410 protein-coding genes, 5 tRNA genes, 2 other RNA genes, 20 pseudogenes and 1 riboswitch (2 of these 438 cut by a window edge) are annotated in these 452,430 nt (G+C 68.5%); of the genes and pseudogenes, 244 read left to right on the top strand and 193 right to left on the bottom strand.

The features are described from left to right. Together M2437_RS22170 and M2437_RS22165 are read right to left on the bottom strand one after the other, a co-directional pair. A protein-coding gene (locus M2437_RS22170) for a Sir2 family NAD-dependent protein deacetylase (RefSeq protein WP_003597185.1) crosses the window boundary here: on the bottom strand, positions 1-617 show its 5' portion. It extends 91 nt beyond the left edge of the window; only the first 617 of its 708 coding nucleotides appear in the window; it begins with the start codon at positions 615-617; the stop codon falls past the left edge of the window. An 8-nt stretch (positions 618-625) separates the two neighbouring features. Then, positions 626-1,897, bottom strand: a complete 1,272-nt coding sequence (locus M2437_RS22165) for a hemolysin family protein (RefSeq protein ID WP_042508823.1) — start codon at positions 1,895-1,897, stop codon at positions 626-628. Between the two features lie 421 nt (positions 1,898-2,318). Between M2437_RS22165 and M2437_RS22160 the strand changes: the two genes are divergently transcribed. The 3 genes from M2437_RS22160 (at position 2,319) to M2437_RS22150 (ending at position 5,708) form a co-directional block, all read left to right on the top strand. Beyond that, complete coding sequence (locus M2437_RS22160) at positions 2,319-2,960, top strand: hypothetical protein (RefSeq protein WP_253388707.1); 642 nt, start codon at positions 2,319-2,321, stop codon at positions 2,958-2,960. A 335-nt stretch (positions 2,961-3,295) separates the two neighbouring features. After that, positions 3,296-5,386, top strand: a complete 2,091-nt coding sequence (locus tag M2437_RS22155) for a glycosyltransferase (RefSeq protein ID WP_253389659.1) — start codon at positions 3,296-3,298, stop codon at positions 5,384-5,386. 91 nt (positions 5,387-5,477) lie between these two features. After that, positions 5,478-5,708, top strand: coding sequence for a hypothetical protein (locus M2437_RS22150; protein WP_003597189.1), 231 nt, complete (start codon positions 5,478-5,480; stop codon positions 5,706-5,708). A 122-nt stretch (positions 5,709-5,830) separates the two neighbouring features. Here M2437_RS22150 and M2437_RS22145 read toward each other — a convergent pair whose 3' ends face one another. The 5 genes from M2437_RS22145 to M2437_RS22125 form a co-directional block, all read right to left on the bottom strand. Then, entirely contained in the window at positions 5,831-6,082 is a 252-nt protein-coding gene (locus tag M2437_RS22145; protein WP_012253674.1) for a hypothetical protein, read from the bottom strand. Between the two features lie 283 nt (positions 6,083-6,365). Continuing rightward, positions 6,366-7,832, bottom strand: coding sequence for a DegQ family serine endoprotease (locus M2437_RS22140; RefSeq protein WP_253388706.1), 1,467 nt, complete (start codon positions 7,830-7,832; stop codon positions 6,366-6,368). Between the two features lie 331 nt (positions 7,833-8,163). Continuing rightward, positions 8,164-8,916, bottom strand: coding sequence for a phasin family protein (locus M2437_RS22135; protein WP_253388705.1), 753 nt, complete (start codon positions 8,914-8,916; stop codon positions 8,164-8,166). A gap of 164 nt (positions 8,917-9,080) precedes the next feature. Further along, the gene (locus tag M2437_RS22130; protein ID WP_003597202.1) at positions 9,081-9,437 is read right to left on the bottom strand and encodes a phasin; all 357 of its coding nucleotides are present in this window, start codon (positions 9,435-9,437) and stop codon (positions 9,081-9,083) included. Positions 9,438-9,665: 228 nt separating this feature from the next. Further along, complete coding sequence (locus M2437_RS22125; protein ID WP_253388704.1) at positions 9,666-10,970, bottom strand: glycosyltransferase; 1,305 nt, start codon at positions 10,968-10,970, stop codon at positions 9,666-9,668. A gap of 214 nt (positions 10,971-11,184) precedes the next feature. Between M2437_RS22125 and M2437_RS22120 the strand changes: the two genes are divergently transcribed. Next, positions 11,185-12,456, top strand: a complete 1,272-nt coding sequence (locus M2437_RS22120; RefSeq protein ID WP_253388703.1) for a glycosyltransferase family 4 protein — start codon at positions 11,185-11,187, stop codon at positions 12,454-12,456. 87 nt (positions 12,457-12,543) lie between these two features. Further along, positions 12,544-12,723, top strand: coding sequence for a hypothetical protein (locus tag M2437_RS22115; protein WP_012253679.1), 180 nt, complete (start codon positions 12,544-12,546; stop codon positions 12,721-12,723). A gap of 34 nt (positions 12,724-12,757) precedes the next feature. Here M2437_RS22115 and M2437_RS22110 read toward each other — a convergent pair whose 3' ends face one another. The 3 genes from M2437_RS22110 to M2437_RS22100 all read right to left on the bottom strand — a co-directional run bounded on the left by M2437_RS22110 (position 12,758) and on the right by M2437_RS22100 (position 18,057). Continuing rightward, positions 12,758-15,091 (bottom strand): EAL domain-containing protein, encoded by a 2,334-nt coding sequence (locus tag M2437_RS22110; protein ID WP_277570381.1) that lies wholly within the window; start codon positions 15,089-15,091, stop codon positions 12,758-12,760. A gap of 224 nt (positions 15,092-15,315) precedes the next feature. Next, the gene (locus M2437_RS22105) at positions 15,316-17,004 is read right to left on the bottom strand and encodes an acyl-CoA dehydrogenase family protein (RefSeq protein ID WP_253388701.1); all 1,689 of its coding nucleotides are present in this window, start codon (positions 17,002-17,004) and stop codon (positions 15,316-15,318) included. A 162-nt stretch (positions 17,005-17,166) separates the two neighbouring features. Next, positions 17,167-18,057 (bottom strand): DMT family transporter, encoded by an 891-nt coding sequence (locus M2437_RS22100; RefSeq protein ID WP_253389658.1) that lies wholly within the window; start codon positions 18,055-18,057, stop codon positions 17,167-17,169. Between the two features lie 107 nt (positions 18,058-18,164). Between M2437_RS22100 and M2437_RS22095 the strand changes: the two genes are divergently transcribed. Beyond that, the gene (locus M2437_RS22095) at positions 18,165-19,112 is read left to right on the top strand and encodes a YihY/virulence factor BrkB family protein (RefSeq protein ID WP_012253683.1); all 948 of its coding nucleotides are present in this window, start codon (positions 18,165-18,167) and stop codon (positions 19,110-19,112) included. Here the strand turns inward: M2437_RS22095 and M2437_RS22090 are convergent. The 4 genes from M2437_RS22090 to M2437_RS22075 form a co-directional block, all read right to left on the bottom strand. Continuing rightward, positions 19,024-20,064 (bottom strand): alginate O-acetyltransferase AlgX-related protein, encoded by a 1,041-nt coding sequence (locus tag M2437_RS22090; RefSeq protein ID WP_253388700.1) that lies wholly within the window; start codon positions 20,062-20,064, stop codon positions 19,024-19,026. The two genes, M2437_RS22095 and M2437_RS22090, sit on opposite strands and share 89 nt — an antisense overlap. A gap of 77 nt (positions 20,065-20,141) precedes the next feature. Continuing rightward, on the bottom strand, positions 20,142-21,551 hold the full coding sequence (cysN, locus tag M2437_RS22085) for a sulfate adenylyltransferase subunit CysN (protein WP_253388699.1): 1,410 nt from the start codon (positions 21,549-21,551) through the stop codon (positions 20,142-20,144). Further along, entirely contained in the window at positions 21,551-22,480 is a 930-nt protein-coding gene (cysD, locus tag M2437_RS22080) for a sulfate adenylyltransferase subunit CysD (RefSeq protein ID WP_003606413.1), read from the bottom strand. The genes cysN and cysD overlap by 1 nt, the downstream gene beginning before the upstream one ends. Further along, positions 22,480-23,289, bottom strand: a complete 810-nt coding sequence (locus M2437_RS22075) for a phosphoadenylyl-sulfate reductase (RefSeq protein ID WP_012253686.1) — start codon at positions 23,287-23,289, stop codon at positions 22,480-22,482. Before M2437_RS22075 ends, cysD begins: the two co-directional genes overlap by 1 nt. 264 nt (positions 23,290-23,553) lie before the next feature. Here M2437_RS22075 and M2437_RS22070 point away from each other — a divergent pair, with 264 nt between their 5' ends. The 3 genes and pseudogenes from M2437_RS22070 (at position 23,554) to M2437_RS22060 (ending at position 27,975) form a co-directional block, all read left to right on the top strand. Continuing rightward, positions 23,554-24,057: an Lrp/AsnC family transcriptional regulator gene (locus M2437_RS22070; protein ID WP_003603570.1), complete on the top strand. Its 504-nt coding sequence runs from the start codon at positions 23,554-23,556 to the stop codon at positions 24,055-24,057. A gap of 112 nt (positions 24,058-24,169) precedes the next feature. Further along, positions 24,170-25,945, top strand: coding sequence for a diflavin oxidoreductase (locus M2437_RS22065; protein WP_253388698.1), 1,776 nt, complete (start codon positions 24,170-24,172; stop codon positions 25,943-25,945). A 190-nt stretch (positions 25,946-26,135) separates the two neighbouring features. Next, positions 26,136-27,975 (top strand): annotated as a pseudogene (locus M2437_RS22060) (NADPH-dependent assimilatory sulfite reductase hemoprotein subunit). 63 nt (positions 27,976-28,038) lie between these two features. Here the strand turns inward: M2437_RS22060 and M2437_RS22055 are convergent. From M2437_RS22055 to M2437_RS22020, 8 genes and pseudogenes are all read right to left on the bottom strand, one after another. Then, positions 28,039-28,437 carry a TonB-dependent receptor domain-containing protein gene (locus tag M2437_RS22055; RefSeq protein ID WP_499007187.1) on the bottom strand — a complete coding sequence of 133 codons (399 nt, stop codon included), beginning with the start codon at positions 28,435-28,437 and terminating at the stop codon, positions 28,039-28,041. A 112-nt stretch (positions 28,438-28,549) separates the two neighbouring features. Next, positions 28,550-30,142, bottom strand: a pseudogene (locus M2437_RS22050) (TonB-dependent siderophore receptor); the annotation flags it as partial. Positions 30,143-30,553: 411 nt separating this feature from the next. Next, entirely contained in the window at positions 30,554-31,411 is an 858-nt protein-coding gene (gene panC / locus M2437_RS22045) for a pantoate--beta-alanine ligase (RefSeq protein WP_253388695.1), read from the bottom strand. 75 nt (positions 31,412-31,486) lie between these two features. Continuing rightward, positions 31,487-31,846 (bottom strand): hypothetical protein, encoded by a 360-nt coding sequence (locus M2437_RS22040; protein ID WP_012253692.1) that lies wholly within the window; start codon positions 31,844-31,846, stop codon positions 31,487-31,489. Positions 31,847-31,918: 72 nt separating this feature from the next. After that, the gene (locus M2437_RS22035; RefSeq protein WP_003603578.1) at positions 31,919-32,524 is read right to left on the bottom strand and encodes a helix-turn-helix domain-containing protein; all 606 of its coding nucleotides are present in this window, start codon (positions 32,522-32,524) and stop codon (positions 31,919-31,921) included. A gap of 466 nt (positions 32,525-32,990) precedes the next feature. Beyond that, positions 32,991-34,805, bottom strand: a complete 1,815-nt coding sequence (locus M2437_RS22030; protein WP_193763124.1) for an AAA family ATPase — start codon at positions 34,803-34,805, stop codon at positions 32,991-32,993. Between the two features lie 109 nt (positions 34,806-34,914). Then, the gene (locus M2437_RS22025; protein ID WP_193763123.1) at positions 34,915-35,373 is read right to left on the bottom strand and encodes a Mov34/MPN/PAD-1 family protein; all 459 of its coding nucleotides are present in this window, start codon (positions 35,371-35,373) and stop codon (positions 34,915-34,917) included. Continuing rightward, positions 35,370-36,227 carry a HesA/MoeB/ThiF family protein gene (locus M2437_RS22020; RefSeq protein WP_135297160.1) on the bottom strand — a complete coding sequence of 286 codons (858 nt, stop codon included), beginning with the start codon at positions 36,225-36,227 and terminating at the stop codon, positions 35,370-35,372. Before M2437_RS22020 ends, M2437_RS22025 begins: the two co-directional genes overlap by 4 nt. A gap of 117 nt (positions 36,228-36,344) precedes the next feature. Here M2437_RS22020 and M2437_RS22015 point away from each other — a divergent pair. Beyond that, a protein-coding gene (locus tag M2437_RS22015) for an IS3 family transposase (protein WP_135297159.1) occupies positions 36,345-37,486 on the top strand; the annotation gives its coding sequence in 2 pieces (ribosomal slippage) (positions 36,345-36,612 and positions 36,612-37,486; 1,143 coding nt in all). Positions 37,487-37,656: 170 nt separating this feature from the next. On the opposite strand, the gene M2437_RS22010 is transcribed toward M2437_RS22015, so the two are convergent. Then, on the bottom strand, positions 37,657-38,673 hold the full coding sequence (locus M2437_RS22010; RefSeq protein WP_135297158.1) for an AraC family transcriptional regulator: 1,017 nt from the start codon (positions 38,671-38,673) through the stop codon (positions 37,657-37,659). Positions 38,674-38,832: 159 nt separating this feature from the next. On the opposite strand from M2437_RS22010, the gene M2437_RS22005 reads away from it, so the two are divergent. Together M2437_RS22005 and M2437_RS22000 are read left to right on the top strand one after the other, a co-directional pair. Continuing rightward, entirely contained in the window at positions 38,833-39,276 is a 444-nt protein-coding gene (locus M2437_RS22005) for a cupin domain-containing protein (RefSeq protein ID WP_135297157.1), read from the top strand. Next, the gene (locus tag M2437_RS22000; RefSeq protein WP_245517382.1) at positions 39,264-39,869 is read left to right on the top strand and encodes a DUF2380 domain-containing protein; all 606 of its coding nucleotides are present in this window, start codon (positions 39,264-39,266) and stop codon (positions 39,867-39,869) included. Before M2437_RS22005 ends, M2437_RS22000 begins: the two co-directional genes overlap by 13 nt. Before the next feature lie 25 nt (positions 39,870-39,894). On the opposite strand, the gene M2437_RS21995 is transcribed toward M2437_RS22000, so the two are convergent. Together M2437_RS21995 and M2437_RS21990 are read right to left on the bottom strand one after the other, a co-directional pair. After that, on the bottom strand, positions 39,895-40,551 hold the full coding sequence (locus M2437_RS21995; protein ID WP_135297156.1) for a response regulator: 657 nt from the start codon (positions 40,549-40,551) through the stop codon (positions 39,895-39,897). Continuing rightward, entirely contained in the window at positions 40,548-41,960 is a 1,413-nt protein-coding gene (locus M2437_RS21990; protein WP_499007048.1) for a sensor histidine kinase, read from the bottom strand. The genes M2437_RS21995 and M2437_RS21990 overlap by 4 nt, the downstream gene beginning before the upstream one ends. Positions 41,961-42,184: 224 nt before the next feature. On the opposite strand from M2437_RS21990, the pseudogene M2437_RS21985 reads away from it, so the two are divergent. The 5 genes and pseudogenes from M2437_RS21985 to M2437_RS21965 all read left to right on the top strand — a co-directional run bounded on the left by M2437_RS21985 (position 42,185) and on the right by M2437_RS21965 (position 47,070). After that, positions 42,185-43,985: pseudogene (locus M2437_RS21985) on the top strand (methanol/ethanol family PQQ-dependent dehydrogenase). A gap of 788 nt (positions 43,986-44,773) precedes the next feature. Beyond that, positions 44,774-45,283: a DUF3617 domain-containing protein gene (locus M2437_RS21980; protein WP_135297153.1), complete on the top strand. Its 510-nt coding sequence runs from the start codon at positions 44,774-44,776 to the stop codon at positions 45,281-45,283. Then, positions 45,280-45,375, top strand: a pseudogene (locus tag M2437_RS21975) (aldehyde oxidase); the annotation flags it as partial. The gene M2437_RS21980 and the pseudogene M2437_RS21975, both read left to right, overlap by 4 nt. 191 nt (positions 45,376-45,566) lie before the next feature. Then, positions 45,567-46,708 (top strand): IS3 family transposase gene (locus tag M2437_RS21970; RefSeq protein WP_085985057.1). Its coding sequence is split into 2 segments (ribosomal slippage): positions 45,567-45,834 and positions 45,834-46,708, totalling 1,143 coding nucleotides; the frame shifts between segments, so codons are not numbered across the junction. 86 nt (positions 46,709-46,794) lie between these two features. Next, entirely contained in the window at positions 46,795-47,070 is a 276-nt protein-coding gene (locus M2437_RS21965; RefSeq protein WP_135297151.1) for a hypothetical protein, read from the top strand. Positions 47,071-47,293: 223 nt separating this feature from the next. Here M2437_RS21965 and M2437_RS21960 read toward each other — a convergent pair whose 3' ends face one another. The 8 genes from M2437_RS21960 to curA all read right to left on the bottom strand — a co-directional run bounded on the left by M2437_RS21960 (position 47,294) and on the right by curA (position 57,102). Next, a complete protein-coding gene (locus M2437_RS21960; RefSeq protein WP_135297150.1) occupies positions 47,294-47,695 on the bottom strand; it encodes a VPA1267 family protein in 402 nt (133 codons plus the stop codon). Then, a complete protein-coding gene (locus tag M2437_RS21955; protein ID WP_133091132.1) occupies positions 47,692-48,324 on the bottom strand; it encodes a hypothetical protein in 633 nt (210 codons plus the stop codon). Before M2437_RS21955 ends, M2437_RS21960 begins: the two co-directional genes overlap by 4 nt. A 46-nt stretch (positions 48,325-48,370) precedes the next feature. Then, a complete protein-coding gene (locus M2437_RS21950; protein ID WP_135297149.1) occupies positions 48,371-49,384 on the bottom strand; it encodes a GSU2403 family nucleotidyltransferase fold protein in 1,014 nt (337 codons plus the stop codon). A gap of 426 nt (positions 49,385-49,810) precedes the next feature. Then, positions 49,811-51,820: a hypothetical protein gene (locus tag M2437_RS21945; RefSeq protein WP_245517381.1), complete on the bottom strand. Its 2,010-nt coding sequence runs from the start codon at positions 51,818-51,820 to the stop codon at positions 49,811-49,813. Continuing rightward, entirely contained in the window at positions 51,817-53,415 is a 1,599-nt protein-coding gene (locus tag M2437_RS21940; protein WP_245517380.1) for a tyrosine-type recombinase/integrase, read from the bottom strand. Before M2437_RS21940 ends, M2437_RS21945 begins: the two co-directional genes overlap by 4 nt. Then, complete coding sequence (locus M2437_RS21935) at positions 53,412-54,653, bottom strand: tyrosine-type recombinase/integrase (RefSeq protein WP_253388693.1); 1,242 nt, start codon at positions 54,651-54,653, stop codon at positions 53,412-53,414. The genes M2437_RS21940 and M2437_RS21935 overlap by 4 nt, the downstream gene beginning before the upstream one ends. Before the next feature lie 631 nt (positions 54,654-55,284). Next, a complete protein-coding gene (gene ssb, locus M2437_RS21930; protein ID WP_253388692.1) occupies positions 55,285-55,851 on the bottom strand; it encodes a single-stranded DNA-binding protein in 567 nt (188 codons plus the stop codon). A gap of 234 nt (positions 55,852-56,085) precedes the next feature. Continuing rightward, positions 56,086-57,102, bottom strand: coding sequence for an NADPH-dependent curcumin/dihydrocurcumin reductase (gene curA / locus M2437_RS21925; RefSeq protein WP_253388691.1), 1,017 nt, complete (start codon positions 57,100-57,102; stop codon positions 56,086-56,088). A gap of 92 nt (positions 57,103-57,194) precedes the next feature. Between curA and M2437_RS21920 the strand changes: the two genes are divergently transcribed. Further along, positions 57,195-57,602 (top strand): DUF4174 domain-containing protein, encoded by a 408-nt coding sequence (locus M2437_RS21920; protein WP_253388690.1) that lies wholly within the window; start codon positions 57,195-57,197, stop codon positions 57,600-57,602. Positions 57,603-57,654: 52 nt separating this feature from the next. Here M2437_RS21920 and M2437_RS21915 read toward each other — a convergent pair whose 3' ends face one another. Further along, positions 57,655-58,194: a hypothetical protein gene (locus M2437_RS21915; RefSeq protein ID WP_253388689.1), complete on the bottom strand. Its 540-nt coding sequence runs from the start codon at positions 58,192-58,194 to the stop codon at positions 57,655-57,657. 226 nt (positions 58,195-58,420) lie between these two features. Between M2437_RS21915 and M2437_RS21910 the strand changes: the two are divergent. Further along, a pseudogene (locus tag M2437_RS21910) lies at positions 58,421-59,199 on the top strand (phosphodiester glycosidase family protein). Between the two features lie 165 nt (positions 59,200-59,364). Here the strand turns inward: M2437_RS21910 and M2437_RS21905 are convergent. Further along, positions 59,365-60,483 (bottom strand): NADH:flavin oxidoreductase/NADH oxidase, encoded by a 1,119-nt coding sequence (locus M2437_RS21905; RefSeq protein WP_253388687.1) that lies wholly within the window; start codon positions 60,481-60,483, stop codon positions 59,365-59,367. Positions 60,484-60,652: 169 nt separating this feature from the next. On the opposite strand from M2437_RS21905, the gene M2437_RS21900 reads away from it, so the two are divergent. The 5 genes from M2437_RS21900 to M2437_RS21880 all read left to right on the top strand — a co-directional run bounded on the left by M2437_RS21900 (position 60,653) and on the right by M2437_RS21880 (position 64,390). Continuing rightward, complete coding sequence (locus M2437_RS21900) at positions 60,653-61,642, top strand: glutathione S-transferase family protein (protein ID WP_253388686.1); 990 nt, start codon at positions 60,653-60,655, stop codon at positions 61,640-61,642. A 71-nt stretch (positions 61,643-61,713) separates the two neighbouring features. Next, positions 61,714-62,229 (top strand): hypothetical protein, encoded by a 516-nt coding sequence (locus tag M2437_RS21895; RefSeq protein ID WP_253388685.1) that lies wholly within the window; start codon positions 61,714-61,716, stop codon positions 62,227-62,229. Positions 62,230-62,463: 234 nt separating this feature from the next. Further along, positions 62,464-63,372 (top strand): thioredoxin family protein, encoded by a 909-nt coding sequence (locus M2437_RS21890; RefSeq protein WP_003604640.1) that lies wholly within the window; start codon positions 62,464-62,466, stop codon positions 63,370-63,372. An 85-nt stretch (positions 63,373-63,457) separates the two neighbouring features. After that, positions 63,458-64,126 carry an LON peptidase substrate-binding domain-containing protein gene (locus M2437_RS21885; RefSeq protein WP_003604639.1) on the top strand — a complete coding sequence of 223 codons (669 nt, stop codon included), beginning with the start codon at positions 63,458-63,460 and terminating at the stop codon, positions 64,124-64,126. Between the two features lie 57 nt (positions 64,127-64,183). Beyond that, positions 64,184-64,390, top strand: a complete 207-nt coding sequence (locus tag M2437_RS21880; RefSeq protein WP_003604638.1) for a Trm112 family protein — start codon at positions 64,184-64,186, stop codon at positions 64,388-64,390. A gap of 131 nt (positions 64,391-64,521) precedes the next feature. On the opposite strand, the gene M2437_RS21875 is transcribed toward M2437_RS21880, so the two are convergent. The 6 genes from M2437_RS21875 to M2437_RS21850 form a co-directional block, all read right to left on the bottom strand. Beyond that, complete coding sequence (locus M2437_RS21875) at positions 64,522-65,481, bottom strand: Tim44 domain-containing protein (protein ID WP_012253702.1); 960 nt, start codon at positions 65,479-65,481, stop codon at positions 64,522-64,524. Positions 65,482-65,681: 200 nt separating this feature from the next. Next, a complete protein-coding gene (locus M2437_RS21870; protein ID WP_253388684.1) occupies positions 65,682-66,794 on the bottom strand; it encodes a two-component system sensor histidine kinase NtrB in 1,113 nt (370 codons plus the stop codon). Positions 66,795-66,915: 121 nt separating this feature from the next. Continuing rightward, positions 66,916-67,620, bottom strand: coding sequence for a transglutaminase-like cysteine peptidase (locus M2437_RS21865; RefSeq protein ID WP_056460949.1), 705 nt, complete (start codon positions 67,618-67,620; stop codon positions 66,916-66,918). A gap of 206 nt (positions 67,621-67,826) precedes the next feature. Continuing rightward, on the bottom strand, positions 67,827-68,486 hold the full coding sequence (locus M2437_RS21860; RefSeq protein ID WP_253388683.1) for a transglutaminase-like cysteine peptidase: 660 nt from the start codon (positions 68,484-68,486) through the stop codon (positions 67,827-67,829). 455 nt (positions 68,487-68,941) lie between these two features. Then, complete coding sequence (locus M2437_RS21855) at positions 68,942-69,565, bottom strand: PilZ domain-containing protein (protein WP_003603905.1); 624 nt, start codon at positions 69,563-69,565, stop codon at positions 68,942-68,944. Positions 69,566-69,772: 207 nt separating this feature from the next. Next, the gene (locus M2437_RS21850; RefSeq protein WP_015950924.1) at positions 69,773-70,393 is read right to left on the bottom strand and encodes a PAS domain-containing protein; all 621 of its coding nucleotides are present in this window, start codon (positions 70,391-70,393) and stop codon (positions 69,773-69,775) included. A 240-nt stretch (positions 70,394-70,633) separates the two neighbouring features. On the opposite strand from M2437_RS21850, the gene M2437_RS21845 reads away from it, so the two are divergent. From M2437_RS21845 to M2437_RS21835, 3 genes are all read left to right on the top strand, one after another. Next, positions 70,634-71,458: a rhomboid family intramembrane serine protease gene (locus M2437_RS21845; RefSeq protein ID WP_082291198.1), complete on the top strand. Its 825-nt coding sequence runs from the start codon at positions 70,634-70,636 to the stop codon at positions 71,456-71,458. 241 nt (positions 71,459-71,699) lie between these two features. Beyond that, the gene (locus tag M2437_RS21840; protein ID WP_056460940.1) at positions 71,700-72,587 is read left to right on the top strand and encodes a transporter; all 888 of its coding nucleotides are present in this window, start codon (positions 71,700-71,702) and stop codon (positions 72,585-72,587) included. A gap of 358 nt (positions 72,588-72,945) precedes the next feature. Further along, the gene (locus M2437_RS21835; RefSeq protein ID WP_003603909.1) at positions 72,946-73,377 is read left to right on the top strand and encodes a CBS domain-containing protein; all 432 of its coding nucleotides are present in this window, start codon (positions 72,946-72,948) and stop codon (positions 73,375-73,377) included. 52 nt (positions 73,378-73,429) lie between these two features. On the opposite strand, the gene M2437_RS21830 is transcribed toward M2437_RS21835, so the two are convergent. From M2437_RS21830 to folE, 3 genes are read right to left on the bottom strand one after another with little or no spacing between them, the layout of a single operon-like run. Beyond that, on the bottom strand, positions 73,430-74,488 hold the full coding sequence (locus tag M2437_RS21830; RefSeq protein WP_253388682.1) for a patatin-like phospholipase family protein: 1,059 nt from the start codon (positions 74,486-74,488) through the stop codon (positions 73,430-73,432). Continuing rightward, on the bottom strand, positions 74,485-74,907 hold the full coding sequence (hisI, locus tag M2437_RS21825) for a phosphoribosyl-AMP cyclohydrolase (RefSeq protein WP_253388681.1): 423 nt from the start codon (positions 74,905-74,907) through the stop codon (positions 74,485-74,487). Before hisI ends, M2437_RS21830 begins: the two co-directional genes overlap by 4 nt. Positions 74,908-74,926: 19 nt before the next feature. Continuing rightward, positions 74,927-75,676, bottom strand: a complete 750-nt coding sequence (folE, locus tag M2437_RS21820) for a GTP cyclohydrolase I FolE (protein ID WP_480235633.1) — start codon at positions 75,674-75,676, stop codon at positions 74,927-74,929. A gap of 283 nt (positions 75,677-75,959) precedes the next feature. Here folE and M2437_RS21815 point away from each other — a divergent pair, with 283 nt between their 5' ends. Then, on the top strand, positions 75,960-76,433 hold the full coding sequence (locus M2437_RS21815) for an iron-sulfur cluster assembly scaffold protein (RefSeq protein ID WP_056460928.1): 474 nt from the start codon (positions 75,960-75,962) through the stop codon (positions 76,431-76,433). A 44-nt stretch (positions 76,434-76,477) separates the two neighbouring features. Continuing rightward, on the top strand, positions 76,478-76,825 hold the full coding sequence (gene yidD, locus M2437_RS21810) for a membrane protein insertion efficiency factor YidD (protein WP_253388680.1): 348 nt from the start codon (positions 76,478-76,480) through the stop codon (positions 76,823-76,825). 162 nt (positions 76,826-76,987) lie between these two features. On the opposite strand, the gene M2437_RS21805 is transcribed toward yidD, so the two are convergent. From M2437_RS21805 to M2437_RS21795, 3 genes are all read right to left on the bottom strand, one after another. After that, positions 76,988-77,755 carry a Bax inhibitor-1/YccA family protein gene (locus M2437_RS21805; protein WP_003603916.1) on the bottom strand — a complete coding sequence of 256 codons (768 nt, stop codon included), beginning with the start codon at positions 77,753-77,755 and terminating at the stop codon, positions 76,988-76,990. Between the two features lie 217 nt (positions 77,756-77,972). Continuing rightward, positions 77,973-80,555, bottom strand: coding sequence for an ABC transporter permease (locus M2437_RS21800; RefSeq protein WP_253388679.1), 2,583 nt, complete (start codon positions 80,553-80,555; stop codon positions 77,973-77,975). Positions 80,556-80,667: 112 nt separating this feature from the next. Next, the gene (locus tag M2437_RS21795) at positions 80,668-82,083 is read right to left on the bottom strand and encodes a sensor histidine kinase (protein WP_253388678.1); all 1,416 of its coding nucleotides are present in this window, start codon (positions 82,081-82,083) and stop codon (positions 80,668-80,670) included. Positions 82,084-82,224: 141 nt separating this feature from the next. Here M2437_RS21795 and M2437_RS21790 point away from each other — a divergent pair, with 141 nt between their 5' ends. The 7 genes from M2437_RS21790 (at position 82,225) to M2437_RS21760 (ending at position 87,996) form a co-directional block, all read left to right on the top strand. Then, complete coding sequence (locus M2437_RS21790; protein ID WP_253388677.1) at positions 82,225-82,974, top strand: pyridoxine 5'-phosphate synthase; 750 nt, start codon at positions 82,225-82,227, stop codon at positions 82,972-82,974. Next, positions 82,971-83,381 (top strand): holo-ACP synthase, encoded by a 411-nt coding sequence (acpS, locus tag M2437_RS21785; RefSeq protein ID WP_015822743.1) that lies wholly within the window; start codon positions 82,971-82,973, stop codon positions 83,379-83,381. The genes M2437_RS21790 and acpS overlap by 4 nt, the downstream gene beginning before the upstream one ends. Positions 83,382-83,510: 129 nt before the next feature. Continuing rightward, positions 83,511-84,317, top strand: coding sequence for a signal peptidase I (lepB, locus tag M2437_RS21780; RefSeq protein WP_003598773.1), 807 nt, complete (start codon positions 83,511-83,513; stop codon positions 84,315-84,317). 60 nt (positions 84,318-84,377) lie between these two features. Then, complete coding sequence (rnc, locus tag M2437_RS21775; protein WP_012253717.1) at positions 84,378-85,148, top strand: ribonuclease III; 771 nt, start codon at positions 84,378-84,380, stop codon at positions 85,146-85,148. A 20-nt stretch (positions 85,149-85,168) separates the two neighbouring features. After that, positions 85,169-86,149, top strand: a complete 981-nt coding sequence (era, locus tag M2437_RS21770) for a GTPase Era (RefSeq protein WP_253388676.1) — start codon at positions 85,169-85,171, stop codon at positions 86,147-86,149. A 195-nt stretch (positions 86,150-86,344) separates the two neighbouring features. Beyond that, positions 86,345-87,271 (top strand): class I SAM-dependent methyltransferase, encoded by a 927-nt coding sequence (locus M2437_RS21765; RefSeq protein ID WP_147018292.1) that lies wholly within the window; start codon positions 86,345-86,347, stop codon positions 87,269-87,271. Continuing rightward, positions 87,268-87,996 carry a pseudouridine synthase gene (locus M2437_RS21760; RefSeq protein ID WP_253388675.1) on the top strand — a complete coding sequence of 243 codons (729 nt, stop codon included), beginning with the start codon at positions 87,268-87,270 and terminating at the stop codon, positions 87,994-87,996. The genes M2437_RS21765 and M2437_RS21760 overlap by 4 nt, the downstream gene beginning before the upstream one ends. 5 nt (positions 87,997-88,001) lie before the next feature. On the opposite strand, the gene M2437_RS21755 is transcribed toward M2437_RS21760, so the two are convergent. Then, positions 88,002-88,625 carry a Pr6Pr family membrane protein gene (locus tag M2437_RS21755; RefSeq protein ID WP_253388674.1) on the bottom strand — a complete coding sequence of 208 codons (624 nt, stop codon included), beginning with the start codon at positions 88,623-88,625 and terminating at the stop codon, positions 88,002-88,004. A 389-nt stretch (positions 88,626-89,014) separates the two neighbouring features. Between M2437_RS21755 and M2437_RS21750 the strand changes: the two genes are divergently transcribed. The 3 genes from M2437_RS21750 (at position 89,015) to M2437_RS21740 (ending at position 91,770) form a co-directional block, all read left to right on the top strand. After that, on the top strand, positions 89,015-90,262 hold the full coding sequence (locus M2437_RS21750) for a tetratricopeptide repeat protein (RefSeq protein WP_499007040.1): 1,248 nt from the start codon (positions 89,015-89,017) through the stop codon (positions 90,260-90,262). A gap of 200 nt (positions 90,263-90,462) precedes the next feature. After that, positions 90,463-91,254, top strand: coding sequence for a hypothetical protein (locus M2437_RS21745; protein ID WP_253388672.1), 792 nt, complete (start codon positions 90,463-90,465; stop codon positions 91,252-91,254). Between the two features lie 210 nt (positions 91,255-91,464). Continuing rightward, entirely contained in the window at positions 91,465-91,770 is a 306-nt protein-coding gene (locus tag M2437_RS21740) for a hypothetical protein (protein WP_003598758.1), read from the top strand. 6 nt (positions 91,771-91,776) lie between these two features. Here the strand turns inward: M2437_RS21740 and M2437_RS21735 are convergent, their stop codons facing one another. From M2437_RS21735 to rlmH, 8 genes are all read right to left on the bottom strand, one after another. Next, the gene (locus M2437_RS21735) at positions 91,777-93,705 is read right to left on the bottom strand and encodes a potassium transporter Kup (protein ID WP_253388671.1); all 1,929 of its coding nucleotides are present in this window, start codon (positions 93,703-93,705) and stop codon (positions 91,777-91,779) included. Positions 93,706-93,904: 199 nt separating this feature from the next. After that, positions 93,905-94,561: a DUF2939 domain-containing protein gene (locus M2437_RS21730; protein WP_253388670.1), complete on the bottom strand. Its 657-nt coding sequence runs from the start codon at positions 94,559-94,561 to the stop codon at positions 93,905-93,907. Between the two features lie 27 nt (positions 94,562-94,588). Then, on the bottom strand, positions 94,589-95,176 hold the full coding sequence (locus tag M2437_RS21725) for an RNA pyrophosphohydrolase (RefSeq protein WP_253388669.1): 588 nt from the start codon (positions 95,174-95,176) through the stop codon (positions 94,589-94,591). A gap of 144 nt (positions 95,177-95,320) precedes the next feature. After that, positions 95,321-97,009 (bottom strand): methyl-accepting chemotaxis protein, encoded by a 1,689-nt coding sequence (locus M2437_RS21720; RefSeq protein WP_182567138.1) that lies wholly within the window; start codon positions 97,007-97,009, stop codon positions 95,321-95,323. A 360-nt stretch (positions 97,010-97,369) separates the two neighbouring features. After that, the gene (locus M2437_RS21715; RefSeq protein WP_253388668.1) at positions 97,370-98,575 is read right to left on the bottom strand and encodes a divergent polysaccharide deacetylase family protein; all 1,206 of its coding nucleotides are present in this window, start codon (positions 98,573-98,575) and stop codon (positions 97,370-97,372) included. Between the two features lie 151 nt (positions 98,576-98,726). Further along, positions 98,727-100,049 carry a S41 family peptidase gene (locus M2437_RS21710; protein WP_003598707.1) on the bottom strand — a complete coding sequence of 441 codons (1,323 nt, stop codon included), beginning with the start codon at positions 100,047-100,049 and terminating at the stop codon, positions 98,727-98,729. After that, complete coding sequence (locus M2437_RS21705; protein WP_253388667.1) at positions 100,049-101,449, bottom strand: murein hydrolase activator EnvC family protein; 1,401 nt, start codon at positions 101,447-101,449, stop codon at positions 100,049-100,051. The genes M2437_RS21710 and M2437_RS21705 overlap by 1 nt, the downstream gene beginning before the upstream one ends. After that, positions 101,446-101,943: a 23S rRNA (pseudouridine(1915)-N(3))-methyltransferase RlmH gene (rlmH, locus tag M2437_RS21700; RefSeq protein ID WP_003604480.1), complete on the bottom strand. Its 498-nt coding sequence runs from the start codon at positions 101,941-101,943 to the stop codon at positions 101,446-101,448. Before rlmH ends, M2437_RS21705 begins: the two co-directional genes overlap by 4 nt. A 247-nt stretch (positions 101,944-102,190) precedes the next feature. On the opposite strand from rlmH, the gene M2437_RS21695 reads away from it, so the two are divergent. Both M2437_RS21695 and M2437_RS21690 read left to right on the top strand, forming a co-directional pair. Continuing rightward, positions 102,191-103,489: an MFS transporter gene (locus M2437_RS21695; protein ID WP_253388666.1), complete on the top strand. Its 1,299-nt coding sequence runs from the start codon at positions 102,191-102,193 to the stop codon at positions 103,487-103,489. A gap of 280 nt (positions 103,490-103,769) precedes the next feature. Next, the gene (locus M2437_RS21690) at positions 103,770-105,719 is read left to right on the top strand and encodes a putative bifunctional diguanylate cyclase/phosphodiesterase (RefSeq protein ID WP_253388665.1); all 1,950 of its coding nucleotides are present in this window, start codon (positions 103,770-103,772) and stop codon (positions 105,717-105,719) included. Positions 105,720-105,723: 4 nt separating this feature from the next. Here the strand turns inward: M2437_RS21690 and M2437_RS21685 are convergent, their stop codons facing one another. Next, positions 105,724-106,350, bottom strand: a complete 627-nt coding sequence (locus M2437_RS21685) for a 2-hydroxychromene-2-carboxylate isomerase (RefSeq protein ID WP_015822760.1) — start codon at positions 106,348-106,350, stop codon at positions 105,724-105,726. Positions 106,351-106,524: 174 nt separating this feature from the next. On the opposite strand from M2437_RS21685, the gene M2437_RS21680 reads away from it, so the two are divergent. After that, positions 106,525-107,766: an argininosuccinate synthase gene (locus tag M2437_RS21680; RefSeq protein ID WP_003604474.1), complete on the top strand. Its 1,242-nt coding sequence runs from the start codon at positions 106,525-106,527 to the stop codon at positions 107,764-107,766. A 203-nt stretch (positions 107,767-107,969) separates the two neighbouring features. Here the strand turns inward: M2437_RS21680 and M2437_RS21675 are convergent, their stop codons facing one another. The 3 genes from M2437_RS21675 to gph all read right to left on the bottom strand — a co-directional run bounded on the left by M2437_RS21675 (position 107,970) and on the right by gph (position 109,903). Beyond that, positions 107,970-108,182: a DUF4424 family protein gene (locus M2437_RS21675; protein ID WP_253388664.1), complete on the bottom strand. Its 213-nt coding sequence runs from the start codon at positions 108,180-108,182 to the stop codon at positions 107,970-107,972. Beyond that, positions 108,179-109,006 carry a hypothetical protein gene (locus M2437_RS21670; protein ID WP_499007038.1) on the bottom strand — a complete coding sequence of 276 codons (828 nt, stop codon included), beginning with the start codon at positions 109,004-109,006 and terminating at the stop codon, positions 108,179-108,181. The genes M2437_RS21675 and M2437_RS21670 overlap by 4 nt, the downstream gene beginning before the upstream one ends. Positions 109,007-109,201: 195 nt before the next feature. Beyond that, positions 109,202-109,903 (bottom strand): phosphoglycolate phosphatase, encoded by a 702-nt coding sequence (gph, locus tag M2437_RS21665; RefSeq protein ID WP_012253735.1) that lies wholly within the window; start codon positions 109,901-109,903, stop codon positions 109,202-109,204. A gap of 183 nt (positions 109,904-110,086) precedes the next feature. On the opposite strand from gph, the gene M2437_RS21660 reads away from it, so the two are divergent. From M2437_RS21660 to gorA, 5 genes are all read left to right on the top strand, one after another. Next, complete coding sequence (locus M2437_RS21660; protein ID WP_253388662.1) at positions 110,087-110,596, top strand: hypothetical protein; 510 nt, start codon at positions 110,087-110,089, stop codon at positions 110,594-110,596. A gap of 181 nt (positions 110,597-110,777) precedes the next feature. Then, positions 110,778-111,488, top strand: a complete 711-nt coding sequence (gene rpiA / locus M2437_RS21655) for a ribose-5-phosphate isomerase RpiA (protein ID WP_253388661.1) — start codon at positions 110,778-110,780, stop codon at positions 111,486-111,488. A gap of 41 nt (positions 111,489-111,529) precedes the next feature. Further along, on the top strand, positions 111,530-112,126 hold the full coding sequence (locus tag M2437_RS21650; protein WP_015950948.1) for a DUF2059 domain-containing protein: 597 nt from the start codon (positions 111,530-111,532) through the stop codon (positions 112,124-112,126). Positions 112,127-112,297: 171 nt separating this feature from the next. Beyond that, a complete protein-coding gene (locus M2437_RS21645) occupies positions 112,298-113,467 on the top strand; it encodes an O-antigen ligase family protein (RefSeq protein ID WP_253389657.1) in 1,170 nt (389 codons plus the stop codon). Beyond that, positions 113,464-114,864 carry a glutathione-disulfide reductase gene (gene gorA / locus M2437_RS21640; RefSeq protein WP_253388660.1) on the top strand — a complete coding sequence of 467 codons (1,401 nt, stop codon included), beginning with the start codon at positions 113,464-113,466 and terminating at the stop codon, positions 114,862-114,864. Before M2437_RS21645 ends, gorA begins: the two co-directional genes overlap by 4 nt. A gap of 1 nt (position 114,865) precedes the next feature. Here gorA and M2437_RS21635 read toward each other — a convergent pair whose 3' ends face one another. After that, positions 114,866-116,275 carry a TAXI family TRAP transporter solute-binding subunit gene (locus M2437_RS21635; protein ID WP_056152863.1) on the bottom strand — a complete coding sequence of 470 codons (1,410 nt, stop codon included), beginning with the start codon at positions 116,273-116,275 and terminating at the stop codon, positions 114,866-114,868. A gap of 248 nt (positions 116,276-116,523) precedes the next feature. Between M2437_RS21635 and M2437_RS21630 the strand changes: the two genes are divergently transcribed. The 6 genes from M2437_RS21630 to M2437_RS21605 all read left to right on the top strand — a co-directional run bounded on the left by M2437_RS21630 (position 116,524) and on the right by M2437_RS21605 (position 122,468). Then, on the top strand, positions 116,524-117,006 hold the full coding sequence (locus tag M2437_RS21630; RefSeq protein WP_309247841.1) for a RecX family transcriptional regulator: 483 nt from the start codon (positions 116,524-116,526) through the stop codon (positions 117,004-117,006). A gap of 85 nt (positions 117,007-117,091) precedes the next feature. Then, entirely contained in the window at positions 117,092-117,523 is a 432-nt protein-coding gene (locus M2437_RS21625) for an OsmC family protein (protein WP_012253743.1), read from the top strand. A 106-nt stretch (positions 117,524-117,629) separates the two neighbouring features. Next, positions 117,630-118,841, top strand: coding sequence for a putative DNA modification/repair radical SAM protein (locus tag M2437_RS21620; protein WP_012253744.1), 1,212 nt, complete (start codon positions 117,630-117,632; stop codon positions 118,839-118,841). Beyond that, the gene (locus M2437_RS21615; RefSeq protein WP_253388658.1) at positions 118,841-120,298 is read left to right on the top strand and encodes a UdgX family uracil-DNA binding protein; all 1,458 of its coding nucleotides are present in this window, start codon (positions 118,841-118,843) and stop codon (positions 120,296-120,298) included. Before M2437_RS21620 ends, M2437_RS21615 begins: the two co-directional genes overlap by 1 nt. A gap of 270 nt (positions 120,299-120,568) precedes the next feature. Continuing rightward, positions 120,569-121,741, top strand: a complete 1,173-nt coding sequence (locus M2437_RS21610) for a zinc-dependent alcohol dehydrogenase (RefSeq protein WP_253388657.1) — start codon at positions 120,569-120,571, stop codon at positions 121,739-121,741. A 142-nt stretch (positions 121,742-121,883) separates the two neighbouring features. Further along, complete coding sequence (locus M2437_RS21605; RefSeq protein ID WP_253388656.1) at positions 121,884-122,468, top strand: cyclase dehydrase; 585 nt, start codon at positions 121,884-121,886, stop codon at positions 122,466-122,468. 57 nt (positions 122,469-122,525) lie between these two features. Here M2437_RS21605 and M2437_RS21600 read toward each other — a convergent pair whose 3' ends face one another. Both M2437_RS21600 and M2437_RS21595 read right to left on the bottom strand, forming a co-directional pair. Further along, a complete protein-coding gene (locus M2437_RS21600; protein ID WP_253388655.1) occupies positions 122,526-124,223 on the bottom strand; it encodes a DUF2336 domain-containing protein in 1,698 nt (565 codons plus the stop codon). Next, complete coding sequence (locus M2437_RS21595) at positions 124,220-125,335, bottom strand: transglycosylase SLT domain-containing protein (RefSeq protein ID WP_253388654.1); 1,116 nt, start codon at positions 125,333-125,335, stop codon at positions 124,220-124,222. Before M2437_RS21595 ends, M2437_RS21600 begins: the two co-directional genes overlap by 4 nt. Positions 125,336-125,514: 179 nt before the next feature. On the opposite strand from M2437_RS21595, the gene M2437_RS21590 reads away from it, so the two are divergent. The 4 genes from M2437_RS21590 to M2437_RS21575 all read left to right on the top strand — a co-directional run bounded on the left by M2437_RS21590 (position 125,515) and on the right by M2437_RS21575 (position 128,381). Beyond that, a complete protein-coding gene (locus M2437_RS21590) occupies positions 125,515-126,177 on the top strand; it encodes an aldolase/citrate lyase/malate synthase family protein (protein WP_253388653.1) in 663 nt (220 codons plus the stop codon). A 38-nt stretch (positions 126,178-126,215) separates the two neighbouring features. Continuing rightward, positions 126,216-126,803 carry a glutathione S-transferase family protein gene (locus M2437_RS21585; protein ID WP_253388652.1) on the top strand — a complete coding sequence of 196 codons (588 nt, stop codon included), beginning with the start codon at positions 126,216-126,218 and terminating at the stop codon, positions 126,801-126,803. 106 nt (positions 126,804-126,909) lie between these two features. Further along, positions 126,910-127,215 carry a hypothetical protein gene (locus M2437_RS21580; RefSeq protein ID WP_253388651.1) on the top strand — a complete coding sequence of 102 codons (306 nt, stop codon included), beginning with the start codon at positions 126,910-126,912 and terminating at the stop codon, positions 127,213-127,215. A 173-nt stretch (positions 127,216-127,388) separates the two neighbouring features. Beyond that, a complete protein-coding gene (locus tag M2437_RS21575; protein WP_253388650.1) occupies positions 127,389-128,381 on the top strand; it encodes a catalase family peroxidase in 993 nt (330 codons plus the stop codon). Between the two features lie 426 nt (positions 128,382-128,807). Here M2437_RS21575 and M2437_RS21570 read toward each other — a convergent pair whose 3' ends face one another. Both M2437_RS21570 and M2437_RS21565 read right to left on the bottom strand, forming a co-directional pair. Beyond that, positions 128,808-129,413 carry a flavin reductase family protein gene (locus M2437_RS21570; RefSeq protein ID WP_012253755.1) on the bottom strand — a complete coding sequence of 202 codons (606 nt, stop codon included), beginning with the start codon at positions 129,411-129,413 and terminating at the stop codon, positions 128,808-128,810. A gap of 10 nt (positions 129,414-129,423) precedes the next feature. Continuing rightward, positions 129,424-130,011: a nitroreductase family protein gene (locus tag M2437_RS21565; protein ID WP_253388649.1), complete on the bottom strand. Its 588-nt coding sequence runs from the start codon at positions 130,009-130,011 to the stop codon at positions 129,424-129,426. A gap of 156 nt (positions 130,012-130,167) precedes the next feature. On the opposite strand from M2437_RS21565, the gene M2437_RS21560 reads away from it, so the two are divergent. Together M2437_RS21560 and M2437_RS21555 are read left to right on the top strand one after the other, a co-directional pair. Continuing rightward, entirely contained in the window at positions 130,168-131,088 is a 921-nt protein-coding gene (locus M2437_RS21560) for an RgsD C-terminal domain-containing protein (RefSeq protein WP_253388648.1), read from the top strand. A gap of 5 nt (positions 131,089-131,093) precedes the next feature. Further along, positions 131,094-131,486, top strand: a complete 393-nt coding sequence (locus M2437_RS21555; RefSeq protein ID WP_135297099.1) for a hypothetical protein — start codon at positions 131,094-131,096, stop codon at positions 131,484-131,486. A gap of 204 nt (positions 131,487-131,690) precedes the next feature. Here the strand turns inward: M2437_RS21555 and M2437_RS21550 are convergent, their stop codons facing one another. After that, positions 131,691-131,822, bottom strand: coding sequence for a hypothetical protein (locus tag M2437_RS21550; RefSeq protein WP_003599152.1), 132 nt, complete (start codon positions 131,820-131,822; stop codon positions 131,691-131,693). Between the two features lie 126 nt (positions 131,823-131,948). Between M2437_RS21550 and M2437_RS21545 the strand changes: the two genes are divergently transcribed. Further along, the gene (locus M2437_RS21545; protein ID WP_003599153.1) at positions 131,949-133,343 is read left to right on the top strand and encodes an aminotransferase-like domain-containing protein; all 1,395 of its coding nucleotides are present in this window, start codon (positions 131,949-131,951) and stop codon (positions 133,341-133,343) included. Between the two features lie 30 nt (positions 133,344-133,373). Here the strand turns inward: M2437_RS21545 and thrS are convergent, their stop codons facing one another. The 3 genes and pseudogenes from thrS to M2437_RS21530 form a co-directional block, all read right to left on the bottom strand. Further along, the gene (thrS, locus tag M2437_RS21540) at positions 133,374-135,401 is read right to left on the bottom strand and encodes a threonine--tRNA ligase (RefSeq protein ID WP_253388647.1); all 2,028 of its coding nucleotides are present in this window, start codon (positions 135,399-135,401) and stop codon (positions 133,374-133,376) included. Between the two features lie 1,089 nt (positions 135,402-136,490). Then, positions 136,491-137,462, bottom strand: a pseudogene (locus tag M2437_RS21535) (ROK family protein); the annotation flags it as partial. Then, on the bottom strand, positions 137,422-138,819 hold the full coding sequence (locus tag M2437_RS21530) for a dicarboxylate/amino acid:cation symporter (RefSeq protein WP_253388644.1): 1,398 nt from the start codon (positions 138,817-138,819) through the stop codon (positions 137,422-137,424). The gene M2437_RS21530 and the pseudogene M2437_RS21535, both read right to left, overlap by 41 nt. Positions 138,820-139,301: 482 nt before the next feature. On the opposite strand from M2437_RS21530, the gene ileS reads away from it, so the two are divergent. The 10 genes from ileS to bioD all read left to right on the top strand — a co-directional run bounded on the left by ileS (position 139,302) and on the right by bioD (position 150,362). Then, entirely contained in the window at positions 139,302-142,277 is a 2,976-nt protein-coding gene (gene ileS / locus M2437_RS21525) for an isoleucine--tRNA ligase (RefSeq protein ID WP_253388643.1), read from the top strand. Further along, the gene (gene lspA, locus M2437_RS21520; RefSeq protein WP_253388642.1) at positions 142,274-142,789 is read left to right on the top strand and encodes a signal peptidase II; all 516 of its coding nucleotides are present in this window, start codon (positions 142,274-142,276) and stop codon (positions 142,787-142,789) included. The genes ileS and lspA overlap by 4 nt, the downstream gene beginning before the upstream one ends. A 162-nt stretch (positions 142,790-142,951) precedes the next feature. Beyond that, positions 142,952-143,644: a hypothetical protein gene (locus tag M2437_RS21515; RefSeq protein WP_012253766.1), complete on the top strand. Its 693-nt coding sequence runs from the start codon at positions 142,952-142,954 to the stop codon at positions 143,642-143,644. Positions 143,645-143,836: 192 nt separating this feature from the next. After that, positions 143,837-145,219, top strand: a complete 1,383-nt coding sequence (locus M2437_RS21510) for a M16 family metallopeptidase (protein ID WP_253388641.1) — start codon at positions 143,837-143,839, stop codon at positions 145,217-145,219. Between the two features lie 71 nt (positions 145,220-145,290). After that, on the top strand, positions 145,291-146,574 hold the full coding sequence (locus M2437_RS21505; protein WP_003599163.1) for a M16 family metallopeptidase: 1,284 nt from the start codon (positions 145,291-145,293) through the stop codon (positions 146,572-146,574). 210 nt (positions 146,575-146,784) lie between these two features. Continuing rightward, complete coding sequence (locus M2437_RS21500) at positions 146,785-146,988, top strand: type II toxin-antitoxin system HicA family toxin (RefSeq protein WP_076643793.1); 204 nt, start codon at positions 146,785-146,787, stop codon at positions 146,986-146,988. A gap of 37 nt (positions 146,989-147,025) precedes the next feature. Then, the gene (locus M2437_RS21495; protein ID WP_253388640.1) at positions 147,026-147,433 is read left to right on the top strand and encodes a type II toxin-antitoxin system HicB family antitoxin; all 408 of its coding nucleotides are present in this window, start codon (positions 147,026-147,028) and stop codon (positions 147,431-147,433) included. An 82-nt stretch (positions 147,434-147,515) separates the two neighbouring features. Further along, on the top strand, positions 147,516-148,448 hold the full coding sequence (locus M2437_RS21490) for a ring-cleaving dioxygenase (protein WP_253388639.1): 933 nt from the start codon (positions 147,516-147,518) through the stop codon (positions 148,446-148,448). Positions 148,449-148,617: 169 nt separating this feature from the next. Next, positions 148,618-149,391, top strand: coding sequence for a ferredoxin--NADP reductase (locus tag M2437_RS21485; RefSeq protein WP_253388638.1), 774 nt, complete (start codon positions 148,618-148,620; stop codon positions 149,389-149,391). Positions 149,392-149,684: 293 nt separating this feature from the next. Further along, positions 149,685-150,362 carry a dethiobiotin synthase gene (gene bioD / locus M2437_RS21480; RefSeq protein ID WP_253388637.1) on the top strand — a complete coding sequence of 226 codons (678 nt, stop codon included), beginning with the start codon at positions 149,685-149,687 and terminating at the stop codon, positions 150,360-150,362. A 6-nt stretch (positions 150,363-150,368) separates the two neighbouring features. Here bioD and M2437_RS21475 read toward each other — a convergent pair whose 3' ends face one another. Both M2437_RS21475 and M2437_RS21470 read right to left on the bottom strand, forming a co-directional pair. Further along, positions 150,369-150,728, bottom strand: a complete 360-nt coding sequence (locus M2437_RS21475; RefSeq protein ID WP_253388636.1) for a photosystem reaction center subunit H — start codon at positions 150,726-150,728, stop codon at positions 150,369-150,371. A 33-nt stretch (positions 150,729-150,761) separates the two neighbouring features. Beyond that, a complete protein-coding gene (locus M2437_RS21470) occupies positions 150,762-151,181 on the bottom strand; it encodes a response regulator (protein WP_003599175.1) in 420 nt (139 codons plus the stop codon). A 267-nt stretch (positions 151,182-151,448) separates the two neighbouring features. On the opposite strand from M2437_RS21470, the gene M2437_RS21465 reads away from it, so the two are divergent. The 5 genes from M2437_RS21465 (at position 151,449) to M2437_RS21445 (ending at position 155,378) form a co-directional block, all read left to right on the top strand. Then, the gene (locus tag M2437_RS21465; protein WP_015822797.1) at positions 151,449-152,123 is read left to right on the top strand and encodes a YoaK family protein; all 675 of its coding nucleotides are present in this window, start codon (positions 151,449-151,451) and stop codon (positions 152,121-152,123) included. A gap of 17 nt (positions 152,124-152,140) precedes the next feature. Further along, positions 152,141-153,148: a WD40 repeat domain-containing protein gene (locus M2437_RS21460; RefSeq protein WP_056119789.1), complete on the top strand. Its 1,008-nt coding sequence runs from the start codon at positions 152,141-152,143 to the stop codon at positions 153,146-153,148. Between the two features lie 10 nt (positions 153,149-153,158). After that, a complete protein-coding gene (locus M2437_RS21455) occupies positions 153,159-153,419 on the top strand; it encodes a hypothetical protein (RefSeq protein ID WP_253388635.1) in 261 nt (86 codons plus the stop codon). Positions 153,420-153,485: 66 nt separating this feature from the next. Beyond that, positions 153,486-154,016, top strand: coding sequence for a DUF2937 family protein (locus M2437_RS21450; protein ID WP_012253775.1), 531 nt, complete (start codon positions 153,486-153,488; stop codon positions 154,014-154,016). 129 nt (positions 154,017-154,145) lie between these two features. Further along, entirely contained in the window at positions 154,146-155,378 is a 1,233-nt protein-coding gene (locus M2437_RS21445) for a hypothetical protein (protein ID WP_012752828.1), read from the top strand. Positions 155,379-155,382: 4 nt separating this feature from the next. Here M2437_RS21445 and M2437_RS21440 read toward each other — a convergent pair whose 3' ends face one another. From M2437_RS21440 to argB, 3 genes are all read right to left on the bottom strand, one after another. Further along, positions 155,383-155,823: a metallopeptidase family protein gene (locus M2437_RS21440; RefSeq protein ID WP_253388634.1), complete on the bottom strand. Its 441-nt coding sequence runs from the start codon at positions 155,821-155,823 to the stop codon at positions 155,383-155,385. Continuing rightward, a complete protein-coding gene (locus M2437_RS21435) occupies positions 155,820-156,566 on the bottom strand; it encodes a pyrimidine 5'-nucleotidase (RefSeq protein WP_003605285.1) in 747 nt (248 codons plus the stop codon). The genes M2437_RS21440 and M2437_RS21435 overlap by 4 nt, the downstream gene beginning before the upstream one ends. A gap of 87 nt (positions 156,567-156,653) precedes the next feature. Then, the gene (gene argB / locus M2437_RS21430) at positions 156,654-157,550 is read right to left on the bottom strand and encodes an acetylglutamate kinase (protein ID WP_003605284.1); all 897 of its coding nucleotides are present in this window, start codon (positions 157,548-157,550) and stop codon (positions 156,654-156,656) included. A gap of 400 nt (positions 157,551-157,950) precedes the next feature. Here argB and M2437_RS21425 point away from each other — a divergent pair, with 400 nt between their 5' ends. Continuing rightward, complete coding sequence (locus tag M2437_RS21425; RefSeq protein ID WP_012253778.1) at positions 157,951-158,175, top strand: hypothetical protein; 225 nt, start codon at positions 157,951-157,953, stop codon at positions 158,173-158,175. Between the two features lie 21 nt (positions 158,176-158,196). On the opposite strand, the gene M2437_RS21420 is transcribed toward M2437_RS21425, so the two are convergent. Continuing rightward, positions 158,197-158,973 (bottom strand): MOSC domain-containing protein, encoded by a 777-nt coding sequence (locus M2437_RS21420; RefSeq protein WP_253388633.1) that lies wholly within the window; start codon positions 158,971-158,973, stop codon positions 158,197-158,199. A gap of 136 nt (positions 158,974-159,109) precedes the next feature. Between M2437_RS21420 and M2437_RS21415 the strand changes: the two genes are divergently transcribed. The 4 genes from M2437_RS21415 to M2437_RS21400 all read left to right on the top strand — a co-directional run bounded on the left by M2437_RS21415 (position 159,110) and on the right by M2437_RS21400 (position 165,186). Further along, complete coding sequence (locus tag M2437_RS21415; protein WP_056119774.1) at positions 159,110-159,904, top strand: MOSC domain-containing protein; 795 nt, start codon at positions 159,110-159,112, stop codon at positions 159,902-159,904. Positions 159,905-160,131: 227 nt separating this feature from the next. Next, positions 160,132-162,756, top strand: coding sequence for an ATP-dependent chaperone ClpB (clpB, locus tag M2437_RS21410; protein ID WP_253388632.1), 2,625 nt, complete (start codon positions 160,132-160,134; stop codon positions 162,754-162,756). A 188-nt stretch (positions 162,757-162,944) separates the two neighbouring features. After that, entirely contained in the window at positions 162,945-163,619 is a 675-nt protein-coding gene (locus tag M2437_RS21405) for a metallophosphoesterase family protein (protein ID WP_253388631.1), read from the top strand. A gap of 127 nt (positions 163,620-163,746) precedes the next feature. After that, on the top strand, positions 163,747-165,186 hold the full coding sequence (locus M2437_RS21400) for a short-chain fatty acid transporter (protein ID WP_238508126.1): 1,440 nt from the start codon (positions 163,747-163,749) through the stop codon (positions 165,184-165,186). On the opposite strand, the gene M2437_RS21395 is transcribed toward M2437_RS21400, so the two are convergent. The 6 genes from M2437_RS21395 to rpmH form a co-directional block, all read right to left on the bottom strand. Next, on the bottom strand, positions 165,149-165,841 hold the full coding sequence (locus tag M2437_RS21395; RefSeq protein WP_253388630.1) for a hypothetical protein: 693 nt from the start codon (positions 165,839-165,841) through the stop codon (positions 165,149-165,151). The genes M2437_RS21400 and M2437_RS21395 overlap by 38 nt on opposite strands. A 35-nt stretch (positions 165,842-165,876) precedes the next feature. Next, the gene (locus M2437_RS21390; protein WP_253388629.1) at positions 165,877-166,248 is read right to left on the bottom strand and encodes a DUF423 domain-containing protein; all 372 of its coding nucleotides are present in this window, start codon (positions 166,246-166,248) and stop codon (positions 165,877-165,879) included. Continuing rightward, positions 166,245-166,904, bottom strand: coding sequence for a ribosome biogenesis GTP-binding protein YihA/YsxC (yihA, locus tag M2437_RS21385; RefSeq protein WP_253388628.1), 660 nt, complete (start codon positions 166,902-166,904; stop codon positions 166,245-166,247). The genes M2437_RS21390 and yihA overlap by 4 nt, the downstream gene beginning before the upstream one ends. A gap of 246 nt (positions 166,905-167,150) precedes the next feature. Beyond that, complete coding sequence (gene yidC, locus M2437_RS21380) at positions 167,151-169,001, bottom strand: membrane protein insertase YidC (RefSeq protein ID WP_253388627.1); 1,851 nt, start codon at positions 168,999-169,001, stop codon at positions 167,151-167,153. Beyond that, positions 168,994-169,452, bottom strand: a complete 459-nt coding sequence (rnpA, locus tag M2437_RS21375; protein ID WP_301293171.1) for a ribonuclease P protein component — start codon at positions 169,450-169,452, stop codon at positions 168,994-168,996. Before rnpA ends, yidC begins: the two co-directional genes overlap by 8 nt. 115 nt (positions 169,453-169,567) lie before the next feature. Then, complete coding sequence (gene rpmH, locus M2437_RS21370) at positions 169,568-169,702, bottom strand: 50S ribosomal protein L34 (RefSeq protein WP_012253788.1); 135 nt, start codon at positions 169,700-169,702, stop codon at positions 169,568-169,570. A 657-nt stretch (positions 169,703-170,359) separates the two neighbouring features. Between rpmH and rcdA the strand changes: the two genes are divergently transcribed. Continuing rightward, positions 170,360-170,893, top strand: a complete 534-nt coding sequence (gene rcdA / locus M2437_RS21365) for a protease adaptor protein RcdA (protein ID WP_253388625.1) — start codon at positions 170,360-170,362, stop codon at positions 170,891-170,893. Positions 170,894-171,220: 327 nt separating this feature from the next. Here the strand turns inward: rcdA and rpmE are convergent, their stop codons facing one another. Further along, positions 171,221-171,475 (bottom strand): 50S ribosomal protein L31, encoded by a 255-nt coding sequence (gene rpmE, locus M2437_RS21360; RefSeq protein WP_003602933.1) that lies wholly within the window; start codon positions 171,473-171,475, stop codon positions 171,221-171,223. A gap of 296 nt (positions 171,476-171,771) precedes the next feature. Between rpmE and M2437_RS21355 the strand changes: the two genes are divergently transcribed. Further along, on the top strand, positions 171,772-173,628 hold the full coding sequence (locus tag M2437_RS21355; protein ID WP_003602932.1) for an ABC transporter transmembrane domain-containing protein: 1,857 nt from the start codon (positions 171,772-171,774) through the stop codon (positions 173,626-173,628). Between the two features lie 151 nt (positions 173,629-173,779). Further along, a complete protein-coding gene (locus M2437_RS21350; protein ID WP_253388624.1) occupies positions 173,780-174,787 on the top strand; it encodes a D-cysteine desulfhydrase family protein in 1,008 nt (335 codons plus the stop codon). A 39-nt stretch (positions 174,788-174,826) separates the two neighbouring features. On the opposite strand, the gene M2437_RS21345 is transcribed toward M2437_RS21350, so the two are convergent. The 7 genes from M2437_RS21345 to M2437_RS21315 all read right to left on the bottom strand — a co-directional run bounded on the left by M2437_RS21345 (position 174,827) and on the right by M2437_RS21315 (position 179,438). Beyond that, positions 174,827-175,840, bottom strand: a complete 1,014-nt coding sequence (locus M2437_RS21345; RefSeq protein WP_003602930.1) for a peptidoglycan -binding protein — start codon at positions 175,838-175,840, stop codon at positions 174,827-174,829. After that, positions 175,841-176,836, bottom strand: a complete 996-nt coding sequence (locus tag M2437_RS21340; RefSeq protein WP_253388623.1) for a MotA/TolQ/ExbB proton channel family protein — start codon at positions 176,834-176,836, stop codon at positions 175,841-175,843. Positions 176,837-176,997: 161 nt separating this feature from the next. After that, positions 176,998-177,819, bottom strand: coding sequence for a TIGR00282 family metallophosphoesterase (locus tag M2437_RS21335; RefSeq protein ID WP_056460747.1), 822 nt, complete (start codon positions 177,817-177,819; stop codon positions 176,998-177,000). Positions 177,820-177,884: 65 nt separating this feature from the next. Next, a complete protein-coding gene (locus M2437_RS21330; RefSeq protein WP_003602926.1) occupies positions 177,885-178,475 on the bottom strand; it encodes a 5-formyltetrahydrofolate cyclo-ligase in 591 nt (196 codons plus the stop codon). Further along, positions 178,465-178,621: non-coding RNA, 6S RNA (gene ssrS / locus M2437_RS21325), on the bottom strand. Before ssrS ends, M2437_RS21330 begins: the two co-directional genes overlap by 11 nt. 101 nt (positions 178,622-178,722) lie before the next feature. Further along, on the bottom strand, positions 178,723-179,094 hold the full coding sequence (locus M2437_RS21320) for a cell division protein ZapA (RefSeq protein WP_003602923.1): 372 nt from the start codon (positions 179,092-179,094) through the stop codon (positions 178,723-178,725). A gap of 23 nt (positions 179,095-179,117) precedes the next feature. Continuing rightward, positions 179,118-179,438: a DUF4164 family protein gene (locus M2437_RS21315; RefSeq protein WP_003602920.1), complete on the bottom strand. Its 321-nt coding sequence runs from the start codon at positions 179,436-179,438 to the stop codon at positions 179,118-179,120. Between the two features lie 462 nt (positions 179,439-179,900). Between M2437_RS21315 and gap the strand changes: the two genes are divergently transcribed. Then, positions 179,901-180,908 carry a type I glyceraldehyde-3-phosphate dehydrogenase gene (gene gap / locus M2437_RS21310; protein WP_012253798.1) on the top strand — a complete coding sequence of 336 codons (1,008 nt, stop codon included), beginning with the start codon at positions 179,901-179,903 and terminating at the stop codon, positions 180,906-180,908. Positions 180,909-181,086: 178 nt separating this feature from the next. Here gap and M2437_RS21305 read toward each other — a convergent pair whose 3' ends face one another. Continuing rightward, positions 181,087-181,455: a hypothetical protein gene (locus M2437_RS21305; protein WP_499007024.1), complete on the bottom strand. Its 369-nt coding sequence runs from the start codon at positions 181,453-181,455 to the stop codon at positions 181,087-181,089. Positions 181,456-181,625: 170 nt separating this feature from the next. Between M2437_RS21305 and M2437_RS21300 the strand changes: the two genes are divergently transcribed. The 5 genes and pseudogenes from M2437_RS21300 to M2437_RS21280 all read left to right on the top strand — a co-directional run bounded on the left by M2437_RS21300 (position 181,626) and on the right by M2437_RS21280 (position 187,503). Next, the gene (locus M2437_RS21300) at positions 181,626-182,828 is read left to right on the top strand and encodes a phosphoglycerate kinase (protein WP_253388622.1); all 1,203 of its coding nucleotides are present in this window, start codon (positions 181,626-181,628) and stop codon (positions 182,826-182,828) included. 152 nt (positions 182,829-182,980) lie between these two features. Then, positions 182,981-184,049: pseudogene (gene fba / locus M2437_RS21295) on the top strand (class II fructose-bisphosphate aldolase). Positions 184,050-184,055: 6 nt separating this feature from the next. After that, positions 184,056-184,724, top strand: a complete 669-nt coding sequence (locus tag M2437_RS21290) for a thiamine phosphate synthase (RefSeq protein ID WP_012752835.1) — start codon at positions 184,056-184,058, stop codon at positions 184,722-184,724. Beyond that, positions 184,721-185,869 (top strand): tetratricopeptide repeat protein, encoded by a 1,149-nt coding sequence (locus M2437_RS21285; protein WP_253388621.1) that lies wholly within the window; start codon positions 184,721-184,723, stop codon positions 185,867-185,869. The genes M2437_RS21290 and M2437_RS21285 overlap by 4 nt, the downstream gene beginning before the upstream one ends. Positions 185,870-186,099: 230 nt before the next feature. Continuing rightward, on the top strand, positions 186,100-187,503 hold the full coding sequence (locus tag M2437_RS21280) for an amino acid permease (protein WP_253388620.1): 1,404 nt from the start codon (positions 186,100-186,102) through the stop codon (positions 187,501-187,503). Between the two features lie 10 nt (positions 187,504-187,513). Here M2437_RS21280 and M2437_RS21275 read toward each other — a convergent pair whose 3' ends face one another. Then, positions 187,514-189,037 (bottom strand): NAD(P)H-hydrate dehydratase, encoded by a 1,524-nt coding sequence (locus tag M2437_RS21275; protein ID WP_253388619.1) that lies wholly within the window; start codon positions 189,035-189,037, stop codon positions 187,514-187,516. A gap of 184 nt (positions 189,038-189,221) precedes the next feature. On the opposite strand from M2437_RS21275, the gene M2437_RS21270 reads away from it, so the two are divergent. Together M2437_RS21270 and M2437_RS21265 are read left to right on the top strand one after the other, a co-directional pair. Continuing rightward, positions 189,222-189,560, top strand: coding sequence for a P-II family nitrogen regulator (locus M2437_RS21270; RefSeq protein ID WP_003600526.1), 339 nt, complete (start codon positions 189,222-189,224; stop codon positions 189,558-189,560). An 86-nt stretch (positions 189,561-189,646) separates the two neighbouring features. Next, positions 189,647-190,576, top strand: a complete 930-nt coding sequence (locus M2437_RS21265) for a glutaminase (protein WP_003600522.1) — start codon at positions 189,647-189,649, stop codon at positions 190,574-190,576. 241 nt (positions 190,577-190,817) lie between these two features. Here M2437_RS21265 and M2437_RS21260 read toward each other — a convergent pair whose 3' ends face one another. Next, positions 190,818-191,864, bottom strand: a complete 1,047-nt coding sequence (locus M2437_RS21260) for a glutamine synthetase beta-grasp domain-containing protein (protein ID WP_003600521.1) — start codon at positions 191,862-191,864, stop codon at positions 190,818-190,820. Positions 191,865-192,439: 575 nt separating this feature from the next. Between M2437_RS21260 and glnA the strand changes: the two genes are divergently transcribed. The 8 genes from glnA (at position 192,440) to M2437_RS21220 (ending at position 200,899) form a co-directional block, all read left to right on the top strand. Further along, on the top strand, positions 192,440-193,849 hold the full coding sequence (gene glnA, locus M2437_RS21255) for a type I glutamate--ammonia ligase (protein ID WP_003600520.1): 1,410 nt from the start codon (positions 192,440-192,442) through the stop codon (positions 193,847-193,849). Positions 193,850-193,981: 132 nt separating this feature from the next. Further along, a complete protein-coding gene (locus M2437_RS21250) occupies positions 193,982-194,560 on the top strand; it encodes an NADPH-dependent FMN reductase (protein ID WP_253388618.1) in 579 nt (192 codons plus the stop codon). A 144-nt stretch (positions 194,561-194,704) separates the two neighbouring features. Further along, complete coding sequence (locus M2437_RS21245) at positions 194,705-195,043, top strand: hypothetical protein (RefSeq protein WP_253388617.1); 339 nt, start codon at positions 194,705-194,707, stop codon at positions 195,041-195,043. Positions 195,044-195,201: 158 nt separating this feature from the next. Then, entirely contained in the window at positions 195,202-197,568 is a 2,367-nt protein-coding gene (gene rnr / locus M2437_RS21240) for a ribonuclease R (RefSeq protein WP_253388616.1), read from the top strand. Positions 197,569-197,591: 23 nt separating this feature from the next. Then, positions 197,592-198,089 carry a DUF983 domain-containing protein gene (locus tag M2437_RS21235; protein ID WP_253388615.1) on the top strand — a complete coding sequence of 166 codons (498 nt, stop codon included), beginning with the start codon at positions 197,592-197,594 and terminating at the stop codon, positions 198,087-198,089. Continuing rightward, positions 198,040-198,813: an NUDIX hydrolase gene (locus tag M2437_RS21230; protein ID WP_253388614.1), complete on the top strand. Its 774-nt coding sequence runs from the start codon at positions 198,040-198,042 to the stop codon at positions 198,811-198,813. The genes M2437_RS21235 and M2437_RS21230 overlap by 50 nt, the downstream gene beginning before the upstream one ends. Before the next feature lie 121 nt (positions 198,814-198,934). Further along, positions 198,935-199,885, top strand: a complete 951-nt coding sequence (locus M2437_RS21225) for a PAS domain S-box protein (RefSeq protein ID WP_253388613.1) — start codon at positions 198,935-198,937, stop codon at positions 199,883-199,885. A gap of 45 nt (positions 199,886-199,930) precedes the next feature. Beyond that, positions 199,931-200,899 (top strand): methyl-accepting chemotaxis protein, encoded by a 969-nt coding sequence (locus M2437_RS21220; protein WP_253388612.1) that lies wholly within the window; start codon positions 199,931-199,933, stop codon positions 200,897-200,899. Positions 200,900-200,958: 59 nt separating this feature from the next. On the opposite strand, the gene M2437_RS21215 is transcribed toward M2437_RS21220, so the two are convergent. Genes M2437_RS21215 through M2437_RS21205 form a run of 3 tightly spaced genes read right to left on the bottom strand, consistent with a single transcriptional unit; the run spans position 200,959 to position 203,702 of the window. Further along, positions 200,959-201,828 (bottom strand): SDR family oxidoreductase, encoded by an 870-nt coding sequence (locus M2437_RS21215; protein WP_253388611.1) that lies wholly within the window; start codon positions 201,826-201,828, stop codon positions 200,959-200,961. A 6-nt stretch (positions 201,829-201,834) separates the two neighbouring features. Further along, positions 201,835-203,013 carry a tRNA epoxyqueuosine(34) reductase QueG gene (gene queG, locus M2437_RS21210; protein ID WP_301293169.1) on the bottom strand — a complete coding sequence of 393 codons (1,179 nt, stop codon included), beginning with the start codon at positions 203,011-203,013 and terminating at the stop codon, positions 201,835-201,837. Further along, positions 203,010-203,702, bottom strand: a complete 693-nt coding sequence (locus tag M2437_RS21205) for a glutathione S-transferase family protein (protein ID WP_012253814.1) — start codon at positions 203,700-203,702, stop codon at positions 203,010-203,012. The genes queG and M2437_RS21205 overlap by 4 nt, the downstream gene beginning before the upstream one ends. A 227-nt stretch (positions 203,703-203,929) precedes the next feature. Here M2437_RS21205 and M2437_RS21200 point away from each other — a divergent pair, with 227 nt between their 5' ends. The 4 genes from M2437_RS21200 (at position 203,930) to M2437_RS21185 (ending at position 207,889) form a co-directional block, all read left to right on the top strand. Beyond that, positions 203,930-204,781 carry an undecaprenyl-diphosphate phosphatase gene (locus M2437_RS21200; RefSeq protein ID WP_253388610.1) on the top strand — a complete coding sequence of 284 codons (852 nt, stop codon included), beginning with the start codon at positions 203,930-203,932 and terminating at the stop codon, positions 204,779-204,781. A gap of 148 nt (positions 204,782-204,929) precedes the next feature. After that, on the top strand, positions 204,930-206,747 hold the full coding sequence (locus M2437_RS21195; RefSeq protein WP_253388609.1) for a methylmalonyl-CoA mutase subunit beta: 1,818 nt from the start codon (positions 204,930-204,932) through the stop codon (positions 206,745-206,747). 107 nt (positions 206,748-206,854) lie between these two features. Beyond that, positions 206,855-207,247 carry a hypothetical protein gene (locus M2437_RS21190; protein WP_253388608.1) on the top strand — a complete coding sequence of 131 codons (393 nt, stop codon included), beginning with the start codon at positions 206,855-206,857 and terminating at the stop codon, positions 207,245-207,247. A 174-nt stretch (positions 207,248-207,421) separates the two neighbouring features. Continuing rightward, entirely contained in the window at positions 207,422-207,889 is a 468-nt protein-coding gene (locus M2437_RS21185) for a hypothetical protein (protein WP_056119695.1), read from the top strand. A gap of 22 nt (positions 207,890-207,911) precedes the next feature. Here M2437_RS21185 and M2437_RS21180 read toward each other — a convergent pair whose 3' ends face one another. Beyond that, positions 207,912-208,355, bottom strand: coding sequence for a DUF2147 domain-containing protein (locus M2437_RS21180; RefSeq protein ID WP_147018360.1), 444 nt, complete (start codon positions 208,353-208,355; stop codon positions 207,912-207,914). Between the two features lie 173 nt (positions 208,356-208,528). Here M2437_RS21180 and rfbC point away from each other — a divergent pair, with 173 nt between their 5' ends. From rfbC to rfbA, 4 genes are all read left to right on the top strand, one after another. Further along, positions 208,529-209,080, top strand: a complete 552-nt coding sequence (gene rfbC, locus M2437_RS21175; protein ID WP_253388607.1) for a dTDP-4-dehydrorhamnose 3,5-epimerase — start codon at positions 208,529-208,531, stop codon at positions 209,078-209,080. A 133-nt stretch (positions 209,081-209,213) separates the two neighbouring features. Next, on the top strand, positions 209,214-210,272 hold the full coding sequence (gene rfbB / locus M2437_RS21170) for a dTDP-glucose 4,6-dehydratase (RefSeq protein ID WP_253388606.1): 1,059 nt from the start codon (positions 209,214-209,216) through the stop codon (positions 210,270-210,272). Positions 210,273-210,274: 2 nt separating this feature from the next. Then, positions 210,275-211,165 (top strand): dTDP-4-dehydrorhamnose reductase, encoded by an 891-nt coding sequence (gene rfbD / locus M2437_RS21165; RefSeq protein ID WP_253388605.1) that lies wholly within the window; start codon positions 210,275-210,277, stop codon positions 211,163-211,165. Between the two features lie 16 nt (positions 211,166-211,181). Beyond that, positions 211,182-212,072 (top strand): glucose-1-phosphate thymidylyltransferase RfbA, encoded by an 891-nt coding sequence (gene rfbA, locus M2437_RS21160; RefSeq protein WP_003605848.1) that lies wholly within the window; start codon positions 211,182-211,184, stop codon positions 212,070-212,072. Positions 212,073-212,204: 132 nt separating this feature from the next. Here rfbA and M2437_RS21155 read toward each other — a convergent pair whose 3' ends face one another. After that, the gene (locus M2437_RS21155; protein WP_196774001.1) at positions 212,205-212,864 is read right to left on the bottom strand and encodes a hypothetical protein; all 660 of its coding nucleotides are present in this window, start codon (positions 212,862-212,864) and stop codon (positions 212,205-212,207) included. 69 nt (positions 212,865-212,933) lie between these two features. Then, a pseudogene (locus M2437_RS21150) lies at positions 212,934-213,816 on the bottom strand (efflux RND transporter periplasmic adaptor subunit). Between the two features lie 549 nt (positions 213,817-214,365). Here M2437_RS21150 and M2437_RS21145 point away from each other — a divergent pair. Then, complete coding sequence (locus M2437_RS21145) at positions 214,366-214,491, top strand: hypothetical protein (protein WP_277570376.1); 126 nt, start codon at positions 214,366-214,368, stop codon at positions 214,489-214,491. Between the two features lie 107 nt (positions 214,492-214,598). On the opposite strand, the gene M2437_RS21140 is transcribed toward M2437_RS21145, so the two are convergent. Then, entirely contained in the window at positions 214,599-216,038 is a 1,440-nt protein-coding gene (locus M2437_RS21140) for a multicopper oxidase family protein (RefSeq protein ID WP_253388602.1), read from the bottom strand. A 163-nt stretch (positions 216,039-216,201) separates the two neighbouring features. Between M2437_RS21140 and M2437_RS21135 the strand changes: the two genes are divergently transcribed. From M2437_RS21135 to M2437_RS21105, 7 genes are all read left to right on the top strand, one after another. Further along, positions 216,202-216,286: transfer RNA gene (locus M2437_RS21135), tRNA-Leu, on the top strand. A gap of 132 nt (positions 216,287-216,418) precedes the next feature. Next, positions 216,419-217,855, top strand: a complete 1,437-nt coding sequence (gene tig, locus M2437_RS21130; protein WP_012253842.1) for a trigger factor — start codon at positions 216,419-216,421, stop codon at positions 217,853-217,855. Positions 217,856-217,986: 131 nt separating this feature from the next. After that, positions 217,987-218,613, top strand: a complete 627-nt coding sequence (locus M2437_RS21125; RefSeq protein WP_003600395.1) for an ATP-dependent Clp protease proteolytic subunit — start codon at positions 217,987-217,989, stop codon at positions 218,611-218,613. A gap of 251 nt (positions 218,614-218,864) precedes the next feature. Next, positions 218,865-220,136: an ATP-dependent Clp protease ATP-binding subunit ClpX gene (gene clpX, locus M2437_RS21120; RefSeq protein WP_003600394.1), complete on the top strand. Its 1,272-nt coding sequence runs from the start codon at positions 218,865-218,867 to the stop codon at positions 220,134-220,136. 267 nt (positions 220,137-220,403) lie between these two features. Beyond that, the gene (gene lon / locus M2437_RS21115; protein ID WP_003600393.1) at positions 220,404-222,824 is read left to right on the top strand and encodes an endopeptidase La; all 2,421 of its coding nucleotides are present in this window, start codon (positions 220,404-220,406) and stop codon (positions 222,822-222,824) included. A gap of 133 nt (positions 222,825-222,957) precedes the next feature. Continuing rightward, positions 222,958-223,033 (top strand) — tRNA-Val (locus tag M2437_RS21110). Between the two features lie 946 nt (positions 223,034-223,979). Beyond that, positions 223,980-225,218 carry a glycosyltransferase gene (locus M2437_RS21105; RefSeq protein WP_253388601.1) on the top strand — a complete coding sequence of 413 codons (1,239 nt, stop codon included), beginning with the start codon at positions 223,980-223,982 and terminating at the stop codon, positions 225,216-225,218. A gap of 11 nt (positions 225,219-225,229) precedes the next feature. On the opposite strand, the gene egtD is transcribed toward M2437_RS21105, so the two are convergent. From egtD to M2437_RS21085, 4 genes are all read right to left on the bottom strand, one after another. Continuing rightward, entirely contained in the window at positions 225,230-226,177 is a 948-nt protein-coding gene (egtD, locus tag M2437_RS21100) for an L-histidine N(alpha)-methyltransferase (RefSeq protein WP_253388600.1), read from the bottom strand. Continuing rightward, the gene (locus M2437_RS21095) at positions 226,174-227,199 is read right to left on the bottom strand and encodes a class I SAM-dependent methyltransferase (protein ID WP_253388599.1); all 1,026 of its coding nucleotides are present in this window, start codon (positions 227,197-227,199) and stop codon (positions 226,174-226,176) included. The genes egtD and M2437_RS21095 overlap by 4 nt, the downstream gene beginning before the upstream one ends. A 2-nt stretch (positions 227,200-227,201) precedes the next feature. Then, a complete protein-coding gene (gene gntA, locus M2437_RS21090) occupies positions 227,202-227,957 on the bottom strand; it encodes a guanitoxin biosynthesis heme-dependent pre-guanitoxin N-hydroxylase GntA (RefSeq protein WP_012253888.1) in 756 nt (251 codons plus the stop codon). Positions 227,958-228,233: 276 nt separating this feature from the next. After that, a complete protein-coding gene (locus tag M2437_RS21085) occupies positions 228,234-228,830 on the bottom strand; it encodes a DUF1989 domain-containing protein (RefSeq protein WP_253388598.1) in 597 nt (198 codons plus the stop codon). A 172-nt stretch (positions 228,831-229,002) separates the two neighbouring features. Here M2437_RS21085 and M2437_RS21080 point away from each other — a divergent pair, with 172 nt between their 5' ends. The 3 genes from M2437_RS21080 (at position 229,003) to M2437_RS21070 (ending at position 232,218) form a co-directional block, all read left to right on the top strand. Next, a complete protein-coding gene (locus M2437_RS21080) occupies positions 229,003-231,024 on the top strand; it encodes an OPT family oligopeptide transporter (RefSeq protein ID WP_253388597.1) in 2,022 nt (673 codons plus the stop codon). 68 nt (positions 231,025-231,092) lie between these two features. Then, positions 231,093-231,887 carry an ABC transporter permease gene (locus M2437_RS21075; protein ID WP_253388596.1) on the top strand — a complete coding sequence of 265 codons (795 nt, stop codon included), beginning with the start codon at positions 231,093-231,095 and terminating at the stop codon, positions 231,885-231,887. Positions 231,888-232,142: 255 nt separating this feature from the next. Next, a tRNA-Ala gene (locus M2437_RS21070) sits at positions 232,143-232,218 on the top strand. A gap of 260 nt (positions 232,219-232,478) precedes the next feature. Here M2437_RS21070 and M2437_RS21065 read toward each other — a convergent pair. Next, positions 232,479-233,180, bottom strand: a complete 702-nt coding sequence (locus M2437_RS21065) for a hypothetical protein (RefSeq protein ID WP_253388595.1) — start codon at positions 233,178-233,180, stop codon at positions 232,479-232,481. A gap of 235 nt (positions 233,181-233,415) precedes the next feature. Between M2437_RS21065 and M2437_RS21060 the strand changes: the two genes are divergently transcribed. Beyond that, positions 233,416-234,609, top strand: coding sequence for a YihY/virulence factor BrkB family protein (locus M2437_RS21060; RefSeq protein WP_056120505.1), 1,194 nt, complete (start codon positions 233,416-233,418; stop codon positions 234,607-234,609). 330 nt (positions 234,610-234,939) lie between these two features. Here the strand turns inward: M2437_RS21060 and M2437_RS21055 are convergent, their stop codons facing one another. Beyond that, entirely contained in the window at positions 234,940-235,332 is a 393-nt protein-coding gene (locus M2437_RS21055) for a hypothetical protein (RefSeq protein ID WP_253388594.1), read from the bottom strand. Between the two features lie 504 nt (positions 235,333-235,836). Here M2437_RS21055 and polA point away from each other — a divergent pair. Then, on the top strand, positions 235,837-238,980 hold the full coding sequence (gene polA, locus M2437_RS21050; RefSeq protein WP_253388593.1) for a DNA polymerase I: 3,144 nt from the start codon (positions 235,837-235,839) through the stop codon (positions 238,978-238,980). Positions 238,981-239,163: 183 nt separating this feature from the next. Here the strand turns inward: polA and nfi are convergent, their stop codons facing one another. The 5 genes from nfi to M2437_RS21025 form a co-directional block, all read right to left on the bottom strand. Next, complete coding sequence (gene nfi / locus M2437_RS21045) at positions 239,164-239,826, bottom strand: deoxyribonuclease V (protein WP_253388592.1); 663 nt, start codon at positions 239,824-239,826, stop codon at positions 239,164-239,166. Between the two features lie 13 nt (positions 239,827-239,839). Then, positions 239,840-240,937 carry a redox-regulated ATPase YchF gene (gene ychF, locus M2437_RS21040; RefSeq protein ID WP_003598135.1) on the bottom strand — a complete coding sequence of 366 codons (1,098 nt, stop codon included), beginning with the start codon at positions 240,935-240,937 and terminating at the stop codon, positions 239,840-239,842. Between the two features lie 79 nt (positions 240,938-241,016). Then, positions 241,017-241,649 (bottom strand): aminoacyl-tRNA hydrolase, encoded by a 633-nt coding sequence (pth, locus tag M2437_RS21035; RefSeq protein WP_253388591.1) that lies wholly within the window; start codon positions 241,647-241,649, stop codon positions 241,017-241,019. Positions 241,650-241,750: 101 nt separating this feature from the next. Further along, positions 241,751-242,437, bottom strand: coding sequence for a 50S ribosomal protein L25/general stress protein Ctc (locus tag M2437_RS21030; RefSeq protein WP_012253898.1), 687 nt, complete (start codon positions 242,435-242,437; stop codon positions 241,751-241,753). Positions 242,438-242,717: 280 nt separating this feature from the next. After that, entirely contained in the window at positions 242,718-243,200 is a 483-nt protein-coding gene (locus M2437_RS21025) for a pilus assembly protein N-terminal domain-containing protein (protein ID WP_056504744.1), read from the bottom strand. Positions 243,201-243,565: 365 nt separating this feature from the next. Between M2437_RS21025 and M2437_RS21020 the strand changes: the two genes are divergently transcribed. The 12 genes and pseudogenes from M2437_RS21020 (at position 243,566) to M2437_RS20965 (ending at position 255,489) form a co-directional block, all read left to right on the top strand. Further along, entirely contained in the window at positions 243,566-243,760 is a 195-nt protein-coding gene (locus M2437_RS21020) for a Flp family type IVb pilin (protein WP_041358656.1), read from the top strand. A gap of 207 nt (positions 243,761-243,967) precedes the next feature. Next, positions 243,968-244,477, top strand: a complete 510-nt coding sequence (locus tag M2437_RS21015; RefSeq protein WP_253388590.1) for an A24 family peptidase — start codon at positions 243,968-243,970, stop codon at positions 244,475-244,477. A gap of 193 nt (positions 244,478-244,670) precedes the next feature. Next, on the top strand, positions 244,671-245,456 hold the full coding sequence (cpaB, locus tag M2437_RS21010; protein WP_253388589.1) for a Flp pilus assembly protein CpaB: 786 nt from the start codon (positions 244,671-244,673) through the stop codon (positions 245,454-245,456). A gap of 11 nt (positions 245,457-245,467) precedes the next feature. Beyond that, the gene (locus tag M2437_RS21005) at positions 245,468-246,976 is read left to right on the top strand and encodes a type II and III secretion system protein family protein (protein ID WP_253388588.1); all 1,509 of its coding nucleotides are present in this window, start codon (positions 245,468-245,470) and stop codon (positions 246,974-246,976) included. A 26-nt stretch (positions 246,977-247,002) separates the two neighbouring features. Beyond that, positions 247,003-247,749 carry a CpaD family pilus assembly protein gene (locus M2437_RS21000; protein WP_253388587.1) on the top strand — a complete coding sequence of 249 codons (747 nt, stop codon included), beginning with the start codon at positions 247,003-247,005 and terminating at the stop codon, positions 247,747-247,749. An 85-nt stretch (positions 247,750-247,834) separates the two neighbouring features. Continuing rightward, positions 247,835-249,080: pseudogene (locus M2437_RS20995) on the top strand (CpaE/TadZ family protein). Between the two features lie 47 nt (positions 249,081-249,127). After that, positions 249,128-250,576 (top strand): TadA family conjugal transfer-associated ATPase, encoded by a 1,449-nt coding sequence (locus M2437_RS20990; protein WP_253388586.1) that lies wholly within the window; start codon positions 249,128-249,130, stop codon positions 250,574-250,576. Beyond that, positions 250,573-251,544: a type II secretion system F family protein gene (locus M2437_RS20985; RefSeq protein WP_253388585.1), complete on the top strand. Its 972-nt coding sequence runs from the start codon at positions 250,573-250,575 to the stop codon at positions 251,542-251,544. The genes M2437_RS20990 and M2437_RS20985 overlap by 4 nt, the downstream gene beginning before the upstream one ends. A gap of 48 nt (positions 251,545-251,592) precedes the next feature. After that, a complete protein-coding gene (locus M2437_RS20980) occupies positions 251,593-252,564 on the top strand; it encodes a type II secretion system F family protein (RefSeq protein ID WP_003598115.1) in 972 nt (323 codons plus the stop codon). A 100-nt stretch (positions 252,565-252,664) separates the two neighbouring features. Then, positions 252,665-253,663 carry a MaoC family dehydratase gene (locus M2437_RS20975; protein WP_253388584.1) on the top strand — a complete coding sequence of 333 codons (999 nt, stop codon included), beginning with the start codon at positions 252,665-252,667 and terminating at the stop codon, positions 253,661-253,663. After that, positions 253,660-254,922 carry an MFS transporter gene (locus tag M2437_RS20970; RefSeq protein ID WP_015951042.1) on the top strand — a complete coding sequence of 421 codons (1,263 nt, stop codon included), beginning with the start codon at positions 253,660-253,662 and terminating at the stop codon, positions 254,920-254,922. Before M2437_RS20975 ends, M2437_RS20970 begins: the two co-directional genes overlap by 4 nt. A gap of 141 nt (positions 254,923-255,063) precedes the next feature. Then, positions 255,064-255,489, top strand: coding sequence for an organic hydroperoxide resistance protein (locus M2437_RS20965; protein ID WP_012752863.1), 426 nt, complete (start codon positions 255,064-255,066; stop codon positions 255,487-255,489). Positions 255,490-255,639: 150 nt separating this feature from the next. Here M2437_RS20965 and M2437_RS20960 read toward each other — a convergent pair whose 3' ends face one another. Beyond that, positions 255,640-256,203 carry a CoA-binding protein gene (locus M2437_RS20960; RefSeq protein ID WP_253389655.1) on the bottom strand — a complete coding sequence of 188 codons (564 nt, stop codon included), beginning with the start codon at positions 256,201-256,203 and terminating at the stop codon, positions 255,640-255,642. A 44-nt stretch (positions 256,204-256,247) separates the two neighbouring features. Here M2437_RS20960 and M2437_RS20955 point away from each other — a divergent pair, with 44 nt between their 5' ends. Continuing rightward, the gene (locus tag M2437_RS20955) at positions 256,248-256,679 is read left to right on the top strand and encodes a PaaI family thioesterase (RefSeq protein WP_238506510.1); all 432 of its coding nucleotides are present in this window, start codon (positions 256,248-256,250) and stop codon (positions 256,677-256,679) included. 53 nt (positions 256,680-256,732) lie between these two features. Here M2437_RS20955 and M2437_RS20950 read toward each other — a convergent pair whose 3' ends face one another. Then, positions 256,733-258,052, bottom strand: coding sequence for an MFS transporter (locus tag M2437_RS20950; RefSeq protein ID WP_253388583.1), 1,320 nt, complete (start codon positions 258,050-258,052; stop codon positions 256,733-256,735). 399 nt (positions 258,053-258,451) lie between these two features. Here M2437_RS20950 and M2437_RS20945 point away from each other — a divergent pair, with 399 nt between their 5' ends. After that, positions 258,452-259,948, top strand: coding sequence for a sensor domain-containing diguanylate cyclase (locus tag M2437_RS20945; RefSeq protein ID WP_373691157.1), 1,497 nt, complete (start codon positions 258,452-258,454; stop codon positions 259,946-259,948). 72 nt (positions 259,949-260,020) lie between these two features. Here M2437_RS20945 and M2437_RS20940 read toward each other — a convergent pair whose 3' ends face one another. The 3 genes from M2437_RS20940 to M2437_RS20930 all read right to left on the bottom strand — a co-directional run bounded on the left by M2437_RS20940 (position 260,021) and on the right by M2437_RS20930 (position 261,884). Next, positions 260,021-260,440: a BA14K family protein gene (locus M2437_RS20940; RefSeq protein ID WP_253388581.1), complete on the bottom strand. Its 420-nt coding sequence runs from the start codon at positions 260,438-260,440 to the stop codon at positions 260,021-260,023. Positions 260,441-260,590: 150 nt separating this feature from the next. After that, a complete protein-coding gene (locus M2437_RS20935) occupies positions 260,591-261,436 on the bottom strand; it encodes a PhnA-like protein (protein WP_499007010.1) in 846 nt (281 codons plus the stop codon). 115 nt (positions 261,437-261,551) lie between these two features. Continuing rightward, positions 261,552-261,884 carry a CsbD family protein gene (locus M2437_RS20930; RefSeq protein WP_003598100.1) on the bottom strand — a complete coding sequence of 111 codons (333 nt, stop codon included), beginning with the start codon at positions 261,882-261,884 and terminating at the stop codon, positions 261,552-261,554. 317 nt (positions 261,885-262,201) lie between these two features. Here M2437_RS20930 and M2437_RS20925 point away from each other — a divergent pair, with 317 nt between their 5' ends. The 10 genes and pseudogenes from M2437_RS20925 to bchI all read left to right on the top strand — a co-directional run bounded on the left by M2437_RS20925 (position 262,202) and on the right by bchI (position 270,945). Then, positions 262,202-262,567, top strand: coding sequence for a ComEA family DNA-binding protein (locus M2437_RS20925; protein WP_253388579.1), 366 nt, complete (start codon positions 262,202-262,204; stop codon positions 262,565-262,567). Between the two features lie 109 nt (positions 262,568-262,676). Next, positions 262,677-263,307, top strand: a pseudogene (locus M2437_RS20920) (ribonuclease D). A 271-nt stretch (positions 263,308-263,578) separates the two neighbouring features. Next, on the top strand, positions 263,579-264,337 hold the full coding sequence (locus M2437_RS20915; protein ID WP_012253915.1) for a hypothetical protein: 759 nt from the start codon (positions 263,579-263,581) through the stop codon (positions 264,335-264,337). Beyond that, positions 264,334-265,074, top strand: a complete 741-nt coding sequence (locus M2437_RS20910) for an LptA/OstA family protein (RefSeq protein WP_253388578.1) — start codon at positions 264,334-264,336, stop codon at positions 265,072-265,074. Before M2437_RS20915 ends, M2437_RS20910 begins: the two co-directional genes overlap by 4 nt. A 17-nt stretch (positions 265,075-265,091) precedes the next feature. Next, positions 265,092-265,964 carry an LPS export ABC transporter ATP-binding protein gene (gene lptB, locus M2437_RS20905; protein ID WP_253388577.1) on the top strand — a complete coding sequence of 291 codons (873 nt, stop codon included), beginning with the start codon at positions 265,092-265,094 and terminating at the stop codon, positions 265,962-265,964. A 576-nt stretch (positions 265,965-266,540) separates the two neighbouring features. Then, positions 266,541-268,076 carry an RNA polymerase factor sigma-54 gene (gene rpoN / locus M2437_RS20900; protein ID WP_041358660.1) on the top strand — a complete coding sequence of 512 codons (1,536 nt, stop codon included), beginning with the start codon at positions 266,541-266,543 and terminating at the stop codon, positions 268,074-268,076. Between the two features lie 113 nt (positions 268,077-268,189). Beyond that, a complete protein-coding gene (gene hpf / locus M2437_RS20895; RefSeq protein ID WP_003598087.1) occupies positions 268,190-268,798 on the top strand; it encodes a ribosome hibernation-promoting factor, HPF/YfiA family in 609 nt (202 codons plus the stop codon). Between the two features lie 199 nt (positions 268,799-268,997). Then, the gene (gene ptsN / locus M2437_RS20890) at positions 268,998-269,465 is read left to right on the top strand and encodes a PTS IIA-like nitrogen regulatory protein PtsN (protein ID WP_082290457.1); all 468 of its coding nucleotides are present in this window, start codon (positions 268,998-269,000) and stop codon (positions 269,463-269,465) included. 1 nt (position 269,466) lies between these two features. After that, on the top strand, positions 269,467-269,796 hold the full coding sequence (locus M2437_RS20885) for a hypothetical protein (RefSeq protein ID WP_253388576.1): 330 nt from the start codon (positions 269,467-269,469) through the stop codon (positions 269,794-269,796). Positions 269,797-269,931: 135 nt separating this feature from the next. After that, complete coding sequence (gene bchI / locus M2437_RS20880; protein ID WP_253388575.1) at positions 269,932-270,945, top strand: magnesium chelatase ATPase subunit I; 1,014 nt, start codon at positions 269,932-269,934, stop codon at positions 270,943-270,945. A 13-nt stretch (positions 270,946-270,958) separates the two neighbouring features. Here the strand turns inward: bchI and M2437_RS20875 are convergent, their stop codons facing one another. The 4 genes from M2437_RS20875 to M2437_RS20860 all read right to left on the bottom strand — a co-directional run bounded on the left by M2437_RS20875 (position 270,959) and on the right by M2437_RS20860 (position 274,079). After that, positions 270,959-271,597, bottom strand: a complete 639-nt coding sequence (locus M2437_RS20875; RefSeq protein WP_003598075.1) for a 2,3-bisphosphoglycerate-dependent phosphoglycerate mutase — start codon at positions 271,595-271,597, stop codon at positions 270,959-270,961. Positions 271,598-271,733: 136 nt separating this feature from the next. After that, the gene (gene dapB / locus M2437_RS20870) at positions 271,734-272,537 is read right to left on the bottom strand and encodes a 4-hydroxy-tetrahydrodipicolinate reductase (protein ID WP_253388574.1); all 804 of its coding nucleotides are present in this window, start codon (positions 272,535-272,537) and stop codon (positions 271,734-271,736) included. Positions 272,538-272,611: 74 nt separating this feature from the next. Next, the gene (locus M2437_RS20865) at positions 272,612-273,307 is read right to left on the bottom strand and encodes a MarC family protein (RefSeq protein WP_015951055.1); all 696 of its coding nucleotides are present in this window, start codon (positions 273,305-273,307) and stop codon (positions 272,612-272,614) included. 37 nt (positions 273,308-273,344) lie between these two features. Further along, a complete protein-coding gene (locus M2437_RS20860) occupies positions 273,345-274,079 on the bottom strand; it encodes a class I SAM-dependent methyltransferase (protein WP_012253922.1) in 735 nt (244 codons plus the stop codon). A 231-nt stretch (positions 274,080-274,310) separates the two neighbouring features. Between M2437_RS20860 and gloB the strand changes: the two genes are divergently transcribed. From gloB to M2437_RS20835, 5 genes are all read left to right on the top strand, one after another. Beyond that, a complete protein-coding gene (gene gloB, locus M2437_RS20855) occupies positions 274,311-275,090 on the top strand; it encodes a hydroxyacylglutathione hydrolase (RefSeq protein WP_003598068.1) in 780 nt (259 codons plus the stop codon). 260 nt (positions 275,091-275,350) lie between these two features. Next, positions 275,351-275,503: a hypothetical protein gene (locus M2437_RS20850; RefSeq protein WP_012253924.1), complete on the top strand. Its 153-nt coding sequence runs from the start codon at positions 275,351-275,353 to the stop codon at positions 275,501-275,503. Then, entirely contained in the window at positions 275,500-276,486 is a 987-nt protein-coding gene (locus tag M2437_RS20845) for a site-specific tyrosine recombinase XerD (RefSeq protein WP_253388573.1), read from the top strand. The genes M2437_RS20850 and M2437_RS20845 overlap by 4 nt, the downstream gene beginning before the upstream one ends. Before the next feature lie 169 nt (positions 276,487-276,655). After that, entirely contained in the window at positions 276,656-277,873 is a 1,218-nt protein-coding gene (locus tag M2437_RS20840) for a GGDEF domain-containing protein (protein ID WP_253388572.1), read from the top strand. Positions 277,874-278,006: 133 nt separating this feature from the next. Then, positions 278,007-280,238 (top strand): glycoside hydrolase family 3 N-terminal domain-containing protein, encoded by a 2,232-nt coding sequence (locus M2437_RS20835; protein ID WP_253388571.1) that lies wholly within the window; start codon positions 278,007-278,009, stop codon positions 280,236-280,238. A gap of 6 nt (positions 280,239-280,244) precedes the next feature. Here the strand turns inward: M2437_RS20835 and M2437_RS20830 are convergent, their stop codons facing one another. From M2437_RS20830 to M2437_RS20820, 3 genes and pseudogenes are all read right to left on the bottom strand, one after another. Further along, positions 280,245-281,447 (bottom strand): ABC transporter permease, encoded by a 1,203-nt coding sequence (locus M2437_RS20830; protein WP_056120581.1) that lies wholly within the window; start codon positions 281,445-281,447, stop codon positions 280,245-280,247. Between the two features lie 37 nt (positions 281,448-281,484). Further along, entirely contained in the window at positions 281,485-282,009 is a 525-nt protein-coding gene (locus tag M2437_RS20825; protein ID WP_012253929.1) for a DUF4112 domain-containing protein, read from the bottom strand. After that, positions 282,006-283,192 (bottom strand): annotated as a pseudogene (locus M2437_RS20820) (aminotransferase). The gene M2437_RS20825 and the pseudogene M2437_RS20820 overlap by 4 nt, the downstream one beginning before the upstream one ends. 437 nt (positions 283,193-283,629) lie before the next feature. On the opposite strand from M2437_RS20820, the gene M2437_RS20815 reads away from it, so the two are divergent. The 6 genes and pseudogenes from M2437_RS20815 (at position 283,630) to zwf (ending at position 295,089) form a co-directional block, all read left to right on the top strand. Then, the gene (locus tag M2437_RS20815) at positions 283,630-283,803 is read left to right on the top strand and encodes a hypothetical protein (protein WP_015951062.1); all 174 of its coding nucleotides are present in this window, start codon (positions 283,630-283,632) and stop codon (positions 283,801-283,803) included. A 157-nt stretch (positions 283,804-283,960) separates the two neighbouring features. Further along, the gene (locus M2437_RS20810) at positions 283,961-285,349 is read left to right on the top strand and encodes an MdtA/MuxA family multidrug efflux RND transporter periplasmic adaptor subunit (protein ID WP_056504680.1); all 1,389 of its coding nucleotides are present in this window, start codon (positions 283,961-283,963) and stop codon (positions 285,347-285,349) included. A 12-nt stretch (positions 285,350-285,361) separates the two neighbouring features. Then, complete coding sequence (locus M2437_RS20805) at positions 285,362-288,499, top strand: multidrug efflux RND transporter permease subunit (protein WP_253388569.1); 3,138 nt, start codon at positions 285,362-285,364, stop codon at positions 288,497-288,499. After that, a complete protein-coding gene (locus tag M2437_RS20800; protein WP_253388568.1) occupies positions 288,496-291,810 on the top strand; it encodes an efflux RND transporter permease subunit in 3,315 nt (1,104 codons plus the stop codon). The genes M2437_RS20805 and M2437_RS20800 overlap by 4 nt, the downstream gene beginning before the upstream one ends. 166 nt (positions 291,811-291,976) lie before the next feature. Next, entirely contained in the window at positions 291,977-293,479 is a 1,503-nt protein-coding gene (locus tag M2437_RS20795; protein WP_253388567.1) for an efflux transporter outer membrane subunit, read from the top strand. Positions 293,480-293,579: 100 nt separating this feature from the next. Next, positions 293,580-295,089, top strand: a pseudogene (zwf, locus tag M2437_RS20790) (glucose-6-phosphate dehydrogenase). Positions 295,090-295,201: 112 nt separating this feature from the next. Here zwf and leuB read toward each other — a convergent pair. After that, a complete protein-coding gene (gene leuB / locus M2437_RS20785) occupies positions 295,202-296,311 on the bottom strand; it encodes a 3-isopropylmalate dehydrogenase (protein ID WP_253388565.1) in 1,110 nt (369 codons plus the stop codon). A gap of 107 nt (positions 296,312-296,418) precedes the next feature. Continuing rightward, positions 296,419-296,736, bottom strand: coding sequence for a hypothetical protein (locus tag M2437_RS20780; RefSeq protein ID WP_003603725.1), 318 nt, complete (start codon positions 296,734-296,736; stop codon positions 296,419-296,421). Between the two features lie 165 nt (positions 296,737-296,901). Here M2437_RS20780 and M2437_RS20775 point away from each other — a divergent pair, with 165 nt between their 5' ends. The 4 genes from M2437_RS20775 to M2437_RS20760 all read left to right on the top strand — a co-directional run bounded on the left by M2437_RS20775 (position 296,902) and on the right by M2437_RS20760 (position 300,817). After that, on the top strand, positions 296,902-297,534 hold the full coding sequence (locus M2437_RS20775) for a hypothetical protein (RefSeq protein WP_499007008.1): 633 nt from the start codon (positions 296,902-296,904) through the stop codon (positions 297,532-297,534). After that, positions 297,531-298,517 carry a hypothetical protein gene (locus M2437_RS20770; RefSeq protein ID WP_499007007.1) on the top strand — a complete coding sequence of 329 codons (987 nt, stop codon included), beginning with the start codon at positions 297,531-297,533 and terminating at the stop codon, positions 298,515-298,517. Before M2437_RS20775 ends, M2437_RS20770 begins: the two co-directional genes overlap by 4 nt. A gap of 159 nt (positions 298,518-298,676) precedes the next feature. After that, on the top strand, positions 298,677-300,365 hold the full coding sequence (locus M2437_RS20765; protein WP_253388563.1) for a thiamine pyrophosphate-binding protein: 1,689 nt from the start codon (positions 298,677-298,679) through the stop codon (positions 300,363-300,365). A gap of 20 nt (positions 300,366-300,385) precedes the next feature. After that, entirely contained in the window at positions 300,386-300,817 is a 432-nt protein-coding gene (locus tag M2437_RS20760; protein WP_253388562.1) for a thiol-disulfide oxidoreductase DCC family protein, read from the top strand. 177 nt (positions 300,818-300,994) lie between these two features. Here the strand turns inward: M2437_RS20760 and M2437_RS20755 are convergent, their stop codons facing one another. Continuing rightward, positions 300,995-301,957: a polyprenyl synthetase family protein gene (locus M2437_RS20755; RefSeq protein WP_003597325.1), complete on the bottom strand. Its 963-nt coding sequence runs from the start codon at positions 301,955-301,957 to the stop codon at positions 300,995-300,997. Positions 301,958-301,993: 36 nt separating this feature from the next. Between M2437_RS20755 and mtgA the strand changes: the two genes are divergently transcribed. Then, positions 301,994-302,779, top strand: coding sequence for a monofunctional biosynthetic peptidoglycan transglycosylase (gene mtgA, locus M2437_RS20750; RefSeq protein ID WP_015822895.1), 786 nt, complete (start codon positions 301,994-301,996; stop codon positions 302,777-302,779). 4 nt (positions 302,780-302,783) lie between these two features. On the opposite strand, the gene M2437_RS20745 is transcribed toward mtgA, so the two are convergent. Both M2437_RS20745 and M2437_RS20740 read right to left on the bottom strand, forming a co-directional pair. Continuing rightward, positions 302,784-304,187 carry a deoxyribodipyrimidine photo-lyase gene (locus tag M2437_RS20745; RefSeq protein WP_253388561.1) on the bottom strand — a complete coding sequence of 468 codons (1,404 nt, stop codon included), beginning with the start codon at positions 304,185-304,187 and terminating at the stop codon, positions 302,784-302,786. Between the two features lie 627 nt (positions 304,188-304,814). After that, on the bottom strand, positions 304,815-305,936 hold the full coding sequence (locus M2437_RS20740; RefSeq protein ID WP_253388560.1) for a TRAP transporter substrate-binding protein: 1,122 nt from the start codon (positions 305,934-305,936) through the stop codon (positions 304,815-304,817). 134 nt (positions 305,937-306,070) lie between these two features. On the opposite strand from M2437_RS20740, the gene M2437_RS20735 reads away from it, so the two are divergent. Next, positions 306,071-306,646, top strand: a complete 576-nt coding sequence (locus M2437_RS20735; RefSeq protein ID WP_253388559.1) for a tyrosine phosphatase family protein — start codon at positions 306,071-306,073, stop codon at positions 306,644-306,646. Between the two features lie 23 nt (positions 306,647-306,669). On the opposite strand, the gene M2437_RS20730 is transcribed toward M2437_RS20735, so the two are convergent. The 4 genes from M2437_RS20730 to M2437_RS20715 all read right to left on the bottom strand — a co-directional run bounded on the left by M2437_RS20730 (position 306,670) and on the right by M2437_RS20715 (position 312,908). After that, positions 306,670-307,794: a branched-chain amino acid ABC transporter substrate-binding protein gene (locus M2437_RS20730; protein ID WP_253388558.1), complete on the bottom strand. Its 1,125-nt coding sequence runs from the start codon at positions 307,792-307,794 to the stop codon at positions 306,670-306,672. A 318-nt stretch (positions 307,795-308,112) separates the two neighbouring features. Beyond that, positions 308,113-309,285: a polysaccharide biosynthesis/export family protein gene (locus tag M2437_RS20725; protein WP_253388557.1), complete on the bottom strand. Its 1,173-nt coding sequence runs from the start codon at positions 309,283-309,285 to the stop codon at positions 308,113-308,115. 197 nt (positions 309,286-309,482) lie between these two features. Beyond that, entirely contained in the window at positions 309,483-310,952 is a 1,470-nt protein-coding gene (locus tag M2437_RS20720) for an LTA synthase family protein (RefSeq protein WP_253388556.1), read from the bottom strand. A 6-nt stretch (positions 310,953-310,958) separates the two neighbouring features. Beyond that, positions 310,959-312,908 carry a capsular polysaccharide export protein, LipB/KpsS family gene (locus M2437_RS20715; RefSeq protein ID WP_253388555.1) on the bottom strand — a complete coding sequence of 650 codons (1,950 nt, stop codon included), beginning with the start codon at positions 312,906-312,908 and terminating at the stop codon, positions 310,959-310,961. A 362-nt stretch (positions 312,909-313,270) separates the two neighbouring features. On the opposite strand from M2437_RS20715, the gene M2437_RS20710 reads away from it, so the two are divergent. Genes M2437_RS20710 through M2437_RS20700 form a run of 3 tightly spaced genes read left to right on the top strand, consistent with a single transcriptional unit; the run spans position 313,271 to position 316,259 of the window. After that, positions 313,271-314,578 carry a capsule polysaccharide biogenesis protein gene (locus tag M2437_RS20710; protein WP_253388554.1) on the top strand — a complete coding sequence of 436 codons (1,308 nt, stop codon included), beginning with the start codon at positions 313,271-313,273 and terminating at the stop codon, positions 314,576-314,578. Between the two features lie 56 nt (positions 314,579-314,634). Further along, on the top strand, positions 314,635-315,402 hold the full coding sequence (locus M2437_RS20705) for an SDR family NAD(P)-dependent oxidoreductase (protein WP_253388553.1): 768 nt from the start codon (positions 314,635-314,637) through the stop codon (positions 315,400-315,402). Then, positions 315,402-316,259 carry a methionyl-tRNA formyltransferase gene (locus M2437_RS20700; RefSeq protein WP_253388552.1) on the top strand — a complete coding sequence of 286 codons (858 nt, stop codon included), beginning with the start codon at positions 315,402-315,404 and terminating at the stop codon, positions 316,257-316,259. The genes M2437_RS20705 and M2437_RS20700 overlap by 1 nt, the downstream gene beginning before the upstream one ends. 3 nt (positions 316,260-316,262) lie before the next feature. On the opposite strand, the gene M2437_RS20695 is transcribed toward M2437_RS20700, so the two are convergent. Continuing rightward, a complete protein-coding gene (locus M2437_RS20695; protein WP_253388551.1) occupies positions 316,263-317,543 on the bottom strand; it encodes an O-acetylhomoserine aminocarboxypropyltransferase in 1,281 nt (426 codons plus the stop codon). A gap of 560 nt (positions 317,544-318,103) precedes the next feature. Here M2437_RS20695 and petA point away from each other — a divergent pair. The 4 genes from petA to M2437_RS20675 all read left to right on the top strand — a co-directional run bounded on the left by petA (position 318,104) and on the right by M2437_RS20675 (position 321,981). After that, positions 318,104-318,652, top strand: a complete 549-nt coding sequence (gene petA / locus M2437_RS20690; protein ID WP_012253951.1) for a ubiquinol-cytochrome c reductase iron-sulfur subunit — start codon at positions 318,104-318,106, stop codon at positions 318,650-318,652. A 34-nt stretch (positions 318,653-318,686) separates the two neighbouring features. After that, complete coding sequence (locus M2437_RS20685) at positions 318,687-319,979, top strand: cytochrome b (RefSeq protein WP_003597348.1); 1,293 nt, start codon at positions 318,687-318,689, stop codon at positions 319,977-319,979. A 21-nt stretch (positions 319,980-320,000) separates the two neighbouring features. Then, positions 320,001-320,894, top strand: a complete 894-nt coding sequence (locus M2437_RS20680; protein ID WP_253388550.1) for a cytochrome c1 — start codon at positions 320,001-320,003, stop codon at positions 320,892-320,894. 211 nt (positions 320,895-321,105) lie between these two features. Continuing rightward, positions 321,106-321,981: an S-methyl-5'-thioadenosine phosphorylase gene (locus tag M2437_RS20675; protein WP_253388549.1), complete on the top strand. Its 876-nt coding sequence runs from the start codon at positions 321,106-321,108 to the stop codon at positions 321,979-321,981. Between the two features lie 104 nt (positions 321,982-322,085). Here M2437_RS20675 and M2437_RS20670 read toward each other — a convergent pair whose 3' ends face one another. Together M2437_RS20670 and M2437_RS20665 are read right to left on the bottom strand one after the other, a co-directional pair. Further along, positions 322,086-322,349: a YARHG domain-containing protein gene (locus M2437_RS20670; RefSeq protein WP_253388548.1), complete on the bottom strand. Its 264-nt coding sequence runs from the start codon at positions 322,347-322,349 to the stop codon at positions 322,086-322,088. Between the two features lie 34 nt (positions 322,350-322,383). Next, positions 322,384-323,289, bottom strand: coding sequence for a metallophosphoesterase (locus tag M2437_RS20665; RefSeq protein WP_253388547.1), 906 nt, complete (start codon positions 323,287-323,289; stop codon positions 322,384-322,386). 210 nt (positions 323,290-323,499) lie between these two features. Here M2437_RS20665 and hisB point away from each other — a divergent pair, with 210 nt between their 5' ends. The 7 genes from hisB to coaA all read left to right on the top strand — a co-directional run bounded on the left by hisB (position 323,500) and on the right by coaA (position 328,347). After that, positions 323,500-324,087, top strand: coding sequence for an imidazoleglycerol-phosphate dehydratase HisB (gene hisB / locus M2437_RS20660; RefSeq protein WP_253388546.1), 588 nt, complete (start codon positions 323,500-323,502; stop codon positions 324,085-324,087). 22 nt (positions 324,088-324,109) lie between these two features. After that, entirely contained in the window at positions 324,110-324,613 is a 504-nt protein-coding gene (locus tag M2437_RS20655; RefSeq protein ID WP_253388545.1) for a DUF2628 domain-containing protein, read from the top strand. Further along, entirely contained in the window at positions 324,610-325,272 is a 663-nt protein-coding gene (gene hisH / locus M2437_RS20650; protein ID WP_015951084.1) for an imidazole glycerol phosphate synthase subunit HisH, read from the top strand. Before M2437_RS20655 ends, hisH begins: the two co-directional genes overlap by 4 nt. Before the next feature lie 41 nt (positions 325,273-325,313). Then, positions 325,314-326,069, top strand: coding sequence for a 1-(5-phosphoribosyl)-5-[(5-phosphoribosylamino)methylideneamino]imidazole-4-carboxamide isomerase (gene hisA / locus M2437_RS20645; protein WP_253388544.1), 756 nt, complete (start codon positions 325,314-325,316; stop codon positions 326,067-326,069). A gap of 47 nt (positions 326,070-326,116) precedes the next feature. Continuing rightward, positions 326,117-326,893 carry an imidazole glycerol phosphate synthase subunit HisF gene (hisF, locus tag M2437_RS20640; RefSeq protein WP_182567268.1) on the top strand — a complete coding sequence of 259 codons (777 nt, stop codon included), beginning with the start codon at positions 326,117-326,119 and terminating at the stop codon, positions 326,891-326,893. Positions 326,894-327,013: 120 nt separating this feature from the next. After that, a complete protein-coding gene (locus M2437_RS20635) occupies positions 327,014-327,337 on the top strand; it encodes a phosphoribosyl-ATP diphosphatase (protein WP_012752879.1) in 324 nt (107 codons plus the stop codon). Then, on the top strand, positions 327,334-328,347 hold the full coding sequence (gene coaA / locus M2437_RS20630) for a type I pantothenate kinase (protein WP_056192762.1): 1,014 nt from the start codon (positions 327,334-327,336) through the stop codon (positions 328,345-328,347). The genes M2437_RS20635 and coaA overlap by 4 nt, the downstream gene beginning before the upstream one ends. 170 nt (positions 328,348-328,517) lie before the next feature. Here coaA and M2437_RS20625 read toward each other — a convergent pair whose 3' ends face one another. Then, entirely contained in the window at positions 328,518-330,203 is a 1,686-nt protein-coding gene (locus tag M2437_RS20625; RefSeq protein ID WP_277570375.1) for a methyl-accepting chemotaxis protein, read from the bottom strand. 566 nt (positions 330,204-330,769) lie between these two features. Here M2437_RS20625 and M2437_RS20620 point away from each other — a divergent pair. Further along, positions 330,770-331,915, top strand: coding sequence for a transglycosylase SLT domain-containing protein (locus M2437_RS20620; protein ID WP_003597369.1), 1,146 nt, complete (start codon positions 330,770-330,772; stop codon positions 331,913-331,915). 191 nt (positions 331,916-332,106) lie between these two features. Further along, the gene (locus M2437_RS20615; protein ID WP_015822915.1) at positions 332,107-332,628 is read left to right on the top strand and encodes a response regulator; all 522 of its coding nucleotides are present in this window, start codon (positions 332,107-332,109) and stop codon (positions 332,626-332,628) included. Between the two features lie 40 nt (positions 332,629-332,668). On the opposite strand, the gene M2437_RS20610 is transcribed toward M2437_RS20615, so the two are convergent. Beyond that, on the bottom strand, positions 332,669-332,800 hold the full coding sequence (locus M2437_RS20610) for a hypothetical protein (protein ID WP_277570374.1): 132 nt from the start codon (positions 332,798-332,800) through the stop codon (positions 332,669-332,671). 580 nt (positions 332,801-333,380) lie between these two features. Here M2437_RS20610 and M2437_RS20605 point away from each other — a divergent pair. Then, on the top strand, positions 333,381-334,052 hold the full coding sequence (locus tag M2437_RS20605) for a L,D-transpeptidase (RefSeq protein WP_056504606.1): 672 nt from the start codon (positions 333,381-333,383) through the stop codon (positions 334,050-334,052). 120 nt (positions 334,053-334,172) lie between these two features. On the opposite strand, the gene M2437_RS20600 is transcribed toward M2437_RS20605, so the two are convergent. Both M2437_RS20600 and M2437_RS20595 read right to left on the bottom strand, forming a co-directional pair. Then, complete coding sequence (locus M2437_RS20600; RefSeq protein ID WP_253388542.1) at positions 334,173-334,499, bottom strand: hypothetical protein; 327 nt, start codon at positions 334,497-334,499, stop codon at positions 334,173-334,175. A 207-nt stretch (positions 334,500-334,706) separates the two neighbouring features. Next, positions 334,707-335,183 carry a phasin gene (locus M2437_RS20595; protein ID WP_012253966.1) on the bottom strand — a complete coding sequence of 159 codons (477 nt, stop codon included), beginning with the start codon at positions 335,181-335,183 and terminating at the stop codon, positions 334,707-334,709. A 240-nt stretch (positions 335,184-335,423) separates the two neighbouring features. Here M2437_RS20595 and M2437_RS20590 point away from each other — a divergent pair, with 240 nt between their 5' ends. The 5 genes and pseudogenes from M2437_RS20590 to M2437_RS20570 all read left to right on the top strand — a co-directional run bounded on the left by M2437_RS20590 (position 335,424) and on the right by M2437_RS20570 (position 344,455). Beyond that, positions 335,424-337,970: a sensor histidine kinase gene (locus M2437_RS20590; RefSeq protein WP_253388541.1), complete on the top strand. Its 2,547-nt coding sequence runs from the start codon at positions 335,424-335,426 to the stop codon at positions 337,968-337,970. Between the two features lie 259 nt (positions 337,971-338,229). Then, entirely contained in the window at positions 338,230-340,179 is a 1,950-nt protein-coding gene (gene acs, locus M2437_RS20585) for an acetate--CoA ligase (protein WP_056152618.1), read from the top strand. A 211-nt stretch (positions 340,180-340,390) separates the two neighbouring features. Further along, the gene (locus M2437_RS20580) at positions 340,391-340,777 is read left to right on the top strand and encodes a DUF485 domain-containing protein (RefSeq protein ID WP_003597382.1); all 387 of its coding nucleotides are present in this window, start codon (positions 340,391-340,393) and stop codon (positions 340,775-340,777) included. Further along, a pseudogene (locus M2437_RS20575) lies at positions 340,774-342,460 on the top strand (cation acetate symporter). The gene M2437_RS20580 and the pseudogene M2437_RS20575 overlap by 4 nt, the downstream one beginning before the upstream one ends. 258 nt (positions 342,461-342,718) lie before the next feature. Continuing rightward, positions 342,719-344,455, top strand: a complete 1,737-nt coding sequence (locus M2437_RS20570) for an MFS transporter (protein WP_012253969.1) — start codon at positions 342,719-342,721, stop codon at positions 344,453-344,455. A 213-nt stretch (positions 344,456-344,668) separates the two neighbouring features. Here M2437_RS20570 and purH read toward each other — a convergent pair whose 3' ends face one another. From purH to sseA, 3 genes are all read right to left on the bottom strand, one after another. Beyond that, positions 344,669-346,267, bottom strand: a complete 1,599-nt coding sequence (gene purH, locus M2437_RS20565) for a bifunctional phosphoribosylaminoimidazolecarboxamide formyltransferase/IMP cyclohydrolase (RefSeq protein WP_253388539.1) — start codon at positions 346,265-346,267, stop codon at positions 344,669-344,671. Between the two features lie 208 nt (positions 346,268-346,475). After that, positions 346,476-348,188, bottom strand: a complete 1,713-nt coding sequence (locus M2437_RS20560; protein ID WP_003597386.1) for a heparinase II/III family protein — start codon at positions 348,186-348,188, stop codon at positions 346,476-346,478. Positions 348,189-348,375: 187 nt separating this feature from the next. Further along, positions 348,376-349,224 carry a 3-mercaptopyruvate sulfurtransferase gene (gene sseA, locus M2437_RS20555; RefSeq protein WP_253388538.1) on the bottom strand — a complete coding sequence of 283 codons (849 nt, stop codon included), beginning with the start codon at positions 349,222-349,224 and terminating at the stop codon, positions 348,376-348,378. 272 nt (positions 349,225-349,496) lie between these two features. On the opposite strand from sseA, the gene M2437_RS20550 reads away from it, so the two are divergent. After that, on the top strand, positions 349,497-349,733 hold the full coding sequence (locus tag M2437_RS20550; RefSeq protein ID WP_012253973.1) for a hypothetical protein: 237 nt from the start codon (positions 349,497-349,499) through the stop codon (positions 349,731-349,733). A gap of 110 nt (positions 349,734-349,843) precedes the next feature. Here the strand turns inward: M2437_RS20550 and M2437_RS20545 are convergent, their stop codons facing one another. Then, positions 349,844-350,929 (bottom strand): calcium-binding protein, encoded by a 1,086-nt coding sequence (locus M2437_RS20545; protein WP_253388537.1) that lies wholly within the window; start codon positions 350,927-350,929, stop codon positions 349,844-349,846. A 672-nt stretch (positions 350,930-351,601) separates the two neighbouring features. Between M2437_RS20545 and M2437_RS20540 the strand changes: the two genes are divergently transcribed. From M2437_RS20540 to gyrB, 7 genes and pseudogenes are all read left to right on the top strand, one after another. Then, positions 351,602-353,134 carry a DEAD/DEAH box helicase gene (locus M2437_RS20540; RefSeq protein ID WP_012253975.1) on the top strand — a complete coding sequence of 511 codons (1,533 nt, stop codon included), beginning with the start codon at positions 351,602-351,604 and terminating at the stop codon, positions 353,132-353,134. 174 nt (positions 353,135-353,308) lie between these two features. Next, entirely contained in the window at positions 353,309-353,494 is a 186-nt protein-coding gene (locus M2437_RS20535; protein WP_253388536.1) for a YegP family protein, read from the top strand. Positions 353,495-353,620: 126 nt separating this feature from the next. After that, positions 353,621-353,905, top strand: a complete 285-nt coding sequence (locus tag M2437_RS20530; protein WP_003600741.1) for a hypothetical protein — start codon at positions 353,621-353,623, stop codon at positions 353,903-353,905. Positions 353,906-354,114: 209 nt separating this feature from the next. Next, positions 354,115-354,258: a hypothetical protein gene (locus tag M2437_RS20525; RefSeq protein WP_190274536.1), complete on the top strand. Its 144-nt coding sequence runs from the start codon at positions 354,115-354,117 to the stop codon at positions 354,256-354,258. Positions 354,259-354,343: 85 nt separating this feature from the next. Continuing rightward, a complete protein-coding gene (locus tag M2437_RS20520) occupies positions 354,344-354,763 on the top strand; it encodes an acyl-CoA thioesterase (RefSeq protein WP_253388535.1) in 420 nt (139 codons plus the stop codon). Positions 354,764-354,928: 165 nt separating this feature from the next. Further along, a complete protein-coding gene (locus M2437_RS20515) occupies positions 354,929-355,573 on the top strand; it encodes an MBL fold metallo-hydrolase (RefSeq protein ID WP_012253978.1) in 645 nt (214 codons plus the stop codon). 238 nt (positions 355,574-355,811) lie between these two features. Beyond that, positions 355,812-358,261, top strand: a pseudogene (gene gyrB / locus M2437_RS20510) (DNA topoisomerase (ATP-hydrolyzing) subunit B). 63 nt (positions 358,262-358,324) lie between these two features. On the opposite strand, the gene M2437_RS20505 reads toward gyrB, so the two are convergent. Next, on the bottom strand, positions 358,325-359,032 hold the full coding sequence (locus tag M2437_RS20505; protein ID WP_003600731.1) for a sigma-70 family RNA polymerase sigma factor: 708 nt from the start codon (positions 359,030-359,032) through the stop codon (positions 358,325-358,327). A 440-nt stretch (positions 359,033-359,472) separates the two neighbouring features. Between M2437_RS20505 and mscL the strand changes: the two genes are divergently transcribed. Beyond that, positions 359,473-359,898: a large conductance mechanosensitive channel protein MscL gene (gene mscL / locus M2437_RS20500; RefSeq protein ID WP_003600729.1), complete on the top strand. Its 426-nt coding sequence runs from the start codon at positions 359,473-359,475 to the stop codon at positions 359,896-359,898. A 6-nt stretch (positions 359,899-359,904) separates the two neighbouring features. Here the strand turns inward: mscL and M2437_RS20495 are convergent, their stop codons facing one another. The 7 genes from M2437_RS20495 to M2437_RS20465 all read right to left on the bottom strand — a co-directional run bounded on the left by M2437_RS20495 (position 359,905) and on the right by M2437_RS20465 (position 365,450). Then, positions 359,905-360,195 carry a hypothetical protein gene (locus M2437_RS20495; RefSeq protein WP_012253981.1) on the bottom strand — a complete coding sequence of 97 codons (291 nt, stop codon included), beginning with the start codon at positions 360,193-360,195 and terminating at the stop codon, positions 359,905-359,907. Positions 360,196-360,486: 291 nt separating this feature from the next. Beyond that, on the bottom strand, positions 360,487-360,900 hold the full coding sequence (locus M2437_RS20490; RefSeq protein WP_003600727.1) for a DUF1236 domain-containing protein: 414 nt from the start codon (positions 360,898-360,900) through the stop codon (positions 360,487-360,489). Between the two features lie 182 nt (positions 360,901-361,082). Next, positions 361,083-362,264 carry a pyridoxal phosphate-dependent aminotransferase gene (locus M2437_RS20485; RefSeq protein WP_253388534.1) on the bottom strand — a complete coding sequence of 394 codons (1,182 nt, stop codon included), beginning with the start codon at positions 362,262-362,264 and terminating at the stop codon, positions 361,083-361,085. Positions 362,265-362,385: 121 nt separating this feature from the next. Then, positions 362,386-362,577, bottom strand: a complete 192-nt coding sequence (locus tag M2437_RS20480) for a hypothetical protein (RefSeq protein WP_003600725.1) — start codon at positions 362,575-362,577, stop codon at positions 362,386-362,388. Positions 362,578-362,744: 167 nt separating this feature from the next. Beyond that, entirely contained in the window at positions 362,745-364,151 is a 1,407-nt protein-coding gene (locus M2437_RS20475) for an ATP-binding protein (RefSeq protein WP_012253983.1), read from the bottom strand. Between the two features lie 7 nt (positions 364,152-364,158). Beyond that, positions 364,159-364,887, bottom strand: coding sequence for a response regulator (locus M2437_RS20470; RefSeq protein WP_015822932.1), 729 nt, complete (start codon positions 364,885-364,887; stop codon positions 364,159-364,161). Beyond that, the gene (locus M2437_RS20465) at positions 364,887-365,450 is read right to left on the bottom strand and encodes a MarR family winged helix-turn-helix transcriptional regulator (RefSeq protein WP_373691156.1); all 564 of its coding nucleotides are present in this window, start codon (positions 365,448-365,450) and stop codon (positions 364,887-364,889) included. The genes M2437_RS20470 and M2437_RS20465 overlap by 1 nt, the downstream gene beginning before the upstream one ends. 220 nt (positions 365,451-365,670) lie before the next feature. Between M2437_RS20465 and M2437_RS20460 the strand changes: the two genes are divergently transcribed. The 3 genes from M2437_RS20460 to M2437_RS20450 all read left to right on the top strand — a co-directional run bounded on the left by M2437_RS20460 (position 365,671) and on the right by M2437_RS20450 (position 367,414). Further along, positions 365,671-366,558, top strand: coding sequence for a branched-chain amino acid aminotransferase (locus M2437_RS20460; protein WP_253388532.1), 888 nt, complete (start codon positions 365,671-365,673; stop codon positions 366,556-366,558). A gap of 101 nt (positions 366,559-366,659) precedes the next feature. Next, positions 366,660-366,923, top strand: a complete 264-nt coding sequence (locus M2437_RS20455; RefSeq protein WP_003600718.1) for a DUF3072 domain-containing protein — start codon at positions 366,660-366,662, stop codon at positions 366,921-366,923. A 170-nt stretch (positions 366,924-367,093) separates the two neighbouring features. Then, a complete protein-coding gene (locus M2437_RS20450) occupies positions 367,094-367,414 on the top strand; it encodes a Flp family type IVb pilin (protein WP_309247839.1) in 321 nt (106 codons plus the stop codon). A gap of 148 nt (positions 367,415-367,562) precedes the next feature. Here the strand turns inward: M2437_RS20450 and M2437_RS20445 are convergent, their stop codons facing one another. The 3 genes and pseudogenes from M2437_RS20445 to M2437_RS20435 form a co-directional block, all read right to left on the bottom strand. After that, positions 367,563-368,333, bottom strand: coding sequence for a DUF937 domain-containing protein (locus M2437_RS20445; protein WP_373691186.1), 771 nt, complete (start codon positions 368,331-368,333; stop codon positions 367,563-367,565). Between the two features lie 237 nt (positions 368,334-368,570). Next, positions 368,571-370,053: pseudogene (locus M2437_RS20440) on the bottom strand (MATE family efflux transporter). Beyond that, a complete protein-coding gene (locus M2437_RS20435; protein WP_003600715.1) occupies positions 370,046-371,944 on the bottom strand; it encodes a monovalent cation:proton antiporter-2 (CPA2) family protein in 1,899 nt (632 codons plus the stop codon). The pseudogene M2437_RS20440 and the gene M2437_RS20435 overlap by 8 nt, the downstream one beginning before the upstream one ends. Before the next feature lie 352 nt (positions 371,945-372,296). On the opposite strand from M2437_RS20435, the gene ispH reads away from it, so the two are divergent. Together ispH and thrB are read left to right on the top strand one after the other, a co-directional pair. Continuing rightward, positions 372,297-373,319, top strand: a complete 1,023-nt coding sequence (ispH, locus tag M2437_RS20430) for a 4-hydroxy-3-methylbut-2-enyl diphosphate reductase (protein WP_003600714.1) — start codon at positions 372,297-372,299, stop codon at positions 373,317-373,319. A 98-nt stretch (positions 373,320-373,417) separates the two neighbouring features. Beyond that, positions 373,418-374,383, top strand: a complete 966-nt coding sequence (thrB, locus tag M2437_RS20425) for a homoserine kinase (RefSeq protein WP_015822938.1) — start codon at positions 373,418-373,420, stop codon at positions 374,381-374,383. A gap of 48 nt (positions 374,384-374,431) precedes the next feature. On the opposite strand, the gene M2437_RS20420 is transcribed toward thrB, so the two are convergent. Next, positions 374,432-374,914, bottom strand: a complete 483-nt coding sequence (locus M2437_RS20420; RefSeq protein WP_003600710.1) for a peroxiredoxin — start codon at positions 374,912-374,914, stop codon at positions 374,432-374,434. Positions 374,915-375,037: 123 nt separating this feature from the next. Between M2437_RS20420 and M2437_RS20415 the strand changes: the two genes are divergently transcribed. Continuing rightward, on the top strand, positions 375,038-375,646 hold the full coding sequence (locus tag M2437_RS20415; RefSeq protein WP_003600708.1) for a YqgE/AlgH family protein: 609 nt from the start codon (positions 375,038-375,040) through the stop codon (positions 375,644-375,646). 37 nt (positions 375,647-375,683) lie between these two features. Here M2437_RS20415 and M2437_RS20410 read toward each other — a convergent pair whose 3' ends face one another. From M2437_RS20410 to M2437_RS20400, 3 genes are all read right to left on the bottom strand, one after another. Then, on the bottom strand, positions 375,684-376,745 hold the full coding sequence (locus tag M2437_RS20410) for a zinc-binding metallopeptidase family protein (RefSeq protein ID WP_253388529.1): 1,062 nt from the start codon (positions 376,743-376,745) through the stop codon (positions 375,684-375,686). Between the two features lie 183 nt (positions 376,746-376,928). Further along, on the bottom strand, positions 376,929-379,604 hold the full coding sequence (alaS, locus tag M2437_RS20405) for an alanine--tRNA ligase (RefSeq protein ID WP_253388528.1): 2,676 nt from the start codon (positions 379,602-379,604) through the stop codon (positions 376,929-376,931). A gap of 94 nt (positions 379,605-379,698) precedes the next feature. Beyond that, positions 379,699-380,406 carry a helix-turn-helix transcriptional regulator gene (locus M2437_RS20400; protein WP_253388527.1) on the bottom strand — a complete coding sequence of 236 codons (708 nt, stop codon included), beginning with the start codon at positions 380,404-380,406 and terminating at the stop codon, positions 379,699-379,701. 74 nt (positions 380,407-380,480) lie between these two features. On the opposite strand from M2437_RS20400, the gene M2437_RS20395 reads away from it, so the two are divergent. After that, positions 380,481-381,083, top strand: a complete 603-nt coding sequence (locus tag M2437_RS20395; protein WP_253388526.1) for a glutathione S-transferase family protein — start codon at positions 380,481-380,483, stop codon at positions 381,081-381,083. Positions 381,084-381,165: 82 nt separating this feature from the next. Here the strand turns inward: M2437_RS20395 and recA are convergent, their stop codons facing one another. The 8 genes from recA to flgB form a co-directional block, all read right to left on the bottom strand. Beyond that, entirely contained in the window at positions 381,166-382,245 is a 1,080-nt protein-coding gene (gene recA / locus M2437_RS20390; RefSeq protein WP_373691185.1) for a recombinase RecA, read from the bottom strand. 276 nt (positions 382,246-382,521) lie between these two features. Next, positions 382,522-385,233 (bottom strand): cell cycle histidine kinase CckA, encoded by a 2,712-nt coding sequence (cckA, locus tag M2437_RS20385; protein WP_253388525.1) that lies wholly within the window; start codon positions 385,231-385,233, stop codon positions 382,522-382,524. A gap of 158 nt (positions 385,234-385,391) precedes the next feature. Further along, positions 385,392-386,456, bottom strand: a complete 1,065-nt coding sequence (flhB, locus tag M2437_RS20380; protein WP_056458829.1) for a flagellar biosynthesis protein FlhB — start codon at positions 386,454-386,456, stop codon at positions 385,392-385,394. Between the two features lie 102 nt (positions 386,457-386,558). Beyond that, a complete protein-coding gene (gene fliR, locus M2437_RS20375; RefSeq protein ID WP_056458832.1) occupies positions 386,559-387,335 on the bottom strand; it encodes a flagellar biosynthetic protein FliR in 777 nt (258 codons plus the stop codon). A gap of 45 nt (positions 387,336-387,380) precedes the next feature. Further along, positions 387,381-387,647: a flagellar biosynthesis protein FliQ gene (gene fliQ / locus M2437_RS20370; RefSeq protein WP_003603418.1), complete on the bottom strand. Its 267-nt coding sequence runs from the start codon at positions 387,645-387,647 to the stop codon at positions 387,381-387,383. Positions 387,648-387,728: 81 nt separating this feature from the next. Then, positions 387,729-388,052: a flagellar hook-basal body complex protein FliE gene (gene fliE, locus M2437_RS20365; RefSeq protein WP_253388524.1), complete on the bottom strand. Its 324-nt coding sequence runs from the start codon at positions 388,050-388,052 to the stop codon at positions 387,729-387,731. A 5-nt stretch (positions 388,053-388,057) separates the two neighbouring features. Then, positions 388,058-388,468 (bottom strand): flagellar basal body rod protein FlgC, encoded by a 411-nt coding sequence (gene flgC, locus M2437_RS20360; protein ID WP_003603420.1) that lies wholly within the window; start codon positions 388,466-388,468, stop codon positions 388,058-388,060. A 34-nt stretch (positions 388,469-388,502) separates the two neighbouring features. Further along, a complete protein-coding gene (flgB, locus tag M2437_RS20355) occupies positions 388,503-388,919 on the bottom strand; it encodes a flagellar basal body rod protein FlgB (protein ID WP_253388523.1) in 417 nt (138 codons plus the stop codon). A gap of 331 nt (positions 388,920-389,250) precedes the next feature. Here flgB and M2437_RS20350 point away from each other — a divergent pair, with 331 nt between their 5' ends. Then, positions 389,251-390,462 (top strand): hypothetical protein, encoded by a 1,212-nt coding sequence (locus M2437_RS20350; RefSeq protein ID WP_253388522.1) that lies wholly within the window; start codon positions 389,251-389,253, stop codon positions 390,460-390,462. Between the two features lie 107 nt (positions 390,463-390,569). Beyond that, a complete protein-coding gene (locus M2437_RS20345) occupies positions 390,570-391,661 on the top strand; it encodes an NAD(P)/FAD-dependent oxidoreductase (RefSeq protein ID WP_253389652.1) in 1,092 nt (363 codons plus the stop codon). Positions 391,662-391,663: 2 nt separating this feature from the next. On the opposite strand, the gene M2437_RS20340 is transcribed toward M2437_RS20345, so the two are convergent. After that, entirely contained in the window at positions 391,664-392,503 is an 840-nt protein-coding gene (locus M2437_RS20340; RefSeq protein WP_056120723.1) for a transglutaminase-like domain-containing protein, read from the bottom strand. Positions 392,504-392,700: 197 nt separating this feature from the next. Here M2437_RS20340 and M2437_RS20335 point away from each other — a divergent pair, with 197 nt between their 5' ends. The 11 genes from M2437_RS20335 (at position 392,701) to M2437_RS20285 (ending at position 400,515) form a co-directional block, all read left to right on the top strand. After that, positions 392,701-393,507, top strand: a complete 807-nt coding sequence (locus M2437_RS20335; protein WP_253388521.1) for a heme ABC transporter permease — start codon at positions 392,701-392,703, stop codon at positions 393,505-393,507. Between the two features lie 137 nt (positions 393,508-393,644). After that, a complete protein-coding gene (gene ccmD, locus M2437_RS20330) occupies positions 393,645-393,797 on the top strand; it encodes a heme exporter protein CcmD (RefSeq protein WP_147018510.1) in 153 nt (50 codons plus the stop codon). After that, entirely contained in the window at positions 393,794-394,414 is a 621-nt protein-coding gene (locus tag M2437_RS20325; RefSeq protein WP_253388520.1) for a DsbE family thiol:disulfide interchange protein, read from the top strand. The genes ccmD and M2437_RS20325 overlap by 4 nt, the downstream gene beginning before the upstream one ends. A 122-nt stretch (positions 394,415-394,536) precedes the next feature. Further along, positions 394,537-395,280, top strand: a complete 744-nt coding sequence (locus M2437_RS20320; protein ID WP_253388519.1) for a (Fe-S)-binding protein — start codon at positions 394,537-394,539, stop codon at positions 395,278-395,280. After that, positions 395,277-396,851 carry a lactate utilization protein B gene (locus tag M2437_RS20315; protein ID WP_012254003.1) on the top strand — a complete coding sequence of 525 codons (1,575 nt, stop codon included), beginning with the start codon at positions 395,277-395,279 and terminating at the stop codon, positions 396,849-396,851. Before M2437_RS20320 ends, M2437_RS20315 begins: the two co-directional genes overlap by 4 nt. Continuing rightward, positions 396,848-397,453, top strand: a complete 606-nt coding sequence (locus M2437_RS20310; RefSeq protein WP_082289410.1) for a LutC/YkgG family protein — start codon at positions 396,848-396,850, stop codon at positions 397,451-397,453. Before M2437_RS20315 ends, M2437_RS20310 begins: the two co-directional genes overlap by 4 nt. 87 nt (positions 397,454-397,540) lie before the next feature. Then, a complete protein-coding gene (locus M2437_RS20305; protein WP_253388518.1) occupies positions 397,541-398,401 on the top strand; it encodes a transglutaminase-like domain-containing protein in 861 nt (286 codons plus the stop codon). Positions 398,402-398,817: 416 nt separating this feature from the next. Continuing rightward, positions 398,818-399,279 carry a 50S ribosomal protein L13 gene (rplM, locus tag M2437_RS20300; RefSeq protein ID WP_004446860.1) on the top strand — a complete coding sequence of 154 codons (462 nt, stop codon included), beginning with the start codon at positions 398,818-398,820 and terminating at the stop codon, positions 399,277-399,279. Positions 399,280-399,281: 2 nt separating this feature from the next. Next, positions 399,282-399,767: a 30S ribosomal protein S9 gene (gene rpsI, locus M2437_RS20295; RefSeq protein WP_004446858.1), complete on the top strand. Its 486-nt coding sequence runs from the start codon at positions 399,282-399,284 to the stop codon at positions 399,765-399,767. Between the two features lie 82 nt (positions 399,768-399,849). Further along, complete coding sequence (locus tag M2437_RS20290; RefSeq protein WP_015822955.1) at positions 399,850-400,224, top strand: DUF2293 domain-containing protein; 375 nt, start codon at positions 399,850-399,852, stop codon at positions 400,222-400,224. Between the two features lie 81 nt (positions 400,225-400,305). Then, on the top strand, positions 400,306-400,515 hold the full coding sequence (locus tag M2437_RS20285; protein ID WP_004446854.1) for a TOBE domain-containing protein: 210 nt from the start codon (positions 400,306-400,308) through the stop codon (positions 400,513-400,515). 12 nt (positions 400,516-400,527) lie between these two features. On the opposite strand, the gene M2437_RS20280 is transcribed toward M2437_RS20285, so the two are convergent. Both M2437_RS20280 and M2437_RS20275 read right to left on the bottom strand, forming a co-directional pair. Continuing rightward, positions 400,528-401,406, bottom strand: coding sequence for an aldose 1-epimerase family protein (locus tag M2437_RS20280; protein ID WP_253388517.1), 879 nt, complete (start codon positions 401,404-401,406; stop codon positions 400,528-400,530). 61 nt (positions 401,407-401,467) lie between these two features. Beyond that, positions 401,468-403,258 (bottom strand): ABC transporter ATP-binding protein, encoded by a 1,791-nt coding sequence (locus tag M2437_RS20275; protein ID WP_253388516.1) that lies wholly within the window; start codon positions 403,256-403,258, stop codon positions 401,468-401,470. Between the two features lie 344 nt (positions 403,259-403,602). Here M2437_RS20275 and M2437_RS20270 point away from each other — a divergent pair, with 344 nt between their 5' ends. Further along, the gene (locus M2437_RS20270; RefSeq protein ID WP_277570373.1) at positions 403,603-404,097 is read left to right on the top strand and encodes a hypothetical protein; all 495 of its coding nucleotides are present in this window, start codon (positions 403,603-403,605) and stop codon (positions 404,095-404,097) included. Positions 404,098-404,945: 848 nt separating this feature from the next. Further along, entirely contained in the window at positions 404,946-405,368 is a 423-nt protein-coding gene (locus M2437_RS20265; RefSeq protein ID WP_253388514.1) for a hypothetical protein, read from the top strand. Between the two features lie 379 nt (positions 405,369-405,747). Here the strand turns inward: M2437_RS20265 and M2437_RS20260 are convergent. The 3 genes and pseudogenes from M2437_RS20260 to M2437_RS20250 form a co-directional block, all read right to left on the bottom strand. Further along, a tRNA-Phe gene (locus M2437_RS20260) sits at positions 405,748-405,823 on the bottom strand. 115 nt (positions 405,824-405,938) lie between these two features. Continuing rightward, positions 405,939-406,158 (bottom strand): annotated as a pseudogene (gene yacG / locus M2437_RS20255) (DNA gyrase inhibitor YacG). Then, the gene (locus M2437_RS20250; RefSeq protein WP_253388513.1) at positions 406,155-406,826 is read right to left on the bottom strand and encodes a Maf-like protein; all 672 of its coding nucleotides are present in this window, start codon (positions 406,824-406,826) and stop codon (positions 406,155-406,157) included. The pseudogene yacG and the gene M2437_RS20250 overlap by 4 nt, the downstream one beginning before the upstream one ends. 143 nt (positions 406,827-406,969) lie before the next feature. On the opposite strand from M2437_RS20250, the gene M2437_RS20245 reads away from it, so the two are divergent. Next, positions 406,970-407,045 (top strand) — tRNA-Thr (locus M2437_RS20245). 83 nt (positions 407,046-407,128) lie between these two features. Here the strand turns inward: M2437_RS20245 and M2437_RS20240 are convergent. The 3 genes from M2437_RS20240 to M2437_RS20230 form a co-directional block, all read right to left on the bottom strand. Beyond that, the gene (locus tag M2437_RS20240) at positions 407,129-407,434 is read right to left on the bottom strand and encodes a hypothetical protein (protein WP_253388512.1); all 306 of its coding nucleotides are present in this window, start codon (positions 407,432-407,434) and stop codon (positions 407,129-407,131) included. A gap of 199 nt (positions 407,435-407,633) precedes the next feature. Then, complete coding sequence (locus M2437_RS20235) at positions 407,634-407,924, bottom strand: hypothetical protein (protein ID WP_015951133.1); 291 nt, start codon at positions 407,922-407,924, stop codon at positions 407,634-407,636. 164 nt (positions 407,925-408,088) lie between these two features. Further along, positions 408,089-410,332, bottom strand: coding sequence for a TonB-dependent receptor (locus M2437_RS20230; protein ID WP_253388511.1), 2,244 nt, complete (start codon positions 410,330-410,332; stop codon positions 408,089-408,091). A 1-nt stretch (position 410,333) separates the two neighbouring features. Between M2437_RS20230 and M2437_RS20225 the strand changes: the two genes are divergently transcribed. The 3 genes from M2437_RS20225 to M2437_RS20215 all read left to right on the top strand — a co-directional run bounded on the left by M2437_RS20225 (position 410,334) and on the right by M2437_RS20215 (position 412,056). After that, entirely contained in the window at positions 410,334-410,459 is a 126-nt protein-coding gene (locus tag M2437_RS20225) for a hypothetical protein (RefSeq protein ID WP_277570372.1), read from the top strand. Next, positions 410,454-410,653: riboswitch (cobalamin riboswitch) on the bottom strand. (Overlaps the previous gene by 6 nt.) Before the next feature lie 588 nt (positions 410,654-411,241). Then, positions 411,242-411,661 (top strand): hypothetical protein, encoded by a 420-nt coding sequence (locus M2437_RS20220; RefSeq protein WP_253388510.1) that lies wholly within the window; start codon positions 411,242-411,244, stop codon positions 411,659-411,661. A 131-nt stretch (positions 411,662-411,792) separates the two neighbouring features. Continuing rightward, positions 411,793-412,056 carry a hypothetical protein gene (locus tag M2437_RS20215; protein ID WP_253388509.1) on the top strand — a complete coding sequence of 88 codons (264 nt, stop codon included), beginning with the start codon at positions 411,793-411,795 and terminating at the stop codon, positions 412,054-412,056. 43 nt (positions 412,057-412,099) lie between these two features. Here the strand turns inward: M2437_RS20215 and ccmB are convergent, their stop codons facing one another. After that, positions 412,100-412,768 (bottom strand): heme exporter protein CcmB, encoded by a 669-nt coding sequence (gene ccmB, locus M2437_RS20210; RefSeq protein WP_041357828.1) that lies wholly within the window; start codon positions 412,766-412,768, stop codon positions 412,100-412,102. Further along, entirely contained in the window at positions 412,765-413,412 is a 648-nt protein-coding gene (gene ccmA / locus M2437_RS20205) for a heme ABC exporter ATP-binding protein CcmA (protein WP_253388508.1), read from the bottom strand. The genes ccmB and ccmA overlap by 4 nt, the downstream gene beginning before the upstream one ends. Positions 413,413-413,628: 216 nt before the next feature. Between ccmA and M2437_RS20200 the strand changes: the two genes are divergently transcribed. The 7 genes and pseudogenes from M2437_RS20200 (at position 413,629) to M2437_RS20170 (ending at position 420,332) form a co-directional block, all read left to right on the top strand. Then, positions 413,629-413,826, top strand: a complete 198-nt coding sequence (locus tag M2437_RS20200) for a hypothetical protein (protein ID WP_076643636.1) — start codon at positions 413,629-413,631, stop codon at positions 413,824-413,826. Between the two features lie 306 nt (positions 413,827-414,132). Then, on the top strand, positions 414,133-416,832 hold the full coding sequence (gene acnA, locus M2437_RS20195) for an aconitate hydratase AcnA (protein WP_253388507.1): 2,700 nt from the start codon (positions 414,133-414,135) through the stop codon (positions 416,830-416,832). 216 nt (positions 416,833-417,048) lie between these two features. Next, positions 417,049-417,348 carry an antibiotic biosynthesis monooxygenase family protein gene (locus M2437_RS20190; RefSeq protein WP_253388506.1) on the top strand — a complete coding sequence of 100 codons (300 nt, stop codon included), beginning with the start codon at positions 417,049-417,051 and terminating at the stop codon, positions 417,346-417,348. A 123-nt stretch (positions 417,349-417,471) separates the two neighbouring features. Then, entirely contained in the window at positions 417,472-418,119 is a 648-nt protein-coding gene (maiA, locus tag M2437_RS20185) for a maleylacetoacetate isomerase (RefSeq protein ID WP_253388505.1), read from the top strand. 157 nt (positions 418,120-418,276) lie between these two features. Beyond that, positions 418,277-419,609 (top strand): annotated as a pseudogene (locus M2437_RS20180) (NAD(P)/FAD-dependent oxidoreductase). An 85-nt stretch (positions 419,610-419,694) separates the two neighbouring features. Continuing rightward, positions 419,695-420,021, top strand: a complete 327-nt coding sequence (locus M2437_RS20175) for an EthD family reductase (protein WP_012254020.1) — start codon at positions 419,695-419,697, stop codon at positions 420,019-420,021. After that, the gene (locus M2437_RS20170) at positions 420,021-420,332 is read left to right on the top strand and encodes a hypothetical protein (protein ID WP_003600093.1); all 312 of its coding nucleotides are present in this window, start codon (positions 420,021-420,023) and stop codon (positions 420,330-420,332) included. The genes M2437_RS20175 and M2437_RS20170 overlap by 1 nt, the downstream gene beginning before the upstream one ends. 80 nt (positions 420,333-420,412) lie before the next feature. Here the strand turns inward: M2437_RS20170 and M2437_RS20165 are convergent, their stop codons facing one another. Beyond that, a complete protein-coding gene (locus M2437_RS20165; protein WP_182567313.1) occupies positions 420,413-421,786 on the bottom strand; it encodes a methyl-accepting chemotaxis protein in 1,374 nt (457 codons plus the stop codon). Between the two features lie 408 nt (positions 421,787-422,194). On the opposite strand from M2437_RS20165, the gene nadA reads away from it, so the two are divergent. The 4 genes from nadA (at position 422,195) to M2437_RS20145 (ending at position 426,604) form a co-directional block, all read left to right on the top strand. Then, on the top strand, positions 422,195-423,238 hold the full coding sequence (nadA, locus tag M2437_RS20160; RefSeq protein WP_253388504.1) for a quinolinate synthase NadA: 1,044 nt from the start codon (positions 422,195-422,197) through the stop codon (positions 423,236-423,238). Beyond that, complete coding sequence (locus M2437_RS20155) at positions 423,238-424,767, top strand: L-aspartate oxidase (protein WP_253388503.1); 1,530 nt, start codon at positions 423,238-423,240, stop codon at positions 424,765-424,767. Before nadA ends, M2437_RS20155 begins: the two co-directional genes overlap by 1 nt. Then, positions 424,760-425,620 carry a carboxylating nicotinate-nucleotide diphosphorylase gene (gene nadC / locus M2437_RS20150; protein ID WP_253388502.1) on the top strand — a complete coding sequence of 287 codons (861 nt, stop codon included), beginning with the start codon at positions 424,760-424,762 and terminating at the stop codon, positions 425,618-425,620. The genes M2437_RS20155 and nadC overlap by 8 nt, the downstream gene beginning before the upstream one ends. Before the next feature lie 315 nt (positions 425,621-425,935). After that, on the top strand, positions 425,936-426,604 hold the full coding sequence (locus tag M2437_RS20145; protein WP_015822994.1) for a L,D-transpeptidase: 669 nt from the start codon (positions 425,936-425,938) through the stop codon (positions 426,602-426,604). 99 nt (positions 426,605-426,703) lie between these two features. Here M2437_RS20145 and M2437_RS20140 read toward each other — a convergent pair whose 3' ends face one another. Continuing rightward, positions 426,704-426,841, bottom strand: coding sequence for a hypothetical protein (locus tag M2437_RS20140; protein ID WP_015951148.1), 138 nt, complete (start codon positions 426,839-426,841; stop codon positions 426,704-426,706). Between the two features lie 155 nt (positions 426,842-426,996). On the opposite strand from M2437_RS20140, the gene M2437_RS20135 reads away from it, so the two are divergent. Beyond that, positions 426,997-427,239 carry a DUF2171 domain-containing protein gene (locus tag M2437_RS20135; protein WP_015822995.1) on the top strand — a complete coding sequence of 81 codons (243 nt, stop codon included), beginning with the start codon at positions 426,997-426,999 and terminating at the stop codon, positions 427,237-427,239. An 89-nt stretch (positions 427,240-427,328) separates the two neighbouring features. Continuing rightward, positions 427,329-427,517 carry a hypothetical protein gene (locus M2437_RS20130; protein WP_182567317.1) on the top strand — a complete coding sequence of 63 codons (189 nt, stop codon included), beginning with the start codon at positions 427,329-427,331 and terminating at the stop codon, positions 427,515-427,517. A gap of 61 nt (positions 427,518-427,578) precedes the next feature. Here M2437_RS20130 and M2437_RS20125 read toward each other — a convergent pair. Further along, positions 427,579-428,008, bottom strand: a pseudogene (locus M2437_RS20125) (gamma-butyrobetaine hydroxylase family protein). A gap of 142 nt (positions 428,009-428,150) precedes the next feature. Between M2437_RS20125 and moaA the strand changes: the two are divergent. Beyond that, positions 428,151-429,185 (top strand): GTP 3',8-cyclase MoaA, encoded by a 1,035-nt coding sequence (gene moaA, locus M2437_RS20120; RefSeq protein ID WP_253389651.1) that lies wholly within the window; start codon positions 428,151-428,153, stop codon positions 429,183-429,185. A gap of 6 nt (positions 429,186-429,191) precedes the next feature. Here moaA and M2437_RS20115 read toward each other — a convergent pair whose 3' ends face one another. Beyond that, entirely contained in the window at positions 429,192-430,112 is a 921-nt protein-coding gene (locus tag M2437_RS20115; RefSeq protein ID WP_253388500.1) for a WcbI family polysaccharide biosynthesis putative acetyltransferase, read from the bottom strand. After that, complete coding sequence (locus M2437_RS20110) at positions 430,013-431,209, bottom strand: GSCFA domain-containing protein (protein WP_253388499.1); 1,197 nt, start codon at positions 431,207-431,209, stop codon at positions 430,013-430,015. Before M2437_RS20110 ends, M2437_RS20115 begins: the two co-directional genes overlap by 100 nt. 194 nt (positions 431,210-431,403) lie before the next feature. Between M2437_RS20110 and M2437_RS20105 the strand changes: the two genes are divergently transcribed. Continuing rightward, complete coding sequence (locus M2437_RS20105; RefSeq protein ID WP_253388498.1) at positions 431,404-432,270, top strand: NAD(P)-dependent oxidoreductase; 867 nt, start codon at positions 431,404-431,406, stop codon at positions 432,268-432,270. On the opposite strand, the gene miaA is transcribed toward M2437_RS20105, so the two are convergent. Next, positions 432,248-433,201: a tRNA (adenosine(37)-N6)-dimethylallyltransferase MiaA gene (gene miaA / locus M2437_RS20100; protein ID WP_253388497.1), complete on the bottom strand. Its 954-nt coding sequence runs from the start codon at positions 433,199-433,201 to the stop codon at positions 432,248-432,250. The genes M2437_RS20105 and miaA overlap by 23 nt on opposite strands. Positions 433,202-433,212: 11 nt before the next feature. On the opposite strand from miaA, the gene serB reads away from it, so the two are divergent. Next, positions 433,213-434,109 (top strand): phosphoserine phosphatase SerB, encoded by an 897-nt coding sequence (serB, locus tag M2437_RS20095; protein ID WP_253388496.1) that lies wholly within the window; start codon positions 433,213-433,215, stop codon positions 434,107-434,109. A gap of 108 nt (positions 434,110-434,217) precedes the next feature. Here the strand turns inward: serB and M2437_RS20090 are convergent, their stop codons facing one another. From M2437_RS20090 to M2437_RS20065, 6 genes and pseudogenes are all read right to left on the bottom strand, one after another. Beyond that, positions 434,218-435,753 carry a Do family serine endopeptidase gene (locus M2437_RS20090; RefSeq protein WP_253388495.1) on the bottom strand — a complete coding sequence of 512 codons (1,536 nt, stop codon included), beginning with the start codon at positions 435,751-435,753 and terminating at the stop codon, positions 434,218-434,220. 111 nt (positions 435,754-435,864) lie between these two features. Next, positions 435,865-436,806, bottom strand: a complete 942-nt coding sequence (gene hflC, locus M2437_RS20085) for a protease modulator HflC (protein WP_015823005.1) — start codon at positions 436,804-436,806, stop codon at positions 435,865-435,867. Beyond that, positions 436,803-437,951 (bottom strand): FtsH protease activity modulator HflK, encoded by a 1,149-nt coding sequence (gene hflK / locus M2437_RS20080; protein ID WP_003597766.1) that lies wholly within the window; start codon positions 437,949-437,951, stop codon positions 436,803-436,805. The genes hflC and hflK overlap by 4 nt, the downstream gene beginning before the upstream one ends. Positions 437,952-438,242: 291 nt before the next feature. After that, positions 438,243-438,744, bottom strand: a pseudogene (locus M2437_RS20075) (dihydrofolate reductase). Then, positions 438,744-439,538 (bottom strand): thymidylate synthase, encoded by a 795-nt coding sequence (locus M2437_RS20070; protein WP_253388493.1) that lies wholly within the window; start codon positions 439,536-439,538, stop codon positions 438,744-438,746. The pseudogene M2437_RS20075 and the gene M2437_RS20070 overlap by 1 nt, the downstream one beginning before the upstream one ends. Before the next feature lie 87 nt (positions 439,539-439,625). After that, positions 439,626-440,444 carry a CPBP family intramembrane glutamic endopeptidase gene (locus tag M2437_RS20065; RefSeq protein ID WP_253388492.1) on the bottom strand — a complete coding sequence of 273 codons (819 nt, stop codon included), beginning with the start codon at positions 440,442-440,444 and terminating at the stop codon, positions 439,626-439,628. A 42-nt stretch (positions 440,445-440,486) separates the two neighbouring features. Here M2437_RS20065 and ssrA point away from each other — a divergent pair. Both ssrA and M2437_RS20055 read left to right on the top strand, forming a co-directional pair. Further along, positions 440,487-440,863, top strand: a transfer-messenger RNA (tmRNA) gene (gene ssrA / locus M2437_RS20060). Positions 440,864-440,920: 57 nt separating this feature from the next. Continuing rightward, positions 440,921-441,562, top strand: a complete 642-nt coding sequence (locus M2437_RS20055) for an SspB family protein (protein ID WP_253388491.1) — start codon at positions 440,921-440,923, stop codon at positions 441,560-441,562. Positions 441,563-441,612: 50 nt separating this feature from the next. On the opposite strand, the gene M2437_RS20050 is transcribed toward M2437_RS20055, so the two are convergent. Further along, the gene (locus M2437_RS20050; protein ID WP_253388490.1) at positions 441,613-443,013 is read right to left on the bottom strand and encodes a cytochrome P450; all 1,401 of its coding nucleotides are present in this window, start codon (positions 443,011-443,013) and stop codon (positions 441,613-441,615) included. A gap of 125 nt (positions 443,014-443,138) precedes the next feature. Between M2437_RS20050 and fumC the strand changes: the two genes are divergently transcribed. From fumC to M2437_RS20035, 3 genes are read left to right on the top strand one after another with little or no spacing between them, the layout of a single operon-like run. Then, positions 443,139-444,557, top strand: coding sequence for a class II fumarate hydratase (fumC, locus tag M2437_RS20045; protein WP_003597776.1), 1,419 nt, complete (start codon positions 443,139-443,141; stop codon positions 444,555-444,557). Positions 444,558-444,617: 60 nt separating this feature from the next. After that, positions 444,618-444,806: a DUF4169 family protein gene (locus tag M2437_RS20040; RefSeq protein ID WP_003597777.1), complete on the top strand. Its 189-nt coding sequence runs from the start codon at positions 444,618-444,620 to the stop codon at positions 444,804-444,806. Then, positions 444,803-445,114, top strand: a complete 312-nt coding sequence (locus M2437_RS20035) for a ribbon-helix-helix domain-containing protein (protein WP_253388489.1) — start codon at positions 444,803-444,805, stop codon at positions 445,112-445,114. The genes M2437_RS20040 and M2437_RS20035 overlap by 4 nt, the downstream gene beginning before the upstream one ends. On the opposite strand, the gene M2437_RS20030 is transcribed toward M2437_RS20035, so the two are convergent. The 3 genes from M2437_RS20030 to M2437_RS20020 all read right to left on the bottom strand — a co-directional run bounded on the left by M2437_RS20030 (position 445,037) and on the right by M2437_RS20020 (position 446,914). Continuing rightward, entirely contained in the window at positions 445,037-445,522 is a 486-nt protein-coding gene (locus M2437_RS20030) for an MmcB family DNA repair protein (protein ID WP_003597780.1), read from the bottom strand. The two genes, M2437_RS20035 and M2437_RS20030, sit on opposite strands and share 78 nt — an antisense overlap. Before the next feature lie 69 nt (positions 445,523-445,591). Further along, the gene (locus M2437_RS20025; RefSeq protein WP_253388488.1) at positions 445,592-446,386 is read right to left on the bottom strand and encodes a cobalamin-binding protein; all 795 of its coding nucleotides are present in this window, start codon (positions 446,384-446,386) and stop codon (positions 445,592-445,594) included. A gap of 6 nt (positions 446,387-446,392) precedes the next feature. Next, positions 446,393-446,914: a DedA family protein gene (locus tag M2437_RS20020; RefSeq protein ID WP_003597784.1), complete on the bottom strand. Its 522-nt coding sequence runs from the start codon at positions 446,912-446,914 to the stop codon at positions 446,393-446,395. Positions 446,915-447,132: 218 nt separating this feature from the next. On the opposite strand from M2437_RS20020, the gene pdxY reads away from it, so the two are divergent. From pdxY to M2437_RS20005, 3 genes and pseudogenes are all read left to right on the top strand, one after another. Continuing rightward, on the top strand, positions 447,133-447,984 hold the full coding sequence (pdxY, locus tag M2437_RS20015) for a pyridoxal kinase PdxY (protein WP_253388487.1): 852 nt from the start codon (positions 447,133-447,135) through the stop codon (positions 447,982-447,984). A gap of 19 nt (positions 447,985-448,003) precedes the next feature. Then, positions 448,004-448,933 (top strand): PhzF family phenazine biosynthesis protein, encoded by a 930-nt coding sequence (locus M2437_RS20010; RefSeq protein ID WP_147018559.1) that lies wholly within the window; start codon positions 448,004-448,006, stop codon positions 448,931-448,933. Beyond that, positions 448,923-449,655, top strand: a pseudogene (locus M2437_RS20005) (NUDIX hydrolase). Before M2437_RS20010 ends, M2437_RS20005 begins: the two are co-directional and overlap by 11 nt. Positions 449,656-449,666: 11 nt before the next feature. Here the strand turns inward: M2437_RS20005 and M2437_RS20000 are convergent. After that, positions 449,667-449,993 (bottom strand): hypothetical protein, encoded by a 327-nt coding sequence (locus M2437_RS20000; protein WP_253388485.1) that lies wholly within the window; start codon positions 449,991-449,993, stop codon positions 449,667-449,669. A gap of 423 nt (positions 449,994-450,416) precedes the next feature. Between M2437_RS20000 and M2437_RS19995 the strand changes: the two genes are divergently transcribed. After that, on the top strand, positions 450,417-451,979 hold the full coding sequence (locus M2437_RS19995) for a 2-isopropylmalate synthase (RefSeq protein ID WP_253388484.1): 1,563 nt from the start codon (positions 450,417-450,419) through the stop codon (positions 451,977-451,979). Between the two features lie 191 nt (positions 451,980-452,170). Next, positions 452,171-452,430, top strand: partial view of a dihydroxy-acid dehydratase gene (ilvD, locus tag M2437_RS19990; RefSeq protein ID WP_253388483.1) — the 5' portion only. The gene runs 1,576 nt beyond the window's last position; 260 of the gene's 1,836 nt are visible here — the first part of the coding sequence; its start codon is at positions 452,171-452,173; the stop codon falls past the right edge of the window.

The following is a 452,430-nucleotide window of genomic DNA, read 5'->3' as shown; positions in this document are numbered from 1 at the left end:
GCGGCCTCGAGCGTGAGGGCGAGCGTCGGGATGCCGAAGGCGCGGGCCTGTGCCACGTAGCCCGCCGCCGGGTAGACCGCGCCGGAGGTGCCGATCGCCACGAACAGGTCGGCCTCGGCCAGCGCCTCGTCGATCGCTTCGAGGTGATGGGGCATCTCGCCGAACCAAACCACGTCGGGCCGCATCTCGCCGCTGTGACCGCAATGCGGGCAGGCGGTCTCGACGGTGAGATCCTCGTGCCAGACGGTGTCCGTTACGCAGGCGGTGCAGCGGGCCTTCAGCAACGCGCCGTGCATGTGCACGACGTGGCGCGAGCCGGCCCGCTCGTGCAGATCGTCGATGTTCTGCGTGCACAGGAACAGCCGGCCGCCGCGCGCCGCCAAGCCCGCTTCCAGCCGGGCCAGCGCCGCATGGGCAGGGTTCGGTGCGGCGGCGCGGGCGTCGCGGCGGCGATGATTGTAGAAGTCGTGGACCAGCACCGGATCGGCGGCGAAGCCTTCGGGTGTTGCAAGGCGCATCGGGTCGAACCGGGCCCAGGCGCCGTCCGTGTCGCGGAACGTGCCGAGCCCGCTCTCGGCGGAGATTCCGGCACCCGTCAGAACGAAGATGTTGGTCATCGCGCGCCTCAAGCGTCCGGCAGGCGCGTGGCGAGCACCTTGTCGATGCGCCGCCCGTCCATATCGACGACCTCGATCCGCCAGCCCTGGGTCTCGATCGCATCGCCCTCCGTCGGGATGCGTCCGAGCTGGACGATGAAGAAGCCGGCGAGCGTGGAGAAGTCGTCCGAGCGCGGTCGCTCCGGAAAGCCGAGGCGGTCGAACGCGTCGGTCGCCGAGATCATGCCGTCGATGAGCAGCGAGCCGTCCTCGCGCTCGACCACCATCCGCTCTTCGCCGGGCTCGGGGATCTCGCCGGCCATCGCCTCCAGCAGGTCGGTCTGGGTGACGATGCCCTCCAGGCTGCCGTACTCGTCGACGACGATCGCCATGCGCACCGGCTTGGTCTGGAACATTTCCAGCACCTTGAGGATCGCCAACCCCTCGTGGACGACGATGGGCTCGCGGGTCGCCCCCTTCACATCGAGCGGCTTGCCGTCGAGGAACTGGTCGAGCAGATCCTGCTTGCGCAGTACGCCGACGACGTCGTCGATCTGCGCCCGGCTCACGACGAGCTGCTCGTGGCGGCAGGTGCGCACCGCCTCGATGATCTCCTCCTGAGAATCGTCGAGATCGACCCAATCCACCTCGTTGCGCGGGGTCATGATCTCGCGGATGCGCCGCTCGCCGATGGCGAGGATGCGCGCCACCGCATCCTCCTGCGCCTCGTGCAGCAGGCCCGCCTCGTGGCTCGCGGTGACGAGCAGGCTGAGTTCCTTCGGGGAGGGGAGGTTTCCCTCGCCCTCACCCGGCCTGAGGCCGAGGAGCCGCAGCACCCCGTTGCCGAGGCTGTTGAGGAGATGGATCGCCGGGCCGAACACCAGCAGGAACAGGGTCAGCGGCCGCACGATCACCAGCGCCGTGCGCTCGCTGCGCTGGAGCGCGAGGCTTTTCGGCGCCAGCTCACCCAGCACGATGTGCAACGTGGTGATGACAGCAAAGGCCAAAGCCACGGCCAGCGTGTGGGCGCTGAGGCCGGCGGCTTTCTCCGGCAGCCAGTAGAGCAGCGGCTCGATCAGGTGGGCCAGGGCCGGCTCGCCGACCCAGCCGAGCGCCAGCGAGGACAACGTGATGCCGAGCTGCGTCGCGGCGAGATGCGCGTCGAGCCGGTCGGTGGCGCGCTGGAGCGCCTTGGCATTGAGCCGGCCCTCGTTGACCAGTTCGGCGACCCGGCTGCGCCGCACCGCGACGAGGGAGAATTCCGCCGCGACGAAGAAGCCGTTGGCGAAGACGAGCGCGATGACCGCGACGAGGCCAACCGCCGAAGACCAGAGACCGTCCGAAATCGTGCCCTCCCGGGGCCAAGCCGCACTGCTGACCGCCCCTGAGGCGGCACCGATGCTGAGTGTCTCTCACAAAACTCCCGCTGCGCCGTCGCGCCCGGAAAGCAACCGTACGGTGATCGGGAGTTTTGCGAGGCACTCTTAGAGCCGAACCCCGCTATGGGGGAAGAGGTTCGGGCGCATTCTCGCGTGGGCGACCGCGCTTGCGTCACCCGATCGACACGCGCATCGTCATTTTCGTGGAAGCCGGCCGTCACCCTTCGGGACGATGCTGTATGGGAAGGGCGTCGCCCCGGCCGCGCCACACTTCCTTTCCATGCAAGTCGAAGGGCCGATCCCGGTGCGGGGCCCGGTATTGGCGTTGTCGAGGAATGTGGCCGTGATCAAGCTGCCGAAGCTGTTTCGGCCCAGGCGCCGCGATGCCGCGATGGCCGCCCCCTTCTTCGATCCCGCCTTCTACCGCTCGGCCTATCCCGACGTGGCTGCGGGCGGCGGCGACCCGCTTCGGCACTACCTCGACCATGGCTGGCTGGAGGGCTGCGACCCGTCCGCGGTGTTCTCGACGCTGTTCTACGCCGACCGCCACTTCGCCGACCGAGCGCCGATCAACCCGCTTCTCCACTATGCGGGACTCTCGCCGACCGAGCGCCTGCGGGTCGCGACGCAGCCGGGTCCGGATTTTCCGGCGCTCCAGGCCGGCGTGGTCGAGCCCTATTTCGATGCGCCGTATTATGCTCGCCTCGCCGGTCTCGAGGGAGGCGAGGACCCGCTCGCCCACTACCTGACCAAGGGCTGGCGGCGCGGGCTCGACCCGAACGACGCCTTCTCGGGCGACGCCTACCCCAACGCCACGCGCATATGCGGCGCCTCGGCGTCAGCCCGCTCTATCATTTTGCCGCCACGCGACGGCTCCAGGTCTCGGAGGCCGCCGCCCCACCCGCGCGGCGCGCCAAGCCGCAGGCAGCACTGCTTCCCGCCGACCCGGCCGAAGCCTCAGACGCGCAGATCTACGAGACGGTAGCGGCGGCCTTCGACCGGGAGCACTACCTCGACACCAATCCTGACATCCGCCGCTCGGGGATCGATCCGGTCCGCCATTTCCTCGATTTCAGCGCCCGCGAGGATCGCGACCCGAGCCCCGACTTCTCGGTGCGCTTCTACCGAAAGCATTATCGGCGGGAGATCGGCGCCGGGGTGAACCCGTTCTTCCACTACCTCGCGGTGGGCCGGGCGCGCGGCTTCCGGCCGACACCGTTCGGTCTCGGAACCTGGCCCGCGCAGGTCGCGCCGACCCCGGCCGAGTGGGAACAGGCGAAGCCCGCCGCCGACATCGCAGCGGCGCGGGTCGTGCTGATCATGCCTGTCTACAAGGGCTACGACGACACCCTGCGAGCGATCCACTCGGTGCTGAGCGCGAGGCAGGCCACGCCCTTTGCCCTCCTCGTCATCGACGATTGCAGCCCCGATCCGCGCCTGAGTGCGGCTCTGGCGGACCTCGGCGGCCGCGGCCTCTTCGCCCACCTCGTCAACGAGGCGAATCTCGGCTTCGTCCGAACCTGCAACCGCGGCCTGGAGCGGGCCGCGGGCAAGGACGTCGTGCTCCTCAATGCCGACGTCGTCGTCTACGGCGACTGGCTCGACCGCCTGCTCTGGCACCTCGACGCCGACCCCCGCGTCGCGACGGTCACGCCGTTTTCGAACAACGCCACGATCTGCAGCTATCCGCGGCCCAACGTCGACAATCAGGCACGGCTCGAGATCACGCCCGCCGAGATCGACGCCTTCACCCGCGCCTGCAACGCCCGCACGAGTTCGCCGGTGCCGACGGGCGTCGGCTTCTGCATGGCGATGCGCCGGGAGGCGATCGCGGCGGTGGGGCTCCTCGACGCCGAGACCTTCGGGCGCGGCTATGGCGAGGAAAACGACTTCTGCATGCGCGCCCTCAAGGCGGGCTTCACCAACGTGCTGGCCCACGACATCTTCGTGTTCCACTCCGGCAGCGTCTCCTTCGGCGCCCTGCTGGCGACCAAGGGCGCGGACATCTTCCGCGCGATCCTGACCAAGCACCCCGACTACCAGCGACGGGTCCACAACCACATCGAGGTCGATCCCGCGCGCTTCGCCCGGCGGCGCCTCGACCTCTACTGCTTCGCCCGGCGCGCCACGGCCAGCGCCGAGCGCGGCATCGCCCTGATCGTGACCCACGATTTCGGCGGCGGGGTCGAGACCCATATCGAGGCGCTGAGCCTCCGGCTCGCCGAGGCCGGTCTCGCCGTCGTCTATCTGCGCACCGACGAGCCCGGCGGGTTCAGGCTCGGCCTGCCCGGATCGGGCGGGATCGACTTCCCCGTTTCGATCCTCGATCCGCTCTCCCTCGACCGGGATGCGGATCTCCTCGCCGAGCTGATCGGTTGGCTCGCCCCGGCAATGGTGCATGTGCACTCGCTGGCGGGGCTCGATGCCCCCTCGACCCGCGCGGCGATGCAGCTGATCGAGGAGGCCGGCACCGGCTACGACGTGACGCTGCACGACTACGCCTCGGTCTGCCACCGCAACAACCTCGTGCGGTCCGACGGCGTCTATTGCGGGTTGGCGGAACCCGCCGTCTGCCGCGACTGCATCCGCCTCGATCGCGACGCCGACGGGATCGTGCTGCCCGATCCCGCTGAGCGGCGGCGGGACTGGGCCGGGTTCCTCGACCGTGCCCGGACGGTGTTCGCCCCCTCGGCCGATCTCGCGGATCGAATCGGCAGCACGCTGCACCTCGACCGCATCGCGGTGCGCCCGCACGAGGAGACGCTGGCCGGCGTCGAACTCAAGGCGCGCCAGCGTCGGGAGGGGCCGCTGCGGGTCGCGGTGATCGGATCGATCGGCGCGCACAAGGGCTACGACGTCGTCCACAACCTCGCCCTCGATGCGAGACTGCGGCAACTGCCGATCGCGTTCACGATCATCGGCTACTCGGCCGAGCCGCGGGCGATGGAGGCGGCGGGCGTGCGCGAGACCGGTCCCTACGGTGGCGACGCGGCGGCGATGACCGAGATCGCCCGGCTCGATCCCGACCTCGTTCTGTTTCCCTCGATCTCGCCGGAGACCTACTGCTACACGCTCTCGCTGGCCCTGGCGGCGGGGGTGCCGCCGGTGGTGTTCGATCTCGGCGCCCAGGCCGAGCGGCTGCACGCGAGCGGGGCGGGGCATCGCCTCGACCCGGCCCTGGCCGACGACCCGCAGCGGCTGAACGCGGCCCTGCTCGCGCTTCCCATCGACGCGCTCTGGGCCGCCCGCGAGCCGTTCCGGCCGACCGTCTACCCGCGGATTTTGGAAGATTATTACGGGCTCGACGCGGCCGCCCTGCCGAACGTCTCGCCCGAGACGGGGAGGGCAGGGGCCGCGCCGGTCGATCACCGGGACGGGCTGCGCTCCGCGCCATCCCCCCAGATGTCATAGACGGGGCTGCGACTCAGCGGCTACAACGGTCAAGCTAGGCGAGTCTCGCGCGGTCTCGCCTCGGCGTTCGTTGCAAGCCAAGGGGAAGCCCATGACCACGCAGAACCTCAACGTGACCGCCCGCGAACGCGACACGCTTCTGGCGGCGTTGCGCTACTATCAATTCTACCGGATGCAGGGCCACCCGTTCGACCCTCGCAAGGACGACCTGATCGACACCATCGCCGCCAGCAGCGGCGAGGCCCTCGACGTGACCGAGATCGACGATCTCTGCGCGGGCCTGAACGGCAACCGCCACGCCCTGGCCAGCGTGGCCGCCTGAGGCGCCTCCGCGACGCCCGCCGGGGCCCGATAAAGTTACTCAGGTCAGCAGGGCGTTGAGGAGAACGGCCGCTCCGAGGCCGAGCACGAATGCCGCCGCGAGCAGCGATGTGTCCGCGGTGGTCATCGGGAGGCTTGGCCCGCCGAGATGCCGACCAGAAGCGGCCGGCGGGTCACCACGAACTGCCCCGGAACCGGCGCTCCATCGTCGATCCGGGCACTCACCGGAACCATACCGCCCGCTTGTGGCAGGCGCTGGGTGAAGGCCTTGGCCGAGCCGGCCGGGCTCGGCACCGCTTCGACGAGGGACGGCGCGAGAAGGGCATAGGCTGCCATCACCGTTCCGGCCGCCGCAATCTTGATCAGGTCCCGCATGATGTCCGCCCCTCCAGACCGGAGCCTTCGGCTCTCGTGTGGGGCGGTTCTACCGACCCCCGGTTGCCAGCGGATTGCCTCGTACGGTTACCGGATTGCGTCGCGCATGATCGACGAAACATCGGAAACGGAACATTCGGCCCGCCAGCCTGAGGCGACCTTAGGGCCGGAACGCGCCTGTGAATGAGCGCCAGCGCACCCGGCCTCGCGCTCTCCGCACCCGCAGAGGCGGAGAGGCGCTTGTCGCGGCTCCGAAGGAGATGCTCGGGTGGAAGCCGGGGGCCTACCCGCCGAACACCGAGGTCAGAACCTCGCCGCCGCGGTTGATCGCGACCTCCCACAGGCCGAGATTGCGCTGCGTCACCCGCTCTAGATCCTTGGTCGAGGCGATGGGCATGCCGTTGATCGCCACGATCACGTCACCCTTGCGGAAGCCCGCCCGGCCGGCGAGCGAGCCGTCTTCGACGGTGGTCACCGCCACGCCCTCGTCCGGCAGGTCCGCCTGAAGCTCCTCGCCCACCGCGGGCGAGGTGTTGACGAAGGTCGCGCCCGCGAACGGCGTGCGGGTGCGGACCTTGAGGCTGTCGCGGGGCCGCGTCTCCGGCGCCGGTCCGAGCTTGATCTGCACCGTCTGCCGCTTGGTGCCGCGCAGGATGCCGAAATCGGCCGTGCCGGAAATGCCCTTGAGGGCGTAGCGGTAGCCGAAGGCTTCCGGATCTTCGACGGTCTGTCCATCGACCGTGAGGATCACGTCGCCGCGCTTGAGGCCGGCTTCCTCGGCCGGGCTCTTGGCCTGCATGCTCGCCACCAGCACACCGGTCGGCCGGTCGAGCCCGACGCTCTCGGCGATATCCGGGGTTACGCCCTGCACCCGCGCCCCGAGCCAGGGCCGGCGCACGAGGCTGCCGCCGCTCTTGGCGGTCTCCACCACGGCGCGGACCATGCTCGCGGGAATGGCGAAGCCGATGCCGTGGCTGCCGCCGGACTGCGAATAGATCGCGGTGTTGATGCCGACGAGATGCCCCTTCAGGTCCACCAGCGCGCCGCCGGAATTGCCCGGATTGATCGCCGCATCGGTCTGGATGAAGAACTGGTAGTCCGACGATCCGACCTGGGTGCGGGCGAGCGCCGAGACGATGCCCTGCGTCACGGTCTGCCCGACACCGAACGGGTTGCCGATCGCCATCACGAAATCGCCGACCTCCAAGTGGTCGGAATCGCCGATCGGCATCGAGGCGATGTCGGCCGGGCCCTTGATCTTGAGCACGGCGAGGTCGGTGCGGGGGTCGCGCAGCACGATCTGCGCCTCGAACTCGCGCTTGTCGGCGAGCGCCACCTTCACCTCGTTCATGTTCTCGATGACGTGGTTGTTGGTGATGACGAGGCCCGAGCCATCGACGATCACGCCCGAGCCCAGGGAGCGCTGCGCCCGCTCGCCGGGCAGGCCGCTGGGGCCACGGCCAGGACGATCCTCGCCGAAGAAGCGGCGCATGAACTCCTCCATGGCGTTGGAGCGTGCGGAGCGCTTCTCGACATGGGAGGCATAGACGTTGACCACGGAGGGCGCCGCCCGCTTCACCACGGGAGCGAAGGAGAGCTGGATCTCGCCCTTCGACAGGGGCACCGCCTTGTCCGGAGAGGCCTTCTCCGCGGCGGGCTTTCCGGGCGTGTTCGCCATCTGCGCGCTCGCGGGCGCGGCGGTGAGAAGCACGGATACGAGGCAGGCCGGCAGGAGCGGCGAGGAGGGCATGCGAGGTCTCCGAAGGTCGCTGGAGCGGGGGGGCTATGTAGACCGTGGGACCGCAGCGCGCGAGGGGCTCGCCGCATCCGCGTCATGCGGCGTCGGCCGTCCGCGATGGCAACCGCATTGCTGTCAGACCCAGCCTCAACGCCGGCGCCGCCCCAGGGGAGGCCTTGTCCTCGGTCGGCTCCGGCTCTGCTCGGGCGCATCCGGGAGTCGGGATGCCGGGCGCTTTTCACCCCCGGATGGCCGCCAGGGGGACCGGCGAAGCGGACTGACGAAAAAGGGGCAGCCGCCCGATGGCGACTGCCCCGATCTCGTGTCCCGACCGGTGCTCGTTTCAGTGCCGGCGGGCGGTGTCGTGCAGGCGGTTGGCGCTGCGGACGATCTCGCTGAAGCAGCTCAACGAGGCGTCGGCGGCGCGCTGCATCTCCGTGACCTGGAGGCGAATCGCCTCCGCCGGGGACTTGGCCTGAGCCAGCGCCTGGAAATGGGCCAGCACCGCCTCGCCCTCGCCGCGCGCGAAGGCGAACAGCTTCGCGTTGATCTCGGTGAGCGGCGCGAGGGTGGGCGCGAAAGCGAAGTTCGCGCCGAAGCGGACGCTGTGTGTCTTGGACAGCGCGTCGTCGGACGGCTTGGACTCAGGGTTGGCCTCGGCCAGCGCCGGCAGCGGCGCGGTCTGGGCAAGCGTCTCAGTCAGCGTCTCGGTCGCCGTCTCGACGGTTGCGGCTGCCTCGGATGCAACGATTTCCGGTTCGGCGGACAGAGCGGGCGCCTCTTCCGACGCGGCGGTAACCGTCTCCTCGGGAGAATCAGCCGGCTGGTCGTCCGCAGCGGACTGCACCTCGGCGGGAGCCGGCTCGCCGGATGCTTCGACGGCCTCGGCCGCAGCGTCGTCTGCGGGTTGCTCTGCCGTTACCACGGCCTGGATCTCGGCGGTCTCAGGCTCGTCCGTCTCCGGCTCCGGGCCCTTGTCGGCCGGCGTCTCGGCCAACAGCGCGTCGGCGACCTCGGCCGGCGTCGCGGTGACGGTCGGCAGCTGGGTAGTGGCGGACGCTCCGGGTGGGCGTCCCCTGCGGCGGCTCGACGACATGGGCCTTCTCCTCGTTCGAAACCCTCTGCCTCAGCGCGGGTCCGAGCCGAGCCCGGAGCGCTGCGACGGAGCATAGCGTCGGAGCACGAGTGTGCCGAGCCCGCTCATCGCGGATTCGGCCTCTCATGCTCCTCAGACGGGCCGGAGCCCGCAGCCGGACCGGATTAGCGGCCGGCGGCGCTCTGAGCGAGGGCACCGTATTCCTTGGCCTGGGCCTGGAACGCGGCGAACTGGGTCTTCAGGAACTCGGACTGGATCTCGAAGGCCTCGCGCGGGTCCTTCGCGCGCACGACGCGCTGCACGTAGTCGAAGGCAGCGTCAGCGTTGGTCTTGGTGTGGTCGAGGCTCTTGAGCACCGCGGCGTTCAGCGTCGACTGGACGGTCGTGGCCGAGTTCCGGAGCTGCTCGGAGGTCTTCACCGCACCGTTCAGGAAGGTGCCGAAGGCGTTGCGAGCCTGATCGACGCTCTTGTCGGCGAACTCACGGAACTCGGCGGGGATCTCGAAGCTCTGGGTGCTCATCTGTCTCTCCTGCAGACGGACCGGGAGAATTCGGTGTCGGGGAGCGTACAGAGCGTCCCCGCGGCTAACCGGCCCGCACCTCGTATGTTGCGGTGCAACATAAAAGTCAAGGACAGTTTCGAGTGATCGACCGGCAATATCCAACTATGGAGTGTTTTGAACTAAGCTTTTGTTATAAATCGTGGTTTGGCTACGCAATGGTCCCGTGGGTCGACGCGGCGATCGGCACTATAGTGTCGGAAGGCGCCCTTTGCCAAGGGTGCTGCCCATGGAATGGGCAACCGCAGGCTCGGCGGCAGCCTGGCTCATATCGCACTGCCGCATTTTGTATTCATCCCCAATCCGCCGATACAGCGCCAGCAGGGAAAGAGCGTGGGCGGCGAGCGTCAGCGGGGCCTGCCAGTACCTGTCATAGGCCTCCCGGCCGAGGCGGGCGGTCAGCGCGTCGGTCTTGAGCGCCGCGAAGGCACTGGCCAGCGCCGCCACCTCCGGCTCGACGACGAAGCCGGTCTCCCCGTCTGCCACCTTCTCCGCCGCACCGGAGCGCCGCGAGGCCACGACGGGAATCCCCTGGGCCAGCGCCTCGTAGACGGTGAGCGGCCCGGTCTCGACCCAGCGCGAGGGTGCGCAGAGCGCACGCGCGCGGCGGCGCAGGATCGCCTCGACCGCCTCCGGGCTTCGCCAGCCGAGCACCTCGGCGCCCTCCGCCCGCAGACGTGCTTCGAGCGGGCCGGCCCCGATGAAGAGCGCCGGCAGCCCAGCCCGCCTCGCGGCCTCGGCGACGAGATCCGCGCCCTTCTCCGGCGTCAGGCGTCCGACATAGACGATCGCATCGCCCGAAGCCGGCATGGCCGGCGCCCGCTTCTCCACCCGCACCGGGTTGTCGATGCGGTGATGGCGCAGGCGCAGGGCCCCCGACCGTCCCGCCACCCGCGCATGGCTGCCGTCGCAGACATGGACGACGTCGAGATCGGCCCCTCGCGCGGCGACCCGCAGGGCAGCGGCGCGACCGACCCGCACCAGCTTGTGCAGCCGGCTCTTCGGATCGCAGGCGGCGGCGAGGCAGGCGCCGGACAGCGGGACGAGCGCGCAGGGCTCGGCCCGATCGAAGCGGTAATCGACACCGTTCGGACAGGTGAGGGCATAGTCGTGCAGCGTCAGCACCAGGGGAACGCCGCGGCTGAGCAGCACCGGCAGCACGGCGGGCGAGAGCGCGCGGGTCCACTGGTGCAGGTGAAGGCAGTCGGGCGGCACCGGCAGGCTGTCGAGCGCACTCGCGAGGCGCGCGGCGGCCTCGCCGTTCCAGATCCCCGACGCCGCGCCGCGCCATGCCGGCAGCGACCACACGTCCGGCAGAGCGAGGTCGATGCGGTGCAGGCGCGGATGGTCGAGCAGCGGATCGACGGGTCCGATGATCGCCTGGATGTAGGTCACCGTTGCGCCGGCCTCCGCCAGCCCGCGGGCGGATTCCACCGCGACCTTCTCAGCACCTCCGCTCGCGGCGGCGAATTCGGCGACGATCACGACGTGCATGGAGGCGCCCCGTCCGGAAGCGCGGGCACCGTCCCGGAAAGCGATTCCCGGACGAAACGATGCTCTCGCGGTGCGGCCGCCCTGGCGCGGCGCGTGTCCGCTCAGGGTTTACGGGAGATCAACTGCCGGCTGGTAAACGTCGGCGAAACACCGATCCTCCGTGAGACACCGTGCATCGGGCGTGTCACGAGGTGGCGAGAGAGCGGGAATCGCCGTGCACGTCGTCCTCGTTCTCGATCATGCCCATATCAATGGCGGCCAAGCCAAGGTCGCCCTCGACTCCGCCGTGGGCCTGCGCCAGCGCGGCCACCGGGTTACGGTGTTCGCCGCGGTCGGCCCGGTCGATCCCCGGCTCGCCGAGAGCGGGGCGCGGGTGGTCTGCCTCGGGCAGGACGACATCGCCTCGACCACGAACAAGCTCGCTTTTGCCGTGCAGGCGATCTGGAACCGTAGCGCCACCGCCCGCCTCGCCGCGGAACTGACGCTGTGCGATCCGCGCGACACGCTGGTGCATGTCCACGCCTTCGCCAAGGCGCTCTCGCCCTCGATCGGCACGGCGATCCGGCGCTCGGGCCTGCCGTGCCTCTACACCATGCACGAGTTCTTCCTCGTCTGCCCCAATGGCGGCTTCTACGAATATCCGGCCGACCGGATCTGCCACCGTACCCCGATGTCGGCCGCCTGCCTCACCACGAATTGCGACGCGCGCTCCTACCCGCGCAAGCTCCTGCGGGTGGTGCGCCATTTCGGCCTGGAACACATCGCCGGCCTGCCCACCCTGTTCCGCCACGTGGTCACGATCAGCGCGCTCCAAGAGCGGGTGATCGCACCGCTCCTGCCCCCGCGCACGGTGTTCCACCGGATCGACAATCCGATCTCGGTCGAGCGGCAGCCGCCCGCGCACGAAGGCCGCAGTGAGGTCCTGTTCGTCGGCCGCATCTCGACGGAGAAGGGCGCGCCGGTCTTCGCCGAGGCGGCGCGGCGGGCCGGACACCGCCCGGTCTTCGTCGGCGACGGCCCGAACGCGGCGGAGCTGAGGGCGCGCTATCCCGAGGCGGTGATGCTCGGCTGGAAGACCGGGCCCGAGGTGCAGGCCCTGATGCGGCGGGCTCGTGCCCTGGTATTCCCGAGCATCTGGTACGAGGGCCAGCCGCTCACCGTCTACGAGGCGCTCGCCTGCGGCTGCCCGGTCATCGTCTCCGATGCCTGCGCCGGGCGCGAGGCGGTGGAGGACGGCGAGAACGGGTTCTGGTTCCGCTCCGGCGATGCCGGCGCGCTCGCCGCCCACCTCACCCGGCTGTCGGACGACGCGCTCGCCGCCCGCATGGCCGAGCGCGCCTACGAGCGATACTGGGCGGCGCCGCTCAGCGTGGACGCGCATCTCGACCGGCTGGAGCAGGTCTACGGCCTCGTGATGCGCGAGGCGCCCGCTCTTCGCCCGGTCGAGGGGCCGGGCTTGCGCGGCGCGGCATCCGCCGGCCTGTGAGCCGCGACGCAACAGGAACGCCCGCCTCGCGTTGGTGCGCATGAAGGCTGCGACACGCGGCGCGCCCGACAACGGAGACCGATCCCCATGTCCGAGACCACCAAGCAGCCGACCGACGAGACCAAGCCCAAAGGCTTCCAGCAGGACGGCAAGGGCGACAAGTCGCTGGCCGAGAACCAGAAGGACCATAAGGACGAGCGCCTCGACGAGGCGCTGGAGGAGACCTTCCCGTCGAGCGATCCGGTCTCGGTGAAGATCACGAAGTAGGGGGTCGGGCGGGCGACCCGCCCGCCCTCCCGCCTCACGCGGCGACGTCCGGCTCCCGCCGAATCGGCCCGACGGCCTGCGGGGCGGGGATCGGCCGACCGAACAGGTAGCCCTGCACCTCCTTGCAGCCCTCGGCCCGCAGATGGGCGAACTGGACTTCGGTCTCGACACCCTCGGCCACGGTGACGATGCCGAGGCTTGCGCCGAGGCCGATCACCGCCTGCACGATCGCGGTCGAGTGCGGATCCTCGCCGAGCCGGCTTACGAACGAGCGGTCGATCTTGATCTTGTCGAAGGGAAACTTCTGCAGGTAGCTCAACGAGCAATAGCCCGTTCCGAAATCGTCCATCGCGATCCGTACGCCGAGATCCCGCAGGGCATGCAGCGTCGCGACGTTGGCCTCGCTCGCGGCCAGCAGCACCGATTCGGTCACCTCCAATTCGAGCCGGTGCGGGGCGAGCCCGGAAAGGGCGATCGCCTCGCGCACCGTCGCGACGAGGGCGGGATCGCGGAACTGCACCGGCGAGAGGTTCACCGCGATCCGGACCGGATCGGCCCATAGGCTCGCCTCGGCGCAGGCTTGCCGCAGGACCCAGGCGCCGATCGGCACGATCAGGCCCGTCTCCTCGGCCAGCGGCACGAATTCGGACGGCGGGATCGCTCCCTCGACCGGGTGGTGCCAGCGCAGCAGCGCCTCGAACCCGACGATCGCCCGCGAGCGGACGCCGACGACCGGCTGGTAGGCGAGCGCGAGATCGCCCCGGGCGAAGGCCTCGTGCAGGTCGGCCTCCCGTCGGCGCCGGGACCGGTCCCAACTGTCCATCGCCGCCTCGAAACAATGGGCGATGCTGCCGCCATCCGCCTTCGCCCGGTAGAGAGCGAGGTCGGCGTGGCGCAGCAGGGTATCGGAATCGGTTCCGTGCTCGGGCACGCAGGCGATGCCGACGCTCACGCCGATCTGGCATTCCCGGTCGCCGAGCCTGACGGGATGTGACAACGCCTCGATGATTCGGCCGGCGACGGCGGACACGGTCCCGGCGTCGGGGGTGCGCAGCAGCACCGCGAACTCGTCACCGCCGAGGCGTGCGACCAGATCATCCCCGTACAGGCATGCCGTGATCCGGTCCGCCACCGCTCGGAGCAGGGTGTCGCCCGCCGGGTGGCCGAGGGTGTCGTTGACGAGCTTGAACTTGTCGAGGTCGAGGCAGAGCAGGGCGGCGCCCGCGCCGGTGCGGGCGTGCTCGGCGATCACCTCCGCGAGGCGGGTCGTGAACAGCGCCCGGTTCGGCAGGCCCGTCAGCGCATCGTGGTGGGCCATGTGCGTGATACGCGCCTCGGCACGGCGCTGCTCGGTGACGTCGATGGCCGCGCCGAGCACGGCCGGGCGACCTTCGAAGGCGAGGCTGCGCTCGAACAGCGTCACGTCGATCAACGAGCCGTCGGCCCGACGATGGCGGTGCAGGCGGCCGTCGCGGGCAAAACTGAACGCGACGGCTTCCGACAGGTCCTGCAGGCCGCGGGCCAGGAAGGCTTCGCGGCTGTAGCCGTAATGGGCGACCGCCGCCTCGTTTACGGCGACGAAGCGGGCCGAATCCTGATCGACCAGCCACATCGGCAGCGGATTGCTCTCGAACAGGAACCGGAACGAGGCCTCGCGCGCCTTGATGTCCCCGACATCGGTCATGGCGACGGCGACGAGATCGCCGATGGCCTGCGCCTCCACCTTCAGGTGAAGCGTCGTCCGGTCGGCGCGCGGCACGGCGAGTTCGAACGTCGCCCGGTCGGCGCATCCCAGGACGCCCGACAGCCGCTGCGTCACGCCGAGCCGAACGGGCACGAGATCGCCCAGCCGCTGCCATTGCAGGCTCGCGACCGGCCGCCCGAGAATCTCCGCGGCGCCCTGATTGAGGGCGACGATCTTGAAGTCCGCGACCGCGCCCGATGCCTCACGGATCGCGCCGAGCGCCATCAGGCCCTGGCCGGTCGCGCCGAACATCGCCTGCATCAGCTCGGTGCGCACGCCCTCGCTGTCGACGTGGACGAGGAGGAGCGGCGTTCCGCTGCCGTTGGCGAGCGGGACGCCGACGAGATTCCAGGTCGTGACGACGCCGTCGGTGATTCGGTCGCATCGAGCCCCGGCCGGCTCGCCGGTGCGCAGGGCGGCGATCCCGATCTCCTCGATCGGCCGGCGGATCTCATCGGGCATCTGCACGAGCGGCCGGTCGCGGATCTCGTCCTCGAACCAGTCGCGAAATCCCGTGCCACCCCAGAGGATGCGTTCGGCCCGGCCTTCGCGGGTGGCGACCAGGGCGCAGCGGTCGGCCAGACGGCCGAGCCTGCCCAGGACGACAGCATCGTAACCCGGCATCGCCCCGGGGCGGGACCGGCAACTGCGCCAGTGCTGGACCAGCGCGGCGGCGGACGCGTCTGAGGTCGGGATGGGCAAGCGAAAGCCGTGCTCCGAGAGGATCGGATCACGGCCTAGCGATCATTCGTTGAGGGGGAGTATATGAGCCGGCTATTCAGGCCGAATCTGAAGGATGGATCGCCCTCGACCAGTATAGCGCCGATCGAGGGCGGGTTGTGCCTTGACTACTGCTCCAGCAGGCGCCGGGCGATGACCTGGGCCTGGATCTCGGCGGCACCCTCGAAGATCGAGAGGATGCGCGCGTCGCAGAGCACGCGGCTGATCTTGTATTCCAGCGCGAAGCCGTTGCCGCCGTGGATCTGCAGGGCGTTGTCGGCCGCCGCCCAGGCGACGCGGGCGCCGAGCAGCTTGGCCATGCCGGCCTCGAGATCGCAGCGCTTGCCCTCGTCCTTCTCGCGCGCGGAGAAGTAGGTGAGCTGGCGGGCGATGTTGATCTCCACCGCCATCATCGCGAGCTTGTCGGCCACGCGCGGGAACTCGACCAGCGCCTTGCCGAACTGCACCCGCTCCTCGGCGTAGCGCAGGCCGATATCGAGAGCCGACTGCGCCACGCCGATGGCACGGGCCGCGGTCTGGATGCGGGCCGACTCGAAGGTCTGCATGAGCTGGGCGAAGCCCTTGCCCTCGATCTCGCCGAGCAGGTTGTTGGCGGGCACCGCGAAATCCTCGAAGGAGAGTTCGTACTCCTTCATGCCGCGGTAGCCGAGCACCTCGATCTCGCCGCCCGACAGGCCCTCGACCGGGAAGGGCTGCTCGTCCGTGCCGCGGGGCTTCTCGGCGATGAGCATCGAGAGGCCGCGATGGCCCTTCTCCTCGGGCTTGGTCCGCACGAGCACGGTCATGATGTCGGCGCGGACGGGGTGGGTGATCCAAGTCTTGTTGCCCGAGATCTTCCACTGGTCGCCGTCCTTGACGGCCTTGGTGCGCAAGCTCGCGAGGTCGGAGCCGGTGTTCGGCTCGGTGAAGACGGCGGTCGGCAGGATGTCGCCGCTGGCGATGCCCGGCAGGAAGCGCTGCTTCTGCTCCTCGGTGCCGCCGCACAGGATCAACTCGGCGGCGATCTCAGAGCGGGTGCCGAGCGAGCCGACGCCGATATAGGCGCGCGACAGCTCCTCCGAGACCACGCACATCGCGGCCTTCGGCATGCCCATGCCGCCGTATTCCTCGGGAATGGTGAGGCCGAACACGCCGAGTTCGGCCATCTTCTCGATGATCGACATCGGGATGTAGGCGTTCTTCAGGTGCCACTCGTGGGCCTGCTCCACCACCTCGGCCTTGCCGAAGCGGCGCATCTCGGAGCGGATCGCCTCCATGTCCTCGTCGAGGCCCGAAGCGCCGATGGTCGCCGCACCCGCGCTCGTGGCCTCGCGGATCTTGGCCACCAGCGCGGCGCGGTTGGCGGGCGTGTTGCCCTCGGCCACCATGGCGTCGATGGCCGGCGTCCGCAGGCCAGCGAGTTCGGCGGCGGTGAAGCCGAGCGCGGTCGGGCGGACCATCTCGCCCTGGCTCATCGGGATGCCGCCGAACATCTGGTCGAGATATTCGCCGACGCCGATCTTCACGAGCAGCGCCTCGGTCTCGCCGAAGCTGCCCTCGCCCTGGAGCCGCTCGGCGTAATCGGCGAGTTCGCGCACCGCTTCGCCGTAGGTGGCGAGCCAGGACAGGCCGTGGGCGGCGTGCTGCTCGCGCTCCAGCGCGCCCGCGTCGAGCTTGCCCTCGGGGCCCGTCACCCGCGCCTTCACGCGGGCGGTCGCCTCGGCGACGAGGGCCTTGGCGCCCGCGGCGGCGTCCTTGGCCAGGGCGACGAAATCGGTCGGGTCGTTGGCGGGCTGGACGGCGGGGGAAGCGGCCATGTGCGACTCTCTTCTCAGGCGCTCCGCGCCGAAGTGGCTGGCGTGACGGAGCGCGGTTCTCAGGAAACCGGTTAGATGCTTCCTTTATAGGCCCGATCGCCGGCACAATAGTGGTTTCTCATCGCCGCATCCCCCGTCTTTAGGCTGAATTCATCATACAGTTCACCGTGTTGCGCGTGTCTGGGGTCCGCTCGCCAAGCCGACTCCGGCGGCCACCACCACCATGCCGGCGATCTGCACCGGGGTCAGCGCCTCGCCGAACATCACGTAGGCGATCGCCGCCGAAACCGGCGGCACGAGGAAGAGCAGCGAAGCGACGCCGGCCACCGCGCCGCGCCGGATCAGCGCCAGCAGCAGCAGGATGCCGCCGACGGAGTTGACGAGGACCGACCACGCCATGCCGAGGCCGAGCGGCAGGCTCGGGCTCAGATGCGTCTCTCCGGCGATCAGAGCGAGCGGGATCGCGAAGGCGGTGCCGCCAATGAATTGCAGGCAGGCATTGGTGACGAGGTCGGCGCCCGCGCCCCTGCGCTTCTGCCACAGCGTGCCCGCGGTCATCGCCAGCATCGCGGCGAGGCACACCGCGAGCGCCTCCAGCGGGATGCCGGCGGCATCGACCGCCCCGAGCTTCGGCGCGAGCACCAGCCCCGCGCCGAGGAAGCCGAGCCCGATGCCGGCCCAGCGTCGGGGCGCGACCCGCTCGCCGAGCAGCGGCTGCGAGGCGGCCGCGGTGAGGAGCGGCTGGAGGCTGCCGACCAGCGCGGCGATGCCGGCAGGTAGGCCGCGATGCACCGACCAGAACACCCCGGCGACGTAGATGCCTTGCATCAGCACGCCCGCGACCATCCCGTCGCGCCAGCCGGCGGCATTGCGCGGCCAGCGGGCGCGCAGGACGCTGGCGATGCCGGCCAGAACGAGCGCGACCAGGGCCAGCCGCAAGGCGACGAAGGCCAGCGGTTCGGCATAGGGCGCCACGTAGCGGGCGGCGACGAAGCCGCTCGCCCAGATCAAGACGAAGGCGGCCGGGATCAGGCTGGAGAGAAGGCTCGACATGGCGCCCGGCAGGCAGCACGCAACCGACCTCATGGCAATCGGAGAAACCTGAGGGCGGCCATGCTTGGCTCGCGCCCGAGATTGACGCGCACCACCCATTGGCCCGTATGGAGCGGCCCGCCTCGACTCAGCCGAAGAAGCCATCTCCTCCCTTGAGCCGATTCAAGAAGATCCTCGACGTGACGGGCATCGCCGCGCAGCGCTTCGTCGCCCATGATGGCTGGGCGATCGCCAGCCACATCGCGCTGTCGATGCTGACCTCGCTGTTTCCGTTCCTGATTCTGCTCGCGGCGCTGGCCGGCCTGATCGGCAGCAAGTCGCTGGCGGACGAGGCCGGCACGCTGATCTTCGACGCGGTGCCGCGGGAGGTGGCCAAACCCATTGTCGGCGAGGTGCACCGCCTGCTCACCGAGCAGCGCGGCGGCGTTCTGACCCTCGGCGCGCTGCTAGCGCTCTACTTCTCGTCGTCGGGGGTCGAGTCGCTGCGGGTCGGGCTCAACCGCGCCTACGGCATCCGCGAGGCGCGGCCGTGGTGGCTCACCCGGCTCGAATCGATCGGCTACGTCGTCTGCGGCGCCCTCGCGATGCTGGCCTTCGCACTGCTCGTGGTGCTCGGGCCGCTGATCTGGCGCCAGCTCGTCTTCGTCGCGCCGGGGCTGGAGCCGCTGGCGCTCACCGTCGCCATCGGCCGCATCGGCGTCACCGCCTTCCTGATCGCGCTGGTGCTGGTAATCGCGCATAAATTCGTCGCGGCCGGGCGCCGGCCGGTGCTGTCGGTGCTGCCGGGCATCGTCGTGACGCTGTGCCTGTGGTTCCTCGCCGGCCTCGGCTTCGGCTACTATCTCGACCGCTTCTCGAACGCCTACGCGTCGACCTACGGGGGCCTCGCCACGGCGATGATCTTCCTCGTGTTCCTCTATTGGCTCGCGGCGATGTTCCTGTTCGGCGGTGAGATCAACGGCACGGTCATCGCGGCGCGGCGTCAGCGGCTTCAGGCGCGGATGCGGGCGCGTCAGGCGGAGGCGGTGCGGGTGAGCGCGAATCCGCTGCCGTGATCTCGCCCATCAGCTTGCGCTCGCGGGCCAGTTCCGCGAGCCGCTCAATGCGGATGCCCTGTGGCGGCAGGTCGATCACGAAGCGCTCGGCCATCTCGCCGAGGACGAAATCGGGGCGGACGGCGTCGAGATAGTGCCAGTCGATCCCCGTCGACCACAGGAAATGCACCTCGCGAAAGGTGTCGGCGAAGAGCGCGGTGAGCGTCGCGACCGGGCTGTGGGGGGTGTGCTGCGCGTAGGAATCGCCGAAGATCACGAGGCGGCGCGGATCGGCCCCTGGATCGTCGTTGCGGAACACCGCATGCGCGCCGAGATGGGCGTCGCCGCCGCGCCCGAGCGCTTCCATCTCCAAGAGCAGGCCGTTGGCATGGATGCGCCGGGCCTCGCTCGCGATCGCGCTGCCTTCCGCCGATTCCGAACGGTGGGGCATGAACTTGAGGCCGAGATCGCCCGTGAAGGGGAGGGCGGTGCGCTCGCGCCGGGCCTCGATGTCCTCGCGCGGGGGAACGCCCATCCGCGCCAGGATCGTGCGGTAGGCGAGCGTGCAGCCTTGATGCGTCCAGTGGGTATCGGTGCGCAGGTAGAGCGGCGGGCCGTCCTTCGCCGCGCGGAAGGCGCCGGTGAGATCGACCCAGGCGCGGACGCCCGGCGAGCCGGTGAGCCAGCGGGCGAGGCGGAGCGCCGGGGCGCGGGCCGAATCGAAGGCGAGCCCCTCGGCTAATTCCGGATAGATGGTGAGCTTTTCCGGGGCGAGGGCGTGGAAATAGGTGGCGCCGAGCCGGGCGCAGCGCCGCATGCGGGTCTCGATGATCCGTCGCCAGCGCCACAGCACCCGCCGCGAGACGCCCGGCCGGCCATATTGTTCCAGCACCCGGTTGTTGCCGCGAATCAGGAACAGCCAGCCGTCCCGGCCCTCGTACACGTCGGCGGCCGGTTCGGGGGCGGAGGTCATGGGGTGGTTCTAGCGGGGCGGACGCCGGGCGCCAAACCCTCTCCCGCATAGGGGAGAGGGGTTTTGCCGTGAGGGTCTTATCCGCCGAACAGCCGCTTGAGGCCGGCCAGCAAACCGCCGCTACGTGCGGGCTCCGCCGAAGCCGTCACAGACGCGGTCGGCGCCGGAGCGACCTTGCTCGACGCAACGACCGTCTGGACGAGGCCGAGCGCGGCTGTATCGGTGGTCTCGCGGTCGATCAGGATCAGGCTGCCGGTGTCGCGGTTCTCGGCATAGGCATCGACCGCGATCTGCCGGTCGAGGGTCAGCGTCACGTCGCCGATGTCGTTGACCGCGAGCTTGTCGGCCGGACCGGCCTGTCCCGTCTCCGGATCGATCCGGCGGTGCACCGCCTTCACCACCGCGTTGACGGTCTGCGTGCCGACCTTCGCCCACAGGTTGGCCCCAGGGACGAGATCGGATTCGGCGGCCCAGAACAGGCGCACGTCGAGGCTATCGGTCAGCGTCAACGGTGCGTCCGAGGTCGCGATCACCGCGCCGCGCGAGGCATCGACTTCGTCGGCCAGCACCAGCGTCACCGACTGGCCCTCGCTCGCCCGCTCCAGATCGCCGTCGGCGGTGAAGATGCGGGCGATCGTCGAGGTCTTGCCGGAAGGCGCGACGGTAACGGCATCGCCCGGCGCGATGGAGCCCGAGGCGATCAGCCCCGAGAAGCCGCGGAAATCGGAATTCGGACGGTTCACCCACTGCACCGGCATGCGGAAGGCGGCGGCGCGCTCCTCCGACTTCACCGGCACTTCCTCAAGGTAGCGCAGCAGCGGAACGTCCGTGTACCAGGTCGCGGCGGTGCCCGGCAGCACGACGTTGTCGCCGTTCTTGGCCGAGAGCGGGATCGCCCGCACCTCGGTGAAGTTCAGCGGCGCGGCAAAGGCCTGGAAGCCGGAGACGATCGCCTCGAACTTGTCCTGCGACCAGCCGACGAGGTCCATCTTGTTGATGGCGAGCGCGACGCGGCGGATGCCGAGCAGCGAGACCAGCAGCGCGTGGCGCCGGCTCTGGCGGGTCAGGCCGTGGCGGGCGTCCACCAGGATCACGGCGAGGTCGGCGGTCGAGGCGCCGGTCGCCATGTTGCGGGTGTACTGCTCGTGGCCGGGGGTGTCGGCGACGATGAAGGAGCGCCGGTCGGTCGAGAAGAAGCGGTAGGCGACATCGATGGTGATGCCCTGCTCGCGCTCGGCCTGAAGCCCGTCGACCAGAAGGGCGAGATCGACCTCGCCGCCTTGCGTGCCGTGCTTGCGCGAATCGCGCTGGAGCGCCGTCACCTGATCGTCGAAGATCTGCTTGGTGTCGTGCAGGAGCCGCCCGATCAGGGTGGACTTGCCGTCATCGACCGAGCCGCAGGTGATGAAGCGCAGGACTTCCTTGTTCTGGTGCTGACGCAGGAAGGCGTCGTAGCCGAACGCTTCCGGAGACTGATGGATGGTCATCAGAAATAGCCCTCCTGCTTCTTGCGCTCCATGGCGCCGGCGCCGTCCTTGTCGATGACCCGGCCCTGGCGCTCCGAGGTGCGGGCGGCCAGCGTCTCGCCGATGATCTCTGGCAGGGTCGCGGCCGGGCTCTCGACCGCGCCGGTCAGCGGGTAGCAGCCGAGCGTGCGGAACCGGACCTGCCGCTGTTGCGGGGTCTCGCCCGGCTCCAGCGGAAAGCGCTCGTCATCGACCATGATGAGCTGGCCGTCGCGCTCCACCACCGGGCGCTCGGCGGCGAAGTAGAGCGGAACGATCGGAATGTTTTCCTGCTCGATGTAGAGCCAGATATCCAGTTCGGTCCAGTTGGACAGCGGGAACACGCGAAAACTCTCGCCGCGCCGCTTCTTGAAATTGTAGAGGTGCCACGGCTCGGCGCGCTGGCGCTTCGGGTCCCAGCGGTGCTGGCCGTTGCGCAGGCTCACGATGCGCTCCTTGGCGCGGCTGGCCTCCTCGTCCCGGCGGGCACCGCCGAAGGCCACGTCGTACTTGTACTTGTCGAGCGCCTGCCGCAGGGCCTGCGTCTTCATCACGTCGGTGTGCACTTCCGAGCCGTGGCTCACCGGGCCGACGCCCTTGGCGAGCCCGTCCTGATTCGTGTGCACGATGAGTTCGAGCCCAAGCTCCTTGGCGCGCCGATCGCGGAAGGCGATCATCTCGCGGAACTTCCAGGTCGTGTCGATGTGCATCAGGGGGAACGGCAGGCGCCCCGGCGCGAAGGCCTTGAGCGCCAGGTGCAGCAGCACCGACGAATCCTTGCCGATCGAGTAGAGCATCACCGGGTTCTCGGCCTCGGCGACCGCCTCCCGGAAGATGTGGATGCTCTCGGCCTCGAGACGCTGGAGATGCGTCAGGCGGGTGCGCGCGGGCGCGGCGACGGCAGCGCTCATCAGACCAGTTCCTTTCTGTGTTCGCGTGAGGTCGCGGCGCTGGCCGGCTCCTCGAAGGCGGCGGCCTCCTGTCCGGGCGCCACGTCACCTTCCGGCCTGTGCAGGTGCAGGCCGCACTCTTTCTTGGATTCCTGCTCCCACCACCAACGGCCGGCTCGCTCGTCCTCGCCGACCTTGACGGCGCGGGTGCAGGGCGCGCAGCCGATCGAGGGGAAGCCGCGGTCGTGCAGGGCGTTGTAGGGAATGAAGTTGTCGCGCACGAAGCGATCGACGTCGGCGCGCGTCCAGTCGGCGAGCGGGTTGACCTTGATCAGCCCGCGGCCCTCGTCGGCCTCCGCCAGCGGCGTGTCCGCGCGGTTGGCGGATTGCCCGGCGCGCAGCCCCGTGAACCACGCCGCCGCGCCGGTGAGCGCCCGGCCCAGCGGCTCGACCTTGCGGAAGCCGCAGCAGGCCTGCCGCGCGGCCACCGAATGGCGGAAGCCGTTGATGCCTTCGCGCGCGACGAACTCCTCCTCGGCCACCCGCTCCGGCGCATAGGCGCGAATGCGGATGCCGTAGGCGGCCTCCGTCTCGGTCCAGACGTCGTAGGTCTCGGGGTAGAGCCGGCCGGTATCGAGCGTCACGATCTCGGTGCGGCCCTTGTTCAGGGCGAGCGCGTGCGTGAGCGCCTGATCCTCGATGCCGAGGCTGGTGGTGAAGACGAGCCGGCCCGGGATGCGGTCCTCGACGAGGCGGATGCGCCCCCGGAGGTCCAGCCCCGCCATGGCTTCGGCGAGGTCCCCGGCCGCTCGGACGAGAGCAGCGGTCATGTGCGTAAAATCGGATTGCCTGCTTGTCGGAGCTCTGAAATGTTCGCTATAACGAACGCTGTCAAGGCGCCGGTGCCCTTGCGGTGCTTCCGCGCACGCAATCCTCCGCTGCGCCGCGAACGAGCCTGCAACGGCCGCCGCGGCGGATTGTTGCCCAATTAGAAAAGAATCTTCTCAACGAGGCGCCCGATCGGGCGCGTCGCCCGGCTTTTCGGGTGACGCCCTCGTGAGACCATCCTCGCCACAAACTCCGGAGAGGCCCCCTTGGACTCGATCGACCTGAAGATCCTCGCGCTCCTGCAGAAGGACGCCACGCTCTCCATCGCCGCCATTGGCGAGCAGGTCGGGCTGTCGCAGACCCCGTGCTGGAAGCGGATTCAGCGCCTTGAAGCCGACGGCGTGATCGACCGGCGCGTGGCCGTGCTCGACCCTGTGAAGCTGGGGCTCGGCCTCACCGTTTTCGTCTCCATCGAGACCGCCGACCATTCCAAGGACTGGCTGGAGCAATTCGCCGACCGGATCGCGGCGATGCCGGAGGTGCTCGAATTCTACCGCATGGCCGGCGACGTCGATTACATGCTCCGCGTCGTCGTGGCCGACATGGCGGCCTACGACACGTTCTATAAGAACCTGATCGCGACCCTGCCTCTCAAGAACGTGACCTCGCGCTTCGCGATGGAGAAGGTGAAGTCGACGACCGCCCTGCCGTTGCCGGCGCCGCCCCCGCGGGGACGGGCCGAGCCGCGGTTGGCGGTGGTCGGAGAATAAACTTCCTTTTTGCAGCGCAACAGCGAATAATCTCTTCTCTCTGCGGGGCGTTCTTTAAAACGGACGTTTCGACGTTGACAGCGGCGCTCCGGCGGACGACATGGCACCCACAATGTCCAGGCAAGCACTTCTCCCCCGCACGGCTCCCTTCGGCGATCAGGAGCGGGCCCATCTCGACGCGGCGCTCGGCGCGGCGACGCCGATCCAGCGCGCGTGGCTGACGGGCTTCCTCGCCGGTCTCGATGCGGCCGCCGGCCAGCCCGCGACCGCGGCCGCCGCGCCGGCCGCACCCCCGAAGGCGGCCGAGCCGCTGACGATCCTGTTCGCGTCCGAATCGGGCAATTCCGAAAAGCTCGCGGGCGATGTGAGCAAGCTCGCGCGCAAGCAGGGCTTCAAGCCGAAGGTCGTGGATTTCGCCGATCTCGATCTGGCCACCCTGCCGAAGGCCGGCAAGCTCATCGCCATCGCCGCGACCTGGGGCGAGGGCGAGCCGCCCGCCCGCGCGGTGCGTGCCTATGGCGAGTTGATGTCCGATGCCGCGCCGCGCCTCGACGGCCTCGCCTTCGGCGTGCTGGCGCTGGGCGACACCAGCTACGCGGAGTTCTGCGCGATCGGGAAGGCGCTCGACGCGCGCTTCGAGGCGCTCGGCGCCAAGCGTGCCTACGATCGCGCCGATCTCGATCTCGATTTCGAGAAGCCGGCCGCCGAGTGGATCAAGGGGACGCTGAAGGCGCTGGCGCCGGCGGAAGCGCCGGCCGACAACGTCGTGGCGGTCGATTTCCGCGCCGGAGCCGAGGACGAGGACGGCGAGGTCAGCCGCGAGCCGGCCGTGGTCGAGGTGATCGACCACGTGAACCTCAACTCCTCGCGCTCCGACAAGGAGACGATCCACCTCGCCCTCGAATTCGAGGACGGTGCACCGGCCTACGAGCCCGGCGATTCGCTGGAAATCTTCCCGGAGAACGACCCGCAGCTCGTGGACGAGATTTTGCGCGCGACCGGGCTCTCGGGTGACGAGGGACTGCGCAAGGCGCTGCTCGCCGAGCGCGACATCACCACGCTCTCGCCGACGACGGTCGAGCGCTTCGCCAAGGCGACCGGGCACGCTGACGCCCAGAAGTTCGTCGAGAGCGGTGAGGTCAAGGCCTGGATCGAGGGGCGGCACCTGATCGACCTGATCGAGCGCTTCCCCACCACGCTGACGGCCGAGCACCTCAACACCGTGACCCGGCCGCTGCCGCCGCGGGCCTATTCCATTGCCTCGTCGCGCAAGGAAGTCGGCGACGAGGTGCATCTCACCATCGCCGCCGTGCGCTACGAGACCCACGGTCGCGCCCGCGCCGGCGTCGCCTCGGTGCATGTCGCCGACCGCATCAAGAACGGCGCCAAGCTGCGGGTTCGGGTGAAGCCGAACAAGCATTTCCGCCTGCCCTCCGACCCGTCGACCGACATCATCATGGTCGGCCCCGGCACCGGCGTCGCGCCGTTCCGCGCCTTCGTGCAGGAGCGCCGCGCCACCGAGGCCCCCGGCCGCTCCTGGCTGTTCTTCGGCGACCGCCACTTCACCCACGACTTCCTGTACCAGCTCGAATGGCAGGACGCGCTGGAGGACGGCTCGCTGGCCAAGATCGACGTCGCCTTCTCCCGCGACCAGCCGGAGAAGATCTACGTGCAGGATCGGATCGACGCACATGCCGCCGAGGTGGTGGAATGGCTCGACGGCGGCGCCCATTTCTACGTCTGCGGCGATGCCAAGAACATGGCCAAGGACGTGCGTGCCGCCGTGGTGCGCGCCTTCGAGAGCGTGAAGGGCCTCAGCAGCGCCGACGCCGAAGCACATGTCGCTTCGCTGGAGCGCGCCCGGCGCTACCAGCAGGACGTTTACTGAGAGCATGCCGTAAGCCCTCTCCCCTCTGCGGGAGAGGGTGGCCCCCGGAGGGGGTCGGGTGAGGGGAACCCGGCTTCCGGAGATTTCGCGGCGGGCGCGGCCAAGCTGCACCGTCGCTCCCCTCTCCCGCCTCGCATCGGCGAGGCACCCTCCCCCGCAGAGGGGGGGTCGAAGATATCGGATCACCGCCATGGACGACCACAAGCCGATCGAAACCCCAGACGGCCCCGCCGTGGACGCGCCCGGCATCGGCGCGCGCCGCTACGAGACGCCGCCGACCGAGCTTCCGATCACGGAAGCCGAGGCCGCGCGGGCCGCCGGGCTCGCCCATAACGAGCACCTGAAGATTGCCAGCGGATACCTGCGCGGCGGGCTCGCCGACGGGCTCCTCAAGCACGCCACCGGCGCGATCTCCGAGGATGACGGCCAGCTCGTCAAGTTCCACGGCATGTACATGCAGGACGACCGGGACATCCGGGCGGAGCGCACCAAGAAGAAGCTCGAGAAGGCCTATAGCTTCATGATCCGCCTGCGCATCGCGGGCGGCGTCGTGACGCCCAAGCAGTGGCTGATCCTCGACAACATCGCCACGACCTATGCCGGCAGCGCCCTGCGGGCGACGACCCGGCAGACGTTCCAGTATCACGGCGTCATCAAGTCGAACCTCAAGCGCACCATGGCGGCGATCGACTCGGCGCTGCTCGACACCATCGCCGCCTGCGGCGACGTGAACCGCAACGTCATGGCCGCGACCAACCCGGCCCAGGCCGGCGCCCACAAGATCGCGCTCCAGCTCGCCAAGGACATCTCCGACACCCTGCTGCCGAAGACCGGCGCGTGGCGCGAGATCTGGCTCGACGGCGAGCGCGTGGTCGGCGGCGAGGACGCGGCCGAGATCGAGCCGGTCTACGGCAAGACCTACCTGCCGCGGAAGTTCAAGACCGTGGTCGCGGTGCCGCCCTCCAACGAGGTCGACATCTTCGCCCACGACCTCGGCTTCATCGCCATCCTCGACAAGAAGAATCGGGTCACCGGCTGGAACGTCACCGTCGGCGGCGGCATGGGCATGACCCATGGCGAGACCGACACGTTTCCGCGCACGGCGGATGTCCTCGGCTTCGTGCAGCCCGAGGATGCGCTGAAGGCGGCGGAAGCCGTGATGACGGTCCAGCGTGACTGGGGCAACCGCAAGAACCGCAAGAACGCCCGGCTCAAGTACACGATCGAGCGCTTCGGCCTCGACGCGTTCCGGGCCGAGGTCGAGAAGCGGATCGGCAAGAAGCTCGGCGCCCCGAAGCCCTTCACCTTCGACGGCAACGGCGACCGCTACGGCTGGGTCGAGGGCGACGACGGGCGCCACCACCTCACGCTCTACGTGCCGTCGGGCCGGATCAAGGACATCGAGGGGGGGCCGCAGTTCCTCTCGGGCCTGCGCCGCATCGCGGAGGTGCACGAGGGCGATTTCCGCCTCACCGGCAACCAGAACGTCATCATCGCCAACGTGCCCGCGGGCAAGCGCGCCGAGATCGACGCGCTGGTCGATGAGTACTGGCCTGACCCGCGGGGCTTCGGCGCTGCGCCGCAACTCCATGGCCTGTGTCGCCCTGCCGACCTGCGGTCTGGCGCTGGCGGAGAGCGAGCGCTACCTGCCCGATCTCCTGTCCGAGCTGGAGGAGAGCCTTGCCCGCCACGGGCTGCAGGACGAGCCGATCACCATCCGCTCGACCGGCTGCCCCAACGGCTGCGCCCGGCCCTTCATCTCGGAAATCGGCCTCGTCGGCCGCGGCCCCGAGCGCTACCACCTCTATCTCGGCGCCGCCTTCGATGGCTCCCGGCTGAGCAAGCTCTACCGCGAGGACGTCACCGCCTCCGAGATCAAGGGCACCCTGGACCCGCTCTTCGCCGCCTATGCCAAGGACCGGCAGCCCGGCGAGCACTTCGGCGATTTCGTGATCCGCGCCGGCTTCGTGGCCAAGACCAGCAACGGCCCGGACTTCCACGAGCGCACGGGGCCGCTGCGGGCCGCCTGACCGGCCCGATGCTCTACCGTTGGGGACGGCCCGGTCCTTCCGAGCCATCCCTGAGCCCGAGCCTCACCATGAGACCCGGGCCGTCATGAGCGCCTGGAAGGGTTCGCCCACCGCCACCAGCACGTTGCTGGCGCCCGAGGACGGGTAATAGGTCTCGTCGAGGACGTTCTTGAGGTTGAGCTGAAGCGCGGCCGGAAGGCCGTTCACGCTGGTGCGGTAGCTCAGGAAGGCATCGCACACGACGTAATCGGGCAGCGTGAAGCTGTTGGCCGCGTCGCCCGGCCGCTCCCCGACGTAGCGCGAGCCCCATCCCAGTTCGAGGAAGCCGTCGCCGAGCTGCACCGAGCCCAGGGTCGTGGCCGGGGCCACGAGCCCGGCCTGATGCGTGAGGAAGAGCGACGCGGTCGTCCTCGGCGTGTTGAGCAGCCGGTTTCCGGCCAGCGTCGGATCCTCGGTGACCATGGCGTCGGTGAACCCGTAGCTCGCGATCACCGACCAGTCTGGTGCGATCTGCCCCGCCCACGTCGAGTTCGAAGCCGCGCGAGCGCGCCTTGCCGGCGGTGGTTGCCGTGCGGGTGCCGTTCACCACCTGGGTGACGAGCACGTTGGTCTTCTCGGTGTCGAAGACCGCGCCGGTCACGAGCAAGCCGGCCCCCAACTCGGCCTTGATGCCGACCTCGTACGCGTCGCCTTCCTCCGGCAGGAGCGGACCGGTGCGGTCGAGGTCGGTCACGTTCGGGCGGAAGGACTGGGTGTAGCTGCCGTAGACCGAGAGGTGAGGGGCGATCCGGTAGACGAGGCCCGCGCGCGGCAGCGGCTTGATCCCGTCGATATCCGTCGAGGCGACGGCCGGGACCCCGGCATAGGCGAGCTGATCGTAGAACTGAGCGCTCGCCCCGGCCACGAGGATGAGCCCATCGGTCAGATGGATCGAGTCCTGAAGGTAGAGGCTCGTGTTGATGAGGCGGTCGCGATTGTTGCTTGCCGGAAGCGACAGCCGGTCGGAGGCGCCGAGCCGGCCGTAGACGGGATTGAAGACATTGAAGCCGCCCTGGTTGGCGCCGCGGTAGCTCTCCCGGCGATAGTAATCGACCCGCTCGTGCATCGCACCGAGCAGCAGGTCGTGGCGCAGGCCCAGCGCCTCGAACCGGCCGACCAGATCCACGCGGGCGACCTGGGCGTTGAAATCGGCGCCGCGGCTCGCGTCGGCCCGGCGGGTGAGCAGGCCGGTGGCCGGATTGTAGGAGGTCGGGCGAATCTGGTTGTCGTCGTAGGTCAGATTGCTGGCGCTGAAGCCGGCATTCACCTTCCAGTCGTCGTCGAAGCGGTGTTCGAGATCGAGGCTGCCGAGATGGCTCATCGCCTCGACCCGGCTCACGGCCTCGTCGAAGCGCCGCTCCCGCGGAACCCGCAGGGGACGGCCAGTGCGGGGATCGAAGGTCGTGCCCCGGTCGAACGGGATGTTGTAGTGGGCGAACTCGTAGCCGACCGTGACGGTGGTGGCGTCGCCCCGCCATGTCAGCGAGGGCGCCGCGACCTGGCGGCGGATCGTGCCGAAGTTGCGCCAGTAATCGTAATCCTGCACGTCGCCGACGATCCGGTAGGCGAGGTTGGTTCCCTCGATCGGGCCGGTCAGATCCGGCTGGATGATCGCGCCGCCAAAACTCGTCGCCGTGACGTCGAGGCTGTTCTGCCGCGTGAAGAGCGGCCGTTTCGACACGAGGTTGATCAGGCCGCCGGGCTCCGAGATGCCGTAGAGGAGCGAGGCCGGTCCCTTGAGCACTTCGACCCGCTCGAGGCTGTGGCTGAAGTTCTGCTGGAGAACCGTGCGGCGTCCGTCCCGCAGGATCGAGCTGTCGCGGGTGGTTCCGAACCCGCGGCGGACCACGCCCTCCTGCGTGCCGCCGAGGCTGTTGGTCTGGGCGATGCCGCTGACGTTGCGAAGGGCCTCGTCCAGGCTGAGCACCCGCTGGTCGCGCAGGACGGCCTGGGAGACGACGGCGATGTTGGCCGGGGTGTCGAGCAGCGGCGTCTCGGTGCCGGTCCCGAAGCTGCTGCGCCGCGGCTGGTAGCCGACCGCGGCGGCGCCGTCGCCGGTCACGGTGAGTTCGTCGAGCGTGACGTCGGCCCCATGCTCCTGAGCCCGAGCATCGCGGCCGGAGGCCATGAGACTCGTGGTCGAAAGCAGCAACAACAGCGTAGCTGCGGTGCGGCGGCGCTGTACGAGGACGCACGAAATCCGCATCGGCCCGGTCTCTTCTCTGATGGAGTCCGGCCCGTCATTTGATGGTTTCGTGTATAAATCAAACGATATCTTTTATAACTTTTCCAGATCTACGAACTAACTCTGCAGTTCATGAAGTATGTTTCAAATATGTATTGATGTGCATTGTGTAAGAGCAATCAAATGCCGCCGGCGGTGGTCGTCACCGTTTCGAAGCCTGCACCTGCTTGAGGGGTCTCTTTCGTGGCCGGACAGGCGCCTGACTTGCCGGTGGCCTGCGGGGACCGCGTGGCTCAAACCCCCGCCATCCCGACGGAGATCGCCCGGATCGGTCTGATCCGCAGCGGGCGAGCTTCAGGCCGGCACCACCGCGATGTTGTCGATGAGCCGCGTCTTGCCGAGATAGGCCGCCACCAGCACCCGCGCCTCTCGCTCGGCCCGTGCCACGGGCTGGAGCGTGTGCGCGTCGCGCACCTCGAGATACTGCACCGGGCCGAACCCCGCCGCCTCCAGCGCCGCGATGCCGTCGGTGACGAGCGGGGCCGCCTCGGCGCCGCGGGCGAGGCCCTCGGCGATGTCGGCCAGCACCGCGTGCAGGCGCGGCGCGATTTGCCGCTCACGCGGATCGAGGTAGCGGTTGCGCGAGGAGAGCGCGAGGCCGTCCGCCTCGCGCAGGGTTGGCACCCCCTCGATCGTCACGGCCAGGTCGAGGTCGCGGATGACCGAGCGGATCACCTGCAACTGCTGAAAGTCCTTCTCGCCGAACAGAGCGATGTCGGGCCGCACTTGGTTGATGAGCTTGGTCACGACGGTGGCGACGCCAGCGAAATGGCCGGGCCGGACCGTGCCGCACAGGCCCTCCGCCGCGGGGCCGGGCTCGATGCGGGTGGAGAAGCCCGTCGGGTACATGGTCTCGACGGAGGGGAGCCAGGCCGCATCGGCGCCGGCCTGGGCGAGCAGCGCGAGATCGGTCTCGGTGTCGCGCGGGTAGCGCGAAAAGTCTTCGTTCGGGCCGAACTGGGTCGGGTTCACGAAGATGCTGACGATGGCCCGGCGGCCGATCGCCTTGGCATGCGCCACCAGGGCGAGATGGCCCGCATGCAGCGCGCCCATGGTCGGCACCAGCACGATCCGGTCGCCGCCCTTCCGCCACGCATCGACCTGCGCACGCAGAGCCTCAAGGGTGTCGAAGCGGAGGGTCGTATCGGACATGGGACGGCTCGGTGCAGGGAAACGCGCCGCAGAGGTAAGCGCCCCCGCCGCCGGATGCCAGCGGGGCGAGCCGCGTCACGGGCAATAGCGCAGGGGTCGGTCGAACGGGTCGTCGTAGCCGGGACCGGGGCGGAAGCCGTAATAGCTCGGCTTACCCAGCCCGTATTCCGAGCCGACATAGCTCGGGTCGTACGGCGCGTTGGTCGGCACCGGCACGATGCGCGGGGCGCAACCGACAAGACGACGGGGCAGGGCGCGGGGCGGCCGGTCGCCCTCGGCATCCCCGTCGCCTCGTGGGAAGAAGCGCGGGGCCGAGGGCGCTCCCACGGGCGGACCGGGCTCGAACACCGGCAGGTCGGCCGCGAAGACGGGGCTGCCGAGGAGGCCGGAAAAGGCGAGGAGAGCGCCGCGCACCCGCTGCCGACCGGCCGTCATCGCATCACTCTCCCGCTCCGTCGCACGATGCCTTGCAGCTTATGGTGAACGGATCGTTATCGCGCGGCGCCCTCACGTCCGCGGATAGACGATGACGGAGAGATAGGTCATCGGCGTCTTGATGAGCTTGGCCGGGCCGTGCAGGCCGTTCGAATCGAACATCAGCGCGTCGCCGGGCGCCAAGTGATAGTCCTGGCCCGAGTGGTGATAGATCACCTCGCCGGTCAGCATGTAAATGAATTCCGTGCCGACATGGCGGAAGCTCGTATAGGCCTCGGCCTCGTCCTGCAGGGTGATGAGATAGGGCTCCACCACGACGTCGCCGCGGATGCCGGCGCCGAGCAACTCGTAGAGATGCCCGACCTTGGTGCCGCGCCGCTCGATCGGCACGCCCTGGCCGCGCTTCACGTAGCTGCAGTCACGGGTCTCCTCGAAGGCGGCGAAGAGGGCGGTGATCGGCACGTTGAGGGCCGAGGCGATCGCGTTGATCGAAGCGAGCGAGGGCGAGATCGCACCGTTCTCGATCTTGGAGATCATGCCCGGTGAGATGCCGGCCGCGCTGCCGAGGTCGGCCACCGACAGGTCACGCTCCCGCCGCAGCAGGCGGACCTGATGGCCGAGCGCCTTTTCCAGGGGGCGCTCCTCCGCGACGGGCGCGTTCGACGCTGTGTTCAGCATGGATCCTTGGCTGCTCCTTCCGCCGACCCGGCGCGAAACGATTATGGTGCAGGATTTCGAAGCCGCCACCGGGAACGGCCGTTACAAGAGCGCCAGTGCTCGGCCGCGCCAGCTTTTCCACCGATGGACATCGTCGGGAGATGGCGGAGCCGAAGTCACTGTTCCGGCCCGCGTTAGCCTCTGGTGCCGAGATTCCGAGCGATCGCAGGCGCGAAGAAGCGCGTTCCGCATCGGTGCCGGCTGTCACGGCTTTCCGTATCCGTCGCCCCGATCCGCGGTGACGTCACCCGGCTGGCAGACGAGGCGTAACTCGATACCGAAAAAGGGCCGGCGCTGTCCGCGCCGACCCTTCACAAAACCGTCCTTGATCAGAAACCTAGAAACTGAAACCCCACTGTGCACAGCGACTGTGTGTGTTACTCGTTGTCGCTGCTCTCGGAATTCGGCGGAAGGTAGCTGCGACCGTCTACAAGCGGCACTGTTCTCGGATCAGACACAGGCTTAAGGCGTCGGTCAGCCCTACCTCGCGGCGCATGGAAAAAGGCAACTTTTCCACAGCTGAACTCAGCACATCGGTGCTGCCGACGAGAACCACGCGATCGATCGCTCGTGTGATGGCCGTGTAGATCAACGATCGATCGAGCAGCTTCGATGCGACGATCGGAACTACAACCGTGCCGAAACCGGAGCCCTGGGCCTTGTGAACGGTGATGGCGTAGGCGTGGTCGAGATCCTCGAGGTCGCGGCCCGACAGGTGCTGCTCTGACCCGTCGAAGTCCGCGAGGACGGATCCCTCCGCCTCGACAGCCATCACCTTGCCCAGGCTGCCATTGCGAAGGTCCCGGCGGTAGTCGTTTCGTAGGAAGACCACCGGCTCGCCGGCGACGAACCGGCCGAGCCCGGCTGCCCGGCGTCCCGACGACATGATCCGGTGGAAGTAGGCGTTCATGGCGACGGTGCCGCTGGGGCCTGCCTTCAGGGGCGAGAGGATCCGCACAGCCTCGACACCTCCGAGCTCGGCGACGGCGTCGACCACGCGCTCGGCCACCTCGTCCGGACGGCATTCGATCAAGGAGACGCCGCCGGCGTGCGGTTCGAAGGGGCCAAGGTTGGGAAGCCTGCCTTCGCGGACCGCGGCGGCCGCCACAGGGATACCGGAAGCCGCGGCCTGGCGCCTGATCGTCCGCAGCTCGACCTTCGGTACAGCCGCGACCTGCACGAGCGAGTGGAGCGTAAGGCCGAAGCCGATCGGCGGAAGCTGCGCTGGATCTCCCACCAGCAGGAGGCGCCCGCTCGACGGCATCGCCCGCAGGATCCGATAGAGGGTCGGAAGATCGAGCATCGAGCACTCGTCGACCACGACCAAGGCCTCGGGCCCGACGACGAGCTGATGCACTTCCACGGCCTTCAGAAACGCCGCGATCGTCGATGCCTTCCTGCCGGTCGCTTCGCTCATCCTGACTGCGGCGCGCCCGGCGAGCGCCATCAGGTGGACCGCGCGTCCGAAGTGCTCCGACGTGGCTACGACCGCCTTCAGGGCTGTCGTCTTGCCGACTCCCGCTCCGCCGACGACAAGTCCGAACCGGCTGGTCAGCGCAAGATGGACGGCTGCACGCTGGTCCTCTCCGAGTTCGACATCCGAGGCAGCCGCTGCCCGGTCGAGCCACACGTCCACATCTGCAGGCCTCACGTCTCGAGCTATCAGATCCTCGCTCCCCTGCCCTTCCATCATGGTGGCGACGGCGTCGGCCACGAACGCCTCCATCATGGCCGCACCGGCGGGCTGGAGACCGGCCCCGCTGACGACCGCTGCTCCCGACGCGATAGCGTTCGAGACGGCTTCGGCGGCCTGTCGGCTGGGGCACGAGAGGAGGCTCGCGACCCGCCTCTCGACTTCCTGCCGTCGCGTCCGGGTGTGGTGCTCGTCCAGGCGGCGGTACAGCACGGCCTCGACGGCGGCGACCGATCGGGTCTCCGCATCCAGCGGAAGGCCGAGTCTTCGAGCCGCCGCGTCAACCGCGGCGAAGTTCGCGACAGCCATCATCGGCCAGGGATCTTCGCGCAGACGAATGGCGGCGTCTGCGCCCCAGAGCGCGACGACCCTGCGGGCAAGCCTGCCTTCAAAGTCATTCTCGGCCAGCCAGACGACGATGTCGTTCTCGGCTTGGCGATCACGCCATGCCTCAACGAGAACTTCAGCCCGCTCTATGCCGATCACCTGAGCGAGGCGCGGCACGTCGCCCTCACCCAGGACACGCGAGAGATCGTCGCCCAGCGCCACCTGAAGGCGGCTCGCGGTCGCATAGCCTATACCAGGGAAGGTAGGATCTTCAGCTAGGTGGCGGACCAAGGCATTTTGGCGTTGAACAGACGGCATAAGATAGGGTCCGTCAGGTGCACGACCAACAAGTCGTCAGACGGCGAACGCATCCATCGTGCCCGATGCCGCACCAAAGTGACCGCCGCCCGACAATCAGGAAGACGAGCGACGCAGAGGTTCGTCTCAGAAGATCATGCCATGTTCGTAGATCCAGTTCCGACGGATTAGGGTGATCCACCGGATGCGTGTGCCATTCGCCAACAAAGGTGTCTGTCCCTTCGCTCCGCTCCCAGGCGCCTAGCGCTGCCGCCTGATGTCCAGCGTCCCGCCGGTCGAACAGATTGTTCCGTCGGCAGTCGCCGGGTAGGGGCGTCGTGCACGTGCCGACCACTACGTGCGGCCCACGATAATTGCCAATCAGAATCCCGCCCGCCTCAAGCAGGATTTCCTGTTCCGTCAGGAATATGCCGATCGCAGCTTCCACTTTGGGATCAATCTGGACGAAGCCTTCCGCCGTCCCCAGGATCACGATCTAACTCCGCAGGCAGGGCATGCGTTTAGATATGTTGGACTGCCGTTCTGCACCTGAAATGCCCGGCGACTATCGAGCGTAAGTGAGCGAAACCGGTTGCCGGCATTGCCGTTGACCCAGTCGATGGTGAGTTCGCAGGCCAGCGCTGCCGCCGCCACCGAACGCGACACTGGGAATGGGATGTACTCGGCGTCGCCGCAGCCCAGGTTGGAGATGGTTTCAAGGCTGCTACCTGGCCGTAGAGCCCTGTAGCGAGGAGGACCTGCGAGTTCGGGCTTGAGGCACTTCAGGCAAGCGCGCTCAGGCTCGCCAGTCATGAGGCACTGAGCGATCGCACCATTGCCCAACAACCAGACGAAAAGATGGGGCGGGGAGGAAGGGCGGCTTTGGACCGCGTGCTCATTCAGGGCAAGCGACAGAGCCTCCTCGCCCGTTGCGTCGATTACAAGATCATAGCGGTCCCAGGACAGCTTCTGCGTGAGCACATTGCCAGCATAGCTCTCTATGGCCAGGGGAGGGAGCTGCTCGAGTAGAAACTCCGCGCAGGCCTCCGCCTTATTCCGTCCGAGATAAGGCACTCCTAGGAGGTGCCTGCCGAGATTGCCCGTACTTAGAACGTCGGAATCGACAAGGGATAGATAACCTTGTCCCGCGCCGGCACCGCACTGCGCGAGTTGCTGCGCGAGGAAGCCTCCGATTGTGCCGCATCCGATCAGCAGGATCCGCTTGTCGGTGAGGTTGATCATGCTTCCGAGATTCCGGCTGAAAAGATAGCCTGCGTCGCTACGAACACCGACAAAGCGTTCCAACTGCGTGCTGGACGGGTTCCGTTCCATTACCTCCGGCAGCATCTTGCGCCTGGTCTTCAGGAACTCAGGTTTTTGGAGGTATTGTGGTACGAATGACCTGACCGGCTGGCTTTGGACCGGGCTGATTGAGAGGATCAGCCGGAACTGAAGGAGTCGGACATGCGGCGAGGTCAGAAGACGAGCGCGGAGCAGGTGGTGCTGAAGCTGCGCCAGATCGAGGTGCAGACAGCCCAGGGCAAGAGCTTGGCGCTGGCGTGCAAGGAGGCGGAGATCTCCGAGCAGAGCTATTACCGCTGGCGCAAGGAGTACGGCGGCCTGCAGGTCGATCAAGCCAGGAAGATGAAGGATCTTGAGCGCGAGAACGCTCGGTTGCGCCGGCTCGTGGCTGACCTATCCCTGGAGAAGCAGGTGCTGGCGGACGTCGCCTCGGGAAACTTGTAGCCCCCGAGCGACGCCGGCAGGCAGTGGACGGGATCCGGGAGAAGTATGGTCTGTCCGAGCGTCACGCCTGCCGGATCGTCGGCCAGCACCGCGGCACACAACGCTACGTGCCGACCGTGCCGGCCGACGAGGATGAGCTGACCCGCGCCATCGTTGCCCTGGCGTCTGAGTACGGGCGCTACGGCTACCGCCGTGTCACCGCGCTGCTGCAAGCAGACGGCTGGCAGGTCGGCAAGGATCGGGTTCAGCGCATCTGGCGTCGCGAGGGGCTGAAGGTCCCTAGCCGACAGAGACCCCGCAGCCGCTTGTGGCTGAACGACGGTTCGTGCGTGCGGCTACGACCGCTCCACCGCAATCACGTCTGGAGCTTCGACTTCGTGCGGGCCCAGACGCACGACGGGCGAAGCCTGCGCATTCTGACGCTGATCGACGAGCATAGCCGGACGTGCCTGGCGTTGAAGGTGGCGCGGCGCATCAACAGCCTTGGTGTGATCGAGGCGCTGGCCGACGCGATGTGCCTGCACGGCATCCCGGAGCATATCCGGTGCGACAATGGTCCTGAGATGATCGCCAAGGCACTCCGCAAATGGGTCGCCAAGACAGGCCCTCAGATCCAGTACATCGCCCCGGGCTCGCCGTGGGAGAACGGGTATTGCGAGAGCTTCAACGGCAAGCTGCGCGATGAGTGCCTACGCCAGGAGATCTTCTACTCGCTGAGAGAAGCACAGGTCGTAATTGGCCTATGGCAGAACACCTACAACCGTGTCCGGCCGCATTCGTCGCTGGGCTGCCGGCCGCCCGCGCCTGTCAGCTTCTCGGATCTGGCCTTCCGGCTACCCATGGCCAACACCATGCAGTAGCCTCGCAACTGGCCCGGTCCAAAATACCGGTCAGGTCAGTTCGGGCACAGACCCCTGGCTTCGGCGCACACCTCACGCTTCAGCGCTCTCGCCGCATAGCCATCGACTTTGCCAACAGTGTCCGAAGATTTATCATCCTCTGAAACTTGTAAGGTTTGCGTGCTTGCTAATTAAACGGTGGGGAGCGGACGAAGCTGCATGTGAGTACGGCGACGCCAATCGCTTGGGGTCGTACCCGTCCAGTGCAGGAAGGCCCGGCTGAAATGGGCCGCATCCGCATAGCCGAGTTCGAGTCCGATCCGACCAATCGACTGCGCTTCGTCTGACAGGAGCGCCTTCGCCCGTCGGATCAGCACGCTGCGCTGAAGGTCGGCATACCGCCTACCGGTCTCCTCCAGGCGGCGCTGCAGCGTCCTGCGTGAGAAGCCGAGACGGCCGGCAATGCCATCGATGGTGGGACGGCCCCCATCCACCCCGAGTTCGATCAGGTGTGCAACGCAGGCCGCAAAGTCCTCGCCGATCGGCTCGTCCTCACCCGCATGCGCCTGGGTCGGATCCAAGCGTTTCGGGTTCTCGGCATCGAGATGGTTGGCGGGAAAGACCAGGCCGGCCCGAGCCCCTAGAACTATCTCGCAGCCGAGCATTGCCTCGATCTCGGGACGTTCCGCCAAATGCGCGCCCGTCACTACGGCTCGCTCCGGCCGCCATGCGGGGCCGAGGAAATGGCGTACCGTGCCGAGCAGGTAGCCAAGCGCGAGGATCTCGTTCGCCTGACGCCCGCTGTCTATCCGCTCGGCCACGGCGTAGCCGTAGAACGCGCTCCGATCCTGTCGGCGCAGTCCTGTCCAGGTCGCGGTCTGAAGGAGGAGCGGGGTGACGATTTCGACTCGTGCGATGGCCGCCCCGAGCGTGTCGGCAGACTGAACCTGTTGGCCGATAGGTCCCAGTCCGGTGATCCCGGTGCGCATCGAGAGCTGGGCTGGGAGGGCCGGGTCGCCGATCTCTCGGATCGCCGCATCGACGAGCCGGAGTTGGTCACGCAGCAGGATCAGGCGGTCGGGCGTGTCGAGGAGCGTCAGCGGTATCTCAGCCCGGCCGAACACCCGCGCGACCGAGCCGCCCGCCGCGGTGATGGCCTCGGCGATCGGTCCCATGGTGCGTGCCCGGGTCAGGCCGTGTGCCGGCATAAGCGTCCCCCTACTGCAGGGTCGGTGTGTTGGCACCGAATGGCAAGGGCGTCCGCCGCGATCCGCGTAAGCCTGGATCTGCTCGCGGGGCACACTCGCGGTGGGACGTTCTCAGGCGTCCTGCGCGTCGGCAAGGACAGGACCCATCAGGAGCACGTCATGGCAACGCTCGCATTCGATGACCGCAACATCGTCTGGCGGACGGTCGAAGGCTTCGATCACGCCGCCTATCATATCCTGAGTGTCGATGAGGATGCCCGGATCGTTGACCTGCTGTTCAAGTTTGCGGCGAACGAGCGGATCGCGCTGCATCGACACGCGGCGTCTTACCGGACCCTCGTTCTCCAGGGCGAGTTGCGGATCTACCGGCCTGACGGGGAGCTGAAAGAGGTTCGACCGGTCGGGAGCTATGTCGCGGGTAAAGCCGGAGGCGAGCCCCATACGGAAGGCGGCGGCGACCAAGACGTGATCGTCTACTTCACGAACCGCGATATCGACGGCCCCGTCTACGAGATCCTCGACGAGCACCACCGGGTCGTAGCGACCTTCGGGATCCCGGAGTTCAAGGCGCTCTACGAGGCACAGTCATCATGTGCCGCCTGATCCCTGTGAATCGCCCGCGCCTGAACCCAATCGACAGCCGCGCGCAGATAAGGCCCATCGCGGAGGCTTGGGTCTCGAATGCGTGCCGATCTATGTGGGTCGGCGCGCTCGCGCTTCACCTGATGACACTCGGGCTGTGCCAGGCCGATGTGGCGGAAGCGCAGCCGGTCCGGTTGGCAGTTTTGCCGATCAAGCTCCTCGACACCTCGGGCGAGCCGACGGACCAGTCGAAGCAACATGCGGAACGGATGCAGCGCCTTGCCGAGGATCTGGCGTCCGACCTCACTCGCTCGGGACGATACCAAGCGACGCTGCTGCCCGCCGAACTCCTGCTGAAGGACTGCCCCACCGGTGACGCTCAATGCCTGCTGCGGGCGTCACGGGCGCAGGGAGCCGAGTTGGTTCTCGTCGGCGTCGTGCACAAGAGCAGTACGCTGATCCTGCAGCTCTGGGCCCGGCTGGTGGATGCCCGCACTGGCCGCGATGTCTTCTCGCGCGATCTCAACTTCCGCGGCGATACCGACGAGGCGTGGCGGCGGGCCGAGGCCTTCCTCATCGGCCAAATTCGTGACGGGACAGCAAAAATCCGCTGACTTACTCCTTGGACGTAGCTCACACTTATGGCTCAGCTCTGAAACCTGCGCCTAGTAAACCCGCACCGATCGCCAACCAGACTAGATGCGCGTCGTTTCTAGCTCCAAGCTTAGCCTTGATGCCGTAATGATAGTTCTGGACGGTCTTTGGGCTGAGATGGAGTGCCTTAGCGATAGCTTCCGTCGCCATGCCAGAGGCCACGAGGCGCAGGATCTCCATCTCACGAGGGGCAAGGTCGTCCAGCGGCGAGTTCTTGCCTGCGAGCCGCTCGGCCGCGAGCTCCTGGGCGATGTCGGCGCTGACCGCCTGCCGGCCTCGCGCCACCGCGGTCACCGCGGCGACGAGCTCAGAGGGCGCGCTGCTTTTCGTGACGTAGCCGGCGGCGCCCGCCTCGAACGCCTTGAGGGCGAAGGCCGACCCTTGGTGCATCGTGAAGACTAGGATGCGGGCCTGCCCGTCCCACTGCCGGATGTTGCGAATCGCCTCAAGCCCGCTGGGGCCGCCGAGGCTCAGATCCATGACGACGACGCTTGGTGCCGTCTCGCGAAAGAGGCGGTATGCTTCCGCGGCCGTCTCCGCCTCGGCGACCACCCGGAAGCCCGCCTGCCGTTCGAGGAGGCGGCGGTAGCCCTCGCGGACGACCGGGTGGTCGTCGACGAGCAGGATTGTGACCTCGCTCACGCCGCGACGCGCCCTAAGCTTAGGGAGGTTTCATCCCGGTCGACCGACGCCCGATGCGCCGGCAAGGCCGAGATCGGGACGGAACCGTCCAGGACATGCCTGGCGATGGGGATGACCGCCTCGATGCGAAGGCCGTTTCGGGCTGAGCCGATCCACAGCCGGCCCCCGAGGGCCTCGACGCGCTCGCGCATGCCGAGGAGGCCGTGCCCCTCCGCCCCGTCTGTGTCTGCCGGGACGCCGCCGCCATCGTCGCGCACGACGACGACGACCGCATCGGCGGAAACGCCGAGTTGCACGTTGATCTCCGTTGGTCGGCCGTGGCGCACCGCGTTCGTGAGGCACTCCTGGACGACGCGGTAGACGCTAAGCGCGACCGGCCCCGGCACGCCAGAGAGGTCGTCATCGACCGCGAGCCTGAAGGCGGGTGTCTCGCGTCGCTGCCATGTGGCGACGAGCCGTTGCAGGGCCCGCTGCAAACCGAACTCGTCAAGGTCCGGTGGTCGAAGGTGCGCCAAGGCCTCGCGCAGCGTCTGCATCATCTGCCGGGTGATGCGCGAGATAGCCTGGGCATCCTCGTGCAGGTCCGGCCGGTCCGCTGCTCCAGCCTGGATCGCAGCTGCGAGCGCGCCAGTCGCGGTCAGGCACTGCCCGAACTCGTCGTGCAGCTCGCGGGCGAGCGCCCGGCGCTCCTCCTCCTGGACCTGGAACAGGCGCTGGGTCAGGGCCTTGCGCTCCGCGGTGCTACGCTCAAGTCCGTGCCCGAGCGCGTTGACGGCTCCGGCGATCCGGTCAAATCCGCCGGAGCGGAGACGCGGCAGCCGTGCAGCAAGGTCACCATGCTCCAGCCTGGCCAGGACGCGTGTGATCAGCGCCGCCGGGCGCAGCGTCAGGCCGATCACCACCGTTGCCAGTAGCCCGATGCAGACCGCCATCGCGAAAGCGGTGCCGACCAGGACGCGCACCTGCCGCCAGACCTGGCGTACCATCGCGCCGGGGTCCGGCGTTGCGATGACGGTGCCGGCTTCCCTCCTGTTCAGGGTAATCGACCGTCGAACAGGCACGCTCTGTCCGAGTAGGCGCCGGTGCAGGGCCTCGAACCAGGCCGGGGCCGGTCCGCCGGCGGTCTCAAGCCCGCTGCACTGGGTCTGTGTGGCCTCACCCTCCCAGGTCAGCGCTACGCAGTTGCCGGGACTGATGAAGCGGAGCGTGTGCGAGCTCCGCCAGTCCGGGAAGGCGTACTTGGCGTAGCGGCCGGCACTGCCGCGCCAGGTCAGCTCGCGCCAGGCCAGTTCCTGCGCCTCCCGCACCACCCGGTCGGCGGAGCCGACGGCCTCATCATGGATGCCCCGGTGGACTTCGAGCACCATCCAGGCTGTCGCGCCGGCCACGCACAGGGCGACGACGGCCATGACGCGCAGGACCAAACCGACTAACAGGCTCATCCGCGTTCCTCCCAGGGATAGCAGGCGCCGTTCTGTCGATACTGGCAAGGCATGGCCGCTCATCTCGGGCAAAATGCCCAGACCTACGCGGGGAATCTGCCCTACGCCGCCTCTTAGGATTTCCATAACTTCACGAGCGCCGATCCAACCCGACCCGCAGAGGGCACCAGGACGGCACGCGGAGGAAATCCATGCGACAGGCTCATCTCCTCGGTCTGATGCTCGCTTTGGGCACGACTGGGGCACTTGCCAACGAAGACGTTCTGAAGCGCATTCAGGACCCTAATCAGCAGGTGCTTCAAACGCTCGACTACGCCAACACGCGCTACTCGAAGCTCGACCAGATCAACGCATCGAACGTGAAGAACCTCCAGGTGGCCTGGACCTTCTCTACCGGCGTGCTGCGCGGCCACGAAGGCTCGCCGCTGGTCGTGGGTGACATCATGTACGTCCACACACCCTTCCCGAACATCGTCTACGCGCTCGACCTGAACAATGAGGCGAAGATCCTCTGGAAGTACGAGCCCAAGCAGGATCCGTCCGTGATCCCGGTGATGTGCTGCGACACGGTCAACCGTGGCCTGGCCTACGCCGACGGGGCGGTCATCCTGCACCAGGCCGACACCACCCTCGTCTCGCTCGACGCCAAGACTGGCAAGGTCAATTGGTCGGTGAAGAATGGCGACTCAAAGGTTGGCGAGACCAACACGGCCACCGTGCTTCCGGTGAAGGACAAGATCATCGTCGGCATCTCGGGAGCCGAGTACGGCATCCGTGGGCACATGACCGCCTACGATGCCAAGAGCGGCAAGCAGGTCTGGCGCGCCTACAGTGTTGGTCCTGACAACGAGATGCTGGTCGATCCCGAGAAAACCACCTCGCTCGGCAAGCCGATCGGCAAGGACTCCTCGCTGAAGACCTGGGAAGGCGATCAGTGGAAGACTGGTGGCGGGGCGACGTGGGGTTGGTACTCCTACGATCCCAAGCTGGACCTTTTTTACTACTGGTACTGCCAATCCCTCGACCTGGAACCCGAAGCAACGCCCAGGCGACAACAAGTGGACGATGGCGATCTTCGCGCGTAACCCGGACACCGGGCAAGCGAAGTGGATCTACCAGATGACTCCGCACGACGAGTGGGACTACGACGGCATCAACGAAATGATCCTCACCGACCAAAAGGTCGACGGCAAGGACCGTCCGCTGCTGACGCACTTCGACCGCAACGGCTTCGCCTACACCCTCGACCGGGCGACCGGAGAGGTCCTGGTGGCTGAGAAGTTCGATCCGGTGGTGAACTGGGCCACCAAGGTTGACCTCGACAAGGGTTCGAAGAACTATGGCCGGCCGCTGGTCGTATCGAAATACTCGACCGACCAGAACGGCGAGGACGTGAACTCGAAAGGCATCTGCCCGGCCGCACTCGGCACCAAGGACCAGCAGCCGGCGGCTTTCTCGCCCAAGACGCAGCTGTTCTACGTGCCGACCAACCACGTCTGCATGGACTACGAGCCCTTCAAGGTGTCCTACACCCCGGGCCAGCCCTACGTCGGTGCGACCCTCTCGATGTATCCGGCTCCCGGTGGCCACGGCGGCATGGGCAACTTCATCGCCTGGGACAACATTTCGGGTAAGATCAAGTGGTCCAACCCCGAGCAGTTCTCGGTGTGGTCGGGTGCGCTCGCCACCGCCGGTGATGTGGTCTTTTACGGCACGCTGGAAGGTTACCTGAAGGCGGTCGACTCGAAGACCGGAAAGGAACTGTACAAGTTCAAGACCGCCTCGGGCGTCATCGGTAACGTGATGACCTACACGCACAAGGGTAAGCAGCACATCGCGGTGCTCTCGGGCGTGGGCGGCTGGGCGGGCATCGGCCTCGCGGCCGGTCTTACCGACCCGAACGCCGGCCTCGGCGCGGTGGGTGGCTACGCGGCCCTGTCCCAGTACACCAATCTTGGCGGCCAGTTGACCGTCTTCGCCCTGCCGAACTGACCGAATCCACCTGCGGCAGCCTAGCGCCGCAGGCGGTCCCCAGATGCAGGAGGCATGTTTGCGACAGACTTGATCCATGGTCCTGGTCGGCATCGAAAACGCTTCGATTCCTCCGGCCTCCTGTTTCTGGCCAGTCATGGATGCGGCCGCTCCTCATGGGGCGCGCCGCTTTTTTTCTTTTCTCCGCTGCCCTCCGATATAGAGAAAAGCCCCGGTCCGGCCGCGATAGGGCTTCGTCGGTTTCACCGATGCGGCAGAGTTCTCCCATGACCGCGGATCGAGTCCGTAGCGAACAGGCTTCGGGCGGGAGGACCTGATCCAGGCGCCCGGGCTCTCGTTCACGGTCTCCACCATCGCGCTCACCATCCCGCTGGCCTCGGGCGGCGTTCTGAGCGTCGGCGTCGCCTGGGTGTCGGCCCTGGCGCTCGTTCCCACGCTCCTCGGCATGAGGCTTGGCGGTTGGGTGCGCGGCCGGATCAGCGAGCCGGTCTTCCAGCGCTGTTTCTTCCTCGGGCTCGTGGGCCTCGGGCTGCATCTCGCCTCGCGGGCCCTGCTCCGACGTGGCAGACGCGTGAAGGTTCATTTCTCCTCGACGGTCTGGCCGTCCGCCTGGACACCGTGCTTCCGGTAAAGCGCATCCTCTGGCCCAGCCTGCCGGCAGGGATCCAGGGCGATGTCAAAGGCTGGCCCGGTATGGGGGCGGCCAGGCGCTGGTGGATACGAGAGCAAGAAACGGAGTGCCTCCGCGGTTCGACCGTGCTCTCCTTCCGCGAAACGGGAGATCTCCGATGCCGTCGATCCGAGTTGGCTGCTGCTTGGCCGCGTTGCTCGCGGGACCGGCCGTCGCGGCTGAACCCATCGTGCTGGAAGGGGGTGCCTACGAGGTCGAGGTGAAGCTCGAACTGCCCCATCTGGATGAGATAACCGGCAAGAAGGTGGCCCGGCTCTGCCTCACCCCGGAGGCCAACGGCAACAACCACGGCATCGCGGTACTGAGCGATAACAACCCGCTGGCCCGTTGCCCCGTCTCGAACGTCCACCAGGACGGGAACGAGCTCACCTTCGACACAGCTTGCGAGGGCAAGAACTCGGCGCACGCGAGCGTGCGCTACCTGCTGGCGCCGACCTCATTCCGCGGCCGCAACGCCATGCAGATGGGCGGCAAGAACATGACCATGACCGAGGTCCAGTCAGGATGTCAGCGCGGGCGCTTCAGCAGCCAGTCGTGGATCAGCTTGGTCTTGTGGGTGGCCGCGCCACCGGCCCCACTGAAGGCGGGCCGCAAGCCGGCGCGCTAATCGGTGTCGCGGCCGGCGTAGCGAACGCAATCTTCAACGCGACGGGGAAACACGTTCGGGATCTACCTATCACTCTGGACAAACTCCTGTAGGTTCGAGCGCACGTGGTGCTACACGGCGCCGCCCGCACCTGGCGCGAGCAGAGCAGCCAGCCCGGGCGCTACTCGAAGGCGGGCGTGGTCACGATCGATCTCGTGTCGCTGACCGCCTCGCAGCGTGACCTGACCGGCTGGCTTTGGACCGGGCTGATTGAGAGGATCAGCCAGGACCGAAGGAGTCGGACATGCGGCGAGGACAGAAGACGAGCGCGGAGCAGGTCGTTTTGAAGCTGCGCCAGATCGAGGTGCAGACAGCTCAGGGCAAGAGTTTGGCGTTGGCGTGCAAGGAGGCGGAGATCTCCGAGCAGAGCTATTACCGCTGGCGCAAGGAGTTCGGCGGCCTGCAGGTCGATCAAGCCAGGAAGATGAAGGACCTAGAGCGCGAGAACGCTCGCTTGCGGCGGCTTGTGGCTGACCTATCCCTGGAGAAGCAGGTGCTGGCGGACGTCGCCTCGGGAAACTTGTAGCCCCCGAGCGACGCCGGCAGGCGGTCGACGGCATTCGGGAGAAGTACGGCCTCTCGGAACGTCACGCTTGCCGGATCGTCGGCCAGCACCGCGGCACGCAACGCTACGTGCCGACCGTGCTGGCCGACGAGGATGATCTGACCCGCGCCGTCATTGCCCTGGCGTCCGAGTACGGACGCTATGGCTACCGCCGCGTCACCGCGCTGCTGCAGGCAGATGGCTGGCAGGTGGGCAAGGATCGGGTTCAGCGCATCTGGCGTCGCGAGGGGCTGAAGGTCCCCAGCCGACATAGACCCCGCAGCCGCCTCTGGCTGAACGACGGCTCGTGCGTGCGACTACGGCCGCTTCGCCGCAATCACGTCTGGAGCTTCGACTTCGTACAGGCCCAGACGCACGATGGGCGAAGCCTCCGCATCCTGACGCTGATCGATGAGCACAGCCGGGCATGCCTCGCGCTGAAGGTGGCGCGGCGCATCAACAGCCTCGGTGTGATCGAGGCGCTGGCCGACGCCATGTGCCTGCATGGCATCCCGGAGCACATCCGCTGCGACAATGGCCCTGAGATGATCTCGAAAGCACTGCGCAAATGGGTCGCCAAAGCTGGCTCGCAAATCCAGTACATCGCGCCGGGCTCGCCGTGGGAGAACGGGTACTGTGAGAGCTTCAACGGTAAGCTGCGGGACGAGTGCCTGCGCCAAGAAATCTTTTACTCGCTCAAGGAAGCCCAGGCCGTGATCGCCCTTTGGCAGAACACCTACAACCGCGTCCGGCCGCACTCGTCCCTGGGCTACCGGCCACCCGCGCCCGTCAGCTTCCCCCACCTGGCCTTCCGGCTACCCATGGCAGCGGCCATGCAGTAGCCTCTCACTCGGCTCGGTCCAAAATATCGGTCAGGTCATCGCTTGGAGGACGTTTCGGCCCTGCGGAGTGGAGCGCCAACGAGCGGTTGGTTTCCACAGTCTTCGGCGTGCAGCAGCAGCTAGTGGATTTCATGATGAAACATGAGTACTCTAATCAGTACTTCCGTATTGACGCAGAAACGTCGGCAGAGCACGCCATTGATCTAGGGCTTGATATTGCGGACAAAGAGCGCCGGGAGACGCTTCAGGGACTTGCAGAAGAAGCTTACCAGCGTGTCTGCACCAATCCTGCGATCTTGAAGGCTCTCGCACATCGTCCTGAGCCACCGGAGTTCGTCAAACAGATGGCACCGAGGGCGTAGTTGCAGTCCGAAGGGCCGCGGCGCTTTCTCGCGCTTGCGCCGCCATGACGATAGTGCCGGTGATTGCTGCGGCCATGCCAGGGGACCACCGTGCTCGTTCCGGCGAAGGGGCAAGCGCAAGCGTCGCTTCGCGACCCCTTCACCTCCACTGCGCGCGGTGGTCTCCGGAACCCAGGTCGGCTCCGAGGGACGGTCTCTTTTCGATCCCACCAAGGGACGGAATTTAGCTGCGCACGCCGCGCCCGGAGATCATAACGTCTTCGACGTGACGGTAGCGGGCGAGCTGCTCCCGCAGACCGCGCACCTCGGCTCTGAGGGCGGCGTTTTGCTGCTCAAGTTGCAGGATGCGGCGGTCCCGCCTGTCGGTCTGTGGCTTTGCCTCGGCTTCCTCGGCGGCCGGCTCGCCGGTTCCAAGGCGGCCGACGGCCTCTTCGAGGAGCGCCCTGGCGGCGGGGTTCTTGTAGAGGGTCTGCCGATCGAACCCGCAGGCGATCGCGATGGCCGAGAGGTTGATCCGACCATTTCGGGTCGGGAGTGGCTCTCCGGCAGCTTCGAGGCCATCGAGCCAGGCGCGGAGGGCCGCGACGTGCCGCTCCCCGATCTCGCGTCCGGATGCTCCGCTCATTTCTTCGTCGGCTGACGCGGCACGTGCTGGGGCATCGGGAGTCCCTTCTTCGCACGCAACTCGAGATCCGTCTGCCCCCTGTCTATCTCGTCCCAGGCCTCGTCGAGCATCTCGACCGTGATGTTCCGGGAATGGGCGCTCTTCTGCCAGACCCGCAGGCGTCGCGTGAGCTTCTCGTTCTCGGCCTGCAGGTCAGCGATGGTTGCAAGCAGCCTCGCGCGGGTGCGCTTCTCGTCGGCTCGTTCCGGATACCTGGGCATTCGGTTCCGTCCGGCGCTCAACTCCGCCGTGCGCTTGGCGAAGGCGGCCGCGATCTCGGGAATGCGTGCGAGGCCACTCCGGCTCCAAGTCCAATAATAGGTGGCGTACCCCTTCGCCACGACGTTCTCCCAGCTCAACGGGAGCTTCGGGTCGTCGGGCCAGACGGCGATCTCTGCCGCGAACCACTGGCGGAGTTCGGCCGTCAGCTGACGGCGCTGGCGAGGCGGCTGCTTCTTCGGGGCCGAGGGAAGACCCGCTTTCCGGCGCATGTTGCGAGGGCTCCCGGCGTACGGGATCAACCTCGGCGATTCCTTCTTTAGGAACGGTGCACACGGACGCACTTGTTCCTTCGGCGCCTGCGTCTGCATGACGTCGCTCCTTCCGAGTTGACGATGGAAGGGAGCCGCGGAGCGGCTAAGGGCGCATCACGATCGCGTCGTGGGCATGGAGGCCTCCTTCGCCGACCGCGTCGGCGATCTCGGGGAAGAGTGCGAGGTGTCCGCGCTCGAACGGTTCGGAGACGATGCCGGCAGCGACGCCGGCGACCGCGGCCGCCTGCTCCGCGAGCCGAGCCGCCGTAGGGTCGTCGGCGACATGGCGCGCCTCGACGGCGGCGAGGACGGCGAAAGCCCTGGGATCGAGTGCCGCTACGGGAGCCGGCGAGCCGTCCCGACCCACCGCCAGCAGCGGGACGGCTTCCGGGACCTCGACGGCCCATCGAAGGGCATTGATCTCGTCCTCTCCGACGCCGACGTGGCTCATGTGCCGAACCCAGCCATCGAGAACGTCCTCGGACAACATCCGCAGCACGATGCCACGTCCGAGTACGAGGCGGTCGCCGTCCGGCTCCACGGGTCCGAAGATCTTGCGGGAGGCGACCGCATCGAACAGCCGCTGGTCACGGACGAACAGCTCCGTCGGCAGCAGGTCGAAATCGGGTTCGTCCTCGGAGCCGACCGTGGGCATCCGAATGCGCGCGCGGACCCCGTAGGCGGCCAGGGCTGCTGCGCCGCCGATGCGGAAGTGGCCGGCGCCGAAGCCTTCGGCGTGGAGCTCGCGGAGGAACCGCGCAGTCAGGCTGGACAGGCGTCCGAGCCGCAGCACCTTGAGCACGCGCCCGTGGATCTCCAGGCGCTCTTGAACTCGAGCGAGCCGCTCGCGGGACCGATCACGACCCTCGCGGAACTCCGCCATCCGACGTTCCGTCTCTTCGGAGCGCGGCCCGAGCGAGCGCGTGCGCTGCCGGTTGCCCTCGTAGCGGAGGTTCACCGTGTGGACGAGGTAGTCCAGGCCGGCGTTGGTCTTCCAGCCGAGGCTCCCATCGTAGCGGGCGGCTTCGGCAGAGATCTTTTCGTAGGCGGACCAGAGCGTCTCGAGCCTGCCGAGCGCTTCACCCTCGTCGAGGCCGAACTCCTCAAGTTCCTGCATGGGTGTACCATATAAAATCTGCTGCCAGATTATTTATGGTAAAAGCGATTCGCAAGTGGCGCCGTCGGCCTACCGGCCTGCATGTCGGACGGACAAGGGGGCGACGCCGCGGCTCCTCATCCAGCAGGGCTGGCAGTTCCAGTTCCAGGATCGGAGAGCGTCGCGATTTCCGGCGTTCCGCCGAGAGAGCGGTGCCTCCGGTCTTCTCCGACATCGAGGAGCTTCTCCGGGCAACATTGCCGGCGTCGCAACGAGCTTAGAGCAACCCGGCGTGCAAGACAGCAAAGCGCCCGGGACGCTCGATGTCGGCTGCAAAGCGCCAGGACGCCTGGGAGACGGGGAGGTGGATATACTCCCGCTCAGGGTCCGGTAGCCGCCGGGCGTGAGGGCCGAAGCGACAGGTCGAACGGCTTCGCTCTGCGACGCCTACGAGAGGAGTTCGGCCTCCTCCAGCAGGCCCCGACGCGCGGGCTCGGGATCAATCTGTACCAGAGTGCCGTCCTCGATCGACGCGTCGTCGTGCGTGGCGAGCATCCGCCGGTAGCCGGCGGCCATCCGGCGATGGTGCTCGACGTAGTTGCTGGCGCCGTACGTCCCGTCGTCCATCTCGGCCGTGGCGCGCGCGATCAGAGTTACCTCGTCCTCGAGCAGTACCTCGATCCGCTCACGGTGGACTGGATCGCCCTTGATGATCGCGCAGTCCCGGCAATCCGCGCAGGCGCCGTGGTGCGGGCAAGGCGCGGTCGCCCAGTCGTGCACGCACAGCCCGATCTCGGTGGTGTGGATCGTGGCCAGATGCACCAGGGAGAAGGCCGAGCGCTCGACCGGTGGCAGTCCTGCGTAGGTGTCGGCGACCGGACCCTGCATCTTTCCTTGCGCGAGCAACGCCCTCGCCTTCTCGGCAAGCTTGTAGCCCGGTTCGTGGTCGTAGGCCGCGTTCGTCTGGATGTCGGTGCGCCCGGACCACTTCGCACGCTCGATTTCCCCGAGGCCACCCTCCGCGGCGACCGTGTTGACGAAGTGTCGAACCTGATGGGTCTTCAGGACGTAGTGTCGGCCGTCAGCATCCCGGAGGTCGAAGCGTTCGAACACCGACTGGACGCCGGGCCGGCTCTGCAGGAAGTCCGTGACGTGGCCGTAATCGACGACCTCGACGATCGAGGCGATCGTCTCCCTGGCGGAGCTGAAGCAGTTGCGCTGCACCAGGAGCAGGTACTCTGAGCGCTCCATGGGGGCGTCGCCCTGGATCGGCTGGTGCTGCCTGAGGAGCGCCGCCTCGACGTCGCCCACCCTGTACCGCCACTTCCGCTCCGTCGAGCAGGGCGAGCGCGGGATGCCGAAGCGGCGCGCGAGCGGCGCGACCAGCTTGACGGCTGGCAGGCCGAGGGCCTCGCGCAGCTCCTCGCGGTTCAGGACGCGGTCCGGAGAGAGGCGATAGGGCTCGGCGAGCCAGGCGCGGCCGGGATTGGCTTCCATCCATTTTGCGACCGTGCGCGCGTCGGCGGTCAGCTCCCGGATCTGCTTGATCGCCCGGCGGGCGACATCGACCATCGCCGTCGGGATCCACTTGATGTCGGCGACGAAGCCCTTGGAACCGCGGTAGCCGATGCCGTAGCGCACGACTTGGTTGCCGTCGGCGTCGAGGACGGGGCGGCCGTTCCGAGTGGCCGGCTCGAACACCTCGCAGTCGACGGGCAGCCGGAGGATGTCGTTGATCCGCCAGGGCGCGCAGGGGAGAAGTTCGACGATCCGCATGCGAAGGACGTCCTTGGGCGTCGTCACGAGCTGCGAGGCCTTCGCCAGCGCCGCCAGGGCGCCCTCTGCGGGCATCCGCCTGTCCTCACCGTCGTCGGAACGGACGTCCTGCGGGCGAGGCGCCGTGTTCCTGAAGTCGATCCTGTGCGGCGTGATGCCGGCATCGGTCATGATCTTCCCGAACTTCTGGAGGTTCACGCCGACCTCGTAGGGCGCGCCGGCCTCGGTCCGCCGCGTCCTGGAGATGTCCAGGGCGCGCTTGAAGGTGGAGGTCGAGAAGAGGCATGGATCGTGGCCGACGTCCGACGAGGCCTCGTGGAGCATGCGGGCGACGGCGATCGTGCGGCGGTGCTTGTTGATCTGCGAGGGCTTCTTCGCGTGATCGAGGCGGACCACGGTCTTGAGGAAGTCGCCGAACCGCTTGTCCAGCGCACGACCGCCCGGATCGATGGAGGTCGAGTGCACCGTAAAGGCGAGCTCGCCGACGGCGGAGCCGCCGGGCAGGTTCGTGCGGGTCGGGACCTTCCAGATCGTGTCGTCGAAAACGATGTCCCCGAACGCGTCGGACAGGCGTCCGGCCTCGACGAAGCGCTCGTAGTTCTGCCTGGGGGTCTGTCCGAGCGTCGCCATGACGGCGCTGCGGACGCGGGAGACGCGATGGCGGCGGACGGTGCGGATCATCGGGCGGCCTCCGGATCTGCGGCGTCGCGCGCACGCTTCGCGTCCTCGCAGAGGCGGACGACGTCGGCGACCGCGAGGATCGTGTTGTCGGTCATGGTGACGAGGCGGCCGTCGAGGCCGCGCTCGCGGCGCTCCTCGCGCTGGCGCAGGAGTCCGTCGAGGACCTGGGTGTGCGGACCTTCGACCCAGGGCTGGAAGCGGATGCAGGTGTAGCAGGCGACAGGCGCGGCGAGGCCGCAGAAGGAGAGGCTCCCGCAGGTGCCGAGCCCCTCCTCCTTGGACGGCCCGGCCCCGAAGATGCGGCTCGCCCGGGTGTCGCCGCGGACGGCCTCGGCCTCGGATCCGACGAGCATGCCCAGGAAGGCCTGGGCCATCGGCGCGAGTTCCATCGCCATGGCCGCGTCGAGCTTCTCGACGAGCTCGCCGCGGAGATTCAGGTACGCACGGATGGTCTGCAGGTCCTTGTGGTCGAGCAGATCCTTGACGACCTCGGCCGAGGCCCCCTCGCGCAGCAGGCGGGTCGCGAAGGTGTAGCGGAAGCGGCGGGGGCCCGCCTTCAGCGTCTCTCCGGTCCGAGGCGACCGGACGCCCAGGGCGACCACCGTCCTCATGACGAGACGGCTGATCAGGGCCGACGACCGGTGCATCGCGTAGGCGTGCTGCGGACGGCCGACGAGCCTCGCATCCGGCTTCGTCCGCGGGAAGAGGGCCTTGCCGTATCGATCGTCGTCCCACGGATGCGCCTTCCGCGCGGCGGCGTTCGCCGCGATCAGCTCCTCGACCAGCGTGGCCGAGGGCTCGTCGAGCTTGCGGGTCTTGAACTGGGTACGGCCGAAAGCATCCTTGCCCTTGATCCTCGGGACGGACAGCTCGGGATGCCTGCCGTCGACCCGGCGGAAGTCCTCCTCGCGCATCATCGAGAGCATGCGCGGGTTCGGCCCGAGTACGATGCAGAGCCAGACCGCGACGAGCCCCTGGATCGGCACGGCGCCCGCCTCGCGGGCGGCCGCCAGCGCCTGGAGCAAGGCCGTGGTCTCGGCATCGTCGAGCGGGCCGCCCTTGGGATCCCGGGTCAACACGGCGACGGCCTTCGGACCGCCGCCGATCGAGATCGCATCGACGATGCTTGCGCTCGTCCGGTTGACGCCCGAGCCCTCCCGCTTGGCGCAGAAGCGGTACCATCGCTGCAGATGGCTGAGCTCGCCGCGGGTGAACTTCGCGACGTCACGGGCCTCGTAGAAGAACGACTGGTTGAGGTCGGCCCTGTTCAAAGAGATCACAGGGTGCGACCACAGCCTAAACGCCCGCAGCGTCTTGAGGCGGGCGATGGCGTTGAAGTGGTTCGCCACGTTGCTGGCCGAGGTCGAGAGAAGATCGACGATGAAGTCCGCAGTGGCCTCGACCATCCCGCGATGGGAGAACTCCAGGGACGCCCAGTCCAGCCTGAGTTCGGGATGGGCGAAGTCGTTCAGCTGCCAGATCGGTCGGTCCAGGAAAACCTCCTTTCCATAGTAGTCGCCGGGATGCGTCTCCCGCGGCGCGGGCACCACGATGGGGATATGCCGCTTCGGCGGACCCTTCAGGGGGGCGTTCATGACCGGGCTGCTCCCTGGGCGCTGAGGTTCTGGAGCTTGAGCAGGAACTCGTGCGCCTTCGTCTGGACGAAGCGCTTCCTGTAGTGCTCGCCCTGATCGGAGGTCGGGCTCCAACCGTTGAGGAAGTTGCGCATCCGCGTCTCGACCGCCGGGCGCAGCAGGTCCTCCGGTAGACCGTCCATCATCTCGGAGAGGCGGTCGTTGAAGGTGTGGCGCAGCTTGTGCGCCGTCAGCCAGTCGGGGATCCCTTCGCCCTGTCGCAGGGCGATGAAGATGGACTCGACCGTGTTGGCCGCGATGGGTCTGCCAAGTTCCGACACGAACACGTAGGGGTTCCGCTTCGCGCCGGGATAGAGCCCTGGCTTGTTCCGGTGTCCGGTCATCCAAGTCGAGAGGACGTGCGCGAGCGGTCCGGAAATCGGGAGGCGCCGCGCCTTCGTCTTGGACGCGGGCGGGCGGCTGCGCGTATCGTCCGGATCGTTGTGGCGGCGATGGATCTCCACCGCAGGCGCTGGGCCGAGGGCGTGGAGGTCCCGTCCCTTGAGGCCGAGGATCTCGCCGTTGCGCGCTCCGATCTCGTAGAGGGTCAGGATCAGCGCGAAGTTCCTGTACTGGTGGCGCTCCTCGAACGGGTTGGTCTCGCTCCCGGGCGTGATCGCCTGCAGCAGCGCGGCGCGCTGTTCCTCGTCGAGCCCCATCACGTCCTGCTCGATGTCCCGTCCGATGCCCGAGAGCAGGGTCTCGCAGAAGCGATCGAGCCCATCGCCCGCCATCGCGTAGAGGTGCGCCGACGCGTCGGACGCGTCCGGCCTCGCGAGCCGCTGCATGGCTTCGCCAGCGCGCCATCGGACGTAGTCGCGTACGGCGCGGCAGCGGGCGTCCCAGTAGCCGTTGCCGACCGGGCGGCGGTGGCCGGTCGCCTCGCCGGAGGCGTCGTACCTGAGTCGGGCCTGAAGGTTCTTGGTCTCGGCGTAGGAGAAGAACTCGAAGGTCGCGATGCGCTCCTCTATGTCGATGCCCTTCTCCGCCGCCCAGTTGAAGGCGATGACGATGGCCGACATCGTCCGCTTCTGGGTCGCGTACGCTCTGCCTGCGTCCCGCACCTCGTAGGCGTGGAACAGGTTCGCCCACCAGACCGGCATGCCGACCCGGTCGACGACCGTGACGATCCTCTCGCCGGGCAGCATCTCGTGGGTCTTCAGGCGCCAGGGCCGAGGTTCGGAATAGGGCGTGGGCATCGGAGCGATCCGTCGTTCCGCAGAAGACTGACTCGCGGCAGCGGACGGAAACAAGCCATCGCCACAGTGGACGCCGGAACGGAAGAAGCACTGAACTAAGGTTATGATTTGGCAGAAGAATTTCGATGCAGTGGACGCGTAAGCGTTCTGGGCGTTCCGAAATCGAGACAAATCGGGAACTTACGGCACCCGAGCTGCGGACATCCGATGAAAATCGTTCGATAGCAGAGGCTTATGTCCGATAGTGGACACGGAACAGGCTGCGGGGATTCTGCCGTCGCGTAGCCCCCGAAAGCCGGGAAGCCATCAAATGCGGCAGCAGAGTGGATGGGGATGACCGTCAGCCGGACTCAAGTATCGGAAATGGAAAGTGAATCCCGTCGGAGTGGACGTTTGCGCCGGCGTATCCGGGATCGCAGCTCCTGAACTCGTCGCCGACGCGCTCCCGAAAGGAGCTCGTCCACTAAATACGATGCCGAAACAATGAGTTGACGGCGTTAGTAGACGGAGATGCGTTGATTGGGGTTTTGTTTTTGAAAATAGTGGACGCCGAAACGCAAGAGGCCAGCGCTAACGCACTGGCCTCGTTGGTGAATCCCGATGTAGTGGACGCCGATATGTTGACTGGGGTTCAGAACGGGATGTCGTCGTCGAGGTCGTAGTTCGGCTTGGCGCCGCCCGAGGAGGGGCGGCGATCGCCGCCGCCACCACCGCCACCGGAGCGGCTCGAGCCGTAATCGTCGCGCCCACCGCGGTCGCCGCCGCGATCACCACCCCGGTCGCCGCCGCGGCTGATCTGGCCGCCGCCCTCGTCCTCGCCCGCGAAGTCGCCGCCGCCACCGCCGCCACGGCCATCGAGAATCGTCATCTCGCCGCGGAAGCGCTGGAGCACCACTTCGGTGGTGTACTTCTCCGCGCCCGATTGGTCGGTCCACTTGCGGGTCTGAAGCTGGCCCTCGATGTAGACCTTCGAGCCCTTGCGCAGATACTGCTCCGCCACCTTGGCGAGGTTGTCGTTGTAGATCACGACCGAGTGCCACTCGGTCTTTTCCTTGCGCTCGCCCGACGCCTTGTCCTTCCAGGACTCCGACGTCGCGATGCGCAGGTTCACCACGGGGTCGCCCGAGGACAGACGCCGGGTCTCGGGATCGCGCCCGAGATTGCCGACCAGAATCACCTTGTTGACGCTGCCCGCCATCTCATCTCTCCATCCGGTCCGATCTCACAGGGCATTGTAGGTCACGCCCGCGATGGCCGCGACTCTTGAGCGTGCCGCCTCGTCTCGGCAAGCCGTCCGCGGCCTTTGTGCACGCTAACCACCGAGTGCCGTGGCCAGTGTGAATGTTCTATCTCTGTTCTCATTGCCCGACAAGCGGCTTTCCGGCGCGGAAGCCCAGGGAACCGAGACTGTCCGCGCAGGCGGACGCCGGCCTCAGGCGACCTTCACGACGAGCTTGCCGAAATTGGCGCCCCGCAGCATTCCGGCGAAGGCGGCCGGTGCGTTTTCCAGGCCCTCGACCACGTCCTCGCGCGCCTTGACCCGCCCGGCACGCAGCCAGCCGCCGACGTCGCTGATGAAATCGCCGTGCATCGCGGCAAAATCCGAGACGATGAAGCCGCGCAGCGTCAGCCGCTTGGTGAGGATGGCGCGCATCAGCACCGGCGAGCGGTCGGGCCCGGCGGGGAGTTCGCTCAGGTTATAGCCCGCGACGAGGCCGCAGACCGGCACCCGCGCGAAGTCGTTGAGAAGCGGCAGCACCGCGTCGAACACCGCCCCGCCGACATTCTCGAAATACACGTCGATCCCGTCGGGGCAGGCGCGGGCCAGCGCGTCGGGGAAGTCGGCGGCGCGGTGGTCGACCGCCGCGTCGAAGCCAAGAGTCTCGGTCAGGTAGGCGCATTTCTCCGCGCCCCCGGCGATGCCGACGGCCCGCGCGCCCTTGATGCGGGCGATCTGGCCGACGAGGGAGCCGACCGGCCCCGCGGCGGCGGCCACCACCACGGTTTCCTTCGGCTGCGGCCGGCCGATCTCCAGAAGCCCGGTATAGGCGGTCATGCCGGGCATGCCGAGGATTCCGAGGAACCGGCTCGGCGGCCCGTCGGCCGGGTCGATGCGCTGCAGATTCTTGCCGTCCGAGACGGCGAATTCCTGCCAGCCGGCATTGGCCAGCACGAGATCGCCCTCGGCGAAGGCCGGATTCTCCGAGACGACCACCTCGCTGACCGTCTGGCCGACCATGGTCTCGCCGATCTCGACCGGCTTGGCGTAAGATTTCGCGGCACTCATCCGCCCGCGCATATAGGGGTCGAGGGAGAGCCAACGGGTCCGAAGCAGCACCTCGCCCTGTTGCGGCGTGGGCGTGCGCCCCTCTTCCAGGCGAAAATGTTCGGGCTTCGGCTCGCCGTGTGGGCGCGCGGCCAGCACGATCCGACGGTTGACGACTGCCATGGAGCCCTCCGGGGTTCGTTCGGGTGGAACCGGGCAGATGGGTCGCGCGCTGGTTCCGGCAATGCATGGCGGTACAACTGTGGAGGTTCGCGATGGCGTGGAAGACGGCGGCCGTAACGGCGGCGATGCTGGCGGTGGGGGGCGCTGCCGGAGCGGCGGGGGGCGATCCGCTCTCGGGCTATCGCTGGAAATCGCGGGTGCTGGTGCTGGCCGCGCCGGATGGCGATGATGTGCAGCTGAAGGCGCAGCGGCAGGCGCTGGCATCGGGGCGGACGGGCGCGTCCGCGCGCGATCTCGTCACGGTCGAGGCGGTGGGGAAGGGGGCGGAGGCCTCCGCCCTGCGTCGGCATCTCGGCCTTCCGGAAAATGCTTTCCGGGCGGTGCTCGTCGGCAAGGACGGCGGCGCCAAGCTGACCTCGGAGGAGCCGATCCCGCCGCAGCGCCTGTTTTCCACCATCGACGCCATGCCGATGCGGCAGGACGAGGCGAAGCAGCGCTGACCCGCGCAAGAAAAAGGGGCCGCGCGCGGCCCCTTCCTCATCCTCGATGCGATCAGTAGCAGCGCTCGACCAGAACGCGGCGGTAGCCGTAGGGCGTCCAAGCCAGGCGCGGGACGGTGTAGCAGCCGCCACCGGCGAAATACGGGTCGTAGCCGACCGTCGTGTAGCCGTAGGGTCCGCCCCAGCCGCCGTAACCACCATAGCCGCCGTAGAGGCCGCCCGCGGCGAGGCCGAGACCCAGCCCGAGACCGACGCCACCCAGGCCGATGCCGCGCCGGTAGCCCCAGCCGCCGCCCCGCCATCCGCCATATCCGCCGCGCCAGCCGCCGAAGCCGGCACCGCGATAGAACCCGCCCCGGCCGGCGAATCCGCCGCCGAAACGCGGGCCGCCAAACCCACCATCGCGGAAACCGCCGCCGGCGAAGCCGCCGCGGAAGCCACCGCCGCCGAACCCACCACCGCGGAAGCCGCCGCCACCGAACCCGCCGCCGCGGAAGCCACCGCCACCGAAGCCCGGACGGGCATCAGCGGTGGCCGGGATCATCATCAGCGCGCTTGCCATCACCGCCGATGCCAGAACAACCCGTTTCATCAGATCGTCTCCACCCGAGAGAGAAAAGTGCTCCCCCTGTTGGCTTTGAACGTGTGACGGGAAAAATCGGTCCCTGCGACCTCTGGTCCCAAACGTCTTGTGATGCTGCTGCGGACGACCCTGCCCGTCGTGCCGGCGGCTTGAATGCTGCCATGCTTTCGCGCGAGGAGGGCGGATACGGCCATGCCTGCCCCGCAGGGGCCGCCCCTTCAGGAACCGCCCGCCCGTGATGCGCCGACTTGCCGTTCCCGCTCTCGCTTCTGCCCTGGTCTCCGGCTTCGTTCTCGGGCCGCTCGCACCCGTGCCCGTCCAGGCGCAGCCGGCGCCCGCCGCCAAGGGACCTTGCCAAGCGGTCGAGTTCGAGGGGCAGCCCTACACGGTCTGCACCGTCGATCTGCGGCGCGAGCGCGTGCGGCTGTTCTGGCTCGGAACCGACGGCTTGCCCTACGGCTCGCTGTCGAGCCTCGCTGATCGGCAGGGCCCGCGCCTCAGCTTCGCGATGAATGCCGGCATGTACGACAAGGGGCAGGCCCCGGTCGGGCTCTATGTCGAGGACGGGCGCGAACTGAAGGGCGCCTCCACCGCCAACGGGCCGGGCAACTTCCACCTCAAGCCGAACGGCGTCTTCTACGTGAAGGGCGACCGGGCCGGCGTGCTCGATACCGGACGCTACCTGCGCGCCAAGCCGGCGCCGGATTTCGCCACGCAATCGGGGCCGATGCTGGTGATCGACGGCAAGATCCACCCGAAGATCTCGGCGGACGGCCCGAGCCAGAAGATCCGCAACGGCGTCGGCGTGCGCGCGACGGCGGACATGTCGCGGTGTTCGCGATCTCGGAGCGCCCGGTGACCTTCGGCGCCTTCGCCCGCCTGTTCAAGGACAGCTTCGGCTGCCGCAACGCCCTGTTCCTCGACGGCAGCGTGTCGAGCCTCTACGCGCCCGGCCTCGGCCGCTCGGACCTCAGCCGGCCGCTCGGGCCGCTGGTGGGGGCGGTGGGGCGGTAGGCACCAACGCCTTCCAGTTCACGCCCTCATCCTGAGGTGCCGCGAAGCGGCCTCGAAGGATCCTCCAGGGATCGCGCGGCATCTGGAGGATCCTTCGAGGCTTCGCTGCGCTGCGCACCTCAGGATGAGGTTCGAGGATGGGCGTCGGAAACGAGCCGGAGACGCTTATCGCTGCCCGAAGGCCGAACTCTTGAACAGATCCTTGTACTGGTGCGGCTGGCTGCGCCAGTACTGCTTCGGTGCCCGCACCTGCGCCCCGAGTTCGGCCGCGGCGTGCCAGGGCCAGCGGGGATCGTAGAGCATCGCGCGGGCGAGCGAGACCGCGTCGGCCTTGCCCTCGGCGAGGATACCTTCCGCTTGGCGCGGCTCGGTGATGAGGCCGACCGCGATGGTGGTGAGCCCGGTCTCCGCCTTGATCCGCTCGGCGAAGGGCACCTGATAGCCCGGCCCGACCGGGATCTTCTGCGCCGTCGAGAGGCCGCCGGTGGAGACGTGGATGGCGGCCGCGCCCCGACTCTTGAGGGCGCAGGCGAGTTCCACCGTCTCGTCGAGGGTCCAGCCGTCCTCGACCCAATCGGTCGCCGAGACCCGCATCCAGACCGGCTTGCCCGCGGGCACGACCTCGCGCACCGCCTCGAAGCATTCCAGCGGAAACCGCATCCGGTTCTCCAGGCTGCCGCCGTACTGGTCGTCCCGGCGGTTGGAGAGCGGCGAGAGGAACTGGTGTAGCAGGTAGCCGTGGGCGCCGTGCAGCTCGACGGCGTCGATGCCGAGGCGCATGGCGCGCTTGGCCGTGGCGACGAAGCCGTCGCGCACCCGCTTCAACCCGTCCGCGTCGAGGGCGTGCGGCGGCACCTCGCCCTCCGCGTGGGAGACCGCCGAGGGGGCTTCGGTCTGCCAGCCATCGACGGCGTCCGGGGCGATCTGCGCGCCGCCCTCCCAGGGCGCGCGGCTCGACGCCTTGCGGCCGGCATGGTTGATCTGGATCGCCACCGGGATCGGCGCGTAGCCGCGCACCGCGTCGAGCACGCGGGCCAGGGCCCGCTCGGTGGCGTCGTCGTAGAGGCCGAGATCGCCGGGGGAGATCCGCGCCTCGGGCGAGACCGCCGTCGCCTCCAGAGTCAGGAGCCCGGCGCCCGACTGCGCGAGCTGGCCGAGATGCATCAGGTGCCAGTCGGTCGCCGCGCCGGCCAGCGCCGAGTACTGGCACATCGGCGCAATGAGGATGCGGTTCTCGAGTTCCAGGTCGTCCAGGCGCAGGGGCTCGAACAGGAGGGCGGACATCGGCAGGCTCCGGTCGCGGTGGCGGCGATTGGCGGCCTATCTGGGATACGCTGCCCCCGGCCGCCAGCCCGGAACCGCGCATGGGACGCCTGAGATCCTTGTTGCAGGCTTCCCCCGGCGGTGGACTCCTCCATCTCACCCGTTGCGTGACGCGGAAGGACCGTTCGGAATGGGATTGCTGGTCGAGGGCGAGTGGCACGACAAGGGCTACGACACCGCCAAGTCGGGCGGGCACTTCGAGCGTTCGGCCGCCGCCTTCCGAAATTGGGTGACGCCCGACGGCACCCCCGGCCCGACGGGGGAGGGCGGGTTCATCGGCGAGGCGGAACGCTATCATCTCATCGTCGCGCTCGCCTGCCCCTGGGCGCACCGCACGCTGATCGTCCGCCGTCTGAAAGGGCTGGAGGCCATCACCGTCTCGGTGGTCTCCCCGTACATGCGCGAGGAGGGCTGGGTCTTCCGGGCCGAGGAGGAGGGCGGGGTGCCGGGCTCGACCGCCGATCCGCTGTTCGGCGCCAAGCGGCTCTACGAGATCTATGTCCGGGCCAAGCCCGACTATTCCGGCCGCGTCACCGTGCCGGTGCTGTGGGACAAGCAGCGCGAGACCATCGTCTCGAACGAGTCGGCCGAAATCATCCGCATGCTGAACGGCGCCTTCGGCGCGGGCGGGCCGGACCTCTACCCGGAGGCCCTTCGCAGCGCGATCGATGCCGTCAACGAACGCGTCTACGACCGAGTCAACAACGGCGTCTACAAGGCGGGTTTCGCCACCAAGCAGGACGCCTACGAGGACGCCTTCACCGCCCTGTTCTCGGAGCTCGACGCGCTCGAGGAACGGCTCGGCCGGCAACGCTACCTCTGCGGATCGGTCCTCACCGAGGCCGATATCCGCCTGTTCACCACGCTGGTGCGGTTCGATGCGGTCTATGTCGGTCACTTCAAGTGCAACCGGCGCCGGATCGCCGACTACCCAAACCTCTCGAACTATCTCCGCGATCTCTACGCCCTGCCGGGTGTAGCGGAGACGGTGAACCTCGATCAGATCAAGCGCCACTATTACGGCAGCCATCCCGGCATCAACCCGACCGGGATCGTGCCGCTCGGCCCCGAACTCGATTTCGCTGCGCCCAACGATCGCGCCCTGCGCTTCGGCGGTTGAACCCGGACCCCCGCAGGAAATATTCCCAGCGACAACCGGCAGCCAATGCCGATCAGGAGGAACACCACGCCATGACGATCCGCTCGCGCGCACCGCTTCTCGCCCTTCTCGGCCTGATCGCCGCCGGCCCGGCCTCGGCCCAGCAGGGCGCCGAGGTGACGATCACCGGCCGATGCGAGCGGCTGGTGATCGGCGGCGTCGACATCACGCAGAACTGCAAGGAACAGCTCGTCAACACGGTCTCGCGCGGGCGCACGACCTTCGACTTCGCCGCCTGGGACGGACAATCCCTGAGCTTCAGCGGCGCGGGCACGCAGCACGAGCAGACGGAGGAGACCGAGCAGCTCCAGCCGATCAGCCTCGTCGTGCCGGGCATGAAGAACAAGGAGGGCATCGTCCGCAGCCCCGCGCCCGCGGTCGGTTCCTGCAAGTTCTCGAAGCCCGAGCCCGGCAAGACCATGATCGCCTGCGAGGCGACCTCGCAGGGCAAGACCTATGCGGGCGTGTTCATCACCGAGACCAAAGCCGGGGCCGAGCCGGGCAAGGATGGGGTGAAGGACGGCCCGGCTAATCCGCCGAAGCCCTGAACCGCGGTCTTGCCCGACGCGCGTGCCGGCCGTGAGGTGACCGGATACGCGGCGTCGTCGGCGTGATGACACGCGCTCTTTCGCCGAGCCGGCCCCGGTCCGGCGCAAGAGCGCTCCGGCGAACGCGAAAACGTCTGGTCAGCCGCGCCGCCAAGCCCCATGTAACGGAACGATGCGCCGCACGAACCTGCGCTGCCCGCATCGACGTGCGTTCTGTGAATTTCCGAGGGCTCCATGCTCGAAGCCAACGCCGCCGCCGGCGCCCCCGTCGACGGCCTTATCAAGGACACCACCACGGCGGGGTTCCGGCAGGATGTCATCGCCGAGTCGATGAACCAGCCGGTGATCGTCGATTTCTGGGCGCCGTGGTGCGGCCCGTGCAAGCAGCTCACGCCGGTCCTCGAGAAGGTCGTGCGGGCGTCGGGCGGCCGGGTGAAGCTCGCCAAGCTCAACATCGACGAGCATCCCGGCGTCTGGCAGCAAATCGGCCAGCAGCTCGGCCTGCAATCGATCCCCGCGGTGATCGCGATCGACCGCGGCCGTCCGGTGGATGCCTTCATGGGCGCCGTGCCGGAATCCGAGGTGCGCGCCTTCGTCGATCGCCTCGCCGGCCCGTCCGAGATCGATCAGGTGCTGGAGGAGGCCGCCGCGGTCGCCTCCGCGGGCGATCTCCCCGCCGCCTCCGAACTCTACGCCGCGGTCCTGCGCGAGGAGCCGGAGAACCTGAAGGCCATCGCCGGGCTCGCCAAGACCCAGCTCGAACTCGGTGAGACCGAGAGCGCCAAGCAGGTTCTCGCCATGGCGCCGCCGGACAAGGCCGACGACCCGCTCTTTGCGGGCGTGCGCGCGGCCCTCGAACTCGCCGAGCAGGCCGGGACCCTGGGCGACCTCGCCGCGCTGCAGAAGCGCATCGAGGCCGACCCGAACGACTTCCAGGCCCGGTTCGATCTCGCGCTGGGCCTCAACGCGGCGGGCAAGCGCGAGGAGGCGGTCGATCAGCTCGTGGCCATCGCCCGCGCCGACCGGAGCTGGAACGAGGATGCGGCGCGCAAGCAACTGCTCCAGTTCTTCGAGGCCTGGGGCCTGATGGACCCGGCCGCGATCCGGGGACGCCGCCAGCTCTCGACGCTGCTGTTCTCGTGAGTCACACGCGCCGCGCGAACGCCGGGGCGACCGAAACGGCCGGATGCGGGGCTCCCCATCCGGTCCCACAGCAGGAAAGCCGCGCATGAGCCCGCAGCCGAGCTGCAAGTCGCCGGCGGATTGCCCCGCCGTCATCCCGGTCTTCCCGCTGCCGGGGGCGCTGCTCCTGCCGCGGGGACAGATGCCGCTCAACATCTTCGAGCCGCGCTATCTCGCCATGGTGGATGACGCGCTGCGCTCCGAGCGGATCATCGGCATGATCCAGCCGGATGCGGACGGGGCCGGCTCGCTGCTCAGCCCCCGGCTCTATCGGGTCGGCTGTGCCGGGCGGATCAGCCAGTTCGCCGAGACCGGCGACGGCCGCTACCTGATCTCGCTCACCGGCGTCAGCCGCTTCCGGGTCGAGAACGAACTCTCCGTCACCACCGCCTATCGCCGCTGCCAAGTCTCCTACGACGCCTTCGCCCAGGATTTCGAGGCGCGGGCGGGCGAGGAGGCGGTCGATCGCGAGAGCGTGCTGAAGACCCTGCGCAACTTCGTCGATGCCAACGAGCTTCAGGTCGATTGGGCCGGCATCGACGAGGCGTCGAACGAGGCCCTGGTCAACGCGCTCTGCATGATGAGCCCGTTCGGCGTGCGCGAGAAACAGGCGATGCTGGAAGCGCCCGACCTGAAGACGCGGGCCGAGGTGCTCGTCGCCGTCACCGAAATGGAGCTGGTGCGCGCCAGCGGCTCCGAGCCGACGCTGCAGTAAATCAAGGGCTTCCGACCTTTTGGCGGTCGGGAAGTCCGTCCACCGGAAGCGAACATCATGGCCGATACGCCCACCCCCACCGTCGAAGCGACCCGGGTCGATCCCCGCCTGCTCGAACTCCTGGTATGCCCGCTGACCAAGGAGCCGCTGGAATACGACGCCGCCCGCGAGGAGCTGATCAGCCGCTCCGCCAAGCTGGCCTACCCGATCCGCGACGGCATCCCGATCATGCTGCCGGAAGAGGCGCGTTCCCTGACGGAGTAGAGAAGCTCGGTTTTCCCCTCTCCCCGCACGGGGAGAGGGTAAAGCGTTCAGCGGCTCTGGTTTGATTCAACAATGTAAAAAGGGCGCCCGGCTTTCGCCGGACGCCCTTTTCGTTGGACCGATCGGGACGGTTACCGTCCCTGCTGAATCGCCGAGAGCAGCCACGGGCCGCCGGGCTCGCGCACGAAGGTCCAGAACTCCTTGGCCTCCTGCGGGCCGTTCTCGACATGGCGGTTGGAGGCGCGCTCGAACACCTCGTCACGCAGCGAGAAGCGCATGGCGACGGTGGCGAACTCCGCCGGGCCCTCACGCCACGCCTCGGACAGGTCGCCCTGGAGAAGCTTGACGTCCGAGATCCGGTTGACCACGCCGCGAGCGGCGTTGGCGCGCAGATCTTCCTCGAAGTAGCTCACCATTTCCGGGGTCGCGAGACGGCGCAGGGCGGCCACGTCCTCACGGCCATAGGCGCTCTGGATCTCCTGAAGGGAGCGCTCGAAGGCCTGGAAGTCGTCCGGCTGGACCTGGACCGGCTGGACGGGCTGCGGACGGGCGCCGCCCAAACCACCACCCATCGGATTCACGCCGGGGTTCATGCCGCCCTGCGGCGGCAGGCCGGAGCGGGCATGGGGCGCGTTGCCGGCCATGGCGGGCTGGCCCTCCTGACGGCGGCGGAAGAAGCGCACCGCCATCATCACGAGGAAGGCGATCAGGCCGATCTGGAAGATCAGGCCGATGAACGAGCCGATGCCGCCTAGACCGCCGGAGAAGCCGGCACCCAGCAGGGCACCGAGAAGGCCGGCGCCGAGCATGCCGCCGAGAAAGCCGCCGCCGAAGCGTGAGCCCCGGTTCTGCGCCGCCATGCCGGGATTGTTGAAGCCGGGGCTCGGGCTCGTCTGCGAGCGCTGGATCGGTCCCATCGCGCCCGGCGAGGTCGCGGTGGAGGGCGGCGCGCTGAAGGTCTTCGAGCCACGCGAGCCCATGCCGCCACCGCCGCCCGGCCGCGCATCGACGGCGGGCGCCGCGAGGGCGAGCGAAGCCGCAAGCGCAAGGAGGGTCACGACGCGCCGACGGCGCGCGGGGGAGGATGCCATGGGTCAAAACCTCGTGGTGAGCGTGAAGGGGAACAATTGCCCCTCTAAGATGGTGGCGTCCGAGCGGGATTTTTAGTCCCGATCCAGGGGTGAGTTTCGAACAGTTAAGAGTGTCTCACGAACCGCCACGCTTCGGCCCGTACCCATGTTGCAAGGGGAGTGTCGAGGCGCCTCGAGACGGGCACTTGCGGGGTCGGGCGTCACCGGGCGGCCGGGAAAACCAGCCGGACGGTCGCGCCCTCGCCGGGCCGGCTTTCGATGGAGATCGTGCCGTTCTGGCGCTTCATCAGCCCGTGCACGATGGCGAGTCCCGCACCGCGGCCGGATTCGCGGGTGGTGGCGAAGGGCGCGAGCGCCCGCGACAGCATCTCCGGGGACAGGCCGTGCCCGGTATCCGAGACCGTGAGACCGACGGCCCCGGCCTCCGGGCGCTGGAGCGTGCGGTCGCCCGGCTCGATGGCGAACAGCGCCACGCGGATGCGGCCCTGACCGGACATCGCCTCGCAGGCATTGGCGAGGATGTGGCCCAGAGCCAGTTCGAGCTGGATCGGGTTGCACAGGGCCGGCGGCAGATCGTCCGGGATCGACAGGTCGAGCTGGATCCCGGCCGGCAGGGTGGGGCGCAGCCGGTCGAGACCGAACCGCACCGCCTCGGCGAGATCGACCGGGCGCAGGTCGGGCGCGATCCGCCGGGAATGGGCGAGGAGCTGGCGGGTGAGCACGGCGGCGCGCTCGGATGCCTCGGTGGAGCGAATGATGGCCCGCTGGATGAAGGGCTCGGGCCGGTCGCCCAGGCGCCGCTTGAGCCCGTCGATGTAGCCGATCAGGATCTGCAGGAAGTTGTTGAACTCGTGCGCGACGCTGTTGGTGAGGAGGCCGAGCGCCTCCCGCTGCCGCGACAGGGCGAGGGCGTCCTCGGCATCCCGCCGCCGCGTCACGTCCACGATCTGGCCGAGGAAGCGGGGGGAGCCCTCGCCGGGGAGAACCGTGAGGTGGATCTCGCCCCAGAACGAGGCGCCGCCGTTGCGGCCGAACAGCAGCTCGGCGCTCTGTGCCTCGCCGCGGGCCAGGGCCTCGCGCAAGGGCGTCCAGCCGGTGTGATTGCCGTGGTGGCAGGCGAGCACCTCGATCCCGCTTCCGACCAAGGCGGCCCCGTCGAAGCCGGTCAGCGCCAGCAAAGCGGGGTTGACGCCCGCGATCGTCGTCCCGGTCTCCGATCTCGCCAGGACGAGCGCGGGCAAGGGGAGCAGGGCGAGGAAGCCCGTCTCTGCTCCCCCGTCCGGGGAGGGTGATGCGGCGGCGGACACCGTCATGCGGCGCCGCCGATATGGGAGTGGGCGGGAGGCGACGAGGCCCGGCAGGCGATGGGACGTCTCATGGATGGTCCGGAGCGCGGCAGGAGCATGGCCGTCAACGCTCGAAAGTCGATCCGGATCAGCGGTTGGCGGTGGTGACGGGCGAGGTGCCGTTGTCGAGGCCGACCCAGGCCCGGCCGTCCTGTCCCTCGCGCTTGATGAAGCTGTAGCCGGTGCGCTGCCATGGCAGCACCGCGTTGGTCTTGTTGTCGAGGATCAGGTCGCCCCGGTCGGTGCGCACCATCAGCACCGCGTGGCCCTCGCCGATCTCGTCGATCACCACCGTCATGCGCAAAGCCCGGCGCGGCAGGCGCCGCTCCACCAGCATCCGGCGCTTGAGGAGCTGGATGTCCTCGCAATCGCCGAAGCCGTCATCGGGAAAATCCCAGCGATCGACGACACCCCAATGGGCCATGTCGGTGATTGGCTTGATGCGGGCGTTGACCCGGCGGTTCACGGTCGTGAGCGTGTGCCACAAAGCGGGCGTCAGGCTGACGAGCGCCGGCTCGGAGGGATCGACCGTACATTCGGACGGGTATCGGGCGCAGAAATCGTTCCAGGCGGCCACGGGCCGGGCCGGCGCGCCGGCATCGGCGGCGGTGCCCGCTTCGGGCAGGCTGGCGACGGTGCGGGCTTGGCTCGGCTGGGCCGGCGCTGCGGCGCCGCCGAGCAGCAGCGTGGCGCCAACGAGGGAGAGATGGGCCGCCCGGCGGAGGCGCCGCCTCACGTTCCCGCGGGGGAACGCCGATCCGTCGCCGACGCTCCGAAGCACCGCGTACCGCATGGCCGACCGTCCTGCAGCCCCTGTTTCCCGGCAAAGCTTGCACGGGCCGGCGCCCGGCTCAATACGAAAGTGACGGAAGGATGAAGGCGGAATGCCGCTTATCCGTGTCACGGTGAGACAACCCCGATCAGGCTGGTAATCCGGTCACACCCGCCCACCCGATCGGCGTCAGACGTGCGGGAGCGAACCGCGAAACGGAAAGCCGATCAGCGGTTGGCCGTGGTGACCGGCGAGCTGGCCCCGCCGAGCGAAACCCATGCCAGGGCGTCCTGGCCCTCGCGCTTGATGAAGACGTAGCCGGTCTCGTGCCAGGGCATCACGGCGTTGGTCTTGTTGTCGAGGATGTAGTCGCCGCGGTCCGTGATGAGGGTGAGCACGGCATGGCCCTCGCCCTTCTCGTCGATCACCACCGTCATCCGCATCGCCCGGCGCGGCAGGCCGGCCGCGGCGAGCATCCGGCGCTTGAGGAGCTGGAAGTCCTCGCAATCGCCCGCGCCGTCCTCGGCGAGGTCCCAGCGGTCGGGGCGGCCCCAATGATCCTGATCGGTGATGGGCTCGATCGTCCGGTTCACGCGACGGTTGACCGAGACGATGCTCGACCAGATGGCGGGGGTGAGGGCGATCCGGGCGGGCTCGTCCCGGTCGAAGGCGCATTCTGCCGGATAGGATTGGCAGAACTCGGTCCAGGCCAGGATCGGCTTGGCCGCGGCACCGGGGGTGAGGCCGACGGTCGTCGCGGGCAGGGCGGCCATCTGGGTGGCCGTCTGCGCCTCGGCGCCGCCGACGAAGCCGACGCAGAGGGCCAGAAGCGCCAGCATCCCCATCTGGAGACCCGACTTGAAATGACCCGTCCCGGTGGTGCGCATCGTGGCGTTTCCTTCGAACGAGGCCAGGATGTCGCCGCACCTCCTCCGCCGCGCTGAAGCCGATCCGCGCAATTTTATCGATTCGCCCCGGCAACGATCCGCTCCTGCGCGAGGGCGAATTGCGGCTCACGGATCCGCGGCAAATGCGGGGGATCGCGTTAGGGGTCGGGAAACCCTGAATGCCGCCGCCCGACGGGACCGCGGGCGCACCGACCAGCGCGCTCCGCGCTTGCGCGACGAGGTGCAGGCCCCGTCGCTCGGCTGCGGACAGGATGTGTCTTGGGGTGACCCGGATGAGGGGCCGGCTTAGGAGATCAGGAACAGCCCCGCGCCTCGGCCCGAGCCGGTGATCCTCAGACTTCGGACCGCACGCGGCGAAAAACTCGGTTCAGGAGCCGGCCTGCGCGATGGGGTGTCGGTCCGGCAAGGGCTTCGATGGGGCCGCCCCCGTCACGTCAGAGCGTGATGCCCTCGTGAAAACGGTCGGGCGAGATCGGCAGCATGAACTGGGCGCCGATGCCGCCCTCGAAGTAGCGCACCACCCGCCCGGGCGTGGAGCCGACCAGGATGTGCGCGCCGATCGGCGGCGACGAGGCGGTCGCGAGCGCCACGCCCGACATCGAGATGTCGATGATCCGGGCGGCGATGAACCGGCCGCTCTCCAGGCGCAGGGTCACGCCGGGCTGGTTCGGCACGAGGCGCTCGTTGGTCCGGCCCTCCGGCAGGCCGAGGCTCTCGCGATTGGCGAGCCACATGAGCTGGGACGCGATTTTGTCGCGCTTGCGCGGCGTCGCATTGATCCGCATGGCAAAACCCCGCGGCGGGTGGCGGACGATCACCCCTTCGAGCCGGCCGATCTGTTCGAGATACAGCACCACGCGCTCGTTGAGCGCGCCGATCACGGCGCAGGTCAGGCGGACGCCGCCGGGGGACATGTCCACCGTCTGGCACGGATATTCGCGCCGGTCCGCCAGCATGTAGCGACCGAGCAGAGTCGCGCGCACCCGCTGGTGCCGGCGCTGCTCGGCGGCGTAGTCGGACAGGGTGGGGGCCATCCCGGATCGGGAAAGCTCGGTCATGTCAGCTCGGCAGTCTCGATGTCACAACCGAATCAATAGCCGCGCTGCGGTTACAAAAGGCTTGCAGACACGCCGAACTTGAATCGTGAGCGGGTCACGAAAGCGGGATGGGGCGACGCGGACGGGCCACATGGAGCGCGGTCGTGCCGCGTCGGCCGTCCGGGCAGGCCGGCCCAGCGCCGGGACGAGGCCCCGCGCCGCGCACAGTCAGGCGTTGCTGCGCCCACCCTCGTGAACCAGCAGGTGGCCGAAGCGGACGGGGCGCGCATCGTTGGCGGGTTCGGGCAGGGCGTCCACGAAGGTTCGCATCGCGGCAGGCTCCGGCGCGACCGTTTCCAGCACCCGCAGGGAGACCGCCTCGAGCCGCAGGATCGGGCGGCTGCCGAGCCAGGTCGGGATGCAATGGGGGCTGAGGGCGCCAAGAATGCGGGCCTGGGTCTTGCCGCGGTGGCGCAGGGGCAGGAGCAGGAGTTCGAGATCGAGGGTCTCGTCGCGCGCGGTGAAGCCGGTGAGCCCCGCCACCACGCCCACCGTATCGCCGGTGACGGTTTCGACGAGTTGCCATGGGTCGGAGAAGGCCGGCGGCCGCTCGCCCCACAGATCGCCGAAGGAACTGCCGCGCAATTCGCGCCCGAACAGGGCGCACAGGCGGGTGCCGGCCAGGCGCACCGCGCTCGACCGCCGCGCTGGATCGGTTTCCAGAATGAAGCTGTCGGCGAGCAAATTGCGGATTTCGCCGGGCTCGATCTCACCGCGCTCGGGCGCGGACCGCTCTCCGCGCAGCCGGTCCCAGTAGGTGTGAAGCTGACGGCTGGTCGGATGCTTCATGATGTTCCGCATCGGTACGGCCCGGTTTGAAACGGGCTCGGTTTTCGGTCGGCACGGGACGAAACGCGTCACCGTGCGCCGTTCGTGGTCCTCGTCCGCACACCCTATGCCGTCGCATCCCGGCACGCTCGCTCAACCCATCCTTAACCTTAACGGGCAATTTACGAATTCGGCGGCAATTGACCGACCCCGTGCCGATTGGACCTTGCGGCGCCGCACCTCCCCCCGACATGGTGCGGCATGGATGCTTCTCCCGACCTGCCGCACCAGGGCCGCGTTCCCGTCTTCAACCTGCCGAGAGTCGTCACGGTCTCGATCGCGGTTCTGGCCGTGATCCACGTCGTCCGCACCGTGCTGCCGGATGAACTCGACCTGTCGGTGCTCCTCAACCTCGCCTTCATTCCCGCCCGCTGGACCGCCGCGTTCGATCCCGCATCCGCGGCCGAGATCGTCCGGGCGGCGGGGGAGGGGGCAGGCAGGCCCGACATCGCCACGGCGCGGCAGGAATTCGCCCGCTACCTCGTCGCCGAGCCGTCGGCGATGCCGTGGACCGGCGCGACCTACGCCCTGCTGCACGGCTCGTGGGTGCACCTCATCTTCAACGCGGTGTGGCTCGCCGTCTTCGGCACCCCGGTCGCGCGTCGCTACGGGGTCCTGCGCTACGGCCTGCTGGCGCTCGCCGGCGTCGTGGTCGGTGCCCTGGTCCACCTTTTCGTCGATCCCTACAGCCTGATGCCGCTGGTCGGCGCCTCGGCCGGCATCTCGGCCCTCATGGCGGCGGCGGCCCGCTTCGTGTTCCAGCCTCCGCCGTCCTTCGTCGCCGGGGCACCCTGGCAATTGCCGCCGCGGCCGACGCTGCAGACGATTCCGGAATTGCTGCGCAACCGCCCGGCGGTGCTGTTCCTCGGGGTCTGGTTCGTCACCAACCTACTGTTCGGCGTCCTGGCCCTGCCGCTCGGGGGCAGCGAAGGGCCGATCGCCTGGGACGCGCATCTCGGCGGCTTCGCCGCAGGGTTCTTCCTCTTGCCGCTGATGGAGCGCGGCGCGCGCCCCGCGCGGCATTAAGGGCGTTTCGCGAACGCCCGTGCCGTCTCCGCTGTGAAAGTAGGAGTCGGAGACAAAGCGAAGTTTTGTCAGTCACTTGTAAGGTCAGCCAAGACGAGCTGTGACTTTGGTGCAACGCTGGAGGTTTCTGGAATTGAGACGGCAATAAAAGCGGCCACTCGACCGTCGATAAAATGAACGGAAGCGGATTAAAACAAAACTATCAAATGATCGCTTCGTTCTTGATGGAGAGTGGACCCCGGTGAAACATCGAGCAGCCGTCATCGCCCGTCTCGGGCTCGCCCTCACTGCCACCGCGTGGGGCCTCGGCGGCATCGCCGCCCATGCCGGCTCCGCCGCGCAGCCCGGCCAGACCGTCGGCGTGCCGTTCGGTGCGCCGTTCCCGAAGGGGTTCTACGCCGTGAACCTCTCGAGCTTCGGCGTGCGCGAGACCTCGCCGCTCGATTCCGAGAGCAACATCAACCTGCCGACCCTGCTGTGGGCGACGCCCTTCACTGTGCTCGGCGGGCAGGTGCAGTTCGTCTTCGTCGCGCCCATCGCCGCCTCCAGCGTGCGCGGCAACCCCTACAACAGCGGCTGGGGTCAGCCCCTGCTGGCGGGCCAGCTCGCCTGGGATCTCGGCGCCGGCGTCGGCGTCAGCTACCTTCTCGGCGGCTACCTTCCCTGGGACACCCGCTTCCTGACCCAGTCGCCCTCGCTGAGCCACCGCTTCGCGCTCACCTACGCGGCCAACGATTGGGCCATCACGGGCAACCTGCTCTACGGCCACATCCTGGAGCCGCGCTCGCCCAACGGCGTGCTCTATCCCGACTATCTCAACCTCGACCTCACCGTGACCAAGAAGTTCGGCAAGTGGCAGGTCGGCCCCGTGGCCTTCGGCTCGGTCGATCTCGCGACCAACGTCGTCGGCTACCGGCAGCAGGGACAGATCGCGGTCGGCGGCCTCGTCGGCTACAATTTCGGCTTCATGAACGTGCAGAGCTACGTCACCCGCGACGTGGCCGAGCGCAATTACGGCGGCAAGGAAACCCGCGGCTGGCTGCGCATCATCGTCCCGTTCCTCCAGAACAAGGCCGAGGCCGAGCCGAACCGGACCCTCATCACCCGGCGTCAGGCCGACGGGCGCTGAGAGACGCCTCTCGCGCGTTGAACGCACGACCCGAAGCCGGCTCCGATGGCACTCCGCCCTCGGGGTCGGCTTTTTCGTTGCGCGCTGTCCGCGGCCGACGCGTCGGTGCCGTGCAACGCTTCGCCGATCCGCCCAGCGCATCGGGGCCGGATCGCAGGCGCTCCACCGTCCCACCCTGCACGGTAGTAGTGAATTTTTCTTCCGATTTTTGTTCTTTCATGAACAATAGAGCCTCGTCCGACGCTTGCCAGCGCGACCAAGGCGCCACACACTCGCCAGGGAAGAACCGGGGCCAACCCGGTCACATCCGCTCCCGCACCGCGGGCTGACGGTGCGGTCACCCTTGGGAGGAGACTTCATGACCGTTGCGCGTATCCTGGCAGAGAAAGGCGACTCGGTGGTCACGCTGCCGCCGCATCGCACCATCGACGAGGCGATCCACCTGCTGGCCGAAAAGCGGATCGGTGCCCTCGTGGTCGGCGATGCCGAGGGCCGCGTGATCGGCATTCTGTCCGAGCGCGACGTGATGCGGGCCCTGGCCAGCGAAGGGGCCTCGGCCCTCGACCGCCCGATCTCGCATCACATGACCACGAAGGTCGTGACCTGCACCCGGCGCGCCAGCATCGAAGACGTGATGGAGACGATGACGGAAGGCCGCTTCCGCCACCTGCCGGTGGTGGAGGAAGGGCGTCTCGTTGGCGTCGTCTCGATCGGCGACGTGGTGAAGCGGCGCATCGCCACCGTCGAAGCCGAGCATCAGGCGATGCGCGACTACATCACGATGGCCTGATTTCGGGCCTGACTTCGGTTCGGGTTTCGCGCCCGCATCACCCGCGGCGGCCTCAACCGCGCGCCGCCGCGCTCTCGATCATGCGCCGGATCTCGGGCAGTGCCGCCCGCACCGCCTGCCGGCCGAGGGCGATGCCATCGGCCGCCCGGTGGAACTCGAACTGCCCGAACTCGGCGAGCAGCGGCCGGATCGCGACGTCCGGCGGTTCGCTCGCGAGCCGTGCCCGTGAGATCCGGTCCTGGGTAATGTTGAACGCGTCGAGCATGACGCGGGCGACGCCGGGGCTCGGCCGGCCGACGGAGGGCGGTGGCTCCGGTCTGCGGCGGCGGCCCATGAGGCGCCGGCTCGCGCCGCTGAGCAGGGCCCAACGGCCCCGGCGGCGCACGGTGGCCTCCAGCGTCTGCTCGATCGCCCGCTCGATCGGCTCGTCGGGAGCGTCGAACAGGGGATCATCCTGCTCGGGGCGGATCACCGTCGCGGGCGCGCGCGTCTCGCAGGCAAGGTTCACGCAGATGACGAGGTCGGCGCCGAGTTCGCGGGCGAGGCGCACGGGCACCGGATTCACCAGCGTCCCGTCCATCAGCAGGCGCCCCTCGAGCGCGACGGGTGGGAAGATGCCGGGGATGGCGTAGGACGCCCGCACCGCCTCGACCAGGGGGCCGCGGGACAGCCATACTTCGTGGCCGGTGCCGAGTTCGGTCGCCACGCTGGCGAAGGCGAGGCGCAGATCCTCGATGCGGAAACCGTCGAGTTCGCGTGCGAGGCGGCGGCGCAGACGCTCGCCCGCGATCAGGCCGGATCCGGTGATGCGCGGGTCGAGCAGGCCGACCACCCGGCGCCGGGTGAGCGAGAGCGCGAACGCCTTGAGGGCACCGATGCGGCCCGCGGCGTAGGCCCCGCCGACGACGGCACCGATGGAGCAGCCCGCGACCACCTCCGGGAAGATCCCGGCTTCCTCCAACCCCTCGATCACGCCGATATGCGACCAGCCGCGGGCCGAGCCGCCGCCGAGGGCGAGACCGATGCGGGGGGAGCGGAAACGCGGCACCACCGGTTCCACGGTCCCATCCGGAAAATGGGACACCGCGGAACGGGACGCCTCGATCCTCATCGATCCGGGTCGGCCGGAGCGAGGGTGACGGCGCCGCTCGCGGGGGCGCGCTCGACCACGCGGTAGAAGCAGGAGCGGCGGCCGGTATGGCAGCAGCCTCCGTCGCCGCCGACTTCGACCCGGATCAGGAGCGCGTCCTGATCGCAATCGACCCGCATCTCCACGACCCGTTGGATCTGCCCGGAGGTCGCGCCCTTGTGCCAGAGTTCACCGCGGGAGCGCGACCAGTACCACGCCTCGCCGGTCTCCAGGGTGCGGGCCAGCGCCTCGGCGTTCATGTGCGCGAGCATCAGCACACGCCCATCCCCCGCATCGACGGCGATGCAAGCCACGAGTCCGTCGGGGCCGAAGCGCGGCGTCAGCCTAGCGCCCTCCTCGACCTCGGCGCGGGTGCCGGGGGAAGCGAATGGTTCGGTCATGGTCGGAGGCTCGTGCGCCTCAACCCTTCTGGTTCCGAACGAAGGTCAGGAAGCGGACCTGCTCGGACGCATCGTTCTTGTAGACGCCGCGGAACTGCGTGGTGATGGTGGAGACGCCGGCCTTCTGCACGCCGCGCATCGCCATGCAGAGATGCTCGGCCTCGATCATCACGGCGCAGCCGCGGGGCTGAAGGATGCTCTCGATCGTGTCGGCGATCTGCGCCGTCATGGTCTCCTGCGTCTGCAGGCGACGGGCGAAGGCATCGACCACGCGGGCGAGCTTGGAGAGGCCGACCACGCCCTTGGTGGGATAGTAGGCGATGTGGGCGAGCCCCATGAACGGCACCATGTGGTGCTCGCAATGGGAGTAGAACGGGATGTCGCGCACCAGCACGGCGTCGGAATAGCCCTCGACCTCCTCGAACACCCGCTCCAGCAGCGCGTCCGCGTCGGCGCGATAGCCGCCGAAGATCTGCTCGTAGGCCTTCACCACGCGGGCGGGGGTCTCGATCAGCCCCTCGCGGGTCGGATCGTCGCCGGCCCAGCGCAGGAGCGTGCGCACGGCGGCCTCCGCCTCCTGCCGGCTCGGACGGCCGAGCGCCACCTCGTTCGGCACCCGCTGGGCCGATTCGGGCAGGGGCGCGATATCGGGGGTGATGTCGGGACGGCCCGGATCGTTGGCGCCGCGCATTCCTTGCAGGCCCACAGCACTCATGCGTCGTTCGTCGTCGCTCATGCCGTAGGACAGGGATTTGAGAGCGGCATCCATGGCATCTCCGGCCTTCGCCAAACGCGCCTTCAGGGTGGTGCTGTCGGGCTTGGCGTACATCGTCGATCCGTCCGGGCGTCTTAAACGTTCAAGTGCCGACGCCCTCGAACGATCCGAATCCTGGGCCAGGGCGTGACCGGGGTCGACGGTACCATTCTCGCGGAATGGCGGTGTCGCGCCTATATCGTCGCAATCGCGCCGTCGCGCAATGCATGGCATGCGTATCTGGCGCAACGAATCCTGCGACCTCACTCGAACAGGCGCTGCGAAAGGCGTGTCAGCTATGATCGACGACATCTATAACCGCCGCATCCTAGAACTGGCCGCCGATATTCCTCGCCTCGGCCGGCTGGCGGCACCGGATGCCACCGCCACGGCCCATTCCAAGTTGTGCGGATCGACCGTCACCGTCGATCTCAGCCTGGATGCGGACGGCGTCACGGTCGCCGACTTCGCCCACGACGTGAAGGCCTGCGCGCTCGGGCAGGCCTCCTCCTCGCTGATGGCCCGCCACGTCGTCGGCGCGACGGCCGAGGAACTGCGCGCGGTTCGCGCGCGGATGCGGGCGATGCTGAAGGAGAACGGCCCCGCGCCGGAGGGCGAATGGGCCGATCTCGCCGTGCTGGAGCCGGTGCGCGACTTCCGTGCCCGTCACGCCTCCACGCTCCTGACCTTCGACGCCGTGGTGGACGCCCTCGACCAGATCGCCGCCCGCAAGGATTCCGGTAAGGGTGCCGGTTCGCCCGAAGCGGCCTGAGCCGCGTCCCGGACGGCAGGCGCCGGTTTTTCGGACAGAAGACGATGCGACAAGAGGGAGCCGACCGCCGCGTGGTTCGCCGGGCGGCGCACGGAGCGATCCGCGCCTACCAGCTCACGCTGTCCGGGCTGATCGGGCGCCAGTGCCGGCATTGGCCCACCTGCTCGGCCTATACCGACGAGGCGATCCAGCGGCATGGCCTCTGGGCCGGCGGATGGATCGGCTTTGCCCGCATCTGCCGCTGCGGTCCGTTCGGTACGCACGGCATCGACCTCGTCCCCGAACACCTGCCGGAGCGGGCCGCATGGCACCGGCCCTGGGCTTACGGCCGCTGGCGCGGTGTCGAGGCGCCGCCGCCCCTGGTGTGTGAGGCGGTGGAAGAGCGCCGCTGAGGGATTCTCTTATCCCGGGCCTCGTGCCGCCACCGCGCCGCCCGTCTCTCGTGCGACGGGTGCCAGCAGGGCTGCGGACCCTTCGGCCCGGCGAATGCGCACATGAAAAAGCCCCGGCCTTTCGGCCGGGGCTTTCTCTCGTTTCGGTCGCTGCGTCGTCGCTTAGCGGCGGTCGCCGAGCAGCGAAAGCAGGAACTGGAACATGTTGATGAAGTCCAGGTACAGCGTCAGGGCGCCGTTGACGGACATCTTGGCCGCACCCTCGGCATCGAGGCCGCTGTAGAGGTACATCTCCTTGAGCTTCTGCGTGTCGAAGGCGGTCAGGCCGGCGAAGATGAGGACGCCGAGCACCGAGATCGCGAACTGAAGCGCGGAAGAGGCCAGGAAGAGGTTCACCAGCGAGGCGATGATGATGCCGATCAGGCCCATCATCAGGAACGAGCCCATGCCCGACAGGCTGCGCTTCGTGGTGTAGCCGTAGAGGCTCAGGCCCGCGAAGGTCGCCGCCGTGATGAAGAACACCCGCACCACGCTGGCGCCCGTGAACACGAGCAGCAGGGTGGACATCGAGGCGCCCATCACCGCCGCGAAGGCCCAGAACATCATCCGTGCGGACGAGGCCGACATGCGGTCCATCCGGAACGAGAACACGAAGATGAAGGCGAGCGGCGCCAGCATCAGCACCCACTTGAAGGGGCTGGTGTAGAGGAACTGCCCGAACGGGGTCAGAGCGAGACGGCCGGCACCGGTCTGGGCGACGGCGGCCATGTTGAGGGCGAGCGCCACGAGACCCGAGATCCCGAGGCCGACGACCATGTTGTTGTAGACGCCCAGCATGAAGCTGCGCAGGCCCTGGTCGACTTCGACCTGAGAGCCGGCGTACCCCTGCGGCTGGGCGCCGGCACGGAACGGGCTGTTGTCGAATGCCATGAAAGTTTCCCTTGAAACCTCTCGGCGCGGAGTTGTGACGGGGTCCACGCGCGACCCCTGGCGCACCGGGCGCGCCTCATGCTCGAATATGTTCGCTTGAAGAACCATAAACAAGTGGGCCTTCAGCGCACGGCCGCGTTTTCAACCTTCCTGGATAACGAAGATTTTTGTTGTTCGAATGGGATGAAAACCTTCGCTCAATCGTGGTGATGCGTTTTCAGAACTGACGGAGATAGGCAGCCGGCTTTTGTCCCAGGATGCGCCATGTGCCCGTCAGGCCCACGGCCACCGCGAAGATCACCGCAAAGGCCGCGACCGCAAGCGCGCCCATGGGGTCGGGGGCGAAGTCGAGGCGCATCACCCGGGACACGATCACCCAGCCCGCGGCCGAGCCGGCCAGGATGCCGAACAGCGCGGTGATGAGCCCGAGGGCGCCGTATTCCAGGGCGTAGGCCGAGAGCAGCCGCATCCGCGTGGCGCCGAGCACCTTCAGCACCACCGCGTCGTAAAGCCGGGCGCGGTGGCCGGCGGCGAGCGCCCCGGCCAGAACCAGCAGGCTCGCGAGCACCGCGACGACGCTGGCGCCGCGGATCGCCAGGACCAGCTTGTGCACGAGGTCGTTGACGGCATCGAGCGCGTCCTTCACCCGCACGCTCGTCACCGAGGGGAAGGCTTTCGCGGCATCGCGAACCACCTCCGCCTCCAGCTTCGGGTCGGGTCCGTTGGGCAGCGTCAGGGTCGCGAGGTCGGCATGCGGCGCGCCGCGGAAGGTGCCGGGGGAGAACACCATCACGAAGTTGATGCCGAGCGAGCGCCACTCGATCTTGCGCAGGTTGGCGACCCGCGCGGTGATCGGGCGGCCGAGCACGTTGACGGTCACGGTGCTGCCGACCTTGAGCCCGAGGGCGCGCGCCAGTTCGAGATCGAACGAGACCAGCGACGTGCGGCCTTCGTCCGCGCTCCACCACGCACCCTCGACGATCGACGAGCCGTCGGGCGGGGTCTCGGCGTAGGTGATGCCCCGGTCGCCGTCGAGCACCCAGGCGGCGTCCTCCGGCGGCTTGATCTGCCCGGCCGGTACGCCGTTCAGCGCCGTAATCCGTCCGCGCATCATCGGCACCCGTTCGATCTTGGCATCGGGCGCGCGGGCGCCGAGGAAGGCCGAGAAGGCGTCCGCCTCGCGCGAGGGCACATCGAGAAAGAACAGGCTCGGGGCACGGCCCGGCAGCGAGCTTTCGAGCGCGCGGGTGATGTTGCTGTCGATGGCGCTGAGCGTCACCAGTAGGGTCGTGCCGAGGCCGAGCGAGAGCACCACCGCCGGGGTCAGCGCGCCGGGGCGGTGGAGGTTGGCCAAGGCCATCCGCGGCACCATCCCCTTCGGCCGCGGCAGGCGCGCGGCCAGCGCCATCAGCCCCGCGGCGACGAGGCGCAGGCCGCCGAAGGCGAGGGCGGCCGCCGCCATGAAGATCAGCGCGACCTTGCGGTCGAAGGCGGTGACGAGGGCGAGGCCCGCGAGCGCGAGCAGGGCGGCGGCGAGCACGGCGAGATAGCGCCAGCGCGGACGGCGCGCGGCCGGATCGACGGCATCGCGGAACAGCCCGGCCACGGAGACGTCGTGGGCGCGCCCGAGCGGCAGGATCGCGAAGGCGAGCGCCGTCAGCAACCCGTACGCGGCGGCAAGCGCGAGGCGGGCCGGGGCGATCTCGGGGTTGAGCGGCAGCGGAAGCTGGTCGCGGAGTGCAAGGTCGAGGAGGAACGGCAGCGCCGCGCCGACGGCGAGACCAAGCACGGTGCTGATCGCGGCGATCAGCATCACCTGGATCAGGTAGAGCGCGACCACCTGCGAGCCTGGCGCGCCGACGCTCTTGAGTGTGGCGATGGAGGCCTGCTTGCCATCGACGAAGGCGCGCGCGGCATTCGCCACGCCGACCCCGCCGACGATGAGCGCGGTCAGCCCGACGAGCGTCAGGAACTGCGTGAAACGCTCGATGCCCTTGGCGAAGCGCGGATCGGCGTTGTCGCGCGCGCGCATCTCGAACCCGGCCTCGGGCAGCGCCTTCTGCACCGTCGCGTTGACGACCGTCAGGCGCGCGTCGTCGGCACCGGGCATCTGCAGGCGGTAGGTAAAGCGGTTGAGGCTGCCGGGCTGGATCAGGCCGGTGGCGCGCAGCGCGCTGAGCGAGACGAGCAGGCGCGGACCGAACCCGATGCCGGAGCCGATCCGGTCTGGCTCGGAGACCAGGGCGGCGCGGATCTCGATGGGAAAGCCGCCGAGCGTCACCCGGTCGCCGGGTTTAAGTCCGAGCCGAGTCAGCAAGGCCGGATCGGCGGCCGCGCCGAAAACGCCGTCCCGTTCCGCGATGAGATCCTGCACCGGTCCCTGCGGGTCCGTCTCGACCGTGCCGACCGCCGGATAGCTCGGATCGACCGCCTTCAGCTCGACCAGGGCCGCGCCGCCATCGCCCGCCACCGCCATGGCGCGCAGGCTCGCCACCTCCGAGACCGGCGCCTGCCCCTCCAGCACGGCGCGCTCGGCCGGCGTCGCCTCGCGGTTGATCAGGCTGTAGGTGATGTCGCCGCCGAGGATCCGCCGGCCCTCGCGCCCGAGCCCGCCCGAGAGCGAGGCGGCGATCGAGGTGACGCCGCTGATCGCCGCGACGCCGAGCGCGATGCAGGCGATGAACACCCGGAAACCCGAGAGACCACCGCGCAGCTCGCGCAAGGCCAGCCGGAGGGTCAGCGGCAGACGGGAGGCGGGGACCGGCTTCGAAGAATCCGGCTGGGACAACGTGCCGTGCATGCGGGCTCGAGCGTTTCGCCACCGGTCGGGCCGGCGGGGCCAATCTGGGCATTGACGCGGCGCACGCAACTGCTCGCACCGCCGCATCGGATGCCTGCGCGCTCGGGCAGGGTCACGGCACCGTCACGGGAAGGTCGATCGTCACCCCTGTCCCGACCCCCTCCTCGCTGTCGATGGCGATCTGCCCGCGCAGGGTCGAGACGACGAGATTGTAGACGATGTGCAGGCCGAGCCCGGTGCTGCCCTTGTCGCGTCCGGTGGTGAAGAACGGGTCGAAGATCCGCTGAAGGTTCTCCCGCGGGATGCCGCGTCCGTCGTCCCGCACCGTCATCCGAATCTGCGTGTCGCCGAGCCGGCTCACGTCGACGAGAAGCGTGCCGGGGCGGCCCTCGGGAAAGGCGTGGATCACGGCGTTGAGCGCGAGGTTGCTGACGACCTGCGCCAGCGCGCCGGGATAGGAATCGAGGAGGATGCCGTCGGGACAGGCGAGCCGGACCTCGTGGCCTTTGCGCCGCAGGATCGGATCGAGCGTGCTCATCAACTCGGTGAGCCAGGGGCGCATCTCGAAGCGGCGCCGGTCCTCCGTCGCCTGATCGACCGCCACCTGCTTGAAGTTCTGAACCAGATCGGCGGCCCGCGTCAGGTTGGCGAAGACCAGACCCGCGCCCTCGCTCAGCCGATCGACGCTCCGCGTCAGGTCGGACCGGCGGATCTGCCCCGAAGCGACGGTCCGGCGCAGTTCGGCGAGGTCGTGGTCGAATGCGGTCGAGGTCGTCAGCGCGAGGCCGATGGGCGTGTTGATCTCGTGCGCCACGCCCGCCACGAGCTGGCCGAGCGCGGCGAGCTTCTCGGCCTGAACCAGTTGCGCCTGGGCGGCGCGCAGTTCGGCCAGGGTGGCCTCCGAGCGCTCCTTCTCGACCTGCAATTCCCCCGTGGTCCGGAACTGGCGCCGCGCGCGAAACTCCCGTGCCCCGACTCCGTAGAGCGAGAGCGCGTAGGCCGCGCCGATCTCGGCATTGTTCACGAGGGCCAAGCCGGGATTGTCGTGCGTCGCGATGGTCTCGAACAGGGCAAAGCAGGTCCAGGTCAGGACGGCGAACACTCCGAACGAGGAGACCCTCAGCGGCAGCAGCGTCGAGACGAACAGGATCACCACGATCAGCCCCGCTGCGCCATGATCGAAGCTCGGCCGCAGGAAGACGTAGATCAGGCTGAGCATGCAGCCCGGCACGACGCAGTAGACGAGGTAGATCCATTCCGCGAAAGGCCGGGCGTCCGGCCGGCTGAGCAGGAGGGTCGCCGGCACCAGGACCAGGACGGCGACGGCGAGCCGCAGCGCGGTGGCCATGGCCCAGGCATCGGGACTGAGAATCCAGTCCATGGCCGAGAATGAGCAGAAGACGAAAGCGCCCAGCACCATCGCGGCCTGCGTGCGGCCGAGATCGTCGAGCGTGAAGCTCCTCACGAACGACTGCTCCTCGTGGGGATCGTCGAAGCGAAGGCCGAGCTGAATCAGCAACTTGTGCATCGCGTCAGAGCTACACGCCGCGATGGGTCCGGGCGACGTCAAACGCGATCCGTTCCGCGGCTTTCCCCAGACCCTTCCAAGCACCGGCGCCAGCCGCTACACCGACAGCCCTTCGATCCGCCGAGCATCGGAAAGCCAGCCGTGTCGTCCCTGCGCCTGGGCGTGAACATCGATCACGTCGCCACCGTCCGCAACGCCCGCGGCGGGTTCGCGCCCGATCCGGTGCGCGCCGCCCACGAGGCCGTGGCGGCGGGCGCCGACGGCATCACCGCGCATCTGCGCGAGGACCGCCGCCATATCCGCGACGCCGACATCGCGGCGTTGCGGAAGCTGCCGGTGCCGCTCAACCTCGAGATGGCGGCGACCGACGAGATGGTCGGCATCGCGCTCGCCACGCAGCCGCACGCCGCCTGCCTCGTGCCGGAGAAGCGCGAGGAGCGCACCACCGAGGGCGGCCTCGACATCATCGCCGGCCGCGCGCATCTGGCCCCACGCGTCGCCACCCTGTCGGAGGCCGGCATCCGCGTCTCGCTGTTCGTCGAGCCCGACGAGGCGGTGATGGAGGCCGCCCACGCCCTCCAAGCGCCGGTGGTCGAGCTGCATACCGGCTCCTATTGCGAGGCGGTGATCGAGGGCGATCAGAGCCGAATCGCCCACGAACTCGGCCGCATCGTGCGGGCCAGTGCGCATGGCGCCGGGCTCGGCCTCGAGATCCATGCCGGGCACGGCCTCACCGTGGAGAGCGTCGGCCCCGTGGCGGCGCTGCCGCAGATCCGCGAGCTGAACATCGGCCATGCCCTGATCGCCGAGGCGATCTTCGTCGGCCTGCGGCAGGCGGTTCACGACATGCGTGCGGCGATGGACCGGGCACGGCGGAAGGCTGAGCCGTGATCCTCGGCATCGGCACTGATCTCTGCGACATCCGCCGCATCGAGTCCTCGCTCGAACGCTTCGGCGACCGCTTCACCCATCGCGTCTTCACCGACGGCGAGCGGGGCAAGTGCGACCGGCGTGCCGCGCGCGGGCCGTCCTACGCCCGGCGCTTCGCCGCCAAGGAAGCCTGCGCCAAGGCGCTCGGCACCGGCATGAGCCAGGGCGTGTTCTGGCGCGACATGGAAGTGGTCAACCTGCCCAGCGGCCAGCCGACGCTCAACCTGACCGGTGGTGCGCGGGAGCACCTCGCTCGCATGGTGCCGGCGGGGCACGAGGCGCGGCTCCACCTGACGTTGACCGACGAGCCGCCCCTCGCGCAAGCCTTCGTGATCATCGAGGCGGTGCCGATCACGGCGACATCATAGGTTTGCATCCGCACATCCTCCGCGTTGCGGGGCGGCGCAGCATAGTCTAGACCCGCCGCCCAGCAGGACAGCACGGCCACCTGGGACGCGGCTGCCGATCTTACGGCGGGGCCGGAGGCTGTTTCAATCATGAGCATGGGACGCGCGCGCTTGGATCGCGAGGGCAAGACGGAGATCCGGACGGCCGAGCCCGGAACCTGGGCAAGCATCCGGGAAACCGTGAAGGTCGGCGTTCAGGCGCTGTTGATCGCGCTGGTGGTGCGGACGCTGCTGTTCCAGCCGTTCAACATCCCATCGGGCTCGCTGATTCCGACGCTGCTGATCGGCGACTACCTGTTCGTCTCGAAATACACCTACGGCTACTCGAAATACTCCCTGCCGCTCTCCGAGTACCTGCCGTTCCAGGCGAATGGCCGGGTCTGGGCCGCCGAGCCGAAGCGCGGCGACATCGCCGTGTTCAAGCTGCCGAAGGACAACGCGACCGACTACATCAAGCGCGTGATCGGCCTGCCCGGCGACAAGATCCAGGTGATCGAGGGCGTGCTCAACATCAACGGCAAGCCGGTCAAGCGTGAGCGCATCGCCGATTACGAGACCCTGGACGCCTTCGACCAGACGGTGAAGGTCGCGCAGTATAACGAGACGCTGCCGGGCGGCGTGACGCACCGGGTGATCGAGCGCGACGGCGACCGCGGCTTCTGGGACAACACCGAAGTCTACACGGTGCCGGCCGGTCACTTCTTCATGATGGGCGACAACCGCGACAACTCCACCGATTCGCGCGACCTCGCCAGCGTTGGCTACGTGCCGTTCGAGAACTTCGTCGGCCGCGCCGAGATGATCTTCTTCTCCATCGACGAGCGGACCCCCGCCTGGCAGATCTGGCGCTGGCCGTCGGACGTGCGCTGGAGCCGCATCTTCTCGACGATTCACTGACCTTTTTACGAACGTGACAGCGACGGAACGATCCGCCGGTCTGCCTCGGGGCGGACGGCGATGAGCGAGGACGGCGAAGGCGCCGCTCGCTCCAGCCGCGCCCGGCGTGCGCATCGCCCGCGGCCGAGCCTCGCGGTGCTGGAAGCGCGCATCGGCCATGTCTTCGCCGACCCCACGCTGCTGCCGTTGGCGCTCACCCATGTGAGCAAGGCCGGCCAGTCCGGCCGGGTCGGCAGCTACCAACGCCTGGAATTCCTGGGCGACCGGGTGCTTGGGCTCGCGGTGGCGGAGACGCTCTACAAGGCGCTGCCCGGCGCGGAGGAGGGCGAGCTGTCGCGCCGCCTCGCTGGCCTCGTGCGGCGCGAGACCTGCGCCGTGGTGGCCGAGGCCTGGGAGGTCGGGCCGCATCTCAATCTCGGCCCCGGCGAGATCCAGACCGGCGGGCGGCGCAACCAGACCATTCTGGCCGACGTCTGCGAGGCGATCCTCGGCGCGGTGTTCCTCGACGCCGGCTACGAGGCGACGCGGGCGATCGTGCAGCGCGCCTTCCGCCCCGGCGAGGAAACCGCGGCCCCGCGCGGGCGTGACGCGAAATCGGCCTTGCAGGAATGGGCAATGGCGCGCAGCCTCGCGATCCCGGTCTACGAGGTGGTGGAGCGCTCGGGACCCGACCACGCCCCGGTCTTCCGGATCGCGGCGCGGGTCGAAGGCATCGAGCCCGGCTACGGTGAGGGCGCCTCGAAGCGCGTCGCCGAGCAGGAGGCGGCCCGCGCCGTACTCGCCCGCGAGGGCATCGGCGGGACGCAGGGACAGGATGGATCGAGTGGTTGAGTCGCGGATGGTCGAATCGGATGTCTGAGCACGAGCCGGAACACGAGGCTGACGAAGACGGCGCCCCGCAGGAGATGCGGCAGGACGTGCGGGACCAGCCGCGCGAAGAGACGCGCGCGGGCTTCGTCGCGCTGATCGGCGTGCCGAATGCGGGCAAGTCGACCCTGCTGAACGCGCTCGTCGGCGCCAAGGTCTCGATCGTTTCGCGAAAGGTCCAGACGACGCGGGCGCTGGTGCGCGGCATCGTCATGGAGGGCAACGCGCAGATCGTGCTGGTGGACACGCCCGGCATCTTCGCCCCGAAGCGCCGCCTCGACCGGGCGATGGTGCATTCCGCCTGGAGCGGCGCGGCGGATGCCGACGCGATCTGCCTGCTGATCGATGCCCGGAAAGGCGCGGACGAGGAGGTCGAGACCATCCTGCGCCGCCTGCCCGAGGTGAAGCGGCCCAAGATCCTGATCCTCAACAAGATCGACCTGATCGCCCGCGAGCGCCTGCTCGAACTGGTGGCCAAGCTCAACGCGATGGTGCCGTTCGAGGACACCTTCCTGATCTCGGCGCTCAAGGGCGACGGCATCGCCGACCTGCGCAAGGCGCTGGCCGCACGGATGCCGCCGAGCCCTTGGCTCTATCCCGAGGATCAGATCTCCGACGCGCCGCTGCGCATGCTGGCCGCCGAGATCACCCGGGAAAAGATCTACGACCGCCTGCACGAGGAACTGCCCTACCGCTCCACCGTCGAGACCGACCAGTGGCAGGTTCGGCCCGACGGCTCGGTGCGGATCGAGCAGACGATCTTCGTCGAGCGCGAGAGCCAGCGCTCGATCGTGCTGGGCAAGAATGGCCAGACCATCAAGGCGATCGGGCAGGCGGCCCGCATCGAGATCACCGAGGCGGCCGAGGCCAAGGTGCACCTGTTCCTGCACGTGAAGGTCCGCGAGAACTGGGCCGACGATCCCGCGCGCTATCGCGAAATGGGCCTCGAATTCCCGACCGGCTGACCTCTATTCCCTCATCCATCCCATCCTCGTCCTCATCCTGAGATGCCCGCGTGAGCGGGCTTTGACGGATCCTCCAGGGATCGCGCGGGATCTGGACGATCCTTCGAGGCCGCCGCTCCGCGTCGGCACCTCAGGATGAGGGCGAGGGCTGGACGGATCATGATGCCGATGGCCACAGCCTGAATGCCGACTCCTATGCCCCATACCGATTCCGACATCCGGGCCATCCTCTACGGCCTCCCGCCGGCCGATCTGGCGGAGGTGCCTGAGGGCGCTGCCCAGGTGTCGCCGCTGATCCCCGGCTCCGCGCGGCTGGAGGATGTCGCTGAAGCGAGCCTCGATGCGGCCCTGCTGCTGGCCCCGCCCGGCACGGCGGAGCGGCGCTACGCGCTGGCGCTCGCGATCCGGGCCGTGAAGCCCGGCGGGCGGCTGGTGGCGATGGCGCCCAAGGACAAGGGCGGCACCCGGCTCGCCAAGGAGCTGCGCGGCTTCGGCTGCGCCGTCACCGACGAGCCGCGCCGCCACCACCGCATCTGCACGGCGACGCGTCCCGAAATGCCCGCCGGCATCGAGACGGCTCTGGCGGGCGGCGCACCGCGCCACATCGACAACCTCGCGCTCTGCACGCAGCCCGGCATCTTCTCCTGGGACCGGCTCGATCCCGGCAGCGCCCTGCTGCTGCGGCACCTGCCCGCTCTCTCGGGGCGCGGGGCCGATTTCGGCTGCGGCCTCGGCATCCTGGCCCGCGCGGTGCTGAAATCGCCGAAAGTCGCGTCGCTCGCCCTCATCGACATCGACCGCCGCGCCATCGAGATGGCCCGCCGCAACGTCGGCGAGCCGGGCGCGACCCTGCACTGGGCGGACCTGCGCAGCGCCGAGCCGGCCCTGTCGGGCCTCGACTTCGTCGTCACCAACCCGCCCTTCCACGATGGCGGCGCCGAGGATCAGGCGCTCGGCCAAGCCTTCATCACCCGCGCGGCGGCGGTGCTGCGGCCGAGCGGAACGCTCTATCTCGTCGCCAACACCCACCTGCCTTATGAGGCGCCTCTGCGCGCGGCCTTCCGAACCGTCACGACGCTGGCGACGGAGGGGGGCTACAAGCTGTTCGAGGCGCGCAAATGAAGGCGCTCCGCCTCGACCGATTGCTGGCCAATCTCGGCTACGGCTCGCGCCGCGAGGTCGAGGGACTGGCCCGCGCCGGTCTCGTCCGGCTCGACGGGCAGGCCCTGCGGGACGCCTCGCAGCGCATCCCGCTCGAGCCCGACCTCTCCGCCCGCATGACGGTGCAGGGTGAGGCGCTCGATCCGCTGCCGGGCGTCTGCCTGATGCTGCACAAGCCGCTCGGCGTCACCTGCTCGCACAAGGAGGTCGGGCCGCTGGTCTACAGCCTGCTGCCCGAGCGCTGGCGGCGGCGCGATCCGGCGCTCTCCACGGTCGGGCGCCTCGACAAGGAGACCTCGGGCCTCCTGCTCATGACCGATGACGGCGCGCTCCTGCACCGGATCATCTCGCCGAAGGCCAAGGTCTCCAAGCGCTACCGGGTGGCGCTGGCCCGCCCGCTCCAGGGCGACGAGACCGCGATCCTCGCCTCGGGCGAGATGATGCTGGAGGGCGAGGACAAGCCGCTCCTGCCGGTGGAGATGGAGGCCGACGACCCGACCCATTGCACGGTGACCCTGCACGAGGGCCGCTACCATCAGGTCCGGCGGATGTTCGCCGCGCTCGGCAACCATGTCGATGCGCTCCACCGCGACCGCGTCGGCGGCCTGGCGCTTCCGGCCGACCTGCCGGCGGGGGAATTCCGGATCCTGGGGCCGGGCGAGATCGCTACGGTGTTCGAGGGGTAGCGGGTTTATCCCGCCACGGCCCTGCGCCGTGCAAGGCGCCGGTCGAGGAGAACCAGCGCCCATCCGACGCCGAGGAAGGCCGCCGCGATCGCCCCGGCATAGGCCGCGACCGGACCCCAGCCGATCTTCCCCACATCGAGGAACGGGTAGGGGTAGCGCGCATCGTAGGCGCCGCGCAGGAGCGTGTAGCCGAGGTAGATCAGCGGGTAGCTCGCAAACAGCGCGAGGTCGCGTCCTGCGAGGCGCCCCTTCGGCACGAAGGCGAGCCAGAACAGCGGCACCAGCACCGGCAGCACTTGGTGGAGCAGGATGTCGCCGATTAGGTCGCCGCCGCGCAGGGTCCTGACCCCGTAGAGCAGCAGCCGCTGCACGAGTCCGACGAGCAGGGTCGCGAGCACCGTCATTGCGACGAGCCGGGGCTGGGCCAGGGCTGGCACCCGCAGGGCGATCCCGCCGAACACCGCGAGGACGAGGAGCCCGGTGAGGTTCGTGAAATAGGCGGCCATGATCCAGGCCGTGAGCGGCACCGAGCCGGTTCGCCCGAATACGGCGGAGAAGCCGAACCCGACGCCGACGGCGGCGCAGAGCGCGATCAGGGAAGCGGCGAGGCGGGCGGAGTGGGAAGTCATCGTTCGCAGCGTCGGCATCCGAGTCGAGGTGTCGTTCTGGCCGCGCTTCGCGACCCGGCGATGACGCGTGCTGCTTCCGGCCGCGGCGCCGGGGTGATGAAGCGTCGCGACAAGAGATTGGGATTCTGGGTCAAGTCGCGAGCGTTGAAATCCGGTTCCAGCAAATGTGAAGGTTCGGGCGGCACGGCGCATCCCGCATTCTTCGCGCCGGTGCCGATTCTTCGACTGAGGACACCCCATCATGTTCGGGCGGATCGTCGTTGTCGCGGGGCTGCTTTTCGCCCCACTCTCCGCCCTGGCCGTCGAGACCGCGCCGACCGAAGGCCAGGACTACGCCGCGGCCAAGGGCTGGTACGAGAAGGCCGCCGCCGCGGCGCGACGCCACCGCCATGCACAAGCTCGGCCTTCTCTACGAAGAGGGCCAGGGCGTCGCGCAGGATTATGCCGCTGCCCGAGGCTGGTACGAGAAGGCCGCCGCCAAGGGGCTGGCGGAGTCCATGTACAATCTCGGCATTCTCGACGAGTTCGGCCGGGGCGTGGCGCAGGACTACGCCGCCGCCAAGGGCTGGTACAACAAGGCAGCCGCCGCGGGTGATGCGGACGCCATGCAGAAGCTCGGCTACTTCTACGATGTCGGCCAGGGCGTGCCGCAGGACTATGCCGCGGCCAAGGGCTGGTACGAGAAGGCGGCGGCCGGGGGCAGCGCCAGCGCCATGAACAATCTCGGCGTGCTGTACGAGAACGGGCAGGGCGTGAAGCAGGACTATGCCGGCGCGAAGACCTGGTACGAGAAGGCCGCCGCCGCCGACACTGCGGACGCCATGCGCAGCATCGGGCGTCTGTATCTCAACGGCCTCGGCGTGACGCAGGATTATGCCGCCGCCAAGGGCTGGTTCGAGAAGGCCGTGAGCGCGGGCAGCGCGGAGGCCATGAACGACCTCGGCCTTCTCTACGAGGACGGGCAGGGCGTTGCGAAAGACGATGCCGCCGCCAAGGGCTGGTACGAGAAGGGCGCCGAGGCGGGCAACCCGTTCGCCATGACCAATCTCGGCTCTCTCTACGAGAACGGCCAGGGCGTGAAGCAGGACTACGCCACGGCCAAGCTCTGGTACGAGAAGGCCGCTGCGGCCGACAACCCGGATGGCATGCGGGGGCTCGGCCTCCTCTACGGGAACGGCCGGGGCGTGACGCAGGACTACGCGACGGCCAAGCTTTGGTACGACAAGGCCGCGAACGCGGGCAGCGCCTTCGCCATGAACGATCTCGGCATCCTGTACGACAACGGTCAGGGCGTGAAGCAGGACTACGCGACGGCCAAGCTCTGGTATGAAAAGGCCGCTGCGGCGGGCAATGCCCAATCCATGTACAATCTCGGTGCCCTGTACGAGAACGGCCAGGGCGTGAAAAAGGACTACGGAGCGGCCAAGCTCTGGTACGAGAAGGCGGCGGATGCGGGGAGTCCGGAGGGCATGTCCGCCCTCGGCACCCTCTACGCCGAGGGGTGGGGCGTGGCGCGCGACCGGAGCGCCGCCAAGCTCTGGTATGAAAAGGCCGCCGCCCTCGGCGACACGGGCGCGATGCAGAAGATCGCCGCCCTGTTCGAGAAGGGCACGGGCAAAGCAGGCGCCAAACGCTAGAGCGCATTCCGACGAAGTGGTCACCGGTTCGTCGAAAGAATGCGCGTCAAAACAAAAACCTAGAGGCGTCGGCCTGATGCAATCAGGTCGGATACGGCTCTAGCGCGTCGTCCCGAAGGGGCGAGGCCGGCTTTCGCGGGAAGACGATGCCGCCGGGGATGCCTTGACAGGGGAGGGCGGCTGCCGGAGGCGGTTTCGCCGTGCTGCTCGATCTCCTGCATCTCCTCACCACGCCCGTGCCGCGGGCCCAGCGCCGGCTCGGCTACCTGCGCGACAGCATCTGGCTGATGTCGCGGGCGCGCCGCTGCCGCCGGGCCTGGGCGCCGCATCTGGAGGCGAGCCGGGCGGTGATGCGCGCGGCCATCGCCGCCACCGAACGGCGCGACACCGCCGTGGTGCTGGGCTCCGGGCTCCTGCTCGATGTGCCGTTGGCGGATCTCGCCGGGGCCTTCCGCCGGGTGGTGCTGGTCGATGCCGTGCATCTCGCGCCCGCCCGGCGCGCGATCCGCGCCCATCCCAATGTCGAAACGCTGACGGCGGATCTGAGCGGCGCGATGGCGCTGATGACCGGCGCAGCGCGTGATCTCGACCCCCGCCTGCCGCCGGTCTGCGCCGAGCCGCGCACCGGCCTCGTCATCTCGGCCAACCTGCTCTCGCAACTGCCGATCCGCCCGGTCGAGCGGCTGGAGGCCTCACGCCGTCCCCTTGGAGCCTGGACGCCGGAGGACGGCGACGCCTTCGGCCGGCGGATCGTCGAGGGCCATCTCGACGCCCTGGGCAGGCTCACGGCGCGGGTCTGCCTCGTCACCGATATCGACGAGACCGAGGAGGACCGAGAGGGGCAGGTCCATGCGCGGCACGACCTTCTCTACGGCGTACCGCTTGGAAGCTCCGAGCGGGCCTGGACCTGGGAGCTTGCTCCGTTCGGCGAGACTGCGCGCCACCGGCGCCTGATCCATCGTGTGGCTGGGTTTTCGGATTGGCGACCGTGAGGACAGCGGGCGTGCTCATCGCAGCCGGGATTCGCAGAACTCTCAGAGCAAAATAAGAATAGCGATCCAGCTGTTCGGCTGTCCGGCAATCCCGAAGGGTTTATCTGGCGAGATCATCCGACATTTCCCGATCGATTGCAGGATCGAGGTGGAGTGATCGGAAGATCTGAGTGGGAAAACCAGAAAAGACCTTCGGGAGGTTTTGGTACGATGCGCCGCTTCTCCGCCCTGTTCCTTGCCGCGACCCTCGTGCCCGGTGCCGCCAGCGCCCTGTCGATGACCGACACGCTGGAGGCCTGGAAGCAGAGCTCGGCCCTGGACCGCCTCCAACTCGCGACCCGCTTCGGCAAGTCGTTCGTGTCGGTCAATGAGAGCTTCACCGCGGGCTACTTCGTCAAATGCATCGACGAGGTGGCGGGCTATTCCAATTCGCAGAAGGCCAAGATTGAGGACGCGGTTCGCGAATGCGTCGCCTCGCAGCTCCGGATGACCGGCAAGGGGCAGGCGGACGAGTAGCCCCCCTCAGATCTCGATCTCGGTGCCGATCTCGATCACCTGCCGCGCCGGCACACAGAAATGGGCGCCGGTGCGCTCGGCGTTGTTCTGCATCACCGCGAAGACCGCCTCGCGCCAGTCCGACATGCCCCGCTGGTCGGAGACGGGGATGATCGTCTCGTGGCCGACGAAAACGGTGAGATCCTCCGCGAACGCCTTCGGCAGGAGGCCGGCGCCGACGGCGCAATCCAGCCCCTCGGGGATCGAGGCCGATTGCATGAAGCCGTAATGGAGCACCACCCGGCGGATGTCGGGGGTGATCTCGGTGACGCGGGCGCGCTCCTCGCGCGGCACGGTCGGCGTCTCCTCGAACAGAGCGGTCACGATCAGCACGCGGGCGTGCAGCGCGCCCAGGCGCTCGACGAAGCGCATCATCGGCAGCGGGATGCCCTCGGTCGCCGAGGACAGGAAGGCGGCCGAGCCCGGCAGGGTCGTCGGCGGATTGTGGCGCAGGCTTTCGAGGAAGCGGGCCTCCGGCGGGCGCAGATCCACGCGCGCCTGTTCCAGGCAGAGCTGGCCCTTGCGCCAGGTCAGCATCAGGAAGGCGATGATGCCCGCCAGCAGCAGCGGAAACCAGCCGCCCTCGAACAGCTTCACGCTGTTGGCCGAGAGGAAGATCAGGTCGATCACGAGGAAGAAGCCGTTGACCGCGAGCACGAGGGGCAGGCCGAAGCCCCATTTGCGGGCGACGAGGCCGGCGAGCAGGGTCGTGATCGCCATCAGCAGCGACACGGCGATGCCGTAGGCCCCGGCCAGCGCGTCGGAGGAGCGGAAGATCAGGACGGCCGAGAGCGTGGCGGCGGCAAGCAGCCAGTTCACCAGCGGCACGTAGATCTGGCCGCTCTCGTCGGAGGCGGTGTGGACGATGTGCAGCGGCGGCAGGAAGCCGAGCTGGATCGATTGCCGGGTCAGCGAGAACACGCCCGAGATCACCGCCTGCGAGGCGATGACGGCGGCAAGCGTCGCCAGCCCGATCAGCGGGTAGTGCAGGACGCCCGGCGCGAGGCGGTAGAACGGGTTCTCGGCCGCGGATGGATCGACCAGCAGGATCGCGCCCTGCCCGAAATAATGGATCACCAGCGCCGGCAGAACGAGGACGAACCACGCGACACGGATCGCCCGCGCGCCGAAATGCCCGAGATCGGCATACATCGCCTCGCCACCGGTGACGGCGAGGAAGGCCGCGCCCAGCATCGTGAAGCCGACATGCAGGCCGGCATGGGCCGTGAACTCGACCGCGCGCAGCGGATTGACCGCCGCCAGGATCTGCGGCGCCTGAACGATGCCGCCGAGGCCGAGTGCGGCCAGCACGAGAAACCAGACCAGCATCACCGGCCCGAAGATCCTGCCGATGAAGGCCGCGCCCCGGCGCTGGACGAAAAACAGCCCGACGAGGATCACCAGCGTGATCGGCACGATGAAGCGGTCGAGGGCGGGCGCATCGACCCGAAGGCCCTCGACCGCCGAGAGCACCGAGATGGCCGGGGTGATCGCCCCGTCGCCGTAGAGCAGGGCGGCGCCGACGAGGCCGACCACGAGCAGCAGTGCCTGCCGCGATCCGGGTTGCGCGTGGCGGGCGCCGAGCAGCGCCAGCATCGCCACGATGCCGCCCTCGCCACGGTTGTCGGCCCGCAGGATCAGCACCGCGTATTTCAGCGAGACGACGAGGATCAGCGCCCAGAGGATCAGCGAAACGGCGCCGGTCACCGCGACCGGGCTCGGATCACCGCCCGGACTCGCGGCGCGCACCGCCTCCTTGAGGGCGTAGAGCGGGCTCGTGCCGATATCGCCGTAGACGACGCCGAGGGTGGCGATCAGCAGGCCCGCCCCGAGGCGACGGCCCGGCCCGGACTCCGATCGGCTCGCTTCCGAGGGCTGGGTGGCGGGCTGGCTCACGAATGTGCTCCGGGAAGCGGGGCCGTCATAGCGCTTTCCGACGAAGTGGATGCCGGTTCGGCGAACGAAAGCGCGCTGAGACGAAAGATCGAGAGACGCCGGCCTGATGCCATCAGGTCGGGAACGGCTCTCGTGGCGGTTCACCTATGGAGCGAAGGATTAAAAGCCAGGGTCTTTCGTGGGCGTGCGACCGGGTCGCTCACGGCTCGCGATGCGGGGAGGCATCCGGTCCGGTCTTGTCGGGGTTCGTGCGGCCGTCGCGCAGCCGAGCGGCGGCGGCGGCGGCCTTCTCGCCGATCCGGCGGCGCAGGTCGTCGGACAGCTCGATATCGACGAGGCGCCAGCCCCAGTCGCGCAGGCGCAGGCGGATGCGGAACTGCTCGTGGCGGGGGCGGTCCGGCGGCACGGCCACCAGCACGGAGCGGAACCCGCGCATGTCGGCGGCGAGATAGTAGCGCAGCAGCCGCTTGAGATCGGGGATGCGCAGGCCGTCGCGCCGCTCATGCCGGCCGGCCGGCGCAGCGAGGTCGGCGCCCTGCGGCCAGCCATCGTCGAGGAGGTCGATCACCGCTTTCGGCGTCAGCGCCGATTCCATGATCGGGAGCGCAACGGCTGCCGCCGCGTCGGCGATGCGCTGCCGTTCGCGGGGATCGAGGGCGTTGCTGTCGGCCTTGACGGCCGCGCTGATCTGCCGGGCGAGCGACAGGCGCAGCGTGCGGAAGTTGACGCGCTGCTCCACCGCTGCCGCGTCACCCGCCTGCACCGCCGCGGCGAAGCCGTAGAGCGACCAGAACGGCGTCAGCGTGTAGGCGAACCAAGCCGCCATCGCGAGAAGGGGAATGAGCCACCACCGCATCGGATCAGCCGCGGATGCGCGGTTGGATCATGCCGGGTTGTCCCCGGTCCCATTGTCCCCGGCGCCATGCCAGCCCGTCAGCCCGGAGAAGGCCGCGACGACGCCCTCGTAGACCGGACGCTTGAAGGGGACGATGAGGTCCGGCAGCGCCTCCAGCCGCTCCCAGCGCCACGCCTCGAATTCGGGCTTGTGATGGCCGCCGCCGGGGGCGTCCACGTCGATCGCCGATTCGTCGCCGGTGAGCCCGAAGGCGAACCATTTCTGGCGCTGACCGCGGTAGCGGCCCTTCCAGGCCTGCTTCATCACCGCCGGCGGCAGGTCGTAGGCGAGCCAGTCGCGCGTTTCGCCGAGCAGCGTGACGGCGTCGGCCGGCACGTTGGTCTCCTCGTGGAGTTCGCGCAGGGCCGCGGCGAGGGGCTCTTCACCCTCGTCGATCCCGCCCTGCGGCATCTGCCACGCGAGATCGCCGTCGACATGCTCGGGGCCTGCCTCGCGCTTGCGCCGGCCGATGAAGACGCGGCCGTCACGATGAAACAGGGTCACGCCCACACAGGGGCGGTAGGGCAGCGCGCTGCCCTCGGGCAGGCGCAGGAGGTCGTCGTCGAGGCGGGTCATCGCGGGCTCATGCTGGCGGCGCGACCATAGGAGGCCGAACCGGTGCGGGCAACGCCGACCTAACCCCCATCTGAGGCCGTAAAACGAGCGTGGGCGCGGCCTCGGCCGCGCCCACGAATTTCTCTGTCGTTTTCGAGGTACAGTTCAGGCGGCGCGCACGTTCGCGAGGAAGCGGCCGACTTCCGCCGAGAGGTGCTCGGACTGGCGCGACAGCTCGGAAGAGGCGGCGAGCACTTCGGCAGCGGTCGCCCCGGCTTCCTCGGCAGCCTGCGCCACGCCCGTGATGTTGCTCGTCACCTCGCCCGCACCCATCGCCGCCTGGGCGACGTTGCGCACGATCTCCTGCGTCGCCGCACCCTGCTGCTCCACCGCCGCGGCGATCGAAGCGGCCACCGAACTGATCTCCTCGATGCGCCCGGTGATGCTGCCAATGGCCGAGACCGCGTGGCCGGTGGTCTCCTGAATGCGGCCGATCTGGCCGGAGATTTCCTCTGTGGCGCGCGCGGTCTGGTTGGCGAGTTCCTTGACCTCGGCGGCCACCACCGCGAAGCCGCGGCCTGCCTCGCCCGCGCGGGCCGCCTCGATGGTGGCGTTGAGCGCGAGCAGGTTGGTCTGCCCGGCGATCGTGGTGATCATGGTGACGACGTCGCCGATCTTGGAGACGGCCGCGCTGAGTGCCCGGACATGGGCCGCCGTCTGCGCCGCCTCTCCCACCGCCGCCTGGGCGAGTGTCGAGGAGCCGCTGACCTGCCGGCCGATCTCCTGCACCGAGGCGCCCAGCTCCTCGGCGGCCGCCGCCACGGTGTTGACGTTGGTGGCAGCTTCCTCGGCCGCGGCGGCCACGCTGACCGACTGGCCGGCGGTCCGGGTTGCGGCACCGGTCATGCCGTGCGCCGAAGCCTGCAACTGGGCCGCGGCGGACGAGACGAGGCTGACGACGCCGCCGACCGCACCCTCGAACCGCTCGGCCATCTCGCGCATCGCCGCCTTGCGCTGCGCCTCCGCCCCGGCGCGGGCCGCGGCGCTCTCCTCTTCGAGGGTGCGCATGCGGATCAGCCCCGCCTTGAAGATCTGAACCGCGTCGGCGATCGTGCCGATCTCGGTCCGCTGGCCCTGGTGTGGGATCGTGACCGAAAGGTCGCCCGCGGCCAGCGCCTGCATCGGCCCGACCACGGAGGCGATGCCGCGGGTCACGCCGCGGGTGATCAGGACCGCGAGCAGGACCGCGAGGCCGAGTCCGAGGGCGAGGACGGCAAGGCCGATCGTGCGCACCTGCTGGAACACGGCCTCGCCCGCCGCCATCGCGCGGGCGGCACCCTCGTTGTTGAAATTGACCAGCTTCTCCAGCGAGTTCGACATCGCCCGGCGCGGCGCGAGGCCCTTCGACTCGTAGTAGGAGAAAGCGTCCGCCTTCCGGCCCTGGCGCGACAGGTCCATCACGTTGCGCCGTTCGTTCTCGAAGGTCGCGGTATCCCGCACATAGGTCTCGTAGAGCGCCCGCTCCTCGGCATTCGCGATGAGACGTTCGTAGGCCGCCCGCTTGTCGTCGATCAGCTTGCCGAAGCGCTCGAAGTCCTTGTCCATCGCGGACACCATCTGCGGGTCGGTCGCTTGCGTGTGCCGCAGCATCACGGTGTTCATCCGCGCCGCCGCCGTGTCGATTTCGCCGAGCAGGCGCACGCTGGGAAGCCAATTGCGTTCGATGTCGAGCGCTTGGTCGCGCATCGTTTGCGTCCCGACGAGGCCGAGAACCCCTAAGCTGACGAGAAGGATCGTCAGCACCGTGAATGAAGCGATGAGCTTGCTGCGAATGGGAAGTGTTTGGAGCGACACGGAGGACTCCGACAGGAACGGCGCGCGAATTTGCTGAGCGAGCGGCCGGATCCTGGCCCGGAAACACTTACCGGATCACGAATTGTTTATGCGATTTCGCGAGGAGAGGTAGGATTAAAACTGATGTACGTTTCGTGGCGGAATGAAAACTGACATAAGCTGTTTTCGCTTCAATCTGCGCGTGTCCCATGCGCCGAGAAGGCAGGGCAAGCGTGTCGCGTTGGTACTCGGGGGCTGGGCTCAGGTCGATATCACCGTGACGACTTCGGCGGATTGGCCCGTCTCCCGACCGATCCGGTCGGATGATCGATTTCGGATCGCCGCCATCCCGATTCCGGCAAAGGCCGTTCGGGCGATGTCCTAAGGCGCCGCGCTCGACAGCTTGGAGACGCCGCCCGGGCGGCGCAGGATCGCGCTCACCGGCACGAGCCGGATGCCGCGTGCCTCCAGGTCGCGCGACCAGCGCGACAGGCGCTCGATCGTCAACGGCGAGGCGCTGGAAGAGGCCAGCACGAGGCCCTTCTGCCGGGACAGAGTCTCCAGGCGGGCGAGTTCCGCGTCGATCGCATCGGGCCGCGCGACGGCGTCGATCACGATCTCGGCCCGCGCGGAGGGCAGCTTAATCTTCGCCGCGACGGTCGCGACCTGGGTGCCGGGCGCCGCGCCGTCATCGACGAAGCCGAGCCCGCGGGCGGACAGATCCTTCAGCACCGGTTCCAGGGCCCCGGCCTCGCTCATCAGCTTGGCACCCATGAAGTTCACGGCCCCGACGAATCCCGGAAACCGGCTCATCGCCCAGGCGGCCCGGTCGAGGTTCTCGCCGGGGCGGGCCGAGGCCAGAAGCGTCTGCGGACCGGGATCGCTGTCGGGATAGTCGAACGGCTCCATCGGCAGTTGGAGCAGGATCTCGTGGCCGGCCTCGCGGGCGCGGGCCGCGGTCTTTTCGAGGTCGGTGCCGTAGGGCGAGAGCGCAAGGCTCACCGCGGCGGGAAGCCGGGCGATGGCGCCGAGGGTGGCCATCTCGCCGATGCCGAGACCGGAGACGAGGACGGCGATGCGCGGTCCGGTGCCGGGCTCGTCCGGGCGGGCATAGACGTCGAGCGGCCGCAGGCGCCCTTCGCCGATCCGGGGCAGGGGGCCGTGGCGCCCGCGCTCGGTCAGGCGTGCATCGGGCGCCGGCGCGAGCTTCACCTGGGCGGCGTTCGGGACGCGGATGATCACCGGCGCATCGGGGGCCGTCGAACCGTCGGGGCGGAACACGCTGACGCCGGAGGCCTGCTCGACCTCGCTGGCGGACTGGGCCGGTCCTTTCGCAGCGGGCGGTGCGGCGTCGGCGATGCGGGGGACGGAGGCCGGGGCCTCGCGGATCTCGATGAGCGCCTGCGCCCGAGGCTCGCCGCCGCGGGGATCACCGGTGAGAGCGATGCCGCCGGCGAGCAGGGCCACGACCAGCGCACCGACGCCCGCCGCCGCGCCTGCGGACGGGCGCAGGGCAAAGCGCGGACGGGCCGCCTTGTTCGCGACCCCGAGAGGCTTCGTCAGGATGTCGTCGGCCGCGTCGCTCACCCGCCGTCCTGCCTGTTGGCCCATGCTCGGACGACCGGGCGCGGCCTTCAACGAGAAACGGCCCGCAACCCCGGTCTGAACCGGTATTGCGGGCCGTCATGGTTAATCTTTCGCTAACACCGCGGCGGATGCCCGCCGCGGGCCGGCTCAATCAGTTCTGCGTGGCCGGCTTCGTCACGTTGGCCGCACCCTTCTGGATGCCGTGCAGGAAATCGACCGCGGCGATGAGCTGCTTGTCCTTGGCCGGATCCGGCGGGATGTAGGCCGAGGAACCACCGCGCTCCTCGGTGTCCTTCTGCTTGAGGTGACCCTTCAGGCCGGCCTCGCCCTTGGTCTCGTCTTTGCCCTTCAGATCGTCGGGCACTTCCTGCAGCACCTCCTGATCCGGCTCGATGCCCTTCGCCTGGATCGAGCGGCCGGACGGCGTGTAGTAGCGCGCGGTGGTGAGGCGCAGGGCGCCCTGGCCGCCGAGCGGGATGATCGACTGCACCGAGCCCTTGCCGAAGGAGCGCGTGCCCATGATGGTCGCGCGCTTGTGATCCTGCAGGGCGCCGGCCACGATCTCGGAAGCCGAGGCCGCGCCGCCGTTCACGAGCACCACGATCGGCTTGCCCTTGGCCAGATCGCCGGCCTTGGCGGAGAAGCGCTGGGTCTCGTCCGGGTTGCGGCCGCGGGTCGAGACGATCTCGCCGCGGTCGAGGAAGGCGTCGGAGACCATCACCGCCTGATCGAGCAGGCCGCCGGGATTGTTGCGCAGATCGAGCACGAAGCCCTTCAGCTTGTCGCCGCCGATCTCGCCCTGGAGCTTGTCGATCGCCGTCTTGAGGCCGTCGTAGGTCTGCTCGTTGAACTGGGTCAGGCGGACATAGCCGACATCGCCGCTCTCGACCTTCGAGCGCACGGGGCGGATCTTGATGACGTCGCGCGTCAGCGAGACGTCGAGCGGCTCCTTGGCCTCCTTGCGGGAGATCTTCAGCTTCACCGTGGAGTTCACGGGGCCGCGCATCTTGTCGACGGCCTGGTTCAGGGTCAGGCCCTGGACCTGATCCTCGTCGATCTGGGTGATGATGTCGTTGGCGAGCAGACCGGCCTTGGAGGCGGGCGTGTCGTCGATCGGCGAGACGACCTTGATCAGGCCGTCCTCCATCGTGACCTCGATGCCGAGGCCGCCGAACTCGCCCTTCGTCGTCGTCTGCATGTCGCGGAAGGCTTTCGCGTCCATGTAGCTCGAATGCGGGTCGAGCGAGGTCAGCATGCCGTTGACGGCCGACTCGATCAGCTTCGCTTCCTCGGGCTTCTCGACGTAGTCGGTCCGCACCTTCTCGAACACGTCGCCGAACAGGCTCAGTTGCCGGTAGGTTTCCGCCGAGGCCGCGATGGCGCTCGTACCGGACAGCAGCTGGGTCTGGGTCGACAGGGCCGAGGCGCCGATGCCGAGGGCCGCGCCGAGTAACACGAGGGACACTTTGCGCATTATCCGCGAACCTTCTCGCTGGAACTTCTCGCCCACCACGGCTCCGGATCGATAGAGCCGCCGTCTTTCCTGAACTCGACGTACAGGACGGGATCAATCCGATCATCGTCCTTCTGTGACGCAGCCTGCGTCACGTTCGACGGCGTGCTTGCCGGAGTGCCGCTGCCCTCGCCCATCACGGCCACCGGTTCGCCCGCCAGTACGAACTGGCCGACCTCGACGTTGATCTGATCCATCCCCGCGAGCAACAGATAGTAGCCGTCGCCCGCATTGATGATCAAGAGACGCCCGTAGGAGCGAAAGGGTCCGGCGAAGGAAACCCATCCGTCCGCGGGCGAGGAGACCACCGCCTTCGGCCGCGCCCGCAGCGAGATGCCGCGGGTGGTGCCGCCCTGGCCGTCGGGCTGGTTGAAGCCGCGCAGCAGGGGGCCGCTCACCGGCCTGGGCAGATCGCCGCGGGCCTCGGCGAACTTCACCTTGGGCGCGAGCCGCGCCGGATCGCGGGCGCCGGCCGCCGCGAACTTGTCCTGGATCGCCCGCTGCTCGCGTTCGGCGGCGGCGCGGACTTCGTCGGCGGCGCGGCGGGCGCTCGACAGCTCGCCCTCCATCCGGTCCACGAGTTCCTTGAGCGATTTGGCCTGCGTGCCGAGTTCGGCGCTATTGCGGCGCTCGGCGGTGAGGCTGGACTCGACCTCCGCCTGGCGGCTGCGGCGGGCGGCGATCAGCGCGTCGAGGCGCTGGCGCTCGGCGGCCCAGCCCGCGAGATCTTTTTTCAGCGCCTCGCGGTCGGCGGCGATGAGACCGCGCACCCGCACCAGTTCGGTAAGGTCGCCGGCGAGCGTATCGGCCTCGCCGCGCAGCTCCGGCACCACCGCACCGAGCATCATCGAGGTGCGGATCGCCGCCAGCACGTCCTCGGGGCGCACCAGCACGGCAGGCGGCGGGCGCCGGCCCATGCGCTGGAGCGCGGCCAGGATCTCGGCGATGACCGCGCGGCGCGCTTCCAGCGATTTGCGGATCGCCGCGTCGCTGTCGGTCAGCGCGCGCAGGCGCTCCTCCAGCCGGTTCATCCGGTCCTCGGTCGCCTGGGCCTGGCGTCCGGCATCGAGCAGGGCGGTGCTGAGTTTGGTCCGGTCGGAGCCGATCGCGGCGATCTCGGCCTCCAAAGCCGCCCGGCTGCCGCTGCTGGCGGCCAGCGCGTCCTCGATCTGCTTGAGGCTCTGGGCGCGCCGGTCCCGCTCCTCCTGCGTGCGCCGCATCGCCTCCGGATCGGGCGTCGTCTGCGCGCGCACGGGCAGGGCGAGGCCGCCCGCGAGGCAGGCAAGAGCCGTCAGCACCAGAGCGGACTTGGCCGTCAGGATCGTCGCCGACCGGGAGTGGGCCGCCACCTTGGATCTCATGCCTCGGGATCGCCCCGGTGATAGGGGTGCCCGGCCAGGATGGTCAGCGCCCGGTAGACCTGCTCGAGGGCGAGCACACGAACCAGTCCGTGCGGCAGTGTCGCCGCCCCGAAGGCGAGAATATGGTCGGCGCGTCCGCGCACGGTCTCGTGAAGGCCATCCGCTCCGCCGACAACGAGAACGAGCGTGCTGCGCCCCGCGTCGCGCCACGCCCCGATCTTGTCCGCGATGCGCTCGCTCGGCCAGTCGGAGCGGCCGCGCTCGTCGCAGGCGATCACCGCCGCGTCCGCCGGCACGAGAGCCAGGATCGCCGCTGCCTCCTCGGCGATGCGGTCGGCGCTCCGGCGCGCGCGCGATTCGGGAATCTCGGTCAGGTCGCAGGCGGTGACGCCCAGGCCCTTGCCGAGCGCGACCGCGCGCTCGCGGTAACGGGCGGCGAGATCCCGCTCCGGCCCGTTCTTCAGGCGTCCGATGGCGACGACGAGCAGGCGCAAGGGGGTTGAACGATCCCGGGAGCGAGGTGTTGGGGCGCGATAGCACGATCCCGCCGGGGACGGGGAGCCGATCGCGCCGGAAAACGTCGCCGGCAACGCAGGCAAGGCCGGCCCGAGCGCCACGGTGCGACTTCGCCGGGGTGGCGGCACGGCGGCGGCGACCTACCTGCCGCCCTCACCGACGCCTTCGACCCGGACCCGGCCCCCTGCCGCGCCCACCCGTCCGGGATCTCACGACAGGATCACGATGCACTCGCCCGCAAGCGCCGCGCCCCCGCGCCTCGACCGCAAGGCCGTGGGAGCGGTCGTGCTCGGCAACGCCCTCGAATTCTACGATTTCACGATCTACGCCTTCTTCGCCAAGTCGATCGGCGCGACCTTCTTCCCCTCGGATAGCCCGACCGACAGCCTTCTCGCCTCGCTCGCCCTGTTCGGGATCGGCTACGTCATGCGCCCGGTGGGCGGCGTGCTGATCGGCGCCTTCGCCGACCGGGCCGGGCGCAAGCCCGCGATGCTCATCACCATCGCGCTGATGGCGGTGGGCATGCTGATGCTGGCGGCCTGCCCCGGCACGGCGGTGCTCGGCGTCTGGGCACAGGTGATCGTGATCGCCGGGCGGCTGATCCAGGGGCTGGCGCTCGGCGGCGAGGTCGGACCCTCTACCGCCTTCCTGATCGAGGCGGCCCCGGCGCGGCATCGCGGCTTCGTTGCGAGTTGGCAGATCGCGAGCCAGGGCTGCGCCGCCCTGTTCGCCACCGTGCTGACCCTCGTGCTCGGCGATACGGCCATGGCCGATTGGGGCTGGCGGCTGATGTTCGGTCTCGGCCTGCTCGTCGTGCCGGTCGGCCTCGTGATCCGCAGCCACCTGCCGGAGACGGCGGGCGAGGGGCACGACCCCGCCGCTGCCGATTCGACGGGTGCGGTGCTCGGTCGGCTGCTGCGCCAGCACGGGCGGATGCTCGGGCTGACCTTCCTCGTCATCGCCGCCTCGACCGTCTCGAACGCGGTGGGCACCAACATGCCGGTTTATGCGGGGGCGACGCTCGGCCTCTCGGAGATGGCGGCCAACGCCGTGCCGATCGCCCTGGGGCTGGCCTCCGTGATCTTTCCGCTCCTCGGCGGCTGGCTCGCCGACCGGTTCGGGCGCAAGCCGGTGATGATCTGGCCGCGCGCGCTGATCCTGTTGCTCGCCGTGCCAACCTTCCTGTGGATGCTGGGCAGCCCCAGCGCGTACAGCGTCTACGCCGTGACCTTCCTGCTCTCGGCCCTGTCCTCGGTCAACGCGGCGGCGATCATCGTCGCCATCCCCGAAGCCCTGCCGCGGGCGGTGCGCAGCGCTGGGCTGTCGATCGTCTACGCGCTCTCGGTCTCGATCTTCGGCGGCAGCACGAACTACGTCGTGAACTGGCTGATCGCCGCGACCGGCGACCGGATGGCGCCGGCCTATTACCTCGCCGCCTTCAGCCTCGTCGGCACGGTCGCCGCCCTGCTGCTGCCGGAGACGCGGGGGCGGGATATCCATGTCGATACAGCGACGCGGAGGTGAATTCCGGCGGTGCGTCACCGCCGAGGAGCAGGCTGTCACGGGCCGGAGAAGTCCCAATCGAGCCCGGGCATTCAAGGCGGCCGCTTAGAACAGGCGGACCCGGCCCGCGTGCCGGGCCAACGGCCGTTGCATCGCGGCGCAAACGTTCTTTCGCCCATGTCGGACAGGCGAAGACTGACTATTTCGATGCAATGAATTTTTAGGAAAAATTAGACCAAATGCATCTCCGGGAGAGGACGCGCGGCGACGTGTTCATGGTCTGGTGTTCGGCAAGATGAGAATGAAATTCATTTACGGCCGCCGAGAGCTCCTGAGCGGTATCGTACCGAGCTATACCGACCCGGAAGCCTGCATCCGTCAGATCGGGGAGTTGCAGAAGCAGATCCCGTCGCTCTACGCGCTGCTCTCCGTCAACGCCTGCGCCCTCGCATTCACCCATTACCCACTTGCGCCGGCTTGGCTGACCGTCGGGCTGCCCGGCGTGATGATCGGCCTGTGTGTGGTGCGGGCCACGCATTGGTGGCATCTTCGGCCGCAGTCGATCTCCGGAGAAGAGGCCGTCAAACGGCTGCGCGGCACCAGCCTCCTCACCGTCTTGTTCTCGGCCCTCTTCGTCGGCTGGGCGATGAAGCTCACGTCCTATGGCGGACCGTTCGAGCAGGGTCACGTCGCCATCTTCGTCGCGATCACCGTCATCGCCTGCATCTTCTGCCTGACGCATCTGCCGGCGGCGGCGCTCGTCGTGACGATCATCGTCATGGGCAGCTTCCTGATTCACTGCTTCACGAGCGGCAACAGCGTCTTCATCGCGATCGCGCTCAACACCGCTTTCGTCACGGTGGTGATGGTGCGCATCCTCACCAACAACTTCCTGGCCTTCCTCCAACTGCTCGAGTCCAAGGCCGAAGCCCAGCGGCTCGGCGAGGAGAACCAGCGCCTGGCGCATACCGACAGCCTGACCGGGTTGCCCAATCGGCGCTATTTCTTCCAGCGCCTCGATGCGCTGATCGCGGCTTCGGCGACCGGAAACGCCGCCTTCGCCCTCGCGATCTTCGACCTCGACCGGTTCAAGCCGATCAACGACACGTTCGGCCACACCGCCGGGGACCGGGTGCTGGAAGAGACCGGGCGCCGTCTCAGCGCCTTCGCCGCGGACGGCGTGACGATCGCGCGCCTCGGCGGCGACGAGTTCGGCGTGCTGATCCACGCGGCCGACCGCACGGCCGACGCGGTCGAGCTTTGCAACCGCATCTGTACGGCGCTGCACGCGCCGATTTCGCTCGGCGAGACGCAGGTCGTGCCGGGATGCTCCGGCGGTCTGGCGCTGTATCCCAGCGCCGGACGGGCGGCGGATGCGCTGTTCGACCGGGCCGATTATGCGCTCTACCATTCCAAGGAGCGCAAGCGCGGGACCACGACCCTGTTCTCGCAGGAGCATGAGGACGCGATCCGGGCCGAGCGCGCGGTGGAGGCCGCCCTCCAGAGCGCGGATCTCGCCGCCGAGATGGAGATGCACTACCAGCCGATCCTCGACACGGTGACGGACCGCATCACCACGGTCGAGGCGCTGGCTCGCTGGACGAGCCCGAAGCTCGGGCGCGTGCCGCCCGACCGCTTCATCGCCGTGGCGGAGCGCTGCGGCATGATCCACTCGGTGACCCTGCTTCTCCTGCGAAAGGCGCTCGCCGACGCGGCCCGGCTTCCGGACGACATCGGATTGTCGTTCAATCTCTCCTCACATGATCTCGCCTCGCCCGAGACGGTCATCGCGATCCTCGCCGCGGTCCGGCAGAGCGGGCTCGATCCCCGGCGGATCACGCTGGAGCTGACGGAGACCGCGCTGATGCGCGACTTCGAGGGGGCGCAAAAGGCGATCACGCTGCTGCGCGCGCTTGGCATCAAGATCGCGCTGGACGATTTCGGGACTGGGTATTCGAGCCTGAACTACGTCCACCGCCTGCCGCTGGACCGGATCAAGATCGACCGCGGCTTCATGGCCGATGTCGAATCCGACCTCGGGCGCAGCGTCGTGATCACGATCCTCGATCTCTGCCAGAATCTCGGCCTGGACGGCATCGCCGAGGGGATCGAGACCACGGAGCAATTGAGCGCGGTGCGCCGTCACGGCTGTCGCTACGTTCAGGGCTACCTGATCGGGGTGCCGATGCCGATGACGGACCTGCTCGGCGGCCTTCGCGGCGCGGCGGAGGCCGAGCCGGTCTCCGCCTGATCCCTCACCGCAGCCCGTCGGGCCGGTCGCCCGCGGCCCAGGCGATCGCCTGTTCCAGGCGGTCGTTGCCCCAGAACAGCTCGCCGTCCTCGGTGAGGAAGCTCGGCGCGCCGTAGATGCCGCGAGAGCGGGCCTCCTCGCCAGCCACCTTCAGGCGGCCCTTGTTGGCCTCGGAAGCTGCCGCCTTGAGGATCTGGGTGCCGTCGAGCCCGAGCCCATCGAGGATGCGCCCCACCGCCGCCGGCTCGGCGATCGAGCCGCCCTTGGCAAAGCTCGTCTCGAACACCGCCTTCGAGAACGGCACCAGCCAGTCCTGGTCGGCGCCGTAGGTCGCCACGCGCACCGCGCTGAGGGAATTCTGCGGGAAGGGGGTAGGGCGCGTGACCGGCGGGAGCCCGAGCCGCGCGGCCTCGCGATCGAGGTCGCGCCACATGTTGCGGCCCTTGGCCGGATAGAGGTTGAAGGGCGAGTTGGTCCACCCCTGCGTCGCGAAGATCGGCCCGAGCAGGAACGGTCGCCAGCGCAGCTCGACGTCGGCAGTCCTGGCCAGCGCTTCGATGCGCATGGCCGACAGGTAAGAGTAGGTCGAGGCGAACTCATACCAGAATTCCAGGGTCGCTCGCCGCCGCATTCGTCGATTCTCCGGATCGTCTGGTCCGTCCTGCCGGCGACCCTACCACGTCTGCGGAGACGCGCCGGGGCAGGCTGGATCGGAAACGAGGCAACCGGCATCCCGCCCCGCCGGTTGCGCGCCGCGCGCCTCCGCTGTTAATCCGCCTTCACCCTGTTGCCCGAGCCCAACACCATGTCCGACGCCCTCCCGAACAAATCCGTCAAGAAGGTCGTTCTCGCCTATTCCGGCGGGCTCGATACCTCGATCATCCTCAAGTGGCTTCAGACCACCTATGGCTGCGAGGTCGTGACGTTCACCGCCGATCTCGGCCAGGGCGAGGAGCTGGAGCCGGCGCGCCGCAAGGCCGAGCTGCTCGGCATCAAGCCGGAAAACATCTTCATCGAAGACCTGCGCGAGGAATTCGTCCGCGACTACGTCTTCCCGATGTTCCGCGCCAACGCGGTCTACGAGGGGATCTATCTCCTCGGCACCTCGATCGCCCGGCCGCTGATCGCCAAGAAGCAGATCGAGATCGCCGAGCGCGTCGGCGCCGACGCGGTGTGCCACGGCGCCACCGGCAAGGGGAACGATCAGGTCCGGTTCGAACTCGGCTACTACGCGCTCAAGCCCGACGTGACGGTGATCGCGCCGTGGCGCGAGTGGGATCTGCGCTCGCGCGAGCAGCTCATCGCGTTTGCCGAGCAGCACCAGATCCCGATCGCCAAGGACAAGCGCGGCGAGAGCCCGTTCTCGGTCGATGCCAACCTCCTGCACGCCTCCTCCGAGGGCAAGGTTCTGGAGGACCCGGCGGTCGAGGTGCCGGATTACGTCTATTCGCGCACCCTCTCCCCCGAGGAGGCGCCGGATACGCCCACGATCGTCACCATCGGCTTCGAGCGGGGCGACGCGGTCTCCATCGACGGCGAGGCGCTCTCGCCCGCCACGCTGCTGGCCAAGCTCAATGAGCTCGGCCACGCCAACGGCATCGGCCGGCTCGATCTGGTCGAGAACCGCTTCGTCGGCATGAAGAGCCGCGGCATGTACGAGACGCCCGGCGGCACGATCCTGCTGCCGGCCCACCGCGCCATCGAGTCGATCACGCTGGATCGCGGCGCGGCGCATCTCAAGGACCAGCTGATGCCGCAATACGCGGAGCTGATCTATAACGGCTTCTGGTTCTCGCCGGAGCGCGAGATGCTCCAGGCGCTGATCGACAAGAGCCAGGAGAAGGTGACCGGCGAGGTGCGGCTCAAGCTCTACAAGGGCGGCGTCCACGTCATCGGCCGCACGAGCCCGCACTCGCTCTACGATCAGGACCTCGTCACCTTCGAGGAGGGCGCCGTTGCCTACGATCACCGCGACGCGGCCGGCTTCATCAAGCTCAACGCCCTGCGCCTGCGCACCCTGGCGCAACGCAAGAAGCGCGAGGGCTGAGCCTCGCGCCTCAGCGCCTGTTCGCTTCGCCTCTCCGAGACGTTTCCTCATCCTGAGGTGCCGCGGAGCGGCCTCGAAGGAGGGCTCCCGGAATCGCGGCGGCCTCTGGAGGTCTCCTTCGAGGCGCCTTGCCAAGGCAAGGCGCACCTCAGGATGAGGGGGAGGGGTCGGAGAACCCGCTGACGATAGGGTCGAAGTGGATCTCAGCGATCCCCCAGAAAGGCGGGATCGTTCGAGACGAGGAGCACGCGCAGGTCGGAATCCGGGACGTAGTCGCGGGCTTCCCAAACGAAGGTGGCCGGCCCCGTCTTGCGCACGCCCTGCCGGCAGAAGCTGACGAGGGCGTCCGCGCGGCCCTGGTCCACCGTCAGGGTGAAGCGGCCGATGCGCCCGGCCCAGTTGCGGGCCGTGGTCACGATGTAGGGCACCTCGAAGGCGCGGGTGTAGCCTTCGGGCTTCGCTGGCGGACGCGCCGGATGCCAGCCAATCCGGCCTCCCCCTTCGGAACCGCGGCACGGCCCGACCGCTGATAAGCGGCCGGCGCAGCGATTCGCAAAGGGGGAGCGGATGCGCTCAGGCCGGCTCCCAGCCGGTCGTGCCCTCGGACTGCCGGAACGGTCCCGGCCCGAGATCGCCGTACCGCAAAAAAATTTGCATCGCCGGCTGCATCTCGCGGTGCAGGCGCTCCAGGCGGGCCTCCTGTTCGTCGGTCAGGATGGCGCGGCCCTCGGCGGTCCTTCTCGGGCGGCTCGCCGAGATGGGCCGCCATCTCCGCCGTGTGCCACGTCGTGCCGCCGTAGGGCCGCTTCGGATCGACGCGCGGCACGTCGTAGGCCTCGTCCCATTCGAGGCTGAACGCCCGCAGCAGCCGTAGGTGCGCGTCGGTGACCTCGAAGGTGATATGCTCGGGCGTCTCGCCGGTGGCCTCGTCGCGGAACACGTCGAACAGGTCCCCCGGCGCGAGCTTGGCGAGCGGGTTGTGGTACTGGTAGCGGCCGGGCTTCAGCGTCGCGTTCTGCAGGAACACGGCGAGCGCATCGCCCATCGCCCGGTGCTCCTCGTCCGCGCCCTCGTCGTCGCCGGTGACGTTGAAGATGTCGCCGTCACGGTCGGTGCTGCCGTAGGGCGCGTCCGGATGGATCATCGGCGCGCCGGTCTCCGCTCCGTTCCAGGCCACGACCATCCGCCGGATCAGCGCGATGCGCTCCAGCGTCAGGTCGAAGGTGTCCGTCTCGCTCATGTCGCCGGTCTGCCTCTCGCGCCCCTCGGGGCGGTCAAGGCCCCGTTGCAACGCTCAGTGGCCCAGCGCCCGCGCGGGTGCAAGCCGTGTCGCGACTCTCTGAAGGGTCAACGCGCGAAGCCGCGCGAGCGGTTTCGTGGCGCGAAAGCCTTGAGCCCGCGGAGGCGGGCGCCGGCGATTGAGGCCGGCAGGAACTCAGGCCGCCGGCTTCACGGTCTCGCGGGCGAGGAGGGCGTCGACCGCGTCGGGCAGGGCGTCGAAATGCTCGATGACCCAGTCGGGCGCGAGCTCGCGCATCGGCACGGGCGTGTAGCCGAAGGTCACGCCGACGACGGGGATGCCCGCCGCCTTGGCCGCGGCGACGTCGGCCTTCGAATCACCCACCATCACGGCGCGGTGGAGATCACCCCCAGCGCGCTCGATGGTCGCGGTGATGTGGCGCGGGTCCGGCTTCGAGAAGGCGAAGGTCTCCTTGCCGACGATCGTGCAGAAGCGGTGGCCGATGCCCAGCGCGTCGAGCAAAGCCACGGCGTGCGACTCGACCTTGTTGGTGCAGATCGCGAGGCGGAAGCCCGCCGCCTCCAGCCGGTCCAGCGCCTCGACCACGCCGGGGAAGAGGTAGGAATTGTCGGTGAGATGCTCGCCGTAATAGACGAGGAAATCCTGGAACAGCGTCTCCAGCCGCTCCGGCGTCAGGCTCGCACCCGCGACCGTGAAGCCACGCTGGATCAGGGCGCGGGCGCCCGCGCCGAGCAGGTCGCGGGCCTGTTCGAGGGGAAGCGGCGCTTGGCCGTCCCGAGCGAGGACGACGTTCAGGGTGCCGATGAGGTCGCCCGCGGTCTCGGCGAGGGTCCCGTCGAGATCGAACACGACGATCGGGGAGCTGTGCGCGTTCATCGGCGTCCCGGTGCGTTTCATTGTCAAGCTGGCTAGCGGTCGTCTCTCCTACGATCAACCCTAGCGGTTGATACCCGGTTAGCGCGGACACTCAGTGTTGCCTCTCTGCCCAAGCTCCGCCACGGAGCAGGTGCTTGATCGAGCCGCCGATGATTCGCCGTTTCGCTCTTTCGCAACAAGACGATGTCCCGCCCCATGCGTGTTCCTTCGCGTCGTTCTCTCTCTCGGTTGTCGACCGGCCTGCTCGTTGCGGCCCTGGCCGGACTGCCCTTGGCAGCCGAGGCTTCCGGGCCCTACGAGTTCGTGGCCGCGCCCGCGGTCGATTTGAACCGGATCTACCGGATCGATCGCGCCAACGGCGAGGTCACCTCCTGCCAGTACGGCCTGCGCGACGACAGCGTCGGCGTCACGCTGTGCTTTGCCGCCGGAGAGGGCGCCGGCCCGCAGACGCCCGGCGAGTACGGCCTGATCGCCTCGCGCCACGCCCGCGAGTCGGGGATCTACCGGGTCAACTACCGCACGGGCGAAACCAGCGCCTGCTACGTGCAGATCCGTCAGGAACTCGTCGTGTGCACCGAGCAGGCCGGCCCGCCGCCCGCTGGCACCGCGAGCGGGGCGGGCGCCGCCGCGACCGGACCGGCCCCCGGCCGCGCCGGCCCGAGCGCCACGCCGCCGCAGGGAACGCGGCCCTGACCGCCGACGAAGCGCCGGACGCCGTTCTGGGCCCTTGGGAAGCATCCGTGCTTCTTAGCATCCGTCTTTTACGGTCGCCGGGAGGCGTGCTAGGGCCTGCCTCCCCAATCGTCCCAGATTCGCCGCCCCAGCTTCGATGGTCCGAGTGCCCCCCGATGAATTCGCTTCCCGAGGTCGTTTCGTGAGCGCGCCGGATCTGAAGCGGGCGGCGGCCGAGCGCGCGATCCCCCTGGTCGAGGATGGGATGCGCCTCGGTATCGGCACGGGCAGCACGGCCGCGGCCTTCATCAAGCTGCTGGGCGAGCGCGTGCGCGCAGGGCTCAACGTGACCGGGGTGCCGACCTCGGAGGCGACCCGCATCGCCTGCGAGCGCGAGGGCATCCCGCTCGCCACCCTCGAAGACCTGCCCGAACTCGATCTCACCATCGATGGGGCCGACGAGGTCGATGGAAGCTTGCGCCTCATCAAGGGCGGCGGTGCCGCGCTGCTGCGCGAGAAGATCGTCGCGGTCGCGAGCCGCCGCATGGTCGTGATCGCCGACGCTTCCAAGCACGTCGAGACCCTGGGCGCCTTTCCGCTGCCGGTGGAAGTGAACCTGTTCGGCATCGGCGCCACTACCCGCGCCGTCGAGGCGGCGGTGGCGCGGGCCGGCTGCACGGGCGAGATCGTGCGCCGCTACGACGCGTCCGGTGCCCCCCTCCTCACCGATGGCGGCCACGCCATCCTCGATCTGCGGCTCGGCCGTATTCCCGATCCGGAGGCTTTGTCCGCCGGGCTCTGGGCGGTGCCCGGCGTGGTCGAGCACGGCCTGTTCCTCGGCATCGCCGATGCGGCCATCCTTGCCGCGGCCGACGGCGATGCGGCCGTCGTCAGCGTTCTCGGCCGCCTCTAACGCCCGGCCGCCGCCTTTCCCTTCTTCGGAGCTTCTCCCGCATGGTTCTCCGTCTCGCTGCCCTGGGCGGCCCCTTCCTCGCGGCCCTGCTGTCGCAGGCCGTCCTCATGCCGGCGGCGCAGGCGCAGCAGCCGGCCGCCAAGCCCCCCGCCACCTCTCCGAAGCCGACGGTGAAGCCCGGCGCGGCCCCGCCGCCGGCCGCTGCGCCGGAGCCAGATCTCAGCGCCGCCCACCTCGCACTCGCCCGCGAGGTGATGCTGAGTTCCGGCATCGCCCGCTCCTTCGACTCGATCATCCCGACCATGGCCGAGCAGATCCGCAAGAACGCGGTGACGCGGCCCGATCTCGCCAAGGATCTGGACGAGGTGCTGAAAGGGCTCGATTCCGAGATGGAGCTGCAGAAGCAGCGGCTGATCAACATCGCCGCGCGGATCTACGCCAAGCGCCTGAACGAGGCCGAGCTGACGGACATCGTCACCTTCTTCCGTTCGCCCGCGGGCAAGCGCTACGTCGAGACCCAGCCGCAGATCCTCGATGACATGGTCGGCGCCATGCAGGATTGGACCCAGGAGGTCTCGGAATACATCATGGTCCGCACCCGCGCCGAGATGGGCAAGCGCGGCCACCAGCTCCAGTGATCGCCGGCCCTAGAGCATCATCCCGAAAGGTGGTTGCCGGCTTTCGGAAAGAAGATGATGCAGAGACAAATGCCTAGAGCATTGTCCTGGATCAGGTATCCAGGACGATGCTCTAGCGCGGCGACGCGGCTCTACGCTGCCGGAGCCGTCGCGCTGGCGCTGGTGGCGCCGATGATGGCCCTCGCCAATCGGTCGAGCCCGCTCGTCGTCGGCATCGCGGCACTGCTGTTCCTCGCCGGCGCCGTCGCCGAGCGCGGCGGGCGCGCCGCCTCCGACCTGATCACCCCCCTGCGCTCTCTGCTCGGCCTCGCCGCGCTCGCCTTACTCGCTTGGTGCTTCGTCTCGCTGGCCTGGAGCCCGTTTCCCGCGCTCTGGGGCCGTGTACTGTCCGAATTCCTGCCGACGCTCGCCGCCGCGGCGATCCTCGCCCGGCTCGCGCCGGCCCGGCTGCCGCCCTGGGCGCTGCCCCTCGGCGCCGGATTGCTCGCCGCCGCCTGCCTTTTCATCGCGGCAAGCCTCGCCCTCGGGCTGGCGCCGCAGGCCTGGCTCGGGCAGCGCGTGGCCCTGTTCATGTTCAACCGCCCGCTGCTGACTGTGCTGCTGCTGGCCGGGCCCATCGCCGCCTTCCTCGCCCTGCGCGGCCATCGCCTCGCCGCCGTGATCCTGCTCGGGGTGGCGGCGCTGGCGATCCTGCGCTCGATCAGCGGCGCGGCCATGCTCGGGCTGCTCGCGGGCGCCGTGATGTTCGCGGTCGGGCGCTTGGCGCCCCGATCCGTGGCCCTGGCGCTCGCGGCGCTGACCCTCGGGCTCGCCTTCGCCCTGGCCCCGGTCGAGGGCGACATCCTCCACCGGCTAATGCCGGAGGCGGCGCATGAGCGGCTGACGCAGTCTTCGTCGCGGGCGCGGGTCGCCATCGCCCAGAGCTTCGGCGCCGCGGTGGCGCAGGCGCCGTGGATCGGCTCCGGCTACGGCATGGGCCTGCGCTTCGCCGAGGTGCCGGCGGCGGTGACACTCGAGCCGGAGATGCGGGCGATGCTGGCCGTCGGCCATCCGCATAACAGCTTCCTCCAGATCTGGGCCGAACTCGGCTTCGTCGGCGCGGCGCTCGCGGCTTTGGTCGCCTTCCTGGCCCTGCGGGCGGCGGCGGCCCTGCCGCGGCTCCTGTTCGCCACGGCGCTCGGCTTGCTGGGGGCGGCGGTGGCGGTGATGTTCGTCGAGCACGGTGCGTGGCAGGGATGGTGGACGGCGGGCCTCGGGGCCGCCATCACATGGCTGCGGGCGGCGGCTTGCGCCAAGCCCCCATACGAGCCCGCACACGAGAGTGAAGACGCGCGCGCATGAGCGAGACACCGATGAGCGAGTCCTTCGACGTCGACCTGTTCGTGATCGGCGGCGGTTCGGGCGGGGTGCGGGCGGCCCGCATCGCCGCCGGCCACGGCGCGCGGGTGATGCTGGCCGAGGAGTATCGCGTCGGCGGCACCTGCGTGATCCGCGGCTGCGTCCCGAAGAAGCTGATGGTCTATGCCGGCCGCTTCACCGACGAGTTCGAGGACGCCGCCGGCTTCGGCTGGCACCTTGAGACGCCGCGCTTCGACTGGGCCGTTCTGAAGCGCTCCCGCGACGCGGAGGTCGCGCGGCTGGAGGGCATCTACGGCCGCAACCTCGCGGGCGCCGGGGTCGAGGTCGTGGCCGACCGCGCGGTGATCGAGGACCCGCATACGGTGCGCCTCGTGCACGCGGACCGCACGGTCCGGGCCCGCTTCATCCTGATCGCGACCGGCGCCACACCGGTACGCGAGCCGCTGATTCCCGGCGCGGAGCTCGCCATCGATTCCAACGGCGTGTTCGAGCTGGAGACCCAGCCCGAGCGCATCCTCGTGGTCGGCGGCGGCTACATCGCCGTGGAGTTCGCGGGCGTCTTCGCCAGCCTCGGCTCCAAGACCACGCTGCTCCATCGCGGACAAAGCCTGCTGCGCGGCTTCGACCCTGAGATCGCCGACGCGCTCGGCGAGGCCTATGCCAAGCGGATGGATCTGCGCCTGGGGCAGACCGTCGAGCGCCTGGAGCGGGACGGCTCGGCGATCCGCGCCACCCTGAACGGGGGCGAGAGCCTGACCGTCGATTGCGTGCTGGTAGCCACGGGCCGGCGCCCGAACGTCGCCGGGCTCGGGCTGGAACGGGTCGGGATCGATCTCGATGAACGCGGCGCGATTCCCGTCGAGGCGGATTCACGCACCCGGGTGCCGTCGATCTACGCCGTCGGCGACGTGAACGGCCGCGCGGCGCTGACCCCCGTGGCGATCCGCGAGGGCCACGCCTTCGCCGACACGGTGTTCGGCAACAAACCCTGGTGCGTCGATCACCGCCTGATCGCCACCGCCGTGTTCTCGACGCCGGAGATCGGCGTGATCGGCCACAACGAGGACGTGGCCCGGCGCTGCTACGGGGAGATCGACGTCTACAAGGCGAGCTTCCGCCCGATGAAGGCGACACTCTCGGGCCGCGACGAGCGGGTGATCATGAAGATTCTGGTGGACCGGGCCAGCGACCGGGTGGTCGGCGTCCACGTGCTCGGCACGGATGCCGGCGAGATCATCCAAGCGGTCGGCATCGCCGTGACCATGGGCGCGACCAAGGCCGATTTCGATCACACCATCGCCGTGCATCCGACGCTCGGCGAGGAGCTGGTGACGATGCGGACGCCGTTCGTGGTGAAGCATCCGGTGGGCGTGGGCTAGCCTATTCCGCGGCCGGCAGGCTCAGCGACAGCAGTCGCGCCGTGCGCGCCCGGCTGCCGGTGTTCGGATCGGCGCTGGGCTCGAAGGCGCGGCGACCGTCGTCGAGGGCGCCGTTCACCGCGTCGATGGCGAGGATCAGCGCGCTGATCATCCGCGAATCGATGCTGCGCTCGCGGGCTTGGCGCACCACGTCGGTGATCAGCGCGTCGGTCTCGCGGGTGAGCGTGTCGAGGGCCGCCGCCGATTGCGCCTCGCGGGCCTCGGCCAGGATGTCGAGCAGGCGGTCGAGGACGATGTCGATGCGCTCGCGCCGCTTGCGGGCGAGGCGCTGGCCGAGCCACGCGACGCCCGAGCCCAGCGTGCCGCCGAAGAAGGCGAACAGGTAGATCCAGTCCTCGTAGCGATCGAGGAAGGTCTGCTGCTCGCGCTCGAAATAATCCACCGCGCCGGGATGGTTGGGAAGCTGCGCGCTCGTCGCCGTGACGGTGGTGTCGTAATCCGGCGGCTTCATCTGATGCGCGATCGGGGCGGCGGCCGCGAGGCGCGAGCGCCACTCGAACAGGTGCTGCACCACGGAGGCGACGGCGACGCGGCTCACCGCGCCGCGGGCCATCAGCCGGTAGGAGACGCCCACCGTCTCGACATCCTCTTCCGGGCGCTTCGGCCGTCCGCCGAAGGTGCCCGCCGACAGGGTGACGGCCTGGAGCGTCGGCACGCGCTGCACGATCGCCTTCCCGTCCGGCACGCTGACGAGGGTGACCTTGCGCTCCGGCGAAGCCGCCTCGACCGCCCGCAGCATCGCCTGCGCCGGCTTGGCGGTGGGCGACGCGATGATCGCCACCGCATCGACCCGCTTGCCCTCCAGCGCCGCGGTGATCTCGGTGGCCTTAAGCGGCACGAGGCCGATGCGTCCCGCCGCGAGCGCGTCGCTGCCGAGCGCCTCGTCTTCCGCGGCCGCCTTGAAGTCGTAGAAATCGAGCAGGCTCGTCAGCACCGGCAGGTCGGCCTCGTGGCGCGTGACGACGCCGAGGCGCCGGGTCGAGAGATCCGAAAAACTCTCGATCCCGTTGGCTTCGGGGGCGGCGACGATCAGCGCCTCGTCGTGGAGGATGGCCAGCGTCAGGCCGTTATCCGGCAGCTTCACATCGGGCCGCACCACGGCGAGGTCGGCGCGGCCCTGCTCCAGGGCGGCGGCGCTGTCGCGCACGTCGTCGAAGGGCGCGACCTTCAGACGCACGTCCTCGTGATTGCGGGTCAGCGCCCGCGCATAGGTCTCGATCAGCCCGGCTTCGACCCCGTCGCGCGGGCCGACCGCCACCGTGAGCAGCGTGGGACGTGATAGGGTGACGACGAGGCCGGCCACGGCCGCGAACCCGAGGGCCAGCAGCACGTAGAGCCATTCGCGCCTCATGAGCGTGGCCACCATGCGGCGGCGGAGCCCTCGAAATCGCGTGCGATCCATCCAAGATTCATGAATCGAAAACCTGTCCGGATCGTGAAGAACGAATGATCGCGCGAACCGTTTCAAGCCGACGTGATAGCCCAACAGATGGGCGACATGATGGGCGACCTGAAGCAAGGCCCGAGCCGCCGGTCACCGCCGCGTGGCTGGAACGGGTCACGACGCATTATCTCGACCGCTACGGCGCCTCGTCGGAGATGCTGCGCCGGGTGCTCGCCCGCCGCATCGACCGGCGTTGCCGCTCCCGCGACGAGGATGCGAGCGCGCATGCCGGCCTGATCGAGGAGACGGTCGCCCGCGCGCAGAAGGCCGGGCTCGTCGATGACGCGCGCTTTGCCGCCGCCCGCCTGCGCGGCCTGAGGCGGCGCGGCACCTCGACCCGGCAGGCGCAGGCGCGGCTCGCCGCCAAGGGGATCGACCGGGAGACGATCGCGGCGACCCTCGCCGAAGAGGACGAGGCGGCCGGGACGCAAGAGGGCGAGGCCGATACCGAGGAGCGAGCGGCCTTTGCTTATGCCCGCCGCCGCCGTCTCGGCCCTTACCGCCGGCCGGAAACCCGCGAAGCCAACCGCGAGCGCGATCTTGCCGCCATGGCGCGGGCCGGTTTCTCCTACGCGCTCGCCAAGGCCGTGCTCGCCAGCGAGGCAGGCGAGGATGAGACATCCATCAACCAAGAGTGAGGGCTGCCCCTCGACATGACCGTCCACCGCTCCACGTCGAAGGCCACGCGGATCGCTTCCGCTTGAAGACGACGAGGACGACAGCATGACCGACCGCCACGCGAGCGCCCACTGGGAAGGCGACGGCAAGACCGGCAAGGGCAAGATCACGACGCAATCCGGCGTGCTCTCGGACAATCCCTACGGTTTCAACACCCGCTTCGAGAACGAGCCCGGCACCAATCCGGAAGAGCTGATCGCCGCCGCGCATGCGAGCTGCTTCACCATGGCGCTCGCCTTCCAGCTCCAGTCCGCCGGCCTCAAGGCGACCTCGCTGGACACCAAGGCGGTCGTCACGCTCGTGCAGGACGGCGACGGCTTCAAGGTCACGAAGTCGGCCCTCACCCTCAAGGCGGTGATCCCCGGCATCGATGGGGCGAAGTTCGACGAACTCGCCGGCAATGCCGAGAAGGGCTGCCCGATCTCGAAGCTGCTCAACGCCGAGATCACCCTCGACAAGACGCTGAGCCCGAGCTGAGCCGCCCCGGCCCTCCCGTCGCGCTGCGCGGCAGGAGGGCGCTTTTCCGGTGCGCAGGCCAACGCGCCGCATTGATCCCGGCGCGCGTGCGTTCATCTTCCGTTCGATGGACGAGAAGCTCGCGCGCAAGCTGCGCATCCTTGCGGATGCCGCCAAATACGACGCCTCCTGCGCGTCCTCCGGTGCGCCCAAGCGCAAGGCCGGCGCGGACGGGCTTGGCTCGACCACGGGCGCCGGCATCTGTCACGCCTACACGCCGGACGGGCGCTGCGTTTCGCTGCTCAAGATCCTGCTGACCAACTATTGCCTGTTCGACTGCGCCTATTGCGTGAACCGGCGCTCCTCGAACGTCGCCCGCGCGCGCTTCTCGGTCGAGGAGGTCGTGACGCTGACGATCGAGTTCTACAAGCGCAACTACATCGAGGGGCTGTTCCTCTCCTCGGGCATCATCCGCTCGCCGGACTACACGATGGAGATGCTGACCCGCGTCGCCAAGAAGCTCCGGCGCGAGCACGGTTTTCGCGGCTACATCCACCTGAAGTCGATCCCCGAGGCGAGCCCCTGGCTGATCGAGGAGGCGGGGCTCTACGCCGACCGGCTCTCGATCAATCTCGAACTGCCGACCGAGGCGAGCCTGAACCGCCTCGCGCCGGAGAAGGACGGCGCGGCGATCGAGAGCGCGATGGGCCAGATCGGCGAGCGCATCGTCCAGGCCAAGGAGGAGCGCCGCCGCTTCTCGCCGGCCGGGCAATCGACGCAGGTGATCGTCGGGGCCGACGCCACCACCGACGAGGCGATGATCCGCAAATCCGCTTTGCTCTATGGCACCTACGGTCTCAAGCGCGTCTACTACTCGGCCTTCAGCCCGATCCCCGACGCCTCCGCGGCCCTGCCGCCCCAGGCGCCGCCGTTGCGGCGCGAGCACCGGCTGTATCAGGCCGATTGGCTGATCCGGTATTACGAGTTCTCCCCCGACGACGTGGCCGGGGCCTCCGAGGACGGCATGCTCGCCCTCGACATCGACCCCAAGCTCGCCTGGGCGCTCAAGAACCGCCACTGTTTTCCCGTCGATGTGAACCGCGCCGACCGCGAGATGCTGCTGCGGGTGCCGGGACTCGGGGCGCGGGCGGTCGATGCCATCATCAAGGCCCGCCGCCATGGCCGCCTGCGCCTCGACGACGTGGCCCGCCTGAGTTCCGGGCTGAAGCGGGCGCGGCCCTTTCTCATCGCCGAGGACTTCCGGCCGACGACGCTGACCGACCGGCTCGATCTACGGGCGAAGCTCGCGGAGCCGGCCGAGCAGTTGAGTCTGTTCTGATGGGCGTGCCGTTGGAAAACCCCTCCCCCGCAGAGGGGGGAGGGCGGTTTGGCGGCGGCATCCATGTCATCAGCCTCGCCCCCGGCGCAGATCTTTCGGGGTTTCGCACCGCGGCGCGCCGCCTGATCGCGGCCGAGATCCCGCCGAAAAACATCGTCTGGCAGACCGAGGCTCCGAGCCTGTTCGGCGCCGAGTCCGGCTCCGTAGACGGCCCGCCGTTGCGGCTTCCCCGCGCGGTGACCGAGCTGATCCCGATGGTGGTGCCGCACCGCGATCCCGAGCGCTACGGCCTGCTCTACGCCCTGCTCTGGCGCGTCCTGCACGGTGAGCGGGCGCTGATGGATGTCCTGAGCGATCCGCTCGTCCACCGCCTCCACCGGATGCGCAAGGCGATCGGCCGCGACCTGCACAAGATGCACGCCTTCCTGCGCTTCCGCCGGGTGCCGGGGGAGGGGGCCGAGCGCTTCGTGGCGTGGTTCGAGCCCGACCACCACATCCTGGGGGCCGCGGCACCCTTCTTCGTCGATCGCTTCCGCGCGCTGACATGGTCGATCCTGACGCCCGAGGGCTCAGCGCATTGGGACGGCACGCTCCGCTTCGGTCCGCCCGGCCGCCGCGAGGATGTGCCGGAAGGGGACGGCTTCGAGGCCGGCTGGCGCGACTATTACGAGAGCACCTTCAACCCGGCCCGGCTCAACCTCGATGCTATGCGCGCCGAGATGCCCCGCAAGTACTGGCGGAACATGCCGGAGACGGCGGCGATTCCCGGTCTCGTGCGGGCCGCGAGCGCCCGCGCGCAGGCGATGATCGAGAAGGAGCCGACGATGCCGGTCAAGCGTGACCCCGTCCGCGCCGTGGCGAAGATGGCCCAGGACGAGCCGGATTCGCTGGAAGCCCTCAACGCGATCATCGCCCGCTCCGAACCGCTGGTGCCGGGTGCCACCCAGGCCGTGCTCGGCGAAGGGCCGGTCGGCGCGCGGATCGCCTTCGTCGGCGAGCAGCCGGGCGATCAGGAGGATCGTCAGGGCAAACCCTTCGTCGGGCCGGCGGGGCAGCTTCTCTCCCGCGCGCTGGAAGAGGCGGGGATCGACCGGGGGGAGGCTTACCTCACGAATGCGGTCAAGCACTTCAAATTCACGCTGCGCGGCAAGCGCCGCATCCACGAGAAGCCGACCGCCGGCGAAGTGAGCCATTACCGCTGGTGGCTCGAGAAGGAGCTGGACTTCGTCGCCCCCAAGCTCGTCGTGGCGCTGGGGGCCACCGCGGTGCTGTCGCTGACGGGCAAGCAGATCCCGATCACCCGCGCCCGCGGCCCCGCCGCGTTCGGGCGGCCGTTCGCGGGCTTCATCACGGTCCACCCCTCCTACCTGCTGCGCCTGCCCGACGAGGCGGCGAAGGCGGCGGCCTATCAGGCCTTCGTTGATGATCTGCGGCGGGCCAACGCCCTCGCGGCGTGAGGCGAGCGCTTCTCCCAGAGCGCTTTCCGACGAAGTGGTCACCGGTTCGGCGCAAGAAAGCGCGTTGCCACAAAGACCATGAGCCACCGGCCTGAGGCAATCAGGCCGGATACGGTTCTAAGAGGTGCCGGGAAGCTGGAAAACGATCAATTGTAAGCAGCTCCAAACATCATCGATCAAGATCGAAACAAAACCCGCCATCCCGTGGATATGCAGGCAGCGCGCGCAAGCATTCGCGCGTGTCCGAAAATAATCCTTGGGAGAGATCCGATGAGAGCCCTCGTCTGGCACGGCACCCAGGACATCCGCTGCGATACGGTTCCCGATCCCGAAATCGAAGACGATCGCGACGCGATCATCAAGGTCACTGCCTGCGCCATCTGCGGCTCGGACCTCCATCTCTACGACCACTTCATCCCGGCGATGAAGAAGGGCGATATCCTCGGCCACGAGTTCATGGGCGAGGTGGTCGAGACCGGCCGCGGCCTGAACGGCGCGCTGACGAAGGGTGACCGGGTCGTCATCCCGTTCACGATCATCTGCGGCGAGTGCGACCAGTGCAAGCGCGGCTTCTTCTCGGTCTGCGAGCGCTCGAACCGCAACCGGGATCTCGCCGCCAAGGTGTTCGGCCACGGCACGGCGGGTCTGTTCGGCTACTCGCATCTCACCGGCGGCTATCCCGGCGGGCAGGCGGAATACGTGCGGGTGCCGTTCGCCGACAAGACGCATATCAAGGTGCCGGATTCGCTCACCGACGAGCAGGTGCTGTTCCTCGGCGACATCTTCCCCACCGGTTGGCAGGCGGCGGTGCAGGCCGACATCCAGCCGCACGACACCGTGGCGATCTGGGGCGCGGGTCCGGTCGGGCAGATGGCGATCCGCTCGGCGATCCTGCTCGGCGCCAAGCAGGTCGTGTGCATCGACAGCGTGCCGGAGCGCCTCGACATGGCGCGCGCCGGCGGTGCGATCGTCATCGACAACAGCCGCGAGAGCGTGGTCGAGCGCCTGAACGAGCTGACCCACGGCAAGGGTCCGGAGAAGTGCATCGACGCGGTCGGCATGGAGGCGCATTCGCCCCGCGCCGTCGAGCAGGTCTATGACCGGGTGAAGCAGGCGATGATGCTGGAGAGCGATCGCGCCTCGGTGCTGCGGGAGATGATCTATGTCTGCCGCCCCGCCGGCATTCTCTCGATCCCCGGCGTCTATGGCGGCCTCGTCGACAAGATGCCGATGGGCGCGTTGATGAACAAGGGCCTGACGATCCGCGCCGGGCAGACCCACGTGAACCGCTGGACCGACGACCTCGTGCGGCGGATTGAGGAGGGCCAGATCGATCCCTCGTTCGTCATCACCCACCGGGCCGGGCTGGAACAGGGCCCCGAGCTGTACCGGACGTTCCGGGACAAGAAGGACAACTGCATCAAGGTCGTGCTGCGGCCCTGACGACAGATACGGTTTCCGCTTGATCGAAGCGGGAACCGTATCGGTCAGCCCGCGCGGCGCTTGAGCGAAGCCCAAATCCGCCATCCCGAAGGGATCAACCGGATTTGGTATGACCCGATTCAATCTCGAAAGCGGAGGTGTCATGGCCCGCGACAGCGACAGATCGAACGGCGGCGCGCTCGCTCGGATCGCGCCCGATTCCCGACGACGGCCCGATCCGGCGACGGAAGGGCTGGCCCAGGGACTCGGCTGGTTCTCTCTCGGTCTCGGCGCTGCCGAGATCGTCGGCGGCGCGGCGATCGCCCGCTGGCTAGGCAAGCCCGAGCTGACCCCCGTCATCCAAGCTTACGGCGTGCGCGAGATCGTCACCGGGGTCGGCATCCTCGGCACGCAGGATCCCACACCCTGGATCTGGGGGCGGGTCGGGGGTGATGCCGTCGATATAGCCACGGTGCTGCCGGCCCTGGAGGAAAGCAACCCGAAACGGGGCAACGCGATGATCGCGCTCATGGCCCTGGCCGGCGTCACCGGCCTCGATGTGGTCTGCGCCCACAACCTGTCGGAGGCGCCGCTCCGTCCCTCGCGCCGGGTCCGCAGCGATTATGGCCGCCGCAGCGGCTTCCCGGAATCGCCGGAGGCGATGCGCGGCCGGGCCAGCGATTTCGAGCCGCCGCTCGACATCGTCGGGCCGCAGGCGATGCGGCCTTGGGCGTCGGCCGAGGCCTAGGGCGCCGAGGCGGCGTACAAGCCGTCTCCGCGCCAAGGCCTCCGCGCTAAGACCGGCTCACGCGGCGAGGCGCTCCCGGTCCGCGCGGTAGCTGAGGATCAGGTGCTCTGGGATCATGCCGGCGGCCACCGCCACGGCGATCGCGCGCGGGCGTGCAATGCGCTTGGGCGCGACCAAGATCTCGGGCAGGGGTTCGGCCGAGATTTCGGGCAAGAGTTCCGGCAGGAGTTCGGGCAAGCGTTCCGGCAACAGTTCCGGAACGATCTCCGGCAGCGGCTCCGGCGAACGCGCCGCGATCAGGGCCGGGGTCGGCGCCGAGGCGGCGGCGCGGTCGGCCATGAACTGCGCGATGATCGCGTCGGCGAGGCCGGCGAGCACGATCTCGGCCGAGTCCGGCACGATCGCCGCGTCCGGCCCGGCCGAGACCACGGTCGCGCCGATCCGGTCTTCCGGCCGCGGCGCCAGCGGCCACGCGGTCGAGGCATCGGGCATGTTCGGCTCCAACGTGGCGGAGGCCGGGGACAGGACGAGGATTTCGGAGGGCGCGGTCGTGGCGACGACCTCCACCGACGCCGGTGCGGTGAGCAGGATGGCGGCCTCGCCCGTTTCCCGCGCCTGCGCCTCGGCCTGTTCGTGCGCCAGGATGCGGGCCTCGTCGCGGGCCGCCTCGGCCTCGAAGCGGGCGAGCAGCGCCATCAGGCCGCGCGCCTCGGTGAAGGGCAGGGTCTCGCAGGCGGTCAGCCCCGCCTCGATCATCGAGCGGGCGAGACGCGGCCCGTCGATGCCGTTGCGGCCGTCATTGGAATCGCGCCACACGGTCAGCGCCGCGCGCACCGCCGGCAGCAGCAGGTCGGGCAAGCCGGCGCGGCGGTGCAGGGCGGAAAAGCCCGCTCCGTTCGGTTCGCGCATCAGCCCGGCGACGCGGGCGCGGCTCAGTCCGCTCAACTCGGCCAGCGCCATCTCCGCGAAGGGCAGGCGCAGGGAGAGAACCGCCCGCAGCATCAGCCCGGCGGTGAGCTGCTCCTGCACCCGCAGATGCGCGACGAGCCGGGCGAGCCCTGCTTCCCCGGCCTCGTCGCTGAGCGCCAGCGCTGCCGCGTCGCGGGCCTCGCGGGCGGTGCGGGCGCCGCGCTCGGAGCTGATCCAGCCGGCATCCTGGCCGAAGCGCGAGAGCTGCTCGGCGATCAGGGTGACGATGGCGTGGCGCACCTCGATGGCGAGATCGGTGCGCGCGAGGAGGGCTTGGCGCAGGGCCGCGTCGTCGCCGTGCCGCTCGACCATCCGCAGCAGCGCGGCGGTGCCGATCGCGGCATAGGGATTCTGTGCCAGGGCGATGAGCGAGGGGGGGCCCCCCACCTCCGCCAGCGCGGCGGCGACCGGCTTCGACAGGTCGAGCCGCCCGGCCACCGCGGTGCGGGTTTCCTCGCAGCCCATCGCGACGCAATCGACGAGGTCGGCATCCATCAGCACGGGCGAGCGCGCCAGCACGAGGCAGGCGATGTCCGGCTGGTCGGAGGCGAGCGCCACGATCAGCGGGCGCGGTGCCTGATCCGAATCGGCGCAGGCCTGCGCCAGCGCCCGGCGCACCGCCGCGGCGGGGTCGTCGAGCAGGGCGAGCAGGGCCGTCTTGGCTTCCCAGGCCGCTCCCGGGCCCAACGTGCCCTGGAGGTAGCTGCGCGTCAGCGCGCCCGCGGCCTCGGCGCGCCGCTCGGGGGATGCGTTCTGGGTGAGGGTGAGGAACTGGCGGAGAATCATGAGCCGCTCCTGAGCCGGAAGGCGGAGGGATCGAACAGCGAGTTTTTCGCAGGTGTGGCGGGCGGCCGGTCCGTCGTCGGGCCGGCCATGAAGGTGGTCGCTGCTGCCATCGCCGTCAGTCCGGCGGGCCGGCGCGGCGGCAGCGGCACGACGATGGCCTCCGAGGCGGCCGCGGTGTCCGCCACGGCCGTGCCCGTCGTCGTGATGTCGCTTCTGGCGGCGCTCGGCGCGGCCGTGCTCTCGGTCTCGTTCCAGGCGTCGGAGCGCGGGAAGTAGGTCGGGCCGGTGCGCTCCGCCGTGCTCGCGGCGGCGCGGTTCTGCCAGAGCTTGGCCACCCCTTCCGACACGGCGCCCTGGCGCCGGTCGGTCTGGAACAGCGAGCGCAGGCCGCCCTCCAACGAGGCGTAGGACGTCGGCGGGTTCGCGTCGGCCGTGGCGGTCGCGACCGGGGTCGCCACGCCGGAGGTGGTCTGGCTCAACAATCCATAGAGTTCGGAGGCGCTGCGCGGGCGCCCGGCGCGGTCGTAGAACAGGCTGCGGTTGGCGGCGGCCGCCTCCGGCATGTCGAGGGCGGCGGGCCGGGACGGGTTCGTCAGCGCCGACGCGATCAAGGCGCTCGCGCCCTTCGCCCCGAGGACATGGGCCGCGTAGAGGTCGCCCGCATTCGGCTCACGCCCGAGCGCCGCGCTCAGCGCCTCGCCGTTGCGCTGCGTCAGCGCGCCCGCCATCGCCGCCGAGACCTTGGGATCGCGGCGCAGGTCGAGGATCGCCTGCCGCGCTGCCGGGTCCGCCACGCTGTAGCGGCCGTCCGCGCCGGAGGAGATCGCGTCGGCGTAGGAGGAGAGGCCGAGCTTGGGCCCGGCATTCTTCATGACGCCGAGCCAGGTCTGCTCGATGAACTGGAACAGGCCGGTCGCGGTGGAGGTGCTCGCCTTGGCCGAGGGGTTGAGGCTCGATTCGCGCTGGGCCGTGGCGAGCAGGTAATCGAAGCCGACGCCGCTCGTCTGCGCCCCTTCGCGGATCGCATCGACGACCTCGCCGCTCGCCGCGGCCGCGCGCGCCGGGGCGGCGGTCTCGCGGGTGGCGACGGGAGAATTGTTGAACAGGAACATGACGTGTCCCGCCGGGACCGTCATTCGGCCCCGCGAGACCCGACTTTCCTGCACATATGGTAAAGGAAGCTTGAATGAGGCCGTTTCCCAACCTGTCGCGTCACAAGAAAGCGTAGGTTTTCCGCCCGCTTGGGCAGAAAGGCGCCGTTCTGAATCCGCCCGGATCCATCGAAGGCCGTATGCGCCCCGCCTCGCCCCAATCCGAGCCTGACGGCCTGCGCCGGGCCGTCGTCATCGTGGACGCGGCATCGGCTGATGCGGCTCTGGCGGCGGGCGCCGATGCGCTGGTGTTCGAAGCGGCGCTTCCTCCGGGGCTCGTGGCGGATCTGCGGGCGCGCCGGCCGGATCTGACGCTCTACGCGGCGCTCGACGGTCCCGACGATTCCGGCCTCGATGCACTTATGGCGCAAGCACCGGACGGCATACTGCTGCGCGATGCGCGCTCCGGCCGGGACGTGGCCGCCCTCGGGGGCCGGCTTGCCGTCTGCGAGGCGCAGGCCGGCCTGCCCGACGGCGCGACCGCGATCCTCGCCGTGATCGGCCATCCCCTCGGTGTGCTCGACGCCCGCAGCTTTGCCGGAGCGAGCCCGCGGCTGACCGGCCTCGGCCTCGATGGGATGGCGCTTGCGGTCGTCCTGCGAGAAACGGGCGCGCTCGCCCAGGCCCGCAGCCTTGTCCGCCTCGCCGCCGCGGCCGCTGGGGTGGCCGCCTTCGACATGGTGACAGAGGGCGAGGATTGCTCACCCGAGCGGCTTGCGGCGGTGCAGCAAAACGGCTTCGACTGGGTCGTGGTGCGGGCCCCGGCGAGCGTTGCGGTCCGGCCGCGCGACGGCGCCGGGTGAGGCATCCCTCGGGCGCAAGCGGGACAGGAGAGGTTGCCATGTTCACCGTCTACGGCGACCGCAAGTCGGGCAATTGCCTGAAGGTGGCCTGGGTCGCGGCGCATCTCGGGATCGACCTCGACTGGCGCGAGCTCGACATCCTGAAGGGTCAGACGCGCACCCCCGATTTCCTCGCTCTCAACCCGGACGGGCGCGTGCCGACCCTCGTGCTGGAGGACGGGCGCAGCCTCGCCGAATCGAACGCGATCATCGGCTATCTCGCCCGCGATTCCGCGCTGATCCCGGCGGATGCCTTCGCGCAGGCGAAGATGCGGCAATGGCTGTTCTGGGAGCAATACAGCCACGAGCCGTACATCGCCGTGCGCCGCTTTCAGCTTCTCTATCTCGGCCGGTCGGAGGCCGAACTGGAACCGAAGCTGTTCGAGCGGGGCCACGCCGCGCTGGCGCTGATGGAGGGCGCCCTAGCGGAGCGGCCCTTCCTCGTCGGCTCTGACCTGAGCCTCGCCGACGTGGCCCTCGTGGCCTACACCCGCCTCGCCCACGAAGGCGGCTTCGATCTCACGCCCTATCCGGCCCTGCGGACCTGGATCGCCCGGGTCGAGGCCGGGCTCGGGATCGGCGATTAGAGCATCGTCCAGAAAGCTGGTCACTGGCTTTCGAAGAAGACGATGCTTTCGGCATCATGACCCGTCGGCCTGCCGACCCGCTACGTTCTAAAACCTGGATCGAGCCATGGCATCAGGGAGGCGAGCGGCCCCGGCTTTGGCGGCACTTCTCGTCGGCGTGATCCTCGCCACACCCGCACGGAGCGCGCTGGCCCCCACCTGGCAGCGCCTGCGTGAGTTCCAGAGGGTTCTGGAAGCAGCCGCCAAGGCTTTGGAAGGTCGCCCGATCGACGCGGTCGAGCGCCTGGACGCCGCTCGCTTCCGCGTGCGCGCCGGCCCGTGCCGCCTGGAGGTGCGGATCGTCCATCACCCGCGTCAGAACCCCGGCCCGCAGCTCTTCGAAGCGATCTCCGGCGAGCCGGATTGTTCGTGAGCCCCGGCAGGGGCGGGAGCGGCGACACGAGGGCCAATATCCGGTTCGCGGCAGACGGCGAGCGCCAGCGCATGTTCGTAACCAAAGCAACGGCGCTTGGCTTTGGATTAAAACCGTTCCATTTCGCGAGGGTGGTCTCTGTCCCCTGTCGCGACATGCCCCGAGAGGAATGAATGGTGATCTCACGATACGGACGTGCCCTGGCTGCGGGTGTCGCGCTGGCTCTCCTCGGCGGTCTTCCGGCCCGAGCGCAGGACAGCTCGACGGCCGAGCAGACCATCGACGTCATGAACACCCTGTTCGGCAAGCATCTCGGAAAGCGTGCCAACCACGCCAAGGGCGTGGTCGCCGAGGGCAGCTTCACCCCCTCTGCCGACGCGGCGAAGATCAGCAAGGCGTCCCTGTTCGCGGGGCCGGCCGTGCCGGTGACGATCCGCTTCTCGGATGCGACCGGTGTGCCGACGATCGCGGACGGCGCCGCCAACGCCAATCCTCACGGCATGTCGCTCAAGTTCAAACTCGGCGACGGCTCGGATATGGACGTCGTCCTGAACTCGCTTGCCTATTTCCCTGTCGCCACCGGCGAGGAGTTCCGCGACCTGCTGAAGGCGGTGTCCGAGAGCGGGCCGGACGCGAAGAAGCCCACCGCACTGGAGCGCTTTGTCGCCACGCACCCGGCCGCCGCCACGGCGGGTTCCACGGCCAAGACCCCGTCGAGCTTCGCCCGGCAGACCTATAACGGCGTCAACGCCTTCGTTTTCGTCGATAAGGACGGCAAGCGGCAGCCGTTCCGGCTCCGGGTCGTCCCGGTTCAGGGCGAGGAGATTCTGTCCGCCGAGGAGGCGGCCAAGCGGGAGCCGAACTACCTCGTGGACGAGATTGGCCCGCGCGTCGCCAAGGAGCCAGCGAAGTTCCGGGTGCTGGCGCAGCTCGCTGAGGCGGGCGATCCCACCAACGACGCCACGAAGCCGTGGCCGGACAGCCGGAAGACCCTCGACCTCGGCACGCTGACGGTCACTAAGGTCGTGCCGGACAGCGCCGAGGCCGAGAAGCCGCTGCTGTTCATGCCGAACGCGCTCACCGACGGCATCGACGTGTCGGACGATCCACTCATCGATGCGCGTGTTCAGGCCTACGCGGTGTCGTTCGGCCGGCGCGCGCAATAGGCGATGGGCGTAGCCGGGATCGCTCCGCCTAACGGGCGGTCCCGGCGGCCGGAGCGGAGGATCCGGCGGGGCGCGGCGTATCCGAAGCGCCGGTGCGGGCTCCGTCCTTCGTGGCGCCCGAGCCGGTCAGTCCACCCGCGCCCACGCTGCCGGTGGCGGCCTCATTCCGGTCTTTTGCCGGGGACGGGGAAGCGGCCCGTTTGTCCTCGGCCGCTGCAGCGCTGCCGGCGAGACCGGTGAGAAGCGCAGCTCCCAAGAAAATTCCGCGTCCAGACAGTCCCATCATGCATTCGCTCCCGAGTGCGGCAGGTCGTGCTGCCGTCCTGCGTCACCAACCGCAGGCGCTCGGCCGTGTTCCGGGGCCTCGGTTCCTGGGTTCCGCAGACCAAGCAGCGGTCACACCGATCGGGACCTCACCCCACGCCCTCAGCCGGCCTTCGGCCGCCGCAGCTCGAACCGGTTCTCGGACTCGGTGGTGAAGTAGTCGAAATAGCCGCCGCGCAGGATCGGGCGCATGGCGCCGGTATCGACCCGGCCGTCCTTCACGAAGCGGTCGTCCACGTAAATCGAGACCACCTGCCCGATCACCATGAAATTCGCCGGCTCGCCGCCGCCGAGCGGCACCAGCGGCACGGTCTGAAGCCACTTGCACTCGATCGCCGCGGGCGATTCCGCGACGCGGGGCGGGCGCACGCGGCGCGACGGCGCGGGGGTCAGCCCGGCAAAGCCGAACTCGCTTTCGCCCCGTGCCAGCGGCGCCGAGGTGGCGTTGACCGCCTCCCGCAGGTCGAAGGTGGCGAGGCTGCACACGAACTCGCCGCCCTCTTCCGCGAAGGTCATCGCGTCCTTGCGGCCCGAGGAGGAGAACATCACCATGTCGGGCTCGCCGCCCACCGCGTTGAAGAACGAGTAGGGTGCGAGGTTCACCCGTCCCGCCCGGTCCATGGCGCTGATCCAGCCGATCGGGCGCGGGGCGACGATGGCTTTCAGCGGGTTGTGCGGCAGGCTGGGCGTCTCGGCCTCGTAATACATGGGGTCAGCCTCAAAGCCGCGTGACGATCTGGGCGAGGTCCGGCCGCGGCCGGTCGGAGGGCACCTCACGGGCGCGTCCGATATGGATGAAGCCGGCGATGCGCTCGGCCGGGTCGAGGCCGAGGGCATCGAGCACCCGGCGATCATAGGCGAACCACTCGGTGAGCCAGGCGGTGGCGTAGCCCGCGGCGTTGGCGGCGACCACGAGGTTCATGCAGACGGCGCCCACCGACAGCACCTGCTCCCATTCCGGAATTTTGACGTGCGGCCCGGCGCGGGAGACGACACCCACCACCGTCGGCGCATGGGCGAGGCGCTGCCGCTCCTGCGCCCGCCGCTTCTCGTCGGCTTGGGGGAAGTCAGCGAGGAAGGTCCGCTCGATGATCGCGCCGACGCGCTCGCGCGCTTCGCCCTCGATCACGAGGAAGCGCCAGGGGCTGAGCTTGCCGTGATCGGGCACCCGCGCCGCGATCGCGAGCCAGCCGTCGAGCTCCTCCGCCGTGGGGCCGGGCCCGTCGAGCAGAATCGGCGGCACCGAGCGGCGGGTGCGCAGAAGATCGAGGGTGCCGGCCGGCGCGGCGTCTCGAATCTCGGTCATGGACAATCCGCGTGCGGGGGCTGAAGGATGGGTGATACTCACTTGCCGACTGCCATGCCGCCGCCACGGTCGGGTTTCAAGAGCGCGCGGGTGCATCGAGGGCGCAACGAGGGCCAAGATGGCCCCGGACGGCGCGGGCAGAAGGATCGAGGGACGATGGGACGCGGGTCCGCAGGCTGCAGAATCGTCGCCTCGGTCTTCGCCCTGGCTGCTCTCCTCGCGATCCCGCCCGCGGTCGCGCAAGCGCCGACGCCGTTCGGGCCGGGCCTGCCCTCGCCGGGCGTCACCGGGCCGGTGCTGCCGCCGCCCGCGGCGGAGGGCGAGGCGGACCTCACGCTCTCGGCGGTCTTCGTCGGCGCGAACGGGCCGATCCGCTCCGGCCTGACCTGGCGCGTCTACGGCGAGAACGGGGACGGCACCCGCCCGGCCATCGTCGCCCGGTCGAACGATCCCGCCCCGACCTTCAAGCTCGCGGCCGGCGCCTACGTCGCCACCGTGACCTACGGCTATGCCAGCGCCTCGAAGCGGATTACCATGGCAGGCACCGCCAACACGGATCAGCTCCGCGTGGCCGCGGGCGCGCTCAAGCTGTCGGGGGCGGTCGGCGACCAGAAAATTCCGGGCAACCAACTCGGCTTCTCGGTCTACGTGCCGATCGGGACGAATTCGGAAGGGCGCCTCGTGCGCAGCGGCATCAAGGCCGGCGAGATCGTGCGTCTGCCCGAGGGCACCTACCACGTCGTGTCGAGCTACGGCGATTCGAACGCGATCCAGCGCGCCGACCTCCGGGTCGAGAACGGGAAGGTCACCGACGCGACTATGAACCACCGCGCCGCGACCGTGACCCTGAAGCTCGTGGCCGCCCCCGGCTCCGAGGCCTTCGCCGGCACCGCCTTCAGCGTGCTGACGCCGGGCGGCGATACCATCCGCGAGGCGATCGGCGCCTTCCCGTCCGTCACGCTGGCCGAGGGCGACTACGTGCTGATCGCCCGCCACGACGGCCAGGTCTTCACCCGCGAGTTCAAGGTGGAGAGCGGCATGGACCGCGACATCGAAGTGGTGGCTAAAGGAAGCTGAGCCCGATGCGCCTGCGCAAGACCGCCCTCGCGGCCCTCCTGATCCTGTCCGGCGCGGGTGCGGCGGGCGCCCAGACCGTCGTGGACGGCTCGGAGGCCGGCGTCGGGGCGGAGGCGGCGCGGACCGCGCTGAGCCTGATCGAGCGGCAGATGCGCGACCCCGAGGCGAAGGTCGCCGGCCTTCGGATCGGCCGGGCCGGGGCCTTGTGCGGCACGGTCGATCTGCGCAACCGCATGGGCGCCTATACCGGGCCCCGGCCGTTCGTGGCCGACCTGTCCGAACCCTTCCTCGGACGTCTGCCCGAGGGGCCGGAACTGCGCAGCCCGGGCTCCATGGCGGCGTTCCGGGCCATGGAGCGGGCGAAGGCGCTGTTCGAGGCGAACTGCACCGCCGGCTGATCGCCTGTTCGGCGAATGGGGTCAGCCGGTTGGTGGATCAGATTCGCTCCTCCGGCCAATCCCCTCATCCTGAGGTGCCAGAGCGAAGCGGAGGCCTCGAAGGAGGGCTCCAGAAGACGCTGCGATTCCTGGGGCCCTCCTTCGAGGCCGCTCCGCGGCACCTCAGGATGAGGTAAGTCCTGGGAAAACCAGTCGAATAGAATCTCAAGCGAACGGCACGATCAGCGGCAGCGCGAGCAGGGCGCCGGCGGCCAGGACGATGGCATCGCGCAGGCGGCGGCCGATCCAGGCGCGGGCGTCGGGATGCTGTGCGTGGGTGTCTTCAAAAAACGTCATGGTCTGTCTCCTGTCGGTTCGATGGCCCCGATATGACGGCGCCGCCGCTTTCCCGACAGGGACGGTTGCGGTACGATTTCAACGAACTGTCCGGGACGAGCGCCGGTACAGTTCGGAGGGACAGCCATGACGGTGACGGTCGCGGAACCGGTCCTCTCGCGGGTCGAGACGGTGATGCGGGCCATCGAGGCGCGGATCGAGGGCCGGGCGCTCGGCCCCGGCGCGCGGTTGCCCTCGGTGCGGGGCCTCGCCGACAGCATGCAGGTCTCGAAATCGACCGTGGTCGAGGCCTATGACCGGCTGGCGGCGCGCGGCGCCATCGTCTCGCGGCCGGGCTCGGGCTTCTTCGTCTCCGCGCGCCCGGAGCCGCTCTGCCTCACCGCGATCGGGCCGCGGCTCGACCGGGCAGTCGATCCGATCTGGATCACCCGTCAATCGCTCGAGGCGCGGCCGGATTCCCTGAGGCCCGGCTGCGGCTGGCTCCCGCCGGATTGGTTGCCGGAAGCCGAGCTGCGCCGGGCGCTGCGCCAGGTCGCCCGCCAGAGCGCGGCGGTGATGTTCTACGACACGCCGCAGGGCCACGCCCCCTTGCGCCAGCACCTCGCGCTTCGGCTGACCGAGCGCGGCATCCGCGCCCATCCCGATCAGCTCGTGCTGACCGATTCGGTCACCCACGCCCTCGACCTGATCATCCGCTTCCTCGCCGAGCCCGGCGATACGGTGCTGCTCGACGATCCCTGCTACTTCTCGTTCCAGGCGCTCGCCCGCGCCCACCGCCTGAATATGGTCGGCGTGCCGTTCGGGCCGGACGGGCCGGATCTCGCCGCCTTCGAAGGGGCGCTGATCGAGCACAGGCCGCGCTTCTACATCACCAATTCCGGCCTTCAGAACCCGACGGGCGCGACCCTGAGCCCGGTCGCCGTCCACCGCATCCTGCGGCTTGCCGAGATGCACGGCACGCTCATCGTCGAGGACGACGCCTATGCCGATTTCGAGGCGGAGCCGGGCCCGCGGCTCGCCGGCTTCGACGGGCTCGACCGGGTGATCCATGTCGGCGGCTTCTCGAAGACGATCTCGACCGGCGCCCGCGTCGGCGCGATCGCGATCCGCGGCGACTGGGTCGAGCGCCTCGTCGATCTCAAGCTCGCGGTCTCGCTCAGCGACAACCACCTCACCGCGGCCACCGTCCACCGCTTCCTCGCCGAGGGCAGCTACCGCCACCATGTCGATGCCATGCGCACCCGGCTGGCGGAGGCCCGCGGCACGGTGGTGCGGCGGCTCGCGGAGGTTGGCGTCACCGTGCCCTTCGTGCCGACGGGGGGCATGTTCCTGTGGGCCCGCCTGCCGGACGGCCTCGACGCGGCCGAGATTTCCCGCCGGGCTCTCGCCCGCGGCGTGGTGCTGGCGCCGGGCAACGTGTTCTCGCTGAGCCAGGGCGCCGCCGGCGCCATGCGCTTCAACGTGGCGCAATGCGCCGACCCGCGGGTGTTTTCCGAACTCGCGCGGGCGATGGAGGGGTGAGGCGCGTCTGCGCCCCACCGCTCGTTCGTCTTATGGCGCCGGAAGCTCGACGTGCTGGCCGTCGAGCACCGCGTCGGTGCTCGGGAGGCTCTCCGCGGCGGCGTCCGCCCGGCGGCGATCCGGGGAGGTCGCCTCCTCGATGAAGGCGGCGAGCGCCGCATCGAGCGCCATCGTGGTGGTCTTCTGGCTTCCCATGCGGCGCACCGAGACCGTGCGCTCCTCCGCCTCGCGGCGGCCGAGCGCCAGCAGCACCGGCACCTTGGCGAGCGAGTGCTCGCGGACCTTGTAGTTGATCTTCTCGTTGCGCAGGTCGGCTTCCACCCGGAGGCCGGCGCGTTCCAGAACGCGGACGACCTCGCGGGCGTAAGGGTCGGCGTCGCTGGTGATCGTGGCCACCACCACCTGCACCGGCGCGAGCCAGAGCGGGAAGTGGCCGGCGAAATGCTCGATCAGGATGCCGGTGAAGCGCTCCATCGAGCCGCAGATGGCGCGGTGGATCATCACCGGCGGCTTCTTCTGGCTGTCGGCGTCGATGTAGCTCGCATCGAACCGCTCTGGCAGGTTGAAGTCCACCTGCGTGGTGCCGCACTGCCAGTCGCGGCCGATGGCATCGCGCAGCACGTACTCGAATTTCGGCCCGTAGAACGCGCCCTCGCCGGGATTGACCGCAGTCTTGATCCGTCCGCCGGACTGCTCCTCGATCTGCGCCAGCACCTGGGTCATCACCGCTTCGGCATGGTCCCACAGGGCGTCGGAGCCGACGCGCTTCTCGGGCCGCGTCGAGAGCTTCACCAGGATCTGGTCGAAGCCGAAATCGGCGTAGGTCGAGAGGATCAGGTCGTTGATCTTCAGGCACTCGGCGGCGAGCTGGTCCTCGGTGCAGAAGATATGCGCGTCGTCCTGGGTGAAGCCGCGCACCCGCATCAGGCCGTGCATCGCGCCGGACGGCTCGTAGCGGTGGACGACGCCGAACTCGGCCATGCGCAAGGGCAGGTCGCGGTAGGATTTCAGCCCGTGCTTGAAGATCTGCACGTGGCCGGGGCAGTTCATCGGCTTCAGGGCGAACCAGCGCTTGTCCTCGGCCTCCTCGCCGGCGGATTGGGCCGCGAACATGTTCTCGCGGTACCAGCCCCAGTGGCCGGAGGTCTCCCACAGCGATTTGTCGAGGATCTGCGGCGCGTTCACCTCGGCGTAGTCGCCCTTCAGGCGGCGGCGCATATAGGCGATCAGCTCCTGGAAGATCGTCCAGCCCTTGGCGTGCCAGAACACGACGCCCGGCCCCTCCTCCTGGAAGTGGAAGAGATTCATCTCCTTGCCCAGCCGCCGGTGATCGCGGCGCTCGGCCTCCTCCAGCCGGTGCAGGTAGGCGTCGAGATCGGCTTGGGAGGCCCAGGCTGTGCCGTAGATGCGCGTCAGCATCGGGTTGTTGGAATCGCCCCGCCAATAGGCGCCCGCGACCTTCATCAGCTTGAAGGCCGCGCCGACCTTGCCGGTCGAGGTCATGTGCGGGCCGCGGCAGAGGTCGAACCACTCGCCCTGGCGGTAGATCTTCAGATCCTCGCCCGGCGGAATCGCATCGACCAGCTCGACCTTGTAGCTCTCGCCCTTCTCGGCGAAGAGCGCTTTGACGTCGTCACGCTTCCAGACTTCCTTCGTGAAGGGCGCGTCGCGCGAAATGATCTCGCGCATCTTCGCTTCGATCTTCGGGAAGTCCTCCGGCGTGAACGGCTCGTCCTTGGCGAAGTCGTAGTAGAAGCCGTTCTCGATGACGGGGCCGATCGTCACCTGCGTGCCGGGCCAGAGCGCCTGCACGGCTTCCGCCAGCACGTGCGCGCAGTCGTGGCGGATCAGTTCGAGCGCCCGCGGATCGTCGCGCGAGATGAACTCGATCGCGGCGTCGCGCGCGATCGTGTCGTCGAGATCGCAGACCGTGCCGTCGAGCGCCATGGCGACCGTGCGCTTGGCGAGCGACTTGGCGATGCCCTCCACCACGGTCCGACCGGTCACCGCGGCGTCGTACGCGCGGGTGTTGCCGTCGGGGAAGGTCAGGATGGGCATGATGGGACCGTGTTTTTCGTCGATGACGCCCCGCGGAGGGGACGGCGGGTTTTCGGAAGGCGGGCGGGTGAAGTCAATGCTGACTCACCACACCAAGAGACAACAGCAGCCGACAGAGCCATTTTGACGGAGTGCGTTTGGCATCCGCGCCGCTCCTCATGCTGAGGCGCCGCGCAGCGGCCTCGAAGCACGCCGCAACGCCTGTCCCGGCAGACGTGTCCCTCAGGATCGACCGTTCCGGGGTGCTTCGAGGCCGAGCTTTCGCTCGGCGCCTCAGCATGAGGAGCGGGGAGCTTGCCAGACAACCGACCCGAACGGAGCCCTTCAGAGATCGTCCGGCCCCCAGCCGAGGCGTGCAGCGATCGCCCGCGCCTCGGTGTCATCGAGGAACAGCACCAGCCCCGCCCCGCCATCGGCGGCGACCCGGAACCGGCGTGTCTCAACCGCCGGCCGGCACGCGTCGAGCCGTTCGAGCAGGCTCCAGTCGAAGTTCTTGTCGGCCGGGAAGGTGAGGGGCGGGATCGGCGGCTGCGTCTCGAACGCGACGCGGAAGCCGTGCCCGTAGGGCCCGAGTCCCGGCACGCGGGAGACGGTGACGCCGCGGCCGGTCCAGGCCCCGGCGAGATCGATCAGCCGGGCGAACAGCGCGCGATAGGTGTCCTCGTCGGCGCCGTCGTAGCAGTGATCTTCGAAGATCGCCGCGTTCGCGAATTCGTCCTCGATCGCGTCGGCGAGGGCGCGATAGCTCCACAGGATGCCGATCGACAGCGCGTCCGAGCTGTGCTCGGTCAGCGGCAGGGTCTCGTTGCCGTCGCCGACGGCGAATTCGGGATGTTCCGCCATCGCTCGCGCGACCGCGTGCCGATCCATCCCTTCGTAATGGGCCCCAAGCCGGAGGCCGGCCGCGATCAAGTCGTTCAGGGCCGCCTCGACGGCGTCGATTTCCGCCTCGCTGCGCTGTTGCGGTGGCTGCGGTTTCGGCTCCCAGGCGGGCACGGGCGGCGGTGGTTCCTGTTCCCAGGCTGGCACGGGGCGCGGGGGCGGGCGCTCCTGCCCGAACAAGCGGCGGAGCCAACCGATCATCCGGCGCCCCCAGAGCCATGCGGCTCCGCGCACGCCGGAGGCGTCGCCGTGCCGGCTCGCCCGCATCGGCGTGTCGAAGCGGTCGGAGAAGACGTGCAGCGCGATTGTCCCCGGCAAGGCGGCGACGAGGCCCTCGACCCGCGAGAGGCCGCCGCCGAGCACGATCACGTCGGGGTCGAGGATGTTGACCACGTGGGCGATGCCGCGGCCGAGGCGGTCGCGGTAGCGGGTCATCGCCGCGGCGGCGTCCGCATCCCCGGCCTGTGCTTGGGCGACGATCGCCTCGCCGGTCAGAGTCTGGCCCGTACATCGGAAAAAATCTGCGGCGAGGCCGGGACCGGAGAGCCACGTCTCGATGCAGCCGTGGCGGCCGCAATAGCAGGCGGGACCGGGGCGCTCGTCGTCGCGGGGCTGGGGGAGCGGGTTGTGACCCCATTCCCCGGCGATGGCGTTGCGGCCCGTCAGCGCCTGTCCCCGAACCGCGATGCCCGAACCGACGCCGGTGCCGAGGATGATCGCCCAGACGAGAGTCTCGCCCGCGCCGGCACCGTCCACCGCCTCCGAGACGGCGAGGCAGTTGGCGTCGTTCTCGACCCGCACCGGGCGGCCAAGCCGGGCAGCGAGATCCCCCACGAACGGACGGCCGTTCAGCCAGACCGAGTTGGCGTTCTTGATCAGGCCGGTGGCGCGGGAGACCGCGCCGGGCATGCCGACGCCCACGCTCGCCTCCGTCACGCCGGACTGTTGCGCGCCGGCCTGCCGTTCCAAAGCGGCGACGACATCGGCGATGGCGTCGAGGGTGCCGGCATAGTCGCCCCGCGGGGTCGGCACGCGGGTCTCGGCGCGCGTCGCCCCGTTGGCGTCGAGCGCGATCCCGGCGATCTTGGTGCCGCCGAGATCGATCCCGATCCGCAATCGGTCGGAGGCCAAAGCGGACTTACTGCGCCGCCACGACCTTCGGAGCGGTGGCGGGCTCATCCTCGCCGGGGCCTTCCGGCCCCTCGTCGGAGATCTCGGTGCCGATCGCGACCGGATGCGCCATCACCTCGGCGAGCTTCTTCCTGTCGAGCTCGCCCTCCCAGCGGGAGACGACGATGGTGGCGACACCGTTGCCGATGAGGTTGGTGAGCGCACGGCATTCCGACATGAACTTGTCGACGCCGAGCACCAGCGTCATCGCCGCCACCGGCACCGGTGCGCCGGGGATGGCGGCCAGCGTCGCGGCCAGCGTGATGAAGCCCGCGCCGGTGACGCCCGAGGCGCCCTTCGAGGTCAGCATCGCAACGAGGAAGATCGTCGCGTACTGCCCGACCGAGAGGTCGGCACCCACCGCCTGCGCCAGGAACAGCGTGGTGAGCGTCATGTAGATGTTGGTGCCGTCGAGGTTGAACGAGTAGCCCGTCGGGATCACGAGGCCGACGACCGAGTCCGAGGCGCCGAGGCGCTTCATCTTGGTCATCATGTGCGGCAGCACGGTCTCGGAGGAGGAGGTGCCGAGCACGATCAGCAGCTCGTCCTTGATGTAGGCGAGGAACTTGATGATCGAGAAGCCGGCGAAGGCCGCGATGCCGCCGAGCACGACGAAGATGAACAGCAGCGAGGTGGTGTAGAAGGTGCCCACCAGCCAAGCGAGGTCGATGACCTTGCCGATGCCGTACTGGCCCACCGTGAAGGCCATGGCGCCGAAGGCGCCGATCGGCGCGAGCTTCACGATGAGGCCGATGATGCGGAAGAACACCTGACCCGCCGCATCGATGCCGTGGGTGATGCTCTCGCCCTTCTTGCCCATGCCGGTGAGCACGACGCCGGTCAGCACCGAGATCAGCAGCACCTGCAGCAGGTCGCCCGTGGCGAAGGCGTCGAAGAAGCTTTTGGGAATGATGCCGAGGAGGTGGGCGACCGTCGAATCCGCCGCCGCCTTGCTGGCGTAGCCCTCGACCGCCTTGGCATCGAGCTTCGACACGTCGGCGCCGAAGCCCGCGCCCGGCTGAACCACCTCGCCGACGATGATGCCGATGAGGAGCGCGAGGGAGGAGACGACCTCGAAGTAGATCAGGGCCTTGAGGCCGACGCGGCCGACCTTCTTCAGGTCGCCGATCGAGGCGATGCCGTGGACGATGGTACAGAAGATGATCGGCGCGATCAGCATCTTGATCAGCGCGATGAAGCCGTCGCCGAGCCATTTGAGCGACTTGCCCCATTCCGGCTGGAGCCAGCCGAGCAGCACGCCGAGCACGATGGCGATCAGCACCTGGATATAGAGCACCCGGTACCAGGGAGTGTGCGCGCCGGATGTACCGGGGGCGCCCGCATCAGGCGTTGCGGAATGGGCCATGTTTCCTCACCGATACCGTGTTGCGCGGCCACGCCCGGGCGGCTTTGGGCGGACGCTATTCCGTTTGATCGCGGTGCTCAATCGCACCTCGGTAGTCGGCGCGGCGTTTGTAACTAATGAGTCTTTCGACCTAGCCGCGTATTTTGGCCGCGCATCGCATCACGACCGCCGGGGCGACGTTCGGGCCGGGCTGATGGCAAGGAAGCGGGGCCGGTGCAAGCCGTCTTCTGTCCGATGCCGGCCCGCTGCATCGGGGCCGGCCCTCCGCTTTGTCCTCGGTCCTCGCGACGAAGCGGCTTCCCCTTGGCGGGCGGGCGCTCTAGAAGCGCTCCATGTTCGGCCTCATCCGCTTTCCGCCGCGAATTACGGGCCCGGCCTCCGCGTAGGCGCCGCGTTCAGCGGCCGCGCCGGATGCCGGGTGAAGCGCGTCCGCCCGTTTCTCTTCGACCGTCCCCGCGACGAAAGCCCTGCCGAACCCCGCCATGAGCGACCAGACCGACGCCGCCCCCGTGGCCGCCCGCGACTATTCGCGGACCCTGTTCCTGCCGAAGACCGATTTTCCGATGCGCGCGGGGCTGCCCACCCGCGAGCCGCTCCTGCTGGAGCGCTGGAAAGACATCGGCCTCTACGAAAAGATCCGCGCCGCCGCGAAGGGCCGCCCGCGCTTCGTGCTGCATGATGGCCCGCCCTACGCCAACGGCAACATCCATATCGGGCACGCGCTCAACAAGATCCTGAAGGACGTCGTCGTCCGCTCGCAGGGCGCGCTCGGCCGCGATGCGAACTACGTTCCGGGCTGGGACTGCCACGGCCTGCCGATCGAGTGGAAGATCGAGGAGCAGTACCGCGCCAAGGGCAAGAACAAGGACGAGGTGCCGGTGCTGGAATTCCGCCAGCAATGCCGCGCCTTCGCCGCCGAGTGGCTCAACATCCAGCGCGACGAGTTCAAGCGCCTCGGCGTCACCGGCGACTGGGATCATCCCTACTCGACCATGGCCTACCCGGCCGAGGCGCGCATCGCCGCCGAGCTGATGAAGTTCGCCGCCTCCGGCCAGCTCTATCGCGGCTCGAAGCCGGTGATGTGGTCGGTGGTGGAGAAGACCGCGCTTGCCGAGGCCGAGGTCGAGTACGAGGAGCATGTCAGCGACACGGTGTTCGTGGCCTTTCCGATCCGCGAAGGGGCGCCGGCCGAACTGGCGAACGCTCGCGTCGTGATCTGGACGACCACGCCCTGGACGCTGCCGGCCAACCGCGCCGTCGCCTATTCGAAGCGCGTCGCCTACGGGCTCTACCGCGTCACGCAAGCGGCCGAGGACAACTGGGCGAAGGTCGGCGACACCTATGTCCTTGCCGACGCGCTCGCCGAGGGCGTGTTCAAGGCCGCCCGCGTTGAGGCGTTCGAGCGCGTGGCCGATGTGCCGGCGGCGAGCCTGGCCGGGCTCACCCTGTCGCATCCGCTTCACGCCTTCGATTCCGGCTACGGCTTCGCGGTGCCATTGCTGGAGGGCGAGCACGTCACCGACGAGGCCGGCACCGGCTTCGTCCACACGGCGCCGAGCCACGGCCGCGAGGATTTCGAGGTCTGGATGGCCAATGGCCGCCGCCTCACGGAAGCCGGCATCGACACCCGCATCCCCTACACCGTCGATGCCGATGGCATGCTGACCGAGGAGGCGCCGGGCTTCACCGGCCGCTTCGTCTTCACCGCCAAGGGCGACAAGGGCGACGCCAACAAGGCGCTGATCGCTGCGCTCACCGAGGTCGGTGCGCTGGTCGCCCGCGGGGTGCTGCGCCACCAGTACCCGCATTCCTGGCGCTCGAAGAAGCCGGTGCTGTTCCGCAACACGCCGCAATGGTTCATCGCCATGGATTGGCCGGTGGATTCGCTCGGCAACCGCACCCTGCGCGAGACGGCGCTTCACGCCATCGAGCAGACGCAGTGGGTGCCGCCGCAGGGCAGAAACCGCATCAACGGCATGGTCGCGGGCCGGCCCGATTGGGTGGTCTCGCGTCAGCGCGCCTGGGGCGTGCCGATCACCGTCTTCGTCGAGCGCGAGACCGGGAAGGTGTTGCGCGACGAGCGGGTTAACGCACGCATCGCCGAGGCTTTCGCCGCCGAGGGCGCGGATGCGTGGTTCGCGGAGGGCGCCACCGAGCGCTTCCTCGCGCCCGATTACGATCCGACGAACTATGAGAAGGTGACCGACGTCCTCGACGTGTGGTTCGATTCCGGCTCGACCCACGCCTTCGTGCTGGACGACGCGCAAGCCTTCCCCGGCCTCGCCGGCATCCGCCGCGCGGTCGATGGCGGGCCCGATACGGTGATGTATCTCGAAGGCTCCGACCAGCATCGCGGCTGGTTCCAGTCCTCGCTGCTCGAATCCTGCGGCACGCGGGGGCACGCGCCCTACGACGTGGTGCTGACCCACGGCTTCGTTCTCGATGCCAAGGGCGAGAAGATGTCGAAGTCGCGCGGCAACGTCGTCGCGCCGCAGAACGTCATCAAGGAATCCGGCGCCGACATCCTGCGCCTGTGGGTCGCGGCCGCCGATTATTCCGACGATCTGCGCATCGGACCGGAGATCGTCAAAACCTTCGCCGAGACCTACCGCAAGCTGCGCAACTCACTCCGCTGGATGCTCGGCTCGCTCGCTCACCGGGTGCCCGGCGACGACGTGCCGTTCACCGAGATGCCGGAGCTGGAGCGCTTCATCCTGCATCGCCTGGCGCAGCTCGACGGCGAGATCCGCGACGCCTACGCGGCCTTCGACACCAAGCGGATCGTCGCGCTGCTCAACGGCTTCATGACCGGCGACCTCTCGGCCTTCTACTTCGACGTGCGCAAGGACGCGCTCTACTGCGATCCGATCTCCTCGGTGACCCGCCGCGCCGCGCTTCAGGTCATCGACGAGGCGTTCCGCCGGGTCGTGATCTGGCTCGCGCCGGTTCTCGCCTTCACGGCGGAAGAGGCGTGGCTCGACCGCTACCCGTCGCAGGACGGCTCGGTGCATCTCCAGACCCTGCCGGAGACGCCCGCCGTGTGGCGCGACGACGCGCTCGCCGCGCGCTGGCAGAAGATCCGCAAGGTCCGCCGCGTCGTCACCGGCGCGCTCGAGATCGAGCGCGCGGCCAAGCGCATCGGTGCCAGCCTTGAGGCGGCGCCGACCGTCTACGTGTCGGATTCCGATCTGCTCGGCGCGCTCGACGGCGTGGACTTTGCCGATACCTGCATCACCTCGGCGATCACCGTCCGCGCCGGTGAGGGCCCGGCCGACGCCTTCCGTCTCGACGAGGTGAAGGGTGTGGCCGTGGTGCCCGAGCGGGCCGAGGGTATCAAATGTGCCCGCTCCTGGCGGGTCACGCCTGAGGTCGGCAGCGATCCCGATTATCCCGAGGTGACGCCCCGCGACGCGCGGGCCCTGCGGGAGTGGGACGCCGCCCATCCGGAGGCGGCGTGACCGCCTTCCGCTCCGGCCTGATCGCGTTGCTGGCCACGCTGGTCCTCGATCAGGCCTCCAAGCTCTGGCTCTATTTCGGCACCGACCTCGTGATGACGCAGCCCTGGCGGCTGGCGCCGTTCGCGGACTTCGTCGTGGTCTGGAACCGGGGTGTCTCCTACGGTCTGTTCCAGCAGGAGGGCGGGCTCGGGCGCTGGCTGCTCGTCGCGGTCTCGCTCGCCGCTGCGATCGGCCTGTCGGTGTGGATGCGCCGGGCCGGCTCGCGGCTGCTCGCGGTGGCGCTCGGCCTCATCGTCGGCGGCGCGCTCGGCAACGCCATCGACCGGGCGGCCTACGGGGCGGTGTTCGACTTCGTTCACCTGCACGCGGGAACGTGGTCCTGGTACGTGTTCAACGTGGCGGATGCGGCCATCGTCGCGGGTGTCGTCGGGTTGATCCTCGACAGCCTGCGGCCGGCCCCACGCGCCCCGAGCACGGACGTCGCCGGGAATGGCGGCCGTCCCCAAGCTTGAGGTCAGGCGCGCCCCAGCCGCGTCAAGGTGCCATACCTTCGCCTGAAACCCGGCTCACCTCGGTTTGCGTGGGCTCGACGCGCTTCACGATGAAGTGATGTCCGGCTGACCGTCCCGGATCAAAAGCGGGCGGGGCCGGTCCGTAGCCTTGGGGAAATCGGCATGAACGGGCGGCGCAACGTCTCGCGGGCTTTCGGATCGATCCGTCCTCTAGCTTTGGGCGCAGCCCTGCTGCCCGGCCTCGCCGTCGGCGCGGCCCGCGCCGAGGGCGAATTCATGCGCGACACGCTGAGCAATCTCGGCCTGATCGAGCCGGACCGTCCCGCCATCACCTATCGCGAGCGCGCACCGCTGGCGATGCCGCCCAAGCTCGGCGGTAAGGAGGATCTGACCGCTGGCCTGCCCCCGCCCCGGGCTCGCCAGGCCGATCCGGCTTGGCCCAAGGATCCGGAGGTGGTCCAGCGCGAGCGCGCTGCCATCGAGGCGAAGAAGCCAATCGTGCGCGGCGCGCAAGGCCGCATGAACGACAACAACGAGACGCTCTCGGTCTACGAGATGGAGGCCGGCCGCCGCTCGGGCGCCGGGGCGCTCACCGGGCCGGCGAACGCTCCCGGCCAGGGCGACACCCGCGATTCGACTTGGCTGAACCCGTTCGAATTGCTCAAGGGCACGACCGACAAGACCGAGCCGTCGCTGGTCGAGCCCGACCGCGATACGCTGACCGATCCGCCCACCGGCTATCGCAAGGCGCCGATCAAGGTCGCCAAACCGCAGGGTGGCCCTGTGGGTGGTCCGATCAGCGACCGTGAAGAGGCTGACCCGCGTGCCTATATGAGAAACTCGTCCGGTCGCTGAGAGCGGACCTCCGCCCGGTTTCGTCGATCTCGGCGGGTTGGCGAAGGCTCCCGGCATCCGGAGGGACTGTCACCGCGCGGACACGCCGCGCGGTATGGGATTTGCCACCGGCGACCGATCACGGGACAATGCCGGGATTCTTTGGGACGGAAAGCGCGGAGGGCGGAAGAGCCCCCGCATAAGGAAAGTGGGATGCACCTCTACCGGAAGGCCATCGCGCCCGTGGGACCGCAGCGAGGCCTGAATCACGCCGGCCGTGTGGACGCCGCCCCGTTCGGGCGCTCCGAGGCGGGCGGCCCGGAGGTCTCCGCCTTCGTGCTCGATAACGGGCTCGACGTGGTGGTGGTGCCCGATCACCGGGCGCCGGTCGCCACGCACATGGTCTGGTACCGCAACGGCTCGGCCGATGATCCGATCCGCCAGTCCGGTATCGCCCACTTCCTCGAACACCTGATGTTCAAGGGCACCGAGCGGCACCCGGCCGGCGCCTTCTCGAAGGCGGTCTCGTCGCTCGGCGGCCAGGAGAACGCCTTCACCAGCTACGACTACACCGCCTATTTCCAGCGCGTCGCCCGCGACCACCTCTCGACGATGATGGCCTTCGAGGCCGACCGGATGAGCGGCCTCGTGCTCGACGACGCCGTGGTGGCGCCCGAGCGCGACGTGGTGCTGGAGGAGCGCCGGATGCGGGTCGAGACCGATCCGTCGGCGCAGCTCTCCGAGGCGATGTCCGCCTCGCTGTTCGTGCACCATCCCTACGGCATCCCGATCATCGGCTGGATGCACGAGATCGAGGAGCTGAACCGCACCCACGCCATCGACTACTACAAGCGCTTCTACACCCCCGAGAACGCGATCCTCGTGGTGGCCGGCGACGTGACGCCGGACGAGGTGCGGCGTCTGGCCGAGGATACCTACGGCCGGGTGACGCCGCAGGGCGCGCGGCCGCTGCGCACCCGCCCGCGCGAACCGGAGCCGCGGGCAATGCGCCGGATCGCGGTGGCCGACCCGAAGGTCGAGCAGCCGACGCTGCAGCGCCTCTACCTCACCCCCTCCTGCATGACCGCCCGCGACGGCGAGGGCTACGCCCTCGAACTGCTCGCCGAGGTCGTCGGCGGCGGCTCGACCTCGTTCCTCTACCGCAAGCTGGTGCTGGAGATGGGCGTCGCGGTGAATGCCGGCGCTTGGTACATGGGCTCGGCGATGGATGACACGCGCTTTGCCGTCTACGCCGTGCCGGCCGAGGGTGTGACCCTGGAGGCCCTGGAAGAGCATATCGATCGCGTGCTGCGCCGCGTCCCCGAGGCGCTCGGCGCGGAGGCGATCGAGCGGGCCAAGATCCGGCTCATGGCCGAGACGGTCTATTCCTCCGATTCGCAGAGCTCGCTCGCGCGCATCTACGGCTCGGCGCTCGCCATCGGCGAGACCGTCGAGGAGGTGCGCCGCTGGCCGGTCGAGATCGAAGCGGTCACCCATGACCGGCTCGTCGCGGTCGCCGCCCGCTATCTCGTGCCCGCCCGCTCGGTGACCGGCTACCTGACCAAGGCGCATGACCCGGACGTGGCGATCGCCTGAGACGGCTCTGATTCTTCGCGCCGCCCTCGATGGCGGCGCCGTTTGCGAAAAGACGCATTAAGGAACTTCCGATGAATCTCGCCGAGACCGGCACCCGCACCGCGACGTCGCCGACCCAGGCGTTGCCGCTCGCGGCCGCCCCCGGCATCGAGGCTTGGCACGTCGCCTCGCCGGTGGTGCCGATGATCGCGCTCTCCTTCACCTTCGAGGGCGGCGCGGCGCAGGATGCGGAGGGCAAGGCGGGCACCGCGCAGATGATGGCGCGGCTGCTCGACGAGGGCGCGGGCGATCTCGACTCGGATGCCTTCCAAGAGGCGCTCGCGGCCCGCGCGATCGAGCTGAGCTTCCACACCGGCCCCGATTCCATCGGCGGCTCGCTCAAGACGCTGCTCACGCATGCCGACGAGGCAATCCGTCTGTTGGCCCTGTCGCTGGCCGAGCCGCGCTTCGATCAGCCCTCGATCGAGCGCGTGCGGGCGCAGATGATCGCCAGCCTGCGCTACCAGCAGAACGATCCCGGCGTGCTGGCCTCCCGCCGCTACTTCCGCGAAGCCTTCCCGGGGCACGCCTACGGCCGCTCCTCGTCGGGCACCATCGAGACCCTGTCGGCGATCACCCGCGACGACCTCGTGGCCCTGCACCGGGCCGTGATCGGCCGCGGCAGCCTCAAGGTCGCGGCTGTGGGCGCCTTCGACGAGGCGACAATCACCGGCATGATCGCTCGCGCCTTCGGCGCTCTGCCCGAGGCCGGCCCGCTGAAAGCCATTCCGCCGACCGCGATCAACGAACTCGGCCGCCGCATCGTCGTCGATCTCGACGTGCCGCAATCGGTGATCCGCTTCGGCATGCCGGGCGTGGCGTGGCGCGACCCCGACTTCATCCCGGCCTATGTGCTGAACCACATCCTGGGCGGTGGCGCCTTCACCTCGCGCCTGTTCCAGGAAGTGCGCGAGAAGCGCGGCCTGGCCTATTCGGTCGGCACTTCGCTGACCTCGCATCGCGCGGTCGCCATGACTTGGGGCTACACCGCCACCAAGAACGAGCGCGTCGTCGAGGCCCTCGACGTGATCGGTGACGAGATCCAGCGCCTCATCACCGACGGCCCCTCCGACGAGGAGCTGCAGAAGGCCAAGGACTATCTCACCGGCTCCTACGCGCTCGGCTTCGATACCTCGACCAAGATCGCCAACCAATTGGTGCAGATCGCCTTCGAGGGGCTCGGCATGGACTACATCGCCCGCCGCAACGACCTCGTGGCGAGCGTGACCCAGGCCGACATCCGCCGGGCCGGCGCCCGCACGCTCGGCGACGGCAAGATGCTGGTCGTCGCCGCGGGGCGGCCCACGGGGCTGTAGGCGCCCTTCACCAATTCCATCACGGCCGGGGCCGGCACGCGGAGACGCGTCGCCGGCCTTTTTCATTGAGCAGAGAGCGTTTCAGTGTGTATCTGTGTGTATCAGCGGATTGCGTGCTGTCGGTCGCGCTGATATTTCTGAAGTTCGATCCGGAGAGGTCGACAATGGGAGGCTTGGGGCAGCGGGAAAGCGGGCTGTCGGAGACCTCTCGTGTCGAATCGCGACAAGGAAACGCGCGGCCTCATAGTCCGACTGCGCGATGATGGTTGGATCGTTGCCCGGAAGGGGCCGGGCGACCATGTCCAGTACAAGCATCCAACGAAACCGGGACGTGTGACGCTGGATACCGGGCGCCGCGAGCAGGCGCTGGGTACGCTCCGCAGCATCTTCCGGCAGGCGGGGTGGGAATGGTGAGAGCGGGCCTGTTTCGAAGAGCACGAGAGAGAAGCCGATGACGCGGGTCGTCATGTTGATCCACGGCGAAGCCGGCAATTACGGCGCCTCATTCCCGGATTTTCCCGGTGCGACGACGGGCGCCGACGATCTCGACGAACTCTACCGGAAGGCCGCCGAGATGCTGGCTTTCCATGTCGGCGGCTTGGTGGAGGATGGCGAATCGGTGCCGCGGGCCCGTTCGCTCGAAGAACTGCGCGGCGACCCCGTTTTCATCGAGGAAAGCCGGGACGCGATGATCGGCCTGATCGAGGTCGATCTCCCGGGGCGTGCCGTGCGGGTGAACATCTCGGTCGAGGAGAGTCTGCTCAAGCGTATCGACCGCGCGGCCGAGGCCGCCGGCGAGAGCCGATCCGGCTTCCTCGCGCAGGCCGCGAAGGCGCGCCTGACGTCCATGGTTGCCTGAACCGCACCCTGCTCCTTGGGCTCGCGCCCAAAACCCCTATCTGGTGGAGGCCGAACCCGCTCACCGTGCGAGGCCTCAAGCGATGCAGCTCACCGGACTCCACCACGTCACCGCCATCACGGCGCAGGCGGCCGACAACCTCGCCTTTTACACCCGCGTGCTGGGGCTCCGGCTCGTGAAGAAGACCGTCAACCAGGACGACGTCTCGGCCTACCATCTGTTCTATGCCGACGGCCGCGCCTCGCCCGGCACCGACATCACCTTCTTCGACTGGCCGGCGCCCGCCGAGCGGCGCGGCACCGACAGCATCTCGCGCACCCTGCTGCGCGTCGGCGGAACGGCAAGCTTCGACTGGTGGCGCGAGCATCTTGCCCGCCAGGGGGTGAACCACCATCCGGCGATCGAGCGGGACGGGCGCCTCACCCTCGATTTCGAGGACGGCGAGGGCCAGCGCCTCAGCCTCGTGGACGACGGCGGCGTGGGTGCAGCCCATCCCTGGCAGGGCAGCCCGGTGCCGCCCGAGCACCAGATCCGGGGCCTTGGGCCGATCCGCCTCACCGTCTCGCAGCCCGAGCGCACCGAAGCGGTGCTGACGCAGATCCTCGGTTTCCGCCGCGCCCGGACCTTCGAGCTGCCCGAGGGCGAGGTGACGGTGTTCGAGACCGGCGAGGGCGGTCCCGCCGCGGAGGTCCAGCTTCTCAAAGGTACGGGCGCGCCGGCCCGCCAGGGCGCGGGTGCCGTGCACCACGTCGCCTTCCGCATCCCGGATGCCGATTACGACGCCTGGGCCGACCGGCTCAAGCAGCGCCGCGTCCCCTCCAGCGGTCCCGTGGATCGCTACTACTTCCGCAGCCTGTATTTCCGCGAGCCGAACGGCATCCTGTTCGAGATCGCCACCGACGGGCCGGGCTTCGCCACCGACGAGACGATGGAATCACTCGGCGAACGTCTCGCGCTGCCGCCCTTCCTCGAACCGCGCCGGGCGGAGATCGAAGCGGGCTTGAAGCCGCTGTAAGCGCCTCCGGCGATGCGCTCCTGCCGGGGCAGGCATGCGCCGGATTCAAGAACAGTTCCAGGCTAAGTCACATTCCAACCGCTGTGGCAGCGCTGCGTCTTGACGCGGATGCTGCGACTGCGAGAAGAGCCCCGTTTCGACGCTTCCAGAATCGGGAAACCCGCGGCCGATGAGCAAGTACAACGAGGAGCGCGTCCTCTCCGTCCACCACTGGACCGACACGCTCTTCTCCTTCCGCACGACGCGCGATCCCTCGTTCCGCTTCCGCAACGGCGAGTTCACGATGATCGGCATCGAGGTCGAGGGCCGGCCGCTGCTGCGCGCGTACTCGGTGGTCTCGGCCAATTACGAGGAGGAGCTGGAGTTCTTCTCGATCAAGGTGCCGAACGGCCCGCTCACGAGCAAGCTCCAGCACCTCAAGGTCGGCGACCCGATCATGATCGGCAAGAAGCCGACCGGCACGCTGGTGCTCGACAACCTCCTGCCCGGCAAGAACCTCTACCTGCTCGGCACCGGCACGGGGCTCGCCCCCTTCCTGTCGATCATCAAGGATCCGGAGACCTACGACCGCTTCGAGAAGGTCGTGCTCGTCCACGGCTGCCGTCAGGTGCAGGAACTGGCCTATGGCGAGACCATCACCGAGACCCTGCCGAAGCACGAGTTCCTCGGCGAGATGATCGCCAACCAGCTCATCTACTACCCGACGGTCACCCGCGAGCCGTTCCGCAACCGCGGCCGGATCACCGACCTGATGACCTCGGGCAAGCTGTTCGAGGATATCGGCCTGCCGAACATGTCGATCGAGAACGACCGCTTCATGCTCTGCGGCTCGCCGGAGATGATCAAGGATACCCGCGAGATGCTGACGGGCCTCAGTTACGAGGAGGGCAACCACGGCGAGGCGGCCCACTACGTGATCGAGAAGGCCTTCGTCGAGAAGTAGCGTTAGAGCGCTTTCCGACGAAGTGGGTTCCGGTTCGTCGAAAGAAAGCGCGGCACAACAAAAGGATAGAGGCGTGATCCGACCCAACGTGGTCGGGCACGGCTCTAGCGGAGCGACCGGCCCGGTCGCTCCGACTCACGCCCTCATCCTGAGATGCTGCAAAGCCGCCACGAAGGGTGGTCCGGACATCGCGCGGGAACCGGGCGATCCTTCGAGACCCGCTGTCGCGGGCACCTCAGGATGAGGGCGCGGGTGGGACCACGCCATTTTCGTAGCCAAGCGATCCGCACGCCATGTCCCCGCCCGCCCTGTTCGTCGTCGGCGCCGGCACCGAGATCGGCAAGACCTACACCACCGCCGCCCTCGTCCGCCGGCTGCGCGGCCAGGGCCGGCGAGTAAGGGCGCTGAAGCCGCTCGCGAGCGGCGTTCCCCCGCTGGACCATCCCGATTTCGCGGAGAGTGACACCGGCCGCCTGCTCGCGGCTCAGGGGCTGGCGCTCACGCCTGAGACGGTCGAAGCCTGCTCGCCCTGGCGTTTCATCGCGCCGCTCGCGCCCGACCTCGCCGCCGCCCGCGAGGGTCGCAGCCTCGCGCTGCCTGAGCTTGTCGCGTGGTGCGGCGCGCGCCTGGCCGAGGCCGGTGACGGTGAGACCGTGGTGATCGAGGGCGTCGGCGGCCTGATGAGCCCGATCTCCGAGGACGCGACCGGCCTCGACTGGCTGAAATCGCAAGCGATCCCGGCGCTGCTCGTGTCCGGCAGCTATCTCGGCGCCATCAGCCACGCGCTGACGGCGGTCGAGACGTTGCGGGCGCACGCCATCCCGCTTGTTGGAATCGTCGTGAGCGAGAGCGAGGGCGCGCCGGTCCCGGTCGAGACGGTGGCCGGGCAGATCGCGCGGCACGCGCGCGTGCCGGTCGGCTGCCTGGGCCGGGGAGGGGATTTTCCGCAAAACCTCCCCGGGATTGCCTGAGGCGCTTTACCGGCCGGAGCCGCTGCGCTCCTTCGGCGCCTTCGGCTCGCGGGATTCCTGGATCTCCTCGGCCTTCTCCTCGTCGGTGTCGCTGCTGCGCTTGATCGTGTCATCGGGCTTGGCGGCCAGACCCTTCACGATGGCGACGAGGCGCTTGCACTCGTCCGGGAAGCCGTAGGATTCGAGCACGATGGCGGCGTCGCGCAGCGTCCGCAGGTCGCGCACGATCTGAGCGTTCTTGGTTTCCTGAAGCTCCTTCTTCGCCGCGATTGTCGGTTCGAGCCCGGTATCCTCGACATTGCATTCGGCTCGGGCGGCCGGCATCGCGGCGAGCATCAGGAAGGCGCAGGCGATCAGGCGACGCATGTCACGTCTCGTATGGGTTGAGGGCGGGGAAACTCAGCCGCGGTGGCGCAGCAGGTCGTTGGTGACAGCCACGAGCTGCGCGGCGCGGTAGGGCTTGGGCATGAACACCGATTCGTTCACCGCCTCGGCGGCGGAGAGGCCGTCGCGGCCGCCGGAGGTGTAGACCACCGGCAGGCGCGGCAGGCTGCGCCGGGCGCTGCGGGCGAGCGCGATGCCGTTCGTGTTGCGGGCCAGATCGATATCGGTGAAGAGCAGGTCCACGTGCTCGCGCGACAGGATCGCCTCCGCCTCCTCCGCATCGGCGGCGGTCAGCACCCGGTAGCCTTCGTCGAGCAGCGCCTCGGCGGCCAGCTCGCAGACGAAGGACTCGTCCTCCACCACGAGGATCGTGTCGGCGTGGCGCGCCAGAGAGAACGGCGGCAGGGCAGCGGGGATGCAGGCGAAGGGGATCATGGCAGAACTCCAACTCACCCGTGCTCGGACAACAGCCGAGCTTGCGGATCGCCGGACCAACGGGGCCGTGAAGGGCCTCGTTCACCGTGATTGCTTCGATTTGCGCGCATTTGGTAACCGATCGGTTAACCTTGACGGTACGGTGCAGGAACTGTTTTCAGTCACGCCTGACGCGATGACACCCCTAAGCCCTTGTCGGATGAGCCTGTCTTTCGCCCCCGCACCCGCCTGCCGTTCGAAGAGCGCCTTAACGATCGTGCCGACCCCGTGACCCGACCCTGGCAGATCGGCTTCGGCGTCGTGCTCACGGCGCTCGCCGGATTCGTGGACGCGCTCGGCTTTATCCGGCTCGGCGGCCTCTACACCTCGCTCATGAGCGGGAACACGACGCAGCTCGCTGTCGCACTGGGCCATGGCGAGCCGCTCGGCGCCGTGCTGCCGGCGCTGCTGATCGGCGCCTTCCTCGTCGGCGCGGTCTCGGGGGGCGCTATCGCCGCCCTGTGCCCGCCGCGCTGGGTCACGCCCGCGGTGCTCGGCCTGGAAGCCGTCGCCCTGACGGCGGCGGTCGCCCTGGCGGCCGAGCACGCCCATGTCGGCGTGGCCTCGCTGTTCCTGGCGCTCGCCATGGGCGGGCAGAACGCGGTGCTCGCCCATGTTCAGGGCTTTCGTGCCGGCACCACCTTCGTCACCGGCGCGCTGTTCGCGTTCGGGCAGAAGGCGGCGCTGGCGCTCGCCGGCAGGGGACCGCGGCTGGGCTGGGTCGGCGACGGCTCGGTTTGGCTCTCGCTCCTGGTCGGGGCGGTTGCGGGCACGCTGGCCCATGCGCATCTCGGAATCGCGGCCCTGGCGATTCCCGCCGGCGTGGCGGCCGGGCTATGCCTTGCCGCGACCCTGTTCACTCTCGTGTACCGGCGCGCGCCGGTGACGCTGACCAAGATCTGAAGGAAGACCCCTCCGGCATGAGCGCCTCCGCTCCCTCCCTTACCGACCACGTCGCGGACATCGCGGCCGGTGCCCACGTCACCGCCGCCCACTGGCTCAAGGGGACATTGGCGCTGGCGCTGGCCGATGGCGGCGTGCTGCTGGCCCGCGACGGCGCGACCGAGACCGTGGCGGCTCATCCCGACAGCGGAATCCTCGTGGCGGCCAGCGACGGCGCCCGGCTCGTGAGCGGGGGCGACGATGGCCGCGTGGTCGCGACGGCGGCGGACGGCCGGTCGAGCGAGCTGGCGCAGGCCAAGGGCGGCGGCTGGATCGACGCGCTGGCGCTCCACGGCGACGGCTCGTTCGCCTTCGCCTCGGGCCGCGCGATCGTCGCCCGCGACGCCAAGGGCCGCGAAAAAACCCTCACGGCGCCCACCACCGGCCGCGGCCTCGCCTTCGCGCCGAAGGGCTACCGGCTGGCGGTAGCCCACTACAACGGCGTCAGCCTTTGGTACCCGAACCTCGAAACGCCGCCCGAATTCATCGAGTGGAAGGGCTCGCATCTCGACGTGACGTGGTCGCCCGACGGCCGCTTCGTCGTCTCGACCATGCAGGAGAACGCGCTGCACGGCTGGCGCCTCCAGCCCGACCGCGGCCACATGCGCATGTCGGGCTATCCCGCAAAGGTGCGTTCGCTCTCGTGGTCGTCGGACGGCAAGTGGCTCGCCACCAGCGGCGCCGAGGCCGCCATCGTCTGGCCGTTCGACTCGAAGGAGGGCCCCACCGGCAAGGCGCCACGGGAATGCGGCGTGCGGCCGGCGCGGGTCTCGCAGGTCGCCTTCCATCCGAAGGCGCCGGTCCTGGCGATCGGTTATGAGGATGGCTGCGTGCTGCTGGTGCGCTTCTCCGACGCCTCGGAGCTGCTGGTGCGCCCGGCGGTGAAGGGCAGCGCGATCTCGGCGCTCGCCTGGGACCCGGCCGGTGCCCGCCTCGCCTTCGGCTGCGCCGACGGGCAGGCCGGCCTGCTCACCCTGCCGGCCTGACGCCCGCGCCGTGGCCCTGTTGGGACGCGCTCCGAAGCCTGACGCCGCCGCCCGGCGTCGCGTTGAGGCGTGGCTGCGGAAGGCGGGCGGTTACGGCCCGGACACGGCGATGAGCGTGAGCGAGATCGTCTGCACCGATCCGGCCTGTCCCGGTACCGAGACCGTGGTCCTGCTGTTCCCGCCCGGCGAGAAGACGCGGGCGGTGAAGATCGCCGGGGCGCTCGACGCCCTCAGCGAGGCGGATGTGGCGGCCGCCCTCGGCCAAGATTGAACCGCGGCCCTCCCCGGCGCCGCGGATCGCCCTACAAACCGGGTTGCCCCCGCGAAGGAAGTTTTGATGTTCCGTGTGGTCCGAACGCTCGGCCTTGCTTTCGGACTGCTCGCGGCGGTCATCGCCGCGCAGGCGCCGGAATTCGCCCAGCAATACACCCAGCGCCTCGGCGGGGCCCTGGACGAGCTGCGCCGCGCCATCGCTTCCCTCGATGCCGACGCCCAGGCCACGGGCCGCAGCCGGGACGAGGCGCTGGCGCTGCTGCGGACCAACCCGGACGCCTTTATCGCCCGGCGCGGCGAATCGGCCCGGGCCGATGTCGAGCGGCTGAAGCGGCTGGAGGCGCAGAAGCTCGCCCTCGACACGGCGGCGAGCCCGCTCGGGCGCCTCAGCGTCATGGCCCGTGACCCCGACATGAGCATCGCCCGCGCCACCTATCGCGACTATCAGCCGGCGGTGCCGACCACGGCGGACGGCCTCGTCGCCGGCCTGCTCGGCTTCCTCGCCGCCTGGGGCGGCTGGCGCGTCACCAGCGATGTCGGGCGCCACCTCGCCCGGCGCCGGCGCCGCCCGCGGCCGCAAACCACGCCAGTTTGATGCAAATCCGGCACTGATACGGGGGCTGAGGTGTTGCAGCGCCTCTACAGCCCGGCCCCCCCGCCTGCACTAGGTGTAGGCTAAGCGCCCGCACTCCGCAGGGGCGCCGGATCCGGTCCTCCCTCGATCATGCCGCGTCCCCCGACCACGACCGTCGATCCCGCCCTCGACGCGGCGGCCCTGCTGCGCCGTATCGGTTTCTTCGGCCTGTTCGTGGTGCTGCCGGTGGCCGCGCAGGTCTCGCGCCGCGCTACCGTGGTGCTCGCACCCATCGCCGTCGTCCTGCTGATCACCGCGAGCGCCATCGACCAGCATCAGCGCGCCGTCGGTCCGGCCCTGAAGCGGCTGTTGACCGCGCCGTCCTTCCTGGCCGGCATGCTGGTGGTGTTCTGGTCGGGACTGTCGCTGGTCTGGACGCCGTTTCCCGGGCCCGCGAGCGAGCGGCTGGCCAACCTCGTCGCCATCGTGGTGATGACGCTTTTGGCCTATCTCGCGCTGCCTGACCGGATGCGCTCGGCCAACCTCTACCTGCTGCCGCTCGGCGTCGGCGCGGCGGCCATCGTCGCGATCCTGATCAACCTCGTCGGCGACGCGATGCTCAAGGACAACCCGGACGGCGACAGCGCCCTGGAGCGCGGCGCGGTGCTGCTGGCGCTGCTGGCTTGGCCCGCCGTGGCGTGGCTGCGCTCGCGCCGTCGCGACCTGGGCTCGCTCGTCGTGATCGTATTGGTCGCGGGCGCGCTGCTGCTCGCGCCGGGCGTGACCGCGCTGTTCGCGCTGGCCATCGGGGCACTCGTCTTTGCTCTGACGCATTGGCGCCTGTCGCTCGGCGTGCGCGTCACCGCGCTCACCGCCGCCGGCCTGCTCGTGGCCGCGCCGCTGCTGCCGTTCCTCGCGCGTCCGATCGGCATCGCCCTGTTCGGCCCCGTGGCGCCCGGCGTGCTGGCGCTCAAGGCGTGGCAGAAGGTCGTCACCCTGGAGCCGGTGCGCCTCGTGACCGGCCACGGCCTCGAGACGGCCCTGCGCGGAAAGATCTTCGGCATCCTGCCGATCAATGCGCCGACCACGATGCTGTTCGAATTCTGGTACGAACTGGGCATCGTCGGCGCCTTCGCTGCGGCCTTCGCCCTCTACGGCGCGATCCACCGCGCGGGCCGCGACGCCACGGTGCTGGCGCCCTGCGCCATGGCGGCCTTCGCGACCGCGTTTGCCATCGGCTGCGTCGGCGTCGGCCTCACCACGATCTGGTGGCTCACCACGCTCGCCCTGGCGATCCTCACCTTCGTGGCGATCGAGCGCGGGCAGTTCCGCTCCCGCCGGCCCAAGGTCGGGCTGATCCCGCGCCTGCCCGCGCGGGGCTGACGCCTCAGGCGTCCGACGGCTCGATCGCGTCGGCCGCCGCCTCGATGCCGGCCATGTCGTCGTCGGAGAGGCCGAAATGGTGGCCGATCTCGTGGACGAGCACGTGGGTCACGAGGTGGCCCAGCGTCTCGTCGTGCTCGGCCCAGTAATCGAGCAGCGGCCGGCGATAGAGCCAGACGGCGTTGGGCATCTGCCCCGTGGCGACCTCGCCCGCCTGCGCCAGCCCGATGCCGCGGAATAGGCCGAGCAGGTCGAACTCCGACTCGCACCCCATCTCGGTCAGGGTCTCGTCGTCGGGGAAATCGTCGATGTGGATGCGCACGCCCGCGCAGAGCGCCCGGAATTCCTCCGGCAGGGCGGCGAAGGCGGCCTCGGCCAGGGCCTCGATCTCGGCCAGACTCGGAGCCTTGATCTCGGCCCAGTGGCCCGCAGCCGTCTCACTCACGGCGCGGCGGGCTCGGGCGGGACGACCGGCAGCACGCAGCGCACGAGGAAGGCCGCCAGATCGCTGGTGATGTGGTCGATATGCGGCTCCTGCACCGCCTCCTGCTCGAACAGTTCGCGGAACGGATCGGGCGTCGGCGGCACCACCAGCACGGTCGCCATTCCGAGGTCGTGCGGCACCACGAGGTTGCGGGCGATGTCCTCGAACAGGGCCGAGCGCCGGGGATCGACCCCGTGGCGCAGAAGGAAGCGCTCGTAGGTGCCGCGGTCGGGCTTGGGGATGAAGTCGGCGTCGGCGATGTCGAACACGTCCTCGAAATGGTCGAGGATGCCGAGCTTGCCCGCGACCGATTCCGCGTGGCGGCGCGATCCGTTGGTGAGGATCAGCTTGCGGCCCGGCAGATGCTCGATCGCGGTTCCGAGCGCTTCGTCGAGCTTGATCGTCGAGTGGTCGATGTCGTGGGCGAAGTCGAGGAAGTCGTGCGGATCGACCCCTTCCTCCACCATCAGCGCCTTCAGGGTGGTGCCGTAGCGGTGGTAGAAATGCTTCTGCAGGGCGCGCGCCGAGATCGCGTCGAGCCCGTAGAGCCGCATGACGTAGAGCGTGATCCGCTCGTCCACCTGCGGCCAGACCCGCGCGTCGCTCGGGTAGAGCGTGTTGTCGAGATCGAACACCCAGGTATCGACGTGGGAGAACCCGCGGGCGTCGGAGGTGGTGAAGTGACTCTCGCCGGGAAGGAGCAAGGGGAGGGTGACGCTTGAAAGGAGAAACGGGACGGGGATGCCCCGTCCCGTATGTAGGGAGTTGAAAGCCGCTGGGAAGCGCTGCCGTCAGCTGCGCCGGATCAGAGTGCCCGCGCCGAAATCGGTGAACAGCTCGAGCAGCGCCGCGTGCGGGACCTTGCCGTTGAGGATGACCACCGCCTCGACGCCCTGTTCGAGGGCGTAGATGCAGGTCTCGACCTTCGGGATCATGCCGCCGGTGATGGTGCCGTCGGCGATCAGGCGGCGGCAATCCTCGACCGAGAGCTCCTGAATCAGGTTCTTGTCCTTGTCGAGCACGCCGGGCACGTCGGTGAGCAGCAACAGGCGCTTGGCCCGCAGCGCACCCGCGATGGCGCCGGCGAAGGTGTCGGCGTTGACGTTGTAGGTCTTGCCGTCCTCGCCATAGGCCACGGGGGCGAGGACCGGGATCAACTCGGCCTTCAGCACCGCATCGAGCACGCCGCGCTCGACATGCTCCGGCTCGCCGACGAGGCCGAGGTCGATCGCCTGCTCGATGTTGCTGTCGGGATCCTTGATCGTCCGCATCGCCCGCTTGGCGCGGACCATGTTGCCGTCCTTGCCGCACAGGCCGATCGCCCGGCCGCCCTCGGCGGCGATCCAGCCGACGATCTGCTTGTTGATCGAGCCGGCCAGAACCATCTCGACCACCTCGACGGTGGCCTCGTCGGTGACGCGCAACCCGCCGCGGAACTCCGATTCGATGCCGAGCCGGGCCAGCATCTTGCCGATCTGCGGCCCGCCGCCATGCACGACGATCGGCTTCAGGCCGGATTGTTCGAGCAGCACGATATCTTCGGCGAAGTCCTCCGCCGCCGCCGGGTCGCCCATGGCGTGGCCGCCATACTTGATGACGACGATTTCCTGATCGTAGCGCTGCATGTGCGGCAGCGCTTGGGTCAGGATCTCGGCGCGCACATGCACGTTCGGCAGCGGATCGGTCATCGCGGTCGTCCTGGCTCTCTCTCGAGTCGGAGGCGGATTCGGCAGGCTTCTAGCGCAGGCTTTGTGCAGAGCGAAGAGTCCGCGAACTCGCGATCCCGCGATGGGTGCCATGCGAAGAGCGTTGTCAGGCCATCCGACCGGCGCCGGCCCGTCGGATCCCGGCGGCCACCCCACGGGACGATTCTCTAGCGACGCTTCGTGTCACCTTTGAAACGCCGCTTGGCCGATCGCGGGATCGAGGGTCGGAGACGGTGAAACTCAAGTCTGGCGGGCAAAACCCGGATGCCTGTGGTCGTTCAGCTCTATCCAGTTCTTCATCTCAGCTGATTTCAGCGGGATGCTTAAACGGCGGTTAACCATCGCGATCAATCATGCCCTGGTTGAACGAAGGGGGCCGACCATGCTGAGTGCCGATCTGGCGATGCCGCGTCCGAGTCTGACGCATCCCGGTTTGCTTGCCCGCATCGTCGAGCGTCTCGGCCAGGGCGCGGGCTCGTCCGCCGATATCTGGCGCCAGCTCACAGACAACTACGCGGTCGATCTCGACGCCGTGGCCGCGCTCCTGCCCTGCGCCGAACCCGAGCCGCTCTGGCTCACGGCCCGCGCCCAGGCGCGCAAGCGCTGAGTCCGCAAGCGCCGATTTTCTTCAGCCGATCACCCGCAGGCTGTCGCCCGTCCGCAGCACGCCGCCGGCCAGAACCTCGGCGTAGACGCCGCAATCGGTGTGGCCGACACCCTGCATCAGGGTCCTCGGGATCGACAGATCACGCTGGCCGGTCTGCGGATCGACATTGGTGGCCGCGCAGCGCTCGGTTCGGCTCGTGATCTTTAGCCGGACGTCGCCCGCTTCCAGCACCCGGCCGACCATGTCGAGTTCGGCCCAAGGCTCCAGCCCGTCGAGATAGAGGTTGCCGCGGAAGCGCAGGGGATCGACCGGGGCGCCCGCGAGATCCTCGGTTGCCGCCACGCTCGCACGGTTGATGAGCGAGACGTAGCCTGTGCGCGAATCGGTGAAGCGGTAGCCGGGCGGCGCCGTCAGCACCCGCGGCGCGCCGCGCAGTTCCTGCGGCAGGAAGCCCTTCATGAACTCGGCGAGCGCTTCGCGCCCCTCCGCCGTGCTCAGATCCGCGTCCACCGCCTGCACCCCGTTCTCCTCGACCGTCAGGCGATGCGTGGCGTCGTCGAACCGGGTGCGCAGCCGGGCCAGCGCCTCGTTACGCATCAACATCAGGTAGGCGATCTTCGGCAGGTGGCGCGGCACGGTCTCGTTGAAGCCGGAAGGGCCGTTCTCGATGGCGTAGAGCCGGTCGCCGGGAAAGTAGCCGCTCGTTTCCAGCTCGGCCGTCTCCAAGGCCTCGGGCGAGAGGCCTTTGACCGGATAGCGGTAGAGGGCGGCGATGCGGAGGGCAGGGCTCTGGTTCATTCCCACTCGCTAAGGCCGGACGCGCCCGATTTGCAACCGGACCGGTGGAGCCCTGCGCCGTCTACGGAGAATTCCGCATGGTCCGACGCTGCGGTCTCGGTCAGCCTGCCGCTTTGCGTCAGGAGGATGAGGACAGATGGCCGAGGTCACCGCGCTCTACAGATATCCGGTCAAGGGCCTCTCGGCCGAGCCGCTTCCGGCGCTGACGCTGGCTCGCGCGTCCGGCCTCGCCTTCGACCGCGAATACGCCCTCGCGCTCGGCACGACGGCCTTCGACCCGCAGAACCCGGAGCCGCTCGATAAGGGCTACTTCCTGATGCTGCGCAGCAACGAGGTGCTGGCGGCGCTCGCGACGCGGTTCGATCCCGAGACCGGGCAGCTCACGATCACCCGCGACGGCGCGACGATGCTCAGCGAGGATCTGACCCGGCCTGAGGGCCGCGAGGCGGTCGAGCGCTTCTTCGAGTCCTATGTCGGCCCGGCGGCCAAGGGGCGGCCGCGCCTCGTGCGAGCGGCCGACCACAAGTTCACCGACGGCAGCGTGATCTCGCCGGCCTTCATGCGGGCGGTCTCGCTCATCAACCTCGCCTCGGTGCGCGCCCTGGAAGAGCGGACGGGCGGCGCGATCCACCCCTTGCGCTTCCGCGCCAACATCTACGTCGATGGGCTGGAGCCGTGGGCGGAGATGGATTGGGTCGGCCGGGAGGTGACCGTCGGGGGCTTGCGTCTGCGGGGGCTCGCCCGCACGCCGCGCTGCGCTGCCGTCGACGTGAATCCGGAGACGGCCCGGCGCGACACAAACCTGCCGAAGGCGCTGAAACGCCATTTCGACCATGTCGATCTCGGCATCTACCTCGAAGTGCTCAGCGACGGCGCCGTGGCGGTCGGCGACCGGCTTAACGTGATGCCGCAAGCCGAAGACGCCGCCTGAACGGCCACGCATCGGCCGCGCAAGCTTGGTCCGAATGCCCGCCTGGGATGCGTTTTGGGCGCCCTCTCCCTCTTGTGTCACGTATACGCAACACCAGATCATCCCTACCGGCGGCTCACAATAAAGCGCCGGTGTCCCGGTGGGGCTCACCCCGCGGGACAACGCATCGGAGGCTCCGTGCCGCGCAAGCGGGCGGACGATCTTCGATCCGGGGAAGGGCAACACGCATGAATTTCGAAAAGTACACCGAGCGCGCCCGTGGCTTCGTCCAGGCTGCTCAGAATCTCGCCGTCCGCGAGGGCAACCCGCAGCTCGCGCCCGGCCATCTCCTCAAGGTCCTGCTCGACGATCCCGAAGGGCTCTGCGCCGGTCTCATCGACCGGGCCGGCGGCCAGTCGCGGGTCGCGCATGCGCAGGTCGAGCAATGGCTCGCCAAGCAGCCGAAGGTCTCGGGCAATGCCGCGCAGCCGCAGGCGACGCGCGAACTCGTGCGCCTGTTCGACACCGCCGAGCAGGCCGCCGAGAAGGCGGGTGATTCTTACGTCACCGTCGAGCGCCTGCTGCTGGCCTTCGCCGTCGAGAAGGAGGGGGAGGCCGGCCGCATCCTGACGGCGGCGGGCGTCACCGCGGCCTCGCTCAACGCGGCGATCAACGCGCTGCGCAAGGGCCGCACCGCCGACAACGCCTCGGCCGAGAACGCCTACGACGCGCTGAAGAAATACGCCCGCGACCTCACCGAGGCGGCCCGCGAGGGCAAGCTCGACCCGGTGATCGGCCGCGACGAGGAGATCCGCCGCACGATCCAGGTGCTGTCGCGGCGCACCAAGAACAATCCCGTGCTGATCGGCGAGCCCGGCGTCGGCAAGACCGCCATCGTCGAGGGGCTGGCCCTGCGCATCGTCAACGGCGACGTGCCGGAATCCCTCAAGGAGAAGAGCCTGCTCGCCCTCGACATGGGTGCGCTGATCGCCGGCGCGAAATATCGCGGCGAGTTCGAGGAGCGGCTGAAGGGCGTGCTCTCCGAGGTGACCGCCGCGGAAGGCCAGATCATCCTGTTCATCGACGAGATGCACACGCTCGTCGGCGCCGGAAAGGCGGATGGGGCGATGGACGCCTCGAACCTGCTGAAACCCGCGCTGGCCCGCGGTGAGCTGCACTGCGTCGGCGCGACCACGCTCGACGAGTACCGCAAGCATGTCGAGAAGGACGCCGCGCTCGCCCGCCGCTTCCAGCCGGTCTTCGTGTCCGAGCCCACGGTCGAGGACACGGTCTCGATCCTGCGCGGCATCAAGGAGAAGTACGAGCAGCACCACGGCGTGCGCATCCAGGACAGCGCGCTCGTCGCGGCGGCGACCCTGTCGAACCGCTACATCACCGACCGCTTCCTGCCCGACAAGGCGATCGACCTCGTCGACGAGGCCGGCTCGCGCCTGCGCATGCAGGTCGATTCGAAGCCGGAAGAACTCGACAACGTCGATCGTGAGATCGTGCGGCTGAAGATCGAGGGCGAGGCGCTGAAGAAGGAGACGGATTCCGCCTCCCGCGATCGGCTCCAGCGCCTGGAGAAGGAACTGGCCGACCTCGAGGAGCAGTCCGCGACCATCACGGCGCGCTGGAAGGCCGAGAAGGACAAGCTGGGTGCCGCCGCCGAGCTGAAGAAGAAGCTCGACGAGGCCCGCAACGAACTCGCCTCGGCGCAGCGCCAGGGCCAGTACCAGCGCGCGGGCGAGCTCGCCTATGGCGTGATCCCCGGCCTGGAGAAGCAGCTCTCCGAGATCGAGGCCGCGGCCGAGAGCGCAGTCGCCCGCGATGGCATGGTCGAGGAGGCGGTGACGCCGGCCCATATCGCGGGCGTCGTCTCCCGCTGGACCGGCGTGCCGGTGGACAAGATGCTGGAAGGCGAGCGCGAAAAGCTGCTCGCGATGGAGGAGGCGCTCGCCAAGCGCGTCGTCGGCCAGCGCGAGGCGGTGGAAGCGGTCTCGACCGCGGTCCGCCGGGCGCGGGCCGGCCTGCAGGACCCAAACCGGCCGATCGGCTCGTTCATGTTCCTCGGGCCGACGGGCGTCGGCAAGACCGAGCTGACCAAGGCGCTGGCCGGCTTCCTGTTCGACGACGACACCGCGCTCGTGCGCATCGACATGTCCGAGTACATGGAGAAGCACGCGGTCGCCCGCCTGATCGGCGCGCCTCCCGGCTATGTCGGCTACGAGGAGGGCGGCGCACTGACCGAGGCCGTGCGGCGCCGGCCCTATCAGGTCGTGCTGTTCGACGAGGTCGAGAAGGCGCATCCGGACGTGTTCAACGTCCTGCTGCAGGTGCTCGACGACGGGCGCCTGACGGATGGGCAGGGCCGCACGGTCGACTTCCGCAACACGCTGCTCATCATGACCTCGAACCTCGGCTCGGAGTATCTGGTGAACCAGCCGGCCGGCCAGGACACCGACGTGGTGCGCGACGAGGTGATGGGGGTGGTGCGTGGCCACTTCCGGCCCGAATTCCTGAACCGGGTGGACGAGATCATCCTGTTCCACCGCCTCGCGCGTTCGGAGATGGGGGCGATCGTCGATATCCAGCTCGGGCGTCTCGCCAAGCTCCTGGAAGATCGCAAGATCACCCTCGACGTGGACGGCGAGGCCCGCACCTGGCTCGCCGACAAGGGCTACGATCCGGCCTACGGCGCGCGGCCGCTGAAGCGGGTGATCCAGAAGAACGTGCAGGATCCGCTCGCCGAAGCGATCCTCTCGGGAGTGATCCACGACGGCGAGACGGTGCCGGTGCGCGTCGGCCCGGCCGGGCTGATGATCGGCGACGTCGCCGCCGAGCGCCGGCCGGCGGGCGTGCTGCTGAACTGATCCGATGAACGAAAGGCCCCGGCGTGGGAGACCGCGCCGGGGCCGCCTTCGGTCGCGGCCGCCCCGGAGCGATTCGGAGCGGCCGCGTCAACGCGCCGCGAAGCGACGCGCGCGGCTTCGGCCGGTTGCCCTTAGCCTCGGTCCGTCCTCGTCTTGCGTTGCAGCGATTTCCCATCGACAACGAGCGGATGACTGCCGAGACGATCACCTACGCCATCGGCGATATCCACGGCTGCGCCGACCTGCTCGACCGCCTGCTGGAACGCATCGAGGCCCATGCGGGGACCCGCGCGAAGAAGCTGGTCTTCCTCGGCGACTACATCGATCGCGGCCCCGACAGTGCGCGGGTGATCGAGACCCTGCGCCGCCTGCAATGGCGCGAGCCGGAGGACGTGGTCTGCCTGATGGGCAACCACGAGGAGATGCTGCTGAAGAGCCTGCGCGAGCCCGGCGCCCTCGACCATTGGGTCTATAACGGCGGCGCCGAGACGCTCACCTCGTTCGGCGTTTCGGGGCCGGAAGAGCTGCCCGGCGAGATGCTCGACTGGATCGAGGCCCTGCCGACCCTGCACGAGGATACGCAGCGCTGGTACGTCCATGCCGGCTTTCGTCCCGAGGGGGAGGTGCCGGACCCCGATCCCCACAACCGGCTCTGGATCCGCGAGCCGTTCCTCTCCGAGGATTATGATTTCGGCCGCCACATCGTCCACGGCCACACTCCGCAGACCCGCGGCGGGCCGGATTGCCGCCGCTTCCGCACCAATCTCGACACGGGTGCCGTGTTCGGCAACGCGCTGACCGCGGGCGTCTTTTCGCAGGCGCAGGGCCCGGCGCTGGAATTCCTGCGCGTGTCGGCTGGTTGAGTCAGGCACCCTCGATTTCTGTGAGCGCTGAGGTTTCGTCACCGGACCGGCTTGAACCCGGCCTCGGCTCCCTCTCTAACAGGGCCTAACCGCGGCCGTTCGCGCCGCGGATGAGGAGCCGACGCCGATGGATTCGCCCCCAGAGCCCCGCACGCGGACCGAGGAGCGGGCCATGGCCCGCCTCGCACTCCGCTTCACCGATTGGGCGGAGAAGTGGTTTCCCGACGCCTTCGTGTTCGTGGCCATCGCCGTCGTCATCGTGGCATCCGCCGCGCTCATCAACGGCGCGCCGGTCCAGGCGGTGTCGAAGAGCTTCGGCGACGGATTCTGGAGCCTGATCCCCTTCACCATGCAGATGGTCTTCGTCACCATCGGCGGCTACGTGGTGGCGACCTCCGCCCCAGTGCAAGCCTTGATCGACCGGATGGCGCTGGTGCCGAAGACCGGCCGCGGCGCCATCGGATACGTTGCGCTCGCCACCATGCTCTCCTCGCTCTTGAGCTGGGGCCTGAGCCTGATCTTCGGTGGCCTGCTCGCCCGCGCGCTGGCCCGGCGCACGGAATTACGGATGGATTACCGCGCCGCCGGTGCCGCCGCCTATCTCGGCCTCGGCGCGACCTGGGCGATGGGCCTGTCCTCGTCCGCGGCGCAGCTTCAGGCCAACCCGAAAAGCCTGCCGCCGGGCCTGCTGCCGATCACCGGCGTGATCCCGTTCAGCGAGACGATCTTCCTGTGGCAGTCGATCCTGATCGCCGCGATCCTCGTGGTGATGTCGGCGCTGATCGCGCTCGCCTCCGCGCCGGGCCGCGAGACCGCGGTGACGGCGCAGGATCTCGGCGTCGATGTCTCCAAGCAGGAGGACAGCGTCGCCCCGCCCAAGCAGCCCGGCGAGTGGCTGGAGCACGCGCCCGTCCTGACGATCCTCATCGGCCTGCTGGCGGCGGGTTGGCTGATCCAGGAATTCGCGCGCCAGGATTGGATGGTCGCGATCTCCAACCTCAACACCTACAACTTCCTGTTCCTGATGGTCGGCTTTGTGCTGCACTGGCGGCCCAAGCGTTTCCTGGCCGCGCTCTCCAAGGCGGTCCCGGCCACCGCCGGTATCCTGATCCAGTTCCCGTTCTACGCCGCCATCGCCGCGATCCTGACGGGCGCCAAGAATGCCGCCGGCCACAGCCTCTCGGACGTCATCGCCCACGCCTTCGTGGCGATGAACACGCAAGGCTCATTCCCGCTCGCCATGGGTGTCTACTCGGCGCTGCTGGGCTTCTTCATCCCCTCGGGCGGCGGCAAGTGGCTGCTGGAAGCGCCCTACGTGATGCAGGCGGCCAACGAGCTGAAGGTGCATCTCGGCTGGGCGGTGCAGGTTTACAATGCGGCCGAGGCGCTGCCGAACCTCATCAACCCGTTCTTCATGCTGCCGCTGCTCGGCATCCTCGGCCTGAAGGCCCGCGATATCGTCGGCTTCAGCTTCCTCCAGCTCATCGTCCACCTGCCGGTGGTGCTGTTCCTGCTCTGGGCGCTCGCCTTCACGCTGGAATATCACCCGCCGGTCCTGCCGGGGTGATGCGCGCGTCTTCTATTTTCGCATCGTCTTTTTCCGAAAGCCGGCGGCCGGCTTTCGGGAGGATGCTCTGAGGGCGGCCCTGCGGCGGGCCGCCCACCACGATGACGCCGGCATCCATCAGCCCGCCTGCCTCGTCGCCGCCGGTGGGAAGAATCGTGAAGCTGACGGGGCGCAGGGGACCGCTGTCATGGCCGGTGCTCTTCTCCGACCAGAGGCTCGTGGCGAGGGGTGAGAAGGTCTCGGCCGGGAGGGCTTCGTCGAGCCCCGCCGCGCGCGCCTTCTCGGTGACGCGCCCGAGGAAATCCTTCGCCCGCACGCCGAGCCGCATGGGCAGGCCGTCGCGCTGGGCCGACCAGACGGTGAAGATGAGGCAATGCCGGTCGTCGGAATCGCGCCCCCAGGAGGCGACGTAGCGCGGGGACAACAGCTCGACCGCCTTCTCGCGGTCGGGCGCGCGACGGGGAAGCTGAGCGATCGCCTCCCGCGAGGCGGGCCGCGTCGTAAGCCCTTCGAACGGGGTGCGGCCGTGGCGGATATAGCCGAGGCAATCCTCGAAGATCAGCCGCATCACCAGCGGCTCGTTCTCCTCGATTTCCGCGGCGCGGGCCGGGAATGCCGCGAGGCAGGCGGCGAGCAGGAGCCAGGATCGGAGCATGCCGGTCCTCCTTCGGTTTCCACCGGGGCGCGGCCTCAGCGCCGTGCGGGCACCAGCACCGCGATCGCCGCAAGCAGCCAGCCGGCCATCAGCACCACGCCGCCGCTGGGCGCTGCCATCGGAAAGAGCGGTGTGCCCGTCAACGCGCGGAGAGCAAGATCGCCCGAGAACAGCGCGAGGCCGATGAGCAGCGCCGCCGCCGCGAGGCGGGCGAGTCCGCCGCGGACGAAGCCGGTCGCGGCAAGGCCCGTGAGGGCCAGCACGGCGGGAGCATGGAACAGCAGGAATTGCGCCGCGGTCTTCAGCGTCTCGCCGCCGCTGGTATGGGCTGCGGCGGCACTCGCCGCGACGCCGAGCCCGCCGGCCAGCGCCGCCAGGGCAGCGAGGACGCGGTCGAGGCCGGTCACGCGCCGCGTTCCTGCAGCAGCCGGGCGATGCTGGCGCGCAGTTCCGCCACGCCGCGGTCGTCGCGGCTCGAGGTCAGCAGCACTTCGGGATAGGCCGCCGGGCGCTTGGCCAAAGCGGCATGGATGCCGGCGATGCGCTTGTCGATCTCGGCCTTCTTCAGCGCGTCGCCCTTGGTCAGCACGATCTGATAGGAGACCGCCGCCTTGTCGAGCCCGTCGAGCAGATCGGTGTCGATCTCCTTGAGGCCGTGCCGCGAATCGATCAGCAGGTAGACGCGGGCGAGGTTCGACCGGCCCTTGAGATAGGCGTGGATCAGCTTGGTCCAGGCCTCGACCTTGGCCTTCTCCACCGCGGCGTAGCCGTAGCCCGGCATGTCGACGAGGGTCAGGCGCTCGCCGATCCGGAAGAAGTTGAGCTGCTGGGTGCGCCCCGGCGTGTGCGAGGTCCGCGCGAGCGTGTTGCGCCCTGTCAGGGCGTTGACGAGGCTCGACTTGCCGACGTTGGAGCGGCCGGCAAAGGCAATCTCGACGCCCTCCATCGGCGGCAACGCCCCGAGGGCCGGGGCGGCGGTGGCGAAGTCCGCGCTGCCGGCAAACAGCAGCCGGCCGGCTTCGAGCAGTTCGGGCGAGGGGGCGTCTGTGGGGTCGTCGGTCATGAGGCTGCGCGCTTCTTCCCCCCTAGCGGGCCAGGGGAGGGATGGGGGATGCCGGCCGATGCGCGGCGGCGCATTCGCACGGCTGCCGGCTTCTTCCCCGCTCGAGCATCGTCCCGAAAGGTGGTGGCCGGCTTTCGGAAGGAGATGATGCAAAACAAGAGTTGAGGGCATCGTCCCGGATCAGGCGTCCGGGACGATGCCCTCGTGCGGGGCCGGCGCTCGGCGGTCGAGCGTCAGCCTTCGATATCAGCCCTTGGCGGCGGCGCTCTTGTTGCCGCGTTTGAACATGCCCTTGAGGTTGTCCCACAACTCCACCTTCACGCCGTTGCGGCGCATGATGACGTATTGCTGGATCACCGAGAGGGTGTTGTTCCAGGCCCAGTAGATCACGAGGCCGGCGGGGAACGAGCCGAGCATGAAGGTGAACACGATCGGCATGAAGGCGAAGACCTGCGCCTGGACCGGGTCCGGCGGCGCGGGGTTCATCTTCATCTGGATGAACATCGTGATGCCCATGATGATCGGCCACACGCCCAGATGGATCGGGATGTACTCGGGCGGCGTGAACGGAAGCAGGCCGAACAGGTTGACGATGCTCGTCGGATCGGGCGCGGCGAGGTCCTGAATCCAACCGAAGAACGGCGCGTGCCGCATCTCGATGGTGATGAACAGCACCTTGTAGAGCGCGAAGAAGACCGGGATCTGAATCAGCACCGGCCAGCAGCCGGCGACCGGATTGATCTTCTCCTTCTTGTACAGCTCCATCATTGCCTGCTGCTGCTTCACCCGGTCGTCCTTGTAGCGCTCCCGGATGGAGGTCATCTCCGGCTGCACGGCCTTCATCTTGGCCATGGAGACGTAGGAGCGGTTGGCGATCGGCAGGAAGAACAGCTTCAGGATCAGCGTCACGAGCAGGATCGAGACACCGAAATTGCCCAGCAGGTGGAAGAAGAAGTCGAGCGCCCGGAACATCGGCTTGGTCAGGAACCAGAACCAGCCCCAGTCGATCATCAGATCGAATTGCTTGATGCCGAACTCGCGCTCGTAGGCGTTGATCTGGTTGACCTCCTTGGCGCCCGCGAACAAGCGCTGCGTCGTCACGGACGACGCGTTCGGCGCCAGGGTGACAGCGTCGCCGCGCACGGAGGTCTGGTAGATCTTGGTCGCGCCGTCGGTGCGCTCGGTGAAGGCGCCGGTGAAGGGCTTGTCCTGCTCCGGGATCGCGGCGGCGGCCCAGTACTTGTCGGTGATGCCGACCCAGCCGCCGGTCACGTTCGTCCAGGCCTTGCCCTGCGTGGCGGCTCCGCCATAGGCCGGCTCCTTGCCGACCTTGTCGTAGGTGTATTCCTGCAGGCCGTCGCCGCCGAGCACGCCGATCAGGCCTTCGTGCAGGACGTAATAGCCCTGGGTCTGCGGCTTACCCCAGCGCGAGACGAGGCTGTAGGGATAGAGCGTCACCGGGTTGGCCGAGGTGTTCTCCACCTCGTCGCGCACCGTGAACATGAACTTGTCGTCCACGGCGACGATGCGCTTGAAGACGAGGCCCTGGCCGTTGTCCCAGGTCAGCGTTAGCGGCCGGCCGGGCGCCAGCAGATCGCCGTCCGCCTTCCAGAGCGTGTCGGCGTTGGGCAGCGGACCCGCATTGGCGCCGACCCAGCCGAACTCGGCGTAATACGGGTTGGCGGTGCCCGTGGGCGAGAGCAGCACGATGCGCGGGCTCTCGTCGCTGACGGTCTCGTGGTAGTTCTTCAGGCTCACATCGTCGATGCGGGCGCCCTTGAGGCCGATCGAGCCGTAGAGGGCCGGCGTGTCGATGCGGACGCGCGCGGAACGGGCCAGCGCGTCCTCGCGGGAGACGGGCCCCTGCGCCGCGGCGCCCGGCAGGGTGCCGGGCGCGGGGGCGTTGGGGCTGCCCTCGCGCGGACTCGGCGACGGGATGCCGTCGGCCGTCTGCGGCACGCCCGTCTGTGCGGTCTGGCTCTGCGCCGCCTGTCGCTGCCGCTCGCTGGCCGGCCCGGTGACGAAGTAATGCCAGCCAAGCAGGACCACCAGCGACAAGGCGATGGCGACGAACATGTTCGTCTTGTCGTTACCCATCGGTCGATCCGTCAGGCGCTTTCGATGTGGGGGGGAAGGGCGGAGTGCCGCCAGCCGACGCACCGCGCCCGGAGCGGGACCCGCCGCGTCGCGGTGGGGTCGGCCGGGCGGAGTCGCTGGAACGCGGCGTGGCCGGGCGCGTCACCGAATGGAGCGCGCGGCGCAAATCCGCGACGAGGCTGTCGAACGGGGCGTCGAGGGCAGGGCGCCGGGCGATCACCACGACATCCGCTCCGATCGCAGGCGCATCCGCCGCCACGGCGGCGACGGCGCTGCGCAGGCGTCGCCGTATCCGGTTGCGTTCGGTCGCATGCCCTACGCGCTTGGTGATGGTGAAGCCGAGGAAGAGGCCCTCGGCGGTCGCGCCGTCGCGCGTCTCGCCCGGATCGCGCAGGCGCCCTTGGGCGCTCATGCGGTCCGTATGAAAACGCCGGCCCTGGGCGGCTGCCAGGAAGTCCGGGCGCCGCCGGAGACGTCCGATCGTCGGGCACGGGCGCTCCGATCCCGATTCGCGGGCTCGTGTTGCAAAAGGCGGCGTCGCGCGAAGGGCGGCGCCGCGGGACGTATCAGGCCGAGAGGCGCTTGCGGCCGTGCGCGCGGCGGGCCGCGATGACCTTGCGGCCGCCGGCGGTAGCCATGCGGGCGCGGAAGCCGTGGCGGCGCTTCCGAACGAGCTTGCTGGGCTGATAGGTTCTCTTCATGGTCGGTCTCCGGCGGCCGAGGTATCGGCCCGGCGGCGCTGCCGATGAGCGCGCGGACCGTGCGTAAGCCTCGAAATGGGATCTGCAAACGCGAAGGGCGCCCGGAACGGGGCGCCGCTTCGCAATGGCGCGGCTTATGGCGGAGGGGGCGCTGCAAGTCAATGACGAGGCCCAACTCATGACTTCCCCGCCCGCCGGTGCGCCGCTTCAAGCGATTCCGCGACCGATGCGGCGGGTGGCGGTGGCTATCGGACCGCTCTGTTGCGATCGCGCGAGTCCCGGCTTGGGGTCTTCACGGACCTGTGCCGATGATTCCCGCTGCGACGGCCGGGCCCTTAACGGAGCGTTAACCTTTCCGTTCTACAAAGAGGCACATCCAGATTGTCTGGATCCTGATTGGGATCTCTTTCCAGTCTGCTTGATGCCTCCCTGTAAGACTCACGAAAGCCGCTCCTCCTGGGGCGGCTTCTTTTTTTGTCTCTCTCCGTACGCCGAGTGCCGCGCTTCGGGCCTCGTGCCGGCTAGCGCCGTTAACGTTAAAAAGACGTGAACCTCCTTTCGGCTCGCGTTCGGCGCTACACTTGCCCCACTGGCCGCATTCGCACCGGCATCGTCCCGATCCGGGGCAAATGGTTCGCTGGCGGTACAGGAGGCAGGATGACCGAGTTCGACGTGACGTTCCGGGACGATCGCGAGTGGGTGAGCTTCGGCCAGTCCTACGTGACCTCGGAAGGCTTCAAGACCCTGTTCCGCGAGGGCATGCTGCTGGTCGAGGAGACGGCGGCCTATCTCGACGGGGAAGGGCGCTCCGAATCGCGGTTGATCTCCCGCGATGCCACGCTCGCCTATGCCAGCGAGAGCATGCGCCTCACGACCCGGCTGATGCAGATCGCCTCATGGCTGCTGGTGCAGCGCGCCGTCTCCGAGGGTGAGATCTCGCTGGTTCAGGCGCAGGAGGAGAAGACCCGCGTCAAGCTCGCCGAGCCGGAGCGCGCCCTGCCCGAGGCCGGCGATACCTTCACCACCCTGCCGCTGCGGCTTCAGGATCTCGTGCGCCGTTCGCGCCGGCTTCACTCGCGCATCCTCCACCTCGATGCGCTCATCAGCGAGGATCGCCCCGCTCCGGTGCCGCGGGAAAGCCCGGTGACCGCGCAGTTCGGCCGTCTGCGCGCCGCGTTCGGCGGAGAGTAATTTCGGCTGTCCTTGCCTCGATCCGGCCCGCATTCCGGGCTGGATCCGGAGCGCGCGACACGCTCGCTTGGCGCGCCCCGTGTGGGTCCCGCGGGCTGACGCCCCGGCCCGGATCGTCCTGCTAAATTGCCTTGCCGTTCGGCTCGCGACAGAGGCGCAGGCTGACGGCCGCGCGCCGTTGCCCGATCGTGCCGATGCGGTTCAGCCTGCCGCCCGATCCGCAGAGGCCGCACGTGCGGGCTTTGCCGTTAGATCGTCCGCGCAAACGAAAACGGCGCCGCGAGCGGCGCCGTCTGGTCGATTCGGGCTCGCGCCCAAATCCAACAATCACTTCTTGCCGAAGCCGAGGCCGCCGAAGCGCGAGTTGAAGCGCGAGACGCGCCCGCCGCGATCGAGCATCTTCTGCTCGCCGCCGGTCCAGGCCGGGTGCGTGGACGGGTCGATGTCCAGGTTGAGGACGTCGCCTTCCTTGCCGTAGGTCGAGCGGGTCTTGTAGTCGGAGCCATCGGTCATCACGACCTTGATGAAGTGGTAGTCGGGGTGCTCGGTCCCCTTGGCCTTGCCGGCCTCGTTCTTTGCCATGACGAATTCCTGAGGTAGCACGCCGACCAGCCCCGCCACTCAGGGGAGGAGCCAGGGGCAAAACATCGCGCGCATTCCGATGAAGGCGCGCCTATACCTCAGCCTCGGACGAGGAACAAGAGAGCGCGGGCGCATCGGCGGTTTTCCGCAAAACGATGACAGGGATATCGGCCGCGATCCGCCTGCCGGTCCGGCACGAACTGGAAATCCGGGCGGTCGCTGCGTATGCGATGGTCCCAGGCAAAGACGACACGACAGAAACGGCACGGAACGGGACGAAACGATGTCGAGGAATGATGGCCCGCAAGCGTGATGCGTCGTCCGGCGCAGGTGACGATCCGCAGGCGGCTCTCCGGGGGCGGGCTCCGCTCGGAGCTCTCAAGCCACTGATTCCCTTCGCCAGCCGCTACCGGGGCCGCATCCTCGCGGCGCTGATCTCGTTGATCGCGGCGTCGGGCGCGACGCTCGTCGTGCCGATCGCGATTCGCCGGGTGATCGACCACGGCTTCTCGCCGGAGGGGCAGGCCCTCATCAATTCCTACTTCCTGGCGCTGCTCGTGGTGGTGGCGGTGCTCGCGGTGTCGAGTGCGGGCCGCTACTATTCGGTGGTGACGCTGGGCGAGCGCGTCGTCGCGGATCTGCGCTCGGCCGTGTTCGCGCGCCTGACAAGCCTCGACCCGACCTTCTTCGACAAGTCGCAATCCGGCGAGATCGTCTCGCGGCTCACGGCGGACGCCACGCAGGTCAAGGCGGTGTTCGGGGTCTCGATCTCGATCCTGCTGCGCAACCTGTTCCTGTTCGTCGGCGCCGTGGTGATGATGGTCTGGACGAGCCCCGGCCTGTCGATCCTCGTGCTCGCCGCGATTCCGCTCATCGTGTTTCCGCTGATCCTGTCGGGCCGCGGTGTGCGGCGGCGCTCGCGCGCGGCGCAGGACCGGCTCGCCGACGCCTCGGCCTACGCCGCGGAAGCGGTCGGGGCGGTCCGTACCATGCAGGCCTTCGGCATGGGCCGCGCCACCGCCGAGCGCTTCGCGCAAGCTTCGGAGAATGCCTACCGGGCGGCGCGGGTCTCGATCACGGCCCGCGCCCTGCTCACCGGCGTGGCGATCTTCCTGATCTCGGCCTCGGTCGTCGGCGTGATGTGGTACGGCGCCAAGGGCGTGCTCGCGGGCACCACCAGCGCCGGCCAGCTCTCGCAATTCGTGCTCTACGCCGTGTTCGGCGCCAGCGCGCTGGGCCAGCTCTCCGAGGTCTACGGCGAACTCGCCCAGGCCGCGGGCGCCGCCGAGCGGCTCGGCGAGATCCTGGCCGCCGAGCCGGCGATCAAGTCCCCCGAGCACCCGGTCGCGCTGCCGAGCCCGGCCCGCGGCGCAGTCGCGTTCGAGGCGGTGCGGTTCCGCTACCCGACCCGGCCCGAACACGCGGCGCTGGACGGCATCTCCTTCACCGCGGCGCCCGGCGAGCGCATCGCCCTCGTCGGCCCCTCAGGGGCCGGCAAGACCACGGTGCTGCAATTGCTGCTGCGCTTCTACGACCCTGATGAGGGGCGCGTGACGATCGACGGCGTGCCGCTGCCGCAGGCCGATCTCGACGCCCTGCGGGCCCGCCTCTCCCTGGTGCCGCAGGACCCGGTGGTGTTCTCCGGCACGGTTCTGGAGAACATCCGCTACGGGCGCCCCGGCGCCAGCGAGGCGGAGGTCGAGGAGGCGGCGCGCCTCGCCAACGCCGATGGCTTCGTCCGTGCCCTGCCGCAGGGCTACGCGACAATGCTCGGCGAGCGCGGCACCACGCTCTCGGGCGGGCAGCGCCAGCGCATCGCCATCGCCCGCGCCATCCTGAAGGATGCGCCGGTCCTTCTCCTCGACGAGGCGACCTCGGCGCTCGATGCCGAGAGCGAGCGCGCAGTGCAGAACGCCCTCGACCGACTGATGCAAGGCCGCACCACGCTGGTGATCGCCCACCGGCTCGCGACCATCCGCGCGGCCGACCGCATCCTCGTCTTCGACGGCGGCAAGATCGTCGAGGAGGGCACGCACGAAAGCCTGCTCGCCCGCGGCGCCCTCTACGCGCAGCTCGCGAGCCTGCAATTCGCCGACAGCTTCGATGACAGCGCCCGGGCGCGCGACCCGCGCCCGAAACACGCCGCGGAATAGAGCATCCTCCCGAAAGGCGGTTTCCGGCTTTCGGATCAACGGGTGCTTTGACAGTGCCTCACAAAACTCCCGATCACCGATCGTCTCCGTTCTGGGCATGACGGCGCAGCGGAACTTTTGTGAGAGACACTAACGCACACGAAGGCGATCGATGGTTCTCACCCGCTTCCCCCGTGTCGCGCTCACCGACGGGCCGACGCCGATCCGCTCCCTCGACCGTCTCTCGACCCATCTCGGGCCCGAGCTGAACGGCGTCCGCCTGTTCGTGAAGCGCGACGACATCGGCCCGGTGGGTTTGGGCGGCAACAAGCTGCGCAAGCTCGAATTCCTGCTCGGTCAGGCGCTGGCGGAGCGGGCCGACACGGTGATCACCGTCGGTGCGCTGCAATCGAACCACGCCCGGCTCACCGCCGCCTCCGCCGCGCGGATGGGGCTCGCCTGCGAATTGTTCCTCACCCGCAGCGTCCCGCGGGAGGACGCCGACTACACGGCCAACGGCAACCGGCTGTTGCAGGATCTGTTCGGCGCCCATGTGCACCTGCTGCCCGGCGAGGCGGATGCGCTGGCGCAGGCCGAGGCGCGGGCCGAGGAATTGAGGGCGGAGGGGCGGCGCGTCCACGTCTTCCCCTCCGGCGGGTCGAGCCCGCTCGGCTGTCTCGGCTACGCAGCGTGCGCCGCCGAGATCCTGGAGCAGGCGGCCAATCTCGGCCTCGCCTTCGCCCGCATCGTCGTGCCTAACGGCAGCTCCGGCACCCATGCGGGGCTCGCCGCCGGCCTCGCCGCCGCCGGCCGCGACCCGCAGCTGGCCCAATCCTACACGGTGCTCGCCCCCGAGCCCGAGGCGGCGGCCGCGACGCTGGCCAGGGCCCGCGACACCCTCGCGCTGATCGATGGCAGCCAGACGCTCGCCGATGACGCCATTCTCGTGGACGGCGCCCATCGCGGGCCGGGCTACGGCATCCCGACCGAGGGCATGCGCGAGGCGGTGCGGTTGATGGCTCGCACGGAAGGACTGCTGCTCGACCCCGTCTACAGCGGCAAGGCGTTCGCCGGGCTGCTCCACGACGTGCGCGCCGGCCGGTACGAGCGCGGCGCGGCGGTGCTGTTCGTGATGACCGGCGGCGTGCCGGGGCTGTTCGCCTATCGGAGCGAGTTTTAGCCCCCTGACCCCTCTCCCGCAGGGGGAGGGGAAGAGATGTCACCGCTCCGTCAGCTTCATCTCGATCCGGCGATTTCGGGAATAGGCCTCCTCGCTCGTCCCCGAATCGAGCGGCTGGAACTCGCCGAAGGCGCCGGCCAGGAGGCGCTGCGGCGGGAGGCCCTTGCTCCGCAGATACTGCACCACCGCGATGGCGCGCGACGCCGACAGCGCCCAGTTCGAGGGGAACTGGGCCGACTGGATCGGGCGCGCATCGGTGTGACCATCCACGCGCAGCACCCAGGGGATGTCGGCGGGGATCTCCCGCGCGATATCGAGGATCGCCCCGGCGATCCGGTCGAGTTCCGGCCCGGCCTCGGGCTTCAGCGCGGCAGAGCCCGCCGCGAACAGAACCTCGGATTGCAGCACGAAGCGGTCGCCGACAATGCGGACATCCGTGCGGCTGCCGATGACCTGACGCAGCCGCCCGAAGAAGTCGGAGCGGTAGCGGGCGAGTTCCTGCACCCGCTGGGCGAGCGCCACGTTGAGGCGGCTGCCGAGTTCGGCGATGCGGGCTTGGCTCTCCCGGTCGCGGGATTCGGAGGCCGCCAGCGCGTCTTCGAGCGCTGCGAGCTGTCGGCGCAGGGCGCGGATCTGCTCGTTCAGAAGCTCGACCTGATTCTGGGCCCGCTGCGTCGCGCCGCGCTCGGCCGCGAGCTGGGCATCGACGTCGGCGCTCTTGCCCTGGGCCGCCTCGCTGGCATCGGTGAGCGCCCGGAGCCGGTCGCGCTCGGCTTCCGTGGCGGTCAGGGTGTTGCGCAGGCCGGAGGCCGCCTCTTCCTGGGCACGGCGGCTGGAGCGCTCCAGCGCCAGCAGGTCGGTGAGGTCGGCGATCTGCCGGTTGAGGCGGGTCAGGACCGCGTCACGCCCGGTCAACTCCTGCGAGAGGAAGAACTGCCCCACCACGAAGACGGTGAGCAGGAAGACGACGGCCAGCAGGAGTGTAGCGAGCGCGTCGACATAGCCTGGCCAGACGTTCAGGCTGCGCTGCGAGCGGGCACGGGCGGAGGCCATTTAGGAGCCGACCTTCTCGCGCGCCAGCCGTTCGAGCACCTGCTTCAGCTCCCGCTCGCGGGCCGCCTGGGCCTCGACCCAGTCGCGGATCATCTGCTGCTCGGCGCGCATGTGCTGCACGAGCCCCTGGATGCCCTCGGCGAGGTTGGTCATGGCCTGGGTCGCGCCCCGGCCCCCGGCGCCCTCGGCGATGACGCCGCTCAGGCGGTCCACCGCCGCCTGCAGCTCGCGGGCGATGGCGGGGTCGTGCTCCGGCGCCGGGCGCGCCGCGACGGTAGTCGTGGCGACTGCCTGCTCCTCGCCGGAGACGAGCCAATCCTCCAGCTCGTTGTGGAATCGCGAATGGGCCTGACCCGTCTGAAGGTCGAGGAAGCCGACGATCAAAGAGGAGGCGAGGCCGAACAGCGAGGCGGAGAAGGCGAGGCCGATGCCCGAGAGCGGCACGGCGAGCCCGCTCTTGAGTTCATCGAACATCACCGCCGCGTCGCCGCCGCCGCGCATGCCGCCGATCACCGAGCCCACCGCCGAAAGCGTCTCGATCAGGCCCCAGAACGTGCCGAGCAGGCCGAGCAGGATCAGGATGCCGGCGATGTAGCGCAGGATCTCGCGGCCCTCGTCGAGCCGCACGGCGGTGGTGTCGAGATGCGCGCGGGTGCTCGACAGCGTCATCCCATCGCGCCGGGCCGCGATGGCGGGCAGCAGCGGCGCGAGCAGGGCCGGCCGGTCCTTCGGGTTCTGCCCGGCGGCGACCGCGTTGACGTAGCGCACCTCGCGAAACAGCCGCGTTACCTGCCCGAAGGCAAGCAGCACCGCGATCAGCAGCACGCCGAGGATCAGCCCGTTCAGGCCCGGATTGGCAAGGAAGGCTGGGGTGATCTGCTTGTAGAGGACGAAGGCGAGGAAGCCCGCGAGCGCCAGGAACACCAGCATCCGCACCAGCGTCATGCCGGCCTTGGCGAGGGGAGGCGTGTCGAGGGACGCGGAACGGGCCGCCATCGGGTCCATACTCGTGTTGGGCCTGACGCCGGGACCGGCGGCACCGCTGTGTCGAAACCGGCGGCACTGTGGCGGCTCGGCCTGCCGCGATCAAGTCGCGGTGCCGTATCGTTCAACGAGCATTCGAGCGTGGCCGGCCCGGTGCCGCGACGTGAGCGGCCTCAATCCCACTCGCGCGGCCAGGTCTCTTCCAGATGCGGCCCGAGGCGCACGGCCCAGACCCGCTTGGCCAGCCCCGTTGCGTCGTCTGTCTCGACCGCGATGCCGCACAACGTGCCCTCGCCGGTGGCCGCTTCGAGCCGTGAGCCCGGCGTTTTCTGAAGGAAGCGGCGCACCGGCTCGTCCTTCTGCATACCGAGCACGGAATCGTAGTCGCCGCACATCCCCGCATCCGACAGGTAGGCGGTGCCGCCCGGTAGGATGCGGTGATCGGCGGTCGGCGCATGGGTGTGGGTGCCGACCACAAGGGTGGCGCGGCCGTCGAGGAAATGCCCCATGGCCTGCTTCTCGCTCGTGGCCTCGGCGTGCATGTCGACGATCACCGCATCCGCCGCCGCGCCGAGCGGGCAGGCGTCGAGTTCCCGGTCGGCCGCAGCGAAGGGGTCGTCGAGCGGGTCGAGGTAGATCCGGCCCATCACGTTGACGACGAGGACGCGCGCTCCGCGGGGCGTCTCGATCACGGCGGCACCGCGGCCCGGCGTGCCCGGCGGGTAGTTCGCCGGGCGGATCAGACGCGGCTGGCGGGCGATGAAGACGAGCGCCTCGCGCTGGTCGAACGAGTGGTTGCCGAGGGTCACCGCGTCGGCGCCGGCCTGAAGGATCTCGTCGCAGATCGATTCGGTGATGCCGAAACCGCCGGCCGCGTTCTCACCGTTGATGACGACGCAATCGAGACGCCAGCGCTCGCGTAAGGACGGCAGACGTTCGGTGACGGCGTGGCGGCCGGGGCGTCCGACAATGTCGCCGAGGAAGAGGATGCGCATGCAGCATCGGCCCGAAAGGTGGTCGCCGGCGTCTCGGAAGAGCCGATGCGAGTCAAATGAAAGGTCTAGCTTTGCCGGAGCGGCACGGGACCGGTCTCGGTCACGAGATGGTCGAGCGGGCGGTCATGTGGCTCGGCCGGGACGCGCGCGATCTCCTGCACGGAGAAGGCGATGCCGACGGTCAGCACCGGCCCGTTCTTCGAGAGCCGCTCGATCGCCTGATCGTAATAGCCCGCGCCGTAGCCGATGCGCTGGCCCGCGCGGTCGAAGGCGGCGAGCGGTACGATCAGGGCGGTGGGGTCGAGCGGGGGAAGATCGTCGCGGGGCTCGCTGAGGCCGAAGCCGCCGCTGACCAGTTCCTCGCCCGCGCGCCATTCGCGGAAGACGAGGCCTTGCTTGGTGACCTTCGGCAGCGCGACCCGCTGGCCGCGGGCGAACAGGCGCTCGATCAGCGGGCGCGGGTCGATCTCGGAGCGGATCGGCCAGAAGGCGCCGACCAGCGGCGCCTCGGCCAATTCGGGAATGGCCGCGATGGTCTCGGCGGCGCGCAGCGAGCCGGCCTTGCGGGCCTCGGGCGAGAGCGCGTCGCGGCGGCTGAGTGCCTCGGCGCGGAGGCTCGCCTTCAGGGAGCGTTCGGGAGAAGAGTGCGGAGCCACTTGAGCCGTTGGAGTGTCGATCCCGGGAAACCTACAGTGTAGGTGGGCGCCGTGTTGGCCAAGTCCACGGACGAGGCCAGTGACAGCTCCCTGGGGAGTCGATAAGGCCCCGGGGAAAGTTCTCCTGACGAACTCTGCAGCCCCGCCCGCCAGAGATAGACGCGCTCGCGTCCCGGCGCCAGGGGGCGATCGCGTCATGCCTCAGAAATTCGAAGCCGGCGCGACGATCCGACCGACGTTGGATGGGTCAGCCGCCGCGCTCGGCCTCGCCCTTGCCGCCGGGGGCGCCACTTGGCTGACCCGACAGTGCGCGGGCGAGCCTGTCGATCCGCTCGGCGGCGATGCCGACACCGCTCGCGAGCCGCGCCTGATCGGCCGCGCCCTGAGCCGCGTGCTGCTCCAGGTCAGCGATGCGGCGGCGCGCTTCGAGCAATTCGTCGGCCAGGGTCAGCGAGGCCATGACGTGCAGGCGCATGTCGCCGATCTCGCCGAAGGTGCCGCGCATCTCGGTGACACGGTCGTCGAAGCTCTTGGCCAAAGCCGCGAGATGGTCTTCCTCGCCGGGGCCGCAGGCCATCCGGTAGCTCTTGCCCGCGATGGTGACGTTGACGTGCGGCATCCGCGTTTGAACCTGACTCGAACTCAGCGCCCGGACGGGCCGGACAGCACGTCTTCCACCGTCTCGATGGCGCGATCGAGGCGGCGGTTGACCTCGCCGGTGGTGGAATTCATCCGGGCGAGCCGCGCGCCCGCCGCATCGAGTTCGGCGGCGAGCCGCACCCGGTCCTCCTCCAGCAGGGCGAATTCCGTCTCCCGGTCGCCGCGGCTGCGCTCGGCTTCGAGCTTGCGGGCCACCGCCGTCTCGAGCAGCGCCAGCGCTGTATCGAGCCGGTGCAGCGCCTCTTCCAGCCCGACGCCGTCCTGCCTTCTGCCCTGCGCTGCCTTCGTATCCGCTCGCGCCATATCTACCCGTCGGTTGCCGTCCCATCGGAGTCGGCCACGAAACGCGTCCCGCGCCGCGACGGCCAGAACGCAAACGGCCGGCGGCGGAAGGACTTTCGCGGTACTCCGAACCCTCGCTGCGGACAGGTTTCAGCCAAGCGCATTCGAAATTCCAGACAATTCACAGGCTTGCCCCCGATCTTTGACAGCCTCGGGCGCCATGTTAGAGAGCCGGCGCCCGGCCCCGATCCCCCGGCGCGGGGCCGCCCTACGGATTCTCAAGACCGTGACTTTTTCCGGCTCCCCGATCAGACCGTCCGCCGACCGGACGTCTGCGGGCCGCCTCACGGTTCATCCCCCGTTCAGTCCCGCCCCGCTTGGAGCGGTCTCACCTTCATCGGGCACCGCGCGCGAAAGCCGCCGGCTGGCCCGACCGTTGTTCCATCGGCGCGCGGGTGCGCCCCATTTCGAAGGAGTCACGCCGTGACCGTCAAGGTTGCCATCAACGGGTTCGGGCGCATCGGCCGTAACGTGCTGCGCGCCATCGTCGAAGCCGGCCGCACCGATATCGAGGTCGTCGCGATCAACGATCTCGGCCCGGTCGAGACCAACGCCCACCTGCTGCGCTACGATTCCGTGCATGGTCGCTTCCCGGCCGAGGTCGCGGTCGAGGGTGACGACATCGTCATCAACGGCAAGCGCATCCGCGTCACCGCCGTGCGCAACCCGGCCGAGCTGCCGCACCGCGAGCTCGGCGTCGACATCGCGCTGGAATGCACCGGCATCTTCACCTCGAAGGACAAGGCGAAGGCCCATCTCGACGCCGGCGCCAAGCGCGTGCTCGTCTCGGCGCCCGCCGACGGCGCCGACCTCACGGTCGTGTACGGCGTGAACCACGACAAGCTCACGGGCGAGCACCTCGTCGTGTCCAACGCCTCCTGCACCACGAACTGCCTTGCGCCGGTGGCACAGGTGCTGAATGACACGGTGGGGATCGAGCGCGGTTTCATGACCACGATCCACTCCTACACCAACGACCAGCCGTCGCTCGACCAGATGCACAAGGATCTCTATCGGGCCCGCGCCGCGGCGCTCTCGATGATCCCGACCTCGACGGGTGCGGCCAAGGCCGTCGGCCTCGTCCTGCCGGAGCTGAAGGGCAAGCTCGACGGCACCGCGATCCGCGTGCCGACCCCGAACGTCTCGGCGGTCGATCTCGTGTTCACGGCCAAGCGCGCGACCTCGGTCCAGGAGATCAACGACGCGATCAAGGCGGCCGCCGCCGGCCCGCTCAAGGGCGTGCTCGGCGTCACCGACCGGCCGAACGTGTCGATCGACTTCAACCACGATCCGCACTCGTCCACCTTCCACCTCGACCAGACCAAGGTCATGGACGGCACCTTCGTGCGCATCCTGTCCTGGTACGACAACGAGTGGGGCTTCTCGAACCGCATGGCCGACACCGCCGTGGCCATGGCCAAGCTGATCTGACGCGCTAGCTACGCCTGACGAGGGGCGGCCGGCCGTTCGGGCCGGCCGCCCCCGATTGTCTTCGAGTTCCCATAGAGTACCTCACGTAACGCCCGCTGACTGACCGCCTCTCGTCTGCCGTGACGGTGAAGCGGGCGTTTCGTGAGAGACACTCAGGCGAGCCCGGCTCGCCGAAGCTTCAAGGTGCGTACGCGATGACCGAGACCTCGCCGGCCAAGCCTTCCGGAACCGACTTCATCCCCGCTCCCGCTTCCTCCTCCGCGCCGCCCGCCGCCGTGACGCCCGCAGTCGCGGCGCCGAGCACCGGCAAGGCCGCGCTGCCCGCCTCCGGCGCCGTCAACCACGCCGACCAGCTCGCCCGCATCGAGGACAAGACCGCGCGCATCGAGGACAAGTACGCCCGCTCCGAGGCGCTGCTCTCGCGCGTCGAGGAGAAGGTCGAGTCGGCCTCGACCCGGATGAACGATGCCGCCCGGCAGGTCGACCTCTCGTCCCTGCGCAGCGAGGTCCGCACCCTGTCCGACCGGGTCAGCCGCCTCCCCGGCACCGGCGCCCTCGTTCTCACCGCCATCATCACCGCCCGTGCTCACCGTCGCGCTGATGGTCGCCGTGCAGCGGATGAACCTCGACCGGATGCTGCCGCACAGCCTCGGCGGCCAGAGCCAAACGACGCCCGCCAATCCTTCTGCCTCCAACCCGTAGAAATCAGACGCCGCCATGACGGATTTCCGCACCCTCGACGATGCCGGCCCGCTCCAGGGCAAGCGCGTGCTGCTGCGCGTCGATCTCAACGTGCCGATGGAGGGCGGACGCGTCACCGACGCGACCCGGATCGAGCGCGTCGTGCCGACGATCCGCGAGATCGCCGATGCGGGCGGGCGGGTGATCCTGCTGGCGCATTTCGGCCGCCCCAAGGGCAAGCCGGACCCGAAGGATTCGCTCAAGCCCATCCTCTCGACGCTCTCGGAGAAGCTCGGGCGGCCGGTGGCGTTCGGCGAGGATTGCGTCGGCGAGGCCGCTGCTTCAGCCGTTGCGGCGCTCAAGGACGGCGACGTGCTGCTCCTCGAAAACACCCGCTACCACGCGGGCGAGGAGAAGAACGATCCCGACTTCGCCAAGGCGCTGGCTGCCAATGGCGAAATCTACGTCAACGAGGCGTTCTCCGCCGCCCACCGTGCGCACGCCTCGACGGAAGCGCTCGCCCGCCTGCTGCCGGCCTATGCCGGGCGCCTGATGCAGGCCGAACTCGATGCCCTGACCAAGGGTCTCGAGGCTCCGGCCCGCCCGGTCATCGCCATCGTCGGCGGCGCCAAGGTCTCGACCAAGATCGACCTGCTCGAAAACCTCGTCGCCAAGGTCGACATGCTGGTGATCGGCGGCGGCATGGCCAACACCTTCCTGCACGCGCAGGGCAAGGATGTCGGCAAGTCGCTCTGCGAGAAGGATCTCGCCGAGACCGCCAAGCGCATCCTGGCCGCGGCCAAGGAGAAGAACTGCACCATCATCCTGCCGGTCGATGCGCTGGTGGCCCGCGAGTTCAAGGCCAATGCCGAGAACGAGACCGTTCCGGTCGATGCCGTGCCCTCCGACGCGATGATCCTCGATGTCGGCGCCTCTTCGATCGCCACGATCGACGGCGCTATCGAGGAAGCCCGGACGCTGGTCTGGAACGGCCCGCTCGGCGCCTTCGAGCTGACGCCGTTCGACACCGGCACGGTCGCGGTCGCCCAGCATGCCGCCCGGCGGACCAAGGCCGGCCAGCTCGTCAGCGTCGCCGGCGGCGGCGACACCGTGGCGGCCCTCAACCATGCGGGCGTGGGCGAGGACTTCTCCTACGTCTCCACCGCGGGTGGCGCCTTCCTCGAATGGCTGGAGGGCAAAGAACTGCCCGGCGTCGAGGCGCTGCGCGCGCAGGGCTGAGGTCGGATCGGCCGCACCGCAACGCGGGCGGCGGTGGCGACAAACGCGCGCATTTTTCAGCGCCGGGCCGCAGGCTGGCGGCACCGGCTCACCTATATAGGCCGCAGCAAGGGACAGGCCCGGCTGAGGCCGCATCGCACGAGGATCGAACCATGGCACGCATCACCCTTCGGCAGCTCCTCGATCACGCCGCCGAGTACGGCTACGGCGTGCCCGCGTTCAATCTGAACAACATGGAGCAGGGGCTCGCCATCATGGCGGCGGCGGATGCCACCGACTCGCCGGTGATCCTCCAGGCAAGCCGGGGTGCCCGCGCCTATGCCAACGACGTGGTGCTGGCCAAGCTCATCGACGGCCTCGTCGAGATCTACCCGCACATCCCCGTCTGCATGCATCTCGACCACGGCAACAACGAAGCCACCTGCGCCACCGCGATCCAGTACGGCTTCACCTCGGTGATGATGGACGGTTCGCTCAAAGCCGACGGCAAGACCCCGGCGGACTACAACTACAACGTCGAGATCACCCGCAACGTCACCAAGATGGCCCACTGGGCCGGCGTGTCGGTCGAGGGCGAACTCGGCGTGCTCGGCTCGCTGGAGAGCGGCCAGGGCGAGGCCGAGGACGGCCACGGCGCGGAAGGCGTGCTCTCCCACGACCAGCTCCTGACCGACCCGGACGAGGCGGTGAAGTTCGTGACCGCCACCAAGGTCGACGCGCTGGCGGTGGCCATGGGCACCAGCCACGGCGCCTACAAGTTCACGCGCAAGCCCGACGGCGACGTGCTCGCCATGGGCGTGATCGAGGAGATCCACCGCCGCCTGCCGACGACCCACCTCGTCATGCACGGCTCCTCGTCGGTGCCGCAGGACCTTCAGGACATCATCAACCAGTACGGCGGCGAGATGAAGCCGACCTGGGGCGTGCCGGTCGAAGAGATCCAGCGCGGCATCAAACACGGCGTGCGCAAGATCAACATCGACACCGACAACCGCATGGCGATGACCGGCCAGATCCGTAAGGTGCTGACCGAGAACCCCTCCGAGTTCGATCCGCGCAAGTACCTGAAGCCCGCCATGGAGGCGATGACCAAGCTGTGCCGCCAGCGCTTCGAGGAGTTCAACACCGCCGGTCAGGGCTCGAAGATCCGCCCGATCTCGGTTGGCCGAGATGGCGAAGCGCTACGCCAACGGCTCGCTCGACCCGAAGATCGACGCCTGATCCGTCATGGCTGAATCAGAGTCGGCCGCACCCCGGCCCCGCCTCGCCCTCCTCACCCCCTATGGTCTCGGCGCGTCCGAGGCCGAGGCGACCGCGCGGGCGCTCGATGCCGCCTGCGCTGCGGGGGACGTCGCGGCGGTGATCCTGCGGCTGGCGGCGTCCGACGAGCGCAGCCTCGTCGCCCTCGTCAAGCGGCTGGCCCCCCCGGCGCAGGAGCGCGGCGCGGCGGTGCTCGTCTCCGTGCCGGGCTTTACCGGCGACATCGTCTCCGTCGCGGCCCGCGGCGGGGCTGATGGGGTGCATCTCGACCGCGCGGACGAAGAGGCGTTGCGCGATCTGCGCGGGCGCCTGCGTGACGGGCGCATCCTCGGGACCGGCGGCGTGCTCGGATCGCGCAACGCGGCGATGGTCGCGGGTGAGACCGGCGTCGATTACCTGATGGTCGGCGGCCTCTTCCCCGACGGCGTCGCCCCCGATGCCGAGGAGGTGCGCGAGCGCGCGGCGTGGTGGGCCGAGATCTTCGAGACGCCCTGCATCGCGGTGGCGACCTCCGCCGAGGATGTCGCGGCGCTCGTGCTGACGGGTTCCGAGTTCGTCGGGCTGGAAAGCGCCCTGTGGCTCGACGATCCCGAAGGGGTTCGGGCCGCACAGGCGCAGCTCGACCGGGCACGATGATTTCTTCTGAAGACGGGACCGTGGCGGTGACCTTCAAAGCCCTCCCTCCTCTGCGGGGGGAGGGAAGGGCACGTGGGCGCACCGGGAAGGCCGCACGCGGAACGGGAACCCTGTCCCTCGCGGTCTTGGGCGCCTGCGCCGTCCTCGCGCTGGACATCGGCGCTCTGCACGCGGCCCCGAAGCAGCCGGCCCCGAAGGAGCCGGTCGCGCAGACGCCGGCCAAGCCGAACCTGTTCGACCTCAAGCGTGAGCTGCCCTCGCCCTACTCGGCCAACGTCCAGGGGGCGCAGCCCACGACGGCGAACCCGAATGCGGATGCCGCCTACGGGGCCTATCAGCGCGGTCGCTACGTCACCGCCTTCCGCGAGGCGACCAAGCGGATCGAGGCGAATCCGAAGGACGCCGCCGCGATGACGCTGCTCGGCGAACTCTACAACCAGGGCCTCGGGGTCAAGCCGGACCCCAAACGCGCCCACGAATGGTACCGGTTGGCGGCCGTGCAGAACGATCCCAACGCCATGGCCTCCCTCGGCCTGATGGCGATGGACGGGCGCGGACAGCCCAAGGACGAGAAGGCCGGCCGGACCTGGCTCGAACAGGCCGCCCGCAAGGGACAGCCCAGCGCCTGCTACAATCTCGCTCTGATCCAGCTCGCGAGCGACAAGCCGGCGGATCTGGCGGCGGCCCTGGCCAATTTCCGGGCGGCGGCCGAGGCCGAGATCCCCGCCGCGCAATATGCGCTGGGTGTGCTCTACCTCCAGGGCAAGGGCGTCGCCAAGGACACGACCCAGGCCGCGCAATGGTTTCGCCGTGCCGCCGACAACGGCGATCTCGGCGCCGAGGTCGAGTTCGCGATCCGGCTGTTCAACGGCGACGGTGTTCCCAAGGACGAGACCCGCGCCGCCCGCTACTTCCTGCACGCGGCCCAGCGCGGCAACGCGATCGCCCAGAACCGGATCGCCAAGCTCTACGTCGCCGGCCGCGGCGTGCCCAAGAATCTGGTCGAGGCGGCGGCCTGGAACCTCACCGCAGCCTCGCAGGGCCGCGCCGATGCCGGCCTCGATCAGGCGACCGCCGGCCTCAACCCCGACGAGCGCAAGCGCGCCGAGGCGCTGGCGGCGGACCGGGTGAGCCTTGCGCCCTAAGGCATCGTCCCGGAGATCGGATCCGGAACGAGGCTCCGAGCCGTCGCGCCGGCATCGCCCGAAAGCCGGCAACCACCTTTCGGGGTGATGCCCGCAGAAATTGTAGAACTGTCGGCGCGTTTTGAAACGAAGAAGCCGGGCCGAGGGCTGGCGCATCCGGCGACGCTTGCGCGAGGGTGCGACGGTCACGCTGCCCTATGCTCTCGGACAACCGCGTGACAGGAGCCCGAATGACGTCAAGCCTTCTTCGCCGCAAGCCCTTGCAACTGGAGCCCGGTGAAGAGCGTCGGCTGGCACGAACGCTCGGCTGGCCGCACCTCATGGCCCTCGGTGTCGGCGCGATCGTCGGAACCGGCATCCTCACGCTCATCGGCGTCGGGGCGGCCAAGGCCGGGCCCGCGGTGATCCTGTCCTTTGCCATCGCCGGCGCGATCTGCGCCTGTGCGGCGCTCGCCTATGCCGAAATGGCGACGATGATCCCGGTCTCGGGCAGCGCCTACACCTACAGCTACGTCGTGCTCGGCGAGATCCTCGCCTGGATCATCGGCTGGAGCCTGATCCTCGAATACTCGCTCGTCGTCAGCGCGGTGGCGGTCGGCTGGTCCGGCTATGCCGCGCCGCTGCTGGAGAACCTATTCGGGTTCCCCAGGGCGCTGATGCAGGGGCCGGATGCGGGCGGGATCGTCAACCTCCCCGCGGTCGCGATCATCGTCGTCGTCGCCGTGCTGCTCCTGCGCGGCACGCGGGAGAGCGCCACGGTCAACGCGGCGCTGGTGCTGGTGAAGATCGCCGCGTTGATCGTCTTCGTGGTCTTCGCGCTGCCTGCCTTCGACGCCGCCCATCTCGAACCGTTCAACCCGTTTGGCTTCGTGAAGAGCCTGGGCGCCGACGGGGTCGAGCGCGGCATCATGGCGGCGGCGGCAATCATCTTCTTCGCCTTTTACGGCTTCGACGCCATCGCCACCGCGGCGGAGGAGACGCGCGACCCAGGGCGCGACCTGATCATCGGCATCGTCGGATCGATGGCGGCCTGCGTCGTGATCTACGTCGCGGTCGCGGTCACCGCGGTGGGGGCCGTGTCCTACACGCGCTTTGCCGACAGTCCGGAGCCGCTGGCGCTGATCCTGCGCGAACTCGGCCGGCCGCTGGTGGCGCAGTATCTCGCGGCCTCGGCGGTGATCGCGTTGCCCACCGTCATCCTCGCCTTTTTCTACGGCCAGAGCCGGATCTTCTTCACCATGGCCCGCGACGGGATGCTGCCGCAGAGCCTGGCGAAACTCTCCTCCGCCGGAACGCCGGTTCGGATCACCCTCTTCACGGCGGCCGTGGTGACCGTGCTCGCCGGGCTCGTCCCGCTGGGGGAACTCGCCGCACTCGCCAATGCCGGGACGCTCGCGGCGTTTATTGCGGTCGCGGCCTGCATGCTGGTGATGCGTGTCCGTGCACCGGATGCTCCCCGCACCTTCCGCGCCCCGGCCCCCTGGCTCATCGGGGCGATCACGATTCTGGGCTGCGGCTATCTGTTCTTCAGCCTGCCCGCGAAGACCCAACTCTGGTTCGCCGTCTGGAACGTCCTCGGATTGGTGTTCTACGGGCTTTATGGCCGGAAGAACGCTTCGGTCGCAGCCGGATAGCGGGAGCGGGTCAGGCGCGACCGGCGAGGTCGCGCAGAACCGCCGGAACCATCTCCGGCAGATCCTCGGAGATCAGCCCCGGCCCGAAGCGCAGGCCCGCATCGCCGTGCAGCCACACGGCGGCGCAGGCGGCCTCGAACGGGTCCATGCCCTGCGCCAGCAACCCGGCGACGAGGCCGCCGAGCACGTCGCCGGAACCGGCGGTGCCGAGATGCGGCGTGCCGTGGTCGTTGATCGCCGCGCGCCCATCCGGGGCCGCGATCACCGTGTCGGCGCCCTTCAGCACCACGACCGCCCCGGCGATCTCCGCCGCCCGCGCGGCCCGCTCGACCTTCGTCAGCCCCTCCGCCACGGCCTCCGTGCCGGAGAACAGCCGCGCGAACTCACCCTCGTGCGGCGTGAGCACGGCCCGCGCCTCGCCGTCGCGGATGTGGCGGGCGAGGGTGCGCACCTCGCTGCGGAAGCTCGTGAGCGCGTCGGCGTCGAGCACCAGGGCGCGCCCGGCATTGGCCGCCACCGCGACGAGGTCGCAGGTCGCCGGGCCGGTCCCGAGGCCGGGGCCGAGCAGCAGCGCGTTCAGACGCTCGTCGGCGAGCATGTCGTCGAGGTCGTCGGCATTCTCGCACGGGCGCAGCATGATCGCGGTAAGCTGGGCGGCGTTCTCCGCCAGCGCCGAGGCGGGTGAAGCCATGGTGACGAGCCCCGCACCGACCCGCAGCGCCCCGCGGGCGGCGAGCCGGGCCGCGCCGGTGCGATAGGCCGGGCCCGACAACACCAAGGCATGGCCGCGGGTGTATTTGTGGCTGCCGGAGGTGAGCCGCGGCAGCGCCCACAGGCCGGGCGCGTTGCGATACAGCGCGCGGGTCTCTCCGGCGATCCCGGTGGCGAAAGCGGCCTCGCCCGTGCCGATATCGGCGACGTGCAGCGCGCCGCAATGGGTCCGGCCGGGCTGGAGCAGGTGGCCGGGCTTCAGCGCGACGAAGGTCACCGTCTCGGTTGCCTCCACCGCGAGCCCGCGCACCGCGCCGCTGTCGCCGTCGATGCCGCTCGGCACATCCACGGCCAGCACGGGGATGCCCGAGCGGTTCACCGCTTCCACGAGGGCGCGGGCTGCCCCTTCCAGATCGCGGCAGAGGCCGGCGCCGAACACGGCATCGATGATGAGGTCGGCCGCCGGAATCGCGGTCTCCACGGCACCCACCGGGCCGGTCCAGGCCTCGGCGGCGAGGGCGGCATCGCCCTTGAGCGTGGCGCGCTCGCCGAGCAGACGCAGATCGATGGGGTAGCCGGCCTCATCCAGCAGGCGGGCGGCCACGAACCCGTCGCCGCCATTGTTGCCGGGGCCGCACAGCACGAGCACCCGGCCACGCTCCGGTGCCATGGCGCGGGCACGCATGGCGATGGCGGCGCCCGCCGCCTCCATCAGCGTCAGGCCCGGCGTACCACCGGCGATCGCGGCGGCATCAACCCGGCGCATCGCCTCAACGGTGAGCAGCCGATGCGAGGCTTGGGGGGATTTCACCGGCTCATGCATGCAACTGGCTCAACCTATGCCTTTAAATTCATCGTTTTTGGCGGAATTGCCTACATATTCCGCTTTGTTTGCATATTCCGTGCGCAACTTCCCGGTCCCGTCATCCAAATCGCCGTGGCGGTCACGCGGCGGCGATGGTACATAAATGGCTGACTGAGGGACTAGGCGGATCAGGCTTTTCCGGATGAAGAAGATCGAGGCGATCATCAAGCCGTTCAAGCTCGACGAGGTGAAGGAAGCCCTCCAAGAGGTCGGTCTCCAGGGCATCACCGTGATCGAGGCGAAGGGCTTCGGCCGGCAGAAAGGCCATACCGAACTCTACCGCGGCGCCGAATACGTCGTGGACTTCCTCCCGAAGGTGAAGCTGGAGATCGTACTCTCGGACGCCCTAGTCGAGGGTGCCGTGGAAGCGATCCGCAAGTCGGCCCAGACCGGCCGCATCGGCGACGGCAAGATCTTCGTCTCGACGATCGAGGAAGCCATCCGCATCCGCACCGGCGAGACCGGCACCGACGCGATCTGATCCAGTCGGCCCCGCTGTCCTGGCCCGCTTCGTGAAGGGCCGGCCGCGTCCGCGCTTGCCGTGAAGCGCCGTAGCCGAGCGACGCCGTGCCCGATCTCGACAGTATCGTCAAAGACATCGCCGCGGAGATGCGGGCCCGCCCCGATCGCGGCGCGGTGGCGAGCTACATCCCCGAACTGGCCCGCGTCGACGCTCAAGGCTTCGGCCTCGTCGTGATCGACGGCGACGGGCGGGTCGCGGCCGGGGGGGATGCCGACACCCCCTTCTCGATCCAGAGCATCTCCAAGGTCTTCACCCTGACGCTGGCCCTCGGCATGGTCGGCGACCGGCTCTGGCGCCGGGTCGGCCGCGAGCCCTCGGGCAGCCCGTTCAACTCCATCGTGCAGTTGGAGCGGGAACACGGCATCCCGCGCAATCCGTTCATCAATGCCGGCGCCATCGCCGTCACCGACCTGATCCTGTCGGGCCATCAGCCGCGGGAGGCGTTGGGCGAAATCCTGCGCTTCATGCAGTTTGTGGCGCAGGACGACAGCATCACCATCGACGAACGCGTAGCGGCCTCCGAGAAGCGCACGGGCTTCCGCAACGCGGCGCTCGCCAACTACATGCGCTCCTTCGATGTGATCGAGAATCCGGTCGATTACACGCTGGGCGTCTACTTCCATCACTGCGCCATCGCGATGACCTGCCGCCAGCTCGCCACCGCCGGGCTGTTCCTGGCCTATTCCGGGCACCATCCGCTGGCCGGGCACTCGGTGATCTCGGCTGAGCGGGCGCGGCGCATCAACGCGATCATGCTGACCTGTGGCCACTATGACGGCTCGGGCGATTTTGCCTACCGCGTCGGCCTGCCGGGCAAGAGCGGCGTCGGCGGCGGTATCTTGGCCGTTGCGCCGGGCAAGGCCTCGATCTGCGTCTGGTCGCCGGGACTGGATGCGGCGGGCAATTCCCATCTCGGGCGTATCGCCCTGGAGATGCTGGTGAAACGGACCGGGTGGTCGATTTTTGGGGTGTGAGGCGCGCCGGCCGCCCTAGCACACTGATCCCCGCAGCCTTGCCCTGATCACTGAGGTGGCCGCGTCAGCGGCCCTCGAAGAATCCTCCGGGGATCGCACGGCTACCGGAGGATCCTTCGAGGCCTCTGCTTCGCTGCGGCACCTCAGGATGAGGGCGAGACCGGGATAAGCCAAACAAAAACCGCCCCCGTCTTTCGACGGAGGCGGCCTGTTTCAGACGCTATTGTCGGCCTCGAAAGTCTTACGCGACGGCCTTCTGCGCGGCTTCGCCCGGGAGCGGAACCTCGGAGATCGTCTTCAGAACCTGCGAGGCGATCTGGTAGGGGTCGCCCATGGAGTTCGGGCGGCGGTCCTCAAGGTAGCCCTTGTAGCCGTTGTTGACGAAAGAGTGGGGCACGCGCACCGAGGCGCCGCGGTCGGCCACGCCGTAGGAGAACTTGTTCCACGGCGCCGTCTCGTGCTTGCCGGTCAGGCGCATGTGGTTGTCGGGGCCGTAGACGGCGATGTGGTCGTCCAGGTTCTTTTCGAAGCTGGCCATCACCGCCTCGAAATACTCCTTGCCGCCGGTCTCGCGCATGAACGTCGTCGAGAAGTTGCAGTGCATGCCCGAGCCGTTCCAGTCGGTGTCGCCGAGCGGCTTGCAATGGTACTCGATGTCGATCTCGTAGGTCTCGCACAGGCGCTGGAGCAGGTAGCGCGCCATCCACATCTCGTCGGCGGCCTTCTTGGAGCCCTTGCCGAAGATCTGGAATTCCCACTGGCCCTTGGCCACTTCGGCGTTGATGCCTTCGTGGTTGATGCCGGCGGCAAGGCAGAGGTCGAGATGCTCCTCGACGATCTTGCGGGCTACGGGGCCGACATTCGAGGCGCCGACGCCGCAATAATACGGACCCTGCGGAGCGGGGTAGCCGGTCTCGGGGAAGCCGAGCGGGCGGCCGTTCTTGTAGAGGAAGTACTCCTGCTCGAAGCCGAACCACGCGCCGGCATCGTCGAGCACGGTCGCGCGCTTGTTCGACGGGTGCGGGGTCTTGCCGTCCGGCATCATCACTTCGCACAGCACGAGCACGCCGTTGGTGCGGGCCGGGTCGGGGAAGTGGCGCACGGGCTTCAGCACGCAGTCGGAGGAGGAGCCCTCGGCCTGCTGCGTCGAGCTGCCGTCGAAGCCCCAGAGCGGGAGCTGCTCGAAGGTCGGGAAGCTGTCGTACTCTTTGATCTGCGTCTTGCCGCGCAGGTTCGGTGTGGGCGTGTAGCCGTCGAGCCAGATGTACTCGAGCTTAAACTTGGTCATTCCCAGTCTCTCGTACCTTGAGGATCCGTGTCCTGACGAAACCTTTGCGGAACCGGCGTCGTTGAGAACCTGCCCGGCCGTTGGATCGCGGCGTCCGGCGGGTGACTTCCCCGCCGCATCCGAGACGCCGATCCACCGGCGAGCAGGGCGCCAGCCCGACCCCCGAGCGCCCACTGTGCGGGTGGACGCTCCGGTTTCCGCCTAAGCATGTCGCGTGCCAGTCGCCCTGGTCGCGAGGCGGTGGCCTATGCGGCAAATATGACCGCCCAAGGGCCGGTCTTGCAGACGAAACAGTCCGAACGTCCCGCGAATGCGTGGATTTTTTGCCTGCCGACGGGTGGCAACGGCGAAGCGCGGACGATATCGTCCGCGCGGCCGGCGAGACCGGCCGGGGACGCGAGAGGGGGCCGGACCCGGATCAGGAGCGACGCCGCGGGCGTGAAGCCGCCCCGTCGAGACATGCCGCTTTCCCGATCATTCTATCGCGCCCCAGGGACGGACCGGCTTGGACCGCGCCCGGACCCGGCCGATGGTTCGCCGCCCCGCTTCCAGAATTTGCCGAGGAGACGCACAGCATGAATACGGCCGCCGATGTGCTGAAGGCCATCAAGGACAATGACGTCAAGTACGTCGACTTCCGCTTCACCGACCCGCGCGGCAAGTGGCAGCATGTGACCTTCGACGTCTCCCTGATCGACGAGGAGATGTTCCAGGACGGCACCATGTTCGACGGCTCGTCGATCGCCGGCTGGAAGGCGATCAACGAATCCGACATGCTGCTGATGCCCGATCCGGTCACGGCCTGCATGGACCCGTTCTTCTCGGCCTCCACCATGTCGATCGTCTGCGACGTGCTCGAGCCCTCGACCGGCGAGCCCTATGCCCGCGATCCGCGCTCGACCGCCAAGCTCGCCGAGGCGTATCTGCGCTCCACCGGCATCGGCGACACGATCTTTGTCGGCCCCGAGGCCGAGTTCTTCGTGTTCGACGACGTGAAGTTCGGCGCCGACCCCTACCATACCGGCTTCCAGCTCGACTCGACCGAGCTGCCGACCAACGGCTTCACCGATTACGAGGGCGGCAACCTCGGCCACCGGGTGCAGACCAAGGGCGGCTACTTCCCCGTCCCGCCGCAGGATTCGGCCCAGGACATGCGCGGCGAGATGCTGGCCGCGATGCAGTCAATGGGCGTGAAGGTCGAGAAGCACCACCACGAGGTGGCGTCGGCCCAGCACGAGCTCGGCATGAAGTTCGACACGCTGACCCTGCTCGCCGACCACATGCAGATCTATAAGTACTGCATCCACAACGTGGCGCAGAGCTACGGCAAGTCCGCCACCTTCATGCCCAAGCCCGTCTACGGCGACAACGGCTCGGGCATGCACGTGCACCAGTCGATCTGGAAGGACGGCAAGCCGCTGTTTGCCGGCGACAAGTATGCCGACCTCAGCCAGGAATGCCTGTGGTACATCGGCGGCATCATCAAGCACGCCAAGGCGCTCAACGCCTTCACCAACCCGTCCACCAACTCCTACAAGCGTCTGGTGCCGGGCTACGAGGCCCCCGTGCTGCTGGCCTATTCGGCCCGCAACCGCTCGGCCTCCTGCCGTATCCCGTGGACGACGAACCCGAAGGCCAAGCGCGTCGAGGTCCGCTTCCCCGATCCGATGGCCAACCCGTATCTCGCCTTCTCGGCCCTGCTGATGGCCGGCCTCGACGGCATCATCAACAAGATCGATCCGGGCCCGGCGATGGACAAGGATCTCTACGATCTGCCGCCGCGCGAGCTGAAGAAGATCCCGACGGTCTGCGGCTCGCTTCGTGAGGCGCTGCAGAACCTCGACAAGGACCGCGCCTTCCTCAAGGCCGGCGGCGTGTTCTCGGACGACCAGATCGACTCGTTCATCGAGCTGAAGATGGCCGAGGTGCTGCGCTACGAGATGACCCCGCACCCGATCGAGTTCGTGCAGTACTACTCGCTGTAAGATCTTTTTCGCGCAGCGTTGTGCAGCGGGCACCGGAGCCTTCGAGGCTCCGGTGCCTTTTTTGTTCGGGGAATGCTTGACGCTGGCAGCCGGGGCGGAACCAGTAGGCCCGTCCGATCGGGAGTCTCACCCATGACCCTCACCGTCCCCGTGATCCTCGGTTCCGTGCGCACGGACCGCGTCGGCATCCGCGCCGCCCGCTTCCTCGTCGCGCAACTCGAAGCCCGCGGCCACACGGCGCCGCTGGTCGATCCCGCCGAGTTGAAGCTTCCGCTCCTCGACCGGATGTACAAGGAATATCCCAGGGGCGAGGCCCCCGAACCGCTGGAGCGGCTGGCGACGCTGTTTCGCGGGGCGGATGCCTTCGTCGTGGTCTCGGCCGAGTACAACCACTCGATCCCGCCCGCGCTCTCCAACACCCTCGACCACTTCCTGGAGGAGTATTTCTGGCGGCCTTCGGCCATCTGCTGCTACTCGGCGGGGCAGTATGGCGGCGTGCGCGCGGCGATGCAGTTGCGGGCGATGCTGGCCGAACTCGGAACGCCGAGCATTCCCTCGCTCCTGCCGATCCCGCGCATCCACAAGGCGCTGAGCGAGGCGGGCGAACCCGCTGAGGACTGGCTCGGCCGGGCCGCGAAGAAGTTTCTCGACGAGCTGACTTGGTACGCCGAGGCCCTGAAGGCGAAGCGGGCCGGGGGCACGCCGTACTGAGTGTCTCTCACAAAACGCCCGCCGCGCTGTCATCGCCAGAGCGAGAACGGTCAGAGACCGGGAGTTTTGTGAGGCACTCTGAACCTTGCGCGCGGCACTCCGTTTGCACCCCTCGAAGCATAGGCGGATGAGGAAAGCGGGCGGATGAACGCGAGTTTCGACAGAGTTAAGGACGCGCTGGCCGAGTTGATCAAGGCGGCGCTCGTCTCCGATGACGGCCTGAGCCTCGCCTTCCGGCAGGCGGCGGCGGACAAGATCGCGGCGCTCGCGGCCGATCCGCCGTCGGCGGACGCGGTGCGGATCGATGGCGCCTGGACCCTGGCGATCCGCGCGGCGGAAGCGCCCGAGCTTCAGCCGGCGGAAGGACAGGTGAACCTGACACTGCCGCGGGGCGCGCCCTTTACCCTCGAAGAGCTGTCACGGGCCGATTTCGACGTGGATCGGGCAGTGGAGACGATCCGCAAATCGGCTTCCACGGGCTGACGCCGGGGCCGAACCTGTTCACGGTCGATCTCGCGGCGTTGTTCTAAGGCGTTCGAGCGCCCATCTTGAAGAGGTGCCGGGATCGTCAACGGTCTCCCCAATCAACGAAAAACCGAACGCGCCACGCCTTCCCGGACCGGCGCGGAGAGCCTTGCTCCTTGGCCAGACGCATCAATCCGACGGCGGGCACCCCCGTTCTTCCCTCCCGCGAGCAGATCCTCGCCTTCGTCGCCGAGACGCCCGGAAAGGTCGGCAAGCGCGAAATCGCCAAGGCCTTCGGTATCTCGGGCGCCGACAAGATCGGCCTGAAGGCGATCCTGAAGGAGATCGAGGCCGAGGGCGCGCTCGAGCGCGACCGCGGCGGCTTGCGGAAAAGCGGCAGCCTGCCGCCGGTCGTGCTCGCCGACATCGTGTTGCGCGACCGCGATGGCGACCTGATCGCTCGCCCGGCGCAGTGGGACGGGGAGGGCGAGGCGCCCAAGATCGCCGTCGAGACTCCGCGCGCCGCCCGCAAGGGCAACCGCCCCGCGCCCGGCATCGGCGACCGGGCGCTGGTCCGCGTCGCGCCGGACCCGGAAGCGCCCGGCCGCTACACCGGCCGCGTCATCAAGGTGATCGGCAAGAACCGCTCCGAGGTGATCGGCGTCTATCGCGCCGGCCGCGACGGCGGGCGCCTGCTTCCCGTCGAGAAGAAATCTCAGGGTAAGGAAATCGCGATCCCGCCGGGCGAGGAAGGTGAGGCCCGGGATGGCGACCTCGTCAGCGTCGCGGTGGAGCGCGAGACCCGCTTCGGCCTGCCCCGTGGGCGCGTCACCGAGCGGCTCGGCGCGCTCGGCTCCGAGAAGGCGGTGAGCCTGATCGCGCTGCACATCCACAACATCCCGCATGTCTTCCCCGCCGCCGTGCTGGCAGAGGCGGATGCAGCCAAGCGCGCGACCAAGCGCGGTCGCGAGGATTGGCGCGAGGCGCCGCTGGTCACCATCGACCCGCCCGACGCCAAGGACCACGACGACGCGGTGATGGCTGAGGCCGATCCCGATCCGGCCAATGCGGGCGGCTTCATCGTCACCGTCGCGATCGCGGATGTGGCCGCCTATATCCGGCCGGATTCGGCCCTCGACCGCGAGGCGCTGCTGCGGGGCAATTCGGTCTACTTCCCCGACCGGGTGGTGCCGATGCTGCCCGAGCGCATCTCGAACGATCTCTGCTCGCTGCGCGAGGGCGAGGACCGCCCGGCGCTCGCCGTGCGGATGATCATCGGCGCGGACGGGGTGAAGCGCAGCCACAGCTTCCACCGCATCCTGATGCGCTCGCACGCCAAGCTCGCCTATGCGCAGGCGCAGGCTGCCATCGACGGCCGGCCGGACGAGAAATCGGGACCGGTGCTGGAGACCGCGCTCCGCCCGCTCTACGCGGCCTACGAGGCGATGAAGCGGGCCCGCGACGCCCGCGGTCCGCTCGCCCTCGACCTGCCGGAGCGCAAGGTGCTGCTCGACGCGGAAGGCGGCGTCGATCGGGTGATCGTGCCGGAGCGTCTGGAGGCGCACCGGCTGATCGAGGAGTTCATGATCCAGGCCAACGTCGCGGCGGCCGAGACCCTGGAGAAGGCGGGCTCGCCGCTGATCTACCGGGTCCACGACGAACCGGCCCTGGAGAAGATGCGCGCGCTCGGCGAGGTGCTCGCCTCGGTCGGCGTCAAGATGACCAAGGCCGGGGCGCTGCGGCCGGACCTGTTCAACCGCATCCTCGCCCAGGTGGCCGAGAGCGAGCACGCCCCGTTCATCAACGAGGTGGTGCTGCGTTCGCAGGCACAGGCGATCTACGCTGCACAGAATTTAGGCCACTTCGGCCTCAACCTGCGCCGCTACGCCCACTTCACCTCACCCATCCGCCGCTACGCGGATCTCATCGTCCACCGTGCTCTCGTGCGTGCCTGCGGATTGGGCAAGGACGGCCTGCCGGGCGACACCACGCCGGGTATGCTCGACGCCGTCTCCGAGCAGATCTCGGCGGCCGAGCGCCGGGCGATGGCGGCCGAGCGCGAGACCATCGACCGGCTTATCGCAGGCTACCTCGCCGACCGGGTCGGCGCGACCTTCACCGGCCGGATCTCCGGGGTGACGCGCTCGGGGCTGTTCGTGAAGCTCGCCGAGACCGGGGCCGACGGGTTCGTGCCCGTCTCCACCATCGGCCACGAATATTATCGCCACGACGAGGCCCTGCATGCCCTCGTCGGCGACCGCAGCGGCGAGACTTACCGCCTCGGCGACACGGTCGAGGTCCGCCTCGTCGAGGCGGCGGCGGTGGCCGGCGCCCTGCGCTTCGAGATCCTGTCGGAGGGGCGCAGCCGCTCCGGCGCCAAAGGCGGCGGGATCAAGCGCAGCGGGCCCAAGGCGAGTCCGGGCAAGGCGAAGTTGGGCAAGGCGAAGTTCGGTGCAAAGTCGCCCAAGGGTAAGCCGCGCCCCGGCAAGGCGGCGGCCTCCGAGAGCGATGCAGCGCGGCGCCATCGCGGCTCGCGTCGCTGAGCGGAAGGGGCTAGACTCGGCCCATGGAAACCTACGCCTCCCCTCCGGCCCCGGCTCTCCAGGAGCGGACGCGGCTGCTCCCGGCCATGGCCAACGGCTTCCTCAACCGCTGCCCGCATTGCGGCGAGGGCCACGTCTTCGGCCGCTTCCTCAAGGTGCGGCCGGCTTGCGAGGCCTGCGGCCTGGAGATGGAGGGCCACCGGGCCGACGACCTGCCGCCCTATATCGTGATCTTCCTCGTGGGCCACATCATCGGCTACCTCGTGCTCGAGATCGAGATGGGCTACGACGTGCCGCTCTGGATTTCGATGACGGTGTGGCCGCTGCTCACCCTCGTCCTGGCGCTCCTGCTGTTGCAGCCGGTCAAGGGCGCGGTGATTGGCCTGCAATACACGTTCGGCATGCACGGTTTCGGCAAGTTGCCCCCCGCGCGCGGTGGGACCGGCACGGGCACGGGGGAGAGACGCGGCGGTGAGGCAGGAAGCAGAGCAGGCGACGCCCCAAAGCTTGGATCAGCCTGATTCAGATCAGCCCGCTTCGCCTGCTGCCACGCCCCGCCCGGTGCTGTTGCGCCCGCGCGATGCCGCGACGCTGATCATTCTCGACCGGTCACGGAAGAAGCTGAAGCTGCTGATGGGCCGGCGCCATGCCGGCCTCGCCTTCATGGGCGGCAAGTTCGTGTTTCCCGGCGGACGGATCGAACCGTCCGACCGGATGATGCCGGTCGCCGGTGCCCTGTCGCAGCGGGCCGACGACGCCTTGCGGGCCAAGCTGCCGCGCGCACCCCACCATCTCGGCCGCTCGCTCGCGCTCGCCGCGATCCGCGAGACCTACGAGGAGACCGGCCTTCTCATCGGCACCCGCGATTATGGTCCGCCGGAGACCGCACCGGAGGGTGCGTGGCAGGCCTTCGCCGACGAAGGGGTGATGCCCGATCTCGAAACCCTGCATCTGGTGGCGCGGGCGATCACGCCGCCGAAGCGCCCCCGCCGCTTCGATACCCGCTTCTTCGCCGTCGATCGCAAAGCGGTGGTCGCCGAGCGGCCCGGTATTGTCGGGCCCGATGCGGAACTGACCGAACTCGCCTGGGTCGATCTCGATGCCGCGCGCAAGCTCGACCTGCCGCGCATCACCCGCGTGATCCTCGACGATCTGGAAGCGGCAGCCGACGCCGGCTTCCCGCCCTACAGGCCGATCCCGTTCTACTTCGAGCGCCGCGGCAAAGGGGTGCGGGAGGAGATCTGAACGGGACGGAATGCATCGTCGGCTCTGTCCGCACCGACGGAAATGCATCCTTTGATGCCCCAGAGGAGATTCTTAAGCGGCATCGGGCATCGTGGGGCGGCAAGTGGAGCCGAAATCACCGATGCTCTCCGTCCTTCGCCGCTCCGATGCCGCGTCCATCTTCGACGCGCTCAACCGCTCCCAAGCGGTCATCACCTTCGCCGTCGATGGGACAGTGCTCGACGCCAACGACAATTTCCTCTCACTGATGGGCTACACCCTCGGTGAGGTGCGCGGGCGGCATCATCGCCTGTTCGTGGACCCGCAAGAGGCGGAGAGCGCGGAGTACGAGGCGTTCTGGCGGGGCCTGCGCCGCGGCACGTTTCAGACGGCGGCCTATGGGCGTCTCACCAAGGACGGACGCAAGGTCTGGATCCGGGCGAGTTACAATCCGATCCTCGACGCCGCCGGCCGCGTTCGGAAGATCGTCAAATTCGCCCTCGACGTGACGACCGAGCGGCTCGCCGCCGCCGAGACGGCGGGCCAGATCGCCGCGATCAGCCGGTCGCAGGCGGTGATCCAGTTCGACCTCGATGGGACGGTGCGCAGCGCCAACGCCAACTTCCTCAACGCCCTCGGCTACGCGCCGCACGAGGTGGAGGGCCGGCACCACAGCCAGTTCGTGCGGCCGGAAGAAGCGGCATCCGCGGAGTACCGCGCCTTTTGGGAAGCACTCGCCCGTGGCGAGTACAGGGCCGGCGAGTTCCTGCGCGTCGGCAAGGATGGGCGCGAGGTCTGGATCCAGGCGACCTACAACCCGATCCTCGATCCGTCCGGGCGCCCGTTCAAGGTTGTCAAATACGCCTCCGACATCACCGCGGCCAAGCGCGTCGCCGCCGACATGGCGGGAAAGGTCGAGGCCGCCCGGCGCTCGCAGGCGGTGATCGAGTTCGGCATGGACGGCACGGTGCTCGACGCCAACGACAACTTCCTGAACGCGCTCGGCTACACCCTTCCCGAGGTGCAGGGCCGGCATCACCGGATGTTCGTGACGCCCGAAATCGCCGCAAGCCCGGCCTATGCCGAGTTCTAGGCGACGCTGCGGGCGGGGCAGTTCACCTCCGCCGTCTACCAGCGGGTGGCCAAGGATGATCGCGAGGTCTGGATTCAGGCTTCCTACAACCCGGTTCTCGACGCGGCCGGGCGCCCGTTCAAGATCGTGAAATACGCCTTCGACATCAGCCAGAGCATGGCGGTGCGCGCCAGCGCCCTCGCCATGGCCGAGCAGACGCTGGGCCGGGTGCGGACGGTGGCCGGCGCGTCCGAGGAGATGCACCGGATCTCGGAATCGATCGCCGAGCAGATGAACCGCTCGCACGATGCGGTCGGCGACATTCAGACCCGCATGAGCGCCGCCGGAATCCTCTCGGCGAAGCTCGACGACGCGGCCGCCGCGATGACCGGCGTGGTCGAGGTCATCACGGGCATCGCCGAGCAGATCAACCTGCTCGCCCTCAACGCCACGATCGAGGCCGCCCGCGCCGGTGCGGCCGGCCGCGGCTTCGCCGTCGTCGCCACCGAAGTGAAGAGCCTCGCCGAGCAGGCGCGCTCGGCCACCGCCCGCATCACCGGCGAGATCGGCGCCATGCAGGCGGTCTCGCGGGATGTCGGCGCGGCGCTGGTCTCGACCGCGGCGGTGGTCGACACCGTGCAGGGTTTCATCGCGCAGACGACGGCGGACAGCACGCGGCAGCGCGCGACCACCGGTCAGGTCAGCACCGACATGCAGGCCACCGCCGCGAGCGTGGCGGAATTCGCGAGCCGTCTCGACGCCTGGAATGTCGGGCTGGAGGAGCGGCGGGGCGAGGAGCGCCTTCGCTCCTCGCGCTCCGGCCATGTCGCGTTTGTGCCGGAGCGCGGGCGAACGGCGGGGACGCCGCAGAGCCGGCCCTGCACCATTCTCAACCTCTCGGAGGGCGGCGCCAAGCTGGCACTCGAGGCTGCGGACCTTCCGAACTTCGTCACGCTTCACATCGACGGCGAGCCGTCCCGGCGCTGCCGCGTCATACGGCGGGCCGACGACGGGATCGGCGTTCAGTTCATCTGATCCCGAGCCTCGTCCCGAACATTCGTGGCCCGCCTTCGGGACGCTGCGCGACGGGCCGCCTACCGGCGCGCGTCGGAGACCAGCGCGGCCAGCCCCTCGCGATAGGTCGGGAAGGCGAGCTGCACGCCCAGCTCCTCGCGGATCAGGCGGTTACGCACCCGCTTGTTCTCGCCGTAGAAGCTGCGGGCCATCGGGCTGAGGTCGGCGGTCTCGAAATCGACTTCCGGCGGCAGGGGCAGTCCGGTGAGCCTTGCTGCGTGCTCGGTCACCGTCTGCGGCGGGGCCGGCTCGTCGTCGGTGACGTTGTAGACCGCGCCCCCCCGCGGGTGCTCGATCGAGGCGGCCAGCGTCGCGGCGATGTCCGCGACGTGGATGCGGTTGAACACCTGCCCCGGCTTGACGATGCGCTGGGTGCGGCCGTCACGCAGCTTCACGATCGGATTGCGGCCGGGGCCATAGATGCCCGAGAGGCGAAATACCTGCACCGCCTTGCCGGTCTCGGCGCCGAGCGCGAGCCATGCATTCTCGACGGCGAGGCGGTCGCGCGAGCGGGCGCTCTTCGGGGTAGCGGGCGTCGTCTCGTCGATCCAGGCACCCCCTTGGTCGCCGTAGACGCCGATGGTCGAGAGATAGCCGATCCAGCCGATGCGGCTTTTCGCGATGGTGTCGCGGTAGCGGGCGAGCACCGTATCGCCGTCCCGTCCCGGCGGTGCGGAGATCAGCAGGACGTCGGTGTCGGCGAGATCGTCGGCGATGCGGGGATCGTCCGCCTCCGGTCCGAAGGCGCGCAGGGTGAACCCGGTCTCGGCCGCGAGACTCCTGGCCCGCTCGGGCTCGGTCACCGTCGCCCGCACCGCGTTGAATCGCGCCCGTTCACGCTCGGCAAAATGCCGGGCGGAGAAGCCGAGGCCGAAAACGAACAGGTTCATGCGGTGTCAGGTCTCCCGTGGGCCGTCCGCTTCCATAGGGAGGGCGGCGGCCTCACGCCATTCCTCCCTCACATGCGCCTCCGTTTCCCCGTGTCCATGGGCGGCGAAGAGTTCGTGCAGCCGCTCTTGGGGCAGCAACCGGCCGCAGGCCCAGACGGCGGCACCGCGCACCGCCGGATCGGGCTCGGCGAGGCAGGCCACCGCCTCCGCGGCGAGGGCGGCATCACCGGAATTGCCGATGGCGATCAGCACGTTGCGCAGGAAGCGGTCGCGGCCCGTGCGCTTGATCGGTGTTCCGGCAAAGCGGGTGCGAAACCCCGCATCGTCGAGGCGGGCGAGTTCGGCGAGCGGCGGCGCGGCGAGATCGTCGCGGGCCGCCATGCGGCTCTCCCGCGCCGCGCCCGCGAACTTGTTCCAGGGGCAGACCGCAAGGCAGTCGTCGCAGCCGAACACCCGGTTGCCGATCTTTTCGCGGAATTCGGCGGGGATCGGGCCCTGATGCTCGATGGTGAGGTAGGCGATGCAGCGGCGCGCATCGAGTTGGTAAGGGGCCGGGAAGGCATCCGTCGGGCAGATGTCGAGGCAGCGGCGGCAGGAGCCGCAATGGTCTGTCTCGGGGGTGTCGGGTTCGAGCTCGGCGCGGGAAAAGATCGCGCCGAGCATCAGCCAGTTGCCGTGCTCGCGCGAGATCAGCACCGTGTGCTTGCCCTGCCAGCCGAGCCCGGCGGCCTGGGCCAGCGGCTTCTCCATGACGGGCGCGGTATCGACGAAGACTTTCACCGGCTGGCCGGAGCGGGCGGAGAGGAAGCCGCCGAGTTCCTTCAGCTTGCCCTTGATGACATCGTGATAGTCACGCCGTTGCGCATAGGCGGCGATGGCGGCGCGATCCTTCAGCTGGACGAGTTCGAGGGGGTCGCGCTCAGGGCCCGCATTCATGCCGAGCATGACGATGCTGCGGGTCTCCGCCCACAGGGCGGAGGGCGCGGCGCGCTGGTCCGCCCGCTCCTCCATCCAGTCCATCGTGCCGTGATGGCCCGCCGCGAGCCATGCCGGCAAGCGCTCGCGCAAGTCCGGCACGGCATCGGGACGGGTGACGCGGAACGCCTCGAAGCCGAGACGGCGCGCGCGCGCCTCGATGGTCTCGCGCAGGGCGCGGCCCGTGAGGACAACCTTTTCGGGTTTCAGAAATCCAGATCCGCGTAGTGGGCGGCCGCCGGCATCCCCGGTGCCCGGTCGGCCAGCAGCGCGCGGAAGGACGGGCGGGATTTCACCCGCGCGTACCAGTCCTTCGCCATCTCGTCCTCGTCCCATGGCACGTCGCCGAGATAGTCCACGCAGGAAAGGTGGGCCGCCGCCGCGAGGTCGGCATAGGTCAGGTCGTTGCCCGCGAGCCAGCGGCGCTGCCCGATCAGGTAGCCGACATATTGGAGGTGATAGCGCACGTTGGTGCGCGCCGCACGAATGGCGTTCATGTCCGGCGGGCCGCCTCCGGCGGCGGAGGGCATGAAGCGCTTATCGATCTTCTCGGTGACGAGATACTCGGTCACCTCGCTGTTGAACTTGACGAGGAACCAGTCGAGCAGGCGCCGCACCTCCACCCGCGCCTGGGTGGTGTCGGGCAGAAGCCGCCGCCCGGCGAGGCCGAGCCCCCGCGTCTCGTCGAGATACTCCGCGATCACGCCCGCGCCGGGAATGGCGAGCCCGGTCTGCTCCACCAGCACCGGCGTGGTGCCCGCCGGGTTGACGATGAGGAAGTCGCGGCGGCGCTCCCAGGCCCGTTCCTCGACGAGAGTCGGCTCCATCCCCATCTCGGCCAGGACGAGGCGGATGAAGCGCGAGTTCGGGCAAAACGGGGAGTGATAGAGCGTCGCCATCGAGGCCGTGGTTCAGCGGTAAAGAAGGCAGAGCCCTGGGCAGACCGTGTCGCACCGGCGAAATTGGGGCGACGCGCCAGGATTATTTCTCCAACGTTGCCACCTCATTAACAAACCCGCCGCAACCCGGTAACCGCCCGTCAACCCTACCGCCGCAAAGCTGCCGCATCGCCGTCGTCTGCCGCGCCCTGAATCGCCGGCACATCGGCGTGGGGAACAGCAGGCTTATGGATCTCGTCCTGATCGCGAAGGCGCTCGTGCTCGCCGTGGTGGAAGGCGCCACCGAGTTCATCCCGGTCTCCTCGACCGGGCATCAGCTCCTCATCGGCCACTTCATCGGCTTCCACTCGCCCAACAACACCTTCGAGGTGCTGATCCAATTGGGCGCGATCCTGGCGATTCTGTTCGTCTATTTCGGTCGGCTGTGGAGCATCGCCACCGCGCTGCCGAACGATCCGCGGGCGCGCCGCTTCGTGCTCGCGATCCTCATTGCCTTCCTGCCCGCCGCGATCGTCGGCGGGCTCTTCTCCAAGTACATCAAGCTCTATCTGTTCAGCCCGTGGATCGTCTGCGCCACGCTGGTGGCCGGCGGCATCGTGCTCCTCATCATCGACGACACGGTCGGCGAGCCGAAGGCGGCTCCAAATGAGGGAACGCACGACGGTCCGACCGAGCATCCGCGCAAGACCGACGTGTTCGAGTTCAGCCTGCCGATGGCGCTCAAGATCGGCCTGTTCCAATGCGTGGCGATGATCCCCGGCGTGTCGCGCTCCGGCGCCACCATCGTCGGCGCGATGCTGATGGGGGCGAGCAAGCGCTCGGCCACCGAGTTCTCGTTCTACCTCGCCATGCCAACCATGGCCGGCGCCTTCGCCAAGGACCTGCTCGACAACTACAAGAACCTCTCCTCCAACGACGCGCTGCTGATCGTCATCGGCTTCGTCGCCGCCTTCATCTCGGCCTTGATCGTGGTGCGGACGGTGCTCGACTACGTCTCCCGCCACGGCTTCTGGCTGTTCGCGTGGTGGCGCATCCTCGTCGGCTCGCTCGGCTTCGCCGGACTGATTCTTTTTGGCTGAGCCTTCAGGATTTTGAGCGAGGCGGAGGCGGCAACCTGGACTAAAGTCGGTTGTCGCCTGCCCGCGCCCCGTGCGAGGGCTTGCGGCCAAGTCGCCGCTCTTTGAAGAAGCGGTCGGGAAACGCCGAATCGTCAAGGTCTCGCCCAAGATGGAAGATCGTCCGCTCGCCGAGTTGTTCGAGCCCGCCACCCGCGAGCGCTGGCGCCAAGCCGTCGAAGCCGCGCTGAAGGGGGCGGACTTCGAGAAGCGCCTCGTTTCGAAGACCGCCGACGGCCTGCGCATCGAGCCCTTCTACGAGCCGGCGGCATCGGTGGCCCAGCCGGTGCGGGCGCCCGGCCCGTGGCGTCTGGCGCAGCGCATCGACCATCCCGATGCCGAGAAGGCCGGGGCCCAGGCGCTGGCCGACCTCGAAGGCGGTGCCGATGCGCTGGTCCTCGTCCATCGCGACGCCCGTGCCGCCCGCGGCTTCGGCCTCGAACTTCCATCCGTCGATGCGCTGGACGCGGCGCTGACGGGCGTGATGCTGCCGCTCATCGCCCTGCGACTCGATGCCGGTCCGGCCGGATTCGAGACGGCGGCGCTTCTCAAGCAACTGATCGAGCGCCGCGGCGACGACCCGACCGCGCTCGACCTCGATCTCGGTCTCGACCCGATCGGCACCCGCGCCGCCACCGGCCGGCTCGACCAGGGGTGGGAGGCGCGCCTCTCCGAGACCGTCACCGCCTTTGCCGGATACCATGGGCGCGCGGCCTTGGCCGACGCCCGGCCCTATCACGAGGCGGGGGCGAGCGAGGTGCAGGAACTGGCTGCCGTGCTCGCGACGGCGGTCGCCTATCTGCGGGCGCTGGAAGCCGGCGGCCACGATCTGGCGCTCGCGCGCGACCAGATCGCAGTCCTGCTGGTGGCGGATGCCGACGAATTCCTGACCATCGCCAAGTTCCGGGCGATCCGGCGGCTTTGGGCCCGGGTCGAGCAGGCCTGCGGCCTCGAGCCGAAGCCGCTACGGGTCCTGGCCGAGACCGCGTGGCGGATGATGAGCCGCCGCGATCCTTTCGTGAACATCCTGCGCACCACCATGGCCTCGGCCTCCGCCGGCCTCGGCGGAGCGGATTCGGTGACCGCGCTGCCCTACACCCTGGCGCTCGGTCTGCCCGACGCCTTTGCCCGGCGGGTGGTGCGCAACAGCCAGATCGTGCTGATCGAGGAATCGAATCTCGCCAAGGTTTCCGACCCGGCGGCCGGCGCGGGCGGCTTCGAGGCGCTGACCGCCGAATTGACCGAGAAGGCCTGGGCGGCCTTCCAGGAAATCGAGCGGGAGGGCGGGATCGCCGCGAGCCTGGAGGCCGGCGCCTTCGCAGGTCGGATCGCAGCGGTGGCGCAGGCCCGGGCACGGGCAGTCGCGAACCGCAAGGAGCCGCTGACCGGCGCCAGCGAGTTCCCCTTCCTCGCCGAGAAGCCGGTGACGGTGCTCGACGTGGCGCCGAACCCGGCCGCTTCCTCGGAGGGGGCCTTGCCCTCGCAACGCCTCGCCGAACCCTACGAGGTCCTGCGCGACGCCTCCGACGCCGTCCGCGAGCGGACGGGCAAGCGCCCGGCGGTCTTCCTGGCCAATCTCGGTCCCGTGGCGGTTCACAATGCCCGCTCGACCTTCGCCGCCAACGCCTTCGCTGCGGGTGGCATCGAGGCCATCGGCAATGACGGCTTCTCCGACATGCAGGCCCTGGCCGATGCCTTCAAGGCGTCGGGCGCGCGGATCGCCTGCCTGTGCTCGTCCGACACCGTCTACCAGACCGAGGCCGTGCCCGCGGCCGAGGCACTAAAGGCGGCCGGCGCCGGCACCATCTACCTCGCCGGCAAGCCCGCCGAGGCCGAGGCTCTGCGCCAAGCGGGCGTCGGAGGCTTCCTGTTCGCCGGTTGCGACCTGTTGGCGCTCCTGCGGGAGGCGGCTGAGCGCGCGACGGGCTGACGGACGCTCAAGGCCGCGTGAGCAACCTTGACACTGCGGGACGCAAGACGATCTTCCGGCTGAAACGGGCCGACACGGCCCCATGTTTTGAGCCGGATGTCATTCCCATGCGCCTTCCGATCCTTGCCGTCGCCAGCTTCGCCATCGCCGTCGGCAGCGCCGGAACATCGGAAGCGGCCAAGCGCAAGGTGCAGGTGCCGCACCGCTACGACGGCCGCTGGAGCATCGAGGTCGTGACCCTCGACGGCCCCTGCGACCGGGCCTATCGCTACGGGATCCAGATCCAGCGCGGCGAGGCCGTCTACAGCGGCGGAGAGGTCGGGATCAGCGGGCGCGTCGCGGCAAACGGGACGGTGCGCGGCACCATCTCTCGCGGCAGCGACGCCGCCCAGGTGTTCGGGCGGTTGTCCGCCGACGGGACCGGCGCCGGCCGCTGGTCGACCCTCGGCGACGGCCCGATTAGTTGCAACGGCAGCTGGAACGCGATGCGGCGCGGCTGATTTCGCCGTTCAGGCTGCGTCTCCGCCGAGTGGATCGCACGGATCGTGCTGTGGCGGCCCGGCGACAGATTCGGATTTGTTCTGCGCTGCGGCACGGGTGATCAGTTTTCGCCCTAGATCCGGCGCGATCTTCGGCGAACACTGGCGGCGTTCCATACTCGTTCGAGGCGCCCCATGAGAGCCGTGATGAGAGCCTTGCCGTTCGTCGGTCTTGCCTTCGTCCTGCTCGGCCCCGCGGCCGAGGCGCGTCCGGCCCGGCAGCACGTTGCCGGCTCCGAGCACGCGGTGCTAGCGCCGCTCGAGGAAGCGGCGACGGCGTGCTTTGCCGAAACCGTGGTCTCCAACCCGAAGGCGATGCGGCTCGCGCGGGACGGGCGCTGGTACGAGGCGGCCGGAGTGACCGGCTTCCTGTGTCGCCCGGAAGTCGATCGCATGGCGGTCGCCCACGACCGGATCTACGGCCCCGGCACCGGCGCCCGCTACTTTAAGGGAGCCTACGCCCGCCACCTCGACAAGCAGCTCGCCGCCCGCCTGCAGCCTCTTCTGGAAACGAAGGCCATGGCGAGCGCCGAGCCGCCGGCCGAGAAGGCCGCGCTCATCGACAGCGCGATCGAATCCGCGCCCGGAAGCGCGGATCACTGAGCGGGAGAGGCGGGGTTTCGCTCTACCGAATCCGCCGCCAGGTCTGGCGCTTGCACAGAACGCTGAGCACGCAGCCCGCCACTTCGATGGTGTCGGGTCCCTTCGGCGTGACGCTGCCCGAATAGGTCTTGCCGTCGTTCGGATTGTAGAGGCTGCCCTCGAAGCCGTTGCCGCTCGGGGTGCCGGCCTGCATGATCTGCACGCCGACGAGCTTGCGCGAACGCAGCGCCGGATCGGGGTTCTGCGCGTCGAGCCCGGCGCCGGCGGTCGCGGCGATCACACCGCAATAGCCGCCGCCGCAACGGGCGATGCGCACGGTCGAGCCCGCCGTCTCCGTCTGCCACAGGCCGGAGAGGTCCGAGGCCTTCTGCGCCAGAGCGCCTGTGCCGGACACGGCAAGCAGCAGCGCCGCAGCGAAGACGTGCATCGGGCGATGGCGTGAACGGTTGGCGCGCGGCGTCGTCATTCGAGCTTCCCTCCTCGCCGACAGTGACCGCCGGCCGGCGCGAGCGGTAGTCAGCCCGCCACGGTTACGCAAGGAGCGGGATATGAGGCCGCATGACGATGCGGCCTTGACTTCGCCGCCTTCGCGCGGCCTACGCCCACGGCGAGCCGATACGGACAAGTCAGGAGCGGCGGATGCAGGTCATCGATACTGAAATTCCGGCGGTCAAACGGGTGATCCCGAAGCGCCACGGCGACGACCGCGGCTGGTTCTCCGAGATCTACCGGGCCGATATCCTGTCCGAGCACGGGATCGCCAATGCCTTCGTGCAAGACAACCAATCCTTCTCCGCGCCCGCCGGCACGATCCGGGGCCTGCACTTCCAAGTCGCACCCAACGCCCAGGCCAAGCTGATCCGGGTGCTCGCCGGCGCGATCCTCGATGTCGCCGTCGATCTGCGCTCCGACTCCCCGAGCTACGGCTGCCACGTCGCCGTGCGGCTCGATGCGACCGGCGGCGAGCAGCTTTTCGTGCCCGCCGGCTTTGCCCATGGCTTCTGCACCCTGGAGCCGGACACCATGGTCGCCTACAAGGTCGACGCCTATTACAGCCCGGCCGACGACCGGAACCTGCGCTGGAACGATCCGGCGATCGGCATCGCGTGGCCGGTGGCCGAAGCGGATGCGATCCTCTCGGGCAAGGACAAGGCCGCGCCGCTTCTGGCCGATCTCGGGCGGGTGTTCTGAGTCAAGGTATCGAGATCGTTCGGTCGGGCGGATTGAACCCGACCTCAGGTTGGCGTAGGCGCGGCCGAGCGTGGCCCTTGCCCATCCCGCGGATGCCGACCCCGCGGACAGGAATTGGACGGAGTTGGGATCGATGCGCATTCTTGTGACGGGCGGCTGCGGCTTCATCGGCTCCGCCCTCGTGCTGCACCTGGTGCAGGATCTCGGCCACGAGGTGCTGGCCCTCGATGCCATGACCTACGCCGCCAACCCGATCTCGCTGCAGCCGCTGGCGGACGACCCGCGCCACCGCCTGGAACAGGCCGATATCTGCGATCCGGCCCGCGTCCACGCCCTCTACGCCGACTTCAAGCCCCAGGCGGTGATGCATCTGGCCGCCGAAAGCCATGTCGATCGCTCGATCACCGATCCGGGCGCCTTCGTGCGCACCAACGTCATCGGCACCCAGGTTATGCTCGACGGCGCCCGTACCCACTGGGAGAGGCTCTCCGGTGAGGCCAAGGCACAGTTCCGCTTCCTCCACGTCTCGACCGACGAGGTCTACGGCTCGCTGCCGCCGGACGCGTTCTTCACCGAGGAGAGCCGCTACGATCCGCGCTCGCCCTACTCGGCATCAAAAGCGGCCTCCGACCATCTCGCCCGCGCCTGGCACGAGACCTACGGCCTGCCGGTGCTGGTGACGAACTGCTCGAACAATTACGGCCCGCGTCACTTCCCCGAGAAGCTGATCCCGCTGATGATCTTGGCCGCGCTGGAGGGCAAGCCGCTCCCGGTCTACGGTGACGGCCTGAACGAGCGCGACTGGATCCATGTCGAGGACCATGCCCGCGGCCTCGTCGCGGTGCTGGAGCGCGGCCGGCTCGGCGAGACCTACCTGCTGGGCGGGCGCTCGGTGCGCAACAACCTCGCCGTGGTGAAGGCGCTCTGCGCCGCCTTCGACCAGCTCAAGCCCGAGAACGGCCCGCACGAGCGCCTGATCAGCTTCGTCGCCGACCGGCCCGGCCATGACCGCCGCTACGCCATCGACCCGTCGAAGGCGGAAGCCGAGGTCGGCTGGCGGCCGACCAAGGTGTTCGAGGAGGCGCTGACGGAAACCGTGCGCTGGTACCTCGACAACGAGGCGTGGTGGCGCCCGATCCGCGAGGGCCGCTATTCCGGCGAGCGCCTCGGCCTCGCGCCCAAGAGCGCCTGATCATGGACATCCTGATCCTCGGCGGCGCCGGTCAGGTCGGCACGGAGCTTCAGGCCTTGTCCTGGCCCGAGGGCCTGCGGGTGCACGCGCCTAACCGTCAGAACCTCGACATCACCGACGAGGCGGCCGTTGCGGCTGCCCTCGATGCGCGCACCTACGCGGCGGTGATCAACACGGCCGCCTACACCGCCGTCGATAAGGCCGAGAGCGAGGTCGCGGCCGCGTGGCGCCTCAACGCGCTGGCCCCGGCCATCCTCGCCACCGAGACGAAGCGGCGGGCCATCCCGCTCGTCCATGTCTCGACCGACTACGTGTTCGATGGGTCGGGCGAAGGCTTCTACGCCCCCGGTGCGCCGGTGAACCCGCAGAGCGTCTACGGCGCCAGCAAGGCGGCCGGCGAGATGGCGGTGCGCTCCGGCAATCCGCGCCACGCGATCGTGCGCACCGCCTGGGTGGTGAGCCCGCACCGGGGCAACTTCGTCAAGACGATGCTGCGGCTCGCGGGCGAACGGGATCGGCTCACCGTTGTCGAGGACCAGCACGGCTGCCCGACCTCCGCGGCCGATCTCGCGGGCGCGCTCGCCGCGATCGCCCTGCGGCTGGCGGGCGACGAGGCCGCGCCCACCGGTACCTTCCACTGCGTCAACGACGGCGCGACGACGTGGTGCGACTTCGCCCGTGCGATCGTCGCGGGGTCGGCCCGGCGCGGCGGACGCTCGGTGCCGGTCGAGGGCATCCCGAGTTCCGCCTACCCGACGCCGGCCCGGCGCCCGGTGAACTCGCGCCTCTCCAGCCAGAGCCTGACCGACGCCTACGGCCTCGCGCCGCGCTCCTGGGAGCCGGCGCTCGACGACATCCTCGACCGGCTGGTCGGGCCGGTTCGCTCCCACTGATCAGGACGTGTTTCGTATGAAGGGCATCGTGCTCGCCGGCGGCTCCGGCACCCGGCTCCATCCGGCCACGCTGGCGATCAACAAGCAGCTGCTGCCGGTCTACGACAAGCCGATGATCTACTACCCGATCTCGGTGCTGATGCTGGCCGGCATCCGCGAGATCCTCGTCATCTCCTCGCCGGAGCATCTCGGCAACTACCAGCGCCTGCTCGGCACCGGTGAGCAGTTCGGCGTCACCTTCACCTACGCGGTGCAGCCGCGGCCCGAAGGGCTGGCCCAGGCTTTCATCATCGGCCGCGACTTCGTCGGCAGCGACGACGTGGCGCTGGTGCTCGGCGATAACCTGTTCTTCGGCAACGGCATGAGCGACCTGCTCGCCAAGGCCCGCACCCGCAAGAGCGGGGCAACGGTGTTTGCCTACCACGTCGATCATCCGGAGGCCTACGGCGTCGTCACCCTCGACGAGTCCGGCCGGCCCTTGCGGTTGGTGGAGAAGCCCCAGACCCCCGAAAGCCCCTGGGCGGTGACGGGGCTGTACTTCTACGACAATCAGGTGCTCGACATCGCCGCCGAGGTGAAGCCCTCGGACCGGGGCGAACTCGAGATCACATCGGTCAACCAGGCCTATCTCGAACGCGGCCAGCTCCATGTCGAGCGGATGAGCCGCGGCTACGCCTGGCTCGACACCGGCACGCATGACAGCCTGCTGGAGGCGGGCGAGTTCGTGCGGGTGCTGCAGCGCCGGCAGGGGCTTCAGGTCGCCTGTCTCGAAGAGATCGCCTACCTGCAGGGCTTCATCGGCCGCGAGCAGCTGCAGGCGCGGGGCGAGCTGTTCGCCAAGACCAGCTACGGTCAGAACCTTCTGCGCCTGGCTCGCGAGGGCCGCCGGGCCGATCAGGATTTTTGATCAAAGAGGCTCGATCTCGTCACGGCGAGGCGAAGTCGTCCAGCGCGCCGACCTCTCCGGAGCTGTCGCAGTCCTGGATCACTTCGCTCGCAATGACGGATAGGACAAACTGGGGTCTGGCCGGGCGTCGCGTCAGCGCGCGCCCTGAATGAGCACGGCGCCGGTATAAGTCTCGGCGACTTCGCAGAACGGCACGCCACCGGCCGTCAGCACCGCCTCGACTGAGAATAGCGGCTCGCCGGGCCCCGGCAGGCCGCCGGATTCGGGCCGCCACAGCATCGTCAGCGACCGGTTGCGCCGGCTCGGACCGAGCGGGCGCACGACGTGGCCGAAGGGGGCCTGCGTGCCGTCGAGCGCCGCGTTCATCGCGGGCGTCAGGCGGCTCGGAACGTACCAGTTGTCGGCCTCGGACAGGACGTGGGTGCCGCAGGTGAGCCGCACCCGGCGGTAGCGCACGGGCTCGTCCGGGCCCACGGCCAGCCGCTCGCGCCGGGCTGCGCCGGGGAGCTTGTCCGGGCCGGGGACGCGCACGGCGACGATCCGCGGGTCCGGGCTGAGCCCGCGTTCGGCGCACCACGCTTCGAGAACGGCGGTGGCGCTCGGCGCGGCGAGAAGGCGGGCGCTCAGCGTTTCGATCAAGGCGCGCGCCTCGGACCCATCCTGCGCCTCCCGGCTTGTCTCGGCGGCGGCTCCGGCCGCTTGCGCCCGCGCGCTGCCCGCGTCGGCGGGCGGCACGGCGGCGCCGAGCGCCGCAAGCCCCACCGTCAGCATCCGTGTCGCCGTCCGCTCCATCGTGCAGCGCAATACGTCGATGACGGGCAAAGGTCCATCGCGTCGGGCAACCGGTCCCCGATTCACCGCCTACTTAGCGTCGAACTTGGCGTCGGGGGGTAGGGCGGTCGCGAGCGGCCCGGCGGGGGGGAAGCGGGAAGGCGACCTTGCAGCGCTGGCCGCCGGGCAGCTTGAAGTCCGGGTTCGGCAATTCGAGGCGCACGCCAAAGGTGCCGCTCGCCGCGTCGAACACCTGATCGACCACGCTGACCTTGGCCTCGTAGGCGCCGCCGATCGGCTGGTCGAGCACGACGGTGGCCGGCATCCCGAGCGCGATCTCCTTCCAGCGGGCGACCGGCAGGTAGGCCTCGACGCAGAGTGGATCGAGCTGGACCAAGGTGAAGATCGCGCTGTCCTGGCGCACGAACTCGCCGGCCGACATCAGCCGCTCGGTGACGATGCCGCGGATCGGGCTGCGGATCATCCGCAGTTCGAGCTGCGCCTCGGCGCGCTGGAGCTCGATGCCGTTGAGCTTGTGCTTGAGGATCTCGGTCTGAAGGTCGCGCCGGCCGATCTCGTAATCGGCCTCGACCTGATCGAGCTTCTCCTGGGTAACGATGCCCTTTGAGAGCTGGTTCTGGCGTTCGAGGCGGCGCTTGTAGAGTTCGACGCGGGTCTGCTGCGCCTCGATGCCGGCGGTCGATTCCGCCTGCGCCCGCGACAGGGCGACGTTGGCCTCTTCCACGCTCGAATCGAGCCGGGCGATGATGTCGCCGGCCTTGACCGCCGCGCCCCGGTTGACCGGCACGCTCTTGAGGATGCCGAGCGTGGCCGAACCGATCTTCAGTTTCTGCGCCGGCTCCACCACGCAATCGACGCGGGTGTCCTGGGCGCTCGCCGCGCAGCTGGAGAGGAAGAGGGCGGCGAGCGCCGCGCAGATCCGGGCTTGCCGCGTTCCAGCCAGAAGGGTCATCGCGAAACAGTCCTCACTCGGCATGGCCGGCAAAAGCCAGAATACGGTCCTGCATCTGGTCGGAATGCAGCAGGTCGGCGCGCATGCGCCCGTGCAGCCGCTCGGTGCGCAACTGCGCGTGGCGCAGCAGGCGCGCGCCGAAGACCCGGCCGCGCTCGGGGCCGACCAGCGCAGGGGCACCACGAACAGAAGGGCCAGCAGTGCACCCGTGGCGGTGCTCGTGAGAGTCACGAACCGTACCGCCTGGCTCATGCCTATCTCGACGCCGTGGTCGAGGGCGACGGCGAGGAGATCATCTGCGAGATCGCGTGGCTGCCGCGGCTGGACCGGGCCGCGTGGGAACGGGTGCGAGGCTGACGCTGCCGCCGAAACCGACTGGCTGCACACCGAGCGGCGCCCGCCCATCATCGCCCTCGACTGGATCGTCTCGCCCTGCGCGCACGGGCTGATGCCGCAGGTCGGCGTGGCCTAGCCTGGTCCTGCCATCGGGCCTGATGGTGCGCTCGCCCCCCCGAGCACCGCCTCGAATACGACCCGGTCTCCCTGAAGATGCTGTCCTGCACCGGCTGGAGCGAGGCCGCCCTCGCGGCGGAGTGCCGCTTCCTCACCCGGCAGGCCTCGCTCCAGGGCGGACGCTCGGGCGAGTTCTTCTGGACCTTCCCGCCGCCCCGCTAGAGCATCGTCCTGGATTTGATATCCAGGACGATGCTCTAGGCTTTCGTTTTGCATCATCTTTTTCCGAAAGCCGGAGGCCACCTTTCGGGATGATGCTCTAAGGGCGTTCAACTCACCTCGAAGCTCGTCCACAGCCCCGTGTCGAACCGCTCCAGCACGGTCGCGCTAAGCAGCCAGCGGCCGGGATTGTCCGCGACGAAGGCAATCTGGGCGCTTTTGCCTTCCGGGATCTGCACGGTGTCGAGCCAGTAGGGCTCCCAGCCATCATCGAGCTGGTGCAGCAGGCGGAAGACGTGGCCGTGCAAGTGCAGGCTCTGGATGAAGCCGGTGTCGTTGCGGATCGACAATACCACGACCCCGCCGCGCTTGACCGAGAACAGGGGGGGCGCCCCCGCCGTCCCGCTCGCGCCGTTGATCTGCCAGATCTTGGCGGGATCGCCGGCATAGGGCGTCTCGGCGCCGGGCTTCGCCTTGTCGGGCCGCACGCCGCCCGTCAGCACGAGTTCGCGGCGAAGCGCGCTTTGCAACCGGATCTCGGCCGGCAGGCGCTTGTTCTCGGGGATCGAGCCGATCACGGCGCGGCCGGTTTGCGCCACCGGCTCGCCGACGGCGGTCAGGGTCGCCAGCGGCAGGCCTTGCCCGACCAGCGCGGTGATGGTGCCGGCCGGTCCCGCCTGCGCCGGGAGATCGAGGAGCAGATCGTAGCGCGTGCCCGGCGCGAAGGGGAGCGTCGCCTTCAACGGCTCGAACGTGTCCGTCGGCTGCCCGTCCACCGCCGCGACATAAGCCTTCAGCCCGTCGAAGCGGATGCGCAGGCTGCGCGCGTTGCAGGCATTGGCGAGCCGCAGGCGCAGACGGCTGCCCGGCCGCGCGTCAAGTACGAGCGGGATCGGCCGTCCGTTGAGCGTCACGACGCTGCCGAGCCGCCCGGCCGCCGCGGCGAAGGCGACCTGCCCGAAGGGTTGAAGCGCGCCGGCCTCGTCGAGCCGCCAATCCTGCACGAGCAGGGCGAGGTCCGCATCGACCGGGGGCGGGGAGGGCTCGTCCACGATCAGCATGCCGGCGATGCCCCGGCCCGACGGCTCGCTCGACCCGCCGACGACGAGCGCGCGGATCAGGAAGCTGCCGGCATCCGGGGGCGTGAAGTCGTAGGTGAAGCTCGCCCCCGGCTTGATCGGCTCCTGGGTGACGCCGCCGACGCCGTCCATGGCGTTGACGATCCGCACCCCGTGCCAGTGGAGCGAGAGCGGCTTGTCGGTCCCGTTCTCGACGCGCAGGCGGATTGCCTCGCCGAGCTTGACCCGCAGGATCGGCGCCTCCGCTTCGCCGAGACGCCATACGGCGGTCTCGGGTGCGGGCCCGGGCTTCAGGCGGAGCGTGGCCGGTGCCGCCTTGATCGATTTCGGCTCCGAGGGCGGGGCCTTCCCGGCCGGCGCTTGGGCCGCGGCCGTCCGCGGCATCAGGGCGAGGGCGGCGCTGCCCGCGAACAGTTCGCGCCGTGAGAACGATCCCGGCGTGGGCTCGGCCGTCGGGTCGGGATTTCGCATGGCGTCTCGCGTCGTCGTTCGGTCGGGCTCGCGTTGTAGACAGGCTTCGTCCGGCCCGCCACCGCACGCGGCGCCCCGCAAGTTTTTTGCTGCGGGCTCAGGTGCGCGTGCTATAGACGCGCGCTTCGACGGCCCGGTATCCGGGCTCGTGTCGATGGCGCTTGCGGGCGTGGCGGAACTGGTAGACGCGCTGGATTTAGGTTCCAGTGTCGCAAGACGTGGGGGTTCGAGCCCCTCCGCCCGCACCATGTCCGTATCGGCGTCAGGAACCCGAACGGTTCCCGCCGGAGCTTCCGCAAGGAGCTTCCCTATGGGGCTTCCCTGGCGCAGCGACACGCGAAGACGAGATTGCGGTTTTAGAAAACAGCGGACGAACGACGATGCAGGTGACCGAGACGACCTCCGAGGGGCTGAAGCGCGAGTTTCAGGTGCTCCTCCCCGCGAACGAGCTTGAGGATCGCCTCAACACCGAGCTCTCGAACATCAAGGGCAAGGTCCAGATCAAGGGCTTCCGCCCCGGCAAGGTGCCGGTCGCGCATCTGCGCAAGGTCTACGGCAAGTCGGTGATGGCCGACGTGCTGCAGAACGCCGTCAACGAGGCCAACCAGCAGATCGTCACCGACAAGGGCCTGCGCCTCGCGCTCGAGCCGCAGATCGAGTTCCCGAAGGACGAGGAGCAGACCATCATCGAGCGCGCGCTCGATGCCAAGGGCGACCTCGCCTTCAAGGTGAAGCTCGAGGTGCTGCCGAGCTTCGAACTGGCCGACCTCTCCGACGTCTCGATCAAGAAGCTCGTGCTCAAGCCCTCCGACGAGGAGGTCAACGAGACGCTCGAGCGGATGGCCAAGGACAGCCGCTCCTTCGAGCCGCGCGAGGAGGGCGCCGAGGCGCAGTCCGGCGACCGTGTCACCATCGACTTCGTCGGCCGCATCGACGGCACCGAGTTCGAGGGCGGCAAGGGCGAGGACGTCGATCTGGAACTCGGCTCCAACACCTTCATCCCCGGCTTCGAGGACCAGCTCGTCGGCGCCAAGGTCGGCGACAGCCGCCTCGTGAAGGTCGCCTTCCCGGCCGATTACCAGGCCGAGCAGCTCGCCGGTAAGGACGCCGAGTTCGACGTGACCGTGAAGGCCGTCGCCGCCCCCGGCGAGACCAAGATCGACGACGAGCTCGCCAAGCGCTTCGGCATGGACGACCTCGAGAAGCTGAAGGAGGCCGTCTCCAAGGCCGTCGGCTCCGATTACGAGGCCCAGTCCCGGCGCAAGCTCAAGAAGGAACTGCTCGACGCGCTCGACGGCAAGTACGCCTTCGACCTGCCCCCGAGCCTCGTTCACCAGGAGTTCGCCGCCGTGTGGGCGCAGGTCGAGCAGGACCTGAAGACCCGCGGTAAGACCTTCGAGGACGAGGGCACGACCGAGGAGGCTTCGCAGGCGGAGTACCGCAAGATCGCCGAGCGCCGCGTGCGGCTCGGTCTGGTGCTTGCGCAAGTCGGCGAGACCGCCGATATCAAGGTCTCGGATGACGAGGTCAATCAGGCCCTGTTCGCCCGGATCCGGCAGTTCCCGGGTCAGGAGAAGCAGGTCTACGACTTCTACCGCAACAATCCGCAGGCGCTCGCCGAGCTTCGCGCGCCGCTGTTCGAGGAGAAGGTCGTCGACCATGTCCTCGGTCAGGTCCAAGTCGTCGAGGAACCCGTCTCCAAGGAGGCGCTCTTCGCCGAAGACGACGAGGCCGACGCCGTGACCGGCGGGGCCGCGACGGACGAGAAGCCGAGCGAGTCCAACAACGAGGCGGCGGCCGACAAGGCTGCCGGCTGATCGCCGACCCACCGGCTCCGCGGCGGGCGGCGATCTTTGAGATCAGGCGGCGTTAACGCTTGCCGTGTTCGCTGTAACCATCCGGCCTCGGGCGATTCGCCCCGGGGCCGGACCCGGAGCCGAGGGCTGAAATGAGAGATCCGGTCGATTACTTCCACAACTCGCTCGTGCCCATGGTGGTCGAGCAGTCGAGCCGCGGCGAACGCGCGTTCGACATCTACTCGCGGCTTCTGCGCGAGCGGATCATCTTCCTCACCGGCCCCGTCGAGGACCAGGGCGCGTCGCTGATCGTCGCCCAGCTCCTGTTCCTGGAAGCCGAGAACCCGAAGAAGGAAATCTCCTTCTACATCAACTCGCCCGGTGGCGTGGTGACCTCGGGCCTGTCGATCTACGACACGATGCAGTTCATCCGCTGCCCCGTCACGACGCTCTGCGTCGGCCAGGCCGCGTCGATGGGCTCGCTCCTGCTGGCCGCGGGCGAGGCCGGCCACCGCTTCGCCCTGCCGAACGCCCGGATCATGGTGCACCAGCCCTCCGGCGGCTTCCAGGGTCAGGCCACCGACATCCTGATCCATGCCCGCGAGATCGAGGCACTCAAGAAGCGCCTGAACGAGATCTACGTGAAGCATACCGGCCGCGAGTACGAGACGATCCATCAGGCGCTCGAGCGCGACAACTTCATGACCGCCGACGCGGCCAAGGAGTTCGGCCTGATCGACGACATCCTGCACAAGCGTCCCGAGCCGGCCGCTGCCTGATTAGGACGAGATACCTGAGGCGCCCGGGGCCCGCTGGCCCGACCTTGTCGGGTCATGCGTCTTTTGGGCGCCCGCCCCAGCCGAGAGGCCGGTTGATCCCGAGCCGGCTGCATGATTGCATCGGGATGACAGTGCCTCAATCCCGACGCATCCGCCCTGTGTGACTGTTTCTTTAGGCGGATGCGCTTACATCGTATGAACGACGCGCGTGTCCTCCTGGCTGGGGCCGCGCCCGCGAACCGGAGACCGACATGAGCAAGACAGGCGGCAACGACTCGAAGAGCACGCTGTACTGCTCGTTCTGCGGCAAGAGCCAGCACGAGGTTCGCAAGCTGATTGCGGGCCCGACGGTGTTCATCTGCGACGAGTGCGTCGAGCTGTGCATGGATATCATCCGCGAGGAATCGAAGTCCTCGCTGGTGAAGTCCCGCGACGGGGTGCCGACCCCGAAGGAGATCCGGCGCGTCCTCGACGACTACGTCATCGGCCAGGACTTCGCCAAGAAGGTCCTCTCGGTCGCCGTGCACAACCACTACAAGCGGCTGGCCCATGCGACGAAGCACAACGACGTCGAATTGGCCAAGTCCAACATCATGCTGATCGGGCCGACGGGCTCGGGCAAGACGCTGCTCGCGCAGACGCTCGCCCGCATCCTCGACGTGCCGTTCACCATGGCCGACGCCACCACGCTGACCGAAGCGGGCTATGTCGGTGAGGACGTCGAGAACATCATCCTCAAGCTGCTCCAGGCCTCCGACTACAACGTCGAGCGGGCGCAGCGCGGCATCGTCTACATCGACGAGATCGACAAGATCTCCCGCAAGTCGGACAATCCCTCGATCACCCGCGACGTCTCGGGCGAGGGCGTGCAGCAGGCGCTCCTGAAGATCATGGAAGGCACCGTTGCCTCCGTGCCTCCGCAGGGCGGCCGCAAGCACCCGCAGCAGGAGTTCCTGCAGGTCGACACCACGAACATCCTGTTCATCTGCGGCGGTGCCTTCGCCGGGCTGGAGCGCATCATCTCCCAGCGCGGCAAGGGGACCTCGATCGGCTTCGGCGCCAGCGTCCAGGCGCCCGACGATCGCCGCACCGGCGAGGTGTTCCGCTCGGTCGAGCCCGAGGATCTGCTGAAGTTCGGCCTGATCCCGGAATTCGTCGGCCGTCTGCCGGTTCTGGCGACGCTGGAGGATCTCGATGAGGAGGCCCTCAAGAAGATCCTGCAGGAGCCCAAGAACGCGCTGGTCAAGCAGTACCAGCGACTGTTCGAGATGGAGAACGTCGAGCTGACCTTCCAGGACGAGGCGCTCAGCCTCGTCGCCCGCAAGGCCATCGAGCGCAAGACCGGCGCCCGCGGCCTTCGGTCGATCTTGGAGACCATCCTCCTCGACACGATGTACGACCTGCCCGGTCTCGAATCCGTCGAGCAGGTGGTCATCGGCCCGGAGGTGGTCGAGGGCAAATCCAGGCCGCTTTTCATCCACGGTGACCGCAACAAGGAAGCCCCGGCCAGCGTCAGCGCCTGACCGGCAAACATCCGGGGCCGCACGGTTTTTAAGCCGGCGGCCCTTTTTCGTTCCGGGGGACGCCCGCGCTTGAAAGCGCCCCCCGCAACGACCATTTCAGGCTCAACGCAGGGCTCCACGCTTCATCCCCCGAAAGGTCGGGCCCGCGCCACCAGCCGCAAACTGATTATCCGCTTCCGACCCTTCGCGGCCCGGTCGGCACCTGGCAAGATGCTTGCTCGCCGTTGAGGAGCGACTGCCCGGCGTCAACACATAAGGGAAGAACCCATGACCCAGTCGAAATCGCGCCAGCCGGTCGTTCCCGGTTCGACGGGCTCCTACGCCGTCCTGCCGCTGCGCGACATCGTCGTCTTTCCGCACATGATCGTGCCCCTGTTCGTGGGCCGCGAGAAGTCGATCCGCGCGCTCGAAGAGGCTGTGCGCTCGGACCGTCACATCCTGCTCGCGACGCAGATCAATGCCAGCGACGACGATCCGGCCACCGACGCGATCTACACGATCGGTACGCTCGCCTCCGTGCTGCAGCTCCTCAAGCTGCCCGACGGCACCGTGAAGGTGTTGGTCGAGGGCGCCGGCCGTGCGCAGATCGAGTCCTTCGTGCGCTCGGACGAGTATTACGAGGCGCAGGCTCTCACGCTCACCGATGACCTCGGCGACCGCGTCGAGGCCGAGGCGCTCGCCCGCTCGGTGATCTCCGAGTTCGAGAACTACGTGAAGCTCAACAAGAAGATCTCCCCCGAGGTCGTCTCCGCCGTCACGCAGATCGACGAGCCGTCCAAGCTCGCCGACACCGTCGGCTCGCACCTCGCGGTTAAGATCGCCGACAAGCAGGCGATCCTCGAAATCCCCACGGTGGCGCAGCGCCTCGAGCGCGTGCTGTCGCTGATGGAGAGCGAGATCTCCGTGTTGCAGGTGGAGAAGCGCATCCGCACCCGCGTCAAGCGGCAGATGGAGAAGACCCAGCGCGAGTACTACCTCAACGAGCAGATGAAGGCGATCCAGAAGGAGCTCGGCGACGAGGACGGTCGCGATGAGCTGGCCGAACTGGAAGACAAGATCGAGAAGACCAAACTGACGAAGGAGGCCCGCGAGAAGGCCACCGCCGAGCTGAAGAAGCTGCGGCAGATGTCGCCGATGTCGGCCGAGGCCACGGTCGTGCGCAACTACCTCGACTGGATGCTCGGCATCCCGTGGGGCAAGCGCTCGAAGATCAAGAAGGATCTGCTCGGGGCCCAACAGGTCCTCGACTCGGATCACTTCGGCCTCGACAAGGTCAAGGACCGGATCGTCGAGTACCTCGCCGTGCAGCAGCGGGCGAACAAGCTCACCGGCCCGATCCTCTGCCTCGTCGGCCCGCCCGGCGTCGGCAAGACCTCGCTCGGCAAGTCGATCGCCAAGGCCACGGGCCGCGAATTCGTTCGGATGTCGCTCGGCGGCGTGCGTGACGAGGCCGAGATCCGCGGTCACCGCCGGACCTATATCGGCTCGATGCCCGGCAAGATCGTCCAGTCGATGCGGAAGGCCAAGACCTCGAACCCGCTCATCCTGCTCGACGAGATCGACAAGATGGGCATGGACTTCCGCGGCGATCCGTCCGCGGCGCTCCTCGAGGTTCTCGATCCCGAGCAGAACGCCACCTTCAACGACCATTACCTCGAGGTCGATTACGACCTGTCGAACGTGATGTTCGTGACGACGGCGAACACGCTCAACATCCCCGGCCCGCTCATGGACCGGATGGAGGTGATCCGTATCGCCGGCTACACCGAGGAGGAGAAGCTCCAGATTGCCCGCCGCCACCTGATCCCCGAGGCGGTCAAGAAGCACGGGCTCACCCCCGACGAGTGGTCGATCACCGATGACGGCCTGATGATGCTCATCCGCCGCTACACGCGGGAGGCGGGCGTCCGCAACCTGGAGCGCGAGATCTCCAACCTGATCCGTAAGGCGGTGAAGGAGATCCTGATCACCAAGGTGAAACAGGTCGAGGCCAACCCCGAGACGCTGCCGGAATTCCTCGGCCCGCCGAAGTTCCGCTACGGCGAGATCGACGCGGACGATCAGGTCGGTGTGGTCACGGGTCTGGCCTGGACCGAGGTGGGCGGCGAGTTGCTGACCATCGAGGGCGTCATGATGCCCGGCAAGGGCAAGATGACGGTCACGGGCAACCTGCGCGACGTGATGAAGGAGTCGATCTCGGCGGCGGCGTCCTACGTCCGCTCGCGGGCCATCGATTTCGGCATCGAGCCGCCGCTGTTCGAGCGTCGGGACATCCACGTCCACGTTCCAGAGGGGGCGACCCCGAAGGACGGTCCGTCGGCCGGTATCGCCATGGCCACCGCGATCATCTCGACGCTCACCGGCATCCCGGTGCGCCGCGATGTGGCGATGACCGGCGAGGTGACCCTGCGCGGTCGCGTCCTGCCGATCGGCGGTCTGAAGGAGAAGCTGCTCGCCGCACTCCGCGGCGGCATCAAGACGGTGATGATCCCGGAAGAGAACGCCAAGGACATCGCCGAGGTGCCCGACAGCGTGAAGAACGGTCTGGAGATCATCCCCGTCTCGCGGATGGATCAGGTGCTGCAGCACGCCCTCGTGCGTCAGCCTGAGCCCATCGAGTGGGACGAGCCCCTCCCGGCCAAGACGCCGAAGCGGGATGAGGACGGCGCGGCGGTCATCGCCCACTAATCCTCTCGCTCGTATCGAACGAAGCCCCCGGAGCGCCGCTCCGGGGGCTTTTTCGTGCGTGGATCGGGGGAGGAGGGCGAGCCCGGCCTTGCGCAGCCGCAATCCCTTCCGTAACGCTTCGCGGCGCCGGATCGGGCGGTTAGCTCAGTTGGTAGAGCGTCTCCTTTACACGGAGAGGGTCGGCGGTTCGAGCCCGTCACCGCCCACCAATCCGGGCGCAGGATGGTTCAGAGGCGGGCGCATCAGTGCCGGCCGGCTCGGAATCAGCGTTTCCGACGGAACACCTCGGTCTCGAAGCTCTTCCGCGATCGATGCATGGTCCGCGCCTGAATATCCCGCGCCAGAGTCGTGCCAACGAACCGCATCGTCCGGTCAGGCGAAAACTGAAACCGGAGGCCCTGTCCGCGTTCCTCGTTCAGGCATGAGCGGGGAATGACATGGAAGGTGGGTTGATCTGGCTCGGCATTATCGCCGGCATCCTGGGGTTGAGCGGTGTCGGCTACCTGTTTGCCGCCTGGGCGAAGGCGCGGAGGGAGCCGCGCTGACGCCTGTCGCGCCGGAGGGGAGGGGCCTTGGGCCCCGCCGTGCGGTTCACCGCGATGCGAGCGACGCGTGCCGATCGCGCAGCTCGTACCGGTTCGAGGCGTCCCGTGCCGCTGCACTGTCGTTGTCGCTGGGCTGAAGCCTCGTATCTCCGGCCCGATCGGTCTTCTCTTTCCCGCGAAGCAACAGCGGCACGATGCGCGTCGAGCGCCGGTAGATCCAGGCCTCGTGCCGGCGGCGCCGAGGACGTCCGTACTGGACGGTTTCTTTTCCACACATGGTCATTCTTCGCGGTGACGTCTGTCTGACTGGCCCCGGAAGCTAACCACGAACGATCTCGACGCATTGACTGTACGTCCCAAAATTCGCGCCGCCGCGCTTTGCCGCACGGGCGCAGCGCCGTTGCAACGCGAGCTAGGCCGCGCTTGATCGGCTGCGGCATCCGCTTCCGCGATGAAGCGCCATCGTCCGAAGCAGATTTTTTGCATAGGCGAAGCGCCGACGCGGATGAATTGCCCCGGCTGAGCCGCTCAACCCTTTGGTGCAGAAGAAGGCGCATGTCAGCGCCCGCTGCGTTGCGCCGGTTGGACGAGAGGGTACCGGCGCACCGGAATGACGGATTTTCTGTTCGTTCACGACCATTTCCCAGGCCCGTTCGGCTTTCTCGCCGAGGCGCTGATGGATCGAGGGCATCGCTGCGCGGCCATCGCCGGAGAGGCGGCACCGGGCTTGGCCGGCTTGCCGATCCTGCGGTGGCGTCCGGGGCGAAAGGTGACGCCGGGCCTGTTCCCGCTGGCCCATCCGACCGAAGCGGCGTTCATCAACGCCACCGCCGCCCTGCGATGCGCGCTCGACCTGCGCAAGCACGGCTTCGACCCGGCCGTCATCGTCGGGCATCCGGGGCGCGGGGAATCGCTGCTGCTCAACCAAGTCTTTCCGCGGGCGCGTCGGCTCGCCTACGCGCCGTATTACCGGGCGGACGGAGATGCGCTCGGCTTCGATTCCGAGTGGACGCGCCCGCCCAACCTCGAAGACCGCGTGCGCGACCGCGCCGGGAACGCGGCATTGGCCATGGCCTATGCCGAGGCCGAGCGACTGGTCTGCCCGACGGAGTTCCAGCGCAGCCTGCTGCCGTCGGGCTTGCGGGCGCAGGCCAGCGTGATTCACGAAGGCATCGACACGGACGAGGTGCGCTACGATCCCCATGCCGTCGTGCATCTACCGAACGGGCGCAAGCTGACCAAGGCCTGGCCGGTCATCACCTTCATCGCTCGGCAATTGGAGCCTTTGCGCGGCTTCCCGACCTTCATGCGTGCCCTACCGGCGCTGCTCGAAGCCGTGCCCCAGGCCGAGATTTTGGTGGTCGGAAGCGACGGGCGCGGGAATGGCGTGGCAAAGGGAGCCCAATCACAGACGTGGAAGGAACGCCTGCTGGCCGAGCTGGACGGCCGGCTCGATCTCGATCGCCTCCACTTCCTCCCGCGGCTCACGCACGGGGAGATGGTGGCCGCCCTCTCCGTGGCCACGGCGCATGTCGCCTACACTTATCCCTTCTCGCTCTCGCGGGTCTTCCTGAAGGCGATGGCGTGCGAGTGCCTCGTGATCGCCTCGGACACCGCGCCGGTGCGGGAGGTGGTGCGGGACGGCGTGAATGGGATCGTCCGCGATTTCTTCGACGCTGACGCCTTGGCGGAAGCGCTCATCGACGCCTGCCGCACGCCAGAACGGTGGCGGCCCCTGCGGGAGGCGGCCCGGCGGACGGTGATCGACCGCTACGACCGGCGGCGTCACTGCCTGCCGACTTGGCTCGCGCTCCTGACCTATCTCGCCGACGCGCCGGCCCGTGCCTGAGCGGCTTGGGCCTATCGCGCCTGGAACAGGTGAAGACTGAAGCCGCTATCCTCATCGACCCAAAGGCGGACCGGCTCCCAGCCCTGCGCCGAGGCCAGGGCCCGAAACGTGTCCGGCGCGTATTTGTGGGAGGTGTCGGTGCGGATGCTCTCGCTGGCCGCGAAGCGGATCGTCCGATCGCCGAGCCGGTAGGCGCCGGGCCGGGTTGCCACGAGATGGGCCTCCACCCGGAACGGGTCGTCGGCGAGCCGTACCTCGTGGCGGAAGTTGCTCCGGTCGAAATCGCTACCCAGTTCCCGGTTCATCCGCTCGATGAGGTTGAGGTGTAGCGCCGGCATCAGCCCGCCCGCCTCCCCGTAGGCGCGGCGTAAGCGGGCCGGGTCGTGTGTCGGGTCGGCCCCGACCAGGAAGTGGCTTGGCCCCAGCGTCTCCCGCGCCCGCGCGAGGAAGCCCTCCGCCTGCTCCGGCGTGAAGTTGCCGATGCTGGTGCCGGGAAAGAAGCCGAGGATCGGCGGGGCGGCGGCCCCCGGCGGCAGGCGGATCGGCTTCGAGTAATCGGCGCAGACCGGAATCATCGGCACGGCCGGATAATCCGGGGCGAGGCGGGCGATCGCTGCTTCGAGATAGGCTCCCGAGATGTCGAGGGCGAGGTAGGCGGCCGGCGCCTCCAGGGCGTCGAGCAGGGTTCTGATCTTCCGGCTCGCGCCGCTGCCGAATTCCACGACACTGACGCCCGGGCCGACGAGGGCTGCCACCTCTGCCGCGACCCGCGGCAGAAGCGCCATTTCCCGCTTTGTCGGGTAGTAGTCCGGATGGGCGCAGATCCGGTCGAACAGATCCGAGCCGGTCTCGTCCCAGAGGTATTTGCCGGGCAGGGTCTTCACCTCACCCGACAGGCCAGCGAGCGCGTCCCGAAGGAACTCGGCACGCTCGCTGGCCACTGCCTCTGCCGCGCTCATCGCGGTCCGGTCGGGCGGGTGGCGGTGAGAACCACGAGCGCGATACGCTCGGCTGCCGCGTAGCCCGGATCGTCGAGTTCCTCGCCGTATTCGTCCGGATCGAACTCGCGGTACGTGACCTCGAGACCGGCCCGCGCGCAGATCGCGCTGGCCTCCTCCCGGAAGCCGTCATGGCCTTCGACGATGGCCGAGCCGGTGAACAGGACAAGGCTGCCGCCCGGCGCCAATCGCTCGGTCGCCGCCTCGACCACGCGCAGCGACAACCCGGCCCCGAGCGGTCCGCCGCCATGCCGATAGGCCCGCCCGCCGGAATCCACCATGAAGGGCGGGTTCGAGACGATGAGATCGAACGATCCCTCGACGTTGCTCAGCATGTCGCTATGAACGGGGCGCACGTTGCCGACGCCCGCGAGCCGGGCATTGATGCGCGCGGCGCGAAGGGCCGCCGGGTTGATGTCGACGAGGACGACTTCGGCTTCCGGCAACCGCTTGGCGACGAGGATGCCCGCCGCGCCCGATCCGCAGCCGATATCGGCCGCCCGCCGCGGCGCCGGGTGCCCGGCCCTGGCCCGCTCTTCGAGATGCGCAAGGACGGCCTCGGCGAAGCGCATGGTGTCGGGGCCGAAGAACACGGCATCCGCCGCGAGCGGCGGGTAGGCCGCGTGAAGAAACAGCGTGTCATCGAGGCTCGACAGACGAATCCCCGCCTTCAGGAGAGAACCGTCCGGCCCCTCCGAACGGTGTAGCACGCCCGCCCGCTCCATCAGGTCGGTCAGTTCCGCCGGGATCAGGCCGTCGCGAAACGGGCGGCTCCAGCCCAGCACGTCCCGTAGCGATCGCGCGAGGGCGTTCTCGGGCCGGGCGTTCACCCGGGCGTGGGTGGCCGGCGTGACGGTGGTGAACCGGTAGCCGGTGTCCCGCACCGCGCGAGCGAGGGCGAGGAGCGCGTCCTCGCGGTCCTCATGGCGGGCGTCCGGCTCCTGGGAGGTCGCGGGATGCGATGCAGCGTCGGCCATCGTCATCCTCAACCCTCCATCTGTCCGGCGAGGAAGGCGCCGGAGCGCAGATCCGCCGCGACCTGCTGCGCATCCCATTCCACCGCTCCCTCCTGACGGTGGTAGGGGCAGACCCAATCGTCCGGCACGGCGCGTCCGCTGAATTGCCGGGCTGCGGAGCGCTCACCGTGCTGCGCGAGCATCGGGTTGACCGATCCGGTCCAGGCCACGTCCCGCTCGACGATCGAATCGCGTAGCCGGTCGTAGCGCCCCTCGGCCCGCAGGCGCTCGAATTGGTCGTGCAGGTTGAACACCAGAACCGGGTGTTCGAAGCGGCGCGCCTTGCGGCTCGCACCGGGATGCAGCCCGACGATGAAGAAGCCCTCGCCCCCGAGGCTCATCGAGAAATGCGTGTCTTCCGGGTTGGCCGACACGCGCGGATCCTGGGCATGTCCCAGCTCGCTGTCGCGGTCGGACAGCGACTGCATCCGCCGCCAGAGTGCAGCCTCGAACGCCTCCTCGGAGAGGTGGTGCGGGCCTTCGAACACGACGGCAAAGCTCTGGAACTGGTCGCGCCGGGCGCGATAGCGGCAGATGAAGGCCAGCAGCGCCGGATAGATCCGCGCGTCGTCACTGTCTGAGGCGACGTCTCGAGCGACCAGAACCTTCAGCTGGCCACGGGACAGAGCGGATTTGGCGCCGACACAAGGGAAGGGCTGTTGGCGAATGAAGTGCCGGAAACGCTCAGCGAGCGGATGGCCGGTGTCGTCGGTAGGCAGCAGCATGACACCTCGTGGAACGCAGGCAAACGAACGACGCGACCGAGCCTATCGACCCGGTACGGTGAAGATCGTGGGAGAGAAGGCGACCGTGATGCAGTCCGCCAACCCTCGGAGAAGGTGAACTGCGCGGGGGAACCTCAGTCTGTGCCCATTGTTCCGCCGGGTCTGGGGATAACCAGAGGGCTACGATGCCGGTTTCATCTATGTATTGTCTTGATCCGCCGCGGCATCGTAGCGCAGTATTCTATCGGCTGGTGACCGTGTCTTCGCCGCGGAGCCTCAAGATTCGATCTCGTAATGGATCGGCTTGAAGGAGAAGTTGTTCGACTGCAGGGCCGAGCAGGCCGTCAGGCCGACGACAAGGTCGGTCTCGGCCACGAAACTCACCCGGTCGCCGGCCTGGCTGAGCGGCGGGCGCACCGCGATCTCGCCGCTCAGCCCATCGACGGTGACATGCATGAACACGTTGAAGGCGACCGGGATGCGGTCCGGCTCGATCCCGTAGGGCGCCAGCGCTTCGGCGAGGTTGCCGAAACAGCCCCGGTGGGGGTGTTCGTCGCCGTAGATGATCCGGAAGGTGTCGGCCGAACAGGGCGTGAGCAGGAAGTCGTGCCGGCCCACCGTGTCCTCCACGATGCGCAGGAGCACGTTGGAGCGGTTGGAGTAGATCGGGTCGCCCGTCGTCAGGAAGATGCGCGAGGCGTAGTCGATGGTGCGGCCCGAGGAGATCACCTCATCGAGATCGTCTCGGCGGAAGGCCACGAGGTCGGCCACCTGCTCGCCCTGGGGGTCGATCACGGTGAGGCGCTGGCCGCGATCCAGGGTAAAGGCCACCCCCGAGCGCGGCGGGATCTCATGGCGCACCGGTCGGCTCATCCGTGGTTCTCTCCTTGCAGCAGGTAAGGCCCGCGGGTTCGCGCGCCGATGAGCAGCGGCCCCAAGCTTGGCCGCCGCCGCGTCACCACGGGGGATCGGACGAGGGGCCCGTTGGGTTCCCAACAAAATGTCGACGTCCCGAGCCGCGGGGCGGCACCGGAGACGCCTGCCCGTGGACGCACGATCCGACGAACGCTCACCCCCGCACGGCGAGGCCGGCGGGACTCACCCTCGTCATGCCGCCGAACTCACCCTGCGCGGGCTTCTGCTCGGGGCGGTGATCACCGTCGTGTTCATGACCGCCAACCTCTATATGGGGCTGAAGACGGGCGTGACCTTCTCGACCTCGATTCCCGCGGCGATGCTGTCGATGGGGTTGCTGCGCCTGTTCGGTGGCTCCGGTATCCTCGAGAACAACATCGTCCAGACCCAGGGGTCGGCAGCCGGCACGCTGTGCAACGTCATCCTCGTCCTGCCGGGCCTCGTGCTGATCGGCCACTGGCACGGTTTCCCGTTCTGGCAGACGACGGCCGTCTGCCTGATCGGCGGCCTGATCGGCCTCGTCTACTCGATCCCCCTCCGCCGCGCCCTGGTGATGGGCGCCGGGCTTCCGTATCCCGAGGGCACTGCCGCGGCCGAAGTGCTGCATGCGGGTGAGGCCGGCGACCGGGGCGGTCTGCGCATCCTGCTGGGCGCGGCGGGAGCGGGCGGGCTGATCGGGTTCGCCACCACCGGCTTGCGCCTCCTCACTGAGGGCCTCCACACCACCCTTGCCGCGGGGCCGGCCCTGTTCCGGCTCGCCACGGGCTTCTCCCCCGCCTTGGTCGGGGTGGGCTATCTCGTCGGGCTCGGCGCCTGCCTCGCCCTTCTGGCCGGCGTCGCCTTGGCCTGGGGCGCCGCGGTGCCGCTGCTCACAGCCTTCGGTGACGGGGCCGGCTCCGGCTCGGCGGAGGCGACGGCGAGAGCGGTCTGGTCGGAGAAGGTCCGGCTCATCGGCGCCGGCATCATCGCCGTCGGCGCGATCTGGACGGTCGCCTCCCTCGGCCGCTCGATCCTGGGAAGCGTCCGTTCCGCCTTCGGTGCGGCGCAGGGTGGCGGGAAGGCTTTGCGCCAGTTGCCGCGCCAAGAGCGCGACCTGCCGATCACCTGGGTTGCGGGCAGCTCGCTCCTGCTCGCGCTGCCCCTGGCTTGGCTGTTCTTCCATTTCAGCGCGGAGGCCGAGCTGGGTGGTCTGCGTTTCGCGCTGGTCGCAGTCGCCACCGTCTTCACGGTCGGCTTCGGCTTCCTGATGGCGGCCGCCTGCGGCTATCTCGCGGGCCTTCTCGGCTCGTCCTCCAGCCCGATCTCCGGCATCGGTATCCTGACGACGCTCCTCGCCGCCCTACTGCTCCCGCTGCTGCTCGGCCGCTCTGCCGGGCCGGAGGGCGAGCGCTTCGTCGTCGCTGCCGTCCTGCTCCTGTCGGCCATCGTCGTCACGACCGCTTCGATCGCCAACGACAACCTTCAGGATCTCAAGACCGGCCAACTCGTCGATGCCACGCCGTGGCGCCAGCAGGTGGCGCTGGCGGCGGGCGTCGCAGTTGGCGCCCTGGTGATCGCACCACTGCTCGACCTGCTCTACAACGCCTACGGTTTCGTCGGTGCCCTGCCGCGGGAGGGGATGGACGAGGCGGCCGCCCTTCCAGCGCCCCAGGCCGCGCTGATGACGCAGATCGCCGGCGGCATCGTGCGCAACGAGTTGCCCTGGTCGATGGTGGCGACGGGGGCCGGCCTCGGAGCGATCCTCGTTGCGGTGGAGGCGCGTCTGCGCCGCAGCGGCCGTTCCTTCCCGGCGCTCACCGTCGGCATCGGCATGTACCTGCCGCTGGAAGTGGTGGTGACGATCGCCTGCGGCGGCCTCGTCGGACGCCTCGCCGAGCATCGGCTGCGCCAGGCGGGCGAGGCGGCGCGGGCCGGAGGCCGCCGCCGCGGCGTGCTGCTTGCCTCGGGCTTCCTCGTGGGCGAGAGTGTCGTCGGCGTCCTGCTCGCCGCCGCCGACACGCTGAGCGGACGCGGCGGTTCTCTCGCCTTCGCGGCCGATGCGCTGGGCGGGGCAGGGCCGTGGCTCGGCCCCATCGTCTTCCTGCTGGTTCTGGCGGCCTTCTACCGCATCGCTTCGCGCACGGACGGGGCGGGCCGCCGCGGCGACACCTGACCCGTCCTCGATTTCGTCGCGATTGCAGGCAAGCATAACGGCGCGACCGCCCCGTTGCGGCGGATACCATGAACGCCCACGCCTCGTCTCTGCCGCGCCGTCAGAGCCATCTCGACGTCTACCTGCGCGTCCTCAGCGCCTTGATGCTGCGCGACATGCGCAGCCGCTTCGGCGGAACCTACTGGGGCTACCTCGTGCAGGTTCTCTGGCCCTGCGTGCATCTCGGCATCATCGTCGGTGCCATGACATTCCGTGGAATCAAGTCGCCCATGGGCGACGATCCGATGGTCTTCGTCGCCTCGGGCGCATTGCCGGCTCTCGCCTTCCAGTACATCTCCCGCGAGGTGATGAAAGGCTATATGATTCACAAGCCGCTGACGTACTTCCCGCAAGTGAAGCGCTTCGATACCGTCGTCGCACGCATCCTTGTCGAGATCGTCAGTAGCTTCTTGGGCGTCTGCCTCGTTGGTGTCGTCCTCGTCTGCTTTGGTGCCGATCCCGTTCCCACCGACCTGACGATGGCCATCACCGGTTATTTGACGGCGATCGCACTTGGGATCGGTGTTGGGACGATCAATGTCGGTATCTGTTCGATCTTCCCGGGTTGGGTGCTTGGCTACATCCTGGTGACGCTGACTTTGTATTTGTCGAGCGGCGTGTATTTTATGGCATGCTATTTGCCCGATGAAATTTATTATTATATGAAATGGAATCCGATCACGCAAATCATCGAATGGGTTCGCTTGGGATACGACCCGACGATCCCCGTTCAGATCGATTATCTTTATCTCTTCGGCTGGGTCTTCGGCAGTCTCACCCTCGGGCTTCTGATGGAGCGTTTCGTCGTTCGGGCTCAGCAGTAGTCGGGCATAGCCGGGATTGGGGTGCTAGCCGAGTTTCGGCGGTTCCAAAGGAGGATCCGCCGTTGGGCTGAGGCTGGTCGATCAACGTTTCGTGCCAGTACCGCGGGGAGATGAGGAGGCGGCTCAAAAATTCGGCTCCGCCTCAAAAAAGGGGGTTGAGTCCCGCCGATCCTCTCCGTATAGAACCGCTCATCGCCGACGCACTCAGCGCCGCCGGCGAGGCCAGAGACTGGAAACGGTCACGGCAAAAATGATGGGGCCTTAGCTCAGCTGGGAGAGCGCTTCCATGGCATGGAAGAGGTCATCGGTTCGATCCCGTTAGGCTCCACCATCATACCTTCCCAAGAATGACAGAGCGACCGAGCGGTTCAGGCGGCAACGCCGAACTCCCCGGCGTGGCTTGAATGTTCGCTCGGACGAAGTGCCGTAGGCACAGCCCTCACAACTCAAGCCATCGACTCCGCCACCATCGTGCATGGTCCGCAGCACGAGTCTCGAGGGTTCTGCTTAGCAGGTCCCTCTCGGGCCGCAGTGGATCATCCTTTGACCGCCGTTTGATGCCCGATCGGGTCTCGCTGCTTCCCCTGGACCCTAGCGGGCGATCTGCCAGGGGCTGATGATGCGGGTGGGTTTCGGGCCGGTCTCGGCGCGAGCCTGTCGGGTCAGCGGCTCGATTGCCTCCTGCGGCGCCAGACGGCGGGCTTTGGCGAGCACTTTGCGGGCCTCCTCGGCCGGCATAGCGCCGTGTGGAAGCATCATCGCCATCAATTGGCTGCGCGTTTTCGCATTGATCGTGCGCGAGTGCTTCACATCCTCGAAGTCGCTCATCCGGTGGCGGGCCGCCTTGGCGCCGCGACCGCGATCGTCATGGCCTTTGAAGACCTTCGGGCCGCCCGGCATGACCACGATGTCGCCGGGACGCAGGGTCTCGTCGCGCAGGAGCGCCGCGGTTGGATTGGCGGCGATCGCTTTTGAATCGACCGGCTGCTTGCCACTGATCCCGAGACCGTCATCTTTCGGCAGGGCGGCGTAACGCACCTTCGGCCGGCTCCGATCCGCCGTACTGCGATGCCGGCGCCAGCGATAACGCTCGTTGACCTCGCCGCCGCCGTAAACCTGAATCGGGGCCACCACCGGAGCGGGCGCGGCCCGCTGCGGGGAAAAGAGTTGCTGAAATAAGCCGCCAAGTCCGCCCTCTTGAGCGTGAACGCCGGCAGCAGTGGAGAGGATGAAGGCGGAAGAGGCCAGGACGAGCGCGAGGCGTCGTCTGGAGCGGCGCGGGGTCGAAGGCATCGACGGCTCCTGAAGCGAGGCGGTCGCGTTCGACCGGTGCGCTGTCAACCGGAGCCGATCTTAACGGTTCCGGCGAGAACTTGGCGAGAATGTGAATTTTTCATGAGTGCGCCGTTCGAATACGCAGCGGCGAAACGCTTGTGCCCGTAGGCTCACGTCCCTGTGAACCGAAAGTCGGGCCAAAGGGTTGCTGTCAGCGCCGCCTCTTCGCGCGCTGGACGGAGCCAAACCCGCAATGCCTACATCCGATCGCGTCGTTCCCGACGCCGCTGCCGCGACGGACAACCCCCGCTACCCGGCTTTGTGGACCATGGCACTGGCAACGGCACTCCTTGGGATCGTTGCTCTCCCACGCCGGTCGGCACAGCCCGCGGATCGCGCAGCGGACCGTGACGGGGATCACTCGCGCGGCTCGTCGGACGGCGATGGGGCGCGCAAGGAATCCCCCTCGCATGAGGGCGCCGACGCCCACCGGGTCGCGCAGACCGAGCAGGATCGCGGCCGGTCCGCCGACAAGCCGACGGAGGTGCCGGTCGAAGGGTGGAAGGATGTCCTCAAGCGGACCTACCGGGATATCGGCGAGAACCGCCTGACTCTGGTATCGGCGGGCGTCACCTTCTTCGTCCTCCTCGCCATCTTCCCCGCCATCGCTGCGCTGGTCTCCGTCTACGGGCTGATCGCCGACGTCTCGACCATCAACCACCAGATCGAAGCGTTGCGCGGCGTCCTTCCCTCGGGGGGCGTCGACATCGTCGCCGAGCAGGTGAAGCGTTTGACGGAGAAGGGGGATACGACCTTGGGGCTGACCGCCCTCATCGGCATCGCCCTTTCCGTCTGGAGCGCCAATGGTGGCGTGAAACACGTCTTCGACGCGCTCAATCTCGTTTACAACGAGCGTGAGCAACGCGGCTTCTTCAAGCTCAACCTTGTCTCGCTGGCCTTCACCGCGGGCGCGCTGCTCTTCGTCGTGCTCGCGCTCGCGGGCATCGTCGCGGTACCCGTGGCGATTCAGTTTCTGGGTCTGTCGGGCGACGCATGGTGGCTGGCGCTGCTGCGCTGGCCGATTCTGTTTGTGATCGTCATTCTGATGCTCGCCGTGCTCTACCGCTACGGTCCCAGCCGGGACGCGCCGCGATGGCGTTGGGTGACGCCGGGCGGCATGTTCGCCGCCTTCCTGTGGCTGGCCGGCTCGCTGCTGTTCTCGTGGTACGTCTCGAACTTCGGCAGCTACGACAAGACTTACGGCTCGCTCGGCGCCGCGATCGGCTTCATGACCTGGATCTGGCTCTCGACCACGATCGTGCTGCTCGGCGCGCAGCTCAACGCCGAACTCGAACACCAGACCGCCAAGGACACCACGGTCGGCGCGCCGAAGCCGCTCGGCACGCGTGACGCCCGCATGGCGGACACGGTGGGGGCGGCCGCCTGACGGCGGCCCCTCTTCCATCAGTTCTTCGTCTTGCTCGGGTCGTACACGCCAAACGGCCCGCTTCCGTACCCTTGAAGGACGACCGGTTCGGTGGTCGTCCGGAGGGCCTGCAACGTGTTCTCAGGCAGGAACACGAAGCCATCCGTCCGCAACGCGTCGGCCCGGATCTATTCGATCACGGTGCCTTGCTGCTGATCGATCGAGCCCGACAGGATCGTCAGAGTCTCGGCCTTCGACGGGACGCTTCCCCGTGCTTCCGATGCCTCGCGCACAAGAAAACGGCGGGGCTCGCGCCCCGCCGTTTCGTCAAACTTCAAGAGTGGACTGGTCTCAGTAGGCGGCGCGGCCGTAGGCGCCGGCACGATCGACCGGCTGTGCGCCATAGGCGCTGTAACCCGCCGGGCGGCGGACCGAGCCCGTGACGATGCTGTCGGCCGCATTGGCCGTGCCGCCCACGACACCGCCGACGACGTTGCCGGCCGCATCCACGGTTCCACCGACGATGTTACCGGCGGCGCCAAGCGTACCGCCGACGACATTGCCGACGCCGCCGAGAAGGCCGCCGCGCTCGCGCACCGGGTCGATATGTGCGCCCCATACGTTGAGCGTGCCGTCACGGTTGTAGCTGGCGCTGTCGGAAGCGATGCCCTGAGCAAAGCTCGGGGTCGCGGCCAGGCCGAGGGCCAGAGCGAGGGCAGCGGTGATCTTGGTGCGATGGGTCATGATCGGTCCTCATATCTATTCATGCGGGCGCGGATGCACTTGGCCTGATCTTTCGATCGATCAGGATAGGCTGTCGCCCGTCTTCGATGAACGGGATTTGGTGCCGAACTCTTCGGAGACAATAGCCGGTTTGTCGCAGTGCACCATCGATATATTTCGAAAGCACCGACCGCACTCGAACTTTCATGCAGCGACATTGCGCGCAGTAAAAAAAGCTCATGATTGAGAAGGTGTTGCTGCAAAATCCGCCACTCGATTCTGCCTGGTGCACGAGCGCACATAGAACCTGGGCTCGACGATTTTTTAAGCGTCTCGCCTCTCGCGCGGCTCGAGTGCTTTCGCGATGTACAAGACCGGCTCGCTGCCATGCCGGCCGTCGGGGGCCAGAGAACCGGGGACCTGCGGCATTTCCCGGCGCCGTGGCGATGTTCTGTAGCGGCGAAAATGCTCTATGGATCGGCGGCCCCGCCTTTGGGCCTCCATTCGCCGATGGCTGTTCGACCGATGACCGAAGAGACGCAACCGCAACCGGCCAAGCCCGTCTGCGCCGATGACCGGGTGATCCTCGTTGACGGCTCGTCCTTCATCTTCCGAGCGTACTTCCAGTCGATCAATCAGGACCAGAAGTACAACACGCGGCCCTCCGACGGTCTGCCGACCGGCGCGGTGCGCCTGTTCTGCACCAAGATCGCGCAGTTCCTTCAGGAGGGTGCGGCGGGTGTGAAGCCGACCCATCTCGGCATCGTTTTCGACAAGTCCGAGGGCTCGTTCCGCAAGGAGCTGTTCCCCGACTACAAGGGCCACCGCCCCGACGCGCCGGACGACCTCAAGCGGCAGATGCCGTTGATGCGCGACGCCGTGCGCGCCTTCGGGCTGCATGCGGTCGAGCTGGTGCGCTACGAAGCCGACGACCTGATCGCGACCTACGCGCGCCAAGCGGAGGCGCGCGGCGCCGAGGTCATCATCGTGTCCTCCGACAAGGACCTGATGCAGCTCGTCTCGGACAAGATCCGGTTCTACGATTTCGAGTCAGGCGCCAAGGGCAAGCCCGGCTACCGCCCCGAGCGCAACCTCGACCGCGAAGCGATCATCGCCAAGTGGGAGGGCCTCGCGCCCGAGCAGATCGGCGACGCCCTGGCACTGATCGGCGACACCTCCGACAACGTGCCGGGTGTGCCCGGCATCGGCCTGAAGACGGCGGCTGCGCTCATCAAGGAATACGGGAGCCTGGAGCAGCTCCTGGAGCGGGCCAGCGAGATCAAGCAGCCCAAGCGCCGGGAGATGCTGCTCGCCAACATCGATCAGGCCAAGCTCTCGCGCCGCCTCGTCGCGCTTGAGGAGAGCGTGCCGGTGCCGGTGCCGCTCGACGAACTCGGCGTGCCGCAGCCCGATCCGCAAAAGCTCGTCGGCTTCCTGAAGGCCATGGAGTTCAACACCCTGACGCGGCGCATCGCGCAGATGCTCCATGTCGATCCCGAGGCGGTAAAGCCCGACCCGGCTTTGCTGCCGGGCGCACAGCCCCACGCCTATTCCAACGCGGCCGGCGGCAGTGACGCCGTGCCGTTCTTCGGCGACGCCGTACCGGTCGATCCCGAGACCGCCGCCGCTCCCGAGCGGACGGATGGGGAGGCCCCGCCCGAAGCGGGCGAGGTCGATCCCTTCGCCGATCTCGACCTGCCGGATCAGGCTCCGAAGAAGAAGCGCGGCTCCAACGAGCCGACGCCCGCGACCCTCGTGGCCGCCCGTGCGGCGGAATCGGTCAAGCCGTTCGATACGGCCGCCTACGAGACGATCGCCACCGTGGCGCAGCTCGAGGCCTGGATCGCCGAGAGTTACGAGGCCGGGGCGATCGCGGTCGATACCGAGACCGACGCGCTCGACGCGGCCAAGGCGGGACTCGTCGGCGTCTCGCTCGCCACCGCGCCGGGGCGGGCCGCCTATATCCCGCTCGCCCACGTGAAGCCCGAGGTGAAGGGCGGCGACCTGTTCGGCGAGAGCGGGGCAGGGGCCGATGCGTCCGACAGGCAGCCCGGGCAGATCGATTTCGACACCGCCCTCAAGCTGCTCAAGCCGCTGCTCGAGGATGCCGGCACGCTCAAGGTCGGACAAAATCTGAAATACGACCTCTCGGTGCTGCACCGCTACGGCATCGACGTGACGCCTTTCGACGACACGATGCTGATTTCCTACGTGCTCGATGCCGGCAAGGGCGGGCACGGCATGGACGAGCTCGCCCGCCGCCATCTCGGCCATCAGCCGATCACCTTCGCCGACGTCGCCGGCACCGGCCGCAACAAGGTCACCTTCGACCGCGTGGCGATCGACAAGGCGACCGCCTACGCGGCGGAGGATGCCGACGTCACCTTACGCCTGTGGCGGATGATGAAGCCGCGCCTCGTCGCCGAGCACCGGGTGACGGTCTACGAGACGCTGGAGCGTCCGCTGGTGCCGGTGCTGGCGCGGATGGAGCGGGCCGGCATCGCCATCGACCGCAACATGCTGAGCCGCCTCTCCGGCGATTTCTCGCAGATCCTGGCGCGGCTGGAGGAGGAGATTCAGGAGGACGCGGGCGAGCGGTTTCAGGTCTCCTCGCCGAAGCAGATCGGCGATGTGCTGTTCGGCAAGATGGGCCTGCCCGGCGCGAAGAAGACGCCGTCCGGCCAGTGGGCCACGCCCGCGACGCTTCTCGAAGAGCTGGCCCAGGCCGGCCACGACCTGCCGAAGAAGATTCTCAACTATCGCCAGCTCTCCAAGCTGAAATCGACCTACACCGACTCGCTGCAGCAGCACGCCGACCGCGGCACGAACCGGGTCCATACCTCGTTCGCCCTCGCGGCGACGACGACCGGCCGGCTCTCCTCCTCAGATCCGAACCTGCAGAACATCCCGATCCGCACGGAGGAGGGGCGGCGCATCCGCCGCGCGTTCGTCGCGCCCGAGGGTAAGAAGCTGATCTCGGCCGATTACAGCCAGATCGAGCTGCGCCTGCTCGCCCACATCGCCGACATCCCGCAACTGCGCGAAGCGTTCGAGCAGGGGATCGACATCCACGCGGCCACGGCGTCGGCCATGTTCGGCGTCGCCCTCGACCAGATGACCGGCGATCTGCGGCGGCGGGCCAAGACCATCAATTTCGGCATCATCTACGGCATCTCGGCCTTCGGGCTGGCCGACCGCCTCGGTATCGGCCGCGAGGAGGCATCGGCCTTTATCAAGCAGTATTTCGAGCGGTTTCCCGGCATCCGCGACTACATCGACACCACCAAGCGCTCGTGCCGCGAGAAGGGCTACGTCACGACCCTGTTCGGCCGCGTCTGCCACTACCCGCAGATCCGCTCGAACAACCCCTCCGAGCGGGCGAGCGTGGAGCGGCAAGCCATCAACGCCCCGATCCAGGGCACCGCCGCCGACATCATCCGCCGCGCCATGACGCGGATGGAGGATGCGCTGGAGGCCAAGAAGCTCACCGCGCGGATGCTGCTGCAGGTGCACGACGAACTCGTATTCGAGGTGCCCGACGACGAAGTGGAGGCGACGATTCCCGTGATCGCTGGGGTGATGGAAGAGGCGCCCGCGCCGGCCCTGACGCTGAGGGTGCCGCTGGTGGTCGAGGCGCGGGCGGCGGGCAACTGGGAAGAGGCGCACTGAGGGCCCGATCCCGGAAGTCACAACGCTCCTCATTGAGGCACTGCGTCAGCAGCCTCGAAACACGCCGCGACGCTGCTCTCGGTGGACCGATGCCGTCGGATCGACCGTTCAGGCGTGCTTCGAGGCCGAGCTTGCGCTCGGCACCTCAGCATGGCGACCGTTCTGATCGCCGGGATCGATCGATCAGAAGTCGCCCGCCGCCTTGTGCGCGAGGCGGATCGGCTCCGGCAGGCGGTATTTCGGCGAGCAAGCCAGCACGAGTTCGACCGCGCTCGGGATGTCGGCACGATGACCCGGCGAGATGAACAGCGGGAGTGTGGCCGTGCGCGTGCGGACCACGGCGCCGATCGTCTCGCCGCGATCGATCAGGGGGACGTGCGCGCCCTTCTCCTCGGGCAGGGCTGCGTTGGTGCCGACGAGCCGCGTCTTGCCGACGCCGATGGTCGGGCGCTCCAACCACAGGCCCATATGGCTGGCGATGCCGATGCGGCGCGGATGGGCGATGCCCATGCCGTCGAACAGGAACACGTCCGGCTCCGCGCGCAGGCGCCCGAAGGCTTCCTCGAGCACCGGCCCCTCGCGAAAGCTCAGGAGGCCGGGGATGTAGGGAAACGGCGTCGGCCGCTCGGCGAAGGCCGTCTCGACGAGGAGAAAGCCCGGAAAGGTCACGACGACGATGGCGGCGCGGGAGCGCTCGTTCTTCACGCTGACATCGACGCCGGCCACCAGCCGCACCGCGCCGAGATCGATGGCTTGGTCAGCCACGATCTCGCTGCGGAGCCGGCGCTGGAGCGCGACGGCCTCGGCCGGCGTCAGGTCCCAGGCATGGCGCGGGTGAAGCTCCATGCCGGGCCTCCCGTCAGTTGGCGAAGCGGAAATGCAGCACGTCGCCGTCCTGCACCACGTATTCCTTGCCCTCCAGCCGCAGCTTGCCGGCATCGCGCGCGCCGGCCTCGCCGTTCAAGGCGGTGTAGTCCTTGAAGGCGATGGTCTCGGCGCGGATGAAGCCCTTCTCGAAGTCGGTGTGGATCACGCCCGCCGCCGCCGGGGCGCGGGTGCCCTTCGTGATCGTCCAGGCGCGGGCCTCCTTCGGGCCGACCGTGAAGTAGGTCACGAGGCCGAGCAGGTCGTAGCCGGCGCGGATCACCCGGTTCAGGCCGGGCTCGGACAGCCCGACCGCCTCCAGGAACTCGGCCTGATCCGCTTCCGGCATCACCGCGATCTCGCTCTCGATCTTGGCCGAGACGACCACGGCGACCGCGCCCTCCGCCTTGGCCCGGTCGAACACCGCCTGCGACTTGTCATTGCCCTTGTCGGCGTCGCCCTCGTCCACATTGCAGACGTAGAGCACGGGCTTGGCCGTCATCAGGCCGAGCTGCTGGAACAGCCGCTCCTCCTCGGGCTTGCGCTCCACGAGCCGGGCCGGCTTGCCCTCGCGCAGGAGCGGCAGGGCGCGGTTGACGAGGTCCAAAAACTCCTTGGCCTCCTTGTCGGCGCCCTTGGCGCGCTTCTCCAGGGCGACGACGCGCTTCTCCAGGCTGTCGAGATCGGCCAGCATCAGCTCGGTCTCGATGGTTTCGATGTCGGCGATCGGATCGACCTTGCCCTCGACGTGGGTGACGTCGCCGTCCTCGAAGCAGCGCACCACATGGGCGATGGCATCGACCTCGCGGATGTTGGCGAGGAACTGGTTGCCGAGGCCCTCGCCTTTCGATGCTCCTCGCACGAGGCCGGCGATATCGACGAAGGTCAGCCGCGTCGGGATGATCTCCTTCGAGGACGCGATCCGGGCCAGATCATCAAGGCGCGGGTCGGGCACCGCGACCTCGCCCACGTTCGGCTCGATGGTGCAGAACGGGTAGTTCGCGGCCTGGGCCGCGGCGGTCTGCGTCAGCGCGTTGAAGAGGGTCGACTTGCCGACGTTCGGCAGGCCGACGATGCCGCATTTGAAGCCCATGGCTGGTCCTAGAAATCCGTTGTGATCGGTCGGGAGCCGCGCCCGGAAGCCCGCTGCATCGGGGTCCGGCGGGCTCGTGTCAATTCGCGTCGCGCGCTTTCGCCTTGCCGGCCTCGGCTGGCGTCTTCACCGTCTCCCAGCCGCGCCCGGCCATGGCGAGATGCACCTTGTTCTGGAAGCTCGCATCCTCACCCGCCGCCAGCAGTGGCGCGTGGTCGGCGGTGGCGTGGCAGAGATCCTCGACCCAGGGCTCCTCCGACTTGGCGAAGTCGTTGAGGACGTAGGCGTGCACCAGCGCCTTGTCGCCGGGATGGCCGATGCCGAGGCGGACGCGCCGGTACTCGTTGCCGCACAGCGCCGTGATCGAGCGCAGGCCGTTATGCCCGGCATTGCCGCCGCCGAGCTTCACCCGCAGCTTGGCCGGGGCGAGGTCGAGTTCGTCGTGCAGCACGATCACGTCGGCGAGCGGGATCTTGAAGAAGCGCTGCGCCTCGCCGACCGAGCGGCCGGATTCGTTCATGAAGGTCTGGGGCTTGAGCAGAATCGCACGCTCGGAGCCGAGCATCACCTCGGCCGCCTCGCCCTGGAAGCGGCGGCGGAAGGGGGCTGCGCGGTGGACGCGGGCGATCTCGTCCACGGCCATGAAGCCGATGTTGTGGCGGTTGCGCGCGTAGCGCGCGCCGGGATTTCCCAATCCGACGATGAGCCGCATGTGCGCTCCCGATCTTAGCCCCGACAAATGCAAATGCCCCGGCCGGGTGGCCGGGGCATCGCGTATTTCGCAGGGCGGGCGCTCGCGGCGCCCGCTGCGGCTTACGCTTCGCTCTTGTTCTTCTCGTTGGTGGCCTCGGCCTCGGCTTCCGCCTTACCCTCGGCGGACTCGGCCGACTGCGCCTCGGCGACTGCGGCTTCCTCGGCCTCGACATCGGCGCCGAGCACCGTCGGCGGCAGGAGGTTGGCGACCGTGTCGGTCGGCTCACCCGTGTAGGTGCCGGCCGGCAGGCGCAGGTCGGAGGCGTGGATCACGTCGCCGATCTCGCGGCCAGCGAGGTCGACCTCGATCGCGTCGGGGATCTGGTCGGGCGCGACCTCGAGGGACAGGGTGTGCAGCGCGACGTTGAGGGTGCCGCCCTTCTGCTTGATGCCCGGCGCCTGATCCTCGTTCACGAAGTGGACGGGGACGTCGACCGTGACGGTCTGGCCGGCGACGACGCGCAGGAAGTCGACGTGCAGCGGCACGCCGCTGACCGGATCGAGCTGGTAGTCGCGCGGGATCGCGCGGGTCTTCTTGCCGCCGGCATCGATCTCGAACACGGTGGTCTTGAAGCCACCGGCGTAGATCAGGGTGCGGGCGCGGATGAGGTCGATGGCGATGGCCTGCGGGGCCTGGTTGCCGCCGTAGATGACGGCGGGAATCTGGCCTTGGCGACGAACGGCCCGGGCGGCCCCCTTGCCGACCCGGTCGCGTGCCACGGCCTCAAGCGTCTTGGTGGCGCTCATGGCGTGATCCTTTTGTAAAATATGGAGCCGGACCAACGACAAAGGCCGCCCGAAGCGGACGGCCCAACCGTTCCCCAGCGCGCCCGTGCCTCCAAGGGTGTCTCAAGGGCGCGGGCGGGCCATACACGCAATGGGGCCTCGTGGCAACGGCGGAAGGCCGGCTCGGAGGAGCGGATGCGAGAGCCGTATCCGGCCCCATTGCATCAGGCCGGCGCCTCTAAGCCATTGTGGTGACGCGCATTCTTTCGACGAACCGGTGGCCACTTCGTCCGAGTGCGCACTAGCGGTTCTGGGTCGCCATGGTGCGGCGCGCCTCGGCCTGCTTGCTGGTGTCGTCGAAATACTTGGCGGCGTCGCCGAGCTGCACCGAGGGCTGGCAGTTCGGGGTGCAGGAATAGGATTCCCGATCGAGACCACGCTGGACGGTGATGATCGACGCCTGCGGCGCCTGCACGCTGATGGTCGATTCGGCGAGCATCGCCCCCTTGCCGTCGAGGGCGATCAGGTTGGTCGTACCGAAGCTCTTGCCCGTCAGCACCACGACGCCGTTCTTCTGCAGGGTGATGTCGGCGATCATCGGGTTGCCCACCACGACGGTCTGGGTCTTCTCCGGCAGGCGGATCACCTTCGCGTTGTCGACCTGCACCGAGACGATGCCCTGCGGCACCGGCTCGTTCGCACGGACGGGCGCGGCCAGCGCGAGCAGTACCAGGGCGGCCGGGCCGACGCGGAGCGTGAAGCGGTGAGGGCGCAGGCGGGGCATGAAGGGTCGGTCCGATCGCGCGTAGGGCAGCGCTCTCCGCCGAAGGCCGTGCCGTGTCCGCGGCACGAATCCGGAGCGGAGGCGTCTCTCGTCGCGTGAACGGAACAGGAAACTGATGAAGGAAGCGCTAACCCTGTTCCGGAAGCTCAGGGCCTACGAGCCTTGGCCGGCATCGACAGGCCATTCGATCGATCGTTGAAACGCATCATTAACTGCCGCTCGCGAACACCCGGCAGATGGCTTGGTTAGCAGGTCGATTTAACCCAAATGCAACGCGTCGGGATTATCCACTCGACCTGTCGCCGATCGGGGCCTCTACAGACTTCCGACGGACGCCCATCGGATCTAATCAAGTGGAGATCATCGTGAAGAATATCGCCAAGCGCTTCATCTCTGACGAGTCTGGCGCGACTGCCATCGAATACGGCATGGTTGCTGCCATGATCGGCATCGCGATCGTCGGCATTTTCGCCAGCTTCAAGACGAACCTGACGACCGCCTTCGCGACGCTCGGCACGGGCCTCAACGCACAGACCACCAAGCTCGGCACCGCGCAGTAGTCCTTGGATCAGGCGACAACGCTTTTCAGGGTGTGGCGGATTTTAGTCCGCTACACCCCGAAACGGTGGGCCGTTCGATAGCGCACTGCGCAAGCGCCAGCCCCAGAAGGGGCCGGCGATCAAGTATAGTTAGGCGCACTGCCAGGCTGAACCGGCTGTGCGATAGAACCGCCCGACAGGCCGAGAGAGAACACTTCCGTGTTGAGCATGGCGGCCTACCTCCTTCTGTGCTTCGTCTTCCCATTTCTCATGGCTTACGCCGCCGCCAGCGATCTGCTGACGATGCGGATTTCCAATCGCGTCACCGGTCTCGTTTTTGTCGGCTTCCTACTCTACGCGATGGTGTCCGGCATGGAGTGGAGCGATCTGTCCCGGCACCTCGCCGCCGGTTCGCTAACGCTCGTTATCACCTTCGCCCTGTTCGCTCGGGGTTGGATTGGAGGCGGCGATGCCAAGCTCGCTGCGAGCACCGCGCTCTGGATCGGCCTCGCGAATCTCCCGGAATACTTGATCCTGGCCTCGATCCTGGGGGCGCCTTTGACGCTGTCAATCGTGTCAGCCCGCAAGTATCCGCTGCCGAAGCTGGCGCTCAAGTTTCCCTTCGCCGTTCATCTGCACGACACGAAGACCGGCGTTCCCTACGGCATCGCCTTGGCCGCCGCCGCGTTGTTGGTGCTGCCGAATTCCGTCGGATTTGATCGGCTCGCTCTGCCTTGATCGGCGCCGAAGGATCCAATCAAGCAGGCCGCCGGCGAGGCGGCCATCGCGTTTCGCCCGATCTTGCGCAATTGCCGGTTGGGACACCGTCGCGATGAATGCTGTGACGATCGGTTAACCCTAACTTGACGAATCCGGGGCAAGTCTCGGCACCAGACGGCGACGGAGCCGTCGTCACGGTTCCGCGCCTGCCATGAAACCAGCCCGTCTCGCCGTCTTGGGGATCGCACTCGTTGCCGGCTGCGGCGCCGCCCTGCTGATGCAGGGAGAGGAGAAAGCACCCGAGCCCGCTCCTGTCGCCAAGGCCGAGCCCGTCGCGCCGGTCCCGATGAGCGAAGTCCTCGTCGCTGCCGCCGAACTGCCGATGGGTCAGACCCTCAAGCCCGAGGATCTGCGCTGGATAGCTTGGCCCGAACAGGCGATTTCGCCCGGACTGATCGAGCGCCGCGCCGCCCCGAAAGGACTCGAGGACTCCGTCGGCGCGATCATCCGGACCGGCTTCTCGGCCAACGAGCCGATCCGGCGCGAACGCCTGGTCAAGGCCGGCAGCGGCTTCATGTCGGCGATTTTGCCGCCCGGCATGCGGGCGGTGGCGATCACCACGGACACGCGCGGATCGAGTTCGGCGGGCGGCTTCGTCCTGCCGAACGATCATGTCGATGTCATCAAGACCAGCAACGAGGGCACCGAGCAGTTCGCCGAGACGCTGCTGACCGACGTGCGCGTGCTCGCGGTCGGGCAGATCGTGCAGGAGAAGAACGGCGCCAACGTCGTGACGGCGGAGACGGCCACCTTGGCCCTCACGCCGAGCCAGGCCGAGACCGTCACGCTGGCGCAGAAGGTCGGACAGCTCTCCCTCGTGCTGCGCAGCATCCAGGATTCCGCGCGGACCGCCGCCCTCTCCGAGGAGGCCGACATGCCGCCCGAGGGCCCCATGACCGTGGTGCGATTCGGCGTCGCCAAGCAGCAGCGCCGGTGAGGACAGGACCGATGACGACCGCCTCTCGCTTCCGCGGACTTGCCCTTCTCCTGCTTTCCGGCGCCGGTCTCGCGTCGACGATGCTGACTGGTCCGGCCTCGGCGCAAGCCGGCCTCTCCGGTGCCTCCCCCGTCCTGACGATCGGCGCCAACGAGGCGGCGGTTTCCCGTCGGGTCGAACTGAGCAAGGGCCGGTCCCTCATCGTTGACCTACCGCGCGACGCCAAGGAGGTGTTCGTCGCCAACCCGGCGGTTGCGAACGCGGTCGTTCGCTCCAGCCGCAAGCTCTTCCTGATCGGCATCGACAACGGCGCCACCTCGATCTTCGTGATGGATGGCGAGGGACGCCAGATCGCGGCGCTCGATGTCACCATCGCCCGCGACATCAACGTCCTGCGGCAGTCGCTGCAGCAGAGCCTGCCCGGCGGTCGCTTCGATGTGAAGGCGGTCGGGGATTCGCTGGTTCTCTCGGGCAGCGTGAACTCGACCTCGGAGGCGCAGCAGGCGCTCGACATCGCCAACGCCTTCGTCGGCATCGCGGCCGGCGGCGGTGTCGCGACCCGCGGCGCCGTCATCAACAACCTGACGATCCGCAACAAGGATCAGGTGATGATCCGCGTCACCGTGGTTGAGGTGGCGCGCACCGTTCTGAAGCAGTTCGGTATCAGCACGAGCGGCAATTGGTCGGCGCTCAACCCGCTGGGCGGCAACTTCCTGACGAACAATACGGGTTTTCCGTTGACCGGTTCACGGAGCCCGGACGCCAACGCTCTGACGGCATCCGTCCAAACGGGGGGATTCTCCTTCAAGGCCACCTTGCGCGCCTTCGAGCAAGCCGGCGTGTCCCGCATCTTGGCCGAGCCGACGCTGACCGCGATTTCCGGTGAGTCGGCGAAATTCACGGCGGGCGGTGAAATCCCGGTGCCGTTGAGCTGCTCGGCGGCCTCGACCGTCTCGATCGGCACGTCGGTCAGCCAGGGCTGCGTCGTCGCGTTGACCTACAAGCCCTACGGCGTGAGTCTGGCGTTCACCCCCGTCGTGATGGCCGAGAATCGGATTTCGGTCCGGATCGCCACCGACGTGGTCGATCTCGATCCTCAGAACAGCTTTACCTACTACCTCAACGATCGTCCGACCCCGGTGCCGGGCACGACGAAGCGCAGCTCCGAGACCACGGTCGAGCTCGCCTCCGGCGCGACGATGATGACCGCCGGCCTGATTCAGCAGAAGAACCGGGCTGCCATCTCCGGTCTGCCCGGGCTGATGAACCTTCCGATCCTCGGCGCCCTGTTCCGCTCCCGCGACTACCAGCGGGACGAGACCGAGCTGATGATCATGGTCACCCCCTACATCGCGCAGCCGATGGAAGCGCGGCAGGTGCAGCGGCCGGACGACGGTTTCGTCGATGCGCCGGACGGGCAGGCGGTGCTGCTCGGACGCCTGAACAAGATCTACGGCACGATCGGCGGCGGCACCCTCGGGCCGGCCTATCGCGGCCGGGTCGGCTTCATCGCCGACTGACCCCGTCCATTCAGGATCGAATCACGATGTCCTCCCCCGCCCGCACCCTCGTCTCCCGTGCCCGGCCGGTCGCCGCCGCCGTGCTTCTTGCCGCCGGGCTTGGCGCTTGCCGCGCGGATCGGGTCGAGACCACCGGCTCGACCTACCCGATCGACGTGCGCACCCGCCACCCGATCGTGCTCGCCGATGCCGACCGCACCCTCGACGTGTTCCCCACCGGAATCGGCCATATCGATCCGCGTCAGCGCGCCGACATTGAGGCCTTCCTCGTCGAGTACCGGCGCTACGGCCGCGGCATCCTCCTCGTCGAGCTGCCGCGCGGCGTATCGCCGGCTTTGGCCGGGCCCGTCGAGCGCACCGGCGCGTCGATCCGGCGCCTCGCGACGGAGATGGGCGTGCCGGCCGCCGGCGTGCGGGTGGCTGCCTACCCGATCGCCAACCCCACATTGGCCTCGCCCCTGCGCCTGAGCTTCCAGCGAATGCAGGCCAAGGTCGCCGACAAGTGCGGGCTCTGGCCGAGGGACCTCGGCGCCAGCGACCTGCGGTCCAACTGGTCGAACGAGCCGACATGGAATCTCGGCTGCGCGATGCAGTCCAACGTCGCCGCCCAGGTCGCCGATCCGATCGACCTCGTACGCGGCCGGCCCGAGGGCCGTATCGACACGGTCCTGCGCACCAAGGATCTCGGCCAGCTCCGCGAGGGCAAGGATCCGTCAACGCAATGGCGTCAGGATGGACAGACCAATGTCAGCAGCGAAGTGAAGAGCCAGTAGCCTCGCCGGCCGCTCGCGCGCCTCCTCGAGCCTCTGTCGATCACCGGCCGCGCCCAATCGGCAAAAGAACCGGAAACCACGCATCATGCCGGACACATACGAGGCTTCAGAGCGGACCATCGCCCCGGTGCCGCGGATCACGATCCAGGCTTTCTGCGAGACGCCGGAAACGGCTGCGATGATCGAGGGCATCGCCGCCGAACGCCGGATGCAGAAGGCCCACGTCAAGGTGCAGATGGGGCGGGGGAGCCGCAGCCCTGGAGGCGTACCGGCACGCGCCTACGCCCAACGTGATCGTGCTCGAATTCCTGAATCTCAAGTCTCGGCCGCTCGAATGTCTCGACCAGCTCGCCGAGGTCTGCGACGAGGGCACGAAGGTGCTGGTGATCGGCCACGTCAACGACGTGTTGCTCTACCGGCAGTTCATCCAGCGGGGGGTGAGCGAGTACCTGATGGCGCCGGTCGAGCCGGTCGCGATGATCGCCGCGGTCTCCGATCTGTTTGCGGCACCGGGCGCGAAGCCGGTGGGGCGTACGGTCGCCGTCTACGGTGCGCGCGGCGGCGTCGGCAGCTCGACGGTTGCCCAGAATCTCGCCTGGACGGTGGCCCGCGAGCACGGCACCGCGACGGTGATCGCCGACCTCGACGTCGCCTTCGGCACGGCGAGCCTCAACTTCAACCAGGATCCGCCTCAGGGCATCGCCGAGGCGGTGTTCGCGCCCGAGCGCCTCGATGCCAACCTGCTCGACCGCCTGCTCTCGAAATGCGCCGACAACCTGAGCCTGCTGTCGGCGCCCGCCACCCTCGATCGCACCGTCGACCTGACCGAGCCGGCCTTCGATGCGCTCACTGACCTGCTGCGGGCGGCGGTGCCCTGCATCGTTCTCGACGTGCCGCATCAATGGTCGGCCTGGACCCGCCGCGTGCTGATCAGCGCCGACGAGATCCTGATCGTCGCCCCGCCGGACCTGGCGGGCCTGCGTAACGTCAAGAACCTGCTTGCCCTGCTGCATCAGCAGCGTCCCAACGATGCGCGGGCGCGGGTCGTCCTCAACGGCGTCGGCGTGCCGAAGCGGCCCGAGATCGCGGCGGCCGAGTTCTCTAAGGCGCTCGACGTCCCGCTCCAGGCGGTCATTCCCTTCGATCCGGCCCTGTTCGGCACCGCCGCCAATAACGGCCAGATGATCGCCGAGGTCCAGGCCGGCTCCAAGCCGGCGGAGATCTTCTCCGATCTCGCCGCGGCGGTGACCGGCCGGACCGAGATCCGCCGGGTCCGGGCCAACCTCCTGGAACCGCTGCTCGCCCGGCTGACGCGCAAGAAGGCGTCCTGACGGTGTCCTGCGCTCTTTTCTCCCAAGATTGCTGAAGGCGCGGCGCCATGTTCGGTCGACGCTCCAATACCGCAGCGGCTCCCGCCCCGGCCGCTCCCGCAGCCGGACCGGCGAACGTCACCCCGCCGGTCCTGCAGCAGGAGGCCGTGCGCGCGCGTCCCGAGGCGGCGAGCGCCCCGGTCCCGCAGGCGCAGCAGCCGAAATCCGAGGATTACTTCCGCACGAAGAGCATGATCTTCGGCGCGCTGATCGAGGCCATCGACCTCGCCCAGCTCGCACGGCTCGAAGGCGAGGCGGCGCGCGAGGAAATCCGCGACATCGTCTCCGAGATCATCGGTCTCAAGAACATCGTGCTGTCGATCGCCGAGCAGGAGGAGCTGCTCGACGACATCTGCAACGACGTGCTCGGCTACGGTCCGCTGGAGCCGCTGCTCGCCCGCGACGACATCGCCGACGTGATGGTGAACGGCGCCGACCGGACCTTCATCGAGGTCGCCGGCAAGATCCAGCTCACCTCCGTGCGCTTTCGCGACAACCAGCAACTGATGAATATCTGCCAGCGGATCGTCAGCCAGGTCGGCCGCCGCGTGGACGAGTCTTCGCCGATCTGCGACGCGCGCCTGCCCGACGGCTCGCGCGTCAACGTCATCGCTCCGCCGCTCGCCATCGACGGGCCGGCGCTGACCATCCGTAAGTTCAAGAAGGACAAGCTCACCCTCGACCAGCTCGTGCGCTTCGGGGCGATCTCGCCCGAGGGCGCGAAGATCCTGCAGATCATCGGCAAGGTCCGCTGCAACGTCGTGATCTCGGGCGGCACCGGCTCGGGCAAGACGACCCTGCTCAACTGCCTCACCGCCTTCATCGAGCACGACGAGCGCATCATCACCTGCGAAGACGCGGCCGAGCTTCAGCTCCAGCAGCCGCATGTGGTTCGCTTGGAGACCCGGCCGCCGAACCTGGAGGGCCAGGGGCAGGTCACCATGCGCGACCTCGTCAAGAACTGCCTGCGCATGCGCCCCGAGCGCATCATCGTCGGCGAGGTGCGCGGACCCGAAGCCTTCGATCTGCTGCAGGCGATGAACACCGGCCACGACGGCTCGATGGGCACGCTGCACGCCAACTCCCCGCGCGAATGCCTCGCGCGTATCGAATCGATGATCACGATGGGCGGCTTCTCGCTGCCCTCGCGCACGCTGCGCGAGATGATCACCGGCTCGATCGACGTGATCATCCAGGCCATGCGCATGCGCGACGGCTCCCGGCGCATCACCCACATCACCGAAGTGATGGGGATGGAGGGTGAGGTCATCATCACCCAGGATCTGTTCGTCTACGACGTGCTCGGCGAGGACGCGAACGGGCGCCTGATCGGCCGCCACCGCTCCACCGGGATCGGCCGTCCGCGCTTCTGGGAGCGGGCACGCTATTACGGCGAGGAGCGGGCGCTGGCCGCCGCCCTCGACGCCGCCGTGGCCGAAGGGGAGGCGGCATCGTGAGCGCGCTCAACGCCCCTCTGGCGGTCGGGCTCGTGGCGGTGGCCGCCGGTTCGCTCGCCTACGTGTTCCTGATGCCCGCCCTCTCGGGCGAGCGGCGGGCCGAGCAGCGTCGCAAGGCGCTGGGTCAGCCGCAGGCCGTGCTCGCGGAGCGCGGCGCGGCCGCCAGCCGCCGCGAGCAGGTCGCCAAGAGCCTCAAGGAGCTCGAAGCCAAGAAGGACAAGACCAAGGTCACGCTCGAACTCCGCCTTGCCCGCGCCGGCCTCGATTGGAGCCGCCAGAAGTATCGGGTCGTCTCGGCGATCACCGCCGTCGTCCTCGCGCTGGCCGCCTTCCTCGTCTCGCATAATGTGATCGTCGCCGGGCTCGCCCTGTTCGTGGGCGGGTTCGGCCTGCCCGCTTGGTGGCTCAAGCGGCGGCAGAAGCGGCGGGTTGAGGCCTTCATCGAGGAATTGCCCAACGCCATGGATGTGGTGGTGCGCGGTCTGCGATCCGGCATCCCCCTGGGCGACTGCCTGCGCATGATCGCGCGCGAGGCGAAGGAGCCCTTGCGCAGCGAGTTCCGGGTGACGATGGAGTCCCAGGCGCTCGGCCTGTCGATGTCCGACGCGATCCTGCGCATGTACGAGCGGGTGCCCGTCACCGAGGTGAACTTCTTCTCCATCGTGATCGGCATTCAGCAGAAGGCCGGCGGCAACCTCTCGGAGGCGCTCGGAAACCTGTCGCGGGTGCTGCGCGAGCGCAAGAAGATGGCCGGCAAGATCCAGGCGATGAGCATGGAGGCCAAGGCCTCGGCCGCCATCATCGGCGCCCTGCCGTTCGTGGTCGGCGGGGGGACCTACCTGTCGAGTCCCGATTACACCGCGCTCCTGTGGACCACCTCGTTCGGCAAGATCGCCCTCGTGATCTCGGGTCTGTGGATGCTGACCGGCGTCTTCGTGATGAAGAAGATGATCAATTTCGACATCTAAGTCGCGCGCCGGAAGGCGACGTGAAGGGGCGGACTGGGCCGGACACCGATGCTGGATGACTTCGTCAACACTGCGTTCGCGCCCCGAACCATCGCTGCGGTCCTGGCGGGCGTCGCCGCGGCGGCGACGGCCTTCACCCTGGTGCAGCCGCTGATCGAGGGCGACCCGCTCGCCAAGCGGATGAAGCTCGTCAGCGACGAGCGCGAACAGATCCGTCAGCGCGAACGCGAGCGGCTCAACAGCCGCACGACGCTGCGTGCGGAACCGAAGGCCTACATGAAGCGGGTCGTCGAGCAGTTCAACCTCGGCCGCTGGCTCGGGACGGAGACCGCCAAAGCCAAGCTGATCCGGGCCGGGTATCGCGGCGCCGGGGCCGAGACCGCCTTCCTCTTCTTCCGCCTGGTGATGCCGATCACCCTCACGGCCGTCGCGCTGTTCTACCTGTTCGTGCTCGAAGTGCTCGACCAGCCGTTCGTCATCCGGCTCGGTCTCGTCTTTGCTGCCGGCTTCTTCGGTCTCAAGCTGCCGGAGGTGTACCTGTCGAACATCACCTCCAAGCGGCAGGCGGAGATCCGCCGCGCTTGGCCCGACGCCCTCGACCTGTGCCTCATCTGCGTCGAGTCGGGCATGTCGGTCGAGAACGCGTTCCGGCGGGTCAGCCTGGAGGTCGCGAGCCAATCGGCCGTGCTCGCCGAGGAACTGGCGCTGCTGACCGCCGAGTTGTCCTTCCTGCCCGAGCGGCGCGTCGCCTATGAGAATCTCGCCCTGCGCACGGGGTTGGAGATCGTTAAGTCGCTGACCACGGCGCTGATGCAGGCCGAGCGCTACGGCACGCCGGTGGGGCAAGCCCTGCGCGTGCTGGCGCAGGAGAGCCGAGACTACCGCATGACCGAGGCCGAGAAGAAGGCCGCCTCGCTTCCGCCGAAGCTGACCGTGCCGATGATCCTGTTCTTTCTGCCGGTGCTGTTCGTGGTTCTCCTGACGCCGGCGGGCATCCAGGTCTACGAGGCGATGAAGTAAGCGGCTTCGGGGTCAGCGCCCGCCTCGGCCCGATCCCCGGATGCACTCGGCCGTTCGATGCTGTAGCCACGCGCGGATCTCCACCGCGACGCGGCACCCCATGGCTCTGCTTTCCCTCGACGATCTCGCACCCGGTCAGGAATACGCCGCCGGGCCGATCACCGTCAGCCGTGACGAACTCGTCGCCTTCGCCCGAGAATACGACCCGCAGCCCTTCCACCTCGACGAGGCGGCCGCGAAGGAGACCTTCGTCGGCACCCTGATCGGCTCGGGCTGGCAGACAGCGGCGCTGGGCATGCGCCTGTTGGCGCAGTCACTGGTTTCGCAGTCCACCTCGATGGGATCGCCCGGCATCACCGCCCTGCGCTGGCTGAGGCCCGTCCTGCCGGGTGATGCCCTGAGCGCGGTGATCCGCGTCGAGGAGGTCCGCCCGTCATCCTCGAAGCCCGACCGCGGCATGGCGCGGCTCTCGATGACGCTGACGAACGGGCGCTGCGAGGCGGTGATGACCCAGGCCTTCGCGGTGCTGTTCGCGCGTGCCGGCGCCGTGCCCGCACCGCGCCCGGTCGAACTCTCGACGGAGACGGGTTCCGTGGCGGAGCCGGACGACGCGGTGCCGCTGCCCTATCTCGCTGAGGCCGAACTCGGCACGACCCGCGATCTCGGCGCCCACCGCTTCGAGGCGGATGACATCATCGCCTTCGCGCGGGCCTACGATCCGCAGATCTTCCATCTCGATGCCGAGGCGGCGCGGGCCACGCATTTCGGCGCGCTCTGCGCCTCGGGCTGGCAGACCGCGGCGGTCTGGATGAAGCGGCTCAACGCGACCTTCGCCCGGGACATCGCCCTCACCGCCCGCTCCGGCTCGGTGCCGCAGCTCGGCCCCTCGCCGGGTTTCAAGGATCTGAAATGGCTGCGGCCGGTCTATGCCGGCGACACGATCCGCTATGCCAGCACGCTCATCGACCGGCGCGCCTCCCGCTCGCGGCCCGGTTGGGGCATCGCCACGCACCACAACACCGCGCAGAATCAGCGCGGCGAGCCGGTCTTCGAATTCACCGGCACGGTGTTCTGGCAGTGGGAGCCCCCGGCTGCATGAGCGCTCCGTCCGCCCGCCGGATCCTCGTCGCCAGCTTCGTCGGCACCGCGATCGAGTTCTACGACTTCTACATCTACGCCACCGCCGCCGCGCTGGTGATCGGGCCGATCTTCTTTCCCCATGGCGAGCCCGGCGTTCAGACGCTCCAAGCGTTTGCGACCTTCGCCATCGCCTTCCTCGCCCGGCCGATCGGGGCGGCGGCCTTCGGGCATTTCGGCGACCGGATCGGGCGCAAGGCGACGCTGGTCGCCTCGCTGATGATCATGGGGCTGTCTACGGTCCTGATCGGCTGCCTGCCGGGCTATGCCAGCATCGGCTGGTGGGCGCCGGCTCTGCTCTGCCTGTTGCGCTTCGGCCAGGGCGTCGGCTTCGGCGGGGAATGGGGCGGGGCGGCCCTGCTCGCGGTCGAGAACGCGCCGCCGGGGCGTCGCGCCCTCTATGGCATCTTCCCGCAACTGGGCGCGCCGATCGGCTTCATCGCCGCCAACCTTCTGTTCCTCGGGCTCAGCGTGGCTTTAAGCCCGGCGGATTTCGAGGCCTGGGGCTGGCGTCTGCCCTTCCTGGCCTCGGCCGTCCTCGTCGGTGTCGGGCTCTATGTCCGCCTGAAGCTCACCGAGACCCCGGCCTTCCGCGCCGCCCTCGAACAGGCGCCGCCGGAACGGGTGCCCCTCGCCACGATCTTCTCCGCACATCGGCGCGCAACGCTGCTCGGCACGCTGGCGATGGTGGCGGCCTACGCCGTCTTCTATCTCTCGACGGTGTTCGCTCTCAGCTACGGCACCGGCACGCTTGGTTACGCACGTAAATCCTTTCTGCTGTTCGAGTGCGTGGCGATCCTGTTCATGGCGCTGGCGATCCCTCTATCGGGATGGGCGGCCGACCGATTCGGACGCAAGCCCGTGATGCTTTCGGGGCTCGCGGTCACGGGGGCGCTCGGCGCCGTGCTCGGGCCGATGCTCGGCAGCGGCGAACCCGCCCTGGTGCTCGCCTTCCTCTGCCTCGCGCTGTTCGCCATGGGCTGGATCTTCGGGCCGATGGGCGCGCTGCTGCCCGAGCTGTTCCCGACCCGGGTGCGCTATACCGGCGCCTCGGTGACCTACAATCTTGCCGGTATCGTCGGCGCCTCCGGGGCCCCCTTCGCGGCGCAATGGCTCGCCGAGTCGGGCGGCATCGGCTTCGTCGGACTCTATCTCGCCGTCGCCGCGGGGATCAGCTTTGCCGCCGTCATCGCCATGCCGGAGACGGGGCGGGACGCCTGACGCCGCACGGGCGAGGGGAGTGGCCCAGCCCCAAGAAATGAATTGCGCACGATTTAGATTGCGCGCAATCTAAAACACGGCTATCCCGGTTCGGAGCCGAGCGGAGCAATCCCCGTTCGCCCCGAACATGAGGACAGACCCATGACCGTCGATGTGAAGTACCGCACCACCGCCTCCGCCACGGGTGGCCGCGACGGCTCCGCCCGCACCGAGGACGGCAACTTCCAGGTCCAGCTTTCGACCCCGAAGGAGCTCGGCGGCGCGGGCGGCCCCGGCGCCAACCCCGAGCAGCTCTTCGCTGCGGGTTACTCGGCCTGCTTCATCGGCGCGCTGAAGGTCGCGGGCGGCCAGCTCAAGCTGAAGGTGCCCGCCGACACCACCGTCACCGCCCAAGTCGGCATCGGTCCGCGCTCCGAGGGCGGCTTCGGCATCACCGCCGACCTCAAGGTGAGCCTGCCGGGGCTCGACCGCGCCGACGCCGAGCGCCTCGTCGAAGCGGCCCACCAGATCTGCCCGTATTCCAACGCGACGCGGGGGAATGTCGATGTCGGTCTGACGGTGGCGTAAGCGACCTCCAACCCGTGATCCCATGTACGCCTCATCCTGAGGTGCCGCGAAAGCGGCCTCGAAGGATCCTTCAGCGTTCTCGCGATCCCTGGAAGATCCTTTGAGGCTCCGCTTCGCGGCGCACCTCAGGATGAGGGTGCGATAAGGAGGTTACGTCCCCTCGATCGTCCGCTTCTGCACGCCGCCCTTGGCCATCACCGGCTTCTTCGCGCTGATGATGCGGGAGTTCACGCCGGTCCAGCCGATCTCGCCGGAGAGCCGGCCGTATTCGATCTTCGGGCAGCGGTTCATGATGACCGTGATGCCTGCGGCCTCGGCCCGCGCAGCGGCCGCGTCGTCGCGCACGCCGAGCTGCATCCAGATCACCTTCGGCGGCACCGGCAGCGCCAGCGCCTCATCGACCAGCGGTCCCGCCGCGGCGGAATTGCGGAAGATCTCGACCATGTCGACCGGCCCGGTCAGGTCCGAGAGCCGGGCGATCACCGGCCGGCCGAGCAGGGGCTGGCCCGCCAGCCCCGGATTGACCGGCGTCACGGTGTAGCCGCGCTCGGCCAGATACTTGAACACGATGTAGCTCGGCCGCGCCGGATTGGCCGAGGCGCCGACCAGGGCGATCGAGCGCGCCTCCTTGAGGACGGTGCGGATCTGCGCATCGGGATAGCGGTCGTGCCGTGTGGCGATACCGTCAGGCGCGTCGTCGATCGTCGGGATCATGCCGCCCTTGTCCGCCATGCGTCGGCATGCTGCAAGGCTCAGGCATGAGCGAGACCGTGATGAACTTGGCGGAGACCGCCGCCTTCCTCGAACGCGACTTCCCGCAGATGAATGCGGGCGGGCGCCACTACCACCTGGAGGCGGTTGGCCCGCTCTCCGCACGGATGCGGCTCGATTACCACGAGCGCCACCTGCGCCCCGGCGGCACGGTGTCCGGCCCCTCGATGATGGCGCTGGCCGATTACGCGCTCTACGCGGCGATCCTCGCGAATATCGGCCCGGTCGCGCTCGCCGTGACGACGAGCCTGAACGTCAACTTCCTGCGCCGGCCCGGCCCCGCCGCCCTTGTCGCCGAATGCCGCCTGATGAAGCTGGGCCGGCGCCTCGCGGTGGGCGAAGTCGCGATCCGGAGTGTGGGCGCAGAGGCGCTCGTTGCCCACGCCACCGGCACCTACTCGATCCCGCCGGAGCGGTGAGGCCGCGCTCCAGCGAATGCGGCGGAGGCGCGGTCTGGGCCCGGAGGCGAGCCCTACTCGGCCGGCGCCCCCAAAGGTGTAGAGGGAGCTCTGGGCGGCACGTCCGTAGAGCGCGGCTCGTAGGCAAAGGTCTCGGGCATGAACAGCAGGTAGAGTGCGAAGCCCGCCGCCGCGATCGCCGCGAGCACGAGGAAGGCCGCCGAGTAGCCCGCGCCGACGATGACGACGCCGGCCAGCGTCGCGCTCAGCGCCGCGCCGAGCCCCTGCGCCGTCGCGACCGCGCCCTGGGCGACGTTGAACCGGCCGGTGCCACGGGTGAGGTCGGCGACCACGATCGGGAACAGCGCGCCGTAGATGCCGGCGCCGACGCCGTCGAGGCACTGCACCGCCACGAGATAGAACGGGTTGTCGGAGAAGGTGTAGAGCACACCGCGCAGGGCCAACACGCCGAAGGCGACGAGGAAGATCGGCTTGCGCCCGAAGCTGTCGGCCTTGGCGCCGACCAGCACCGCCATCGGCACCATCACGCATTGTGCGGCGACGATGCAGACGGCGATCAGCGAGGTCGCGTTGTCCTTGCCGACGACCTTGGTGAGCAACTGCCCGACCGAGGGCAGCATCGCCGCGTTGGCGAGGTGGAACGCGGCGCAGAGAAGCGCGAACAGCATCAGGTGGCGGTTGCGCAGCAGCAGGTTCAAGCCCGAGGGCTGCTCGCAGGTCTGGTCTTCGGCGCAGTCGAGGCCGCGGGCGAGGTCGTCATCGATGTCCTCGGCCGGCACCATCAGCATCGCGACGATCGAGCAGGCGGCGAGAAGGCCCATGAGCCAGAACACGACGATGGGGCCGAAGATATAGGCCAAGCCGCCCGCCAGCATCGCCGAGACCGCGTTGCCGGCATGGTTGAAACCTTCGTTGCGGCCGATGCGCTTGGAGAACAGCTTCGGGCCGACGATGCCCAGCGTGATGCCGGTGAGCGCCGGCGCGAAGATCGAACCCGCCATGCTGGCGAGCGCCTGTGTGGCGGCCACCAGCGTGAAATTCGAGATCCAGGGCAGAACGAGACAACTCACCGTGACGACGACCGCGGCGGCGATGACGACGCTGCGCTTGGCGTTGGTGCGGTCGATCAGGGCGCCCGCGGGCGTCTGGGCGAGCAATCCGGCAATGCCGGCGATCGTCATCACGAGGCCGATCGTCGCCTCGTTCCAGCCCTGGTCGGGCCCGCGCACGGCCAGAAGATAGATGGCGAGATACGGGCCGAGGCCGTCGCGCACGTCGGCTAGGGTGACGTTGAGCAGGTCGAGTCCGCGCAATGCGCGCCGGGAGGGCTGACGCGGCGCGGGATCGATCGAGGGAAGTGCGTCGCCACGCATCGGCAATGTCCACGGGTCAGCGCAGCGTCCCGGATGGCGAAGATCCGCCGCCGGAAAGGACGTTGCGAAATCGGCGTTTCCAGGGGTCGGGCGGCACAAGCGGAGTCTAGAGACGACCGCATGCCCGTTCGGTCCCGGCGCTAAAGCCCGCTCGACCGGATCGTTCCGATTGCTGAGGATTCTAATCCCGAGATCGCGATCACGAATTCGTGGAATTGGGATAATGGCGACCGTTCGGCCGAACGTGCGCCGCTGCCGGTAACACCGCTTTAGCCATGGTCAGATCGGGCGTCGACGTCGCGCCCCGGCGAAAGGTTTGCTTAGAGCACCGCCCCCAAAGAGGGCGACCGATTCGTCAGACCGAAGCCGATGCGTATCTCCGAAGGCGAACAGAACCGGATGGAGAGACGCCCGCTTTCGGCGCGGTGGCTTCCGCTGTCCCGGCACGTCCGCTCCGCCCGGAGCTGGATCATGCTCGGTGTGCTCGCGCCGATCGGCATGCTGGTGCTCTCGGCCATCATGCTGCTCGAGCTTCGCCAGGATGCTTGGGACAAGGCCGAACAGACCTCGAAGAACCTGCTTCAGGTGATCGAGCGCGACATCGCCCGCAATGTCGAGATCATCGATCTGTCCCTCCAGGGCGTTGTCGATAACCTCAAGGTGCCCGGCTTGGCCGGTGCCAGCCCGTCCTTGCGCCGCATCGCTCTGTTCGATCGCGCCGCGACCGCCCGCGACATGGGGGTCATGCTGGTGATCGACGAGAACGGCGACAGCATCATCGATGCAAACGCCGACACGCCCCGCCGGCTCAACAATGCCGACCGGGATTACTTCCAGGCCCACAAGACGCAGGCCGGTCTCGGCTTGCACATCAGCCGGCCCTTGATCTCGCGTCTGCTTGGCGAACCGGTGATTGTGCTGAGCCGGCGCATCGAGAAGCCGGACGGCAGCTTCGGCGGCGTGGTGCTGGCGAGCTTGAAACTGTCCTATTTCAGCAGCTTGTTCGCCCGGATCGGGCTTGGTCGCGAAGGCGGGATCAACCTCTACCTGCGCGACGGCACCCGCGTGATGCGCTACCCCTTCGTGGCGAGCGATATCGGTGCGAACATCACCGGTGCCCCGACCTTCCAGAACTTCGTCGCCAAGCGCGAAGGCAGCTTCAAGGGGATCTCCGTCCGCGACGGCGTCGAGCGGTACTACACCTTCACCCAGGTCGGGGATTGGCCGCTCGTCCTCAACGTCGCCCTCGGAACGCGGGAGATCGAGGCGGAATGGCGGGAGACGGCCGCGGTCATCGGCTTGGCGGTCCTCGTCCTGTGCGGATCGACCGTTCTGCTCTCGCTGCTGTTCGGGCGGGAACTGCGCCGCAGCGCGGCCATGCAGGCCGAACTGGCGCGCCTTGCCCAGACCGACGTTCTGACCGGCCTGCCGAACCGGCGGCATTTCGAAACGGTCTTCGCCCAGGCCTGGGGGACGTCCCGGCGCACGGGCGCACCGCTCGCGCTCATCCTGATCGATGCCGACCACTTCAAGCGCTACAACGATCGCTACGGCCACGCGGTCGGCGACGCCGTGCTCAGGGGGCTCGCGGACAGCTTGAGCGCCAGCGTTCGCCGGCCGGGCGACCTCGTTGCTCGCGTCGGCGGAGAGGAGTTCGCCGTCCTGCTGCCCGGGACGGACCACGATGGCGCGATGCGCGTCTCCGAGACGATTCACCAGGCGATCGCCGGATTCGCCATGCCCTCCGTCGGCATCGGTCCCGGAACAGTCACCGTGAGCCTCGGCCTCGCCGTAGATTCCGGTGGCGGCACCGTCGAGGATCTCTACCGGCGGGCCGACGCGGCGCTCTACGAGGCCAAGGCGGGCGGGCGGAATCAGACCCGATCTGCGGCCTGACCAGGCGGCACAGCCGCCCCGGCCCGGCCACCCGCGCACCGAGATCGTGCGTGCGCGGGTGAGCCGTTGCGCTTACGGGCAGGGGTGGCGGGCGCCGTCGTTGCCGAGATAGGTGCCGCTGCGCGCGTCGTAGGAGCGGAACCGGCGGGCACAGGCTGCCACGGCTTCCGGATCGGCACCGCCCTGGACCACGACAGGCGCGGCCTGGGCCTGCGAGTTGGCGATGGCGCCGCCGAGGATGGCACCGGCCGCCAGCCCCGCGACACCGGCGCCGACCGCGGCACCGACGCCCGGACCGCGGTGATAGCCTCGGCCGTAGCCGTAGCGACGGTGCCCGTAAGGGCGGTGGCCGTAGCGGCGGTACTGGACATAGTCGGTCGGCAGGTCGCCCCGAACCAGGGCTTCGACCGGGCTCTGCGGCGCGGGTGCAGCCAAAGCCGGCGTGCCGACGAGGAGGGCGGTCAAGGCGGCGAGGGCGAAGGTCGATTTCATCAGTCTGGAAACTCCTTGAATCGTCGAGACTGGACTCGAATCGGGAGCGCCGGCCGGTTCGAACGGCCGGCGCCCTTTGTGTACAACGTGCGAACCGGGTGCCCGCGTCCGGCGGCGGAATGACCACCGGAACGGAACCGGATCGACGGATTAGTCGCGAACGGTCAGGGATGCCGGCTTCGGCGCGGCGAGAAGCCCGCCGATGAAGGCGGCGATGGCGCCGAGGATCAGCGCGATCGCAGCGTAGAGCGCGCCCTGGGTCGCGACCGATTTGGCGGTCTTGGCCGCCTCTTCGGCCTGCTTCTTGGCGCTGGCGACCGCCTGCTCGTACTGCTTCTGGTAGTCCTGGACCTGCTGGCGCGCCTGATCGACCGGGATGTTCTGCGCCTTGGCGAGCGCGTCGGCGGCGCGCGTCTCCGCCTGCTGCTTGTCGGCGGCGTCGCCCGAAAGCAGGGCACGCACGGCCGAGACGGCGGCATCGCGGGCTGCCTGCGGGTCCTGGCCGGCGGCCTGATCCTTCACCCGCTGCTCGATCCGGTCGAGCGGATTGGAGACCTTGCTGAGCGAGGGAGCGGCGGCCTGCGCCGCGGTCTGGACCGTTCCGCCGACGAGGTTGCCCGCTCCGCCCAGCGCCGAGCCCACGGTGTTGACGGCGCTACCGACGACACCGCTGGCGGCGGAGGTCAGCAGATAGAGGACGACGAGGGTGGTGACGGCCCACGATACGAAGCCGTGCAGCCCGGCGATGCCGCGCAGGGGCTTACCGGCGAGGCGCCCGGCGATCAGGCCGCCGACGAGGGAGGCGACGATGCCGGAGACGACGAACCACGCGCCGGCCCCGAGGGAGAAGTTCGACGCGGACGGGTTCTCGGCGGTGTCGAGGCCGACCGAGGCGAGGCCGGCGGCGACGCCCGCGAGGTTGATGACGACCTGCGTCACCAGCGCCGTCGCGGCGCCAGCGAAGACGGCGCCCCAGGAGACCTGGTTGAGGGCCACGGTCTCGTGGGCGAGGCTCCGCGTGCCGTCGATGGGCGAGGGTTGGAAGCCGCGGATGGGTAAGTCACGCTGGTACTCCGAGTCTGGGGTCGTTCGAGGAAGACGTGGTCAGGCGTCAGTTGCGCCCGCGCACGAGAAGGCCGAGGCCGAAGCCGACGAGGCCAGCAATGAGCAGGGAGGTGTGCGGCCACTCGACCGAGCGCTCGTGTCCCTCCTGCAGGGAGCGGCGACCGCGATCGTAGATGTCCTCGGCGGTGTCGTAGGCCTCGTCCGCAGCGTGCCGCGCGGCATCCTTGGCCTGACCGTAGATGTTCTCCACCCGGCCGGCGGCTTCGCGCAGACGGCCCTCGGCCGAATCGGTGTGGGAACCGGCCAGGTCGCCGATCGCGCCCTGTACCTTACCGCCCAACTCCCGGGCGGCGCCCGTGATCCTGTTCCCATCGACCATGGTCGCATTCCTCGTTCGAAAAGTGCCTGTCGCGTCGCCTTTCGGGGCGGAGCGTCATTCGGTGCCGGTTGTCAGCTCGACCGGACAGCGGTGCACGAACGGGTTGCGAACTCTCGGGTTCCGCCACCACCCTGCGGATCCACAGTCACAATCGCGCCATGTCGCCCGCGCCCTGTCTTGATATGTTTCCAACGGATGTCGTCGCTCGAAGTGCCCGGATCGATGCGGGATCGCGTTCAAGGACGGTTCAACCGGCCCGCCCTACATCTCGGAAACCGGCGCGGCGCCCCGCCGCCCCGAGATGTCGGGAGATCGACATGCGTTCGTCTCTGCTGCGTACCTTCACCGTTCTGATCGGGCTCGCCGCCGCCCCGGCCCTGGCACAGGCGCCGAGTCCGGCCACGCCGCCCACCGCCACGAAGCCCCCGACCAGCGCCCCCGCAACCGCGCCGGCCGCCACGCCCTCCGCCGCGCCCAAGGCGGATGCGAAGGCGGAACTCATCGACATCAACTCGGCCAGCGCCGAGGAGCTGAGCCGGCTCAAGGGCATCGGCGAGGCGCGCTCGGCGGCCATCGTCAAGGGCCGCCCCTACCGGGGCAAGGACGAGTTGGTCCGCAAGAAGATCGTGCCGGAGGCGGTCTATGCCGGCATCAAGGACCAGATCATCGCCAAACAGAAATAGACGGTCAGAAGTAGACTTGCATCTGCCCGTGGATCGGCGGAGCTATCGGGACGGCGCGCGCGGTGCTACGCGCGGGCCGTCCCACCCCTTGAAAACGCTTGAACCAACGATGGCTGCCGCCCCCTCCCGGATCCGCCTCCACCACGGCGACCTGCCGCCCGATTTCGCGCCGGGCGCGGCGATCGCGATCGATACCGAGACGCTGGGGCTCAACCCGCATCGCGACCGGCTCTGCGTCGTGCAGGTGTCCCGCGGCGACGGCAGCGCCGATGTGGTGCAAATCCGGCCCGGCGACCCGGCGCCCGAGCGGCTCAAGGCGGTCCTGGCCGATGCCGGCGTCGTCAAGATCTTCCACTTCGCCCGGTTCGATCTAGCGGTGCTGTTCAACGCGTTCGGCGTCATGCCGACGCCGGTTTACTGCACCAAAGATCGCTTCGAAGCTCGCCCGCACCTACACCGACCGTCACGGCCTCAAGGACGTGGTGCGCGAGCTCGTGGGCGTCGATCTCTCCAAGCAGCAGCAATCCTCCGATTGGGGCGCGGGGACCCTGAGCCAAGCTCAGATCGACTACGCGGCATCGGACGTGCTCCACCTGCATGCCGCCCGCGAGCGTCTCGACGCCATGCTGGCCCGCGAGGGCCGCACCGAGATGGCGCAGGCCTGTTTCGACTTCCTTCCGACCCGATCCAAGCTCGATCTCGCCGGCTGGCCGGAGATCGACATCTTCGCCCACGCCTGAGACTCGGGGGCCTTCCCGAAGGTGAGGGCCTGATCCGGCAAAGTGCAGGGCAGCTGAGCGAGCGGCGTCCGTGCGGTGCCGCGAGCGATGCTAGCCGGCAACGCCGCGCGGGAGTCGTGCCGAGACGCGGTGTTCCATGCCGCATTCGGTGCGAGGACGCACGCGGGTGCCGTTGATCATTGCGCAAAGACGAGGCCATAACTTCGCCACCGCACCGGAGCATCCGGCCGGCGGGGCGCGACCGCAAGCGCGCCGACCCTTCAGGAACGCGATGCAGGCGGCCGACACCATCCAGGGGGAGACGGATCTCCTCGCGCTCGCCGCGAACGAGAACGCGCGTCGCAAGCGCGCGCATGGACGCGCGCGGCGGCACAGCGCGCAGGTGCGCACGCTGCGCCGGGTAATCCCGGTCACCGCCGGCATCGCCGTGCTGGGGCTCGCAGCGATCGTGCTCTGGAGCCCCCTCACGGGCAGCATTCCCAACGTCTCGTTCGGCCCGATCAGCGTCTCGGGCACCAAGGTGACGATGGAGAACCCGCGCCTGTCCGGCTTCCGCAAGGGCGAGCGCGGCTACGAGGTGGTCGCCGACGCGGCGCAGCAGGACGTGCGCAAGCCCAGCATCATCGAGCTTCAGGCCATGAAGGGCCACGTCGCCACCGACGACAAGGGCGGCCGCGCCTACCTTCAGGCGCAGGGCGGCGTGTTCGATTCCACCCGCGAATCGCTCAACCTCGAGAACGACATCCGGCTCTGGACCGACAAGGGCGAGGAAGTGCGCCTCTCGGTCGCCACCGTCGATTTCAAGACCGGTAGCCTGCGCTCGTCCAAGGCCGTCACCGTCACGGTGCCGTCGGGCTCGATCGTCGCCGACACGCTCGACGTGGTCGAGAACGGCCGGGTCGTCTCCTTCGTCGGCCGCGTCCATGCCGTGTTTCACGGCGACGAGGCCGAGAAGGAGAGCGGTGCCAAGGTCGCCCTGCGGACGGATCAGGAGCGCATCCACACCTCCGCTGCGGAACCCACCCGATGACGCCGCGTCTCGGCCCGGCGCTTGCCGCCGGCCTCGCTCTCCTCCTGGCCCATTCCGCCGCCGCGGCTCCGGCCAAGGAGACGGTGAAGGAAAAGCCCGCCGCGCTCGGCACCGTCGGCGGCGGCAAGGGGCCGATCAAGATCGACGCCGACCGGCTCGACGTCTTCGACAAGGAGAACAAGGCGATCTTCGCCGGCAACGTCGTGGCGGTGCAGGGCGAGAGCACGATCCGCTGCTCGGCGATGACGGTCCATTACAAGCGCGACAAGGACAAGGATCCGGCCAAGGACGCGAACAAGGACGCGGCGAGGTCGGAGGCAGAGGCCGCCGAGGATGCCAAGGCCAAGGCGGCGCTCGGCGGCAACGGCATCCGCAAGGTCGAATGCGCCGGCCCGGTGACCGTGGCGCAGAAGGACCAGATCGCCACCGGCGACAATGCGGTGTTCGATCAGGAGGCCAAGCGCATCGTGCTGACCGGCAACGTCGTGCTCAGCCAGTGCCAGAACGTCACCCGCGGCTCGCGTCTCGTCTACGACATGGCGAGCGGCCGGGCCAACATGGACCCGGTGGCTGGCGGACGCGTCTCGGCGATGTTCGTGCCGGGCGAGGCCGGGCAGGCCAAGGGCAGTCAGCCTAAGGGCTGCACCCAGCCGGCCATCGCGGCCAAGCCTGGTGCCAAGGGTGCCGACAAGGGGGCCGAGAAACCAGCCGTGAAGTCGCGGGCGCAGGCGAACTGACGGTGACGGGAGCCGGGATGCCTGCGGGCGTGCCGCTTCGCGCGGTCGCCGAGCCAAAGCCGGCGAGCCGAGGCCGCAAAGCCTCGTGGTTCAGCCGTCTTCTCGGGCGCGCTGGATCGACACCCCAGGCGGCGCCCGGCGGCGTGCTCACCGAGGACGGCGGTGGTCCGGGCGTGCTGCACGTGCGCGGTCTTCGCAAGAGCTACGGCGCCCGCACCGTGGTCCACGAGGCTGGGCTCACCGTTCATAACGGCGAAGCGGTCGGACTGCTGGGCCCCAACGGCGCCGGCAAGACCACGATCTTCTACATGATCACCGGCCTCGTTCCGGCCGACCGCGGCTTCATCAGCCTGGACGGCATGGAGATCACCCACCTGCCGATGTACCAGCGGGCTCGGCTCGGTATCGGCTACCTGCCGCAGGAAGCCTCGATCTTCCGCGGGCTCACCGTCGAGGACAACATCCGCGCCGTGCTCGAAGTGGCCGAGCCGGACCGCAAGGCCCGCGAGCGCAAGCTCGACTCGCTGCTCGAAGAGTTTGACATCGCGCGCCTGCGCAAGTCGCCGTCGATCGCGCTCTCGGGCGGCGAGCGACGCCGCTGCGAGATCGCCCGGGCGCTCGCGTCCTCTCCGACCTTCATGCTGCTCGACGAGCCTTTCGCCGGCATCGATCCGATTGCCGTCGGCGACATCCAGGATCTCGTTAAGCACCTGAAGCAGCGCGGCATCGGCGTGCTCATCACCGACCACAACGTCCGCGAGACGCTCGGCCTGATCGACCGCGCCTACATCGCCCATTCCGGCCGCATCCTCACCGAAGGCACGCCCGAGCAGATCGTCGCCAACGAGGACGCCCGCCGGCTCTATCTCGGCGAGGATTTTCGGCTTTAGGTCGGAGCGGACGTCTCGAAGATTGGGCCGGCATCGAGGATCGGCAGCCGGATCGATCCGCCACCGAAACGGCGTCCACTCTCTCCCCGTGACCGACCGTGGCGGTACGCAGGCTAGGACACTTTCTCGCCGCGCTGCACTTCGTCCGGCGCTGCCTTGCGTCACGACGCCGTCTCAGGAATCTCACGGCTACTTTCCGCGCTAGGCGGACCGTGGAGGTGTCCTTCATGCGGTCGCGGTTGCGGATTGTCGGGAGCGAGTTTTCGCCAATCCGGTAACGCCCGCTGAACCACGCTGACCGTGGCCGCCCCGCCGGAAACCCTTTCTTTGTCTGCCCCTGACAAATGCAGGCGTGGCGATGCGTGGGTGATCGCCAATAGAGTGAGCCGGCGCGGCCCGCCTCTGTTGCGCGGCTACCGCGGTGCGAGAATTTGGGTGACGGCCGGACAAACCGCTTTGACGTGTCGGGCCGATGGCGCTAGACCTATCAAAGGAGAAGCAAAGAACGTGCCGAGTTCGGCGCGGCTCGTACGCGAGCTGCGATTTGTCAATGATTTCTGAAGGTTGGGCATCGAGATGAGTCTGCTCCAGCGGCTCGAGATGCGCCAGGGCCAAGCCCTGGTGATGACACCGCAACTGTTGCAGGCGATCAAGCTCCTGCAGCTCTCGCAGCTCGATCTCTCGGCCTATGTCGATGCCGAACTGGAGCGCAATCCGCTTCTGGAGCGCGCCGAGTCCGAAGGGGAATCCGAGCGCGAGGCGCCGGAGGCTTCGGGCGACGGCGAGTACGACGGCGGCGACGGGCCGGAAGCCGAGACCTGGCTCGGCTCGGAGATGACGCAGAGCCGCAGCGAGATCGAGGGTGACCTCGATACGCGCCTCGACAACGTGTTCGCCGACGAGAACCCTACCCCGCGCGAGACCGGGACCGGGGACATGCTCTCGCTGACCCCAGCCCCTTACGGCAATGCCGGCGGCAGCTTCGACGGCGAGCTTCCCGATTTCGAGGCGACGCTGACCGCCGAGACCAGCTTGCGCGAGCACCTTGCCGCACAGCTCGATCTGGCGACGCAGAACCCGTCCGACCGGTTGATCGGCAGCTTCCTGATCGATGCGGTGGACGATGCGGGTTACCTGCGCGAGGACATCGACGGCGTGGCCGAGCGGCTCGGCGCCTCGCTCGATGACGTCGCCCGCATCCTGAAACTCGTCCAGACCTTCGATCCGCCGGGCGTGGCCGCCCGCGACCTCGCCGAATGCCTCGCGATCCAACTTCGCGAGCAGGATCGGTTCGATCCGGCGATGCAGGCGCTGGTCTCCCGCCTCGATCTCGTGGCCAAGCGCGATTTCCCGGCCCTGCGCCGCCTCTGCGGCGTGGACGACGAGGATCTCGTCGAGATGCTGGCCGAGATCCGCCGCCTCGACCCCAAGCCCGGTCGCGCCTTCGGCGCCCACGCGGTCGAGGTTTTGGTCCCCGACGTGTTCGTGCGCCCCGCGCCCGATGGCTCCTGGCTGGTGGAGCTGAACTCCGAGGCGCTGCCGCGGGTGCTGGTCAACCAGAGCTACTATGCCCGCGTCTCGAAGGGCGCGGTAGCGGATGGCGACAAGGCGTTCCTATCCGAGTGTCTGCAGACTGCGAACTGGCTCACCCGCAGCCTGGAGCAGCGGGCGCGCACCATCCTGAAGGTCGCGACCGAGATCGTCCGCCAGCAGGACGCCTTCTTCCTGCACGGTGTCGCCCACCTGCGTCCGCTCAACCTCAAGACGGTCGCCGAGGCGATCGGCATGCACGAATCGACCGTCTCCCGCGTCACCTCCAACAAGTCGATCGGCACCAGCCGCGGCACCCTTGAGATGAAGTACTTCTTCACCGCCGCGATCCCTGGCGCCGCCGGTGCCGCGTCCCATTCCTCAGAATCGGTCCGCCACCGCATCAAACAACTTGTCGATGCGGAGGCCTCCGACGTCCTGTCCGACGATGCGCTGGTCCAGCGCCTGCGCGACGAGGGCATCGACATCGCCCGCCGCACCGTCGCCAAGTATCGGGAGTCGCTGCGGATCCCCTCATCGATCGAGCGCCGCCGGGAGAAGATGGCCACGGCCGTCCGCTGATCCCGGTCGCCTCGTCGGCGCGTGAAAGCCCTGCGCCGGCTCGCCTTCGTGTTTGACTTGCCCCGTCCCCCTTTCTAACTCTCGATGTCCCGGGAGGAAGAGCGGAGACGTCGATGGCAGGTTTGCGGGTGACGGGGCATGGCCTCGATCTCGGTACGGCCCTGCGAGGCCGGGTCGAGGACCGCATGGCGGCGACCCTCGCGAAGTATCTCGATCCGCATATGAGCGGCAGTTGCACGGGGCACGTGACGCTGCGGCGCGATGGGGCGGCATACCGAACCGATTGCGTGCTGCACCTGGTCACCGGGCTGACGCTGGAAGCTTCGGGCGCGGCGCACGACGTGCATGCGAGCTTCGAGCAGACCGCCGACAAGCTCGAAAAGCGCCTACGCCGCTACAAGCACAAGCTGAAGGATCACGGCGCGGCGAGCCACAACGGGGCGGATATCGAGGCGGCCTACGCCGTCTTCGCCGCGCCCGACGACGAGGTGGACGAGGACCCGCTCGACGCCGAGGCGGAGGAGGGCGCGCATCCGCCGGTGGTGGCCGAGAGCACCCGCACGCTGAAGCGCCAATCCGTTAGCGAGGCGGTCACCGCCCTCGACATGACCGGCGCCCCGGTCGTCGTCTTCGTTCACGCTGGCACCGGACGCATCAACGTCGTATATCGGCGCAGTGACGGTGCGATCGGATGGGTCGATCCGCCCGGCGAGCGGGATTGAGGCAAGGGCCGGTTTCAAGCCTTCTCGGACGGGGACCTCAGGTGCCCGTCACGAAGCCCCGGAGACCGGTGCCGGAGACGGATTCCGGGATCCGGACGGGCTCGTGCGGCGCTCCGTGCCGAGATCGTTGGGTTTCGGCAGTCGTGCATGGGAACGCGGGATCTCTGGATGGATCCCGCCCACGAGGCGTTTAGTTTTCATGCCGATGCTCGAATTTCTGAACCCGGACTCGGTCGTCTCTTCCTTGCGCGTGCGGGACAAGAAGCACGTCCTCCAGGAACTGGCTTCCCATGCGGTTCGCCGCCTCCCGAACCTGTCCGAGCGGGACGTCTTCGAAACCCTGCTCCACCGTGAGCGCCTCGGCTCCACGGGGATCGGCGACGGCGTGGCGATCCCCCACGGCAAGCTCCCCCAGCTCGACCGGTTGTTCGGCCTCGTCGCCCGGCTGGAAAAGCCCGTGGATTTCGACGCCCTCGACGGCCAGCCCATCGACGTCGCCTTTCTCCTTCTCGCTCCCGAGGGCGCGGGGGCCGACCACCTGAAGGCATTGGCCCAGGTCGCCCGGCTCCTGCGCGAGCCCGGCATGCTGGAGCGCATCCGCAGCGCCCGCGACGCGACCGCCCTCTACGCCCTGCTCGCCAACGGCCCGACGACCCAGGCTGCCTGACATGGCCGTGTTCTCTCTGCGCGCCGCCCTCGTTCTGGCCGCGCTCCTCGCTCCCGCCAGCCTGCATGCGGAAGGCGAGGCGGCCTGCGCCCGCGACGTGCTCGTCGCCGGCTCGATGCAGCGGCAGGCGATCGAGCAACTCGAAGGCGGCGGCGAGGACGAGGCGAGCCTGTGCCGCGTCTGGCGCCGCCATGTCGAGACCATGCGCCGGATCGCCGGCGTCTACGGCCGCTGCCTGTCCGGCCCCGAACGGACCGAGCGCCTGACCCAGGTCCAGACCTCCGAAAAGGAATTTTCGGGTCTTCTGCGCAGCCGCTGCCGCGGGATGTGACGCGCCGCCGCGCGAAGAGCGATGGCCCCGATGTGAGTGCGAGCGCGGCTGTTCGTGCCGCGCAATTCGTGCATGATCGGTACAACCGCCCGTGAGCCTCGTTCGGGTCCCTCCGGCTCAGGAAGCTGATCGCGCGTGCCTGCCTTTCCCTTCACCGCCATCGTCGCCCAGGAGGAGATGAAGCGGGCTCTGCTGATCGCGGCGGTCGATCCGTCCGTCGGCGGTGTCCTCGTCTTCGGGGACCGGGGCACTGGCAAGTCCACGGCGGTGCGGGCGCTCGGGGCGCTGCTGCCAAAGATCCGGGCGGTCGCAGGCTGCCCTTATTCCTGCTCGCCCGACAGTCCGGCCGAGGCCTGCCCGCATTGCGCACGGGGACGGGGGAAGAGCCACCAGATTCCGGTGCCGGTGGTCGATCTGCCGCTCGGCGCCACCGAGGACCGGGTGGTCGGCGCACTCGATCTGGAGCGGGCGCTGACGAAGGGGGAAAAGGCGTTCGAGCCGGGCCTGCTGGCGCGGGCCAACCGCGGCTTCCTCTACATCGACGAAGCCAATCTGCTTGAGGACCATCTCGTGGACCTCCTGCTCGACGTGGCGGCCTCCGGCGTCAACACCGTCGAGCGCGAGGGCCTGTCGCTGCGCCATCCGGCCCGCTTCGTCCTCGTCGGCAGCGGCAACCCGGAGGAGGGGGAGCTGCGTCCGCAGCTTCTCGACCGCTTCGGCCTCGCCTGCGAGGTAACGACGCCGACCGATATCGCCACCCGCATCGAGGTGGTGCGGCGGCGCGACGCCTACGAGCGCGACGGCGAGGCGTTCTGTGCCGCGCAAGGAAAGGCGGAAAAAGCGCTCCAGAAGACGGTCCTCGCGGCCCGCGAGCGTCTCGGCAGCGTGAGCGTGCCCGATGCGGTTCTGGAGAACGCAGCCCGGCTCTGCCTCGCGCTCGGCACCGACGGCCTGCGCGGCGAACTCACGCTGACGCGCACCGCCCGGGCGCTCGCCGCCCTCGAAGGTGCGGACATCGTCTCGGTCGCGCATCTCAGACAGGTGGCGCCGAGCGCGCTTCGCCACCGTCTGCGCCGCAACCCGCTCGACGAGTCGGGCTCCACGGCGCGCGTGGCGCGGGCCGTGGAGGAGGTGCTGGGAGCAGGGTGAGGCTCTCCGCGCCTCAGTCGTCCTGGTCGATATCCTTGTCGAGGACCGTCTTCGACTCGACCGTGGTGTCGGCCTTGAGCCGGTAGACCAGGGGGATGCCGGTGGCGATCTCGAGGCTGGCGATCGTCTTGGTGGTCATGCCGTCGAGCACCATCACAAGCGCCCGCAGCGAGTTGCCGTGGGCCGCGACCAGCACCCGCTCGCCCGACATGACGCGCGGCAGGATCGTCTGGATGTAGTAGGGCAGCACTCGTGCGGCGGTGTCCTTGAGGCTCTCGCCGCCGGGCGGGGGCACGTCGTAGGAGCGGCGCCATTCGTGGACCTGCGCATCGCCCCAGCGCTCGCGGGCATCGTCCTTGTTGAGGCCGGAGAGGTCGCCGTAGTCGCGCTCGTTCAGCGCCTCGTTGCGGATCGTCTCCAGACCACCCTGGCCCATCTCCTCGAGGATCAGCGAGCAGGTATGCTGGGCGCGCCGCAGGTTCGAGGTGAAAGCGACGTCGAACTGCGTGCCCTGGCTCTTGAGCCAGCGTCCGGCCCGACGTGCCTCGTCGATCCCAAGCTCCGTCAACTCGGGGTCGCGCCAGCCGGTGAACAGCTTCTTCAGGTTCCACTCGCTCTGGCCATGCCGAGCGAGGACGAGCAGGCGCTCCATGGGATGGGTCTCTCCGGAGAAGGGGGCGAGGCCGCCGCACGGCGCCTCGCGATCGTGGGCGGGCCTCTACCAGAGGCAGCGGCGCCTCCCAAGCCTAAGCCTGACGTTCTGTTGGATTCGTTATTCGGACGTCAGTCTAGTTGCGAAGCCCCAGCACGTCGTCCATGCCGTAGAGGCCCGGCGGCTTGTCGAAGGCCCACTGCGCCGCCCGCACCGCGCCGCGGGCGAAGATGGCCCGGTCTTCGGCATGATGTGAGAGGGTGATCCGCTCCGAGGGACCGGCGAAGATGACGCTGTGATCGCCGACCACCGAGCCGCCGCGCAGGGTCGCGAAGCCGATATCGCCGGGCCGCCGCGCCCCGGTATGGCCGTCGCGGGTCGAGACGCGGGTCTCGGCCAGGGCCACGTTCCGGCCCTCCGCCGCCGCCTCGCCGAGCAGCAACGCCGTGCCGGAGGGCGCATCGACCTTCATGCGGTGGTGCATCTCCAGCACCTCGATGTCGAATTCCTGGCCCAGCGTCGCGGCGACCTTGCGCACGAGGCCGGCGAGCAGGTTGACGCCGAGCGACATGTTGCCCGAGCGCACGACGCGGGCATGGTAGCTCGCCGCCTTCAGCCGCGTCAGGTCGTCCTCGGAAAGCCCGGTGGTGCCGACGACGTGGACGATGCGGGCCTGCGCCGCGAGTTCGGCGAAGGCGACTGTCGCGGCCGGTGCGGTGAAGTCCAGCACCCCGTCGGCGGCCACGAACCGCGACAGGGGGTCGTCGCTCACCGGCACGCCGAGTTCGCCGATCCCGGCCAAGAGCCCGGCATCCTGGCCGAGGACGGCCGAGCCCGGGCGCTCGACGGCGCCGTGCAGCGTGCAGCCCTCGGCCTCCGCCACCGCCCGGATCAGCATCCGCCCCATGCGCCCTTCGGCGCCCACAACGACGAGCTTCATGATGATCGACTCTTCGCTCCGATAAATGGCCGGCTCACCCAGCGCTCATAGCGCAGATGGCGGCCGTTGACTGTCTATACCCGTTGCGAGGCGATCAACGGCCCGAGCACGTCCGACACACCGCTGACGGTGATCTGCGTGCCGACGCAAAGTAGCAGGAAGGCCGAGAGACGCCCGAGCACCCGTGCCCGTACCGATCCGATCAGGGTCACGACCCGATCCGCCGAGCCGTAGGCGAGACGGATCACGCCGGCGATGGCCAGGGCCGCCAGGGAGGCGCCGAGGAAGAAACCGGCGAGTTCGCCCGGTTCGGAGGGGCGGTTGGCGCCCAGCGCGATGGCGACGGCGATGGTGCCGGGCCCGGTGGTGAAGGGCAGGGTGAGCGGGAAGAACGCGACCTCGGCGAGGTTCTCGCCGGTCTCCGGCTCGGCCTCGACCTCGGCATGCTTGCGGGCCTCCCGCGCCTCGGGGGCGGTGAGCATGGTCCAGGCGAAGGCCGCCACGAACAGGCCGCCGGCGATGCGCAGGGCCGCCAGCGACACGCCGAAGAAATTGAGGATCGGGGCACCAGCCCAAAGGGCGGCGAGCATCACGAGGGCGGCGTAGAAACCGATCCGCCGCGACAGCTCCGCCCGCTCGGCCTGCGAGCGATTGGACGTGATCTGCGCGAACATCAGCGCGGAGCCGACCGGGTTCACGATCGAGAACAGGCTCGACAGCGCGAGCAGGAAGCTCGTCAGCACGGTCTCGAAGCCAATGGATGGCAGCATGCTCGCTCGGCTCGGCGACGGGGGAAACGCGCCGGCTTTAGCCCGGCTGTCCGGCGGGCACCAGCACCCGGGCCGGCACCCGGCTTTCCAGCCGGCGCACCTGCCGCACGGCGATCGGCCGGTAGAGCTGCTTGGTCGCGTCCACGACGTGCAGGCCGGCAAACGGCATGGCGAGGCCGGTGCCGAACCGCTCCCAGGCCGCGGCGGTGCGGAGCCAGAACCGGCTGCGGATCGGCGGCATGTAGAGCGTCTCGGCCCAGCCCTCCGGCGAAAACAGCGTGTCACGCATCAGCCGCGAGAGCTGCGAGCGGCTATAGGGCTGGCCGTGGCCGAAGGGCGTCGCGTCCCGCCGCGCCCAGACGCCGGTGCGATTGGGCACGACGAGGATCAGGCGCCCGCCGGGTGTCAGCACCCGCCACACTTCCGAGAGCAGCTCGCTCGGACTTTCCACCGCTTCGAGGCCGTGGACGAGGATGACGCGATCGACCGCGGCCTCGGGCAGGGGCAGCATGGTGAGATCGGCGAGCGCCGTCACCGAGCGCCCGCTGGAGGGCCAGTTCACCACGCCCTGCGTCGCCGGCATGAAGGCCAGCGTCCGCTCGGCGATGACGTGGACCGGGCCGAGATAGGGCGTGACGTAGCCGAGCCCGAGCACGCGCAGCCCCGAGACCGAGCCGAGGAAGCCGTGGATCGTCCGGCCGACGACACGGTGCGTGACGACACCGAGCGGGCTGGCGTAGAAAGCGCGCAGGTCCGTGACGTCGAGGCGCATCGGATGGGGTGCCGGCACGGCCGGTTGTCCTCCGTAGGGCTGATGCGGCATCAATGGGGATCGCGGAGGCCTGGGGCAAGCGTGGCTGCGCCTCCGATCCCGGAACCGTCACTGTGATGTAACGGTTCCTCGCCCGGGTTTGTACCGCGCGCCCCGGCGCCGGTCACGCTCGGCGGACCTTTTCCCCGCGACCCTCCGGGTGGAAAAGTCAGTTTTCGCGAAAGGTCTTCGATGACGAGAGCGGCCCCCGAAATCCGCACCTTCCTGTGCCGGAGCGACAATATCGGCGTGCTGATCCGCGATCCCGCCAGCGGCGCCTGTGCCGCCATCGACGTGCCGGAGGCCGGCCCCGTTCTGGCCGCCCTCGACGCGGAGGGCTGGCAGCTCACCGACATTCTCGTCACCCACCGCCACGGCGACCATATCGAGGGGATCCCCGAGGTGGTGGAGCGCACCGGCGCGCGGGTGACGGTGCCGGAGAAGGCGCGCGGGGCGGTGCCGGGTGCCGCGCGCACCGTCAAGGAGGGCGATACGGTGACGGTCGGCGGTCTCACCGCCGCGGTCTGGGAGACGCCGGGGCATTGCGCCGACCACGTGACCTATTATTTCGCCGATGCCGGCGTCGTGTTCTCGGGCGACACCCTGTTCACCCTCGGCTGCGGCCGGGTGATGGAGGCCGAGCCCGAAACGCTCTGGCGCTCTCTCAGCCGTTTCCTCGACCTGCCGGACGCGACCGCGGTCTATAGCGGTCACGATTACGTTCTTTCCAACGGCCGCTTCGCCCTGGCCGCCGATCCGGACAACGCCGACCTGAAGGAGCGCGTGGCCGAGGCCGAGCGGCTTGCCGCGCAGGGCGGCTTCCTGATTCCGTCGACCATCGGCCAGGAGAAGGCGACGAACCCGTTCCTGCGGGTGGGCCAGCCGGTCCTCGCTCGCTCTGCGGGCCTCGAGCCGGGCTCCGACCCGGCGGCGGTGTTCACCGCCCTGCGGGCCTGGAAGAACCGCTTCTGAGAAGCGGGCAGGGGGCGGCGCAGGGCTATCGCTCGAAGCCTGAGCCTGCGGAGGCCGGCGTCAGCGAGTGAGGCCGGCAACAAACCAAGGCCGTCGCCTTTGAGCGATTGCCCTGGTGGCCGGCGGCCGATCCCTTGACCGCGCCGCCTGTGCTCCGCCAGACCTTGCCTTCGAGCCTCCGGCATGTGATCGAAACCCACGGTTTGCGCATCGCAACACGACCCGCTCGTCCGCGTATCCTCGGCGAAAGGCCGGTTCCCTTGCCCACCCTGTTCCGTTTCCTTGCCACGATCGCGATCCTCGCGGGCCTCGTCTTCGCCGGCATGTTCGCACTGGCGACCTTCGTCGAGCCGACGCCGCGGGAGATCAGCGTCACCATTCCCCCGTCGAAGCTCCAGCCGGGCGGGCGATGAGCGCGGACGGTTCCGCGCTCCCAGGCGGAGCGGAGGATCCGGGTCAGCTCTTTCTCGACATGCTCGCCGCCGAACGCGGTGCGGCGGCCAACACCCTGGCCGCCTATCGGCGCGATCTCGACGACTACCTCGGCTACCTCGCGGAAGGCGGGATCGACCCGGAGGAGGCGCAGGCCGAGCAAGTCCGCGCCTACATCGCCTCCCTGGAGCCGCGCGGATTGAAGGCGTCTTCGGCCGCCCGGCGCCTCTCCTGCATCCGCGGCTTCCACCGCTTCCTCTACGCGGAGGGCTATTCCGAAACCGATCCGACCGCGCCGGTCGCAGCCCCTCGGCGCGCCAAGGGCCTGCCGAAGGTCCTGTCGGTGGTGGAGGTCGATCGCCTGCTCGCGACGGCGCGCGAGCGGGTCGAGGCGGCGGGCGACGACCGGGCGGAGGCCCGCTCGGCCGCACGGATGCTCTGCCTGCTCGAGCTCCTCTACGCCACGGGCCTGCGCGTTTCGGAACTCGTCGCCCTGCCGCGCTCGGCCGCGGCCACCCGCGAGCGCTACCTCGTGGTCAAGGGCAAGGGCGGCCGTGAGCGCCTCGTGCCGCTCACCGTCCTCGCGCGCGAGGCGATGCGCACCCACGTCGCGCACCTGACCGCCGAGGGGTCCTGGCTGTTTCCCGCCGAGAGCGAGAGCGGTCATCTCACCCGGCAAGCCTTCGCCCGCGACCTCAAGACCGCCGCTGCCGCCGCCGGCCTGCGGACCGACCGGGTGAGCCCGCACGTTCTGCGCCACGCCTTCGCCAGCCATCTGCTCCAGAACGGCGCGGATCTGCGTATCGTCCAAGAATTGCTGGGCCATGCCGATATCTCGACGACGCAGATCTATACCCACGTCCTCGATGAACGTTTGAAAGGCATGGTGCGCGATCTTCACCCACTCAACGATCGGGGCGATCAGATCGACGTGAGCAGTGTTTCTTCTGACGAACCGTATTGAAGCATACGTTGTTCATTTGTTGGTCGGTTCGGCAACGGAATTTTATAAGTCGTTGCCGTAAGTGTTCAGCGATGCTGTTGACTTCAAAGTCGTTCCCGGACCATTTCTAAAGCCACCACGATGAAGGGGAGGCGGCGCAGCGGTCCATCGGGCCGGTGCCAAACACACGATGCGCCTCGATCTCCCGACGCTCTTTCTGATGACGGTCGCCGTCACCTTCATGGTGGGCGTGCTGTTCCTGTTGTCGTGGAGCCAGACCCGCCGCGAGCGTGCGCTGGCGGTCTGGGGCATCGCCCATATCGTCGGCAGTGTCGCGTCGCTGATGCTGGCTCTGCGCGGCCAGATCCCGGACAGCCTGTCCATCGGGCTCGCCAACGCGATGATGATCGGCGGCTATGGCTTGATCTGGAGCGGCGTGCGGGCCTTCGAGGGCCGCTCGTTGCGGCTCGGCTGGGCCGTGGGCGGCGGGGCGCTCTGGATCGCGGCCTGCCTAATCCCCCCCTTCTTCGAGTCGCTCGCCGCCCGCGTCAGCCTCGCCTCAACGCTCGCGGGGCTCTACTGCGCCTCCGGTGCGCTGACGATCTGGCAGGGCCGCGACGAGCCCTTGGTCTCCCGCTATCCGGCGCTGGTGCTGCTTGCCACCTATGCCGGCCTCTACTGGATCCGCCTGCCGCTGGCCTTCACCATGCCGATCCCGGCCTCCGTCGCGATCGCCTCGCCATGGTTCGCCATCCTCTGCTTTGCCGGAACGCTGTTCTCGGTCGCGATCGCCTTCGTGTTCATGGCGCTGACGAAGGAGCGGGCCGAGCGTGAGCAGCGGCTGGCAGCCGAGACCGATTCGCTCACGGGCATCGCCAACCGCCGTGCGCTGGTCGCAGGCGCCGAGCGGCACCTCGCCGTTGCACCGGCTGCCCTGCTCCTGTTCGACCTCGACCACTTCAAGGCGGTCAACGACCGCTACGGCCATAGCGTCGGCGACGCGGTGCTGGCCGCTTTCTGCCATGTCGCGGACCCCTTGCTGCCGCCTGGGGCGGTGTTCGGGCGGATGGGCGGCGAGGAGTTCGCATGCCTGCTGCCGCGGCTCGACGAGCGGGCGGCCATGCGCATCGCCGAGGACGTCCGGGCCGCAATCGCCCGCTTCGCTCACCCGGATTACCCGGAACTGGCGATTCGCGTGAGCGTGGGCGTCGCGGCCGAAAGCCAGATCGGCGGCAGCCTGGATTACCTGCTGCGCCGGGCCGACGACGCCCTCTACCAAGCCAAGGACGCCGGACGCGACCGGGTGGTCTCCGCCGGCGAGGATCGTCTTCCCTTCGCCGAAGCGGCGGACCCGAGCACCGGACTTCGTGTCAATGCGGGCCGGCGGAGCCGGACGCGGTCGCCGTGAGCGCCGTCCACACCGATCTGCCTGCCGCCGATCAAAAGCCGGGCCGTGCTCCATCGACGGCACGCCCCTTCGTGAGGCATCGTCACGCCCCGTAAGAGAGGGCGGTGGAAACCGCTCCGGGGAGACGGTGACGATGCGACGGCTGGCTCGGTGGATCATCCGCGGTGCCGCAGCCTGGGCCGTCGTCCTCGGCGCTCCGGCCAGCGCCGTGGAGCCGGTCGAGAGCCGGATCGAGGCCCTGCTCGCCCGGATGACGCTGGAGGAGAAGGCGGGCCAGCTCAACCTGATCTCGCATGAGCCGATCCTCGATCTCGACAGCTTCCGCCGCGGCGAGGTCGGGGCGGTCATCAACTTCAACAATGCCGGCCTCGTGGCGCAGGCCGACCGGCTCGCCCGCGCGTCGCGGCTCGGGATTCCGCTCCTCGTCGGCCTCGACATCGTTCACGGCTACCGCACCATCTTCCCGCTGCCGCTCGCCATGGCCGCGAGCTTCGATGCCGGGCTCGTGCGCCGTGCCGCCGCCGCCCAGGCACGCGAATCGGCGATGGTCGGCCTCAACTGGACCTTCTCGCCGATGGCGGATGTCGCCCGCGATCTGCGCTGGGGCCGGGTGGTCGAGGGCTTGGGCGAAGATCCGTGGCTGACGGGGCGGCTCACCGCCGCGCAGGTCGAGGGCTTTCGCGATGGTGGGCTCGCGAGCACGCTCAAGCATTTCGCGGGCTACAGCGCCGTGCTCGGCGGGCGCGATTACGACGCCACCTTCGTCGCGCCGACCGAATTGCACGACCTCCACCTGCCGCCGTTCCGTGACGGCATCCGGGCCGGCGCCGACGCGGTGATGACGGCTTTGACCGCCCTGAACGGCCTCCCCACCACCGCCGACCCGGCGCTAATGACGGGCCTGCTGCGGCGGCAGATGGGCTTTTCCGGCCTCGTCCTGGCCGATTGGCAGGCGATCGCCAGCCTGATGAAGCACGGCGTCGCCCGCGACGGGGCCGAGGCCGCGCGCAAGGCGCTGGCGGCGGGCGTCGACATGGACATGACGAGCGGGCTGTTTCTCCGCCATCTGCCCGAGGAGGTGCGCGCTGGGCGCGTCTCCGAAGGCGCGGTCGATGCGGCGGTGCGCCGGGTGCTGCGGCTCAAGTTCGGTCTCGGCCTGTTCGACCGCCCCGTGATCGATCCGGACGGCGCGGAGGAGAAGCTCGTGCGCCCCGAGACCCGGCGGCTCGCCCGCGACGCGGCGCGGGCGAGCCTCGTCCTGCTTCAGAATCGCGAGGATCTGCTGCCGATCGATCCGGCCAAGGTCCGCCGCATCGCCGTCGTCGGTCCCTTCGCCGATTCCGCCTGGGATCAGGTCGGGCCGCATGAGGGCACGGGGCAGGAATGGGACGCGGTGACGATCCTGGCGGGCCTGCGCGAGCGCGCCGCCGCCTCCAGTGTCGCGATCGATTTCGCGCCGGGCTGTTCGCGTGTCTGCGACAGCCGCGCGGGTTTTGCCGCCGCGGTCGAGGCGGCGGCCGGCGCCGATCTCGTCGTGGCGGTAATGGGCGAGCCGCGGGACCGTTCCGGCGAGGGCTCATCGAGCGCCACCCTCTCCTGGCCCGGCCTGCAACATGATCTGCTCGCGGCGATCGCCGAGGCCGGCAAGCCGGTCGCGCTCGTCGTGGTCGGCGGGCGCCCGACCGAACTCGGGGATGCGTTAGGGCAGGCGCAGGCGGTGCTGATGGCGTGGCTTCCGGGCACCGAGGGCGGTCCGGCCGTGGCCGAGACGCTGTTCGGCGACGCCAACCCGTCGGGCCGGCTGCCGGTTTCCTGGCCGCGTAGAGTCGGGCAACTGCCGCTGACCTACGACACCCTGCCGGGCGGGCGCCCGCATATCCCCGGCACGCGCTGGACCATGGGCTATGCCGACGAATCGCCGCTGCCGCTGTTCCCGTTCGGCTACGGCCTCTCCTACACCCGCTTCGCCTATGGTGAGCCGGAGATCGTGACGCCGCATGTCGGCGTCGGAGACCGCTACGACGCGATGCTGGAGGTGCGCGCCTCCGTCACCAACTATGGCACGCGTCCGGGCCGGGCGGTGGCGCAGCTCTATGTCGGCCAGCCGGTGGCGAGCCGCAGTCGACCGAGGCGCCTGCTGAAGGGCGTCGCGCTCCTCGATCTCGCCTCGGGCGAGACCGGTATCGCGAGCTTCCGCGTGCCGGCGCGCGATCTCGGATACCACGAGCCGGACGGTACGCTGGTGGTGGAGGCCGGCACCTACCTCGCCCATGTCGGCGGTGACTCCCTCGCCACCCGCAGCGCCGGCTTCACCGTCGAGACCGGCTGGCGCGGCCCGCCGGGCAGCGACGAGGCGCGGCGCTGACGCGGTTCAGCCGAAGGTCTTGCGCGGGTCGAACGCGTCGCGCACGGCCTCGCCCGCGAAGACGAGCAGGCTCAGCATCGTCGCCACCACGAAGAAGCCGGTGAGCCCGAGCCAGGGCGCGTTGATGTTGTCCTTGCCCTGCGCCAGCAGCTCGCCGAGCGAGGGGGAGCCGGGCGGCAGGCCGAAGCCGAGATAATCGAGCGAGGTCAGGGTCGTGACCGAGCCGTTCAGGATGAACGGCAGGAAGGTCAGGGTCGCCACCATGGCGTTGGGCAGGAGGTGCCGTGTCATGATGCGCACGTTCGACAGGCCCAGCGCCCTCGCTGCGCGGACGTACTCGAAGTTGCGCGCGCGCAGGAATTCCGCGCGCACCACGCCGACCAGAGCGGTCCACGAGAACAGCGTCAGGATGCCGAGCAGGGTGAAGAAGCTCGGCACGAGGAAGGCCGACATGATGATGATGAGGTAGAGCGTCGGGATCGCGCCCCAGATCTCGATGATCCGCTGGAAGATCAGGTCGGTCCAGCCGCCGAAATAGCCCTGCACCGCCCCCGCGATCACGCCGATGACCGACGAGACGCCGGCGAGCACGAGGCCGAACAGGATCGAGATGCGGAAACCGTAGATGACGCGCGCCAGCACGTCCCGCGTGGCGTTGTCGGTGCCGAGCCAGTGCCACTCGATGTCACGGCAACCGAGTTCGCGCCCTTCGGCCTTCACGCCTGCGCGCTCGGCAACCGGGCGGCACTCGGCGTCGCTCAGCATCCAGGTCGGCGGCGAGGGGGCCGGGGTCGGCAGATCCCGCATGAAGGTGTTGTCGGCGTAAGGGATCGGCGGCCAGAGCACCCAGCCGTTCTCCTCGATCTCCTTGCGCGTCTCGGGCGCCCGGTAATCGGTCTGGGCCAGGAAGCCGCCGAACTTCTCGTCCGGGTAATCGACCAGGACGGGGAACAGCCACTCGCCCTTGTACTGCATGACGATCGGGCGATCGTTAGCGATGAGTTCGGCGAACAGGCTCAGCACGAACAGCACGGTGAAGATCACCGCCGACCAATAGCCGCGTCGGTTGGCCCGGAAGTTCGCGAGCCGCCGCCGGTTGAGCGGCGAGAGCCCGCGGCGGGTGGCGGTCGGCAGGACTCGCATCTGCGGCGCGTTGCCCGGCGCGGTGACGGGCACCGCATCGAGTTCGGGTCGCAGGTGCTCGTTCATCGGCTCCAACCCTCACACTCGGGCGGCCGATGCCGGCTCAGTCGAGCCGGGTTGCGGTGCCCTCGATCTCGCTCGGCCGCAGCGCGCCCTTGCGCTCCAGATGGCGACGCAGCAGGCGCACGTTGCGGCGGTTCGCCTTGAAGGCCGCGTCGAGCAGGTCGCCGGCCAGCGGCACCGAGCCCACCGCGCCGTCGATGGCGACGTTGCCCATCATGCGCCAAACCAGCCAGCGCGGTGCGCCGAGCCGCTTCGCCTCGTAGACGATGTACGAGGCGATCGCCATGCCCGCGATGTCGCCGAGGATGGGAACAAGACCGATCACCGCGTCGAGACCGACGCGGCGGTTGATGCCCGGCAGAAGGATGGCCGAGTCCATCAGATGGGCGAGCTGCTCGAGCCGCAGCAGGCTCGCCTCGGTGCTGGTATCGGTGAGGCGGCGCAGCTGCGCCGCGCCCGCGGACTCGCGATAGGCCGTGCTGGTGGTGTGAACGGAGGTGCTCATAACGAGGATGTGGCCCCGGCCCAACCGCTGCACAAGGAAGCGGATCGCGCGGTCGTTCACGTCCCGGGAAATATTCCCGCCAAGCGTTCGACCGCCGCGTCGAGGGTGGCGTCCGTCTTGGCAAAGCAGAAGCGCACGAGGTTGTTCACGCTTCCTCCCTCGTAGAACGCGCTGACGGGAATGGCCGCAACGCCGTGCTCGGCCACGATCCGCTCGCAGAAGGCGACGTCGTCGGCGGCGAGCCCTGCGATGTCGACGCTGAGGAAGTAGGTGCCCGCGCTCGGCAGCACGGTGAACCCGATGCGTGACAGCCCCGCCGCCAGCCGGTCGCGGGATCGGGCGAGGTCAGCCCGCATATTCTCGAAGTACGCGTCATTCTTGGCCAGGCCGTAGGCGACCGCCTCCTGAAGGTTCGGCGGCGTGGTGAAAGTGAGGAACTGGTGCGCCCGCGACAGCACCCGCATCAGCGGCTCGTCCGCCATCACGAAGCCGACCTTCCAGCCGGTCAGGCTGAAGATCTTGCCGGCCGAGCCGATCTTCACCGTCCGCTCGCGCATGCCCGGCTGCGCCATCAGCGGGCGATGGTGCCGGCCATCGAAGATCACGTGCTCCCACACCTCGTCGCAGACCGCCACCGCGTCGAAGCGCCGGCAGAACGCCGCGAGCAGGGCGAGGTCGTCCTCCTCGAAGACGGTGGCGCTCGGGTTGAGCGGGTTGTTGAGCAGGACGATCCGGGTGCGTTCGGAGAACGCGTCGGCCAGCGCCGCCGCCTCGATCCGGAAATGCGGCGGCTTGAGCGTGACGAAGCGCGGCACTCCGCCGGCGCGTCGCACCAGCGGGAGGTAGGCGTCGTACATCGGCTCGAACAGCACGACCTCGTCGCCGGGCCGAACCAGCGCCATCAGCGCGCCGGCCAGCGCCTCAGTCGCGCCCGAGGTCACCATTACCTCGCGCTCCGGGTCGAGGTCGAGATCCTGATGGTGCCGGTAATGGGCGGCGATGGCCGAGCGGAGCGAGGGCAGCCCCATCATCGGCGGGGTTACTGGTTGCTGACGCTCTCCAGCGCCCGCGCGGCGGCGGCGCGCACGTCGTCGGGCCCCTGACCGTCGGGAAAGCCCTGGCCGAGATTGATCGCCCCATGCTGCCGCGCGAGCCGCGACATCGCTTCGAACACGGTTTCCGGCAACTCGGCGAAGACGGGATGGCCGGTGAGCGGGGGGATGCGATTCGCGGCAGGACTCATGCGCGATGTCTTTGCAGAGCGACCGTCCCACTCCAAGTGCCTCTACGCAAGATTGAATGGAGAAGAGAACGAGGCCGCGGTTGGTATCGCCGCCTGCCAAGACAAGAGGCGTCTTGTCGAACCTTGACGAGAACGGTGCGGCATCGCCTGCGCAACGTGCGCTCACGCACACGAGCCTGCGGATGAACCGCGAAATCCCGTTTTTGCGCGGTGTCGCTGGGGTGACGAATGTTGACGATCATCAGTCGTAAGCGCATGTTCACCCCACGGTCGGACCGGCCGCCGCACTCAAGGGACTTCGCCCCCTCGTTTCTTGGGTGTGGCAGGCCGGTCCGGTCGTGCTTCATGAAAAAGGCCGCCGCTCGACACGGCGGCCTTTTTCATGTCCGATCGGGCGGCGCACGCTCCTGCGGCGGCCCCTTCACCTTCGGCGGATCATGCGTCTGGGAACCTGCCTGCTGCTCGCCGTGATGTCCGGTGTCCTGGGCTTGAGTCTGCGTCTCACGTTGCCGGTCACGCCGGTCGATGCGTCGTTTCGCGACGTGGTGCGCCTCTATCAGTCGCAGGGCGCGCCGACCGGCAGCAACACGCTGGAAACGTCGCCGCCGTAGGAACACCGCAATGACCGGCAAGGCTCGCCGGCCGTACCGAATCCAGCCAGCTTTGTTCGAAACTGGTTCGAGCCGGTCGAATCTTCCGCCGGCCGGATCGTGATCGCGAACCGGCCCGCGTTTATTGGCCGTGATGCCGTCGATGAGTGTGTGAGGGATGAACGAGAGTTCGCCGATACGCAGGGAGACCGCCCGGGAGTACCGGACCGCGGACCCGGTGACGACCGCACCGGTCCGCCGGCGCCGTAAGTTCGGCCGCTGGATGCTCGCGCTGCTGATCCTCGGCGGGGCCGGCGCCGTCGCCCACCGCACCTACGACGCCCGGCAGAAGCCGGCCGGGGAGACCGCACAGGCGCCGGGCGGCGGCCGTCCCGGTCACGGCGGGCGGCCGGCCGACATGAAGCAGGCGGTCGGCGTCGCGCCGATCGTGACCGGCGACATGCCGGTCGTGCTGCAGGGGCTCGGGACGGTGACGCCGCTCGCCACCGTCTCGATCCGCTCGCAGATCAGCGGCTACCTCACCAAGATCGGCTTTCGCGAGGGCCAGATGGTGAAGGAGGGCGACTTCCTCGCCCAGGTCGATCCGCGGCCCTACGAAGCGTTGCTCGCGCAGTATCAAGGCCAACTCGCCCGCGATCAGGCGCTGTTGCAGAACTCGAAGCTCGATCTCCAGCGCTACCAGACCCTGAACCGCCAGGATTCGATCTCGAAGCAGAACGTCGACACCCAGGCCGCTCTGGTGAAGCAGAACGAGGGCACGGTCGCCGCCGACCAAGCGCTCGTCGATCAGCAGAAGCTCAATCTCACCTATGCCCGCATCGTCTCGCCGGTGGAGGGTCGGGTCGGCCTGAGGCAGGTCGATCTCGGCAACTACATCACCGCCGGCTCGACCAACATCGTCGTCGTCACGCAGTTGCGTCCGATCTCGGTGGTGTTCGTTCTGCCGGAGGACGACGTGGCGCGGGTGATGCGCCGGGTGCGCGCAGGCGCGAAGCTGACGGTGCGCGCCTACGACAGAAGCGACCAGCACGAGATCGCGGTCGGCCGCCTCGACACGGTGGACAACCAGATCGACACCACGACCGGCACGGTGAAGCTGCGGGCGATGTTCGAGAACGAGGACGAGAGCCTGTTCCCGAACCAGTTCGTCAACGCGCGCCTGACCGTCGAGACGATCCAGAACGCGGCCCTGGTGCCCAACGCCGCGATCCTGCGCGGCACGCCGGGCACCTACGTCTACCTGATGGACGGCGACGAGAAGGTCACCGTGCGCCCGATCAAGACCGGCGAGACCGATGGGGTGAACACGGTGGTTCTGTCGGGCCTTGCGGCAGGCGACCGCGTCGTCACCGACGGTACCGACCGGCTGCGCGAAGGCGCGCCGGTGCGCGTCGTGGCCAACGCCCCCGGACCCCAGGCCGGCGGCCCGGCGGCGGGGGCTCCCGGCGCGACGCTTCCGACGACGCCCGCGGCCGGCGCGCCGGCCGATACCGGTTCGACCCAGGGCGGTCAGGAGCGCCGGGGACGCCGGCGCCCGGCTCCGTAAGCGGATGCGGCCATGAACCCGTCCCGCCTCTTCATCCTGCGGCCCGTCGCGACGACGCTGTCGATGCTGGCGATCCTGATCGTCGGCGCGGTGTCGTATCTGAACCTGCCGGTCTCGGCGCTGCCGGCCGTCGATTACCCGACGATCCAGGTGCAGACCTTCTATCCCGGTGCCAGCCCGGAGGTGATGACCTCGGCCGTCACCGCCCCGCTGGAGCGCCAATTCGGCCAGATGGCCAACCTCAACCAGATGTCCTCGCAGAGTTCGGCGGGGGCGTCGGTCATCACGCTTCAGTTCAATCTCGACATCCCGCTCGACATCGCCGAGCAGTCGGTTCAGGCGGCGATCAACGCGGCCGGCAACCTGCTGCCGACCGACCTTCCGGCGCCGCCGATCTATGCCAAGGTCAACCCGGCCGACGCGCCGGTGCTGACGCTGGCGCTCACCTCCGCGACGATCCCGCTGACGCAGGTGCGCGACCTCGCCGAGACCCGGCTCGCCCAGAAGATCAGCCAGATCGCGGGTGTGGGCCTCGTCAGCATGGGCGGAGGGCAGCGGCCGGCGGTGCGGGTGCGGTTCAATTCCCTGGCGATGGCTGCCTACGGCCTCAACATCGACGACCTGCGCACGACGATCGCCAACCTCAACGTCAACACGCCCAAGGGCAATATCGACGGGCCGACCCAGTCCTACGCCATCAATGCCAACGATCAGGTACGCGACCCGGCGGTCTATGCCAGCGCGATCATCGCCTATCGCAACGGCGCGCCGGTCCATCTCACCGACGTGGCGGAGGTCGTGGACGGGGCCGAGAACACCCGGCTCGGCGCCTGGGCCGACCGCACGCCCGCGGTGATCCTCAACATCCAGCGCCAGCCCGGCGCCAACGTCATCGACACGGTCGACCGCATCAAGCGGCTGCTGCCGCAGCTCCAGGCGACAATGCCGGCCTCGGTCTCAGTGGCGATCCTCACCGACCGCACGACGACGATCCGCGCCTCGGTGCACGACGTGCAGTTCGAGCTGATGCTCGCCATCGGCCTCGTGGTGATGGTGATCTTCCTGTTCCTGCGCAGCTTCTCCGCGACGCTGATCCCGAGCCTGTCGGTGCCGCTCTCGCTGATCGGCGCGCTCGCGGCGATGGATGCCTGGGGCTTCTCCCTCGACAACCTCTCCTTGATGGCGCTCACGATCGCCACGGGCTTCGTCGTGGACGACGCCATCGTCGTCATCGAGAACATCGCCCGCCACGTCGAGGAGGGTGACAGCCCGTTCGAGGCGGCGCTGAAGGGAAGCCGCGAGATCGGCTTCACCATCATCTCGCTCACCGTCTCGCTCATCGCGGTGCTGATCCCGCTCCTGTTCATGGGCGACGTGGTCGGCCGCCTTTTCCGCGAATTCGCCATCACGCTTGCGGCGACCATCGTCATCTCGGCGGTGGTCTCGCTCACCCTCGTACCGATGCTGTGCGCGCGCCTGCTCAAGCCCGTCGCCCATGGCGCCGACACGCCGGCCGCGCGCCGGGAGGGCCCGATCGCCCGCGTGGGCCGGCGGCTCAACGACGGCGTCATCGCCCTCTACGGCCGGGCCCTGCGCGTCGTGCTGGCCAACCAGGGCCTGACGCTGCTCGTCACCCTCGGCACCGTGGCGCTCACCGCCTACCTGTTCGTGGTGATCCCCAAGGGCTTCTTCCCCGTGCAGGACACGGGCGTGATCCAGGGCATCTCGCAGGCCGACCAGAGCGTCTCCTACGAGGCCATGGCCGAGCGGCAGCAGGCCTTAGCCGACATCGTCCTGCAGGATCCGGACGTCGCGAGCCTGTCTTCGTTCATCGGGGTGGACGGGCAGAACGTCACGCTCAATTCCGGCCGCTTCCTCATCAACCTGAAGCCGCGCGAGGCGCGCGGGGCCGACGCCAGCGCGATCATCCGCCGCCTCAACGCCGCGACGAGCACGGTGCCCGGCGTGCGGCTCTACATGCAGCCGGTGCAGGATCTGACGATCGATACCGCGGTCTCGGCGACGCAGTATCAGGTCATCCTCGAGAACCCGAACCTCGGCGACTTCGAGACCTGGGTGCCACGCTACGTCGAGGCGCTGCGCCGCTCACCGCTGCTGGCCGACGTGACCAGCGACTACCAGGGCAACGGCCTGGCCGCCTACGTCACCATCGACCGGCCCACCGCCGGGCGCTACGGCATCACGCCGGCCACGATCGACAACGTGCTCTACGACGCGTTCGGCCAGCGCATCGTCTCGACCATCTTCACCCAATCGAGCCAGTACCGGGTGATTTTGGAGGCGAACCCGAAGCTGCACACCTCGCTCGCCTCCCTCGACAACCTCTATCTGCCGTCCTCGACCGCACCTTCGGGACAGGTGCCTCTCTCGGCCGTGGCGAAGATCGAGGAGCGTCGCGCGCCGCTGCTGATCGGCCACCTCGGCCAGTTCCCAGCTACCACCGTCTCGTTCAACCTCGCGCCCGGCGTCGCCCTTGGGCAGGCGGTGGAGGCGCTCGAGGCCGCGCGAAAAGACATCAACCTGCCGGCGAGCTTCAACGTGGTGCCGCAGGGCTCGGTCTTCGCCTTCGAGTCGGCGCTCTCCAACGAGCTGTTCCTCGTCTGCGCGGCGATCATCACCGTCTACATCGTGCTCGGCGTGCTCTACGAGAGCTTCATCCACCCCATCACCATCCTCTCGACCCTGCCGTCCGCCGGCATCGGCGCGCTTCTCGGACTGATGTGGTTCGAGCTCTCGCTCGACATCATCGCGATCATCGGCATCGTGCTCCTGATCGGCATCGTGAAGAAGAACGCGATCATGATGATCGACTTCGCGCTCCAGGCCGAGCGCGAGGAGGGCAAGGCCCCGCGCGACGCGATCTACGAGGCCTGCCTGCTGCGCTTCCGCCCGATCCTGATGACGACGCTCGCTGCCCTGTTCGCGGCGGTGCCGATGATCGTCGGCTCGGGCGTCGGCTCGGAACTGCGCCAGCCGCTGGGCATCGTCATTGCCGGCGGCCTCATCGTCAGTCAGGTGCTGACGCTGTTCACGACGCCGGTGATCTATCTCGCCTTCGACCGGCTGGAGCGCCGGATCATGCGACGGCGGGAGCGAGACGGGCTGGCGCCGGGCGGGGCGGTGCCTTGAACCTCTCCGAACCCTTCATCCGCCGCCCGGTCGCGACGACGCTGCTGACGATCGGCCTGCTGCTCGCCGGCATGTTCGCCTATGTCCGCCTGCCGGTGGCGCCGCTGCCGCAGGTCGATTTCCCCGTCATCCTGGTTCAGGCGCAGATGGCCGGCGCCTCGCCGGAGACCATGGCGACCACGGTGGCCGCGCCGCTGGAGCGGCGGCTCGGCGCCATCGCCGACGTCAACGAGATGACCTCGACAAGTTCGACCGGCACGGTGCGGATCGTTCTGCTGTTTGGCCTCAACCGCGACATCGACGGCGCTGCCCGCGACGTCCAGGCGGCGATCAACGCCGCGCGCGCCGATCTGCCGACTTCGCTGCGCACCAACCCGACCTACCGCAAGTTCAACCCGGCCGATTCGCCGATCCTGATCCTCGGCCTCACCTCCGATACGCTGACGCCGGGGCAGCTCTACGATTCCGCCGCGACCATCGTGCAGCAGCGGATGAGTCAGATCGAGGGCGTGGGCAACGTCGATATCGGCGGCTCGTCGCTGCCGGCGGTTCGGGTCGAACTCGATCCAACGGCGCTGTTCCACTACGGTATCGGCCTGGAGGGCATCCGCGCGGGTCTGGCCTCGGCCAACGCCAACTCGCCCAAGGGCGACATCGTGGCGGGCGACCGCCGCTACCAGCTCTACGCCAACGACCAGGGCCGGCAGGCTTCCGACTATCGCGACATCGTCGTGGCCTATCGCAACGGCGCCGCCGTGCGGCTCGCCGATGTCGGCGAAGTGGTCGATTCGGTCGAGGATAAGCGCAACCTCGGCCTCGTCGACGGCAAGCCGGGCGTGATCCTGTTCATCTACAAGGAGCCGGGTTCCAACGTCGTCGAGACCGTGGAGCGGGTGCGGGCGGCAATTCCGCAGGCGAAGGCGGCGCTGCCGGGCGACATCGACCTCAACATCTCCGGCGACCGCTCCGCCACGATCCGCGCCTCGCTGGCCAGCACCGAGGAGACGCTGATCATCGCGGTCATCCTCGTGATCTTCGTCACCTTCATCTTCCTGCGCTCGTGGCGGGCGACGCTGATCCCGGCGGTGGCGGTGCCGATCTCGATCATCGGCACCTTCGCGGCGATGTGGATGCTCGACTACTCCCTCGACATCCTGTCGCTGATGGCGCTCATCATCGCGACCGGCTTCGTCGTGGACGACGCCATCGTCGTGCTGGAGAACATCCAGCGACACATCGAGGCGGGCAAGCCACGGGTCGAGGCCGCCCTGCTCGGCGCCCGCGAGGTCGGTTTCACCGTCGTCTCGATGAGCCTGTCGCTCATCGCCGTGTTCCTGCCAATCCTGCTGATGGGCGGCATCGTCGGCCGGCTGTTCCAGGAATTCGCGGTCACGCTGTCGATGGCGATCCTCGTCTCGCTCGTGCTCTCACTGACGACGACGCCGATGATGTGCGCGCTCCTGCTCAAGCCGGAGGCGCAGATGCATGCGGGCAAGCGCCCCAACATCCTGCTGCGTGGATTGGAGGGCGGCTTCGACGCGCTGCTGCGGAGTTACGAACGGACGCTCCGTTTCGCGCTCTATCACCGTCGGCTGACGGCGCTCAGCGTGTTCATCGCGATCGGGCTCACGGTCTACGGCTACATCATCGTGCCGAAGGGCTTCTTCCCCGATCAGGATACCGGCCAGCTCATGGGCGGCATCCAGGCCGACCAGCGCATCTCGTTCCAGTCGATGAAGGACAAGCTGGAGCGCGCGAGCGCCATCGTGCAGGCCGACCCGGCAGTTGAGAGCATCGTCGGCTTCACCGGCGGGCGCGGCACCAACTCCGCCAACGTCTTCGTCGGGCTCAAGCCGCGCGGCAAGCGCGAGCCCATCGAGACCGTGATGGCCCGGCTGCGGCCGAAGCTCGCCCAGGTCGCGGGCGCGCGCCTGTTCCTGTTCCCGCGCCAGGATCTCAGGATGGGCGGGCGCCAGAGCTTCGCCCAGTACCAGTACACGCTCCAGGGCGACACGTCGGAGGAGCTCTACGCCGCCTCGCCGAAGCTGCTGCAAGCGCTGCAGAAGCGCACCGACATCTTCGCCGACGTGACCTCGGACCAGCAGGAGGGCGGGCTGGAGAGCCGCCTCGTCATCGATCGGGCGACCGCCTTCCGCTACGGCATCACCCCGGACCAGATCGACAACACCCTCTACGACGCCTTCGGGCAGCGGCAGGTCTCGACGATCTACAACCCGCTCAACCAGTACCACGTGGTGATGGAGATCGCGCCGCGATACCTCCAGAACCCGGAGGTGCTGAAGACGATCTACGTCTCGACCACGGGCGGTCGGGCGCGGGGCTCGGCCACCACCAACGCGGTTGCCGGCACGGTGGCGGGTGGCGGGACCACCACCGCCTCGCAAGCCTCCACCTCCGGCACGTCCACCACCGACACGGCGGCGACCATCGCTGCCGACTCGGCCCGCAACGCCGCGGGCAACGCCATCGCCGCGAGCCGGGGCAGCGCCTCCTCGAGCGCGCCGGTGTCGAGCGCCAAGGAAACGATGGTGCCGCTCTCGGCCTTCGCCCATTTCGAGACCGGCAACGCCCCGGTCCAGGTGGCGCATCAGGGCTTGTTCGTGGCCACCACCATCTCGTTCAACCTCGTGCCCGGCAAGAGCCTGGGCGAGGCGACCGCGGTCATCGACCAGACCATGCTCGATCTGCAATTGCCGCAGACCATCCACGGCGAGTTCGCGGGCGCGGCCAAGAGCTATCAGGAATCGTCGTCGCGCCAGCCGCTGCTGATCCTCGCCGCTCTGCTCGCAGTCTATGCCGTGCTCGGCATCCTCTACGAGAGCTACATCCACCCGATCACGATTCTCTCGACCCTGCCCTCGGCCGGGATCGGCGCCATCGTCGCGCTGCTCACGACCGGAACCGAATTCACCATCGTCGCGCTGATCGCGGTGTTCCTGCTGATCGGTATCGTGAAGAAGAACGCCATCCTGATGATCGACTTCGCCATCGATGCGGAGCGCAGCCGCGGCCTGACGCCGGGGGAGGCGATCTACGAGGCCTGCCTCCTGCGCTTCCGCCCGATCATGATGACGACGCTCGCCGCCATCCTCGGCGCGGCCCCACTCATCGTCGCGGGCGGCGAGGGGGCCGAGCTGCGCCGGCCCCTCGGCATCGCGATCGTCGGTGGACTCATCGTCAGCCAGATCCTGACCCTCTACACGACACCGGTCGTCTACCTGTATCTCGACCGTCTCCGGCTCTGGGCGAAGCGTCGCCGGGGCGGAGCGGCGGCGGTGCCGGCCGAGTGAGGATGGTTGTTTCGTGACAGGTGACGTGCGCCATAACCCTCCCCCCTCCGCGGGGGAGGGTGCCCTGCGGATGCAGGGCGGGAGAGGGGAGCCACGTTTCCGGACGTCGCGCTGCCCCTCACCCGACCCGCTTCGCGGGCCACCCTCTCCCGCAGAGGGGAGAGGGTTGAGGTCGAGGCTCCTGTTCCGCTTCGCCACCGTCTGCGCGGTCGCGGCACTCACCTCCGGCTGCCTCGTCGGCCCCGATTACTCGCGCCCCTCCGTCGAGACGCCGCTTGGCTTCAAACAGGGCGGGATGCGCGAGGACAGCCTCGCCTACGTCCAGGCGCAGAAGGGCTGGCGCCCGGCGTCGCCGAACGATGCGGCCGAGCGCGGCGACTGGTGGCGGGCCTTCAACGATCCGACGCTCGACCGGCTGATCCGCTCCATCGACGTCGATAACCAGAATCTCCGCGCCCAGGTCGCGGTCTACGATCAGGCCCGCGCCCTCGTCGCGCAGGCGCGCGCCGCCCTGTTCCCCACGGTGATCGGCGCTCCGGGCATCACCCGGTCGCGGGCGCTGGGCGCCGAGCGCACGACCGTCTCGCTCCAGGGGCAGGCGAACTGGGAACTCGACCTGTTCGGCGGCATCCGCCGCCAGATCGAGAGCGATGTCGCCTCCGCCCAGGCCTCGGCCTCCGACCTCGCCCTGGTGCGTCTCAGCCTTCAGGCGGAACTGGCGACCAATTACCTCCAACTGCGCTATCAGGATTCGCTGAAGCGCGTGCTGGAGGAGAATGTCGAGGGCTTCAAGCGCAGCCTCAGCATCGCCGAGAATCAGTACAATGCGGGCGTCGCCGCCCGCTCCGACGTCATCACCGCGCAGACGCAGCTCCAGACGACGCAGGCCTCGCTGATCGCCGTCGATCTCCAGCGAGCGACCTTCGAGCACGCGGTGGCGATTCTCACCGGCCGCCCGCCCTCGGAGGTCAAGCTGCCGTTCGCGCCCCTGCCGGTGCGTCCGCCCTCGGTGCCGGTCGGCATCCCGTCCGATCTCCTGGAACGCCGCCCCGACATCGCCGGGGCCGAGCGGCTGGTGCAGGCGCAGAGCGAGCAGATCGGCGTGGCGGTCTCCGCCTTCTATCCGACGGTGACGCTCTCGGCCTCGGGCGGCTTCTCCGGCGCGACCAGCAACGGCGTGTTCTCGGCCGCCAACCGCGTCTGGTCGATTGCCGCGAACGGCTCTCAGGTGTTCTTCGACGGCGGCGCCCGCGCCGCGGTGCTGCAAACGGCCCGGGCCGCCTACGAGGCGGCGGTGGCCAATTACCGGCAGACGGTGCTGACCGCCTTCGGCGAGGTCGAGAACGGGCTGGCCGGCGTGCGCATCCTCGCCCGGCAGCAGGCCAAGCAGGACGAGGCGGTGGCCTCGGCGCGGCGCGCGGTCGAGATCACCCTCAACGAGTACCGGGCCGGCACGCAGAACTACACCACCGTCGTCACCGCGCAGGCGCTGCTCATCAACAACGAGGTCACCGCACTCCAGATTCGCCTCAACCGCTTCACCACCGCTGTGGCGCTGATCCGGTCGCTGGGCGGCGGCTGGGACGCTCGCTCGCTGCCGACCGGCGAGGAGCTGAAGGGCGTGCGTCTGCCGATCGACGGCGGCTCGGCCGTCCGTACCGACGAGTAGGGTTCTGCAGGGCAGCTCGGCCGGAACAGGAACCGCCGGCCTCTGTTGAACCGGGATTCCAGCGGTCGGCCCCTCGCCGGCCGAGAGCCCCGGATGGCCCATGCCCGACGCCTGCGTTCACGACACGCCCGACACGCCGAAGACCCCGGCCTGCACCCTCGTGATCTTCGGTGCCGGCGGCGACCTCACCAAGCGCCTCCTGATGCCGGCCCTCTACAATCTCGCGGGCGGCGGGCTGCTCGATGACGGCTTTTCCGTTCTCGGTGTCGATCACAACCCGCTGACCGACGATGGCTGGCGCGACGACCTCACCCAGACCATGGAGTCCTTCACCAAGGACCCGTCCGCCGAGTTCCACGCCGAGCGGATCGACCCGCGCCCTTGGGACTTCATCCGCGAGCGCCTGCACGTGATGCAGGGTGATTTCTCCGAGGAAGCCACCTTCAAGGATCTCGCCGGACGCCTCACCGGCAACGTCGTGTTCTACCTCGCGGTCTCCGCCCGCTTCTTTCGGCCCCGTGGTCGAGGGCCTCGGCAAGGCCGGCCTGCTGAAGCAGACCGACGACGCGTTCCGCCGCGTCGTCATCGAGAAGCCGTTCGGCTCCGACCTCGCCTCCGCCAAGGCGCTCAACGAAACCATCCTGGCGCAGGGCGACGAGAGCCAGTTCTACCGGATCGACCATTTCCTCGGGAAGGAGACGGTCCAGAGCATCCTGGCGATCCGCTTCGCCAACGCGATGCTCGAGCCGATCTGGCGGCGCGAATACGTCGACCATGTCGAGATCACCGCCGCCGAGACGATCGGCGTCGAGGAGCGCGGCCGCTTCTACGAGCCGACGGGCGCACTGCGGGACATGGTGCCCAACCACCTGTTCCAGCTTCTCACCATGGTGGCGATGGAGCCGCCCTCTGCCTTCGACGCCGAGATCGTGCGCGACGAGAAGACGAAGCTGGTCGGGGCGATCCGCCCGGTCAGGCCGGAGAATGCCGTACGCGGCCAGTACGCGGCGGGACGCGAGGACGGGAAGGATGTCCCGGCCTACCGTGACGAGCCGGACGTGGCCAAGGATTCACGGACCGAAACCTACGTCGCCCTCAAGCTTGAGATCGAGAACGAGCGCTGGTCCGGCGTGCCGTTCTTCCTGCGCACCGGCAAGTGCTTGGCCGAACGGCGCACCGAGATCGCGGTGCATTTCAAGCCGACGCCGCTCACGCTGTTCCGCGGGGCGGATGGCGGCGACCTCGCGCCGAACGTCATGCGCCTGCGCATCGACCCGGCGCCCGGCTCGGCCACGCGCTTCAACGTGAAGCGGCCGGGGCCGCAGATGCATCTCGCCGCGATCGAGACGGGCTTCTGCTACGGCGACTTCTTCGACCCGGCGCCCACCGTCGGCTACGAAAGCCTGATCTACGATTGCATGATGGGCGACCCGACCTTGTTCCAGCGCGCCGACACCATCGAGGCGAGCTGGGCCGCCGTCGATCCGCTGCTGAAGGCGTGGAAGGACGCGCCGGTCTGCTTCTATCCGGCCGGCAGTCCCGGCCCGAAGGAGGCGGACGATCTGCTCGCCCGCGACGGGCGCTCGTGGCTGCCGCTGGAGGAGAAGTGACCGCGGCTTCCGGATGAACGCTCACTAGGCAGTGCAACCCCTCGCCCCGCTTGCGGGGAGAGGGGGGACACGACGTCGAGCGATCGGAGAGGTGAGGCGGGATTCGGAGCCCTCAGCCCGCCTGCGTTTCTAGCTCGCGCAGGATCGCGTCGCCCATGTCGCCGGTGCTGATCGGGGTCTGGCCCTCGCCGACGATATCGCGGGTGCGGGCGCCGGCGGCCAGCGCCCGGGTGATCGCGCTCTCCACGAGGTCGGCGGCCTCGCCGAGGCCGAAGGAGTAGCGCAGGCACATGGCGAGCGAGCCGATCATCGCGATCGGGTTCGCAAAGCCCTTGCCGGCGATGTCGGGGGCCGAGCCGTGGACCGGCTCGTAGAGCGCCTTTCGGGTGCCGCGCGCGTCGGTTGCGCCCAGCGAGGCGGAGGGCAGCATGCCGAGCGAGCCGGTGAGCATCGCCGCGACATCCGAGAGGACGTCGCCGAACAGGTTGTCGGTCACCAGCACGTCGAACTGCTTGGGGCGCCGCACGAGCTGCATGGCGCAATTGTCGGCGAGCACGTGCTCCAGCTCGACCTCGCTGTAATGCTCGGCATGAACCCGTGTGACGACCTCCTTCCACAGGACGCCGGTCTTCATCACGTTGTTCTTCTCGGCCGAGGCGACCCGGCCGGAGCGCTTGCGGGCGAGATCGAAGGCCACATGCGCGATCCGCTCGATCTCGGCGGTGGTGTAGACCTGCGTATCGACCGCCCGCTTCGAGCCGTCCTCCAGCGTGGTGATCTCCTTCGGCTCGCCGAAATAGACGCCGCCGGTGAGCTCGCGCACGATCATGATGTCGAGGCCCTCGACCAGCTCGCGCTTGAGGGCGGAGGCGTCGGCCAGCGCCGGGTAGCAGATCGCCGGGCGCAGGTTGGCGAACAGGCCAAGATCCTTGCGCAGGCGCAGCAGGCCCGCCTCGGGGCGGATGTCGTAGGTCACGCCGTTCCACTTCGGCCCGCCGACCGCGCCGAGCAGGATCGCGTCGGCCGCGTCGGCGCGGGCCAGCGTCTCGTCGGCGAGCGGCTTGCCGTGCACGTCGATGGCCGCGCCGCCGACGAGGTCGCGCTCGGTTTCGAAATCGGCGAGGCCCGCGCGCTTGAGCCAGCCCACCACCTTCTCGACCTCGGCCATCACCTCGGGGCCGATGCCGTCGCCGGGCAGGAGCAGAAGCTTGTAGGTGGTCATGGGGCTGAAATCCGGGCTGATGGCACGCGCCACGTCGCCCGCGCTCTATCGGCGCGGCTCGGCCCCTGCAAGTCCGTCGCTCGCTCCGTCGGCGATCGAACCCAGGCTCAACCCGCGCGCTTACCCGAGCGGAACGGGCGTAGCATCCAGGCCATGCGCCCGACCTCGTCCTCCTCCGGGCGCTTGGCAGGGCGCACGGCGCGCTCGGGCGCGGACGAGCCGATCTCGTGCACGATCTGCTCGAGCAGGGGCGGGATTTCCTGGCCGTACTCGTCGAGGAGCACGGCGGCGTCCAGCAGGGCCTGGACCTGATCGTCGGGAATGGGCCGGCTCATGATCTGCGCATCGAGCGCCTGATCGGCCAGCAACGTCGCGAGGCGGGAGACCTCCGACAGACCGGCCGGTGCCGAGAGACCGCTGCTCATCGATGGAATACCCTCATTATCGAACGGAGGCCTACGGTAATCCGTCTTGGTGAGCCAATCCTTTCACCATGTTCGGTTCTCGCGTGCCGAAAACGACCTGATCGTGATGGGAAGGCTTGCCGGGAGCGCTTTCCGAGCCGGGGCCTGAAGGGCTAAGGTTTCGCCGTGCACAAACCGAGCCTTCCCGACCCCATCGCCGCCGGACGCGGCTCCCTTGCGCCCGAGGCCGGGCCCGCTCGACGCGGGATGGGGATCATCGCAGTCCCGCTTGTCCTGCTCGCGGCGTGGGCAGGGCCGTCCCAGGCCGGCGCGCCGCGTGGCGGTGCCAGTGCCTGCTATCTCACCGGGGGCGGCGCCCTGGAGATCTGCCGCTCGGCCGACGAGGCCGAGGGCGTCTACGCCGTCCCGCCCCCCTGCCATTTCGTCCACGACGTGCAGATCCTGCGGCTCAAGGATACCGGCCCGCCGGGCCCGCTTCAGGTGATCTACCGGGCCGAGCCGCCGCGCCAAGGGAGCCGGCCGAGCGGTGGCCGCGGCGAGGACAACTGCCGGACCGACCTGCGGGCCACCGATCCCGCGGCGGGCGGCGCCGTGCGCATCGGTCGGCAGATCGAGACGCTGGCGACGATGCTGCCGCCGACTGATCCACGCTTCTGGAGCGAAGGCCTCAAGGGCGACGGTTCGGCGCGGGCCGAACAGCCGCGCCGCCGTAGCCGGGCGACCCGTCAGGCGCGGCGGGAGGCCCGCCGGGCGCGGCGCGCGAGGCGAGGCAGGGGGACAAGCAGGCGGACAGGATGACCTTCCGCGCCCAGGCCTCCGCGCCGGAAGACGATCCGTCCGGCAACGCGATGATGGTCGCGGGGCGCGATTGGGCGGGCGACCCGTACTACGCCATCCTCGCCACCGCGACGGAGCCCTCCGGCGAGGGGCGTCGCCGGGTTCTGGTCCAGGCGCGCACCTACGATTTCCAGAGCCTCGATCTGCGCGTCGAGGCCGATCCCGGTACCGAGTGGCGGCCGTTCGGAGCGCCCGCCGCCGAGGGTCAGGGGCAGGGGCGTCGGCGCGGGCGCGCACGGCCGGCGGCGATGAAGCCCGCCCCGGTGCTCGACGACACCGGCAAGCCGATCGTCGGCAACTGCGCCGCGCCGGATTTCGAGGCGCGCGGCCTGACCGGGTCGATCAGCGTGGTTGATCGCGTCTACCACTACTTCTACACCGACGTGCTGCCTGCCGATTGCGATGCGCCGCGGAACCGGCGGCGCATGGCGCTCTACCTGCGCACGAGCCGCGACCCGTTGGCGGAGCGCACGTGGTCGGCGCCCGTGACGCTGATCGAGGGCCTGCCGGCCGAGACCGAAATGCGTGTCGCCAAGGCGCGGGGCATGGACCGTTGGGCCGTAGCCTATTCCTGCTCGCGGCCGGTCACCGTCTCGGGTGGGCCCGTCGCCGATATCTGCCTGCACTACACCGCCGACCTTTCGCCCGGCAGCCTCACCGCCCTGACGCTCTATGCCGAGCCCGTCGCGGCCGGCCACTCCACCGCCTATCTCGGACTGCGCTCCGGCGGTGACGCGCTGGGACGGTTCACCCGCGACGGCTTCGGCTGGATGACCGACCGCTACGGCAACCTCGACGCGCCGACGATCTACCCCGACAAGGGCGGCTTCCTGACCTGGCTCGACCGCCGGGCCCCGCGGATCGACGGCAGCGATGCCTCCTCGCTCTACGGCCGGCCCGTCTATTGGGCGACCTGGACGGTTCGCCCGCGCGCCGCACCGTGATCGCGTGACGATTCCGGCCCGACGTTCGACAGAGGGGTGGATGTCGCCCGCGCCGCCGTCGATGTTCGAGAGACCTTGAACGCCCGTCACCGGGCGGGACATCGTTCCGGCACGGGTGCGGGGTGCGTTCGGCGCTCGAAGGTGCGGAAGGAGCAGGCCATGACGGTCACGACACTCGACTCCCTGTCCGAGCGGCGCGGCGCCGACGTTCTGCTGGAGGTGCTGCGCTCGGAGGGCGTCCGCTACATCTTCGGCAATCCGGGCACGACCGAGCTGCCACTGATCGACGCCCTGACGGACGCGCCCGACATCGCCTACGTGCTCGCCCTTCAGGAGGCGAGCGCCGTCGCCATGGCCGACGGCTACGCGCAGGGTGCGCGCCGGCCGGGCTTCCTCAACCTGCACACGGCGGGCGGCCTCGGCCACGGCATGGGCAACCTGCTCAACGCCCAGATCTCCGGCACGCCGCTCGTCGTCACCGCCGGCCAGCAGGATTCGCGACACGTCATCACCGATCCGCTGCTGTTCGGCGATCTGACCACCATCGCGGCGCCCACGGTGAAGTGGGCGCGCGAGGTGACCCATGCCGACCAGCTTCCGGTGCTGCTGCGCCGCGCCTTCCACGATTCTGCGGCGGCGCCGTCTGGGCCGGTCTTCCTGTCGCTGCCGATGGACGTGATGGAGGCGATGACCGCCGCGCCGCTCGGCGAAACCTCGACCATCGACCACCGCGCGGTGGCGGGCTCGCTCGACCGGCTCGCGGACTATCTCGCGGGCATCGCGCCGGGGCGGCTCGCGCTGATCGCCGGCGACGAGGTCGATGCCAGCGACGCCTCGACCCAGGCGGTGCGGCTCGCCGACCTTCTGGCCGCGCCAGTCTACGGCTCGTCCTGGCCGGCGCATATCCCGTTCCCGACCGCCCATCCGCTCTGGATGGGCAACCTGCCGACCAAGGCGAGCGGCATCGCCGAGATTCTCGGCCGCTACGACGCGGTGTTCGCGCTCGGCGGCAAGTCGCTCATCACCGTGCTCTACACCGAGGGCTCGGCCGTACCCCCCGGCACGCAGGTGTTCCAGCTCTCGGCGGATGCGCGCGACCTCGGCCGCACCTACGCGACCCAGCTCTCGACGGTGGGCAACGTGCGCGCCTCCCTCGACGTGCTGCTGCCGCTCTTGGAAGCGCGCCTCGCGCCGCACGCCGAGACCTATGCCCGCTTGAGGCGCGAAGCCGTCGCGGCCTACGACGCGCGCCGGGCCGCGCTCGAGGCCAAGGCGGATGCCGCCTTCGCCGATCCGGTGATCCACCCCCTTGTCGCCGCCCGCGAGATCGGCCGGGCCGTGGGGTCGGACATCGCCATCATCGACGAAGCACCCGCAACGCTCGGGCATCTGCGCACGATCCTGCACAGCACCTGGACGCGGCAATACTCGTCGATCCGCGGCGGCGTGCTCGGCTGGGGCATGCCGGCCTCGGTCGGCTTCTCGCTCGGGCTCGACCGGGCGCCGGTGGTCTGCATCGTCGGCGACGGGGCGGCGATGTACTCGCCTCAGGCGCTCTGGACCGCCGCGCATGAGGGGCTGCCGGTGACCTTCGTCGTCATCAACAACGCCGAGTACAACATCCTGAAGCAGTTCATGAAATCGCAGACGCACTACGCCTCGGTGCGGGCGAACCGCTTCATCGCCATGGACCTCACCGAGCCGCGCATCGACTTCCTGGCGCTCGCCGCCTCGATGGGCGTGCCCTCCCGCCGGGTCGAGCGGGCGGCGGACATCGCCGGTGCAGTCGAGGCGGGCATCCGTTCCGGCGCGCCGAACCTCGTCGAAGTCGTCGTCAGCGCCGCGTGACGCCCTCGGCACCCCGGCCGATGCCGCCGACCCTCGTCTTCGACACGGATTGCGTGCTCTGCGCCGGGATGCTGCGCTTCGTCCTGGCGCGTGAGCGCGACCACAGCCTGCACTTCATCGGCGCGTGGTCCCGCGAGGGGTTCGACCTCGCCGCCCGCCACGGCTTCACCGAAGCGGATCTCAACGGCACGTTCCTGCTGGTTCAGGATGGGCGGGCGCTGACGCGCTCGGATGCCGCGCTCGCCGTGGTGCGGCATCTCAGGGCGCCGTGGCGGTGGTGCGGTGTGTTCGCAATCGTTCCGAAGCCGCTGCGCGACCGCCTCTACAGCCTCGTCGCGCGCACCCGCTACCGCGTGTTCGGCCGTCGAGAGGATTGCGCCCGGGTGCCGCCGGACCAGCAGCACCGCTTCCACGGCGTGCGTGCGGCCGACGCGCCGGCTCGGTCGAACTAATTGACCCGCTTGGCATCAGGCGGCGTCACCGCGCGTCATCCCATCCAATCGCCTCATCCTGAGGTGCCGGCGCAGAGCGGCGGCCTCGAAGGATCGTCCCCGGATCGCGCGGGATCTGGAGCGTCCTTCGAGGGCCGCTGACGCGGCCACCTCAAGATGAGGGCTGGTGATGGGAGATCAGGCCTTGCGGGCCACGGTGAAGCGGGCCGCGTCCTTGAGCACCTGCGCCCGGTCGCCCCAGGGGGCGACGGCTTCCTCGCACAAAGCCACCAGCCGGTCGCACTCGGCCCGCGCGCCGTCGAGGCCGAGGCGATCGACCAGTGTCGCCTTGCCGGCATCCTTGTCCTTGCCGGTCGCCTTGCCCATCGCTTCCGGCGAGGCCTCACGGTCCAGAATGTCGTCGGCGACCTGGAAGGCTTGGCCGAGCGCCTTGCCGTAGCGCAGCAGCGCCGCCCGCTCGTCCGCGTTCGCGCCGCCGACGAGAGCGCCGGCCTCGACGGAGAAGGCGAGAATCGCCCCGGTCTTCATCGCCTGCATCCGCAGGGTGTCGTCGATGTCCATGGTGGCCGGGCCGAAGCGTCCCTCGGCCGAGAGGTCGAGGAGCTGGCCGCCGACCATGCCGCCGAGGCCGGAGGCGCGGGCGAGCCCGAGCACCAGTTCGGCCCGGATCGCCGGATCGGGCTGCCAGCGCGGATCGGCGGTGACCTCGAAGGCCAGCGTCTGGAGCGCGTCGCCGACGAGGATCGCGGTGGCCTCGTCATAGGCCTTGTGGACGGTGGGCTTGCCGCGGCGCAGGTCGTCGTCGTCCATGGCCGGCAGGTCGTCGTGGACGAGGCTGTAGCAGTGGACGAGTTCGACGCCGGCACCCGCCGCGAGCGCCGCATCCTCGGCCCCGCCGAGCATCCGCGCGGTCTCGATGGCGAGGAAGGGCCGCAGCCGCTTGCCGCCGCCGAGCACGGCGTGGCGCATCGCCTCCATCAGCCGGGGCGGGCGGGCGATCTCGCCGGCCTGCAGCGTCGGCCCGAGCAGATCGACGAGGAAGGTCTCGACGGTGTCGGCGACCTGAGCGAGCCTGTGGGTAAAGTCACCCGTATAGGCGTCCGCCTTGACCGAGGGGTGGGAAGCCTGCGTTGAGGTCATCGGAAGGGGCCTGGATCGGGGAGGGGCGGACGCGACGTGGCGGTGCCGGAGGAGAGTGAAGCCGAACGGCACGGGCGCGACCTGCGGAGGATTCCTTCGCCGAAGCCCCTCGCGAGGACCCCCGCGCCGCGGAACCCCGCCCCGAGGCGTCGAACCGGGCTGCGGCGCGCCGCCACCCTGATCACGCTCGCTCCCATTGCCATTCTTGCCTTCACGCTCACGCTCGCGCTCGTCTATAGCGTGGCGACCCCGCCCTCAACCCTGATGCTGGGCCGTTGGTTGACGCTCCAGGGCGCGCAGCGCGACAGCGTCAAGCTGGAGGCGATCGCCCCGGCCCTGGTCCAGGCGGTGATGGCGTCCGAGGACCAGCGCTTCTGCCTGCATAACGGCGTCGATTGGGGCGCCCTGCGCGACGTGGTGGACGATGAGGAGGGCCCGAGCCGCGGTGCCTCGACCATCACCATGCAGACGGTCAAGAACGTCTTCCTCTGGCCCGGCCGCTCCTACATCCGCAAAGGGCTTGAGATCCCGCTCGCGGTGATGGCCGACGCGGTCTGGGGCAAGCGCCGGACGATGGAGATCTATCTCAACGTCGCCGAGTGGGGGGAGGGCATCTTCGGAGCCGAGGCCGCCGCCCGCCACTGGTTCCGCAAGAGCGCGCGCGACCTGAGCCGCAACGAGGCCGCACTGCTCGCCGCCGTCCTGCCGAACCCGATCCTGCGCAGCGCCGGCAAGCCGACCCGCGGGGTGCGGGCGATCGCGGGACGCATCCAGAGCCGGATGGGTCAGGTCGATGGGCTGATGGGGTGTTTGAAACGCTGAAGGATCAGCCTTCTTCCGCCTCACACAGCCGCGTCACCGCCCGCTCGTAGCCCTTCGCGTCGAACTTTCGGAGCGAGTTCTCGCTCTGATAGCGCACGCTCCCGAAAATCTGGCGCGTCTGCCACGGGCGGTCGTGCAGACCGAAGATCCAGGCGACGTTGGTGAAGGAGTTCGCGTCGCGCCCGTCGAGGAAGTAGCGGTTGTTGAGCCGCAGCGTCCGGGCGAACGCCTCCTCCGGCGAGGGCGACCATTCGAGGATCTTCTTGCCCCAGTACATGCGGAGCTGGTTGTGCATGTAGCCGGTCTCGCGCATCTCGCGCATGGCGACGTTCCAGTAATGGTCGTGGGTCTTCCCCTCCGCCAATTCCTCCTCGGAATAGAGTTTCGGGCGCGGGTCGTCGGCGTGCTCGGCGAGCGTCTTGTGGGCCCAGTCGGGCACGGCACGGGCATAGTCGTCGTAGCCCTGCGTGTGGAAGACGTGGTTCATCGCCAGTTCGCGCCGGACGATCAGCTCCTCGAGATAAGCCGAGCGGTCGTCATCGTCGGCGTCCTTCGCGGCGCGGATCGCCAGCGCGATCTCGACCGGCGAGATGTGCCCGAAATGCAGGTAGGGGCTCATATGCGAGGCCGCCCCGGCCTCCGGCTTGTTGCGCCCGGCCCCGTAGCCGGCGAAGGCGTGCTCCAGGAAGCGCTTCAGATGGCCGGCGGCCTCGGTGTAGCCGCCGCGGAAGCGCTTCACCGGGCCGACCGTGGTGTCGAGCGTCAGCTTCGCGAGAAGCTTTTCCGGATCGGAGACGTCGAGCCCATCCTTCAGATTCAGCCGCTGGATCAGCCCTTCGGCCGGGTGATCGACCGTGCGCGGCTCTACGGGTTCGAGATAGTCGTCCCAGAGCTTCCGGAGCTTCGGGCGCAGGGTGCGCGCGGCGTATTCGTGCTTGGTCGAGGCGGTCTCGAGCGGCACCACCACATCGCCCTCGATCTGTACGATCCGGCATTGCGCCTCCCGTTCGATCTCGCCGTACCAGCGTTTCTGGATCGCGAGGTAGCCACGGTCGAGCACCAGCAGCGCGGCGTCTGCCGAGAGATCGATAGCGACCTTAGCCGGCGTTGCCCGGCGCAGGAGAAAGGCGATGCCGCGCTTTTCCAGGGCAGCGGCCGCATCGGCGAGCCCCTGCAGCAGGAAGGCATAGTGCCGGGCATTGGCCTCGGGGAAGCCGTTGGCGCCGTCGAGCAAGCCGAAGCAGACGAGGAGCGGGAGCTTGAGGCGGTTGGCCTCCTCGATCGCGAGTTCCAGCGCCGGATTGAACGGGACGCGCATGGCTTGCTGCATCAGGTACAGGACGTAACCGGCGCCCTCGCGCGGCTTCACGTCGTTCAGCACCCGGATGCGGGCCGGTTGGATCGCCATCGCTCGAAAACGCCCCGTCTCGGCAGCTTCTATTCGGTCCGTTTACGCCGAGGCGGCCGGTCGCGCCGATTCGGGCCCCGCCTTGATTCCGCGGGTCGGACGTCCCGTTCGGGGCAGGGAATGCATCAGGACCGAGAACGTTGCATCGGGCTCGGGCCCGACGCACCCCCGCCTCCGAGCGTAGCCCGGCGCGGATCAGAAATCGCTAAACAGTTCAGGGATCTGGCGTGTGCGAAAACAATGCGCGCGGCCCCGTTTACTGCATAGGCCGCGGCGATTCATTGCGGCCGGGCCTCGAAATCGTCTGCGGCATTTGAGTGACAGACCTCGGCCGACGTGTGCCTCCACACGCGCAAACGCGACCATTGCCGACGAAGCGACTTGCAAAATCCTGAGCGAAGATCATTTTGTGCATTGCGGGAACGCAGACGGCGTCTGCCTCCCGCTGCCCTCTTTGGGCGTTTCCTCCCTAGACTTCGGGCCGCCCTTAGGGGCGGCTTTTTTTTGTTCTAGAGCCGTATCCGGCCTGATTGCATCAGGCCGGCGCCTCTCGGTCCTTGTTTTGACGCGCATTTTCTCGACGAACCGGTGACCACTTCGTCGGAATGCGCTTTGAGTTCAGGTCCATCACCCGCGGGCGCGGGCGCGGATCATGAAGTTGTCGTAGGTGTACTCGGCCACTTGGAACCAGAGGTACTCCTCGTTCCGAAAGGTCTTCATTGCGTCGTAGATCCGCTTGAAGTCCGGGTTCTTGGCTGAGAGGTCGGCATAGACCTCGTTCGACGCCTTCAAGGCCGCCTCCATCACCTCCTGCGGGAACGGGCGGAGCTGCGCGCCGCCCGAGACGAGCCGGCGCAGGGCCTGCGGGTTGCGCGCGTCGTAGCGGGCCTGGACATCGGCATTCACCTGCGCGGCCGCCGCCTGCAGGATGGCGCGGTAGGTCTTGGGCAGGCCCTTCCAGGCGTCGGCGTTGATCCAGAAGTGCAGGAAGGCGCCGCCCTCCCAGAAGCCGGGATAATGGTAGATGGGCGCGACCTTCTGGAGGCCGAGCTTCTCGTCGTCATGCGGGCCGATCCATTCAGCCGCATCGAGCGCCTTGCTCTCCAGCGCGGCGTAGATCTCCGGCCCCGGCGTCGCCTGCACGGCCGCCCCGAGCTTGGCCAGCACCGTGGCGCCGAGCCCGCTAATGCGCAGCTTGAGCCCCTGGAGGTCGCCGACCGTCTTGATCTCCTTGCGGAACCAGCCGCCCATCTGCGCCCCAGTATTACCGCCGGGCAACGCCACCAATCCGTTCTTGGCGAAGATCTCGGCGAACAGCTCCGCCGCGCCGCCCTGGAGCCACCACGCGTTCTGGCCGCGGGCGTTGAGCCCGAACGGCATCGCGGTGGCGAGGGCAAAGGCAGCGTTCTTCGCCATGCCGAAGCTGGCCGGTGCGTGGCCCATCTCGGTCTTGCCGCCTCCGACCGCGTCGAGCAGCCCATCGGCGGGGATCGACTCGCCCGCGGCCGAGACCTGGATCTGGAAGCGCCCGTCGGTCGCCTCGGCTACCGCTTTGGCGAGGCTCTCGGAGGCACCGAACAGGATGTCGAGGTTGCGCGCATAGCCCGAGGTCAGGCGCCAGCGCAGCTCCGGCGTCGGTTGCTGAGCCTGGGCCGGGCTCGCCAGCGATCCGGCGGCGCTCAATCCGGCACCGAGGCCGGCGGTCAACAGGGCGCGGCGTTGCACGGACTTTGGCACGGACTTTTCCATGGATCTCCTGGCTCGTCCCGATCGCTCGGCCGCCCTTCCGTGGGCAGACCGTTGCCATACACGTGAAGCCGGCCATCCGGAAACCGGGTCAGGCCCCGTCGCCTCGCGCGGCGCGGCGTGATAGCAGGCTCGGCGTGAACACCGAAAAGCTCCACCTCCACATCGTCTGCGGCCTCGACGAACTCGTCGAGCATCAGACCCGCGGCGTCAGCCACGTCCTGTCGATCCTCGATCCCGATCGGGCGGACCCCGAGGCGTTCGGCGCCTACGGCACCCACCGGCGCACCATCCTGCGCTTCCACGACGCCATCGAGCCGGCGCCGGGCGTCGTCCTGCCGGAGCGCGAGGACGTCGAGAAGATCCTGGCCTTCGGCCGCGACGCCATCGCCGATGGCGGCGAGATCCATATTCTCGTCCACTGCCATGTCGGCATCTCGCGCTCGACCGCGGCGCTCGCGACCCTGTTCGCCGAGGCCGAGCCCGACACGCCGGCGCAGGACCTCATCGCCCGTCTCCACGCCCAGCGGGAGAAGGCGTGGCCGAACGCGCGCATGATCGCGTTTGCCGACGAGATGCTCGGGCGGCAGGGCAGCCTCAGCGAGGCCGTGCGCCGCTTGCACGCGCTGCAACTGCGCAAGCGCCCGCATCTCGATGGGGTGATGCGCAACCTCGGCCGCGGCGCCGAGGTGGATGCGGCCCTGCGGGACTGATGTTCCGCCTCAGTTCGATTTGCTCAGTTCGATTTGGCCGGCGTGAAGTTGCCGTCGCGCCAGACGTAGAGCACGTAGCCCTGGGCGGTGATGTCGCCCTTGGAGTCGAAGCCGACGGGGCCGAGCACCAGATCGAAGCGCTCGCCGTGCAGGGCCTTGGCGATCGCCGCGGGTTCCGTGCTGTGGGCGAAGTTGCCGGCCTCCACCAGAGCCTGGAGCGCGGCATAGCCGTAGATCATCGAGCCGTCCGCCTCGACGCCCTGCGCCTTGAACTCGGCCACCACACCCTGCGCCTCCGGCTTGCGGCTCGGATCGAGATAGAAGGTCATCAGCACGCCGTTGCTGGCAGGGCCGGCGATCTTGGCAAAATCCGGCGTGGCGATGGCTGAGGTGCCGAACCATTGCGGGCGAAAGCCCCGTTCGGCCGCGATGCGGACCAGCCGGCCCATCTCCTGCGCGTCGCCGCCGTAATAGACCACGTCGATATTCGCCGCCTTCAACCGGTCGGCGAGGGCCACGTCGTCGGCATCGCTCGGCTGGAAGGCCGCCGCCATCGCTTCGTTGACGCCGATACGGTTGAGGTTGTCCTTGGTCGCCGCCGCGAGGGTGCGCGAGGCCGGCGAGAGGTCGTTGAGGATGGCGATCCGCCGGTCGCGGAACCGCTCGGCGAGGATCGCGGCCGAGAGCTTGGCCTGGTCGTCGTCCCGGCCGCAGACCCGGAAGATCGTCGGTAAACCGCGGTCGGTCAGCTTGGCGGCGACCGAGGCCGCGGTGATCATCACGATTCCGTTGGCGGCGTAGACATCGGAGGCCGCGAGCGACGCATTCGAGCAGACATGGCCGACGACGAGCCGCACGCCCGTGTTCACGTAGTGGTTGGCCACCGCCACGGCCTGATTCGAATCGCAGGAATCGTCCTGCACGTCGAGCACGATGGGCTCGCCGTTGATGCCGCCCTTCGCGTTGGCGTCCCGCGCCGCCGCCTCGACGCCGCGCAGCACCTGCGCGCCGACGCTGACGTAGGGGCCGGTGCGCGGCACCGCGACGCCGACCTTGACCTCCGCCATGGCCGGCACGGTCGAGAGCAGGAGCCCGGCCAGCAGCGCGAGCGAGGCCGAACCGAGGGCGAGGGGGCGTCGGACCGTCATGGCGCCTCTTTCCCAGCCCGCTGCCCCTTTGCCAAGGTCTGCCGGTCCGGACCGTTGTGGTCTGTCAGGACGGCCGTCCTGTATCGGCTCCCGTTTCGGGACCGGCACGGGCGCGCATCCGACATCACCTTCGCTGCATGGAATGACGCGGGCCGGGCCTTTGGCAAGTCGCGATCTCGACGAAACGGGGCGGACTTTCGCGGGGGAGGGGGCGTGTACGGTCCATCCGTACCCACACCCCACCTGGACGATGCGCTAGGCTTTCGTTCTTGCATCGTCTTTTTGCGAAAGCCGATGGCCACGGTTCGGGACGATGCTCTACCGCGTGACGGTGTAGATCGAGGCGCCGGCGGCGATGGGCGAGGCCACGGTCGAGAACACGCTCAGCACCTTGCCGAGTTCCGCGAACGGCGAACTCGACACGTAGACGAGGTCGCGGTTCCGCATGCGGAAGCTCTGGGTCAGGAACATGCCTTGCGCGTCGCGCAGGTTCACCCGGTACACCACCGGCACCTGCCCTGAGGCCAGCAGCGGCGAGTTCGGCCGCAGCCGCCGCACCACCGCCGCCGGCTCGTAGCGGAAGATGAACACGCCCGCCGGATCGGCCTGGAACTCGCGCAGGCCGGAGGCGCGTGCCAGTGCCTGCGACAGCGTCAACCCGTCCGCCGTGAACGGCACCTCGGTGGTGTTGCCGAGCGCACCCACGGCCAGGAAGGTCTGCGGGTCACGCACCAAGGTCAGCGTGTCGTCGGGACGCACGAAGATGTTCTCGCGCGGGTTCGAAACGACGGTCGTCATCGGCACGGTGACGGTGCGGTTGCCGCGCGACAGCCGCACGAAGGTCTCGGCCACCGGGGTGCGCACGCCGCCGGCCTGGGCGATGACGTCGAGCAGGCGGTCGCCGCGACCCGACAGCGGCACGCGCTTGCCCATCGCCGCCTCGCCGGAGACGGTGACGGATTGCGAGACCGGCTTGGTGACGGAGACGAGCACCTGCGGCTGGATCGCCTTGCCGGCGAGTTCGGTCTCGATCAGCGCCTGGACGTCCTGAGTACGGCGTCCGACGACCTTGATGCGACCGGCATAGGGAACGGTGATGCCGCCGTCTGGCCCGACCACCTGCTCGGGGATCGTGGCGGACTTCGAGCCGGCCGAGAAGCGGTCGGAGACGAGCGGGCCGGAGAACAGGCCGCCGGCACCGGCCTCCCAGACCTGAACCGCCACCGAGTCGCCGACGCCGATCACCGGCTCGACCGAGGGGCGATGGTCGCCAAAGGTGACGAGGAGGCTGTCGAGGGGGCGGGTGCGCAGGGCCTCGACGAGGGCGGGGGTGATGTCGATGATTTCGTAGCGGGCGAACAGACCTTCGGCGGTGGCGACGTCGGCGCCGCTCTCGATCGCCGAAGTCGTCGGACCCGCGGCCGGCAGGACCGAACATCCCGGCAGGGCGAGGGCGGCGGCAAGGATTGCCAGGGCCGCAGCGCACTTCATCGGAGACTCCATCCGGGTCGAGGCGGGGCGCAGAGCCACGTTCGTCCCTTTTCCGATCGTCACGCAGTCACTGCGATCCATTGAATACGGGCCCCGGCCTGATGCTTGATTGACGCGTACGATGCGCCGACGGCCGGCGAGGGCTCACGCAGCAATGCGTCACCACCGTGGCACGGCTACGCTTATCCCCCAAATCCTCAACGTTTCGGGGTGACGGCGTCCCGCAGGACACAGCCGAGCTGTGCTGCGGTGAGATCGATCCGGGCGGGGGGCGGGCCGCCGTCCCGGCCGAAACGGAACAGCGCGTAATCCGTCGCCATCGGGCCGGATTCCGGCGGACGGAGGTCGGGCAGCGAGGGCGCATGATCGCCGAACACGCAGAGCGTCGCCCGTCGGCCGGCGAGCCCGTCGATCAACCGCTCGATCGCTTGGCCGGTATGAGCGACGTGGTGGAGGTACTGCGCCAGCGGCTCGTCGATGCCGGTGAGCCGACCCGGCTTCCAGGGCCCGTGATTCTCCATCGTGACGGAGAACACGAACGTGCGGCCTTTTGCGCTCCCCCGGCCCTTTGCCACCTCCGCCAGAATGCGCTCGGCGACGGCGACGTCGCCGATATAGGGGCCGATCCGAGGCGCGCCGGCGAAATCCTCTTCCATGACGAGGCGCTCGAAGCCGAGGTGCTGAAACACCCGAGCCCGGTTGAAGAAGTCGCGGTGAAAGGGGTGCACGAACACCGTCTCGAACCCGGCGGCACTGGCGAGCCGGGCGAGGCTGGTCGGCTCCTCGCCCTTGCGCGCGAGATAGGGGTCGTAGCGGCCGAAGCCGAGGCTTCCCGGGTCGAGGCCGGTGAGGACGGCGTGCTCGGAGCGCATGGTGTAGGCGCCATGCGCGGGAACCGCGAGGCGGCCGTACTGCGCCGCCTGCGCCCGGATCCGCGCCATCGCCGGGAGATCCGGAACGCCGAGGCGGGCGGGATCGAGGAAGGATTCGAGCTGGACCACGACGACGACCTCGTCGTCGGGGCTGCCTTCACCGCGCGCCGGCACCGGCCGCGCATCGTCCTCTCCGAGGCGGCGCAGCGCGTAGCCCATCATCGTCGCGACGAGCCCGTAGCGGGCAACGTCGCGAGCGAGGTCCGGGCGCGGGAAGATGTGGCGCAGGGCCCGCTGCCCGAGCGGCGTCAGGCCTGTGAGCGCGAGAGCCGCGAGCGCCGCCGGAAGGCCGAGGATCGCGAGGAGGGATGCGCCCATCCCGCTCGGCAATGCGGCGGGTTCCAGGACGTACCAAGCGACAACGGCAGAGACAGCGAGCAGCAGCGGCCCGGCGATCCTGAGGTCCGTGAGTGGCAGGGTGTAGTAGAGCTGCGGGTGGCGCGGCACCTGCGCGAGCAGCGCGAGGTCGCTGAACACCACCGGCTCACCGATCACCCGGCGCTTCAGCCGGTCCACCACCGAGAGGATGGCGAGCGTCAGCAGGCAGGAGGAGGCCGCGAGCCAGGGGCGCCACGAGAACTGGAACCAGAACAGCGTGATCAGCGCGTAGCCGGTGGCCCGGATCGCCAGATCGCCCGGTCGGAGGCTCGGGCGCTGCGGCGAGGCCGCCGCCTCAATGGCGAAGGCACCGGTCAGCGCGACCGCGAGGGGCACGAAATAGGTCGCGAGGCTCATGCTGTCTCAGCGGCCGGATTCACTGCGCACGCCGCGGCGGGCGCGCAGGCGGCGGATGATCGGATTGATCAGGGCGTAGCGCAGCCGCATCGTCGCGTGACGGACCGCGCCGAGGGCGAGACGCGAGGGCGGCGCGGCGGCCCGGGCCTCGCTGAGCCGGTCGAGCAGTTGCTCGGGCGTGCATGGCTTCATCGCCACCGGATCGAGATAGAGCGGGTAGAGGATCAGCGCACCCGCCACCAGGGCGTCGAGGGACAGCGTGCGACCGCGGTCGGCCCCCGGTGCCAGATCCTCGGTCAGCCCCCAGCCGGCATAAAAGGGGCGGCCGTGGACGGCGACGCTCAGCCCCCGGATCAGCGCCTCGAAGCCTGCCAGCGAGGTCATGGTCTCGACATGGTGGCAGCGGTCGAGCAGGTCGACAATAGAGAGACCGCCGACGACACGGTCGGCGAGCCGCCGCACCTCCTCCTCCGGGATCGCGCCGGGCCGGAACCCGGCCTCGACGTCGGGATGAGGCTTGTAGAGCAGGAAGGCGTCCGGGTTGCGGGCGCGGGCAGCCCGCAGCAGCGCGAGGTTGCCGCGCACCTGCGGCGAACCGGTCAGCACCGAGGCATCGTCTTCGACCTGGCCCGGCACCAGCACGATCCGCCGGTCCGCGGGCCAGTCCTCGCCGACGCCTTCGAGGCCGACATTGTACTTGCTCAGGCGCCGCGCCACGATCGATTCGCGCAAGGCAGCGGCGCGGGCGGTCAGCCCAGGTGGGAACTCGGCTTCCTTCAGCGTGCGGGCCAACCGGCTCTCCACCCGCGGGTCGTAGTAGATGCCGAGATCGTCGACGACGATGGAGGCGCCCGGCTCCAGGCTGGCGCCGAGCCCGACCGAGCGCAGGAAGCCGTCCTCGATCCGCGTGAAGGGCAAGCCGGCCTCCGCACAGAGGCGCGGGAGCTGCTCCGGGCAGCGGGTCGCCCAGGCCTGGACCCGGCCGCCCTGCGCGCGAGCGAGCGCCACCGCCTCGTCCGCAATCATGGTGTGGAGCGGTGGTCCCGCCGGCCCGGTAGAGAAGACATCGAGCGCGGCGCGCTTCCAGCCGGACACGCCGACGAGGACGACGCGGCGGTCGTTGCCGAGGAAGCGGTCGCGCAGCCACGCCACGCGCTCTACCGCGTCCGCGAGCGGGATCGGCCGGCGCGTCCACGGATCGAAGCCGTGCACGCCGATGCCGTAACGGAGCGCCAGGAACGCCGCCGCATCCGCCGGGCGCGGACCCGCCGCAGGATCGGGGCAATGGGTCTCGAAGCCGGCCAGTGCCGGCTCGCAGGCCGCGTCCCATCGCGCCACGTGGATGCGCGCCGCAAGCGGAAACAGCAGCCACGGATCGGCCGGGTCCGCGATCACGGTGAGCCGCGGATTGGTGGGCGCGCCATCACGCGGGCATCCGTCGGGGCCGGCGGCAACGAAGTGCGTCCCCGGATTCTCGGCGAGAAGCCGCGTCAGGAAGCCTCGCAGGGCCGCGCCCGACGCGGCGGTTTGCGGATCGATCAGGGCGAGGCTGGGCCGAGTCTGCCCTGAGAAGAGATCGGCCGCTCGATCCGGAAGCGAGCGGGCGAACCGGTTGAAGCCGGCGAGGCCGCGTGCGCGCAGAAGGTCGCCGAAATCCGGGGAGGGGGGCTCGCCTCCGAGGGGCCGGCCGGCATAGCTGAGGCGAAGGCTCGAAAGGCCGGCCTCCGGCGAATCGTAGGGGCTGAGGAGCGGACCCGGCGCAACCCGCAGAACCGCCTTGCCGTCCGCTGCCGTCGCGGACCACAGGGCCGGCGGGCCGGGGGAGCGGAAGGTCAGCGATGCGCCCGTTGCCGCCTCGATCTGCGCGCGCAGAAGCCGGACCGTCCGGCCGAGCGGCAGGTAGGTGCGGGGCAGCCCGGTATCGCCTTGCGGCTCGATGGGGCGCAGGTCGGTCATGGCCGGTCGATCATGGCGGGGCCTGCTCCATAGCCCAAGCCTCGTCCTGGGCCCAGGCCGGTCCGAGCATGGGCTGCGACTTCCTATGCGCCGACACCGGCGGTACGGCGCGCTTCGGCCACGGCTGTGCAGAACGCACTTTTCCGGGGATGGATTGGCACCGGACACAACGGAGCCGCAATCTGGCGCGAGACGTGCCTCGACCGATCGTCACAGTCGTGGCGTGATCGATCGGCAACGGAGGCTGCAAATTCTCCCGGTCGCCTCGCGCAGCGGTTGTCGTTCGTGGGACTATCGTGAGAGGCGTTCGGCCAGATGACGCAACGCACACCGCTTCACGACTAGGGATAGAGCGCCTGGGAATGACGCAGCCTCGTGCCCATGCCATAGGCCCCCGCGCCGCCACCTTCCTGTTCCTGCAGGGGATCGCCTCCCCGTTCTTCTCGGTCCTCGGCAGCGCCCTGCGCGAGCGCGGCCACGGGGTTCGCCGCATCAATTTCTCGGCCGGCGACTGGTTGTTCTGGCCCTTTCCCGCCGACCACTACCGCGGCAAGCGCGACGGCTGGGACGCCTATCTCGAAGCCTATATCCGCACGCATGCCGTCACCGACATCGTGCTGTTCGGCGATTGCCGGCCCTACCATCAGGCGGCGGTGCTCGTCGCCAAGCCGATGGGCGTGCGCATCCACGTGTTCGAGGAGGGCTACATCCGGCCCTACTGGATCACGTGCGAGGCCGGCGGGGTCAACGGCAACTCGACCCTGCCGAAGCGGGCGGAGGAGATCCGGGAACTGGCGCGCAAGCTGCCGCAGCCCGGACGGGCCATGCCGCTCACCGGAGATATGGGCCGGCGCAGCCTGTGGGATATCAGCTTCAACATCGCCAATATCGGCTTTCCGTACCTCTATCCGGGTTTCCGCACCCACCGGCCGAACCACATCGCCGCCGAATATGCCGGCTGGATCCGGAAGTTCGTGCGCCGCCGCCGCACCCGCCGCGAGGCGGCGCGGGTGAACGAGATCTACCACGCGATCAACGCCGATTACTTCCTGCTGCCGCTCCAGCTCGACAGCGACTACCAGATCCGCGTCCACTCGCCGTTCCTCGGCGTCGAGGGCTTCATGGACCGGGTGATCGCCTCCTTCGCCAAGCATTCGCGGGCGCCGACGCGGCTGCTGGTGAAGCTGCACCCGCTCGACAGCGGCATCATGAACTGGCGCAAGCGCGCCCGCCAATCGGCCAAGCGCCACGGCTGCAACGACCGGCTCGACTTCATCGACGGTGGCGACCTGCCCAAGCTCATCGACGGCAGCCGCGGCGTCGTGCTGGTGAACTCCACCGTTGGGATGCTCGCCCTCGAGCGCGGACGGCCGACGCTGGCCTTCGGCTCGGCGGTCTACAACATGCCGGGCCTGACCCATCAGGGCGACATCGACACGTTCTGGGGTGCCCCGCAGGCACCCGACGCGGCTCTGATGCAGGATTTCTTCCGGGTCGTCATGCACCGCACCCAGATCAACGGCGGCTACTTCTCCCGCTCGGCGATCGAGCGGGCGGTGGCCGGCGCCGTGCCGCGTCTCGAGGCGGCACTACCGCCTGCCGCATTGGCTGCCGCCCGCGACACGCTGGAGCAGGCCGGCCGCGACGGAAACCTCTCCCCCGCCTATTGACCGCCGGCCTTCGACACGGTCACGACCCGGCTCCTCAGCGGAAAGACCTCCCCTCCTTGCCCGTCATCTTGATCACCGGTGCCTCGAGCGGCATCGGCGCAGCCCTCGCGCGCTTCTACGCCGGGACCGGTGCGAGCCTCGTGCTCACGGGGCGCGACCGGGAACGGCTGGAGGCGGTGGCGCAGGAATGCCGGACGCGCGGGGCCGTGGTGCTGACCCGGCTGATCGACGTGCGCGAACGGGAAGCGGTCGGCGTCTGGATCCGCGAGACCGATGCGGCGACACCGCTCGATCTCGTCATCGTCAACGCCGCGGTGAACGGCGGGCACCCGTCCGGCGGCCTGGAGACCGAGGCGACGGCCTTCGAGACGGCGGACATCAACCTCACCGGCGCGCTCAACGTGATGCTGCCCTGCGTGACCCTGATGACCGGACGCGGCCGGGGGCAGATCGCGCTGATCTCCTCGCTGGCCGCCTACGCGCCGCTGCCCGACGCCCCGGCCTATAGCGGCGCCAAGGCGGCTTTGCTCGCTCACGGCCTCGCGCTCCGCCAGAAGCTGAAGCCGCTCGGCGTGCGCCTCAGCGTGGTGACGCCGGGCTACGTCAAGACGCCGATGGGCGGGGTCATCAAGGGCTGGCGCCCCCTGGAAATGTCGGCGGACGAGGCCGCCGCCCGCATCGCCCGTGGGCTGGAGCGCGACCTCGACGTGATCGCTTTCCCGGCGATCCTCGCCGCGCTCGCCCGCGGCGCGCTGTTGGTGCCCGAATGGCTGCGCAGCGCCGGTCTCAGCGGCTTCCGTTTCCGCAACCGGCCGCGGCGCTGATGCCGCCCCTCCGGATCGCCCTGTTCGCGCTGGAGGCGCTGCCGAACGCCCGGGCCGTGCGTCGCTTCGTGGCGGATCACGCGGCGGCGATCGCCATCGTCGGCCTCTCCAACGCCGAGCGGCCGGCGACGGGCGGGCTCGTCGGTCAGGTCCGGCGGCATCTCGCCCGGTCCGGCCCCGGCTTCCTGCCCTATCTCGGCGTCAATTTCGGGCTGCCGGACCTGCTGCGCCCGCTCGCGCCCCTGACCCAGCGCCTCGCCCGCAGCCGCGAGACGCCCGAGGCGACGCCGCTCGCCGCTTTGTGTCGCGAACTCGGAATTCCGACACTGCGGGTCGATGATGTGAATGGCGATGATGTCGCCAGAAGCTTCGCGGCGCACGCACCCGACCTGATCGTCACCTTTCACTTCGACCAGATTCTGTCCGCGGCGACGCTCGCGCGTGCGCGGCTCGGCGGGATCAACCTCCACCCGAGCCTGCTGCCGCTCCATCGCGGCCCCGTGCCGACGATTCACGCGCTGGCGGACGGGAAGGGGGAGTTCGGCGTCACCATCCATCGCCTCGCGCCCGCGATCGATGCCGGGGCGATCCTGGCTCAGGAAGCGGTCGCGCTACCCGACGGCACCACAGCCACGCGCGCCGCCGTGCGCTTGCACGAGCACGGTCGCCTCCTGGTCGATCGCGTGCTCGGCGAGATCGCCGCCGAGGGGACGATTCCGGCGGGTCGAACCGTTCCGGTGCTGCCCTATCGCGGCTTTCCCGACCGGGCCCTGCTGGCGCGGATGCGCCGTGAGGGCCGGCTCCTCACCGACGGGCAGGACCTGCGGGACGCGCTGACGCTGTCCCGCAAGGGGTGAGGCTCACGCCCGCAGGGCGGCGTCGAGATCGTCGATCAGATCCTGCGCATCCTCGATGCCGATCGAAAGGCGCACGACCTCGGGGCCGGCGCCTGCCGCCCGCTTCTGCTCGTCCGTGAGCTGGCGGTGCGTGGTCGAGGCCGGGTGGATCACCAGCGAGCGGGTGTCGCCGATATTGGCGAGATGGCTGAAGAGCTGGAGGTTCGAGACCAGCTTCACGCCGGCCTCGTAGCCGCCCTTGAGGCCGAAGGTGAACACGGCACCCGCGCCCTTGGGCGTGTAGCGCTGCGCGAGCGCGTGGTAGCGGTCGCTCGTGAGGCCGGGATAGCTCACCCAATCGACGTTGGCGTGGTCCTTAAGGAAGGTCGCCACCTTCAGGGCGTTATCGGAGTGGCGCTGCATCCGGAGCGGCAGGGTCTCGATGCCGTTGAGGATCAGGAAGGCGTTGAACGGCGACAGCGACGGACCGAGATCGCGCAGGCTCAGCACGCGCACGGCGATGGCGAAACCGAAATTGCCGAAGGTCTCGGCCAGCACCATCCCGGCATATTCCGGCCGCGGCTCCGACAGCATCGGGTAGCGCGCATCGCCCTGCCATTGGAACGTGCCGCCATCGACGATGAGGCCGCCGATGGAATTGCCGTGGCCGCCGAGGAACTTCGTGGCCGAATGCACGACGATGTCGGCGCCGTGCTCGAACGGCTTGATCAGGTACGGCGTCGCCATCGTGTTGTCGACGATGAGCGGGATGTTGTGACGCTTGGCAATCACCGAGAGCGCGGCGATGTCGGTGATGACCCCGCCCGGATTGGCGATGCTCTCACAGAAGATCGCCTTGGTGCGCGGGGTGATGGCGCGCTCGAACGAGTCCGGATCGTCGGTGTCGGCCCAGACCACCTGCCAGCCGAAGTTCTTGTAGGAGTGATTGAACTGGTTGATCGAGCCGCCGTAGAGCTTGTTGGCCGCGATGAACTCGTCGCCCGGCTGCATCAGCGCGTGCAGGGTCAGGAATTCGGCGGCGTGACCCGAGGCGACGGCGAGCGCGGCGGTGCCGCCTTCGAGCGCGGCGATGCGCTCCTCCAGCACGGCGTTCGTCGGGTTGGTGATGCGGGTGTAGATGTTGCCGAAGGCCTGGAGCCCGAACAGCGAGGCGGCGTGGTCCACGTCGTCGAAGACGAAGCTCGTCGTCTGATAGATCGGCGTCGCCCGCGCGCCCGTGGCCGGGTCGGGGGTCGCGCCGGCGTGGATCGCGAGGGTGTTGAAGCCGGGCTGGCGGTCGGTCATCGAAAAACTCCTCAAGACGCGTCGTTTACGCCCGTGCTCTTCGGCGGTGCAAGCGCCCGAAGCCGCTTGGGCGGCTTCGCCGCGCGAAGAGTGCGGCGCGGAGCGGGCTTTTCAGGACTTCGGTCCTGAGAAGCATCGAGCGGAACGGCAGCCTGAGGCCGCGGAGGCGGCCGCCGGCGCTTGAGGCCGGAGAAAAGAAAGCGGAGCGGTCGCTCCGCGACCTGCGACCTTGCGCATCGGCCCATGGCCACCGTGCCAGGCCGGACCCGACGGAGGCCGAAACGTCCGAATGGTGCGCCGGGGTAACGATCGATCGGGAACGTTGCGGCACTGCACAGCGCTCAAGCGCAGCAGTCTAGACATGTTCGCATCTGCCATGTCACAGAGCCGCGCGACCCAAAAGGTAATCCGGTGACCCACGGTCGCATTGATTGCCCCGGCGCGATGGTGTCTGCCGTTGCGTCAGATTTCGAATTTGAAAGCCTTCAAGGTGCGCGCGGGCGAAATCGCCGGAGTGCTGCCCGGAAAGGCTCGGCGCGGCGGCTGACGGGAGGACCACCTTGGCGGACGAAGGGCCTCAGGGCACCAAGCGAGATTTCCTGTTCCTCGCAACAGGCGCGGGATTGGCCGTCGGGGCCGGCGCGGTGGCGTGGCCCTTCGTGGCCTCCATGGCGCCCGATGCGGCCACCGTCGCGGCCGGCGCGCCGCTCGACGTGGACCTCAGCCCGATCCAGGACGGCCAGATCGTCAACGTGTTCTGGCGCGGCAAGCTGATCTTCGTGCGCAAGCTCACGGAGAAGGAAGTCACGGACATGAAGGCCGTGCCGCTCTCCGAGATGATCGACCCGGCCGCCTTCGACACGCGGGTGAAGAAGGGCCACGATCAGTGGCTCGTGAGCTACGGCAACTGCACCCATCTCGGCTGCGTGCCGATCGGCCATTCCGGCAATTACGAGGGCTGGTCCTGCCCCTGCCACGGCTCGCAGTTCGACGCTGTCGGCCGCGTGCGCCGCGGCCCGGCGCCGACCAACCTGCCGATTCCGCCCTACGCCTTCGAGTCCGATACCAAGATCAAGATCGGCGAAGAAGGCGGCAAGGCGGTCGCCTGACAACAGGACACGAGAAGCCGGAGCGGGCAAACCGATGAGCAGCGCACACGCGACCTCGACCTACGTACCCAAGAGCCGCCTCGCGAAGTGGTTCGAGTCACGGCTGCCGCTGGTCGGGCTGGTGCACTCGTCCTTCGTCGCCTTTCCGGTTCCGCGTAACCTCAACTACTTCTGGACGTTCGGCGCGATCCTGATCGCCTTCCTCGGCATCCAGATCATCACCGGCGTCTGGCTGGCGATGCATTACGATCCGAGCGCGGGCAACGCGTTCGAGAGCGTCGAGCACATCATGCGCGACGTGAATTACGGCTGGCTCTTGCGCTACGCGCACGCCAACGGCGCGTCGATGTTCTTCGTGGCGGTCTACGCCCACATCTTCCGCAACCTCTATTACGGATCCTACAAGGCCCCGCGCGAGGTGCTCTACCTGCTCGGCGTCATCATCTACCTTCTGATGATGGCCACCGCCTTCCTCGGCTACACCCTGCCGTGGGGCCAGATGAGCTTCTGGGGCGCCACCGTCATCACCAACATCCTGGCGGCGATCCCGGTCGTCGGCGATACGATCCAGAGCCTGCTCTGGGGCGGTTACTCGGTCGGCAACCCGACCATCAACCGGTTCTTCTCGCTGCACTTCCTGCTGCCGTGGATGATCGCCGGCGTCGTCGTCCTGCACGTCTGGGCGCTGCACGTGACGGGTCAGAATAACCCGGCCGGCATCCCGATCAAGTCGAGCAAGGACGCCGTGCCCTTCACCCCCTACGCGACCATCAAGGACGTGTTCGCGGTGGTGGTGTTCATGATCCTGTTCGCCTGGTTCATCTTCTACCAGCCGAACTATCTCGGCCACGCCGACAACTACGTCCCGGCCAACCCGTCGGTGACGCCCGCGCACATCGTGCCGGAATGGTACTTCCTGCCCTTCTACGCGATCCTGCGTGCGGTGCCGGACAAGCTCGGCGGCGTGATCCTGATGTTCGGCGCGGTGCTGATCCTGGCCTTCGCGCCCTGGCTCGACACCTCGCGGGTCCGCTCCTGCAACTACCGTCCGGTCTACCGGGTGTTCTTCTGGGTCTTCCTGGTCAACGCCATCATCCTCGGCTGGCTCGGCGCCAAGCCTCCGGAAGGCGGCTATGTCCTCGCCTCGCGGATCTGCACCATCTACTACTTCGCCCACTTCCTCATCGTCATGCCGCTGGTCGGCCTGTTCGAGACGCCTGACCGCCTGCCGGGCTCGATCCTCGAGACCGTGACCGGTCCGGGCAAGCAGGTGAGCGGATCCGGCATGCCCGCGGGTGCTGCGGCCGAACCGGCCAAGCGCGCCTAAGGCCCGAGGGAGAGAACAACGATGCGCATCGCACGCCTCTTCGCCGCGACCCTGCTCGCGGCCTCCCTCGGTGCCGGCTCGACTCTGGCCGAGGACGGACACGGCACCAACCCGCCGCGGGAAAAGTGGAGCTTCGCCGGCATGTTCGGCCGGTTCGACCAGGCGCAGCTTCAGCGCGGCTTCCAGGTCTACAAGGAAGTCTGCGCGAGCTGCCACTCGATGCGGCTGGTCGCCTTCCGCAACCTCGCGGAGCCGGGCGGACCCGGCTTCACGGAAGGGCAGGTCAAGGCGCTCGCCGAGACCTACAGCGTGAAGGAGCTCGACGATTCCGGTGCCGAGAAGGAGCGCCCGGCCCGTCCGGCCGATCGCTTCCCGTCGCCGTTCCCGAACGACAAGGCTGCCGCCGCGGCCAATGGCGGCAAGGCGCCGCCGGACTTCTCGGTGCTGGCCAAGGCCCGCACCTATGAGCGCGGCTTCCCGCTCTTCGTGTTCGATGCGCTGCCTTTCACCGGCTATTCCGAGCAGGGCGTCGATTACATCCACGCGCTCCTGACCGGCTACGAGGAGGCCCCGAAGGGCTTCACGATGCCGGATAGCGGCTACTACAATAAGTACTATCCCGGCCACGTGATCGCGATGCCGCCGCCGCTCAGCGACGGCCAGCTCACCTATCCGAAGAACGACAAGGGCGAGCCGGTCGTCCCGGAGACGGCGGACCAGTACTCGCGCGACGTGTCGGCCTTCATGGCCTGGGCGGCCGAGCCGCACATGATGGCCCGCAAGTCCCTGGGCCTTCGGGTGATCCTGTTCCTCTTCGTCCTGGCGGGTCTGCTGTTCTACGTGAAGAAGCAGGTCTGGAAGAAGGTCGGCGGCGAGGTGCACGGCCTCCAGCCCGAGCTGCACAAGACCTACTGAGCGAAAGCTCTCACGATCGAACCGACGAACGGGCCCCTCGCGGGCCCGTTTGCGTGTGGGGGAACGCCTAAGGTAAAGGTTCCGCAGCCCCGGGCGAACCGATTCGGGCACAATTAAAACGTCATCGCCGGGACTTACGACGCTTTGCGCAGAGCGGATGCGCCGCGTGCCTTTCGGCCTTGGCCACAATCTACACACAAGGGATTATTGCATGACGGCAGCGGTTCTCGGCGTGATCGGCGGCTCGGGCGTCTACGACCTGCCTGGCCTGGAGGATGTCCGCGAAGAGGCGATCACGTCGCCCTGGGGCGAGCCCTCCGACGCGCTGCGGATCGGCCGCATCGGTGGGACCAAGGTGGTGTTCCTCGCCCGCCACGGGCGCGGCCACCGTTTCTCCCCCACCGGCATCAACTACCGCGCCAACATCGACGTGCTGAAGCGCGCAGGCGTGACCGACATCGTCTCGCTCTCGGCCTGCGGCTCGTTCCGCAACGAGCTGCATCCCGGCCTGTTCGTGCTGGTCGATCAGTTCGCGGACCGCACCGTTGGGCGCGCGACCTCATTCTTCGGCAATGGCTGCGTCGCCCATGTGCCCTTCGCCCACCCGGTCGGGCCGCTGCTGCAGCGGCGCATCGCCGCCGCGGCGGAAGCCGAGGGCATCACGGTCCATAAGGGCGGCACCTACGTTTGCATGGAGGGGCCGCAATTCTCCTCCATGGCCGAGTCGAAGCACTACAAGGCTGCGAATTTCGACGTCATCGGCATGACCAACATGCCGGAGGCCAAGCTCGCCCGCGAGGCCGAGATCACCTACGCCACCATCGCCATGGTGACGGACTACGATTGCTGGCACCCGAGCCATGACAGCGTGGACGTGGCCTCGGTGATCGCCGTCGCCCGCGCCAACGCCGACAAGGCGGCCCAGCTCGTGTCCCGCGTCGCCCGCGACTTCCCCGAAGAGCGCGAGGAGTGCCCGGCGGGCTCGCACCGGGCGCTGGACGGCGCGATCATGACGGCACCCGCGCACCGTGACCCGGAGCTGCTGGCCAAGCTCGATGCGGTGGCCGGGCGTGTGCTGAACGGCTGACGGCTGCTTCGGCGGACTGCCTCATCAATCGATGATGCGTCCGCCGCTCCCAGTCTGCGGGGAGAGGCAGGCGCTCGCCGCGACGGAGAGCGCCTGCAACGAAATCAGCGCGCGCAGCCGTTCTCGCGTTCCTGGCGCTGGATGTCGGCGATGTCGGCGCGCTGGCGGGCGGAGAGCGGCACGTCGGCCAGTTCGTCGTACTTGCAGCCGGAATTGCCGAAGGCGCGGATCGCGCGCTCGGTGCGGAAGCAGTAGCCGGCATCCTTGTAGATCGCGTTGCGCTCGCCCCACAGCTCGTCGCAGGGGAAGGCCGCCAGAACGGGCGAGACCGTGAGCGACACAAGAACGGCGGCGGCGAGGAAACGCATAGAGAAGGCTCCGAGCCGTCGGAGCCGGGCGTCCTCAGGCGGTCTTGAGGGTCAGTGAGCGGCTCGGCTCGCGGCCGAACCCGCGGATCTCCAGGCGGTCGCCTGCGATCTCCACCACGGCGAAGGCCGAGCTGTCCGGCGTGTCTACCATGCCGTGAAAGTTGACGTAGTGGATTCCGTCGCGCTCGGCGTAGTTGCCCGCATGATTGTGACCGTTGAAATAGGCGATCACGTGCGGCTGTCCCGCAAGAAGACTGGTGAGCCGGCCGGCATCCCAGAGATTGTGCGGATTGTCGGGTGCGATGGGGTAGTGGTTGAGCACGACGACCCGCTCGCCGGCCGTCCGCGCCGCCGCCAGCCTTCGCTCCAGCCACGCGAACTGCGACTCGCTGAGCGACCCGTTCCAGGGCTTGGCGTTGATGAGGCCCGCCGCCTTGGCCTGCTCCAGGCGCTCCGCCGCCAGCGTCCGGCGCGGATCGCCCGGCAGCGGGGCGAACAGCGAAACGTCGTTGCCGTCGAGCACGACGAAACGGATGCCGGCCACCACGAAGTCGTAGTACGACCCCTCCATCCCGAGCAGGCCCGGCACCCGCCCGCGATGCTCGGGCGCCACCGCGAAATCGTGGTTGCCGAGCAGGAACCGGGTCTCGTGGCGCAGCGTCTGGTAGATCGGCAGGATGCGGTCGTAGCTCGCCACGTCGCGGTCGATGATGTCGCCTAGGGTCACGACGAAGCGCAGATCCTCACCGTTCAGGGCAGCGACGGCCGCGCGCATCTTGTCGAGGCTGTTGGCGTAGTAGCGGCCGAGCGTGGGGTTGGGCGGCGCCTCGGCATATTGCGGATCGGCGATCACCCCGAAGCGCAGCGGCCCGTCGGCGGCTCCGGCTCGGGCAGCAAGGAGCGCGGCGCTGGCGGCGAGGACGGAACGGCGGGATAGCATGCGGCTTCTCGGCATCGGTGACCCCGGCAGGCTGGCGCGCCGGCATGACCGGCGGATGACGCCAAGCGTCGTCCCATGCGGGTTCAGGCAGGATCGCTGCCGAGACCACCGTTCAAGACCCTTCCCCCGCCGGGCAAAACCACACTACAAGGCAGGCCCGGCCGGCCGCTAAGGCCTGCTGCCCGTTTCAGGATCAGACACCCGTATCCGATGCGTACAGCCAGCATCAGCCGCCGCACGGCAGAGACCGACGTGTCCGTCTCGATCGATCTCGATGGCACCGGCAAGGCCACGATCGCGACCGGCGTCGGTTTCCTCGACCATATGCTGGAGCTGTTCGCCCGGCACGGCCTGTTCGACGTGACGATCAAGGTCGAGGGTGACCTGCACGTCGATCAGCACCACACCACCGAGGATACCGGCATCGCGCTGGGCCAGGCGGTGGCTCAGGCGCTCGGCGACAAGCGCGGCATCGCCCGCTACGCCGACATCCACCTGCCGATGGACGAGACGCTGAGCCGTATCGCAATCGACATTTCCGGCCGTCCCTTCCTCGTGTTCCGCACGAGCTTCCGCGTCGAGAAGATCGGCCAGTTCGACACCGAGCTGGTGCGGGAGTTCTTCCAGGCCTTCGCGATGAATGCTGGCATCACGCTGCACGTCGATACTCTCTACGGCGAGAACGCGCACCATATTGCCGAGAGCGTCTTCAAGGGGCTGGCCCGGAGCTTGCGGAAGGCCGTCGCCATCGACCCGCGTGAGGATGGCCGCGTTCCCTCCACCAAGGGATCGCTCTGAGACCATTTGAGGAGGAGCGAGGATGCGGACCTACACGCTGCACGTTCCCGAGGGCTCGGTTCGGGGTGACCCGCGGGCGCTGGAACAGGCGCATCTCGTGCGCGACGGCTTCTCGTGGAGCGCCTTCGCCTTCACGGTGCTGTGGTTCCTGCGCCACCGCCTCTGGCTCGCCGCGCTCCTCGTGCTGGTGGGGCTCGTCGGGCTTGCGCTGGCGGGGCGGGCGCTCGGCCTCTCGCCCTTCGCCGCGCTGGTCGTCACATTGCTGGTGAGCCTGCTGATCGGCATGGAAGCGTCGAGCCTGCGCCGCTGGACCTATGGCCGCCGGGGCAAGCCCGCTCAGGACGCGGTGATGGCCGGCTCGCAGGAGGAGGCTGAACTGAAGGCCGCCGCCCGCTGGCTCGATGCCGCGCCGGTTCCCGGCGCCGCCACGACGGGTTTCGCTACGACGGCCGTGAGTCGCCCGACGCCTCGTCGCGGCGATGATGCGGTGATCGGCCTTTTCCCCGCGAGCGAGGGTGGACGGTGAGCGAGCAGACCGTCGCGATCATCGATTACGGATCGGGCAATCTCCACTCGGCGGCCAAGGCCTTCGAGCGCGCGGCGCGCGAGGCCGGGCTCGACGGCACCCGCATCGTCGTCACCGACGTGCCGGAAGCCGTGGCCGGTGCCGACCGGGTGGTGCTGCCCGGCGTCGGCGCCTATGCCGATTGCCGCCGCGGCCTCGATGCGGTGCCCGGCATGGTCGAGGCCATGACCGAGGCCGTCCGGGCGCAGGGCAAGCCGTTCCTCGGCATCTGTGTCGGCATGCAGCTCATGGCGAGCCGCGGCCTCGAATACGAGGAGACCGCGGGCCTGAACTGGATTCCCGGCGACGTCGCTCCGATCGAGCCGGCCGACCCGGCATTGAAGATCCCGCATATGGGCTGGAACACCCTGCATCTCGACCGCGAGCACGCCCTGCTGCGCGACATCGCGATCGGGGAGGGCGGGCTCCACGCCTACTTCGTCCACAGCTTCGCGCTGAAGGCCTCTGAGCCGGCTGATGTGGTCGCCCATGCCGAGTATGGCGGCCGGGTCACAGCGATGATCGCGCGCGACAACATGGCCGGCACCCAGTTCCACCCCGAGAAGAGCCAGCACCTCGGTCTCGCGCTGCTCGGCAACTTCCTGCGCTGGCGCCCCTGAGGGCCGCCTTTGTCCGACACATCGTATTCGCGAGTTGACGCGTGATCCTGTATCCGGCCATCGACCTCAAGGAAGGGCGCTGCGTCCGCCTCGTTCAAGGCGACATGGCCCAGGCCAAGGTCTTCAACGACGATCCCGCCGCGCAAGGGGCGGCCTTCGAGTCGCAGGGGTTCTCCTGGCTCCATGTGGTCGATCTCGACGGTGCCTTCGCCGGCGAGCCCCGCAACGCCGCGGCGGTCGATGCGATCCTGGCGCGGGTGCGCCTGCCGGTGCAGCTCGGCGGCGGCGTGCGCGAGATGCGCACCCTCGAAGGTTGGCTGGAAAAGGGCGTGAGCCGCGTCATCATCGGCACGTCGGCCGTGCGCGATCCCGCCTTCGTGCGTGAGGCGGCCCGCCTCCATCCGGGGCGCATCGCCGTCGGCATCGACGCCAAGGACGGGCGCGTGGCGGTGGAGGGCTGGGCTCAGACCTCCAGCATGACCGCTGAAGAGCTCGGGCGCCGCTTCGAGGATGCGGGGGTGGCCGCCATCATTTACACCGACATCGCCCGCGACGGCATCCTCAAGGGCCTCAACATCGAGATGACTCTGGCGCTGGCCTCGGCCGTCAGCATCCCGGTGATCGCCTCGGGCGGCTTGGCCTCGATCGCCGATGTCGAGCGGCTGCTGGAGCCGGACTGCGCCGTGCTGGCCGGCGCCATCACCGGCCGCGCCCTCTACGACGGCCGCATCGATCCGAAGGAAGCGCTCGCCGCCATCGCCCGTGCCAAGGGCCGTGACGCGGGGAGCGCCGCGTGATCGCGACCCTCCGACCGCCGGCCCCGACAGCCTGAAGGCATTCACGCGTGCTCAAGACCCGCATCATCCCCTGCCTCGACGTGAAGGACGGGCGCGTCGTGAAGGGCGTGCAGTTCCTCGAGTTGCGCGATGCCGGTGATCCGGTCGAATCGGCCAAGGCCTACGATGCGGCCGGTGCCGACGAACTCTGCTTCCTCGACATTACCGCGAGCCACGAGGCGCGTGGCACCCTGCTCGACGTGGTGAGCCGCACGGCGGAAGCCTGCTTCATGCCGCTCACCGTCGGCGGCGGGGTGCGGAATGTGGCCGATGTGCGCACGCTCCTGCTCGCGGGCGCCGACAAGGTCGGCATCAACACCGCCGCCGTGAAGAACCCCGACTTCGTCGCCGAGGCGGCGGAGAAGTTTGGCGACCAGTGCATCGTCGTGGCGATCGACGCCAAGCGGGTCTCCGGTCCCGACGAGGCCGCGCGCTGGGAGATCTTCACCCATGGGGGGCGCAACCCGACCGGGATCGACGCGGTCGAATTCGCCCGCACGGTCTCCGAGCGGGGCGCGGGCGAACTCCTCGTCACCTCCATGGACAAGGACGGCACCCGCTCCGGTTACGACCTCGCGCTCACCCGCGCCATCGCCGATGCGGTGCGGGTGCCGGTGATCGCCTCCGGTGGCGTCGGCGGGCTCGACGACCTCGTGGCGGGCGTCCGTGACGGCGGCGCGAGCGCGGTGCTGGCCGCCTCGATCTTCCATTTCGGCCACCACACGGTCGGCGAGGCCAAGGCCCATATGGCCGCCGCCGGACTTGCGATGCGACTCGATCCGTAACGGGTATCCGGTGGGCGGATGCCCGCGCCCCTTGACCGGGGGCCCGAGCCTGCGCAGGGTTTAAAGTGCCGGTATCCGATCAGGCGATGCCGCATGATACGGTTTCCGCTTGCGCGCCTTATGACGAAGTTCAGCCTCGACGACCTCGCCGCCCTCGTGGACAGCCGCGCCGGCACGCCCCCCGAGACTTCCTACACCGCAAAGCTGCTCTCCGAGGGGCCGGCCAAGGCTGCCAAGAAACTCGGCGAGGAGGCGGTCGAGGCCGTCATCGCCGCAGTGCAGGGCGACCCCAAGGCGCTCGTCTCGGAGGCGGCGGACGTGCTCTACCATCTCGTCGTCACGCTCAAGGCGGCGGGCGTGCCGCTCGACGACGTGATGGCGGAGCTGGGCCGGCGCACCGCCCAGAGCGGGCTCGCCGAGAAGGCGGCGCGGAGGCACACGTGATCGGCGCCCCGATCCCGTCGGCGGGGATCGAGCCGGAGGAGCGCCAGAATCCGGTGACCGGCCAAGGGCCGGGCCGCCTCTCGCCCTATCGGATCTTTTCGCGGGACGAATGGGCGCAGCTACGTGCCGATGCCCCGTTGACGCTGAGCGCCGAGGATATCGGCCGCCTGCAATCGCTCAACGACCCGATCTCGATCGAGGAGGTCGTGGCGATCTACCTGCCGCTCTCCCGCCTGCTCTCGCTCTACGTTGCGGCAACCCAGGGGCTGTTCAAGGCGACGCAGCGCTTCCTGCTCGCCGACCACGACACCAAAGTGCCCTACATCATCGGCTTGGCCGGCTCGGTAGCGGTCGGCAAATCGACCACGGCGCGGGTGCTGAAGGCGCTGCTCGCCCGCTGGCCCAACACGCCGAAGGTCGATCTCATCACGACCGACGGCTTCCTCCACCCCAACGCCGAATTGCAGCGTATGGGCGCGATGGAGCGGAAGGGTTTTCCCGAGAGCTACGACAGCGCGGCCCTGCTGCGCTTCCTCGCCGACATCAAGGCCGGGCATAGGCGCGTCGCCGCCCCGGTCTATTCCCACCTCGTCTACGACGTGGTGCCGGGCGAGGAGCAGGTGATTGAATCGCCTGATATCCTCATTGTCGAGGGCCTGAACGTCCTCCAGCCGGCGCGCCTGCCGCGGGACGGCACCGCGATCCCCTTCGTCTCCGACTTCTTCGACTTCTCGATCTATCTCGACGGGCACGAGGACGACCTGCACCGCTGGTACGTCAACCGCTTCCTGCGCCTGCGCCAGACCGCCTTCCGCGATCCGCTCTCCTATTTCCGCAAATACGCCGAGGTCACCGAGACCGAGGCGTTGGAGATCGCCGACCGGCTGTGGACGACGATCAACCTGCCGAATCTGCGCGACAACATCCTGCCCACACGCCAGCGGGCCGGTCTGATCCTGGCCAAGGGGCCGAGCCATCGCATCGAGAGCGTGGCGCTCCGACGGCTGTGATGAGCTCGGAAGGATCGGAGGTGAGGCTCGATCCACTCGATCGTCTGCTGACCGCATCGTGGACGGCACCATTCGCGTTGGCGATCGATCGATGAAGGCCCGGAATGCGAATGGCCCCCGCTCATCGAGCGAGGGCCGCAGCGTAGCTTTTAAGTCGAGCCGGGTTCCGTTCAGGCGGCGCGCACAGTGGCGAGGAAGTTCCCGACCTCGGCGTTGAGGTGCTCGGACTGGCGCGACAGCTCGGAGGCCGAGGCCAGCACCTGCGCGGCGGCTGCACCCGTCTCCTCGGCCGCACCGGCCACGCCCGCGATATTCGTCGTCACTTCGCTCGTCCCGGCGGACGCCTGAGCAACGTTGCGCACGATCTCCTGGGTCGCCGCGCCCTGCTCCTCCACCGCCGTCGCGATCGAGGCCGCGACGCCCGCGATTTCGCGGATGCGCGTGCCGATCCCGCCGATCGCGCCGACCGCCTGATCCGTCGATCCCTGGATCTGGCCGATCTGCCGCCCGATCTCCTCGGTGGCGCGCGCGGTCTGGTTGGCGAGTTCCTTGACCTCGGCAGCCACGACCGCGAAGCCTCGCCCCGCCTCGCCGGCACGGGCCGCTTCGATCGTGGCGTTGAGCGCCAAGAGGTTCGTCTGCCCCGCGATCTGCGAGATCAGGGCCACCACGTCGCCGATGCGGCTGGCCGATTGCGCCAGCTCCTGCACGAGGCCCGCCGTGGAATTGGCCTCCGCCACCGCCATTTGGGCGAGGTCGGCCGAGCCGGAAACCTGCCGGCTGATCTCGGCCACCGAAGAGCCGAGTTCTTCGGCGGCTGCCGCCACGGTGTTGACGTTGGCCGCAGCCTGCTCGGCGGCCGCCGCCACGCTGGTGGATTGGGTGGCGGTCTGTCCGGCGGTGGAACTCATGCTCTGGGCCGTGGCCTGCAACTCGCTGGCGGCCGAGGACACCATGCCGACGATGCCGCCGACCGCGGCCTCGAAGCCATCGGCCATCTGCCGCATGCCGGCCTTGCGCTGCTCTTCAGCCGAGGCACGCGCGAGCGCCGTCTCCTCTTCGAGCTGGCGGGTCCGAACGAGATTGTCGCGGAACACCTGCACGGCGCCGGCCATCGCACCGATCTCGTCCTGGCGGCTGGCATAGGGAATCTCCGAGGCTGCGTCCCCGCCGGCCAAGCGCCGCATCGCCGCGGTCATCCGCTCGATCGGACGTGAGACGCCCAGGAAGCAGAAGGTCATCGCGCTCAGGGCGATCAGGACGGCAAGGCCGAGGATGAGCAGCGTGCTCCGCATCGCCGAAGCCTGTTCCGACCGAACGGCGGCGTCGGCCTTCTTGCCATTCGCAATATTGATATCGACAAGCTTGCGTGCTGCGGCCGAGACGGCAAGGTAGTTGGCGTACATCGAGCCGCGGAAGAACGCGATGGCCTCGTCGTAGCGCTCATTCGGGAAAGCCCGAAGGCGTTCGCCATCGGCTCTCAGCAGATCAAGCTTCGCCTTCAACTCGTCATACGTCTGCTGCTCGTCCGCGCTCGCGACGAGCGATTGGTATGCCGCAACCCTTTGGTCGCGTTCTGTTGCGAACTCGACAATTCTGGCTCTGCTCTGCTCCCTCGACGCCTCGTTCTCCGGCGTCATGTAGCGAGCCTGCCAAAGTCGCGTGCGCAGAATGAGCGCGTTGATTGCATGTGCTTCGTTGATGGAGGGAATAGTATTCTCGAGAATATCATTCGTGACAGTAGAGATGCTGTTGATCTTCCAATAGGCGGCAGCACCCTGCAGGATCGACACGACGAGCATCGCTGCAAAGAGGCATCCCAGAGATGCTCGAACGCTGAGTGAAATTTTTGGCATGGGTAACCCCGGGTGTGGCGGGCATTCTATTGCCTCAAGAATCAGTACACGGAGTTAAAGGGTTTTCGCAGTTTATGTCGTATCAACGCCGCTTTGAGTGGAAAAAATTAAGACGATGAAGAATTTCATAATTTGTAGAGGTTTGTTGAAATCGGATTTATAATGCTCGTTGTTGGCGCTGTATCCAACCTGATTGGATCAGGCTGGCGTAGACAGGCGCTTGATTGGCGGAGCCTTCTTTCGACGAACCGGTCACCACTTCGTCGGACAGCGTTTTCGATGTCTCTGTCAGAGTAGAAGTAAAAGTAGAAGGATGTGCACCCCGGCCGCTGTCGCCGGCCGCTGTCGCCGATCCGCGATGGACGCTGCGGACTCCAAGGTCGAGCCCTCGCGCGTTCCTTGGGGACAAGTCCGGGGATAACCGCCCAAATGGCTCAGCTTGCCCGCAAATTGCCCCGCAATGCCTTGGGGATGCCACAACCTCGGCCGTGTTTGCGCCACATCCGGCGGCGTAACTGTTGCCCATACGCCGCTGGCGCCATCACGAAGAGTGAGCGACGACAACGATGCAGGGCCGTTCGATTGGATCGCCGCGGACCACCAAGATTTCTTCCCACGCTCCGCGCAAGAGCGGGCGTCCCACCCCGTCCTCCGACGCCATCACCCTGAATTCCCGGACGGGGCGTGATCACGGCAGCCGCACGGCTCTGGTCCGCTCCATCCTGTCCATGACCCTGCTCGCCGGGGGACTGAGCGCGGTTCTGCTCAATGCCGGCACCGATTTCGGCCGGGCCGAGGCCTCGACCAAGGTGTCCGACCTCGCCATGCCGAAGCCGCGCCTTCAGGCGCTCGCGCCTGAGATGCCGGTATCGAGCGTGTTGGCCGCTTCCGCGAGCTTCCACCCCGTGGGCGATCTCGACACCGAACTCGGCACCAACACGGTCGACCGCGTCTCCTACGACTTCCTTCTCTCGCAGACCTCGACCGGCGACCCGAACGACATCCTCGAATTCGGGCCGATGAAGATCCGCCGCCATCTCGTCCAGACCATCGTGAAGGCGGCTCAGGCGGTGCAGACCGATCCGGTGCTGCTCATGGCGGTGGCCGACAAGGAGTCGAGCTTCATCACCGCGGTCCAGGCCAAGACCTCCTCGGCCACCGGCCTGTTCCAGTTCATCGAGCGCACCTGGCTCGGCGTGATCCGTGATTTCGGACCCCGATACGGATACGAGAAGGAGGCCGGCCTGATCGTCCCGGACGGCAACGACCGCCCGTCGATCCAGGATCAGGCCGAGCGCTCCCGCATCCTCGACCTGCGCCGCGACCCCTACCTCTCCGCCGTCATGGCCGGCGAGATGCTGAAGCGCGACGCCGGACGCATCGCCCTGAAGATCGGCCGCGAGCTGACCCTCGGCGAGGTCTACCTCGCGCACTTCCTCGGGCCGGAGGATGCCGAGAACTTCCTGTCCCAGGTGGTCGACAAGCCGACCGCCGCCGCGGCAACCCTTCTGCCCGGCCCGGCCCGGGCCAACCGGTCGATCTTCTTTGCCGGCACCACCGGCCGGGGCCGCCACCGCAAGCCCGCGAGCCTCTCGGTCGCCCAGGTGCACCAGAAGTTCGAGGCGATGATGAACGCCCGCGGTGACCGCTATCGCGACGTCCGCACCGTGGCCGGCCTTGTCGCGCTCGCCGACGCCGAGACCGTTCAGTAGAGCTGCGGCCGCCCGCCGCGCGGCGGGCCCGCGACGGTGAAAATCCTCCTTCGACGCAACTGAGCGGCGCCCGACCGCTTTGTTGTGGTGTGGTGCGGCCCGGACGCGCAGGGGAGGATCGTTTCGCCTTGAACGACACGTTTCGAGACCGATCGCATCGGGGGCTCGCCGATGATCCGCTTCTGCCGAGCATGAAACTCGATCAGATCGGGCAGGCGCTCGCCTCCTGCTACGACAACCTTGTCGCAGAGGGCATTCCTGACCATCTCGCCGCCCTGGTTCGGCGGGTCGATCACGCCGAACGCGCCGCGCCGGCGAAGGTCGAGCGTCCGGACGCCCGCATCGCCCTCGTGGTCGAGGACGAGCGCGACACCCGCGAACTGGCCGAGAGCGTGCTGGAAGAGACCGAGTTGCGCGTGATCGGCTGCGACAGCGCCGAGCGTGCCTTGAGCGTCCTGCAGGAGAGAGGCGGCGACGTCGCCCTGGTCTTCGCCGATATCCGTCTGGCGGGGGCGATGGATGGACTTCAGCTTGCCCGAGCCATCGCCACCCTCTGGCCGCGCACCCGGCTGGTCGTGACCTCCGGCGTCGAACCGGAGCACGGGACGTCCTTGCCGGAAGGGGCGGTGTTCATCCCGAAGCCGTGGCGCGCCTTCGACGTGCTGGTCGAGGCCGAGCGGGCCGCCCGCGATCCCTCGCCCCCGGTCAGCTGACCGCAGAAAGCGACTATCGAAGCGCTGTGCCGGGTGATCGTCAGGCCGCGACCGCGTCGCGCCGACGACGCAGGAAGAACAGGGGTGCCCCGATCAGGCGGACGACGCCCGCGCCCATCCCGGCATAGACGAGTTCCTGGTCGCTCCGCTCCTGATGCGGGGTATCATCCAAGATGATCCTGCCAGCACGAGAACGCCAAGATTGGTCCGCCGATCGCGCAAAGAACCGTAAGTCACTTCAGTCCGCCGTGAAGCCAACGCGCCATACCTTCGGCCTCTTTCAAGTTTCGAGGTGGTCAGGCGAGGCGGGGCGGGTCAAGAAATCAAACGAAGCGCGGGTTGAGTGGGTTTGGGGCGGCTTTGCTGTGCGAAGTTAGGGTAATCATCCAGCTCTATTGATGGACGCTCTCGGGCAATGCCGCAGCTTTGCCGGCAAGCACCGGGCCAGAGGCTTTCCCGAATCAGTCACCCGAGCGATCTCCTCGCGGCGCGCCTGACGCGGCGACGGCCCGCGTTGAAGACGATGGGTCGCCAAGCGTCCTCGCAAGCGCCCGTGGCTCTCGGATGACGGCCCGAGGCGGGTCGCGCGTCACGTCGGGCCGTCGCCGATTCGGGAGTAACCACATCGCTATGGCCAAGCTGATTTGAGCCGCCGGACGGCCGAGTCGTGGAAAATCCGTAAACAGCAGGGAACCGACCAAGCACAGTCACGCTTGTAATGGCAAAGATTACTGCACAGGTAGGCCCCTGCGATGAAGACCTTGGCATCTGTTCTCGCCGGCGTTGTCGGCGTCTGTGTTCTCACGATGGGCGCTGCAAACGCTGCGCCCTACGACCCGTTCGGCTCGGACGACGATGGTTACCAGGAGCAATCGTCGCGAGGCGGCTGGCCAGTCTACGACCCCTATGCCACGCAGCGCGGCTCCAGCGCGCGAGGCTATAGCCAGGGTTACGGAGAGGACGAGGCCGCTCAAGCGCAGGTGGCGCGTATTCCCCGCGAAATCGTGGAGTACAACAGCCGCTACGCGCCGGGAACGATCGTCGTCTCCACGGCCGAGCGTCGTCTCTACTACGTGATGCCGGGTGGCCAGGCCGTTCGCTACGGTGTGGGCGTCGGGCGTCCGGGCTTCACCTGGAGCGGCGTGAACAAGATCACCGCCAAGCGCGAATGGCCGGGCTGGACGCCTCCGGCGGCGATGATCGCCCGTCGTCCCGACCTGCCGCGCTATATGGCCGGCGGTATCGAGAACCCGCTTGGCGCTCGGGCAATGTATATCGGCAAGTCGGAATACCGGATCCACGGCTCGAACGAGCCGGACACGATTGGGCAGGCGGTCTCTTCGGGCTGCATCCGCATGACCAACGAGGACGTCACCGACCTCTATTCCCGCGTGAAGGTTGGGGCCACCGTCATCGTCAACTGACGCGCCGGATCATCGAAACCTTCGAGAAGAGCCGCGCCGGTCATCCCGGCGCGGCTCTTCTCGTATCGGCTCGGTGTCCGGGCATCGCGGCCCGCCGACCGTCGTCGTGCGAGAAGGCGTTTACGGTGCGACGCGTCCGACGGCCGTACGCGGACCGTTCAGGAACGACACCGGCAGATCGCAGAAGCAGCGGGCGCCCAGCGGGCGCGGGCCGGGCAGAGGGCAGGAGAACGGCTGCAGGCCGCTGATGCCCGATTGCACCGCATCGCAATTGAGGCCCATGGCTCGGCGCGGCGGCGGGCCACCCCAATCGCGATCGCGATAGGCGCGCGCGCGGGGCGGAGGCGCATCGTAGCCGTCGTCGTAATATTGTGCCTGGGCGGGCGCGAGGCTTCCGGCCACGACGGCGATCAGGGCCGCGAGACCGAGAGTACGAACGGGACGCATCGTGTCCAAAACCTCCGCTGGGCCGCCTCACACGGAGCCGGCGAGGCGGGGAGCTTTGCGGTGCCCCGGCGGCGGAAAAGAGGCGGAGCGGGAGACCGCTTTTCTGGATGAAACCAGAGGGGTAAGTCCCGAAACGAGGACGGCCCACTCCGTTCGGAGCGGGCCGTCGGCCTTACGTGCCATCCGAACCGTTGTGCGGAGGGTGCGTCAGGAAGAAGACTTCTGCGCGTCGTTGGCATTCTCGCGGGCCGTCTCGACGCCCTGCTCGTAGGCTTGGCGAGCGTCGGCGGCACCCTGCTGCATGACGCTCTTGGCGTTCTCGGCGCTCTGCTGAAAGGCGCTCTGTGCGAGGCCACCGAACTCCTTCGCCTGCGCCTGAATCGCCGCGAACTGCGCGCGCACGAACTCCGCCTGGTGCTGCATGGCCTCCTGGACATCGCGCGAGCGCACGAGCTTCTGCGCCAGGTCGAACGCGGCGTTGACGTTCTGCTCAGCGTACTCGAAGCCGCGCGAGGAGATGCTGGTGGCGTTGCTGCGGGCGAGGTCGGTCGAGCCCTGGACGGTGTCCGCGGTGCGGCGGGCTGCGCCGATAAACGAGTCGAACGCCTTGCGGGCTTGCTCAACGCTCTTCTCTGCGAAGTCGCGCATCTCGGTCGGGACTTCGTAATTCGGAGTGTTTGTCACGTCTCTCTCCTCATGTTGGTATCGGGCGCTCGTTGTGCGGCGCACAATGTGCACTGCACAATAGCGCAGGGTAACCTTTTTTCCAGCCCCGGGGGACCAATTGAGGTTACCAGTTGATAAACGTGTGGCGGCAGGCTTCAGTGTCCACGTCTGGCCGCAGTTAAGTTACACAGGGCTCAGGTGTTCATGCCCCGAACGACCGGCGACAGGGCGATGAAGGGGTTCATGACCAGGGTTCGGATGTCGGACCGCGCAGTGCAGGCTTCCTATCCGGGCGACGATGCGGCCATTCGTGACGCGTTGGCGCGCTGGAGAGACGACGCATCGATCGCGCATCTCGTTCGCGAGGGCAGCGCTCTGCTCGTTCTCGACGAGGCAGCCGAACGCATCCTCTACGCCGCCGGTGCGGCGCTCCCGCTGCGGGCAGGCGTCGCCGGTTCGGACGGCACCGTCCTTCCGGCTCTTCGCCTGTCCGAGCAAATCCGCCGCGCCGGTGCCCTGGGCACGCGGCCCCGCATGATCCGCTTGCGCTTCGATCCCCGCGGTGTCGCGCCGCCCGTGGTCGCCCTTGCCGCGCGGGTCGAGATCGACGAGGGGCATCCGGTCCTGCTCCTCGCCCCGATCGGATCCTTGCCGGCCTTGCGGCCGTTCGACAGCGGCCCGGCCAAGGCCGATCCGCCCCCTGCGGATACGGGCCCGGATGTCGCGAAGCCCGAGGCCTCGTCGCCAACCCCGGTGCCATCCCCGGCGCCGGACGTGGAAACGGCGGAACTGCCGCTCCGTGTGATCTGGCGCAGTGATGCTGATGGCGTGCTGACCCATGTCTCGCGCACCCATCCCGACCTCGCCGAAGCCCTGTCCGGCCGCTCCTGGGCGATGCTCGCCGCCGACGGTGTGATCGAGGGCGCGGCGCTGACGGAAGCGCTCGCGGGCCGGCGCACTTTCCGCGCCCTGCCGCTGCTGGTGCGCGGACGTGCCTTCGAGCACGCGCTCGAAGTTTCGGGCGCTCCTGCCGGCCGTTCGACGGACGACTTCTCCGGGTTCGGCGGCTTCGCGATCCTCGGCGAGCGTCACGCCCGTGTGATGGAGAGTGCGGTCGAGGATGAGGAAGACGGACTGGAGAACCTGCAGGAGGAGGCCCCGGTCGATGAGACGGAGGCCGAATCCGGCCTGTCGGTGAACGAGCATGCCGCCTTCCGCGAGGTCGCACGCGTTCTCGGATTGCGGTTTGCCCCCGACGAAGACGAAGACGAGGACGACGCGGCGCCGCCGCCCGCGCGCCCCGAATCCGCGCCGAGCGGCTCGGTGATGCCGTTCCCGATCCCGCAGGGCCGCCTTTCGGAGGCCGAGACGCGCGCGCGGCTCGCACTCACCGAGCTGCTCGAGAGCTTGCCTCTCGGCGTGCTCGTCTACCGCGGCAGCGAGATGCTGTTCGCCAGCCGCACCTTTCTCGATCTCACCGGCTACGCCGATCTGCCGGCCCTGCGTCAGGCGGGCCTCGCGCATCTCTTCCGCGGGCTGCCGCCCAGGGATCGGGAGATCATCGGGCCGGTGCCCTTCGCGCTGCCCGAAGGCGGCACGGTGGCACTCCTCGTCGATCGGGCCGGCCTCGTCTGGGAGGGAGCGCAGGCCGAAATCTGCCTTGCGCGGGCCATGCCCGCTGCCGGCGACATCCAGCTCCCGGCTGTTCCGGCCAATGCCGCGCGGCTGCGGGCGGAGAAGGTGCTGGATAGTCTGGAAGACGGCGTCGTCACCCTCGATGCCGAGGGCCGCGTCGTCGGCCTGAACCCGAGCGCTGCCGAACTCGTCCATGCCCATCCCAAGGAGGTCGTGGGCGGGCGCTTTGCCGACCTGTTCGCGCCCGAGAGCCTGTCGGCGCTGGAAACCGCCGTCACCGATTCCCGCCGCTCGGGGACGAGCGAGGTCCACGGCGTGACCGTGCGCACTGGAGCGGCGGCGTTGCGCCTGCGCATCGCCCGGCTGCTCGGTGAGGATGCACCGGGCTATTGTGCCAGCCTGCGCGAGATCCGCGATGAGGACGTGGCGCCTCCGGCTCCGGTCGCGGAACCCGCGCGGCGGAGCGAGCCGGAGGCGGAGGGTGTCTGGAAGGCCAACGCACTCGCGCGGGTCAGCCGCGAAATCCGCCCCTCGCTCAACGCGATCCTCGGCCTCACCGACATGATGCTCTCCGACCGCTTCGACCGGGCGGATGCGGAGCGTCTGGAGGCCTACTTACGCGAAGTGCGTCTCTCCGGCGGCCGGATCGCCGCCCTGATCGACGACTTGCGCGATCTTGCCGAGATTCAGGCCGGCCGTGGCAAGCTCACCTTCGCCGACCTTGCGCTGAACGAGCTGGTCGCCTCCTGCATCGCCGCGCAGCAGCCTCAGGCGGCGCGCGACCGCATCGTCCTGCGCACCAGCCTCGCCCCCAACCTGCCGGCGATGAAGGCGGACGAGCGTTCGATCCGGCAGGCGGCGCTGACCGTGCTCGGAAACGCGATCCGCGTGACGGAGGCCGGCGGACAGGTGATCGTCTCGACCACGCTCGCCGAGCAGGGTGAGGTCGCCCTGCGTGTGCGTGACACCGGCACCGGCATGACCGAGGACGAGCTGATGAGCGCACTCGAGCCGTTCGGGGCGGATCTCGGCGCTGTTCCGGAGGGGGACGAGAAGGGGTTCGGTCTGACGCTGACCAAGGCGCTCGTGGAGGCCAATCGCGGACGGTTCCGTATCAGCAGCCGCAAGGACGAAGGCACCCTCGTCGAGATGCTGTTTCCGGCCGCCTGACACATGGCGCGCCGGTGGGAACCGCGGCGGCGCCCGCCCAATTCCCATTATACGACAAGCGTTTCCCGGACTTGTTCCGGAAGACCGTCAGTGTGCGCGACGCCTCCAATGAATTACTGTGCAACTCGATTGCGCAAAACTGCCGACCTCGACTTTTTGGTGCTTGCCGGGTGTATTCATGTGCGCTTAAGAGTTCTGAGGAAGCCCCGGCTGCGCGGACCTTCGCGATACGATCGGGCACCGGCAGGGAAGAAACCAAATGAGCGAGAAGGTCATCGACGTTCAAGATGCCTGGCGGGACCGGGCTCTGATCGACGAAGCCAAGTACAAGGAGATGTACGAGGCCTCCGTTTCTGATCCTGAGACGTTCTGGGGCGAGCATGGCAAGCGGATCGACTGGTCGACGCCGTTCAGCAAAGTCAAGAATACGAGCTTTGCACCGGGTGACGTATCGATCAGATGGTTCGAGGACGGCAAGACCAACGTCGCGCTAAACTGCATTGACCGCCATCTCGCGACCCGCGGCGACCAGACCGCGATCATCTGGGAGGGCGACGACCCCAACGAGTCGAAGCACATCACCTACCGGCAGTTGCACGCCGAAGTGTGCCGGATGGCCAACGTTTTGCGCAATCGCGGCGTCGGCAAGGGTGACCGCGTCACGCTTTACCTTCCGATGATCCCCGAGGCTGCCTACGCGATGCTGGCCTGCGCGCGTCTCGGCGCCATCCACGCCATCGTCTTCGGTGGCTTCTCGCCCGACTCGCTGGCGAGCCGGATCAAGGGCTGTGGCTCGAAACTCGTCATCACGGCCGACGAGGGCCTGCGCGGCGGGCGCAAGGTGCCGCTCAAGGCCAACGTGGACGAGGCGATCAAGCGCCTCGACAAGGATCTCGTGGACCACGTGATCGTGGTCAAGCGAACCGGCGGCAACGTGGCGATGGAGCCGGGCCGCGACGTCTATTACCACGAGGCCGCCGAACAGGTGACCGACGAATGCCCGGCGGAGGCCGTCGAGGCCGAGCACCCGCTCTTCATCCTCTACACGTCGGGCTCGACCGGCCAGCCGAAGGGCGTGGTGCACACCACCGGCGGCTACCTCGTCTACGCTTCGATGACCCACCAATACGTCTTCGATTACCACGAAGGCGACGTCTACTGGTGCACGGCCGATGTGGGCTGGGTCACCGGGCACAGCTACATCGTCTACGGTCCGCTCGCGAACGGCGCGACCACGCTGATGTTCGAGGGCATCCCCACCTATCCGTCGAATTCCCGCTTCTGGGAGGTGATCGACAAGCACAAGGTCAACATCTTCTACACCGCGCCGACCGCGATCCGCTCGCTCATGGGCGGCGGTGAGGGCCCGGTGAAGAAGACTTCGCGCCAATCCCTGCGGGTGCTGGGTTCGGTCGGCGAGCCGATCAACCCGGAGGCCTGGGACTGGTACTACCGCGTCGTCGGCGATTCCCGCTGCCCGATCGTCGACACGTGGTGGCAGACCGAGACCGGCGGCATCCTCATCACCCCGCTGCCGGGGGCGACGCGGCTGAAGCCCGGCTCCGCCACGCTTCCGTTCTTCGGCGTGCAGCCGGTGATGGTCGATGCCGAGGGGAAGATCCTGGACGGCGCCTGCGAGGGCAACCTCTGCATCAAGGACAGTTGGCCGGGCCAGATGCGCACGGTCTACGGCGACCACGAGCGCTTCGAGCAGACCTACTTCTCGACCTATAAGGATCTCTACTTCACCGGCGACGGAGCCCGGCGCGACGCGGACGGCTATTACTGGATCACCGGCCGCGTGGACGACGTCATCAACGTCTCCGGACACCGCATGGGTACGGCGGAGGTCGAATCCTCCCTCGTCGCCCATCCGAAGGTCTCGGAAGCGGCGGTCGTCGGCTATCCGCACAACGTGAAGGGCCAGGGCATCTACGCCTACGTCACCCTCAACGAGGGTGAGGAGGGCACGGATGAACTGCGCAAGGAGCTGGTCACCTGGGTCCGCAAGGATATCGGCCCGATCGCCTCGCCCGATCTGCTCCAGTTCGCGCCGGGGCTGCCGAAGACCCGCTCCGGCAAGATCATGCGCCGCATCCTGCGCAAGATCGCCGAGGACGATTTCGGCTCGCTCGGCGACACCTCGACCCTGGCCGAGCCGGCCGTGGTCGATGACCTGATCGAGAACCGCCAGAACCGCTCGGCCTGAGCGGTGCCGACCGCTCCGGCCGTCTCGCGCGGCCGGAGCCGTTTCACACAACGACTTTTGCCGGAAACCGGCGTGCCGGGCGTCCGCTTCCGACGCGCCGGTCGCGGGTCCTGACGGGGCGAGCGCCAGCGCCCTGATTGTCGTCCTTAAAGATTAAGCAGCCGATCCCGGCCCTCGCCGCGCGGGGCCACGATCGCGCCGGAGGAGATTCATGAGCACCATCCAGACGGTGGGACCATCCGCGACGTCGGACGCCCGCTCGCTCCATGGGGCAGGAGCCCTCGACATGCCCGAGCCCGATCACCGGCTCGACCGCATCGCCGAGCACCCGACCTTCAAGACCTTGGTGCACGAACGCACACGCTTCGGCTGGATCCTCACCGGCCTGATGCTGTTCGTCTATTTCGGCTTCATCGGCCTCATCGCCTTCGACAAGGCGCTGCTCGCCACCAAGGTCGGCGGCACGGGCTCGCTCGGCTTCTACATGGGCATGTTCGTCATCGTCTTCGCCTTCGTGCTGACGGGGATCTACGTCGCCCGCGCCAACACCCGCTACGACCGGCTCTCGGCCGACCTCATCCGGAGCCTTGCCAAATGATCCGCCTCGTCCCCCTTCTCGGCGCCGCCCTTCTCGGCGCGACCCCGGCGCTCGCAGCTGGGCCGGATCTCGGCGCCGTGCAGCAGCAGGCCACGAACTGGCCTGCGATCTTAATGTTCTTGTTCTTCGTCCTGTTCACCCTCGGCATCACCTACCGGGCGGCGAAGGGTTCGAAGTCGGCGGCCGACTTCTACGCGGCCGGTGGCGGCATCTCGGCGCGCACGAACGCCCTGGCGATCGCCGGCGACTACATGTCGGCGGCATCCTTCCTCGGTATCTCGGGGCTCGTCTATTCCTCGGGCTTTGACGGCCTGATCTACTCGACGGGCTTCCTCGTCGGCTGGCCGATCGTGCTGTTCCTGATCGCCGAGCGTCTGCGCAACCTCGGCAAGTTCACCTTCGCCGACGTGGCGAGCTTCCGCCTCGACCAGACCTCGATCCGCATCATCTCGGCGACCGGCACCCTTGTCGTGGTGGCGTTCTACCTGATCGCGCAGATGGTCGGCGCGGGGAAGCTGATCCAGCTCCTGTTCGGCCTGCCCTACCTCTACGCGGTGGTGATCGTCGGCGCGCTGATGATCATCTACGTCGCCTTCGGCGGCATGAAGGCGACGACCTGGGTGCAGGTCATCAAGGCCTGCCTGCTGCTCGGCGGCGCGACCTTCATGGCCGGCGCCGTGCTCTACAAGTACGGCTTCAGCCCGGAAAAAGCTGTTCGCGACCGCCGTGCAAACCCATCCGAAGGGCGACGCCATCATGGCGCCCGGCGGCCTCGTCTCGAACCCGATCGACTCGCTCTCGCTCGGCGTCGGCCTGATGTTCGGCACCGCGGGCCTGCCGCACATCCTGATGCGCTTCTTCACGGTGTCGGACGCCCAGGCCGCGCGTAAGTCGGTGTTCTACGCCACCGGCCTGATCGGCTACTTCTACATCCTCACCTTCATCATCGGCTTCGGCGGCATCGCCCTGCTGATGTCCGACCCGAGCTACTTCAAGCTCGGCGCGGACGGCACGACCTACGACAAGATCAAGGACATGGTCGGCGGCACCAACATGGTGGCCGTGAACCTCGCCAACGCGGTGGGTGGGCCGTACTTCCTCGGGTTCATCTCGGCGGTGGCCTTCGCGACGATCCTCGCGGTGGTGGCGGGCCTGACGCTCGCCGGCGCCTCGGCGATCAGCCACGACCTCTACGCGCAGGTCTTCGCCCGCGGGCGGACCACGGAGCGGGCGGAGGTGAACCTCTCCAAGGCCTCCGCCGTCGGCATCGGCATCGTGGCGATCTATCTCGGCTACGTGTTCGAGAACCAGAACGTCGCCTTCATGGTCGGGCTCGCCTTCTCCGTGGCGGCGAGCTGCAACTTTCCCGTCCTGGCCATGTCGATCCTCTGGCGCGGCACCACGACCTGGGGTGCGCTCATCGGCGGCCTCGTCGGACTCCTGGCGGCGGTGGTCATGGTGGTCCTGTCCGATGCGGTCTGGGTGAAGACCTTCGGTCATCCGGCGGCCCTGTTCCCCTACGCGAACCCAGCCCTGTTCTCGATGCCGCTGGCCTTCGTGACGATCTGGGCGGTCTCGAAGATCGACAGGACCCGTCGAGCCGACCGCGAGCGGGCCGCGTTCGACGCCCAGTTCGTGCGTTCGGAGACCGGCATCGGAGCCTCGGGCGCCCACGCGCACTGAGCCTCGGGCATAGGCCAACCGTAGAGGGCGCAGCCGATGAGGCTGCGCCCTTTTTGCGTCCGCCAAGTCTTCGCCCGTTACCGCCGCCCGAATTCTGTCAACTACGCAGCCTGCACCGCGATTTACCTATTGGGCAGCTTCAAGGCATGCGGTAACACATGCGTGTGCATGCGCCGAGCGCATGGAGCGGGTTGAAGCCGGCGAACCGGACGCCCGCGCGCGTGTGACCTGCACGTGTGACCTGGAGGAACGACAGAGATGGCTGGGGCAACCGCAATACCGCGGTCCGGGGACGCAGTCAGGCCGATGACTGCGGGTGAGAAGAAGGTCATCATGGCCTCCTCGCTCGGGACCGTTTTCGAGTGGTACGATTTCTATCTATACGGCTCGCTCGCCGCGATCATCGGCGCGCAGTTCTTCTCCGCATACCCGGAGGCGACCCGCAACATCTTCGCATTGTTGGCCTTCGCCGCAGGCTTCCTTGTGCGCCCGTTCGGCGCACTGGTGTTCGGCCGGCTCGGCGACATGGTCGGTCGTAAGTACACCTTCCTCGTCACCATCCTGATCATGGGCATCTCGACCTTCGCGGTCGGCCTTCTGCCCTCCTATACGACCCTCGCGGCCTACAATGTCGGCTGGATTGCGCCGGTGACGCTGCTGGCGCTGCGCATGCTCCAGGGTCTCGCGCTCGGCGGCGAGTACGGTGGCGCGGCGGTCTACGTGGCCGAACACGCTCCGGCGGGACGGCGCGGCTTCTACACCGCCTTCATCCAGACCACCGCGACGCTCGGCCTGCTGCTCTCGCTGATCATCATCCTCTCGACGCAAGGCTACGTGAACAGCGCCTATCCGGCGACCACGGTGACCAACGCGGACGGGACCACGACCACGCTGACGGCCTTCCAGGTCTGGGGCTGGCGCATTCCGTTCCTCGTCTCGGTGGTGCTGCTCGCCATCTCGGTCTGGATCCGCCTGCAGATGCAGGAGAGCCCGGCCTTCAAGAAGATGAAGGAGGAGGGCACCCACTCCAAGGCGCCGCTCTCGGAAGCCTTCGGTCAGTGGAAGAACGCCAAGTGGGCGCTGCTGGCCCTGCTCGGCCTCACCGCCGGTCAGGCCGTGGTCTGGTACACCGGCCAGTTCTACGCGCTGTTCTTCCTTCAGAGTATCCTGAAGGTCGATCAGTTCACGGCCAACATCATGATCGCTTGGTCGCTGATTCTGGCCACCGGCGGCTTCCTGTTCTTCGGCAGCCTGTCGGACCGGATCGGCCGCAAGCCGATCATCCTCGGCGGCTGCCTGATTGCGGCGCTCACCTACTTCCCGCTGTTCAACATGCTGACCGCCCAGGCCAACCCGGCCCTGCACGCGGCCCAGGCGAACGTGCCGGTGGTGGTGAAGACGAACAAGGACGATTGCTCGTTCCAGTTCAATCCGGTCGGTACCGCCAAGTTCACCAAGGAGTGCGACGTCGCCAAGGCGCTGCTCGCCCGCTCCGCCGTGAACTACACCACCGAGAACCAGCCGGCCGGTACGCCGACCGTGGTCAGCATCAAGGGTAAGGACTTCCCCGTCGCCGATCCAAACTTCGCCAAGGCGGTGCCGGCGGCGCTGACCGAGGCGGGTTACCCGTCCGCGTCAGCCAATCCGACCGTGATCAAGGCCTCGAACCCGATCGACATCTTCACGGGTCAGAAGCTCGCGGTCGTCGGCATCCTGACGATCCTCGTCCTCTACGTGACGATGGTCTACGGCCCGATCGCCGCCGCTCTGGTGGAGCTGTTCCCGACCCGGATCCGCTACACCTCGATGTCGCTGCCCTACCACATCGGTAACGGCTGGTTCGGCGGCCTTCTACCCGCCACCGCCTTCGCGATGGTGGCCCAGACCGGCGACATCTATTTCGGCCTCTGGTACCCGATCGTGATCGCGCTCTTCACCTTCGTGATCGGCCTGATCTTCATCCCCGAGACCAAGGACCGGGACATCCTGTCCTGACGGTTTCGGAGCCGACCGGACATACGGAAAAGGCCCCGCCGAGAGGCGGGGCCTTTTTCATTCCGGAAGCGGCCCCGGCTTCCGTCAAGGGATGTGCCGAGTGCGCCGCCTTAAAGCGCTTTCCGACGAAGTGGATGTCGGTTCGGCTTGGGAAAGCGCGTCAAAACACGAATTGAAAGACGGCGGCCTGATGCGATCAGGTCGGATACGGCTCTAGTGCCGGAAGTGGCGCACGCCGGTGAACACCATGGCGAGCCCGGCCTCGTCGGCGGCCCGGATCACCTCGTCGTCGCGCATCGAGCCGCCGGGCTGGATCACGGCGGTGGCACCGGCCTCGGCGGCGGCGAGCAGGCCGTCGGCGAAGGGGAAGAAGGCGTCGGAGGCCACGGCCGAACCCTTGGCGAGGCTCTCGGACAGGCCGAGGCGCTGCGCCGCTTCCGCCGCCTTGCGCGCGGCGGTGATCGAGGAATCCACCCGCGACATCTGGCCTGCGCCGATGCCGACCGTGGCGCCGCCCTTGGCGTAGACGATCGCGTTCGACTTCACGTGCTTGGCCACCCGATAGGCAAAGCGCATGTCGGCGAGTTCCGCCTCGCTCGGGGCGCGCTTGGTCACGACCTTCAGGTCCATGTCGTCCACGCTGAGCGCATCCCGGCCCTGGACCAGGAAGCCGCCCGCCACGGTGCGGATGACCTCGCCCTTCGCCCGCGGATCGGCGAGGCCGCCGGCGAGCAGAAGCCGCAGGTTCTTCTTGGCGCCGACGATAGCGAGCGCCTCCTCGGAGGCGTCGGGGGCGATGATGACCTCGGTGAAGATCTCGACGATCTTTCTCGCGGCCTCGGCGTCGAGAGGCCGGTTCAGGGCGACGATGCCGCCGAAGGCCGAGGTCGGGTCGCAGGCCAGCGCCTGCTCATAGGCCGCCAGCAGATCCGGCCCCTCGGCCACGCCGCAGGGGTTGGCGTGCTTGATGATTGCCACCGCCGCCGTGCGGGTGGGGTCGAACTCGGCGACGCATTCGTAGGCCGCGTCCGTGTCGTTGAGGTTGTTGTAGGACAGTTCCTTACCCTGGACCTGCCGGGCGGTGGCGATGCCGGGGCGCAGGGTGCCGGGCAGGCGGTAGAAGGCGGCCGACTGGTGCGGGTTCTCGCCGTAGCGCAGGCTCTGGGCGAGCGTTCCGCCGAGTGCCTTGAAGGTCGGGGCCTTGTCACGTCCCTCGACCTCGGCGAGCCAGTTGGCGATCGCCGCGTCGTAGGATGCGGTGCGCGAAAACGACTTCTGCGCCAGCCTGCGGCGGGTCGTGGCGGTGAGATTGCCGTCATGCTCCGCGAGTTCGGCGAGGATGGCGCCGTAATCCGAAACATCCACCACCACGGCGACGTCGGCATGGTTCTTGGCCGCCGCGCGGATCATCGCCGGGCCGCCGACATCGATGTTCTCGACGCAGTCGTCATAGGCCTTGCCGGCCTTCAGCGTTTCCTCGAACGGGTAGAGGTTGACCACGAGCAGGTCGATCGCGCCGATGCCGTGGGCGGCCAAAGCCGCCTGATGCTCGGGGTTGTCGCGCACCGCGAGCAGGCCGCCATGGACCGCCGGATGCAAGGTCTTCACCCGGCCGTCCATCATCTCGGGGAAGCGCGTCAGCTCGGAGACTTCCCGGACGGCGAGACCCGCTTCGGTCAACGCGCGGTGGGTGCCGCCGGTCGAGACCAGTTCGACGCCGCGCTGGCTCAGCGCCGCAGCGAAGTCCGTGAGCCCGGTCTTGTCCGAAACGGAAAGGAGGGCGCGGGTGACCCGGATCTGGTCGCGCGGCATGGGGATCGCCTGTGTCGTCAGTGAGGGAATTTGCGCGCGCGGTAGCACGGAACCAGTCGGTGCGGCCAGTTGAAGCGGACGATGTCCGCCTACAGAGGCGGGTGTTTCAAGCGCTACACTTAAGAGCCGCGTCCTACCGAGTGGCACCGAGGCCGTCATCGGGGGGCTCCCGTGCACCCGGCGGAGGCCCGCCGCGCCGCAATGGAGGTCAGACCTGCTCGATCTGCCAGCGCACCAGCGCGTCCTCGTCCACCGTCAGGTGCAGGACGATCTGCGCGGTCCGCCGCGCTCCGACGACGCCCGCGAAATAAACGCTCTCCTCGATCGCCGCCGTCGCACCCTCCACCGTGAAACGCCAGCGCTCGCCCGTCGGCAGTCCCAGCATCACGCTGCCATCGTCCTGAGGCTGCGTCGCGACGGCGGTGTGGAGATGGAAGCGCACCGCCACCGGCTGGGGCCGCGAGCGCGGGCGCTTGCTGTCGCGCCGGAACGCGTCCTCGCCCGCCAGCCGCACGGGGCTGTCGGAGAGACGCCAGCGGCGCTCGTGCAGGATGCCGAATTCGGTGACGTAGCCGTCATGGCGCGCGGCCAGGACCGCGGCCCCGTTCTCTGTGCGCCGCTCGACCGCGACCGGACCGGGGCCGCGCAGGACCACGGGGCCGCGGCGGTAGAGCAGCCACCGGGCGGCGATCCGGCTGATCCACCAATCCTCCGGTTCGTCGAGGAAGCGGCAGGAAGAGGTGTCGGCGACCGTCGCCGTCGAGTGGGCGGCGGTGCTCCGCGCCGCCCGGCGCAGCTCGCCGCCGCTCGCGGGACTGCCGCAATTGACGACGATGCGCTGCGCCCCGCTCGTGAGTTCGAAGGAGAGGCAGCCGGCGGCAGCCTCACGCGACTGGTCCATCGGCGGCGGCGCGCCGACATCGCAGACGAGCACGACCCGCCCCAGTTCGAGCCGGGCGTAACCGGAATGGGACGCGTACATCAGCGGCTCGGTGCCGGCCCCGTCATAGACCAGCAGCGTGGCGAGATGGTCGGCCGCCGTCACACCCATCCCGTTGAAGTGGCTGAGCGAGGCATCGCCGTGCCGCAGGAGCCGCAGCGCCGGCAGCATCCGGTCGACGGCGCGCAGGAGCGCTTCCGGCGGATCGACGCTGCGGCTGAGGAAGCTCTGGCGCAGGGGCAGCAGATCGAGCAGCAGCTCCATGGCAAAGCGCGGATCGCGGGATCGGTGGCCGCCATCCGGCAGGATCTGCGCTTCGAGTTCGCGCACGAGGATGCGGGTGGCCCGGCGCAGGATCGGCTCGATGCCCTCGCAGCACAGCCCGGCATAGGTCAGCGCGACCGCCGCCAGCAGGCGCGATTGCGGCGGTGACGAGCGCCGCAACGAGCGCTCCAGTTCCCGCGCGCCCTTGCCGACGGCTTTGAGGAAGGCCTGATAGAAGGCGTGGTCGGCGCCCTCCAGCACGAGCGGCGACTGGCACAGGAACGAGATCAGCCGGCGTGAGGCGACCGGCACCGGGCTGGCGCGGGCCGCCTCGCCGCGTCCGCTCATGAAGTCCGAGACGAAGGCGCGGGCATTGGCCCGGGCCAAAGCCGTGTCGGCGGCGCGCAGGTGGCGCAGCCAACCGAAGCCGTAGAGCGCGTCCGCCCATTCGGGGGAGGGGGGATCGTAGTCGAAGGGCGAGCGTCCGCTCACCACCAGCGAGCGGCCGGCGAAGACGAAAAGGCCGGAATAGATGTCGTCGGCGAGCGAGGCGTCGCTGGTCCGCAGGTCGTGCGGCGCGATCACGAGGCCGGTCACCCGCGCGCGGGTGAGGATCTCGGGCCGCGCCGTGAGCTGTGCCGTCCGTTCGCGAACCGCGCGGACGATCTCGTGACCGAGCAGGCGGTAGAGCTGCAAGCGTTCGGGGCCCCTGCCCAAGCCGTATCCTCCGAGCCTTCGAGACGGGCCGTACGGGTTGCCGCCCGGAGCCGCCCGATGGGGCACCCGGCAGCCGGCTTCGGCCAAGCTTATGCCCGTCCTCTTAACCGCCCTTTAACGCTGTGTCGTCCTCGCCGGGGCCGGCATCCCCGGAATGCACCGGCCCGACGCGGCGGCGCTTCGCCGCTCAGGCGGGGCCGGTTTCGACCGGGCGGGCGGGATCGGCTCCCCATTCCGACCACGAGCCGTCATAGAGTGCCCGCGGCTCCTTGCCCAACGTCTCGAGTGCCAGCGCGACGATGGCCGCGGTCACGCCCGAGCCGCAGGTTGTGACGACGGGGCGGTCGAGATCGACGCCGGCCTCCGCGATCGCGGCGCGCAGCGAGGCCTCGTCCCGCAGGCGGCCGTTCGCCTGAAGGGCGGCGTAGTGCAGGTTCTTGGCGCCGGGCATGTGGCCGGGGCGCACGCCGGGGCGGGGCTCCGCTTCCTCGCCGCGGAAGCGCGGGCCGGAGCGGGCATCGACCACCTGCGTCGTGCCGCCGGCCAGGGCGCGGGCGATGTCGCCCGCATCCGCCACGGCGCCGTTGTTGAGCCGCGCCGTGAAATGGCGCCGGTCGCGCGGGCGGCCCTCGCCGTCCTCGGTCGGGTAGCCCGCCGCGACCCAAGCGGGCATGCCGCCCTCCAGAATCTTGACCTCGCGCATGCCGAAGGTCTGGAGCATCCAGCGAACCCGCGGCGCCGAGAACAGCCCCATCCCATCGTAGACCACGACCTGCGCCCCGTCGCCGACCCCGAGCGCGCGCATCTTCGAGGAGAACACCTCGGGCCGCGGCAGCATGTGGGGGAGGGCGGATTCGGTGTCGCTCATCGCGTCCAGATCGAAACGGATCGCACCGGGGATGTGGGCCGCCTGATACTCCGCCGCGGCGTCGCGCCCCTGCGCCGGCAGGTACCACGAGGCATCGAGCACGACGACGTCCGGCGCGTTCAGGCGCTGATGCAGCCATTCCACCGTGACGAAGGGCGATGTGGTCATGAATGTCCTCGCTGCGCGGGTCTTCGCGGGGAAGACACCACATCCGGCATCGGCGGGGTTTCGGCAAGTCCAAGGATCGGAAAGCCTCCGCGTCACCGGGTCGGCGGGGGCTGTGACCCTTTCGCCGGACTGTCAGCGAACCGATGTTCGGGTAAGTGCCGATCGGGACCGGCCCCGCGATGGTCGGGATTGTTCGTCGGCGGCCCCTGCGAAAGCCGACCGGTCGGGATCCGTCGGGCACGACATGACAGATCTGAGGATGCGGAAGCGACGTGCGTGAGACCTACCACATCGAAGTGCTCGGCCCCGAGGAGGCCGGCGCGCCGGGAGGCGTGCAGCAGCGCATTTCCGTCCGGATGGACAGCCTTGAGGGGGCGGAGGAGCGGGCACGCCGCCTGTTCGCCCGTGCCCGCGTGCCGCAGCGCTCCCGCACGGCGGCAGAGGCGGTGCGGGTGATCGACGGGGCGGGGATCGAGGTCTTCCGGATGAGCCGGTTCGACGAGGGCTGACCGACCGCTCGGCGGCGCGGCCGCGAGCCTGATGCAGGGCGGCCCCGCGGGCTTGTCGCCCGCGGGGCCGCATCGATTGCCTGGTCGATGTTCCGGCCTTGATGCCGAGATCAGGCGAAGGTGCCGTCGTTGAACGTCGCGCGGCCCTCGACGGCGCCGTATTCGAGGTAGTGAAGCAGAGGATTGAGTCCGGCCGCCGCGACATCGCCGTCGGCTGCGAGGTACTGCTTGGTGTCGAACTGGGCCGAGGGATCGCGGCCTTCCTTCCACCCGTAGGTGAGGTAGCGTTCGGGAGGATTGATGCCGGCCGCCGCCACATCGGCGTAGGCAGCCAGATACCCCTTCGTGTCGAAGAAGGCGTTCGGGTTGCGGCCTTCCTTCCAGCCGTAATCGCTGAAGTGCTGCTCGGCGTCGTTCCCGTTCCGGTAAACGTCGCCGTACTGGCTGAGGTAGAACAGGTCATCCACGGCCTGGTTGCCGTCACCCTGCAGGATCGAGCGGTCGGCGAAGGCGAACACTTCCGTGTTCTTGACCGTGTCGAGCGAGTTCTGTCCGGCGATGGACGATAACGTGCCCGCGGACGTCACGCCAGCTTGAGCAAAATTGAAGTTGAACACCGCCGTGTCGATGCCGAGGGCGCCGTCGAGCGTATTGGTGCCCGTTCCGCCCGACATCCGATCATTGCCGTAATCGCCGAACAGGACGTCGTTGCCGGCGTCGCCGAACAGGACATCGTTGCCGAGATCGCCGTCGACGAGGTCGTTGCCGTCGCCGCCGTAGACGGTGTCGTCGTCCTCGCCGCCCGCGACGAAGTCATTGCCCTCTTCGCCGAAGACGAGGTCAGCGCCCTGCTCGCCAACGAAAAAGTCGTTGCCCCGGCCGCCGTACAGGACGTCGTCGCCGGGATTGCCGGCTGCGTAATCATCGCCGTCCTGACCGTAGATCGTGTCGTTGCCGATCTCGCCAATCAGCTGGTCGGATCCGTTGCCACCGTAAATCGTGTCGTTACCCGGCCCGCCGGCAATGTAATCGACGTTGTTTCCGCCGGTGATCGTGTCGTTTCCGTCCTGACCGTCGATCCGGTTGAATCCGCCCGGGTCCGTAATGACATCGTTTCCGAGGAGACCGAGAATCACGTCGTCTTGAAGGGTGCCGTTGAGAACGTTGTCGCCGTTGGTTCCCGAAATCGTGGCCATTGCAAAACTCCCGCCCTGGTGGTTGCCAAGCAGACCAACGGGCATCACATCTAGATTTGTAATGTTACTGCCGCATGAATAATTTTATTTAGAACTATAAAATTTATAAGATCGGAACTTTACTGTTTGATAATTTCATATAATGGACAGCTTGCCCGCGGATTGAGGCGGATCGGGCGCGGGATCTTCCTTTACTGTACCAATTGATCGAAGCTTATATTAGAGGTGCTGCGTTCTGCGGTGCAAAATCTTGGCGTTACAGGTTGCGAAGGGTTTTGCGAAACCGTCAATTTGCCTGTCCGCTCTCATCAGTTCCGAGGCCCCGCTCACTGGACAGGTTCACACCGCGGGATCTGCACCCGCCCCCTAAGAGGCCGCTCCGTGGCTCGTGCGCCGGGATCGAAGGGATCGGGAGGTCGGGCGCATTGACTTCGCAGGTGCAACGTCGCATATCGCATCTGCAGCGTCAGCGACCGAACGGGGTCGCTTGAGGGGGCTGCGTGACGGTTCGCGCCTTTTCCAAGGTTGTGCCCCGGCCCCTCTCTTCAACGTGTATGCACCCCAGGCCGCTCCATCACGCGGGCAGCCTCCCGGACCGATGGACCCGCCTTTGATCGTCCCGCGCGAATTGATGCGCCGGATTGCGGGTTCCGCTGCCTTGAAAGTAACGACTTGACCCAATTTACCGATTTCGGCCTCGCTCAGCCCGTGCTCCGCGCGCTGGAAGAGGCCGGCTACGTCACGCCGACGCCGATCCAGGCGCAGGCCGTCCCGCCCGCGATGGAAGGCCGTGACCTCTGCGGCATCGCTCAGACCGGCACCGGCAAGACCGCTGCCTTCGCCCTGCCGATCCTGCATCGCCTGTCGCTCGACAGCCGCCGTGCGCCGCGCCGCGGTTGCCGCGTGCTCGTGCTGTCGCCGACCCGCGAGCTCGCAAGCCAGATCGCCGACAGCTTCTCGGATTATGGCCGGCACCTGCCCTACACCAACACCGTCGTCTTCGGCGGTGTGAACATCACCCGCCAGGAGCGGGCGATCGCGCCGGGCGTCGACATCCTCGTCGCCACGCCGGGTCGGCTCATCGACCTCGTCGATCGCCGCGCACTGACGCTGGAGGGCGTCGAGATCCTCGTCCTCGACGAGGCCGACCAGATGCTCGACCTCGGCTTCATCCACGCGCTGAAGCGCATCGTGAAGATGCTGCCGGCCAAGCGCCAGAGCCTGTTCTTCTCGGCCACCATGCCGAAGAACATCGCCGGGCTCGCCGACCAGTATCTCAGCAACCCGGTGCAAGTGGCGGTCACGCCCGTGGCGACCACCGCCGAGCGCGTCGATCAGCAGGTCATCTTCTGTCACACCGGCGCCAAGCAGGCGCTGCTCAACCACGTCCTGCGTGACCCGAAGATCGAGCGCGTGCTCGTCTTCACCCGCACGAAGCACGGTGCGGACCGGGTCGTACGCGGCCTCGACAAGGCCAGCGTCGTCAGCGCGGCGATCCATGGCAACAAGAGCCAGCCGCAGCGCGAGCGGGCGCTCGCCGCCTTCCGCGACGGTTCCTGCCGCGTGCTGGTGGCGACCGACATCGCCGCCCGCGGCATCGATGTCGACGGCGTGACCCACGTCGTGAACTACGATCTGCCGAACGTGCCGGAATCCTACGTCCACCGCATCGGCCGTACGGCCCGCGCGGGTGCGGAAGGTCAGGCGATCTCGTTCTGCAACGACGAAGAGCGCGCTTACCTGCGCGACATCGAGCGCACCACGCGCCAGAAGATTCCCGTCGGCGGGTTCCCCGAGGGCTTTGTGCCGCCGACGCGCCAGGAAGCGCAGGACAACGCCGCCGAGGAGGCGCGCCGTCCGCCGCGTCAGCCGCAGGGCCGCCCGGGCCAGCGCCAGGGTCGTCCGGGCGGCGGTCGCGGCCAGGGCGGCGAGGGACGCGGCGAGCCGCGCGCCCACGAAGCCCGCGGCGGGCGTCCCGGTGGACAGCCGGGTCACCGTCAGGACCAGCGCGCCGCCGGCGCACCGCGTCCCGACGGTCAGCGTCAGGACCAGCGCCGTCCCGAGCGGGCCGGTGAGGCTCGTCCGCAGGGTGCGCGTCCGCAAGGAGCCCGTCCGAGCGACGGCCGTCGCGACGGTCGGCCCGCGCGCTCCGGTGGCGAGGGCGGACGGGCGATTGGCTGGCTCGACCGCGCACCGCGCACCTGAGCCGCGGACGGCCTGACGATCCCGCGTCGAATGCCCGCCTCATCATTGGGCGGGAGGGGACGCAACCGATCGTCGGCGTCTTAACGGGTCACTGACATCGATCTTTTCGGCGCGGGATGCGTTCATCCCGCGCCGTTCTCGTTCGGAGCACGGCCTGTCAGGAGATCAGGCGGAATGCGCTACGAACTCTATCGTGATGCGGGTGGGCAGTGGCGCTGGCGCCTTCGCGTCCAGAACGGCAAAGTCATCGCGGATTCCGGTGAGAGCTATGTTCGCCGCGAGGATTGCGAGCGCGGAATCGAACTGGTGAAGGGCAGCGCCGAGGCGTCCGTCGTCGACATGACGACGAAGATCGCCTGACCCCCTTTTCACAGCCCCTGCGGGCGCGCTTTTGACGAAACCGTTTCGCGGCCTCGTGCGTTCTCGCTCGCGCGGTGCGCCGGGTTCGGCGTGTCCGTTCGCGAATGCCGAAGAGGGAATGCCCACTTGCTCAGAAAACTCCTCCTTGCCGCGCTGATGGTCCTGGGCCTCGCCGCGGTGTCGCCGCAGGGTGCGTCGGCCGCCCCGGTCGGCCCGTCGGCTGCGCTCGTGACCGAGACCGCGCCCGCGACCATCGAGAAGGCGCAGTATTACGGCGGTGGCTGGGGGCCGCGCCGTCATTACGGCCGCCGCTTCTACGGCCCGCGCCCGTTCTACCGTCGCCCGTACTACGGCCCGCGCCGTTTCTACGGCCCGCGTCGCTTCTACGGCCCGCGTCGCTTCTACTACTGAGCCGAACGGATCTCTTGGGATCCCCAACGGACTTCTGAAGACGATCGTTTCCGAATCGAGCCCGGAGTGTCACCGCTCCGGGCTTTTTCGTGTCCGTCTCTTGGACCGACCGATCCCTGCCCGCGCTTTTCGAAAACCCGCGGGGCGATATAGGATGGCGTTCGAGCGAGTATGGTCCGCGTGAGACGGGCCGCTCCGGAGGACGTCCCATGATCGATCTCGTGACGCGGCAGCGGCGCGCGATGGCGCCGCCTCGTACCCTGTCCTGGCAGGACATCCCCCTCGAGCTGTTCGTCTGCGCCGCGGCGATCTTTCTCGCGGCCGGGCTGGAGCTTCTCGGCCTGATGCCCTGACCCGGTTCCGCCTCTGGCGCCGGACCGGCGCCCGTGCTTGGCTGTCGGACAACGCGCGATCGAATCGGCGCGAACGGGGGGATCGATGACGGATGCGATCGATTTGAGCGACGAGCATCCCATCGGCGACCTGACGGTGCGCACGATCGCCATGCCGGCCGACACCAACGCCAACGGCGACATCTTCGGCGGTTGGGTGCTCTCGCAGATGGATCAGGCCGGCGGCATCGCCGGGGTCGAGCGGGCGCAGGGGCGGGTCGTGACCGTGGCCGTCGATGCGATGACCTTCATCCGGCCCGTGCGGGTCGGCGACGTGCTGTGCGTCTACACCCGGATCGGCCGGGTCGGACGCACCTCGATGAAAATCCATTTGGAGGCCTGGGCGCGGCGCTTCCAGACGCAGTTCCGCGAGAAGGTCACCGAGGCGACCTTCACCTTCGTCGCCATCGACGAGGTGGGCCGTCCGCGCCCGATCCCGGTCGAGGGTGACGCGACGTCCGCCTGAGTGAAGCGGCCGGATCAGGCAGCCCGCACAGCGACTGAGCAACGCTCGATCCGAAATTCCGAGGGATCAACCGGATCGGAGATGAGGCGCCTCGCAATTGGCGCTTGCCGGCGCGACGGTCTAGAACTGTACGCAGTATCCTCATCCTCAAACTGCCGAGTCAGTATGCCCGCCACGCCCCGCGCCGCGATCATCCCGGTCACCCCGTTCCAGCAGAACTGCACCTTGATCTGGGACGATGCCACCAAGGTCGGCGCCGTGGTCGATCCCGGCGGAGACCTGGACCGGATCGAGGCGGCGATTCGCGCGCAGGGCGTGACGGTCGAAAAGATCCTGCTCACGCACGGCCATATCGACCATGCCGGCGGTGCCGCGGAGTTGAAGGAGCGCCTTGGCGTTCCCGTCGAGGGCCCGCATGAAGCCGACAAGTTCCTGCTCGATTCCCTGCCCGAGACCGGCGCGAGTTACGGGATCGACGGCGCCCGCGCGATCACGCCGGACCGCTGGCTCAACGAGGGCGAGACCGTCACCGTCGGCGGCCTGACCTTCGACATCTGGCATGCCCCCGGCCACTCGCCCGGCAGCGTCGTCTTCATGAGCCGCGATGCCCGCTTCGCCCTGGTCGGCGACGTGGTGTTCCAGGGGTCGGTAGGCCGGACCGACCTGCCCGGCGGCAGCCACGAGCAGTTGATCCGGATGATCCGCGAGAAGGTGCTGCCGCTCGGCGACGACGTCGCCTTCATCCCGGGCCACGGGCCGACCGGAACGCTCGGACAGGAGCGGATGACGAACCCGTTCCTGCAAGGGTGATCGGCGACGAGAGCAGCCGAGGGGCATTCAGGCCGGACTCGATCGACCGGCCCGCGAGGCCTAACGGAGGATTAACGGAACCACGTCACAAAGCGCAGTGTCGCAGCGCTTTACCGACGCAAAAAGCGATGCAAAATCAGGGGGGAACGCCTATATGAAGACGAGACGGAAATAGCAGGCATGCCCGGCCCGTCCGGGCTCGAAACAAGGCTTCCGAGCCGCCTGCCCGAGGAATTTCATGGCTGACTCCCCGAACACCGAACACGCCGACAGCTACGGCGCGGAATCCATCCGCGTGCTTAAGGGCCTGGATGCCGTGCGCAAGCGGCCCGGCATGTATATCGGCGATACCGACGACGGCTCCGGCCTTCACCACATGATCTACGAGGTGGTGGACAACGCCATCGACGAGGGCGCTCGCGGGCCACGCGGACCTCGTGACGGTGACGCTCAACGCCGATGGCTCCGTCACGGTCTCCGACAACGGGCGCGGCATCCCCACCGACATCCACCGGGAGGAGGGGGTCTCGGCGGCCGAGGTCATCATGACCCAGCTCCATGCCGGCGGAAAGTTCGACCAGAATTCCTACAAGGTCTCGGGCGGCCTGCACGGCGTCGGCGTCTCCGTCGTCAACGCGCTCTCCACCAGCCTGAAGCTGCGGATCTGGCGCGGTGGCAAGGAGCACCGCATGGAGTTCCGCCACGGTGACGCGGTGGCGCCGCTGGAGGTGGTCGGCCCTGCGGGTGATCGGCGCGGCACGGAGGTGACCTTCCTGCCCTCGACCGAAACCTTCACGATGACGGAGTTCGACTACCCGACGCTGGAGAAGCGTCTGCGCGAACTCGCCTTTCTCAATTCGGGCGTGCGCATCGTCGTCACCGATGCACGCCATGCCGAGCACAAGCGCGAGGAGCTTTGCTACGAGGGCGGCGTCGAGGCCTTCGTGCGCTATCTCGATCGGTCCCGGAAGCCGGTCGACGGCATGACCAAGCCCGTCACCGTGCTGGGCGAGCGCGACGGTATCCGCGTCGAGGTGGCGTTGTGGTGGAACGACTCGTTCAACGAGACCGTCCTGCCGTTCACCAACAACATCCCGCAGCGCGACGGCGGCACCCACATGGCGGGCTTCCGCGCCGCCCTGACGCGCCAGCTCACCGGCTACGCCGAATCCTCGGGTATCGCCAAGCGCGAGAAAGTCTCGCTCACCGGCGACGATTGCCGCGAGGGGCTGACCGCGGTCATCTCCGTTCAGGTGCCGGATCCGAAATTCTCGTCGCAGACCAAGGACAAGCTCGTCTCCTCCGAGGTCCGCCCGGCGGTCGAGAACATCCTCAACGAGGGCCTCTCGACCTGGCTCGAGGAGAACCCGGCCCAGGCGAAATCGGTGATGGGCAAGGTCGTGCTCGCGGCCGCTGCCCGCGAGGCGGCGCGTAAGGCGCGCGAGACCATCACCCGCAAGGGTGCGCTCGACATCGCCTCGCTGCCCGGCAAGCTCGCCGACTGCCAGGAGCGCGATCCGAGCAAGTGCGAGTTGCTGCTGGTGGAGGGCGATTCCGCCGGCGGATCGGCCAAGCAGGGCCGTGACCGCACCTTCCAGGCGGTGCTTCCGCTGCGCGGAAAGATCCTCAACGTCGAGAGGGTGCGCGCCGACCGGATGCTGTCCTCGGCCGAGATCGGCACGCTGATCACGGCGCTCGGCGCCGGCATCGGCCGGTCGAGCACCGACCGCGAAGGCTTCAACCCGGACAAGCTGCGCTATCACCGCATCATCATCATGACCGATGCGGACGTGGACGGCTCGCATATCCGGACATTGCTGCTGACGTTCTTCTTCCGGCAGATGCCGGAGCTCATCGAGCGCGGGCACCTCTACATCGCCCAGCCACCGCTCTACAAAGCCGAGCGTGGCCGGCGCGTCCTCTACCTCAAGGACGAGCGGGCCTTGGAGGATTACCTGATCGATCAGGGCGTCGAGGGTGCCGTACTCCGGCTGGCCTCGGGCACCGAGTTCGGGGGTGCCCAGCTCAAGACGCTGGTCGAGGAAGCGCGCGCCTTCCGCGGCATCCTGCACGGACTCCACACCCGCTACGACCGCTCGGTGGTCGAGCAATCGGTTCTGGCCGGCGCCTTCGCCAAGGATGTGGCCGAGAATCTCGGCGAGGCGGAAGTGCTGGCCGACCGCACGGCCAAGCGCCTCGACCGGATCGCCGACGAGATCGAGAAGGGGTGGACCGGGGCGGCCTCAGAGGGCGGCTACGTCTTCAGCCGGACGCTTCGCAGCGTGACGCAGGTCGCCAATCTCGATGCGACCCTGCTCGCCTCGCAGGAAGCCCGCCGACTTGCCGAGCGGGCGGAGACTTTGCGCGAGATCTACGAGGAGCCGGTGACGCTCGCCCGCAAGGGGGACGAAACCCGAACTCTATGGCCCGGTGGGCCTGTTCGAGGCGGTGATGGCGTTCGGCCGGAAGGGTCTCCAGCTTCAGCGCTACAAGGGCCTCGGCGAGATGACCGCCCAGCAGCTTTGGGAAACGACGCTCGATCGCGACGTGCGCTCCCTGCTGCAGGTGAAGGTCAAGGATACGACCGACGCCGACGATCTGTTCGTCAAGCTGATGGGCGACGTGGTGGAGCCGCGCCGCGAGTTCATTCAAGAGAACGCGCTCAGCGTCGCCAATCTCGACGTGTGATGCGCCACCCCGAGGGCCGGTGACGGCCTCTCGGGGCAAGGCGGGTGCCCAGAGCGGCGCGGGTCAGGCCCGTGCCGCCGATAATCCGTTCGGCAGACCCTCGAAGGAATCGACGAGGAAGGCCCGCGCGCGGCTGACGCGGCTCTTGACCGTGCCGACCTGGCAGCCGAGCTGCTCGGCCGCTTCCTCGTACGTGAAGCCCTCGGCACCGACCAGCAGAAGCGCCTGCCGTTGCGGCAGCGGCAGAGTGCCGATCAAGTTCATCACCATCCGCAGGCCCGCTGCGTGTTCCTGATCGGGGTGAGCGGTCAGCGTCCCGGCGTGGACGCCGTCGGCATCCTCGACTTCGCGGCGCCCCTTGCGGATCTCGGTGTAGAACTGGTTGCGCAGGATGGTGAACAGCCACGCCGTGAAGTTCGTGCCCGGCGTGAACCGCTCCCGGTTGGCCCAAGCCTTCACCATCGTCTCCTGAACGAGATCGTCGGCACGGGTCGGGTTGGCGGTGAGCGAGATCGCGAAGGTGCGCAGCATCGGCAGCGCCTTCACCAGATCGTCGCGGAAGATGGTTTCGACCGCTCCGCCATGGGCGGCGAGCGCCGTCTCGAACTGTCGCAACAGTGCCGCGAGCGGGCTCGGCAACGGAGCCTGCTCCGCCAGGTCGAAGTAGTCCCGCAAGGCAAGCGCCAACTGGCGCGGAACGGCTTTTACCGCTTCGACCCGTACGGAGCCGGGATCATCCGGCAATTCACTGCGAATCAGTTCGTCGGGCATCCGAAAGGGCACCTCGGGATAGGGCAGGGCGTTTGAAGTAGTCACCCCTCGGTAGCAATTGAAAAATGAACTGATGCTAAACGGCGATGGAAAAAGCCCCAATCCTCCTAAGCCGGCAGAGCAGATCGCCCGCACAACCCTTAAGATATGTTTCGAAGTTTTTCTGAAGGATTGCCGGACCGGGGCATGAGGCCGGCCGAAGATTGCGGCACTCGGCGATCTGTTTCCAGCTTGGCCGTTTGAATTGCGCCAGGCCGGCTCGCTATGCGCACAAGTGCACGGAAGCGGAAAACCGGTCGCCCTCTCCCACCGTAAGTCGGCGATCGGCGCAGCTCCTCTTGGCGGCTCCCCTTTGGCAGCTCCCCTTGGCGACCACCGCTTGCGGCATAGCTTTGCACGCAACGGCCTGCAGCGGAGCCGGCGGTTCAAGGAGCCCGAGTATGTTGGAAGAGTTCAAGAAGTTCGCGTTGCGCGGCAATGTGGTCGATCTCGCCGTCGGCGTGATCATCGGCGCGGCGTTCGGCGCCATCGTCAATTCGCTGGTTCAGGATGTCATCATGCCGATCATCGGCGCGGTGACCGGCGGGCTCGATTTTTCGAACTACTACATCCCGCTGTCATCCAAGGTGCAGGACGGCATGCCCTATGCCGAGGCGAAGAAGGTCGGGGCGGTGATCGGCTACGGTCAGTTCCTGACGCTCGCCGTCAACTTCACCATCATCGCCTTCGTGCTGTTCATGGTAATCCGCGCCATGAACGTCCTGAAATCCAGGGAGGAGGCCAAGCCGAAGCCAGTGGCCGAGGTGCCGGCCGATGTGAAGCTGCTGGGTGAAATCCGCGATCTGCTGGCGGCGCGACGGGTGTGAACCGTCCTACTTCTTCGGATCGCCCGCATCGGGCGTGACGCCGAAGGCATCGAGAATCCGGTCGAGCGCCTGTTCGACGGCTTCGGTGCCTTCCTCATGCGTCTTCAGCCGCGTCTCGAGCCGGCGAAGCTGCGGCTCGAATTCCTGCGGCACGCTCGGTTCGTCGCCGAGGAAGCGTGGCTCGGGGGTCGGCTCGGTATAGACGCTCCGAAGCTCATGACCGAGATGGTCGCGTACCGATTCCGGCAGCGGCGGGTTCTCAGGAAGGTTTTCGGCGGATGTGTCGGAGCCGGTCATCGTCAGTCCTGTCCAGGCGCAAACATCGTCTCGAATGGATAAACGAACGGAACACCGGGAGCGTTGCGTCCGACATTCTCGCCTGCCTTCGACAGCACCACAGCAACCGATCGAACACTGATCTTCCAGGAGATGAGCCGTCGCGCTTAGGCGATGTGTAGTAGACGAGATAGCGCGCCGGACCGCCTCCCCGCGAACCTTTTGGAGCAGGTCAGAACATGAAAAAGGCCCCGGCAATGGTTGCCGGGGCCGGATGGTGCCGCCCTTGCGGGCGGCCCATGCGCTGCGTGGTTAGTCGAGCACTTCGATGATCCGGTGGCGACCATCCACCAGCACCGGACGGTCGTTGACCACGGTGTAGCGGGTTCCACGGGTCACGTTGTAGTCGTTCGGGACGTCGTAATACGTCACGCCCGAGGACGGCAGCGTGGAGCCGACGACGACGCGACCGTCGTAGTCGTAGGAGCGGACGTTGCGCTCGCGAACATAGGAGCGGAAGCGCGGACGATCCTCGACACCGAGAATGCCACCGATCGTACCGGTCGCCGCACCGACCGCGCCGCCGACGATGCCACCGATCGGACCAGCCGCATCGGCGCCTTCCTGAGCGCCGCGCTCCGCGCCACGCAGCGTGCCTTGAGCCTGGGCGGCCATGGGCAGAGCAAGCGCGATAGCCGAAGCAGCGAGAAGGGTCTTGATCTTCATTACAGCATCTCCGTCGTTGTGAGGTTCGCCGCGATCAGGCACAGCGAAGCATGGCCGGATAACGCCGCAGCCTCGAATTCGGATGCATGGAAAATCGAGAAAGGCCGAGATTATCGCCCGGTGCCCGAAACGGAGGCCGATCTCGCGAAAGCTGTCACACAGGCGAATGACATCTTTCGATCTCAGCCCGGCGCGTGGTCCGAGAGGAACCGATTCATCCGCTCCAGCGCCCGGGTGATGTTCTCGGCGGAGTTGGCGTAGGACAGCCGGAGGTAGCCCTCGCCGTATACGCCGAAATCCGGGCCGCCGATCACCGCGACCCCCGCCTCGTCAAGGAGTGCGGTGGCCAAGGCCTTCGCCTTCCAGCCCGTGTGCGCGATGTTCGGAAAGGCGTAGAAGGCGCCCTTGGGAGTGATGCAGGAGACGTTCGGCAGGCCGTTCAACCCGTCTACGACGAGGCTTCGACGCTGATCGAACGCGGCGACCATTGCGGTGACGCAGTCCTGCGGGCCATCGAGGGCGGCGACCCCGGCCCATTGCGTGGCGGCGTTCACGCAGGAGAAGGAGTTCACGGCGAGCTTGCGGGCGGCGTCGTAGAGCGGCTTCGGCCAGACCGACCAGCCGAGCCGCCACCCCGTCATCGCGTAGGTCTTCGAGGCGCCGTCGAGCGCGATCAGCCGGTCGCGGATCTCGGGATAGGCGAGGAGCGAGACATGCGCCTCCCCGTCATAGGTCATGGAGCCGTAGATCTCGTCGGACAGCACGGCGATGCCCGGATGGTCGGCGAGACCCTGCACCAGGGCGTCGATCTCGGCCTTCGGCGTGACGCCGCCAGTCGGGTTGGCCGGCGAATTGACGATCAGAAGGCGTGTGCGCTCGGTGATCAGCGAGAGCGTCTCCTCGGCCGAGAAGGCGAAGCCGTTGGCCTCGCGGATCGGCACCGGCACCGGGGTGGCCCCGGTGAACGCGATCATCGAGCGGTAGATCGGGAAGCCGGGATCCGGATAAAGGATCTCGGCGCCGGGCTCGCCGAACATCAGGATCGCCATAAACATGGTGACCTTGCCGCCCGGCACGATCATCACCGCATCCGGCGAGACCTCGACCCCATGGCGGCGATGGAGGTCCCGCGCCACCGCCTCACGGAGCGGTGGAATGCCGATCGCCGGTGTGTAGCCGTGATGGCCGTCGCGCAGGGCCTTGATGCCTGCCTCGACGATATGGGCCGGCGTCGCGAAGTCCGGTTGGCCGATGCCGAGATTGACGATGTCGCGGCCCTGCGCCGCGAGCGCGCTGGCGCGGGCGAGAACGGCGAAGGCGTTCTCCTCGCCGATCCGATCGAAGGAGGGCACGACACGCAGCATGGCCTCGACCTTCCGTCAGACGCCGGCCGGTGCCGGGATTCGGCCGTGCCTCATGAAACACCCGCTCACTGAACGGGCCTCAGGGGGCACGGCAGAGCGGCGAGCGTTTCGTGGGAGAGGCTCAGCCGTGGGTGCGCGCAGCGAGGCGGCTGGCGGCGAAGGAGATCGCGCCGCCGACGACGAACAGGATCGCGAAGGTCTTGACCGCGGCGTAGAACAGGGCCGGCTCGATCCCGGAATCCGTGAACAGAACGGCGCAGACGGCTGCGATCGGGAGGAGCAGCACGATGGAAAGCGGCACCAGCGGGTTCATTCGACGTCACTCGCGTTCGTTGAGGGACCGCAGCGCGGCCCGAAGAATAATGCGAAGCGGTCTTAGCATCGCCGTTCCGCCGGAGGAAACTCCCGCCGCTTCAGAATCTCCGATCGATCCGCCGGGGTTTCGGTCAGGCAGGTGTTTCGGCCCGGTGAGCGTTTCGATCAGGCGGGGATGCGCACCGTCGCCCGCAAGCCGCCGAGCGGGCTGTCGTGCAGGCCGACATCGCCGCCATGCGCCCGAGCGATATCGCGGGCGATGGCGAGACCGAGCCCGGAGCCGCCGGCATCCTGGCGCGCATCGTCGAGGCGCACGAACGGCTTGAACACGTCCTCGCGGCTCTCGGGCGGGATGCCGGGCCCGTCGTCGTCGATCGCGATGAGGAAGGCGCGGTGCTCGCGTTTGCCCGAGATCGCAACGGTGTCTGCGTAGCGCGCGGCGTTGGCGGCGAGGTTGAACAGGCAGCGGCGCATCGCATCCGGCCGCACGGTGACGAGCGGGCTGCCCTCGATCTCGACCGCCTCGACATGGGCGCCGAGGCGCTCCACGTCGCTGCGCAGATCCTCCAGCAGGGTCCGCATGTCGGTCTCGGCGGCGGTCTCGGCGGAGTCACCCCGGGCGAAGGCGAGATAGCCCTCGAGCATCCGGCTCATCTCGTCCACGTCGCGCTGGAGATCTTCCACCTCCGGCGTCTGCTCGACCAGGGCGAGCGAGAGCTTGAACCGGGTGATGATGGTGCGAAGGTCGTGGCTCACCCCGTTGAGCATCGCCGTGCGCTGCTCCATCGCGCGCTCGATGCGCCGCTTCATCTCGATGAAGGCGTGCCCCGCCTGCCGGACCTCGCGGGCGCCGCGAGGCTTGAACTCGATCTCGCGGCCCTTGCCGAACCCCTCGGCCACCGCCGAGAGCCGGAGGATCGGCTTGATCTGGTTGCGCAGGAACAGGATCGCCACGCCGAGCAGCACCAGCGAGGAGCCGGTCATCCAGAGCAGGAAGATGTGCGAGTTCGAGGCGTAGGCCTGGTTGCGCCGGGCCGTGACCCGCATCACGCCTTCGGGGATCGCCACCCGGATCTCGATGAGGTTGGAGCGCCCCACCGTATCGATCCAGAACGGGCGCCGGATCTGGCGGCGGATTTCTTCCGACAAGACCTCGTCGAGAATCGAGAAGAACGGGCGCGGCCCCGGATTCGGCAGCTTGGCGCCCTTCAGGATGTCGATGTCGAGGTTCAGCCGCTCCCCGGCGATGCGCGAGAGCGTCTCCGCGTTCCGGTCCTGCGGGTAGGATTCGTAGATGTCCATCAGCGCGGCGACGTCGGCGGTCACCGCCGCCGAGAGCCGGCGGGTCACGAGCTGCCAGTGCCGCTCCATGAAGGTGTAGGCGATCACCGATTGCAGCAGCACCATCGGCGCGATGATGATGATCAGCGAGCGGGCGTAGAGGCCCTTCGGCAAAGCGTCGCCGATGGCGCGGCTGAGGCGCCGCCAGATCTTCCGAACGCGACCGAGCGCCCCGGCGAGGGTGCCGGTTCGAGACGGTGCGGTCGCGGAGGGGCGGGCGGGGGCCGCCATGAAGGCCTCAATCGATGGCGAGGCGGTAGCCGACGCCGCGGACGGTGTGCAGGAAGCTCGGATTGGCCGGGTCCGGCTCGATCTTACGGCGCAGACGGTTGATCTGCACGTCGATGGTCCGCTCGGCCGCCAATCCGCCATTGCCCGCAAGCGTCTCGCGCTCGACATTGCCGCCGCGGGTCTGGGCCAGCATGGTCAGGATTTCGCGCTCGCGCTCGGTGATCTTCACCGGCTCGTTCTCCCGGCGCAACTCGCCCCGGTCGATGCGAAAGCTGAACGGGCCGAAACTGACCGCATCCTCTCCTGAGAAGCGGGCTTCCGGTACGGCGGCGTGGCGGCGGATGATGTTGTTCAGCCGCAGGATCAGCTCGCGCGGCTCGAAGGGCTTGGGCAGATAGTCGTCGGCGCCGATCTCCAAACCCGTGACCCGGTCGTTGGGGTTGGAGCGCGCCGTCAGCATCAGGATCGGTACGCGCGAGGTCTCGCGCACCGAGCGGGCATAGTCGAAACCGCTTTCGCCGGGCATCATCACGTCGAGCACGAGGGCGTCGAACACGAAGCACTGGCCGCGCAGGCGCGCCTCGGCCGCGTTTGCCGCCGCCGTGACCCGGAAACCCTGCTCCGAGAGGAAGCGGGACAGGAGTTCGCGCACCCGCCGGTCGTCATCGACGAGCAGGATATGGGGCGCGTGGTCGGGAAGCTCGGGGCGCACCTTGAGGGCGCTTTCGGCCGACATCAGGCGCGCCCCGTCGTGCGGCGTGCCATCAGCCGGCGGATCGCGGCGCGCTCGGCCGGCTCGATCATCGCGAGCAGGAAATCCTGGGCGGAGGCCGCGCGGGCCTCGCGCCCGCTCTCGGCCTCGTCATCCTCGAACGGCGCATCGAGCGCCCGCACGATCCGCCGGACCTGCACCCGCGTCAGGTCGGCCGTCAGCGCCCGGCCGGACGGGGTGCAGAACAGGAGCCGCTGGCGCCGGTCGCTCGTGCCGGTCTGCTGCTCGACATAGCCCTGGTCGATCAAATCCTTGAGTACCCGGTTGAGGCTCTGTTTGGTGATGCGCAGGATATCGAGGAGTTCGGCGATGGTGAGGCCGGGATAGCGATCGACGAAGTGCAGCACCCGGTGATGCGCCCGGCCGAAGCCGTATTGCGCCAAAATCCGGTCGGGATCGCCGACGAAATCGCGATAGGCGAAGAACAAGAGCTCGATCAGGTCGTCGCTGTCGCCGCCCGCGGCAGGACAGCTCGGGAGGGACGCCTCACCGGGAGCCTGTACCGCCATGTCGGCATCTGGCGTCATCACACGATTCACGTCGTGAAAACCTCGGTCGGCGGCGGATCGCGGGGCTCCGGATAGCCCGGGAAGATAAGTCAGTGTTGTTGACATATCTCAGCCCCGTTGTTACCCGTCAACCCTGCCGGTCCAGCCGCTCGCTGCATCGTTCTGCGTCCGCGCGCCGGCATTTGCCCCACCCGACGACCCCGCGCTTCGCCGAGGCCGCGCAGAGGAACTTCGAGAGATGTCCGTGATTCCCTTCGATGAGCGCGAAGGCACGATCTGGTTCGACGGCGCCATGGTGCCGTGGCGCGAGGCGAAGATCCATGTGCTCAGCCACGGCCTCCACTACGGTTCGTCGGTGTTCGAAGGCGAGCGGGCCTATGGCGGCCGGATCTTCAAGAGCCGCCAGCATTCCGAGCGACTGCACCAGTCGGCCCAGCTCCTCGATTTCGAGATCCCGTACTCGGTCGATCAGATCGAGGCGGCCAAAGCCCAGGTGCTCGCGACAAGCGGCCTGCAGGACGCCTATCTGCGCCCCGTGGCGTGGCGCGGCTCGGAGATGATGGGCGTCGCGGCGCAGAAGAACACCATCCATCTCGCCATCGCCGCCTGGGAATGGCCGAGCTACTTCGATCCGGAGACCAAGATGAAGGGCATCCGGCTCGACATCGCCGATTACCGCCGCCCCGATCCGCGCACCGCGCCTTCCACATCGAAGGCGGCGGGTCTCTACATGATCTGCACGATCTCCAAGCATCGGGCCGAGAACAAGGGCTATGCCGACGCGCTGATGCTCGATTGGGAGGACAACGTCGCCGAATGCACCGGCGCCAACGTCTTCTTCATCGCCGACGGCGTGATCCACACGCCCCAGGCCGACCGCTTTCTCAACGGCATCACCCGCCAGACGGTGATCGAGCTGGCCAAGCGCCGCGGGATCGAGGTGATCGAGCGGCGCATCCGCCCCGAGGAGATGACGGGCTTCTCCGAGTGCTTCATCACCGGCTCGGCTGCCGAGGTGACCCCGGTCTCCGAGATCGGTCCCTACCGCTTCACCCCGGCGGCGCTGACCAAGACGCTGATGGACGACTACCTCGCCGAGGTGCAGCCGCGGGCGGCCGCCGCCTGAGGATTGCAAGATCACCGGTTCCGGGCGCGACTCACCGTGCCCGGAACTTAGCGGAGAGCCCCGCGTTTTTTGGAACAATCCATGAACGAAGGGGTGCCCCGATGACCGGCAAGACGACCAGCAAAACCACCAAGGACCAGGCTGCGGCCGAGAATCCGAAAGTCGACCCGACCGACGAGTCGAACCGGATCAAGGATCCCGATGAGTGGACGACCGGCGCCGAGCCGATGACGGGCGCGCAGGCCTCCTACCTCAAGACCCTGTCCGAGCAGGCCAAGGCACCGGAGGCCTTCGAGGCCGACCTCGACAAGGCGGAGGCCTCCAAGCGCATCGACGCCCTGCGCAAGGACACCGGCAAGGCCTGAATCGGCCAAGAGCATCATCCCGGAAGGCGTTGGCCGACTGTCGGGATGATGCTCGACCGTTTCGCGGGGTGAGGCGGCCCCGAGGCGAGCGGGCGATGGGAGTGGGACACAGGTTCGGCGATCCATCGCCCGTCGCCCCGTTCGCGAACGCAGTGGCCGTCGAATGAGACGTGTCGGCGGGTAATGCCGCCGTTTTCTTCAATTCCCTTAAGCTCGCTGCAAGTTCAGGCTGGCAGAATCAGGTCATTGCCACACCTCCGGGACGATGCGCCGTGTCTCTACTTCCTCCATCCGCGCCCGTCCCGAAATCCGCCTGGCCTTTGTACCGGTCTCTCGTCCGCTTCGCGCGTAATGAATCGGGGGCGACTGCCATCGAGTATGGATTGGTCAGCACCTTCATCGGGATCGCAGTCATCGGCGCCTTCCGCGCGTACGGAACCGCCCTTGGAAGTTTCTTTCCCAAAATCTTCGAACTGTTTGTGTTCGAGTAGTCAGATGCGGGTGGATCAGGCCGGCTTGATCCGGCGGCGCCGGCCCGTTGATCCCTCGATCGAGACAGCGAGATGAATTGTCGTCCGGCGCCGCGACCGGACGAAGCCGAGCGTTGCCAGCCTGGTAAAACCAGCCGTCCGACGTTCCCTATTTCGGCCCGACCGGCTTGCGCCTTGCGGAAGCTGCGTCCCTTCCGGCGGTCGGAGCAGCTCCGGCTCTGGGCTTCGGATCTTCCGGCTTTGGCTGACTCCAGAACGCGTCGAACGCGTCCTTCATTGCCTTGACGTTCTGCTCCTGAACCTCGGCTCCGGTCTGGAGCATCTGCTGGATCACTTCCATCGAGGCCTTGGTCGCATCCGGTGCCGGCGCCGCCTCTGCCTTACGCATGGCCGGGCGCGGCTCGGGCTTGCGCGCCGCAGGCGGGGGAGGGGAGGCCATCTGTCCCGCCGCGGCGGTGAGGCCGTTGAGCCAGTCCGTCCAGAGCGTGCCGACCGGGTAGGTGGGGGGCGCGGGCTCGGCGGCCGGTGTCCCGGCGGGCGGGTTAAGGAGCAGATGGACGATGCCGGCCACGATCATGCCGGCCATGATCGGCAGCATCTGCCTGAGGGCCTGGCTCCCGACGCCGCTCGCCGCCGACGCTTGCTGGATCACCGCCTGAGCGATTATGGGTGAGCCGAACAGGCCTGAAAATAGATCCGCACCGGCCTGTGGCGGCGCTTTTCCCGGCTGGCCGAACCCGAACATGCGCCCGAACCCCATCGGATCGGCCGCAGCGTTGCGTTGCATGCCCATCGACAGCGCCGGCAGCAGCGCCTCCATGGCGCGGCGGGTCTGCTCTGGCGAGAGACCGAATTGCTGCCCGAAGGCCCGCACGCTTGCGTCGCCCTGGCTCTGCAGGATGTCGAACATCGTGTACATGGCCGGGCGCCTCAGCGAGCAGCAACGGTCCGGGTGCCGAACGCCTCCGGGCCTCACCATGACAACGTGTCCATGATGCGAGCCCATCCGCATTCCGGACGCGCACCGGTGATGACTGCCGACACTCACGTCCGAAGGCTCGCCGGAACGGCCTCGGTCGAGAGTGTGTCGCAACCGGGCGAGGCTGGCCAGCGATAACCCCGATTCCGCGGCGATTTCCCTTGGAATAGCCGACAATCAGCCCGTGCCGGCTTCTACGTTCGCTTTTCCGACTGCAGCGATCATTCCGCTGGCGGAAGCGGCCTGCACCGCCGCGTCGGCGGAGGGTGGCTCGGGTGCGGGGCCTGTCGCGAGGCTCATGCCGCGTTCGAGCCGGCCCACGGTGCGGAAGGCGAGGGCGAGGCCGGCCACTCCGAAGGCGATCGAACCGAGGCCGGTGCCGGCGATCACGCCCTCTGGTCCGTACCACGCCGCCCCCACGAGAGCGGGCGGGACGGTGCCCACCGTCGCCCGGCCCCAATTCAGCAGGGTCGAGAGGAAGGGGAAGCCGAGATTGTTGAACGCAGCGTTGGCGAGAAACAGCAGCCCGTTGAAGAACCAGACCGGCCCGCTCACCAGACAGAAAAAGGCGAACAGATCGGCCGCGACGCCCTGAAGCTCGAAGGCGCCGGCCAGCAGCGCCCGCGCGAGGGCGAGGAGCAGCCAGACGACGACGACGTAGAGTGCGGTCACCGCCGCACCGACCCGGAGCACGCCCCGCATCCGGTCGAAGCGCCCGGCGCCCCAGTTCTGGCCGAGGATCGGACCGATCGAGCCCGACATCGCGAACAGCCCGCAGAAGGCGACCGGGGCGAGGCGCTCGATCACCACGTTCCCGGCGATCGCCGGAGGCCCGAAGCCGGACAAGGCGTGCGCCACGAAGGCGCTGGCGATCGAGGGGGCGAGGTTGGTGAGCACCGCCGGCCCGGCGATGCGCGTCACCAGCGGCAGATCGCCGATGACGGCCGTAAGGCGGGGCGGTTCGAGCAACCGGTAGCGCCGGACGCCCGCCCAGCCGACGGCGACGAAGGTGACGCGGGCCACACAGACCGCGAGCGCGGCTCCGTCCACGCCGAGCCCGAGGCCGAAGATCAACAGCGGATCGACGAAGACGGTGATGACGGCGCCGCCGAGGGTGACGTACATCGCCTCCCGCGCCGCGCCGACCGCGCGCAGGAGGCCGGTGAACAGCATGCCCGGCCCAAGCAGCAGGTTCGACGGCAGGCTGATCCAGAGATAGCGCCGGGCGACGTCGAGGGTGTGCCCCTCCGCGCCGATGGCCGAGAGCAGCGGGTCGAGCACCGCGAGCAGGAAGGCGGCCAGCAGAGCCGAGGCGATCACGCAATGGACGGTGACCGAGGTCGCGATCCGCCGCGCGTCGGCCGGATCGTTCGCTCCGATCGCCCGCGAGACCAGGGCGCCGGCCGCGATCATCAGGCCGATATTGAAGGCGATGGCGAAGAACTGGACGATTGAGGCGAAGCCGACCGCGGCGGTGAGCGCCGGGTCGCCGAGCTTCGAGACGTAGAACAGCGACAGCAGATCGACAGCGAAGATCGCCATCAGGCCGACGGAGCCGGTCGCGCTCATCACCACGACGTGTCGCAGGATCGAGGCCCGAGACGAAGCGCGCTGCGCCCTCGTCTCGGTCCGGCACGGCGCCTGTGCCCGCCTCAGGCATTCGGCTCGGCATCCTCGGGTTCGAGCGCGCGGGCGGCGGATTCGTGCGGCTGCTGCTCGATCAGGCCGCGGGTCTCGGCACTCAGCGCCCGTGAGGGGCTTTTCGGCGCGGTGAGCGGCTCGGGCCGCAGTTCCGGCGTGCCGCGCAGCCAGCCGGAGCCGTCCGGCATCGCCCCCGCCTGCTGGAGCACGAGGCGGGCGACGTCGCGCTTTCGCACGTCCTCGACGCGCCGCGCGGCGGCTTCGGCGGGCAATCCCAGGCTCTCAAGGGTGGCGCGGCCGAAGCCGAGGGCGGATTCGACGGTCTCGCGAAGCTGGAAATCGACGTCGCGATTCATCAGCTCGATGGCGTGCGTACGGTCATAGGCCCGCACGTAGGTGCGCACATTCGGGAATTCCTCGTGGACGATGTCGACGATCTTCAAGGCGGCCGGCGCGTCGTCGATGCAGACGCAGATCAGGTCCGCCTTGGCGAGGCCGGAGGCGCGCAGCACGTCGAGCCGGGTGCCGTCGCCGTAATAGATCCGGAAGCCGAAGCTCGTCGCGTTGCGGATCTGCTCGACGTCCTTGTCGATGACGGTGATGTTGATGCCCTCCGCCAGCAGCACCTGCGCCAGGATCTGGCCGAAGCGGCCGAAGCCCACCACCAGCACCCGGGTATCGCCGGATTCCTGCGCCTCTCCGACGTCGGAGGGCGGCTCGGCCTCCTTCGGGCGGCGGGCGATGAGGGCGTCGAGCCCCTTCGCGGCGATGGGCCCGACCAGCATGGTGAGGGCGGCGAGCGCGACGCAGAAGCGGGTCACGTCCGAGGCGAGGATGCGCAGGTCACCCGCCGCCGGCAGGATCACGAAGGCGAACTCGCCGGCCGGCGCCAGCACCGCCGCGCCGCGCAGGGCGTCGAGCCAGGGCGAGCCGAACAGGCGGAACAGCCCGGCGACCAGGGCGATCTTCACCGCGATCGCGGCCATGGTCGCGGCGAGCAGCGCCAGCCAATGGTTGGTGAGCAGGCCGCCGTCGATCGACATGCCGACGCTCATGAAGAACAGACCGAGCAGCATACCGCGGAACGGCTCGATATCGGCCTCGAGCTGATGGCGGAAGTTCGACTCGGCGAGCATCACGCCCGCGAGGAAGGCGCCCATCGCCATGGAGAGGCCGGCCTTCTCCATCACCAGCGCGGTCCCGAGCACCACGAGAAGCGCGGCCGCCGTCATCACCTCGCGTCCGCCCGCCGCCGCGAGCAGGCGGAAGAACGGGTTCAGGCCGTAGCGCCCGACGAGCACCACGCCCGCGACCGCGACCGCGGCGCGGCCGGTGGAGCGCAGGCCCTCGTCGAGCCAGCCGTCCTTCGGCGTGGCGCCGGCCGAGGCGAGCAGCGGCAGCAGCGCCAGGATCGCCACCACCGAGATGTCCTGGAACAAGAGCACCGCGAAGGAGCGCCCGCCATAGGGCGAGCCGAGATCGCCGCGCTCCTCCAGCAATTGCAGCGCGACCGCGGTGGCCGAGAGCGCGATCGCGATGCCGACGACGCTCGCTGCGGCCGGTGTGAGGCCGTAGGCGAGAGCCGCGCCCGCGATGACGAGCGAACACAGGGCCAATTGCGCGGCGCCGAGCCCGAAGATGTCGCGCCGCATCGAGACGAGCCGCGAGATCTCGAGTTCGAGCCCGACGATGAAGAGCAGCAGCACCACGCCGATCTCGGCGACGCTCGCTGCCGTCTCGGGCTCCGCGATCAGGGAAAAGCCGGCCGGGCCGATCACCACGCCGGCGACGAGGTAGCCCAGCACCGCGCTCTGGCCGAGCAGGCGCACGAGCGGCACGCCGATCACCGCCGCCGACAGGAAGGTCAGCACCGGCGGCAGGAAGCTGGCGTGGTCCGTGGCGCTCGCCATGAAAGCCCGTTGCCTCGCTGGTTCCAGATGGGAGAAGGGCTTCCCTTAGGACATCGTCCCGAAAGCTGGCCACCGGCTTTCGGAAAAAGACGATGTCAAAACAAGAGCCGTGCGCATCGCGAGGGCGATTCGCGTGTCGTTCGTCACATGCCCGGCCCCACCGGTACCGGTGGGGCCGGGCCGGCACCGTTACCACAGGAGCGTCGATGCAGGCCCCCTGGGCGGAGGGTGGGGGTCACGGATCGCGTCGTGTGTGCTAAGCAAATGATGACGGACAGGCGCAGGCCTGTCGCGGCTTTCGGGCTGGCCGCAGTTGACAGACCCGGCCACCCCTCTCCACATCCGTCGGATCATGAGCGCTGACACCATCAACCTCACCGCCGACCCGAACAGGGTCCCGCATCCGGCCGTGACGGGCGACAAGCCGCCACTGGAGATCCTCCTGTGCGCCCCCCGCGGCTTCTGCGCCGGCGTGGTGCGCGCCATCGACGTGGTCGAGCGGGCGCTGGCGATCTACGGAGCGCCGGTCTACGTCCGCCACGAGATCGTCCACAACAAATACGTGGTCGAGACCCTGAAGCGGAAGGGCGCCGTGTTCGTGCGGGAGCTGGACGAGGTGCCCGATAGCGGCGCCCCCGTCATCTTCTCCGCCCATGGCGTCGCCAAGACCGTGCCGCAGAACGCCGATGCGCGCGGCCTCACCACCATCGACGCGACCTGCCCGCTGGTGACCAAGGTCCACCGCGAGGCCGAGATCCATCACAAGCGCGGGCGCCACGTCCTGCTCGTGGGCCATTCCGGCCACCCGGAAGTCGTCGGCACCATGGGTCAGTTGCCCAAGGGGTCGATCACCCTGGTCGAGGACATCGACCAGATTGATGCGCTGAACCCGCCGGCCGACCAGGCGCTGGCCTGGGTGACGCAGACGACCCTGTCGATCGACGACACCAAGCATATCGTCGAGGCGCTGAAGGCCAAGTTCACCGGCATCCACGGCCCGCACAAGGACGACATCTGCTACGCCACCACCAACCGCCAGGAAGCGGTCAAGGAAGTCGCGCCGCGGGTCGATGCCCTGATCGTGGTGGGTTCGTCGAACTCTTCGAACTCGCAGCGCCTGCGCGAGGTCGCCGAGCGGGCCGGCTGTCCCATCACCCGCCTCGTCCTGCGTGCCGAGGAGATCGATTGGGATGCCTTCAAGGATATCCGCCGCCTCGGCCTCACCGCCGGCGCGTCTGCGCCGGAGGTTCTGGTCGAAGAGATCATCGACGCCTTCGCCGCGCGCTTCGACGTGACGGTGGATCAGGTGTCGGTCACCGTCGAGGACATGTCCTTCCCGCTGCCGCGCGAGCTGCGCAGCGAAGCCGCCGAATAGGGCGGACGACACGCCGGCCCCCGAGCGGAGGCCGGCCGAACGACCTCCAGGGGCGCCCATGGCGCCCCTTTCTCTTGTCTGAAACCGGCAGCGGCACCGTGGCGGTCTACACCGACGTATCCGACGAGGCGCTGCGCGCCTTCCTCAGAGAGTACGAACTCGGCGATTTGCTCTCCTACAAGGGCATCGCGGAAGGCGTCGAGAACTCGAACTTCTTCCTGCATACGAGCACGGGCAACTACATCCTCACCCTCTACGAGAAGCGGGTGAACGCGGCGGATCTGCCCTTCTTCATCAACCTGATGGGCCATCTGGCACGGGCCGGCCTCGCCTGTCCGCAACCGGTCCGCAACCGCGCCGGTACTGCCCTCGGGCATCTCTGCGGCCGGCCTGCGGCGATCGTCACCTTCCTCGAAGGCGTGTCGTTGAGCCGCCCGAACGCCGAGCATTGCCGGGCGCTCGGCGCTGCGCTGGCGGGGCTTCACGCCGCCGGCCGCGATTTTCCGATGGTGCGCGCGAACAATCTGTCGGTGGAAGCGTGGCGCCCGCTCTTCGTGCAGGCTGAAGCGCAGGCCGATACCGTGGCGCCCGGCCTCGCGGCCCGCACCCGCGCCGACCTCGATTGGCTCGAGGCGTCGTGGCCGCAAGGGCTGCCGGCCGGCGTCATCCACGCCGACCTTTTCACCGACAACGTGTTCTTCATCGGCGACGCCGTGTCGGGCCTGATCGACTTCTACTTCGCCTGCACCGACGCCTTCGCCTACGATCTGGCGATCAGCCTCAACGCGTGGTGCTTCGACGCCGACGGCACCTTCCACCGCGACAAGGCGGGTGCGATGATCGCGGGCTACGATGCGGTGCGGGCGCTCGAACCGGCCGAAATCGCGGCGCTGCCGATCCTGGCGCGGGGCGCGGCCATGCGGTTCATGCTGACCCGCCTCGTGGACTGGCTCAATGTGCCGCCCGGCGCCCTGGTGCAGCCCAAGGACCCGCTGGAATACGACCGCCGTCTCGCCTTCCACCGCACCGCGACCGACGCGCGGGATTACGGCTGGGAGAAGTAAGACGGATCGAACCCTCCCCGGTGCCGGGGAGGGCTCATGTCGGGTGGCTCAGAGCACCTTCAGCAGGGCTTCGGCGCCCGAGACCTCGGCCTTGGACGGGGTGTCCTCGACGTTGAGGATCCGCACCACGCCGTCATCGACGAGCATCGCGTAGCGCTGGGAGCGCGGGCCGAGGCCGAAGCCCGAGCCGTCCATTTCCAGGCCGATCGCCTTGGCGAATTCGGCATTGCCGTCGGCCAGGAACTCGATGCCCTCGGCGCCGCTCTGCTGCTGCCACGCGTTGAGCACGAAGATGTCGTTGACCGAGGTCACGGCGATCGCATCGATGCCGCGGGCCAGGATCTCCTCGCGCTTGGCGACGAAGCCCGGCAGGTGGTTGCGGTGGCAGGCCGGGGTGAAGGCGCCCGGCACGCCGACCAGCACGACGCGGCGCCCCTTGAACACGTCGTCGGTCGTCTTGGCCTGCGGACCGTCCGGCCCGTTCACCCGGAAGGTGGCCTGGGGCAGGTGATCGCCAACCTGAATCGTCATCCGTGCTCTCCTCGCAAAAGCCGCGAACCGTTAGACGCGCTTCGCGCGACTGTCGAGGCACGGCCGCGCCGCGTGCGCGTTTGCCTTATGGATCAATGACGGCCAGCGCAGTAGCATAGTCCCATGCAGACGCCCGATCCCTCGCTCAAAGACACGGCCTATCTCGACGGCCAGTTCCTCGTGGCCATGCCGGGGATCGGCGACGAGCGCTTCGCGCGCTCGGTGATCTATCTCTGCGCGCACTCGGCGGACGGGGCGATGGGCATCATTGTCAACAAGCCGGTCGCGGATCTGAGCATGCCGGATCTCCTGATCCAGCTCGACATTGCCAGCGAGTCCGACGCGATCCGCCTGCGCGAGCGCGTCGGTCACATGCCGGTGCTGATGGGAGGACCGGTCGATGCCAAGCGCGGCTTCGTGCTCCACACCGCCGACTTCCACATCGATCAATCGACGCTGCAGATCGACGAGGGCGTGTGCCTCACAGCGACGGTGGAGATCCTGCGCGCCATCGCCGACGGACGCGGACCCTCGAACGCCGTGCTGGCGCTCGGCTATGCCGGCTGGCAGGCGGGCCAGTTGGAGAACGAGATCCTGGCCAATGGCTGGCTGAACTGCCCGGCCGATCCGGACCTGATCTTCGATCCGGGGCTCGGTACCAAGTACGATCAGGTCCTCAAGGCGATCGGCATCGATCCCGCCATGCTCTCGGCGGAAGCCGGACGGGCCTGAGGCGAGGCCCGTCCGTCGGCGAACGTTGCGAGGTTTTCTACACCCGACCGTGCACGAGGTTGTGGATGAAGCCGAGCTTCGTCACCACCGCCGGGCCGAGCACGAACGGATAGAGGTCGCCCTCGCCCATGGTGCGGCTGACGCTGTTCATCGCGAAGACGAAGGGCAGCCACGCATCGATGATCTGCTCGACTGTCTCGGCCGCGTAGGGGTCGAAATCCACCCGTGTGGCGAGTTCGCCCTCGACATCGGCCTTGGGCTTCACCTGCATGCCGAAGGCGCTCGCCATCTCCAGCGTATCGACGATGTGGAGATAGTGGGCCCAGGTCTCGGCGAAGTCCTCCCACGGATGGGTGGTGGCGTAGGCCGAGACGAAGTTCTCCTGCCAGTTCGGCGGCGGACCCTGATTGTAGTGGCGCTGGAGCGAAGCGCCGTAATCCTGCGAGTCGTCTCCGAACACCGCCCGGCACGGCTCCAGCTTGCCGGCGTCGCGCACGAGGATGTCCCAGTAATGGTGGCCGACCTCGTGGCGGAAATGGCCGAGGAGCGTCCGGTAGGGCTCGCCCATCGAGGTGCGGCGCTTCTCGCGCTCGGCTGGGTCGGCCTCGACCAGGGCGATGGTGATGATGCCGTTCTCGTGGCCGGTCATCACCTTGGGGCCGCTCGAATCCGGCGAGTCGGCCAGGAAGTTGAAGATCAGCCCGTGCTCGGGATCCTCGGCGCGGGTCTTCAGCGGCAGGTTCCAGCGCAGCAGGGTGTAGAACAGCCGGTGCTTGGCATGCTCCATCTCGCGCCAGCGCTCCAGATTCACCGGTTCGTTCACATCCGGCACGGTGCCGTTATGGCGGCAGGCGAGGCAGAAGGCGTCGGTCGTACCCGGCGGCACCATCCAGTTGCAGGCGTCGTGCGCGGCGTTGGTGCAGAAGAAGCCCGGGCGATCCGGCGCAGCGAGCGGCGTCCAGGTGTTGTCACCCGCAGGCTCGAGGGCCGAGATACGGCCGAGCTGCGGCAGGTAGGCGAGCCGATGGCCGCAGCGCTCGCAGGAGCGGTTCTCGAAATAGAGGACGTTGTCGCAGGACTGGCAGCGAAAGAGTTTCATCGGCTCACAGGACATTGACGCCCTGTCCCGAATCCAGTGCGGGCCGGATCGGGAAACGGGACGCGCCGGGCACAAGGCTCGGAGGCGGCGGGGATTGGCCGCCAACCAAGCCGCGAACACGCTCACCGTTCCGCGAGCGACAATGTTTTTCTTCCCCCCGACCGCCGCGTGCGCGGAGGCCGGTCAGCCTGCGGCCAAGGCCTCCGCGATCGCCGCGAGAGCGGCGTCCGCACCGGCGCCGTCCGGGCCGCCGGCCTGGGCCATGTCGCGCCGTCCGCCGCCGCCCTTGCCGCCGAGGTGGCCAGCACCGGCGCGCACCAGTCCGACCGCGTCGTAGCGCTCGGTCAGATCCTCGGTGACGCCGACGACGAGCCCGGCCTTGCCGTCCGCGGAGACGCCAACGAGGGCGACGATGCCCGAGCCGAGGCGGGTCTTGCCCTCGTCGGCGAGACCTTTCAGATCCCGCATCTCGACGCCCTCGACCACCCGGGCCATCAACTTCACGCCGTTGATCTCACGGGCTTCGTCGCCGCCGCCCGAGGCTCCGCCCATGGCGATCTTCTTGCGCGCATCCGCCAGCTCCTTTTCGAGGCGGCGACGCTCCTCGATGAGCGTGGAGAGGCGCTCTGGCACGTCCGAGACCGGCGCCTTGAGCAGGCCGGCGAGCTGGCTCAGTGTGCGGCTCTCGGTGGCGCGGTGGCGACGGGCGGCGGTGCCGGTCATCGCCTCGATCCGGCGCACGCCGGCGCCGACCGCGCTCTCGCCGAGCACGGTGATCTGGCCGATCTCGCCGAGCTGCGAGACATGGGTGCCGCCGCACAATTCGATCGAGAAGTTCGGCAGGCGGCCTTCGACCTCGCGGCCCTCGTCATCCACGGGCCGGCCCATGGAGACGACGCGGACTTCATCGCCGTACTTCTCGCCGAACAGGGCGCGGGCGCCCGACTCGATCGCCTCGTCCACGGCCATCAGCTTCGTGACCACCGGCGCGTTCTGGAGCAGGACCGCGTTGGCGATCTCCTCGACGCGGCTCAGCTCCGCCTCGTCAATGGGCTTGGGGTGGCTGATGTCGAAGCGCAGGCGCTCGGGCGCGACGAGCGAGCCCTTCTGGGCAACGTGGTCACCGAGCACCTGACGCAGGGCTTCGTGGAGGAGGTGGGTCGCCGAGTGGTTGGCGCGGATCGCGGCGCGGCGCGCGTGATCGACCTTCAGCTCCACCGCCGCCCCGACGGCGAGCGTACCCTCCTCGACCGTGACATGGTGCACGAACAGGTCGCCGAGCTTCTTTTCCGTACCGGTGACGCGTGCCTTGAGGCCGGGCCCGGAGATCGTGCCGGTATCGCCGACCTGACCGCCGGATTCGCCGTAGAACGGGGTCTGGTTGGCGACGACGATGCCGTTCTCGCCCGCCTCCAGTGTTTCGACTTCGCTGCCGTCGCGCAGAAGGGCGCCGATGACGGCTTCGGCCGCTTCCGTGTCATATCCCAGATATTCGGTGGCGCCGGTGCGTTCCTTGATGCCGAACCAGACCGTCTCGGTCGCGGCCTCGCCCGAGCCCTGCCACGCGGCCCGCGCCGCCTGCTTCTGGCGCAGCATCGCCGCGTCGAAGGCCTTCGTGTCGACGCCGATGCCACGCGCCTTCAGCGCGTCCTGCGTCAGGTCGAGCGGGAAGCCGTAGGTGTCGTAGAGCGTGAAGGCCGTCTCGCCGGACAGGTTCTGGCCGGCCGCGAGATCGCGGGTCTCGGTGTCGAGGATGGCGAGGCCGCGCTCCAGGGTCTTGCGGAAGCGGCCTTCCTCCAGCCGGAGGGTCTCGGAGATCAGCGCCTCGCTGCGGGCGAGTTCGGGGAAGGCCTGTCCCATCTCGCGCACGAGGGTCGGCACGAGGCGGTACATGACGGGATCGCGGGCGCCGAGCAGTTCGAGATGGCGCATGGCCCGGCGCATGATCCGGCGCAGCACGTAGCCGCGGCCCTCGTTCGACGGCAGCACGCCGTCGGCAATCAGGAACGAGGTCGAGCGCAGGTGGTCGGCGATGACGCGGTAGGAGGCGCGCGTCGACGGCTCCGGTGCTCGCGACACGGCGTGGGCCACCGCATCGATCAGCGCGCGGAACAGGTCGGTGTCGTAATTCGAATGGACGCCCTGGAGGATGGCGGCCATCCGCTCCAGGCCCATGCCGGTATCGATCGAGGGCCGGGGCAGGGAGTTCCGCACCCCCGGCTCGACCTGCTCGTACTGCATGAACACGAGGTTCCAGAATTCGAGGAAGCGGTCGCCATCCTCGTCCGGAGAACCGGGCGGTCCGCCCGCCAGCGTCGGGCCCTGGTCGATGAAGATTTCCGAGCACGGGCCGCAGGGGCCGGTATCGCCCATCTGCCAGAAGTTGTCGGAGGTGCCGATCCGGATGATCTTCTCATCCGAGAAGCCGGCGATCTTCCGCCACAGGCCCGCGGCCTCCTCGTCGTCCGCGTAGACGGTGACGAGGAGCTTTTCCGGCGACAGGCCGAACTCCTTGGTGATCAGCGTCCAAGCGAGCTCGATCGCGTCGGCCTTGAAGTAGTTGCCGAACGAAAAGTTGCCGAGCATCTCGAAGAAGGTGTGATGCCGCGCGGTGTAGCCGACATTGTCGAGGTCGTTGTGCTTGCCCCCGGCGCGGACGCATTTCTGCGAAGAGGTCGCCTTGACGTAGGGACGCTTCTCGACCCCGGTGAAGACGTTCTTGAACTGCACCATGCCGGCGTTCGTGAACATCAGCGTAGGGTCGTTCTTCGGCACGAGCGAGGACGAGGGTACCACCGCGTGCCCGGCATCCCGGAAGTAGTCCAGGAAGGTCGATCGGATCTCGTTGACGCCGCTCATCGGATAGGCTCGAACATCATGTCGCGTCGGGGAGCCGGCTGAGGACAGCACGGCGGTCAGTCTCGCGCCCTCATACGGGCCCAAGCTTTGCGAGTCACGTCGGCTCATTGCGCGGCCCAGCGCGACCCCTCAGTTCGGTGAGGTAGCTGCGCAGCAGCGTGACCCGCCGTGGGCGGAAGCTGGTGCCCGCCATCCGCACGTCTTCGATGCGATCCAGCCGGAACATGCGGAACGCCTCGCGCAGGCAACACCACGCCAGCAGGGTCATCTTGCTGTCGAGATAGACGATGGAGAGCGGCAGGATCTGCCGCTCGGTGACCGCGCCGTCCTTGTCGCTGTAGCGAAGCGCCAGAGCCTCCTCCCGCCAGCACGCGGCCCGGATCGTCTCCATGTCGGGGATCTTGGAGAAGCGGGCCTCGGAGCGGCGGACCTGCGAGACCGCGTGGAGCAGGTGCTGCTCGGCCCGGTCGGGCAGGGTGGCGGCGACCTTGGCCAGCGCCGAAGCGGCGGCCTGGGCCAAGGCCGGGTCGCCCATATGACGGACCTCGGCGAGACCGAGAACCAGCGCCTCGATCTCCGTTCGATCGAAGGTTTGCTGCGGAAGGGCAACGTCCTCGATCAGACGGTAGCCGTAGCCGCGCTCGCCATCGATCCGGGCGCCGGCGGCGCGCAGGCTGTCGATATCGCGATAGAGGGAGCGCAGCGACACGCCGGTTTCCTCGGCCAGCCGCGCGGCGGTGACCGGCGAGGGCAGGACGCGCATCGCGTGCAGTAGACGGAAGAGTCGATCGGTTCGCGCCATCGCCCAACTGACGGAAACTGGCAGGTGCCCTGGACTAAACCCTGGCTTGGCAACCCGCCAGCCAGAGGCCACCGATGATCACGCTGTTCCACGCCCCGCAAAGCCGCTCGACCCGCATCGTCGCGCTCCTCAAGGACCTCGACGCACTCGATGCCGTGCGGATCGAAACCGTCACGATCCCGCGCATGGACGGCTCGGGCGCGCGCGACCCGCGCAACCCGCACCCGGAAGGCAAGGTGCCGCTCCTCGACCACGACGGCGTCCTGGTGCGGGAGTCGAGCGCCATCATCCAGTACTTGGCCGAGCTGTTTCCGAAGACCGGCTTGGGCATCCCCGCCGGCCACCCGCAGCGCGGTACCTATCTCGGCTGGCTCGCTTGGTACGCCGGCGTCGTCGAGCCGGTCCTGACGTTGGAGGCCATCGGGCTCGATCATCCCGCCATCGCGCGCACCTTCCGCACGAGCGCCGACATCAAGGCACGGCTCGCCGAAACGTTGAAGGACAGGCCCTTCCTGCTCGGCGACCACTTCAGTGCCGCCGACCTCCTCCTGCACTCGCCCTACGCCTGGTTCGGCAAGCCCGGCGAGCCGACCATCGACGCCTGGGTCGATCGCTGCACGGACCGGCCCGGCGCGCGGTTCGCGGCCGAGTTCGACGCGAGGCATGCGGCGGCCTGACCGCTCGCCCTCGGCGCAGAACAAAGCCCGCCGCGATCGCTCGCGACGGGCTTCATTTATTCTACCGGTGAAGCGAGGCGCTTTACGCCTCACCCTCATCGAGATCGTCGGCGGTCGGCTTGGCCGTCTCGAGAATCCGGTCGGCGACCAGTCCCGAGTTCTGGCGGATCGAGGCTTCGATCTTGTTGGCGATGTCGGGGTTGTCGCGAAGGAAGCCCTTCGAGTTCTCGCGACCCTGGCCGAGGCGCTGGCTGTCGTAGGAGAACCACGCGCCCGACTTCTCGACGATGCCGGCTTTCACGCCGAGGTCGATCAGCTCGCCGACCTTCGACACGCCCTCGCCGAACATGATGTCGAACTCGACCTGCTTGAAGGGCGGCGCGACCTTGTTCTTGACGACCTTGACGCGCACCGAGTTGCCGATGGCCTCGTCGCGATCCTTCAGCGTCGAGACGCGACGGATATCGAGGCGCACCGAGGCATAGAACTTCAGCGCGTTGCCGCCGGTGGTCGTCTCGGGGCTGCCGTACATCACGCCGATCTTCATGCGGATCTGGTTGATGAAGATCACCATGCAGTTCGAGCGCGAGATCGAGCCGGTGAGCTTGCGCAGGGCCTGGCTCATCAGGCGGGCTTGGAGGCCCGGCTGGCTCTCGCCCATCTCGCCCTCGATCTCGGCGCGCGGCGTCAGCGCGGCGACCGAATCGACCACCAGCACGTCGATGGCACCGGAGCGCACCAGCGTGTCGGTGATTTCGAGCGCCTGTTCGCCGGTATCGGGCTGCGAGATCAGCAGGTCGTCGAGGTTGACGCCGAGCTTGCGCGCATAGACCGGGTCGAGGGCATGCTCCGCATCCACGAAGGCGCAGACGCCGCCCTTCTTCTGAGCCTCGGCAATCGTGTGGAGCGCGAGCGTCGTCTTGCCCGACGATTCGGGCCCGTAGATCTCGACCACCCGGCCGCGCGGCAGGCCGCCGACGCCGAGCGCGATGTCGAGGCCGAGCGAGCCCGTGGAGATGGTCTCGACCTCCTGCACCTTGTCGGACTTGCCGAGGCGCATGATCGAGCCTTTGCCGAAGGCCCGCTCGATCTGCGTCAGCGCAGCCTCGATCGCCTTGGACTTGTCCTTGTCGGCTGCTGCCATTGTCGAGGAATCCACCATCTTCAGCGCAGGCTGGGCCATCGCAAGGCTTCCTTATGCATGGGAGGGGCACGGCGCTCAATCCGCCGGAGCTGATGGATTTCGTACTTGTTTTGTTCTCAATGCGCAAGCCCGTCGTCGCGGCTTACGCACCTAAGAAGAGAACGTGGAAGCGAAGCCGTCGGTCGCAATCGCCCGCGACGACACCGACCGTTGAATGCCCTCCACCCGATGTCGCCTTGAGCGAATTCGGGGGCCGATCGCTTCCCGCGAGAAGTGGAACTTTCCCCGCCGCGATCAGCTCGCCATCGTTTGCTTCACCGTCTCGACGAGCTGCTTAAGGCTGAAGGGCTTGGGCAAGAAGTTGAAGGTCTCGCCCTCGGGCAGGTTCTTGCGGAAGGCGTCCTCGGCGTAGCCGGAGACGAAGATCACCTTGAGGTCGGGCATGTGCTTGCGCAGCTCGCGCAGCAGGGTGGGCCCATCCATCTCCGGCATCACGACATCGGAGACCACCACGTCGATGCCGTCGGCATGCTCCTCGATCAGGCGCAGCGCCTCGATGCCGGAGGCCGCCTCCAGCACGGTGTAGCCGCGGGCGGACAACGCCCGTGAATTGACCGCACGGACTGGGTCCTCGTCCTCGACGAGCAGGACGGTGCCTTGGCCGGTATGGTCCGCCGCGGGCTTTGGCGGCGGCTCCGGGGGACGGGCGGCGGGAGAGCCGGACTCCGTCGCCGATTTCGGTTCGGTGTCATCACCGGTAGCGGGCTTCGGCTCGGAACGCTCGGAGGCGCCGATCATCGTCGATCCGGAGGCCGTTCGCGGCGGCGGCAGCGGCTCGGGCAGGGCCTCGATGCCCGGCTCGTGGCGCGGCAGGTAGATGCGGAAGGTGGTGCCTTCGCCCACCGTCGACTGCACGTCGATCGCCCCGCCGGACTGGTTGACGATGCCGAACACCGTCGAGAGCCCGAGCCCGGTGCCCTTGCCGATCTCCTTGGTCGTGAAGAACGGCTCGAAGATCTTCTGGCGCACCTCCGGCGGGATGCCCTCGCCGGTATCGGTCACCTCGATCATGACGTGATCGCCCGCCGGGATGCCGACCGGCCGCTCGCCATCGACCGGGCAGTTGGCGGTGCGGATCGTCAGGCTGCCGCCGCCCGGCATCGCGTCGCGGGCGTTGACCGCGAGGTTCACGATCACCTGCTCGAACTGGTTCACGTCGGCCTTGATCGGCCAGATCTCGCGGCCGTGGCGGAAATCGAGCTGCACGCGCTCGCCGAGCAGGCGCTTCAACAGGAGCGTCAGATCGGAGAGCGCCTCGCCGACATCCATCACCTCTGGACGCAGGGTCTGGCGGCGGGAGAAGGCCAGCAGCTGGCGCACCAGGGACGCGGCCCGGTTCGCGTTCTGCTTGATCTGCATAATGTCTTGGAAGGCGTGGTCGGTCGGCCGGTGGCTCGCGAGCAGGAGGTCCGAGTAGCCGATGATCGCCTGGAGGACGTTGTTGAAGTCGTGGGCGATGCCGCCGGCGAGCTGGCCCACCGTGTCCATCTTCTGGGTCTGGGCGACCTGCTGTTCGAGCTGGCGCTGGGCCGTCGTGTCGAGGGCGTAGAGAATCACTCGTTCATGGTCGCCATCGCTGCCGGCCCGGGCCTCGGCATCGGGGCTCGGCGTCCCGTCGGAATCCGCCGGGCTCATCCAGACGCGAGCCGAGCGATCACCCGGCCCGGACAGGCCGACCTCGATCGGATCGAGGCCGCCGAAGCCGTTGGCGGCGCGGGCGAGCGCGCCTTCGATGACGCCACGGTCGCGCTCCAGCACCGCGTCGCGCATCATCGGATCGGGCGCGTCGCGGCCACCCTCCGCCGCGGGCTGGCGCGGCATGCCGGCGAACAGGCGCACGAACGAGGTGTTGGCGCGGATTACCCGGCCGTCCCGGTCGAGGGTGGCGATGGCGATCGGGCTGTTGTTGAGGAAGCGGGCGAGCCGAACCTCCGCCGCGCGCTGCGGCTCGTCGGCATCCGATCCGGCGGAGCGGTTGAGCACGAAGGTGCGCGAGGGGCCGGGTGCCCCGTCCTGCCCGTAGGCGACGCGATGGTAGAGCCGCGTCGGCAGCGGCTGTCCGTTGCGGCGGCGCAGGTCGATATCGTAGCGGTCGGTGCGCACTTCGCCGGGCAGGCCCGGCGAGGCGGTGAGCATGTCGGCGCCGGGTGCGATCTCGAGGAGCTTCAGCCCGCCGGAGCCGACGGTGGCGAGATCGTAGCCGAGCCAGGAGGCGAGCGTCGCGTTCATGTAGACGATCGAGCCGGCCGCATCGATCGACAGGAACCCCGCGGGGGCGTGGTCGAGATAGTCGATCGCGTGCTGAAGTTCCTGGAAGACGTTTTCCTGGCGCTCGCGCTCGTGGGTGATGTCGCTCACCGTCCAGAGCGCGGCGGAGCCGCGGTGGCGCGGGATCGGCCGAACCGCGATGCGGTACCACGCGAAGTCGCGGTCCGCCGCGCCGCCGGGCGGCGGCGACATCCGGATCTCTTCGGCATAGGCGCGGTCGTCGCGGGATGCCTGCGCGAGCCGATAGACCGCCTCCGAGACTTCCGGCGCGCCGACGAAGATGCGCTCGATGGAGCGGAGATTCGAAAAGCTGTCGCCGCCGGCAAGGCGCATATAGGCCTCGTTGGCGTAGATCATCCGCCCGTTATCCTCGACGACGAGCTTGCCCTCGGGGGCGGCGTCGACGATGGCGCGGGTGATGTCGTCGCGCGAGGCCGGGCCGGCGAGCTGAAGCGCGCCGATCGCTAGGGCGAACAGGAAGAACACGCCCGCCATCGCGAGCAGCGCCAGCAGGGCGAGGATGAGCGGCTGCGCCTGCTCATTGGCGACGAAGGACAGTCCCACCACCGCGCCGACGAGCAGGCCCGCCAGCATCAGCAGCAGGCCGACCCGGCCGGGCCGTTCCGAACGATCGATCGAACCGGACGCCGGCACCGCTGGTCCGCTGACCTCAGCCATCAGGCCCTACCCATCCCTCGCACACGGACGGCACATGGCTGCTGCGAGCCCTGTGGGTCGTCAAATGCCGCGCCTTTTGCCGGAGCATTGCCGGACAATGGTGCATAAACCGTGGCGCCTGAACGACTTCGCCGTCCCATGCGGAACCGCATCGAGCCTCAGGCGGCTCGGCGAAGGCGAAGCACGAAACCGATGACCTCCGCAACTGCGCGATAGTGCTCGGCGGGAATCTCCTCATCGACCTCGACCGTGGCGTGGAGGGCGCGGGCGAGCGGCGGGTTCTCCATCACCGGCACGTCGTGGTCGGCGGCGACGGCGCGGATGCGCAGCGCCAGCGAGTCGACGCCCTTGGCGACGCAGATCGGAGCGGCCATCCCGGCCTCGTAGCGCAGGGCCACGGCGAAGTGGGTTGGGTTCGTCACCACCACGGTGGCGGTGGGCACGGCGGCCATCATCCGCTTCTTCACGCGCGCTTGGCGCAACTGCCGGATCCGGGCCTTCACCTCGGGGCTGCCCTCGCTCTCCTTGTGCTCCTGCTTCATCTCCTCCTTGGTCATGCGCAGGCGCTTGTGCCAGCGGTTCCGCTGGTAGAGCGCGTCGCCGAGCGCGATCACCGCGTAGACCGCGAGCATGCCGCCCATCATCTTGAGGGCGAGCGTCAGGGTGCCCTGGAGCGCCACACCCGGATCGAGCTGGGCGAAGGATTCCGCCCGGTCGTGCTCGCTCCACAGGATCGTCCCGGCGATGGTGCCCACCACGATGATCTTGGCCAGCCCTTTGCCGAAATTCACCCAGGCATCCATGCCGAGCAGGCGCTTGGCGCCCGCCATCGGCGAGATGCGCGCGAATTTCGGCATCAGGCTCTCGGCGGTGAAGATCGGCCGGTGCTGGATCAGGCCGGCGGCGATGGCCGCGAGCATCGCGATGCCCAGCGGCACGGCGAGCGCCTTGGCACAGACCCAAGCCGCGCGCAGCGCCACGCCGAGATAAGTGCCCGAATCCGAGGGCAGGCCGCCGGCATGTTCGAGGAAGCCGCGCATGTCGCGGGTCAGCCCCTCCGCCACCGGGCGGGCCGACAGCATCAGGGCGAGGGTGAAGGCCGCCAGGATGAAGAAGGTGTTGATTTCAGGTGAGTTGGGGACGTCGCCGCGCTCGATCGCCTGCTCGATGCGCCGTGGCGTCGGGTCTTCGGTCTTGTCCTCGTCGTCGGTCTCGTCGGACACCGGCTCAGGCTCCCCGGTTCCGGATCAGCGCATCGTCCCGAAAGGTGGTCCCCGGCTTTCGGAGAAAGACGATGCGCACACAAGAGGCGAGGGCCTGAAACATCAGCGCCCGAGGAACGCGCCGAGATAGCGGCCGAGATCGTCGAGGAACAGCCCCATGATGAGGCCGAGCGCTCCGACCAGCAGCATCATGCCGATGATCACCGAGGCGGGAACCGCGAGGAAGAACACCTGTAATTGCGGCATCAGCCGGGAGAGCACGCCGAGGCCGAGATTGAACAGGATGCCGAACACGATGAACGGCCCGGAGATCCGCACCGCGAGGGCGAAGCTGCGACTGAAGGCATCGAGCGCGAGCTTGGCCGCATCCGCCATCGCCGGCACGCCGCTCGGCGGCAGCAGGAGGTAGCTGCGCCCGATCGCTTCGAGGGCGACGTGGTGCAGATCCGTCGCCAGGATGAGCGTGACGCCGAGCATCGCCAGGAAGTTGCCGATCGCCGCCTGCTGTCCGCCCATCGTCGGATCGACGGTCATGGCGTAGGACAGGCCGAGCTGCTGCGAGATCACCACGCCCGCCGTCTGGAGCGCGGCGACGATCATGCGTACGCAGAGGCCCAGCATCAGCCCGATCAGGATCTCGCCGATCAGCAGCCCGATCAGGGAGGGCGCTGCCAAGGCCGCATTGCCGGTCGGTAGCATCGGCCGCACGGTCGGGAACAGCACCAGCGTCACGAGCAAAGCGAGGGCGAGCCGCAGGCGGCTGGCGATGAGCTGCTCGCCCAATCCCGGCATCAGCATCATCAACGTGCCGACCCGGGCGAAGGTGATGAGGAAGGCCGCCGCGAGGCCGGGCAGCAGCAGGTCGAGCGGCGTGGTCATGCCGGCTCATCCTACACGCTTGGGCCGGCCGGCGCTGCCGCCGCATCATCCGCCCGCGGCGATCCGGGCGGCAATGCGGGCCATGTAGGCGGCCATGGCGTCGCCGATGAAGGGCAGCATCAGCAGCATCACCCCGAACACCGCGACGATCTTCGGCACATAGATGAGCGTCTGCTCCTGGATCTGCGTCAGCGCCTGGAACAGCGACACGATCAGGCCGACGACGAGGGCGACGATCATCATCGGCCCCGCCACCTTCAGGAAGACGAAGATGCCGTCGCGGGCGATGTCGAGGATGGCGAGGCCGGTCATGGGGCTTTGGACTTTTCGTCTGCTCTGCGGTGCATCGACGGCCTCCCCTCATCCCGCCTGCGGGTCGAGGGGCCAGAAAAACTAGATCGGCATCCGCATGATCTCTTCGTAGGCGGAGATCACGCGGTCGCGCACGGCGACCAGGGTCTGGAGAGCGGTTTCGCTCTCGGCCACCGCCGTCACCACATCCACCACGTTGGCCTTGCCGGTGGCCGCCGAGAGGGCGGCGCGGTCGGCCTGCGCGCCGGACTGGGCGACGTTGTCGAGGCTCTGCTGCAGGAAGCCGGTGAAGCCGCCCGGTGCGTTCAGGCCCTGGGCCATGCCCTGAACGGGTTTGACGGCGCCGGGGCGGGCGAGGCTCTGGGCCGCGCCGTAGGCGCCGGCGGCGAAGGCGGAGGTCGTCATCGGGGCTACGCCTTCAGGATCTCGAGGGTGCGGGAGATCATCCGCCGGGTGGCGGTCACCATGTTGAGGTTGGCCTCGTAGGAGCGCTGGGCCTCGCGCATGTCCATGTTTTCGATCAGCCCGTTGACGTTGGGCAGGCGCACCTCGCCGCGCGCATCCGCAGCCGGGTTGCCGGGATCGTGCTTGGTGCGGAACGGTGTGGGATCGCGCCGAACCCGGCCGGCCTCGACGACGCTGGCGTTCAGTTCGTTGTCGAAGCGGCTGGTGAAGGTCGGGATCTTGCGCCGATAGGGATCGCCGCCCGCGGTCTGGGCGGTGGAATCGGCGTTGGCGATGTTCTCGGCGATGATGCGCATCCGGCCGGACTGCGCCTTCAGGCCGGAGGCGGCGATGCCGAGGCTCTTCAAGAAATCCATGACGGTCCCCGTTCAGCGATGTCAGCGAGCGATGTCAGCGCTTGCCGACGGCGATTTTCAGGGCGTCGAGGCTCTTCTGGTAGAGCGAGGCGACGAGCTGGTAATCGGCTTGGTTGTCACCGGCCTTCATCATCTCTTCCTCCAGGTTCACCCCGTTGCCGGAGGGGCGGACCTCGAAGCCCTTGAAGCGGCGCGGGTCGGCGTTCGGTCCGGCGCTCGCCGTCATCCCGATATGCGTGGAATCGGTGCGGGCGATCCCGTCGCCGCCGATCGAAGCCGCGACCGGCGTCGCAAGTTTCATCGAGGCCGCGGACGGCTCGGCGAGATCGCGCGGGCGAAAACCGGGCATGTCGGCATTGGCGACGTTCTCAGCGAGCAGGGCCTGGCGGGCCTGATGCCAGTGCATCCGGGTGCGCAGCATGCCGAGCAGGGGCAGGTCGGTGAGCGACATGGTGCCTCGGGGTCGGCGCGGCCGGTGATGGATTTCGGAAAGCCACAGGTCCGAACCCGGCAGAATCTGCCGCTGACATGGTTAAGGAGCCGTTAACCCGGCAAAACCTGCCGGGTCTCCGTGGTGCCGCACATCGCTGCGGATGCTGGAATGGCCGCTGCGGGCTGCACCGAGTTGTTAACGGAGTGTCAACATACGTTGCCGGGGCGTGAAGCGGCGGCGATAATCGGGCCGTGTAATGCGTGGGGCCGAGATTGCGTCTCCGCCGGCTTCGGTCACCGCCGGACGTCGCGCGGCGGCGTCGGAGCCCCGACTTAGAAAGACGCGGGTCTTGCAAGCGTTCTTCAGTTCCGAGGGCTCCTACGCCTTGCAGTTCCTGGTGATCTTCCTCGCCATCCTGGTGCTGTTCCTGATTGCCGCGCTGCTGTTCATGCGGCTGTCCGGGCGCGGGCTCACGCTGTCCGCGAATGCGAGCCAGCGCGGACGCCAGCCGCGGCTCGGCATCGTCGACATCTACGAGCTCGACCGGCAGCGCCAACTTATCCTGCTGCGGCGGGACAACGTGGAGCACCTGCTGCTGGTCGGTGGCCCCAACGATGTGGTGATCGAGCGCCACATCCAGCGCGGCGCCGGCAGCCGCTACGCGCCGGACGGGAGCGCCCGGCCCGGTGGGGAGGCGGGCCTCAGCGACCCGGCGCTGGAGCCGCGGACCGATCCCTTCCTCGACTCTCCGATGCCCCCGACCTTCGCCATGCCGGAGGTGGTGCCCTCGGCGGTGTCCAGCGCCCAGGCCGCCCTCGACCGGGCGCCGCCCCTCGATCCCGGCCTGTTCGAGCCTGAGGCCTTGCCGGCCAACGCTCCGGCGCGGCCGGTCTCGCCGGTCAGCCGCCTGATGCGGCGAACGGCGCCGCCGGTGGTCTCTCCCCGCCCGGAGGTCGCGTCCGAGCGCCCCGCGCGACCGGAACCCGCCTCGGTCGAGCCGGTGCCGGAACCTGTGCCGGAGCCGCCGGTCATAGCCAGCCGTGGGCCGCGCTCGGTCGATCCGGCCGTTCTCTCGGATATGGCCCGGCAGCTTCAGGTGGCACTGAAGCGGCCCTCGTCCGCGGTCACGCCCCCGCCTGCGGACCCTGCCGAGGTGCCCCCTCCGGCACGGAAACCGGCCGAGCCGGCGCCCGCGCCGATCGATCCGGTCGCCGCGGCGATGGCAGCTGAGCCGGCCCCGCCCATGCCCGCCCCGCCGCCGCCGCCAGTTCGGCCGCAGCCGGCTCCCACCCCGGTGGTGGCAGCGCCCCGGCCCGAACCGAAGCCTGCGGCCCCCGCCAAGCCCGTCGCACCCCCGCCGTTCGTGGCGCCGTCCAAGCCGGACGCGATGAAGTCCGAACCTTTCAAGGTTGAGCCCCCCAAGCCCGAGCCGTCCAAGCCGGAGCCGTCGAAGGTCGAGCCGCCGGAGCCCGCCGCTCAGGCGCAGAACCCGTTCTCGGTGGAGGAGATCGAGGCCGAGTTCGCCCGCCTCCTCGGACGCCCGCTCGACAGCAAGAACTGAGGCGAGCACGCTCATCAGCCTCTTGGCCGTAAGGCCTGTTTTTCCGGAGGCCGCCGAACCCGCGTCGCGGTGCGGCGGCCCGAACGTTCGTGAGGCAGACCGGAGGCATGGAGGCACTCGTCGTCGGGGCGGGGGTGGTGGGGCTTGCGATCGCGCGAGCCCTCGCGCTGCGCGGCACCGCGGTGATCGTGGCTGAGGCCGCCGAAGCGATCGGCACTGGCGTGTCCGCCCGCAGTTCGGAGGTGATCCACGGCGGCATGTATTATCCCCCCGGCTCGCTGCGCGCCCGCCACTGCGTCGAGGGGCGCCGCCGTCTCGTCGAATTCTGCGAGAGCCACGGCGTGCCCTACCGGCTGTGCGGCAAGCTGATCGTGGCGACGCACGAGGCGGAGCGCTCGGCGCTCGAAACGATCCTGTCCCGCGGGGGCGAGAACCGGGTCGAGGGCCTGACTTGGTGTGAGCGCGCCGAGGCTGTGGCTCTGGAACCGGCCTTGTCCTGCGTCGCCGCGCTCCATTCCCCCGCCACCGGCATCGTCGACAGCCACGCCCTGATGCTGGCGCTCCTCGGCGATGTCGAAGATGCGGGCGGCGTGCTGGCGTTGAATACCCCGATCGAAGCGGCCGAGCGCCGGGATGGGCGCTGGGAGGTCCGCTTCGGCGGCGCGGCGCCGGACGTGCTGCAGGTCGATTGTCTGATCAACGCGGCGGGCCTCGGCGCACAAGCCCTCGCTCGCCAGATCGAGGGGGCGGCGGACGGCATCCCCCGTCAGGTTCTGGCCAAGGGCAGCTATTTCGGATGCAGCGGCCGGCCGGCCTTCACGCGGCTGATCTACCCGGCCCCGGTCGAGGGAGGCCTCGGCATCCACCTGACTCTGGACCTCGCCGGACGCATGCGGTTCGGGCCCGATGTCGAGTGGGTGGACGCCCCCGATTACGCGGTCGATCCGGGACGCGCCGAGCGCTTCGAGGCGGCAATCCGGCGCTACTGGCCCGGCCTGCCGGACGGGCGCCTGATGCCGGACTATGCGGGCATCCGGCCGAAACTCAGCGGCCCCGGCGAGCCGGCTGCGGATTTTCGCATCGACGGCCCCGGCGAGCACGGATGGCCGGGCCTGGTGCAACTCTTCGGGATCGAAAGTCCGGGCCTCACCTCCGCGCTCTCGCTGGCTGAGGCGGTGGCCGATCAGGTGATCGCTTAAGGCTACGCAGCCCGCACCAGATCGGCCTTCGTCCCATCCGCCACCGCATCGGTGTGAACCGCGAAGCTGACCAGCCGCGCCGCGCCGAAGCTCGTGGAGATCGCGCAATCCGTCGCGTCGCGACCGCGCGCCATGACGATGCGGCCGATCCGCGGCGTGTTGTGGCGGGCGTCGAAGGTGTACCAGCGCCCGCCGAGATAGACCTCGAACCACGCCGAAAAGTCCATCGGATCGGCCACGGGCGGCACGCCGATATCGCCGAGATAGCCGGTGCAGTAGCGCGCCGGAATGTTCATGCAGCGGCAGAACGCGACGGCAAGATGCGCGAAATCGCGGCAGACGCCGACCTGCTGCTGGTAGCCGTCGAAGGCCGAGCGGGTGGCATCCGCCTGCATATAATTGAAGCGGATGCGCTCGTGCACGTAATCGACAATAGCCTGAACCCGCGCCCAACCCTGCGGCGTCTGGCCGAAGAGCGACCACGCAATCCCGGCCAGCTTATCGGTGTCGCAGTAGCGGCTCGCCATCAGGTAGAGCATCACGTCGTCGGGTAGGGCCTCCACCGGAATCTGGGCGGCCTCCGGCGCGACTGCGTCGGGCAGGCCTGAATCGGCGACCAGGAAGTCCGCCGAGATCGAGAGGCGGCCCGGCGGCGCGACGATGCGGGTGCAGACGTTGCCGAAGGAATCGAGCGTCTGCCGCTGCGGAATCGGCGGATCGAAGACGATGTCTTGCGGGCTGCGCAGGTCGCCCTCGCGGGAGGGGTGAAGGCTGAGGAGCAGCGAGATCGGCGTTGCAGCATCAGTCTCGAAGGTGATGTCGTAACCGGCCTTGATCAGCATGCGGCAGCTCGTGACTTCGATTTTCAATCCCCGAAAATAGAGACTGAGGGGGACCAAGCGTTAATTCTTATGATTACCACGCGTTCCGTTATCGCGTTGCACAAATGTTTCGCAGTCCGCCCATACAAAAAGCGGACGCCGGACGGGGCGTTGGCGCGCATTGCTGCTGCAGCGCACTCGGCGGTATGGAGGCGTCCATGTGGACCGCTCTCTGGAACCGCCTCGCCCATCCGGGCCAATTCCTGCGCTGGTCGGGTGCGGCCTTGCCCTGGCTCGCGTCGGCGTCGGCCCTGCTCGTTGCCGCCGGGCTGTACCTGACCTTCTTCGTCGTGCCGCCCGACTACCAGCAGGGCGACACCGTGCGGATCATGTATGTCCATGTCCCTGCCGCGATTCTCGGCATGGGCTTCTATGGCGCGATGACGCTCTCGGCGATCGGCACGATGGTCTGGCGCCACCCGCTCGCCGACGTGTCGCAGCGCGCCGCCGCGCCGATCGGCGCGGCCTTCACTCTGATCTGCCTCGTCACCGGCTCGCTCTGGGGCAAGCCGATGTGGGGGACCTACTGGGTCTGGGACGCGCGGCTGACCTCGATGCTGGTGCTGTTCCTGATCTATTGCGGCATCATCGCCCTGTGGCGGACCATCGAGGATCCGAGCCGGGCGGCGCGCGCGGTCTCGATCCTGACATTGGTCGGCGCGGTGAACCTGCCGATCATCAAATTCTCGGTGAACTGGTGGTCGACGCTGCACCAGCCGGCCTCGATCCTGCGCATGGGCGGCTCGTCCATCGATTCCTCGATGCTCTACCCGCTGCTCGAGATGGTGCTGGCGATGACCCTGCTCGGCGTCACGCTGCATCTTCAGGCGATGCGCACCGAGATCTACCGCCGCCGGGTGCGCACGCTGCTGATCCGGCAGGCGGAGCGGCTCGATGCCGGCGTGCAGGAGGCCGCACCGATGACCCGCGCGGCGGCGACCCTTCCCGTGGGCCAAGCGATCTAGAGCGCTTTCCGACGAAGTGGACGCCGGTTCGGCGGAAGAAAGCGCGTTGACACTAAGACCTAGAGACGCCGGCCTGATGCAATCAGGTCGGATGCGGCTCTAGGACGATCGATGGGACGAGCACTCTGAGACCCGCCATGGAATTCGGACCTTACGCCCCCTTCATCGTCGGCTCCTATGGCTTCGCAGCCCTGGTGCTCGGCGCCCTGGCCCTCAACGGCTGGTGGGATGGGCGGACGCAGCGCCGCGCGCTCGCCGAGCTGCAGGACGAGCGGGGAGGTCGCCCGTGAACGCGCAGGCCCCGCAAGCGACCCCGCCCGGCACCGGGGAGCGCCCCCGCCGCTCGCTGCTCGCGCTGCTGCCGGTGCTCGTCTTCGCCATCTTGGCCGTCGCCTTCCTGGTCCGGCTGCGCTCGGGCGCCGATCCTGCGGCTTTGCCCTCGGCGTTGATCGGCAAACCGGTTCCCGCATTCGCGTTGGAGCCGGTGCCGGGCCTCCAGGCCGCCGGCCGGCCGGTGCCCGGTTTGTCGAGTGCGGACCTCAAGGGGCAGGTGACCGTCCTCAACATCTTCGCCTCGTGGTGCGCCCCGTGCCAGATCGAGCATCCGATGCTGATGCGGCTCGCGCAGGAGCCCGGCATCCGCCTCGTCGGCATCGACTACAAGGATCCCGGCGATGCCGGGCGGCGCTGGCTGGAGCGCAATGGCCTGCCGTTCGCGGCGGTCGGCGCTGACGCGAGCGGCCGGGCCGGAATCGACCTCGGCGTCTATGGCGTGCCGGAGACCTTCATCATCGGTCCCGACGGCCGCATCCGCGACAAGCTCGTCGGAATCCTGACGCCGGAAAATTACACAAGCGTGCTGGAGCGTATTCGCGCCGCCGGACGGACCGCCCCCGTGACCAACTGACCGGGATCAGGCGGCACGCTTGGAAACCGGGGATCGGAGGCGTATGCAGCCCCTGTCCGCTTGAAGCCGTTCCAAGGTGGAGGCGCGGGCCAACCGTCTCAAATCACGATCAGAAGAGCGCCATGCGGATCGGACTGTTCGTCCCCTGCTACGTCGATGCCTTCGAGCCCGAGGTCGGCATCGCCACGCTGGAACTGCTGGAGCGCTTCGGCCTCACCGTCGAATACCCTTACGATCAGACCTGCTGCGGCCAGCCGATGACCAATACCGGCTGCCATCAAGAGGCCGCCGCGACCGAGGCGCTGTTCGTCAAGAATTTTTCCGGGTTCGACTACATCGTCGCCCCGTCCGGCTCCTGCGTGCATCAGGTGCGCGAGCACCTCACCGCCATCCCGCAGACCGATGCGGTCAAGCATGTGCGAACCAGGACGTTCGAACTCGTCGAATTCCTCCACGACGTGCTCAAGATCGAGGATCTTCCCTGGGCGGCGTTCCCGCACAAGGTCGCCTATCACTCGAACTGCAACGCGCTGCGCGGCATCGGCCATGCTCGGCCGACCGAACTGAACCAGCCGTTCTTCTCGAAGCCGCTCAACCTTCTGAAGAAGGTGAAGGGGGTGGAGATCGTCGATCTGACCCGGCCCGACGAGTGCTGCGGTTTTGGAGGCACCTTCTCGGTGTTCGAGCCCGCGGTCTCGGCCAAGATGGGCTACGACAAGGTGACCGATCAGGCCCGCGCGGGCGCCGAATACGTGGTCTCGGCCGATTCCTCCTGCCTGATGCATCAGAAGGGCTGTGCCGAGCGTCTCGGCGTCGGCCTCAAATACATTCACATCGCCCAGGTGCTGAACGGAGCCGCCGCATGAGCGCCGACGACCTGACCCCGCGCCAGACCGAGGACGTGCTCCACCCCGAGGTGCGTGCGCCCTCCGACGAGAGCGAGCGCGGCCCTGGCGGCGAACGGCTCCAGCACGCCGAAGCCGCCTCGAAGCCGATCCGCGCTGACGCGCCGCGCGAGCCGCAGCCCCGCGGCGCCAAGGTGCGCGGCAACCGCCCGATCGACCAGGCGGAGGCCGCCGAGCGCTTCCTTGCCGCGCCGATGCATCAGAAGGCCCATGACGAGCGCCTTTGGGACGTGCGCCGCAAGCGCGATGTCGCCGCCCACGGCATCCCCGAATGGGAAGAGCTTCGCGAGATTGCCTCGCAGATCAAGACGCACACGCTCACCCATCTCGACCATTACCTCGAACAGTTCGAGGCGGCCGCAAAGGCCAACGGCGTCCATGTCCACTGGGCCGAGGATGGAGCGGACCACAACCGCATCGTCCTCGACATCCTGCGCAAGCACGGCGCCAAGTCGCTGGTAAAGTCGAAGTCGATGCTGACCGAGGAGTGCGGCTTCCGCCACTTCATGGCGGCCCACGACATCGACGTGATCGAGACCGATCTCGGCGAGCGCATCCAGCAGCTCGACGACGAGGAGCCGAGCCACGTGGTGATGCCGGCGGTCCACAAGACCCGCCTCGACGTCGCCGAGGTGTTCGCCCGGACGCTCGGTACCGACCCCGACAACGACGACGCCCACTACCTCGCCGAGAGCCAGCGCGAGACCACGCGCCCGCTGATCCTCAAGGCCGATGCCGGCCTCACCGGCTGCAACTTCGCCATCGCCGAGACCGGCACGGTGGTCACCTGCACCAACGAGGGCAATGCCGACCTCTCCGGCAACGTGCCGCCGCTGCAGATCCATTCGATCGGCATCGAGAAAATCATCCCGCGGGTCGAGCATCTCGGCGTGTTCATCCGCCTGCTGTCGCGCTCGGCGCTCGGTTCGCCGATCACCCAGTACACCTCGCATTTCCGTGGGCCGCGGCCCGGCACCGAGATGCACATGGTGCTGGTCGATAACGGCCGCTCCGAGCGGCTGGGGATGGAGGAGTTCTGGACCTCGCTCAAATGCATCCGCTGCGGCGCCTGCATGAACACCTGCCCGGTCTACCGGCGCTCGGGCGGCCTCTCCTATGGCGCGACCTATTCCGGGCCGATCGGGCTCATCATCGATCCGACCTTCAACAAGCGGAAATACTCGACCCTGCCGTTCTCCTCGACGATGAACGGCTCCTGCACCAATGTCTGCCCGGTCAAGATCAACATCCACGAGCAGATCTTCGCGTGGCGCAAGGTGCTGGCCGAGGAGCACCAGATCCCGCTCCTGAAGCAGGGCATGATGAAGGCCGCCGGCGCCGTGCTGAGCCGCCCGGCCGCGTATCGCGCCGCGATCCAGACCGCCGACTCGGCCCTGCGCGTCCTGCCGCGCTTTGCCGTCTACAACCCGGCCAACACCTGGGGGAAGAAGCGCGAGATGCCCCACGCCCCGCGCCAGAGCTTCCACGCGTGGTACCGCCAGAACCGGATGAAGAAGGGGAGCGACGCGTGAGCGCCCGCGAGGCCATCCTCGGCCGGCTCAAGGCCAACCGCCCGGCCGGCGACTTTCCGCTGCCGGAGGTGCCGACCTTCGCGCCGCTGGTGGGGGACGATCTCGTCGCCGAATTCGCCGAGCGTCTGGGCAAGATGGGCGGGCGCGTCGAGCGTGCGGGCGGCCCGTCCGATCCCTTCGCCCCGGTGCGGGCGCGTCTGGACGGGGCGGCGGTGATCGCCTCCGCCGTGCCCGAATTCTCGGGGAATCGTGACCTCGCCGCTGTCGCCAAGCCGACCGAGGTCAATGATGTCGACGTGGCGGTGGTGCGCGCGCGCTTCGGCGTCGCCGAGACCGGCTCGGTGCTGTTCACACAAGACGACCTGATCGTGAACGCGGTCGCCTATCTCGCCCAGCACCTGATCGTGCTGCTCGACCCGGCCGACATCCTAGTGAACATTCAGGCTGCCTACAAGCGTCCGGACTTCGGACAGGCGGCCTATGCCGTGCTCCATACGGGTCCGTCCGCCACGGCCGACATCGAGGGCGTGCTGATCCACGGGGCGCAGGGCGTGCGCTCGCTGACCGTGCTTCTGCTGCAGCGCAAAAAACAAGCAGCCTGAAAGCGGAGCCGAACGGATCTCTGCGCGTTTGCGGCAAAACGCCTCGCTCGAACGGGGCGTCTTCCCGCAAAATTCGGAGCCGTCCCCGTGCGATTCAAGCTCGGTTGCAGTCTTGCCTATCAGGTCAAGGCGCCCACCACCTTCATCTTCAATGTCGAGGTCGCGAAATTGCGAAGCCTCGACATCGCCCGCGAAAGCCTGACCCTCGCGCCGGACCTGGCGCGGCGCGTGTACGTCACGCCGGACCTCAAGAACCGCTATCTCGGCGTGAACGTGCAGCCCGGCCCGTTCTCGCTCGAATACAATGCCGAGGTGGATCTGGCCGTCGTGCGGGCCGATCCGGCGACGATTTCCGAGACGCCCGTCTCCGAACTCCCCCTCGACATCCTCCCCTTCCTGCTGCCGAGCCGTTTCGTCTCGTCGGACCGGCTCGCCGCCTTCGCCCAAGCCGAGTTCGGCGACCTTCCGAAGGGCCATCAGCGCGTCAATGCGATCTGCAACTGGATCCATGACAACATCGCCTATCGGCGTGGTTCGAGCGACGGCGAGACGACGGCCGACGAGAGCCTGCTGATGCGTGCCGGCGTGTGCCGCGACTTCGCCCATCTCGGCGCCGCCTTCTGCCGCGGGCTCGGCATCCCCGCCCGGTTCGTGAGCTGCTACGCCTACGGCCTCGTGCCCAGCGACTTCCACGCCGTGTTCGAAGCCTATCTCGATGGGCGCTGGTGGCTGTTCGACGCGACGCGCCAAGCCCATCTCGACGGTCTCGTGCGCATCGGCATCGGGCGGGATGCCGCCGAAATCGCCTTTTCGACGCCCTACGGCGAGATGCAGCCGACCGGTATGGAGATCCGTATCGATCGCGCCGACGGAGGCCCGGAGCCGATGGAGCGCACGGTCGATGCGATCTCAACGGAGGAGCCGGCTCCGCATGCCGGCGCGGCCTGACCAAGGCGCCTCACGATCGACGCCCTACCCGGCGAATCCGGTGGCCCGAGCGCGCTATGAAGTTTTTTTCGCACCGGGCGGATTAAAACGGCATTTTAGCCCGTCAATCTTATGTTCCAGGTAAGCCTGGACGAATCTCCAAACTCCGCCCGCCCGGCTCCGTCCGTGGCGGGCTTTTTCGTTCGCGCTCGTCGCAATCCCATTGGAACAACGGACGCCGAGACGGCAAACCACATGCGGTATCTAATTACCGCATCCGCAAAAGCCTTCCACGGATTGCGCTTTTCTCTTCGAGGCGTTCTTCGTCTGCCTTGACGAAGACACAGAATCCCCCTAGTGACCCAGCCGTACGCCGCTGCGTCCTCACCCGACGCGGCGGCGCCTTGTTTCCAACGTCACCGGCACGGGAATCGGCCATGAAGACCACTTCGCTGAAGCCTGCCGACGTCGACAAGAAGTGGGTCGTGATCGACGCCGAGGGCCTCGTCGTGGGCCGTCTCGCTTCGATCGTGGCGATGCGTCTGCGCGGCAAGCACAAGCCCGCCTACACGCCCCACGTCGATTGCGGCGACCACGTCATCGTCATCAATGCGGACAAGGTGAAGTTCACCGGCCGCAAGTACGACCAGAAGGTCTACTACCACCACACGGGCTATCCGGGCGGCATCAAGGAGCGCTCGGCCAAGTTCATCCTCGAGGGTCGGTTCCCCGAGCGCGTGGTCGAGAAGGCCGTGGAGCGCATGCTGCCGCGCGGCCCGCTCTTCCGCCAGATCCTCGGCCACCTGCGCGTCTACAAGGGTGCCGCGCATCCCCACGAGGCCCAGCAGCCGCAGGCGCTCGACGTCGGCTCCCTCAACCGTAAGAACGTGAGCGCTTGATTATGGCGACCCTTCAGTCCCTCGCCGACCTCAATCGGGCGAACACCCAGACGAGCAACCCCGAGAACGAGGCGCCCGTCCACGTCCAGAAGCTGGACGCCCAGGGCCGCGCCTACGCGACCGGCAAGCGTAAGGACGCGGTCGCCCGCGTCTGGATCAAGCCCGGCAACGGCACCGTGGTCGTCAACGGCCGCCCGGTCGAGACCTACTTCGCCCGTCCGGTGCTGCGCATGATCCTGCGCCAGCCGCTGGAGATCGTGTCTCGCGTCGATCAGTACGACATCACCGTCACGGTGAAGGGTGGTGGTCTCTCCGGTCAGGCCGGCGCCGTGCGCCACGGCCTGTCCAAGGCGCTGACCTACTATGAGCCGGAGCTGCGCTCCTCGCTCAAGCGCGAAGGCTTCCTGACCCGCGACCCGCGCGTCGTCGAGCGCAAGAAGTACGGCCGCAAGAAGGCTCGCCGCAGCTTCCAGTTCTCGAAGCGCTAAGGCGTTTCATTTTCGCTGGTGCAAAGGGCGGGGCCGCAAGGCTCCGCCTTTTTCGTATCTTGGATCGAGGCGAGACCGTCGCATGAAGAGGGCAGGGAGCCCGGACCGTCCGAGCCATGCCGCGCCGCCGACGGACCGCCGCGCGGTTCTGGCCGAGGCGTTGGCCCGTCTCGCGCCGCGCCTTCCGGATTTCGAGGCGGAAGCGGTGCTGGACCGGGCGTTGCGCAGTCCCGGCCTGCGCGGCGCGGTGCCGGAGACCGCGGTTTGGCTCGCCCTGACGGCGTTCACCCGGCACAGCTTCACCGAGTACGACGACCTCCTCGACGAGGGTTACGACCGTGACAGCGCCCGCCACTTCGTTCTCGACGAGATGAACGCGCGGCTCGCCGAATGGGGCTGCCGCCGCCGCGTTTCCGAAGAGGCTGATCCCGACGAGGACGACTTCCCCGAAGCGTGAGGGGACAGCATTTCGTCTTCGCTTGCCGGCCTGCTGCCGCTGGGGCAGGGAGGGCCATCTCAACAGCGGAGACACCCGTCGATGAAGCTCAGCGCGCGCAACGTCCTCAAGGGCAAGGTGGTTTCGGTCGAGAAGGGCTCGACCACGGCCCATGTGAAGATCGAGATCGCCAACGGTCAGATCGTCACCTCGGCCATCACCAACGAATCGGTCGATTCGCTGGGGCTGAAGGTCGGCGGCGAAGCCTATGCCGTGATCAAGAGCTCCGACGTCATCATCGCCGTCGATTAAGTACGCTCAGGCTCACCCCTCGATCGCCAGCGCGATCCCGTGCCGGGCGCTCGCGCCCGGCGCCAGTAGGCGCTGCGAATCGCGATTCTCCAAAGCGCCTTCGAAGCCGGCCCAGTCGGCGTGTCCGGTCCAGGCTTCCAGCGACAGGAATGGCGCCGTCGGCTTGGTCCAGACCGCGAGATGGGGAAAGTCCTCCATCCGCATGGCGATGGCTCGGCCGCTCGGCGACACGAAACGCATCGCCCGGCTCCGCGCGTTCAGGAAGACCAGGGCCTCGCTGAAGAGGTCGGGATCGAGGTCGAGGCGCGCGCCGTCGAGGATCAGTTCCCGCTCGCTGCGCACCAGCAGCCCACCCGCGCCGACCTCCGGGACGAACGGCCGTTCCGCTTCCTCGAACAGAACCGCGTAGCCGCCATCGGCGCGACGCTCCCCCCCGGCAAACGGCCAGGGAAAGGCCGGGTGGAAACCGAGGGCGTAGGGCAGGGCAGCCTCGCCCGGATTCTCGACCCGGATCTCGAAGGCGAGGGACTTCGCTGCGATGCGGGCGTCGATCGTCAACTGGAACGGGAAGGGGTAGTGCGCCCGCGTCGCCGCGCTGTCGGTTAGCTGCAGGGAAACCGCGTCCGCGCTTTGGCTGACAACCGCGAAAGGCAAATCGCGGGCAAAGCCGTGCTGGGCCATCGGGTAGCGCCGGCCATCCACCAGTACGCTGCCGCCCGACGAGGCGCCGACGACGGGGAAGAGCCAGGGCGCATGGCGGTTCCAGTGCTCCGGATCGCCGCTCCAGAGATATTCGTGGTCTTCGACCTGCCAGGAGACCGGCTCGGCGCCGTGCAGCGCGATCCGCGCCGTGCTGCCGTCATCCGCACGGATCTCGACCGTCCCGTCCATTGCCCTCGCCCCCCAAGCGTCTGCTTCGCTTCGAAGCGATAGCCGGGCCGGGGCGGAACCGCTACCGGGCCGGGGCCACGACGACGTCCGCAGGCGGGGACGAGACAGCGGGATCCGCGATCACCTGCGATAGCGGCCCCGAGGCGACGATCCGTCCGTCCTCGACGACGTGGACCGTATCGGCCCGGCGCAGCGAGGTGAGGCGGTGGGCGATCATGATGATCGTGCGCGTGCCGCCCAGCGCGCCGAGCGCCTCCATCACCGAAGCCTCGGTCTCGCCATCGAGCGCACTGGTCGCCTCATCGAACACGATGACATCGGGGTCGTGATACAGCGCGCGGGCGATGCCGATACGCTGGCGCTGGCCGCCGCTGAGCCGGGCACCGCGCTCGCCCACGCCGGTGTCGTAGCCCGCGGAGAGGGCTGCGACGAAATCGTGCGCGCCCGCGAGCCGCGCGGCGCGCTCCACGGCTGCCCGGTCGAGGCTGTCCGGCGGGATGCCGAGAGCGATGTTCTGCGCGATGCTGCCGTCGATCAGGAAGACGTCCTGGGGCACGTAACCGATCCGGTTCTGCCAAGCCGGCAGGCTGTCGGCATCGAGCGGATGGCCGTCGACCAGAATGCGTCCCCGCGTCGGCGTGAGAATGCCGAGGATCAGGCCCACCAGCGTCGACTTGCCCGAGCCGGTGCGGCCGACGAGGCCGACGGTGGTATGAGCGGTGATCGTCAGGTCGATGCCGCGCAGGGTCGGACGACCGGGCTCGTAGTCGAACGCGACGCCCTCCAGACGGATTGCCTGCGAGAAGGGCAAGCGCTCGGCCGTGCGGAGCGTGGGCTCCCGCTCCCCCGCCAAGGCATCGACGATCAAGCGCACGCCGGGCAGGTGGAAGCGCAACTGCGAGACGGAGGTGAAGATGTTCTGGAAGGCCGGCAGCATGCGGTAGCCAGCGAAGGCGAACAGGCCGAGCAGCGGCAGCATGCCGGCGGTGTCGATCCCTTGCGTCAGCGCGAACAGCACCACGGCGATCACGCCGCCGAAGGCAAGCGATTCGATGACGAAGCGCGGCAACTGCCCGGTGACCAGACTCGAGGCGAGGGCGTGGGCGTAGGAGCGCGCCGGCGCATCGAAGCTGCTCGTGAACGTCTCGGCCCGACCGTAGAGCTTGAGTTCGGTCAGCGCGCCGAAGGTCTCCTGCACCACACGGTAGCGGCCCTCGTTGCCCGCCACCGCGCGGGTGCCGAGCCGCGAGAGGCGGGCCCGCATCACGACATAGATCGCGACGTAGAGCCCGCCGAAGCCGCCGCCGAGGATCAGTGCGAGCCGGGGCTGATAGGCGATCAGGAAGATCACCACCGCCAGTGCCGAGGCACCGCGCGAGGCGATCACCATGGCAGGGGTGAGCACGCCGACGACGAGGCGGTCGGTCTCGCTCAGCACGTTCTTGGCGAGTTCGGCGCTGTTGGCATGCGCGAAGAACAGGCGCTCGCGATCGACGTAGCGGGCGAGCAGGCGCCGGGCAAAACCATAGCCGACCATGTGGGCGAACAGGAGTTGCGCATAGGCGAAGGCGGCATTCACTGCGCTGGTCAGCAGGATCGCGGCGAGCGCGGCAAACCCGGTTGCGAGCAGGAACGTGCGGTCGTCGGCGAGACCGAAGGTATCGCGGAGGTTGGCGAGATAGGGGATTCGCGCGGCCGCGCCGGGATCGCCGACCAGAGTGAGGAACGGCAGCACCGAGGCGACGCCGACCACTTCGAGCAGGGCGGCGAGCCCGAGCCCGAGCCCCAGCAGCAGGAGCTGCCGTCGGTCGTGTCGCCGCATCACCCGCAGGAGATCGAGGAGGGTCCTCAAACAGTCACCGGGGCGAGAGGGGCTGCGATCCGAACGAGCGACGCGAAAGCGCGACGACGCCCGGACAGTGCGCTCCGGGCCGGATGCTGTCGGAGCGCTGCTTAAGTGGTTGATGACAAACGGACCCTGGGCCCCTTTGCGTCGAGCGCGGTCTCTAGCATGGCGGGCGGAGGGGGCGTCAAGCGCCTGCAGGCCGAGGCGCCGGATCGAAACCGCGGCACGACGGCCGGGTTGGCGAGAGCGGTTCGGAACGTTCCTCTGAGGCCCCTTCAGGCTCCGGGGCACGCGGCAGGTGGATGATTCGAATCTCGCGATGACAGATTCGAAGCGCCGGAACCAGAACCTTGGCGGTACGTTTCGCAAGCATGGAACACTATAGATCCGTCTTCGCGACCACCGCCGTCATGGTGTTCGGTCTTCTCGCGACCTCGCCTCTGGTGAGAACGCAGAATTCGGCGCCGACATCGTCGCGCGCCGGGAGCTTGATCGTCAGCAGCGCCGAGGCGGCCGAAGGTTCCACCTGGGCCGATCCGCCTCGATACAGCGCAGGCGTGCCGGCGCCGAAGTCCGCGACCTTCACGCTGCTGTCACCGGAGATGGTCGCGCTCCTGGCGGCCGACGACCTCGCCGGGGCCGACACGACCCAGCGGGTGCAAGCCGTGCGGCGTCACCGCGCTGCAAAGGTCGCGACGCGGGTACGGCCGGCCCTGGCTGCCGAGACTTCCACCGCATTGCCGGCCTCAGGCACGGCGACGACCGCGACGCAGCCGCAGCAGGCCGCTCGGATCGATCCGATCGGTGATCTTCTGCGGGGGTTGGGGATCGGCCGGGATAGCTGAGACCGACGTTCCAGCCGGGTTCCGGTCCAAACTCTTTCCGAGCACGCCAATCTGCCGCACGGCACACGCCATCGTTCCCACTCGTTGGTTCAGAAGACGTCCCTGAATCTGCGTCGTGGAGTAACTGTTATGATTCTCGCTGCCTCTATCATGCTGATCGGCGCCCTTGGCGCGATCGCACTCACCGTTGCCGCACGGCCGAGCGCCGACCGCTTCCTGAAGTGGTGACGGCCCTCTGAACTCCCCTCGCGTGCCATGTCCAGACGGTGAAACTTCCCAAGCCCTTTCCGCGTTATGGCTGCGAAGAGATGACGCGGGGGTCCGATGGTGGCGGCGATAGTGATGATGGCAGGCGTGATCGGCGCGGCAGGAACACTGATCTGCCTGATGCCGCGGCTGGACTCGTTTTTTGAGTGGTAACGTCGTCCAGCTGGACTTTTTTCTATAAATTAGATCTTTAGATTTAAGAATCGCACGTTATCTAATTATATAGGACCTTACCCGACTCAATCCATCATTTTATAGTATACTTGTGAATTCTTAAATCAAATTTCTTTGCTTTCGATTAGATTGCTCCGATATCCCTGCGCAGTTTCTCTTTCACACAACGTCTGCGCACAGCTGCATCTTATTGGCACCGTCAATCGCCAGTGAGCGAACTCTTGTTTCGGCTCAACACCGATACATCGCTCAAACCTATGCTTAACCTTCGGTATGTCATTTCGATGCTGAGGATTGGTAAAATTGCCATCCTGCATTCCGCCGGTGCAAACAGGCATAGGGGCGAACTTGAATGTTAGCCGATACGATCCGACCATGACGCGGCTTGCGACGGAGCGAGGTGGGTCATGTCAGGTAGTCCGACTTGGTACTCGTGGTTCACGTTTCCGTTTTTCGCGCCGCTGAGCGGCGGGGTGAGCCAGGACATCTCGGCGGGACCCTACCAGGGCGTCCCGGAGATCGAAGTCGCGGTCATCAAGGAAGTCGGAAGTTTCGGCCAGCAACTCGGGATAATTTCCGAGGCCGTCCGTGAACTCGCCGAGAAGGTCGGCGCGATGCCGCCCGCAAAATCAGCCCACGAGCTGGCAAGATCGAGCGAGGCATCTCGTGAACTGACACCACTCGAAAAGCTCGACGTTCTCATCGAACGCGTGGACCGGGTGAAATCGGCCTATCGTGAATCGGTCGAGCGGGACGCGATCCGCGCGCTGGAGCGGCTACACCGCGTCGATCCCGGAGCTTCGAGCAAGCTCGCGGCACGCTTCCGGTGATGGGGGCTCGCCGCGGTCCTGATGGATCACGCGGACCGGCGAGGTGCCCATCCCCGCAGGTCTCATTGACAGTCTGGAGATCGCGTCCCGAAGAAGCCGACCGATGAGCGAACAAGCGACGGGGCCGTTTGTCAGCAGCGTGCAGTACTCAGGGAACTGATAAGGACGGCAACCGGCGGCGCCCCTACACTGAGACAGCAGAACGGCGGGCGCCGGATAAGCGTAAGGTGATCTGAGACAAGGGGCAGGGACATGACCCCTTCGGCGGGTCAGCGATACACGGCGCAAAGCGAATAGAGAGAAGGCCGCGGAACAGTCGGCTCAACTCTACGGATCAGAAAACACAGACTTTCTGAGGCTCTAGGGCTCTTCAGAAAGATGGTGCCCAGGGACGGAATCGAACCGCCGACACTGCGATTTTCAGTCGCATGCTCTACCAACTGAGCTACCTGGGCATCCGCCGCGTCGCGCTGCGTCGTCGGCTGGCGGGGGTATAGTGAAGGGTTTTGGGCCTGTCCAGCCTTCCCGCAATCGAAGGCGAAGCTTTTTTGCCGGGTGCGGATCTCGCTCTCAGCGGGAGCGGTTTTCGTCGTCCGAACGGGGTGGGTAGGACATCTCCTACCTCCTCCGGCCCCGGAATGACGTAGCGCTCGCCGAGCCAGCGTCCGAGGTCGATGTCGGCGCAGCGGGGCGAGCAGAACGGCTTGGTCTCGGTCCGAGCCGGCTTGCCGCAGATCGGACAGGGCGCCAGCGGCTTGTCCGCCGCCGTCCTCTTCACCGACTGGCTCATGTCGCGGCCCCCCAGGCGCCCCGCACGGGAAAACCCTCACCTTCGAGCAGGCTCATCGTCTCGTACAAGGGAAGGCCGACCACCGCGCTGTGCGAGCCGACGAGCTTCACCGCAAAGGCTGCTGCCAGACCCTGGATGGCGTAGCCGCCGGCTTTGCCGCGCCACTCGCCGGAGGAAAGATAGCCCTCGATCTCGCGGTTCGACAGGCGCTTGAAGCGTACGCGAGTCTCGACCATGCGCTCGCGGCGCCGATCCTTCGGGGACAGGATGCAGACGGCCGTGTAGACGCGGTGCGCCCGCCCCGAAAGCAGCCGCAGGCAGTCGGCGGCCTCGTCGATCAGCTCGGCCTTGGGCAGCACGCGGCGGCCCACGGCGACCACCGTGTCGGCGGAGACGAGATAGGCGTCGCGCAGGTCGTCCCGACGCCGCGCCGCAGCCTGAGCCGCCTCCAGCTTTTCCCGGGCGAGGCGGCGGGCGAGATCACGAGGCGATTCGGATTTGCGCGGGGTCTCGTCGATATCGGCGGGCAGCAATGCGTCCGGCTCAATTCCGACCTGTTGCAGCAGCGCCAGCCGGCGCGGAGAGGCCGAGGCGAGCACGAGAGGCGGTCGCGCAGGACCCCCGGAAACCTGCGGCTTCAGGGAGTCGGAGGTGAGAAGCTCGTTCATTGGCGAGGTCTTACGCCCAAGCCCCGTGGCACCGCAACGCGGTCTCGGCCATCAGACAGCATCCAAGAGCTTGCCAAGGACAAGGCGGCCGTCTAAGACCCGGCACATTCCATCGGGCGTCAACGCGACGAGCCGGATGCGACGCCGCAATAGCTCAGCTGGTAGAGCACCTCATTCGTAATGAGGGGGTCGGGGGTTCGAATCCCTCTTGCGGCACCACTCTCCCACGCTTCGAATTATCTGCGCGCTCAAGCGATTTCGGATCGGGAAACTTCCTCGATTCGCGTGCGAACGCATTCTCACTAGCTGGCGCCGGATCGACTGCCCTGCAGCGAGACGCAGGTTCGCACCATGTCGCTGAGTGTGAGATCCTTGGTGTCGCCGATATTGGCGACCTCTTCCAGGCATCGCATGAAATAGCCGCTGTCGAGCCCTGGCGAGAGCGTGCTCATCGATTTGCCGACGCGGTTGGTGAAGTCGATCTTCTCGCTGGCTCCAGCGCGTGGCCATAGCGACGCCTTGTCGTCCATTTTCAGTCGGGCTGCCGCTAGCGACGAGCTGAAAAGAGTCAGCGCCGTCAGAATACCTATCGCTGCCGCCCGGCCCATCGTCGCGCTCCCTGTCGTGGCGTCGGACGTGTTGCCGACCGACCGCGGGGCCAACGCGGGGGCGTCCGGCGACGATGCATTGGGAGCCGCTTGCGCAACGAAATTAAGTGATTTCTCAGAGACTTATCCGCATCAAGAACCGGCTCGGCGCGTCCGGGTGATCCCCAGCGCCGAGCCGGCGTTCTCGGCTATGCCGTTCCTAGCGCGAGCTGCCGCCCCCGCTTCCGCCGCCCGCGCTGCCCTGCGGGATGGCACGCTCCGGCTGGCCGGCATTACCGCCGGCCGCCGAGTTGGTGGTGATGGTGTCGGCGCCCGTGGCGCCCGGGGCGATGATGTAATCGACGGTGTTGCCGGTGGTGTTGGTCTGGCGCTGGATGATCGTGCCCGGCGGGAACGGGCCCGCGGGGAGGCCCGGGGGGCCGGCCTGAGCGACGGCCGCGCCAGAGCCGAGGCAACTCAGAACGGTGACGGTGAAGGCAATGCGGTGCATCGGAGGACTCCTGAACGTAATGGCGCCTTTGCACGTCCCGAAGGCGTGCGAAGGATGAGCTATCCGCCAGGCAAGTCCCCCGACGGCCGCGGGGTTTCCCGGGGGCCCTGCGGCGTGGTGACGACAGGTGCAGCTGTCCGTGTTCAAGCCTCACGGTGCATCGTTCACCATGCGATCGTGTAGGCGACCTCCAACGAGCGCGGGCGCCCGAGAACCCAGGCCGTGCCGACACCGTTCACGGCGCTGCCATCGACCGCGTAGATCGTGTCGAACAAGTTGAAGACCCGCAGCGACAGGCGGGAGCCGGCGGTGACCTGATGGTCGAGTCCGAGATTGACCAGCGTGTAGGCCGGCCGCCGCGCGGTGTTGCCGAAATCGGAAAAGACTCCGCCGACATGCTGGAGACCGACACGCCCCTCCCAATCGCGGGCGAAGGCCCAATTGACCCAGAGATTGGCCACCTGCTCCGGCACGTTGATCGGCTGATTGCCGGCATAGGAGACGGCAACCCCGCCGACATTTTGAGTGAAGTCGTCGTACTGGGCGTGAAGCACAGCGAGGTTGGCATCGATGCGCCAGCCGGGGGCGGGGAGCCAGGAGAGCGCGGCCTCCGCACCGAGAGAGGATTGCTGGCCGATTTGCGTCGAGACCGTCGGCTGGCCCGGAACCGCCGAGATCAGGTTGTCCTTGACGATGCGGTAGCCGGCCAAAGTCCACTCGACGGCGCCGCCGAAGACGAGGCCCTTGGCGCCGACCTCGACCTGACGGCCGGTCGAGAGTTCGAAGCCGGCCAGCGATTGCGAGAGGGTGATCAGGCTGTTCACCGGATCCGTCGCGGTGGCGTATTGCGCGTAGAGCGAGGTGTCCGGCGTCGGCTCGTAGAGCAGCGCGAAGCGGTAGCCGAGGGCGCGGAACGAGCGCTCGAAGGTCGCGCCGCTGCGCAGATCTTCCCGGTAGAGACGCGGCGCGTCGAGGCGCACCCCGGTAAGGAACGATAACCGGTCGGTCAGGAACAGCCGATCCTCGGCGAAGACCGATGCTTGGTTCGTGCGCGTGGCGTAGGCCGGGCTCGCCCGCCCGTCCGGCGGGAAGAAGCCGGGATCGTATCCGATCAGGGGCACGCTCGTCGGCGTCTCGGAGAAGGTGAAGTTGTTGGCGTGGCGGAAGCTGACATGGTTCACGTCGAAGCCGGCCGAGAACGTGTTGGCCAGCCCGAAGAGGGCGCCGCGGAACGTTGCGTCGAACCGATTCCCGACCTGTTCCTGGCTGTGGCCGATTTCGAGATAGTCGGAGCGATCGACGAGCCCCGTTGCCGGGTTGAAGCGGTACTGCTCGACGTCGCGCCAATGCCGGCGGCTTTGAAGACGGTAGGCGGTGTTGCGCACCGTCACGTCGGCCGAAGGGGTCCACTCCGTCCGGAACTGCGTCCAGTTATCGGTCCAGGCGATCTTCGAATCGCGGACGTTGTAGTTGTTGAAGCGGATGGTGTCGGGCACACGCCCGTTCACCAGCGGCGTGCCCCAGTAGCGGGTGGGTTCCTGGTAGCCGAAATCGTGGCTGAGCGTGAAGGCGAGTTCCGGATTCGCTTGGAGCGTCAGCGCGCCCGAGACCGCGAGATTGCGGAATTCGCCCTCCGGCGTGATCCAGCCACCGGCACGGTTGCCGCTGACATTGAGACGATAGGCCAGGGATTCGCCGATGGGCCCGGTCGAATCGACCGCCGCGCGGGCGATGCCGTCCTCGCCGAGCCCGAAGCGGGCGACGTTGAGCGGCGTGAACAGCGGCTTCTTCGAGACGACGTTGACGATACCGCCGATGGCTCCGTCCCCGTAGAGAACGGAGGCCGGCCCGCGCAGCACCTCGATCCGCTCCACGTTCCACGTATCGAACGGGAAGGTGACGGTGTTGGCGCCGACATAGAGCCGGGTTCCGTCGAACAAAGTCTGGATCGAGTTCTGCCCGGCAAAGCCGCGAGCGGTGAAGAAACCGAGTCCGTTGCCCGGCGAGCCGAAGGTCGTGATGCCGGTGCCGTTCTGCGACACGGCCTCTAACACGCTGGTCTGGCCGCGCAGGCGGATGGTCTCGCCCGAGATGATGTCGAGACTTGCGGGCGTTTCCAGCGGCGTGAGACCGAGCCGGCTCGCCGAGCGCGACGGCGTGCGCAGGTTGAGGCCGACCGGTGAGGACTGCGTCAGACTCGGCGTCCGCAGGGCTGCGGCGGCGTCCGTGCCGACGGCGTCGGCCGGCACATTGGCGGGCAGGCCGATCCGGGCACCGCCTTGCACCGCGATCTCATCGAGTTGTGTCAGGAGTGCTCGGGCCCGAACCGGACCGGACGTCGTGAGGGGCAGGGCGGCGACGGCGGACAGGAGGGACCGGCCGCAGAAGCGGCGGTGAAAGGGGAACATGATGGAAACGATGCCTCGGCAGCGACGGTGGCACGTCACCGCGACCGAGGCCGATCCACTGCCGGCCATGGGCCTTCAGCGTCTCGACACCTGCTGGGACACCCCGCCCGGCATGGCTCGCGTGTGACCACGGCTGACGGCAGGTCTCCTGGCTCGCGGGTCGTCGCCCTCCATCGTCTTCCCAGGCGAGGCATGCCCAGTGACGTGGTGATGAAGGACTCTCCGCTCACAGTTGCGGGGGCAGCCGCGGGATCGAGCTCGAAAGCCCTCCACCGCGTTCCCTTTTGATCCCTTGCGGGAACCGTCAACGGTCAAGCTACGGTCAAGGCGGCGCTCTGGTCAATGCGCGCGGCGCTGTTGGGGATGCCAGCGTGAGGGGCGATCCACAAACACGGACCCTGCCGCGAGCAAAGCCGCACGGCAGCCAAAAAGAAAAAAGGCCGCCCCGAAGGACGGCCCGAAGTCTAGGGAGGAAACGCCCAAGAAGGGCTGCAGGACCGCGACGCCATCGCGATCCGGCATGGCCATGATTTCTCAGGTTGCAGTGCACAAAGCAATCGCCGGCGCGTCGGATCGGGCATGCATTCATTGCATATGTTCGGTTCCGAACTCATCCGCTCCGGCGGAGCCATTCGGCCCCCCGGGGGTTTCGGTCGTCCGAATGCTGCCTCATGGATGCCAGACATGCCCCGTTGGATGTTCGCTTTTCCCGTCGTGCTGATGATCCTTGCAGGGCTCGTCGTTTTCGCCTTCACGCGGACCGGCCCGACCGACAACCAGAACACCCACGCTCCGCAGACCGGCCAGACCCGCTGACGCCGCCGAATCCCAGAGCGCACCGGCCCCTGAGCCATTCCGGCCCACAAATTGCGAAGTTTGCACGGTCGGAATCGTTCGGTGGGGTCCTCCATGCGGATCGGATGCGTTTTCTTCTTAAGCGCCCTCCTGCTTCCATCCGGGGCTCACGCAGTCGATGCGCATGCGGACGCGGCGGCCTTCGCGGCGGCGGCCCGTCACCATGTCGGTGAGCGCGTCACGCTCGATCATTGCCACCTCGTCTACGCGACCGACGACGAGATCACCTGCATCGGCCTGTTGCCGGAGGATGCGGCAGGCAATGTCCGCTTGGCCGGCAGGCTTCTGATCCGGGTCGCGGCCGCGGAGATGCAGGGCCGCACCCGTGCCCTCGCGCTCTGTGCCGGTGGCGCTCTCGACGAAGCCTGCGAGGTGAGCGTGGCGGGAGAGGTGTTCGACGCCTCCCCTTCGTTCGGGCTCGGCGCGGCCCAGTTGATGGGCTTGCGCGAAGCAACGATCTGCTGGCCGGACTGAGCTTCGCGAAGCGCTGCCGAGCCTGATCCTGCGAGAGCGATACGCGCAACCGATGTGAGGCCGATCTCCGGCGATGGACCCGCGTGAACCCTCAAGGGTCTAGTGCGTTCGAACTCCAAGGGAGTTTGCCGATGATCACCCGTCTGTCGTTTGCCGCGGTTCTGGTCGCGGCCCTCGCCACATCCGCTGCCGCCCAAAGGCCAGCGCAGACCGGGACCGGCGGTGGTCCGGCTTCGACCATCTACGCGCCGAACACCTCTGCCGTCGGCCAGACCATGCCGCCGGCCGGGGCGGGCGGTGTGCGGCGCGACCCGGGCAATCCCGACCGCGAGACCGCCATGGAGAAGAAGGACGACAAGATCGACACAGGGATCTGCATCGGCTGCGATAAGTAGATCCGGCGAACCGAGGCGCGACCTCCCGAGCGCCGCGCCCGGTTCATTCCGACCAGCGCAAAGCCGCGGCGGCGGCCAGGGTACCGACCACCGCCGCGATCAGGCTCAGGGCGGCCAGCACCGTCAGCGGGGTCGTGAACGGCACCGTGCCGCCCAAGGCAGCCTCCGCGGCCGAGACCCCGAAGATCAGGGTCGGGACCATCAGCGGCAGCACGATGATGGCCAGGATCAGGCCGCCCCGACGGATGGTAGCGGTCAGCGCCGCGCCGACCGCGCCGATGAAGGCCAAAGCCGGCGTGCCCAGGGCCAGCGTCAAGGCCGTGGCACCCATGGCTTTCGGGGAGAGTGCCACCAGCAAGCCGAACAGCGGCGAAGCGAGCGCCAGGGGCAGGCCGGTCGTGAGCCAGGAGGCCAGAACCTTGGCCAGCACCACCAGTTCCAACGGCACGGCCGCGCCCGTCATCAGGTCGAGAGAGCCGTCCTCCTCGTCCGACTGAAACAGCCGGTCGAGACCGATCAGGGTGGCCAGCACCGCCGAGAGCCAGAGGATCGCGGGGCCGATCCGCGACAGCAGGTTCATGTCGGGCCCGAGCGCGAAGGGCACCAGCACCACGATCATCAGGAAGAAGACGAGCGAGAGGGCGCCCGAGCCGCCAACCCGGGCGGCCAATTTCAGATCGCGGGCGAGGAGGGCGGAGAAGGCGCGCATCATAGACAATCCTCCGCCTCGAACGCCGCTTCAGAGACGGCCTCGGGTGCCGCCGGTCCGATGCGCAGCTCGCGGGCATCCTCCAGGCCAAGGGCTTGGTGCGTTGCAGCAACCACGAGCCCTCCTTCGGCCCGATGGCGTCCCATCAGCCCCGCGAGAACCCCTTGCGAGGCGAGGTCCAGAGCGGCGGTCGGCTCGTCGAGCAGCCAGAGCGGGCGGCGGCAGACGAGGAGGCGCGCCAGTGCCACCCGGCGCCGCTGCCCCGCCGAGAGATAGCCGACCGGCAACCGTGCGACATGCGGCAGGCCCATCGCCTCCAGGGCCGCCTTGGGGGAGGCGGCGGGATTGCCGAGAAGATCGCGGGCGAATTCGAGATTTTCGGCGGCGGTCAGCGCCGATTTCAATCCGTCCCGGTGCCCGACCACGTGAAGGCATTCCGGCAGGTTCGCCTCGCCGATGCCCTCGGCGCGGATCGTGCCGGCATCGGGCTTGAGGCGGCCGGACAGCATCGTGAGCAGGCTCGATTTGCCCGCGCCGTTGCGCCCGGTGACCATCAGGCCTTCGCCGGGTCCGAGCACGAAGGAAAGGCCGGAAAAGATGCGGCGTCCGGAGCGGCGGCAGGCCAGATTCTCGACGATCAACCGCACGGATCGGCCTTCGATGAGGGAGAGGTCCGCACGCTTCGTCCCGGTCCTGGCTGTCGGATCTCCTCGCTTAGCGCGAGGGGAAACCGGGACATCTCGCGGGCGGAGAGGCCGGTCTCGTGCGGCCTATAGCGGATCGTTCGGCGGCGCGCGAACCGCTCGGGCCGCTGGCGCATTGATTCGGTGATGCCACATGGCAGTTTCGCAGGATGGGCGACCATGGATGCCGAGACGGCCCCGCAGGCCCCGCTCCACCCGTCCGAAGCGGCTATGGCCCGCGATCCCGCCGCGATCGCCGGGCGCACGCAAGTGGAAGCCCGACTCGCAAGCCTGACGCCGGACCAACGCGCAGCGTTCTGGGACGCAGTGCGCCACTGCTACGTCTTGGGCGCGGACAGCCGCCGGACGCGTCGGTAGGGCGGGACCGCAATATCAGTCGCGCGCCTGTGTCATCGGGCCAGTAGCGGCCAATTTCGAAACGTTCTATAGACCGGCTCAGGCTGCGCCGCGCGATCATTCCAGGGCGTCCAAATCGCCCCTCGCGCACCATCCTGAGTGTCATTCGCGGGCCTCCCGGCCGCCGGGAGTTCCCCGAGGGCACTCGCTACCCGGGCACCCCCGGGGCGGCGCGCGCTCCTTGGAGCGTCTCCGGCCGAACACCTCTCGTGGCGCAGGTTATGCCTGCTCCGTGTTCGCTAACGCCAGCTCAGGACCCGACTCGCCGTGGCATTCCTCGACAGCTTCAAAGCTCGCCAGACGCTTCAAGCAGGCGGCAAGACCTACACCTACTACTCGATTCCCGAGGCGGAGAAGAACGGCTTGGCCGATTCGACCGCCCTTCCGTTCTCGATGAAGGTCATCCTCGAGAACCTCCTGCGCTTCGAGGACGACCGCTCGGTGAAGCGGGCCGATATCGAGGCCGCCGTCGCGTGGCTCGGCAACCAGGGCAGGGCCGAGACCGAGATCGCCTTCCGCCCTTCCCGCGTCCTGATGCAGGACTTCACCGGCGTTCCGGCCGTCGTCGATCTCGCCGCGATGCGTGACGCCATGGTCGCGCTCGGTGGCGACCCCCAAAAAATCAATCCGCTGGTCCCGGTCGATCTCGTCATCGACCATTCGGTGATCGTGGACGAGTTCGGCACCCCGAAGGCGCTCGGCGACAACGTCGCCCTCGAATACGCCCGCAACGGCGAGCGCTACACCTTCCTGAAATGGGGCCAGTCGGCCTTCGATAACTTCTCCGTGGTCCCGCCGGGCACGGGTATCTGCCACCAGGTGAACCTCGAATACCTGTCTCAGACGGTCTGGACCCGGACCGAGGACGGCGCCGAGATCGCCTATCCCGACAGCCTCGTCGGCACCGATTCGCACACCACCATGGTCAACGGTCTGGCCGTGCTCGGCTGGGGCGTCGGCGGCATCGAGGCCGAGGCGGCGATGCTCGGCCAGCCGCTGTCGATGCTGATCCCCGAGGTTATCGGCTTCAAACTGTCCGGCAAGCTGCCCGAGGGCACCACTGCGACCGACCTCGTGCTCACCGTCACGCAGATGCTGCGCAAGAAGGGCGTGGTCGGCAAGTTCGTGGAGTTCTACGGCCCCGGCCTCGACGACATGCCGGTCGCCGACCGCGCCACCATCTCCAACATGGCGCCGGAATACGGCGCGACCTGCGGCTTTTTCCCGATCGATCAGAAGACCATCGACTTCCTGAAGGTCACCGGCCGGCAGGACGACCGCATCGCGCTGGTCGAGGCTTATGCCAAGGCGCAGGGCATGTGGCGCGACGCCAAGACCCCCGATCCGGTCTTCACCGACACGCTCGAACTCGACATGAGCACCGTGCGTCCTTCGCTCGCCGGCCCGAAGCGCCCGCAGGACCGGGTGCTGCTCGACAGCGCCAAGGCCGGCTTCGCCGACTCAATGGAAAAGGAGTTCAGACGAGCGGCCGACATCGCCCGGCGCTACCCGGTCGAGGGCACGAACTTCGACATCGGCCACGGTGACGTGGTGATCGCCGCGATCACGAGCTGCACCAACACCTCGAACCCGAGCGTGATGATCGGCGCCGGCCTGCTCGCCCGCAACGCGGTCGCCAAGGGCCTGACCTCGAAGCCGTGGGTGAAGACCTCGCTCGCCCCCGGCAGCCAGGTCGTCGGCGAGTATCTCGACAAGTCCGGCCTCCAGGCGAGCCTCGACGCGCTGGGTTTCAACCTCGTCGGCTTCGGCTGCACCACCTGCATCGGCAATTCGGGCCCGCTCCCGGCGCCGATCTCGAAGGCAATCAACGACAACGACGTCGTCGCCGCCGCCGTGCTCTCCGGCAACCGCAACTTCGAGGGCCGCGTGAACCCGGACGTGCGGGCGAACTACCTCGCCTCGCCGCCGCTGGTGGTCGCCTACGCGCTCGCCGGCTCGCTCCAGATCGATATCACCACGGAGCCGCTGGGCCAGGGTTCGGACGGCAAGCCGGTCTACCTGAAGGACATCTGGCCGTCCTCGGAGGAGGTGAACCGCTTCATCGAGGAGAACATCACCTCGGAGCTGTTCAAGAGCCGCTACGCCGACGTGTTCGGCGGCGACGAGAACTGGAAGGGCGTCGAGGTCACCGAGGCCGAGACCTTCGCCTGGGATGGGGGCTCCACCTACGTGCAGAACCCGCCTTATTTCGAGGGCATGACCAAGACGCCCGACCCGATCACCGACATCGAGGGCGCGCGCATCCTCGGCTTGTTCCTCGATTCGATCACCACCGACCACATCTCGCCGGCCGGCAACATCCGCGCGGCTTCGCCTGCCGGTGCGTACCTGCAGGAGCATCAGGTGCGGGTGCAGGACTTCAACCAGTACGGCACCCGGCGCGGCAACCACGAGGTGATGATGCGGGGCACGTTTGCCAACATCCGCATCAAGAACCAGATGGTGCGGGACGAGGCCGGCAACGTCGTCGAGGGTGGGTGGACGCTGCACCAGCCCGACGGCGAGCGGATGTACATCTACGACGCCGCGATGCGCTACGCGGAGGAGGGCACGCCGCTGGTCGTCTTCGCCGGCAAGGAATACGGCACCGGCTCGTCCCGCGACTGGGCGGCCAAGGGCACCAAGCTCCTCGGCGTGCGCGCCGTGATCGCCGAGAGCTTCGAGCGCATCCACCGCTCGAACCTCGTCGGCATGGGCGTGGTCCCGCTGGTCTTCCAGGGCGAGGAATCCTGGGAATCGCTCGGCCTCAAGGGCGACGAGACCGTGACGATCAAGGGGCTGTCCGGTGAGCTGAAGCCGCGCCAGACGCTGACCGCCGAAATTACCTCCGCCGACGGCTCGAAGCGGGAGGTCCCGCTGACCTGCCGGATCGATACGCTCGATGAGCTGGAATACTTCCGCAACGGCGGTATCCTGCCCTACGTGCTGCGGTCTCTGGCGGCTTAAGCGCCTCCTCCGTTCGCGCTGCCTGAAAGCCTCTCCCGCAAGGGAGGGGCTTTTTTGTTGAGCAAGTGGTTCCGGCAACCGTACCGAAGCAAACAAGACGAAGAGGGGCCAAGGCGTCGGCCGTAGCTCGACGCTTTGTCAGTGCATCCGCTATTCCCTCACCATCGAACGCTCCGCCCCAATCGACGCGGCGGGCCGGCTGGGAAATGACGCTCTATGATCCTCGAAATCGCACAGATCGACGTAAAGCCCGGTTCGGAAGCCGAATTCGAAGCCGGCATCACGAAGGCCGCCGGGATTTTCCGGGCCGCTGCCGGGTGCCGCAGCTTCGCGGTGCGCCGCTCGATCGAGAAGCCGCAGCGCTACCGCCTGCTGATCGAGTGGGATACGCTCGAGGCACACACCAAGGATTTCACCGGATCGCAGGCCTGGAAGGACTACCGGGCGATGGTCTCTCCCTATTTCGAGGCTCCGCCCCAGGTGGAGCACACCGAACTGACGCTTCAGGCCTTCTGAGTGTCTCGCTCCGACCGCCCGCCGCACCGTCGTGCCCAAGGCGAGACGGTCGGAGGCCGGGCGTTCTGTGAAGCATCCTAAACGGCCGCTAAGGGCTGGACGACAAAAGGGGGAGACGGCCTCGTGAAGATGTACGGCAACTGGCGCTCAGCCGCGGCTTTCCGCGTGCGCATCGCCCTCAACCTCAAGGGCATCGCCTACGAGGAGGTGTTCCTCGACCTCGATGCCGGCGACCAGCACAAGCCCGACTTCCTCGCGATCAATCCGCAGGGCGCGGTGCCGGCGCTGTTCGATGGTGACGGACCGCCGCTGACGCAGTCGCTCGCGATCCTCGACTATCTGGAGGAGACCCGGCCCGGCGTTCCGCTGCTGCCCGACGAGCCGCGGGCGCGGGCCCGTGCCCGTTCGCTGGCCCAGGTCGTCGCCTGCGACACCCATCCCCTCTACGTGCCGCGGGTGCGCACCTTCCTGATGGAGAATTACGGCCTGCCGCGGGAGCGGATGCTGGAATTCCTGCGCAACGCCTTCAACACCGGATTGAAGACGCTGGAAACCCGGCTCTCGAAGGAGGCCGGTACGGGCCGATTCTGCCAGGGCGACGCGGTGAGCCACGCCGACCTGTGCCTTATCAGCCTGTGGGTCGGCACCGGCATCTTCGGGATCGACACGGCAGCCTATCCGACGGTGAAGCGCATCAGCGAGGAAGTGCTGGCGCTCGATGCCGTCGCCCGCGCCCATCCCCTGCGGCAGCCCGGCGCGCCTGCTTCTTGATGGAAAGAAAATTTTACGAAACCGTCCGTTCAGTAATGCTGGATTTGCGTTCCAGACACGCTGCGAACGTGTGGGTCCTTTCACAGTTACCGATGTAAGATCATTCCAAACTGAAAGGCTGCCGAGCGAGGCGGCCTGCGACGCGAGTGGGGCGAGGATGGTTCCGAGCGAATCGGTCACGGATCAGCACAAGATCGTCGTGGTGGGGGGAGGGGCCGCCGGGCTCGAACTGGTGACCAAGCTCGGCAACAAGTACGGCAAGCGCGGCAAGGCCCACATTACCCTGGTGGACCGGGCGCGCACCCATATCTGGAAGCCGCTGCTGCACGAGGTCGCCGCCGGCTCGCTCGATGTCGGCCATCATGCGATCGATTACCTGCACCACGCCCACGCCAACCACTTCCGCTACCGCATCGGCGAGATGACCGGGCTCGACCGTGAGAAGCGGGTGATCCATCTCGCCGCCAGCCGCGACAGCGAGGGGCGCGAGGTCACGCCCGTGCGCACCATCCCCTACGACACGCTGATCATAGCGGTGGGCTCGACCACCAACGATTTCGGCACGCCGGGCGTCGCCGAGCACGCCATCGCCCTCGACACCAAGGAGCAGGCGCTGCGCTTCCACCAGCGCCTCGTCAACGGCATGCTGCGCGCCCACACCCAGGAAGGTCCGGTGCGCCCTGGCCAGCTCCACGTGGCGGTGATCGGTGCGGGCGCGACCGGCACCGAGCTGGCAGCGGAACTGCACCGCACCACCCGCGAGGTGGCACGCACCGGCCTCGACCGCATCGATCCCGCCAAGGATCTGAAGATCACCCTGATCGAGGCCGCCGACCGCATCCTGCCCGCAGTGCCGCAGCGGCTGGCGGGGTGAGGTGATGGGCCAACTTGCCAAGATCGGCGTTGAGGTTCGAGTCCAGGCCCGCGTCACCGAGGTGCGGGCCGACGGCGTCCAACTCGCCGATGGCGGTTTCATCCCCTCCGAACTCGTGGTCTGGGCCGCGGGCGTGAAGGGGCCGGCCTTCCTGAAGGATCTCGGTGGGCTCGAGAGCACCCGCAACAATCAGCTCGTCGTCACGGCGACGCTGCAGACCTCCCGCGACCCGGACATCTTCGCCATGGGCGATTGTGCCTACCTCGTCGAGGAGGGCTCCCAGACGCCGATCCCGCCGCGCGCCCAGGCGGCTCACCAGCAGGCCTCGCACCTCTACGGGCAGATGGCCAACCGTCTTGCCGGCCGGCCGCTGAAGCCGTTCAAGTATCGCGACTTCGGCTCGCTCGTCTCGCTCGGCGAGTACACCGCCGTCGGCAACCTGATGGGCTTCATCCAGGGGAAGAACATGTTCATCGCCGGGCTGTTCGCCCGGCTGATGTACCGTTCGCTCTACAAGATGCACGAGACGGCCGTGAACGGCTGGTGGAAGACGAGCCTCGATGCCCTGGCCCGGGCGCTCACCCGGCGCACCGAGCCGCGGGTGAAGCTGCACTGACGAAGCCCGAGACTTGATCCGGCGGGCGGGCGCGACATGTTCCCGATCCGCCGGCTCGATGAAGAAGCCGGTGGAAGGAGACCCCATGATCCTCGTCAGCGTGATGTATCCAAGCGGCGCCGGCACCCGCTTCGACATGGACTACTACTTAAAGAAGCACATGCCGCTGGTCAGCGAACGCTGGACCGCGAAGGGTCTGCATGACTACACGGTCGTGACGGGCACCGGCACGCCGGATGGCGGCGCGCCGCCCTATCAGGTCGTGGCGCTGCTGCGCTTCGAATCCGCCGACGCGTTCAAGTCCGCGGCCGCTGCGGATGGGCCGGAGATCTTCGGGGACATCCCGAACTTCACCGACACGCAGCCGACGGTGCAGCTCAGCGAATTTGCGGCATCTGAAGTGAGAGGGTGATGATCGACATCATCAAGCAGATCCAGGCTTCCAATCCGGGGCTCGGCACGACGATCATCGTGCTGCGTGCCGATTCGCGGGCGCTGGCCGATCCGGCCACGCTGACGCCCGAGGCGAAGGCGTGGATCGATGCGAACGCGCCCGACGCGCGCCTCTCGCAGGAGACGGTGCTTCTCGCGCCCTATCCCGGCGGCATGCCGACGGAGCGTACGGTCACGGTGCTCGCCTTCTCCGATGCGCGCCACTTGGCCGCCTTTGCGACGGCCTGGACCGGCGATCCGACGCTTGATGACGACGAGGAAGCCGCCTGATCGCGGCCGGGGCCGCGCCCGCCTGAAGGGCAGGGGCGGCCCGCTTGTAAGAGTACCCGGGCGACAACGCCGCGCAGCGTTCAGGCCGCCTCGATGATCCGGGCGGCGGCCGTCATCATGTCCTTCATCGCCGCGTTCGCAGCCTGATAGGCCGGGGTGCCGACGTCCCAGTTGTTCTGGGCCAGGGCCTTCACCATCCGCTCGGCCTCGGCGTGGGCGGTCGCCTCGGCCTTCAGGAAGGCCTCCGCCGCATTCCGGCGGGCCGGATCGGAGGTCAGACCTTCCACCGCCTGCCGGGCGGCCCTGCCTCGCAGGATCGCTGCGGCCGGATCGGCAGGGGCCGCACCGAGCAGGATCGTCGCGAGCCCGCGCTTCCACAGGCCGAGATCGGCCGGCAGACGCACCAGTTCGTAGAGATCGAGCCCGCTCGAATCCGCCAGAGCAGTCTGCGCCAGCGTCTCGGCCTTCACGAGGCGCTTTGTGATGGCCTCGATCTCGGTGCGGGTCTTGGCTGCCTTGGCGGCGATGCTTTGCACGCTGCTCGAAATTTCCGCCGTCGCGCTGCTCTGCTGCGTGATGGCCGCCGCGAGGGCCGCATTCATCTCGCTCGTGCGGGCGATCCGCTCGGCCGCGCTCTCGACGCGGGTGCCGAGGCTGTCGACCACGCTGCTGCCGGTCGAGACCGCGCCGCGGCTCTCCTCGACGGCACGGGCGATCTGGCTCATCTCGCCCTGGAGGGTGTTGAGCCACGTACGGATCTGCTCGGTCGAGCGCGCGGTCTGGCCCGAGAGCGACTTCACTTCGGCGGCCACCACCGAGAAACCGCGCCCTGCCTCACCGGCGCGCGCCGCCTCGATCGTGGCGTTGAGTGCGAGCAGATTGGTCTGGCTCGAGATCGTGGCGATGGTGCCCGCCATGGTGCCGATCTCAGCGATGGCGTTCTGGAGAAGCTGAAGGCGCTCGTCGATCTGGTGGGTGCGGTCGCGGATCGCGTCCATGGCCGAACGGGCGTTGCCGACATCGGACATGCAGGCCGTCATCGCTTGGCGCGCCTCGGCGGCGCTGGAGCCGGCGGCCTCCGAGGTTTCGGCGACCTCGGCAATCGAGGCACCCATCTCTTCGATCGCGCTCGCGATGGTCTGCGTTGATTGCGCGACTTCGCCCACGTCGTAGGTCGTCCAGCCGATATTGATCGCCCCTTCCGAGGCCTCCCTGGCGACGGCGGCGACGTTGGCCCGTTCGGCACGCAGGTCGTTGCGCCGTACCCGCTCGAGGTCGCTCAAAGCGGCACCCACGGCGTTACCCGGCACGGCGGTCTCGTCGAAGCCGGCACGATTGGCGAGGCGCTGAATCGCCGCGATCAGACGCGCGTCGTCGGAAGGGCCGGCGGTCGGGATCTCGGATGAAACAGATGCGGACGATGCGGCAGTACGGCCGAGCTTGAGAGACAGCATGGCGTCAAAGGCCCCCGATTACTTTTCTTGCCACTTATTATGGAAAGACTTGCCCAGATCGGTTTCGCTCGTCGGCAGCCGCACATCTACCGGTTGAGCGAGGTTGGGCGCAGCACTCTCTACGATGACGGTGCTGATGATTACCGATAGCTAGTTAACGTTGGATTTAAGTGATCAAGCGCGCGCCTATAAGGTGTTGATAAGAAGCATCAAATGATGAATTGCGTCCGTTTAGGCTCCACGGGGGTTGCGATTTCTTGCATCTGATGCCGGCGCGCTCGTGTGCAGATGCAGCAAAATTTTGCATCGCAAAATCGTTATGCTCAGTCTCAGCATATCTGGACAATGGCAGGGGTGGCGCCTAACTTAGGCGGCACAATGCTCATTTTGAGCATAAAGGAGACCGCGATGTCCGAGGCAGGATCCGCCCTTCGCGAGCCGGCCGAACGGGCCTTCCCGCTGCCCCTCATCTACGAGCGCGTCAGCCGTCATGTGCCCGCGATCGAGTGGCCGGCGCTGGCTCCCGACGTCGAAGCCATCCTGCGCTTGAAACGCGAGCGCAACGCGGTGGTTCTGGCGCACAATTACCAAGCGCCTGAGATCTTCCACACCGTGGCGGACATCGTCGGCGACAGTCTCGCGCTGGCGCGTGAGGCGGCGCGGGTCGATGCGGACGTCATCGTGCTGGCCGGTGTCCACTTCATGGCCGAGACCGCCAAGCTCCTGAACCCCGGCAAGACCGTGCTGATGCCGGATATGGCTGCCGGCTGCTCGCTCGCCGATTCGATCACCGCGGCCGACGTGCGGGCCCTGCGCGCCAAGTATCCGGGCGTGCCGGTCGTGACCTACGTCAACACCTCCGCCGCGGTGAAGGCGGAGTCGGACGTGTGCTGCACCTCCGGCAACGCCGCCGACGTGGTGCGCGCCCTCGGGGTGCCGCGGGTTCTGATGATCCCGGACGAGTTCCTGGCCCAAAACGTCCAGAAGCAGGTGCCGGAGGTCGAGCTGCTGACCTGGGCCGGACATTGCGAGGTGCATGAGCGCTTCACCCCGGCCGACATCGCCGATGTGCGCGAAAGTTATCCCGGCATCACCGTGATCGCCCATCCGGAATGCCCGCCAGACGTGGTCGAGGCCTCGGACTTCTCCGGCTCGACGGCGATGATGATGAACTACGTCACCGAGAAGCGACCGTCCCAGGTCGTGCTCGTGACCGAGTGCTCGATGGCCGACAACATTGCGGTGGCCAACCCCGACATCGAGTTCATCAAGCCCTGCAACCTCTGCCCGCACATGAAGCGGATCACTTTGCGCAACATCCGTGAGGCGCTGGAGACGATGACGCACGAGATTACCGTCGAGGAAGGGCTGGCCGAGCGGGCGCGCCTCGCCGTCGAGCGGATGCTTGCGGTGAAGCCGACCCAGACCGTCTCACCGCGGCAGGCCGCCTGATGAGCGTCTTCGCCCGGAGTCCTGCCGACCGGGTGGTCGTGGTCGGCGCCGGGGTGGCCGGGCTCGCCACGGCCCTGCGGCTCGCGCCCCGCCCCGTCACCCTCATCACGGCCTCACCCCTCGGGGCCGGCACCGCCACGGGTTGGGCACAGGGCGGCATCGCCGCCGCGATGGGCGCGGACGATGCGCCCTCGCTCCACGCGGACGACACGCTCGCCGCGGGTGCCGGCCTGACCGAGCCGGCGGTCGCCCTACGCGTCGCCGAGGCGGGACCGGGCCTGATCGATTGGCTCGTTGCCCTCGGCACCGGCTTCGACCGGGAGGCGGACGGCGCCCTGGCGCTCGGGCTGGAGGCTGCCCATAGCCGCCGCCGGATCGTGCGGGCGCGGGGCGACTCCACCGGCCGTAGCGTGCTCGATGCGCTGGTCCGCACCGTCCAGGCGACACCCTCGATCGAAATTCTCGTCGCCGGCCTGCACAGCCTGATGCAGGATGCCGACGGCCGCGTTTGCGGTGTCGTGTGTGAGCGCGACGGCGCGGCTTTCCGCTTGCCCGCCCGCGCCGTGGTGCTGGCGACCGGCGGCACCGGTGCGCTCTATGCCTCGACCACGAACCCGCGGGGCGCCCTCGGGCGGGGGCTGCTCGTCGCCGCGCATGCGGGAGCCGCTTTGCGCGACCTCGAATTCGTTCAGTTCCACCCGACGGCCATCGCCGCCGGCCGCGATCCGATGCCGCTCGCGACCGAGGCTCTCCGCGGTGAAGGGGCGGTGCTAATCGACGAGAACGGCGCGCCCGTGATGGCTGGGATCGAAGGTGGCGACCTCGCCCCCCGCGACGTGGTGGCCCGAGGCATCTTCCAGGCGCTCGGCCGTGGCCGCACGGTCTATCTCGATACCCGCGGCCCGCTCGGCGCCCGCATGCCGCAGCGCTTCCCGACGGTTTTCGCCCTCTGCGCCGAGGCCGGCATCGATCCGGCGGTCCAACCGATCCCGGTTCGGCCGGCCGCGCACTACCACATGGGCGGCATCCTCGTGGACGCCGCCGGCCGCAGCACGGTGCCAGGCCTCTGGGCATGCGGCGAGGTGTCCTCGACCGGTTTGCACGGCGCCAATCGGCTTGCCAGCAACTCGCTTCTCGAAGCGCTGGCCTTCGCGCCGCGCATCGCCGAATCGATCGATGCCGCCTGGGCTCCGGTCAGCACGGATCGCCCGGCGCCGCTGCCGGCGATCCCACCGCAGGATGCTGCGGCGCTCGCCGAGGTTCGCGGCATCATGGAACGCTGCGTCGGCGTGGTGCGCGACGACGCCGGCCTGTCGCAGGCCATCGCCTGTCTCGCCGATCTGTCCGAGCGCGGCAGCGACGCGGCCGCCACGGGCCTGATGATCGCTCGCTCCGCCCTCGATCGGTGCGAAAGCCGCGGTGCCCACTGGCGCAGCGATCATCCCGGCCAGCTCCCGGCCCGGCACTCCGTGTTCACGCCCGCCGCAGCCGACGCCTCGTGCGCGCTTCAGGAACTCACCGATGCCTGACGACGTCCTGCTGCCGCTGCCGCGCCTTCTCGTGGAGCCCGTGGTGCGGGCCGCCCTTCTCGAAGATCTCGGTCGGGCGGGCGACATCACCACGGATGCCATCGTGCCCGCGGGCGAGCGCATGGAGGCGGTCATCGCCTCCCGTCAGGACGGGGTGATCGCCGGCACCGACGCGGCCGCCATCGCGTTCGAGTTGATCGATCCGAACCTGGCGGTTTCGGTCGAGCGGCCCGACGGATCCCGCGTCGCGCCGGGCGATACCGTGATCCGTCTCTCCGGCCCGGCGCGCGCCGTGCTGACCGCCGAGCGCGTCGCCCTCAACCTGCTCTGTCGGTTGAGCGGGGTCGCCACGGCGACAGCCTCGCTGGTCGAGGCGGCGCGGCCGCACGGCAAGGCGCGGATCGTCTGCACCCGTAAGACCACGCCGGGTTTGCGAGCGCTGGAGAAGCACGCGGTGCGCGCCGGCGGCGGCTCGAACCACCGCTTCGGCCTCGACGACGCCGTGCTGATCAAGGACAACCACGTCGCCGTCGCGGGTGGCATCATTCCCGCCATCGAGCGGGCACGCGCGCGGACCGGTCACCTCGTCAAGATCGAGGTCGAGGTCGACACATTGGCCCAGCTCGAAGAGGCGCTCTCTGTCGGCGCCGACGCGGTGCTTCTCGACAACATGAGCCCCGATACGTTGCGGCAGGCGGTGGCGATGGTCGACGGACGCGCGGTGACCGAGGCCTCGGGCCGGATCAATCGGGAGACCGTCGGCGCCGTGGCCGCCTCGGGCGTCGATCTGATCTCGGTCGGCTGGATCACCCACAGCTCGGCGATCATCGATTTGGGGCTCGACGCGGCGTAGCCCCGAGCACGCCGGGACCATCCCTCCGCATGCGGTGCCGCCAGAACGTCTGACCGTTGCGCGTCACCGATGCCGCTTCGACAGTTCGAAGGAGCGCTCGCGCAAGGTTCCGGCTACCAACGATAATCCTTGCCCGCACGGCCGAGCTGCCACAGTGTGGCCACACGGTCACGAGGCTGGCCGAAGCGGTGCTGCACTGCAAATCAAGCTTGGCTTTAAACCGGGAGCGTTTACGCCTTGGCGAGGGTCCGCACGGCATCGTGCGGCGGTTCTTCCACCGCGTCCCCTGTTCTTCGCCTGCCCCGAGAGGCCCTGATGCGCCGTTTCGTCGTTGCCCTGGGCGGGCTTGCCTGCGCGACGTTCGCGCTGGCAAGCCCTGCCGCAGCCTATGAGATTGACCCGCTCACGCGTCAGCCGCTGACCGAGGTTCTGACGGTGCGCGTGCGCCCGCAGAACACGTTGCCGACCGCCAACGCGGCTCTGCCGGCGGATATCCCAGGCGCGCCCGCCGACCCGCTCGCGTCGACCGTGCCGCAGATGACCGCGATTCCGCGCGATACGGTTCCCTATTCCGGACCCTACGCCCCCGGCACTATCGTCGTCTCGACCACCGAGCGCCGGCTCTACCTCATTCAGCCCGGCGGCGAGGCCCTGCGCTACGGCGTCGGCGTCGGCCGTCCCGGCTTCACCTGGGGTGGCACGCAGACCGTCACGATGAAGCGCGAATGGCCGGATTGGCGCCCGCCGTCGGAGATGCTGCGCCGCCGTCCCGACCTACCGCGCTACATGAAGGGCGGCATCGAGAATCCGCTCGGCGCGCGCGCCATGTATCTCGGCAACACGATCTACCGCATCCACGGCTCCAACGAGCCTGAGACGATCGGCACGGCGGTGTCCTCCGGCTGTATTCGCATGACCAACGAGGACGTGACGGATCTCTACAGCCGCGTGAAGGTCGGCGCCCGGGTCGTCGTCCAGCGCTGATCGTTCATCCGAAATGTAAATGAAAAAGGGCCGGCAGCGATGCCGGCCCTTTTCGTTTGGGCGTGGTCCAAGTCGGTCTTGGTCCGAGGGAGCGAGGCGTCAGCCGATCAGCAGCAGATCCAGCACGACCGCCGCGATGCCGCCTGCCACGGCCAAGCCGAGGATAACGACGCTGCTGAGCTGATCGACGGAATTCACGTCCTGACCGACGCGGTGTTGGAACTCATTCGCTGACACAAGCGACCTCCGTTGAAATATCGCACGCCAACGGGTGGGGCGGGGGATGGTTCAATGCCGGACCGTCGCAGGCGGCTCCGAAGCCGCGTGGGTCGCCGGCGCGGAACCTCCCCCCGTAATGCCGGTTGGCTCCCCTCAACAGGGAGGCCCCAACCATGGTCGATGCCAGCCAGATACGCGAGCACGCCACCGTCGTCGGTTCCGATGGCGGACATGTCGGCACGGTGGATCACGTCGGAAAAGGTGAGATCAAGCTGACGAAGAGCGACGCCGACGCGGGCGGGCTCCATCACTACATCCCCCTCGATTTCGTGATCGCCGTCGAGGGCGATCAGGTCCGGCTCAATCGGAGTGCGGACGAGGTGAAGAAAGAGTGGAGCACGTCGGGCGCCGCGTAAGCGAACGTCATGCGCCCCGGTCGCGGTTCGAGCGTCCGAATCGATCGACCGCCTCGTCTCGGCACCGAGTTCGGCCTCATCATACGCCGATGGCCGACGCCGCGTTCATGGAGAGAACTTTGACTGCACAGAATGATCGGCCGAAATCAGAATCCGAGCCGAAGCCGATCGGTGATCCGCCTCCCGCTCCGCAGCCGCCGGCCGGAGATCCCCCGCCGCATCGGCCGGATGCGATCCCCGACGAGGATCTCGACCAGGTCGAGGAGCAGCCGAGCTGATGCGTTTCGCGGGCCACCTTCAGGCGTGGCCCGCGTCACGTTCCACGATCTGATCGCGTTCTCAGTGGCAGCCGCAACCGGCGCTTCCGCAGCCCCCGCTGCCATGGCTCGTTTTCGCGGGTGCGCTAGTCACGCGGTCCCTGGTGAGGCCACGCTCCTCCAGCTCGCGCAGATAGGTCGACCAGCGATTTCGGTACTCGCGGCCGAGATCGAACAGGTAGTCCCACCCGTAAATACCCGTATCGTGCATATCGTCGAAGAACAGCTTCACGGCGTAGTTGCCGATGGGCTCGACGGAGAGGATTGCGACATCGCGCTTGCCGCCCAGCACCTTGCGTTCGGCCGGAGAATGGCCTTGAACCTCCGCTGAGGGACTCGACACGCGCAAGTATTCGGCGGGCAGCTCGAAGCGGCCGCCGCCATCGAACGCGACGGTCAGAATGCGCTTGTCTCCGGACAGGCGGATCTCGGTGGGGCCAGCGCTCACTCATGACGGTCGGTTCCACGCTCTCATGCCGGCGTGCGCTCCCGCGCTTGCCGGATAATGCCACCGCCCTCATATGGATGGCGATGTTGGATCTGTCAGCCGACAAAACCACCCATGCCGGCACCGAGTCGAGTTCAGAGGCGCGTATGTGGGGCCCCGCCGACGATATCCTCGCGCCGGTCCGGCCGGCGCCGCTGATCGACCCGTTCCAGCGGGCGATCACCTATCTCCGCATCTCGGTGACGGATCGCTGCGACTTCCGATGTGCCTATTGCATGTCGGAAGACATGCAGTTCCTGCCCAAGCGCGATCTGTTGACGCTGGAAGAACTCGATCGGCTCTGCGGCGTGTTCATCGATCGCGGTGTGCGCAAGCTGCGGATCACCGGCGGCGAGCCGCTGGTGCGCCGTGACATCATGCATCTGTTCCGCCGGCTCTCCCGCCACCTGAAGAGCGGCACCCTCGACGAGCTGACGCTGACGACCAACGGCTCCCAGCTTGCCCGCTTCGCGCCCGAACTGGCCGAACTCGGCGTGCGCCGGATCAACGTGTCGCTCGACACGCTGGACCCGGACAAATTCCGTGCGATCACCCGGCGCGGCGACCTGTCGGTGGTGCTGGCGGGGATCGAGGCGGCGCGGGCCGCCGGAATCAAGGTCAAGATCAACGCTGTGGCGCTCAAGGGCGTCAACGAGGACGAGATCGCCGACATGATCACCTGGGCTCACGGGCTCGGCATGGACATGACGCTGATCGAGGTCATGCCGCTCGGCGAGATCGAAGGCGACCGCACCGACCAATTCTTGCCGCTGTCGGTCGCCCGCCAGCGCCTGGAGCAGCGCTTCACGCTGACCCCGCTGCCCGACCGCACCGGCGGCCCGGCGCGTTACGTGCGGATCGAGGAGACCGGCGGGCGGCTCGGTTTCATCACGCCGCTGACGCATAATTTTTGTGAGAGCTGCAACCGGGTCCGTCTCACCTGCACTGGCAAGCTCTACATGTGCCTCGGCCAGGAGGACGCGGCCGATCTCCGCGCGGCCCTGCGCGCCTCACCCGACGACGTGCTCGTGACGCAGGCCGTCGTGGAGGCGATCTCCCGCAAGCCCAAGGGCCACGACTTCGTCATCGAGCGCGCCCGCCCGGCGGCCGTGCCGCGGCACATGAGCGTGACCGGGGGCTGACGCTCTTCAGCCCGCGACCGGGACCAGCGTGTCTCGAATCTCCCGGTTCGCGAGCCAGTTCTGGACGCGTTCGCAATGCGTGGCGATCTTCGGCGTGTGCGCGTAGATCGCCAGCGATCCCTCGACCATCGCCCGCAACTCGATGCAGCGGGCGGCATCCACGAGGAAGTTCAGGCCGCCGAGCGGCGGCTTGAAGGTCGTGCTGCCGGCGACGCCGAGCCGTGCCGCGATCTCCGGATAGACCGGCCAGATGCTGCCGCTGAGCGGATCGGGCAGATAATCCTCGCAAGCCGCCGTTCGCGCCGGAATCTCAGCACGGTGAAGCGCGTCGCGGGCTAGATCCGCCAGGACGAACAGCTTTGGATGATTGATCGTGTGCATGAAGCAGCCGCGGCGCATCCACCCGGCGAACAGGCGGTCGAGGTTGCAGCCGTGGGCGTGGCTCATCGCCAGCAAGGCGTCGCGATTGGGAAACCAACCGTCGAGATAGCCGACGCGCGAAAAGACCTCGGCCCGGAACAGCGAGACGATCTCATCGGCCGAGAAGCCGCGGGAGAAGCCGTAGACGATCAGCGCCGAGTGGTAATCGCCCATCGGCGAGCCGAACAGGCCGCCCTTATGGGCGATGTAGACGATATCCGGGTGGAACGCCGGGAAGACGATCGTCGGCACGGGCACGACGAGCCGGGCGATCTCGAAGATCCGCGCGGGCGTCACCTCGCCGAACGGGCCGGCCTCGAACGGGAAGCATACGGTCAGGTCGGCGTCCCGCACTGCGTCGAGCAACCGCGCGGGGCTTGAATCGAACTGCGCGAAGGTTGCCGGCTCTACCGACGCGATCTCAGCATCCGGCGCAAAGAACCCCAGGCATCCCGCAAGGACGGCGACTTGGCAGTTGTTGCCGACGACGACGATTCGCCTAGCCACGGCCGCGTGCCTCCGGCTGCCAGCAATTCCTCGTCGCAGACCACAGCGGCCTGCCGGGCGAACTCATGGCGCGCCTCGTGCAGGCTGCGGCTGGAGGCGGGCAGGGCGTCTTGGTCCCCGCCCTCAGTGAGATGGCGGAAGAAGACCCGCATGACATGATCGACACCGTCCTTGCTGACGGACCTGAGATCGCTCTCGAGATAGCGGAAGGCGCCCTCGGGCGAGGTGATGATCTCGTAGGAGGGGAAGTACAGCGTATCGTCGCGCGTGTCGGCGAGACGCTGGGCGGCGACCCGGAGCACCGCCTTGCTGTGCACGGTCGATAGCAGCACGTGGCGCCCTTCATAGGTCGCGACAAGCGGCACCGGCGAGACCGTCAGGATCAAGCGCGCCCGCGGATTGACCGCCTTCAGGGCATCGGCAAAGGCGGCGAGATCCGCAATCACCTCCTCGACCGGCTGGTTCCTGAAGGCGTAGGCCTCCGAATCGAAGGTGCCGGCGGCCACGCCCGGACAGAGCGGAAAGGCCGCCCCGTCGGCCGTCGCTTGCCAGCCCTCGGTGAGGCCGAGGGTGAAGACGAAGACGTCGAGGCTTTCGAAGAGCCGGCGCACCTGGGCGAAGTGCTCTTGCCGCTCCGCCTCTATCGCTTCGGGGCTGACGAAGCCCGCGGGCTCGATGCGCGGCCGGAACGGATCGGCGAAGCGCCCGTCTGCTCGTTCCCAGGCTGCATCGGCGGGGGTGAAGCGGCCATAGGCCCGCTCGATGAGCTGCAGCAGCTGGCGCGCGGTGTAGACGTTGCCGTAGCGCGCCGAGAACAGGCGGTAGCCGCGGGCGCGAGCCTCGTCCGGCGTGACGCCTTCGGGCGCGTCTTCCGTGACGAGATAATGGTAGCCGCTCGCCTGAAGCCTGTCGGCGATGTGCTGGGCAAAGCAGCTACCCGCCGTGGCGATTCGGGTCTGCCGCGTCAGCCGGAACCCATCCGGTACCGGCGGGCCGGCCATCGGGTCGAGGGCGAATAGCGGCAGCGAGCCGACGGAGCGATCCCAGAAGGCGTGGTCGGCAAGACCGGAATAGGGGTTTCGGGCGCGGTCTTGCATCGGCGGGCGGACCCTAGCCGACCGGCTCCGCAGCGGCAACGCCATCACTCGAGCCGAATCCGTTCGGATTGCCTTAGGCCGGCGTCCACTTCGTCGAAAAGCGCTCTGCCACTGCTGCGCTTTGCATTTTGAATGTCGTGCGCGCGGGGCTAGAGCACGCCTTTGGACGATCGGATACCGGAGACACCAATCCCATGGCGAAAGTCGCGTTCCTGGGCCTCGGCGTGATGGGCTCGCCGATGGCGGGGCACCTTGCGAAGAAGGGCCACGACGTCACCGTCTTCAACCGCACCGGTGCCAAGGCCGAGGCATGGGTCGCCGCCAATGGAGGCCACGCCGCGGCAACACCCCGCGAGGCGGCAGCCGGATGCGCCATCGTCTTCGCCTGCGTCGGCAATGACGACGATTTGCGCTCGGTGGTGCTCGGCGCGGACGGTGCTTTTGCCGGCATGGAGAAGGGCGCGATCTTCGTCGATCACACCACTGCCTCGGCCGAGGTCGCCCGCGAATTGTCCGCGGCGGCGGACGCGGCCGGGCTTCGCTTCATCGACGCCCCGGTCTCCGGCGGTCAGGCCGGCGCGGAGAACGGCGTGCTCACCGTCATGTGCGGCGGCGAGGAGGCGACCTACGCCGAGGCCGAGCCGGTCATCATGGCCTACGCCAAGTCCTGCCGCCTGCTCGGGCCTTCCGGTTCGGGCCAGCTCACCAAGATGGTCAACCAGATCGCCATTGCCGGGGCGGTGCAGGGGCTCTCGGAGGCGATCCACTTCGGCAAGCGCGCCGGCCTCGACATTGATGCCGTGCTCGACGTGATCTCCAAGGGCGCGGCCGGCTCCTGGCAGATGGAGAATCGCGGCCGGACCATGAACGCGGACAAATTCGACTTCGGCTTCGCCGTCGAGTGGATGCGCAAGGATCTCGGCATCCTGCTCGCCGAGTCGCGCCGCAACGGCGCCCGCCTGCCGGTGACGGCGCTGGTCGACCAGTTCTACGCCGAGGTTGAGGCCATGGGCGGTAAGCGCTGGGACACCTCGTCCCTCATCGCCCGGCTGGAGCGCTGAGCCGGGCCTCGACCTGGGACCACGCTGCCTCCGGCGTGGTCCAATGCCAATCCTCCCCCATCTGGTGGCGGAACCATGTGAACTGGCGCTTGGCGTAGCGGCGGGTATCGCCCTGGCCGCGCTGGATCGCTTCCTGGCGGGAGATCGTCCCATCGAGATAGGCGATCAGCCCCGGCACGCCGTGGGCGCGCATCACCGGTAGCAGCGGATCGAGATGCCGCTCCCGGAGCGCAACGACCTCGTCGAGCGCGCCTTGCTCCATCATCGTCACGAATCGCGCGTCGATGCGCTGGCGCAGGGCCTCGCGCTCGGTGGCGAGGAAGAGCTTCAGCAGCGGCTTCCCGGCGAGCGGGCCCGGCACACGCGCCTCGTGAAACGAGCCGATGGAGCGGCCGGTCGCCGCGTGGATTTCAAGCGCCCGCATCACGCGCATCCGGTCCGAGGGCCGCAGCCGCTGGGCGCTCTCGGGATCACGCAAAGCGAGCGCGGCGTGAAGCGTTTCGGTCGGCTGTCCGTCCGCCTCCGCTCGGATCTGCTGCCGGATGGCGTCGGGCACCTCCGGCAGATCCGAGATGCCCTCGTCGAGGCTACGGAAATAGAGGCCGGTGCCGCCAACGAAGACCGGCAGACTGCCCGCATCTATTTCCGAAAGGAGCGCGGCCGCCTGCCGTTGGAAGTGCCCGACGGAGAAATTCACCGCCCCGTCGATGCTGCCGTAAAGGCGATGGGGGGCCAGTCCTTCCTCCTCGGCGGTGGGTCGCGCCGAGAGCACGCAAAGGTCGGCGTAGACCTGCATCGAATCGGTGTTGATCACCGTGCCGCCGAAGGCGCGCGCGATTCGTGACCCCAGCGCCGACTTGCCCGAGGCGGTGGGCCCTGCAATGAGGATGGCGGCCGGGCGCCCTGTTTCCTGCCCGTCCGGACTTTGCACGGCATATCTCCATGACCCTCGTCGCGACGCTGATAGCAAACCCGGCACGGCCCGCCATCACCGATGCGGTGCTCGCCGAGGCGCGCCGCGTGGCGCGGACGGAGCATCAACCGCGAACGCTCCACGGTGAGGTCGCGGCCGAGCTTCTGGTGCCGGGCGCGCCCGACGAAGCGCCGGCCCTCACGGAGGCCCTGCGCGCGGCGTTCGGCTCCGAGCCGATTGACGTGGCCGTGCTCCCCCACGATCAGCACCGCCGCAAGCGGCTGTTCCTCGCCGACATGGATTCGACCATGATCGAGCAGGAATGCATCGACGAACTCGCCGATGTCGTCGGCATCAAGGATCAGGTGGCGGCGATCACCGAGCGGGCCATGCGCGGCGAGGTCGCCTTCGAGCCGGCCCTGCGCGAGCGGGTGGGACTGTTGAAAGGCCTATCCGTCGGCGTAATCGATGGTCTGATCCGCGACGCCATCCGCCTCACGCCGGGCGGCGGCACCCTCGTTGCGACGATGCGGGCGCACGGCGCCTTCACCTGCCTCGTCTCGGGCGGATTCACCCTGTTCACCGGCCCCATCGGCACCTGTCTCGGGTTCGATGAAACCCGCGCCAACCGCCTCGATGTGGCGGACGGCCACCTGACGGGAAGGGTGATCGAGCCGATCGTCGGCGCGGAGGCCAAGCGTGCGAGCCTCATCGAACTGCGCGAGCGGCTGGGCCTGAGCCCTGCGGAGACGATCGCCGTGGGTGATGGGGCGAATGACCTGCCGATGCTCGGTGAGGCCGGGCTCGGTGTCGCCTTCCGCGCCAAACCGAAGCTGGCGCAGGCGGCGCAGGTGAGAATCGAACACGGCGACCTGACCGCGCTGCTCTACCTGCAGGGTTTCTCGGCGGCGGAGTTCGTCGCTTAGTCTTTTCCGGCCACGGCCCGAAGCTTTGGGACGCAAACCGACTGCGTGCCATCCCTTCTGCCCCGGTTCGGGAAGAGGGGATGGCAACACTGTCGATTGGGTCGCCGTTTACTCCAACCCGATCGCCACGAAGCGCACGTCGCCGCTGGTGCTGGCCACCAGCAGCAGGACCGACTTGCGGCCCTCCTTCTTGAGAGCCTCGACGCGCTTCGTCACGTCGGCCGGGTTCGAGATCGCCTCCTGGCCGACCTCGACGATGACCTCGCCCGGCTGGATGCGCTTGTCGGCCGCGGTCGAGTTGGGATCGACCTTGGTGACGACCACGCCGGTCTTGACGCTCTCCTTGATGCCGTAGCGCCGCCGCACCTCGTCGTTGAGGCCGGAGAGGTTGAGGCCGAGGACCTGGCGATTGACCGATTCCGCCTCCGGCTGCTTGAGGTTGGCGACCTGAGCTTTCTCGCCGTCCTCGAGGCGACCGAGCACGACGGATTTCGTCTGCTCCTCGCCCTTGCGCACGACCTGAACGTCCACGGACTTGCCCACCGGGGTCGCGGCGACGATGCGCGGCAGCTCGCTGGAGGATTTCACCGGCACACCGTTGAACTTGACGATGACGTCGCCGACCTCGAGCCCCGCGGTCTTGGCCGGGCCCTTCTCATCGACGCCAGCCACCAGCGCACCCTTGGCGCCGCCCTTCAGACTGAGCGCCTCGGCGGTGGCCTCATCGACGTTCTGGATGCGCACGCCGATCCAGCCGCGGCGGACCTCGCCGAACTGGCGGAGCTGATCGACGACCTGACCGGCAGTTGCCGACGGCACCGCGAAGCCGATGCCGACCGAGCCTCCGGAGGGCGAAAGGATCGCGGTGTTGATGCCGATCACCTCGCCATCCATGTTGAACAGCGGACCGCCGGAATTGCCCTTATTGATGGCCGCGTCGGTCTGGATGTAGTTGTCGTAGGGACCGGACTCGATGTTGCGGCCCCGCGCCGAGACGATGCCGGCGGAGACCGAGCCGCCGAGGCCGAACGGGTTGCCGATCGCCATCACCCAGTCGCCCGGGCGCATCTTGTCGGAATCGCCGAAGGGCACGGCCTTGAGCGGGCGCTCGGCGGTCGGCTTCACCCGAAGCAGGGCAAGGTCGATCTTCGAATCCTTGCCGATGATCTCCGCCTTGAGCTTGGTGCCGTCGCTCAGGATGACCTGAATGTCGTTGGCGTCGCCGATGACGTGGTTGTTCGTCACCACGATGCCCGAGGCGTCGATGATGAAGCCGGAGCCGAGCGAGTTCGACTTGCGCGTCGGTCCGCGCGGGCTTTCGTCGTCACCCTTCGGCACGCCCTGGCCGCGCCGCTTGAAGAACTCCTCGAAGAGATCCTCGAACGGGGTGCCCTGAGGCAGTTGCGGCATGGTCCGGCCGCCGCGGTTGCTGGCTTCGACCGTCGTCGAGGCCGAAATGTTCACCACCGCATCCGTCACCTTGTCAGCAAGGTCGGCGAGCGATTCCGGGCCACGGGCGAAGGCGGGGAGCGGCAGGGCGGTGACCGTGACGGTGACGCCCAGCACCGCAGCGGCCAGGGCCGATGAGGCGCGCCGGGCAAACGACGGCGTTCGACCCCGGACGGCGTTCGCGGCGAGTCTCATGGACGATTCCTCAAGCTCAAAGAGTGCCTGTTTCAGGCCGACTTATAGATTCAGCGGCCGGCACCCCGATCAAGGGTGCCGGCCGCGATGGTCGTATCGGTCGCAGATCGCTCAGCGTGCGGTGCCCGAAGCCGTCGGCTCGGCGTCGTTGCGGGCACCCTGCGGACGGCGTCCCTGCGGATCGTTGAAGAAGCGGAAGAAGTCCGAGTTCGGACTCACCACGAGCCGGGTGTCCTGCCCCTTCAGCGCCTGCTCGTAAGCCTGCATCGAGCGATAGAAGGCGAAGAAGTTGGCATCCTGGCTGAACGCCTCGGCGAGGATGCGGTTTCTCTCCGCATCGCCCTCACCGCGCAGCTCTTCCTGCTTCTGATTGGCCTCGGCCAGGATCACGACGACGTCGCGGTCCGCCTTGGCGCGGATCAGCGTCGCCGCCTGATCGCCGTTGGCGCGAATGTCGGTCGCTTCCTTCTTCCGCTCCGACGTCATGCGGTCGTAGACCGCTTGGCTGTTCTTGGCGGGAAGGTCGACACGGGTCATGCGCAGATCGACGATCTCGATGCCGAGACTCTTGGCCTGCTTGTTCACGTCCTCCTGGATTGTGTTCATCAGGTCGGCACGCTCGGTCCGCACGATGGCGTCGCGGCTGGTACGAGCCAGAACGTTGCGGAGGGCCGAGTTGGTGAAGCTCGCCAGACGCTGGTTGGCCAGGGCGATCGTCCCCGCCGCCTGGTAGAACTTCAGCGGATCGATGATCCGGTAGCGGGCGAAGGCATCCACTTCGAGGTTCTGCCGGTCGGCGGTGAGCAGGGTCTGAACCGGAAGGTCGAGGTCCAGCACTCGCTTGTCGAACAGCACGACGCTGTCGGTGAACGGCACCTTGAAGTAGAGGCCGGGCTTGTTCTGGCCCACGGGGTTCAGCACGTCGCGCACGCGGCCGAGCTGAAGCACGAGCGCCTGCTGCATCTGCCCTACGGTGAAGACGGAGGCGTAGAGGCCGATCGCGGCGACCGCCGCGAGGATGACCAGGCCGGTCCGAATGGCTGGATTGTTCATCGGCCCGTCGCTCCGTTCGTCTGCGTCCGCCCATTCTCCATCAGAGGCAGCACCGGCAGCACGCCCGCGGCGTTGGCACCGGCCACGCCACCGTTCTGATCGATGATCACCTTGTTCACGGAGCCGAGCACGCGCTCCATCGTCTCGAGGAAGATCCGCTCGCGGATGACCTCGGGCGCGACCTTGTAGGAGTCGTAGACCTGACGGAAGCGGGACGCCTGACCGGTCGCCTCGGAGGTGGCCTGGGACTTGTAGGCCTCGGCTGCCTGCATGACCTTGCTGGCATTGCCTCGGGCTTCCGGCGTCACGCGGCTCGCATAGGTCTCGGCCTCGTTACGCACCTGCTGGGCGTATTGCTGCGCCGCGTTCACGTCGATGAAGGCGGGCCGCACCTCCGGGGGAGGGGTGACGCTGGTGAGCTGCACGACCTCGATCCGCACGCCCGCGCCATACTCGTCCAGAGCGCTCTGAACGATCTCCTTGACCTCCTGAGAGATGCTGGATTGCTCGTTGGTCAGGATCGCCTGGATGTTGCGGCGGCCGATCACCTCACGCATCGCGCTCTCGGCGATGGCCTTGATCGTCCCGTCCGGGTTGGCGAGGTTGAAGACGTAGTCCTCCGCCTTGAGCGGGTTGACGCGCCACTGCACCTCGAAATCGATATCGACGATGTTCTCGTCGCCGGTGAGCATCAGGCTCTCTTCCGGCACGTCGCGCTGACGCGTCGTGTTGCCGGCAGCCATGTAGCCGATCGGAATCGAGTTCACGATGCCGACGTTGGGCTTCTGCACCGAGCCGATCGGGTAGGGGAAGTTGTAGCGCAGGCCTTCACCGGACTGGCCGGTATAGCGCCCGAAGATCGTGTTGATGCCGACCTCGTTCGGCTTCACGATGTAGAATCCGGTCAGCAGCCACGCGCCGAGCACGAGGCCCGCTGCCAGGAGGAGTCCCTTGCCGCCGCCGAAGCCTCCGCCGGGCATGACGCCGCGGAGACGATCCTGGCCGCGCCGGAGCAGATCCTCGAGATCGGGGGGCGTCTTGCCGCCGCCCCCGCCACCCCAGGGACCGCCGCCGTTACCGCCGCCGCCGCCGCCGGGACGGCCCCAGGGGCCACCTCCGCCGCCGCTCTGATTGCTCCAAGGCATTCTCGACGTGAACTCCTGCTGAAGCCGGTCCCCGCGAATGCGGACGACCCTTGCCCTAAAACCCTGGCCCTAAACGCGATCCGTCGCCCCGCCAGGGGGCGGGAAAAGCCGGTTTTCCCAATTTTCCCAAGCGCCAGAACGCGTTTGCAGTGCCGCACGGACGCTGCGCACCTGAGTGGCGCCGCGCAGTCCTGTCAAGGCTGGCAGGTGGGTCCACACCGCGTCAACCGCAACGGCCGTTCGTGCCACGAAACTCTTTCGGCCCCTGCGGCCAAAGCGCCGGATGCCCGGTCAACGGCTGCCCAACCGCTCCAAGTCCACGAATTGAAACGCGAACTCGTCGCGCTCGCCGGGGCCGTGCGCCTCGCGCAACGTCTCACGGAAGAGAGCCCGGTCGAAGGGCGGAAAGTACGCATCGCCCTCGGGCGCCGCATCGACTTCGGTGAGATGCAGCCGGTCGGCATGGGGTAGGGCGAGCCGGTAGATCTCGGCGCCACCGACCACCATCAGTTCGTCGTCCCCGGCGGCCGCAAGCGCTTCGTTCCCAATCATGCACGACGGTCACGTCGGGGAGGGTGAGGCTGCGGTCGCGGGTGATGACCAGACTGCGCCGTCCGGGCAGGGGGCGGCCGATCGAATCCCAGGTCTTGCGCCCCATCAGGATCGGCTTGCCCATGGTGAGCGCCTTGAAGCGCTTCAGGTCGCTGGAGAGCCGCCACGCGAGGCTGTTGTCGCGGCCGATCACGCCGTTGCGGGCGATGGCTGCGACCAGAGAGATGCGGGGTCGATCCATCAGACCGCCACCGGTGCCTTGATCGCGGGATGCGGTTCATAGCCTTCGATCACGATGTCCTCGAAGCGGAAGTCGAACAGCGAGCGCACCTCCGGGTTCAATCGCAGCCGGGGCAGGGGCCGCGGCTCGCGCGAAAGCTGGAGGTGGGTCTGCTCCAGATGGTTGGCGTAGAGATGCGCGTCGCCGAAGGTGTGGACGAAGTCGCCGGCCTTGAGCCCAGTCACCTGCGCCATCATCGCGGTGAGCAGAGCGTAGCTGGCGATGTTGAACGGTACGCCGAGGAAGGCATCGGCCGAGCGCTGGTAGAGCTGGCAGGACAGGCGCCCGTTCGCCACGTAGAACTGGAACAAGCAGTGGCAGGGGGCGAGCGCCATCCGATCGAGGTCGGCCGGGTTCCAGGCCGAGACGATGAGGCGGCGCGATTCCGGGTTGCGGGCGATCTCGTCGAGGATCCAGGCGATCTGATCGACGGTGCCGCCGTCGGGCTTTGCCCAGGAGCGCCACTGCTTCCCGTAGACGGGGCCGAGATCGCCGTTCGCGTCGGCCCACTCGTCCCAAATCGTAACGCCGTTCTCCTTGAGATAGGCGACGTTGGTGTCGCCCTTCAGGAACCACAGCAGCTCGTGGATGATCGAGCGCAGGTGGAGCTGCTTCGTCGTCACCAGGGGAAAGCCGTCCGCCAGATCGAACCGCATCTGGTGGCCGAACACCGAGAGCGTGCCCGTACCGGTTCGGTCCTCCTTGCGGACGCCCTCGGACAGGATGCGGGTGAGCAGATCGTGATAGGCGCGCATGGCCCCTCAGGTCTGGCAATTGCCCCGGCGGATGTCGAGTCGGGCCTTGCTGCCGTCCCGGCTTTCCCCCGGTCTTGGTTACGCGGGCTACCGAAGCAGGCTCGGACCGAGCTGGTAGGCCAGCAAACAGAAATTGCTCCAGCCGTGCAGCAGGATGCAGGGCCAGAGCCGGCCGGTGCGCCAGCGCAGCCAGCCGAGGGTGAGTGCGAGCGGCAACAGGGTCAGCGGCCGTGCGAGTGCGCTCTTGGCGCCCGGATCGAGGGAGACGTGGGCGAGGCAGAACAGGAGCGCCGTCGCCACGATCGTTCCCGCCGGCCCGAGGAAGGCGCTGGCCCGGGCGAAGGTCTCACCCCGCAGCAGCAATTCCTCCGCAACCGGGGCCAGCACCACGACGAAGGCGAACCACAGGCCGAGCATCGTCGGGTTCAGGAAGGGCGACAGGCGAACCCCGCTGCCGAAATTCATGTGGAGTGCTGCCGCCGTCGTCGTCACCCATGCGATGTGGATCATCGGCCAGAGCGGGAGCAGCAGCCAGAGCCTCCGCATGGGCAAGCGGGGTTCGAGGGGGCGGGCCAGTCCGAGCCGCTGGCGCCAGGCGCCGCCGCCGGCCCAGGCGGCGAGCCCGATCACGAGCCCTGCCATCAGCACTTGCCGCAGGGCGTCCATCATGACGCCGCGCCCCGTTACCTCCGACAGGGGCAGCCGCGGGCGCGCGGAGGCGTTCGTGAACGGATCGATGCCGAGCCGCAGATCGCCACCGACACGCACGATGAGGATGGCGAGGCCGCTCGCCAGAAGCAGGATCGCGAGCGGGACCGCGATGAGCAGCAGCACCCGGCCGAACCATGACAAACCCGCTGCGAGCGGGGGTTTCGACGGGCGTGCGTCGGCGGCGGCGGGCGGCATATCGGCCACGCTCGCAACGCGGAGCGGGTCTGAGCGCAGATCGCTCTTCAAAACCGCCGTCGGCCTCTCTATATTCGCTTTGCCGGTCGCAAGGCCGGCTATGGCGATAAACGTTCTTCGAAATAAACCTATCGGACCCGGGGGCGGTACCCGGCGCCTCCACCCGAACCCAGGACCGATGGCCGCACGGCCTCACGTGTTGGGTTCCGGCGGGGGCGAAATAGGATCGACGAGGGCGTAAAGGGTGAACTTTCGCTCGGCATGGTTCCGCCGTTATCGGGCCTTTGCAATAGTTGCCAACGACAACTTTGCTCCGGTGGCTGTCGCCGCGTAAGCGGTGCCAAAAACCGACCTAAAGTCCTAGCGGGTAGCACCGCATAGGCGGGGTTCGGAGGTACCTGGCAACAGAAACCTCCACTCAATTTCCACGACCCGGCGCAGCCCAATCCCGGCCGTGACCGGTGAAGCGAGCGCCGATGGCCGAAGATCTGATCCGTTACGATCTCCTGGTTCAGGACGCCCTGCGCGGTGTCGTGCGCAAGGTGCTGACCGACGCCGCGCGTGAAGGGCTGTCGGGCGAGCATCACTTCTACATCTCGTTCCGCACCGAGGCGCCGGGTGTGCGCATGTCGCAGCGCCTGCGCGAGAAATACCCGCAGGACATGACGATTGTCCTGCAGCACCAGTTCTGGGATCTTGGGGTGACTGAGCACAGCTTCGAGGTCGGGCTGTCCTTCTCGGGCGTGCCGGAGCGGCTGCTGATCCCGTTTGACGCGCTGTCCGGCTTCTTCGATCCGTCGGTGCAGTTCGGCCTCAAGTTCGATCTGAACGAGGGTGCCGAGGGTGAGCAGGCGGAGGAGACGCAGCCGAGTGCGCCGGCCAAGACCGGCCCGCGCGGAGCCGGCTCCGAGCCTGCCGAGATCAAGCCGAAAAGCACGGGTCTCGCCACGGTGCAGAACGGCCCGAAGATCGTTCCGGCCCTTCCCGCCTCGGGTAAGGCGAAGACGGACAACAAGCCCGAGGACGGCAGCGAGGCCAAGCCTGAAGCCGCCGAGAAGACGGATCGCGACGGCACTGCCGAAGTCGTGAGCCTCGACGCTTTCCGTAAGAAGAACTGATTCTTTTTCTCCCGCGACCGCTCCTCCTCCGGGGGGAGCGGTCGCGTGCATTAGGCGCGCCGCTGCGCCAGCATCCGCAGGCCGTCCTTCGGCCGCAGCGTCACGCGGTGGAGCGGCGTGACCGGAGGATGATCCGCCGTCAAGGTAAGCCGCACCGCGCGCGCCACGTGGGCGAGCACCAGCGTCGCTTCCTGCACCGAAAAGCTTTGGCCGATGCAAACCCGCGGACCCGCCCCGAACGGCAGGTAGGCGAAGCGTTCGACGCGGTCGCGCCGCTCCCCGAGGAAGCGCTCGGGGATGAAGGCGTCCGGCTCATCCCACAGCTTGCGGTGCCGGTGCATCACCCAGGGTGCGATGATGACGGTCGAGTTGCGCGGGATCTTCACCCGCCCGATCCGATCCTCGCGGAGCGCTTGGCGGCTGAGGAACGGCACCGGCGGGAACAGCCGCATCGTCTCCTCCATCACCGCCTTGGTGAAGGGCAGCCGGTCGAGTTGCAGCGCGCCGCCCTCGCCTGCGGCGGCATCGACCTCCGCTTCCACACGCGCCCGCGCCGCCTCGTCCTGCGACAGGCAGTAAAGCGCCCAGGTCAGCGCGTTGGCCGTGGTCTCGTGGCCGGCGGCGATGAAGGTGACGATGTTGGCCTTCACCTCAAGGTCGGAGAGGCCGCGACCGGTCTCCGGGTCCTGGGCGGCCAGTAGCAGTGTCATCAGATCGTGTGGCGCCTCGCCGCGGGCGAGCGCTGCCTTGCGCTCGTCGAGGAGCGTGTCGACCACCTCGGCGAAGAACCGCAAAGCCGGCCGGGCCCGCAGCCGGCCGAGCCGCGGCACGAAGGCGGGGAAGCCGAACACGTCGAGGGGGTCGATCGGTCCGATCGATTCGAGCAGGCGGGTGATGGCGCGTCCGAGCGCATCGGGATCGCCGGGCAGGCCTTGCGTGAAGATCGTCCGCTCCAGCACGTCGAGGGTGGCGCGGGTCATCTCCAGGGCGACATCGACTGTGGCACCGTCGCGCCGGGCCAGCCGCCGGCCGAGCCGCGCGCCGGCGGCATCCATCTGCGCGACGAAGCCCGCCACATGGCGAGCGGAAAAAATCGGTGCCAGCGTGCGGCGCTGAAGCCGCCACTCGTCGCCCTCCGCCGTGAGCAGGCCGTCGCCGAGGCCCGGCGCCAGCACGCGCTTCTGCAGATCGTCCTTGCGGTAGTGGGCGGCGCGCTCCACCAGCAGGTAGCGCACCAGGGCCGGGTCGCTCACGACGGTGATGCGCCCCATCGCCGTCTCGCCCGCGACGACGAATTCCTCGAAATGCGCGTCCATCCACGTCGCGATCGGGTTCTCGCGCACCTTTTTCAGGAAGGCGAAGAGACCGAGCGGCTGCGTGAGCGGCGGCGGCACCTTCGGCCGGAAAAGCGGTGTGGTCGTCGGAGGCGCGAGGGGCAGCGTATCCAGCATCGGCAGGCGAACAACCTCGGCGGTAACGGAGTGCGCGATGCGTCATCCCCCGTTCCGGGCTGGCATCGCGCTTGTCATCGTGCTTCGTTAAGTAGGGCCGCATCAGAGCCAACGAAGAGGCCACGATGTCGCCGCACGAGAACCCTTCCGTCGAGACGCGCACCGAGTCCGACACCTTCGGCCCGATCGAAGTGCCCGCCCACCGCTATTGGGGCGCCCAGACGCAGCGCTCGATCCAGAACTTCAAGATCGGCACCGAGCGCCAGCCGGCGCCGCTCGTCCACGCGCTCGGCATCGTCAAGCAGGCGGCCGCGCTGGTGAACAAGGATCTCGGCGGCCTCGATCCGAAGATCGCCGACGCGATCGCCGAATCCGCCGCCGAAGTGGTCGCCGGAAAGCACGACGACGAGTTCCCGCTGGTGGTGTGGCAGACGGGCTCGGGCACGCAGTCCAACATGAACGCCAACGAGGTGATCGCGAGCCTCGCCAACGAGCGGCTCGGGGGCAAGCGCGGCGGCAAGTCGCCGGTCCACCCCAACGATCATTGCAACCGCGGCCAGTCCTCGAACGACACCTTCCCCACCGCCATGCACATCGCGGTTGCCCGCGAGGTTCAGGAGCGGCTTCTGCCGGCGCTCTCTCACCTGCACACCGCGCTCGACGCCAAGGCGAAGGAGTTCGAGAGCATCGTCAAGATCGGCCGCACCCACTTGCAGGATGCGACGCCGGTCTCGCTCGGCCAGGAATTCTCCGGCTACGCCGCGCAGGTCGCGCTCGGTGGCGCGCGCATCGCCGCCACGCTCCCCGGCGTGCTGGCGCTGGCGCAGGGCGGCACCGCCGTCGGCACCGGCCTCAACGCGCATCCCGAATTCGCGGAGCGGTTCGCGGCCAAGGTCGCAGAGCTGACCGGGCTGCCCTTCACCTCGGCCGAGAACAAGTTCGAAGCGCTCGCCACCCACGACGCCCTCGTGTTCCTCCAGGGCGCCCTGACGGCTTTGGCCTCGGGCCTGTTCAAGATCGCCAACGACATCCGCCTGCTCGGCTCCGGCCCGCGCTCGGGCCTCGGCGAATTGTCGCTGCCGGAGAACGAGCCCGGCTCCTCGATCATGCCGGGCAAGGTCAACCCGACCCAGTGCGAGGCGCTGACGATGGTCTGCGCCCAGGTGGTCGGCAACGGCACCACGGTGAGCTTTGCCGGCTCACAGGGTCATTTCGAGCTCAACGTGTTCAAGCCCGTGATCGCCAACGCGGTGCTGCAATCGGTGCGGATTCTGGCCGACGCCTCGGTCAGCTTCACCGACAACTGCGTTGTGGGCATCAAGGCCAACACCGACCGGATCAGCGACCTGATGAGCCGCTCGCTCATGCTGGTGACGGCGCTCGCGCCCTCGATCGGCTACGACAAGGCCGCCGAGATCGCCAAGACCGCGCACAAGAACGGCACCACCCTGAAGGAAGAGGCGCTGCGGCTCGGCTACGTCACCGACGAGGAATTCGAGCGGGTCGTGCGCCCCGAAACCATGCTGGCGCCCAGCGCGGAATAAGCGCTAGTTTCGCTTCCCGGCGCGGACCCTCCGCGCCGGGTCGTCCGGAGGGCTGACACGGTGGCCGAGATCATCAACCTGCGCCAGGTGCGCAAGGACCGTGAGAAGGCAGCGAAAGAGGCCAAGGCCGCGGAGAACCGCATCCTGTTCGGCCGGCCGAAGAAGGCGAAGACGCTGGCCGAGACGCGCAAGGCGATCGAGCAGTCCCGCCACGAGGGTCACCGCCTCGCCGATCCCGACAAGGAATGACGCGCGCCCCGCTGCGGGAGAACGCGAAACGCTCGGTGATGATCGCGGGCCACCGCACCAGCGTCTCGCTGGAGGCGGAGTTCTGGACTGCGCTTCAAGAGATCGCGCAGGCGCGCGGACAATCGGTGCAGGCGCTGATCGGAGCGATCGATTCCGAGCGCGGCGCGCGCAACCTCTCCTCGGCGATCCGGGTGTTCGTGCTCGGCGCGTTTCGCGACGAACGCGCGCCGTCAGAGCGCCCCCTCCCTGATCGCGCCGGGATCGGCCAGGGCGTGCAGGAGGCCGGCGGCGGAATGGGCGAAGCGTAGGGTGACCGACTTGCGCCGGGCCGGGCTCAGCGGATGGTCCGGCGGCTCACGCAGGATCGCTGCGCCGAAGGAATCGGCGACGATGAGGCCGCATTCCTCCGGGATCAGCGATTCCGGCACCGTTTCGGGGATCGCGAAGAAGAAGCGGTCGCAATAGTCGCGGTAATCCGGCCATTTCCGGTCGGCGCGGAAGTCAGCGACGCTCGATTTGATCTCGATGATGGTGAGCCGTCCGGCGCCGCAGAGCGCGATCACGTCGGCGCGGCGTCCGTTGGCGAGCGAGAATTCCGGCAGGCTCACGCAGCCCATTTCGGCGAGCAGGCGTCGGACCCCGCGCTGAATGTTGAGCGCGGTCGGTGACTGGCGCCGGTCCGGCGGCAGGACGATGTGGGCGAGGGCTGTGGACATGCCGGGGCGTTGGCTTGCGGATGAGGCCGAATCGAGTCCGCGCATCCTGCCAGCGCGATTACCTCAGTGTCACCCGCCGCTTTGCCGCACGGCCAAAGCCGCCCGGATCGCCGCGAACCCGTCCGTGAGGGCGGCCGGGCCCGGCTGGAGGATCAGCGGCGACTTGATTTCGTGGATGCGCCCCGCCGCCACGGCGGGAATCGCGTCCCATCCGGGCCGGGCGCGGATGCGCTCGACGTTGACGCGCTTGCCGCACCAGGAGGCGAGGATCACGTCGGGTGCGGCCGCGATCACCTGCTCCGCCGTGACGATACGGTCCTTCGCCGCCTGTGCGCGGCTGAGGTCCGGAAACACGTCTTGCCCGCCGGCATAGCCGATCAGGTCGGAGACCCAACCGATGCCGGAGATCATCGGCTCGTCCCACTCCTCGAAATAGACCTTCGGCCGGACGTGTCCCGCACTCTCAGCGGCGGCCTCGGCGAGGTGCGCCTCGTAGGACCGGGCCAGTACCTCGGCCCGCTCCGCCGCCCCGACGAGGGCGCCGACGGTGCGGATCATCGCGAGGCAGCCTTCTACATCGCGCTGGTTGAACAGGTGGACCGCCACGCCGGCGCGAGCGAGGCTGGCGACGATCTCGGCCTGAAGATCCGAGAAGGCGAGGACGAGGTCCGGTTCGAGGGCGAGAATCTTCGGCAGATCGGCGCTGGTGAAGGCCGAGACCCGCGGCTTCTCCCGGCGCACCTGCGGCGGGCGCACGGCGTAGCCCGAAACGCCGACGATGCGGCGATCCTCGCCCAGCAGATAGAGCGTCTCGACGGTCTCCTCGGTGAGGCAGACAATGCGTTCGGGCGGAAAGCGTCGCATGGCGCGTCAGTAATGCAGCCACGTCAGCAGGCCCGCACCGGGGGCGAGCAGGACGAAGGCCCAGACGAAGGCCGAACTCCAATTTGCGAGCTGGAACGGGATGCGGGCGAGGCCGAAGCTGCCGGCGACCAGCGGCACCACCGCCCGTGCCGGACCGATGAAGCGGCCGATGAGAATCGCCCCGGCACCCCAGCGCCGCAGGAAGGCTTCGGCCTTCGCCGTCATCTCCGGGTGCCGGCTCATTGGCCAGAGGCGCTTGACGCCGTCCTTGTAGTAGTGCCCGACCTCGTAGGAGACCCAATCCCCGAGCCCCGCGCCGATGCCCGCCCCGATCACCATGGGCCAGAACGGCAGGCCGCTGCTGCCGATCAGCGCGCCGACGCCGAGCAGGATCGCCGTGGCCGGCACCAGCAGCGACAGGACCGCCAGCGATTCGCAGAAAGCGATCACGCCCGTCACCAACGGGGCCCACGCCTTGTAGGTCTCGATGAAGGTGAGGACGGATTGGCGGGCGGCGTCGAAATCCATACTCACTCCGGAAGATTGGCCGAGAGCCGTATCCACCCTGATGGCATCAGGCCGGCGTCTCTAGGTCTTTGTTTTGATGTGCATTCTTTCGACGAACCGGTGATCGCTTCGTCGGGATGCGGTCAAGGTCGGCCGAGCCCTAACGCGCCGTTGCACCGATCGGATGCGCGCGGGGGCCCGCCGGGTTATCACGATGCAGGAGCGGATACCGGAGCACCATGAAGGTCCTGTCGATCCAGTCGCATGTCGCCTACGGCCATGTGGGCAATTCGTCCGCCGTGTTCCCGATGCAGCGGCTCGGGGTCGAGGTCTGGCCGGTGCACACGGTGCAGTTCTCCAACCATACCGGCTACGGGCAGTGGCGCGGGCGCGTCTTCGACGGGCCGGCGGTGGAGGAGGTGGTGCAGGGCGTGGCCGAGCGCGGCGCGCTCAAGGAATGCAACGCCGTCCTCTCCGGCTATATGGGCTCGGCCGATATCGGCACCGCGATCCTGCGGACGGTCGCCGCCGTGCGCGCGGCCAACCGTGAGGCGCTCTATTGCTGCGATCCGGTGATCGGCGACACCTATTCCGGCGTCTATGTCCGCCCCGGCATCGCCGATTTCATGCGGTCGCAGGCCGTTCCGGCGGCCGACATCCTCACTCCGAACCAGTTCGAACTCGACCTCATCTCGGATGCGCCGAGCGACACGCTGGAGGCGGCCAAGGCGGCGGCCGCTTCGGTTCAGGCGCTCGGCCCCCGCGTCCTGCTCGTCACCTCGCTCGTCACGGCGGAGACGCCGCCGGATGCGATCGACATGCTGGCGGCCGAGGGTGGCTCGTTCTGGCGGGTGCGCACGCCCCGGCTCGACCTGAAAGCGGTCTCGGGCGCGGGCGATGCGGTCGCCGCGCTCTATCTCGTGCATTACCTGCGCACCGGCTCGGCGGCCCTGGCGCTCGGCATGGCGGCGGCCTCGATCCACGGCCTGCTGCGCCGGACCGCGGAAGCTGGTTCGGACGAGTTGCTGACCGTCGCCGCGCAGGAAGAGTTCGTCGCGCCGAGCGCGGCCTTTCCCGTCGAGATCGTTTGAACCTTCTCAAGGAGTCATGATGCCGGAACGCCGCTTCGCCACCCTCGACGTGTTCACCGACACGCCGCTGGCCGGAAACCCGCTCGCGGTGGTGCTCGATGCCGACGGGCTCAGCGCCGAGGCGATGCAGGCGATCGCCGGCGAGTTCAACCTGTCGGAGACGGTGTTCGTCCTGCCGCCGGCCGAGCCGCGTCACCGGGCCCGCCTGCGCATCTTTACACCGACCCGCGAACTGCCCTTCGCCGGCCACCCGACGGTTGGAACGGCGGTGCTGCTCGCCCTCCGCGACCGGGCCGAGCGGCAGGCGGTGGCGCTGGCGGATGCCGCCGCCTTCGGCCTCGAGGAAGAGATCGGCATCGTCTCCTGCGTCGTCGAGGCGGCGGAGGATGGCCACAACGGTCGTGCCCGTTTCAAGCTGCCGGTTCTGCCGACCTATCTCGGCGAGGCCCCCGCCAACGAAGCCCTGGCCACGGCTTTAGGACTGAAGCCCGGCGATCTCGGCTTCAACCGCCATCAGCCGAGCCGGCACGGCGCCGGCCCTGCCTTCACCTTCGTGCCGCTCGCCTCCGGCGAGGCGCTGGCGCAGGCCCGGCTCGATCCCGCCCGGTTCGAGCGCCTGTTCCGACATGCCGAGCCGGACGCGCTCTACCTCTATGCTCTCGACGCGGAGGGCCTCGGGCAAAGCTACCAGGCACGGATGTTCGCGCCCCATCTCGGCGTTGCGGAAGACCCGGCGACGGGCAGCGCCGCGGCGGCCTTCGCCGGCGTGCTGATGCAGTTCGAGCCGCTGGGCGAGGGCACCCACGACGTGGTGATCCGCCAGGGCGTCGCCATGGGGCGGCCGAGCACGATCGACCTTCAGGTCGTCATCGCCGAGGGCACCCTGCGCTCCGTCGAGATCGGCGGACAGGCCGTGGTGGTGAGCGAGGGCGTGCTGCGTGTCGATTGAGATCGCGGGCGACGCCGCACCCGGTTTCAGCCTCACGCCGTTGGATCGGATCTCCGCGCGCGCGCGTCGAGCACGATTGGACCTGGGCGCGGGACAACGCCGAGGCGATCGACCGCAACTGGGAGCGCCGCCTGGCCGAGACGCCGGGCCTGTTCGACGGGCCGGTCTACCTCGCCAGCGGCTGCACCTTGGCGGACGGCGCCTGCGAAGCGAGCCTGTTCGAGGTGCGCTACTCGCGCTTCCTCGCCTTCCGCGATGCGGGCGTGCCCGACGCGCTGGTGGCCAACGCCTTCGCGGCGATCGTCCCGCACAGCCGCGACGGGGCGGTTCTGCTCGGCGTGATGGGCGCCCAGACCGCCAATGCCGGCCAGATCTACTTCCCCTGCGGAACGCCCGATCCCGGCGACCTGCGCGATGACGGCACGGTCGATCTCGCCGGCAGCGCCGCGCGCGAACTCTTGGAGGAGACCGGCCTGACGCTCCCCGAGGGGGCGGAGGAGGACTGGGTGCTGCTGCGCGGCGACGGCCAACTCGCCTTCCTGCGCCCGGTCCGCTTCGACTGCACGGCCGAGATGCTGAAGGCTCGCATCGAATCGCATCGCGGCCACGAGGACGAGCCGGAACTCGCCCACAGCATCATCGCCCGCTCGCGCTCCGATATCGACGCCGCCCGGATGCCGGGCTTCGTGCAGGCCTATCTTGCGAGCGTCTTCCCGGCCTGAAAGCCCGGCGGTTACCGGTAGCCGTAGCGCGCCTTGGCCGCCGCGAGCAGGCTCGTCGCCTCGCCCTCGCGGCCGGCGGCGCAGGCGCTCGCCGCCTTTTCGAGGTCGGCGCTGAAGCGCGTGCCGACGGCCGCGGAGAGATCGCCGGTCTTCACGTCGCCCGCGACGATGGCCTGGGTCCGGGCGATGGTCGGGCCGCAACCGGTGCCTGTCGGCAGGGCGGTGACAACCGGTGCTGCGGCCACGGCCGCGACCGGAGGCGGCGCGCTCGACTGGCAGGCGCTCAAGGCGCAGCCGAGGACGAGGAGGGAGACGGCACGGGGAAGCGGCGCGGGCACGACGGGTCTCTCCGGTTGCGAGACGAGGTTCGCTGCAGCCAAGCTTGGCCGGCGGTTTGTGCCTCCCGCAAGTGGGCGGGTCAATCATCGGAGAGACGCGGCACAGCCATGTGCTTGTCACGATCCCCGCCAATCGGTACATACCGCCACCCTGGTCTCGTAACGGTCTTCCGGCGAGTCAGCCTCTTGAGGAGAATCGAGCGTGGCCCCTGGCCGCCCTGCGCAGACGAACGATGGCGCCGCTCTCGCGGCCGCTTCGTCGTGCGCACTCATTCTCGTAGGCCTGCTTCTTAGCCGCCCCTGAGGGCCGTCCGGGCGCGATCGCCTGGGCTCTCAGGGGATGCCGCCCATCGACCGGAAGACAGGCTTTTCCGGCACCGCTCCCAACGTGTCGAGCGCGCCGGCTGCGAGGAACGAAGACCCATGGCGAACACGACTCAGGGCGCGAAGGACCGCGTCGTCATCTTCGACACGACGTTGCGCGACGGCGAGCAATGTCCCGGCGCCACCATGACGCTCGACGAGAAGCTGGCGGTGGCCGAACTGCTCGACGGGATGGGCGTCGACATCATCGAGGCGGGCTTCCCCATCGCCTCCAACGGTGACTTCGAGGCCGTCTCCGAGATCGCGCGGCGCACCAAGCGGGCGACCGTGGCGGGCCTCGCCCGCGCGATTCCCGCGGACATCGCTCGGGCGGGCGAGGCGGTGCGGCACGCCGAGCGCGGCCGTATCCACACCTTCGTCTCGACCTCGGCGATCCACCTCGCCCACCAGATGCGCAAGACGCAGGACGAGGTGATCGAGATCATCCTCAAGACCGTGGCCCAGGCCCGCGACCTCGTCGAGGACGTGGAATGGTCGGCCATGGACGCGACCCGGACCGACATCGACTATCTCTGCCGCTGCGTCGAGGCGGCGATCCGCTCGGGCGCCACCACCATCAACCTGCCCGACACCGTGGGCTACGCCACGCCGCAGGAATACGGCGCGATGTTCCGCCAAGTCCGCGAGCGTGTACCGAATGCCGACAAGGCGATCTTCTCCGTGCATTGCCACAACGATCTCGGGCTGGCGGTGGCGAACTCGCTGGCCGGCCTGGAGGGTGGTGCTCGGCAGATCGAGTGCACGGTCAACGGCATCGGCGAGCGCGCCGGCAACGCGGCGCTCGAAGAGATCGTCATGGCGATCCGCACCCGCGCCGACGTGATGCCCTACGACACCGGCATCGACTCGACGATGCTGACCCGCGCCTCGAAGCTTGTCAGCCACGCGGCGAACTTCCCCGTGCAGTACAACAAGGCCATCGTCGGCCGGAACGCCTTCGCCCACGAGAGCGGCATCCACCAGGACGGCATGCTCAAGCATTCCGAGACCTATGAGATCATGACCCCGGCCTCGGTCGGGCTCGCCAAGACCTCGCTGGTGATGGGCAAGCATTCCGGCCGGGCGGCGTTCAAGTCGAAGCTCGGCGAGCTCGGCATCTCGCTGTCCGACAACCAGTTCCAGGACGTGTTCGAGCGGTTCAAGGCCTTGGCCGACCGCAAGAAGCACGTCTACGACGAGGATATCGAGGCGCTGGTGGATGAGAAGCGCGCCACCGCCCACGACCGCATCAAGCTCGTCTCCCTGTCGGTGATCGCCGGCACGCGGGGCCCGCAGCGCGCGACGATGAAGATCGAGATGGACGGCCGCATCTTTACCGCGGAGGCCGATGGCAACGGCCCGGTGGACGCGGTCTTCAACGCGATCCACGAGATCGTGCCGCACGACGCGGTGCTGGAACTCTACCAGGTCCACGCCGTGACCGAGGGCACCGACGCTCAGGCCGAAGTCTCGGTCCGGCTGAAGGCCGGAGAGCGCTCGGTCACGGCGCGCGGTGCCGACCCGGACACGCTGGTGGCCTCGGCCAAGGCGTATCTCTCGGCGCTCAACAAACTCTCGGCGGCCTCCGTACGGCTGCACGCGCAGCACGCTGCGGTGGTTTGAGCCGCAGTTCGATCCCACCCCACTCCCTCATCCGGAGGTGCCGCGGTCGCGGCCTCGAAGGAGAGCTCTAGGGATCGCGAGGCCGGCTGGAGCCCTCCTTCGAGGCTCCGCTTCGCTTCGCACCTCAGGATGAGGGCGCGTTTTTGGACGATCGGCCGGTTAGTCGATCAGCTTCGAAAAGTCCCGAAAAAATGCCCGCCTATCGCTCCCGCACCACCACCCATGGCCGCAACATGGCCGGCGCCCGCGGCTTGTGGCGCGCCACCGGCATGAAGGATTCGGATTTCGGCAAGCCGATCATCGCGGTGGTGAACTCGTTCACGCAGTTCGTGCCCGGCCACGTCCACCTGAAGGATCTCGGCCAGCTCGTGGCCCGCGAGATCGAGCAGGCGGGCGGTGTGGCCAAGGAGTTCAACACCATCGCGGTCGATGACGGCATCGCCATGGGCCA

It is taken from the genome of Methylorubrum pseudosasae, from assembly GCF_029504475.1.
Classification (GTDB): domain Bacteria; phylum Pseudomonadota; class Alphaproteobacteria; order Rhizobiales; family Beijerinckiaceae; genus Methylobacterium; species Methylobacterium extorquens.
Note: the sequence above shows the minus strand (reverse complement) of the source record. Positions and strands in the feature narration are given on the sequence as shown.

Coding starts and splice junctions, on each gene's coding strand:
- M2437_RS20280 (WP_253388517.1), bottom strand. CDS start 401,406: ATGGACGGGACGGTCGAGATCCGTGCGGATGACGGCAGCACGGCGCGG.
- M2437_RS20445 (WP_373691186.1), bottom strand. CDS start 368,333: ATGTACACGATGTTCGACATCCTGCAGAGCCAGGGCGACGCAAGCGTG.
- M2437_RS20685 (WP_003597348.1), top strand. CDS start 318,687: ATGAGCAGCGCACACGCGACCTCGACCTACGTACCCAAGAGCCGCCTC.
- M2437_RS20990 (WP_253388586.1), top strand. CDS start 249,128: ATGTTCGGTCGACGCTCCAATACCGCAGCGGCTCCCGCCCCGGCCGCT.
- M2437_RS21865 (WP_056460949.1), bottom strand. CDS start 67,620: ATGCGGTACGCGGTGCTTCGGAGCGTCGGCGACGGATCGGCGTTCCCC.
- M2437_RS20110 (WP_253388499.1), bottom strand. CDS start 431,209: ATGCAAGACCGCGCCCGAAACCCCTATTCCGGTCTTGCCGACCACGCC.
- M2437_RS21835 (WP_003603909.1), top strand. CDS start 72,946: ATGACCGTTGCGCGTATCCTGGCAGAGAAAGGCGACTCGGTGGTCACG.
- M2437_RS21650 (WP_015950948.1), top strand. CDS start 111,530: ATGGTTCTCCGTCTCGCTGCCCTGGGCGGCCCCTTCCTCGCGGCCCTG.
- ccmD (WP_147018510.1), top strand. CDS start 393,645: ATGGAATTCGGACCTTACGCCCCCTTCATCGTCGGCTCCTATGGCTTC.
- M2437_RS21125 (WP_003600395.1), top strand. CDS start 217,987: ATGAGAGATCCGGTCGATTACTTCCACAACTCGCTCGTGCCCATGGTG.
- M2437_RS21860 (WP_253388683.1), bottom strand. CDS start 68,486: ATGCGCACCACCGGGACGGGTCATTTCAAGTCGGGTCTCCAGATGGGG.
- M2437_RS21085 (WP_253388598.1), bottom strand. CDS start 228,830: ATGAGCCGACCGGTGCGCCATGAGATCCCGCCGCGCTCGGGGGTGGCC.
- M2437_RS20755 (WP_003597325.1), bottom strand. CDS start 301,957: ATGACCTCAACGCAGGCTTCCCACCCCTCGGTCAAGGCGGACGCCTAT.
- M2437_RS21570 (WP_012253755.1), bottom strand. CDS start 129,413: ATGTATTACGAGGCCGAGACGCCCAGCCTGCCGCACAACCCGCTGAAA.
- M2437_RS20810 (WP_056504680.1), top strand. CDS start 283,961: ATGAACGAGAGTTCGCCGATACGCAGGGAGACCGCCCGGGAGTACCGG.
- M2437_RS21145 (WP_277570376.1), top strand. CDS start 214,366: ATGCTGTCCTGCACCGGCTGGAGCGAGGCCGCCCTCGCGGCGGAGTGC.
- M2437_RS22095 (WP_012253683.1), top strand. CDS start 18,165: ATGGAGCGGCCCGCCTCGACTCAGCCGAAGAAGCCATCTCCTCCCTTG.
- rplM (WP_004446860.1), top strand. CDS start 398,818: ATGAAGACCACTTCGCTGAAGCCTGCCGACGTCGACAAGAAGTGGGTC.
- M2437_RS22140 (WP_253388706.1), bottom strand. CDS start 7,832: ATGCCCTCCTCGCCGCTCCTGCCGGCCTGCCTCGTATCCGTGCTTCTC.
- M2437_RS21470 (WP_003599175.1), bottom strand. CDS start 151,181: ATGATCCCCTTCGCCTGCATCCCCGCTGCCCTGCCGCCGTTCTCTCTG.
- M2437_RS21575 (WP_253388650.1), top strand. CDS start 127,389: ATGGTGATCTCACGATACGGACGTGCCCTGGCTGCGGGTGTCGCGCTG.
- nadA (WP_253388504.1), top strand. CDS start 422,195: ATGTCCGAGGCAGGATCCGCCCTTCGCGAGCCGGCCGAACGGGCCTTC.
- M2437_RS20485 (WP_253388534.1), bottom strand. CDS start 362,264: ATGCTGCGTGTCGTGCCCTCCTTCGATCGGATCGGCGAGGAGAACGCC.
- M2437_RS20480 (WP_003600725.1), bottom strand. CDS start 362,577: ATGAACCCGCTGGTGCCGCTTTCCATCGTGCTGCTCCTCCCGATCGCA.
- ssb (WP_253388692.1), bottom strand. CDS start 55,851: ATGGCGGGCAGCGTCAACAAGGTGATTCTGGTCGGCAATCTCGGGCGC.
- M2437_RS22110 (WP_277570381.1), bottom strand. CDS start 15,091: ATGCCGGGTTACGATGCTGTCGTCCTGGGCAGGCTCGGCCGTCTGGCC.
- M2437_RS21460 (WP_056119789.1), top strand. CDS start 152,141: ATGAGCGCCTCCGCTCCCTCCCTTACCGACCACGTCGCGGACATCGCG.
- M2437_RS21495 (WP_253388640.1), top strand. CDS start 147,026: ATGACGCGGGTCGTCATGTTGATCCACGGCGAAGCCGGCAATTACGGC.
- M2437_RS21765 (WP_147018292.1), top strand. CDS start 86,345: ATGCCCCATACCGATTCCGACATCCGGGCCATCCTCTACGGCCTCCCG.
- M2437_RS21620 (WP_012253744.1), top strand. CDS start 117,630: ATGGACGAGAAGCTCGCGCGCAAGCTGCGCATCCTTGCGGATGCCGCC.
- M2437_RS21300 (WP_253388622.1), top strand. CDS start 181,626: ATGACGGATTTCCGCACCCTCGACGATGCCGGCCCGCTCCAGGGCAAG.
- yihA (WP_253388628.1), bottom strand. CDS start 166,904: ATGACCGACGACCCCACAGACGCCCCCTCGCCCGAACTGCTCGAAGCC.
- M2437_RS20655 (WP_253388545.1), top strand. CDS start 324,110: ATGCGGACCTACACGCTGCACGTTCCCGAGGGCTCGGTTCGGGGTGAC.
- M2437_RS20875 (WP_003598075.1), bottom strand. CDS start 271,597: ATGGAGCGCCTGCTCGTCCTCGCTCGGCATGGCCAGAGCGAGTGGAAC.
- M2437_RS21710 (WP_003598707.1), bottom strand. CDS start 100,049: ATGCGCAAAGTGTCCCTCGTGTTACTCGGCGCGGCCCTCGGCATCGGC.
- M2437_RS22040 (WP_012253692.1), bottom strand. CDS start 31,846: ATGACGGCCGGTCGGCAGCGGGTGCGCGGCGCTCTCCTCGCCTTTTCC.
- M2437_RS20030 (WP_003597780.1), bottom strand. CDS start 445,522: ATGTCCACAGCCCTCGCCCACATCGTCCTGCCGCCGGACCGGCGCCAG.
- M2437_RS22000 (WP_245517382.1), top strand. CDS start 39,264: ATGTGCCGCCTGATCCCTGTGAATCGCCCGCGCCTGAACCCAATCGAC.
- M2437_RS20190 (WP_253388506.1), top strand. CDS start 417,049: ATGATCCTCGAAATCGCACAGATCGACGTAAAGCCCGGTTCGGAAGCC.
- M2437_RS20340 (WP_056120723.1), bottom strand. CDS start 392,503: ATGCTGATCAAGGCCGGTTACGACATCACCTTCGAGACTGATGCTGCA.
- M2437_RS21485 (WP_253388638.1), top strand. CDS start 148,618: ATGAGCAAGTACAACGAGGAGCGCGTCCTCTCCGTCCACCACTGGACC.
- M2437_RS20590 (WP_253388541.1), top strand. CDS start 335,424: ATGTCGGACCGCGCAGTGCAGGCTTCCTATCCGGGCGACGATGCGGCC.
- M2437_RS21075 (WP_253388596.1), top strand. CDS start 231,093: ATGAACGCCCACGCCTCGTCTCTGCCGCGCCGTCAGAGCCATCTCGAC.
- hisI (WP_253388681.1), bottom strand. CDS start 74,907: ATGACCGAACCATTCGCTTCCCCCGGCACCCGCGCCGAGGTCGAGGAG.
- M2437_RS20090 (WP_253388495.1), bottom strand. CDS start 435,753: ATGAGACTCGCCGCGAACGCCGTCCGGGGTCGAACGCCGTCGTTTGCC.
- recA (WP_373691185.1), bottom strand. CDS start 382,245: ATGGTGGATTCCTCGACAATGGCAGCAGCCGACAAGGACAAGTCCAAG.
- M2437_RS20200 (WP_076643636.1), top strand. CDS start 413,629: ATGGATGCCGAGACGGCCCCGCAGGCCCCGCTCCACCCGTCCGAAGCG.
- M2437_RS21705 (WP_253388667.1), bottom strand. CDS start 101,449: ATGAGATCCAAGGTGGCGGCCCACTCCCGGTCGGCGACGATCCTGACG.
- M2437_RS20570 (WP_012253969.1), top strand. CDS start 342,719: ATGGCTGGGGCAACCGCAATACCGCGGTCCGGGGACGCAGTCAGGCCG.
- M2437_RS20055 (WP_253388491.1), top strand. CDS start 440,921: ATGGCCGAAGATCTGATCCGTTACGATCTCCTGGTTCAGGACGCCCTG.
- fliQ (WP_003603418.1), bottom strand. CDS start 387,647: ATGACCGGCCTCGCCATCCTCGACATCGCCCGCGACGGCATCTTCGTC.
- M2437_RS22005 (WP_135297157.1), top strand. CDS start 38,833: ATGGCAACGCTCGCATTCGATGACCGCAACATCGTCTGGCGGACGGTC.
- M2437_RS21555 (WP_135297099.1), top strand. CDS start 131,094: ATGCGCCTGCGCAAGACCGCCCTCGCGGCCCTCCTGATCCTGTCCGGC.
- M2437_RS20415 (WP_003600708.1), top strand. CDS start 375,038: ATGCAGACGCCCGATCCCTCGCTCAAAGACACGGCCTATCTCGACGGC.
- M2437_RS21625 (WP_012253743.1), top strand. CDS start 117,092: ATGACCGACCGCCACGCGAGCGCCCACTGGGAAGGCGACGGCAAGACC.
- M2437_RS20535 (WP_253388536.1), top strand. CDS start 353,309: ATGCGCTACGAACTCTATCGTGATGCGGGTGGGCAGTGGCGCTGGCGC.
- M2437_RS21250 (WP_253388618.1), top strand. CDS start 193,982: ATGACCCTCACCGTCCCCGTGATCCTCGGTTCCGTGCGCACGGACCGC.
- hflC (WP_015823005.1), bottom strand. CDS start 436,806: ATGAACAATCCAGCCATTCGGACCGGCCTGGTCATCCTCGCGGCGGTC.
- M2437_RS21260 (WP_003600521.1), bottom strand. CDS start 191,864: ATGACCAAGTTTAAGCTCGAGTACATCTGGCTCGACGGCTACACGCCC.
- M2437_RS20580 (WP_003597382.1), top strand. CDS start 340,391: ATGAGCACCATCCAGACGGTGGGACCATCCGCGACGTCGGACGCCCGC.
- M2437_RS20615 (WP_015822915.1), top strand. CDS start 332,107: ATGAAACTCGATCAGATCGGGCAGGCGCTCGCCTCCTGCTACGACAAC.
- M2437_RS20675 (WP_253388549.1), top strand. CDS start 321,106: ATGACGGCAGCGGTTCTCGGCGTGATCGGCGGCTCGGGCGTCTACGAC.
- egtD (WP_253388600.1), bottom strand. CDS start 226,177: ATGAGCGCGGCAGAGGCAGTGGCCAGCGAGCGTGCCGAGTTCCTTCGG.
- M2437_RS21095 (WP_253388599.1), bottom strand. CDS start 227,199: ATGACGATGGCCGACGCTGCATCGCATCCCGCGACCTCCCAGGAGCCG.
- clpX (WP_003600394.1), top strand. CDS start 218,865: ATGAGCAAGACAGGCGGCAACGACTCGAAGAGCACGCTGTACTGCTCG.
- panC (WP_253388695.1), bottom strand. CDS start 31,411: ATGTCCGATACGACCCTCCGCTTCGACACCCTTGAGGCTCTGCGTGCG.
- M2437_RS21695 (WP_253388666.1), top strand. CDS start 102,191: ATGCACTCGCCCGCAAGCGCCGCGCCCCCGCGCCTCGACCGCAAGGCC.
- M2437_RS20860 (WP_012253922.1), bottom strand. CDS start 274,079: ATGCGCCTCGACGTCACGGACCTGCGCGCTTTCTACGCCAGCCCGCTC.
- M2437_RS21345 (WP_003602930.1), bottom strand. CDS start 175,840: ATGGCCTCCGCCCGTGCCCGCTCGCAGCGCAGCCTGAACGTCTGGCCA.
- M2437_RS21870 (WP_253388684.1), bottom strand. CDS start 66,794: ATGACGGTGTCCGCCGCCGCATCACCCTCCCCGGACGGGGGAGCAGAG.
- sseA (WP_253388538.1), bottom strand. CDS start 349,224: ATGACCACATCGCCCTTCGTCACGGTGGAATGGCTGCATCAGCGCCTG.
- M2437_RS21660 (WP_253388662.1), top strand. CDS start 110,087: ATGTCCCGCCCCATGCGTGTTCCTTCGCGTCGTTCTCTCTCTCGGTTG.
- pth (WP_253388591.1), bottom strand. CDS start 241,649: ATGCGGCTCATCGTCGGATTGGGAAATCCCGGCGCGCGCTACGCGCGC.
- M2437_RS20745 (WP_253388561.1), bottom strand. CDS start 304,187: ATGGCGATCCAACCGGCCCGCATCCGGGTGCTGAACGACGTGAAGCCG.
- gntA (WP_012253888.1), bottom strand. CDS start 227,957: ATGCTGCTGCCTACCGACGACACCGGCCATCCGCTCGCTGAGCGTTTC.
- hisB (WP_253388546.1), top strand. CDS start 323,500: ATGCGTACAGCCAGCATCAGCCGCCGCACGGCAGAGACCGACGTGTCC.
- M2437_RS20495 (WP_012253981.1), bottom strand. CDS start 360,195: ATGACCGGCTCCGACACATCCGCCGAAAACCTTCCTGAGAACCCGCCG.
- M2437_RS21815 (WP_056460928.1), top strand. CDS start 75,960: ATGATCGACGACATCTATAACCGCCGCATCCTAGAACTGGCCGCCGAT.
- M2437_RS21215 (WP_253388611.1), bottom strand. CDS start 201,828: ATGAACCTGTTCGTTTTCGGCCTCGGCTTCTCCGCCCGGCATTTTGCC.
- lon (WP_003600393.1), top strand. CDS start 220,404: ATGACCCAGTCGAAATCGCGCCAGCCGGTCGTTCCCGGTTCGACGGGC.
- M2437_RS20320 (WP_253388519.1), top strand. CDS start 394,537: ATGCGGATCGGACTGTTCGTCCCCTGCTACGTCGATGCCTTCGAGCCC.
- M2437_RS21490 (WP_253388639.1), top strand. CDS start 147,516: ATGCAGCTCACCGGACTCCACCACGTCACCGCCATCACGGCGCAGGCG.
- M2437_RS21320 (WP_003602923.1), bottom strand. CDS start 179,094: ATGCCGCACGTCAACGTCACCATCGCGGGCAAGAGCTACCGGATGGCC.
- M2437_RS20290 (WP_015822955.1), top strand. CDS start 399,850: ATGAAGAGGGCAGGGAGCCCGGACCGTCCGAGCCATGCCGCGCCGCCG.
- yidD (WP_253388680.1), top strand. CDS start 76,478: ATGCGACAAGAGGGAGCCGACCGCCGCGTGGTTCGCCGGGCGGCGCAC.
- moaA (WP_253389651.1), top strand. CDS start 428,151: ATGTGGGGCCCCGCCGACGATATCCTCGCGCCGGTCCGGCCGGCGCCG.
- cckA (WP_253388525.1), bottom strand. CDS start 385,233: ATGGCTGAGGTCAGCGGACCAGCGGTGCCGGCGTCCGGTTCGATCGAT.
- M2437_RS21960 (WP_135297150.1), bottom strand. CDS start 47,695: ATGAGCGGAGCATCCGGACGCGAGATCGGGGAGCGGCACGTCGCGGCC.
- M2437_RS20155 (WP_253388503.1), top strand. CDS start 423,238: ATGAGCGTCTTCGCCCGGAGTCCTGCCGACCGGGTGGTCGTGGTCGGC.
- M2437_RS20780 (WP_003603725.1), bottom strand. CDS start 296,736: ATGAGCAGCGGTCTCTCGGCACCGGCCGGTCTGTCGGAGGTCTCCCGC.
- M2437_RS21415 (WP_056119774.1), top strand. CDS start 159,110: ATGGCCGAGGTCACCGCGCTCTACAGATATCCGGTCAAGGGCCTCTCG.
- M2437_RS20975 (WP_253388584.1), top strand. CDS start 252,665: ATGGCTCTGCTTTCCCTCGACGATCTCGCACCCGGTCAGGAATACGCC.
- M2437_RS21880 (WP_003604638.1), top strand. CDS start 64,184: ATGGCCGATACGCCCACCCCCACCGTCGAAGCGACCCGGGTCGATCCC.
- M2437_RS20420 (WP_003600710.1), bottom strand. CDS start 374,914: ATGACGATTCAGGTTGGCGATCACCTGCCCCAGGCCACCTTCCGGGTG.
- M2437_RS20170 (WP_003600093.1), top strand. CDS start 420,021: ATGATCGACATCATCAAGCAGATCCAGGCTTCCAATCCGGGGCTCGGC.
- ispH (WP_003600714.1), top strand. CDS start 372,297: ATGAGCGCTGACACCATCAACCTCACCGCCGACCCGAACAGGGTCCCG.
- M2437_RS21615 (WP_253388658.1), top strand. CDS start 118,841: ATGGGCGTGCCGTTGGAAAACCCCTCCCCCGCAGAGGGGGGAGGGCGG.
- M2437_RS20250 (WP_253388513.1), bottom strand. CDS start 406,826: ATGAACGAGCTTCTCACCTCCGACTCCCTGAAGCCGCAGGTTTCCGGG.
- M2437_RS21875 (WP_012253702.1), bottom strand. CDS start 65,481: ATGGCATCCTCCCCCGCGCGCCGTCGGCGCGTCGTGACCCTCCTTGCG.
- M2437_RS20955 (WP_238506510.1), top strand. CDS start 256,248: ATGAGCGAGACCGTGATGAACTTGGCGGAGACCGCCGCCTTCCTCGAA.
- rfbC (WP_253388607.1), top strand. CDS start 208,529: ATGCAGGTCATCGATACTGAAATTCCGGCGGTCAAACGGGTGATCCCG.
- flgC (WP_003603420.1), bottom strand. CDS start 388,468: ATGGATTTCTTGAAGAGCCTCGGCATCGCCGCCTCCGGCCTGAAGGCG.
- M2437_RS22100 (WP_253389658.1), bottom strand. CDS start 18,057: ATGTCGAGCCTTCTCTCCAGCCTGATCCCGGCCGCCTTCGTCTTGATC.
- M2437_RS21185 (WP_056119695.1), top strand. CDS start 207,422: ATGAGAGCCGTGATGAGAGCCTTGCCGTTCGTCGGTCTTGCCTTCGTC.
- M2437_RS20050 (WP_253388490.1), bottom strand. CDS start 443,013: ATGCTGGATACGCTGCCCCTCGCGCCTCCGACGACCACACCGCTTTTC.
- M2437_RS20505 (WP_003600731.1), bottom strand. CDS start 359,032: ATGCCCGACGAACTGATTCGCAGTGAATTGCCGGATGATCCCGGCTCC.
- M2437_RS20010 (WP_147018559.1), top strand. CDS start 448,004: ATGCCGGAACGCCGCTTCGCCACCCTCGACGTGTTCACCGACACGCCG.
- M2437_RS21280 (WP_253388620.1), top strand. CDS start 186,100: ATGACGTCAAGCCTTCTTCGCCGCAAGCCCTTGCAACTGGAGCCCGGT.
- M2437_RS21445 (WP_012752828.1), top strand. CDS start 154,146: ATGCCGCGTCCCCCGACCACGACCGTCGATCCCGCCCTCGACGCGGCG.
- M2437_RS20220 (WP_253388510.1), top strand. CDS start 411,242: ATGCGGATCGGATGCGTTTTCTTCTTAAGCGCCCTCCTGCTTCCATCC.
- M2437_RS21055 (WP_253388594.1), bottom strand. CDS start 235,332: ATGACCCATCGCACCAAGATCACCGCTGCCCTCGCTCTGGCCCTCGGC.
- M2437_RS20175 (WP_012254020.1), top strand. CDS start 419,695: ATGATCCTCGTCAGCGTGATGTATCCAAGCGGCGCCGGCACCCGCTTC.
- M2437_RS20315 (WP_012254003.1), top strand. CDS start 395,277: ATGAGCGCCGACGACCTGACCCCGCGCCAGACCGAGGACGTGCTCCAC.
- M2437_RS21425 (WP_012253778.1), top strand. CDS start 157,951: ATGCTGAGTGCCGATCTGGCGATGCCGCGTCCGAGTCTGACGCATCCC.
- M2437_RS21155 (WP_196774001.1), bottom strand. CDS start 212,864: ATGGAGCGGACGGCGACACGGATGCTGACGGTGGGGCTTGCGGCGCTC.
- M2437_RS21225 (WP_253388613.1), top strand. CDS start 198,935: ATGCTCTCCGTCCTTCGCCGCTCCGATGCCGCGTCCATCTTCGACGCG.
- gorA (WP_253388660.1), top strand. CDS start 113,464: ATGAGCGAGACACCGATGAGCGAGTCCTTCGACGTCGACCTGTTCGTG.
- M2437_RS21690 (WP_253388665.1), top strand. CDS start 103,770: ATGAAATTCATTTACGGCCGCCGAGAGCTCCTGAGCGGTATCGTACCG.
- M2437_RS21740 (WP_003598758.1), top strand. CDS start 91,465: ATGCGCCGCTTCTCCGCCCTGTTCCTTGCCGCGACCCTCGTGCCCGGT.
- argB (WP_003605284.1), bottom strand. CDS start 157,550: ATGACCGATCCGCTGCCGAACGTGCATGTGCGCGCCGAGATCCTGACC.
- M2437_RS21830 (WP_253388682.1), bottom strand. CDS start 74,488: ATGAGGATCGAGGCGTCCCGTTCCGCGGTGTCCCATTTTCCGGATGGG.
- M2437_RS20230 (WP_253388511.1), bottom strand. CDS start 410,332: ATGTTCCCCTTTCACCGCCGCTTCTGCGGCCGGTCCCTCCTGTCCGCC.
- hflK (WP_003597766.1), bottom strand. CDS start 437,951: ATGCCTTGGAGCAATCAGAGCGGCGGCGGAGGTGGCCCCTGGGGCCGT.
- M2437_RS20130 (WP_182567317.1), top strand. CDS start 427,329: ATGGCCGACGCCGCGTTCATGGAGAGAACTTTGACTGCACAGAATGAT.
- M2437_RS20605 (WP_056504606.1), top strand. CDS start 333,381: ATGAAGACCTTGGCATCTGTTCTCGCCGGCGTTGTCGGCGTCTGTGTT.
- M2437_RS21270 (WP_003600526.1), top strand. CDS start 189,222: ATGAAGAAGATCGAGGCGATCATCAAGCCGTTCAAGCTCGACGAGGTG.
- M2437_RS20145 (WP_015822994.1), top strand. CDS start 425,936: ATGCGCCGTTTCGTCGTTGCCCTGGGCGGGCTTGCCTGCGCGACGTTC.
- M2437_RS22035 (WP_003603578.1), bottom strand. CDS start 32,524: ATGCTGAACACAGCGTCGAACGCGCCCGTCGCGGAGGAGCGCCCCCTG.
- M2437_RS21585 (WP_253388652.1), top strand. CDS start 126,216: ATGTTCACCGTCTACGGCGACCGCAAGTCGGGCAATTGCCTGAAGGTG.
- M2437_RS20520 (WP_253388535.1), top strand. CDS start 354,344: ATGACGGATGCGATCGATTTGAGCGACGAGCATCCCATCGGCGACCTG.
- cysN (WP_253388699.1), bottom strand. CDS start 21,551: ATGACCATCCATCAGTCTCCGGAAGCGTTCGGCTACGACGCCTTCCTG.
- M2437_RS21245 (WP_253388617.1), top strand. CDS start 194,705: ATGAACGCGAGTTTCGACAGAGTTAAGGACGCGCTGGCCGAGTTGATC.
- lepB (WP_003598773.1), top strand. CDS start 83,511: ATGAGCATGGGACGCGCGCGCTTGGATCGCGAGGGCAAGACGGAGATC.
- M2437_RS20165 (WP_182567313.1), bottom strand. CDS start 421,786: ATGCTGTCTCTCAAGCTCGGCCGTACTGCCGCATCGTCCGCATCTGTT.
- M2437_RS20980 (WP_003598115.1), top strand. CDS start 251,593: ATGCTGGATGACTTCGTCAACACTGCGTTCGCGCCCCGAACCATCGCT.
- M2437_RS20215 (WP_253388509.1), top strand. CDS start 411,793: ATGATCACCCGTCTGTCGTTTGCCGCGGTTCTGGTCGCGGCCCTCGCC.
- M2437_RS21285 (WP_253388621.1), top strand. CDS start 184,721: ATGATTTCTTCTGAAGACGGGACCGTGGCGGTGACCTTCAAAGCCCTC.
- M2437_RS22115 (WP_012253679.1), top strand. CDS start 12,544: ATGTCCGAGACCACCAAGCAGCCGACCGACGAGACCAAGCCCAAAGGC.
- lptB (WP_253388577.1), top strand. CDS start 265,092: ATGCCTGCGGGCGTGCCGCTTCGCGCGGTCGCCGAGCCAAAGCCGGCG.
- M2437_RS22065 (WP_253388698.1), top strand. CDS start 24,170: ATGTCCAGGCAAGCACTTCTCCCCCGCACGGCTCCCTTCGGCGATCAG.
- M2437_RS20490 (WP_003600727.1), bottom strand. CDS start 360,900: ATGAAGATCAAGACCCTTCTCGCTGCTTCGGCTATCGCGCTTGCTCTG.
- pdxY (WP_253388487.1), top strand. CDS start 447,133: ATGAAGGTCCTGTCGATCCAGTCGCATGTCGCCTACGGCCATGTGGGC.
- M2437_RS20700 (WP_253388552.1), top strand. CDS start 315,402: ATGCCGCCCCTCCGGATCGCCCTGTTCGCGCTGGAGGCGCTGCCGAAC.
- M2437_RS20695 (WP_253388551.1), bottom strand. CDS start 317,543: ATGACCGACCGCCAGCCCGGCTTCAACACCCTCGCGATCCACGCCGGC.
- curA (WP_253388691.1), bottom strand. CDS start 57,102: ATGGCAGTCGTCAACCGTCGGATCGTGCTGGCCGCGCGCCCACACGGC.
- M2437_RS20670 (WP_253388548.1), bottom strand. CDS start 322,349: ATGCGTTTCCTCGCCGCCGCCGTTCTTGTGTCGCTCACGGTCTCGCCC.
- M2437_RS22075 (WP_012253686.1), bottom strand. CDS start 23,289: ATGACCGCTGCTCTCGTCCGAGCGGCCGGGGACCTCGCCGAAGCCATG.
- M2437_RS20225 (WP_277570372.1), top strand. CDS start 410,334: ATGGAAACGATGCCTCGGCAGCGACGGTGGCACGTCACCGCGACCGAG.
- M2437_RS20235 (WP_015951133.1), bottom strand. CDS start 407,924: ATGCACCGCATTGCCTTCACCGTCACCGTTCTGAGTTGCCTCGGCTCT.
- folE (WP_480235633.1), bottom strand. CDS start 75,676: ATGGATGCCGCTCTCAAATCCCTGTCCTACGGCATGAGCGACGACGAA.
- M2437_RS20240 (WP_253388512.1), bottom strand. CDS start 407,434: ATGGGCCGGGCGGCAGCGATAGGTATTCTGACGGCGCTGACTCTTTTC.
- M2437_RS20970 (WP_015951042.1), top strand. CDS start 253,660: ATGAGCGCTCCGTCCGCCCGCCGGATCCTCGTCGCCAGCTTCGTCGGC.
- M2437_RS20925 (WP_253388579.1), top strand. CDS start 262,202: ATGCGTTCGTCTCTGCTGCGTACCTTCACCGTTCTGATCGGGCTCGCC.
- M2437_RS20930 (WP_003598100.1), bottom strand. CDS start 261,884: ATGGTCGATGGGAACAGGATCACGGGCGCCGCCCGGGAGTTGGGCGGT.
- M2437_RS21635 (WP_056152863.1), bottom strand. CDS start 116,275: ATGAGGCGCGAATGGCTCTACGTGCTGCTGGCCCTCGGGTTCGCGGCC.
- M2437_RS21560 (WP_253388648.1), top strand. CDS start 130,168: ATGGGACGCGGGTCCGCAGGCTGCAGAATCGTCGCCTCGGTCTTCGCC.
- M2437_RS20665 (WP_253388547.1), bottom strand. CDS start 323,289: ATGCTATCCCGCCGTTCCGTCCTCGCCGCCAGCGCCGCGCTCCTTGCT.
- M2437_RS20435 (WP_003600715.1), bottom strand. CDS start 371,944: ATGGCGAGCGCCACGGACCACGCCAGCTTCCTGCCGCCGGTGCTGACC.
- nadC (WP_253388502.1), top strand. CDS start 424,760: ATGCCTGACGACGTCCTGCTGCCGCTGCCGCGCCTTCTCGTGGAGCCC.
- M2437_RS21900 (WP_253388686.1), top strand. CDS start 60,653: ATGGGATTGCTGGTCGAGGGCGAGTGGCACGACAAGGGCTACGACACC.
- M2437_RS21610 (WP_253388657.1), top strand. CDS start 120,569: ATGAGAGCCCTCGTCTGGCACGGCACCCAGGACATCCGCTGCGATACG.
- M2437_RS20950 (WP_253388583.1), bottom strand. CDS start 258,052: ATGCGTGGCGACGCACTTCCCTCGATCGATCCCGCGCCGCGTCAGCCC.
- M2437_RS21060 (WP_056120505.1), top strand. CDS start 233,416: ATGCCTACATCCGATCGCGTCGTTCCCGACGCCGCTGCCGCGACGGAC.
- M2437_RS22125 (WP_253388704.1), bottom strand. CDS start 10,970: ATGCACGTCGTGATCGTCGCCGAATTCGCCGCCGCGAGCGGAGGTGCT.
- M2437_RS22020 (WP_135297160.1), bottom strand. CDS start 36,227: ATGCTGCCGGAGGTAATGGAACGGAACCCGTCCAGCACGCAGTTGGAA.
- polA (WP_253388593.1), top strand. CDS start 235,837: ATGACCGAAGAGACGCAACCGCAACCGGCCAAGCCCGTCTGCGCCGAT.
- M2437_RS21530 (WP_253388644.1), bottom strand. CDS start 138,819: ATGGCCCATTCCGCAACGCCTGATGCGGGCGCCCCCGGTACATCCGGC.
- M2437_RS20915 (WP_012253915.1), top strand. CDS start 263,579: ATGCAGGCGGCCGACACCATCCAGGGGGAGACGGATCTCCTCGCGCTC.
- M2437_RS20105 (WP_253388498.1), top strand. CDS start 431,404: ATGGCGAAAGTCGCGTTCCTGGGCCTCGGCGTGATGGGCTCGCCGATG.
- M2437_RS20625 (WP_277570375.1), bottom strand. CDS start 330,203: ATGCCAAAAATTTCACTCAGCGTTCGAGCATCTCTGGGATGCCTCTTT.
- M2437_RS21180 (WP_147018360.1), bottom strand. CDS start 208,355: ATGACGACGCCGCGCGCCAACCGTTCACGCCATCGCCCGATGCACGTC.
- M2437_RS20455 (WP_003600718.1), top strand. CDS start 366,660: ATGACCGGCAAGACGACCAGCAAAACCACCAAGGACCAGGCTGCGGCC.
- M2437_RS20805 (WP_253388569.1), top strand. CDS start 285,362: ATGAACCCGTCCCGCCTCTTCATCCTGCGGCCCGTCGCGACGACGCTG.
- M2437_RS21845 (WP_082291198.1), top strand. CDS start 70,634: ATGGATGCTTCTCCCGACCTGCCGCACCAGGGCCGCGTTCCCGTCTTC.
- M2437_RS22105 (WP_253388701.1), bottom strand. CDS start 17,004: ATGGCCGCTTCCCCCGCCGTCCAGCCCGCCAACGACCCGACCGATTTC.
- M2437_RS21550 (WP_003599152.1), bottom strand. CDS start 131,822: ATGACGTTTTTTGAAGACACCCACGCACAGCATCCCGACGCCCGCGCC.
- M2437_RS21015 (WP_253388590.1), top strand. CDS start 243,968: ATGGCGGCCTACCTCCTTCTGTGCTTCGTCTTCCCATTTCTCATGGCT.
- M2437_RS21725 (WP_253388669.1), bottom strand. CDS start 95,176: ATGACCCGCCTCGACGACGACCTCCTGCGCCTGCCCGAGGGCAGCGCG.
- M2437_RS21510 (WP_253388641.1), top strand. CDS start 143,837: ATGCACCTCTACCGGAAGGCCATCGCGCCCGTGGGACCGCAGCGAGGC.
- M2437_RS21980 (WP_135297153.1), top strand. CDS start 44,774: ATGCCGTCGATCCGAGTTGGCTGCTGCTTGGCCGCGTTGCTCGCGGGA.
- era (WP_253388676.1), top strand. CDS start 85,169: ATGTCTGAGCACGAGCCGGAACACGAGGCTGACGAAGACGGCGCCCCG.
- M2437_RS20525 (WP_190274536.1), top strand. CDS start 354,115: ATGATCGATCTCGTGACGCGGCAGCGGCGCGCGATGGCGCCGCCTCGT.
- M2437_RS21350 (WP_253388624.1), top strand. CDS start 173,780: ATGGTTCTCACCCGCTTCCCCCGTGTCGCGCTCACCGACGGGCCGACG.
- M2437_RS20710 (WP_253388554.1), top strand. CDS start 313,271: ATGACGCAGCCTCGTGCCCATGCCATAGGCCCCCGCGCCGCCACCTTC.
- M2437_RS21565 (WP_253388649.1), bottom strand. CDS start 130,011: ATGACCGAGATTCGAGACGCCGCGCCGGCCGGCACCCTCGATCTTCTG.
- M2437_RS20845 (WP_253388573.1), top strand. CDS start 275,500: ATGAGCGCGGACGGTTCCGCGCTCCCAGGCGGAGCGGAGGATCCGGGT.
- M2437_RS21645 (WP_253389657.1), top strand. CDS start 112,298: ATGATGGCCCTCGCCAATCGGTCGAGCCCGCTCGTCGTCGGCATCGCG.
- M2437_RS20335 (WP_253388521.1), top strand. CDS start 392,701: ATGTGGACCGCTCTCTGGAACCGCCTCGCCCATCCGGGCCAATTCCTG.
- M2437_RS21915 (WP_253388689.1), bottom strand. CDS start 58,194: ATGAAACGGGTTGTTCTGGCATCGGCGGTGATGGCAAGCGCGCTGATG.
- rnc (WP_012253717.1), top strand. CDS start 84,378: ATGAGCGAGGACGGCGAAGGCGCCGCTCGCTCCAGCCGCGCCCGGCGT.
- M2437_RS21795 (WP_253388678.1), bottom strand. CDS start 82,083: ATGCACAAGTTGCTGATTCAGCTCGGCCTTCGCTTCGACGATCCCCAC.
- M2437_RS21595 (WP_253388654.1), bottom strand. CDS start 125,335: ATGTTCCTGTTCAACAATTCTCCCGTCGCCACCCGCGAGACCGCCGCC.
- ccmB (WP_041357828.1), bottom strand. CDS start 412,768: ATGATGCGCGCCTTCTCCGCCCTCCTCGCCCGCGATCTGAAATTGGCC.
- M2437_RS20815 (WP_015951062.1), top strand. CDS start 283,630: ATGCGTCTGGGAACCTGCCTGCTGCTCGCCGTGATGTCCGGTGTCCTG.
- M2437_RS21805 (WP_003603916.1), bottom strand. CDS start 77,755: ATGGCATTCGACAACAGCCCGTTCCGTGCCGGCGCCCAGCCGCAGGGG.
- M2437_RS20460 (WP_253388532.1), top strand. CDS start 365,671: ATGTCCGTGATTCCCTTCGATGAGCGCGAAGGCACGATCTGGTTCGAC.
- M2437_RS21580 (WP_253388651.1), top strand. CDS start 126,910: ATGGCATCAGGGAGGCGAGCGGCCCCGGCTTTGGCGGCACTTCTCGTC.
- alaS (WP_253388528.1), bottom strand. CDS start 379,604: ATGAGCGGCGTCAACGAGATCCGATCGACCTTCCTGGACTACTTCCGG.
- M2437_RS20740 (WP_253388560.1), bottom strand. CDS start 305,936: ATGGAAAAGTCCGTGCCAAAGTCCGTGCAACGCCGCGCCCTGTTGACC.
- M2437_RS21335 (WP_056460747.1), bottom strand. CDS start 177,819: ATGCGCATCCTCTTCCTCGGCGACATTGTCGGACGCCCCGGCCGCCAC.
- ychF (WP_003598135.1), bottom strand. CDS start 240,937: ATGGGCTTCAAATGCGGCATCGTCGGCCTGCCGAACGTCGGCAAGTCG.
- M2437_RS21850 (WP_015950924.1), bottom strand. CDS start 70,393: ATGAAGCATCCGACCAGCCGTCAGCTTCACACCTACTGGGACCGGCTG.
- M2437_RS20135 (WP_015822995.1), top strand. CDS start 426,997: ATGGTCGATGCCAGCCAGATACGCGAGCACGCCACCGTCGTCGGTTCC.
- M2437_RS21515 (WP_012253766.1), top strand. CDS start 142,952: ATGAACGGGCGGCGCAACGTCTCGCGGGCTTTCGGATCGATCCGTCCT.
- M2437_RS21065 (WP_253388595.1), bottom strand. CDS start 233,180: ATGCCTTCGACCCCGCGCCGCTCCAGACGACGCCTCGCGCTCGTCCTG.
- mscL (WP_003600729.1), top strand. CDS start 359,473: ATGTTGGAAGAGTTCAAGAAGTTCGCGTTGCGCGGCAATGTGGTCGAT.
- M2437_RS21030 (WP_012253898.1), bottom strand. CDS start 242,437: ATGAGCGCCACCAAGACGCTTGAGGCCGTGGCACGCGACCGGGTCGGC.
- M2437_RS20620 (WP_003597369.1), top strand. CDS start 330,770: ATGCAGGGCCGTTCGATTGGATCGCCGCGGACCACCAAGATTTCTTCC.
- ileS (WP_253388643.1), top strand. CDS start 139,302: ATGAGCGACCAGACCGACGCCGCCCCCGTGGCCGCCCGCGACTATTCG.
- M2437_RS21205 (WP_012253814.1), bottom strand. CDS start 203,702: ATGGCGACGCTCTATCACTCCCCGTTTTGCCCGAACTCGCGCTTCATC.
- M2437_RS19995 (WP_253388484.1), top strand. CDS start 450,417: ATGGCGAACACGACTCAGGGCGCGAAGGACCGCGTCGTCATCTTCGAC.
- M2437_RS21505 (WP_003599163.1), top strand. CDS start 145,291: ATGAATCTCGCCGAGACCGGCACCCGCACCGCGACGTCGCCGACCCAG.
- M2437_RS22155 (WP_253389659.1), top strand. CDS start 3,296: ATGCCTGTCTACAAGGGCTACGACGACACCCTGCGAGCGATCCACTCG.
- M2437_RS21315 (WP_003602920.1), bottom strand. CDS start 179,438: ATGGCGCGAGCGGATACGAAGGCAGCGCAGGGCAGAAGGCAGGACGGC.
- M2437_RS20635 (WP_012752879.1), top strand. CDS start 327,014: ATGACGAAGTTCAGCCTCGACGACCTCGCCGCCCTCGTGGACAGCCGC.
- M2437_RS20835 (WP_253388571.1), top strand. CDS start 278,007: ATGCGACGGCTGGCTCGGTGGATCATCCGCGGTGCCGCAGCCTGGGCC.
- tig (WP_012253842.1), top strand. CDS start 216,419: ATGCAGGTGACCGAGACGACCTCCGAGGGGCTGAAGCGCGAGTTTCAG.
- M2437_RS20765 (WP_253388563.1), top strand. CDS start 298,677: ATGACGGTCACGACACTCGACTCCCTGTCCGAGCGGCGCGGCGCCGAC.
- rfbB (WP_253388606.1), top strand. CDS start 209,214: ATGCGCATTCTTGTGACGGGCGGCTGCGGCTTCATCGGCTCCGCCCTC.
- M2437_RS20600 (WP_253388542.1), bottom strand. CDS start 334,499: ATGCGTCCCGTTCGTACTCTCGGTCTCGCGGCCCTGATCGCCGTCGTG.
- M2437_RS21685 (WP_015822760.1), bottom strand. CDS start 106,350: ATGCGGCGGCGAGCGACCCTGGAATTCTGGTATGAGTTCGCCTCGACC.
- flgB (WP_253388523.1), bottom strand. CDS start 388,919: ATGTCGCTCACCGACCTGCCCCTGCTCGGCATGCTGCGCACCCGGATG.
- hpf (WP_003598087.1), top strand. CDS start 268,190: ATGGCAGGTTTGCGGGTGACGGGGCATGGCCTCGATCTCGGTACGGCC.
- M2437_RS21405 (WP_253388631.1), top strand. CDS start 162,945: ATGACTGCCGAGACGATCACCTACGCCATCGGCGATATCCACGGCTGC.
- gloB (WP_003598068.1), top strand. CDS start 274,311: ATGACGAGAGCGGCCCCCGAAATCCGCACCTTCCTGTGCCGGAGCGAC.
- serB (WP_253388496.1), top strand. CDS start 433,213: ATGACCCTCGTCGCGACGCTGATAGCAAACCCGGCACGGCCCGCCATC.
- M2437_RS21750 (WP_499007040.1), top strand. CDS start 89,015: ATGCACAAGCTCGGCCTTCTCTACGAAGAGGGCCAGGGCGTCGCGCAG.
- yidC (WP_253388627.1), bottom strand. CDS start 169,001: ATGGGTAACGACAAGACGAACATGTTCGTCGCCATCGCCTTGTCGCTG.
- M2437_RS20720 (WP_253388556.1), bottom strand. CDS start 310,952: ATGAGCCTCGCGACCTATTTCGTGCCCCTCGCGGTCGCGCTGACCGGT.
- M2437_RS20945 (WP_373691157.1), top strand. CDS start 258,452: ATGGAGAGACGCCCGCTTTCGGCGCGGTGGCTTCCGCTGTCCCGGCAC.
- cysD (WP_003606413.1), bottom strand. CDS start 22,480: ATGAGCGCTGCCGTCGCCGCGCCCGCGCGCACCCGCCTGACGCATCTC.
- M2437_RS20070 (WP_253388493.1), bottom strand. CDS start 439,538: ATGCGCGCCTATCACGATCTGCTCACCCGCATCCTGTCCGAGGGCGTC.
- M2437_RS21355 (WP_003602932.1), top strand. CDS start 171,772: ATGGCCCGCAAGCGTGATGCGTCGTCCGGCGCAGGTGACGATCCGCAG.
- M2437_RS21990 (WP_499007048.1), bottom strand. CDS start 41,960: ATGGCCGTCGTCGCCCTGTGCGTGGCCGGCGCGACAGCCTGGATGGTG.
- cpaB (WP_253388589.1), top strand. CDS start 244,671: ATGAAACCAGCCCGTCTCGCCGTCTTGGGGATCGCACTCGTTGCCGGC.
- M2437_RS20515 (WP_012253978.1), top strand. CDS start 354,929: ATGCCCGCCACGCCCCGCGCCGCGATCATCCCGGTCACCCCGTTCCAG.
- M2437_RS21950 (WP_135297149.1), bottom strand. CDS start 49,384: ATGCAGGAACTTGAGGAGTTCGGCCTCGACGAGGGTGAAGCGCTCGGC.
- M2437_RS20345 (WP_253389652.1), top strand. CDS start 390,570: ATGGAGGCACTCGTCGTCGGGGCGGGGGTGGTGGGGCTTGCGATCGCG.
- M2437_RS20545 (WP_253388537.1), bottom strand. CDS start 350,929: ATGGCCACGATTTCGGGAACCAACGGCGACAACGTTCTCAACGGCACC.
- glnA (WP_003600520.1), top strand. CDS start 192,440: ATGAATACGGCCGCCGATGTGCTGAAGGCCATCAAGGACAATGACGTC.
- M2437_RS21275 (WP_253388619.1), bottom strand. CDS start 189,037: ATGCATGAGCCGGTGAAATCCCCCCAAGCCTCGCATCGGCTGCTCACC.
- M2437_RS20910 (WP_253388578.1), top strand. CDS start 264,334: ATGACGCCGCGTCTCGGCCCGGCGCTTGCCGCCGGCCTCGCTCTCCTC.
- M2437_RS20725 (WP_253388557.1), bottom strand. CDS start 309,285: ATGAAGTGCGCTGCGGCCCTGGCAATCCTTGCCGCCGCCCTCGCCCTG.
- M2437_RS21400 (WP_238508126.1), top strand. CDS start 163,747: ATGGATTCGCCCCCAGAGCCCCGCACGCGGACCGAGGAGCGGGCCATG.
- M2437_RS20465 (WP_373691156.1), bottom strand. CDS start 365,450: ATGACGCCAGATGCCGACATGGCGGTACAGGCTCCCGGTGAGGCGTCC.
- M2437_RS20035 (WP_253388489.1), top strand. CDS start 444,803: ATGACGCGCGCCCCGCTGCGGGAGAACGCGAAACGCTCGGTGATGATC.
- M2437_RS20960 (WP_253389655.1), bottom strand. CDS start 256,203: ATGATCCCGACGATCGACGACGCGCCTGACGGTATCGCCACACGGCAC.
- M2437_RS22130 (WP_003597202.1), bottom strand. CDS start 9,437: ATGAGCACCCAGAGCTTCGAGATCCCCGCCGAGTTCCGTGAGTTCGCC.
- rpmE (WP_003602933.1), bottom strand. CDS start 171,475: ATGGCAAAGAACGAGGCCGGCAAGGCCAAGGGGACCGAGCACCCCGAC.
- M2437_RS20680 (WP_253388550.1), top strand. CDS start 320,001: ATGCGCATCGCACGCCTCTTCGCCGCGACCCTGCTCGCGGCCTCCCTC.
- M2437_RS21905 (WP_253388687.1), bottom strand. CDS start 60,483: ATGTCCGCCCTCCTGTTCGAGCCCCTGCGCCTGGACGACCTGGAACTC.
- M2437_RS20885 (WP_253388576.1), top strand. CDS start 269,467: ATGGCCGTGTTCTCTCTGCGCGCCGCCCTCGTTCTGGCCGCGCTCCTC.
- thrS (WP_253388647.1), bottom strand. CDS start 135,401: ATGCCCATCCTGACCTTCCCCGACGGCAACACCCGCGCGTACGACGCC.
- dapB (WP_253388574.1), bottom strand. CDS start 272,537: ATGAAGCTCGTCGTTGTGGGCGCCGAAGGGCGCATGGGGCGGATGCTG.
- M2437_RS21680 (WP_003604474.1), top strand. CDS start 106,525: ATGTCCGACGCCCTCCCGAACAAATCCGTCAAGAAGGTCGTTCTCGCC.
- M2437_RS20410 (WP_253388529.1), bottom strand. CDS start 376,745: ATGAAACTCTTTCGCTGCCAGTCCTGCGACAACGTCCTCTATTTCGAG.
- M2437_RS21195 (WP_253388609.1), top strand. CDS start 204,930: ATGGAAGATCGTCCGCTCGCCGAGTTGTTCGAGCCCGCCACCCGCGAG.
- M2437_RS21005 (WP_253388588.1), top strand. CDS start 245,468: ATGACGACCGCCTCTCGCTTCCGCGGACTTGCCCTTCTCCTGCTTTCC.
- M2437_RS21450 (WP_012253775.1), top strand. CDS start 153,486: ATGTTCCGTGTGGTCCGAACGCTCGGCCTTGCTTTCGGACTGCTCGCG.
- M2437_RS21475 (WP_253388636.1), bottom strand. CDS start 150,728: ATGCGTCGCCTGATCGCCTGCGCCTTCCTGATGCTCGCCGCGATGCCG.
- M2437_RS22010 (WP_135297158.1), bottom strand. CDS start 38,673: ATGCCGGCACACGGCCTGACCCGGGCACGCACCATGGGACCGATCGCC.
- M2437_RS21140 (WP_253388602.1), bottom strand. CDS start 216,038: ATGCGAAATCCCGACCCGACGGCCGAGCCCACGCCGGGATCGTTCTCA.
- M2437_RS20400 (WP_253388527.1), bottom strand. CDS start 380,406: ATGGCGCGAACCGATCGACTCTTCCGTCTACTGCACGCGATGCGCGTC.
- M2437_RS20730 (WP_253388558.1), bottom strand. CDS start 307,794: ATGACGGTCCGACGCCCCCTCGCCCTCGGTTCGGCCTCGCTCGCGCTG.
- M2437_RS21190 (WP_253388608.1), top strand. CDS start 206,855: ATGCGCCTTCCGATCCTTGCCGTCGCCAGCTTCGCCATCGCCGTCGGC.
- M2437_RS20395 (WP_253388526.1), top strand. CDS start 380,481: ATGATCACGCTGTTCCACGCCCCGCAAAGCCGCTCGACCCGCATCGTC.
- M2437_RS21340 (WP_253388623.1), bottom strand. CDS start 176,836: ATGGCGGCCCGTTCCGCGTCCCTCGACACGCCTCCCCTCGCCAAGGCC.
- M2437_RS22055 (WP_499007187.1), bottom strand. CDS start 28,437: ATGGTCACCGAGGATCCGACGCTGGCCGGAAACCGGCTGCTCAACACG.
- M2437_RS21755 (WP_253388674.1), bottom strand. CDS start 88,625: ATGACTTCCCACTCCGCCCGCCTCGCCGCTTCCCTGATCGCGCTCTGC.
- M2437_RS21855 (WP_003603905.1), bottom strand. CDS start 69,565: ATGACCGAGCTTTCCCGATCCGGGATGGCCCCCACCCTGTCCGACTAC.
- M2437_RS20025 (WP_253388488.1), bottom strand. CDS start 446,386: ATGCGACGCTTTCCGCCCGAACGCATTGTCTGCCTCACCGAGGAGACC.
- M2437_RS21670 (WP_499007038.1), bottom strand. CDS start 109,006: ATGAGCGAGACGGACACCTTCGACCTGACGCTGGAGCGCATCGCGCTG.
- M2437_RS20840 (WP_253388572.1), top strand. CDS start 276,656: ATGCGCCTCGATCTCCCGACGCTCTTTCTGATGACGGTCGCCGTCACC.
- M2437_RS20475 (WP_012253983.1), bottom strand. CDS start 364,151: ATGGCGGCCCCCGCCCGCCCCTCCGCGACCGCACCGTCTCGAACCGGC.
- rcdA (WP_253388625.1), top strand. CDS start 170,360: ATGACCGAGTTCGACGTGACGTTCCGGGACGATCGCGAGTGGGTGAGC.
- M2437_RS21935 (WP_253388693.1), bottom strand. CDS start 54,653: ATGCCCACGCCCTATTCCGAACCTCGGCCCTGGCGCCTGAAGACCCAC.
- M2437_RS22090 (WP_253388700.1), bottom strand. CDS start 20,064: ATGACCTCCGCCCCCGAACCGGCCGCCGACGTGTACGAGGGCCGGGAC.
- M2437_RS20940 (WP_253388581.1), bottom strand. CDS start 260,440: ATGAAATCGACCTTCGCCCTCGCCGCCTTGACCGCCCTCCTCGTCGGC.
- M2437_RS20285 (WP_004446854.1), top strand. CDS start 400,306: ATGAAGCTCAGCGCGCGCAACGTCCTCAAGGGCAAGGTGGTTTCGGTC.
- M2437_RS20715 (WP_253388555.1), bottom strand. CDS start 312,908: ATGACCGACCTGCGCCCCATCGAGCCGCAAGGCGATACCGGGCTGCCC.
- M2437_RS21760 (WP_253388675.1), top strand. CDS start 87,268: ATGAAGGCGCTCCGCCTCGACCGATTGCTGGCCAATCTCGGCTACGGC.
- M2437_RS21955 (WP_133091132.1), bottom strand. CDS start 48,324: ATGCAGACGCAGGCGCCGAAGGAACAAGTGCGTCCGTGTGCACCGTTC.
- rfbA (WP_003605848.1), top strand. CDS start 211,182: ATGAAGGGCATCGTGCTCGCCGGCGGCTCCGGCACCCGGCTCCATCCG.
- M2437_RS21000 (WP_253388587.1), top strand. CDS start 247,003: ATGTCCTCCCCCGCCCGCACCCTCGTCTCCCGTGCCCGGCCGGTCGCC.
- M2437_RS21590 (WP_253388653.1), top strand. CDS start 125,515: ATGCGCCCCGCCTCGCCCCAATCCGAGCCTGACGGCCTGCGCCGGGCC.
- M2437_RS21890 (WP_003604640.1), top strand. CDS start 62,464: ATGCTCGAAGCCAACGCCGCCGCCGGCGCCCCCGTCGACGGCCTTATC.
- M2437_RS21885 (WP_003604639.1), top strand. CDS start 63,458: ATGAGCCCGCAGCCGAGCTGCAAGTCGCCGGCGGATTGCCCCGCCGTC.
- M2437_RS20020 (WP_003597784.1), bottom strand. CDS start 446,914: ATGGATTTCGACGCCGCCCGCCAATCCGTCCTCACCTTCATCGAGACC.
- M2437_RS21600 (WP_253388655.1), bottom strand. CDS start 124,223: ATGATTCTCCGCCAGTTCCTCACCCTCACCCAGAACGCATCCCCCGAG.
- M2437_RS21800 (WP_253388679.1), bottom strand. CDS start 80,555: ATGCACGGCACGTTGTCCCAGCCGGATTCTTCGAAGCCGGTCCCCGCC.
- M2437_RS20760 (WP_253388562.1), top strand. CDS start 300,386: ATGCCGCCGACCCTCGTCTTCGACACGGATTGCGTGCTCTGCGCCGGG.
- nfi (WP_253388592.1), bottom strand. CDS start 239,826: ATGGAGCTTCACCCGCGCCATGCCTGGGACCTGACGCCGGCCGAGGCC.
- fliR (WP_056458832.1), bottom strand. CDS start 387,335: ATGACCACGCCGCTCGACCTGCTGCTGCCCGGCCTCGCGGCGGCCTTC.
- M2437_RS22145 (WP_012253674.1), bottom strand. CDS start 6,082: ATGCGGGACCTGATCAAGATTGCGGCGGCCGGAACGGTGATGGCAGCC.
- purH (WP_253388539.1), bottom strand. CDS start 346,267: ATGCCGCGCGACCAGATCCGGGTCACCCGCGCCCTCCTTTCCGTTTCG.
- fliE (WP_253388524.1), bottom strand. CDS start 388,052: ATGACGACCTCCGCCTTCGCCGCCGGCGCCTACGGCGCGGCCCAGAGC.
- M2437_RS20965 (WP_012752863.1), top strand. CDS start 255,064: ATGACCGTCGATGTGAAGTACCGCACCACCGCCTCCGCCACGGGTGGC.
- leuB (WP_253388565.1), bottom strand. CDS start 296,311: ATGACCACCTACAAGCTTCTGCTCCTGCCCGGCGACGGCATCGGCCCC.
- M2437_RS21025 (WP_056504744.1), bottom strand. CDS start 243,200: ATGCCCCGCCTGCGCCCTCACCGCTTCACGCTCCGCGTCGGCCCGGCC.
- M2437_RS22150 (WP_003597189.1), top strand. CDS start 5,478: ATGACCACGCAGAACCTCAACGTGACCGCCCGCGAACGCGACACGCTT.
- M2437_RS20065 (WP_253388492.1), bottom strand. CDS start 440,444: ATGCCGCCCGCCGCCGCCGACGCACGCCCGTCGAAACCCCCGCTCGCA.
- M2437_RS21730 (WP_253388670.1), bottom strand. CDS start 94,561: ATGCGGTGGTGGCTCATTCCCCTTCTCGCGATGGCGGCTTGGTTCGCC.
- rfbD (WP_253388605.1), top strand. CDS start 210,275: ATGGACATCCTGATCCTCGGCGGCGCCGGTCAGGTCGGCACGGAGCTT.
- bioD (WP_253388637.1), top strand. CDS start 149,685: ATGTCCCCGCCCGCCCTGTTCGTCGTCGGCGCCGGCACCGAGATCGGC.
- M2437_RS21545 (WP_003599153.1), top strand. CDS start 131,949: ATGACGGTGACGGTCGCGGAACCGGTCCTCTCGCGGGTCGAGACGGTG.
- rpmH (WP_012253788.1), bottom strand. CDS start 169,702: ATGAAGAGAACCTATCAGCCCAGCAAGCTCGTTCGGAAGCGCCGCCAC.
- M2437_RS20770 (WP_499007007.1), top strand. CDS start 297,531: ATGACCTTCCGCGCCCAGGCCTCCGCGCCGGAAGACGATCCGTCCGGC.
- M2437_RS21945 (WP_245517381.1), bottom strand. CDS start 51,820: ATGATCCGCACCGTCCGCCGCCATCGCGTCTCCCGCGTCCGCAGCGCC.
- M2437_RS21605 (WP_253388656.1), top strand. CDS start 121,884: ATGGCCCGCGACAGCGACAGATCGAACGGCGGCGCGCTCGCTCGGATC.
- M2437_RS20470 (WP_015822932.1), bottom strand. CDS start 364,887: ATGTCGGCCGAAAGCGCCCTCAAGGTGCGCCCCGAGCTTCCCGACCAC.
- M2437_RS20265 (WP_253388514.1), top strand. CDS start 404,946: ATGTCAGGTAGTCCGACTTGGTACTCGTGGTTCACGTTTCCGTTTTTC.
- clpB (WP_253388632.1), top strand. CDS start 160,132: ATGAATTTCGAAAAGTACACCGAGCGCGCCCGTGGCTTCGTCCAGGCT.
- M2437_RS21420 (WP_253388633.1), bottom strand. CDS start 158,973: ATGAACCAGAGCCCTGCCCTCCGCATCGCCGCCCTCTACCGCTATCCG.
- M2437_RS21235 (WP_253388615.1), top strand. CDS start 197,592: ATGGAAACCTACGCCTCCCCTCCGGCCCCGGCTCTCCAGGAGCGGACG.
- rpsI (WP_004446858.1), top strand. CDS start 399,282: ATGGCGACCCTTCAGTCCCTCGCCGACCTCAATCGGGCGAACACCCAG.
- fumC (WP_003597776.1), top strand. CDS start 443,139: ATGTCGCCGCACGAGAACCCTTCCGTCGAGACGCGCACCGAGTCCGAC.
- acs (WP_056152618.1), top strand. CDS start 338,230: ATGAGCGAGAAGGTCATCGACGTTCAAGATGCCTGGCGGGACCGGGCT.
- M2437_RS22135 (WP_253388705.1), bottom strand. CDS start 8,916: ATGTCGTCGAGCCGCCGCAGGGGACGCCCACCCGGAGCGTCCGCCACT.
- M2437_RS21200 (WP_253388610.1), top strand. CDS start 203,930: ATGGATCTCGTCCTGATCGCGAAGGCGCTCGTGCTCGCCGTGGTGGAA.
- M2437_RS20830 (WP_056120581.1), bottom strand. CDS start 281,447: ATGAACGAGCACCTGCGACCCGAACTCGATGCGGTGCCCGTCACCGCG.
- M2437_RS21290 (WP_012752835.1), top strand. CDS start 184,056: ATGGCTGAATCAGAGTCGGCCGCACCCCGGCCCCGCCTCGCCCTCCTC.
- M2437_RS21395 (WP_253388630.1), bottom strand. CDS start 165,841: ATGCTCCGATCCTGGCTCCTGCTCGCCGCCTGCCTCGCGGCATTCCCG.
- rpoN (WP_041358660.1), top strand. CDS start 266,541: ATGAGTCTGCTCCAGCGGCTCGAGATGCGCCAGGGCCAAGCCCTGGTG.
- M2437_RS20865 (WP_015951055.1), bottom strand. CDS start 273,307: ATGCTGCCATCCATTGGCTTCGAGACCGTGCTGACGAGCTTCCTGCTC.
- ptsN (WP_082290457.1), top strand. CDS start 268,998: ATGCCGATGCTCGAATTTCTGAACCCGGACTCGGTCGTCTCTTCCTTG.
- M2437_RS21630 (WP_309247841.1), top strand. CDS start 116,524: ATGCTGCGCCGGGTGCTCGCCCGCCGCATCGACCGGCGTTGCCGCTCC.
- M2437_RS21895 (WP_253388685.1), top strand. CDS start 61,714: ATGACGATCCGCTCGCGCGCACCGCTTCTCGCCCTTCTCGGCCTGATC.
- gph (WP_012253735.1), bottom strand. CDS start 109,903: ATGAACGCGCACAGCTCCCCGATCGTCGTGTTCGATCTCGACGGGACC.
- M2437_RS21920 (WP_253388690.1), top strand. CDS start 57,195: ATGGCGTGGAAGACGGCGGCCGTAACGGCGGCGATGCTGGCGGTGGGG.
- M2437_RS21105 (WP_253388601.1), top strand. CDS start 223,980: ATGACGGATTTTCTGTTCGTTCACGACCATTTCCCAGGCCCGTTCGGC.
- M2437_RS21940 (WP_245517380.1), bottom strand. CDS start 53,415: ATGAACGCCCCCCTGAAGGGTCCGCCGAAGCGGCATATCCCCATCGTG.